Here is a 448,924-nt window from a genome sequence, read left to right as displayed (position 1 = left end):
TGACCCGTCCTGAAATAAGTTGACAGATCGGAGACTTATTATGGGAAATCCAACCAAATCAATCTCTAAGCGTACTCAACGAGATTACACAATAGCCTTTAAATTAGCCGTTGTAGAGCAGGTAGAAAAAGGCGAGTTGACCTACAAGCAAGCACAAGCTAAATATGGAATACAAGGCAGAAGCACTGTTTTAGTGTGGCTTCGCAAGCATGGGCGGCAAGACTGGTATCGCCCGAGGTTAACACTTATGACTATTTCGAACCCCACCCCAGAGCAACAAATCAAAGAGCTAGAGCGTAAGCTTGAAGACGAGAAAGTTCGTAACCTGGTACTCAATGAAATGATTGATTACATCGATACGACACAAGGAACCCAACTGCGAAAAAAGCTTGTCGACATGGGGTTAGGAAACTCCAGAGCCAAGCTCAAATAAGCTTATCGCAGCTGTGCCGTGTAATGGGAATATCCCGGCAGTCTGTTTATCAAGCTGAAAGCCGCTACCAGGGAAGAGCAGCGGCATTGATGCCAGTTCTCAGGCTGGTTCAAGAGATACGACGCTTTATGCCGAGGCTAGGCACTCGTAAACTGTATTATTTACTTAAGCCTAAGCTAGAAGCAGCCGGCATTAAACTTGGCCGGGATGGCCTTTTTGACTACCTGCGCAATCATAACTTGCTGGTAAAGAAGCCGCGAAATTACCATAAAACTACGGATAGTAAACACTGGATGAAGAAGCATCCTAACCTGCTAAAGGAGCTGGTTGTAAGCCGACCTGAGCAGGTCTTTGTTAGCGACATAACCTATGTCGAAACCGATGCGGGAGTCCATTACTTATCGCTGGTAACAGATGCTTATAGCCGGAAAATCATGGGGCATGACGTCTCCCAAAGCATGACAGCGGCAGATATCGGGCGCGCGCTAAAGCAAGCGACTACAGGACGACTTAGCCAGGACCCGTTAATTCACCACTCCGATAGGGGCAGTCAGTACTGTTCACAGGCGTATCAAACCCAGCTCGCATCCAGCTCGATTACGCCCTCCATGACCGATGGTTATGATTGTTACCAGAATGCGCTTGCGGAACGCATTAACGGAATCCTTAAGCACGAGTTTTTACTAACGAAGTGCAAAACGGGTGAGGAGTTGAAGCGCGCGGTAAGGCAATCGATTGCAATCTATAATGAATACAGGCCGCACCTTAGTTTGGGCATGAAAACCCCAAATGAGGTGCATAAAAAAGCCAGTTGCAAGGTGCAACTGGCTTAGTTAAAACCGTCAACATAATTTAGGACGGGTCACTGCTCCGTAGCCTGACGTTCACGTCAGGTGAGATGCCTCAGCTTCTCCGCGCTTTAGACCAGCTCCCTCACCCATGGAAAGCTACAGCGGCCTCTGGCTAACGCCAGCCAATCTGTTCACGCAGATCTCATGCTCACTCTATACAGGGTTTAACTACCAGACCCGACCTGATGCAAAAGCATCAGGCTACTACAGAGCAGCCTTTGGTAATAAAGCGAGGAAGTTCACTTAGTTTTCGATGGTATATATCAAATCGCCACCTTGACCTTCAGTGGTGGAAGTCGATTCAAAAAGTAATCTTTCAGACAGTGTGTAGCGGAGTATGAAAGTAGAGGTTGGTTCTAGTAAGCCTATTCCATATTTAACGTACAGACGAGGAGAGAGGTATTTACCTATATACAAAGAGGTATCATTGATATCACTGGTTTCAGAATCCAAAGACACTTCATCTAAATCAAAAGTATCTTTTATGCCTTCGGTTAAAAACTTGGCACTACGACCACCAACTAATAATGCTGCCTGCAGTTCGAGATTATTCGCATCTCCCTGGCTACCCGGCGGCTTTCCGAATAACAGGTACGAGAGGATAGTACTGTCGGGAAGAGGCGGGGTTGAAAAAAGGCTTAATTCAGGTCGGTTTATAGTACCGGTAACTCGGGCCCCTATCTTCTCAGGCGGCCGTTCGTCTATACCTGTTTTTTCGATATTACGGGTAACTCTAAGATTTAGAGATGGGGTATCTAAAGGACCCCCATTGAAAAGCAAATCACCGCGTTCAATAGCTAATTTTTGTCCGTAAATCTCGTAATTACCGGATACGACTCCAATACTGCCGTTACCTCGTGCAACGGAATCGGGTTGCTGTGTAATCTGGAGCTTCCCTTTTAAGTTACCTGAAAAACCCAGAGCCTCGACGCGAACTTGCTCTCCTAAACTCACTGTTATATCTGTATTAGTAGAAAACAAAGGAGGCTCTTTAGATTCATTTTTCAAAGTAACATCAGCTGACTCCGTGACGGCTTGATCTAAATTCACTGGTGTTATTCGAGCTTTAGGTAGATGTAAATCGCCTCTGACGAACACAAGATCTTTATCAAGCTTTAGAGAGATATCAGGTGATGCAACAAGGAGAAGATCAGGGGTATCTAAAATCAATAGATCTTTACCCTTTATAATCAGGTCTCCGGTTCGTTTAAATGCATTGAGCTCTCCCTCAATAGTGACATCACCCTCACCTATTTTTCCGTTTGCATTAACCGTAAATTCGCCAACATTTGCGTCTGCCGTGAGTTCTGCATTGAGCTCACTAATTAATGTACCACTGGCTAATACAATGATTCTGTCTGCATTAAGGTTAACTTTTCCAGAAGCGGTTGGATCATTTAGATTACCTGCAATGTCGAGTTCAGCGCTTGTACTCCCATCGCCTATATCAACTTGCGGAGAAAATAAACTCAGTAACTCTAAACTGTTAGAGTTTAATGAAACCTTTCCGGAAATAGGGCTATCAGGAGCTATTTCTTCGATAGTAAGCTGCCCTGACAGGTTAAAAGCGAGTTCGTCAGCTACCGCTGTCATGCCTATATCGATACCTTCGTCGTCGCGGTTTTTAGCGGTTAAGTTGAGCTGATTTAAAGTAACTTTTTCTTCACCAGCCAGTACTTGGCTGTTATCCGCGTTAATAACGCCGTCAAGCTTCCTCAACGTCATATTTTGATAATCGAAAGCACCGGTAACCTCAGCCGAAACCTCACCAGTTAGCTTGTAAGCGACGTTGGGTAATACAAGAGCCTGCAGTATACCCAGTGGAACCTCACTGGCATTAGCATCGAAACTTATTACCTTATCCTGCTGTTCTAATTTAAGGCAGAAGGGATTATCTATCCCTTCGTAACTTAGACAGACTGGCGTAGTGTTGAACGTGACATCCTCATAGTTAAAACCAGCTGTTATAGGTTGGTTTAAGCTAACGGCATTGTACTCAGGGTGCTTGAAGTTAAATTTATTAACGCCTAATTCAAACTCTGGTTGGTTTAATTGCCCACTAATATCACCGGTAGCTACAACCTCGCCTTTAACGTCAGAGAGCTCGCTTAAATCTTTAGACGTTATCTGCCAGGAGAGTTTTTTGCCAGGGCTGAGCGCACCTTCAGCGATAAGTGACTGCGTTCCCCAGCTGGCATTAAACTGGTCAACAAATAAGTAAGGCTCTGACAGACGAAGTTCCACTTTTGCATTGACCGCCCGCTGTTGATACTCACCAGAGATGTCTGTAGTTAAAGATAGGTTATCTTTCCAATTGATATCAGCCTTGCCACTGACCGTTTCATCATTATGAGTAAGCTTTAAGCTTAAGACACTCAGGCTGTCTGGATTAAGTTTAGCTTCAGTAACTAGCTTTATGTTTTCTTCCAGCAGGCCTGACAGCTTATTGTTTAAATTAATTGAAAGTTCATCCAGTTCGCCTTGGGCCTGCAGCTTACCTTCGCGGCTGCTAATACCATTTGGCTGGTAGATTAATTCCTCCCAGCTTACTGAGGCATCAATTACCGGAGTAGTGGAGAGTGATGAAATATCTCCCTGCAAGGCTAACTGTCCCTTAATATCGCCTTTAGAATGCACGTTGAGTGGTGCAAAATTTATTATGTTGTCTTGATAGCTAACGGCTCCGTCGATATCCATTGTCTGTTGGTTAACTGTGACAGTTATGTCGGGCTCGATACTGGCTTGTGTTAATCCGCCTTCGCCACGTATATCTCCGGCAAAACTCAATTCAATTTGGTCAACTCCGGCACTTGCCAACCACTGGCTCAGGTTATTCTTTTGCCAATTGCTGTCAAACTGCCAACTAAGCTCCTTTAAAGGGGTATTGATTTTAGCGGTAATTTCACCCACAAGTCCCTCGGACAGCTCACTATTTGTCGTCAGAGACTGAATGTCGCCAGTTATATCCGTTTTTACTTTAAGAGAAGGGAAGTCTGGTGAGTGTAAATGGGTGTTATTTTCGAGCTCACTTTTAAAAGGGTAAGATAACTTAGTTTTTCCGGAAATCTCGGTGGTTAGGTATTGGTGCTCCAGACGAAGCTGTCTGATATTAAGCTGGCCATCAGTGTTAACTCTGGCTGATGCTTCAATCGTTAGTTCCTGAGAAGGGTTTTCTAAAATAAAAAAACGGCTTTCCTTAACCAGCAAGTTACGCAAGTTGACATCTAAAGGCAGCTCAATTTGAATGTCTTCAACAGAAGCTTCAGAATCCGCGTTTTGACTCGAATTCTGAGCTGCACGAAGACGGATCTCGCCACCAAGGCTTTCTATGTTATCTATTCGAATAACACCCGACAACAAAGCTAGCGGATCCCAGTTTATGACTAATTTATCCGGTGTATAGGAAAAAGTTTCGCTTTCAAAATGAAAATCTTCAAACTCAAACTCATTGATCAGGGTTCCATGAAATGCTTTGTACTGGATGTCTACTGGTAGATACTTTTGTCCCTGAGTTAGTACCCAGCGGCTACCTGTTTCGCTGCCAACCAGGCTTATAGCCAGCAATGGAATTAAAACAACCAGAACCAGGAATATACTAGCCAACCAGCGATAAATGCTCATAAATCGGGGCCTAAGGTAAAGTGCAGACGCCAGGGTTTGTCTGGTTCATCTATTGCCTGAGCGAGATCCAGACGAACCGAGCCGATTGGAGAAATCCAACGAATTCCGAACCCGACACTTTGTTTCAGTTTTTCGTTGGGTTCAATCATGGCATTACCGATATCCGTAAATAAAGCGACACGCCAATTTTCCATGAAGCGATAATCAATTTCCGCGCTGGCGACAGCCAAATAACGTCCACCTAAAACAGTTCCTGTATCGTCTTCTGGGCCTAGCTGCTCATAAGCGTAGCCGCGAACACTGTTGTCGCCGCCAGCGAAGAAACGTAGCGAAGGGGGCAACTGATTAAAATCATCTATGTAGGTAGCGCCAGCTTCGGCTCTGGCAAGAAAACGTATATTGTCTGTAACAGGGACAATAGCTTTAAAGCCAAGTTCCATGCTGGCCATATCGGCATCGGACAGCAGCGCCTCATTGGCTGCTTTTAGTGTCACATCAAAACGAAATCCCTTGTCGATATTTAACCTTCCATCAGCTGTCAGATAGTTCCAACTGGCTTGCGGAATTAAAAACTGACTGGTTCCCGAACTTTCGCCAATTTCGAAGTCATCGCGCTGCCAGTTTAAGCCGTACTCGCGTTGCCATTTACCCATTGCAACAATGCTGGATGCGCCAAAGCGATATAGTCGGTTAGTTTGTCCTTCGTTGTTTTTATCAGAGGCCTCAGCTCGAATCTGGTAATAATCTGACTGAGGGTTTTGACCCGGAATGATGTAGTTTGCGCCAACGCGGCTTTCTACTTCAGACAACTGTGTCATCCCCCGGAGTTGGTGTCCCTGGGTATTGACCCAACGGCGGTTAAGGCTGGCACTAATACGTGCTCCGGTATCGGTTCCGTAACCAACACCGTATTGATACTGGTTTCTAAAATTAGGCTCCGAACTGACCGAAATTGGTACGGTGTGTTCTTCGGCACTTTCCCAGTCCGGACTGACCTGAATTTGAGAGAAATATCCGCTGTCACTCAATGCTACTTGTAGCTGGCTTAGCTCCTGCGTGCTATAACCCTCTCCGGGTTCAAAAGGAACAAAGCGATGGAGCAATTCGTCGTCGAGTATATCCTGCTCGAAAGTGACTTGCCCGTATTGGTAGCGTTTTCCTGAATCAAAAACCACCTCTATATCAGCAGTGTTTTCTGCGATATCAATTTCGACATTGTGTTTTATAAAGCGCGCATCGTGATAGCCGCGTTGACTCGCTAATGATAGTAACCTGGACTTAACTTGTTCGTAATTACTATGAATAAAACGTTGTTTTTCCTTGAGATTACTATTATCTACTATGTTGTCAAACACCTTATCTTCAGCTGCATCGCCCTGAATTTCCCATATATTTTTAGCAATTTGTACCGGGTCATTCAGCTCAATTTGATAGGCGGCTGACCAACCTCCGTCAACGGTTTCTAGTTGAGCATTCACTTCAACCTGATAATATCCATATGGGCGGAGTGCTTTTCTAATGTCGGCGGGTGCCTGTCGATGTAGATACCGGACTCTGTAGTCGGCGTAACTTTTGTCTTTATCCAGACGGGCTATTTGCAATAGCGCCATAACATTGGCGTACTCGTCTCCCTCAACACCGGAGACCTCAACTTCAACTGAAGCGAGAGCCTGTCCGCTGAAAAGTAAACTACAGCTAAAAAGAATACATCGAAAGTAACGCATTGAAGTGTTATACCAGACAAAAAGTTACGACATAATCGCATGCTTTAAGATTTCATGTAAATCATTGGTTCAACCCGGAGACTCTATGGCGATAGAAATTACGACAGCAGAAAAACGATTGTTACAAAGAGTGAGTATTCCACCACGCCCCGAAACTTTGCTAACTGTGAGTCGTGAAGCCAAAAAAAGTGAACCTGATGTGACCGTTATCGCTGAATCTATTTCGGCTGATATGAGTATAGCCGCCGCTGTTTTACAGGTTGTTAATTCTGCCGCTTACCGCAGAGCGAGAGAGGTCGATTCAATTCAGCAGGCAGTCATGACGCTTGGCTTTCGCCGGGTTTTCCCGATTGTCCGGGCGGTTGCACTTAAATCGGCTTTGACGTCGGACTATGATCTCAGCGAATTCTGGCGTTATAACGAGTGGGTTGCCGGGGCCTGTGTGATGATCGCTGAAGCCATTGGACGACCTGAATTGAGAGATCATGCTTATATGCTGGGTCTTTTTCAAAGCTCGGGAATACCGGTGATGTTGGCTGAGTTCGATGATTATGCCGACTTACTCAATGCTGCAGAAAGTACGCCGTGGCAGCAAGTTCAGGCCAAAGAGCTGGAGCTCTTCCAGACCACACATACCACTATCGGTGCGCTACTGGCACAACAATGGAAGTTGCCGAAAATTGTTGTTGAAGTCATTTATTATTTGTTTGAAGACAGTTCAATTTTTAATCATTCCAGTGAACTCGACAATTTAACCCTAGATTTATTGGGAATACTAAAAATATCGCGGTACGCAATTGATTTGAGAACCCGCAGTTTGGCCGGGGAAGAAGAATGGCAGTATGTTCAGGATGGCGTACTTGAGCATTTTCAAATCGATGAGTTTAAGGTAGATGAGATGCTGCAGATTGTTCATGAGGAGCTTTTTGACGTAGAAGCCTAGCCATAATTGTTTAATTTATCTGCAAACGGTCGGTTAAGCCGTAAATATCGCTTGTCTGAATACTGGGTGTCGGTATAATTCTTCGCTCAAGCGTTAGGGGCGTAGTTCCAATTGGTAGAACAGCGGTCTCCAAAACCGACGGTTGGGGGTTCGAATCCCTCCGCCCCTGCCAGTTTCTAACTGGCTATCCTTCCCAAGCTTGAGTAAACTGCATTTATCTGTTTTCAACGGTAATCGTCATGCTCCCAGAATGGACCAGTCAACAACGCGCCGCATTACAAGTTATGGGTATTCCCGTGTGGGAAAAGAAAAGTGCGCCGGCACCGGTATTTTATTATCGTCTGGGTCCTCTCTATTTACGTGGACAGAATGAGTTGCCTGTTTCTCTGCCCGGTTGGCTTGATGACCTTTGCTTGTATCTCGGACAACGCCCGGTCGCTATAAAAGCCCCCTCTAAAACTCCAGACTTGTGTTTCGATTACACTGAGAGTCTTAACGGTTCCGTTCCGGTTGAAACAAAAAAGTCCCTCTGGCAGCAACTGGCACATGCAAAGCTTTAACATTGAGGATTTTCGACCCGGTGAGCTTGAATTTTCGGTCGAAAAAAAAGCACACAGGACCCCCTGGTCCTGGTCTGTATTTAGCGAAAGTTATGGTGAACAATATCGTTGTCGGCGGCTATTGCGTGATTCAAGGGTTATTGGTTTTACTATCAGTCAGTTAGTTGCCGATGAATTGACGTTGCACAACATTGCTGTGGATCCTGACTTTCAGGGACAAGGCTTTGGTTACAAACTCATGCAGGACTTATTAGACTATGCTGAAAAGAAACACTGCGTTGTGTTTCTGGAAGTTCGTGCCTCCAATGCTGCCGCTATCCGCTTATATGAAGGCAATGGATTTGATACCGTAGGGCGCAGAGTCAATTATTATCCAGCCGCCGACGGGCGCGAAGACGCTTTAGTTATGCGTTGGGAAAGCTAATAACCAAATGGAGTAATTATGCCATCAACACAACAGGTACGAGCTCTACAGGCCTTGTCTTTTATGGATCTAACCACGTTGAATAACGATGATACCCGAGAGGTTATTGAAGACTTATGTCAACGTGCCTCGATAAATAAAAAGAGTGTCGCTGCGGTTTGTGTGTTTCCTGAATGGGTTGCATTAGCGCGGCAGTTTCTCAACGAGCAGGGGCTGGATACCAAAGTCGCTACGGTTACTAACTTTCCTGATGGCAGTACCAATGTCGCTCGCGCTGCAGCTGAAACTGAGCGCGCTATAGCGGCTGGAGCACATGAGGTTGATGTGGTTCTGCCTTATCAGGCTTTATTGCAAGGTGATGAGAGCACCCCGGCTGAGTTAGTTAGGGAATGCAAAGACATCTGCGGGGATTCAGCTCAATTGAAAGTTATTATTGAATCAGGCGAACTTCAGCAACACGATAAAATCGTTCTGGCCAGTGAGTTAGCTATTGCTAATGGTGCTGATTTTATTAAAACTTCAACCGGTAAAGTGTCGGTAAATGCCACCTTGAAAGCGGCTGAAGCCATGCTGGGGGTTATTAAATCCAGTCAAACAGATTGTGGTTTTAAAGCCGCAGGCGGGATCCGGACACTGGATGATGCGGTTCAGTATATTGAGTTAGCCGAGCGGATTATGGGTGAAGACTGGGTTACCGCTGATAACTTCCGCATCGGAGCCAGTAGCCTGTTGCAGGATCTCCAAAGCATTTTGGTTAAGGTTTAAGTCTATGTTTTTGGCGCAAGAGGTTATTCGCAAAAAGCGTGACGCTGTGGGTTTATCCGACACCGATATTCAGCAGTTCGTTAACGGGATTTGCGATGACAGCGTCAGTGAGGGGCAAATAGCCGCGTTGGCTATGGCGATTTATTTTCGCGGTATGTCGGCGCAGGAAAAAACAGCTTTAACCGTTGCTATGCGAGATTCCGGCGATGTTCTTGACTGGCGGCAGGACAATTTAAATGGTCCGGTATTGGATAAGCACTCAACCGGTGGTGTCGGTGACGTCGTCAGTTTAATGCTGGGTCCTATTGTCGCTGCCTGTGGTGGCTATGTCCCGATGATTTCCGGGCGTGGTCTGGGGCATACCGGCGGTACGCTGGATAAATTTGACGCTATCCCCGGCTACCAGACCGCGCCGGATAATAGGCGCTTTCGCGACACGGTAAAGCAGGCTGGTGTTGCTATTATTGGGCAAACAGGGCGCCTGGCACCGGCTGACAGCCGCTTTTATGCAACGCGTGATGTGACTGCAACGGTGGAGTCTATTCCGTTAATTACGGCTTCTATTTTGGCTAAAAAGCTTGCTGAAGGCCTTGATGGTTTGGTTATGGATGTTAAAGCCGGTAACGGTGCATTCATGCCAGGCTACCGAGAATCTAAAGAGCTTGCGCAGAGTCTGGTGAGTGTCGGCCGGAAACTGGGAGTGGAAACCACGGCGCTTATCACTGACATGAATCAGGCATTAGGTTCCTCTGCCGGTAATGCGGTTGAGGTTCAGTTAGCCGTCGATTATTTAACGGGAAAGCGCAGAGATAAACGCCTGCATCAGGTAACAAAGGCGTTATCTGCCGAGTTGTTGGTTTCGGGGAAGTTGGCTAAAAATACGGACCAAGCTGAGGTTATGGTTGAAAACGTGCTGGAAAACGGTTTGGCGGCGGAACGTTTTGCAAAAATGGTCAGTTCTTTGGGCGGGCCTCACGACTTTCTGGAAAAAAGTGGCCAGTACCTGCCTCAAGCAAGCCTGATAAAACCGTTAAAGCTTCCCGCCGAGTATCACGGGTTATATTTATCGGAAGTGAATACAAGAGAATTGGGAATGGCGGTTGTCTGTTTAGGTGGAGGTAGGCGCAAAGCTGATGATAAATTGGATTTAAGCGTTGGTATGACCGATATCCTGACCATTGGCTCGAAAGTGGACTCAGAGAGTGTCATTGCAATAGTGCATGCCAGTAACGAGTCGGACTGGCAAGAGGCTGCCGATAGCATACTGAAAGCTTTGAGTTTTTCCTCTAATCCGCCGGAGCCCGACTCTGTTATCTATGAGCGCATAGCCGGAGAGACTGAATGAGCAGAGCCATTGTTCTGGTATTAGATTCGTTTGGTATTGGTTCAGCCCCCGACGCTGATAAGTTTGGTGACGAAGGCGCTGATACTTTTGGCCATATTGCTAAATATCGGTATCAGCAGGGGCAACCCCTACAGTTACCTAATCTGACCCGGCTGGGCTTAACTGAAGCTCATAAAGAAGCGACGGGCATCTATGCCAAAGGTTTTCATGAAGTGGAAACTCATGGCGCCTATGCTTGTGCTGCAGAACTCTCGTCCGGAAAAGACACGCCCTCTGGTCATTGGGAATTAATGGGTGTCCCGGTGCATTTCGAATGGGGTTACTTCCTCAATGAAGAGAACAGTTTTCCTGATGAATTGTTAGCTCAAATTCTTAAGACCTGCGAACTAGACGGTTATCTTGGTAATTGCCATGCTTCGGGCACCGAAATCCTAAAGCAATTAGGTGAGCAGCACATCCGTAACGGTTACCCTATTTTCTACACTTCTGCCGATTCCGTGTTTCAGATTGCCGCGCACGAAGAACATTTTGGTCTGGAGCGTTTATATCAGGTATGCGAGAAGGTTCGGGCGCTTATAGAGCCATATAATATTGGTCGCGTTATTGCGCGTCCTTTTGTTGGCGACAACGCTGACAACTTTGAGCGCACAGCTAACCGTAAAGACTACTCTGTTTTACCACCTAAGCCGACGGTGTTGGATAAGCTTCAGAATAAAGGTGGCAAGGTTATTGCTATCGGTAAAATCTCGGATATTTTTGCCGGGCAGGGCGTTTCCGAGTCGGTCAAAGCATCGGGGCTGAACGGGCTTTTAACGGCGACATTAAACGCCATGGAGAAAGCCCCAGAGAACACATTAATTTTTACCAATTTAGTGGATTTTGACACCTTATACGGACACCGGCGAGATATTGATGGCTATGCCCGGGAACTGGAAGCGTTCGACCAATGGTTGCCTGTTATTGAATCGGCAATGAAACCGGATGATGTTTTAGTCTTAACCGCTGATCATGGCTGTGACCCCACCTGGCAGGGAACCGATCATACCCGTGAATTTATTCCTTTATTACTGTCGGGTGAAAATGTACTGGCGGGGAGTCGGGGGAAACGACACAGTTTCGCCGATTTAGGGCAAACACTGTGTCGTCTATTTGACTTACCCGCGATGGAAGAAGGCAAGGCAATTAAGCTTAGCTAACACGATACCGCTTAACGTTATTCTCGAGTTGTGCAGCGGTGTTACTGAGCTCTTTCATATGCTCTCCGGCTTGTTGAGTACCATCGGCAGTTTGTTTCGCAATATCGACAATTGTGGTCATATTTTGATTAATGGTTTCCGAAACCGATGTCTGCTCTTCCGCAGCAGTCGCAATTTGTGCGTTCTGCGTGTTAATGGTGTTTACGGCTTCAAGAACTTTCGCCAGAGCATTTTCCACTTCTGCCGCCTCGGCGACACTGGTTTCACTGCCCTGTTTTATGGAGGCCATAACATTAGACACTTTTTTACTGCCTTGCTGCAGTTGCTCTATCATCGATTCAATTTCGTGAGTGCTGTCCTGAGTTCGTTTTGCCAGAGTGCGAACCTCGTCGGCAACAACGGCAAAACCTCGGCCTGCTTCACCTGCCCGAGCCGACTCTATTGCTGCGTTAAGCGCCAGTAAGTTGGTCTGTTCAGCAATGCCTCGAATAACATCAAGCACGGAGCCAATTTTCGCTGAATGCGCGTTTAGCTGTTCAACTTCTGATGCGCCGTTCTCAACTTTTTCTGCCAGACCGTGAATGACATTAACGGCTTTGGTCAGCAGGTGATTACTGGAATGCACCAATTCTTCCGCCTGTTCAGCAGCTGATGACGCTTCGCTGGCGCTACGGGCGACTTCATGAGAGGCCGTCGACATTTCGTTAATCGCAGTTGCCACTTGCTCACTTTCGGCCTGCTGTTCGGTTACTCCCTCGCGAGCATCGATCAGAACTTTGTCCAATTTTTGAGTGGAGCGACTGACGGAGCTCGCAGAATGACGGATATTGGTTACCATATCGGAAACCTGATCGGCAAAATCATTAAAGGCTTGCCCAAGATCGGCCATTTCATCGTTGCTGGTCGTATCAAGACGCTGGGTAAGATCACCATCGCCTTTTGCAATTCTTTCCATAGCGTTAAGGGCGTTACGCAGTGGTCGTGTAATTCCTTTGACCACAAACAACGCCAGAGCGGCAATAATAAGTAACGCAACAATTGAGGCTATGATGGTTTCAACAACCGCGTCGGCTAGTGCTTCATCAACATTATTTTCAATTCTGGCGGCTTCCTGCTCCATTCCCGCTGTCCAAAAACCAGTACCTATCACCCAGTTCCATTCGTTCAGCAGCTTGGCGTAACCAAGTTTAGGATTGACTTGCTGCTGAGTATTCTGCCAGTCGTATTTGACGAAGCCGCCACCGCCTTCTGCTGCTTCAATGAGCTTTCTGATAAGGTAAACCCCATTGGGATCCTGAAAGTCGAACAGGTTTTTACCTTCAAGGCTTTGATTAACGCCATGAGCGACACTGACACCCTGACGGTCATAAACAAAGAGGTAACCCACATCGCCAGAGTCATCAAAACGTAATTGCCGTAGTATTTGTTTTGCACGCTCTTGTCTTTCCTGTAATGAGCCCAGGGAAGTATCTTTTACAAGGTGCTGGATAGAAGTAAATGCTAACTCCAAATAGTTAGAAAGCTCTTCTCGACTGTCTTTTTCCATTTGCGTTGTGAATTCTTCAACGGCATTTTGACCAACAGTCGTCGACTGAGACAAGTTATACCAAGTTAAGAATACGGCAATAAGTACTGGAGGTATAAGTGCCAGAGAAAATACTTTAGCTTTTATCGTCAGTTGCATGGGCAGGTTACTCAGGTTGTTCATGTCAGTTGTATAGTTTAGTACAGGCTCGGAATGCTATCTTTTAGACGTTAGTACCGTATCTATCTCAGATTATAACAATCCATGGTTTGTGTATCGGCAGCAGATCAGCGAAAATAAGCAATATAGTTAAATTTAACCAATAAGAGTCTTGTTGATGTCTGAATCCAGCTTGCAGAATGAAGTCGCGAAACGTCGTACCTTTGCCATTATCTCCCACCCGGATGCCGGTAAAACCACGATTACTGAAAAGGTCTTGCTGCATGGTCAGCAGATCCAAAAAGCGGGAACGATAAAAGGCAAGAAGTCTGGTCAGCATGCAAAGTCAGACTGGATGCAAATGGAGCAGGAGCGGGGCATATCTGTAACCACCTCGGTCATGCAGTTCCCTTACAATAATGCCCTGGTGAATCTATTAGATACTCCCGGACACGAAGACTTCTCAGAAGATACTTATCGCACGCTGACCGCCGTCGACTCTTGTTTAATGGTTATTGACGGGGCTAAAGGTGTTGAGGACCGAACCATTAAATTGATGGAAGTCACTCGTTTACGTGATACTCCGATTATCACTTTTATGAACAAACTAGACCGTGACATTCGCGACCCGCTTGAGTTGCTGGATGAAGTGGAAGATGTTCTAAAAATTATGTGCGCACCTATTACCTGGCCAATTGGTTCTGGCAAAAACTTTAAAGGGGTTTATCACCTTCTTAAAGATGAAACGATTTTATATAAAACCGGGCAGGGACATCGAATTCAGGAAGAAACCATTATAAAAGGTCTTGATAACCCAGAGCTAGATGAGAAGTTAGGTGTCTGGGCAGACGAACTGCGCGAGCAAATTGAGTTGGTGAATGGGGCGTCAAACCCCTTTGATAAAGAACTGTTTCTTGCCGGCGAGTTGACTCCGGTATTTTTCGGTACGGCGTTAGGTAACTTCGGTGTGGACCATATGCTGGATGGCCTGGTCGACTGGGCGCCGAGACCTCAGCCTCGCGAAACCGATCAGCAGGATAGTGTCAGTGCAGACAACAAAGACTTCTCTGGCTTCATCTTTAAAATTCAGGCGAATATGGATCCGCGGCATCGGGACCGGGTGGCTTTTTTGCGCATTGTATCTGGCAAATATGAAAAAGGCATGAAAATGCGTCAGGTTCGTACAGGGAAAGATGTGCGTATCAGTGATGCATTAACCTTTTTAGCCGGTGACCGTTCGCACGTGGAAGAAGCTTATCCTGGCGATATCATTGGTCTTCATAATCACGGAACCATTCAGATTGGCGATACTTTTACCGCCGGTGAAGACTTCAAGTTTAGCGGTATTCCGAACTTTGCGCCTGAGCTTTTCCGTCGTATTCGTTTGAAAGATCCGCTTAAGCAGAAGCAATTATTAAAAGGCTTAGTGCAGTTATCTGAAGAGGGCGCCGTGCAGGTGTTCCGACCGCTTATTAGCAACGACCTGATTGTTGGCGCTGTTGGGGTTCTGCAGTTTGACGTGGTAGTCCATCGCCTGAGAACGGAATACAAAGTGGATGCTGTGTACGAAAATATTAACGTCGCGACAGCGCGCTGGGTGAGCAGTAAAGACGAGAAAAAACTGGATGAGTTTCGTCGTAAAGCAGAAGCGAATCTGGCATTAGATGGTGGCGACAACCTGACCTACATTGCCCCGACTATGGTGAACTTAAGCCTGGCAGAAGAGCGTTACCCCGATATTGAGTTTACTCACACACGCGAACACTAAAGCTTATGAATACGCTTTACGACACTCATTGCCATATTGATTTTCAGGCATTTGATGAGGACCGGGAGCAAGTTTTAGCAGCGGCTGCCGAAGCCGGAGTTGAGCGTTTTATGGTGCCGGGTGTTAGTGCTGAGCAATGGCCCCGGCTGCAGCAGTTAGTCAATCAGTTTTCAAGCTGGCGCTTTGCTTTAGGCTTGCACCCCTGGTTTATTCAACAACATAATCTGAACCACCTGCAAGAGCTTGAACAAGCCTTAGATACTCCGCATGAGCGGTTACGGGCAGTGGGCGAGGTGGGGCTGGATGCTACCTGCGATAATTCCGAGCTGCAGCGTGAGCTCTTTATTGAACAACTGAAATTAGCGAAGAGCTATCACCTGCCAGTCATTATACATCACCGTAAAACTCTGGAAACAACCCATCCCTTAGTCAAACAATATGGCCCTGAGCAAGGCGTTATACATGCTTTCAGTGGCAGCTACGAGCAAGCTATGAAGTTTGTTGATTGCGGTTATAAACTGGGTATTGGCGGAGTAATTACTTACACCCGGGCACAAAAAACGCGACAGGCCATAGCCAAAGTACCGCTATCGGCTCTGGTGCTAGAGACGGACTCACCGGATATGCCTCTTTGCGGACATCAGGGAGAGCGTAATGAGCCGGCAAGGGTTGCAAAGGTTCTGGATGTTTTAGCCGAGTTGAGAGAGGTCGATAAAGACTCGCTTAGCGAAGCTTTATGGATGAACAGTTGTAAGTTGTTTAATGATGCTCAACCTGCCAGTAACGATCACGTATCCGGTTAAAGCCTAACATAATAAACACACCGGCCAGCATCGCCAGAAGAAGTAGCAGTTTACCTTGCTGCATCAGGCCGTTATGGGCAGTCTGGCTTTGCTTCAACAATAGATTTTTATCGAAAATGACCTGTAAATAACCACTCACATTGTCTTCCAGGTTAATTTCTTCAACCAGTACCCATGGCTCAGAAGTCTCTTTGTTAGTGGGCCAGTCAATAATGGATGAATTAACGCCACTGTGTACGAGCAGCTCACCAAAGCGGTTTCGGATGGTTGCCGCCATGACTTCGGGGTGGCTGGCGATATTGTCGGTCAGAGCAGTTAAGCGCTCGGTATTTTGATGTTCAAGCCAATAATGGGCTTCGTGCTCGGCCTGATCCATCATAAGCTGGGTTACCGACTGAGTTTGCGAGAAAAGTTGCTGTTGCGACTGGACACTGGCAATATTCCAGACATTAATAATGATTAGCAGTAATCCACCTGCAGCGGCTAAGCGCAGAGCACGTTTCGTCATAATACGAATAATGGCTTTGGTTTTGTTGTTCAGCAAAGTACTTTTTATTCTTTGCCATTGCCTGGATTCTGTTAGTCGCATGAGTTCAGCTCAGGAGTTTCCCGTTAAATGAAACACAGTTCTGGTTTAATTGTTTTCGACATGGATTCTACCTTAATTCATATTGAGTGTATCGACGAAATTGCACGATTAAACAACCGTTATACTAAAGTCTCGACCATAACGGAAGCCGCTATGAGGGGCGAAATTGATTTCGCAGAGAGCTTAACCCAGCGTGTGGCTTGTCTGGAAGGCATTAAAGAGTCTGATCTGGAAAGTTTATTTTCACCTATTCCATTTAACCCCGGTGCTAAAGAACTTATTCAGGCGCTGCAAGCCGCGGGCTGGAAAACTGCACTGGTTTCCGGTGGGTTCACCTGGTTTGCAAACAGGGTTCAAGCGGCTCTGAATTTGGATGCAGTTGTCGCCAACCAGCTGGAAGTGGTCGAAGGTTGTTTGACCGGGAAAATACTAGGTGAAATTGTTGACGCTCAAGTTAAAGCGGAACAACTTCAGAAACTGGCCGGGCATTGGAATATTCCGCCTGACCGAACCGTAGCGGTAGGAGACGGTGCCAACGACGCCTTAATGCTTAAAGCCGCCGCTGTTGGTATTGCTTTTAATGCAAAACCGGCGTTGCAGGCTATTGCGGATTATTCTGTCAATTCCAATAACTTACTCGAGATACTAGGCTGCCTTAAACAGTCAGAACTTATTGAGCCAGTTGTTTAAGCGTTCCTGCTGTTCCTTAATGGCATCGGCTTCCGATAAGGCAAACTCCAGTAAGCTTTCGGTGACATCAACCGTGTCGGCAATAGCGTATACCTGCCACAAGTCCTCTTCTATTTCCTGCGCCCGGTATGCGGCATAGCGGCTAATGTAATTCAGTTCGGCCTGAATAAACTGAGTATCGGGGCGTCCTGTTCTGGAAAGAGTCACAGTGACAGCCCGAAAGAGAGAATTGGGTATGCTTTGCTCAATAAAAGATTCAATAGCCTGGTTGTCATTACTCTTCAGCCATTGGGTTTGAACAATGTCCTCACCATTTTGACGATATAACCTCAGTAATAGTAATAAAGTGACCGGTTCCGACGTACGGTCCATCTCATTTAACCTGGGGAGAAGTTCTTCTGTTAACGAGGAACCACGCAGCAGCGGTTGTAAATTAATCGCACTTTGCTGACTGCCGGGGAATTTAGCCAATAATTTAGCCCATCCGGATGGCCAGTTAGAGAGACCTGCACGTCGCACAGAGGTCTTACGTTTTTTATTTCTATACAGGAAAACTGGCAATGAGCCTGGAGCGTCGCAGTACAAATTGCGCAGACAAAGTTCCAGCCCATTTATTGAGGTGTTTTCCACTTGCAGCTTAAGCAGGTCACGCTGTTCACGAATTAAAAAGCGTATGAATTCCGAGCCCATGTGTTGTTCGTGGTCACCTTCAATTTTCAAACGTAACGTGGTGCGGGCGTCGTCAATAGAAGCTATGGTATAAGCTAAATGGTCTAACTTGGCTTTTTTATACAGCTTCTTAAAGCCGGTCAGAGAAATGTCGACATTATCACCTTTCTCTGCCGGTAACGGCGTATCAATTTGCACTTGCAGACCGCTGACGGAAAGATCAATGATCATGCCGTCACGAACCAGTTTGCCAACTTTAACCCGGCAGCGGCTACGGTAGCTGAAGCGTTTCTCACTGCGTAAGTTAATAAACTCAAGGCGTGCTTCTTTAGTACGAATAGGTGTGGACGGTGGATGCGCGAAAGCTTTTAATGATGACAACTGCTCTTTTTCGATACCGGTATTGAAAAAGCCCTGCAAACTTTCCGTTATATCGTTGACCACTCCCATATATCGCAAAGGTGCTATCGCTCTTTTAACTTGTGCTGTAGGTGGGTTGATGCGAAACGGAACATTAATGTTCTTCGGTACGCTCTGAGGTTGCCATGCCTGATTCAAATCTACTCGACGTAAATCGATTTGATAAACTCGCCAGGAGGCTTTTTTACTGCCAAAAGCAATGTAAGTATCCCATAACCCGGTCTTTTGAAGTTCTTCTGCGGTGGCTGAGTAGTTGTATATTTTCCCGCGTGCGGTAATGGAAAAAGTCATTACCAGTAAACGAGCATATTCCTTTTGAGCTAAGTCCTGCAGTAACCAGCGGCTGCGGCGTAGATTAAAAATAGAGCCGAAACTGATTTGGTTCAGTTCATTAATCCAGTTATTTAAAATAAAGCGGTTGTTGTCCGTAGTTAATACGTAATCGGCTACCAGTTGTTTGTTTGCCTCAGAAAAGAACACCGGCAACTGCTGCATCCTGGGTAACAGGAATTGCTCGTGTCCTTTATTGAGTATTGTGTTGTAAGTATTATCAATATTAACGCGGTAGCGTTTCTTATAACCATTAATAAATCGATGAAAAAATTTATCCAGTTCGGCTGACTGATAATCCGGATCTCGATTCAAACTTAAGTAATGTTTTCCGTCTACTTCCTGAACTCCGACAACGCGATAGGGAATTCGAGTTTCAGGGTTTATCGTGAACTCTTTCGCCAGTCCGGTAAAATAAAGCGACAGCGAATCGCCGTATTGCAGATTATGTTCATCGTTAACACGAACTCGCATCCCCGTAATGGAAATATCAGCCGTTACTGCCTGATAATTTTTTCCTTTACTGTCTTCAAGCCCGACTTCGATGGTAAAATTCATTCGTTCTTCGGCGCGGTAAGGGTACTGACCAAAGTGGAATGTCTCTAAAAGGTAAGATTCAGCCTCGTTGTCGCCGTTCAAAAACGGTGATTGGCCACTTAAGGGCTCGGCATTGTGGTCTGCTAAACTTTGCGCGAAGGCTTTTTCTTCTTCGCGAGCCTGACGCAAATGGTTATCTGCATCCAGTATTTGCTCAAAAGTATCCTGGGTGAAAACGCCCTTATAGGTTTCCAGACCCCGCTCAAAAATTTCAATAGCAACATCGTCAAGCTGATGCCGACGTCCATTGTATTCGTAAGGACGGCACTCGCCATCAACCTGATTACGCAAGTCAACAGTGCGATGACAGGGAGCGGCTAAACGTCTAAGCTCCATTTTAAGCTTGAATTTTGTGGGGCCATCTTCGTTTTCAGTTAACGACTGAAATAAGGTGTCAAAGTCGGTATCGTAAACGACGGGTTTTAACTGATCGATAAGTTGGTCAAAATAATGGTTCGGCATCGAAGTCTAATATTTTTTATAATTATTCTTGAATAATACCTCATCATAAAACGAGAAGCAGACGAATGGCAAAAGCAAAAAGTGCGTATGTGTGTAATGACTGTGGCGCCGACTTCCCGCGCTGGCTTGGACAATGCCCGGAATGTAAGGCCTGGAATACGCTAACTGAAATTCGTTTAACGTCAAAAACAATCTCTACCTCATCTGAACGGCGGGGCTTTAGCGGTATTACCGAAGGCAGGGTACAGACCCTGAATGAAGTGGACTTGCAGGAAGTACCGCGTTTTAGCTCTGGCTTTCAGGAGTTTGACCGAGTTTTAGGCGGCGGCGTTGTTCCTGGCTCAGCAATACTCATCGGCGGTTCACCAGGGGCTGGGAAAAGCACGTTGTTACTGCAGGCTTTATGTAAACTGGCAGAACGCATGCCTGCATTATACGTTACCGGCGAGGAATCTCTGCAGCAGGTGGCAATGCGGGCTCAGCGGCTTAATCTGCCGACGGATAAACTGCGTATGTTGTCTGAAACCTCAGTGGAAAGCATTTGTCAGCTGGCTGATAAAGAAAAACCCGCGATTATGGTCATTGATTCCATTCAGGTGATGCATATGGCCGATATTCAATCGGCACCGGGTAGCGTCTCTCAAGTGCGCGAATCAGCCGCCTTTTTAACGCGTTACGCCAAACAAAAAAATGTCGCTATTATTATGGTTGGGCACGTGACCAAAGAAGGCCATCTGGCGGGGCCAAAAGTGCTGGAACATTGTATTGACTGCTCCGTACTTCTGGATGGCTCATCAGATTCCCGTTATCGCACCCTACGTGGTACTAAGAATCGCTTCGGTGCGGTGAACGAACTCGGCGTATTTGCTATGACTGGTGGCGGGCTGAAGGAGGTTTCGAATCCATCGGCTATATTCCTGCAGCGCGCCGAAGATCAGGGCAATGGCTCTGTCGTTATGGTGATCTGGGAGGGTACACGACCGTTGCTGGTCGAGATTCAGGCACTAGTAGATTATTCGGCACTGGCTAATCCGCGGCGGGTTGCGGTAGGGCTTGAAGCAACGCGACTAGCACTGCTACTGGCGGTTCTGCATCGCCACGGTGGTTTACAAGTGTCGGATCAGGACGTTTTTGTGAACGTCGTTGGCGGGGTTAAGGTATCTGAAACGTCAGCAGACTTGGCTTTGTTGCTTGCTATTGTTTCCAGTTTTAAAGGTGAGCCGTTAGCACGTGAGTTAATCGTGTTTGGCGAAGTAGGGTTGGCCGGTGAAATACGCCCGGTACCTAATGGTCTGGAGCGTTTAAATGAGGCCGCTAAACATGGTTTTAAAAAAGCCATTGTACCTATTGGCAACACGCCTAAAACCTCACCCAAAGGCATGGAAGTTATTGGAGTGAAGAATCTTCAGCAAGCGCTGGATGTCATGTAATTCAGAAATAAAAAAGGGGAGCGATAAAGCTCCCCTTTGCTATTCAGCATATTAACCAATAGGTTTGTATTTAATGCGGTGCGGCTCCATAGCCTGTTCACCAAATTTTTCTTTCATATAAGCTTCGTAATCGCTGTAGTTACCCTCGTAGAACACCACTTCGCCTTCATCGCGGTAGTCCAGAATGTGAGTAGCAATACGGTCAAGGAACCAACGGTCGTGCGAAATAACCATCACAGAGCCCGGGAATTCCAGAATCGCTTCTTCCAGTGCACGCAGGGTTTCCACGTCTAAGTCGTTGGTAGGCTCATCGAGTAACAAGGTGTTGCCACCGGCTTTTAACAGCTTGGCCAAATGCACACGGTTACGCTCACCACCAGACAGCTCGCCAATACGTTTTTGCTGGTCGGTACCACGGAAGTTAAAGCGACCAACATAAGCCCGGCCGTTAACTTCAAAGTTACCAATTTTCAGAATGTCGTTGCCGTCAGTAATTTCTTCAAAGACGGTTTTGCTGTCATCCATATTGTCACGGAACTGATCAACGCTGGCTAATTGCACGGTTTCGCCCAATTCAACTGAACCACTGTCAGGTTGCTCCTGCCCGCTAATCATGCGGAATAAAGTGGATTTACCCGCACCGTTTGGACCGATAATACCAACGATAGCGCCTTTGGGAACGCTAAAGCTTAAGTTATCAATTAGCTGGCGTTTGCCGTAAGCCTTGCTTATGCCATTAACCTCAATAACTTTGTCGCCTAAGCGAGGACCCGGTGGAATAAACAGTTCGTTGGTTTCGTTACGTTTCTGGTAATCGCCACTTTGTAGCTCTTCAAAGCGGTTAAGACGCGCTTTGCTTTTCGCCTGACGACCTTTGGGGTTAGTACGTACCCACTCCAGTTCCTGCTTAATGGTGCGCTGGCGTGCTTTTTCAGAGCGCTCTTCCTGCTCCAGACGCTTCTCTTTCTGTTCCAGCCAGGAAGAGTAGTTGCCTTCCCACGGAATGCCGTAACCGCGGTCCAGTTCAAGGATCCAGCCCGCAACGTTATCAAGGAAATAACGGTCGTGGGTAATAGCAACCACAGTACCATTATAGTCATGCAGGAAGCGTTCAAGCCAGGCCACCGATTCCGCATCCAGGTGGTTGGTGGGCTCATCAAGAAGCAGCATGTCGGGTTTCGATAGCAACAAGCGGCAAATGGCCACACGGCGTCGTTCACCACCTGACAAGTTGCCGATTTTTGCATCCCACTCCGGCAGGCGCAGTGCGTCTGCAGCACGCTCAAGAATGTTTTCGATATTGTGACCGTCTTTTGCCTGCAACAAAGCTTCAAGCTCACCTTGCTCTTTTGCTAAGGCGTCGAAGTCTGCATTTTCGTCTGCATAAGCGGCATAAATTTCATCCAGCTTGGCAAAGGCTTCTTTAACATCGGCCACAGCCTCTTCAACGGTTTCTTTCACCGTTTTATTTTCATCTAACTGAGGTTCCTGAGGCAGGTAACCAATTTGGATGCCGGCTAAAGGACGAGCTTCGCCTTCGTACTCATTATCAACACCCGCCATAATGCGCAGTAAGGTCGACTTACCGGCACCGTTAACGCCTAAAACACCAATTTTGGCGCCAGGATAAAATGACAGAGAAATGTCTTTTAAGATAGTTTTCTTGGGCGGAACAACTTTGCTCACCCGCGACATTGAATAGATATATTGCGCCATAGCGACGTAAAATCCTTCTTATCAACAAAAAAGTTACTGCATAGTTTACTGTGATTTACGGACATCCCCAAACTTTGTTGTGCTGAACTAGGCACTCATTTGTGTTTTAAGGTAAAATAGCGGGCAAATTAAGACCACTTAATGATTTGGAGAGCTGTAATGCTGAAATCTGAGATGAACATTACCGACTTTGACGCGGACTTATGGCAGGCGATGCAGGATGAAGTTGAACGTCAGGAACAACACATTGAGCTGATTGCATCGGAAAATTACACCAGTCCGCGGGTAATGCAGGCTCAGGGGTCACAACTGACTAACAAGTACGCAGAAGGTTATCCGCACAAGCGTTACTACGGCGGCTGTGAGTTTGTCGATAAAGTCGAAGACTTAGCTATTGAGCGCGCAAAACAATTGTTCGGCGCCAAGTACGCAAACGTACAACCGCATTCCGGCTCTCAAGCTAATACCGCGGCCTTTATGGCCATGATGGAAGCGGGCGATACTTTCCTTGGTATGAGTCTGGCTCACGGCGGTCACTTAACACACGGCTCTGGTGTGAACTTTTCAGGCAAACTATACAATGCGGTTTCCTACGGTCTGGATGAATCCACCGGTGAAATTGACTACGCAGAAGTTGAAAAGCTGGCTCAGGAACACAAACCCAAAGTTATCGTTGCTGGTTTTTCCGCGTACTCAGGCATTGTTGACTGGGCAAAATTCCGTGAAATTGCCGATAAAGTTGATGCGTATTTAATGGTGGATATGGCGCACGTGGCGGGTCTGGTAGCTGCAGGTGTTTATCCAAACCCGGTGCCTTACGCGCATGTTGTTACTACGACTACGCACAAAACTTTGGCAGGCCCACGTGGCGGCCTGATTATTTCTGGCAGTGACGACGAAAAGTTACACAAGAAACTAAACAGTGCCGTATTCCCCGGCAACCAGGGTGGACCACTGTGTCACGTTATCGCTGGTAAAGCGGTGGCTTTTCAGGAGGCGTTGCAGCCAGAGTTTAAAGACTACCAGAAGCAGGTATTAGTGAACGCCAATGCCATGGTAAAAACCATGCAGGCGCGTGGCTATAAAATTGTGTCGAACGGCACTCAGAACCACTTGTTCCTGGTTGACCTTATCGACAAAGATATTACCGGTAAAGACGCCGATGCGGCATTAGGTAACGCATTTATTACGGTTAACAAGAATGCAGTTCCGAATGATCCTCGTTCTCCTTTTGTGACCTCTGGGCTGCGCTTAGGCACACCGGCAATTACCCGTCGAGGCTTTCAGGAAACAGAAGCCGAGCAAGTCGCCAACTGGATTTGTGATGTTCTGGATGACATTACGAATGAAAGCAAAATCAGTGAAGTTCGCGAGCAAGTCAAAGCGTTATGCGCTAAGTTTCCGGTTTACGGTTAATTGCTCTTCGTTGTAGAGCGCACTTAAAGGAGTCAGGCAATGCATTGTCCATTTTGCGGCACACAGGATACTAAGGTTATCGATTCGCGACTGGTTGCGGATGGGGCCTCGGTTCGTCGTCGGCGTGAATGTAATCATTGCAAGGAGCGCTTTACAACCTTTGAAACCGCTGAGCTGGTCATGCCCCGGGTTATCAAAACCGATGGTTCCCGCGAGCCATTTAACGAAGACAAACTCCGAAATGGTCTACTGAGAGCTCTGGAAAAGCGGCCTGTGAGTCTTGAGTTGATGGAGCAGGCTATTAACAAAATAAAATCCAGTATCCGGGCGACCGGCGAGCGTGAAATAAGCAGTAATTTCGTCGGCAGTCTGGTCATGGAAAACCTCAAGCAGATAGATAAAGTGGCGTATGTGCGTTTTGCTTCCGTTTATCGCTCGTTTGAGGACATTCGAGAATTTGGTGAAGAAATAGCGCGCCTTAATGACTGAATTAAACCCGCAGCACTTTGACCATCAAATGATGCACCGCGCTTTAATGCTGGCGCGGCGCGGACTGATGACGACTCGCCCGAACCCTGCGGTTGGCTGTGTCATTACTCTCGGGACTGAAGTTGTTGGCGAAGGCTGGCACCATCAGGCTGGCGAGCCTCACGCTGAAGTACATGCTTTGCGCGCGGCAGGGCAAAAAGCCAGTGGTGCAACGGCCTACGTCACGCTGGAGCCATGCAGTCATATTGGCCGTACACCTCCTTGTTGCGATGCGTTAATTGAGGCCGGAGTAAAACGTGTTGTAGTTGCAATGCAGGATCCAAACCCACGGGTTAGTGGCAATGGAATTCAGCGTTTAAAGGATGCGGGTATTTCTGTGGATGTCGGAGTGCTGCAATCGGCAGCAGAGAGTTTGAATCCGGGGTTTATTTCCCGCATGACGCGACAACGTCCATGGGTAACCCTAAAAATGGCAACCTCACTGGACGCAAAAACGGCGTTGTCAGATGGTCGCAGTCAATGGATAACGTCTTCTGATGCCCGCAGTGATGTGCAGTTTTTCCGGGCACAGGCCGATGCCATACTGAGTGGTGCCGCGACGATTCTGACTGATAACCCTAAATTGACGGTGCGTGTTGATGAGTGGCCAAAATCAAGACCGTTGCCTGAGCCATTAAAACAGCCGGTACGTATTATTATTGACAGTCAGCACCGGGTGAATGATGAGACCCGAGTCTTTGACTCTCCGGCGCCGGTTTGGTTAGTGCGAACAATTCCCGGTAAACCCAGTCGCCATCCACATTGTCATGAGTTAATTATTGCCGCAGACCGTAACGGTAAAGTGAGTCTGCCGGCACTTATGGTTGAATTGGCTAACCGCGAAATTAACCAGCTTTGGACTGAGTGTGGGGCGAGTTTAGCGGGCGCTCTTATTCAGCAGCAATTATGCGACAGATTGATGATTTACAGTTCGGGTCAGTTATTGGGCCATCACGGACGTTCGGTTATCGACATGAACGAGCCGTTGAATTTAGCTTCAGCACCAAGGTTTAAAATTATTGATCGCCGGCAGATAGGCCCTGATCAACGCTTGGTAGCAGTACCTCATACACAAGATTAAAAGGTAAAGCGTTATGTCACTGCATAGCACAGAAGAGATTATCGAAGATATTCGTCAGGGTAAAATGGTTATCCTTATGGATGACGAAGACCGCGAAAACGAAGGCGATATCATTATTGCAGCCGAGTGCGTGACGCCGGAAACTATCAATTTTATGGCGCGTTATGGTCGCGGACTGATTTGTCTGACGCTAACGGAAGAACGCTGCGAGCAACTTAATTTGCCGTTAATGGTGGATAAGAACAATGCACCATACGCAACAAGCTTTACTGTTTCGATTGAGGCAGCGGAAGGTGTAACCACAGGTATTTCCGCGGCGGACAGAGCGAAAACGGTGTTGGACGCAGTGAAAAAAGACGCCAAGCCGGAAGATTTGGTTATGCCTGGACATATTTTCCCGTTAAAAGCGAAGTCGGGCGGGGTGTTGAACCGTGCCGGGCATACGGAGGCGGGGTGTGATCTCGCGCGGTTAGCCGGGTTTGAACCAGCGGCGGTTATCGTTGAAGTGCTGAATGAAGACGGCACTATGGCTCGTCGAGCCGATCTTGAAGCTTTTTCTGAAGAGCATGGTATTAAAGTCGGCACCATTGCCGATTTAATCGAATATCGCTCGATACAGGAAAAAACCATAGAACGGGTGGCTGAATGTAATTTGCCTACGGCATTCGGTAAGTTCCGCTTAATCACTTATCAGGATACCATTGATGAGCAGGTACATTATGCTCTTGTTCATGGTGACCTTTCGCAGGATAAAGTGACCAATGTACGTGTTCATCTGCAGGACACCTTCCACGATACCTTTTTAACCGAGCGTGCAGCAAAACGCAGCTGGCCAATCCAGAAGGCCATGTCCTATATTGCTGAACACGATGGTGTGTTGGTCATTATTGGTCGTCAGCAGACGCCGGAAAGCATCATTGCTCAGGTGTGTGAGTTTGAAGCGCAGGATAAAGGAGAGCAAAAACCAACAACATCGGCGTCAAATGCGTCCCGCAATGTTGGTTTAGGCTCACAGATTTTGGCAGACCTGAACATTCATAAAATGCATTTAATGAGCTCGCCAAAACGTTACTCTGCGTTGTCAGGCTTTGGTCTTGAGGTGATCGATTTTATTGAAGATAAAGACTAGCCGCTATAACGTTGTTGAAACTCATTGAGTAGTTGCTGGTGAGTCGGTGTGGCAACACCCGCCGTCTTACCAGCGTTAATTAAATAACCGGTTAACTGCTGTATCTCGGTAGGCCGTTGTTGTTTAACGTCCTGCAGCATGGAAGAGTGGTTTAAGGCCGTTTCCTTTGCAACTAACAGCACCTCTCTATAGCACTCCTCAGTTGTCAGCGACACGTTTTGACTTTTGGCTACAGCAACGGCTTCTGCGACAAGGCTGTATACTTGTGCCTGCCAGTTTCTATTCAGCAGTTCACCATTTGCGCATTGATGAACTGCGGTCAGTGGATTAATAATGCAATTAATAACGAACTTTAACCAGCGTCTCTGACTTAGATCTTGTTCCAGTATAAGCGGAGGGAATGCCTGTTGCAGGACCGAGCCAGGAGCAAACTCTGTTCGCTGATTCCGGCCTTGGGGGCCGATTTCAAGCCAGCTTCGGCCTGCGCCGCGGTGTTCTATACAAAGGTCGCCATTCTCGTTACTGCTTCGTACCGCACCGTGGGTTGTCACTAATGGGTGTAAATTAAGTTCTTTTAACGGCTCCGGAAGTTCCACCATGCCGTTATGGCTTATCACTATTGGCATGTTGTAGTTAAAGCCGTCCAATGTCGTTATGCGTTGCAAGGCTTGAATCACATCAAAGGCTTTAACCGCAATAACGAACACCGTATTCTCGGCCAGAGGTTGTGTAATAACAGGAGCACTGTAGTCAGCTATAAACTGCTTATGAGTGACTTGCCAGTTTATTTCTCGTGTTCGGTTCTTACGCGGTAAAACCGATACAGACTGCCCATGTTCCAGCAGAGCGCCGGCAATAATCCCACCTATGGCTCCGGGGCCAAGCACGACCCAATTTAGGTTAGCCTTCGTCACGTTTTCGCTCCAGCTCGGCTATGGGTTTACGAATAAACCAGAGGAAGATAAGACTAGGGATAACCATTAAAGCAGTTAAGACAAAGAATAAAGCCCAGTTGCCATCCATATAATCGACAATTTGTCCGCTGGAGGACGACAGTACGGTTTTTCCTAAAGCTCCCAACGATGCCATTAGTGCATACTGGGTTGCGGTAAAGGTTCGATTACAAAGCAAACTGATAAAGGCAACAAAAGCCACGGTGGACCAGGCACTGGTAAAGCCATCAATTAAAACCGCGCTTAGAAAGAGGTCTGTATCCGGGCCTACCAGAGCAATCCACGAGAACATCAGGTTAGAAGAGGCCATAGCTATGCCGCCTATGAGCAGGCCTTTAATTATGCCCAGTCGTAAGTTAACGGCACTGCCCAACAGTGCAAAAACAATGGTTACCCACCAGGTAACCAATTTTGAATAGGTGCCGATTTCGGCATTAGTAAAGCCAACTTCTTTATAGAAAACAATCGACATTCGCCCCAGAAAAGCTTCGCCAATTTTAAACAAAAAGATAAAGGCCAGAATTGAAAACGCCAGCTTAACGCCATTGCGGGAAAAGAACTCACCAATAGGCTGAATAACAATAATGTTGACTCTCTCTTTCATTGCAGGCCAGAAGTGAGTCAACTTTGTTTTTATGGTTGGATCCTGATGATAAGTGGTGCGGCGCACAAAGAGTACAACTATCGCCAGAACCAACATCACGCAGCCTAAACCAAAATACGCGTGTTGCCATTGCCAGGTTATACCATCGACAAAGAAGAACGGTAGTGCGCCCAGACCGCTGTATCCGGTCCACCATCCGGCGGTTGTCATTGCAGCTCCGGCACTTTGCAGTCGACCTTCGTTTTCTGCAAAAGACTCAATTCGGTAGGCGTCAATGGCTATATCCTGAGTCGCTGAGCTGACAGCAATGCCGAGCGCAATTAGCCCGACGAGATGAAGGTGGCTGATAATATCCAGACTCGCTAATGCGAAACAACCTCCGGCAATGAGCATTTGGCAGAGAAAGATCCAGCTCCTTCTTTGCCCTAACCAGCGAGTGAGTATCGGAATTTTTAGGTTGTCGATAACAGGAGCCCATAAAAAATTTATAGAGTAGGCACCAAAAACTGCACCGAAATAGCCAATGACTGAGCGGGTTAGTCCAACCTCCTGCAGCCAGGCTGACAGCGCAGAGCCAATCATCACCCAAGGGAAACCGCTGGCGATACCCAGGACAAAAATAACCAGAACGCGAGGTTGTCTATAGACTTTCAAATCTTGCCAGAAAGTCGGTTTTGTTAAAGCCATTAGTTTTGCGGTACAACCTCTATACGTTTCAGAATAGGCGGGTCGACAGGGACATCAGCCCAGCCAATTTCATCACTATAGGCTTGTGATTCAAGCTTAGTCATTGCTTCCAGGACATCTAAGCCTTCAACGATACGGCCAAATACAGCGTAGCCCCAGTCACCATTGTCTGGATTGAGTGAAGTATTGTCATTTAAGTTAAAGAAAAACTGGCGGGTACCTGAGTGAGGTTCACGTTCGCGAGCCATAGCAATTGTGCCATATTCGTTTTTTAAACCGTTACCGGACTCATTCGCAATTGTTTCAAATGAGGGTTTGTCCTGAAAATCTTCGTCATAGCCGCCGCCCTGGATAACAAAGCCGGGAACTAAACGATGAAATATCGTATCGTTGTATTGTGCTTTTTTCACATATCGGAAAAAGTTTTTAACGGTTAACGGAGCTGCATCGCGATTGAACTCTACTGTGATATCACCCATAGAGGTTATCATTTTCACCCGAGGGAATGGGTTATCCGGCTGAATTTCAGCATGACTAACGCCGATAAACAGAGCTGCGGCAAGGCTAATAAAGTATTTCAGGAAAGTCATGATTAAAAGTCCTCCTGTTCACGCATACGCAGCTTAGGATCATTAACAATCTCTGTAAGCACCGAATTCAGTAATTGTTTGAATTGACGTTCTAAAGTTGCCTGGGCTGGTTTCAGACCACCTGTGGAGTTATAGGTTCCGGAATAAAAGTTGCTATAGCGACGATTTCCCCGGGTGGCCTCAACACGAATGGTAATGCTGTGCTCGAGTTCGTATTTTACGGTATGAAGAGTTGCGTCAATTAGTGCTTTTTCGATGGTGACGTACCATGTCAGACCGTTTTCATCATAAGCGCCTGTAACTGGCTGTAAAGCCTCTTCAACAACCGAGGTTAAGGGTCTCAAAGTAGGCGCGAAAGCTGCTTTGTCCTCTTCTTTTTTATGGCGATATAAATAAGAGTAAGAGCGTTTATCCGTGACTTTTAATTGGTTTACCTTGGTGTTTAGTTTATCAACAACAGTGTCAGCGCTAATGATCAATGGATCAGGCTGGCTCTGGCAAGCACTGATAATAAGCAATAAACTGGCGGCAAATAGTGTTCGGAACATAGGAGTTATCCTTTTTTATGGCGGTCATTCACCTGACGTCGATTCGTGCTATCATACGGTGAAACCGTATTGTCATAAAATACCTTACCATTATGACGATACTAGCCGACAGAAGTAAAAGGTTTTACCGTGACTAAATTTGCTGAAATTACCGGTTGGGGAAAATGTCTGCCACCGGCTGTAATGACCAATGATGATCTTGCCACTTTCCTGGAAACCTCCGACGAGTGGATTGTTTCGCGAACGGGTATTTCCGAACGTCGAGTAAGCCATGTTGGTACATCTGAGTTGGCGACGGTTGCTGCGCGTAATGCTCTGGCAGCTGCCGACTTAGATCCCAATGAACTGGACCTCATCATTGTCGGTACTTGTACTGCAGATGAACTTATCCCCAACGTTGCTTCTAAAGTACAGCAAAATATTGGTTCAAAACATGCGGCAGCCTTTGACCTAAACGCAGCTTGCAGCAGCTTTTTATATGCAATGCACGTTGCGACTCAAGGCATAAAAACCGGCGCACATAAAAAGGTTTTGCTGATAGGTGCTGAGCGTTTAACCCGCATTCTGGATTGGACCAAACGCGAAAGCGCTGTTTTATTTGGCGATGGCGCGGGTGCTATGGTACTTGAAGCGTCAGATGAAGAAGTTGGCTTGCTAGCCAGCCATATCAGTTGTGATGCCGATGCCCGCGATGTGTTGAGCCTGAATTTTGGATCAAGTTTTGACCGCTTTAATTTTGACGGCATTATGCAATTTGATTTTGTTGGCCAGGAAATATTTAAACGAGCAGTGAAGGGCATGAGCGCTGCTGTTGAAAAAGTTTTTCAGGAAACCGGCATGACCACCGATGATATCGACGCCCTTATTCCACACCAGGCGAATAAACGGTTAATCGATTTCTTAGGTAAAATGTGCAAAGTGCCGAGCGAGAAAACCGTTATTAATATTCAGAATTATGGAAATACGTCCTCAGCGACACTGCCTATTGCCTTTGCTGAAGCTGCTGACAACGGTATTATCAAGCCTGGCGACAGCATTATGTCAGCCGTGTTTGGTGGTGGACTCACGTGCGGTGCCGGATTGATTAAATGGGGGCAGAGAGTCACGCCCAAACGTCCTAATCAAATGGAACTTCCGGCTGGCGATAAGAGCGCGCTGGAACTGATTGTGCCAATGCACGAAGCGACTAAAAAGGCCTGGAAAAATCGCGGTCAGTAATAATTGACGGGAGACAGACTTTGAATACTGAAGAGCTCGTACAAGTTTCGCAAGATAACGGTGTTGTTCGCATACGTCTGAACCGACCAGCAAAGAAGAATGCCTTCACTCAGGACATGTACACAAGATGTAATGAAGCATTGAAGGCTGCAGACAACGACAGTTCAGTTCACGCAGTACTTTTTGAGTCCAGCGGTGACAGCTTTTCTGCCGGTAACGATTTAAATGACTTCTTAACAATTGAAAACTTAGACGAATCGGCACCACCGTTTCAGTTTTTGCATACCCTGGCGCGAGCTGAGATACCTATAGTTGCCGCAGTAAATGGATTAGCTATAGGCATAGGTACTACGCTTTTACTGCATTGCGATATTGTTTACAGCAGTGACGACGCAGTATTTGCGTTGCCATTTGTGCAGCTTGGGTTATTGCCTGAAGCTGCCTCAAGTTTGTTGTTACCGCAAATTTGTGGTTACCAAAAAGCGGCAGAGCTGTTATTGCTCGGTGAAAGTTTTGACGCGCAGTCGGCTCAGCAGGCCGGGTTTGTTAACCATGTGGTTTCGCTTGAGCGTTTGCCTGTTGTGGTTGAAGAAACTCTGGATAAACTGCGTAAACAATCCAGCAAGTCATTACGAATTTCCAAGCATTTATTAAAGCAGCCGACGGAGTCAGTAGCTGATCGCATTAGTCGTGAAGCGACGTTTTTTGCGAAAGCGTTAAGTTCAGATGAAGCTCGTCAGGCAATTGCTGCAAAGCTGCAGAAAAAGTAAGCAAAAGGTAAACTGTGGGTTGTTTCAGCCGGGCAACTGGTTCATAATGCAGCCCGCTTTGAACAAAGCGTTTATGGTGACTCTGCGGGTCCCCTCGCAACGCTAACTGGTGAACCCGGTCAGGCCCGGAAGGGAGCAGCCGTAGTCAGGGATGTGTGTGCCGAGGTGTGGCTGGTAGAGTCGCCACCCAATCTTTCTTAATCGCCGTCAGGGCGTTTTCTTCCTTTTAAAAACTCCAGCGCTTCCGCTATTGCTTTGTGCACCTGCATTTCCATGTCCAGCCGCTTAGATGGTGGTAAAAAGAAAGCCATATCAACTTCGTGACGAATATAACGTGGCGGCAACTGGTTAAGTACCAGGCAACTAAGATCAGCAAGAAACTCCTGACTGTGTTGTTTTTCCAGTTCCAGTTCTTCTATCCGGTCAGCAACTAAACGCTCGTAATAATTGTGAATATCATCGTCAAACTTCATACCTTTATCCTTCTGTTAGCTCACTTTCAGTATAGACATAATAACTGGCTCTTAATAGCTGAGCATGAGCTCTGACCAAACGAGGCAAATTGCGTTGATACCCTCCGCCGATGACAGCAGCCAGAGGAATCCCATGTCGTTTGGCAAAGCGCAGTACAGAAAGGTCTCTTTGAAAAATACCCGCCAGACTAATATTCAGATGCCCCAATTCGTCCCGTTGATAAATGTCGACTCCGGCATCGTAAAGAATAAGATCGGGTTTAATTTCGCGACTGATGAGCGCAAGGGTATTATTAAGAGCAATTAAGTATTCTTTGTCAGAGGTATGTTTAGCTAAAGGAATATCCAGATTAGAGCTAGCTTTGGAAAATGGAAAATTGCGTTCCCCGTGTATTGAGCAGGTAAACACCCTATTATCATTTTCGAAGAGCGTGGCGGTTCCGTCGCCTTGATGAACATCGGTATCCAGTACCACTATTTTTAGCTTTGGGTGGCGAACTAGTATTTCATTGCAGGCTATCGCTAAATCGTTGAGCAAGCAAAAACCACTGCCCCAGTCTTTGTGGGCATGGTGGTAGCCGCCGGAGAAGTGTATGGCAATTCCCTTCGTTAGTGCCATCTCAGTCGTCAGCAGTGTGCCGCCAGCGGAGGTGAGGGTTCGGTACAATAGCTGTTCTGACCAGGGAAATCCTATGCGCCGCCAACTGCCTTTATCCATGCTGTTCTGTCGTAACTGAGACAGATAGCCCGGACAGTGTGTTCGTGCTACCTGTTCCCAGCTAAGTGGCTCAGGTTGATACCATTGATTATTGGTTGCTCCGTGTTTAACCGCCCAGTCTTTTAGTAGGCGGTATTTCTCTATTGGGTAACGGTGTCTGGGAGGTAAATCTAGTTCACTGTATAAAGGTGAGTAGATAAAAGGAACGTCAACCTTCTTCATAACGGCTAATCTTTTTCTCCAGAGTATCAATGGCCATTTGGCAGCGGTTAAGGCGTTGCTGCGCGCTTTGAATCATGGTTGGGTTATTACCCGCAACAGCCGTATCCAAGTTTTCTGTCAGTCGTCTTTCGTAGTCACGATAAGTCACTAATTGTTGATGCATCTGCTGCAGTTGATTTTGCGCAGTAATGCGATGATCTTGCTGTTGTTTAGGTGGTCTATTAGTCCGGAAAGCTGTATTTAATGCTTCTAGCTGCAGACTGAGTTTTTCCGCAAGGTAACGTTGAGCATGATGGTTGTCGCTTTTCTGAAGCTGTCGAAAAAGGTTTTGGGTCTCTGCAACGTAATCGACAGCCAGGTTAGAACTTTGGCTAAACAGCGACGAACTAAACCAATTTTCGCTAAGCTGGCGATGTTTCTTTCTATTTTCCCCATCAATTTGCTCAGCTCGCCCCTGTAAAGTGTTGAGCAGCTGTTCAATATGTTGTATTGAGGTTACATTTAATATCTCTCTCATCCCTCTATATTAAAGGATTTTGAAACTTAGGTCACGAAATTGGGTCTACCATTGAATATAGGCTAATAAATTATTTGTTTAAAAAACGTTGAAATTGAAATGTCAGTGTTGTTCGTCGATCAAAAAGTGATACTATTCAGGGAGGAGTAATATTCCAAGTTAGGTATACATGTACCAAAACTGGGAGTATGAAATGAGTTGACGACAGGATGTCGTCCGAGAAAATATCTGGAAATTACGAGAGTCCAGAACCGTGTTCTGCACGGGGTACAAAGCGACAGCTATAGCGCGGTTGACTCAGTTTACTTGGTTGACAGCGTATAGCCATCGTGGGAGTATCTTTTAGTATTGCTGCTTTTTTTGGCAATAATAATAAAGTGTAGAACGAAATCTTTTCGTCATTCAAACAACTGGTGTTTCACGCCTTAGGCGTTGAAGCGGAAGTTAAGTCAAATTGGTTGGGAACTATGACCAAAGTAATCAAAAGAACCAAACTCGCTGCAACCCTTATGGGTGTGATGGCGTTTGCTGGCACCGGCGTTGCCGCTGCACAGCAAGTAGATGTAGCTAAGCTACAAAACGAAGAGCAGAAGGTTTTGAAAGCCGGCGAACAGTCGCAAAATAAAATCAACTCTTTGTTCGAGCAAAGCCAGGACCTTCTTATCGAGTATCGTTCAGTGGTTGCTGAGTACGAGAACTTGAAAGTCTATAATGACCATGTGCAACGTTTGGTTAATGACCAAAACGCAACGCTTGAGTCTCTTCAAAAGCAGATCGACGGAATCGAGCGCACCAAACAGGGCGTTGTTCCTTTGATGTATGAAATGATCGACTCACTTGAACAGTTTGTGAAATTGGACATTCCAATTCACCGTGAAAAGCGTATGGCGCGTGTTGAACGTTTACGCGACATCATGGATAGCTCAAGCGTCTCTACATCAGAGCAGTTTCGTCAAATCATCGAAGCTTATCAAACCGAAATGGACTACGGTTCAGGTTTGATCTCGTATCAGGGCAACCTGGAAATTGACGGTGAACAAATTGCTGTTGATTATTTCCACATGGGTCGTGTTGCATTCTTAGCTCAGTCTCTGGACTTGAAAAATGCTTGGATCTACAACAACGAAACCGATGAGTGGACTGCTTTGGAAGACGAGTTTATCCGTCCTCTGACCCAAGCGATTCGTATGTCACGTAAGCAACTTGCTTACGATCTGGTGAAACTTCCAGTATTCGCAGCGGAGAGTGCAGAATGAATAAATTAGTTAAATCGTTAATGATTGCAGCAGCAGTCACCCTTTCTGCAGGTACGACTCTCGCTGCTCAGGCTCAGGATCAATCTGAAGCTAAAAGTTTAGATGAGCTGTTGCAGCTTGTTGAAAAAAACCGTGTTTCTTCTCGTGAACTGAATGCTGAACGTGAGCGTGAATTCACTGCTGCTCGTGCCGATAAGCAAGCATTGCTGAATCGTGCGGAACAGCAATTAGAAGAAGAAAAGGCTCGTGGTAAACGTTTGCAGGAAGAGTTTTCTGAAAACGAAGTTGAACTGGCGAACAAAGAACAAGAACTTGAGAATGCTAAAGGCACCTTAGGTGAAATGTTCGGTGTTGTTCGTGGTGCTGCGACAGAAACTATCGGTCGTATTGCTACTTCTATCATCAGTGCACAGTACCCTGGACGTGAAGACGTTCTGGAAAGCTTGTCAGAAGCAAAAGAACTTCCAACTTTGGAAGAACTTGAAGAGCTTTGGAAAGCGTTGTTAACTGAAATGGTAGAGTCAGGTAAAGTTGTTAAATTCAATACTGACGTAACCTTACTCGACGGTGGTAGTGAAAACCGTGAAGTATTGCGTGTTGGTGTTTTCAACTTGATTCAGGGCGATAACTACTTAGTCTACAACGACGCGACTGAACAGGTACAACCATTAGGTCGTCAACCTGAAGGTAGCGCAACTGGACAAGCACAAGAGTTCTACAATACAGAAAGTGGTTATGAAGGTGTTTACTTAGATCCTTCTAAAGGTCAAATTCTTAGCTTGTTAGTTGGCAAAAAGACACTTGAAGAGTTTTATCATCAGGGTGACACTGTCGGTTATGTTATTACTGCAGTATTAATTCTTGGTCTGTTAATTTCTGTATTCAAACTGGTTACTTTAACAACTGCGGCAGGAAAAATCCGCTCTCAGTTGAAGAACCCTGATCAACCTAAAGACAACAACGCATTAGGTCGTATTCTTAAGGTTTATCAAGAGAATAAGAATGCAGACGTTGAAAACTTAGAGTTGAAACTGGACGAAGCGATTTTACGTGAAACCCCGAGAGTCGAAAGTGGCATTAACGTCATTAAGATCCTTGCGGCTATTGCTCCATTGCTTGGTCTGTTAGGTACAGTTGTTGGTATGATTGGTACGTTCCAGTCTATTACACTGTTTGGTACCGGTGATCCGAAGATCATGGCAGGCGATATCTCTATGGCGTTGGTAACAACAGCTATGGGTCTGATTGCTGCTATTCCATTGATTTTGGCTCACAGTATTGTGGCTTCTCGCGGCAAGTCTATTGTTCATATTCTGGACGAGCAAGCAGCGGGTATCGTAGCTGCGCATTCGGAGAAGGAGTAACCCATGCTTTACCTGATGGAACTTTGGGAATCTATCAGGGATTTTCTGGCTACCGGTGGCGATGTCCTGTACATCGTCATGGGGGTGCTCTTTCTAATGTGGGTACTGATGATTGAGCGTTATTGGTACCTTACAGGTGCTTTCCCCAAACTTCGCAATGAGATTATAGCGAAATGGGATGCCCGTAAGGACACCACCTCATGGTACGCCCATAGAATCCGTGAAGCATGGATTTCCGAAGCGAACGATAAACTGAATGCACGTATTCTGTTGATAAAAACTTGTGTTGCCTTATGTCCACTAGTTGGGCTGCTGGGTACCGTAACAGGTATGATTTCGGTGTTTGAAATCATGGCAGTACAAGGGACGGGTAACCCTCGTCTAATGGCGTCGGGTATCTCGATGGCAACAATCCCGACTATGGCGGGAATGGTAGCTGCGTTATCCGGTATGTTTTTCGCAACACGCCTTGAAAGTAAAGTGCGTAGAGCGAAAGAAGGCCTTGTTGACAGTTTGCCACATCACTAAGAGAGTAAAACTATGGCACGTAATCGTAATCGAGAAGAGGAAGATGCGTCGATCGACATGACGCCGATGCTCGACATCGTCTTCATTATGTTGATCTTCTTTATCGTAACGACCTCATTCGTCAAAGAAGCGGGTATTCAGGTTAATAAGCCTGAAGCCAGTAATACGACCAAGGAACCTTCAGCTAACATCTTTATCGCTATCCGCGAAACGGGTGAAGTCTGGATGGATAAACGTCAAGTGGATGTTGAGCGTGTAGGCGCTAACATTGAACGTATGCTTGCCGAGCAACCAACCGATGTTGTTGTTATCCAGGCTGACAAGAAAGCTGAACATGGTGTCGTTGTAGAAGTCATGGATCAGGTTAAGGAAGCGGGTATCGATAAGATATCCATAGCTGCGGAGAATAACTAATATGGTGCGCTTTTTAGTATCTTTACTACTAGGTGCCGCCGTTACGTTTGCTCTGTTTGCTTTCATGGCTTACTTAATCGGCGGAGGAGCACAGCGCAACGAAGCGCCGGCTCCGACGCCCGTTATTGACATCGTAACGTCGCCACCTGAGTCTGACGTTCAGGAGCGTCGGCGTACGCCGCCGCCGCCACCGCCGCCGCCGGAGCAGCCACCAGAAACACCACAGTCTGAGCCTGATACATCAGACAGTGGTATGAACATGAACATGGGTTTTGATGTTGATGTTGGTGGGGCTGATACCGGACTTTCAGGTCCTGGTGGAGGTTTAAGTTCTGACGGTGACGCAACACCTATTGTTCGTATTGAACCGCGTTATCCGCCTTCAGCCGCAAGAAACGGCACCGAAGGATGGGTACAGTTGCGCTTCACTATCGACCAGCAAGGTGGTGTAACTGACGTTGAAGTTATCGATTCTGAACCTCGTCGAGTTTTCGACCGTGAGGCACGACGCGCGTTATTGCGTTGGAAATATAAGCCCAAGGTCATTGATGGTAAGCCTGTTCGTCAGGAAGGCATGACCGTCCAGCTCGACTTCACAATGAGTGGGGACTAAGAAATGAAATATACAGTTAAAACATTTGTTAGTGCCCTGGTTTTTGCTTCGGTTATGTCGATGACAACGGTCCAGGCTTCGGCACAGGACCTTGGCTTCAACATCCCGGACAAAGAGACCGTTGAGGCGCAGAAGAAGGCTCGTGACAATAAGGCTGCTTCGCAGAGTATTGGCCGGGCAATCATGGATGCGTTTGAACTGTATGAAGAAGAGAAAATCAAAGAAGCGATAGCGGTTCTTGAAGATCAAGACCCTGAGCCCGGTTACGACTCTGCGTATCTGGATCGTTTTCTTGGTAATCTTTATGCAGCAGATGAGCGCATGGCTGATGCTTTAAAAGTCTTGAAAAACGCGGTGGATCAGGACGTGCTCGGTTGGAACGACCAAGCGGCGGCTATGAAGCTGGTAGGGCAAATTAGTCTGCAAGAAGAGAAGTACGAGCAGAGCCTTGAATACCTTAGAAAATGGGTTCAATTTACAGGCGAACGCGACGCTCAGGTTTTCTTGTACATGGCTAATGCGCATTATCAGATGAAGAACTTCGCTGAAATCATTCCTTTAGCCGAAGCGTCTTTAGAAGCAGCTGAAAAACCTGACAAGAATGTCTACACGTTAATGATGGCCTCTTACTACGAGCGTAAGATGTACCCTCAGGCGATAGAAGTTCTTGAAGAAGGTTTGAATAAATTGCCCGAAGTCACCCAATGGTGGCCGCAGTTAGCGCAGTTTTATATGTTAGAAGAAAACTTAGCTAAATCTCTTCAAACTATGGAAATTGCGTATTTGGCCGGATATCTGGATAAAGAGAATCAATATAAAATGTTGGTTCAGCTTTATGATAATGAAGGTATTCCGTACAAAGCTGCTGCGACTATGGAAAAGCACGTAGAAGCGGGTGATATCGAAAAGACTGCGAAGAACTTTGCGACTATCGCTAATAGTTATCACCGCGCTAAAGAACTTGAGAAAGCCGTTTCCTGGTATGAGCGCGCAGCTGAGTCTGCTGAAGAACGTGATGACAAAGGTGAGTACTACCGCAAGCAAGGTAATTTGATGCTGTTAAATGAGCAGTATATTGCGGCAGCGACACCTTTGAAGAAAGCTCTGGACTATTTAGAGCGTGATGACGAAGGTCGTGTCTACATGTCGTTAGCAGAAGCGTATTTTTATGGTGGTGACTATCGCCAGGCTATGCGTTATGTTGATGAAGCTGCAACCTTCGATGGTCAACGTCGCAGTGCTCGTAGCTGGAAGGGTTATATTAAGTCTACAGCTAAGCGAAAAGGTATCGATCTCGATTAATCTCTTTTCGTTTTTATAACTGCGTAATAAAACCCGGCCACAGTGTCGGGTTTTTGTTTTCTGGGGAGAAGAACATGAGGTCTCATTCGGTCGGTCTAGGCTTAAGAAACGAGTTGCTCGAGGCTGCTTTAGCTGGTGATATTGATGCGGATTTTCTTGAGATAGCCCCTGAGAACTGGATACCTTTTAAAGGTTCTCGTTTGGAAAAACTCGGCAAAATAGCCGGGAGATATCAACTGACCTGCCATGGGTTATCGCTTTCTATTGGCAGCCAGGACTCGTTGAACCAAAACTTTCTGAAAGATGTGAAACGCTTTTTGACCGAATTTGATATTGAAATTTACAGTGAGCATTTAAGCTATTGTTCTCATAATGGCCAGTTATACGATTTACTGCCTATTCCTTTTACAACCGATGCCGTTGCCTATGTTAGCGAGAGGATTAAGGAAGTACAGGATAGGTTAGGGCAAGCTTTAATATTGGAAAACGTTTCTTATTACGCCAGCCCTTCGCCGCAGCTCACTGAGTTAGAGTTTATTAATCAGGTGCTTGAGGCCGGAGACTGCAAGCTTTTGCTGGATGTGAACAATGTCTTTGTTAACAGCGTAAATCACAGTTATGACCCTTATGAGTTCATCGACGGCCTGCCTTCTGAACGAATTGTCTACGGACACATAGCGGGGCATCATGAAGAATACGACGACCTTTATATTGATACTCATGGTGCCAGCGTAAAAGACGAAGTTTTCCAGCTTCTGGATTATGCTTATGGACGGCACGGCGTTTACCCTACTTTGTTGGAAAGAGACTTTAACTTCCCTTCGCTGGAAGAGTTAAACCAGGAATTGAATAGAATAAAGGCGATACAGGCTCGCCATGAGTAAAATAACTTTTAAAGAAATTCAAAATCGCTTCGTTGAACAGTTAAAAGCGCCGGAAAAGTTCGTAGACGAGCCTTGGCTGGATGAGATAGAAGCGCGGCGCCTGGCTGTTTATCAGCGATTGTTGCGCAATAATATCTTTCGCTTTATTGATAGTGCATTCCCTGTACTTAAAAAGCTGACAGCGGAAAAGCAATGGGCAGAAACCAAGGAACGGTTCTTTCGTACCTTTTCTTCTCAGTCACCATATTTTACTGGTATTGCCGCAAGTTTTGTTGAATATCTGCAGTCTCATGAAGAGTTGTTTATCTTTGCGGCTGAACTGGCTCACTACGAATGGGCAGAGCTGGCGGTAGAGCAAAAGCCGTGGCCTGAAAATTATATTCGTCCGGAAGAGGCGCTTGAGAGGGACTCTCTGATTGCACTTAACCCGACGGCTATCGTCTCGTCATATCAGTACCCCGTTGATGAAATAAGCACTGAGTTTCAACCTCAGGAGCCCTTGGCAGAACCGCGTTTTTTGATCGTATTTCGCGACAACAACGATAAGGTTCGCTTTATTCGCATTAATGCGATGACTTTTTTACTATTAACAGAGCTACAAAATAGAGATAGTATTCAACTAAATAGCTTACTTGAGCTTTTACCCGAATTACTCCCTCAATGGCCCAGAGAGCAGTTACAGCAAGGGGCTGAACAGACTTTAAACAGGCTTGCCGGGCAGCAATTAATATTGAAGGTAAAGAATTGAATTCAACTTTTATCGTTGTCGAGGATCGAGTATGATCAGCTCCGATTTCATCAAGAGGTAAAAGTTATGTCATCAGAAACCTTTAAAGAACCGGCAGGCAAACGATTTTTGCTTATTACGGCAGTGTTGTTTTTATTCTGGGCCTGTTTACCGCTGGTTCTGCGTTTAACACAAATTCTTTCTTCTTAAATACATCCTCATTAACTATCAGGTAAGCGACATTTATGTCAGTCACTTTGCTCGTTGTCGAGGATAAAGACAAAACGCTTGAGTCTATTTGCCAAACGATAAAGCCACTTGGCTTCGAGATTACTGTAGCCAGGGATGGTTTAGATGGCTTAAGTAAAGCAAAACAGGCCTATTTTGATATTGTTTTACTTGACCATAAAATGCCGGTTATGGACGGTTTGTCTTTACTGAAAAACCTGCGTGACCTAGATGCCTATCACCGCACTCCTTTGTTATTTATGTCAACTCAGGACTTGGTAGAGATAGAGCCAAAGGCATTAAAAGCCGGTGCGACTCAATGTCTGGCTAAACCTTTAAACGAGGATTTTCTGTTGGATACGCTAAAATCCTGGGCGGTGCGTTTTGTCGCATAATGATGAGACTAAGATTATGGAATCAGCCACGGTGGATATAAGAAACTCTATCGGTTCCATTCCGGACTACCCTAAGCCAGGTATTATTTTCCGGGATATAACGCCTTTACTGCAAAACCCGGATGCGTTCAGATTAACCATTAATACGTTAAAGCAACGCTATGCTGAGCAGGGCATAACGCAAATTGCTGCCGTTGAAGCCCGTGGCTTTATTTTTGGTTCCGCATTAGCCTATGCCATGGGTTGTGGAGTCACTTTGTTAAGAAAACCCGGGAAGTTACCCGGCAAAGTGACACGCCAGAATTACGAGTTAGAGTACGGCTCAGACGAATTGCAAATGCATGAAAACGCTTTGACCGAAAACGATCGGGTGCTGATTGTCGATGATTTACTGGCTACCGGCGGAACGGTGATTGCTGCAAGTCAATTGATTAAGTCCTCTGGCGCAGACGTTGTTGAAGCCGCTTTTGTGGTCTCTTTACCTGAGCTTGGTGGTGAAGATAAATTGCAGCAGGCTGGCGTTGCGTGCTATACCTTATGTCAGTTTTAACGAAACAGAGTTAATAATCCATCCTATGAGTTATCAGGTACTGGCAAGAAAATGGCGACCTTCGCAATTTGCAGAAGTTGTCGGCCAACAACATGTTCTGAAGCCGCTTGAGCACGCGTTAGACAAGCAGCGGCTTCATCATGCTTATCTGTTTACCGGTACTCGCGGAGTGGGCAAAACCACCATTGCACGAATTCTCGCTAAAGCACTAAATTGCGAAGAAGGTATTACCGCGACGCCGTGTGGTAAATGCAGTGCCTGCCTTGAAATAGAGCAGGGACGGTTTGTTGACTTGCTGGAAATTGACGCTGCATCAAGAACCAAAGTTGAAGACACCCGCGAGTTACTTGATAACGTCCAATATCGACCCACCCGTGGTCGCTATAAAGTGTATTTAATTGATGAAGTGCACATGCTGTCACGACACAGTTTTAATGCGCTGCTGAAAACTCTGGAAGAACCACCGGAGCACGTAAAGTTCCTGCTGGCGACAACCGATCCGCAGAAGCTACCGGTCACCATTTTATCGCGTTGTCTGCAGTTTAATTTAAAGGCCTTGTCGAACGACGATATTACGCAGCAGCTTAGCTATGTTTTATCGCAGGAACAGGTTCAGGCTGACCCCGAAGCGCTGCCACTGTTAGCTCGTTCTGCCCGTGGCAGTATGCGCGATGCGCTTAGCTTAACCGATCAGGCTATTGCCCAAGGTAGCGGCTCGGTTAGTATCGACAGTGTCAGACGTATGCTCGGCAACGTACCCGTGGCCGATATTGCAGCATTACTGGAGTGTGTTCTCGAAGGGGATGCAGAAGCCGTAATGCAGCGTGTGGACAGCATGGTATCCATGGTACCGGACTTGAGTTCAGTTCTGGTTGAGCTACAGAGCTTATTACATCAGTTGGCGTTGGTTCAGCAAGTACCCAGTGCCGCTAACGTGTTCGAAAACAGCGATGTTGTGAAACCATTATTACGACGTATGCCGGCTGAACTTATTCAGGTTTTCTATCGCACGGTTCTGGAAGGTCGCCGCGAGCAGGCTTACGCTATAGACGCACGTAGCGGACTTGAAATGACTTTATTGCGGTTGCTGTGTTTCCGCCCGGCAGAAAAGGGCGATTACAACATTTCAGAACCGGACTCGTCTGCTGTTGATATGCCTGAGTCAAAGCTAAATGCTCCTGCTCCAGAAGTGACTGAACCTGAGCCTGAAACCGAAGTAACACCGCAGGCAGAACCAGAGCCGCAGCCTGAAGCTGAGCTCTCAGAGCCTATGCAACCGTCTTATAGTGAGCATGAAGAGCCTCCTGAATTTAATTACCCGGAACCGGATGATGACGCAGGCTTTTATCATAATGATGCGCCTCCGTATCATATGGAAGAAGCCGCTAAGTCGGAGTCAGCACCTGAGCAAACAGCAGAACCAGCGCCAGCGCCAGAGCCGGCGACGCAGAGTAGTTCTGGCGTAGCCGATCTTTTACGCGTGCGAGAGCAACTGGCTGAAAAAAAAAATCCAGACAATAGCAACAAAACATTAAACAGCCGGGCAGAGAACAGCTCGCCGATGCCATTAACTGTTCCGACAAAAGCCGAACCAGAAGCTCAACCCGCGCATCAGCCGGAATCAAAAGACGAATTAAACGAAGAACTGGGTAGCGAAACCAATCTAGAACCAAGTGCAGAACCAAGTGTAGAGCCAACTACAGAGTCAAATACTGACTCGGCGGCGGTACCAATGGCTGAATTTAATCAAGATACCAGTAACTATGAGTTGCCTGAGTTAAATGACGATATCCGCGAAGCCGCCGAAGTTGATAAATGGAGTGCGATGATAGCGGGCATGGACATTTCCGGGCTGGCTCGTCAGGTGTTGTTAAACTCCGAACTGCAAAAGCTCGGCGACGACGACTGGCTGATTCTGGTGGCTGAAGAACAGAAAAGTTTATTGAACGAATCGACCAGTCAGGCCGTCAGAGAGTCTTTGGCCGGGCTATTAGGGGCTACCGCAAGGGTAGAGTTTAAAGTTGGCGTGCCGAGCCAGCCAACCCCTTTAATGGTGCAACAACATATCAATGAATACCGTCACCAGCGCGCATGTGAAATATTACACGGAGACGCCGGCGTACAGGACTTACAACAAAGGTTTCAAGCGCAAATTGATGAGTCATCAATTCAGGCGCGTTAATTTTTTAAAAGCTTAAACGAGGAAGAAAATTATGTTTAAAGGTGGAATGGGTAACATGATGAAGCAGGCGCAACAAATGCAGGAGCGCATGCAAAAAGCCCAGGAAGAAGTCGCCAATATGGAAGTTACCGGTGAAGCCGGCGCAGGCCTGGTGAAAATTACCATGCTGGGTAACCACAACGTAAAGCGCGTAAGCATTGATCCTAGCTTAATGGAAGACGACCAGGAAATGCTGGAAGACTTAATTGCTGCAGCGACCAACGATGCTGTGCGTCGCGTTGAAGAGACCAGCAAAGAGCGTATGTCTGAAATAACCGGCGGTATGGGTTTACCTCCGGGCTTTAAAATGCCTTTCTAAGTCGTAAGGTCAGTTAATGAGTATCAGTCCGGCAATCGATCAACTGGTCGAGAATTTAAAACGCCTACCGGGTGTTGGCCAAAAGTCAGCACAGCGTATGGCGTTTCATTTGCTTGAGCGCGATCGCGGTGGAGCCTCAAGGCTTGCCGAGTCTTTGCAGTCGGCGGTGGAAAAAGTAGGCCACTGCGAGTGTTGCCGGACTTTAACCGAAGAACCCTTGTGCCGCATTTGCAGTAACCCTATACGGCGCGAAAACGGTGTGCTTTGCATTGTTGAAACGCCCGCCGACGTATTAGCCATTGAACAGACTTCTCAATTTCAGGGGCGTTATTTTGTGTTGATGGGGCATTTGTCTCCGCTCGATGGCATTGGTCCGGCGGACATTGGTCTGGATGAGCTGGAGCGGCAACTGCAGAGCGAGCCGGTGGAAGAAATTGTGCTGGCAACTAACCCGACAGTGGAAGGGGATGCTACCGCGCACTATATTGCCGACATTGCCGCGCAATTGAATATCAACACCACTCGAATTGCTCACGGGGTGCCAGTAGGCGGTGAGTTAGGTTATGTCGATCAAACCACACTGGGTCACGCCTTCAGTGGCCGAAAACAATTTTCCCGATGACTTGAAAATGTCTCCTGCGCCCCCATTGTTATTGCCATAGGTAATAACAGCAGGAGAAATATACTATGGCGGAAGCCGGTCAAATGGAAAAACATGGATTTCAGACAGAAGTAAAACAATTGCTTCACCTGATGATTCATTCTTTGTATTCCAATAAAGAAATTTTCTTACGCGAATTGGTCTCTAATGCGTCCGACGCAGCAGATAAACTGCGTTTTAAGGCCTTAAGCGACAACTCTCTGTACGGTGATGACAGTGACCTGCACGTTCGTGTTTCTGTTGATAAAGACAGCCGCACCATTACCATCAGCGACAACGGCGTTGGTATGACGCGCGACGACGTGATGAATAACTTAGGGACCATTGCCAAGTCAGGCACGGCTGAGTTCTTCGGTCAGCTGTCCGGCGACGAAGCAAAAGACAGCAAGCTTATCGGCCAGTTTGGTGTTGGCTTCTATTCAGCCTTTATTGTTGCCGATGAAGTTACCGTAAGAACCCGTTCAGCATTAGATAAAGACGCTCGCGGAGTTGAATGGCGCTCGCAAGGTGAAGGCGATTTCGAAATTGCTGACATTGATAAAGCCCGTCGCGGCACCGATATTATTTTGCACCTGAAAGACGATGCCGATGAGTTTTTAGATGAAAACCGTCTGCGTGGCATTATCAACAAATATTCAGAGCACCTGAGTATTCCGGTTCAGATGTGGAAAGAACCGGTACCTGAGTCAGAAGACGACGAAGGCAACAAAGTGGAAGGGCAGCCCGGCGAATGGGAAACCGTAAACTCAGGCCAGGCACTCTGGACTCGTGAGAAGTCAGACATTACTGACGATGAATACAAAGAGTTTTACAAAACGGTAGCACACGACTTTGATGAACCACTGTTGTGGAGCCACAACAAAGTTGAAGGCACAACCGAATACACTAACTTGCTGTACATTCCAAAACGCGCTCCGTGGGACTTATGGAACCGCGAACAACAGCACGGCGTTAAACTTTATGTGAAGCGTGTCTTCATTATGGACGACGCTGAGCAGTTAATGCCAACTTACCTGCGTTTTGTGCGTGGTTTGGTTGACTCAAATGACTTACCGCTGAACGTTTCGCGTGAAATTTTGCAGGACAATAAAATCACCCGTGCGATGCGTAATGGCAGTACCAAAAAAGTACTGCAAATGCTGAAAAAGCTGGCAAAAGACGACAAAGAGCAGTATCAACAGTTCTGGGATACTTTTGGCAATGTGCTGAAAGAAGGTCCGGCGGAAGATCACACTAACCGTGAGCGTATTGCCGAGCTGCTGCGTTTTGCTTCAACGCATAACGACGGCGCAGTGCAGTCAGTCAGCCTGGACGACTACATTGAGCGAATGAAAGAAGGTCAGGATAAAATCTTCTACATTGTTGCTGACAGCTACGAAGCCGCCAGAAATAACCCTGCGCTGGAAATCTTTAACAAGAAAGGCATTGAAGTGTTGCTGCTTTCAGAGCGCATTGATGAATGGCTAATGAGCCACCTGACTGAATTTAAAGAGAAACAGTTACAGTCAGTGACTCGTGGTGACCTAGACTTAGGTGAACTGGACGACGAAGAAGACAAGGCTGAGCAGGAAAAAGCCGAAGAAGCCTTTAAAGAAAACCTGGAACGCTTTGAAAAAGCTTTAGGTGACAAAGTGAAGAAGGTCCGTGTGACTAACCGCTTAACTAACTCGCCAGCCTGCATCATTACCGACGATAATGATATGAGCACGCAAATGGCTAAGCTGATGGAAGCGGCTGGTCAGACGGTTCCTGAAACGAAGTACATCTTTGAAGTAAACCCTGAGCACCCCTTAGTTCAGCGCATGCTGACCAAAGAGGATGATACCTTCAAAGAATGGGCTGAAGTTTTATTGGATCAGGCCACTTTAGCGGAGCGGGGCAACTTGAAAGATCCGGCTTCCTTCGTTACCCGTCTTAATAAATTAATGCTTAACGCTTAATTTCATACCAACCGCTGTGGGTAAGTCATTGCCTGCAGCGGCTTTCTGCGCTTGTAATAGCCCGCCTGTCAGGGTAAAGTTCGGGGCAGACTTTTGAATCATGCAAAGAGGTTTTCTATGCGCATTATTTTGTTAGGCGCCCCGGGAGCTGGAAAAGGAACTCAGGCACAATTCCTGATGAATACTTTTGGGATCCCTCAAATTTCCACCGGTGATATGCTGCGTTCAGCAATAAAGTCCGGGTCGGAACTGGGTAAAAAGGCCAAACAAGTTATGGATGCCGGACAGTTAGTGTCGGACGACATCATTATCGAATTGGTCAAAGAACGAATTGCAGAGCCAGACTGCCAGAATGGTTTTTTACTTGACGGCTTTCCAAGAACCATTCCGCAAGCCGATGCGATGCGCGATAACGGTATTGAAATTGATTACGTGTTGGAATTTGATGTTCCGGACGAAATTATTGTTGATCGCATGAGTGGTCGCCGTGTCCACCCTGGTTCCGGTCGTGTTTATCATGTTGAGCACAATCCACCGAAAGTGGAAGGCAAAGATGACGAAACGGGTGAAGATCTGGTTGTTCGCCCGGATGATCAGGAGCAGACGGTTCGAAAGCGTCTTTCGGTTTACCACGAGCAGACGGAACCTTTGGTAGAGTATTATCAAAAGCTGTCTAAAGAAGGTAAGACGGAGTATCACAAAATTGATGGTACGCAACCTGTTGAAAGAGTCAGTGAGCAGCTGGGCGATTTGCTCAGAAAGTAATTTTTTACTAAAAGGCTCACATGGTGAGCCTTTTTTAATGAAGCCAGGCCCCAACGAATAAAAAGAGGCATTCCAATGACATCTCAACTAACAATAACCGGCTTTTATGCGGGCATTTTAACGCTTATTTATCTTGTTTTGGCTGTGAACATTATCCGCTTGCGCTGGAAACACCGGGTAGGTTTGGGCACCGGTGAAGCGGAAGAGCTCAACGTCGCAGTGCGTATCCACGGTAACTTTATTGAGTATGTGCCTCTGGCGCTTATTCTGTTTGCTATGATTGAAGTACAATACGCTCCGCTTGCTCTGCTCCATGGGCTGGGTATTGCGTTAATCGTTGCTCGTTTATGTCACGCTATTGGATTAACCCGCAGTGTTGGCGTGAGTTTGCCCCGCACCATTGGGGTATTAACGACTTTTGCCGTTTTATTGTTAGCTGCTGGCTTTGGTATCGGTCAGTTTATTGGTGTCAGTTTATTATAAAGTGAAGCTATGTCTGAATTAGAATCAGGTATCCATCTGTATGGCGAACAGCAAAACCCTCCGGTTGTTTTGTTGCACAGCTCGCAGAGCGCCAGTACTCAATGGCGGGCGTTAATAAAAGAATTAGCCAGCACTCACTTTGTTATTGCGGTTGATTTACTGGGCTATGGGCAGGCGCCTAACGTCGAGTTTACGGCAAATTTTCGACTGGAGCAGGAACTGCCTCGTATTATTAGCGCGGTTGAGCAACTTGCGTTATCCAGGCCTGTGCAATTGGTTGGTCACTCCTATGGCGGCGCTGTTGCATTAAAACTGGCGTTGGAAAAACCATTTAAAATTGCCGATGTGGTTGTCTACGAACCTGTTGCCTTTCACGTATTACCGGACGATTCTCCCGGAATGCTGGAAATACAGGAGATCAGTCACGCTATGCATGGTAAAGACGCAGTCGAATGCACTCGCACCTTTGTCGATTACTGGAATGACGCCGGGTATTTTGATGCTTTGCCTGAACGCATTCAGCAAATTATGGTTAGTCAGGCTGCCAAAGTGGCTCTGGACTTCGACGCCTTGCTTAACGAACCCCGACGCCTGGAAGACTACAGCGGGGTAGAGCAAAGCGTTCTGCTGCTGCAGGGCGAACACACTCGTCGTAGTGCAAAAGCTGTCGCAGAGGCTTTATCGACGATACTTCCCAATGTCCAGCGAGACTCCGTTGGAGCGGGGCATATGGGGCCTTTGACTCATCCGGCTGATGTGAATCAGCGTATCCTGCAATTTTTGCGTAAGCAATCCTAACCCAGAGAAAACGCGCGTGAACTGGTGGACGAATAATAAAGGCGAATTTAATAAGCTGGCTAAACTGACCGGCCCTATTCTGGTGGCTCAGTTAACCCAAATGTTAATGAGTGTTGTGGACACTGTTATGGCCGGGCGTAAAGGCGCGGTTGATTTGGCCGCTGTGTCTGTCGGTGGCAGTATTTTTGTGCCAGCAACTTTATTGGTGTTTGGCCTGGCGCTGGCATTAGCGCCAATTATCTCTCATCTGGACGGTTCAAATTCGCACCGGCGTGTCGCTAACATATTGCAGCAGGGGCTCTACGCTTGCGCCATTGTTGGTGTTATCACATTACTCGGTATGTCATCCGCGCCCTGGTTGCTCGACATTATGGAAGTTGAAGACGACTTTCGCGCCATTACTCTGGATTATTTGTTTTACATCTCCTGGGGGATACCGGGCTTTGTTATTTATGCTGTACTGAGAAACTTCTGCGAGGGCTTGTCGAACACCATGCCGTCGCTGATCATTGGTTTTATCGGACTATTGATAAATATTCCGGCAAACTACATTTTTGTTTACGGCAAATTTGGTATGCCGGAGCTGGGCGGTGCCGGTTGCGGCCTGGCAACGGCTATCGTCTTGTGGGGTATGGCGCTTTCAATGGTGGTTTATACCTTTACCGCAAAACGCTACAAGCGGTTACGCCTGCTCCGTCGCTGGTACCGGCCTAACTGGGACGACGTTACCTACGTTATTCGCATTGGTTTTCCTATTTCAATGTCGCTCTTTTTCGAAGTTAGTCTGTTTGCTGCGGTCGCGTTATTAATTGCGCCGCTGGGGCCGACAGTGGTTTCTGCTCACCAGATTGCGCTGAACATAAGTTCGTTAGTGTATATGGTGCCGCTGAGTATCTCTATGGCGGTGACGTTACGGGTTGGTTTTGCGCTGGGTGCGGGTAATCCGAAAAACGCCATGTTGAGCTTTAAACTCGCGATGCTTTTTGGTGGCGTGTTTGCGGGCGTTAACGGTTTAATTATGTATCTGGGTGGTGGTTGGTTAGCCAGCCTTTACACTCCTGACCAGGATATTATTAATCTGGCAGCAACGCTGATGGGGCTGGCGGCTATTTTCACTGTGTCGGACACCTTCCAGGCCATTTCCATTGGCACTCTGCGTGGCTACAAAGACACTAAATACCCAATGATATTGGCCTTTATTTCGTACTGGCCATTTGGTTTAACTGTTGGTTATATTCTGGGGCTGACCGACTGGGTCGTGCCGGCCATGGGCGCGGCCGGTTTCTGGATTGGCTTTATTAGTGGCTTAAGTGTCGCGGCGGTACTCTTATCACTGCGCTTACGCCGCGTATCCCGCCGATACGAGCGTAAGCATTTTCGTGAGCAGTTAAACAGCGCCGCTTAACCGCGGCGCTTCGCTAATACCTCCAGCACATCGTCCAGGCTAAGCTCATTGGCTCGCAGCGCAACCAGCAAATGATAAAGTAAATCCGCGCTTTCATTAACCAGCTCGTCTTTATCGGCAGTTGCCGCTGCCAGAGCGACTTCAACGCCTTCTTCGCCGACTTTTTGAGCCACTCGCTTTAATCCTTTAGCAAACAGACTGGCAGTGTAACTTTCGCTGGTATCTGCGCCTTTACGGCTGGCAATGAGCGAGTCAAGCTCATGCAGCAAGGGCTTAGGTGCTTCGGCAAAACAACTGCGGTTGCCTAAATGGCAGGTAGGGCCATCGGGTATAGCCTGAACCAGTAACGCGTCGTTATCGCAGTCCGAATAGATGCCCTCAAGCCGGAGGTAGTTGTTTGAGCTTTCGCCCTTAGTCCATAAACGATCTTTGCTGCGGCTGTAAAAGGTGGTTTTACCGCTAGCAAAGCTTTCCTTAATGGCTTCTGTGCTCATATAGGCCTGCATTAACACTTCACCGGTTAGAGCGTGTTGTACTGTGCAGGGCAGTAAACCTGACATTTTCTCCCAGGCCAACTGGTCTATGTTATTCAAATCAATTTTCATGTCGTCTCCTGAAGCGCTTCAATGGGGCGAACCGCAATATTATTGGCTGCCATAGCGGCTTTGACGTCGCTGATGCTGAATAGGTTTTTGTGAAACACCGAAGCCGCAAGTGCACCATCTACCTGCGCCTTTTGAAAGGCATCAACAAAGTGCTGAATCTCACCGGCACCGCCTGACGCGATTAACGGCACAGAGCAATGCGCGCGCAATGCCGACAGTTGTGCAATATCGTAACCTTGACGCACACCGTCCTGATTCATACAGTTCAACACAATCTCACCGGCACCACGGGAAATGACTTCCTGCAGCCAGTCTTTTGTTTGCCATGCCGATTTATGCGACTTGCTCTCGTCTCCGGTAAACTGGTGCACTTCATATTCACCGGACTGTTCGTTATAAAAGCTGTCTATGCCAATAACGATGCATTGCTGACCAAACTCCTCAACCAGCGTGTTAATTAAATTGGGGTTAAGCAGGGCTGGCGAATTAATGGAAATTTTGTCCGCGCCCATAGACAGCATGGTTTGTGCGTGCTCAACCGAACGAATGCCGCCGGCAACGGTAAAAGGAATGTTGATTTCCCGGGCAACCCGCTCAACCCAGGACTTATCCACCGTGCGGCCATCTGCCGATGCGGTAATATCATAAAACACCAGTTCGTCGGCACCGCTCTCCGCATAACGTTTTGCCAGTGGCAGAATATCACCAATAATTTCATGGTTTCGAAACTTAACCCCTTTAACGACTTGTCCGTCGCGAACGTCCAGGCAGGGTATTACGCGTTTTGCCAGCATGCCAGTGCCTCCTGCATAGTGAAAGCGCCGGTAAGCAATGACTTACCCAGAATAACTGAATCACAGTTTACAGCTTTCAAATCTTTAAGATCGTCTAAGCAACTGACACCACCGGATGCCTGCCAGACCACTTGTGGATAAAGTGCTTTGTAACGCTTATAGAGTTCAACATTGGTGCCGGTCATGGTGCCGTCTTTACTGATATCGGTGCACAGCACATGGAGGCAGCCTAAATCGAGATAACGGTTGAGAATATCATCCAGTGTATGAGTGCTGGCCTGTTGCCAGCCGTGAGTGGCGACCATCGCATTGCCGCTCTGATCAATATTCACATCCAGCGCCAGTACAATTTTTTCTCCGCCGTAGGTCTGGAACCATTGTTTTACTCTGTCCGGGTTATTAACCGCGGTTGAACCAATTACAGCACGTTCAATACCGGCTTCAAATAAAGCTTCTAAATCCTCGGTTGTACGAATCCCGCCGCCAGCCTGACACCTCATGCCGGAATCTGAGGCGAGCTTAGCCAGCAGCTTCTGCTGGCGCTTGTCAGGGTCTTTAGCACCGTCTAAATCCACCAGATGAAGCCACTCGGCACCCGCTTCTGCATAGAGCTGAGCCTGTCCCAGCGGGGTTAAATCAAACTCGGTTTTTTGCGCGAAGTCGCCCTGATACAGGCGAACAACTTTGCCGTCGATAAGATCCAGAGCAGGGATCAGCATAATTCTAACTCCAAAAAACGTTTTAGCAGAGCTTCGCCTGTTTTGCCTGAGCGTTCGGGGTGAAACTGCGCACCAAAATAGTTGTTGTGCCGTATCATAGAGGCAAAGCGCTCGCCGTATTCGCTGCTGGCAATAGTATATTCATCTACTGCCACGGCAAAACTGTGCACGAAGTAGCAATAACTGTCATTTCCCTGGACTAGCGGGTTATCTGCGGTTGGCTGCAGCGTATTCCAGCCCATATGCGGCAAAGGCAGACCAGAATCGCGCAGGCGTTTGGTTTTTGCCGGAATCAGATTCAGGCAGTCAACGTCACCTTCTTCCGAGTGCGAGGTCAGCAACTGCATACCCAGGCAAATACCCAACACTGGCTGGGTTAACTCCCGCAGCGGTTCAACGAGTTGCTTGCGCTGTAAGTTACGCATAGCCGCGGCAGCTGTCCCTACGCCGGGTAAAATGACACGGTCAGCGGCGCGTATTTGTTCTGCATCATCGGTAATAAGCACTGAGTAGCCCAGGCGTTCAACCGCAAAGCGGACCGAAGTCAGGTTGGCACACTCGGTATCGACAATCACCACATTCATGCCAGCATCCCCTTACTTGAAGGCAACTGTTGGTCTCCGGTTTTGGTAATGGCCTGACGCAGCGCCCGGCCAAATACCTTAAACAGGCTTTCGACCTGGTGGTGGGTATTACCTTCGGTGGTCGATAAGTGCAAGCTCATTGCCATAGCATCGGTTAACGAGCGGAAAAAGTGCTCGACCATTTCGGTGGATAATTCGCCGACTTTGTCGCGGGTGAAATCTGCTCCCCATTTCAAATAGGGGCGTCCGGATAAATCGATCAGACATTCCGCCCGGCATTCATCCATAGGCAGAGCAAAGCCAAAGCGACCAATGCCGCGCTTGTCGCCCAGTGCTGAGCGCAATGCCTGACCTAAGGCTAGGGCGGTGTCTTCAATGGTGTGGTGATCGTCAATGTGCAAATCACCCTTAACCTTAACCGAAAGCGAGAAACCCGCGTGTGTGGCTATCTGCTCAAGCATGTGATCAAAAAAGCCAATGCCGGTATCAAATTCGCGCGGTGCCTGGCTGTCTAAATCCACCTTAATGTTGATGTCCGTTTCCCGGGTGGTGCGTGTAACCGAAGCTGTACGTGGGTTATCCAGTAGCTGGTGTACAATGGCATCCCAGTTGAGTTCGGTGCGGCTGTAACGCAGGCCTTCAATCCCCATGTTTTCTGCCAGTTGCAGGTCGGTTTCACGGTCGCCAATAACGTAGGAGTTTGTGAAATCCACACGGCCTTCTTTCAGGTACGACTTTACCAGCCCAAGCGCAGGCTTACGGCAGCTGCAGTTATCACTGTCAAAGTGAGGGCAAATCAGAACGTCATTAAACCGAATACCTTGTGATTCAAACACCGCCATCATCAAATTATGTGGCGCGTCAAAATCGGCTTGTGGAAAGCTGTCTGTCCCCAGACCATCCTGGTTGGACACCATCACCAACTGATAACCAGCCTGTTGCAGTTTCAGCAAAGCCGGTACCACGTTCGGTTCAAACACCAACTTCTCAACACTGTCCAACTGCTTGTCAGTGGCTGGTTCTTCGACCAGAGTTCCGTCACGATCGATAAATAGAATAGGCTTCTGGCTCATGAAAAATAGTCCTTCAACTGTTGAATCAGTTCGTCATTTTCGGCGGCGCTGCCAATAGTTATACGAACAACGTTTTCCAGTCCCCGCTGCGCCGACTGATTACGTATTAATAGGCCGTTATCGGCAAGTGTCTTCACTAAACCAGCGGCATCTTCACACTGATACAGTAAAAAGTTAGTGTCACTTTGCGATACCAGGGTCAGTGGTGTTTGCTCTAAGGCTGTTTGCACCCGTTCGCGCTCGGCTAATAAGGTTGCTACCTGTTGCTGAAGTCGTTCAAGCGAACTTGTCTGCAAAGCCTGAACCGCAATTTGCACTGTAGGGTCTGGCAAAGGGTACGGCGCCAGAACTTTCTGCAGTAACTCAATGATGTCGTCATTCGCCAGCAAAAAGCCGCAGCGAATGCCGGCCAGAGCAAAGGCTTTCGATAAGGTACGTAACACCACCAAATTCGGATAACGTTCCAGCCAACTGACAACGCTGTCACCAGAGCTGAACTCAATATAGGCTTCATCAACTACCACAATAGAACGTGGCGAGTGCTGTAATACCTGTTCAATGTCATTTGTATTCAGTGCATTTCCCAATGGGTTTGACGGCGAGCACAGGAAAATGACTTTGCACTCAGCGGAAGCTTCTATGACCGACTCCGTATCCAGTTGCCAGTTGTTCACCTTTCCGCTATTTAGTAAGGGAACCTCCGTAACACCAACGGCAAAGGTCTTAGCCGAAATAGCGTACATACCGTATGTGGGTGGGCAAATCAGTACCTTGTCCTGCCCCGGCTCACAAAAAGCTCGTATCAGTAACTCGATACCTTCATCCGAACCGCGGCTGCTTAACACCTGCGAGGCTTTAATTCCGGCGTATTCAGCGTATGCCTGATTCAGCGGCTTAGACTGAAACTCCGGGTAACGGTTAAGTTTACTGTCATCAACGTTGTACGAGTTACTGTACGGAGACTCGTTTGCGTTCAGCCAGATATTGCCGCCGCTCATACTACGCCGTGCAGAGGCATAGGGTGTTAGCTGTTTCAGATGCTGGCGCTGTAACTGCTCAACAATGCTCATAGTTTGCTCTCCGTACTTTTAGTTTCCGTACGAATAGTCACGGCACGTTTGTGCGCATCTAAACCTTCAACGTCAGCCAAAGTAGTAATGGCTTCTGCTAACTGGCGTAGTCCGTCCTGGCTAGCTTCCTGTACCGTATAACGACGGTAAAAATCAACCAGCCCAAGGCTGCTGTAATTGCGGGCATAGCCATAAGTTGGCAGCACGTGGTTGGTACCGGTGGCATAGTCACCGCCGGATTCCGGCGTGTAGTGACCGACAAAGACAGAGCCTGCCCGGGTTAACTGTGGCAGCAGCTCGCGTGCGTTGTCCGTTTGAATTGAAAGGTGCTCAGGCGCATAGGTTTCGCTAATGGCTATGGCTTCATTCATATCGGCAACCACCAGAAGACGACTTGCCTGCAATGCCTGCTCCGCAATATCGGCGCGACTTAGCTGAGCGCATTGTGCAATCAGCTCCTGCCGTACGTTTTTCGCGACCGTTATTGACGGCGTAAGCAAAATAACCTGAGAGTCCGGGCCGTGCTCAGCCTGCGAGAGTAGATCTGCCGCCACATAGGCTGGGTTTGCACTGTCATCAGCAATGACCAGAAGCTCTGAGGGGCCTGCCGGTAAATCCATGGCACAGCCGCTGTCATTCTGGCTAACCTGTTGCTTGGCTTCGGTCACGAAGCTGTTACCCGGGCCAAAGACTTTACCTACAGCAGGCGATGACTCTATGCCGTAGGCCAGCGCGCCAATTGCCTGAGCGCCGCCACACAGCAGAATATCGGTTACGCCGCAACGCTTAGCCGCATAGAGCAGGGCGGCTGGTAATTCGCCTTGTTTATTAGGCGGGCTGACCATAACCACACGCTGGCACCCGGCAATTTGTGCCGGAACGCCCAGCATTAACGCGGTAGAAGGCAAGGTCGCGCTGCCGCCGGGAATGTACAGACCGACTGCATCTAAAGGTGCATAGCGAAGTTCACACTGTACACCTGGCGCTGTTTCAATGCTTAAATCTTGCGGCCGCTGTGCTTCGTGAAAGCGGTAAATCGTCTGGTAAGCGGTGTCTATGGCGCGTTTTACTTTGTCATCTAAACTAGCTACGGCTGCTTCCACCTGTTCATTGCTCATTCGCAGTGAGGTCGCATCCGGGTTATCGAACTGGCGGGTATAGTTCAGTACCGCACGTTCACCGTTATCACGCACGTCGCTTAGAATTACCGCGACTTTTTCACGCAGAGACTCAGCCTGAGCCTGTCCGGGGCGTGCTAAGCGTTGAGTTCGCTCCGCCGCCGTCAGGCTTTGCCATTGTTCAATGGGTATCCGTAATTCACTCATGATCACCCCATCATTTTTTCAATAGGCAATACAAGTATCGAACTGCAGCCCATAGATTTAAGGTCTTCCATGGTTTCCCAGAATAGCTTCTCGGTGCTGACCATGTGCACGGCAACTTGCTCGTCGGTGTGGCTTAGCGGCAGAATGGTCGGTGTTTCCGCGCCGGGCAACAACTCGACTACTTGCTCTAATTTGTTTTTTGGAGCATGCAGCATAATGTATTTGCTTTCCCGCGCCATTTGCACGCCGTCTATACGGGGCAGCAACTGATCTATCATGGCCTGCTTTTCTTCCGACAGGCTGTCAGCACGTTGTATTAACTGCGCCTGGGAACGGAATATCACGTCTTTTTCGACCAACCCGTTTGCTTCCAGCGTAGCTCCGGTGGAAACTAAGTCACATATGGCTTCGGCAAGGCCCGCACGGGGAGCAACTTCCACAGAACCGGTCAGCATAACCGTACGCGCATTCACGCCGTTGTCTTTCAGGTAACGCTTAAGCAACTGCGGGTAGGTGGTGGCAACTCTTAAGCCGTCTAAGTCTTGCAGTGACTGGTATTGGCTTTCTCTTGGCACCGCCAGCGACAAGCGGCACTGACCAAACTCAAGCCCGCGTAATGGCTGATAGGCCGCGACAGAATCTGTTGCAATGCGCTCTAACCGGGCTTCTTCCAGCACGTTTTCGCCAACCAGACCTAAATCAACCACGCCGTCCATAACCAGACCCGGAATGTCGTCATCACGTACGCGCAGTAAATCGATAGGGTGACTGGTGCTGTGCGCAATGAGGCGTGCTTCGTTGACACTAAATTTCACACCGCAGGCATTCAGCAATGCCATAGATTCTTTACTCAGTCGTCCTGATTTCTGTATCGCAATGGTTAAACGGTCAGTCATAACAGCTCCTAAAATGAAAAACCCCCGAAGGTATATGCCTTTCGGGGGTTGTATAGTCAATCGAAAGGCTAGCGTTTATACGGCTAGCCCAAACATTAAGTTCACGGCTAAGCCATACAGTTCCAATGATGATGATGGTGGCTGTGAACAAAACGCATAATTAACACTCCAATAAAAATAGTTTTACTTCGCAAAGTTGTATAGCACTATAACAGCTGAGAAATGTAATGCAAGAGTAAACTTATTGGTTATTTAGTCGATATAAGCTTATTATTTAACCAGTGGTTGTATAGTCAAATAACAGAATTCATTCTCTGCGAGGCGAAAGACAACAACAATGGCTAACTTTGATGCAATGGTTCCGTTGATCCCCAAAGACACTCGCGTGCCTGTGGACTTCGCCCGTGAGCAGATGAAAATAAACCAGGTTGAAAAAATACACGAGCTTCGTGCAACCACTGAAGAAGAAAGCTCGACCATCAATGAAGATAAACAGCGCGAAGACAGTCAGCATCATCAACCACAACAGCAAGCGTCTCCACAAACCGAACCTGAAGAGGCTGCTGACGACGATGAAACTCCTTCTTCAGGGCATATAGACACCTACGCCTGAGCAAACATCTATGTCATAATACGTGCCTATTTCTTCGGCGGTTAAGGTTATGGCGACGGTTTTATCAGTATTTAAGCCAACAGGCGAGCTCGCACAAGCAATTACAAACTTCCAGCCACGAGCCGCTCAGCAGCAAATGGCAGAAGCCATAGCCGCTACCGTTAAGAAAAAAGGTGAGTTGGTCGTTGAGGCCGAAACCGGCACCGGCAAAACGTTTGCGTATTTGGCTCCTGTACTACTGGGCAAAGGCAAAGCTATTGTCTCTACTGGTACCAAAAACCTGCAGGAACAGCTGTTCCACCGCGACTTACCCATGTTAAGAAAAGTGCTGGCGCCGGAAAAAGTTGTCGCTTTATTAAAAGGCCGTTCAAATTATTTGTGTCTGCACCGCATGGAGCAGGCAACCCAACAGGCCGGACAGTTCAGTAAAGACATTCAAAATCAGCTTATTACGGTAAAGCGCTGGGCGACATCCACACGCAGTGGTGATGTGGGCGAGCTGAACGCCTTAGCGGAAGACGCCTCAGTATTACCGCAGGTAACCAGCACTCAGGACAACTGCCTGGGGCGGGACTGTCCGGTGTACGAAGACTGCCACTTAGTCAAAGCCCGCAAAGAAGCCATGGAAGCCGATATTGTGGTGGTGAACCATCATCTTTTCTTTGCCGATATGGCGCTAAAAGACACCGGTTTTGGTGAGCTTATTCCGAGTGTCGACACCGTGGTTTTTGACGAAGCTCATCAAATTCCGGACATTGCCAGCCAGTACTTTGGCGAAACGGTTTCCAGTCGGCAACTGACAGAAATGTGCGAAGAACTGCAGCGTTTATGTATGACCGAGCTGAAGGACTTGTCGCAGGCAAGCGCTATGGCTCGTACGTTATTGCAAGCTTTGAAAGACTGGCGATTGTTGTTTCCGCGAGACCCTATGCGGGGCAACTGGAGAGACTGGCGCAAAAAGCCGGACGTTGCAGAGGTTGCTGAACGGGTACAGGAGCGTTTAACTCTGCTGACCGACGTTATGAAAACCGCTATAGGCCGTAATAAAGATTTTGATAATTTACATGAACGCGCTGAACAGCATCTCACTATTTGGCGTCAGTTAATGGACGTAGACCGCACCGGCTACAGCTTTTGGTTTGAAACCACGCCCCGACATGTCAGTTTGCATCAAACGCCGCTAAGCGTTGCCAAGACTTTCGGTGGCTATATTAAGCGCAACAAAATGAGCTGGGTATTTACCTCGGCCACTTTGGCGGTTAACGGTAAGTTTGACTACTTTACCAAGCGTTTAGGCATAGATGACGCCGATACCCTGTTGCTAGAAAGTCCGTTTGATTTTGCTAAGCAAGCCAAGCTGTGTTTACCGCGTTATTTGCCCGAGGCGAACGATCCGAACCGGCACCAGATGCTGACCGAAATTGCCGAGCAGTGCGTTAAGGTGAACCGCGGCGGGACTTTTTTGCTTTTTACCAGCCACCGTATGCTGCAGCAAATGGCGGCAATATTACGCGACCGGCTGGATCGCGACATTCTGGTGCAGGGCGAGTCCGGCAAAACAGAGTTACTGGAAACCTTCACCAAAAAAGGTAATGCCGTGCTGTTGGGCACCTCCTCATTCTGGGAAGGGGTCGATGTGCGGGGTGAAGCCTTGCGCTGCGTTATTATCGACAAACTGCCGTTTGCCTCGCCGGATGATCCTTTGCTGAATGCACGTGTTGAAGATGCCCGTTTGCGTGGTGTCGATGCCTTCAGCACGATACAATTACCGCAGGCAATAATTGCGCTGAAACAGGGCGCAGGACGACTAATTCGCGATAAAGACGACTCCGGTGTGTTAATTGTTTGCGACAGTCGCTTAGTAACGCGCCAATACGGTAAGCAGTTTTTATCCAGCTTGCCGGCTATGTCACGAACCCGGGATTTAAATGAGGCGCTGAGTTTTTTAGCGCAAGTTGCAGAGAAAGATGAAACCAATAATGACGAACTTATTAGCAATTGATACGTCGACTGAAAATTGCTCAGTGGCTATTCGCTGGCAGGACAGCTTCTTTAGCGAAGCAATAGAAAGCCCGCGGGAGCACTCGCAGCGCTTACTGCCTTTTGTTGAGCAAATGCTGCAGCAGGCTAAGACCGAATTAAATCAGCTGGACGGGCTGGTGGTTGGCGTTGGCCCCGGCAGTTTTACCGGCGTACGAATTGGTGTATCCATGGCGCAGGGCCTGGCTTTTAGTGCTGAGTTACCAGTGTTTCCGGTCAGTAGCCTGCAGGCGTTAGCGCAGCAAGCCATTCGTAAACACAATGCAGAAGCGGTTGTTGCCTGTATTGATGCGCGCATGGGTGAAATTTATTATGCCTTGTACCGTAATAATAATGGTCTTGCCGAACAAATAACGGAGCCTGCCGTTGCTGAACCCTCCGCAAGTTTATTTGCAGGGCATAATGTTCAGGGGTTCCATACCGCGGGAACTGGTTGGGACAACTACGCAGGTACCCTGGACCCTAAGCAGGAATTAAAGCACAGCATGGATTGCCGGTTACCGCTGGCGGAAGACATGCTGACAATAGCAACTAAAGGTTGTGTTGCTGCGGTCGATGCAGAGAACTTAGAACCTTTGTATGTTCGTAATGAAGTGACCTGGAAAAAATTGCCGGGTCGATAGCTTGTAGAATGGCACTGAACTCGCCATAATAAAATCAGTCTTACTAACAGATGAGCTTTGTAAACGTGCGAATTAATCCGCAAGCGGTTCAACCGCTAAACAGTCAACAGCAGGGGCCTCAAAGGTCTGCGCCAGAAGATCAGCAACGTCAGGAGCAAAACCCGACGAAAGTTGCTGACTTGCGGCAGGTGGTGCCTGATGTTCGGCAAAGTCAGCGGCGCGCAGAACGGTGGGAATCACTTAATACGTTTTACGATGAGCCACCACAACGTTCTCAAAAAGCACTTAATGCTTATCAAAACATAGCGTTAAGTGAGAAAAGAGAGCAAATTACGTCAATGTTTGGTGTTGATGTTTACGCCTGAGTGAGGTCTGTTATGAAAACGATATTTGCAGTATTAACGACATTGGTACTGGTGGGGTGCTCTTCAGTTCCCGATGAGCTTGCCACTGACAATGAAGAAGCATTGGTGAGTTACAAAGTTGCCAAGCACCAGGGGGACGAGGTAGAAGGTGAGCCAGCCCGTTGGGGCGGTGTTATTGCCGATGTTCGCAACGCCGAAGATCATACCGTGCTTGAAGTTGTCAGCTTTCCACTGAAACGCTGGGGGCGACCTGAAGTTAGCGATAACAGCGACGGACGTTTCTTAGCTGTAATTAATGACTTTGTTGACCCCGATGTCTACCAGCAAGGCCGGGCAATTAGTTTTGTCGGTACTATTGGTCAAACCCAGCAGGGTAAAATTGACGAATACGTTTATACCTACCCGGTTATTGAAGCAACAGGGTATCACCTGTGGAAGATTGAGAAGCAGAAAAGCCACGTAGAAATCGATTATTCGCCACTGTGGTTCCGTCATAACTTCTATTCACCTTATTATCCTTACCGTTATCCGGTTCCGGTACGTGTTCGTGTGCAGGACAACTCGGGTACTCCGGCTAAAAACCGCAACTAATTCGTCCTTTAATGGATTATCGAGAAGCTTTAGAGCAGGCTACCCCAGTCAGTTACCAGCTCGACTGGGGTACAGTTCGCGGGCTGTGTTGGGGCGATCCTAACGACATAAGAGTTGTTGCAACCCATGGTTGGTTAGACAACAGTCACAGCTTTTTACCTGTAGCTCAGTACTGGTCACCTGACAAAGGTGGCCTTTTAGCTCTTGACTGGCCCGGTCATGGACACAGTGATCACCGTCCGGTGGGAAACTATTATCATTTTATCGACTATGCTTATGACTTATGGCAGCTGATTCAGCAGCAGGGCTGGCAGAATCTAACCTTGCTTGGTCATTCTATGGGCGGGTTTGTTAGCAATGTGGTTGCGGCATTATGTCCGGAGCGTATTCAACAACTGCTATTAGTTGAAGCCTTTGGGTTATTGGTGTCTGACGGAACGAATGCGCAGGAGCAACTGAAACAGGGCTTTTTAAGTCGCAAAAAACTACAGACACCGCGCTGGCGAAGCTACGCAAACTTTGACTCGGCGGTAGAGGCCAGAGCCGCTCAGGCTGACTTTTCAGCTAATTTAGTCCGGTTAATTGTTGAGCGTGGCTGCGAGCATGGTGAAGATGGCCGCTGGCAGTGGCGAGCCGATGCCAGGGTAAAAACAACATCGGCCTACAGGTTACCGAGTTCGGCAGTGGATGACTTGTTTGAAAAGTTGACCATGCCAGTGACCGTCGTGCGTGGAAGCCGCGGTTATGATCAGTTAGATAGCGCATTTAAGCGATGGCAGGATAAAGTTTCTGGCTTAAGTTGTAAGACATTGGAAGGTGGACATCACGTACATATGGAACAACCTGAGAAAATAGCTGAACTGCTTAAATCGTACGTTTAGCGGCTGGTAACGACTAGGATTAACTGGTCGGATATGCGATGATTGCGCCACTGAAAATAACTATAAATAGTGAGAGGCGGAGCCTTTTATGGATAAAATTTGGTTGGAAAACTACCCAGCGGGAGTACCGGAAACAATTGACCCGGATCACTTTGCGTCGTTGGTTGATATACTTGAGCAGTCCATTGAAAAGTACGGCGAGAAAACGGCTTTCGTAAACATGGACTCAGAAATGAGTTTCAAAGAACTGGGTCTGAAAACTCGCGACTTTGCCGCTTACTTGCACAGTACTGGCCTTAAAAAAGGCGACGCTGTTGCGGTTATGATGCCAAATTTGCTGCAATATCCTGTGGCGTTATTCGGCATTTTGCGAGCAGGCATGACTGTGGTGAACGTCAACCCACTTTATACTCCGCGCGAGTTAAAGCATCAGCTGGTAGATTCTCAGGCAAAAGCTCTGGTTATTTTGGAAAACTTTGCTCAAACCTATGAAAAAATCAAAGCAGAAGCTCCGCTCGATTTAGTTATTACCACGCAAATTGGCGATCAGTTACCTTTGCTTAAGCGCTATTTGGTTAACTTTGTGGTTAAGTATATAAAACGTATGGTGCCTTCTCATAAGCTAAAAGGCACGGTGAGTTTTAATCAGGCGCTGGCCAAAGGAACCATGGCCGACTATAAACGCCCTGAAGTGACCGGCGATGATATTGCCTTTTTGCAATACACCGGTGGAACAACGGGGGTGGCCAAAGGCGCTATGCTGTCGCACCGTAATATGGTTGCTAACCTTGAACAAGTTTCCTCTGTTATTACCCCCATAATGAACGACGGCGAAGAAACCATTATTACCGCGTTGCCGCTGTATCATATCTTTGCGTTAACCGCGAACTGCCTTACCTTTATTAAGCACGGCGGCAAGAACGTCTTAATTACCAACCCGCGCGACATGCCTAACTTTGTGAAAGAGCTGAATAAGTACCCTTTCTCCATGATTTCAGGCGTTAACACACTGTTTAATGGTTTGTTGAACACCAAAGGCTTTAAAGACGTTAACTTCTCTAATTTAAAAATTGCCCTGGGCGGCGGTATGGCGGTTCAGCGTGCAGTGGCCGAAGAGTGGGAGCGGGTAACCAAATCTCGTTTGCTGGAAGGTTACGGTTTAACCGAGTGTTCTCCGGTGGTTACCGTTAACCCTTACGATATTGAACATTACACGGGCAGCATTGGTTTACCGGTGCCAAGTACCGACATGCGTATTGTTGACCCTGAAACGCGCGAAGAAGTGGCTTTAGGTGAACCGGGCGAGCTGGAAGTGAAAGGCCCGCAAGTTATGGTGGGTTACCTTAACCGTCCTGATGCGACAGCAGAATCAATTAAAGACGGTTGGTTTGCAACGGGTGACATGGCCACGGTTGATGAGCGTGGTTACTTCAAAATTGTGGACCGTAAAAAGGACATGATTTTGGTGTCGGGCTTTAATGTTTATCCGAACGAAATTGAAGACGTACTGGCTGACCATCCTAAAATTCTTGAGTCGGCAGCCATAGGCGTTCCGCACGAGTCGTCTGGCGAAGCGGTAAAAGTCTTCATTGTGGCAAAAGATAAGTCACTGACCGAACGTGAAGTTATCGACTTTGCACGTGAAAACCTGACCGGTTACAAAGTACCTAAACTGGTTGAGTTTCGTGACGAATTGCCTAAATCCAACGTTGGCAAAATAATTCGCCGTGAATTACGCGATGAAGAGGACGACGCTTGACTCTGCCGTTAGAATTACCCGAGTCGGTACAACAATACCGGCTCGTTAGCACCACTCACGATTTACAAGATCTCTGCCAGCAGGCCGTAAAATGCGGCTGGTTCGCTATTGACTCTGAGTTTGTGCGCGAACGCACTTACTACGCTCAGTTAGGGTTATTACAAATTCACGCTAACGGCACAACGGCCGTTATTGACCCGCTGGCGGATATTGATTTAGAGCCTTTATGGCAGCTGATTTCCGGCGATGAAGTCGAAACCGTATTGCATGCCGGTGGCGAAGATATTGAACTGTTTTTCCAGCAAAGCAATGGCCGCCAACCCAAACAAATTTTTGATAGCCAGATAGCCGCAGGTTTTTGTGGTCTGGGTGATTCAATGGGTTATGCGCGGCTGGTTGATGCTTTGTTTGACGGCGTTGAGCTGGACAAGAGCTTGTCACGCACCAACTGGCTGAAACGCCCGTTAAGTGACGAACAATTGGACTATGCCGCTGCCGATGCCAGTTATCTGGCGATAATGTACCCGTACCTTAAAGCTCTGTGTGAAGAAAAAGGTGTGCTGAATATTGTCTACGAAGAGTCGCAAATTCAGGTGCGTAAACGCACACAAAGCTGGCCCGATGATCTGCTCTATTTGGGCGTAGGCAATGCCTGGCAGCTGAACCCGCGGCAACTGGCTACGCTGAAAATTCTGACACCCTGGCGTTTACACAAAGCGCGTGAGCGCGACATTCCGCTGGGCTTTATTGTCAAAGACGGGGTCTTGCTTGAGCTAGCCCGGAGAATGCCAAAAAGCGACGACGAGCTAAGCCGAATTCCCGATTTAGCTCCTATGTCACGTAAGTATTCAGGGCGGGACATTATTCGCTGTATTCAGCAGGCTGAACAAGTGCCTGAAACGGAACTGCCAAAAACCCTTGAACGGCTGGACGATATGGACGGTTATAAACCAACCTTTAAGGCCATAAAAAAAGCGGTTACCGAACTTGCCGAAAGCTTGCAGATACCTGCGTCGTTGGTGGCTTCGCGGAAGCAAATTAACGACATTATTAACTTTCACTGGCAGTATTCAACGCAACAACAGCAACGTTTGCCGCAACCAGACTTAATGGTGGGTTGGCGCAAGCAGGCAATTGGGGCAGAATTACAGGCTATTGTTAGTCAGGCCTAAGCCCATATTCAGGAGAACAGCCATGCTGTGTGATGTTTATCGCAGCTCGAAGAAAGCGGATACCTATTTGTACCTGCTTCACGGCGACGAATTTACCGAAGTACCTGACGTTTTGCGCGAGCAGTTTGGTCGCGCAGAAAAAGTTCTGACATTAAACCTGGCGGGCCGTGAACAGTTGGCTCGTTTAACGGTCGAAAAATTACAGGAACATTTGCATAACGATGGCTACTATTTACAGTTGCCGCCGAAACGAGAGGAACTTCAATTCAATGTTAACAAATAAAATAAAAGTAGCAGGGCTGGCCTTTTGTCTGGCCTCTTCATTTGCGCTCAGCGCGCCGGCTTCTGCGTATCAGGAAGCTGAGGATAAAGCGAAAAAAGAGTCCAGCGAAGAGGTTAATCAGCAGTTTGCCGCCTACGTTGAAGCTCTGAAAGCCGAGGCCATTGAAAGCGGCTATAAGCAGGACACACTGGATAAAGCTTTTGCCAAAGTTAAGTATTACGAGCGGGCAGTCGAGCTGGATAATAACCAGCCGGAATTTAAACTGACGCTGGATACCTATCTGCCACGTGCAGTACCGGACTGGAAAGCTGAAAAAGCACTGGAAAAGTACAATGAACATAAAGAGCTGCTGGATAAAGTGGGCAAAGAGTACGGCGTACAGCCGCGCTTTATTGTGGCGCTGTGGGGTATTGAAACCAACTTTGGTTCGTTCACAGGTGGCTTTGACGTGGTATCGGCACTAACTACGCTGGCTTTTGACGGACGTCGCGAAGAGTTTTTCAAAAAGCAGCTTTGGGAAGCTTTAACCATTATTGAAGACGGCCACATTGAACCGGAGCAAATGAAAGGATCATGGGCTGGCGCTATGGGTCAGACTCAGTTTATGCCCAGCTCGTTCATGAGTTACGCCGTAGACTACGACAACGATGGCAAAAAAGACATTTGGGGCAGCTACCCGGACGTATTTGCGTCAGCCGCTAACTACCTAAGCTCTGTTGGCTGGAAGGACGACGTAACCTGGGGACGTCAGGTACAACTGCCTGAAGGTTTTGATGAGTCACTAGCCGGGCTGGACACCAAGAAGAAGCTAGCCGAGTGGTCCGACTTAGGCGTTACGCGTTTTGACGGCTCTGAGTTGCCATCGCGCGCCGATATAGAAGCTTCAATAGTGATTCCCGACGACAAAGAAGGCCGTGTTTATCTGGCTTATGCCAACTACGACGCCTTAATGCGCTGGAACCGTTCACATTACTTTGTGGCTGCCGTGGGCTATTTGTCCGACCGCATTCGTTTTCCAAGGTAATGCCTTGTCGGTATTAATGAAATGGTATGAGCAGCCGCTGCATACACTCAGCCATGCGCAGTGGGAAGCCCTGTGCGATGGCTGTGGACAGTGCTGCTTAAACCAATTGCAGGACGAAGAAGACCATCTTTATTCCACCAATGTTGCCTGTCGGTTATTAGACACCGACACCGCATGTTGCACCGACTACGCTCACCGAAGCCAACGCGTACCCGAATGCGTTACGTTAACCCCTGACAACCTCGACGAGGTTTACTTTATGCCTGCCAGTTGCGCGTATCGGTTGCGGGCAGAAGGGCAGCCTTTGCCTGAATGGCATCCGTTAAGGCACGAAGGTAGCAAAGAGCAAATGAAAAAAGCCGGCTATCATGTAGCCGGCCATTGCGTAAGTGAGGCGAAGTTTAAGGGCGACCTGGAAGACCGTATAGTGACCTGGCCCTTGTCTTAGCCCTGGCATTAAAACGGATTATTTGTGGTACAGCACCAGCCCGTCTTTTTTCGTGAACGACGAAATAATGTGGCAAATAGTCACAATAATACCGATGAGCAACAAGCCCGCAAAAATCACCGTCATCCAGCCCGGCATGCCTAACCCCAGCCATTGCCAGTCAATGTCACCGCATAACCCCGGTGCCGCAAAAAGCCCCGGCATCCATTCGTGCAGTGGTGCCCAGTCAGGAAAATTAGGCGCACTTTCACACACGGCAAAGAATGCGTTTTTCGAGGTTTGGAGATCCCAGTGGTCGTAGGCAATTAATAAGCCCTGATAACTGCTGTACAGCCAGCCAACTAGAGCCGCCCAGCGCGTTAACCAAAGCCCGGAACCAAACAGGCCGACAATAGCGGACAAGCCAATACCGACAACCGCCATACGTTGATAAACACACTTTACGCAGGGCTCTAAGTTAAGAACCATCTGGAAGTAAAGCGCGGCGCCCAACAGGCCTGAACATCCTAAAAATAACAGTAACCAGGCAAAGGGTTTGTTAGGCCACTGACCCACAGACAGCATGATGATTTTCCTTAAGAAACTGTAAAAACGTAGAAACCATACCCAAATAGCGTGGTGTTGTCGATATAAAGCCAGAAGTTATCTTGTCCGACCTCACAGAAGGCTGCTAGAATCCTTTTATTAGTTAGTTCACAGGCGGGAATATGATAATAAAAGCTAAAAGTCCGGCGGGTTTTGCCGAGGAGTACATCGTAAAATCTATCTGGAACGGGCATTTTGCGCCCGGCACTATTCTACCCGCTGAACGAGAACTCTCTGAACTCATTGGCGTAACGCGAACCACCCTGCGCGAAGTGCTGCAGCGTCTGGCGCGCGACGGCTGGCTGACCATTCAGCACGGCAAACCCACCAAAGTGAACAACTTTTGGGAAACCTCTGGCCTTAATATTTTAGAAACTCTGGCGCGCCTTGACGAAGACGGCATGCCTGAGCTAGTCGACCAGCTGTTGTCTGCCCGCACCAATATTAGCGCCATTTATATTCGCGCCGCCATTCGCCATAACCCTAAGCGTGTTATGGAGCTACTGGAACCCACCAGCGAGCTGGAAGACAACAAAAAGACCTTTGCCGAGTTCGACTATCAGTTGAACCACGACTTAGCCATGGCCTCGGGTAACCCCATTTATGTGCTGGTACTGAACGGTTTTAAAGGTCTGTACTCGCGTATTGGGCAATATTACTTTTCGTCGTCCGAAGCCCGCCAGCTGGCCCGCGACTACTATGAAAACCTAATAGCCGTAACCCGCGAAGGCGACTACAACGAGTCCGTTAACCTGGTTCGTCGCTACGGTTACGAGTCCGCTGAAATTTGGCATAGCCTGCGTGGCGATATGCCGGATGATTTGGTGGGTTGAAAACCTCTCCAAACAAAAATTTGATGCCTGACAATAGTTGATGCTAATTGTCGGGTATTTAAAACACTGCCCCATATACCGCAAACTACATAACTTTTTCTGTTAATTAGCGCGCTCTTTTATTGGTTTTATTTGTTACTTTATTGTTGTGTTAACTCTTTAACTCGTTTAGTGTCAATTACATAAGCAGACTGTAAAGATTGATATTGCGTATTTTAGGATAGCTAAATGACTACGCTTGCTTGTGCGTTATACATAAAGGTTAAAATAGGAATCGAGAGGGATTATGGAGCAAGATCTTCGTGTGTACGCAAAGGGACTGGCATTTTCAGATGGAATATACGATCTAAGAACCCTTGAGAGTTTGATAACCAACTATCGCAAGATATTTGATCGCCTCATAGCTGTTCAGCTTGGGAAACGCCAGGTAAGCTCTGGGCTGAAGAGTCAGCTTGATTACGATGTTAAGATTCAATCTGGTTCCATTGAGCTTTTTATTAATTTAGTACTTGAACACCGTGAGTATATTGCTGTTCTCTCGGCAGATGGCGGGTCAGCTTTATCTAAAGCTATCGTTACTCTGCTGCGTGATGCAATAAATTTGCGCGAGAAAGCATCTCAGGTTATTGAAAAAGGTCTGACACTGAATATTAATATCGCTAACAGCTTCAATATTGGCTCCAGCGTAAACAATGGAAATGTTTTCAGTGGCGAAAACGGAAACATTTACATTCGAGACCCCAAAATTCTTTGGGCAGCCCGAGCAACACGATCCCCAGTTAATGGGCTATTGTCTCATGTGGATGGAAAAGCAGTTGAATTTATTGATATTAATAGTAAAGAGGATGCTTTCCGTTTCGATCCAGATCAGAGGCACATCGTTGGTAAAAGCAAAGAAGAGCTGCCAACGACTTTGAAGATACTAGGGCGCTTAGACATGGTGGCATTCACTTCGCACCGTGGATCGATAGTGTCAGACGGAGAGCGTTTTAATGTGACCTGGGACGACCAAATACGCAAAAAAATGCAGCGAATTGCCGATATCGAAGGCGTGGTATTTACTGTTCGACCTGTGGTTGACCACAAGCGTCTAAATAATGAGGCGATAGGCTTTCATGTCTTGGACTGTGGTGATCCTCAACAGAGTCTCAAAATCTAAATTTTTAACACGTTGCTGCATGAGATAGCCGCGGAATGCCATTCCAATTTCCCCGCTGTGCTCAGCGTTGGTATGATTCTCTTTGTCAACTTTGAACGAGTGAAGTCCTGCCACTTTTTCAGCCATAATCAGCTTTTCCTGACTGACTTTAGACGACGGGATACTGTCATAATGAATGGGTATGGTTTCTCGGTGCTCTTCACAATAGGTGACTTCGGGAAACTCTTTATAAATATCTAAACCGATAAAAATTATTCTACGTTTGTTCATGCTAGCCTCCAAATGGTTTAGTCTTGAACAGACTGATTATGGCACTGGCTTTTAGCTAACCTAGGAAAATGCGGAGGCTAGCATTTAAACAGGAAGCCATTGTGCCTAGCCTTACAAAAGGAGATTAGATTTGCTGCTGACTTTAGAATCTGGACCTGCGAGTATTATTCAGGCCAAAAATATAGGTTTGTTAGATTTGGCTCCGACAGAAGATGATCAGTTGTATGTTCATCAGGAGAGTGAAGATCACCGGTTATTTTTTTATGGGAATTTTAAGGGGTTTCATACTTATGCTTTGGTAACACATACAAAATTCAAGATTAATAAAGACAGTGTGAGACTGTTAGATGAAAGTTCATTTGAGGCAGAGTTAATATTTGAAGATGAAGAGGGCGATGAAAAGTCCCAACTCACCAGATTTGGTTCACCAATGGCACCCTTGTCGAATGTTTCAGCTTGTAAATATGGTAGAGATTATGATTGTTTTGAGTTCTCTTTTTCTAATGGTGCAGCAAATCAAAAATTTCCATGTGATTTAGTTTTTGTAACTCATTACGCCAAAGATTTGAAATATTCTATTCCTCTTTGCATCGAATACATCGGTATGGCTGCAAAAAACGGAAGAACTGCCCAAGATAGGTTAGGTGAGGGGCACGATAAACTGCAGACTATTTTGGCTAAGCTCAATGCTAGGGATCAGTTTAAAAGCGCATCAATTATCCTATACAAGCCAGGTGAATTAGATTGTAATGAAATAACTTTTGAACAAGTTGTTAATATATTAGAAGCTAGCCTCATTCAACATTTTAAACCTACGCCACTTAATGTCGAGCACTTAAACTTCCCTAACAACAGGACTAAATTAATTTCTATTTTAAAAAATATCGGAGCCGTCCTGATTAACGTAAAGCTAGAAAGCCCTAAAGGCACTTCATTGTACTCGATGCACAAAACAGAAAAACTAGAAGAACATCTTATTTTTGTTCAAATCCCATAATGCTGACACATATGAGTCTCCCTGAGGTCAATAGATAAAACGAATCTTCTGGCCGTGTGAACGGTCAGTCTTTTGTCCATCAGCAAAGCAGGCTGCTTCATCAGTCATTAGAGTTGCCAGACAATAGCCTGCAACAAACACATATCGGGGCTCTTTTAACTCATGCTCAATAAATGCCTGTTGAATTCAGCATCCTTGCTAATCTCAGGGACACCAGACATTCATCGGTTAACCTGGGTAGAACCCCTTGTTGCCGGCGTTATTTAAGGTGACGGGCTCAATGCCAGTTCGTTTCAGGCTCAGCACAAAAGTCGTAGACCCAGTACCAGCAGTGCATGTACTTAACACCAACAACAATATTGCCGATATAGGGCGTTAATAAATCCAGCAGTGGCTCTGGTAGCGCCTTGATTTCACGGTGTAAGATGGTTTCACGAGCATCATTCAGAATGCATACGTACAGAGAGCAGGCATGCAAATCAATTCCACAATAGTGCGGGTGTGGTGTAGTATAAAACTTCATTGGGTCTTCTCTTTTTTGGTTTGGGGAGAAGGCTCAATCAGTATCAAGCGCATGTTATCGGATTGGTTTTCCACTGCGCCCAACTCTGCCGAAATACGGGCGTTAGGCTAATGGGGAGGAAGCTAATTGTTTTTTGGAGAAATTGAATCGTTTTTGTCTTTAGTCGAGAGGGTGATAAAACCTTTCCGGCGTAATAATAGCGCTGATAATCCGGCTACAGAGCTATTGTCTACGCGTCTAATTGCTGTTTATGAAGCCCATGGAGTACACAGAAACCAAGTCCCTAAGGTTATTGGACAAGGCTTAACTCTTCATGATGTAAGTACTGATGATCGTCTACTTGAAAAACTTAATGATGAAATACTAACTTTCACTTGCCAACTTTTTGGTATAAACAGAGATTGGTTAGATGATGCATCTAAAGAAATTTACCCAGCTTATAATTTCTACAAAGATCCAAAAAGATTTGAAGAGTTTTTATCTACATTATTAGAAACATCCGGTAGTGAAAATCTAGATGGCATATTGCTAACTGTTGATAAAGTTGACCGAGGAACAGAAAGCGTCCTCATATTACAAGAAACAATCGGTTCAATTAACGATAAGCAATACTATCGATACTATCTTTGCAGTGGTTGGGTTTTCTCTTATTGGAAATCGAAAGGTTACCTAACTGCAATTGTCGCTATGTGTTGGAAAAATAACGTGTGTGTTCGAGGTTTGTATGTGAATAAGTCTACAGTTGATAAATATGTTCACGGGAATTTTTTGTTAGATTTTGGAAGTAACGGTATACATGAACTAAAAGGGCTACACTGGTATGCGGAAGATCTAGCTCTTGTTCCTGAAACATATTTGAAAAATATTGATCCCGAAGAAAATAATCATGGTTTAAATGCAGCTTTGTCTTTATGGTTTGAACTTTTCAAGCAAGGTTACCTGGAAACAGGCCTTCCTGAGGCCAATCCAGAATCAGAGTTTAATGAGGCACTGAAAAAGTTAACCTGACAAATAATTTAAGAGTGATTCGCAACGCTTTGCACTTTAAATTCAAGGCTGGAGGCGATTTTACTTTGCTATCTAGCCTCACTGATTGTAAGGTGCTGAGCATCAGCTTTTTAGCAGTACAATATCTTTTTGTTTGTTTTGAGATTCATAAATAATTTTACCGTCTTTTATCGCTAAAACTTTAGTGAGACCTTCCGGTATTTCGTATTCCGCCTTAATAGACTTAGACTTTAAATCTACAACCACGAGAGAGTTTCCTTCGTCAGCTTGAAGCGTGAACAGTAGCTCGGTGCCACTTTTAACCCAACTTAAAACGTGTCCTTGAAGAGCTAACACCTCGATTTCAGTGTCATTTTGCAAACACTGTAATTTATTGGCTTGAACAAAACAGACTTGCCCATCAGTGTCGACTACAGCGTTGCTTGCATTAAGCGTACGTTGATTTAGCGTTTTTTCAGTAGCTAAGTTTATGGTCGACAACTGATTCGATTTACGAGCTAAGGTTAAGACTTTTTCGCTGTTCGGATAGAAATCGACTAAGACTCCATGGGGAGCTGTTAGTTGTTTCACTGAGTATTTATCGTTTTCGACAGAAATTATAATGGGGAAGTCATAGTTTGAAAAACCTAAACGGTTGCTACTGGCATTCCAGACGGGTCTGGAGACCCCCAGTAAGCGTTCTTTATTCTCATAAACCAGCTGAATTTCCTGAGTGGTTAAATCTAAAACATATACTTGAGGAAAGCCTTTTCTCTGGGAAATAAAGGCCAACTTTGACTTATCAGGCGACAGCGAGGGCTCTCTGTCGACAGTATTTGAATTCACTAATTTAGTAACTTGGTCGTTACTAGTTAACGACATTTGTTCAATGTCAGTATCAACCTTAGCCAGACTAAAAAGTATCTGGTCGCCACTTGGCGTAAACTGTGGGTGCTGAACGAAGTCATAACTGTCGTAGTTAATTCTGGACGAGCTACCATCCATCCAAACCGTACTAAGTAAACGACCATCACTTATTACCATCGCCTCCCCATTTGGGTGCCAGGCTAAAAAATATCTATTTTTATTTAAGGTAATAATTTCTGACAATGCTTCTACGTCGCTACTTAACGACAAAGAAAAAATCTTACTTACACCATCCTGGTCAAAACCGGCAAACGCAAGCTTGTTTTGTACTTTGTGCAAATTAATCTCATAGGGCACAAATGTCTCATCAAAATCTTTTAGTTTCGATTTCTTGCCAGAGTTAAGGTTAATGGTCATCAAGCTGACCAGACCATTCTCTTTGGTTAAAGTATAAAGATTGTTGTCGGGACCCCAATGCATAGAGCTAATTCTCTTTTCATCCATAAAAGAGGCGATCGAATTGTAGATATTTAAAGTATTCAAATTGACCGACTGAATTTGCTCACTTTTATTGGAAAAAGTTGTAAACGCCAGTGCATCAGCTTCTGTCGACCAGTCAAATTCCAATACATTGTCATCAACTATGATTTGTTCTTCGTCTGTTGCTATGTCTTTTACCCACAGAGCTCTGTTTCCCTCTGCAGTTTCTGCTATTCGTAAAAAAGCCACCATTGCGCCATCAGGTGAGATCTTGGCATTGAACTCAAGTGCCTCGGTCGAGGTAATAGGAGTTGCCTCGTGGACAGTAAAAGTTGAGTCTGTCTCGGTGGTGAAGGTAAACACAAACAACAAAGCGATGATAGGAATAATTGATAACGCCCAATAAACTCTGTTCCCGAAGCCTGTTTTAGTATGGCTTTCTAATCGAATTTTAGCATTGAGGCTATAGCCCTTTTTAGGAAAGGTCTTTATTAATTCCTGATTTTCTTTACTCAATACTTTACGCAGAATCGTAATGACTCTTCTGATTGAGCCCGGACTAAAAACTGAGTTTGGCCAGACTTCAGCATACAAAGCTTCCTGACTAACCACATTGCCATTATTCGCAGCGAGAACTAACAAAACCTGCATAACTTTTGGTTCAACGGTTTGTACTGAGTCGTTAATCGATAGGGTATTGCGCTGAGCGTCGACTAAAAACTCGTCAAGAAAGAAAGGTGTCTTACCTAAGCTTTCTATTGAAAAATCTGACATTTACAGTCCTTAGTTTTCGTCGATCACAAAAAAATCGCAAAAAAATATCAATTTCTTCATCGACTTACGCGAGTTTTCTGAACAAATTAAGTCCAACATTCTAATACGTTAGGACAAATAAATGCGAACTAAATACATACTTCTATTATTAATACCTGTCTATTTTTCCAACTTAGCATTTGCCGATGAAAAGTTTGCTAAATCCTTTGTGGGCATTTTTAACGAAGGCTCACGAATAGAAGTTATCAAATACTTGCAGGAAAACATGTCAGAGAGTCAGATTGAAAGGTATGGGATTGATGCACATGTTGGCGTTTTACTAAATCAGCAAAATACCTTTGGGCAACTTGAGGTGCAGAAGCACCTTTCCGCGGAAAATGGTAATGAGCGCGTTCGTGTAATTTCAAGCAACAATGACCTTGAATACAATTTAATGATAAATAGAGAGAGAAAAGCTCCGTTTAAGATCAATTATTTCACCTTTGAAGACGTGATATCTGATGCTCAAAAGTTAACAACCATTACCGCACAAGAACTAAAACAGGAACTCACTAACTTTGTTGATAAGTTAGCCCGAAACGAAGCTTTTTCAGGTGTTGTTTTAGTTGCCGAAGGAAAAGATGTCTTATTTCAGGGGGCTGTTGGCTATGCGAATAGACCGTGGCGCGTGAAAAATGAAATAGAGACAAAATTTTCTTTGGGTTCAATGAACAAGATGTTTACAGCAGTTGCGGCGTTACAACTTATTGGACAAGGCAAGCTTAAATTTGAAGACAAACTGATAGATTTCGTAGACACCAGTTGGTTGCCACAAGGAGAAGTCGAAGCAATAACGGTTCGTCACCTCTTAACCCATACTTCAGGCTTTGGAAATTTTTTTAACGACGAATTTAATGACAGTAACAAGGAAGCTTACCGGAATTTAACTGCCTATAAACCTCTTGTATCCAGCTCTCCATTGCTATTTTCGCCGGGTACACGGAATAGATATAGTAACTCAGGAATGCTAATGCTTGGGCTTGTTATCGAAAGCGTAACGGGTACGTCCTATTATGACTACGTACAAGAAAACATTTACAACAAAGCTGGGATGATAAATACAGGTAGCTTCGAGTTGGATTCATCAAATCAAAACTTAGCTACTGGCTATTTGAAACGAAGCTACAGTGATGACTGGGTTAACAGTATTTACACCAGAGCAATTAAGGGCAGCCCAGCGGGTGGTGGTTTTTCTACCGTGGGGGACTTACATAAATTCGCTATAGCATTGACTGAGTATAAGCTACTTAGCAAGGAGCTTACTGAAGAAGCATACAGTGAAAAAACCGACTACAACTCCGCGTTTTGGTATGGTTATGGTTTCTCTGTTAGCGGCGAGCCGAATAATCGAATTGTTGGTCATGGTGGCGCATACTTAGGCGTGGATGCGCGTTTAGACATATATTTAGATAAAGGATTTACTGCGGTTATTTTAGCTAATCAATCTAACACTGTAGCGCCAGTCAGAAGAAAACTTAATGAACTCATTGCAAGATATCGTTAATTTAAATGCTGACAAACCAAAACAGCGGAACAGATAAGGCTAACCTGGTTAGGCCGGGGGGCAAAGGAACAAGCTGAATATGGAAATTATGACAGCCCTTATAACCGTAACTGCTGTCTTGGTACTCGTAACAGCTCTCTACAAGCTGGCGCCGCACAAGGAGCTTGGGTCGTCGCTTTTGATACTGGTGACCACTGGGCTTTTACGAAGGAACTGGGCGATAAATTCGCCAATGCACAACTGAGTTAAGCACTGACTTTACGAATGAAGGCGCGCAATGTCAGAAATAGATGAAACACACCTGAAAGTATCAAACGCTTGCGCGGAGATACAAGCCAAATTCGCTTCCTACCCGGTAGAGGCACAAAGGCAGCTTGAAAATGTTCGCAACCTAATTTTTTCAGTAGCCGAAGAAAATGCTTTGGGTACCGTTGAAGAGACTCTCAAGTGGGGTGAGCCTAGCTATCTTGTGAAAGGCGGTAGTACAATCCGAATGGACTGGAAGCCAAAAGATCCCGATGTCATTAGGGTTTACTTTCATTGTCAGACTGTCTTGGTAGAAACCTTTAAAGAGGTCTACCCGGATGAATTCCAGTACGAAGGAAAAAGAGCTATTGTTATTCCCTTAAGTGCGTATCCCGCGAGCGGACCATTAAGTCATTGCCTCCAGATGGCGCTGAAGTACCATAGCTTGAAGCAGCGACCATTACTTGGAGCTTGAGTTGCTGACACTCGCAGCAGTATTAAACTTCCGGAGGTTTCGGTGATTATAAGGAAAATGGAAGAGAAGGATCTTGAAGCTGTAAGCGCCATCTGCTTAGCCTCGTTTCTTCAATCTGTAGCTGATAGCTTGTCTGATGAAGGCGTATCAACCTTCTCAACAATTGCTGCAAGTCATTCGTTCGGTGAGCGAATGAAGGGCGACAATTTGATGCTTGTTGCTGAGAGCGACGGTAAAACTGTAGGCGTGATAGAGCTCAAACAAGGGCGTCACGTAGCAATGTTATTCGTAAGCCCTGACTACCAGAAGAAAGGTGTGGGTAAAAAATTGCTGGCAGCTGCGTTGGAACACGCGAGAACCGATATTGTAACGGTTAGTGCTTCTCTGTCTTCTGTACCCGCTTATGAGAAGTATGGCTTTGAGTGCAAAGGTGCTACCGGAGAGTCTGAAGGGCTGATTTATCAGCCGATGGAAATTGAACTTAACAGTTCAATGCACGCAAAATAAGTGTGGTAGTTGAGTTAAAAATAGTGAGGGATAGTAAGGTGATTCGGGAGTATAAGGAGGCTGATCTTGAGCGGGTTTTGGAAATATGGCTCTCTGCATCAATAAAAGCTCATAGTTTTATAGAAGCGGAATTTTGGGAGTCAAAGGTTAGCGACATGCGTGAGATGTACATTCCTGCATCAGAGACTTTTGTATTCGAATCTGAAGGGGAAATAAACGGATTCTATAGCCTTTATGAAAACACTTTGGCTGCAATTTTTGTAACTCCAGGTGCTCAGGGCAAAGGAATTGGAACGCTCTTACTTAATGACGCTAAGAGCAGGCGAGAAAGCTTGCAACTTGCGGTTTACAAAGATAATTGCCCGAGCATAAGTTTTTATGAAAAGCATGGATTTATTTCAATGAACGAAAAAGTTGATGAGCATACGGGGCACCCTGAGCTCATCATGGAATATACATCGTAATGCTGTGCTCGAATTCTCCTGATAAAAATAAATAAAAAGGTTAAATTTTAACCGGAAGCGGCCGATAACAAGTTACGGGCTATACTAAAACCAAGCTATAGCCGAACTTTTCAGGAGCAATATTATGTCAATTACTACAGGTAATAGCACCTCCGTAACGGGTTCTGGCAAGCAGAACAGTCCCGCAAAAACCGACGACAACCGCAACAGTATGAAAGAGATGGCGGCGCAGTCTAAGCAGGCAAACAATGCTGGCATTTTGCGCGCTCATGAACGGGTATCGCTGAACAGTAATAATGACTCGCTCAGCTTACTGTATAAAACGGCGCTGGAAGGCATTAACACCGAGCTGGAACCGGTAATGGGCAAAAATGCCACGCAGAAAATTTACGATTCCGGTGTTGATACTTCTCCCGAGGCCACAGCCGATCGCATTGTTTCTTTTGCGACCAATTTTTATGGTCGTTACAAAGAAATGAACCCGGGCGAATCGGAAGAAGATACTCTGAATAATTTCATGGAAGCTATTACTGGCGGTATCGAAAAAGGTTTTAGCGACGCCAAAAATATTCTTACAGGCTTACAAGCGTATGAAGGTGAAGTCGAAAGTGGTGTCGACAAAACCTACGATTTAGTCATGAAAGGCCTGGAAAACTTCCGCGAGAAAATACTGGAACAGGCGGCCAAGTCAGAAGAGTCTGATAACAGCGCTGAGGACTAACCTCGGCGCTTTGCTCCCCGAATACACCTCTGCTAAGTACTTTCGATAAGTTCAGCATCTAACCTTTGAATTGTTGATGCTAAGAGTCATCAAGTTAAGTAAAGGTGCTGGTAATGTTTTAATTTCAAAAGGTAATATAGCCTCCTCAAGACCCTATGGAATACAAAGGACAAACTGTTGGCTCCCCCTGATCACGACACAGATATTGTAAGAAAGTTTATTGATGTGTCTTTGTATCGGGAGCTTGCAGAGACAATACCGGATAAAAATCTGGAAATTATTGAGCTAATTCCGCAGAAAGACAAAGAGCAGATTGCGAATGCCTACAAGCCCTACCTTAAAGGCATGGAGCTCAGCCCTTTTGCTGTCACCTTAGGCGATAACGTGCTTTTTACAAATTCTGTTGGTACTGTCTACTACGTTGATTTTGACTTTGGTGTTTTCGATATGGGTAGGTCTCTCGATGAGTTTGTCGCTGAGTTGAAGAGCGGGCTATGATATGAGCTCCTTCAAGGACTTCACTATCGACCAGGAGAAGTACTGCTTTGGTCATCAGAAAGAATCTGAGGCGTCTCTGGCACGGATAGAGTCAGAGTTGCAGGTGACTCTTCCTGCTGAGTTTAAGTGGTTTTTGCGGGTTTGCGGCTACGGTGATTGCCAGGCGGTCTCGAATCTTGATACAAGCGTTGCTGATACTAAAAGGTTTAGAGAGACTATAGGTCTTCCGAAAAAATATATTGTGCTCGATGACCGCAATGATTCGGGTGTGGTTCTTCTCGATACTGAGTCTCCAGCGGGAACTGTAATCTGGGTCGACACGCATGCACTTCTGCGAATTGCAGCGGGAACGTTAAAAGAAGCTGAACAAGATTACTTTCCCGACTTTGCTTCCTGGGTGAGGTTCTGCGTCGGGGAAGCAATAGATGAAGAAAGTGGCGCATAACATAGTCTTGAATGCACGGAGAGCTATGAAACACGAACTATGGACTGAAGGTGAAAAATCACAGACGTTTTGTCTTTCCGGCCCTCGGGGTGACAGTGCCCGCGGCTTGTTAGGGCCTGGAGCGAAGCTTGCCTGGACCTGCGAAGCTTCATCTTACTTTGAAGCTATGACTAAATATTACGAGTATATGGGCTGGGGAGAATACAAAAGTGGCTTCCCGGAGCAGGATAAAAAAACATATAAAGAGCTGGGTTGGGAATGAAACTGAGTATTGGAATAATCATCGCTATTTGCCTTGTGATATTGGGTCTATGGGCTGCCGATATTGTTAGTGATCGCGGCAATAAAGTAAAAATTACGGAAGCTGTCTCGGCATACAGCAATTGGGAATGTGGCTACTCCAATAAGTCGGGGTGCAGCGTTGTATTTGATGTTCCGGCCGGAACTGACCATGACGTTAAACGTATACGATACGGCAAAGACTTTATGGCCATTCAGATTAACCAGGATGGTTTAAGCGGCTGGGTATTTTCAGGGAAAGGAGTGCAAACTCTTGCGAAACCAAGTAGTTAATCAATTTCACTACTGCGTTTCTGCTCAACGCCGAGGACGCCATGTTTAAGCGATTACGCAATTGGTTTGAGAACAGACGCATTAGAAAAATGGGTTTCACAGAAAGTGAGTGGGAGTCAGCGGTAGCAGACTGGCCGGTAATAGCGCGTTATCAAGGGGCGGAGCGCGATGCTCTGCGAGATATGAGCTTCCGTTTTCTGGTTCGTAAAAACTTTGCATCAGGCGGGGATTTTCAGTTCACCGATGCGATGTGTTTAAAAATAGCGACCATGGCCTGCGTACCTGTTCTGCACCTTGGGTTAGATTGGTACGATCATTTATATAGCATTATTCTTTACGAAGGGGACTTTGTTCCTAATCGTCCGTATCGCAGCGACGACGGTGTTGTTCACCCTCAAAGCCCTGGGTTAAGCGGTGAAGCATGGCTGCGTGGTCCGTTAATTCTCTCCTGGCAGTCGGTATGTCAAACAGGGCCTCATGCTCGTCATGGAAAAGCGAGTAATGTCGTTATTCATGAGTTTGCCCATAAACTCGATATGTTGCGCGATGGTGCCAACGGCGCGCCGCCTATGCATCCGGATATGAAGCCCGGCGAATGGCACGATATTTTTTCGGCGGCCTGGGAGAGGTTGCAGAGCGATTCTATCCATCATAGGCCGTTACCGCTTGATGGCTATTCGTTAACCAGCCCGGCTGAATTTTTCGCGGTATGTAGCGAAACCTTTTTTGAAGACCCTCAGAACATGAAAGAGCACATGCCCGAGGTTTACCGGTTGTTATGTCAGTTCTATCGACAGCGTCCTTGCTGACGAATATTGCTGTGCTCCAACAGCGCGGGCGGCTTAATCCGTTGTAACAGCAAGTTCCATGGCAATCCGTCCGCCTTCTACTGATTCGACTTCCTGGGGTTCTCTAATACGCACCCGATCAGCAGATATACCGCTCTTAGAATTGTTGACCAAAGCGTCGCGTACAGCCTCTGCACGTGCATTTGCAATGGCTTTGAGTTCCTCATTTGTAATCGACTGCGCGGCTATAACCTTTTCAGCTAAGTGGTTGCGATAGGCCAGCGCATCGAATGTCGCTTCATCGGATGACTCACTTGGTTTTTCAGTGAAGCGGTCTTTCAGGGCTTCGAGTTCTGTGTCCGGATAATGAGAGGAAAATATTGCCTCCATAGCGTCCTGACTCGACTCGCTGGTCAGGCTTGGTTCCTCTACCTCGCGACCCTCTTCTGCCAGACGTTGCCGTAAAACTTTCATCGCTTTATCTTCTTTCAGAGCAGGAGCATCGAAAGCTCGGTTGAATGGGCCGGCGAGCTCGAGAGCCAGAGCCGGGCGCTCGTTGAGAGCCTCGCGAAGCTTAGCGATGCGTTCGCGCTGGGGAGGGAGTAAATTGGCACGACCCTCCGGAAACTCGACTTTACCCATTTCTTCTGAGTCCGCGCCCACAAGGTTGGCCAAAAAGCTGAAAGGAGCGGTAACGACAGACTTAATAGCGTTTCCCACGGCCTGTTGGATAACTTTGCCAAAGTCGAATTGCGGGTTGCCAACATCTCCACTCACCGGCAGATTTAGGTCAATGACACCGTCGCTGTCTTGCAGCAATGCAATGGCGAGGTCTAGCGGTAGATCCATAGCGTCGCTGGACTCCATTTTTTCACCGAGTTTCAGGCCATGTAGCACCAAGTTATTTTGTCCGTCTAGCTTCTCCTCATTAACGGTGTAGTCGAGATCAAGATCCATCGTGCCGTCTGCTATTTTTCGGCCAGCGAAGTTCACGGTATAAGGAGAGTATTCCGGGATCTGAAGGTTACGGAATCTGACATTAATAGTCGTCTGGCGCGTTGGATGCCAGGCATGAACGGTGCCGTTTACCTGTGCCAGGCCATATTCTGCAACCTCACCTTCAAGCTTCACCCGTGCCGGCTCAGACGAATCGGAACTCAAAGTAGACACTTCTCCGCTTAGCGTGTGAATACTTGTAGAGAAGGGTAGCGGCAGAGATTTATCGGAAAACTGAACGTCGCCGTCAGACAGCTCAACACCTTCTATAGTGATACCGAACGGTTTGGTTTCCTCGCTTTTACTCGTATCGTCTTTTGTGTCGGCCGGCGCATCAACGACAAGTTGTCCGAAGTTAGTGGTTTTGTCCTGGTTAATGACCACCCGACCGGACAAGCCTTTAACGACAATGGGCGCTGTTTCAATCTCTTTGTTTACTATGTTCAAATCAAACTGTTCGGTCTTAAGACTATCCCATCCAAGGAGAGTCTCGTCGTTAGAAGCTTCTTTGATGTTCAGTGTATTAATGCTGGCAGAGCCTTTAAAAGCAAAAGGTTGTTGTGCATTGGTACTCATTTTCCCATTCAGGGTCAGTGTTCCATTTTCAAGCTGCACGTTCATGAACTGCTGTAGATAAGGTGCCGCCTGCTTCAGTGCCAGTTCATTGATACTGGCACTCCCTTCCAGAGCGGCGTTCGGCAGTAGCTGGAAGGTTCCGTCGAAGGAAAGCTTACCGCCTTTTTCAAGCTGCCCGTCCAGACGAACCGGAAAGTCTGTGTCTTTTTGCAGAGTGAAGTCTTTTACGGATAGCTCAATATTCTGCAGAGCCAGCGACACTTGTTTGGGCTCGGCATCATCATTAGCTGTCACGTTTTTTAAGTTGTCAGCGAAGCGCAGAACTCCGTTCTCCAGATGAAAATTTTTGACTCGCAACGCAGGCATTGGCTCGGATTCTTCTTCGGTTGAGGGCTTGCCAGAGCTCTCAGGGGCAAGGCGTGAGAAGCGCGTTTCACCTGAAGCAAAGCGTTCTTCCTGAATTATTAGCTTGTCTATTCGGATTGCGTCGAAAGTCCAGGTTTGGTCAATAATGCTCGACCATTCCAGGTTGACGAACAGGTTGCCCCAGCCAAATAACTGCCGGTCATCTTTGTCATTAAGCGTAACGCCGTTCATTCGAAGCGTTAGTGTATACGGGTTAGTGTGCACCGACTCTATGCGCAACTCACGGCCAAAATCTTCTTTAGCCGTATTCACCGCAACGTACTGGATTATCCAGGGTAAGGCAAAAAAGCCCAGCAAGGTGTAGAGAATAACCAGTACCAACAGCCAGAACCGAATGCGACGCGGAGAGGCCCATTTTTCTCGCAGATAGTTGCCGAATTGACCAAGTGAGCTGCCGTGCATAATAGAGCCTCCGTTAAAGCGAGTAATAATGCACAGTGTAGCCGCCTAAGCGGCCATCGTCACTTTAGTGTAACGTAAATTTCATTTCAGTAGCCTAAGTACTGTGGTGTAGTAAAGCGTTTAGTGAACTGGTGGTGACTCAATGCGCCTAATTTTTAAGGAAATAAAATGTGCCGCTTTAAAGCTTTTAGTCTGGTAATTATTACCGCTTTTTTCTCGTCTTCTGGCCTGGCAGACACTTGCACAAATACACAGGATTTAGAAAAGCACAATCAGACCTCAGCAAGGTTAAAAATAAATCAAATTCAGACCATAGGCACGCACAATAGCTATAAAAGAGCACTGCCTGCGGCCGAGTTGAGCACGCTGGCAGAGTTGCTGGGGGAGGAGACGGCGGAGTCACTGGACTATTCTCACGTCTCGCTTGAGGAACAACTTAATGAGGGGGCACGTCAAATAGAGCTGGATATCTACTACGACCCGGCTGGCGGACGATTTACCTCGCCATTGTTACCTGAAATGACTAAAAACCAACCTGGTTCTCGCGAGTTTGATCCAAGTGTTATGGCATCGCCGGGCTTCAAAGTATTCCACATGCAGGATATTGATATCTGGTCAAATTGCCCATTACTAGAGGACTGCCTGACTCAGATACGTGACTGGTCGCTTTCCAATCCAGAGCATGTGCCTATTCTGCTGATGTTTAATACCAAGCAGCAAAAACTCCCGGAGATAAACGGGACTGACCCTTTGCCCTATACATCCACCGCATTTGATGTTTTGGAAAAGGCTTTTTTGGCGGTATTCGACTCTGAACAGTTAATAACACCAGATAAGGTCCGCGGGAAATATACAAGTTTAAGACAGGCTGTATTAGCGGGGAACTGGCCATCTCTGGAACAAAGCAGAGGCAAGTTTATTTTTCTGGTTGATGAAGGCATTGACGTTACTCGAGCTTATCTTAATGAATCTAATAATTTAAATAACAAATTATTTTTTATAAACTCGGTTTCCAGTGACGATGAAAATGCTGCAATATTTGTGAAAAATAATCCTATTGAAGAGCAGCAAGAAATTAGTGCTTTGGTTAAACAGGGCTTTATGGTCCGCACCAGGGCTGATGCCAGCACCCGGGAGGCCCGCAACAACGATACCCGTCGTTTTGAAGCCGCATTGGAAGCGGGAGCACAATACATTACAACGGATTACTTGTTCCCACGCGAAGAATGGAGTAGCTACTCGGTTAGATTACCGGACAACAATGTCGCGCGCTGTAATGCTAAGGCACTTTAATTGGTTTATAGCAACTTTGGTCAAGATAAAAGGTTCGGCAGGTTTTAATATTAAGAAGCTTAGGAGAGAGGACTGTCGAAGTGAAAAACTATCAGGATCGTTTTGTTGAAGTCGTTAATTACATAGAAGCTAATCTCGATTCGAATCTTGATATAGAAAAACTTTGTCAGCTTGCCTATTTGTCGAAGTACCATTTCCACAGACAGTGTTCGGCCTTTTTTGGCATGACGGTTATGTCGCTCGTTAAAGTACTTCGACTCAAAAGGGCGGCCTATCAGCTAGCCTATCGCAGCGATACGAAAATTGTTGATATTGCGCTGGCAAGCGGTTATGAAAGTCATGAAGCATTTTGTCGGGCGTTTAAAAAGCTATTCAATAAAACTCCGTCTGACTTTAAGCATTCTCCTGACTGGACTCCTTGGCACTCTCATTATGAACCCGTGCTAAAACTGAGGACAAAGATCATGAATGACAAAGTTAACTTAAACGTAGAAGTTGTGGAATTTCCTGAAACGCTGATAGCAACATTAGAGCACAGAGGTTCTCCGAGGTCGTTAGGTAATAGCATAAGGAATTTTATTGAATGGAGAAAAGAAAATCGGCTGCCACCGGGTAAGAGTAAAACATTCAACTTGTTGTATGACGACCCAAATATAATCGCGCCAGAGGATTACAGGTTTGATTTATGTTGTTCTATTCAGCATAGGATAGAAGAAAATGCAGATGGCATTTTGAATAAGGTTATCCCGGCAGGAAAGTGTGCTGTAATTAGGCATATTGGAAGTGATGACGCTCTGGGGGAACCGGTAAATTATCTATATTCCGAGTGGCTACCTGAGTCATCTTTTGAATTGAGAGATTTTCCGATCTTTCTGGAAAGAGTCAGCTTTTTTCCTGACGTTCAGGAGAATGATTCAGTTACAGACATCTACTTGCCAGTTAAGTAAGCCATAGAATAAAAACGTAGCGCCAGACCTTTTGGAGACAAAATGAAATTTAGCTTATTCACGCTTTTTATATTGAGCTTTTCCGTTCCCGTTTGTGCGGAGACTCAGGAGCGCTCTGATTGGGGAAGCGTATTCGAAAAATATGAGGTCCAGGGCACTATTGTTGTAGTCGATGGACGTGAAAATGAACAGACGACACTGGTGTTTGATAAAGAAAGGGCAGAAAAGCGGTTTTCGCCAGCCTCAACATTTAAAATTCCGCACACACTTTTTGCCCTTGATGCTGGCGTCGTTCAGGACGAGTTTGAAGTGTTTAAATGGGACGGAGTGGAACGCAGTTTTGCCGGACATAATAGTGACCAGAACCTGCGCTCGGCTATACGTAACTCAACTGTTTGGGTTTATCAGCAGTTCGCAGAAGACATAGGAGCCGAAAAAGCGAAAAGCTATTTAAAGCGTATTGATTATGGGAATGCAGCTCCGTCTGAGGATATCCGTAATTATTGGCTGGATGGTAAGTTGGCTATTTCTGCCAATGAACAGATCGCCTTTTTGCAAAGGCTCTACCGTAACGAACTGCCTTTTGCGGTAGAACATCAACGGTTGATAAAAGATCTGATGATTGTTGAAGCTGAGCGGAAGTGGATTTTGCGAGCAAAAACTGGTTGGGAAGGTCGTTTTGGCTGGTGGGTAGGCTGGGTCGAGTGGCCTGAAGGTCCGGTGTTTTTCGCATTGAACATCGACACACCGAATCGGATGGCTGATCTTGCAAAACGCGAAAAAATCACACGTGAGATTTTGACTTCTATTGATGCCTTACCTAGTCATACAGCTGAAAAGAAATAGTCAACGTCGTTGAATTGGCGTGACAGAAAAAGTATAAGAAATGGAATTCACTTTAAAAATATAGAATAAGGATAGTTGTATTAGCCTCGTCTGCGCTTTTAGCCAGAAGTACAAGGAACGTTATGTTTAAAATTGAAGATATCCCCCAAAAATTTAAAGAATGGCTAAAAAGAGATGGCCTGTATGGCAATTTGCATGAGTACAGCCATACCATTCTTGCTCTTCCAACCGAACTCGAAGTTCAAGAAGGCATTAACTTGCTGGTGAGAGAATCTGAAGCTGAATGGTTTCCTAATTCATTTCAGTGGCCGGACGATTATTGGATAATCGGGGAAGATGGCACCGGCAATTTTTATTTCATATCTAAGCAATCTGAAGATCAGGAAGTCTACTTTTACAATCACGAAACGTTAGAAAAAGAGGACTTTGAACCTTCTATAGAGCATTACTATAAGTATTGTAAAAGTATAGAAGTTGGAAGCGATGAATAGGTTGAGCAACTCGAGCTCATTGCTGAAATGAAGCCAGATTCTTTAGAGCATGATAAATGAACATTGAAATTGAAAGTTACTATGAGCTTCTGGCCTTACATAAGACGCTAATGGCCGTTAAGTTCGACGAACACTCTTCTCTCAAAGACGCGCAAGGTAGCCCTTTGACGGCAAGCCTGGCTTTTAAGGTGTTCGATTTACTCGTCTCATCCAGTTTCGACGAAGGCCAGAAAAAACGAGCTCAAGACTGGATCGCGTGGCAGCGCGCCGACAGGAACCGACGGGAAACAAAACTACTTCTTAAGCATATAGCTGATTCAGGTTGGTGGAGAGAGGCCTCGCCCCGGGAACGAGAAGAGTATGTACGGGACTTTATGGCTCCGTTGATATTGAGCGATGAAGCATTTAATGAAATTCTCAAACATGAATAACAACCCTTTGAGGCTGGCACTTAATGGTATTCGAAAACTTTCTTGAGGCAGTTGAAGGCCCTGACCGAGACTTAAATTTTGCCATTAAGTCCGGTAGCAAAAAAACATTAGGCATTATTGGTAAGCTCTCGCAGAACGTTAATGCTTATGATGATGAAGCAAAGCATACACTCGTACGCCAGTTGTTCTCATTGGCTGCCAATATTGACCTTCGTGACAAGAAAAGTGGTCAGCTTATTGCGGCTATTGGAACGTATTTTTTAAAAGCGTCGAAATCGGCAGAGAGTGCAAAATTTATATTTAACGAGTGGTCTGGCCGACTGCTTTATCTGGACTATAACAAGAAAGAAGAGTGTCAAGCCGCGTATCAATGGTTACTGTTACTAAACCAGAGCGACGGAAGCGCTCCCAGCCCGCGTGAGCTGGTAAAAGTATTTGATGAGTCACAACCGGTTCTCAGCGAAATCTACAAAAAAATATCGACGTGCTTTAGTGTCGAAAGTGTATTGGCAGATAAATCGGGCCTTCAGCCGGGCTACAAACTCGTCGAAACCTTTTTAACGACCTATTTTTATCATTCAGACAGCTGCCCCTCCAACTATGAGTTATGGGCGCTTAGCTGTGTCGAAAGAGACATCAGCTTCGGTAATGGCTTGATTCTCTCTGTATTGCAACGCTCCTATGAGCACCCTCAGGTTGTGGCAGGGCTCATTGATTTATATATAACCTCTATGGTTGATGAAAACGATGATGGAATGGCCTGGCGGCTTTTCTTTGACCTATTCGACCCTGAAGAATATCCGGCTCAGCAGCTAAATCAAATATTCGTTTATCTGGAGCCTAAAGTCAGACAGTGGACTGATGAGCAAAACGAGTACGCAATTAATTGTCTATTTGCTCTAGAGCAAGATGATAATGACTCGGTTAAAAAATTACTTACGGACTCAAAAGGGGTAGGGAAACTGGCAAATTTACTGGCGTTCAATGGCAATGGTCGTGCTGCGAAGCAGTTATCGAGTTTGCTGGCGCGGGATTTGAGTCCGGCATACAAGCTTCCTACCGGCGGTGAAGCTCAGTTCGAAGATTTGAATTTTAAATTAATGATTATTGATGAGCTTATGTACATCAATAAGTTGTTGTCTCCTAGATTTAATTTAAGAGACTTCACTAAAGCCTATGACGCGAGAGAAATTTCAGTTTCAGGTTATGAAAGCATACCGGAAGCTCTGGATTACATGAGGGGGCTGGCTATTCCGCAAGAGTTACTGTCCCGTATTACTCATTTAAGTTATGACGCTTCAAGAGAAATTTATAGCCAGCTAGTACCATTCTGGGATGGCGAAGATGATCGTTTTGAGGTGTCGTCATTAAGCGACTTAGATAAGTTCGAAAATATTCAGGAAATAGAAGGTTTCAACGAACAGCTGGTTGAGTCGTTTTCACCAATTATTGAAAGCAAAAATATAACGGTTATTAAGTAGCTTAAAGATGAGAAAAAATGTTTTTTTAATAATTACGATATTGTTTAGTGTTTCTGCTTTTAGCCGTGAATTCGTTCAAAATGGTTCCTCAATGGAGCCGACAATAAAAGCCGGACAGACAGTTGAAATAGGGATTCTTTCGTCTTTCGGCTATGAACCCAGCCGCTGGGATGTGGTTGCCGTGAAAAATCCTCAGCAATTTAATCTTTTGGTTTTCAGAATCGTAGGTCTTCCTAATGAAACGATTCGACTCCAGGAAGATGGTGTCTATATAAATGATGAGAAAGTAAAGCTACCAGAAAAGCTGATTGAGTCTGGAGTGCAGTATTTGCCGGCTAGTGCTGTTATAAAACGTAAAAAATATTCTAATAGCTTATATGCAACAGGCGAAGAAGAATATTTCCTTCTTGGTGATAACACGGTTAATGCCAACGATAGCCGCTTTGAGCTTGGTATTATCCATCGCAGCTTGATACTCAATAAAATTGAGGGTGATCTCTGATACCAACCTATTCCGATAGCCTGGAGTGTACTCTTGAATTTTGCGGATGTAGCCGAAAGGAACTATCGTGTCTAAATGATGACCGAAACAGTAACGACTAAAAGTTTAACTAAGGATTTGCACATGCGTACCTGGATTTATACCGTGTTTACCGCTTTTCTATTCGGGCTGACAGCGTCGGCTTCTGCTGACGACCACGCCCCGAAATACGACGCTCGTTTGAGTAGTTATTCTTACCCTTTTGAAGTTCATACCTTTGAATTCGACAGCCAGCGACAGAAACTGGAAATGGCTTATATGCACTTACCGGCCAAAGGTGAACAGCCAACGATTTTGTTGCTGCATGGAAAAAATTTCGCAGCCGACTACTGGGAGAAAACCGCTAACTATCTTCACGAAAAAGGCTACGGGGTACTTATGCCGGATCAAATCGGCTTTGGTAAGTCCTCCAAACCGGAGAATTATCAGTTTTCCTTCGAAGCTCTGGCCAATAACACTAAAGGGCTAGTGGAGTCGCTTGGAATCGATAAGCTTGTTGTTATGGGTCATTCCATGGGCGGCATGCTGGCTACCCGCTATGCTCTGAACCATGCCGACAATGTCGAGAAACTGGTGTTGGTTAACCCTGTTGGCCTGGAAGACTATTTGCGTTATGTGCAATACAAAGATCCGGCTTTCTTTTATAAGAACGAACAGGGCAAAACCATTGATAAAGTCCGGGCCTACCAGAAGAAGAATTACTATGACGGTAAATGGTCAGAGGATTACGAAGCGTTAATCAAAATTCACGAAGGCTGGATAAACGGCGATGACTGGGATCTGGTAGCCTGGAATAACGCGTTGACTTACGACATGATTTTTACCGGTAATGTATCTAACGAGTTTGACCAATTAACGGTACCAACGCATCTAATTCTGGGAACCCGGGACACCACCGGCCCCGGCCGTGGCTGGAAAAAAGAAGGCGTTGATTATCAGCTTGGCCGCTACGACCAACTAGGTGAAATTGTGGTAGAGCAAATTCCCGATGGTCACTTGTATGAGCTGGAAGGCCTTGGTCATATGCCGCAGTTTGAAGCGTTTGACCGTTATCGTGAGCAGTTGGATAAGATTTTTTAATAACAAACAAAAAAGGCGCCAAACGGCGCCTTTTCTAATCATTCACAAGTTTGCTTTAGGCAAAGTTCTTGTTCACGAAGTCCCAGTTTACTAGCTTCCAGAAAGCTTCTAAGTAGTTAGGACGAGAGTTACGGTAGTCGATGTAGTAGGCGTGTTCCCAAACATCAACGGTCAGCAGAGCTTCTACGCCGTCGTGAGCGACAGGAGTATCTGCGTCGTCAGTGTTAAGTAAATCGACAGAACCGTCGGATTTTTTCACAAGCCATGTCCAGCCAGAACCGAAGTTGCCAGCAGCGCTTGCGTTGAACTCTTCTTTAAATTTCTCGAAAGAGCCAAACTTTTTGTTGATAGCTTCTGCTACTGGGCCAGTTGGTTCACCGCCGCCGTTCGGGCTTAAGCAGTTCCAGTAGAAAGTGTGGTTCCATACCTGAGCAGCGTTATTGAACAGGCCGCCTTTTTCAGACTTAATAATGTCTTCCAGAGACTTGCTCTCAAGATCGGTACCTTTAACGGCGTCGTTCAGTTTGCTCACGTATGTAGCGTGATGCTTGCCATAATGGTATTCCAGAGTTTCTTCTGAAATATGAGGTTCCAGAGCGTTTTTCTCGTATGGAAGAGCCGGTAGTTCAAATGCCATAATTTTTTCTCTCCGTTCTTTATGAGTGCAAATGTGCGACCTGCACGTTAACTTGTGCAGGTTCTTTCTTGTTATACCTTACGATATATAGGGCTGACTGGATTGCTTTTCAAGGAAATCTTCCAATTTAGGACAAAACTTTATAGGCTGTGTTAAAATACCTGAGTGTTTTAATCAACCATTATATTAAGCAGAGGTGTTATGGAAACGGTTGACAGAATTAAGCAGCAAATCGAAGAAAACCCAATCCTGTTGTACATGAAAGGCTCTCCGAAGTTGCCTAGCTGTGGTTTCTCTTCACAAGCATCACAAGCCTTAATGGGCTGTGGGCAGGCATTTGCTTACGTTGATATCCTGCAAAACCCGGATATCCGTGCAGAACTGCCTAAGTACGCAAACTGGCCAACTTTCCCGCAGCTTTGGGTTGAGGGTGAACTGGTCGGCGGTTGTGATATTATTATGGAAATGTTCCAGAACGGCGAACTGCAAGAATTGGTTTCTGAAGTTGCAGAGCGTCATCCGGAGCCTTCAGCGGAATAAGTAGCCTTCAGCTGAATAGAATTTAAGCAAATAGTAGACAGTCTGTAGTGAATGTCGTGGTTGACCTTGTTTTTTCGTTGAGGCATCCCCATCACTACAGGTGAAGATTTAACACACTCAACATTAAATGGAGAGAATCGATGTCTGTATTAGTAGGTCGTAAGGCACCTGATTTTACTGCAGCAGCAGTATTAGGTTCAGGTGAAATTGTTGAAGATTTCAAACTGTCAGATGCCATCAAAGGCAAAAAAGCAGTGGTTTTCTTCTATCCGCTGGACTTCACTTTCGTATGTCCTTCAGAGCTAATCGCATTTGATAAACGTTTAGACGAATTCAAAAAACGTGGCGTAGAAGTCATCGGTGTATCAATTGACTCTCAGTTTACTCACAGCGCATGGCGTAATACGTCAACCGACGCTGGTGGTATTGGTCAGGTGAAATACCCGTTGGTTGCTGACGTTCGTCACAGCATTTGTAAAGCGTACGACGTTGAACACCCACAAGCTGGCGTTGCGTTCCGTGGTTCATTCTTAATTGATGAAGAAGGCATGGTTCGTCACCAGGTCGTTAACGACTTGCCATTAGGCCGTAACATCGACGAGATGCTGCGTATGGTTGACGCGCTGAACTTCCACGAGAAGCACGGCGAAGTTTGCCCAGCAGGCTGGGAAGAAGGTAAAGAAGGCATGAAAGAAAACGCAGAAGGCGTAGCTTCTTACTTGTCTAAAAACGCTGACAAACTGTAAGCGTTTACTGAATTGAGAAAGCCGCTCGTTTGAGCGGCTTTTTTTATGTCTGAATTTCGAGTGTACAGTTAACTTTTATCCTGACGCGACTCCGGTGGCCAGCCACCGAGTTCCTTCCAGCGGTTAATCATCCAGCAATAGAGTTCTGCGGTGCGTTCGGTGTCATATAAGGCTGAGTGTGCTTGTTTACCGTCGAACTCAATACCGGCGGCCTGGCAGGCTTTAATGAGCACAGTCTGACCGAGTGTCATTGACGCCAGCGATGTCGTATCAAAACTGACAAAAGGATGAAACGGATTACGCTTTAAATTGGCGCGCTCGGCGGCGGCCATCACAAAGCCGTGATCAAAGTTTGAATTATGTCCCACTAAAACACTACGCTGACAACCTGCGGCTTTCTGTGCTTTTCGTATAGGTTTAAATATTTCACGCAGCGCTTCTGCTTCATCTACGGCGCCGCGCAAGGGGCAGTGCGGGTCAATGCCGTTAAAGTCGATAGCCGCCTGTTCAATGTTGGAGCCTTCGAAGGGCTTTACGTGGTAATGAACGGAGTCGACCGGCTTGAGTATTCCGTTGTCATCGAAATCCAGCAAGACTGCAGCTATTTCCAGTAACGCATCGGTTTTTGCGTTAAATCCCGCTGTTTCGACATCGACGACTACCGGCATGTAGCCGCGAAAGCGTTGTTTCATAAGCGAGTTAGAGCTGTCTGACATAGAATTTCCGTAGTGAATAAAACATAACGCCATTATGCCAAAGATAACTGAGTTCTGCTTGCAGAAATACTAAAGCAACTGCAATGCTTGCCGATAACAGACGTATCAGAAATAAATCAGGGGCGCTTATGAAAAATTGGCCGATGTTGACTGCTGTTTCAGCCTCGCTGCTGCTATTAAGCGGGCAGGCACAAGCAAACTCAGTCAGGCACTACAGTGCAAACCTGGATAACTCCGCCTGGCAGATCAGTGAAAAAAACCGCTTAGCCTGCGAGATGGAACATGAAATTCCTCGCTACGGTAAGGTGCGGTTTCAAAGTGAAGCGAGCAAAGAGCTCAATTTGCGCATGAAAATGGAGATGCAGAAGTTACCGGATAGCTATGGTGTGTCTGCTATTGAGTCGGTACCGCCACGCTGGCAGCCCGGTGAGTCCAGTTACCGTATTGGTAATATGCAACTGTATAAGCAGTTTGATGGTGAGCTGCAAAAACAACTGGCATGGACTTTGTTAAGCGAGCTGGAGAAAGGGCGGTATCCCACGTTTTTCTATGATGACTGGTACAACAACCGTGATCAGGTGGCAGTGTCTTTGTCGTCGGTGAACTTTCGTCGTACTTATGATGACTTTATGAGCTGTGTTAATGCGTTATTGCCTTTCAGCTTTGATGATATTGCGTACACGGTGCTGAACCATGAAGCCGACAGCGAAAAGCTGACTTTGTCGTCGCAGCGCAAGCTTAAACAGATTAGCGACTATCTTCAGGTGGATAATGAACTGGAACTGGTTCTGGTAGATGCGTATACCGATTCGCTTGGTGCGCGCGGGCCAAACCAGGAATTAACCGAACAGCGCGCGAAAGAAATTCAGCAGTTTTTTGTTGAGCGTGGCATAGACGCCGAGAGGATTAAAACGGTTGCTCACGGTGAAGATCGTCCGGTTAAATCCAATGACAATGAGATAAACCGTCAGATTAACCGCCGGGTTATTGTGCAATTAACAAAACCGTCGTCGATTGAGCTGTAATAAGCTCAATCGCTGGTTTTTTCTTTAAACTCGCACAAGTCTTCAATAACGCAAGAACCACATCGGGGCTTGCGGGCTATGCAGGTGTAACGACCATGCAGAATTAACCAGTGGTGCACGTCGACTTTAAACTCAGCCGGCACCACTTTTATCAGTTTTTCTTCTACTTCTTTGACATTTTTCCCCGGCGCCAGTTTGGTGCGGTTAGACACGCGGAATATGTGCGTGTCTACGGCAATAGTCGGCCAGCCAAAAGCGGTATTTAACACCACGTTTGCGGTTTTACGACCAACACCGGGCAGGGCTTCCAGCGCAGCTCTGTCTTCCGGTACTTCGCCGCCATATTCTTCAACCAGAATTTTGCAGGTTTTGTAGGCGTTCTCGGCTTTGGAATTAAACAGCCCAATGGTTTTTATATATTCTTTTATGCCATCCACACCCAGAGCCAGCATTGTTTCTGCGGTGGGCGCTGCGGGAAAGAGCTTACGAGTGGCTTTATTAACCCCAACGTCGGTTGCCTGAGCGGATAACAAGACCGCAATCAGTAACTGAAAGGGTGAGTCATATTCCAGTTCAGTGGTGGGGTTTGGGTTGTTGTCCCGTAGCCGGCTTAAAATCTCGTAACGCTTGGTTTTATTCATAATAAGTCATTTGTTGTTATATTTTTCAGGCAGTAACCCGTGCGCGGGTAACCGTTTTCTTCTCGGCGCGGGCGCTGCGTACTGCATCTATTTTATTTTTCAACGCAATAATAAAGCCCATACCAATAAAGGCTCCGGGTGGCAGTATCGCCAGCAATAATGGGTAATTTACGGTGAATAACTCAATCCGTAATTGAGCCGCCCACTCGCCCAGTAGCAATTCCGCGCCGTCAAACAAGGTACCATTACCTATAATTTCGCGCATTGCACCTAATACCACGAGCACTAAGGCAAAGCCTGCGCCCATAGCCAGTCCGTCGAAGGCGGCGCGTTGCCATGGATTTTTCGAGGCATAAGCTTCTGCGCGGCCAATAATGGCACAGTTGGTGACAATAAGCGGAATGAAAATACCCAACGACTGGTACAGCTGAAAGACGTAGGCGTTCATTAGTAATTGAATAATGGTGACAAAAGTGGCGATAACCATAACAAATACCGGAATACGAATTTCCGATGGGACAAAGTCGCGTACCAGAGACACGGTAACGTTAGAACCAACCAGAACAAATAAGGTGGCCAGTCCAAGACCCAGGGCATTGGTTACCGAAGCGGTAACTGCTAATAAAGGGCATAAGCCTAATAGCTGAACTAACGCTGGGTTATTGTCCCATAAGCCTTGCTTGGTTAAATGTTTGTATTCATTCATTCCTGAACCTCCTGACAGTGAGGTAAGTCGGCATTAAATAAAACGTCAGCCTGTTGTTGAAGTTCTAAAGTCGCACGTTTTACTGCCGAAACCACAGCGCGGGGTGTAATGGTGGCGCCGGTAAATTGATCAAACATGCCGCCGTCGCGTTGCACCGCCCAGCGGTCATCGTCTGCGCCGCGAACTTGCTTCTCAGCAAAGCTTTTTATCCAGTCGCTTTTTTCAACTTCAATTTTGTCGCCCAAACCGGGAGTTTCCTGATGGCGCAGAGTTCTTACGCCCAGGACTTCACCGCCGGGTTTAATAGCCACTAATAAACGAATAGCACCGGAGTAGCCGTCGGGTGCAATGACTTCCGCTGCCAGCGCGGTTGGCTCTTCGTTAACCCATGCTCGATATAAGGGTTGCGGCTTGCTGCTGCCTAAGGCCGGGTTTTCCAGTAAACGGCAGGACTGATACAAGTCGTTGTCGTGCATGGTTGGCGGTATCAGTTGGTTCAAAGTGCGCAAAACCTGCTGTTGTTGCTGCATGGCAATTTTGTCTTCGGTCAGCACCTGCACACCAATAACCAGAGACGTGGCAACAACTGCAAATGCCGCCAACAATAAACCGTTTTTTTGCATACTGTTTAGCGTCATATCAGTCTCCGTGTCCGTAAACAACAGGCCGCGTGTAACGGTCTATAAGCGGTACACACATATTGGCAAGTAACACGGCAAAGGCGACCGCATCGGGATAGCCGCCCCAACTGCGAATAACAAAAATTATGAAGCCAATAAGCAAGCCAAATATAACCCGTCCACGGTTCGAGGTGGCGGCAGATACCGGATCGGTGGCAATAAAGAAGGCACCTAACATAGTTGCTCCGCTTAAGGCGTGAACGATAGGTCCGGGCATCAGATCCGGGGCAAATATATGCGCGATAAACGCGGGTATACAAAGACCACCAAGAAAGCCGAGTGGAATGTGCCAGCTGATAATGCGTTGTTGAATTAAGAGTAAACCACCGACGAAAAAGCCCAGGTTTATCCACTGCCAGCCGGCACCGGCAAAGTAACTGAATTCTGGGCGCTGATAAATTTCAGTCAGTGTATAACCCTGAGTCAGTCCAGTTTTTATACTGTCGAGAGGGGTTGCCATGGTGACGCCATCGATACCTGAGCGTAACTGCTCAACGCTATAGCCTGCTGGCGTGTATTCAAACAATATGGTGTGCAACGTTTGCCATAAATTAAGCGAATGCTCACTAATGGCTGAAACCGGTAACCAGTTGGTCATTTGTACCGGGAATGACACCAACAGAAGAACGTAGCCGGCCATAGCCGGATTAAATAAGTTTTGCCCCATGCCGCCATAAACATGTTTCACCACCACAATGGCGAATAACGTCCCTATAACGATGATCCACCAGGGCGCTAATGAAGGTATGCTAATAGCCAGTAAAACGGCGGTAACTATGGCCGTATTGTCGCGCAAGGCTGAAAATGCCGGACGCTCCCTAGCTACGGTGCAGGCCATTTCGGCGGCAATTGCAGTCACCACGGCCAGAAGAATTTGAAACCAGATACCGGAGCCAAAAAAGTAGCTGTGCAGCAGTACGCCGGGAACCAGTGCATAACAAACCCAGCGCATCATCTCGCTGGTGCTGCGCTGGTTATGCCCATGGGGTGACGATGCAATTCTGAAACTCATGACTCATTTCCTTTGGCTGAGTTGCTTTCTTCCGGGCTTTCTTTAGCCGCCTGAGCGGCCTTTTTAGCTTTAGCGCGGGCAATAGCGGCTGCAACCGCCGCTGACTTACCGGCCGGTTTCTCAGTGCCTTCTTCCGCTTTACTTCCCGGTTCGTCGCTGTTTTTCTGTTGCGCTTCTTGTTGCATTTCCTGCTGCATTTTTTTACGTTCTTCGGCGGCTTTTCTGTGACGCTCTAAGCGTTCTTCTTTTTCCCGCTCCAGTCGTTCCTGCCTTGCTTCGAAACGTTTACGGGCTTGTTCCGCCTTAGCTTTTTCGCGGGCAATATTACGCACTTCGGCTTTGGCCTTACGGTAGTAGTGCACCAGTGGTATTTCGCTGGGGCAGACGTAAGCGCAGGCACCGCATTCAATGCAGTCGAACAAGTTGTGTTTTTCCAGTGACTCATAATCTTTGGCTTTGGCCAACCATTGTAGCTGCTGCGGTTGTAATGTTGCCGGGCAGGCGTCGGCACAGGCACCGCAACGAATACAGGCCAGTTCAGGTCCGGGAGAGGGCAGTTCCTTCTCCGTAGGTGCCAGAACACAGTTCGTGGTTTTTATGACCGGAACTTCCGTAATCGGTAGGGTGAAGCCCATCATTGGGCCGCCCATAATAATGCGTTGCTTTTTCTCCGGGGTAAAACCTGACTCATCCAGCAAATGTTGAATTGGTGTTCCTAATAAGGCCCACACGTTCCCCCGCTGTTTAAGAGACTCTCCGGTCAGCGTAACCACGCGCTCTAATAAAGGCTCACCATGAATAATCGCCCGTTTAACGGCATAGGCCGTGCCGACGTTTTGCATCAGCAGGCCAATATCCATAGGCAACTTGCCACTGGGCACCTGATGCCCTGTGAGCAGCTCAATCAGTTGTTTTTCACCGCCGGACGGATACTTGGTGGGTACTACTTTAAGCTGTATTTGCGGGTTGTCGTCAATGGCTTCTGCCATGGCCTTTATGGCCTCAGGCTTATTATCTTCAATAGCGAGCAGAACTGAGTCGCAACGAGTGATGTACTGTAAAATGCGAATGCCGGCAATAATGTCATCGGCGTGTTCCTGCATTAAGCGATCGTCTGCGGCGATGTATGGTTCGCACTCAACACCGTTTATAATAAGGTGCTTCAGAGGCTTTTGTTGTGCCAGCTTTTGAGCGGTAGGAAAACCTGCACCACCTAAACCAGCAATACCGGCTTCCTGAATCAGTTCCAGTAAGCGTGAAATTTCAACGTCGTGGTAGTCGGGCAGTGCGTGCTTATTGCCCCAGCGGTCTTCGCCGTCCGGGTGAATCACAATAGCCTGTTCCGGTAAGCCCGATGCATGTGCCGTAGGTCGTTCTTCAATGGCGGCAATAGTGCCGGATGTCGGCGCATGCAGAGGAAGCCCCTGACTTAACCCTGCTTCAGTTAAACGCTGACCTTTATCAACGCGCTCGCCGACCTTAACCAAAACCTTACCGGAAGGCCCAATGTGCTGGCGCACCGGCAAAATCAGCTCTTGTGGTAACTTAAGTTTGCGAATGGGCTGGCTGCTGGCCGGCTGTTTGCGCTCAGGAGGATGAACTCCGCCAGGGAAGTGACCTATCACCTTGGCGCTAAAGTTATGTTTGTTTGCCTGCACGTCGCTCATTCCACCACCTTAACCGGAATGCTATTGGCTTTTATGTTCTCTTTCACTGTATCCAGATCCCATTGCCAGGTTTCGGGTCTTGCTTTTACTTTCACCATGTCGATACAGTCGACCGGACAAGGTTCAACACAAAGGTCGCAGCCGGTACATTCATGTTCGATAACAGTGTGCATTTGTTTTGCTGCACCTAAAATGGCATCGACCGGGCAGGCTTGAATACATTTAGTGCAACCAATGCACTCGTCCTCGCGGATAACCGCGACTTTTTTAACGTCTTCTTCGCCATGGGCATCATCCAGCGGCTTGGCTTCTACGCCCATTAAATCGGCTAACTGCTTTATGGTCGCTTCGCCACCCGGCGGACATTTGTTAATGTCGTCACCGTCGGCAATGGCTTGTGCGTAGGGTCGGCAACCGGGGTAACCGCATTGACCACATTGCGTTTGTGGCAGAATTTCATCAATTTGGTCGACAATAGGATCGCTTTCGACGCGGAACTTAACCGCGGCAAAGCCAAGAATCACTCCGAATATCAGCGCTAATATACCCAGCGCGATAACTGCTCCGAATAAACTCATTAACCGCTCACCAATCCGCTAAAGCCCATAAAGGCAAGAGACATAAGCCCTGCGGTTATCATCGCAATAGCTGAACCTTTAAATGCTACCGGCACGTCGGCGGCAGCTAAGCGCTCACGCAGAGCTGAGAATAAAATAAGTACCAGCGAGAAACCGATAGCGGCTCCTAAGCCATAAACAATGGACTGCACAAAGTTGTGTTGTTCGTTGACGTTGAGCAAAGCCACACCTAATACAGCGCAGTTGGTGGTAATAAGTGGCAGGAAAATACCCAGTAACCGATACAGCGTTGGGCTGGTTTTGTGTACCACCATTTCTGTAAATTGTACGACCACAGCAATAACCAGGATAAAGCTGAGAGTTTGCAGCGACATTAAGTCGAGCGGCTCAAGCAGGTATTGATTAACCAGGTAGCTACAGACCGAGGCCAGGGTCAGCACAAAGGTGGTCGCTGCTGACATGCCTATTGCCGTGTCCAACTTGCCGGAAACGCCCATAAAGGGGCATAAACCCAGAAACTTCACCAGTACAAAGTTATTAACCAGCACGGTGCCTATCAGTAGCAGTAAGTAATCGGTCATTTACCTTTCCGGATACTGTGTTTAACAAAGACCGCATATTATCGGTGTTTTGGCCGCCATAAACAACAGACAGAAGGCATGTGTTTTGGAGAAAATTTGTGCATTGTCATACTTTCTTCACGAAACTGCTCATTTAGTGTCATAAAGGCTTGGCAAGGTAGCTACAACTGAAGCCAAAATGGGTTCTAAACCACATGGTACTAATCAGTTATTTACAACGTTTTGATCGCTATTGTTATTGTCTATTTTCTGGTTTGCGGGCTAAGGATTTGCCCGGACAAATTGCACTGCTGACATCGCGCAGTGGTGACGGTTACGGTTACTTGGTTATTGCGCTAATGGCCTGGCTTCTGGACGAATCCGGCGACGACTATTTTGCCCACCTGTTACTTGCCTTTGCACTTGAACTACCGGTTTACTGGATAATGAAAAACAGTTTTCGGCGCCAGCGACCCAGTGAGTTAAATTTATCCTTTGCTGCTTTGGTTGTCGCCAGTGATAAATTCAGTTTTCCTTCCGGCCATACCGCAGCTGCGGTTCTGTTTTCTACAGTAACCTATCAGTATTACCCAAATCTTGGCTTAGTCTGTTTTGGCTGGGCTGCTGCCATTGGTGCCTCCCGAGTTGTGGTTGGCGTCCATTACCCCAGCGATATTGTTGCCGGCGCTTCGCTGGCTATTGTCGTATCGGAGTTCGTTATATGAAAATTCTTTATGGTATACAGGGCACGGGTAATGGTCACCTGAGTCGCTGTCACACCATGGCAAAGTCTCTTGCAAAATATAATGTTGATATTGATTACCTGATATCGGGGCGTGATGTTGCCGGTTTATTCGATATGGACGTTTTCGGTGATTATCAGTGGCAGCAGGGTTTGTCTTTTGTCACTGAAAAAGGTCGGTTACGAAGACGTAAAACTTTGCTGAACAACGACTGGAGTCAGTTTTGGCAGGATGTAAAAAAGTTACCGGTAAAAAATTACGATTTAGTGATCACAGATTATGAACCCGTAACCGCCTGGGCGGCTAAGAAAGCCGGAGTGCGCTGTATTGGCTTGGGTCGTCAGTATGCGTTTCAGGAGCCTGAATTGTTCCGGCGCTTGTCCTGGTGGCAGAAAAAGCTGATATCTTCATTTGCGCCCTGTTCAGAGCCTGTCGGTATGCACTGGCTTTCGACTGGGAATGCGATTCCCCCCGTGGTCAGGCATGAAGAAAATAACTGTGGGGGCTTAATGCAACGTGTGGTTGTGTATTTACCCTTTGAAGACCCACGGCATGTGATTGAGCAATTGCAGCCTTTAGATAATTACGAGTTTTCTTTTTTTCATCCTTTGGCTAAGCGCGATTCTTTAGGTCATATTGAGTGTTACCCACCTTCGAGAGCGGAGTTTGCCGCTCACTTCAATAAGGCGTCGGCTATTTTGTCTAATGCGGGGTTTGAAACCAGTTGTGAGGCTCTGAGTCAGGGCAAAGCGCTTGCAGTAAAACCTTTGACCGGTCAGTTTGAGCAAAAATGGAATGCGCAGATACTGCAGGAGCAGGGGTTGGCGCATGTCCTTAAGCGAATCGACAGCGTATCAATTGATAGCTGGTTAACCCAACGTAATCCGCAACGGCTATATTGGCCTAATGTTGCAGATGAACTAGCGCAGTGGATATCTAAAGGCGCTCAGCAGCCTGTTGCAGAACTGAGTGCAGGGCTGTGGTCCAGAAACGAAAAAACCGCCCTTTAGGCGGTTTTCTCTAAATGTGGCTCCCCAGGTTGGATTCGAACCAACGACACATGGATTAACAGTCCACCGCTCTAACCAACTGAGCTACTGGGGAATTGAATAGGTTGGATGTTGCTTGGCTCCCCAGGTTGGATTCGAACCAACGACACATGGATTAACAGTCCACCGCTCTAACCAACTGAGCTACTGGGGAACAACATTCAACGGCTGCGAATATTAAAGCTCATACGCAGGGGTGTCAACTATTCTGCGAAGGTTTTTAAAGGAAAACGGTTCGGTTGTCGAAAAAGTCGACAAAATAGCTTTTTTAATCATATCAGCGCTAAAACAGGCGCCAATCGTTATCGATGACAATGTCAAGTAACTGTAAAATATTCAGGTATAACATAAGTACTATGTTTATCGCTGATCTCATTATCCACAGATATCTGAATGTCGCAGTAGATAACGGCTACATGATCTTATCCACGGAATCTGTGGATAACCTTGTGTTTAACTCTGTTAAGTTGTAATAGTGATGCGGGTTTGGAGGCATTTTTAGGGCTGGTTAAAAAATAACGCAGTGATTTAATTCCTATAAAATACAATGGTTTATGTTATTTTGATGAATAAACACTCATGTTGGTGATTCCGTCACCAACCAATGCCTGAAGAATCAGCAACTTGTGTATTTCTTAGTGAATTTGACTAAAAAACGCGCCAAAAAATCTTTCTAAAAATAGGTTGATCAAGCTTGACATTGCTTAAATTGATCGGGATCTAATTGACTTTATCTGAGGTGGACTTTTAGTAATTTGTAATAAAACTATCAAAATAGAAAAGGGCAATATTGGCTTGATTTAAGCTGGAATGACTGTTCAATTAATAGGGTTTTGGCGCTCATTCAGGAAAATGGCGCCAAAACCTTTATTTTATAAACTTTCTGAGAAGTCTTTAATTCTCTTAACCGCTTCTTTTAATACATCCATGCTGGTCGCAAAGGACAGACGGCAATATCCATCGGTACCGAAAGCCGAGCCCGGCACTAAGGCTACGTTTGCTTCGGTGAGCAGTTTTTCGCAAAGTTCAACGTCGCTGCTGACCTTAGCTTTAGCCATTAACTTGTCAACCTGTGCGAATGCGTAGAAGGTGCCGTCACCGGGCACACAGTTAACGCCGTCGATGCTATTTAAGGCATCTACCAGGTAGTCGTGACGCTCTTTAAATGCACTTACCATGGTGTCAATGCAACTCTGGTCACCATTTAATGCCGCCGCCGCTGCATACTGACTAATGCTGGTTGGGTTTGAAGTACTTTGTGACTGCATTTTTTTCATGGCTGCAATAATAGGCTTAGGTCCGGCAGCATAACCGATACGCCAGCCTGTCATTGCGTAAGCTTTGGATACTCCGGTCAGGATAACGGTGCGATCTTTAAGATCCGGAGCCACCATAGGGAAGTTAGCAAAAGCGGAATCACTCCAGAGGATATGTTCATACATATCGTCAGTGGCGATAAGTACCTTTGGATAGTCACGCAATACTTCAGCCAGAGCTTTCAGTTCGTCTGCTGTGTATGCGGTTCCCGCCGGGTTAGACGGACTATTAATAAACATTAACCGGGTTTTATCGGTTAGTGCTTCGCGCAGTTGTTCTGGTGTGATCTTAAAACGCTGATCAATACCGGCTTTAACAATAACGGGCTCTGCGCCAACCAGTTTGGTCATATCCGGATAAGAAACCCAATAAGGCGCGGGGATAATGACTTCATCACCCGGGTTTAACCAGGCACTGAGCAAATTAAAAATACTGTGTTTGCCGCCGGCAGAGACAATAATTTCTTTGCGCTCGTAGCTCAGGTTATTGTCGCGCTCCAGCTTTTTAATGACCGCATCTTTTAGCTCGTCGATGCCATCGACCGCAGTGTATTTTGTTTTACCATCGCGAATCGCCTGAATAGCCGCTTCTTTGATAAAATCTGGTGTATCAAAATCTGGCTCGCCGACGCCCAGACCAATAACATCTTTGCCTTGTTGGCGTAATTCATTGGCTTTTTGAGTAACCGCCAGAGTCGGCGATGGTTGAATCGCATTGATACGATCAGAGAGTTGATAATCCACGTTCAGATCCTGTTTTTCGCAAGGGTTGAAATGCCCATTACTATACGGATCGCAGTGGCTAAAGTCTATTCTCCGTAGCCACAAAGCGCAGTCTCATGTACACTATTCGGCTATCGAACTGAGGAGGGATTGAATGGCAGCTGCCGACGCATCAAGAAGTCTTATCAGCGCGCCGGTAGGACAAAAACTCTGGGAAATGACCTGGCCGGTTATTTTCGGTGTGGCTACTCTTATTAGCTTCAATGTTGTCGATACCTTCTTTATCAGTATGCTCGGAACAGACCCTCTTGCGGCTGTCAGCTTTACCTTCCCCGTTACTTTCACCGTTATAAGCCTGGCCATAGGTTTAGGTATAGGAACTTCTGCCGTCATTGCCCGTAAATACGGCTCAGACAGGCCGGAAGAGGCTCATTTTGACGGTTTTTCTGCGCTTTCGGTATCCGCCATACTAGTTGCTGCATTGGCACTTATTGGCTACTTGCTGATGGATCCGGTTTTCAGCTTATTGCAGGCACAGGAACGGCTGATGCCGTTGATACGGGAGTATATGACGCTCTGGTATCTGGGCTGCGTGATGTTGGTTACGCCTATGGTTGGGAATGCGGTTCTGCGAGCAGCCGGTGACACACGAACACCATCGCTTATTATGGCTTCCGGAGGGTTGGCGAACGCCATTTTCGACCCAATTTTAATTTTTGGCTGGGGACCTATACCCGCCATGGGCATTGAGGGTGCCGCTCTTGCCAGTGTTATTTCCTGGTTTAGTGGTGTCTTTTTAGTGTTTTGGTTGCTGCGCAGAAACAAGCTGGTTTCTTCTAAACCACCGGCCGGACGACCTTTTTTTCAGGCATGGATTAAGTCAGCTCGCGGTATTTTAAAAATAGGTATGCCGGCAGCCAGCGCCAATATGCTGACGCCATTAGCTATGTCAGTGATGACTGCTATTGTCGCATCATACGGAGCTCCGGCCGTGGCAGCGTTCGGTGTGGGCTCCCGACTGGAGTCACTGGCCAGCGTTATTATTCTGGCGTTGTCTATGTCGTTGCCACCTTTAATTAGCCAGAACTATGGTGCGGATCGTATTGATCGGGTGAAAGAAGCCTACCGGACAGCGTTAAAAGCTGTGCTGGCCATTCAGGCGATAATTTATTTGCTGATGCTGGTAACCGCGCACTGGATTGCGCAAGTATTTGCCGAAGAGCAGGCGGTTGCCGACATCGTTAAGCTCTTTATTTATATTATGCCGTTGGGTTACGGATTACAGGGCATTATTATACTGACGAATTCCAGCTTTAATGCTGTGCACCGGCCAATGAACGCGTTGTGGTTGAGTATCATTCGTTTATTTGTTTTATTCGTACCGCTCTCATATTTGGGGAGTTTACTCGCTGACTTAACCGGTTTATTTATTGGCGGGGTGGTCGCTAATCTGTTTACTGCTGTTATTGCGTACTGGTGGTTTTCACGCGAGTTGAGGAGAGAACGTGGCTAAGAAATTTGAACTGGTTTCTAAATACAAGCCGGCGGGTGATCAGCCCAAAGCCATTGAATCGCTGCTCGATAATCTGGACGCTGGTTTGGCGCATCAGGTGCTTTTGGGTGTCACCGGTTCGGGTAAAACTTTTACCATGGCAAACGTAATTGAACGCTCGCAGCGCCCTACGTTGATACTGGCACATAATAAAACCCTGGCGGCGCAGCTTTATGGTGAGATGAAAGAGTATTTCCCCAATAACGCGGTGGAATATTTTGTCTCTTACTATGACTACTATCAGCCTGAAGCTTACGTGCCGACAACCGATACTTTCATTGAGAAAGACGCCTCAATTAACGACCACATAGAGCAAATGCGTTTGTCAGCTACCAAGGCTTTGATGGAACGCCGCGATGTGGTTCTGGTTGCGTCAGTATCAGCTATTTACGGTTTGGGTGATCCCGAGTCTTACATGAAAATGATGCTGCATTTGCGTCGCGGTGACATTATCGATCAACGTGACGTTCTGCGGCGTTTGGCTCAGTTGCAGTATAAGCGAAATGACGCAGCCTTCGAGCGCGGTACTTACCGGGTTCGTGGCGATGTGATTGATATATTCCCGGCCGAATCGGAAGAAATAGCGGTGCGCCTGGAGCTGTTTGACAGTGAAGTTGATCGCATTAGCTTTTTCGAGCCTTTAACCGGGCAGATTACCGAAAAAGACGTTGCGCGTGCCACTATTTATCCGAAAACGCATTATGTAACGCCGCGGGAAGTGCTGGTTAAAGCCATTGAAAAGATAAAAGATGAGCTGAAAGATCGTCGCGATATTTTGCTTAAGCAAAATAAACTGATAGAAGAGCAACGCATTAATCAGCGGACTCAGTTTGATATTGAAATGATGCTGGAGCTTGGCTATTGCTCGGGCATTGAAAACTACTCACGCTATTTATCCGGTCGTGCACCGGGCGAGCCGCCACCAACCTTAATGGACTACTTACCGGATAACGCACTGCTTATTATTGATGAGTCGCACGTTACTGTGTCGCAGGTTGGCGCTATGTATAAGGGCGACCGTTCGCGTAAAGAAAACCTGGTGGAATATGGCTTTCGTTTGCCCTCAGCACTGGATAACCGGCCGCTTAAATTTGATGAGTTTGAGGCGATAGCGCCACAAACCCTGTATGTGTCAGCGACACCGGGCAAGTATGAATTAGAGCGCAGTGGTAATGAAGTGGTTGAGCAGGTTGTCAGGCCGACCGGGTTGATAGACCCGCAGATAGAAGTGCGTCCGGTTGCTACCCAGGTGGATGATTTAATGTCTGAAATACGCTTACGGACAGAGGTAGGCGAGCGGGTTCTGGCGACAACTTTGACCAAAAAGATGTCGGAAGATTTAGCCGACTATCTGGATGAACACGGTATAAAAGTGCGTTACCTGCATTCCGATATTGATACTGTTGAGCGCATGGAAATTATCCGCGATTTGCGTCTGGGTAAGTTCGATGTGCTGGTGGGTATTAACTTGCTGCGCGAAGGTCTGGATATGCCTGAGGTGTCGTTGGTCGCGATATTAGACGCAGATAAAGAAGGTTTCCTGCGCTCCGATCGCTCGTTAATTCAGACTATTGGTCGTGCCGCACGTAATGTTAACGGTCGGGCTATTTTATACGCTGACCGTATTACCGGCTCAATGCAACGCGCGATGGATGAAACTGACCGCCGCCGCGAGAAGCAAATTGCTTACAACAAAGAGCACGGTATTACTCCGCAGGGTTTGAATAAAGACATTACCGACGTGATGGACCTGGGGCAGGGCTCCGCCAAAGCGCGTAAGAGTAAGGCTGAAAAAGCTCTGGCAGAGGTGGCATCTGGGTATGATGCCCGCACGGTGGTCGTTAAAGACGCGAAAGCCGTTATGAAAGAAATCGATGCCAAAGAGAAAGAGATGTATAAAGCGGCGCAGAACCTTGAGTTTGAACAAGCGGGTAAACTGCGCGATGAAGTTGCTGAACTGCGCGAACAACTTAAACGAGCGGTTTAGAGATAAATACCCTGCAACGAACAGGGTTATCGCTTTTATCAATTGGCTGTAACAATCTTAATCGGCAATAATTAACAAAAGTCGACGCGGGAGATTGTTATGAAAGACGCAGTAAAGACAGTATCATTTGGTATCATGCATTTTACCATCGCCTTTGGCGTAGTCTGGTTAATGACAGGCGATGTCGTGCTTGGTGGTGCAATTGCTCTGATTGAACCTTTAGTGAATACAGTAGGTTATTATTTCCATGAAAAAATCTGGCAGCGAGGCGACAAGCGCCGGGCAGCGATTGGTAGAGAGAGCACGATACCTGGATAAAGAGGGCCGGGCGAGTATCCCGCTCTCGCTCCTGCTGGTGCTTTTATTTGAAATGCGTGGCTATGTCGCCGCTATCATATCTCTGACCTTTTCTGAAGATCGCACGCGATTATTGAAACTCTTCTACACCAGTTCAGAGCAGTTTGGATTGATGTTACTGATTGGCCTGCCTGCCTTAATTGTTTTGCTGGCAACTACCTTTGTCGGCGAAGACAAACCTAACTGGGCAAATAGATTAATGCGTTTTGCGCAACCTCTGCTATTACTATCTTTAGTTTTTGATGCCGTACTTATTTTCTGGCTATTCATTGAACAACATGGTGCTTTTTCATTTGGTCGCGCCGCAATTGTTTTTGGTTGGTTTGTTTGTGGCTGGTATTTAATAAACTCCAGACACTGGCGTTTTTATCGACAGCACCTGATTAATATAGAGTAACTTGAGTAAAGGTAGTTGATTTTTAAGGTTTAACGTTCTTTAATGGCTGTCTGAGAACTGATTCGGGCCAGCATGAACTTCTTAAATAACTTTTTTCTGCTTAAAGACGAAGGAACGTCAGAAAATGGTGTTCCTAATTGGCGAGTCAGCGCACTAAGAATTATTCTTTTCTCCGGAATGCTTTTGTGTCTGGTTGTGTTTTTACACAGCTTTGATGACGCTTTAGAAGCTCAACTTCCCCATATTATTGCAATTACATCCGCTTTCTTAGTTAGCATGTTGGGCTTACTTTGGTTAAGTAAGAACTACTATTATTTTTGTGCTAACTTTTTGCAGATTACTATTATTTCAGCAAGTGTCTCCTGTAATTTGTTCCTGGATGATATGAACCTTGCAAAAATAGGTTCGATGTATATGTATGCTTGCCCCCTAATTGCTTTAATGCTTCTGGGTGGTAGGGCTGCGATATTTTATGCCATATTGAATATCGCGCCTTTTTATATTGTTTTTAACAATGTTAATTTGTCCTTTTTTGCTGAGCCGAATGTGCTGTTTCCTGATGCTGCATGGTATATCGCAGGAAACATGTTTCTATTCTTTAATATCTGCATTCCTCTGGCCGTTGCTCGTACTATAGTGGCTGCAAAACGGCTGAATCAGGAAACACAAAAATCCAACGATTACTTAAAAGGTAAGAACTCGCTTTACCGGGTATTTTTTGCCGAGTCGAGAAGACCAAAAGTTATTGTTAATGAAGACGGGTTAATTACAGATTTTAATAAACAGGCCGGTGATATTTTTGGTTTAGATGAGTCCACGAGAAGTGATTCTCAGTCTATTTCTAACTGGTTTTCTGATATTAACCATGCCAAATTCCCCACGGGTGGCAAGATTATTCGGCATGAAGATACATACCAACAGGTTGTGAGATTGGAAGTTCCGGAAGCCAGCTCTTATGTGTATGAATTTGTTGATTGTACACAAGAGAAAACGCTGGAGAGTAACCTGACGTTCTTAGAGCAGGAAAACCGCCGTTTGCGTTACCTGGATACTCAGACAAACTTACCGAACAGTGACTGGTTTGAGTTGCAATGCAATAAATTAATTTCTAAATCAGATCGTGAATTCTTTGTGGTTGTCGCACAGAGTGAAAGCGAAGACTACCTCAGATTAAAGTATGGTGAGAGTGTTATCAGAAAGCTCTTAGCGTCCTCTTACAGTCGGCTGAAGAAGCACAGACAGCACCCGCGTTTAACTGCGACTATTGCGTTAAATAAGCTGGTATTTATTTTGCCAAAGACGGTAGAGAATGAATTAAAAGACGTTTTACTGGATATTAAAAACTCTCTCGATAAAGAATACACCTTTCAGGGTATTAAGTGTCAGCAGTCTTTTCAGTTTGGTGTGGCCAGATTTCCCAAGCATGGTGAAACCGCCGACGTTGTTGTTTCCCGGGCGTTGGAAGCGAAGAAGTTTGCTTCTGTGAACCAGTTTTATCATCTTTACGATACTGAAAACTCAGAAGAGTTTATGGAACGCCATGAAATCTCAATTCTTTTGGATGAAGCCATACAGAACGATGAGTTGGATGTTTGTTTTCAACCGAAAGTGACTGCTGACGGCACTTGTGTCGGGCTTGAAGCCCTGGCCCGCTGGGACAGTCCTGTACTGGGTTCCATTTCTCCGGCTATTTTTATACCAATTGCGGAAGAGTACCGAATGATAAGTCGTTTAACCGATTTAATTGTTCAGAAAGTTTGTGCTCAAATATCGCTATGGAAGAAAAATGATTTCCCGCTGTTGCCCATAGCCATTAACATTTCGCTGCTGGACTTTTCTCAGCCCGATTTTATTTCGAAGCTGGTCAAATATCTGGCTGACTTTTCGGTTAAGCCCTCACAGATAGAGTTGGAGTTAACAGAAACCTGTCTGGAGTCGGACCGGGTCAACTCCTTAGAGCTGATGAATGAATTGAAGTCCTGGGGCTTTAAGGTATCGGTTGATGACTTTGGGGTCGGTTATTCCAGCGTTACCCGCTTAGCTTATTACCCCATTGATAAATTAAAACTCGACAGAGCGCTGCTTCGCGGCATAAAAACATCCGGGCGACAATACAGCTTAGTTAAGGGTATTTTTAATATTTGCTCTGAATTGAAAATTAAATGCGTTGTTGAAGGCGTTGAAGAAAAGTCTCAGTTAACAAGGTTAACCGAAATTGGCTTTTCAGAGTTTCAGGGGTTTTACTTTTCTAAGCCGTTAACGGTAAGTCGTTATGAAAGGCACGTTAAAACCCACGGTTTGGTCTTTTTAGATAAAACCGGGCAGCGACTGTCTTAACTTGTCTGGCCGGTTAAGTAATACCACTTGCCATCCTCGAAGATAAAGTCAGATTTCTCTTCCATAAAAGCAATATCATCTCCGTCTCGATAAAATGCGCGGAAATGCACTTGTCCTTTATTTTGATCTACGCTGGAAGAAATAACCTGCAGTTTAAGCCAGTTTGGTGAGTCACTTAAATCGAGAAATGCGGGACGGTAGCTGCTATGCCATGTCGCTTCTAAGTAGCCTGCTAAGCGTCCGACAAAGGCACTGTACCGTGAACGCATTAAGGCTTCAGGTGATGACGCAAGCGATTCTCCATTATGATATGGATAGCAACAATTTTGATAGGTTTTATCGAAGCCGCAAGGGCAGGGTTCAGATAGTTTCATAGCGCGAACTTTACCAGCACGCGCACTGATTTCAACTGCAATTTTTAATCTATTTTGCCAGAGTGATTTTTGCCCAGGCCTCCACTTATTGTCAGCTGCAGGGCATCGGCAGGTTTCATAGTCAGTGACTCGATACAATCCGCCGGCACTATGACCATATAGCCGCCGACGTTATAACTCATAGGCAAAAATACCGCCACCTGGTCGCCTTCCATCAATTCCGACAGGCGGTCACCCTTAATTCCGCTTTTCTTGGTGACAATACCAATAAGCCGCAGTTTGCTGCCGGGAAGTGTGACTAATACAACAGATTCTTCAGCGAAGTTTTTGCCCGACATCATTTCAAAGACATCGTTAATGGTACCGTAAAGACTGCGCAGCAGTGGCAGCCGGTTGATAAGTTTTCCGGGAAGCTGCCAGAGAGAATCAATGAAATTCCAGCGGGAGCTAAAACCAATAAGCAGAGCGATACCTAAAAAGCTGATAAAGGCGAGTCCGGGAAAATATGAAGACTCACCCAGTAAGGTTATCCATATAGGCTTAAGCCAGGTTTCGATGGTAACTAGCAGCCATTGCAGTAACGCAAAGGTCACAACAATGGGCAGTAAAATGGCTAACCCTTTAAACAAATATTGCAAAGTTCGTTTCATTATCTAAAAAGCCTTTTGGCACAGAGTTAGCCGCATTGTGAAATGAATAGCTCAATCGGACAAGTAATATTCTATGGTGGATACAACCCGTACATTTTTCAGATGAGGGTTATGTCGGTCGCGAGCACTGATACTAAATTGCCCCTGACGCGCTTGTTTGATTTTACCCAGTTGAGAGTTTGAGTCTGTCGCAAATTTTTCTGCTACTTCCCGGGCTTTCTTGGTGGCCTCTTCTATCATTTCAGGCTTTACCTCATTCAACCGGGTAAATAAGTATTCAGGTTGCGCCTGATAATCGTCGCTGCTGAGAACAATACCTTCTTTACCCAGGTCGGCAAGGTCTCCCATGACACTGCGAACCTGCTCTACGTTACTGGAATAGACAGTAATAGCTTGTGTGGCGGTATAACGAAATTCTGCGGGTTGAGAAGAGCCGTAACGCTGTGCAGATTTGTCTGTAATGGAAGGGGCAGATGAGGATATCTCTTCAGCTTTAATACCCTTTTCTCGCAAAAATTCTACGACCTTTTGGTTTGAATCTTCCATGGTTTCATAAATTTCGGTTAAGTCATTGCTGGCTGCTGTAAATTGAATAGGCCAGATAACTGTGTCGGCGAGGTATTCACGTTCAGATAGCCCCTTTACGGTCACACTGCGCTCCATAGACTTGTGCTCAAGCACTGCATTTGAACCGATAATGCTAACGATCGCGAAGCTGATGATAAGAGAAATGCTTATTATCAGAGTATTCTTAGTTGAGTTCATCAAAATCCCCATAGTTTTTAGAAAGAGTGGCTTATGGCAACGAGAGTTAATGTGTGCGTACACTCAGCTATTTATAGGCGATAGAAGGGAATTTATCCAGAGTTTAATTTGGCCCTGCTGCGGGTTAGCAGCAGGGGGGAAAGCATAGTTAAGTTTATTAAAATGAATAGCGTACGGTAGCACTTAGGCTATCAACATCGAGGTACTGGACTTCACCGTATGTCTCATAGCCAAGACCAAACGACAGGTTTGCTGTCGCGTGATAGAAAGCAGATACACTAAAGCGAAAAGTATCTTCGTCAAACGCGATATAGTCCACCTTAGCATCGACCTCAACTTTTGGAGCTATCATAGAGCGAAGTCCGACTCCAACACCCCAGGCATTCTCGGATGCCGATGTCGACAGTCCCTGGCCAGAACCTGAAAATTTTGCTCGTTCAAACGATACTGTCGAGTATAAATCAGTGGTGTTAGTTAAGTGCTTATATGAACCGATACCGGCAGACAGAAAATCGATATCCAGGTCGATACCGTTGTCATCATTAGATACCGAATCGAAATCTGCAAACATAAAGAGGTTATCTAAGAGCACTAGATCTGGGTTTATAGCGACGGAGCCCGCGACTTTGAATCCATCAAAAGAAAGGTCACCAGCTCCCTCAACGCCAATATCGGTGTCAAGATAAGACGCATCAACTTTATTCCAGTTAGGGGACTCAGCTAGAACAACGCCGGGTAAGGTTAGCATTGCCAATGCAATTACAGCTTTTCTCATAAATCGCTCCTTGGTTGAGAAAAGCGGGCAATATACCTTTAATAGCTAAGTGCTTCAATTTGTTTATATTTAACCTGTCTGGAGATTGACCGACATCTAATCGCCAACGCTGTAAGACAGGATTCGTGACAAATGACTGTAAGGCAGTTGGGTTTGTTCGTGCCAGCTGTTGAATGCGCTCTGGGCTTGTTTTATTCCCTTTTGACTGGTGGGGGATGCGTCTATCAGCTTGTGATTGGTCAACGCGGTGACAACGTCATTAGAAAGAATAAAACCGTCCCAGCCAAGCTCGCGCAAAACATATTGCGGAGTAACGCCGCCCAGGCGTGAGCCGTTCTTTTTAAGGTAATGCAGCAACTCCGCTTGTTGGCTCGATGGCCACTGAGCCAGAAACTGCCCAAAACTGCCGTATTTTTCAGAGACTTCCACAATCATTCGTGCGTTAGCGGGCACGGTGTTTATTTTTTGCTGATTACGGACAATACGCTCATCTTTGGAAAGCTCTTCTAAGATTTCTGGTGGAACCTGTTGCCAGTAAAGAGGTACAAAACCTTTAAAGGCTTCTTCAAAGCCCGGCCACTTTGCTTCAATAATGCGCCAGACAAAACCAGCGCGGAAAATACAACGGGTAATGGTTGATAAAATGCTCCGGTCATCCAGCTGTTTCAGCTCGCCTGCAGGTGTAACTTTCGGCATGCGTGCGAGCATAGCGCTTTCGCCGCCTTTACGCTGGCAGGCTCTGTCATAGAAACGAGAAAAGTCGGTTGCTATATCGTTCATTGTTAACCTGCTTTTATTTCAACATCCAGTCGGCAATAGCCCGGCAGTGAAGTTCCGTAGTATCGAACAATGGCAAAGCCGAATGCTCCTGCTGAATCAGTAAACCTATTTCTGTGCATCCCAGAATAACACCTTGCGCGCCTCGTTCGGCTAACGAATCAATAATGCGAAGGTAATGCTCCCGGGCTTTTTCAGTAAACTGGCCGTGACAAAGTTCTTTAAAAATGATGCTGTCGACGGTAATGCTGTCCTCTTCCTCTGGTACCAGAACCTGTACATTGTTTTGTTCCAGGCGCTCTTTATAGAAAGGTTGCTGCATGGTGAAACGGGTGCCAAGCAGTCCAACGTTATGGACACTATTTTGTTTGAGATGATCGGCTACCGCGTCAACAATATGCAGTAAGGGTATGGTTACGGCAGCTTCAACCTGAGGTGCTACTTTATGCATTGTATTTGTCGCTATAACAATGCATTCGGCTCCCGCGGACTCAAGTTGCCTGGCTTTGCCGATAAGAGCCTGCGCGGCTGCATCCCAGTCGCCCTGACTTTGCATTTTTTCAATAGGCGCAAAGTCAACGCTGGCAAGCAGGAGTTCTGCGCTGTGCAGACCACCAAGTCGTTCGTTGATTAGCTGGTTCAGGCGTCGGTAGTAAGTGCTGGTTGATTCCCAGCTCATGCCACCAATAATACCGACTGTTTTCATTCAGACCTCCGCTCCGCAATAGGCTATTTAAAAATAGCCTAGCGCAGTTTGGACGTTAAGTTAACGCTGATATTAGATGAAAACAGTCTAGCTTATGTTCAGACCCCAGTCGTCGTAGGCCGCTTTAGCCAGTTCTTCACGGAATTTAGGGTCGGCTATGTGGATAAGCTCCCGTGCGCGTTCACTCATGCTTTTCGCTCGTAAATTCGCGATACCGTGCTCGGTCACAATGTAATGGACGTGCGCGCGAGTTGTTACGACTCCGGCTCCCGGTGCCAGCAGTGAACTGATACGGGAAACGCTTCCGCCACAAGCCGTTGACGGTAGCGCAATCACTGAGCGACCGCCTTCGGATAAGCTGGCGCCGCGAACGAAATCCATTTGCCCACCAACGCCGGAATAAATGCGAGTGCCAATTGAGTCAGCACAAACCTGGCCGCTTAAATCAACCTGCAGTGCGCTGTTTATGGACATAACCTGTTTGTTCTGACGAATAACCGAGGTATCGTTGGTGTATTCAACGTCTAGGAAGAAAACTTCCGGGTTATCATCTACAAAGTCGTATAGCGCCTGGGAGCCCATGGCAAAGGTGGTGACAATACGTCCACGGTGTTTACGCTTGCGACTGTTATTAATGACGCCACGCTCAACTAAAGGCAGCACACCATCTGAAAACATTTCGGTATGAATACCTAAGTCTTTATGATGATGCAGACAAGCCAGAGTTGCATCGGGTATAGCGCCGATGCCCATCTGTAAGCAGTCACCGTCGTTAATGAGTCCGGCAACTTGCTCACCAATTTTTTGAGTAATAGGGTTCTGTTGCGGTTGTTTATGCTCGGGAATAGGTGCCGCTTCTTCAAAATAGCGATCGAAGCGCTTAAGTTGAACGAGTGCATCGCCATGGGTGCGCGGCATATTCGGGTTTATCCAGGCTATAACCTTCTTTGCAACTTGCAGGGCGGCTCGCGTTGCTTCTACCGAAATACCTAAACTGCAGTTACCGTGTTTATCTGGCGGTGATACCTGAATGATAGCGGCGTCCAGCGGTTGTTCGCCTGAACGAAACAGCTTTGGAATTTCAGATAGGAAAATGGGAACGTAATCAGCCAGGCCCTGATTAACAGCTGGCCGGGTTGACGCTCCAACAAAAAACGCTCGTTGCCGAAGGTGTCCGTTTAATTCCGGATCACCCAAAGCTTCGCTGTATTCAGTATGCAATTGCAATAGCGTTAAGTTTACACGCTGTTTGGCAACTTCCTTTAGACCCTCTAATAATTTGTAGGGAGTTGCTGCCATCGACTGGCACCAAATAACATCTCCATCGTTCAGAATTGATAACGCTTGTATTGCCGAATTAACTTTCATTACTGCATCCTGTTTTTAGCTTGGTGCGATTATAACTGTTTATGAAATAAGGGTATTTACCTAGTAAGTGATACTCCCTACTTTGACATGGCATGCCATTCAGCTAAAGTTGTTAACAAAATAGATCATTGCAGAACATTTGTTCAATGACTATTATTTCGCCAGTTTCTAAACATGGGCTTACCTTATGTCAATTCGCAATAAACTTCTCTCTGTCGGTGCGGTAACAACGGCTGCTTTTATCATATTACTAATGTTGATGATGTTTTTTCAGTCTCAAATTAGTCAGCTGCATCGTGCCAGTGAATTGCGGGAATCTGTAAATAACGGCTTATTGCAAGTTCGTCGTGCAGAAAAAGATTTCCTGTTGCGAATGGATGAAAGTTACGCGGATAAGCTGCGGCAACAAGTTAGTATAACTACGGAAAGGTTAGATCAGCTTAACCAACTAGTCGCTGATGAAAGCTCTACGCGACTTATTGATGATCTTGCTGAGCAAATATCCCAATATGAAGAACACTTTAATCGTTTAGTTGCTGCATTTAAGCAGCGGGGGCTGGACGAGAATAGTGGAGCCTATGGCGCGCTGCGAACGGCAACTCATGAGCTGGAGCAAGCTATTGATACAGCAGGCCGGACCGAATTGTTGGTGACGTTGCTGCAGATACGTCGTAGTGAGAAAGACTTTATGCTGCGTTTTGACGACAAATATCTGGGACGGGTTAACAATTTGCTGGATGAGTTGAAAGCCGAGCTATCGGCATCGCCGAATCTGGTTTCCAAAGTTGAGGCTTATCGTCGTGACTTTGGTCGTTACGCCAGTTTGTCGAAAGAAATTGGCCTGGATGAAGAGTCTGGCATTAAAGGCGAAGTAAGAACGATTGCGAGCAATATGGAGAGCTCGTTAGCCGAGCTCGATGAGAACCTTAATATGTTGCTTCAGTCACGTCAGGCAACTATGAAGTGGGTTCCTATTGTGGTCTTTGCCGCAATTGCATTTATCGTCGTTGCCATGCTGTTCTGGGTTATTCGCTCAATTAACCAGCCGTTAACTCAGCTACGCGAAGACATGAAAAAAGTTCAAGGAAGCAATGACTTAACTCTGGTATCAGAGAAATTCCGTAGTGATGAGCTAGGCGATTTAGTCGATAGCTTTAATGAGCTTTTGAGATATTTCCGTAACGTTATTAAGCAGATTAATGAGTCAGTAGAGACGGTTAACGGATTAACCCAGCAGGTGTCAGATACTGTTACTCATACGTCTGAGAATCTGGATATGCAGTCGCATGAAGTCGATCAGGTTGCTGCCGCCATTAATGAAATGGGCAGCACGGCTCATACTATTGCCAATGATGCAGAAGACACAGCCGAGCAGGTGAACAGTTTGTCCGAGCAGGCTAAGCACGGTAGTACTTCTGTACAGGCTGGTGTTGAAAAGGTTCGTTATCTGGCAGAACGCTTAAACAGCAGTGTGAGCGAAGCAAATATTTTAGCGGAACGCAGTGCGTCTATTACGCAAATTGTCACCGTCATTAACGGAATTGCGGAACAAACCAATTTACTGGCACTGAATGCAGCAATCGAGGCTGCGCGAGCCGGTGAGCAGGGGCGCGGTTTCGCGGTTGTTGCTGATGAAGTCCGGACACTGGCATCACGCACGCAAAAATCCATTGGTGAAATTGAGTCCATTACCAGTCAGTTGAATCAACAGACACAGGTAATAGTGAAGACCTTGCAGGAGTGTAATGAACTGGGTGAAGAGAGTGCTCAGCATTCGTCGGAGTCCGATGAGTTATTTAATCGCATCCACATGGAGCTTTTAAAAATTAACGATCGTTCGGCGTCTATCGCAACGGCAGTTGAAGAGCAATCGGCGGTTGTGGATGAAACGGCCAGAAATATTACCCGTGTGCGGGACGCCGGTGTGGAAGCGGCGAACGATGCGCAGTCAAATGCTGATGCCGTTGCTCAGGTTCGTAAACAAACCGAGCAATTGCGTCAGGCGGTTATCAAATTTACCGTGTAATTGATGTAGCCTGACGTTCACGTCAGGTGAGAGGTCAAAACGCCCACTGAAGTGGGGCGGTATCTCACCTGACATAAATGTCAGGCTACGTCGGCGGCGTGTTACGCGTTTAAATACTTCGCATGGAAGCGAAGTTGGGCTTCGATAAATGAGGAGATAAAGTAATAGCTATGGTCGTAACCGTCGTGTAGATGAACGGTGCCACCACCCTCTACTTCAGCAATGGCTTCTTTCAGGTTTTCAGGTTTTAGCTGTTCCTCTAAAAAGCCGTCAGCTAAGCCTTGATCTACCCGAATTGGCAATGTCTGCCCTTTCGATTTAATAATCTCAACAGCGTCGTATAGCTTCCATTGTTCGCGGTCATCACCTAAATAAGCACTAAAGGCTTTTTCACCCCAAGGGCACTGTGTTGGATTAGTAATAGGCGAAAAGGCAGATATGCTGCTGTAGCGGTCGCTGTTACGCAAGCCAATAACCAAAGCGCCATGACCACCCATGGAATGACCCGCAATAGCGCGCTTATTGTTAATTGGTAATTCGGCTTCCACCAGAGAAGGAAGCTCCTTAACGATGTAGTCATACATCTGATAATGGCTTTTCCACGGCTCCTGAGTGGCGTTGAGGTAAAAGCCCGCCCCTAAGCCTAAGTCGTAAGCACCATCTGGGTCATCAGCTACGTTATCTCCACGCGGGCTGGTATCGGGAATAATTAAGGCAATACCAAGCTCTGTGGCGACACGCTGTGCGCCGGCTTTTGTAGAAAAGTTTTCATCAGTGCAGGTTAGCCCCGATAGAAAATAAACCGCCGGAACTTCTGCTTTCTCTGCGCGTAATGGCAAAAAGACACTGAACTGCATAGCGCAGTTCAGTACTTCAGAGTCATGTTCAAAGCGTAACTGACGTCCGCCGAAACAGCGGGTTTCGCTAACTTGTTTCATTACAGACTCCATTAATAATGAATAACTGAACGAATCGACTTACCTTCGTGCATTAAGTCGAACGCTTCGTTAATCTCTTCTAACGGCATGGTATGAGTTATAAAGGTGTCTAAATCAAATTTACCATCCATGTATTGTTTTACATAGTCAGGCAGTTCGGTACGGCCCTTAACGCCACCAAAGGCACTACCACGCCATACACGGCCAGTAACCAGCTGGAAAGGGCGGGTAGAGATTTCTTCGCCGGCGCCGGCAACACCAATAATTACGGATTCGCCCCAGCCTTTGTGGCAGCATTCTAACGCGGCGCGCATAACGTCAACGTTACCAATGCATTCAAACGAGAAGTCGACACCACCGTCAGTCATATCGACAATAACTTCCTGAATAGGCTTGTCGTGCTTGGTTGGGTTAACGAAGTCGGTTGCGCCTAACTCTTTTGCGATAGCTTGCTTGTCGTCGTTAACATCAATGGCAATAATGCGCGAAGCTTTTGCTTGCACAGCACCAATAATAACGGCCAGACCAATACCACCTAAACCAAATACAGCAACGGTATCGCCTTCCTGAACTTTAGCGGTGTTCTTGACGGCGCCCATGCCGGTGGTAACGCCACAACCTAACAGACAAACTTTCTCAAGCGGTGCTTCTTTTGGAATTTTAGCCAGTGAGATTTCTGGTAATACTGTGTATTCAGAAAAGGTTGAAGTGCCCATGTAGTGATAAATGGTTTCGCCGTCTTTTGAAAAGCGGCTGGTGCCGTCTGGCATTAAGCCTTTACCCTGAGTGGCACGAACGGCCTGACACAGGTTAGTTTTACCCGAGGTGCAGAATTTACACTCACCACATTCCGCGGTGTACAGAGGAATAACATGATCACCCACTTCAACTGAAGTAACACCTTCGCCAACGGATTCAACAATACCGCCACCCTCGTGACCTAACACAGAAGGGAAAATACCTTCAGGATCTTTACCGGAAAGTGTGTAAGCATCGGTATGGCAAACACCCGTTGCTATAATGCGAACCCGCACTTCACCTTTTTTCGGTGGTGCAACATCGATAATTTCTTCTTTCAGCGGTTCGCCCGGGCCCCAGGCAACCATGGCGCGTGACTTAATGGTTTCCATAATAATTCCTTATAGTCTTGGATTTTCATCTTATTAGGTAAAAGCGTAGCGTAAGTTTAACTTTTTCTCATTAGCAGGTAATCTACTGTTTTTACAAATTACTTTTTCATAAATGAAATAATGGGTGCGAAATGAAGCCATGGCAGGGAATTAGTGAGTTTGCGGCAGTGGCTGAGCAACAGAGCTTTACTGCGGCAGCCCGGCAACTAAGGCTATCTGTGGCGCAGGTTAGCCGTAATATAGCAGCGCTTGAGCACCGGCTGCAGATGCAACTGCTGTACCGCTCAACCCGCAGTGTCAGTTTAACGGAAGAAGGGAAGCTTTACTTGCCTCATTGTCAGCATCTGGTTGCCAGCTTAAGAGACGCTGACCAGGCCATTCAACAGCGAACACAGCAACCGCAGGGCCTCATTCGCATTACGGCACCGGTTTATTATGGTGAGCGTTTTATTGCACCTTTGTTGAATGACTTTTTACATATTTACCCCGAGTGCCGCCTGGATTTTCAGTTAACCAACGAGCAGGTCGATTTAATAGAAGGCAGCTACGACGTTGCTATTAGATTGGGGCAGTTGGGTAACCCGCGGTTACGGGCTAGAAAACTAGGCTCGCGCCGACATTTCGTAGTGGGGTCTCCTGCTTATTTTGAAGAGTTTGGTCGTCCGCAAGATATTAACGCACTGGATGCGCATCGCTGTTTTACCGGAACGGTCAGACAATGGCGTTTTCAGGTTGAGGATAAACTGGAAACGGTTCGTCCGGAATCCTATCTGCATTGCAATAATGGTCTGGCGCTTCGTGACGCCGCTATGAAAGGGCTGGGGTTGGCTATGCTGCCGGACTATTATGTAATGGACTCACTAGCTAACGGGCAGCTAGAAGAAGTATTAGCGGACTATCGACAGCCTGACGATGGTATATGGGCGTTGTATCCGGAAAACCGTCAGGTGATTCCAAAAGTACGGGTGTTGCTGGATTATTTATCAGAAAACTTGCGGTAAAAATGGTGGTTGCTACTGGGCTCGAACCAGTGACCCTCGCCTTGTAAGGGCGATGCTCTCCCAACTGAGCTAAGCAACCATCCTGAAGGTCTGCAATTGACGGAAGAAGAGAAGTGGTGGTTGCTACTGGGCTTGAACCAGTGACCCTCGCCTTGTAAGGGCGATGCTCTCCCAACTGAGCTAAGCAACCATTTTCTCTGTGACACTTCTGCGTCGTTGCGAGGTGGCATTATAGGGCGCAGATCTAAACTGTCAAATAAAAATTGCCAACTTGTGTTCGTTTGCTGACATTTTAATCATTTCGAATAGCAGATGCGTCAGGCGCTCAGTCTTGATAAACTTGCGCCTATAAAATTGACTGGTTTTAAAGAAAGGAACAAACATGAGTGTGGTAACGCGTTTTGCCCCCAGCCCGACTGGGTATTTGCATGTTGGTGGTGCCCGTACGGCATTGTATTCATGGTTAGTCGCAAAAGCGCAGGGCGGCGAGTTCGTACTGCGTATAGAAGATACTGACCGTGAACGTTCAACTCAGCCTGCTATTGATGCCATTTTAGAGGGTATGGAATGGTTGGGTTTAAGCTGGGATCGCGGACCTTATTATCAGACTCAGCGTTTTGAGCGCTATAAAGAGTTAATCGACAAGCTACTGGAAGAAGACAAAGCCTATAAATGCTATTGCTCGACCGAGCGCTTAGAAAAAATGCGTGAAGAGCAAATGGCTGCCGGTGAAAAGCCTCGCTACGATGGCCATTGTCGAGACAACCCGAATGTTGGCGGTGATAAGTACGTCATTCGTTTTCGTAATCCGCAAGAAGGTAGTGTTGCGTTTGATGACCATATTCGCGGGCGCATTGAATTCGCTAATACTGAACTGGATGATTTGATCATTGCCCGTACTGGCGGAACACCGACTTATAATTTCTGTGTGGTGGTTGATGACTGGGATATGGATATTACGCACGTGGTGCGTGGCGAAGACCATATTAATAACACCCCGCGTCAGATTAATATTTTAAAAGCTTTAGGCGCGCCGGTGCCTCAGTACGCTCATGTGTCGATGATTTTAGGTGACGATGGTAAGAAGCTGTCGAAACGTCATGGTGCAGTCAGCGTTATGCAATACCGTGACGACGGCTACGTACCTGAAGCGGTTGTAAATTACTTAGCGCGTTTAGGCTGGTCTCATGGTGACCAGGAAATATTCAGTCGTGAAGAGCTGGTGGAATACTTCAAGCTGGATGACGTGAATAAAGCAGCCTCTGCGTTTAATACCGAAAAGCTTAACTGGCTAAATCAGCACTACATGAAAACTCTGCCTGCAGAGCAAGTTGCACCGCAATTACAATGGCAGTTTGACCAAATTGGCGTGGACACAAGCAATGGCCCTGCGCTTGAGAAAGTTGTGTCGCTGCAGGCTGACCGGGTAAAAACCTTGAAAGAAATGGCATCCATCAGCCGTTACTTCTTTGAATCTGTTGATGAATTTGACGAAAAAGCGGCGAAAAAGCATTTACGCCTGGTAGCCAAAGAGCCACTGGTAAAAGCCAAGGAACTGCTCGGAGCAATTAATGACTGGAATGCTGCTACTATTCAGGCGGCAATTAACCAGACAGCAGCCGATTTGGATGTTGGTATGGGGAAAGTGGGCATGCCACTACGTGTTGCCGCGACTGGCGGCGGTAACTCTCCGTCACTAGATGTGACTCTGGAATTAATTCCACAGCAGACCGTTCTGGCGCGCATAGACCTGGCGTTAGAATTTATCTCTCAGAGAGAACAGGCTTAGCCTGACATTCATGTCAGGTAAGATGTGAATACAGGGTCGATGTAACCTGACATTTATGTCGGGTGAGATCTGTTCCTGACGTAGAACGTCAGGCTATTTGGAATAAATAATGGCAGATATAAAGCATTTGATTGCAAACAACAAAGAGTGGGCGGAGCAACAGGTAAAAAACGATCCTGATTTTTTCAAACGCTTAGTAGGGCAGCAATCCCCGCAATATCTATGGATAGGGTGTTCAGATAGTCGAGTGCCGGCGAACGAGATTGTGGGGATGGCTCCGGGGGAATTGTTTGTACACAGAAATGTCGCCAATCAAGTCATTCAGACTGATTTTAACTGCCTGTCGGTTATTCAGTTTGCTATTGAAGCGCTGAAAGTGCGCCATATTCTTGTGGTGGGTCATTACGGCTGTGGTGGTGTAAAAGCGGCACTTGAGAGTAAACCTCATGGGCTGGTAGATCACTGGTTGTATCCAATTCGTGATGTGTATCGTGAGCATGCAGAAGAGTTGGAACAATTGGGCGAGGCCGAGCAGATTGATCGCTTATGTGAACTGAACGTGATTGAACAGGTTAAAAACTTAGCCAAAACCAATATGGTGCAGGAAGCCTGGGACAAAGGCGAGTCACTGACAATACATGGCTGGGTTTACCGTTTAGATAATGGTTTGGTTAACGATATGAATGTGTCGGTTTCAAGTCGGGAAGGCATGGAGCAGGTGTATCACGTTTACCACCAAAAGCTCCCGAAAGGCGGTTAAAGTTAAGATTTGATGAATTACTGAGCAAACTGCCATAAAAACGTTCAAACAGAAGTATTTTTAGAAAAAATAGTTGACACATTAGCTCAGGTCACAATAGAATGCGCCCCGCTGTCAAGGCAGTCTGTGACTGTCAGGTGCGGGGCTATAGCTCAGCTGGGAGAGCGCTTGCATGGCATGCAAGAGGTCAGCGGTTCGATCCCGCTTAGCTCCACCAAGTTGTTTTGGTAAAGCACTATTTGGCAGTAAGTATTTGGTTGTTGCGTCCCCTTCGTCTAGTGGTCCAGGACACCGCCCTTTCACGGCGGTAACAGGGGTTCAAATCCCCTAGGGGACGCCATTCAAATACAAAAATGTAAAAAGTAATTTCTGCGTCCCCTTCGTCTAGTGGTCCAGGACACCGCCCTTTCACGGCGGTAACAGGGGTTCAAATCCCCTAGGGGACGCCATTACTTTTCAGCATATATTAAATTAAGTTCCATGGGTCCCCTTCGTCTAGTGGCCTAGGACACCGCCCTTTCACGGCGGTAACAGGGGTTCAAATCCCCTAGGGGACGCCACTTAAATCAACCGCCCGCAGGCGGTTTTTTTGTTTCTGACTTTCGCTACTTCGCCAACTTCAGTAAATAAGGCTCCAGAAAGTCTGCTATCTTCGGTTGGGCTTCCGCGGTGGGGTGAATGCCATCATCCTGTACATAATCTGGGTTGGTCGCTATTTGCTCCATAAAAAAGGGTATAAGCGTCACATTTTTTTCTTCTGCCACTTCCTCAAACATTTTCTGGAACTGTTCTGCAAAACGCTGGCCATAGTTTGGTGGCACCATAACCTGACTCAAACCGACTTTAACGCCTTGTTGCTGCGCCTGGTCGATGATTTGTTTCAAATTTGAACGAACTGTGTTTAGGTCGAACCCACGAAGTCCGTCATTACCACCCAGTTCAATAAATAATGCATCGGGTTTATGACGCTCTAAAACGCCTTCTAAGCGGCGCAAACCACCACGAGTGGTCTCGCCACTAATGCTGGCGTTAATGATGTTAATATCGGGATGAGAGCTCTCCCAGCGGCGATCTAACTCGGCAACCCAGGTTTGTTCCTGAGAAAGCCCATAACCGGCGCTTAAGCTGTCACCTAAAACGACAAGTGAGACATTTGCGGAAACGCTGCGTATAACCAACAACAGCGCTAAAAATAAACACGTTTTCAAAAGGAAATTTTTCATTTTATGCTCATTCAAGCTCAACAACTGGAAAAAACCGTAGACACCTCTGAGGGTCCATTACAGATTCTGCAGCCAATTAACGTCAGTATCAATGCCGGTGACACCGTAGCCATTGTCGGCGCTTCCGGTTCAGGTAAGTCGACGTTATTGTCACTACTGGCGGGTTTAGACCTCGCATCCTCCGGAGAGGTTCTTATAGAGAACGAAAAATTAAGCGAATTGGATGAGGAGCAGCGGGCAAAAGTTCGTGCTGACAAAGTCGGCTTCATTTTCCAGTCGTTCCTTCTGGTACCTAGCTTAAGTGCCTTAGAGAACGTTATGCTACCGGCGGAACTGGCCGGTCATAAAGGCGCAGAGAAAGAAGCCCGGGAACTGTTGGCGAAAGTGGGACTGGAAGATCGCTGGCACCATTACCCGAACCAGTTGTCTGGCGGTGAGCAGCAGCGCGTAGCGATTGCTAGGGCTTTTGTTGGACAGCCCAAAATTCTGTTTGCTGATGAGCCTACCGGTAACCTTGATGCGAAAACCGGCGGTAAAGTTGAGGAACTGCTTTTCGACTTAAACAAAGATTATGGCACCACACTTGTTGTGGTCACTCATGATCAGCGACTAGCAGAGCGGTGTCAGCGCGTGTTGCAAATGGAAGCAGGCCAGTTATCGGAGGCAGCTCAGGATGTGGCATAAGATTTCATTTCGTCTGTTAAAGCAGGAGCTGAGGCGCGGTGAACTGACCATTATGGCACTGGCTATTATTTTGTCGGTGACCGCAGTGCTTTCGTTGTCCATTTTCAGTGACCGTCTGCAAGCAGGACTAACTGAACGTAGCAGTGAGTTTCTGGCTGCTGACAGGGTATTAAGTTCCAGGCGCGATATTCCGCAGGAGTGGCTTGAGCAAGCCGGGCAAATGAACTTGAAAACAGCCTGGAAAGTGGTTTTCAATTCTATGGCTTTTGCTGACGGAAACATGACCCTGGTGGATGTTAAAGCGGTGAGTGAGGGGTATCCGTTACGCGGTGAGCTGGAAATAGCGGATCAACCTTTTGGGCAGGGTTACGTTGCCAGGGGGCTCCCTGCAGAAGGTGAAGCCTGGGTGGCGTCGCAACTCTTTCAGGCGCTACAGTTAGAGATTGGCGATGATATTGAAGTGGGCAACAGCAGCTTTAAAGTCACTAAGGTTGTTACGTATGAACCTGACGTTGGCTTTTCAGTTTTTACCGACAGTCCGAATGTATTGATTCGCCATTCACAGCTGGAAGAAACCGGCTTGATCCAGCCCGGTAGCCGGGTGCGCTTTAATGTGCTGATGGCAGGTGAAAGCAATGCCATAGACGCGTATGAAGACTGGCTCTTACCACGTTTGAATGACGATACACACAGCTGGCGCAGCATAGAAGATGGTGATAGTCCGTTGTCTCGCTCTCTAAACCGTGCTGAACGCTTTATGATGCTGGCCAGTTTGCTGGGTGTGGTTCTGGCGGCAACGGCTGTTGCGGTTGCTGCACAGCGTTACTGTCAGCGAAATTATGATGTGGTTGCTATATTCAAGACCTTAGGTGCCAGTCGTCAGCAAATTCGTCGTATTTTTATGCTGCACCTGTTGCTACTAACCGCAGCGAGTGTGGCCATAGGTATGGCGCTTGGCTGGGCTCTTCAGTATCTGGTTATTGAGTGGGTCGCACAGAAACTGGATGCGACCCTACCTCAGGCGGGCTGGCAGCCTTATGTTTTAGCCGGGGCTACAGGTGTTATCAGTGCCGTTATGTTTACTCTGTATCCGTTATTTCGGCTGGTCTCTATTCCGCCGTTGCGCGTCCTGCATCGTCAGTTAACGGCGGGTAACGCGGTGCGTTGGCTGCAATGGATACTAAGTGGCGGAACTATTTATGCACTGTTGGTTATTTACAGCCAGCAGTGGTGGTTGTCTACGGCCTTATTCGCAGGCGGCGCAGTTGCCGCTGTGCTACTTCTTGGATTAGGTCGGCTGTTTATTTCTGCCAGCCGCAAAGCCGGTATGCAGGCCGGCAGTAGCTGGCGCCTGGCTATGGCGGGTTTACAAAGAAGAGCAGCCGCCAACAGTGTGCAGATGCTCAGTTTTTCAACAGCCATTATGCTGCTGTTACTCGTTATTGTTTTGCGTAATGACCTGTTGGAGGACTGGAAAAGTCAATTGCCAGCAGATGCACCTAATTATTTTGCTATTAATATTGCCGAAGACAAAGTCGATGATATGCAGACCATGTTCGAGCGGGAGAACATTCCTTCGACGGATTTGTATCCCATTGTACCGGGGCGTTTAACCCATATTAATGGCGAGAAGCTACTTGATGAAGTCACCAAGGAAGACCGTGACGACAATGAAGCCGAGGGGCGCGAAGGTATAGGACGAGAGCTTTCACTGACCTGGCGAGATACTTTACCGCCCAATAATGAGCTTACAGCCGGCGAGTGGTGGGGGGATGATGCAGAACCTCAGGTTTCGGTCGAATTAAATGTGTCCGAACGACTGGATATAAAAGTTGGTGATGAACTACGCTTTAACTTAGGTGGCGAAGAGTTCACTGTGCCCGTGACCAGTTTACGTAAAGCTGACTGGAATACCTTGCAGCCGAACTTTTACATGATATTTAACACTTCGACACTGGAAGATTTTCCGGCAACTTACATTACAAGTTTCAGACTGGGTGAAGACCGGAAAGACGAATTGTACCAATTGTTTAAGCCGTTCCCGCAAACGTCGTTAATTGATCTGGATGCTATGATCAATCAGATTCGAGAGGTGATTGGACAGGTCAGTTTAGCCATTGTTTTTGTACTGGTGCTGGTCATTATTGCCGGAGCCTTAGTACTGGTAGCTCAAGTGCAGGCCAGTATGGAAGAACGGCAGAAAGAGCTGGTGATTTTACGCACGCTCGGAGCACCGGGTAAATTATTGAGTCGTAGTATTACTTATGAGTTTTTGGTACTTGGGGCAATTAGCGGGTTAATAGCAACCTTAGCAATGGAAGTTTCGCTATTTATATTGCAAAACCAGGTATTCAATATGACGCCAGTTATTCATTGGAAACTTTGGCTGTTAGGACCGGTGTTTGGTGCTGTTGTGGTGGCTGTTTTAGGTCGTTTATCCTGCCACCGGCTCATTCAGAGAAATACGGCGCAGCTAATACGTAAGCTGGCCTGATGGAACATAAAAGAGGTGACCGATGAACATTTTAATGACAGGTGGAACCGGGCTTATTGGCTCAGCGTTTATTCATAAGTACCAGGACACACATCAGTTTACGGTCACCACTCGCAACAAGGAAGGTGCGAGTAAAAAGTTGGGCGATAAAGTAACCTTGCTGTCTTCTATCGATGAAATTGCGGATATTGGTCAGTTTGATGCGATTATAAACTTACAGGGCGAAGGTATTGCTGATAAACGTTGGTCTGATTCCCGTAAGCAAGCCTTAAAAGACAGTCGTTGGCAGGTGACAGAAAAGCTTGCAGCCATGATTAATAAAGCAGAAAAGCCACCTAAAGCCTTTTTGAGTGGTTCAGCCATTGGCTATTATGGCCCGCGTGATGCGGAACCAGTTAATGAAGACAATGTTGCCGAACATAAGGACTTTGCTGTCACTTTGTGTCAGGAATGGGAGCGACGGGCTCTGGCTGCAGAGGGGACTACTCGCGTGGTTTTACTGCGTACCGGTGTCGTTTTGGCAAAAGGAGAGGGAGCATTAGCAAAAATGCTGCCGCCTTATAAGTTTGGTTTAGGTGGACCGTTGGGTAAGGGCAATCAGATGATGTCCTGGATACAGCTGGACGATATGATTCGTGCCATTCAGTATCTGTTGGAGCACGATAATTTGTCCGGGCCCGTTAATATGACGGCTCCGGGTCCTGTAACTAACGAAGCTTTTAGTCGTACTCTGGCATCGGTTATGAATAAACCTCACTTTATGAGAGTACCGGCGTTTGTCCTTAAGTTAGGCTTGGGTGAAATGTCGTCGATGCTACTTGAAGGGCAGGCTGTGGTGCCGGATAAGCTGCGCAATCACGGCTTTGAATTTGAGTATCCGACAGTGCGTGAAGCTTTTAAGGCAAGCGTGTAATTCTTTACACGTCTTTTTATTTTCTTAACGGACAGTGTTTTCGGAACTCAGTAAAATTGAGGAATGAAAACAAAAAAACAGTACCCACTTAAACGATTAACCCTTGGCGTTAGCATTTTTATGCTGGCGCTTACGGGGTGTACTTCAATTCCCGCTGAAAGTCCTCAAAACTTAGTGGGTACCAGCGAGTCCGGAAAGGCTTCTTACTACGCCATGAAGTATCAATTCAGAACAACGGCAAGCGGTGAGACTTATAACCACTTTTCCAGCACAGCCGCTCACCGAACCTTGCCGTTTGGAACTAAAGTGCGTGTCACCAATATTGCTAATAACAAAAGCGTTGTGGTCAAAATTAATGACCGCGGACCTTTTATTGACGGCAGAGTTATTGATTTGTCGCGTTCCGCTTTCGATAAAATAGCTGATCTTGATTTAGGTGTTATCAAAGTGACTACTGAGGTTATCAGGTAATATCAGAGCTCAGAATTTAGTGTTACAAAAACTAACAATTTAGCGCGTGATCTCTTAAAGCATTGATATTAGCCTTCTTGTTTTAATTTAACTGTGGAAGTGGGATGTCGGTGTCAATGTTTAGGACTTTAGTATCAGTAAATACTTTGGCATTGCTAACACTGGTATTAACAGGTTGTAGCTCGAATTCGGTAACAATAATTGAAGAGCAGCCTCAACTAATTAACAAGGAAACCGGCCGCTTTCAAAACATGGACGCGGGTGAGAAGAGCTATCCGTTAACCTGTAAACAAGATTGCTACAAGCCCCGTAGCGATATTCAGTGTGATGGCAATGATATTTGTCAGTACATTGGCAATAAGAAACTCGCTTCTCAAACGACAGACTTCTCTGTTAACTGGCTGGGTCATGCAGCCTTTGTTATTAAAACCCCAACCGGAGAAAGATTTTTAACGGATCCGGTATTTAATGACTTTGATTGGCCAATTAACTGGCTGTTTTCACTTGATGGTGGTGAACAGCGAGAAATGAATGTGGAGGCCACTCCAGAGCTTATTGCTGTCACGGATGCGGTATTGTACTCACATCTTCATTACGATCATTTTAATAAGAGTGATATCGAAACCATAGGGCGCAAGCCAGAATACTTAGTGCCTTTAAATGTGGCCGATCATTTTCCATCCATTGGAGCCAATATAACTGAACTAGGCTGGTTTTCTTCGAAGAAAATAGGTGACTCTCTGGTGACTGCTGTGCCTGCTCATCACTTTAGTAGCCGCACTTTCGTGCCATTTATTTACGAAGATAACAATAAAGACTCCTGGAGTGCCTGGTTGATAGAAAGCAAAGGGGAAACACTATTTTTCGCAGGAGATACTGGCTATTCAGAACACTTTAAAGCAATAAGTGAACGTTATGGTGATATTGATGTGTGTTTGTTGCCAATAGCGTCTTATTACAGTGAAGAGTCACCTGAATGGTACCGCTACGTTCATATGACCCCTGAAGATGCCCTGGCCGCGGCCGATGATCTCAACTGTAAAATATTTATCCCCTGGGGTTACGGCAACGCCAGCTGGGGAATGGGAGACTTATCATCTCACTCCCCACTAACCCGGTTTTTAAATATGGCAGAGAAAATTGGTACATCAGCTGAAATCGTGATTCTAAACGAAGGGGAAAGCTTGTAGCTTTCCCTTATATATTTTTATGAGGACTTGCTCATTAACTGCTCGATGACGAGTTTCAGATCACCTATAAGATCATCGCTGTCGCGAAACCCATTCATGAGAATTTTGTATTTGCCGTTCACAATCAATGTTGGAGTACCGGTAATATTTTTATCGCGGACGTCTTTTTCCATCTGTTTGGCGCGAGCTTTGACCGAAAAGCTATTAAACCCACGGTTAAACTCGCTTTCAGAAACGCCTGCCTGAACAAATATGTCTTTAATTTTTTCCTGTGTATTAATTGACTGGCGTTGTCCAAATTGCTGTTCGAAAATACGCTCGCTAATAGCTTGCTCTTTATTCAGCATTAAGGCCAATGAGTAAGCTTGAGTCATTTTGCTGCCCATGCCCGGTTTAGGGCTCAACCCTGAGGTGTGTGACTTCTTAAATGCTTCAGGAAAGGTAGCGGCAAGCTCTTTTGCGATGGGCTCAAAACGGTAACAAGCCATGCAATAAAAAGAGAAGTACTCAATAATTTCAGGCTCAGATGAAGCTGAGGTATCAAGAACTTCGTAGTGTTCATTTTCGCTAAACTCTTTAGCCTGCAATGTCACGGCCATAAATAGTGCACAAACTAACGTCGTGATTCTTACTAACATCGTGAACTCCTTTTCGTTGTTCTTGGGCATTGAAGTATTGCAAGTAATGATTTCAAGAACAAGTAGTTACCAGCCAGTAATGCGTTGCCAGGTGTTATGCGAACCATCACTCATTAGCATGTGGTAAACCGGATGCATGGCCGCAGTGGCACAGGCGTGGTTGGGCATAATACGTAGCTGATGACCAACGGGAAAGTCTTCTAATTGGTAAGCGTCGCTTAACTCTATAACGCCATGCTCTTGCGAAGTACTATTAACACAAAGGTCATCAAGAACAGAACCGTCTATTTTGCATACTTGTCCATAGCCAAAGTCCTGGCTCTGGGCTGCCGTGCCACGGTCGCGGGACAGGGCCATCCAGCCGCTGTCGGTTAGCAGCCAATTCTTCTCTTTGTTGTGGCCAATGACTGTTGTGACCACCGACATGGCTATATCAGAAAAGTCGCATACACCAATGTTTTTCATTACCAGATCAAAAGTGGTATAAACGCCGGCTCTGACTTCACCAATGTCACTAAAGTCCTCGCCAAAATGAGCTGTCGGCGTTGAACCAACACTGGTCATAGCGCAGTGAATACCGGCGGTTTTCAGGTTGTTTCGTGCAATTCGAACGGCATCGCATTCTTGTTTGGCGAAGGTTTTTAACTCTTGCTCCGTATTGCAGGCGTATGAGCCCCCGGCATGGGTCATTAAGCCGGTAAAATGTGAGCCTAAAGCTTTGGCAATAGTGATTAGTTGAGGAGCCTGAGGCTTAATGCCACCGCGGTGGTCGTCACTGTCTATTTCAATAAAAACGGAAAAGTCTTGCCCGGACTCGCCCGCAAAATCAATAACCGCTTGTGCCTGCGTCATATTATCTAAAAGAATATGCAGGTTAATACCTTGCTGCCTTAGTGCAGCTACCCGCTTTAGCTTTGCCGGTGCTATGCCGACGGCATAAAGTAAATCGGTATAGCCCGCCTTCGCGTAAGCCTCTGCTTCGGCCAATGTGGATACTGTGGCCGGAGCACTCTTACTATCGAGTAGATACTCAGCCGACTCCAGAGTACGCAGGGTTTTTAAATGTGGGCGTAAATGACTTCCCAGTGACTCAACCCGTTGCTTAAGATAGCTAATGTTACTCTTCAATTTAGCTTCATCGATGAGCAAATAAGGTGTGTCCGGTTGTGATATCCAGTCAGGAGCGGATTTCATAGTTGTTGTCCTGCGTTTGTGATAACTAAAACTGCCAAAAGGCGTAAAGCAAGCCAGGAATAACGCTTAAAATCATGTAAACAGCGTAACGATAGTGCAATTTAATGCCGGCGACAGAAGCGAACATAATGCCTTTAAGCAGAGTATTACTGACACAGGCTAAGATAATTCCCGTAGCGGCTACCTGGAGCGAGAGTTCGCTCTGAGCTGAGCGTGACAGTGACAAGGTAATAGCGTCAACATCCATCAGACCGGATATTATAGCAAGGCCGTATATCCCGGCATCACCAAACCAGTTTTTCATTCCCTCAGCCAATAACAAAATAACAGCTAATAAAATACCAAACTGGATGGCGGTGGTTAGTTGTAGTGGGTTATTGATGGTTATCTCTCCGGTTTCGGGAGGAGGTGTGCGTCTTTGTTGTCTGTACATGAGAGCCATGACAGTTAATAACCCAGCGAACATAAGAAGAATAGGCGGCCACAATAATGGTAAAAGTTCACGGTTAACCACAAAGACCTCAATAAGAACACGTGGGAACATAATGCTACAGGCGAGCAGCATACCGCTGACGTAAATGACGCTCTGAAAATTCTTTTTTGCAAAACGAGCCATAGTTAAGGTAACCGCGGTGGATGATGCGAAGCCTCCGGCGATTGCGGTGATTAAAGTGCCGCGCCTCTCTCCCAACAGTTGGGTAAACAGGTAACCAATAAAAGACAGCCCCGAAATTAAAACTACCATCCACCAGAGCCAGTAGGGGTTTAATGCCTGCCAGGGGCCGTACCCTTCATTTGGCAGCAAAGGCAGGACAACCACAGATATCAGCAGTAAGGTAATACCTGAGTAAAAAGTCTTTGGTGAAATGCGCTTAAGCAACTTGTGCAGGCTTTTTTTATGGCCAAGAAGCGCAACCACTACCGCGCCGCAACTGAGCGCCGGTAGTGGGTCGCCGGAGGCTGCCCAAATTGCCAGCGCAAAAGTCAGCAGCATTGAGAATTCGGTGGTAATACCCGGGTCATCGGAGAGCTTGCTATGACTTATATAAGACGAGGCAATGAGTATGGCCACAACAATGAACCCGGTAACGATAAGCCAGACGCCCCATTGTTGAGCTAAAATAGCAAAAACACCACCACTAAGACCTATTAAACTGAAGGTTCGTACGCCGGCAACACGCGTGCCGTCATCACTGTCCCTGCCGCTCCAGCCGCGCTCAATGCCTATCATCAAGCCCAATGCCAGAGCTGCCAGTAAGGATAATGCCAGTTCCATTTGGTAGTGCATTGCGAAGCGTCCTTATTAATTACACTGACTAAATAACGACTTTAATTGACCTGCAGTACGTCTAGCAAGCTTTTACGCCACAGAGATTCTTTGAATTGACTGCGAAAAAAGTTGAAGTGACCAATACCTTTACTCTCAGTCATTTCTGGACTCAGGTCTTTTAATACCTTGTTTGCGTTAGGGTAGTGCGCGAGCAGGTTTTCGATATTGGAGCGTTGCAGCAACTCGTCGTCAGTAATATGAAAGGCGCTGATTGGTGCCGAAAATGCTTTATACCGGTCCTTCTGCTCCGTGCTGATGTTATCAAACAAATAGTCCTTACTGCGGCACCAACGACTCCATTGCTTCATGGCGGTCGCTGGCATATCGCCGACCATATTTAAACGTTTGCCCGGGAAGTAACCGGCAATGGGTGTGCTAATAGGGGCAGCAAAATACCAGAGTAACCAAGATGTCCAACGAACTTGTTTGCTGGCTTTCAGCCAATAACCGGTACCGCTGGCTATGGTGATCATTTTGTCAATTTTGCTGCTATTGTGTGCCATGGCGACAATTTGCCCGCCCAGGCTGTGCGCTAGCCAAATGAGCGGCTCCCCCCTTTGGCGGGACTGTGCGTAATCAATCACGGCGGTAATATCGAGCTCGGCCCATTCGATAATGTCAGACTTAATTTGTTTCAGCGGCTTATCAACTGACTGGCCAATACCGTAGTAGTCAAAAGTAATGACCCGGTAACCTTGATCGCTGAGCCATCGAGCTATGGGCTGATAAAAACGTTGTTTCACACCTAACGCCGCAGCTATAACAATTGTGGCCTTAGCGCTCGATTCTGGCTCAAAGCGGACACAGTGCAGGTAGCGATTATTGGCGGTGAGTTCGACGCTCTGCATAGTCACTGATTAACTTGGTTAGTTCGGTAAAACGGCGTTAAATGGCTTAACCGTTGATTTTTTATAGACACCGGCTTGCCAGTAGGGGTCGTCGTTAGCCCATTGCTCTGCTTCTTCCAGACTCTCAAATTCAGCGATGACGACAGAGCCGGTAAAACCAAGCACGCCCGGGTCCAGCTCCGCGATGGCCGGGCAGGGGCCAGCTACCAGCAGACGGCCGTCATTTTGTAACGCTTTTAAACGTTCAAGATGAGCAGGACGCGCCTGCTTACGACCTTCGAGGGAATTCTCATGGTCTTCCGCAAAAATAACAAACCACATCAGTCCTGAGTCTCCTCATCAATGGCGTGATGGTACATATAGAATCCGGTGCCAACTGTGAATACGAGTGAAATACCCAGTATGCCAAAGACTTTAAAATTAACCCATGCCTCCTGGCTCCAGAATTCCGCAATGTAAAGATTCACTGCTGCCAGTGCCAGGCAGAATATGATCCAAGCATAGGTTAAGCGTAACCAGGCAGTATCTGGCAGCTTTATATCTTTCCCCATCATTGCCTGAATTGGGCTGCGCTTTTTCCATATTAAGCCGCCTAAAAGCATTAGCGCTATGGCGACATACACAACAGACACTTTCATTTTGATGAACCAGTCGTCACGCAGTAACAGCGTGACGGCACCAAAGACCATAACAACCGCCAGGATGACCCAGTGGCGAGTAGTTATAGGTTGCTTGAGGAGTTTAAGACCCAGTAGTTGTAATACGGTACCGGCCATTAATACGCCAGTCGCAACGTAAATATCCGCTAGTTTGTAAAACACAAAAAAGGCGATTATGGGTAAATATTCTAACAACAGGGCCATTAACTACTCCGGAGGCAACTCTATGACAATTGGGTTGCGGCCTTCATGCCTTTTACAAAAGCCTTTAAGTCCGCTACTTGCTGCGCGTTATTGTCGAGGTTTTTCTCGATAAGCGCAACCACAGCCGAACCACTAATGGCACCGTCTGCGCCTGCTGCTAACGCTCGCTGAACGTGTTCGGGCCGCGAAATGCCAAACCCAAGCAACGTCGGCGGGGCACCGGCTTCTTTCAGTTTATTAATCAGTTCCGAAGCGGGGGCCTGCATTTGTGTATCAGCACCGGTAACCCCGGATCGACTCAGTAGGTAGACATAGCCGGCACATTGTTTAGCGATATCAACTAACAGCGCATCACTGGCATCTGGCGGCGCAATAAACACCGCCTCAATTCCAATTTCTTTGGCTATGTCGGTGAAGCGTTTTGCTTCTTTTGTAGGAACGTCGGCAATAAGCACGGAATCTACGCCTGCATCTTTCATTTGTTGGTAAAAGTTGCGAACACCTTTCGCGTAGATTAAATTTGCGTAAACCAATAAACCTATCGGTATCTGTGGTGAGTAGTCTCTAACTTCCTTTAAAATCTCTAAAATATGCTTAAAAGTTGTTCCAGACTCTAAGGCTCGTAAATTTGCCCGCTGGATCATGGGGCCATCGGCAACCGGGTCTGAAAATGGCAGGCCGAGTTCCAGTGCATCGGCACCGCCATCAATAAGAGCCTTGATAACTTCCACACTTTGCCCGGGAGTTGGGTCACCAAGCGTGACAAAAGGAACGAAGGCACCCTGGTTATTAGCTTTTAATTGTGCGAAACAGGTTTCATACCGGCTCATTTTTGTTCTCCTTTCGCGCTAACTTCAGCATTTTCCTGAGCACTAAAAATACGGCGTACATGGTCAATGTCTTTGTCGCCGCGGCCGGATAAGTTAAGTAATAGTATTTCCGGAGCGTCCGGTTCAGCGGCCCGTTTGAGCGCGTAAGCCAGCGCATGGGCCGGTTCCAGCGCAGGAATAATACCTTCATGGCGGGAGAGCAGTTTAAAGGCTTCCAGTGCTTCTTCATCGGTTACTGATTCGTATCGCGCCCGACCAATAGCTTTTAAATGCGCATGTTGAGGGCCCACGCCGGGGTAATCCAGACCGGCTGATACTGAATAGGACTCCTCAATTTGTCCTTCGTCGTTCTGCATTAGAAACGACAGGCAACCATGCAAAATTCCGGGTTTACCCGCAGCCAGTGTGGCGCCGTGCTGCTTGGTTTCCACGCCCTTGCCCGCAGGCTCAACACCTACTAAATCAACACCTTCCTCGTCGATAAAGTCGGCGAACATGCCAATAGCGTTGGAGCCGCCGCCGACACAGGCAATAACTTCGTCGGGCAAGCGACCCGCTTGCTCTATAATCTGGGCTTTAGCTTCTTCGCCAATCATGCGGTGAAATTCACGCACTATAGTCGGGAAGGGGTGTGCGCCCGCAGCTGTCCCTAATAAATAATGGGTGTTGGGGTAACTTGCAGTCCAGTCACGCAGAGCTTCATTGACGGCATCTTTTAGGGTACCGCTGCCGGTATCCACCGGTACCACTTTTGCGCCCATTAATTCCATACGGAAGACATTGGGCTGCTGGCGCTCAACGTCCTTTTTACCCATATAAATAATGCATTCCAGGTCCAGCAGGGCACAGGCAAGGGCTGTTGCGGTGCCGTGCTGTCCGGCGCCGGTTTCGGCGATAATGCGGGTTTTGCCCATGCGCTTAGCCAGTAACGCTTGTCCCAGCACCTGGTTGGTTTTGTGAGCGCCGCCATGAAGTAAGTCTTCACGTTTAAGGTAAATTTTGGTTTTATTCGGGCTGTTCAGCGGCAGATTGCGACATAGGCTCAATGGTGTTGGCCTGCCCAAATAATTTTTCAGTAATCCGCGAAACTCAGCCTGAAATTCCTCGTCCTGCTGCGCATCAATAAAGGCCTGTTCTAACTGCTCTAATGCGGGTAGTAAGATCTCAGGAACGAACTGGCCGCCGAAATCGCCAAAATAAGCGGGTAATGACTGACTCATACAGCCTCCTGTTGGGTATGCTTCTCTGATATTTTGTTTGACGAAAATCGGCCGTAGTGGCGGATTTTCGTGAATGTTTGAGCTACTTTTTGGCTATTTTTAATGCCAGGTTTCCATTCGGCTTGAGAGTTAATGTCCACTCCGGCAAAGCCTAACTCTATTGCACTGCTAATACTGTCGGGGCCAATGCCTCCGGCTAACAGACAGCGTTGACGCTCCTCTGTACTTAATGGTTCCAGCAACTTCCAGTTAAAAGCCTTGCCGCTGCCGCCACCGCGGTTATCCAGAACAAAAGCGTCAACCGGAAGGTCCGGCAGTTGTGCCGAGCTTTCAATAGCTAAGGCTTTCCATATTTTTACTGTTTCCAGATCGGCCTGACGCAATTGCTGACGTAACTGAACAACATAATCGATATCTTCATGGCCGTGCAGTTGAATAGCAGAGAGCCCTATATTTTTAGCCGTATCGATTACGCTTTTTAATGGTTGATCAGCAAAAACACCAACATACTCAAGCCTGTTTGCTTCAGCCGTTATTTGCTTTGCCTGCTTCGTTGTCACACAACGAGGCGAGCGTTCAACAAATATCAGTCCTCCGAATACCGCACCCTGAGAACGTGCGTTTACGGCATCCTCTGCACGAGTCAGGCCGCAAACCTTATTTTGCCCATAAAGCAGTTTGCGACAGGCTAAATCAACGTCCGGCTGGGCGCTTAAAGCGCTGCCAATAAGAAAGCCATTAACGTAAGGCGCAACCCGGCGAATGTCGGCGTGTTCCGAAAAACCAGATTCAGCAATAAGTAATGCATTTTTCGGTGCCAGCGGCGCTAACTGCGCACTGCGATTCTGGTCAATGCTCAAGTCTGTTAAATCGCGATGGTTAATACCAATAATATTCGCGCCCAGTTTTGCCGCACGTTTCATTTCTTCTTCGTTGGCAACTTCGGTTAGTACATCCATCGCAAGTGACTCAGCGATATCGCGCAGGGCGATATATTGCGCATCATCGAGGACTGATAACATAAGCAAAATAGCGTCCGCACCAAAGTAGCGGGCGCGGTAAACTTGCTCTTCATCAATAAAAAAGTCTTTGCATAAAACTGGCTGGGTAACCTGCCGGCGCACGGCTGTCAGATAATCTAACCGGCCCTGAAAAAACTCAGGCTCGGTTAATACGGAAATAGCTGCGGCATAAGGCTGGTAGCTTTTTGCCAGTTGCGGTGCGTCAAAGTCAGCACGAATTAAACCTTTTGAGGGAGAGGCTTTTTTACACTCCAGAATAAAGCCTGCCTGCTCACCGCTTAATGCTTCATATAAGCTACGGTCACTGGTGCTCAGTTGAGACTTTATTTCACTCAACGGCATCAGTTCAGCCTGGGCTTTGTTTTGCTCAACTTTGCGCTCAACGATGGTTTTAAGCACGTTATTTTTTAAGTTAATGGTCTCAGACATGGTACGTCTCCTGAGCATCCTGAACCCGACGTAAATGCAAGAGTGCCTGGCCGGTGTCCAAATGCTCCAGTGTTGCTGCGGTTGCGGCTTTCATATCGTTGTATTGTCCACTTAAATACAGCAAAGCGGCAACGTTCATTGCAACCGAGTGGCGCTGAGCCGGGCTACCGCCTCCGGCAAGAATGTCTTCCAGAATACGGGCGTTAAAGTCAGCGTCGCCACCTTTAAGTTCGCTCAGAGGAGCTGTCGGCACACCGAAATCATCTGGTGTCATCTGGTAATCGGTAAGTTTTCCGTCGCGTAATTCAATAACCCGTGTGGGGCCGTGCAGAGCCAGTTCATCCAGCCCGCTTCCGTGTACGACCATAGCACGTTTAACACCCAGTCGTTGCAGGGTTTCAGCCATGGGTCTTACCCATTCCTCGCTATAAACACCGAGCAGTTGAGCATCAGGACGCGCTGGGTTAACTAAAGGACCAATCAGGTTGAATAAGGTGCGTGTTTTCAGCGTTTGTCTTACCGGCATCGCATGTTTAATGCCCGGGTGATAATGCGGAGCAAACAAAAAGCAAAAGCCGTTATCGGCCAATTGGGCAGAGGCATCGGAAGGATCCAGATTAACGCGAAGTTTGAGTGCCTCGAGTACATCGGCGGATCCTGAACGCGATGAGACACTGCGGTTACCATGTTTGGCTACAGCCAGACCCATACTGGCGGCAACTAAAGCAGCTGTCGTAGAAATATTGATGGTGTTGCTGCCATCGCCGCCGGTACCGCAACTGTCAATGACCGTGGTGTCCGGGCGTAAAAAAGGCTTCGCTGCGGATAATATGGCTTCCGCGGCGCCAGCTAGTTCAGCGGGCGTTTCGCCTCGCATTTTCATCGCGATAAGTGCGGCGGATACCTGAATGTCGTTGAGCTCGCCTTTAATTAAGCGCTGGAAAAACTCACGGGTTTGATCTTGTGTCAGAGACTCACCAGACATCAGAGTTTGTAGGGCTTTCATGGCTTTGCTCCTGTTAATAAGTACTGAATACTGTTGCTAAGTAATTGTTTTCCCTTTGGCGTTAGAAGCGATTCAGGGTGAAACTGAAAACCAATGGCATTGGTGTTGTTTTCTTCTTTACCGAAGAATTCAGCCGCCATAGGAATACTACCGTCGGGGCCATCCAAACTGGCAATTATGCTCACTGTGGAGGGCAAGTCATAACCGCTAAGCGAGTGGTAACGAGCAACAACGCATTGATTGTTGTCTGTCGCGCTGACAAACACCGGGTGTGGCACGGTGTCTATTTTTGCGGTTTTGCCATGAACAATCTCACCACAGGTATCCACGCGGCCACCGGCGTGTTCAATGAGCGCCTGAAAGCCGAGGCAAATACCCAGCATGGGTATGCGACCACTGCAGTATCGGATCACTTCCATTAAGTTGCCTGCGTTTGCCGGGTGCCCGGGCCCGGGTGAGAGGCAGACCAATTGAGGGCCACTGTAACTTTCCAGCTGTTCGATCACATCGGCTGCTGCCAGCTGGTTACGATAAACGACCAGAGGGAAGCCTAACTGGCGCAACTCATCTACCAGGTTGTACGAGAACGAGTCGACGTTATCTATCAGTACGATACGAGCTGACTGAGTCATTATACCGCCTCCGTTGTTGGCAACTTGTGAGCCTGCTGAATTGCCAGAATAACTGCCTTAGCTTTGTTCTCGGTTTCGGCAACTTCGCTGGCCGGATCTGAGTCGTGCACCACGCCAGCACCGGCTTGCACTATGGCTAGGTTGTTCTTAACAAAAGCGGAGCGAATAACAATACAGGTATCCATGTCGCCATTCCCGGCCAGATACCCAACAGCGCCGCCGTAGCTGCCGCGGCGTTGTTTTTCTACCTGACGAATAAGCGTTGCAGCGCTTACCTTCGGCGCACCAACCAGAGTGCCCATGTTCATACAGGCGCGGTACGCATGCAGCGCATCACAGTCGTTTCGTAATTTTGCCACCACACGTGACACCAGGTGCATCACGTGAGAATAGCGGTCAACCTGCAGCAAATCAGCAACGTAGCGGGTACCGGTTTCGCTAATACGAGCTAAATCGTTACGGGCTAAATCAACCAACATTAAATGTTCTGCCAGTTCTTTTTGGTCCAGGCGCAGCTCGAGTTCCATGCGGCTGTCTAAGTCTGGATTAATACTACCGTCGGCGCTCTTACCACGGGGGCGAGTGCCGGCAATAGGGTAAAGCTCTACCTGGTTGGTGGCCTGCTGATATTTCAATGCGGACTCAGGTGAGGCACCGAACAGACAAAAATCTGGGTGACTCATAAAAAACATGTAGGGCGAGGGGTTATTCTTCTTCAACTGCTGGTAAGCGGCTAACGGGTCAGGGCAGGGCATTTTAAAACGTCGGGACGGCACCACCTGAAAAATATCGCCCGCGACAATGTTTTCTTTTAGTTGGGTTACGATGCGTGCAAATTCTTCTGCTGAGGGCGTAGCTGTCACTTTTACATCAACTGGCTGCGGCTGAGACTTTATTACCGGCAACTGACAGCGTGCGGCCAGTTCTCCAACCCGCTGGCTCATGGTCTGATAACGTTGGTCGTGACCTTTACCGCTGAATACACTGCCAAGCAGCTCAGTGGTTTGCTGTTGGTGATCAATAATTAGCAAGGTTTCCGCCAGATAAAAGACGTAGTCCGGGCAGTTATTCTCGCCTTCATCAACCTCTGGTAATTGCTCGTAGCTGGCGACAAAATCGTAAGCAAAAGCACCACCGAGAAAAACCGAAAATGGATGCTGTTTTGCCGTTTCGTTGGTTTTATTGAGCTTTTGTTGGAGCAGTCGCAACGGCTCCATATTGCTGATTTGACGTAAGCGGGAGTCTTCATCAAGCGGTGTATTTTCCGCACTGAAAGTTAACCTCAGTTGTTCAGGCGTTCTTTCAATGGCGGCGCTATCTTTCAGTTGTTCTTCAATCCAGGGAAGCAGAACAGCCCCGTTGTCGGTCAGGGCAATAATAGTGACTTCTCGGTCGTTACAGGTAATTCGCAACGCCGCATCAATTAGTAGCAGGCTCTTTACTTGTTGCTTGGTGCCGATATCGGCTGAGTCCAGCAGTAAATGCTCACCTTGTGTGCTACAAGTATTCTGAAATACTTGTAGTGGCTCCGCCTGATAAGGCAGCGACACTCGCAGTGTTTCTAAATTGCCGTTTTGTTCAGTTGTCAGGTTTTTCACCTCAGACCTCGTTTTCTCTTGTTGTTTTTCAAACCTGCTCCAGTGAAACGGCAATAAAAAACCCGCTCAAAGGAGCGGGTTTCTCAAAGTGAAGCTAATTACGTTACACGCACAACTACACCACCCGCTCGTTTGGGAAGTGCCACCACCAATGTTGGGTTGTTGTACGTAAAAACATAAGTTGTATAGCTCTCTTAATTCAATTTAATGCTGACAAACTAACGCTTGCGCGAAAGTCTGTCAATAGTTGTTTTTCTTTCTGTCTATATTCTCTATTTATACTTTCTATTTATATTCTGCCGGCTTGCCTTTTGAATCAGACTTACGAATAAACTCGCGTAAATCATCATTCGCTTTCTCCAGGTCGGCACGACGCAGATACATCATATGACCACTACGGTAACCTTTAAAGTCAATGCGATCAGTCATCTGAGTACTTGGATCCAAATGCCAGGTTGTGTACTTCGCGTCGAAATAGTTGGTTGCACCGTCAAAGTAACCTGACTGTACTAATACATTCAGGTAAGGGTTTTGTGCCATGGCCTGGCGCAGTTGTTTACCAGTGTTGTTGTTGCTGCGATCCCACGGATGAACTGGACCAAACATGTTGTATTTAATGTCGGTCACAAAATTTAACTCTTCACGCAGGTAGTAATTAATGGCCGGGGTGAATGAATGCAACCATGAAGTCAGCTCGGCGTTATAATCCGGACGGTCGCCGGCGCGCTTTTCATCAAGACCCAGGTAGCGCGAGTCCAGACGCCCAATGGTGCGGTCACGGTCACGAAGTAACTCTTTCCAGAAGTACCAGGTGCTTGGCGCTAAGTTGTTATCCAGCACAGCTTGCTTTGAAAGTCCTGAGTATTTAGCCACTTGTTCCGCCATTTGTTCACGTGCGTCATCTGGTAGCATGGAGCCCTTGGCTAACGCTGGTAAATACTCGTTCAGAGTGAAACTTTCTACTTCAGGCAATAATTCGTCTAAATCTTTACTCTGTAAAGCTTCTGGCAGTGCGTCGTGATACCAGGCGGCTGCCGCAAAGTAAGGTAACTGGTTAGCTTGTTTTACCGGGCCGTCGCGGTCAATGCCGATATCAGTTGGTGAAACCAGAACTACACCGTTCAAATACATCCACTGGCTATTCTGAAGTTCTAGTGCAAGACCTGATACACGGGTTGTGCCGTAGCTTTCACCAATTAGGTACTTAGGCGATTGCCAGCGGTTCATCCGAGAGGTAAAAGTGTTCATCCATTCAGCCAGGTATTTCACATCGGCATTAACGCCAAAGAACATGTCTTTTTGCTTCTCGCGAGACGGCATTTCGCCTTCTTCATTCGGCAGTACGCGTGAATACCCAGTGTTGACCGGGTTGATAAATACAATGTCAGCAACATCGAGAATGGAATGTGGGTTGTCCTGCACACCGTATGGCTGAATCGGGTAACCTTCGTCACTCAGGTTTAAAACCTTCGGGCCGGTGTAGGCAATATGCATCCAGACCGATGCCGAGCCCGGACCGCCGTTAAAAGAATACACAATAGGTCTTGATTCACGGTTATCAACATCCTGACGTTCATAATAGGTGTAGAATAACGACGCTGTTGGATTACCTTCGTCATCCCAAACTGGTTGGGTGCCTGCCGTAGCTGTGTAGTCTACGGTTTCGCCGTTAATTTCCACGCTGTGTTCGGTCACAACTTCGGTGTCTACCGGCAGCATGAGCTTGTGGTTATTCGGTGCTTCTTCTGCAATAACGGGGGCAGAAACGATTGAGCAGCCCATTAAAGTTAAAGAGGCAGCTAAAGCGAGACTCTTTCGCATAATATTGTTCTCCGTTTTTATAATCTTGCCTCAGATTAACAAATAATTACTTTAAAGAGTCAAAGGTTATGCGATTATTGGGTTTATTCCTGCGACTGGAACCTATTTGAATGAGGTCATCAATGAAATTTACAAATATTACGCGGGCGGCTTGTTGGTTAGTTCTACCTCTGATTAGTTTCTCATCTGCGGCTCAGAATTTATCTGATGCTATGAAAGAAGGCCTGCAAGTAATGGCTTCAGAGCAGTTGAATGCGGATCTGGAAGTTGGTGAACTTGAGGTTAACTCTTTAACCAATGGCCTGACGGCAAATAATGTTCGCTTTGCGACCCGGGTCAAAGCCTTGTCTGAGCCGGAGAATCAACTTCTACTGGCTAATCAATTAATGCTAACCGGTGACTGGCAGGCACTTGGCAGCAGCCGTGTGGATATTTCTAAAATTGAGATGTCCGGCGCTCAGTTAACTGTCGCATATTACGATACGGGGCGCTCAAACCTGCATGAATTTCTAAAGCAAATGAGTGGTGTTAAAGTTCAAAAAGTGAATTCGGTGCCTTTAAACTGGCGGGTTGATGAGTGGTTGATGGAAGACGTCACCATTAATTTATTTGATAAAGGTGAGCCAATTTTAAGTGTGCATGTTGACCAGCTTAAATTGAAAGACCTGCAGTCAATGCAGGATGCGAATGATCAGGTGCAGGAGCTGCTTTGGCCGATTATCGAGCAGGTTTCGAAACAAGTGCGTAACGGAAACCCTAACGTACAAGTAGATAGTATGGCGCTTTCACGGTTCTTGTTACGCGAAGCTATGGCGTTCTGAGCTTGAGTTAAACGGGTTTAAGCAGTAAAGTTAGGAAAAGTTAAACACCCGTTTAAAATATGAGGTTGGCGTGGAAAAATCATACCCAAATTTACTGAAACCCCTGGACCTTGGTTTTACGACATTGAAAAACCGGGTCTTGATGGGCTCAATGCATACAGGCCTGGAAGAAGAAAAAAATGGCTTTAGTAAATTAGCCAGCTTTTATGAAGAGCGAGCCAAAGGTGGTGTGGGGCTTATTGTCACCGGAGGTATCAGCCCTAACTTTCGGGGGCGTCTGGCGCCTTTTGGCAGTGAAATGTCCAAACCCTGGCACGTGGGCAAACACCGTCAGGTAACCGATGCCGTTCATAAATATGGCAGTAAAATATGCCTGCAACTTTTGCATGCCGGGCGTTACAGCTATCATCCGTTTTCCTTGGCTCCCAGCGCTATAAAAGCCCCAATAAACCCGTTCAAGCCAAAAGCCATGTCGGAGCGCCAGATTTTAAAGACTATTAAGCATTACGCCCGCGGCGCGAAGCTGGCGCAAAAGGCTGGCTACGATGGTGTCGAAATTATGGGCTCGGAAGGTTACTTGATTAACCAGTTTTTATGCCCAAGAACCAATAAGCGTGACGACGGCTGGGGCGGCAGCTTCGAAAACCGTATGCGTTTTCCGCTGGAAATTGTCAAAGCTGTACGCGCGGCTGTGGGTGAAAAATCGATTATTATTTTCCGTTTATCGATGCTGGATTTAGTTGAAGACGGTCATCAGCTGGATGAAGTTCTGCAACTGGGCAAGCTGCTGGAGCAAGCGGGCGTTACTATCATTAATACGGGGATTGGTTGGCATGAGGCCCGGGTACCAACCATTGTTACCTCGGTACCACGTGGCGCCTTTAGCTGGATAACCGAGCGCGTACGCAGAGAATTATCGGTTCCTGTGGTTGCCGTTAACCGGATTAACACACCGGAAATTGCCGAGCATATTTTAGAAAGCAATCAGGCGGATATGGTGTCCATGGCGCGACCGTTACTGGCTGACCCGGAGTTTGTGAAAAAAGCAGAACAAGGCCAGTCTGAACGTATTAATACCTGCATTGCCTGTAACCAGGCTTGTCTTGATCATGTGTTTGAGAATAAAAGAGCGTCCTGTTTGGTTAACCCCAGAGCCTGTTTTGAGCAGGAACTGGTCATGAAGCCGGCGGAGCAGAAAAAGCGCATTGCGGTAATCGGCTCAGGGCCTGCTGGTCTGGCGTTTGCCTGTAATGCTGCAGAGCGCGGCCATCAGGTCGATTTGTACGACAAGTCCGAAGAAATTGGCGGTCAGTTTAACTACGCTAAACAGATTCCGGGTAAAGAAGAGTTTTATGAAACCCTGCGCTACTTTAAGTACCGTCTGGAAGACACTGGAGTTAATTTGAAGCTTGGAAAAGAGCAGACTTGCGAAGGGTTGCTGGCAGAAAAATACGACGATGTGGTTTTGGCAACCGGTGTCAGTCCTCGCCAGGTAGATATCCCGGGTGTTGATTTGCCGCATGTGCTGGGTTACTTAGATGTCTTACGCGATCACAAAGTTGTGGGTAAAAAAGTGGCTGTGATTGGTGCCGGTGGTATTGGTTTTGATGTATCTGAATACCTGACCACCGAAAAGTCACTGACACTGGATGAACCAGAATGGTCAGAGCGCTGGGGTATTGATAAAAGCTACAGTGATCGCGGCGGTCTGAAACCGCAGCAGCCAGAGCAGAGTACGCGTCAGGTTTGGTTGCTTCAGCGTAAAGAGAGCAAAGTCGGTAAGGGGTTAGGTAAAACCTCTGGCTGGGTTCATCGTAACGAGCTAAAAAGTAAGTCTGTGAATATGTGGAATGGGGTGACCTATCATCGCATTGTGCCAGAAGGTATTGAAATAGAACGTGAAGGTGAAAAACAATTGCTGGAAGTTGATAACGTCATTATTTGTGCGGGGCAGGTACCGCAACGCTCCTTGCACGACGCGTTGAAGTCGGCCGGCCAGGCTGTGCACTTAATTGGTGGCGCCGATGTAGCTGCCGAGCTCGACGCCAAACGTGCGATTCGTCAGGGTACAGAACTGGCGGCGGAGATTTAATGCCAGTTTACGATTTGCATTGTCACAGCACCTGTTCTGATGGCTCTTTGTCGGTGTCGGAGCTTGTGCTGCGCGCCTGTGAGCAGAACGTCGATGTACTGGCTATAACCGACCATGACTGCGTTGACGGGCTGGCAGAAGCTAGCCGTCTTATCGAACACGAAAATTTGCCAATTGAACTGGTGAACGGTGTTGAAATTAGTTGTCGTTGGCACAGCTTTGAAATTCATATTGTTGGACTTAATATTGACCCCGATGCGGAACCTTTAAAGGCTTTACTGAGCGAACAACAGCAACGTCGTTATGAGAGATTCGATGCTATGCTGGAAAAATTATACCAGCGTGGTGTCAGCTTATCGGCAGAAGAATGCCAAACGGAGGGTATGCCAACACGTAAGCACATTGCCGACGCTATGGTACGAAAAGGTATTGTCAGCAATCCACAAAAAGCTTTTGACCGCTTTATTGGCAAAGGTAACAGCGCTTATGTAAATCCTGAATGGTGCGATATTCCCACCGCCATAGAAGCCATTCACGGCGCCGGAGGGAAAGCCGTACTGGCGCATCCTCACGGCTACAAAATGTCGAATAAATGGTTGCGCAAGCTTTTAATAGAAGGCAAAGAGTGGGGACTCGATGCCATGGAAGTCAGTTTGTGTCAGCAGTCCCCTGGTCACCGTGATGCCCTGGCCAAAATGAGCCAGGAATATGGCCTGTTAGCCTCGCAGGGCTCGGATTTTCACTATCCGGGGAATTGGCGCGAATTGGGTAAAAATCTTTGTCTGCCAGCGGACTGTGTGCCAATATGGGAGCATTGGTCACAGTAGAAGGATTGAGGTGAGATTATGAGTCAATATTTTGAAATTCATCCGGAAAATCCTCAGGCACGTTTAATTCAGCAGTCGGTTCAAATTATTCGTAAAAGTGGGGTGGTGGTTTACCCCACCGACTCAGGTTATGCCATTGGTTGTCAAATTGGTGATAAAGCAGCGGCTGATCGTATTTGTCAGATTCGTGAAATAGACAAAGAGCACAACTTTACTCTGATGTGCCGTGACTTATCTGAGCTTGCAACTTATGCCCGGGTTGATAACGATGCCTTTCGATTACTGAAAAACAACACCCCCGGACCTTACACTTTTATTCTTAAAGGAACGAAAGAGGTTCCCAAGCGGCTGTTGAACCCTAAACGTAAAACTATCGGTATACGGGTTCCAACGAATCGTATCGCAATGGCCTTGTTGGAAGAGTTAAATGAACCATTAATGTCGACCAGCTTGATCCTTGGCGAAGGAATGTTGGCTGAATCTGATCCGGAAGAGATTCGGGATAAGCTGGAAAAGCTGGTGGATTTAATTATTGATGGTGGCCATAAAGGTGAAGAGCCAACGACGGTTGTAGATTTATCTGAGGGGGCACCGACCATTCGTCGTGAAGGTTCCGGAGACGTAGAGCCTTTTGATTTTTAGTCAGTTAGACAGGCATTCGGTTTAATTATGGCGGAACAACAGTCACTGCCTTTAGGCTTTGTTCGCGGCGAGCCGGTTATAGAAAAGCCTGAAGACCTCTATATACCACCGGATGCGCTGGAAGTTATACTCGATACTTTCAGTGGTCCGATGGATCTGTTGTTGTATTTAATTCGCAAGCAAAAGCTGGATATTGTGGACATGCCTATTCTGGCAATTACTCGGCAATATGTTGAGTATGTGGACATGATGCAAGAGCTGAAGCTGGAGCTTGCTGCCGATTATTTAGTGATGGCTGCCATTCTTGCCGAAATAAAAAGCCGTTTGCTGTTACCAAAACCTCCTCAGGAAGAGGATGAAGAAGAAGATCCGAGAGCGGAGCTCATAAGACGCCTGCAGGAATATGAGGCGATACGCCAGGGTGCTGAATATATTGACCAGCAACCGCAGGTAGGGCGCGACATTTTATTGAGCGAAGTAGCGAGTAATGCTCGCGAGTGGGTAACGGCAGTGCCGCCGGAAGTTACTCTTGAAGACTTAACGCTTGCTTTTAGTCGCGTGCTACAACAAGTTGAGTTAAAAGCTCATCACCAGATAAAGCGCGAGCAACTGTCGACACGAGCGCGGATGAGTCAGGTACTGGAGTTGTTGAGCCATAAAAAATACGTTTCTTTTAGCCAGCTTTTTACCCGAAAAGAAGGTCGCGCCGGAGCTGTGGTCAGTTTTTTAGCAATTTTGGAACTTGTGAAAGAATCAATGGTAGAATTGTCACAAGTAGAGCCTATGAGTGATATTCGCCTGAGTTTGAGACAGCACAATCAAGATGAATCCGTTACAGCTTAAACAACTTATTGAAGCGGCCTTGTTTGCGCACCCGCAGCCGTTATCAGCTGAGCAGCTGTATCAGCTGTTGCTGAATGAGGGCGAGGCCTCGCTGGCGGCTATAAGACAACAACTTAAAGAGTTACAGTCAGACTACCAGGAACGCGGTATTGAGTTGGTAAAAGTGGCTTCCGGTTACCGTTTTCAAACACGGGCTGAGCTGGGACAGAGGTTAGCCGGGCTTTGGCAGGAGAAACCGCCTCGTTACTCAAACGCTTTGCTGGAAACTTTGGCGTTAATTGTTTACCGACAACCTATTACGCGTGGTGAAATTGAACAAATACGTGGTGTCAGTGTCAGTAGCCAAATAATGAAGACATTGCAGGAACGGGGCTGGATTAAGGTTGTAGGGCACAAAGAAGTGCCGGGAAGACCTCAGCTTTATGCCAGCACTAACGATTTTTTAGATGATTTTAATTTAAGTGACTTATCAGAATTACCTGATATCGACACACTTAATGAAGATGATGAACGTACCGCTGAGACAGCGACTAACGAGAGAGATGATTCGTAATGACCGAGAAATTACAAAAGGTTTTAGCCCGATCTGGACATGGTTCACGCCGCGAAATTGAAACAAAAATTTCAGCCGGCCGAATTCGTGTGAACGGCAAAGTAGCACAATTGGGTGAGCGTATTGATGCCGACGCAAAAGTACGCATTGATGGCCACGAAGTTCAGATTAAACCTGAAGAAGAGGTCATTTGCCGAGTTTTGATTTATCACAAGCCTGAAGGCGAGTTGTGTACGCGCAAGGATCCGGAGGGACGGCCGACCGTTTATGACCGCTTGCCAAGAATGAGTGGTGCGCGTTGGGTCGCTGTGGGGCGGCTTGACGTGAATACCTCGGGTCTGTTGTTGTTCACTACTGACGGTGAACTTGCTAATCGCCTGATGCACCCCAGCCAGCAGGTTGAACGTGAATACGCGGTACGGGTGTTTGGTGACGTTGATGAAGCTATGATGCAACGCCTGAGAAAAGGCGTGCAACTGGAAGATGGCCCTGCGCATTTTAATAGCATAAAGCCTGCTGGCGGCGATGGCATGAATAGATGGTTCCATGTAACCATCAGTGAAGGGCGTAATCGTGAAGTTCGTCGCTTGTGGGAATCGCAGGAAGTACAAGTGAGTCGTCTTATCCGTGTTCGCTATGGCGATATTCCTCTGGAACCCGGCTTGCCGCAAGGTGGCTGGGCAGAAATGTCATTGCCTCAGGTCAACGCGTTAAGAGCTCAGGTTAACTTACCGGCGGAAAAAGAGTCGTTTCTCGACCCTCGTCATGAAGAGTCAAAACAGCGCCGTTTTGCGAAAATCCGTAAAGCCACAGCCCGTCACAGACTGGATAAAAAACAGAGTAAACGACGGGGTAAGTAAGTGACCACTACTGCACGCTGGTTACCTGATTTTATGGAAAACCAGCGCTTGTTGCTGGCCTGGCCATACCGGGGGGATGTCTGGCGTAAGCAAGCCGGGCCAGCTCGTGACGCTCTCATAAAGCTAATAAAGCAATTACCTGATAACACGCCGGTTTCGCTCGTTGTTCCTGCGAGCATAAGCGACAGTGTACCCGAGGCACTTAAGTCCGTTCAGCGCATTGAAATTGATTACGACGATATCTGGCTACGCGATACTGCGCCACTGTGGCAATTAAATAGCGACGGACAGTTGGCTGCATTGTCTTTTGATTTTGATGGCTGGGGTGGCGTTCAGGATGTTATTGCGACTGATAAAATTTTTGCTAAGAGGTTGTGCTCTCGGTTAAGGCGTCCAGTCGTAAGTAGTCAACTTATTGCGGAAGGCGGCGCTTTTACGCACAACGGTCAGGGTGACTGGCTCATTGGCCTGGCCTGTATTAAGCAGCGAAACCCGAAAATGACAGAGCGGGAGATAAAGTCCTTATTAGACAAATTGTTGCCCGGGCAGCGGTTACACTTTTTTGATGGTGCATTGGTTGCTGATGAAACGGGCGGGCATATTGATAATATGGCGTTATTCGTTGACGCTAATACTTTGTTGTATGCTGCCACCGATAGTACTGCGCACCCTGATTATAAAACCTGTCAGGCGCTTAAAAGGCAACTGGATAAACTGCCTGCTTATATTCGAACCATTCCGTTACCTTTGCCGCTTCCACAAATGCCTGCTTGTGAAGAGAGAGAGGAGGTTGAGCTTACATCGTCTAGCTTAAAACGTACCGTTGAACTGCCTTTACTATGCAGTTATGTGAATGTTTTGCAAACGAGTAGGTTTGTTGCGGTACCTCAATTTGGTTTAAGCACAGACGCTGATGCCTTGCTGACTATTCGCGAGGCTCTTCCGCAGCGCAAGGTTATTGCCGTGGACGCCCGTGAATTTGTCTTAGGGGGCGGTGGTTTGCATTGTATCAGTCATAATTTGCCTGAATTTAAGGCTGATGAGCTTTAATCAGTGATGATTAGGCGCTCCCGGCCTTTATCCTTAGCTTCGAACAAAACATCATCCGCACGTTTATAAAGAGAGTCAAAGCTATCTTCCGGGTGAGCGTTGGTGAAGCCCATACTGAAGGTTATTCGGTAATCTTCCGGTAAACCGCTAATAGGCTTACTGTTCATTTCCTGAGTAATGCGCTCAAAAATGTTTTTCGCGTCCTCTTTACTGACATCGAAAAAGACCAGCAGCCACTCTTCGCCTCCCAGGCGACCGAAGTTATCCTGATCACGCAGACTGAGTTTGGCAACTTCAGCAAAACGTTGTAAAACGCGGTCACCAACGTCGTGACCGAACTGATCATTTATTGCCTTAAAGTAATCAAAGTCGACAACGGCCAGGGCTAACTGACGTTGTTGTTCGCGAGCTTGCTCCAGACCTTTCTTACAAATACGAACGATAGCACGTCGATTCGGCGCGTTAGTTAAATCGTCTTTTAATGCCAGTTCGGCGAAGTTCTTACGAGCCCGCCATTGCTGATAGAGAAAAGCCGAAACAATAATAACCACTAAAAGGCCTGAAATAATGATCCACACCAACAGATAGTATGAGGTTTGCTGCTCTTGCAGTTCTAACTGCTGCAACTGATTTTCTTTTTTTAGTAACTCATTGGTGGTTTCCTGCTCTTTAATTTCCAAGCGCACCATAATTTCCTGTACTTGTTTATCCTGAGTTTGCTCTCTTACTTTCTGCATATAACTGACAGAAGTTTTGTAATGCTCCAGAGCTGCTTTATAATTTTCTCGACTCTGATAATACTCAGACCAGCGCTCATTCAGGGTTTGATACAATTGATCATCAGCTAATGTGTTAATAACCGAACTGGCATCTTCCAGTTCAGCTAGCGCATTTTCAAGTTCGTTGGTGCCTAAATACGCCGAAACCATGGCTAGCCGGCTTTGTGCTTCCATAGGATGGGCTCCGGCCGACTTAAATTGCGGCATAGCTCTATTGAGGCGTTCTAAACCCTGTTGATAACTTTCGTTTTCGATATCAATTGAGGCCATTTGGAAGAGGGCGTAAGCGACGCCAAGATCATCGTTAATTGCTTTACTGATTTCTAAAGCCGTCTCGAAATGCTGTCTGGCTTTTTCATCATTTCCGGCGGCTTGATAACCAGTGGCTAAATTGTACTCGAGTACGGAAACATCCCATTGACCTAAATGTTCTCTGCTGATGTCGAGTGCATCCTGAATGTGTTCCAAGCCAATATCGTTTGCGCCGACATCGAGATAAATAGAACCAATTAGAGCGTGAAATTCTACCTGCAACCTGGGGTGTGCAGTGTAGGCATTACGATTGAGCTGCTCCAGAGTTTGAAGTGCACGGGCTATATCCCCAGTATTCTGCATCACTTGTGCATGAAGTATGTCTGCTTCTATTTGTAAATCTTTATTACCTGATGCCTTAGCGTTTTCTATTGCATAGATAATGCTGGTGTTGGCCTGACGAAGTTGACCTCTTTGTAAAAAATACCATGTTTGGTTAATTCTCAGTAGAGTTTTTGCAATCTTTGAGTCTGCCAGCTCAGCAAAACGCAAGCCCTCATCGATAGCTGCATGTACTTTACTTTCATGGCCGGAATATCGGTAGGCTTCAACTTGCAGTGCATAAGCCATTGCCAGTTCTTCAAACTGGCGCTGGTCGTCGTACTTTTCTATTAATTCCGAAGTCTTTTTTATCCAGGCGTCCGGGTTACTGCTGGCATCAACACGTTGCTGTTGCCACTCCTGAGCTGAAACTAATGAAGTGACAGCGAGTAAAGTGATAAATAAAAGACTCTGAATTTTTAGGAACAAAATGGCTCTTTCTGTTATAAAATTGTTAGAAGTTAAGCCATTTTACTCCGAGTGCCCAACATAGCAATGATTTAATTGTCAGAGTCCGACTGAGTTTGGGTTGAGAATATAACCTCTACCTGTGCCTCAATGGTTTGCTGTCCGGGTAATGAAACTTTATCGGAGCGGGTGTTCATTTCTGCCATTTGCATGACCATCGGTCGTGACATAGAACGTTCCGCGATACTTAATGTTCCCGTCAGCTCTAGACCCGCAGCGGCAGCTAAGCGCTCGGCTTTATTTTTTGCTTGTTCATAAGCGTTGATCAGTGCTTGTTGATACAAACCCTGCTGGTCACTAATTTCAAAGCGAACCTGGCCAACGCGAGTGATTCCGCGCGCCAGCGCTAAGTCGATAATATCGTCGTAGTTTTCGGGCTCTAGCAAAGTGACCTGAACTTCGCGTTGAACGACAAAACCATTTTGTTCTGTTTTCCCGTCATCGTTTTGTTCATATCGAGGGTAAATTTGTAGTTGGTAAGAACGAATATCTTTGTCTTCTATACCTTTACTATTCAGATCGTTAATTAAGCGGCTAGTGGTGTTATCGACTAATGTTTTTTGTGAGCTGAGTTTATTCCCGCGTTCTTCTATCCAAAAAGTCAGTGACATTTGATCCGGAATAGCAGAAACACTGCCGCTGCCGGATATTGATAAGGTGCGCTCGTCTGCTTGAGCGAAAGTGGTAAATCCTGCGGTAAGAAAGGCAAGACAAATGAAGAGAAACCTTGATTTTGAATTACTCTGAGTCATATTAAGCATCCTTAGACCAAATTCCATAGTTAGGTGTTGGAGTATAGACCATGGACGAAAGTTCAGAGTATGACGAAAAAGCCTTGCGGGATAGTGCCTTTCGTTTGCTGGCAATGCGCGAGCAGAGCGGAACTGAATTAAAGCGGAAATTAATCCAGAAGCAATGGCCTGCAGAAATGGTAAATCGCGTTGTTGACGAGCTAAACAAGGAGGGGTGGCAGAGTGACGAACGCTTCGCCGGTAGCTTTATTCGAGAAAAAGTAGGGCAGAAGCAGGGGCGGTTAAAAATCATGGCACAAGCCACCCAACAAAAAGGTGTTGCTCCGGAAATTGTTGAGAACGTGTTCGAATCCATGGAAGTTGACTGGTTTGAGTTGTGTGCAGAACTGAAGCAGAAAAAGTTTGGCGATGATGACCCGGCGGATGAAAAAGAATGGAATCGGCAAGTTCGTTTTTTACAGCAGCGAGGCTTTACTCCGGAGCAAATTTTCGCTTGCGTCAATCGACCACGACGCTAGGCTAGACGGCTACTTCGTGATAGTCTTAGAGCATTAAAACCTTGATCCAAAGTCACTCAGTTAAGAAAAGTAGGACTCAATATGAGCATGAACAGTGCCCAAATTCGTGATGCATTTTTAAATTACTTTGCTGAACGAGGACACGAAAAAGTTCCTTCAGCATCAATGATTCCCGGCAACGATCCCACCTTGTTATTTACCAATGCAGGTATGGTTCCATTTAAAGACGTTTTTCTGGGTACTGATAAACGTCGTTATGATAAAGCCACTTCTGCGCAGCGTTGTCTGCGTGCCGGCGGTAAACATAACGATTTAGAGAATGTTGGGTACACAGCCCGTCATCACACTTTCTTTGAAATGATGGGTAACTTCAGTTTTGGTGACTATTTTAAAAAACAAGCCATTCAGTATGCCTGGGACTTTTTAACCAAAGAGTTGAAGCTGCCGGCTGAAAAGCTCTGGGTAACAGTGTTCACCGAAGATGATGAAGCCTATGACATATGGGCTAAAGATATTGGCGTACCGGAAGATCGTATTTCGCGTATTGGTGAAAAAGACAACTTCTGGTCTATGGGTGACACCGGGCCTTGTGGTCCATGCTCTGAAGTGTTTTATGACCACGGTGAAGAAGTATGGGGCGGTCCTCCGGGAACCCCTGAAGAAGACGGTGATCGTTACATCGAGATTTGGAACCTGGTCTTTATGCAATATAACCGTCAGGCTGACGGTACCTTAGAGCCTTTGCCTGATCCTTCCATTGATACGGGCATGGGGCTGGAGCGTATTTCTGCCATTATGCAGAACGTTCACAGTAACTATGAAATTGATTTGTTCCAGGCGCTGATTAAAGCGGCGGCTGAAATTATTGGCACCGATGATCTGGATAATAAATCATTACGCGTTATCGCCGATCATATTCGTTCATGCTCCTTCTTGATTACCGATGGTGTTATGCCATCAAACGAAGGCCGCGGTTATGTTCTGCGCCGTATAATACGCAGAGCCGTGCGGCACGGGCACTTACTGGGCGCTAAAGACACCTTCTTTTTCCGTTTGGTAGACGAGTTGGCTCGTCAGATGGGTGAAGCGTATCCTGAACTGGAGCAGAAGAAGCAAATTATTAAAGACGCCCTGGAACGCGAAGAGCAGCAGTTTGCGCGCACACTTGAGCGTGGCCTGGCAATTTTGTCAGACGAAATTGCCGAGCTGAAAGGTAATGTCATACCGGGCGACGTGGTATTCAAACTCTATGACACTTATGGCTTTCCGGTTGATTTAACTGCAGATATTGCCCGTGAGCAGGAATTAACAGTTGATGAACAAGGCTTCGAGCAGGCTATGTCAGAGCAGCGTCAGCGGGCTCAACAAGCTTCTCAGTTTGGCATGGATTATAATCAACAGCTTAAATCTGACAATAAAACCGCATTTACTGGTTACGATAACGTTGCCGGGCAGGCAAAAGTGGTCGAGTTATTTAAGGATGGTAAGCCGGTAGAGCAGTTGCAGGCGGGCGATAACGGCATTGTGGTTTTATCAGAAACGCCGTTTTATGCAGAAAGTGGTGGTCAGATTGGCGACAAAGGTATTTTGGTTGCCAACGGACCGGCATTTGAAGTCACAGACACTCAATACATTGGTAAAGCGATAGCGCACCACGGCGTAGCGAAAGCTGCGGTTAAGCTCAACGACAGCGTAAAAGCTGAAATTGATTCTGAGCGTCGGGAGAATATTAAACGCAACCACTCGGCAACACATTTGCTGCACGCAGCGCTTAGAAACTTGCTGGGCGAGCACGTTACGCAAAAAGGTTCTTTGGTCGAAGCGGACAAAATGCGTTTTGATTTCTCGCACTTTGAACCTGTGACGACTGAGCAGTTGGCTCAATTAGAGCGTGAGGTAAATGCACAAGTTCGCGCTAACCTGCCACTGCAAACCGAGCTTATGGCCATTGATGAAGCAAAAGAAGCCGGCGCAATGGCTTTGTTTGGCGAAAAGTATGACGAGCAAGTACGAGTTGTGCGCATGGGGGATTTCTCCATGGAGCTATGCGGCGGTACTCATGTCAAAGCTACAGGCGATATCGGTTTATTCAGAATAACCTCAGAAGGCGGTATTGCTTCTGGTGTGCGTCGTATTGAAGTGGTAACCGGAGAAGCCGCAGTACGGTATACTCAGCAGCAGCAAAGTGTATTGCAGAAAATTGCTGGAGAGTTGAAGACAGAACCAAGCTCTGTGGCCGATAAAGTCCAGCAGTTGCAGCATAAGTTCCGTGAATTAGAGCGTAAGAACGAGCAACTGCAACAAAAACTGGCACAGCAGGCCGGTGGTGGATTAATCGCTCAGGCTGTTGATATTAATGGGGTTAAAGCAATCATTGCAGAGCTAGATCAGGCCGATCCGAAATCTTTGCGCGGATTAGTTGATGATCTGAAGAACCAAATGGGCTCAGGCATCGTATTATTGGGAACTGCAAACGGTGATAAAGTCAGTTTAATTGCTGGCGTTACTACCGATTTAACGTCTAAAGTTAAAGCAGGAGATATCGTGAATCAGGCTGCAAATGTTGTCGGCGGCAAGGGCGGAGGTCGCCCTGATATGGCGCAGGCAGGTGGTTCACTCCCGGAACAGCTAAATGAGGCATTGGCTACTGCGACAACTTGGTTACAGCAACAGCTTTAGCTTTCTCTGTAAGAGTTCAAAACACAACGAAGGATTATGCGCTTCGTTATAGTGTAATCACTCTCAGTGTTGGTAGACTGCTTACGCCAGTTCAGGGAAAAGTTCGATATTCGCGGTAAGAATCGGAACAGTATTGAAGGAGCAATCTATGCTAATTTTAACTCGCCGTGTAGGTGAAACATTAATGATAGGTGATGATGTTTCGGTCACCGTTCTCGGCGTTAAGGGAAACCAAGTACGTATTGGTGTTAATGCCCCGAAAGACGTTTCCGTTCATCGCGAAGAAATATACATGCGTATTCAGTCTGAAAAAGACGATGAGCAAGATAAAGAATAAGTGATTAGACAAGACCGGCGAAAGCCGGTCTTTTTTTATGTTTTTGAGCATTCTGAAGAAAAATCACACGAGATGGTCAATTATCCCACACTTAAACCCTAGTTTTTAAAAAAGCGATTGACATTATTGCCAACATCGCTAGAATTCACGCCACAACGATTTGGAGAGGTGGCCGAGTGGCTGAAGGCGCTCCCCTGCTAAGGGAGTATAGGGTTTGTAGCCCTATCGAGGGTTCGAATCCCTCCCTCTCCGCCAGTCGTTTACAGTAACAATTACGCGCTCGTAGCTCAGCTGGATAGAGTACCTGGCTACGAACCAGGCGGTCGGAGGTTCGAATCCTCCCGAGCGCGCCATATTGTTACTAACCTGAATACGCGCTCGTAGCTCAACTGGATAGAGTACCTGGCTACGAACCAGGCGGTTGGAGGTTCGAGTCCTCCCGAGCGCGCCATTCTTCTTTATATCCCCTTTATTATCTTCTTTGCTCATTAGTCCGTTTGAATACTTTTTAATCTCATTTAAATCCTGAATACCCACTATTTACTGCTGTATCTCCTTGCGTGACTTGCTACCATGGTATTTAATAATTTTATAACAATACCTTAGCAACCAATCAGGAGTGCTTCGTGTCAGAATTGCTCAGTCAAGCTGCGCAACTCATGCTGGTCGGTATGGGCGCAGTCATCATCTTTCTTTGCTTACTGGTCGTTGCCATGAGCGTTATGAAACGCTTGATCCCAACACCAGAGCCTGTTGCCAGTACCCAGCCTTCAGTCGAGGGTAATAACTCTGATGCAGCAAGTCCTGCGGTACTGGCTGCAATTTCTGCTGCGGTACACAGTTACCGTCGAGGCAAAAAAGCAGCGAATAACAAGGAGAAATCATAATGAGTAAACCCCTGTTACTAACAGAGTTGGTGCTTCGTGACGCACATCAGTCACTACTCGCAACGCGCATGCGCCTGGACGACATGCTTCCCATTGCTGAAAAGCTCGACAGCATCGGCTACTGGTCAATGGAGTCCTGGGGTGGTGCGACTTTTGATTCTTGTATTCGCTACCTTGGTGAAGACCCCTGGGAACGCATTCGTGAACTAAAAAAGGCTATGCCGAATACTCGTCAGCAAATGCTGCTTCGAGGGCAAAACTTGCTGGGATATAGGCATTACGCCGATGACGTGGTGAAGCGTTTTGTCGAGCGTGCAAAGGAAAATGGTGTTGATGTTTTCCGTATTTTTGACGCGATGAACGATGTTCGTAACTTAAAAACCGCGATAAAGGCTGCAAAAGACGTTGATGGCCACGCGCAGGGCACTCTCGCTTACACTGTCAGCCCGGTTCATACCCTGGATAAATGGGTGGCAATGGCACAGGAATTAGAAGATTTAGGCTGTGACTCGTTATTCATTAAAGACATGGCGGGCTTGTTAAGACCTAACGATGCCTATGAACTGGTTAGCGCGTTGAAGAAAAATACTGACTTGCCAATTGCCATGCAGTGTCACGCAACAACGGGCTTAAGTGTGGCAACCTACCAAAAAGCCATTGATGCTGGCATCGATATGCTGGATACCGCCATTTCGTCAATGAGCATGACTTACGGCCACTCGCCAACAGAAACCCTGGTTGCAATGACAGAGAATACGGACCGGGACACGGGCTTGTCATTACCTGACTTAGCTGAAGTGGCCAGCTATTTCCGCGACGTTCGTAAGAAATACGCTAAGTTCGAAGGTTCTCTCAAAGGGGTTGATGCGCGTATTCTTCTGGCTCAGGTGCCGGGCGGTATGCTGACAAATATGGAAGGACAGTTAAAAGAGCAGGGTGCGCTGGATAAGTTTGATGAAGTCTTAAAAGAGATTCCGAAGGTACGTGAAGACCTTGGATTTATCCCTCTGGTTACGCCAACCTCACAAATTGTCGGAACCCAGGCGGTTCTGAACGTGTTGAGCGGTGAACGTTATGAGAATATTTCTAAAGAAACTGCTGCAGTTCTGAAAGGCGAATATGGTGCAACCGCCGCCGAGGTTAATAAAGACCTGCAGAAGCGTGTCCTGGACGGCGAAGAGGCTATTACCTGCCGCCCAGCCGACTTACTGGATAACGAACTGGATGCGCTTACCAAAGAGCTAAAAGATAAAGCGACTGAAGAAGATATTCGTTTAGCTGATGATGTTATTGATGATGTTTTAACTTACGCATTGTTTCCGCAAATTGGGCTTAAATTCCTGAAAAACCGTGATAACCCGGATGCTTTTGAGCCGGTGCCCGGAGAGGAGCCTGAAGAGAAAACGGAATCTACAGAGAAGGCAACTCCAAAGGCGGACGGAGATGTTGAGCAATACGAAGTTGAGGTTGAGGGTAAGCGTTATAATGTGAAAGTTGGTGCAACCGGCCAGTTGGATTCGGTGAAATCATCATCCTCAGCAGAGTCGTCACAATCATCACAGGAATCATCAGGTGGTTCAGGCGAGGGTGAAACCATAAAAGCGCCATTAGCCGGTAATATTTTTAAAGTTGTTGCCAAAGAAGGCGCTGCAATTAAAGCCGGCGACGTTGTCTTAGTAATGGAAGCGATGAAAATGGAAACCGATATTAAAGCACCAAAAGATGGCACTGTTCAGTCTCTTCATGTAAAAGAAGGTGATGCGGTGACCGTAGGTGATGCTCTGGTGACGGTAGGCTAATATGGAGAAGCTGCAGATTTTATGGGAAACCACTGGCATTGCTGCAATGACATTTGGCCAGTTCAGCATGATTCTGGTGGGTGGGTTGTTGTTGTATTTGGCAATCTCAAAGAAATTTGAACCTTTATTATTATTACCTATTGGCTTTGGAGCAATACTGGCAAATATTCCCTTAGGTGGCTTCACCGAGCCAGGTGGGGTTCTTTATTATGTGTATAGCGTTGGTATTGACACCGGTGTTTTCCCTTTGCTTATTTTTATGGGAGTGGGTGCATTAACAGATTTTGGTCCCTTGTTAGCAAACCCAAAAATGCTGTTTTTGGGTGGGGCGGCTCAGTTCGGTATTTTTGCTACCTTGTTTGGTGCTATCGCTCTGAACGGAATACCTGGCATTGAGTTTTCCATGTCCGATGCGGCAGCTATTTCAATTATAGGTGGCGCTGATGGCCCCACTGCTATTTTCCTGGCGTCGAAGCTGGCACCGGATTTATTGGGCGCTATTGCTGTTGCAGCATACTCATATATGGCGCTGGTGCCTATTATTCAGCCGCCAATAATGAAATTGCTGACAACTCAGGCCGAGCGTGAAATTAAAATGGAGCAGTTACGGCCGGTAGCTCGGCGTGAGAAGCTTTTCTTCCCGCTAATAGCCATGGGGTTAACGCTATTATTTTTGCCTTCAGCAACGCCTTTGGTTGGCATGTTCTGTCTGGGTAACTTAATGCGTGAATCTGGCGTGGTGGAACGCTTAACGAAAACCACTCAGAACGAGCTGATTAATATTGTAACCATCTTTCTCGGTTTGGCTGTGGGCTCTAAATTGCAGGCAGAACAATTTCTCAGCTTTCAAACGCTGGGCATTCTGGTATTAGGTGCCGTTGCATTTGCCATAGGAACTGCCAGTGGTATTTTAATGGCGAAACTAATGGCTAAATTCAGTAAAGATCCGATTAATCCGTTGATTGGTGCTGCTGGAGTCTCCGCTGTACCTATGGCTGCAAGGGTGGTTAATAAGGTTGGTTTACAGGCTAATCAGCATAACTTCCTGCTAATGCATGCGATGGGACCAAATGTAGCCGGGGTGCTGGGATCCGCTGTTGCTGCTGGCGTTCTGCTAGCTTTGGTTTAACTCCCGGTAAGAAACATCATCGTCGTGTAAAAAGCGGCGATGACAGCGCTTAATACTGCAATATAAATAAAACCTTTATAGCCCTGTTTAATGCTCCAGCCATTCGCTCGTAAATACAGCAACCAAAATAAGCTGAGCAGCAGCGGAATAATAAAAAAATATCGGATCATAGTAATTCCTCAAGACTGATGTTGTTGAATAGCTTCTAAGTCTACTGCGGCTTGATGTGCATAGCGTAAACGTTTTTCCAGCTCAGTGATCTGGTCAGCAACTTTATCAATGTTACCCTCTGCCATAAATTGCTCTAAGTCGGCGGCTTTGCTTTGTAACTGTGTAAAGCCCAGATTAGCGGCGGCTCCCTTCAATGAATGGAAATAGCGGCGCGCACTTTCATGCTGACCTCGGGTAATAAAGTCGGAGACTTTAGTGGCGCTACCCTGGTAGGTTTCATACAACTGCTCTACTAACTTCAGATAAAGCTCAACATTGTACTGTAAGCGTTTTAATGCCGCTTCAAACTCAATGCCTTTTACCTGGGGTATCCGAACCGGAGACTTCGGTGCCTCTTCCTGTTTAGGCTCGGGCACTTTTTCCTGCTGCTGATTATTGGTGTAGTCACCAGGAACGGCCCATTTTACAATGGCTTTAATTAACTGTTTTTCGTCAATAGGTTTTGCAATGTGTCCCTGCATTCCCGCAGCCAGCGAGCGCTCTTCGTCACCGCTCATCGCATTCGCTGTCATTGCCAGAATCGGCAGTTGCTGATAATTGAAATCGGTGCGGATGGTACGAGCCGCCTTTAAGCCGTCCATAACCGGCATTTGAATGTCCATTAATACCAGCGAGTAATTTTTGTTATGCACAGCTTCTACGGCCAGTTGACCATTTTCGGCAATGTCGACTTTAAACTTATGGCTTGAAAGAATTTCACGCGCCACTTGCTGATTAATTTCGTTGTCTTCTACGACTAAAATAGGCGCTCGCAGAATGCTTTCCGGAATACCGTCACTATTGTCAGTAGCGTTCTCATCCGGAAGCTCATGCTGAACCAGAGTAGAAGTCAGGCTTCGTCCTAAAGTTGAGGCTGTAAATGGCTTAGAAATGATATCGTTTACGCCTGCCTGCTTCGCTTTTTCGGATAATTCTTCGGCATAATAGCCCGTTGCCAGAGTCATTTTCGGACGAATGTCTTCTGCATAACGCTCGGTTATTTTCTGGCAAAACTCCAGGCCATCCATACCCGGCAAACGCCAGTCAACCAAAACCAGTTGATAAGGGTTGTTGTCCTCTACAGATAGCTGAAACACTTGCAGGGCTTGTTCAGCTGTGCGACAAACTTTTACGTCAACCTGATAACTGCGCAGCATTTCATACAGCATTTCGCGGGTACTTAAGTTGTCATCAATGGCGAGAATTCGAACACCTTTAAGTTTTTGCAAAAGGTACTGATGATGACTGTTGTCCTGCTCTGTCTGTAACGGCAGTTCTACTTCGATGTAAAATGTCGAGCCCTGACCGGCTGCACTGGTCACTCCGATATCGCCGCCCATCAATAGAATAAGACGTCGGGAAATGGCTAGGCCAAGGCCGGTACCGCCATATTTACGAGTTGTAGATGTGTCTGCCTGAGTAAAGGCTTTAAAGAGGTTAGCGCGCTGCTCTTCGTCCATACCAATACCGGTATCGGTAACCGATATTCGCAATAAAACATTATCCCGGGAACTGTCCAGCAGGTTAACGGCAACATTAATTTCACCGTCTTCGGTAAATTTAATGGCATTACTGATAAGGTTAACCAGCACCTGATTCAAGCGTAGCGGGTCGCCAATTAAACGCGTTGGTATATTGGCCGGTAAGTTAATAATAAACTCGAGGTCTTTATCGTAAGCCCGGTACGCAAACATATCCGCCAGTGAAGTCAGAACATCCTGCAAGTCAAAAGGAATGCGCTCGACAGTTAACTTACCAGCGTCAATTTTTGAAAAATCGAGAATGTCATTAATTACTCCCAGTAAAGCCTGAGAAGAGGAGTCGATGACTTTTATATAGCGTTTTTGTTTTTGCGTAAGCTCAGTTTTCAGACAAAGGTTTGCCATACCGACAATAGCGTTAATTGGTGTGCGAATTTCATGGCTCATGTTCGCCAGAAACTCACCTTTTGACTGATTGGCACGCTCGGCGGTTTCTTTGGCTTTTTCCATTTCTTCTGCAACCGACTTAATGCCGGATATGTCGTAGTAGCTACCGAGAATGCCGATAATATTGTGGTCGTCATCGTAAAGCGGAACACTGGAATGCTCGACCCACTGGCTCTTACCGCTTACTTTTAGTTCGATTTCTGCATTAACGGAAGGTGCTTGCTGACTAAAGGTCTTTTTATCGCGCTCCAGTAATACGTCATTACTGGCAAGGGAGTCGATTTCAGCATCTGCTTTGCCGGCTAAAGATTCAGGTTCAATACCAAAGTCATTGGCAAAAGCGCGGTTTCCGCCTAACAGTTTTAGCTCGGGATCGCGCCAGTAAACCCGGGTTGGCAGGTCATTAAAAACTTGTTCAAACAATTGTAACGAATCTGACGATAAAAAGGGTTGCCGAAAAGGCGCTGTCAGTGCGTTGCGCCGGGACCACCACCAAATGACAATGCCAATAATCAAACTGAACAGAATCATCGCGACTAATACAGTGTCACTCCAGGGGGCAGGTAACAGGGCATATAACGCAAGACTGGTTACCTGAAGAATGACAAAAATGAGCTGTAAAAATGTCCAGAATGAATTCATGGTTGATCCGTAACCGAAAGGTTATATAAACAGCAGCTAGTCTGCCACGTTGAGCCGTAATCGCCAAGTTATGTGGTCAAATTAAGAGTGACAACCATAGACCTTTTAGCGAATTACCAGTAAGCTTAGCGGCAGAAAACCTTCCGTCTTAGTGAATGGAGTTGTCTTTTGCAAGCAACATTTCAAGCAGTTATCGAAAAGCTTAAGCAATCGGGTAAAACAGCAGTTTGGCAAGGCATTAAGCGTGGTATTGAGCGTGAAGCTTTGCGCATAAAAGAAAATGGAACGCTGGCGCCGGGTGACCATCCCCGGGAATTGGGAAAAACCCTGACCCATCCAACCATTACAACCGATTACTCAGAGAACCTACTTGAGTTCATTACTCCGGTTGCCTCCGATATTGACACAACGCTGTCACAACTCCGTGATATTCATCGAGTGGCTTATAATGCCATTGATGACGAGTTGCTATGGCCAATGAGCATGCCTTGCTACATTGGCTCAGATGACGATATTCGTATCGCTAAGTATGGTGACTCACACTCGGGGCGTATGAAAAGCCTTTACCGGCGTGGTCTGACATATCGCTACGGCGCCACTATGCAGGTTATCGCCGGGGTGCATTACAATTTCTCTGTGTCCGATGCGATGTGGGAAGAATTAGCGGAGATTGAAGGCGTCAGTAATAACCAGAGCTTCCGTACGGAACGCTATTTCGCTCTCATCCGTAACTTTAAGCGCGTTGCCTGGGTTATTCCGTACTTGTTTGGCGCTTCACCCGCTTTGTGTAAATCGTTTTTCAGTCAGACGAAAAACGAAGAGATTCTGCAGAAGTGGAATTTTGATACGGTAGGTAAAGGCACGGTATTTTTGCCTTACGGTACGTCGTTGCGAATGAGCGATTTAGGTTATACCAATAAAGAACAGGCAACGCTGAAAATTACGTACAATTCATTGGATGAGTATGTGACGGGTCTGCGTCGCGCAATTACAACGCCCTCTACGCAGTTTTCGAAAATTGGTGTAAAAGTAGGCGACGAATACCGTCAGCTCAACGACAATATTCTGCAGATAGAAAATGAGTTCTACTCGCCAATTCGCCCTAAACAGACAGCCCGCGATGGTGAAACGCCAAGCCAGGCTCTGGAGCGGGGCGGAGTAGAATATGTCGAGATTCGCGCACTGGATGTGAATCCGTTTAGCGATGTGGGTATCACAGCGCAGCAAATGCACTTTCTGGACTTAATGCTTCTGCATTGTTTATTACAGCCAAGCGAAGAAATGAGCTGGGAACAGCAGCAGCAAGCCGATAAGAACTTTACTAAAGTGGTTATGCAGGGGCGCGACCCGCGCTTAAGCTTGCAACAAAACGGCATTGACCGCCTAATGGCTGACTGGCTGGAAGAGCTTTTTGCAGATTTCTCTTCAATTGCTAAAGCACTGGATAACAGTTCAGGCAATAAAGTCTATCAGAATCATTTAGCGGATTTATACGAGTGGGTATTAAATCCGGAAAGTACTTTGTCGGGGCAAATTTTACGCTTGCTCAAAGAAGAAGACCGCGATAACAGCAGTTTAGGTATGCAGTTAGCTAAGCAATATCGCGAGCAATTGAAAAATGAGCCGCTCAGTTACTATCAACAAGATGACTTTGTTAAATGGGCGGCTGAATCAGAGCAAGCGTTTGAAGATCGTTACCAGCAAGACAACAACGTTGACTTTGATACGTTTCTGGCAAACTATTTTAAACAGGCGGCACGGTCTGGCCAGGTAGCTGACTGAGAAACATAAAAAAACGCAGCCCAAATTTGGACTGCGTTCAATAAAACGTTCAGGGGATGAACATGAATGCGTTTCTCAGCTACAACATGTGTTCAATTACTGAGAGTTTAACGAGTGAATAAAGTTCAATGGCGATAAAACTTTTTTTTCCTATTCAACCGAAAGTACTGGTAAGTGCTTTGTTCGTAGCGACGCTCAGTGGTTGTGCAACGCCACCGCCGGCAAACCCTGAAAATGTCTGTCATATTTTTGAAGAACACCGCGACTGGTATCACGCGGCCGCCGATGTGCGTGAACGCTGGGGCGTGCCTATTCATGTGCCAATGGCGATGATGTACCAGGAGAGTTCCTTCAAGCATAATGCTTTGCCGCCTAGAGACTACCTTTTAGGTTTTATTCCATGGGGGCGGGTGAGCTCGGCTTACGGTTACTCGCAGGCGAAAACTATGACCTGGGAAGATTACCAGCGTGAAACGGGTAACGGTTGGGCCAGTCGCGATGACTTTGAAGATGCAATTGATTTCATGGGTTGGTTTATAGCAAAAACCTATAAAATTAATGGGGTATCGAAATGGGACGCCTACGGACAATATCTTAACTATCATGAAGGTTGGGGTGGCTATCAGCGTAAGTCTTATCTAAAGAAACCCTGGCTGGTAAAAGTATCCAGGGTCGTAAAAAGCCGCTCTATGACATACGCCGCGCAATTGAATAAATGTGAGGAAGATTTAAAGCACGGCTGGCTATGGCGTTTATTCTTTGGTTAGTCATTGCTCTGGTTGTCGGGTTTTCGGTAGAGCTCAGGAAACACTCTAATTTGTTTTATCATGGTGTCACCAATTTCAACAAGCTCTACCGGATAGCCGCCTAAACGCAGCGACAACCGGGCATCAGGAATATCACCGAACTGTTCAATAATAAGGCCACTTAAGGTTTTTGGACCATCAGTCGGAAAGTCCCAATTCATTTCTTTGTTCAATTCGCGCAAGTTAGCTGACCCGTCGACTAAAAAGCTGCCGTCAGTTTCCAGTGTGACAGACTCACTGGGAGCCGGTGCCATAGAAGTCGTGAAGTCACCAACAATTTCTTCCAGAATATCTTCCAGAGTAACAAGCCCCTGAATGTCTCCGTACTCGTCGACAACCAGTCCGATACGCTCTTTACGACGCTGGAATTTCAGCAGCTGGACATTCAGTGGTGTGCCTTCGGGAATATAGTAGCTGTCCCGTGCCGCGCGAACTAATATGGATTTATCAGCGGTAAACTGGTTCTTGCTCATCAGACGCATAATATCGCGTGCATGCAAAAAACCGATAGCGTCATCTATTTCATTGCGATAAAGCAGTACGCGGGTGTGCTGACCATTCGATAGTTGTTTAACGATAGACTTCCAGTCGTCACTAATATCAATACCAACGATTTCATTACGGGGCACCATGACGTCTTCTACCGTAACCTTCTCGAGATCCAGGATGCTGACCAGCATTTCCTGGTGCGAGGTAGGAATTAAATTTCCGGCTTCATTTACTACTGTGCGCAGCTCGTCGGAACTTAAAGCGTCAGCCATTTGTGATTGCTTGGGGTTAACTCCCAGCAGGCGCATGAAAGAATTGGTTATGAAGTTCATACCAATAACTATGGGGTACATGACCTTTAGCAAAGGCATTAAAATTAAGGAACTGGGAAAAGAAATGCGCTCCGGATGCAGTGCAGCAATGGTTTTCGGCGTAACTTCAGAAAAAATCAGAATAATTAAGGTTAAACCAAAAGTAGCGATTACTATTCCAGCGTCGCCGAACCAGCGCAGACAAAGGATAGTTGCGATAGCCGATGCGCCAATGTTAACCAGGTTATTACCAATAAGAATAAGGCCTATTAGACGATCCGGACGATCAAGCAGGTACTGGACACGTTTGGCCCCGGGATGATTGTTTTGTACCAGATGGCGCAGACGGTACCGGTTGATAGACATCATGCCAGTTTCGGAGCCAGAGAAGTATGCGGATAAAAATAACAGTACGGCTAAAATCACGAGCAATAGGCTCGTTGATATCTCGTCCAACGGTTTATTCCTTAATTAAACTGTGAATGTGACAATGTAGAGTTCTCAGCTATGAAGTCAAGTGTCATTCAGGATAAGAGAAAATCTTTCACGAACCGACTACCAAAATAACCTAAGGTTAATAGGGTGCTGGCAAGTACGGTAATGACCACAATAATGCGACCTCGTAAGCCTGATGTCCGGTGCAGAACGACGGCCAACAGATAAAGCAGAGCTGCGACGCTGGTTAAAATGGTTTTGTGTGCTTGCTGCTGAGCAAGCATGTCATCGAGGAAAAGAAACCCTGAGCCCAGAGCGAGAAACAGTACAAAAGTGCCTAGCGCCAGAAGATTAAAGAAGTATTTTTCGACGGTCATTAATGGCGGCAGTTTGCTTAGTAAGAGGTGACCTTTACGGTTCTTTAATACACGGTTTAAGTAACTGGTTTGTAACGCATAGAGTGTAGCTAAAGCGAGTATTCCATAAGCGACCAGTGACAAGGTAATGTGAAAAACTAACCCGTGTCCTGTACTTATATCAGCCCCCCAGTTAACCGGAGTGAACACAAGTAACAGTGTGGTAAGCGCGGAAAACAGATAAATAACTGGTTTCAGGAATAAGTTACTGGCCTGGTTATTTTTCACTACGGTTAAAGCGGCTATCAGAAAAGCGACAATAGCCAGACTGGATGAGATATTAATGTGATCGAAATCATCGTTGGAAAGCTGTATTAAAATGAGCCAGCCATGCGCAGCAACCGCCAAAGCAGCTGGTACAATCTGATAAGCTGGGTGAAGCACTTTGTTTTTTAAGATATTTTGTAGAATAACAAAAGCGCTGGCACTGTAACCCAATAAGCTGATTAGCAACAATAAAGAGAGCATCACGCGCTCGACTTCCCTGATTCCTGTTGTTCGTGCCCTGAGTATACGACGTCAGTCGGCTAAACCCAATACTTACGGGGCGAAACTTTCTTGCAAATCAGATATACTGTCCCCATTACTATTAACGTCAGAAATCGCAATATAAGAGACGATCGACATGTTTGAGAATTTATCGGAACGTTTGTCGCAAACGTTACATTCTATTGGCGGCCGGGGCCGACTGACCGAAGACAATATTAAAGAGACGTTGCGTGAAGTTCGCATGGCTCTGCTAGAGGCCGATGTTGCCTTGCCTGTGGTCAAAGACTTTATTGCTAAAGTCAAAGAACGGGCAGTGGGTACAGAGGTCAACAAAAGCCTGACGCCGGGTCAGGTTTTTGTAAAAATTGTCCAGTCTGAGCTGGAAGCTGCAATGGGTGAGGCGAATGCGCCACTGCAATTAAATACCCAGCCGCCGGCTGTTATTCTAATGGCTGGTTTGCAGGGTGCAGGTAAAACCACCAGTGTGGGTAAGCTGGCTAAATATTTAACTGAGCGCCAGAAGAAAAAAGTGATGGTGGTCAGTGCCGACGTTTATCGTCCTGCCGCTATTAAACAGCTGGAAACTCTTGCCGAGCAGGTTGGGGTGGAGTTCTTCCCGTCTTCAACTGATCAAAAACCGGTTGATATTGCCAATGCCGCTATTGCACAAGCGCGCAAGCAGTTTATTGATGTAGTGTTAGTGGATACTGCCGGTCGTCTTGCTATTGACGAAGACATGATGCAGGAAATTCAGCAACTGCATTCAGCCATTAACCCAGTTGAAACCCTATTTGTCGTTGACGCTATGACGGGTCAGGATGCGGCAAATACCGCCAAAGCATTCAGCGAAGCTTTGCCTTTAACGGGTGTTATTCTGACTAAGACCGATGGTGACGCCCGCGGTGGTGCGGCGTTGTCTATTCGCCACATTACTGGCAAACCTATAAAGTTCCTTGGTGTTGGTGAGAAAAACGATGCTCTGGAGCCTTTTCACCCTGACCGTGTAGCCTCCAGGATTCTCGGCATGGGCGATATGCTTTCTCTGATTGAGGAAGTAGAACAAAAGGTCGATAAAGAAAAAGCCGAAAGAGTGGCGAAAAAAGTCATGAAGAAAGGCCAGTTTTCACTGGAAGATTTTCGTGACCAGCTTGTGCAGATGCGTGAAATGGGCGGCATGATGGGATTAATGACCAAAATGCCGGGCATGGGGAAAATGACAGAGCAAATGAAAGGTCAGATGGACGACAAAATGACCTTACGTATGGAAGCCATTATCAACTCCATGACCCCGAAAGAACGGTTACGCCCCGATGTAATTAAGGGCTCTCGTAAGCGCCGTATAGCGACTGGCTCCGGTACCCAGGTTCAGGATGTGAACAAGCTGCTTAAACAGTTTACCCAAATGCAAAAAATGATGAAAAAAATGAAAGGTGGCGGCATGCAGAAAATGATGCGCGGCATGGGCGGTAAGATGCCACCAGGAATGTTCCCCGGGCGTTAGGAAAAAGCGCGTCAAGCTTGCATTTGCAGTAAAAATCAGTAGAATTGCCGAGCCTTCCGACTCTGTCGGAGGGCTTTGCTATTTTTTACATTTACAAAACAGTTATATTGAGGAACGTAATGGTAACCATTCGTTTACAACGTGGTGGCGCGAAAAAACGCCCCTTCTACCAAATGGTAGTTGCTGATAGTCGCAATGCTCGCGACGGTCGTTTCATTGAGAAAGTAGGATTCTTTAACCCTGTAGCTCGTGGTCAGGAAGAAAAACTTCGTGTTGATGTTGACCGCATTGAGCATTGGGTAAGCAAAGGCGCTCAGTTATCTGATCGTGTTGCTAAATTAGTTAAAGATGCAAGCGCTGCGGCGTAAGCATTAACAGATTCAGGTAGGTAAATTAATGCAGCAATCAGAGCAAATCGTCGTTGGTCGCATCGGTGCGGTGTATGGCGTTAAAGGCTGGTTGAAGGTGCAGTCGTTTACTGATGATCCAGAATCGATATTTGAATACAGCCCTTGGTTACTCAGCCAGAAAACTGAGCGCGAACTGAAAGTTGTCGAGTGGCGGCGCCACAACAACGGACTTATCGCCAGGTTAGAAGGCATATCCGATCGCGATGAGGCAGCACGCCTTACTGGCGCGGATATTTGCATTACTGCAGATGAGTTACCGGCATTAGCTGACGATGAGTTTTACTGGCGCGACCTTATTGGTATGCGTGTAGTGAACACCAACGGCTATGATATGGGTGTGGTTGAACAAATTATGCCCACCGCATCGAACGATGTGTTGGTCGTAAAAGCAAACAGCAACGATGGGTTCGGGAAATCTGAACGTTTAATTCCTTTTATCCAAAGTGAATATGTCACTGCGGTTGATAAGGAAGCCAAACAGATTCAGGTTGAGTGGCCATCGGACTTTTGATGGACAAACCATTGCAGGTTGGTGTCATCAGTTTGTTTCCTGAAATGTTTTCGGCCGTCACCGACTACGGTGTTACCGGCAGAGCAATAAAGGAAGGTTTGCTGACAGTGAGTGTCTGGAATCCTCGTGATTTCACTCATGATCGCCACAGGACTGTTGATGACAGGCCTTATGGCGGTGGTCCGGGTATGTTGATGATGGTGCAGCCACTTGTGGATGCTATCAACGCAGCAAAACAAAGCCTGGGTGAGGATACTCCTGTTATTTATTTGTCACCGCAAGGGCAAAAACTTGATCACAGCGGAGTGCAACAGCTCTCCGGCAATGATCGAATGATTTTGATTGCTGGCCGTTATGAAGGCATTGATGAACGCGTTATTAAGCAATACGTTGATGCAGAATGGTCGATAGGGGATTACGTATTAAGCGGTGGTGAGTTGCCAGCAATGGTGCTTATTGACGCGGTATCACGGTTAATTCCCGGAGTATTGGGACATCAGGATTCAGCAGCAGAAGATTCTTTTGCCAGCGGGTTACTGGACTGCCCTCACTATACTCGACCGGAAACTTATAATGAACAGCAAGTACCGCCGGTTTTATTAAGCGGTGATCATGAAAAGATACGTCGCTGGCGTTTACAGCAGTCTTTGGGTAAAACCTGGCTGCAACGACCAGAGTTAATTCATAGCCTAGCTCTGACTGACGAGCAGGAAACATTGTTGAACGAGTTTATCGAACAACAATCATCCGGCGAATAAAGTACAGTTTACCTAGGATAGGAGATACGAAAATGGCAAAAGTTAGCCAAAGCATCATTAAGGCTCTTGAAGAAGAGCAGATGAAACAAGATTTACCTGAGTTTGCACCAGGTGACACTGTTGTTGTAAATGTAAAAGTAAAAGAGGGTAACCGCGAGCGTCTTCAGGCGTTTGAAGGTGTTGTTATCCGTGTTCGTAACCGCGGTCTGCATTCAGCGTTCACAGTACGTAAAGTATCGAACGGTGAAGGCGTAGAGCGTACTTTCCAAACGCACAGCCCATTAGTTGACAGCATTAAAGTCAAACGTCGTGGTGCGGTTCGTCGCGCGAAACTGTACTACTTGCGTGAGCGTTCTGGTAAGTCTGCACGTATCCGCGAGAAGCTGTCTTAAGCTTTTAGCAAACAAACGAAATAGCAAAGAAAAACCCAGCCTTGTGCTGGGTTTTTTGATAGTGTTTTAGGATGAACGAAGATATCGAAATATTAACCCAAATTTTAGCTGAAAATTTGGATGCTCAGCACCACTGGACTGAGCATGAACTGATTGCGTCTTTGCAGGGGCCTCCTTATGAGTTCTTTGACAAGGAAGCTCTGCGTGATCCTCTAACCTTGTTTCAGACTCACTTTTTATTGTTTCATTGTCTTTATAAATTACGTGAACGCTGGCGGGAAGAAAAAAAGTACGAGCTTTTTATTCATACCCTGAATATTGAATGTCAGCCATGGCAGCGCGGCGTTTCTGCATTGACAGAAAAGGACGCGTTAGCAGAATATTATTTAGATCTGAATCAACTGGGCTCGACATCCGGCGCTGATGTTGAATCTATGCTGGATGATTTTTGGCGTCGCATGGGGCATTCTTCTTCTCAAGTGGAAACCAGTATGCCCGAAAATGATGCCTGGCAGATTATGGAAGTTGAACCGCCGGCAAGCCAGGCCTTTATCAAAAAGCAATATCGTAAACTAGTACACAAGTACCACCCAGATAAAGGTGGAAGTGTGGCTAAAATGCAAAAAATTCAGAAAGCTTACCATCGTGTTATAGAAGCCATAAAAGAGGAATAAAATAACAGCTCATGAGCCATGACCCGGACCAACGATTATCAGAACTGCGCAATGCAATTGATGCCACTGATAATGAATTAATTGAGATAATTGCCCGGCGAGCAAAGTTAACTGCCGCTGTGGGAGAAGCCAAGCGTTCGTTGAAACAGCCTCTTTACGTTCCACAGAGAGAACGTTCTTTGATAAAAGCGCGCAGAAGCAAAGCCAAAGAGGCTGGCTTGTCGGAAGATCTAATCGAAGACGTTATTCGCCGTATTATTAGAGAATCGTATCGGACACAAACGGCACAGGCTGCTGCAACTTCGACTCAACTAGAACGACCGGTTTTTGTGTTTGGTGGAAGAGGGGCTCTGGGTGCTCGTCTGGTCAGTCAGTTGCGGCAGACAGGCTATTCGGTAATAACCATTGATAAAGACGATGATTGGCCAGATAAAGACGATTTAAGCCAGGCGCAGTTGGTATTGATGAGTGTGCCGGTTAATAAGACCGTTGAACTGATAAAGCAGTTACCACCTTTAGCGGAGGACTGTGTTCTGGCTGATGTAACCAGCATTAAAGCGGCTCCTTTAAATGCCATGCTGGAACAACATAGTGGCCCGGTTGTCGGCTTGCATCCTATGTTCGGTCCTTCTGTGCAGAATTTGGCGAAGCAGCTGGTGGTTGTTACTCACGGTCGCCAACCAAAGCGTTATCAGTGGTTACTGGATCAGTTTGTTAACTGGGGCGCCCATTTACACGAAGTTAATGCCGATAAACATGACGATGCTATGGGTTGGATCCAGGCTATGCGTCATTTAAGCACTTTTGCTTATGGTGTTCATCTGGCTAATGAACGCGTCGATATTAAAGAGTTGCTGGAACTGAGCTCGCCTATTTATCGAATGGAATTGATGATGATTGGCCGTTTGTTTGCGCAAAATGCGGAACTTTATGCCGATATTATTGCTGCGAACAAAGGGCAATTTTCGTCGATTAGACGTTATTTGCAGCAATTTTCAGCAATAATCGATGATATAGAAAACGGTAAAAAGTCGGATTTTATCTCGCTTTTCGATGAGGTTAGCCAGTATTTCGGCGAATTTTCCAGTCAATTTCTGAAAGAAAGTGAATCTTTGGTGCAACTGGCAGACGACCAAAGATTCAAGCATCAGTAATAGTTGCTGGTTATCGACTTTATAAGTATTCAGTCATTAATTCGCTAAGCGCTTCCGGCGAAACCGGCTTATGCAATGTCGCATTCATGCCGGCTTCCCGGCAAGCGCTCATTTCGCTCGCACTTTGGTGACTGGTAATAGCGATAACCGGTGTGTTCTTGTGCATATCGCTTTGTCGCAACTCCTGGCAGACTTCAGCTCCCGACATGTCCGGCATTTCGTAATCCAGAAAGATAAGATCCGGAGCCTCTCCTGCCAGGTTCAAGGCTTCTTCTCCTGTCATTGCTGTTAATATACTTACCTCAAAATTAGCAAGCATCGCTTTTAACACTTCAAGGCTGATAAAGTCGTCGTCAGCAATAAGAACTTTGCGCATAGTCACTACCCATTTAATGGAATTAATTATACCCTAGCACTTAGCTTTTTATATTCCCAGTAATTTGGAGCTAACAACATGAAACAGAAAGGAAATTCTATAAAAGTTTGGGATAGCTTTATTCGTGTGTTTCACGGCCTGCTTATCTTGCTTTTAGGCGGACTCTGGTGGACCGTCGAAAATGGCCGCATGGAGCTGCATAAGGATATTGGAATTGCCTTACTTGCGTTACTTTTAGTCAGAATTTGCTGGGGAATATTTGGTAGCGAAAATGCCCGTTTTAAAACCTTTTTAAAGTCTCCTAAGGCTATCTTGAAGCATCTGCATAATGTTTTTAAAGGGCGCTATGAAGCAGAAAACACCCACAGTACAGCTGGTGGCTGGGCTGTCATCATTATGCTTGGCTTGCTCCTAAGTCAGGTTATTACGGGGCTATTTTCAACCGACGGCATTTTATTTTCGGGGCCATTATCTAATTGGCTATCTTCGGATGGGCAAAAAGCGGTAACCAGCTGGCATAAAACCCAGTTCGACGTAATATTAATTGTTATTGCCGTACATATTCTGGCCGTGCTTTTTTATCGCTTTAAAGGAACACCTTTAGTGGCTTCCATGGTGCATGGTTACAGAATCACCAGTCAGCAAGCGCCAAATTTAAAACCCGGTTGGCAGGGGCTCATTTTAGCGGTTGCTGTCTGGTTAATCTTAATGTTGCTGCTTAACTAGTCTTTATATTCGTCGTGGCAGCCTTTGCAGGTCTTTGCGGCATCCATAAAAACGGGTTTTATTGAGTCAATAGAACCTTTTTGACTAACGTTCGCCAGTTTGGCTGCGTACTCTTGCAAGTCATTAGCGCGCTGCTGAAAGTCATCCCAGTTATCCCATATGGCGGTTAATGCATCGGAGTTATTGCCCGGCATTGCGCCTTCAACGGCAAAACCAGCCCATGGAATACCCGACATTTTCTCAAAATCATTTGCACGACGCTGAAAAAAGTCAGCGTTGTATTCAACTTCGCCTTTGACCATAGCGGCCATAGCGGAAAAGTTTTCTTTCATAACAGACAATGCTTTTTGCCGGTACTCTACGGCTTTATCGGCATCGTTAAAGGCGGTTTCATCAGCGGTTACATTGAATGACAGAGTCATCAGCCCAGCTATAGCTGTTGTTAGTAATTGTTTTTTCATTGAAACACTCCGTTTATTGAATTCACTGATCGTTAATAATACACGATCTGTCGGTTAATGCTTGTCACCTCTATGTATAACAAAGTAACTTATCTAATGAGATAACTAAATGACAAAAATAAGTCAAAATGGGGACAATTCATGAAAAAAGTGCATCAGCTCAGTGCTTTGACGTTAGCGGTAACGTCGGTACTGACCGCTTCGGTTGCGGCTGATCAGACTTCCCGGACAAACGGGATGCGGGATAACACGCCAAGTCTGACGGCAATTCAGAATGCAACAATTATTACTGAGCCGGGAAAATCTATTACTAACGCCACTTTGGTTATTGAAAATGGCGCCGTTCAGTCAATTGAGCGCAATAATCGGGCTCCTGCAGGAGCGCGGGTGATTGACGGGACTGGATACACGATTTACCCGGGATTCATTGACCCCTACAGCAGCTACGGAATTAACGTTAGCAGTGAGCAAGAGCGTTCAGATACGCCAATTTATAACAATGAGCGTGAGGGTGGTAACGCGGCAAATGACGCGATTCACTCGCAAAAACATTGGTTCAGCGAATTTAAAACCAACTCTGAAGATGCGAATAAATGGGTGTCACAAGGCTTTACCAGTGTGCAGTCAGCTAACTTAGACGGCATTTTTCAGGGGCAGGCGGTAACGGTTTCTCTGGCAGATAAAATACCTAACGACGTTATTTACCAAAGTGAGGCAAAGCACTTCGGTTCATTTGATAAAGGCTCCTCACAGCAGCAGTACCCGTCATCTCTGATGGGCAGCATTGCGCTGGTCAGACAAACCTTATCTGATGCTAACTGGTATGAAAACTCTTATGGAAAGCAGTCGCATAATCAATCGGTTGAGTTTAATGCGGCGCTTGATTCACTGACAGATATCGAGAATACCGGGATTGTTTTTAAGGTCAGCGATGAGAAGTCATTGTTACGTGCTGATGATGTCTTTGATCAGTTTAAAGTGCCGTCGGTTTACGTTGCCTCAGGTTATGAATATGCGCGCTTAGACGCGGTAAAAAATGCCGGGAGTGATTTAATTCTTCCGCTTAATTTTCCGGCTGCACCAGATGTTGGCGGTGTTGATGCGCACCTCGACGTCGATTTAGCGAAACTGCGCCACTGGGAACGGGCTCCGTCTAATCCGGCGATGTTAGCTGAGGCTGGTGTGAACTTTGCTTTGACTTTACACGACCTGGAAAATGCGGAGAGCTTTTGGCCTAACCTGCGTAAAGCGGTTAAGTATGGCTTGAGCGAAGAGCAGGCTCTTGCTGCGTTGACGACTATTCCGGCGAAAATTGCCGGGGTAGATGACAAGGCCGGTAAGCTGGCTCAGGGCTACAAGGCCGACTTTGTTATGGTCAAAGGCGATTTGTTCGCGGATGGGACCATTCAGTCAGTTTGGTTGCAGGGTGAAGAAAACGAGCTGGTATCAAGGGATAAAGTCGATTTTGTTGGTAATTACAGCATGAAATTGAATGATCAGGATATCGAGATTGCAATTAAGCCTGGTGCAGCGCTAAGCGGTGAGGTTAAAGCAAATGAAAAGACCAGCGCTTTACGTCACGTTCAGTCTGGAAACCAGTCTTTGTCTTTTGTTGCCGACCTGGAAGCAGAACCCGCAGGAAGCTGGCGCTTCAAGCTGGAACCGGAAGCTCAGGGAGTGTTTTTAGTAACGGCGGTTTCTCCTCAAGGAGAGGAAGTCAGGTTAGAGGCTGAAATGGATTCCGCTGAAAGCGCGACTGAAACAAGCGCTGAAGCAGAGCCTGTGGAATATGTCAGCGAGCTGACTTTCCCGAATGTAGCATACGGCCTTGACGGTTTGCCGGAGCGTCAGGATGTTCTTATCCGTAACGTAACGGTCTGGACTGCAACTGACGACGGCATTCTTGAAGAAACTGATGTGCTGGTTCGAAATGGTGAATTTGCAGCTATTGGCAAAAACTTGTCTGCGGCGTCTCGCGTGACTGAAATTGATGGCGCAGGAATGCACTTAACTCCGGGAATTATCGACGAGCATTCACACATAGCTATTGAAGGTGGTGTTAACGAAGGTTCTGAAGCGGTGACATCTGAAGTCCGAATTGGTGATGTGGTTAATCCGGATGATATTCACATTTATCGTTCGTTGGCTGGTGGGACTACCATGGCACAGTTGCTGCACGGCTCAGCTAACCCTATTGGCGGTCAGGCACAAGTTATTAAGTTGCGCTGGGGAGCGGATGCTAATGTTATGAAGTTTGATGCAGCACCTAAATCTATCAAGTTTGCATTAGGCGAAAACGTTAAGCAGAGTAACTGGGGTGACAACATGACGGTTCGATACCCGCAAACTCGCCTGGGTGTTGAAACCATTATGCGCGACGCTTTCCAGGCTGCTCTTGAGTACCAGCAGCGGAAGCAAGCTTATGAACGTATGAGCCGTTCAGAACGTAATAAAGCTGCAGCTCCACGGCCGGATTATCGTCTGGAAACGCTACTGGAAATTCTGAACAGCGAACGTTTCGTTCATGCGCACTCTTACGTTGCGTCAGAAATTTTGATGTTAATGGAAGTTGCCGAGGACTTTGGTTTTACTCTGGATACCTTCACTCACATTCTGGAAGGCTACAAAGTAGCTGACGAAATGGCAGAGCATGGCGCCAGCGGTTCAACCTTTGCGGACTGGTGGGCTTATAAGTTCGAAGTTTATGATGCCATTCCACACAACGCGTGCCTGATGAGCGAACGAGGTGTGCTAACCAGTATTAATTCTGACAGTAACGATTTACAACGTCGTTTAAATACTGAAGCCGCTAAGTCTGTTCGTTATTGTGGTATGGATCCACACGAAGCGCTGAAAATGGTGACCATTAACCCGGCTAAACAGTTGAAAGTGGACAGTTATGTAGGGTCTGTTGAAAAAGGAAAACACGCCGATTTCGTGCTTTGGAGCCATTATCCATTAAGTGCTTATGCGCGAGCAGAGCAAACCTGGATTAACGGCCGTAAGTTCTTCGATCGTGAACTGGACAAGCAACGACAACAGGCAGTTAAACAAGAAAAGAACGCACTTATCCAAAAAGTTTTAGCGGCAGGTGATGATGCAAAAATAGGGGCTAAAGACGGTTATAAATCGGATCAGCCCACCTGGCACTGTGATACTGAACACGACTTTTGGTTAGATCACTTTACCGGTAAAGGGCATCAGCACGGAGGACAACACTAATGAATAAATTACTTACAACCGTTAGTGCCGCATTAGTCAGTGCGCTGACGCTTAATAGTGCTGCGGCACATGATGAAGTGCCGGGCGAAAAACAAAGCAACCCTATTGTACTTCAGGGGGGGACCTTGCATACCGTTTCTGATGGGGTGCTTACCAACTCAGACTTAGTGTTTGAAAACGGTAAAATCACCGCTATTGGGCAGGATGTCAGTATCCCGGATGGGGCTGAAGTTATCGATATTTCCGGCCAGCACGTGTATCCGGGAGTTATTGCCATGGATACCACTATTGGCCTGAATGAAATTGAGGCGGTACGGGCAACCCGCGACGCTCGCGAAGTGGGCGATGTGCACCCGGAAGTTGCCGGTCATATTGCGTTTAATGCAGATTCGGAAATTATCCCGACGGTACGTTACCACGGCATTACTCACGCTCAGGTAGCCCCTGAGGGCTCGCTGGTAGCCGGTCAGTCATCCTTAATGCACTTAGATGGCTGGAACTATCAGGACGCTCTGGTAGCCGGAGAAATAGGTGTGCACGTTTCCTGGCCGCGCACATACGTTGTGAATACCTGGTGGGAGAGCCGTTCACCTGAGGAACAACGTAAAGCGAACGAGGAATCCCGTCAGCAGTTAATGAAAGTCTTTGCTGACGCAAAGGCTTACTACGACGCGAAGCAGGCCGATCGTAAAATTGATCTGGATCAGCGTTGGGAGGCTATGGCGGGCTTGTTTGACGGCAGTAAGAAGCTGTACGTACACGCCGACGACAAACGTCAGCTGGAGCAGGCCATTGATACCAGTCAGGAGTATGGTTTTGAACTGGTGCTTATGGGAGCCAGAGATGCCTGGCGTATCGCCGATAAGTTAGCTGAGCTTAATGTTCCGGTTGTTTTTGGCTCACCTTACGGTCTGCCGGCCCGCAATGACGAAGGTTATGATCAGGACTTTGCCTCACCAGCGCGTTTGGCTGAAGCTGGAGTAAACTTTGCTATTTCTTATCCGGGTTACTGGGACGTACGTAACTTACCTTTTGCTGCCGGAAACGCGGTTGCGTTTGGTCTGGATCAACAGCAGGCTCTTGCGGCTATTACGTTGAAGCCAGCAGAGATTATGGGAGTTGCTGACAAGCTGGGCTCACTGGAAGTGGGTAAAAGCGCTTCACTGAGTGTGTCTGAAGGTGACTTACTTGATCCAATTGGACAAAAGTTAACGCATCTTTATATCGACGGACGCAAAGTAAGCTTAAGCAGCCGACATACCGAGCTTTACGAGAAGTATCGCCAGAAGCCATCTGAATAGCCGCTCTTTGGCTAGGTCTAAAACGAAAAAGCCCCTGTCAGTTCAACTGGCAGGGGCTTTTCATTTTAACGAACAAATATTAATTCTTAAATTCAGGCTCAGCTGTTTAATAAACGGGCGATGAGTTTTCTTAACGTTGCCGGTTCAAAGGGCTTGTCGGTTAAGGCATCGACACCGCTTTGCTTTACATTAGCAAGTTGTGGCTCGTTGGCGCGAGCAGTCACCATCAGTACCGGAGTGTGAGCATGTGCTGAGCTATTACGAATGTACTGAGTGAGTTCACTGCCGTTTACCTCCGGCATATGAAAATCGGTGACGATCAAGTCAAATTGATGTTCTGCTAAAATATCAATTGCCTGCTGGCCGTTCTCTGCCTCAACAAAGCTCTCAACACCGAGGTTTTCAAATACACGTCTTAAAACATGGCGCGAGGTCATGCTGTCATCAACAATCAATACCCGTAAATCTTCAACATCATAAAGTTCTAGATGAAGTGGCTCGGGTTCCATCATATCCATGGTGGCGGTAATGGCTCGTTGGAGCTGATCTGGCGTAAAAGGTTTTGGTAAAATGGCAATAATACCCGCTTGTTTGAACTGCTCCAGCTGGTCGGCACGATGTTCTGATGACACCAACATAAAATGTAAGGTATCTTTTAAATCGTTAGTATTAATGAATTCAATGAGTTCATGTGAAGTGCCATCAGAAAAATACATAGCGCTGGTGACGATATCGGGTTGCCAACGGAGTATTTCTTCTTTTGCTTCAGCAATGGTTGAAGCGCCACGGGTATGTTGAATGCCCGCCTGGTTCAGGTGCTGAGTAATTACTTTTCTTTGCACATCGGAAGGTTCGATAAGCAAAATACGGAGTTCGTCAAAGGCTATTGCCATAATCACATAATTAGGATTTATTGTGACCGAAAGAGTAGGGTATTCAGCAGATAAACTCAATCAGAAAATCTGTGTTATGCTCATTAAAAAAAAGAGGTGAGTATGAACGTTAGTCGCGACTTTTCAAATGATGGTAAGCAATTAGTTATTGCTATTAAAGGGAAATTTGATTTTAGCCTGGTACAGGAGTTTCGTCAGGCCTATAGCCATATTGGTGATTCACAGCCAACCGTAATTATCGACTTGAGGGAAACCGATTATCTGGACAGCTCGGCGCTCGGTATGCTGCTCAATATGCGTAAGTCTTTAGGCAGCAGTGTAAAAGGTATTCAACTGATTAATGCCAAGCCGGACGTGCGTCGTATTCTCGATATATCCCGCTTTGATAAGATGTTTGTTATTGCCTGATGAAGGTACTGATTGTCGATGATCAGCCTGCTAACCAGGTGATGCTGAGTGGCCTGATTAAACGCTTTGGTCATCAGGTCACCTGTGCTGATAACGGCATTGAGGCTATTGATATTTTCGCTAATCTGGCGCCAGACGTGGTGCTACTGGACGTTATGATGCCGGTTCTGGATGGCTTTCAGACCGCTCCCCGGCTAAAAGCTCTAAGCGGCGATGTCCATTTGCCGATTTTATTTATCACCGCATTGGATGATCAAGAAACCTTGTTGAAATGCCTTGAGGCTGGAGGGGATGACTTTATTAGTGTGCCTTTTGAGCCGGTTGTCCTGCAGGCAAAACTGAACGCGCACGCGCGGGTTCGCGAGTTGAGCTATTCCCTCAAAGGTAAAAACGAGACTCTGGCTTACCACTCTAACCGAATGGAGCGAGAGCAAAACGTTGTCAGGCACATGCTGGCTAACGCCCTGCAGGAAAACGAAACAGAATATCCGTTCTTAAAAACCTATCTTGCACCGGCCAGCGAGTTTAACGGTGACTTAGTTCTCTCTAAAGCAGGACCTCTGGGAAATTTTTATCTGTTTGTTGGTGACTTCACCGGACACGGGTTAGCACCCGCTACCGGCGCTCTTCCAGTTGCTCAAACCTTTTTTGATTCAGCTGAAAAAGGGCTCTCAATAGCTAACATGGTTGAAGAGTTTAACCGTAAACTAGTTAAGCTGTTACCCGATGACATGTTTTGTGCCGCTTTTGTTGCTGAGTTGTCTGCCAATGGTGAACGTTTAACTTATTGGAATGGTGGCATTCCTGATGCTCTGCTGATAAATGAAGCCGGAGCAGTCGAGAAGCGCCTGGTGCCTGAGCATATGGCATTGGGCATTTTGTCTCCGGAAGAGTTCAGTAGTCAGGTTAGCCATTGTTTTGTTGAGAAAAACACCCGCCTGATAACCTATACCGACGGTGTGGTGGAGATGACCAACAAGGCTGATGAGCGATTATCTGAACGGGGGTTCGAGGCGCTGTTGTTACGTTATGCCCGCGAGCGCGACTTTGAGGGGTTGGTTGGCTCATTCCAGACTTTTCAGCAAGGGCAAGAACAGTTTGATGACATTTCATTGGTGTGTCTGGATTGTGAAACCACCAACTTACCTGTTAATCAGCCTGATACCAATGTAACTCACTTACCTTTTCGGTTAGTGGTTTATTTAAAAGAAAATGAGATTAAAGGGCGCGATCCAATTATTAAACTGGTGGATTCTTTAAGCCATCTTGAAGGTATTCGCGCGCATAAAACAACCTTGTATTTATTGTTAGCAGAAGCTTTTAACAACACTCTGGAACATAGTGTTTTGCAGTTGGATTCGGGAATTAAAGAGACCGGGCATGGGTTCGATGAATATTACCGGACACGGGAAGCGCGTTTGGCTGTGTTAGAGGGCGTAGAGATAGAAATTGATATTGAATACAAGCCGGATAACCATTTGCTTTCGTTTAGTATCTCATCCAATAGCGAAAATGGTTTTTCGGAATATCAGCAAGTATCAGAAGATGATGAACAACAGGCATTTGGTCGTGGACTGCAGCTGATAAGAAACTTTTCAAGCCATGTTGAGTGGCGTGATGACGGGCGACGTCTGTATATTGAATACGACCTTAGCCGCCCGCACGCTTAACTTTATAGCCTTCCTTTTTTAACCAGCTTTCAATACTGTCTCGCTGGTCGCCTTGTAACTCTATTTCATACTCTTTAACTGCTCCACCGACACCACAGAGCTGTTTTAATTTTTTGGCTATCGACTTTAACTCTGTCTGCGGTTTATCCAGCCCAGTGACAATGGTTACTCCTTTGCCTTTTCGGCCTTTGGTTTCCCTGCGCAAGCGGACAATACCATCGCCTTCGGGAACGTCCTCTGGTTCAGGTTCCGGATCAATACGTCCCGAGTCTGTTGAGTATACCATTTGGCTCAGTTGGTCTTTCCAGTCCGGCATTTTACCTACCATTTTCTCTTAGGTTGGAACAGTTCTTCTAAATCGTCTTCTTTTTTGTGTTTTTCTTTGTCACGCGCATGAGCATCTTTTAGCTCTTGTGCAATTTGTTCCAGCGCTTTCTTAATCGATTGCTGGCGCGACGTAGTGTAGTCGTCGCTGAAACTCTGGTCTTCTATAGTGCGTAATGCTTTTTCATAATACTGTCTGGCGGAACCTAACATCTGACTCTCATAAGCATGACGGCCTCGACGTATTAAGGTTTCGATACTAATTTTCAGTTGCAACTTGGTCAAACGCTGATCTTCAACACTAAAAACATTGCTGTCCACCCGACCACGGGAATGCTCATTTCGTAAAGTAGAGCGCAACCGTTTGAGCCCATTGATCATTGCTATGATTTGTTTGTTATTTTCCGGGATCTCAAAGTCTTCACTGATTAACGAGGTGTCGTTACGGTCAACACTTTGTATGCGCTCTTCGTAATCCTGTATTCGCGCCTTATAGTCTTTTGACGGCGAGGCTGCGTTCATACCTTTAAGTATTTCTAACGCGCGACTATTAAGAACCACCAGCATGGATTTACCAATAGGGAAGAAGCTCGACATATGAATGAGATCTTCAATTTGTTCAAGCGAACTGCGAAAGCGCGCCAACTTCTTGCGCCGCTCTAGTTCTAAACGCTGTCTGTTCTGTTGTACCGCACCAACTATAATTGCCATTATTATTAGTAATATAATCAATGCGATGACAATGGTGTAAATCATATTACGCTCGTTAAGTTATAATTATTTTTTCAGGGTAATGTTAAAGAGAAAACACCACCACCTAAGTGTCCATTATTTTTCAGCTCGATAAAACCTTTTTTATTATTTCGTTCATGCGCGCTTGCTATCATCTGAGCAAAGTATAGACCTAACCCCGTCCGGGATTGCTGAATATCCAGTTGCTGTATCGGCATTGCGGCGTTCTCCAGCATACTAGCAGGAAAACCGTCGCCATTATCGTGAACCATAATACGACATCCACCATCTTCGATTATCTCTACTTTTATAAAGAGCTTATCGGCTGTGTAGCGCATTGCATTAATGATGATGTCATTAAGCAGATGAAAGATCAGATCTCTGTCGAACCAGCCTGACGCCGTTTCATCAATGTCGGTGCTGACAGTAATGTTCCGCTGTTCAAGATAGATCTCATTATTGAGCAACAGCTCTTCGACAAGTTCGTCGACGTGATGCTGGTCGCTATTCAGCGGTAAAGCGTTATTGTCGTTGCGGTAAAGCGTGAGCATTTGCATCAAACTTGAGTTGATACGCTGAGCCTCATAATGGACTTTCGCCATTTTTTCTGTTGCACTGCTGTCAGTGACCTGTTCTGATACTTCCTCTATCATCTGAATGAGTAAGCACAGTGAATTTTTCATGTCGTGCACTGAAGAAGCCAGGACGGTTGAAAAATCAAATGCGGGTTGGGTCATAGGCGACAGTTCCTGTGGTCCAAATAGAAGCCTCGACAAAATACTGTTGCGATAGCTTTTATATTTGTCATAGTTATCAAGATTATTATAGTATTTTCTTATATCACATTTAGCAAACTAGAGTGGCACGTTCCTCAATGAAATTACAGCAGTTACGCTACATTGTTGAAGTAACAAATCATAACCTGAATGTTTCTGCTACGGCTGAAAGCTTATTCACCTCGCAGCCTGGCATTAGTAAACAAGTCAGAATGCTGGAAGACGAGCTGGGCGTGCAGATATTTGGACGGACAGGCAAACACCTGACTCACATAACGCCAGCCGGTAAAGACATCATAGCGGTTGCTCAGCAGGTTCTGGATAACGTTCAGTCGATTAAGACAGTTGCTGCTGAACACACCTTGCCAAACCAAGGCAAACTCAACATTGCGACGACCCATACTCAGGCTCGTTATGCGTTGCCATCCGTTATTCAGCGGTTTATTCAGCAATATCCAAAAGTGTCATTGCATATGCATCAGGGGTCCCCGGAGCAAATTAGTGAAGCGGCAGCGAAAGGGCGGGCAGATTTTGCTATTGCGACCGAGGCGCTGCATTTATATCACGACCTCATTATGTTGCCCTGCTATCACTGGAACCGGTCTATTGTTGTGCCTAAATCACACCCGCTGACGCAACTGAGTAAGCTAACTATTGATGATATTGCTCAGTTTCCTTTGGTCACTTATGTGCATGGTTTTACCGGACGTTCCGAGTTGGATAAAGCCTTTACCAATGCGGGACATGAGCCAAAAATTGTCTTTACAGCAACCGATGCTGATGTGATAAAAACCTACGTCAGAATGGGGCTGGGTATTGGGGTTCTGGCCAGTATGGCTTACGACCCGAAAGAAGATACCGATTTAGTGGCCATACCTGCGGAGCATATGTTTGCTCATAGTACGACTAAGATAGGTTTCCGGCGCGGAACATTTTTACGTACTTATATGTACGACTTTATTGAGAATTTTGCACCGCACTTAACGCGCGATAGGGTGCAAAAAGCTACTCAGCTAAAAAGTCAGGATGAGATTGATAAACTATTTGATAGTTGCTCACTGCCGATGCGCTAAGCACCGGCAGTAGCATAAGCGATTAACATTCAATAATATTCACTGCCAAACCGCCGCGAGCGGTTTCTTTGTATTTGGTTTTCATATCGTTTCCGGTGTCCCACATGGTTTTAATCACTTTATCCAGAGACACTTTATGATCGCCTTCGCCTCGCATGGCTAAGCGGGCAGCATTAATAGCTTTAACCGAGCCCATGGCGTTTCGTTCAATACAGGGTACTTGTACTAAACCGCCCACAGGGTCACAAGTTAAACCCAGGTTATGTTCCATGCCAATTTCTGCAGCGTTTTCGACCCGAGATGGATCACCGCCCATAAATTCTGCCAGGGCGCCAGCGGCCATTGAACAGGCAACACCCACTTCACCCTGACAACCGACTTCAGCACCTGAAATTGAAGCATTTTTCTTATAAAGAATACCAATAGCGGCAGAGGTCAATAGAAAGCGCACCACGGCGTCTTCGTCCAGAGTTTCGATGAATCTGTCAGCGTAGCTCATTACTGCCGGTATGATACCGGCGGCTCCGTTAGTCGGGGCTGTTACAATGCGCCCGCCTGCGGCATTTTCTTCGTTAACGGCTAAAGCGTATAAATCGACCCAGTCCATGACTTGCATGGCATCGCTGGATTTTTCTTTCTTCAGTCGCTGATATAAAGACGATGCGCGGCGACGCACTTTAAGTCCACCCGGCAGAATCCCTTCAGTGGAGATACCGTTTTTGATGCTTTCCTGCATAGTGCGCCAAATCTTCATTAATCCGGCTCTAATATCCGCTTCACTGCGGAAGACTTTTTCGTTAGCCATCATTAATGAGCTCATACGCATGCCGTGCTCTTTGCAATGCGCCAGAAGGTCCGCAGCACTGTCAAACGGGTATGGAATAGGTTTCGACGACTGTTCTATCGCTTCTTCCAGCGTCTCGTCAAAATCTTCATCGCGCACAATGAAGCCACCGCCTATGGAGTAATACAAGTCGCTATAGATTACCTCACCGTCTTTCAGCAGTTTCAGTTCCATGGCGTTGGCGTGTTTGGGCATGGTTTTGCGGCGGTGAAAAGTAATTGCGCCTTCGCTGGGGAAGGAAACCTCATTCTCACCAAGCAAGTTCAGCTTTTCAGTCTTACGAGTTTGCTCCAGAAAATCTTCAACGGTGTCAGTGTCTACTGTTTCGGGAGTCTCACCGACCAGTCCAAGAATAACGGCTTTGCCGGTACCATGACCTTTACCCGTTTGGCCAAGTGAACCGAACAGTTCGACTTTTATTCCGTCCGCGTTATTTAAATGCCCTGATTTTTTTGCGGCATGCAAAAATTCATAGGCAGCTTTCATTGGCCCCACAGTATGAGAGCTGGAAGGACCAATACCAATTTTATAGATATCAAAAACGCTGATCATATTTATCCTTACCTGTCGCGCATGCTTATTCTGTTTATTATAGTATTGTCGCATGATTCATGTGGGGGGAAGCAAGTTTTAAGCAAAAATAAGTGGTCAGTTCAGTGGTCTGAAGTGATTTTTGCTGTCTGGTTGTAACTGCTCTGATAATTCACGCAAGATACCGGCGGTGGCGCCCCAAATATTTCGATGTTGCCAGGGGATGAAATACACGCGGTCGTAGATAAATTTCCGAATACGATAAACGTAGTGGTTCCCATGATCGAGAATATCGGCCAGCGGTACTTCAAAAATCTCAGCGACTTCACTTTCCTCGGCAACCAGCGGCTGTTGGGGTGAGACAAAAGCCACATAAGGGCGAATCATAAAATACGATAAGACAGGGTAGTCGTGCAAACGTCCTATGACTTCCACCTGACTGCGGGGCAGGCCAATTTCCTCTTCGGTTTCCCGCAATGCCGTGTCCAGTAAGTCGTTATCGGTTTCATCAAAGCGACCTCCGGGAAAGCTGATTTGACCCGCATGCTTGCGCAATTTGCTGGAGCGTCGGGTGAGTATGAGTGACAACCCATGCGGACGCTCAATAATTGGGATTAACACCGCTGCCGGGCGCAAACGTTTACGCAAAGGCTCATCAATTCGGCGCTCTACCGGCGGTGACGGGTGTAGGCTAAAGCGACGTATAAAATCAGCGCGGCTGTTAATGGTCATGAGGCTAACACCGGCAGTATGCGTGACACTTTGTCTTTGGTTTCCTGGTATTCATCCGCTGCTGTTGAGTCAGCGACCAGACCACCACCGGCCCAGCAATATAAGTGCTTATTTTCGGCGAGCAGCGTACGAATGGTAATACTGGTGTCGCTACGACCGTGCTGAGAAAAGTAGCCAATACTGCCGCAGTAAATATTACGTCGATGGGGCTCCAGCTCTTCAATAATCTGCATGGCCCGAATTTTTGGTGCGCCAGTAATAGAACCGCCCGGGAAAGCGCCGTTAAACAAACTTAATGCGGTGCGACCGGGCTGTAATTTACCTACTACTGTAGAAACCAGGTGATGCACCGCCGGAAAGCTCTCTATGGCAAACAAGCTTGGGGTTTTGATGCTGCCCGGCTCACAGTTTTTACTCAGGTCATTACGCAGCAAATCAACAATCATCAGGTTTTCCGCCCGGTCTTTTTCTGACGTTAGCAGGGCCTGCTGACTGGCCTGATCCTTGCGCGTATCGTCAAACCGCGGACGTGTACCTTTAATGGGTTTAGTTTCTACCTGACCTTCTGCATCGGTTAGTAAAAAGCGTTCCGGTGACAGGCTCAGAATAGCGCTACCGGGAAGACGCATAAAGGCAGAAAACGGTGCTGAATTAGCTTGTCGCAATTTAAGGTAAGCCGACCATTCACTACCTTGATAACGGGCTGAATATCGTTGCGCTAAATTAATTTGGTAGGCATCTCCGGCCAACAGATAGTTTTGCACTGCCGTAAACTTTTCTGTGTACTGACGCTCGTTCATATTGCTTTGCCAGTCGCTTAATAATTGAAAAGCTGGCGGTTTTTTTCTTGCCATGGGCTGACTCCAGAAGTCGCGAAGCTCTTCTGACTTATCTGCTGGCGCAACTAGCCAGACCGTGTTGGTCTGCCGGTCGATAATCAGTGCCTGGCTGTAATAGGCCAGTACCGCATCGGGAGACTGATAGATGTCTGCATTAAATTCCGGAATGACTTCCAGTGAGCGGCCATGATCATAACCCACCGCGCCGGCAAAACCGCCCTGAAAAGGCAGTTCAGCAGGGCCTGAATAATGACCTGCTAACTGATTCAATTGCTCGGCATAACGGCAAAGCTCGGCTGCATTTTCGGGGGCAGGCGGCAGTTCTAACGTGGCATCCGTTGCTACATTTAACTTGCCTGCTTTGCAGCTTAAAACCAGCTCTGGCTGTCGGAAGATAATATCGTAGGCACAGTTCTGGTGACTTTGTGCGGCAGAGTCCAGCAACAGTGCGTAGCTTTCATGCTGACAACGCTGAAACAACTCAATAGCTGAGGCCTCGCAATCAAGTTTTATCGCACAGAGATCCGGGAAAACACTCACATCATGCTCGCAATTCAGGCTGGTTATTCATTACCAATATACTACCACAGCAAATAATCGCCGGTCAGTGGCACTGGTCAGTTGTTAGCGAAAACGCTATTATAGCGCCACGCAAAAGTTAACCAAGAGGCAGTTCCATGACCACCATTCGTCAGGCCGATTTTATTGACAGTATTGCCGATGCGTTGCAGTACATTTCTTATTATCACCCACTGGATTTTATTAAAGCACTGGACGAGGCATACCAGCGAGAAGAGAGCGAAGCGGCGAAAAACGCCATTGCTCAGGTATTAACCAATTCACGCATGTCAGCTCAGGGCCACCGCCCTATTTGTCAGGATACCGGTATTGTGACCTGCTTTGTGAAAGTGGGCATGGGCGTGCAGTGGGATAAAACCGACCTGACCGTTCAGCAAATGGTGGATGAAGGCACTCGTCGTGCTTACAACAACCCGGACAACCCACTGCGTGCCTCTATTGTGGCTGACCCGGCGGGAGCCCGTAAAAACACCGGCGATAACACGCCAGCTGTGGTGCATATTGATATGGTGGCGGGCAATGAAATTGAAGTAATGATTGCCGCTAAAGGTGGCGGTTCTGAGAATAAATCGAAAATGGCCATGTTGAACCCCAGCGACTCTATTGCCGACTGGGTTGTTGAAACTTTGCCGAAGATGGGCGCTGGCTGGTGTCCACCGGGTATGCTGGGTATAGGTATTGGTGGTACCGCAGAAAAGTCTGCGGTGTTGGCAAAAGAATCACTAATGGAGTCTGTTGATATCCATGAGTTGATTGAACGTGGTCCGCAAAATGCCGAAGAAGAGCTGCGCTTAGAAATCTTTAACCGCGTTAACGCATTAGGTATTGGTGCACAGGGTTTAGGTGGTTTAACAACGGTGCTGGATGTGAAAATTAAGTCACTACCAACCCACGCAGCCTCTAAGCCGGTGACCTTAATTCCAAACTGCGCAGCCACCCGTCACGTGCACTTTACGTTAGACGGCAGTGGCGCAGCCGATTTAACCCCGCCGAAACTAGAAGACTGGCCGGATGTCACCTTTGAGCTGGGTGATGACGCACGCCGTGTGAACCTGGATGAAGTGACTAAAGAAGACATTCAGGACTGGAAAATGGGTGAAACCGTGCTCTTGTCCGGTAAGTTGCTGACCGGTCGTGATGCTGCGCACAAACGGATTAAAGGTATGCTGGATAACGGCGAAAAACTACCTGTCGATTTTAATAACCGTTTTATTTATTACGTAGGCCCGGTAGATCCAGTGGGTGACGAAGTCGTTGGTCCGGCTGGCCCGACAACCTCTACGCGTATGGATAAATTCACTGACCAGATGCTTGAAGAAGCCGGTATTATTGGCATGGTTGGTAAAGCAGAGCGTGGCCCTGAAGCTGTGGAAAGTATTCGTAAGCACAAAGCGGTTTATCTAATGGCCGTTGGCGGCGCGGCTTATCTGGTAGCAAAAGCCATTAAAAAGTCCCGTGTGGTGGCTTTTGAAGACTTGGGTATGGAAGCTATTTACGAATTTGAAGTAGAAGATATGCCGGTCACTGTTGCTGTGGATAGCGACGGTCAAAACGCGCATACTCAAGGCCCTGCTATCTGGAAAGCAAAAATTGCAGACCTTAATGAAAAATTAGGAGCTTAATTATGTCGCTGGCACTGTGGCAATGGATGGCAATAATTGGAGTGCCGGTTGTGACCGTAATTGCGGCGTTGTTATTGCTTTGGCAACAGCAGCGCCGTTTGCGTTTACAGGCAGAGCAACAAAATGCGGCACTGGAGCAAGACGCGGGCATTCTTCGCGAGCGCGTCGATGAACTTCAGCTCGAAGTTTATGAAAAAGACAGCCGCTTGCGTGAAACTCTGGCCAGAGCTGAACATGAGCAAAAAACGGCGGAAGAAAAGCTGAACTTGCTGAAGGTTAGCGAAGAACGTCTGACTCAGCAGTTTGAAAATTTAGCCAACCGTATTTTTGATGAGAAGTCCAAAGGGCTGCAGCAGCATCACCAGCAGTCGTTGCAGGCAACATTAGAGCCGTTCAAACAGCAAATTGATGCGTTTAAAAAGCAAATCACCCAGCAATACACCGATGAAACCAAAGAGCGCTCGGCACTTAAAAATGAAGTGATGTCGCTTAAGGACTTAAATCGCCAAATGGCGTCTGAAGCTGAAGCCTTAACCCGGGCATTAAAAGGCGACACCAAGCAACAGGGCAACTGGGGCGAAGTGGTACTGGAGCGTATTCTGGAGCAGTCTGGCCTGCGTGAAGGGCACGAGTATCAGACTCAGGAACATCACCGCGATGAAGACGGTAAGTCGTTCAAGCCGGATGTGATTGTGCATTTGCCGAACAAAAAAGACGTGGTCATCGACTCAAAAGTGAGTTTGTCGGCCTACGAGCGGTATTTTAATTCTGACGACGATGCAGACCGCGAACGGGCATTAAACGAGCACGTTCAGTCGCTTAAACAACACATAAAACAGTTGGGTAAAAAGAGCTATCACCAACTGGAAGGGCTGCGCACGCTGGATTATGTGCTGATGTTTATTCCGATTGAACCGGCATTTTTGCTGGCGGTTGACCGTGATCCGGAGCTTATTCGGCTGGCGCTGGATAACCAGATTATGCTGGTCAGTCCGACTAATCTACTGGTTGCGCTGCGCACGGTGCATAACATCTGGCAGTATGAGTATCAGAATCAGAATGCTGAAAAAATAGCGACTGATGCGGCGCGTTTGTACGACAAGTTTGTGGGCTTTGTGGAAGACTTAGAAAAAATTGGTAACGGCTTACAAACTCTGGATAACCGCTATCAGGAAGCCATGAAGAAACTAAGCACCGGCCGTGGTAACCTCATTGGGCGGGTGGATAAATTTCGCCAAATGGGTGTGCAGACTAATAAGCGGTTGAACCCGGATTACCTCGATTCCGACGAAACCAATCCGGAAGGCATAGAATCTGATGGTGCAGATAAGAAAAACGACTGAGCCCAAGCTCAGTCGTTTGCTTTTATCAACTTAATGCGCTGCGACGATAATGATCAACCCACAGTGAGGTTGCTCCACAAACTGCCAGCGGCATAATAATCAGATTAATTAGCGGTATCATGGTCAGCACGGTTACCCCGAATCCAAACCCTAGCGTTTTACCGCGTTGCCGGTGTAATTCAGAACGCATGCGCGGAAATGACAGTTTGTGGTTGTCGAACGGATAATCCAGATACTGTATCGACATCATCCAGCAGACAAAGATATACCAAAGCACCTGCCCAATAACCGGAATAACCAGCGACAACAAAAAGAAGCCGAGCGCCCGCGGAATGTAGTACATAAGTTTTTGCATTTCGCGTTTTAGCGTACGCGGAATATCTTTAAACAGACCCAGGAACCCCTCGTCGCCTAAGCTCTCGCCACTTTCATAGCGCTCTACTTTTTCCGCCAGAAGCCCATTAAAAGGGGCGGCAATTAAATGCATGATGGTACTAAAAATAAACGAAAAGAGCGCAATAATGGTAATAACCGCCAGCGGCCATAAAATAAACTCGAGCCACTGGAAAAAGTCGGGTAACCAGCCCATAAATTGTTCCAGCCAGTAGTCCACCTCAGCATACAACCAACTGAAAGCAAGTGAGAACAGGATAAGGTTGGTCAGAATAGGCACCACAACATAGCGGCGCAAACCTTTGGTTCGAATAAGTTCTAAGCCGCGTCCTATGTAAGCTAATCCCGAATTGCTGTAGGCTGCTTTTTGCATGAAAACTCCAGAGCTTTTAATTTGCTTAGTATAATAAGGCAATACAATGGCAATGTGCGGGCTAAATTGTTACAAATGGCTACCGGATCTGCTAGAGTCTTGTGATAATAAACCGCCGTATTAAATTGATAATAAAAACAACTGAATGCGCCTAAAACACATCAAATTAGTTGGCTTTAAATCCTTTGTGGATCCAACCAAAGTTCCTTTCCCTGACCAAATGACTTGCGTTGTCGGTCCGAACGGCTGTGGTAAATCCAATGTGATTGATGCCGTGCGCTGGGTGCTGGGTGAAAGTTCAGCAAAAAACCTGCGTGGCGACGCGATGAGCGATGTCATTTTTAATGGCTCAAGTGCCCGTAAACCGGTTTCTCAGGCCAGTGTTGAACTGGTGTTTGATAACAGCTCTGGTCGCATTCAGGGTGAGTACGCGGCTTTTAATGAGATTTCCGTTAAGCGTCTGGTGACCCGTGACGGCCAGTCGAACTACTTTTTGAACGGCAGCCGCTGCCGTCGCCGTGATATTACCGACTTATTTCTGGGAACTGGCCTGGGTCCGCGCAGCTACGCCATTATTGAACAGGGTATGATTTCCCGCCTGATTGAATCACGCCCGCAGGAACTGCGCGTTTTTATTGAAGAAGCCGCAGGTATTTCAAAATACAAAGAACGTCGCAAAGAAACTGAGAACCGGATGCTGCACACGCGTGAGAATCTGGAACGGCTGAGTGATGTTCGCGAAGAACTTGGCCAGCAGTTGGAGAAACTGGAACGTCAGGCTGCGGCTGCTATTCGCTATAAAGAATTGAAAGCCAGTGAGCGTAAATTTAAAGCTGAACTGCAGGCTCTACGCTGGCTGAAACTGGACAATCAACGACAGCAGTTGCAAGCGCAGTATGCAGAACAGCAAACGGAGCTTGAACGTTGGCAGGCACAGCAAAGCGGTGATGAGCGGGGTGCCATTGAACTGAAAGAGCAGGCCGAAGAGGCGCGTGATAAGGTTGAACAGTCGCAGGAAAAGATGTTCTCAGTGGGGAATGAAATTACCCGTATTGAGCAAACTCTGAAACATCAGCAAGAGTTAAAAGAGCAACGCAGCCAGCGGCAACAACAGTTGAATGAAGAAATTGCTCAGTTAGATGAGCAACTGGCGGATGATCGCCTGCAAAGAGAACAACTGGAAGAACAGCAACTGCTGCTTGAGCCACAGCTGGAGCAGGTTGAAGAACAGCTTGAAAGCGTGTCAGAGCAGTCTCAACAAGCGAATGAGAAGTGGCGGCAATGGCAGCAGCAACAAAGACAACAGCAGCAACAGCAACGTGATGTTGAGAAACAGCAACAGCAGGCACAATTGAAGCTGCAAGAGCTCAAACAAAGCCAGCAATATGCGCTACAACAAGTAGAGCAACTCCAAACTCAGCAACAGGACTTACTGCGGCAGAAACAGGCACTATCCGTTGACGAGAATGAACAGGCGATAGCGGAATTAAAGCATCAACTGGAGCACAAAGAGCTTCAGTATCAGCAGAGTAAGCAGCAACTGCAGGAGCTTCAACAAGCGTTTAAAGAACAGCAGGAACAACATCGACAGACTCAGCAGCAGCAAGATAAAGCTCAGGCTCAGTTAACGGCCATTGAGCAACTGCTGGAAGGGAAGCAAAATAACGATAGTCGCAGTGAAAAATGGTTACAGGAGAAGTATCCAGACAGCCTGAAGGTGAGGGAATTACTGCAGGCTGAAAGTGGCTGGGAAATGGCGGTTGAACAGTTGGCTTACGACTGGCTGGATGCCGTGGTTCTGGAACAAGCTCCGGAAGAATTAGAAGCGGTTTCTGGTGTGAAATTGGTTTGGCCTGAGAGTGGACAAGAGCCTGAAAGCTGGTCTCTGGCCAGTAAAGTCAAAGGTCCACTGCGTTATTGGGCGCCGCTGCAGCAGTGTCTGGCAATTGATACAGAGAAAAGTGCGGGGCAGCAGCTGCAACAGAGCGATGCCAGTTTTGCGGTGTCGAAAGCCGGTAACTGGTATTGGCAGGATGGTTTTATCGCGGCTCGTGTTGATGAGGATAATAGTGTTCTTCATCTTCATAAGCAGCGCGAAACTTTATTAGAGCAGCTTGAGGTGCTGGCTGCCAAGTTGTCTGAAAGCGATCAGCAGTTGCAGCGAACCGAGACGCAGCTTGAGCAGGCACAAGAAAGGCTGGAGCAGGTTCAGCAGCAGGTCCAACAGATTCTTAACGAGCAAGGTAAAGTTGAAGAGCGGCTGCAGTGGAACTTACAGCAGGCCGAGCAAATACAGCAGCAGTTAACGAGCCTGCAAGATAAGCAGCAAGAGCAACGATTGTATGCGGAAAATGCCGCTGAGCAGCAACAGCAAATTGAAATGCAGTTGGAAGAGTATGAACTGTTACTGGAGCAAACGGAGCAGGTTGACGAGGACTACGGTGAACAACTGGAGTCTCAAGTTCGAGCCGGAGATGAACAGTTACAGCAACTGCGCAGCCAACAGCAGCAGATGACATTGCAACAACAGAATTTGCAGGCTCAGTCTGAGCAGTTACAGAAGCTACTGCAACGCAGTGAGCAGCGCTATCAACAGCTTCTACAGGAACGAAATGAGCAAAAAAATGCGGACACTGATGAGAATCAAAATACGCTTGATGAGCAATTAACGGAGCTATTGGATAAGCGGGGCGAGGTTGCGGAACAATTGCAGGAGCAACGCCAGCAATTGTCGCGGTTAGAGCACGACTTGCAGCAAATAACTCAGGGACAATCTGCAATTCAGACAAAAATAGGCCAGGCCAAAGAGGCAATGCAGAGTACTGAGATTGAGCAGGTTAAATTGCAGGAACGCAGTCAGGCTGTGTTGGAAACGCTGGCTGAAACAGGCCTTAAATTGAAAGATATACTGGAAGAGCTTTCCTCCGACGCTGACGAAAAGCCGTGGCTTCAAGAGCTGGAGTCAATACAGAATAAGATAAAACGCTTAGGGGCAATTAACCTGGCGGCAATTGATGAAGCCGAAGCGCAAAGAGAACGTAAACAGTACCTCGACCAGCAAGTGGATGATCTATCATCGGCGTTAGACACTTTAGAAGCGGCGATTCGTAAGATTGATAAAGAAACGCGACATAGGTTTAAAACCACTTTTGATGCGATAAACCATGATTTACAAATTCTGTTTCCGAAAGTTTTTGGTGGTGGCAGTGCCACGCTCGAACTTACCGATGACGATTTACTGGAAACGGGCGTTACCATTATGGCTAGGCCACCGGGCAAGAAAAACAGTACAATTCATTTGCTTAGCGGTGGAGAAAAGGCACTGACCGCATTATCATTGGTATTCGCGATATTTCGCTTGAATCCGGCACCTTTTTGCCTGTTAGATGAGGTTGATGCGCCATTAGATGATGCCAACGTAGGACGGTTCTGTCGTTTGGTGAGTGAAATGTCGGAATCGGTACAATTTATTTATATCAGCCACAATAAAGTGGCAATGGAAATGGCTACCCATCTGGCAGGGGTAACAATGCAGGAAGCGGGCGTTTCGAGATTGGTAGCGGTTGATGTTGAACAGGCTGTGGCGATGACAGACGCCGGATAACAAAATAAGCTTGATGGAGCAAAAATGGGCAGTTTACAAATAACCCTCAGTATTCTTGGGATCCTGGCAATCGCAGGTATTGTTGCGCATGGCGTATGGAAGATACGTAAAGGTAACCAGCAACAACGACAGCGTGAACAACGAGTTGCAGAGAATCGTCAGCAGCAATCGTCCGGTTTTGATGACGACGGCATTGGCGAAGTTCGGATTTTAAAGAAAGAGAGTTCAGATGACGGCTACAACCATGACCAAGCCGTTGAGCTAAAAGCAAAAACATCGTCGCACAGTAATGTGAGAACACAGGACAATGATGCCGAGGCTGTCGAGCAAATGTCGATGGACCTTAGCAATGATGACGATATGTCTGACTCATTACCCTCTATGCGTGTCAGCAATGATGAAACGGTTGAAGTAGAGCAAACTGAGCTTAAGTTTGATGGGGATGTTCCTTCAGAGCCGGATGACTCTTATAAAAGTGCCGCCGAACAGAGCTCTGTGCAAGAGTCAGCGCTTGAGCCAGAAACCGAACCAGAGGTTAGTGCGGATACGGCTGATGATTTTGAGTCGGTTCCGGAAGAAGTTATTGCCTTACATGTTAAAGGGCCAGTACAGGGCGCAGTATTGCTGCAAATGATGACCGAGCTGGGCTGTAAGTTTGGCGAACTGGGTATTTTCCATCGCTATGAAAATACCGCAGGCACCGGACCAATGATTTTTAGTGTTGCCAACATGTTCAATCCTGGCACGTTTGACCTGGATAACATGGAGAACTTTGAAACCGATGGTGTCGCGTTTTTTATGGCCTTACCCATGAAATTTGACGGTCAGCAGGCCTTTAATATGATGTTGAACGCGGCTAAAAAACTCGCTACCGAAATTCCTCAGGGGCAGGTTCTGGATGGCCAGCGCCAATTATTGACCCGCCAGTCGATTCACGAAGCACGCCAGCGTATTCGTGAATTTGAACGTAAACACTCAGCTTAATTACAGGTCATTATGAATCAGTCTGTTCACCAGCGCATGCAAGAGCTGGAGCAATTACTTAATCGTTACAACCAGGAATATTATGAGAATGACGAACCATCAGTGCCGGACGCTGAGTATGATCGTCTTTTTCGGGAACTGAAAACTCTGGAAACTGAACACCCGGATTTAAAAAGTGCCCAGTCTCCAACTATGAAAGTGGGTGGTAAGCCCTTAGGTCAATTTAGAAGTGTTCAGCACGAAGTTCCCATGTTGTCACTGGATAACGCTTTTTCTGTCGATGAGTTTGAAGCTTTTAGCAAGCGCGTTGAACAGCGGCTGGATACCAATCAAACCGTGACTTTTTGCTGTGAACCTAAGCTTGATGGTGCTGCGGTCAGTTTACTGTACGAAAATGGCCTGTTAGTGCGTGGTGCAACCCGTGGCGACGGGCAGAGCGGTGAAGATATTACCGAGAACGTTAAAACCATACGCAATGTGCCGTTAAAACTCTCTGGCAATGTACCAGAAAAGCTGGAAGTAAGGGGCGAAGTGGTTATGCCGTTAGGGGCTTTTGAGCGCTTCAATGAGCAAGCCCGGCTGCGTGAAGAAAAGGTCTTTGCTAATCCGCGGAATGCAGCGGCAGGCAGTTTACGCCAGTTAGACTCCAGAATTACCGCAAAACGCCCTTTGCACTTTTATGCTTACAGTTTGGGATTAATATCAGAAACCACACAACTTCCCGACAGTCATCACCAGCGCTTGCTGCAGCTGAAAGACTGGGGACTGCCGGTGAATATTGAAATAAAGACGGTAGACTCCGTGCAGGGTTGTGACGATTACTATGAAGCTATTTTAGCCCGTCGGGATACCTTAAATTACGATATTGACGGCGTAGTTTTTAAAGTGGACTCTATTCGCCTGCAACAGGACTTGGGCTTTGTCGCACGGGCACCGCGCTGGGCTATTGCACGTAAGTTTCCCGCGCAGGAGCAACTGACAACTATTACCGGAGTTGACTTTCAGGTTGGTCGTACCGGCGCGATAACGCCAGTAGCGCGTCTAGAGCCGGTTAATGTGGGCGGTGTTACAGTATCTAATGCCACTTTGCATAATGCGGATGAAATTGAGCGACTGGGTGTTCGTATCGGCGACTGTGTCAGTATTCGCCGCGCGGGCGACGTTATTCCGCAAGTGGTCAGCGTTATAAAAGATAAACGTCCTGACAACACTGAGGCAATTGAATTTCCTCAGCATTGCCCGATTTGTGAATCCGAAATTGAACGCGTTGAAGGCGAAGCCATTGCCCGCTGTACCGGTGGTTTGTACTGTGCGGCTCAGCGAAAGGAAGCGATTAAACACTTTGCCTCCCGCAAAGCCATGGATATTGATGGTCTGGGCGATAAAATTGTTGAGCAACTGGTGGAGCGAGACTGGATAAAATCGCCGGCTGATCTTTATCGTCTGTCCAAAGCGGAATTGGCAACTTTGCCGCGAATGGGCGCTAAATCTGCTGAAAATCTACGAAATGCTATTAAAGCGACGCAGGAAACAACCTTAGCCCGTTTTATTTATGCATTAGGTATTCGGGAAGTGGGGGAAGCGACGGCAAACGCGCTGGCGAATCACTTCAAAAATCTGGATGCTTTAATTGCCGCAGAAAATGAACAGCTACAGGAAGTTCCGGATGTCGGTGCTGTTGTCGCTAAGCATATTGTGTCTTTTTTCCATGAAGCCCATAATCAGCAGGTAGTTGCGGAATTGCGTGAGTTTATTTCCTGGCCTGAGGGTGAAGAGGCAAGCTCTGTGCAAAGTGACCGGTTGGCGGGCAATACCTATGTCATTACCGGTACTTTGTCGACCATGACTCGTGACGAGGCTAAGTCCGCTTTAGAAGCCTTAGGGGCGAAAGTTGCTTCCAGTGTTTCTAAAAAGACAACCGCGCTGGTTGCCGGGGAAAATGCCGGCTCAAAACTGACCAAAGCCCAGTCCCTCGGGCTCGATATATTAGATGAGAATGCGTTAGCTGAGCTGATCAGCGATTAACGTCCTTTTGCGCTCAGGTCTTTCAGAAGGCCTGAGCCATTGATATCGACAATGCCTTTTTCTTCGTCAAACTCGAACCGGATAGTCGGGTGTGTGGTTTCCAGCAGATAGCTACGGTCATCAATCTGTACACGAAGATGGCTCAGAGGTTCATCTTCATCAAACTCTTGCCGATGGTTAATGCTGACTTTGTGGTCACCAATATTTAGCTCGAAACCTTTGAAGAAACCATTAGCAAACTCTGCGACATAAACCTGCCCCTGCTTATTTACAAACAGGTTGAGAATGTAGTTCGGTGGCATGTCTGAGGTACGCATTTGCGACTTGCCGGCAGTAAAAATAATGGTGTCATACACCTTTTTATACTCGAAGCCAAAAGTTAAAGGTTCCGTACGGCCTGATGGATAAATGACTTTACCACTACCTTCGGCTTTCCAGTCGGCTAAAGTTTGAGCGCTAAATAGTAGCGCTGCAAAGACGAAAAAATATTTTACGCTATTCATAGGTTGCCTCAACTACTCACCTCGGTAACATCTACTTTTAACTTAAGCATTTGTCCGGGCTGTAGATAACGATTGCGTTGAATGTTATTCCATTGCTCAATTTGGCGAATGGTGACATTAAATTTATCAGCAATCCTGGCTAATGAGTCACCGCTACGCACACGGTATCTTATATTACGCATGATACTGTTAATACTGCTTTGTATCGTCGAAGATGGCTCGGCTTCCGTCCAAACCACTAATTCCTGTCCTGGTCTTAAATAATCGCCTGGAGCCATTGAGTTCCAGCGGGCTAAATCACGCAAGTTAACTTGATAGGCGCGACTTAGATCCCAGAGTGTATCGCCAGATTCCACTATGTGTTCTATACGCTTACCGGAACGCTTCTGATCTTGACGGTCCTCACGGCGCTGATCTTGCGATAATGTGTAATTGTCGATATCGAGTGTGGCAACTGGCACTAACAAATGATCGCCCGCGCGAATAATATCGCTGCTTATGTCATTGACCTGCTGTATCACGTCAACAGACGTATTGTATTTTTTAGAAATAACGAGCAGACTTTCGCCTGATTTAACCTCATGTCGGGTCCAGCTCAGCCAGTCTTTTGGCTCGGTTTTACCCAATGCCTGTTTAAACTTTTCCGCATTTTGATGCGGAAGAAGTAAACGGTGAGGGCCGTTTGGTGCCGTTGCCCAGCGGTTATAACCTGAGTTGTACTGATGCAGTAAATCCAGTGGCATATCAGCCATATCGGCAGCTAATGCTAAGTCGATTTGTGCCGGTGTTTCAACTACCTCAAGCTTTGGCTGGTTTTCTATCGGGTACCATGCCACACCATATTCTTCGCTGTTGGCGAGTATTTCCGCTAAAGCTAATAACTTGGGTACGTAAGCGCGAGTCTCACGTGGTAATGACAGGTTCCAGAAGTCAGTTGGCTTGTTCAGACGCTCATTTTTGCGAATTGCAGCGGCAACTCGGCCTTCACCTGAATTATAGGCTGCCAGCGCGTGCATCCAGTCACCATCAAAGTAACGATGAAGTGCCTGTAAATAATCGAGTGCAGCGTGTGTCGCGGCAAAAACATCGCGACGACCATCGTACCACCAGTTAATATCCAAACCATATTGGCGCGCGGTACCCGGAATAAACTGCCAGACACCAGAGGCACTGCCATGCGAATAGGCAAACGGGTCGAAGGCACTTTCGACTATCGGCAATAAAGCCAGATCGACCGGCATATCACGTTTTTCCAGCTCTTCAACAATGAGATGCAGGTAAGGTTCAGCGCGTTTAGCAACGCGGTCTAAATACTCCGGGTGGCTGGCATACCAGTTGCGCTGGCTTTGTACTCTGGGTACATCAGGCACATGAAAGCTCAATTGCTGGCGAATACGCACCCACAAATCTTCCTGCTCCTGCGGGGTAAGCTTTACAGGCTCGCTGACTTTTATTTCTTCTTCGGTGTGCTGACTTATCACTTCTTCCGGAATGACCGTCAGTTTAAGCTCTGTAGTTTCGTTTTTTGTATTTACCGGTTCATTATTACTAAACAGCATTGTGCTCTGGCAGCCGCTTAATGCCAGGCCACTAGCCACCATACAATACTTTAACCATACGTTCTTTTGTTTGCTGTTTATCATGCGCAATTTACTTCCGATAATTATTAAAATCTTGAGGAGTTTAAAGAATCACGCATTATCTTTCCACTGCCTAATTGTATAAAAAACATCCTCGGGCGTGTTTTTTACACTTTCGGCATGCTTATTTGCTGCTGCAATAACACTTTTTTGATCAAATCGAAGAAAGGGATTAATGGCTAACTCTAGTTGCAGCGTGCTTGGTAGGGTTATTTGCTCTTGTTCACGCAACATTCTGACCTTTTCAGCGTAACTTTGCAGCACAGCGTTCTCTGGCTCAACTTTCAAGGCGAAATTTACATTTGCCTGAGTATACTCGTGGGCACAAAAGACCCGAGTTTCTCCTGGCAGCTTGCGCAGCTTTAACAACGACTGCGTAAATTGTTCTGGCGTACCTTCAAACATACGGCCACAACCACCGGAAAACAGTGTGTCACCGCAAAATAAAAAGCCGGGAGTATAAAAACTGATGTGATCCAGTGTGTGTCCCGGAGTGGTTAATACCTGCCACTGAATACCTCCAACAGTCAGCTCATCGCCTTCTGTAACTGTCCGGGTGAGCGTTTTTATTTCTGGGTTTTCCGGACCGATGACCGGGCACGGGCTCTGCTTTATTAACTCAGCTATGCCGCCAGTGTGGTCGTAATGGTGATGAGTGACTAGAATAGTCTCTATACTTTTATTCTTTTGTTCCAGCCATTGTTGAACGGGTTTGGCTTCGCCGGGGTCTACAATAATAACTTTGTCGTTATTGTTGGTTTCAATTGCCCATATGTAATTGTCATCGAAAGCTTCAATAGCGTGCACTCGCATGTTAACCCCTATAACGCTAGGATGAGAAACCCAGCGAGTAAGTTGAAGATAAGTTCATAATACAGGAATTAGCCGTGTTAATTAAACCAGCATATTCGAAAATTGATTTAGCGGCTCCCGGGGACTGGCAGCAAATGGCCTGCGGGGACTACATGATGGAGCAGACGGCTGATTTAATTCGCGTTCATCAGCGACGACTAAAGCCGGGGAAAACCGTGGCAATAGGCTCTTTGAGTCCGGGGCTTAATGAGTGTCTTAAGAATGGAGCTCAGTGGCTGACTGTAGGTGCCGGTAGTGACGTAGCGGTTCGCAGCAAGTTAACGGAGCTCGCTTTAAAGGAAGACAGTGTCGATAACCTAATTGCTCCCTTTGTCCTTGAATTTTGTCGGCATCCGCACCAGCTACTTAGGGAGGTTACGCGAGTACTGGATGATGATGGCGTATTAATACTTACGGGGTTTAACCCCTATAGTCCGGCAGTAGCCAGTGGCTTTTTCATTCGCCATAAAAAGAGCTTCCCATGGTGTGGAAGGTACTTTACGCCAGTGAGAGTTAAAGACTGGCTGGAATTATTAGGGTTTGAAATTCTGGAGTCTGAATTTTATGTTTCGAATTTTCTGCACCATAGCGAACACCGGGGAAGTGACTGGTCGACGAAGCTGAGCAACCTGATACCAGGACTGCGCGCGGCTTATTTTATTGTGGCACGAAAACAAACGCTGATTAACAGATTAAAACCGTCAGCTCAAAGAAAGCAACTTGCGGTTAACGGAAGGCAGGCAGCAACAGCAATGACGAGCAAGCAGTTTTCAAAGTCTAATAAACAATAAGAGGTAAATTATGATTACAGCACAAGAGTTATGTGGAAAAGCGAAGTCGAACGTCAAAGAAGTGAACACCGAAGAACTACAAAAAGCCATAGAGCAGGGCGCGCGCGTTATTGATGTAAGAGAACCGGCTGAATATGGACAAGGGCACATTCGGCAAGCGGTGAACATGCCCCGTGGTGTATTGGAAATGCAGTTAAATCAGCATCCTGATGTGGCCGGATATGACAACGCTCTGGAGCGCATCGCCGAAAAGCCCTTGTACCTTATTTGCCGAACCGGTGGTCGTTCAGCTCTGGCCGCAGAGAGCCTGCAACGCATGGGATTCGATAACGTATACAGCGTAGATGGTGGTATGAGCGCCTGGCAGGAGAAAAAACTGCCGGTAGTTGCCGGCGAGTAACTTACTCGCCCCCAAACCCTTTATCTTCAAGCAAAGGCTCGCGCGTTGCGGCGTCGCGGGCCAGTTCATCACAACGCTCATTCTGTTTATGCCCGGAATGGCCTTTTATCCACTTCCATTCAACTTTATGACGATTCACTTCTTCGTCCAGTTGTTGCCATAAGTCTTTATTTTTAACTGCTTTACGAGCGGAAGTACGCCAGCCGTTTTGCTTCCAGCGATGCATCCACTGCTCGACACCTTGCTTCACATATTGGCTGTCTGTAGTCAGAATGACATGACAGGGGCGTTTCAACTCGCGCAGGCCGGCGATAGTAGCCAGCATCTCCATGCGGTTATTGGTGGTCAGACGATAGCCCTGACTTAATTCTTTGTGATGTTTCCCGTATTCCAGTACAGCGCCATAGCCGCCTGGCCCCGGGTTTCCCAGACAAGAACCATCAGTATATAAATGAACAGTTTTTGAGTTCGACATGTTACTTGCTACTATATCCTTTGTTTCCAGCGAGTATATCAGGATTTCACCATGCGTCAGGTCGTATTAGATACAGAAACTACCGGAATTGACCCTGCAAAGGGGCATAGAATTATTGAAATAGGCTGTGTGGAGCTTATTAATCGCAAATTAACCGGTAATCATTTCCATGTTTACATTAATCCGGAGCGGGTGGTCGAGCAGGAAGCGATTGAAGTTCATGGTATAACCAATGATTTTTTAACCGACAAGCCGGTATTTGCCCAGGTAGTTCATGATTTTATTGAATTTATTAAGGGCTCACAGTTAGTTATTCATAATGCGCCATTTGACGTGGGTTTTATGGATGCTGAATTTAGTCGTATTCGTCCGGCTGTCGGCCTGACCAATGATTTTTGCTCGGTACTCGATACCTTACAACTTGCCCGTGAAATGCGCCCGGGGCAAAAGAATAACCTGGATGCACTGTGTCGTGCTTATGGTGTTGATAACTCCTCACGTCAGTTGCACGGAGCTTTACTGGATGCTGAGATTCTTGCTGACGTCTATTTGATGATGACCGGCGGGCAAACGGCATTAAACCTGGCCAGCCACGGAAAAGATAATCAGGGTGGTTCACAAAAAGTGGAACATCAAAGAATAACCAATCGTCCCACATTAAAGGTTTTGCGGGCAACGGCCGATGAAGAAGCATTACATCAGGAGCGTTTGGCGCGAGTCAAAGAAGAAGGTGGACATTGTCTGTGGCAAGACTCTTAGCAGTATTATTGGTTTTAATATGTAGCTCATCAGCCTATGCGGTACAGAGTTTTAGCACGGTTGACTCTGACTCGAAAGAGGAAGTTGAAAAGCGTGCGATGAGCCTTATTGAAGGAGATCTTACTAATAAATTACCAATTAAAGGACAAAGTTTCCGTATAGACGAGAACGTCGAAGAAATTACTCTGCTGTTCTTCCGCGAACCGGGCAGCAAGCCTCTGGTCCTTATTAAGCCTGATGGGAGCAAGTGGTACGATACCCGGTATCCGGCGGAAAAAGTAACTTGGTATACCGATCCTAACTTTGACATTATCCGGATAAAAGAACCTCAGCCTGGTCCCTGGCAGGCCGCTGGTCGCATCGATGAAGAAAATAAAGCCTTAGTCATTTCTGATATTCGCTTTGAAGCCGAGCCTTTACCTAGTCCATTATTTCAGTACGAAGAGCTAAAAGTAGAAGGAAAACTCTATAATGGCGACGAAGTGGTTAAAACTTCACGTTTTCGTCAGACCGTGCTATTGGATGTTCTATTTGTCAGTACCAATAACTCAGACTTTGATAACTTCGGCTCGAATCCGTCACGTGTTGCACAATTTGAAGACGACGGGCGAGGGCATGACGAAAGAGCAGGTGATGGTATATTTACCGGTTTCTTTAATCTCGATGTTGTACCAGGTGAGTGGATGGCCACTTATGAAATGACCACCCCGCTGTACCAACGAGTGTTTGAATCAGGCCCTGTTGAGGTTAAGCCGTTACCAGTTGAATTTAATGTTATTCAGTCAGAGTCTGTGGACGATAATCATCAATTAGTCGTTCGTGTTAATGAAGACTGGATAGATCCACAGAGCCTGGTGATTAATGGTGAAACCAGTTTTCCTAACGGAGAGGTTCGTAAATTTACGGTCAGCCAGATAGAGAGCTTTCCGCACAGTGTCGAAATTGCTAACCTGGCTTTTGGTAAACACCTTATAGATTTAGATATTTTTGCTACCAGTGTGGGGGGGCGTGAATTTGAAGCCCGAATTGATGACTTTAGTTTTATTGCAAAGGAACCGCCTCCACCTGAACCGACAGCCGCAGAGTTGGCGCAACGGCAGCAAATAGAGCTTGAGCGTCAACGCGAACAGGCAAGACTAGAGCGTGAGGCCAAGCAAAAGCAGGCGATGACTAATCTGATCATTATTGTTGTTGTTAACATTGTTCTCATTGCGTTAGCTTTAGTTGGGCTGTGGTGGTTTAAGTTTCGTCGGAAAAAAGTTGCTGTTGAGAACGATGAAGCGGAAGCTGAAAAACCAGAGAAAAGTGGTAAAAAGTGACCTTTGTGGTTAAAAAAGCACAGATCTGAATATAAATCAGACAGTCGGTTAAAATCTTTAAAAAAAGTGTTGACTCATTTGCCCCTCACTCGTAATATGCACGCCGCGTTGAGGGAGACTTCAACGTGTAGTACTAATGCGGAGTGGTAGTTCAGTTGGTTAGAATGCCGGCCTGTCACGCCGGAGGTCGCGGGTTCGAGTCCCGTCCACTCCGCCATTTAGTACGCCTCAAAGAATTTTTGCGGAGTGGTAGTTCAGTTGGTTAGAATGCCGGCCTGTCACGCCGGAGGTCGCGGGTTCGAGTCCCGTCCACTCCGCCATTATTCTCTCTCTTAGTAATCCCCCCTGTGAAATCTAAATTAATTACCTTTTTTATTTTCTTTCGTTTGTTGTATTTTTCATTCATCTTAAGTTTTACCCCGAAGATCATGCTTTTTGCCGTTTAGCTCTTGAGCCTGAGCCTCCACAGGGCTAGAGTATTGTCACCAAAATCACAATGATAAACATAGACAACGGGAGATACCCATGCGGAAAACTTTACTGGCTGTAGCTGTGAGTGCGGCAGTATCGTTGGGAGCTTGCAGTGATGCAAATGACTCATCGACAACTGAGAACAAAACTGCTTCAACTGAAGCTTCTAAAGACAGCAGTCAACAAGCAAAAGAAGCAAACCCATTTTACAAACCCAGCCCTCTGCTGTATCAGGCACCTGACTTCGATGCCATTGAGTTCAAACATTTTGAGCCTGCGTTTGAAAAGGGTATGGAAGAGCACATGGCTGAAATTGAAGCCATTGCAAATAACTCAGCAGAGCCAACATTTGAGAACACCATTGTAGCGATGGAAAAATCGGGTGAAATCCTTGGCCGTGTTTCATCCGTTTTCTACAACCTGTCATCGTCCAATAGTAATGAACAAATTCGCGAGTTGCAGGGTAAGTTAGCTCCTAAGTTAGCGGCTCACAGCGATAATATTCGACTGAACGCTAAATTGTTTGCTCGAATTAAGTCACTGCATGACAAACGTGATGAATTAGATCTGGATACTGCGTCAGAACGTTTATTAGAGGACACCTACAAAGGCTTTGTCCGTGCTGGTGCTGAACTAAATGAAGATGAGCAGCAACAGATTCGCGATGTTAATTCGCAACTTTCCAGCCTGACCACAGAGTTTCGCAATAGCTTAATGAATTTGACTAAGGAAAACGTGATTGTCGTTGATTCTAAAGAAGAGTTAGCCGGCTTAAGTGATAGTCAAATCAGTAGCCTGGCGAGTGCGGCTGAAAGCCGTGATATGCCGGGTAAATACGCCATTACTTTAACTAATACAACACGTCAGTCTATTTTGACTGATCTTGAAAACCGCGAATTGCGTCAGCGCATTTGGGAAGCGTCCTCAAACCGTGGCACAGGAAATACCGAGACCGATACTCGCCCAATGGTTGCAAAGCTAACTCAGTTGCGTGCAGAAAAGGCGAATCTATTAGGTTATGACACCTGGGGTGATTACGTTCTTGAAGAAAACATGGCCGGTAATCCAGAAGCCGCTCAAAAAATGTTGCGTGATCTGGTTCCTGCAGTTGTAAGCAACGTTGAAAGCGAAGCCGAAGAGATTCGTGCGATGATTAAGGCTGAAGGCGAACAGCATGAACTGAAACCGTGGGACTGGTTCTACTACGCAGAGAAAGTTCGTGAAGAAAAATACGCGATTGACTCTGACGAAGTGAAAAAATACTTCGAATTTAATCGTGTTCTGGAAGACGGTGTGTTCTATGCAATGAACCAACTGTTCGGAATTACCTTTGAAGAGCGTAACGATATCCCTGTTTATCAGGATGATGTTGTTGTTTATGAAGTTAAAGACGTAGACGGCTCAAGCTTAGGTTTGTTCTATGCTGACTACTATGCTCGCGACAGCAAACGCGGTGGAGCCTGGATGAGCTCGTTCCGTACTCAGTCTGAATTGATGAACCAGAAGCCGGTCATTTTGAATAACATGAACATCACTAAAGCTCCTGAAGGTGAACCAACCTTATTAAGCTTTGATGAAGTTTCAACCATGTTCCATGAAATGGGCCATGCGTTGCACGGCATGTTCTCTGATGTGAAGTATCCATCTCAGGCAGGTACGTCTGTGCCGCGTGACTACGTTGAGTTCCCTTCAACTTTCCAGGAAGACTGGACGCTGAACCCGAAAGTTATTGCAAATTATGCAAAGCATTACGAAACAGGTGAGCAGATTCCTGACGAGTTACTGCAAAAAGTACTGGATGCACGTAACTTTAACCAGGGCTTTGATACTTTAGAGTATATTTCCGCTGCGTTACTGGATCTTGAGTATCATACAGTGGAGCCGGGTACAGAAATTAGCGACGTTGAAAAGTTTGAGCAGGACGCGCTGGAGAAAAACGGTGTGGCTATTGAAGCTGTACCGCCACGCTACCGTTCAACTTACTTTGCTCACGTATTTGCGGGCGGCTACTCAGCAGGTTATTACGCTTACATGTGGAGTGAAGTGCTGGCAGCCGATGCGTTTAAACATATGGGCAATAATGGTGGTTTGAGTCTTGAAAACGGTCAGGCTTTCCGTAAAGAAATTCTGTCTAAAGGCAGCAGTAAAGACCCTATGCAGCAGTATATCGACTGGCGTGGTCAGGAGCCAACTGTTGAAGCCTTACTTGAGCGTCGCGGACTAACGAATCCTAGTATCGACTAAGTCAGACTGAAATAATTTCGACTGAACAGTCGTTATCTAAAGCCACTGGCGTTATCATCGTCAGTGGCTTTTTTATTATCTGCAGATAGGCGAGGCACAAATGCAAGAACGGATTGTAATAGTTGGTGGCGGTGCAGGCGGATTAGAATTGGCGACCATGCTGGGAAGAAAGCTGGGTCGCAAGAAGAAAGCGAAGATAATACTAATTGACAGAAACAGTACCCACTTGTGGAAGCCGTTGTTGCATGAAGTTGCCTCAGGCGCCCTGGACTCGCGGCTGGCAGAACTGGATTACCGCGGACAAAGTGCTCGCGAAGGTTTTCAGTTTCTGGTTGGCACTTTAGAGTCTGTGAATAAGGACGAAAAGTCGATTCAACTAGCGGCGATAAAAGATGAGCAGGGCCATGAGGTGTTAGCGCCGCGCAGTATTCAGTACGATAAATTAATTCTTTCCATTGGCAGTGTTACCGCAGATTTTGGAACCCCCGGAGTTAGCGAGCATTGCTACTTTCTGGACTCACTACGTCAGGCCGATGAGTTCCATGAGCATTTATTAAATGAGTTTTTACGAGTAAACCAGTCGATCGAAGACGGCGAAAATACGAAATTGTCGCTGGCGATTGTGGGGGGCGGGGCTACCGGCGTTGAGCTGGCTGCTGAACTCATTCATTCGGTGTCATTGTTGTCTATTTATGGCCTTTCTTTCCTTGATCAAAAACATTTTGAAGTTCGCTTGGTTGAAGCCGGTAAACGATTATTGCCTGCATTGCCTGAGCGTTTGTCAGCATCGGTAGAGAAGAAACTGAAATCGCTGGGTGTCGAAGTCATATTGGGTAACCCGGTTACTGAAGTAAAAGAAAACACTCTGGTGTTGTCTGAAGGAGAGAATATCAGTGCCAATTTAATGGTTTGGGCAGCGGGTGTCCGGGCTCCCGATTTTGTCAGTGAATGGGGCCTGAAAGTTCGCAAAAACAATCAAATTGAGGTAAATGAGTATCTCCAGTCGGTATCTGACGAAAGCATTTATGCCATAGGTGATTGTGCTGGTTGCCGCATAGATGATGAGCGTTGGGTACCACCAAGAGCTCAGTCAGCGCATCAGATGGCTGAATGTTTGTATCAGAATATTGTACGTGAGTACCGCAACAAACCGGCGAAAGCCTTCAAATATAAAGACCGAGGCTCGCTAGTTTCACTGAGTCGTTTTTCGGCGGTGGGCAATTTGATGCAAAGTAAAAGTCTGTCAATGTCGCTCGAAGGGACTTTAGCGCGTTGGGCTTACGCCAGTTTATACCGGATGCACCAAAGAGCCTTACACGGCTGGTGGAAGATGTTTTTGTTGTTAATGGTGGACAAACTTAACCATGTTGTAAAACCGCGACTGAAGTTACACTGACGATATACTTCAGAGGCTGCTTAAGGCACAATAACGACCCTAAAATGATAATGAAAAAAGCCAGACTGTATCCGTAAAATGACTGCACCAAATTTTGTTCACTTAAGAGTTCATAGCGACTTTTCCATGATAGATGGACTGGCGAAAGTTGGTCCAATTTGTGAGGCTGTTGCTGAAGCGGGTATGCCTGCTTTAGCCATTACCGACCAAATGAACTTTTGTGGTCTGGTTCGCTACTATGGAAAGGCGCATCAATTGGGCTTAAAGCCTTTAATAGGGTGCGATTTCTGGGTGCAGGCTGACTATCCTGAATCTGAAATTTTCCGCCTGACTGCATTGGCAATGGATAACGAAGGTTATCAGCAGATAACTCAGCTTATTTCAAAAGCTTATTTGCGCGGTAATATTAAAGGTAAGCCGGTTATCGATAAAGACTGGCTGAAGGAGCATAACGAGGGCATTATCTTGTTGTCCGGCAGCCGTCAGGGTGATGTAGGGCAGGCTCTAATTAAAGGCCACGACAGTCAGCTGGATGCCGCCCTCGATTTCTACCAGCAATATTTTCCTGACCGCTATTACCTGGAACTGGTGCGCACCGGTCGACCTCAGGAAGAAACCTATTTACATAAAGCGGTGGCTTTAGCCGGCGAAACCGGCCTACCCGTTGTTGCTACTAATGAAGTGGTTTTCCTGAAAGAAGAAGACTTTGATGCTCACGAAATTCGTGTGGCTATTCACGACGGGTACCAGTTGGAAGACAAACGCCGGCCGAAAAAATACTCACCACAACAATATTTGCGCTCCAGCGAAGAAATGACAGAGTTGTTTTCTGACATTCCTGAAGCAATAGAAAATACTGTTGAAATAGCCAAGCGCTGTAATGTCACTGTGCGTTTGGGCGAATACTTCTTGCCTAAGTTCCCGACTGGCGACCTGACGACTGAAGAATTCTTAATTAAGGTTTCGGAAGAAGGGCTGGAAGAACGTTTGGAGTTTTTGTTTCCTGACGCGGAAGAGAGACAGCAAAAGCGCCCAGAGTACGATGAACGACTCAAACGCGAACTTGGCGTTATTAACGATATGGGCTTCCCTGGGTATTTCCTTATCGTTATGGAGTTTATTCAGTGGAGTAAAGATAACGGCATACCCGTAGGCCCGGGGCGGGGTTCAGGTGCAGGGTCTCTGGTGGCTTATGCACTTAAAATAACGGATTTGGATCCGCTTGAATTTGACTTACTTTTCGAACGATTCCTTAACCCTGAACGGGTTTCCATGCCGGATTTCGATGTCGACTTCTGTATGGATCGTCGGGATGAAGTCATCGATCACGTTGCGGACCTGTATGGCCGTGAAGCGGTTTCGCAAATTATTACCTTCGGTACCATGGCGGCTAAAGCTGCGATACGAGATGTCGGACGGGTACTGGCTCATCCTTATGGTTTTGTTGACCGAATTTCCAAGTTAATACCGGGCGATCCGGGCATGACCCTGGCCAAAGCCTTTGAAATTGAGCCTCAGCTTGGTGCTGCGTACGACCAGGATGAAGAAGTTAAGGCCATTATTGATATGGCTCGTATTCTTGAAGGTGTGACTCGTAATGCCGGTAAACACGCTGGTGGTGTGGTTATTTCCCCAACCAAAATAACCGACTTTTCGCCGCTGTATTGTGATGACGAAGGCAACAACCCGGTCACTCAGTTTGATAAAGACGATGTTGAGTCTGCAGGTCTGGTTAAGTTTGATTTTTTGGGTCTGAGAACGCTGACCATTATTCAGTGGGCGGTTGATATGGTGAACCGCCGGCATGCTCAGAGCGGTAAAGACCCGATTGATATTACGTCGATAGATTTAACTGATCCGGCGTGTTTTAAACTGTTGAAAAAAGCCGAAACAACGGCGGTGTTTCAGTTAGAGTCGCGTGGAATGAAAGAGCTTATTAAAAAGCTTTTGCCAGACTCTTTCGAAGATATTATCGCCTTGGTGGCGCTATTCCGGCCGGGGCCACTGCAGTCTGGCATGGTTGATAACTTTATTGACCGGAAGCACGGCAGGGAAGAAATCTCTTACCCCGATGCCGAGTATCAGCATGAGAGTTTGCAACCCATACTGGAGCCGACTTACGGTGTCATCCTCTACCAGGAACAGGTAATGCAAATTGCCCAGGTTCTGGCGGGCTACACTTTGGGTGGCGCAGATTTATTACGCCGTGCAATGGGTAAGAAAAAGCCCGAGGAAATGGCTAAGCAACGAGAAATTTTTGCTAAGGGTGCGGCGCAAAATGATATCGACCCTGAACTGGCGACGAAAATTTTCGACTTGGTAGAGAAATTTGCCGGTTATGGATTTAACAAGTCGCACTCGGCTGCTTACGCTTTAGTGTCATACCAGACCTTATGGATGAAAACCCACTTTCCGGCAGAATTTATGGCCGCGGTGATGTCTGCCGATATGGACAATACCGACAAAATTGTCACTCTGGCGGACGAATGCGAACGCATGGGGCTGGATTTGTTGCCGCCGGATGTGAACAAAGGCGAATATAAATTTACCGTCGATGAACAGCAACGAGTGGTTTACGGTATAGGCGCAATAAAAGGCGTGGGTGAAGGGCCAATTGAGTCTATTATCAAAGCCCGGGAAGAAGGCGGGCCGTTTCGCGATTTATTCGACTTCTGTTGCCGGGTTGACCTGAAGCGAATGAATAAGCGCATTCTACAGCGCTTAATTCGTGCTGGTGCCATGGACAACTTAGGACCTCACCGCGCTTCATTAATGGCGACGCTGGAAAAAGCCATTCGTCAGGCCGAACAGCATCTGAATGCAGAAAAAATTGGTCAGTCGGATATGTTTGGGGTGCTTACCACCGAACCTGAAGCGGTTGAACAAGAGTTTGTCAGTGTACGTAAATGGTCGGAAGCGGTCTGGTTAGAAGGAGAGCGCGATACCCTCGGTCTTTATTTGACTGGTCACCCTATTAACCGTTTTCGCGCAGAGCTCAAGCATTACATAAATAGCACATTGTCCAATGTTACTCCCACCCGCAAAGATGAGAGTATTGCCATTGCCGGGCTGGTGATTGATGTGAGAGTACTGACCAATAAAAGAGGTCAGCGTTTTGCTATAGTGACTTTAGATGACAAAACAGCGCGCATGGATGTACGCTTATTTAGTAATGAATACGAAAGTTATCAGGAATTGCTCGAAAAAGACCGAATTTTGTGGATAAAAGGTGAGGTCAGATTTGATAACTTCAGTAATAGCAATACAATGACTGCCAGAGAAGTGATGGCAATTGAGCAGGCTCGGGAAACTTATCTCCGGCATTTAGCAATTACAGTAACGGATGAGCAGCTTGCTAAAGGTCTTGCCGGAAAACTGGAAAAGCTATTACAGCCCTTTGCTGAAGGGACTTGTCCGATAAAAATGCGGTATCAGTCGGAACGTGTTGAAGCCACTTTAAATGTGGGCGCACAATGGTATGTGAATCCGTCTGATGAATTAATATACGAATTACAGAATTTGCTGGGAACTCAGCAAGTTTCACTTGAATTTTAAAGGAAATGACAGCGAATGAGCCTTAATTTTCTGGATTTTGAACAACCTATTGCGGAACTTGAAGCGCAAATTGAGGAATTGAAGTCCGTCGGTAACCGCGGACAACTGGATCTTAACTTAGAAGAGGAAGTGCAGCGACTGACCACAAAGAGTCAGGAACTGACAGAGAAAATCTTTTCTGATTTAGGTGCGTGGCAGGTAGCACAGCTGGCGCGTCATCCATTGCGTCCTTACACGCTTGACTATATCCGCATGATATTCACCGAGTTTGACGAAATGGCGGGTGATCGCTCTTTTGCTAACGACGAGGCGATTGTTGGCGGTATTGCGCGTTTAGACGGCACTCCGGTTATGGTTATAGGCCAGCAAAAAGGCCGTGAAACCAAGGAGAAGATCCGTCGTAACTTTGGTATGCCAAAGCCTGAAGGTTATCGTAAGGCGCTACGACTGATGCAAACTGCCGAACGGTTTAAAATGCCAATTGTTACTTTCATTGATACACCGGGAGCTTACCCGGGAATTGGTGCGGAAGAACGCGGTCAGAGTGAAGCCATTGCGCGCAACTTGAAAGTTATGGCGCGTTTAACCGTTCCTATTGTTTGTACTGTTATTGGAGAAGGTGGTTCTGGTGGTGCTCTGGCTATTGGTGTCGGTGACCGCGTTAACATGCTGCAATACAGTACCTACTCGGTTATTTCTCCGGAAGGTTGTGCTTCTATTTTGTGGAAAAGTGCCAGCAAAGCACCATTAGCAGCAGAAGCTATGGGGGTAACCGCAGAGCGGAGTAAAGAGTTGGGTCTGGTTGATTCTGTGATACCTGAGCCTTTAGGCGGCGCACACCGCCATCAGGAAGAAATGGCGGTACGCCTTAAGCGTCAGCTGATTGCTGATTTAGGTAGCTTACAGGGGTTAAGCCACGAGGAATTGCTGGATCAGCGTTATCGTAAACTCATGTCTTTTGGTTACTGCTAATTACCAATGATGAAAGATGGTCTTTATGACCTGTTTTGTGAAAGCTTAGAGTCTCTTGCATTAAAGCCGGGGCAGCAATTAGTTGCTGCCCTTGGTGGCGGAGCCGACTCGCAAACTATCCTCGACTTGCTGATGCGCTTTCGTCAGCAGAACCCTCAGTATCAGTATTTAGCCATTCATTTAGATCATAGCTTTCACCCCAGCTCAGCTGACTGGTCGTCGACTATTGAGCATGCTGCTAAAGCCTATGGTGTAAAAGCGGTTTTTGAGCCGCTTAATGTGCCCGTAGAAAACCGTCAAAGCAAAGAGGCCGCCGGGCGTGAAAGTCGTTACCGAAGAATGGCCGAGCTGACGGAGGATGATGCGGTATTACTGCTTGGACAACACCGCAATGACCAGATTGAAACCTTTTTTCTGCAATTAAAGCGCGGCAGCGGGCCAAAAGGCTTATCCTCAATGGCCGCTATTCAGCCATGGGTGGACAACCGTCGTCTCTGTCGTCCTTTGCTCAGTGTCAGTAAAGAAGACATTTTAAGCTATGCGCAGCAACAGAAATTAACCTGGATTGAAGACGATACGAACTACGATACCCGTATTGAGCGGAACTTTTTGCGACATAAAGTGGTGCCGTTATTAGAACAGCGCTGGCCACAGTTTGGGCGTAGCGTGCTAAGGTCGGCAAAACTTTGTGCCGAGCAACAGCAGGTGATGGATGAACTGTTGCTGGAAAAACTGCATAAAGCGCAGAAGTACAATAGTCACTTTCCCTTAAGTTTACTGAGTGAGCATTCTGCGGCTATGCAGCGAGCGTTACTGCGCACCTGGCTGCAAAAACTGAAATACTCGTTACCCAGCTACGAGCAACTGGAGCAAATTCGTTTACAAGCCAGAAGCGCAACAGACGACAGCCAAATGCAAGTTCAGTGTGACGGCTACAGTGTGCGCTACTTTCAATACGCCCTATGGTGCGATACGAATGTCGGGCAATTACCTGAAGATTGTTGGTTAACTGAGGCTAATGTTGATCTGGGTGAATGGGGCAAGTTAAGCGTGCCTGACGCACTGCTGACGAATAATAATGAGTTGAGATTAACCTTCTCGTTAACCACAGAAAAACTCGCAAAACCCGGACGCCAGGGGCGCAAAAAACTGAAAGACTGGCTGAAGCAGGCGGGAATTCCGCCGTGGTTAAGAGCCCGGCGACCGATACTTGAGCTGAACGCTAAGTACGTGTGGGTAGCCGGACTTGGCTGGTTCAGCTATCAGGTTATTGGTAAAACAGAATTCGACAGCCTTCAGTTACCTGAGCCAAGCTGGGTTAGCTCAGGTGCTGATTCTTACCGGCAAGTTTAGCGGCATATAGGCGTCTGTCGGCTTCGTCAATAATATCCTGTGGGCTATGAAAACTTTCCATAACCAGGCTTCCGGCACTAACGCCAATATTGAAAGTGGCGAGGCTAATATCGTTATTGAGCGCATCCCGAATACGACGAAAAACGTCATCTGCTTGTGCTGGTCGCGTGTTTTCCAATATTAATACGAACTCATCGCCACCATAGCGAAATACCCGATCAGTATCGCGCAGTTGTTGCTGCAATAAATTGCCGAACAACTTCAGTACCTCGTCACCTTGTTGGTGCCCATGACGGTCGTTGACGTTTTTAAAGCCATCCATATCCAATAACATGACAATATGAGACTGCTTGTTATCACGTTTTAAGCGTGCACTGATGTGCTCAAGAGTTTCGTCCAGTAAAGCCCGGTTGCCGAGGCCTGTTAAATGGTCGCGTATCGCAACTTTTCTTAAGCGTGAAAAATGCATAGCGTTACGCAAGGGGAAAGTCAGCTGTCGGTGCATTTGTTCCAGGCGCACTTTATTCACATAGGATGGTTGGCGTTTGAATTGATAAACCATTTGTCCTAAGTATTCTTTATCGGCATAAAGCATCACCGAGTATTCGCTCTCAAGGCTTTCGTAATCGCCAATTAAATTAATAATCTGGTCATCGGAGATAAATTGTAGGGCACTTACGGGTAGACGCTGAACCATGTAATCTGCGTAAATAGACAATACCTGATGCAAATCGAGAGATGTCTGTAACCGCTCAGCTAACGGGGTTGATTTACTTTGCAAATCAGCCGATGAGGTTAATTGACTGATAATTGCCTGAGTTTTGTTCTCAGCCGCCTTACTCTCAGTTTTTGCTACAGCTCTGTTTAGCATGACAAACCTTTTTGCCTAAATTTGATAATTGAAAATTTATTTGCAAATATTAGGCCAAAAATAGAAAAGCTATATTTTACAAAACGTTATAAGAGCTAGTTTTTCTGCAACAAAAGAGTGTTACTATTTTGACACTCATAAAAACAAAGAAATCCAGGAGTTTATGAATGAACGGTACATTTTCCAGCCTTCTGCTTTTATTAGCGGTTGCCGTTATTCTTGTCTGGCTCTTCAGAAGGGTAAAATTGCCGGCAATTTTGGCGTATTTAGTCGCCGGTATTATTGCCGGGCCCGATGTTATGGGCTGGATAGCTGACCCTGATGATTATCACCTGGTTGCTGAACTGGGCATTGTTTTGCTTCTGTTTTCACTGGGGCTTGAATTCTCCTTACCTAAGATGATCGCCATGCGACGGTGGGTATTCGGGTTAGGTGCCGCTCAGGTTCTTGGTTCACTGTTAGTCTTTTTGCTTATTGGTTTTATCTGGCTGGATGAATGGGCTGCGTCTTTGGCTATTGCCGGTGCCTTGGCACTGTCTTCTACGGCGGTCGTTATCAAGCAGCTAAAGGAAAGCGCACAGACGTCAACCCGCCGCGGGCAGATGAGTGTTGCCATCTTGCTGTTTCAGGATATAGCGGTGGTACCGCTACTTATTATTATTCCTTTACTGGCTTCCGATAACGGCAATATTGGCTACACCTTATTATTAGCTCTGGCAAAAGGTGCTGCAGTTATTGCCGTACTTATGACTATAGGTAAATGGGTCTTACCCTATTTATTCAAAGAAATAGCCAAACAAAGAACTGATGAGCTGTTTGTTTTAGCCACGCTTTTAGTTGCCTTGGTTGCTGGTGGTATGACTCACGTTTTTGGTCTTTCTATGGCGTTAGGTGCTTTTTTAGCTGGCATGATGCTGGGAGAAAGTCAGTATAAACATCAACTGGAAGCTGATATTCGTCCGTTCCGGGACATCTTAATGGGTTTGTTCTTTACCACCATCGGTATGCAGCTTGAGCTCTATGGTTTTATTCAAAATTTTCATTGGATATTGCTGGCTCTGGTTGTAATGGCGGTAATAAAAATTGCCTTAATTAGTTCAGTCGCGCGTTTTATGGGAGAACGGGATGAAGACGCCTGGGGTAGTGGTATTTCGCTGTTTCAAATGGGGGAGTTTGGCTTTGTTATCGTCGCGTTGGCAAGCAGCCATGGTCTACTGAGTAAAGAGATAGTCACCAGTATGATAGGTATTGGTGTATTGAGTATGGCGATAACACCCATTGTGATTCATCGTCTGAAATCTTTGGTGAATCTGGTCGTCCGCCACCCTGACCCTCTAGTCGATATTGAGCAGCAACGAACCTCAGGCAGTGAAGGGTTGGAGAACCAGGTACTTATTTGCGGCTTTGGCCGGGTTGGTCAAACCATGAGTCGATTTTTGGACGCCGAGGGAATTACTCACATAGCTGTAGATAATGACCCCATGCGAGTTCAGGAAGCCGTTGCCGGTGGCGCCCGTGTCTACTTTGGTGACAGCGCCCGAAAAGACATCTTACGGGCGGTAGGAGCTGAGAGTGTCGATCTTATTATTATCAGTTTCGCCGATGACCTGCGTGCGCTCGAAGTGCTAAAAGAGCTTCGTCAGTTAAACCCCGACGCTTACATTATTGTACGGAGTCGTGACGATATGAGGTTAACTCAGTTACAGGAAGCCGGAGCGTCGCAAGTGGTGCCGGATACACTGGAGGCGAGTTTAATGCTGATTTCGCACGTGCTTAGCCGCAGCGGTATTCCAATACGCCGTATTCTTGCGCGGCTGGATAAAGAAAGACGTAACCATTACGGTGAAATGCATGGGTTTTTCCAGGGGGATGAAACTGAAATTACGCCGGAACTGGCTGACAAACTTGAGTTTTTGCGTGCTTTAACTCTACCGGAAGGCGCATGGGCGACGGGCAAACGCATCGATGAGTTAGACTGGGAGAAGCATCAGGTGCAATTGAAGGCTTTACGGCGTGACGACGAGGAAATTCCGGAGCCTGATAGTGATACCGAGTTACAACCGCAGGACGTGGTCTTGCTGGTGGGTAAACCGCGTTATGTTGAGGCCGCGGAACGTTGGTTACTTGAAGGCTGAAACAGTCAGTTACAACTTAGTGCCGGATTCACATAACTGGCAACAGTTAACGTCTAACATTTTACATTATTAACAGCAATAATAACGCTGTGAGTTAATCAATTATGAGAACAATAAAAAATGAAATTTAAAAAACGAGCCTTTATTCCGCCGTTGATTATTGTTGGAGCTGTCGTTTTATCGATACTTGCAAGCATGTCTGCGGAGCCGCCAAAACAAAAAGAGCGAAGTAAACCTGCTGCGATGGTTGAAGTTCTGGAAGTCAGCCCTCGCGACATGACATTTATTGTTGATTCTCAGGGCACGGTAAAACCAAAGCATTCGACTACTCTGGTTGCAGAAGTGACCGGACAAATTGTTGATGTTGCAGCGAATTACCATGCCGGTGGTTTCTTCAAGAAAGGCGATATGCTGGTTCAGGTCGATCCGTCTGACTATGAAGTTGCGGTCCAACAGGCTCGGGCTAACTTGTTACAGGCTCAGTCCGAGTTAGAACAAGAGAAAGCACGTGCCCGCGTTGCTGAAGAAGAATGGTCGGCCTTCAAAGAAGGGAAGGCACCTGAACTAGGCTTGCGCAAACCTCAACTCGCCAGTGCCATTGCTGCGGTAGAGTCAGCCGAAGCGAACCTGGCTAAAGCCGAGCGTGATTTAGAGCGAACCACCATAAAAGCACCTTACGATAGCGTACTCCGTAGTAAAGAAGCCAACTTGGGGCAGTTTGTTTCAATGGGTAGCCAGATAGCCTTGGTATTTGATACCCGTACGGCAGAAGTTCGGTTGCCATTAAGTGACCTTGATATGACTTATATTCTAGATCCGGCTCTTGCGGAAGAAGCGCCCCGAGTGCAGTTAGAATCAATGGTTTCCGGTGAGTCGGCGACCTGGCAGGGACGTCTGGTTCGGACAGAAGGCGTTTTAGATGAAAACAGCCGGGTTATCTATGGCGTTGTAGAAGTTTCTGACCCTTACAACCTGGGTGAAGAGACACATCCTATTCCTTTGCGCTATGGACGTTTTGTGCAAGCAAAAATAGAAGGTACTGCAGCTAAAGGGGTGATGGAAGTTCCGACTTACGCACTGAACCCTGATGGATCTGTCTGGATTGTTCCTGAGAATCGAGAGCTGGAAAAGCGTGATGTTGACGTTGTGCGAACTCAGGGGAATACGAGTCTTATCAGTTCCGGGCTGGAAAGTGGAGACAGAGTCGTACTGACACAGCTGAAGAACGCGTTACCGGGGATGAAGGTACGTTTGCCCGGCGACCCACTGCCAGAGCAGATGGAAACAACGGCTAAAACCGATGAAAACGGCGAGAAAATAGCCGAAGATTCTGAAAATGTAGGCGGGTAAACATCATGACGACTGAAAAACAAACCGGTCTGATTGCGTGGTTTGCACGCAATTCGGTAGCCGCGAACTTATTGATGATCATTATTCTGGTTGCAGGCGCATTATCGGTATTCAGTGTGCGCAAGCAAATGTTTCCAGAAATTGAACTGAATATTATCAGTATTCAGGTACCGTTTCCCGGTGCCGCGCCACAGGAAGTAGAGCAGGGCGTTATCATGCTGATAGAAGATGCCATTGAAGATGTTGATGGTATTGAAGAGATGACCTCTCAGTCGCGGGAAGGCGGCGGTAGTGTCACTTTGGAAGTTGAACCTGACTATGACGTGCAAGTTGTCATGGACGAGGTGAAAATGCTGGTGGATGCCATTCCTAACTTCCCTCAGCAAATCGAGAAACCGAATATTTACCGGGTAAGACCACAACGACAAGTTATCTGGATGTCGGTATATGGTGATTTGGATGAACGAGCCCGCAAAGAGCTTGCAAAAGAAGTCCGGGATGAACTGAAAACCGTTGGCGGTATCACCAAGGTTGATGTGGTCGGTGATCGCGATTATGAAATCTCAATTGAGATTTCTCAGCAGGATCTTGAGCGTTACGGACTCACGTTCTCGCAAATCGTGGAAGCTGTCCGTGGCACTTCTATTGATGTTGCTGGTGGCTCAATAAAAACTCCGAACGGTGACATTTTATTGCGCGCCAATAATCAGGCTTACGTTGGCGGCGAATTTGAAAAAATTGTCTTGTTGAGTCGCGCCGACGGTACGCGTTTAACTCTGGGCGATATAGCCAAAGTAGAAGACGGCTTTATTGAAGAAGAGTCTTATACCCGTTTTGATGGCAAACCGGCAACTTTTATCCGCGTGCAGTCAGTGGGTGATCAAAACGATCTTAAAATAGCTGAATACGTCCGTGGCTATACCGAGAAAAAAAATGAAGAGCTGCCCGACGGCGTTCAGGTAGCACAGTGGGGAGATTCGTCTTATTACCTGCAAGGCCGCTTAGACTTGATGATGAACAACATGTGGATGGGCGGGCTGTTGGTCTTCCTTATGTTGTCGTTATTCTTACAACTGCGTTTGGCGTTCTGGGTCATGATAGGCATTCCGGTGTGCTTTTTAGGCACCATTGCGTTAATGCCACTGCCGATGTTTGATATCTCAATTAATATGATATCGCTGTTCGGCTTCATACTGGTATTAGGGATAGTGGTGGATGACGCGATAGTCATAGGAGAAAGTGCCTATACCGAAATAGAGGAAAACGGTAAAAGTATCGATAACGTTATTGCCGGAGCTAAGCGTGTGGCAATGCCGGCCACCTTTGGCGTACTAACAACTATGGTTGCCTTTGTACCTATGTTGACGGTTGAAGGAGGTATGGGCGCTATCTGGGAGTCTATTGCCTGGGTCGTTATCCTTTGTCTGGCCTTTTCCTTGGTGGAGTCAAAACTCATATTGCCAGCGCACATCGCTAATATGAAATACTCCAAACAGAAAGGTGAAAAAGCCAATGCTTTCCAACGTTTTCGTAATAAATTTGCGAGTGCAATTAAGTCTTTCGTAGATAATTACTATCGACCGTTCCTTAAAAAATGCCTGCACTACCGCTATACCACGTTGGCAACCTTTGTCGGTATGCTGATTCTGATGGTAGGTCTTATGAGTGGAGGTATTGTGCGTTGGGTTTTCTTCCCGGATATTCCTAGCGATTTTATTCAGGCGAATGTTGAAATGCAGCCCGGCACCTCAGAAACTCGTACCATTGAAGTTCTGAACAGTGTTGAAAAGTCACTCAATGAAGTGAACAGTCGGATTAAAGAAAATGACGGTGAAGCCGTTGTCCGTCATACCAATATCTGGATGGATGGCAATACTGCCGGTACTGTTTTTGTAGAGTTGAAAAAAGGTGAAGACCGCCAGATAGACGGTTTTGAAATTGTGAACCAATGGCGTGAAGCTGTTCCCGAACTAGCAGGGGTGCGAGCTCTTAACTTTCAGGGAAGCATGAGTGGCGGTAGTGGCTTTGATATTGAGTTTCAGTTAATAGGTGAAAACCTGGACGAGCTGAAAGCCGCTGCGGATGAGCTTAAGCTGGAACTTGCCGACTATGACGGGGTATTTGATATTGAAGATACCTTTGGTGACGGTAAAGAAGAGATTCTTTTGCAGACCAAACCATTAGCCACCGCTATGGGGATTAATCTGGCTGAACTGGCTACGCAGGTGCGTTACGCTTTTTACGGTGCTGAAGCTCAGCGCATACAGCGTGGCGACGAAGAAGTTAAAGTCATGGTTCGTTACCCGCGTGACCAGCGTGAGTCCGTTGGCAACTTGCAGGATATGAAGCTGCGTGCAGCCGATGGTTCTGAAATTCCATTTACAGAATTGGCTGATATTGAGTTCGCTGAAGGTTATAGCACCATTACTCGTATTGACCGTCAGCGCTCGGTGAACGTTCGTGCACGGGTCGATAAAGACACAGTAGAGCCTTTCCGAGTTGTAAATGAAGTTCGTGAACAAAAAATCCAGCCAATCCTAGATAAGTACCCTAGCGTTAATTTCCAACTGCAGGGCGCGACTCAGGATGAAGCTGAAGCAACAGGCTCTCTTGCCCTTGGTGGTTTTTTGGCAATGTTTGCGGTCTATGCACTAATGGCAATTCCGCTGAAATCCTATAGTCAGCCGCTGATCATTATGTCGGTGATACCTTTTGGTATTATCGGTGCCATTATTGGCCACTGGGTTATTGGTATGCCGGTCAGTATTTTGAGCCTGTTTGGTATCATTGCTTTGGCCGGGGTTGTGGTGAACGACAGCCTGGTTATGGTCGATTACGTTAACCGCGCCCGGGAAATGGGAACGGATTTACGTAAGGCAGTGCTGGATGCCGGTTGCCGTCGCTTCCGCGCAATAACCTTAACCTCGTTAACGACCTTTTTTGGCTTATTACCTATTGTACTGGAAAAGAGTCTGCAGGCTAAAATAGTGATACCAATGGCTATATCACTGGCCTTCGGTATTATTTTCGCAACGGTTATTACCTTGTTGTTAATACCTTGTCTGTACTTGATTTTGGCTGATACTAAGCGAGGGATGCGTACCATGTTGTCCTGGTACGGGCTGGCAACGCCACCTGAACCTAAAGACATGAGTACCAAAGAGGCACTAGAGCATTACTAAGTGCTTGAGGAAATGAAAGAAAGCCGGAGCTAAGTCTCCGGCTTTATCGTATGGTTCGTCATAAACTGGTAAACTAATTACTCTAAACTGTTAAATTATTAATAACCGAACACTCCAGAGGAAACCCTGACATGTTGCTGTCGCTTCTTGATCTTGCCGCATTGCTATTTTTCTTTTTCTGCTGGATAGGCTATTCATTGTTTGCCCGCAAACGAGCCCGAACCACGCATTGTCTGTCGAGTATTCTATGCTCGTTAAGAATTGACTGGTTTACCACTGTCATGCACAAAGAAAATCAAGTTGCTGACGCGTCACTTATTGGTAATGTCGAGAGAACTGTAACTTTTTTCGCCTCCTCTACCATTTTAGTTCTGGCTGGTGTGCTGACAGTCTTAGCGCATGCTGATGAAGTCGTGCTGGTGCTAAACGAAATCCCCATGAGCCCCGCGAGCAGTTCATCTCTGGTGCAGTTTAAGTTGTCAGTGCTGGCGCTTATTTTTATCTACGCTTTCTTTAAGTTTACCTGGTCTATTCGTCAGTTCGGCTTTGTGTCTGTACTGCTGGGAGCTTCCGTTGAGTATCATCAGGGCAATAAACCAGAAGAAGAGCGTCGGCGTTTTGCTATGCACGCGGCAAAAGTGCTGGATCAGTCCGGGCATGAGTACAATAAGGGTCTGCGCACATATTATTTTGCTTTGGCATATTTATCCTGGTTTCTGCATCCCGTCATCTTAATTGCTTCAAGTGCGGTGGTTGTCGCAGTGCTTTATCGTCGTGAATATCGTTCACGAGTATTACGTGAATTGTTGGCAACGAAAGGCTATGTGCCGGGAAAAAAATAATAGGAGAAGGTTGTGAATAAGGTATTTTCTGATTTTCTGGCCTGGACTCGTGAACATGAGTGGGGTTGTGACGAGAGTTATGACTTAACATTGAGCAATGGCACAAAACTGTCCGTCTGGGATAGCGGGGTGTTAGAAGTTTCGCCGGCTAATCCGGGACACAAGGATATTGTGTTATCCTGTGCTGTGCATGGCAATGAAACGGCTCCTATCGAAATATGCCGGGATATCATTAACGACATTATTGATGAAAAGCAGACAGTAACGCACCGCACGCTGTTTTTAATTGCAAATCCAGCCTCAATTAACAAAGGTGAGCGGTTTGTTGAAGAAAATATGAACCGGCTGTTTAGTGGCGAGCACAGTAAAGGCAGTACGCAAAATAAAGAACGCGAGCGTGCAGCAAAGATAGAAAACTATGTAGAGCGTTTCTATCAATCGGCCCCGGAAGGATCCCGCGAACGGTTTCATTATGACTTACATACTGCCATTCGAGACTCAAAACGTGAGAAATTTGCGGTTTATCCGTTTACTCACGGCGCACCTTACAGCCGCCAACAGCTCCAGTTTTTGCTGGCTTGTGGTGTTGATACGGTATTATTAAACCAGGCACCGACAACGACATTTTCATATTTTAGCGCACGCCAGTTTAATGCTCATGCGTTTACTGTTGAGCTAGGGAAAGTTCGTCCCTTTGGCGAAAATGACAGGGCGAAGTTTGCCGCAGCGGAAGCCACTTTACGCAACTTAATTTCGCAAGCTGAGCAGGATTTTGGCCCTTTTGAACCGGAACAGCATTTTGTGTTCAAAGAAGCGCAAACCATTAACCGCACACAACCTGACTTTGAGCTAAACTTTGCGGATGATGTAGCTAATTTCACCTCTTTTAATAAAGGGGAGATACTAGCCTGGGATGGTGACAAGGCGTGTTACGCGCAGCATGACGGTGAACATATTATTTTCCCTAATGCCAAAGTGGCGCTGGGGCACCGGGCGTTATTAACTGTGGTTAGAGTACCTACAGAATCGCTCGATTTAGTCTGAAATTATTGAGCCTAAGTTACCGAACTTTGTTAAGACTGTTCGTTTCTATTTACACTTAGCGCACTCAGTTTTCATTAGGGTGTGGTTTGCATGTCACTTTACGTAAAGGTAAAGTAGCGGCAATTTCCAACCCAGCTTAAAACCGAAAGAGAAGGTTATGGTCAAGGATAAAAAACACGACACAGAAATTGTGACGAAACCGAAATGGTTTGATAAAGACTCAGTCACAATTCCAATGCTGCAAATCTTGAAAGAAGATGGCAGTTTTCATAAAGATGCGGACATGCCGAAGTACGATAAAGAGCTGATCGTGAAAATTCACGACACCATGCAATTTATCCGTATTCTTGATGAACGCATGATTGCCGCACAGCGCCAGGGCCGTATCAGTTTTTATCTGGCCTCACGGGGTGAAGAAGCCGAAAGTGTGGCGTCTGCTGCCGCGCTGGATGCTGGTGATATGATCATGGGGCAATACCGTGAGCAGGGTGCATTAGCTTACCGTGGCTTTACGGTTGAACAGTTTATGAACCAGCTGTTTTCTAACGAAAAAGACTTAGGTAAAGGCCGCCAAATGCCGGTTCACTACGGTTGCGCTGACTTGAACTTTATGACCATTTCCTCACCCTTAGGAACGCAAATTCCTCAGGCGACTGGTTATGCGTTTGGTCAGAAAATGGATAAAACCGAGAAGTGCACTATCTGTTACTTCGGTGAAGGTGCTGCCTCTGAAGGTGACTTCCACGCCGCCTTGAACATGGCATCGGTTTATAAAGTGCCGGTCATCTTCTTCTGCCGTAATAATGGCTACGCTATTTCTACACCGGCGCAAGGCGAACAGTATGCCGGTGACGGTATCGCCCCGCGTGGTATTGGCTATGGCATGAAGACCATACGCATTGACGGTAACGATGTTTTCGCTGTACTAAAAGCAACACAGGAAGCTCGTCGTCTGGCAGTGGAAGAAAACGAACCTGTTTTAATTGAAGCCATGTCTTATCGCATGTCTGGTCACTCGACCTCGGATGACCCTACTGGTTACCGTACGCGTGATGAAGAAGCTGGTTGGCAGGCGAAAGATCCGCTTGAGCGTTTACAGAAGTGGATGATGAACGAAGGCTGGTTGGATAAAGACCACGTTGAAGAACATCACGCTGAAGTGAAGGCTAAAGTTCTGGCGGCGTTAAAAGAGTCAGAAAAAGTACCGGTCCCGCACATTGATGAACTGATCAATGATGTTTACGACGAACCGACTGACATGCTGAAAGAGCAGTTAGACGAGTTAAAAGAGCACATCCGTAAATACCCGGATGCCTACAGTAAAACGTCGGGGAGACTGGACTAATGGCTAAAATGAATTTATTACAGGCCATCAACAGCGCGCTAGACCTGGCGATGGCTAAGCATGACAATGTATACAGTTTTGGTGAAGATACCGGTGGCTTTGGCGGTGTATTCCGCGCCACTTCAGGCTTGACTGAGAAATATGGCAAGCACCGTAACTTTAATACTCCATTGGTTGAGCAGGGGATTATTGGTTTTGCTAATGGCCTTGCTTCACAAGGCAGTTATGCCATTGCCGAAATTCAGTTCGGCGACTATATTTTCCCGGCGTTTGACCAAATCGTGAACGAGACGGCTAAGTTCCGTTATCGTTCAGGTAATGAGTTCAACGTGGGTGGTTTAACCATTCGTACTCCGTACGGTGGTGGTATCGCGGGTGGTCATTATCACTCGCAATCTCCGGAAGCCTATTTTGCGCATACACCAGGTATTAAAATTGTGACGCCTCGCAACCCTTACGAAGCTAAAGGGTTATTGTTGAGCGCCATTTTTGATAAAAACCCTGTCCTATTCATGGAGCCTAAGCGGTTGTACCGCGCCTCAACAGGTGATGTTCCGGAAGAAGAGTACACCATTCCATTAGGCAAAGCGGACGTGGTCAAAGAAGGTAGTGATATTACCGTTCTTGGCTGGGGCGCACAGATGGAAATGATTGAAAAGGCGGTCGAAAAATCTGAAGAAGACGGTGTTTCGTGCGAAGTGATTGATTTACGTACCATCTCTCCGTGGGACGTTGAAACCGTTACTCAGTCAGTTTTGAAAACCGGTCGTTTGGTGATCACGCAGGAAGCACCGATTACCGGTGGTTTTGCCAGCGAAATAGCGGCAACGGTTCAGGACAAATGCTTCCTGTATCTGGAATCCCCAATTGGTCGAGTGTGCGGTATCGACGTGCCGTATCCGCTATGTCACGAGAAAGAATACATGGCTGATCACTTGAAGATTTATGAAGCGATCAAACGCTCAATGAACTACTAAGGACCCATCGACATGAGTAAAGATTTTATTCTGCCCGATATCGGCGAAGGGATCGTAGAGTGTGAAATCGTTGAGTGGCTGGTTGCCGAGGGCGACGAGGTCAAAGAAGACCAACCGGTGGTTGAGGTTATGACCGACAAAGCCATGGTTGAGATCCCGGCCAAAGACGATGGCGTTGTGGAAAAGCTGTATTACCAGAAAGGTGATATTGCGAAGGTTCACGAACCGTTGTTTGCGATTAAGCCAGCTGATGGATCTTCTGACGAGGCACCTGCCAAAGAAAAAGACAGCGCGCCTGCTAAAAAAGAAGAGCCAAAAACAGAGGAAAAACAGACCTCAAGCAGCGGTGATACAACTGACTTTATTTTGCCTGATATTGGCGAAGGTATTGTTGAATGCGAAATCGTTGAATGGCTGGTATCTGAAGGCGACGAAGTGAAAGAAGACCAACCGGTTGTTGAAGTCATGACGGACAAAGCAACGGTTGAAATTCCGGCTAAAGACGACGGTACCGTGGTCAAGCTGTATCACAAAAAAGGTGATATTGCGGAAGTACACAAGCCGCTGTTTGCGTTGAAGCCAGTTGGTGGTGTTCAGTCTCCTGGTTCAAATGCTCCACAGAGCCATGTTGACCCCGACTCTAAGACCTCGCCTTCGAATTCTAAAGCAGAAGCTGAGCCACCAGCGAAAGCGCGTCAGGGCAAAGCAATTGCCAGCCCGGCAGTGCGTCGATTGGCTCGCGAGAGTGATATTAACATTGCCGAAGTGTCTGGTTCAGGTAAAAAAGGCCGGGTTCTGAAGCAGGATATTAAAGACTATAAATCGGGTGATCAGAAGTCACAGACTACAGCTGACAGCAAGCAACCGGAAAAAGCTACTGCTAGCGGTGGTACTCGTACTGAAGCGATACGTGGTGTGAAAGCGGCCATGGCTAAGCAAATGATGCGCTCGGTCAGCACGATTCCGCATTTCACTTACGCTGATGAGTTTGATGTTACTGATTTAATCGCATTGCGTGAAAAGCTAAAAGAGCAATATAAAGAGAAAGGCATTCGTTTAACTGTCATGCCATTCTTTATCAAAGCTCTTTCGCTGGCACTGAAGGAATTCCCTGTGATGAATGCACAGGTGAATGAAGACTGTACTGAGATCACTTACTTTGATGATCACAATATTGGTATGGCCGTTGATACCAAAATTGGTCTGTTAGTACCTAACGTCAAACAGGTGCAAAACAAGAGCATTATCGATGTAGCCAATGAAGTGACTCGTCTGACTCAGGCATCGCGGGAAGGCAAGTTACCGCAAGCTGATATGAAAGGCGGTACCATCAGCATTTCAAACATTGGCGTTATTGGCGGTACGGTGGCAACACCTATTATCAATAAGCCGGAAGCGGCGATTGTCGCTTTAGGTAAAGTGCAGGAACTGCCACGCTTTGATGCTAACGGTAACGTGGTTGCCCGTAAGATAATGACGGTAAGCTGGTCAGGCGACCATCGCATTATCGACGGCGGTACCATTGCCCGTTTCAACAAACTCTGGCAGGAATACCTCGAAGACCCAACCAGCATGCTGGTAAACATGGTCTGAGATAAAGACAGAGCCAGAAACAAAGAGTTAGGCTAAGTTAAGAAACACGCCGTGAACCCGTCCATGGGGGCTTGGGTGACGCCATCCTTGGCGTCACACAGTTTCTTAACTTACACCTAACTCTTTTTTGTTTCTGGCTCTCTAATCCCGAGCTAATAAGGTACTTTAATAAAGCTAGAAGTTCCTACGGATAGTGAGTGTAGCGCCAGGAGTTAAGCCCCTCTGATACAGGAGTGTCGAAGGCCATGGATGGCCTTCGTCAAGCCCTCATGGATGAGCTCGTCGCGTCTCCTGTATCAGAGGGGCTTAACTCCAAACGGAGCGCAGTGTCCGTAGTAGCTTAATTTCCAACAGACTTTAACAAGCTTTAACACTTCGTTCCTCGTTATTCTGCTTAGCTGTGCTATGGTTTTCTTATCTGAGAAGCATTGAGAGCCAGCATGTTTGAAATTATTTATCTTTCCTTGGCGGTATTACTCTTGGTGCTCACTCTTGCGCCGTTATCGTGGTCGCAGGTTTGGTGGGTGCGGGGGCTGGATTTTCCGCGTTTTCAGCTGTCGGTATTGTTAGGTGCTTTACTGATTGTGGGGCTGATTGTTATACGTGACTGGAGTTCTCATACTGCGGTGGCATTGGGCATTCTCATCGGTTGTCTGGTATGTCAGCTTTGGTGGGTGTTGCCTTACACTTTCCTTTTCCCCAGGGAAGTCGAAGACGTTGCCGAGGGTAGTGACGGAACGCACCTGCGGATCATGACGGCTAATGTGCTAATGCCAAATCATAACAGTGGCGGCTTGCTTCATTTGGTGCGGGATTTCACTCCAGATGTACTAGTAACTCTTGAATCTGATTCCTGGTGGCAGGAACGGTTGGATGTTCTTGAGCCGGATTATCCATATACGGTAAAGGTGCCATTGGATAACCTTTACGGTATGCATGTCTATTCCCGTTTGCCGCTGTCTGATGTCAGTGTCGAGTATTTAATTGAAGACGATAAGCCTTCGGTGCATTGTTTTATTGAATTGCCCTGTGGGCAGAAGGTAAAAGCGCACTTTGTGCATCCTGCGCCGCCTAGTCCTACTGAGAATGAAGAGTCGAAAGAGCGTGATGCTGAACTTGTTTTAGTTGCGCGCAGGGTGGAGCCGGAAAAATTTCCGACTTTAGTAACCGGTGATCTCAACGATGTCGCCTGGTCCCGAACTACGCTACTTTTCCGTAAAATGAGTGGCTTGCTGGACCCTCGTGTTGGGCGAGGGATGTTTAATACTTTCCACGCGGAATACTGGTTTGCCCGTTGGCCGCTGGATCATATATTCCACAGCCACCATTTTGGTCTGGTTTCAATGACTCGCCTACCTGGGTTTGGGTCGGACCACTTTCCCTTACTGACGGAACTTGCATTAGCACCGGGTGACAGCAGTATTAATAATGGTCCGTCGCCGGATGAAGATGACAAAGAAGCCGCTGATGAGATTGTGAATAAGGCTATGGCTTAAGCTTACGCCGAAAGTGAATACGTTGAACTAACAGTCCGAAAATAATAAGCATAAGCCCAACTAGCGTACTTGGATAAATGGTTTCGCCAATCACGACCGAGAGCAGCAACAGCGAGATAAACGGCGAAACAAAAATTAAGTTGCTGATAAGTGCCGTATTGGTGGCTGTTTTCATGGCTTTTAACCAGAATAGAAAGGTTATTCCCATTTCAAATAGTCCTACGTAACTTACCGCTGCCCAGCCTTGCCAGGGTATTGCAGACCAGTCACTCCATATCAGGCTGGCGACAATAAGTATGGGTAAGGCTAAGCCAAAAGAAAGTACCAAGCTAACAACAGAGTCGGCGTTGCGGCGTGTATTCAGGATCCAGTAGCCAGCCCACAAGAAAGTGGAAATTAACGCCAGCGTAACGCCCCGGGGGTCACTGAAACTAAGCTCCAGCACATTACCTCGTGTGGCAATAACCAGTACTCCAAAATAACCTAAGGCGCAGGCAATCCAGTCGCGTCGGCGTATGCTTTGTTTTAAAAACAGAGCGGCCATAATGCTAAGGGCAATGGCCCAGGTGTAATTAAGTGGTTGAGCTTCGGAGGCTGGCAGCAGTTTATATGCCTGAAAAAGCACCAGGTAATAAATAAGTGGATTAATAAGGCCCATAAGCAGGTAATACAAGGGCATTTTACGTAGCTCAAGTATCAGCTCTGAGGTTTTCTTCTGAATAAGGCAGACCAACGCTAAAATAACGAAAGAAACACTACTGGCAGCAGTAACCATCTGCAATGGTGTCATGTACTGCAGGGTTATTTTGAATGCGGTAGCCACCGTTGACCATAAAAGCACGGCGATGATCGCATAAACAAAGGCTTGTTTATCAGCGGCTATGGTGTGATGGCATGGTGACCCCTTAACTCATACGTCGATGAGTACTGCTGCTTGTTGGTATTCAATCCAGACCAGCGCATTTTGCTGGTACTCTCGTGCCAGGTCAATGGCTGTTTGTTGGCTGAGACCTAAAACCATAAAGCTGGCTTCCGGCGGCCATTGTTTGTCACGGTCCAGACCTTCTCCTGAAAAACAGTAAAACTCAGTCATTTGTTCTAAACGAGTCGCTAATTGTCGGTTTCTGCTTTTATTTTCGGTGTTTGCAAGCAGTTGGCTTTGTGGGTTACAAGCTGTGATAAAGGTGCCTGCAGTGTGACCAAGACGCTCGCATAATCGATCAAAATCTGTGTTTTTCCGTCCAATGGCCAGAATGATTCGTTGTTTACCTACTCTGAACTCATAATCGGTATTTTTGTAATGCGTTAGCAGCTCTTTATCCATGCTTTGACCGCCTAACCAATGTTGATTACAGTGTTTAAAAGAGTTTAACGTTAATAGTGAAGAGGTGCCATGAACCCAAGTATTAGTGTGATCACTTTAGGTGTTGATGATCTGAAACGTTCTTTGACGTTTTATCAGGACGGCCTGGGTTGGGAAACCGATGGCATTATTGGTGAAGAGTTTGAGCATGGTGCCGTGGTTTTCTTTAAATTACCCAGTGGGCTCAGACTGGCTTTATGGCCGCGTACAAGCATTGCTGCTGAAATGGGCGTTGAAGTTGCCCGTGCAGCGAATGAAGTATTGTTAAGTCATAACGTTAATTCGCGCAGTGCGGTTGATGAAGTTATGGTGGAAGCGGAACGGGCAGGGGCCGATATTCTTAAACCTGCAAAGGACTTGTTCTGGGGTGGCTACGGCGGTTTCTTTAAGGATCCAGATGGGCATATTTGGGAAGTAACCTGGAACCCTGCCTGGAGTGCATAGCAGAAAGTAAAAAAATCCATAAGCGAGTCATTGATATATCTAGATTTATCTGAATTTCCACTCAATAAAACGCTCACAAATGATCCTGAACTATTTTGCTGAGCGTATCTTCTCATATTATTTTTTATTTATTATGAGTAGGAAAGCCCCATGTTTGGCTCAAAAATGAAGTATCAGCTCGCACAAACCCATAAAGAGCTGAGTGAATACGAGCAACTGATAAACGCCATTGACGGTAATATCGCCCGAATTGATTTTACTCCTCAAGGTTACATCATAAATGCGAATAACTTGTTTCTAGAAGCTATGGGTTATCGGCTTGACGAGATAGTATCAAAGCACCATAAAATCTTTTGTGATAACAACTATGGGGCAAGCACAGAGTATCAGAACTTTTGGAAGCAGTTGGCGCAGGGGCGGTCTCACCATGGTCGCTTTAAGAGGTTCTGTAACAATGGGAATGTAATATGGCTGGAGGCTTCTTATTTCCCGATTAAAAATTCAGAGGGACAGGTCGAATATATAACTAAAATAGCGAAAGATGTGACTCGCGAAGTTCTGGAGTTAGAACATCAGGTCGCTGTTAGTACTGCAATTGATAAGTCTATGGCAACCATAGAGTTCTCCCCTTCGGGTGAGATTCTTCGTGCCAATAAGAACTTTTTAGACACAATAGGTTACCGGGCAGATGAAATTAAAGGGCGTCATCACAGTTTGTTTTGTGAACAGGCGTTTTACGATGAAAACCCCAATTTCTGGAAAGAGCTGAGTAATGGTCAGTTTAAAACAGGGCAATTTAAACGCCTGAGTAAGCATGGAGAGGCGATTTGGCTTGAAGCCAGCTACAACCCCATTTTCGATGAAAATGGGCAGGTGACAAAAGTTATTAAGTTTGCCAGTGACGTAACGGCCAGCGTGGTTAAAGCTCAGCAAACAGCAGAAGCCGCTTCGGTGGCTTATTCTACTTCGCAGCAAACGGCTGCTATCGTCAGAGATGGAAAAGCCTCAATTGAGGTTTCTGTAGAAACCTCGAATGAGATTTTGTCGAAAAGTAATAAGACAGATGCGGTGATAGAGCAGCTTCATGAACAGGCTCGCAGCATCGAGGATATTGTGAAAACGATTAACGGTCTGGCAGACCAAACGAATTTATTGGCGTTGAACGCTGCTATTGAAGCGGCCAGAGCCGGAGAACATGGACGAGGGTTCGCTGTTGTTGCAGATGAAGTGAGAAATTTGGCGTCACGGACGACACAGGCAACCAGTCAAATTTCCGGTGTTATGGAACGCAGTTCTGAGGTTTCTCAGGCTATATCGACATCGATAGATGATATTCAAAAGATGGCTGAACTCAGCAAAGAGCAAATTGAAAAAGTAAAAAGCTTGATAGAAGAGATAGATGAAGGCGCGACGAATGTCGTAAATGCGGTGAGCCACCTTTCTTAAGGTGACTCACGCGTTTTTCATAGGAGTTTACACTTAGACATTTAGCCCGCAGGGTAAACGTAATTTGCCTGGATACCCAGAGGAAAACCAAGTGTCCAGTAGAGGATAAGGAAGGCAGACCATAGTATTAATAGCGCTACGGTATAGGGCAGCATCATTGCAACTAAAGTACCTATGCCTGTGCCTTTAACATAACGCTGGCAATAAAGAACGACCAGCGGGAAGTAAGGCAGCAACGGCGTAATAATATTACTGGATGAATCACCGACTCGATACGCCGCCTGGGTTAAGTCGGGTGAATAACCTAACTGCATTAGCATAGGCACAAAAATAGGCGATATCAGCGCCCATTTAGCCGATGCTGAACCTACAAATAAGTTAATAAAGGCGACCAGGAAAACAATTCCGACCATGGTAACACCGCCTGACAGCTCCAGACTGGCCAGGAAATTAGCCCCTTTAACGGAAATTAACGTACCCAGTTGAGAGTCGCCAAACGCTTTAATAAATAAGGCACAGAAGAACGCCATAACCATATAGTAGGCCATGCCTTCCATTGACTTAGTCATTGCGCCGATAACGTCCTGCGAGTTGGTGAAGTTACCGGATACATAGCCGTGAACAATGCCCGGAATAATAAACAGTAAGAAAATGAGCGGTACAATCATACCCATAAGAGGTGCTGAGTAAGATGCCAATTCACCGGTTGCCGGGTCAGCCAAAGGAGTATTTTCAGCCGTTGCTGAGAAATACAACAGAGCCAAACCTACCGCCATGGTGATCACGCCAGCATAGAACGCTTTGCGGTCACGTGGAGAAACATCGTCTAGCGCAGGCATATCTTCGGCGTCACCATCAATTTCGGCACCGCGTAAACGAGGCTCTACAACCTTGTCGGTCAGGAACCAGCCAATGGCTACGACGACAATTGAAGAAGCGGCTGTAAAGTAATAGTTATTCAGTGGATTTAACTGCATGTCAGCGTCAATAATTTGCGCGGCACTTTCAGTAAAGCCCTGCAGCAAGGGGTCTATTGCCGAAGGCACAAAGTTGGCACTGAAACCACCAGAAACACCAGCAAAGGCTGCGGCAATACCGGCTAGCGGATGTCTGCCGGCCGCGTAGAATATAACGCCACCCAAAGGAATAACCAGAACGTAGCCGGCATCAACTGCCGTATGACTGACTATAGCAACCAGAATCAGCACTGGCGTCAGCAACATTTTGGGCGTAACGTTCAGCATTAATTTAATGGCGACATTAATAAAACCTGATCGCTCGGCTACACCGACACCCAGCATGGCAACCAACACAACACCTAAGGGAGCAAAGCCCATGAAGGTATCGACCATATTAGCAAGAAAGGCTGCCATTTCGGTGCCACTCAGTAAGTTGGCAACGCTAATTGAGTCACCCGTTAATGGGTGCTTTTCATCAAAACTCACGCCGGACAACAGCCACGACATTACCCAGACAATAATTAATAAGCCAAAGAACATGACGGCCGGATCGGGCAGCTTATTACCTACCTTTTCAACGCCATCTAAAAGGCGATTTAGCAGACTGTCCGGCTTATCTTTTTGCGAATGGTCTGGTTGTGGAGATTGAGCCATGGTGAAACCCCTGATTGTTATTTTATTGGTCTAATTATTATGCGCAGGTATCATAACCATTATTGTAAGGTGGAACAAAGCGAACAAGGTGAAAAAGTGTCAATGATTTGTGGTACAGATGAAGCGGGGCGCGGGCCTATCGCCGGGCCGGTTGTGGCAGCGGCTGTCATTTTAGACCCGGATAACCCAATTGAAGGGCTTAACGACTCAAAAAAGTTGAGCGAGAAAAAGCGTGAAAAACTGAGTCTGGAAATAAAAGAAAAGGCACTCTATTGGTCTATTGCTCAGTCTGATCCCGACGAAATAGAAGCCATTAACATCCTGTGGGCGTCGATGAAAGCGATGCAGCGAGCCGTGGAAGCACTTCCGGTCAAACCCGATATGGTGCTGGTGGACGGTAACCGGGTGCCTGAGTTGAATGTTCCGGCAAAAGCCATTGTTGGCGGGGATGCCAGCGAACAGTGCATTGCGGCTGCTTCAATTTTAGCGAAAGTGGAGCGGGACAGGCAGATGCTCAAGTGGCATGAATTGTACCCACAGTATGAATTTGATAAGCACAAAGCTTATGGTACGCCCAAGCACCTGGAATTATTAGAAAAACACGGGCCTTGTCCTATACACCGTAAAGGCTTTAACCCGGTTAAGCGGCTCCTTGCTAACTTGTGATTTAACCCGAAAATTCATACAATAACGGCCTATTCAATAAGCTCTTTCAGGAAGTTGGAATTCACCATGCAGTCTATCCCGCACGTTGATATGCGCCGTTATCAGAATGATTTTGATGCTTTTACTCAAGATGTCGGTAATGGTTACGAAAAATACGGTTTTATTGCCTTAACCCAGCACGGCGTCGATACCGCGCTTATTGAACGGGCACTGGATACCTGTCGCGAATTATTTGCACTACCTGAAGATGTAAAAAAACAATATCACCGCCCGGGTCAGGGCGGTGCCAGAGGTTACACGCCCTTTGGTACTGAAGTAGCTAAAGACGCCAAACATGTTGACTTAAAAGAGTTCTGGCATGTGGGTCGTGAAATTGAAGGCGAGCCGCCGTACCCGCAGCTATTGCCAAACGTCTGGCCACAAGAGTTGCCTAAATTTAAAGACGATATGCTGGCTATTTATGCGGCTTTGGATAACCTTGGTAATCAGGTGCTGGAAGCTCTGTCCGTTTATCTGGGTCAGCCGAAAGATTTTTTCCGCAACAAAGTGAATAACGGCAATTCAATTTTGCGGCCTTTACACTATCCACCTATTATTGATGAAGATACGCCATCGGTTCGTGCTGGTGCGCATGAAGACATTAACGTTCTTACGCTCCTGGTAGGGTCGCGTGAACCGGGGTTAGAAGTGTTGGCGAAAGACGGTACCTGGGTGCCGGTTACGATTATTGAAGGTGCCATTATTTGTAACGTAGGTGACATGCTGCAGCGCTTAACGAATCATGTGCTGCCATCGACAACGCATCGGGTGGTTAATCCACCTGCACCATTTAATGAAAAGTCGCGTTACTCAATACCCTTCTTTTTACATTTTAATCCGGATGTGATGATCACACCGCTGGAAAGCTGCATTTCGGATGAAAATCCGCAGCGAGATGAACCTATTACAGCGGATGACTATCTAATGCAGCGCTTACGTGAAATTGGTTTGATAAAAGACTAAAAGGAACAGCTGGTGAAAACAGGCGAGTTTAATCTAAAACGCATAGTTCGGGGTGTGGCTGCTGTCACTGTTTCTGCTTTATTAATCAGTTGCGCAACTGCTCCGCAGGAGCCTGAAAGCAACGAGTTTCGGTTGACGTTGTTGCACATTGACGACCATCACTCTAATTTGGACGCCAAGCGGCAAACCTTAGTGTGGGGAGAACAGGAATGGCAAGTTGAAGCCGGCGGTTTCCCTCGTGTTGGCGCGCAAATCAAAAAGCTACGTGCGGCTAACGAAAATGTACTGACATTGCATGCTGGTGACGCTCTGACAGGCAGCTTGTATTTCACCTTGTTTGGTAGTGAAGCCGACGCCCGCATGATGAACAACGTCTGTTTCGATGCCTTCACTATTGGTAACCATGAGTTTGACACCGGCGATGCCGGACTGGCCGAGTTCCTGCAGGAATTGGGGACTGAAAGTTGCCCTACCGTGAAGCTCGGAGCCAATATTAAGCCTAAAGTCGGGCAGTCGCCGCTGACCCCTGACCGCGAGTGGCAAATGTTTAAGCCGTACACCATAGTTGAGCGTGGTGGGGAAGAAATAGCCATTATTGGTCTGGACATTGCCAGTAAAACCAAGAAGTCATCGCAGCCCGATGAATCTACCGAGTTTTTAGATGAGTTAGAAACGGCTCGTAAGTATGTAGCTGAGGTTGAGCAGCAGGGTATTGAGAAGATAGTGCTGCTGACGCACATTCAATACGAGCGGGACAAAGAACTGGTACAGCAGTTACCGGGTGTCGATATTGTCATTGGCGGTGATTCGCATACGCTGTTAGGCGACTTCAGTGATTTCGGCATGGAGTCTGACGGACCTTATCCAACCGAACTGACCAATGCTGACGGCGACAAAGTTTGTATTGGCCATGCTTACCAATATTCATTGGTGGTTGGCGAGATGCAGGCCGTATTTGAAGGTGACAAAATTACAGAGTGCGGCGGACGTCCGCATTATCTTCTGAGTGACGACATTCAGGTCAGCGACGGCATTGTGACCACTTACGAACCAATTAAAACCGCACTCAAAGCAAGTGGTGTATTCAGTTTTGTCGAACCGGATCCGGAACTACAAAGCATGTTGCAGGAGTATCAGGGCAAAGTTGAAGACTTTTCTGCAGAAGTGCTGGCGCAGGTGCCACAGCAAATTTGCAGTCAGGAAATTGATCTGCCGAGACGCGATGGTTGTGCTGACATAATAAGTTCTGGTGCTCACCGTCTGGTTGCTGAAGCTTTCCTGAATTCAGTGCCGGAAGCCGACTTTGCTATTCAAAATGGTGGTGGTGTTCGCTCTGGTATTAGCCAGGGAGACTTCACCGTGGGTGACGCTTTCAATGTACTGCCTTTTGCGAATACTCTGGTTAAGCTGGAACTGAGCGGTTCTGAGTTCAAACAGACAATGGAAGAAGCGCTGGCCTATTCCATTTCTGATGGTGGCTCAACCCGAGCTTACCCCTATGGTGCCGGTATTCGTTATTCGGTGGACTTAACCAAAGAAAAAGGCAGCCGTGTGTCTAACCTGCAGGTGTGGGATAAAGGCAGCAAAAGCTGGCAACCAATGACCGCCAGAGCCACCTACGTGATGGTGACAAACAGCTTTATTGCGGGCGGCCAGGACGGTTATGACACCTTTTATCGAGTCAGTGAGCGCGGACGTGCCCGCAATACGGGAATAGATTATGCTCAGTCACTGGTAGATTATGCCAGAGAGCAAAAGGTTCTGAAGCGTCCGCAAGAATTTGCCACGCAGTCGTATGTTCCTGTGGGAGATAAATAATGGCTCGACCATTCGAGCCAGCCCCTGTTTCCGATAACGCCAGATTCGATTTTATAGTTGTTATTCTGGCGTTATTGACGGCCTTTGCGCCACTTTCCATTGATATGTACCTCCCGGCTTTCAGCGCTATTGCGTCGGACTATGCGACCGATACACACCACGTTGAACTGTCGCTGACAGCATTTTTCTTCGGTCTTTTTATTGGGCAGCTGCTTTATGGTACAGCGACCGATAAATTTGGGCGTAAGAATCCGCTTTATATCGGTTTGGCTATATACGTGGTGACATCCATTGGCTGTGCTTTTGCGCCGGATATTCAATGGCTTATTGCTTTACGTTTCCTGCAGGCTATAGGGGCTTGTGCCGGTATTGTTATTGCCCGGGCTGTGGTGCGTGATTTGTATACCCCGCAGGCTTCAGCTCGCGTGTTTTCGTTCCTGATACTGGTAATGGGAGTTGCACCTATTCTGGCGCCCCTGTTTGGTGCTTATGTAACGGAATGGATGGGGTGGCGTGCTCTGTTCTTAATTGTCGCCGGTTTAGGTGTGGCCTCCGCCGTGACTATTCACTTTGTGTTGCCGGAAACCCGCGGGCGCCGTTATGACGTGCGTATGAGAAATACCGGTAGCACTTACTGGGCAGTTTTGCGAGATCCCTCATTCCTGCGTTACTCGTTAACGGGTGCCATTGCTCAGTCGGGCTTGTTTGCCTACATCACAGGTTCGCCAAAAATGTTTATTGAGGTTTTTGGTCTTGAGCCCATGCACTACAGTTGGCTGTTTGGATTAAACGCTATTGGTATTATTGGCTTTTCGCAGCTTAATGGCTGGTTACTGAAATACCACTCCTCACGCAAGATCCTCAATGTTTCCTTACCGATATTGGCCGTGGTGTCCATTGTAATGTGCGTTATGGCGTATTTTAATGCCGGCTTCTGGGGAATATTGCTGCCGTTATTTGCCTATATTTCGACTTTAGGCATGGTTTTCCCGAACGCTATGGCAGGGGCTTTGGCTGAACAGAAAGAACGCGCAGGTTCGGCGTCAGCCGTAACCGGTAGCTTACAGTTTTTAATTGCGGGTTTGGTTTCTGCCGGGGTCAGTCAGGCAGGTTCGTTTACCGATTATGCCATGGCCTGGGTCATTGGTGTGGCCGGCTTACTCGCGGTAATTGCATACCGCGTAATGCGCCGGCCAGAATAAGCTTTTTAGTTATAATAAGTCGGTGCGGCTGGTCCAACAGGGAATCCAAAGACAAAGACCCAAAGGAAGAAAAGCATCGACCAGCCAACAAAGAAGAACATGGAGTAGGGCAACATCATGGCAACCAGAGTGCCAATACCTAAATCCTTCTTGTATCGAGCCGCAACGGCCAATATTAAGCCAAAGTAACTCATCATTGGGGTAATAACGTTAGTGACTGAGTCACCAATGCGGTACGCCGCCTGAATGACTTCCGGCGAGTAGCCAACCAGCATCAGCATCGGCACAAAAATAGGGGCGGTAATAGCCCACTGTGCAGAAGCGGAGCCCAGCATCAGATTTACAAAGCCGCAGACCATAATGAAGAACAGGAAAATGATAGGACCGGTCATGCCAATATTGGTCAGGAATTCTGCACCATTAATGGCAAAAATAGTCCCGAAATTAGTCCACTTAAAGAAGTTAACGAATTGCGCCGCAAAGAATACCAGCACAATATACATACCCATAGTACTCATGCTGTGCGACATCGCGTCGATAACATCACGGTCGTTTCGCATGGTCTCAACCGTGCGACCATAGACGAAGCCGGGAATGGCGAAAAAGAAGAAGATGTAAACAACTACGCCTTTCAGGAAAGGTGAGCCTTTAACATCACCGGTTTCCGGGTGACGTAAAATACCCCATTCAGGTACAACGGTTAATGCCAGAATACCGGCCAGAACCAGAACGCTTAACCCCGCGTAAATTAACCCTCGTTTTTCCTGTTTGCTCAGAGGGTCCATTGACGATTGATCGGACAAATCAATAGAGGCTTCGTCTTTGTTGTATTTACCGAGTTTAGGTTCGACAATTTTGTCGGTTATAAACGCGCCCATAATGGCAATTAAGAAGGTGCTGACCATCATAAAGTACCAGTTAGCTTCAGCGCCAACGGTATAGGCTGGGTCAATAATTTTAGCTGCTTCTTCGGTAATACCCGACAGTAAAGGGTCTACTGTACCAATTAGCAGGTTGGCACTGTAGCCTGCAGAAACCCCGGCAAAAGCGGCCGACAAACCGGCTAGAGGGTGACGGCCCAGGCCGTAGAAAATCATGGCAGCAAGTGGTACCAGAACAACATAGCCTAGCTCGGCTGCGGTGTTGGAAATAACACCGGCAAAGACAATGGTTACCGTTACCAGGCGCGGCGGAGCTTTCATGACCAGCCCACGCATAGCCGCAGAAATTAAGCCGGAGCGCTCAGCAACACCAACCCCTAAAAGAGCAACCAATACAGTCCCTAAAGGCGTGAAGCCGGTAAAGTTGGTGACCAGATTAGTGACAATGCGTTGTATTCCCTCAGCATTCAGCAAGCTGACAGCTTTGATAACGGTTTCGCCGTCTCTGGGGTCTACTGCGCTGACGCCAAAATAAGCGGCGATGCCACTAATGAAAATAATGAATAAGCAGAACACTGCGAATAGGGTAATGGGGTGGGGTAACAGGTTACCAAGCCACTCAACGCCGTCGAGAAAACGGGTAAACCAGCCTCGTTTGCTGGTCGCGTTATAGTCATTATTGGGAGACTGCATAACTCGCGCCTTTATTATAAGTTTTAGACCAGCGCGAGATTCTAGCATAAAAAAACGGCGCCGCTGAAATCAGGGGCGCCGTTTGTAGGTTAACCTTCAGCTGTTATGCAGCTTCATCTTTCTTAAGGTTTTTCAGGGCATAATCGAATGCTGCCTGACCGGCTAATAAATCTTCCGGAGCAAAGTCGTCAACGTTAATGGTACGTAAGCGACCAACTTCCGTGCGCTCAAGCAGAGCAACTTCGTCGTCACTCAATACACCCAGCTCTTTACCTTTAGCGGCTAACTGGTCTAACTGAGTAAAGCTGAAGCGTTTACCGGCTGCTTTACAAACTTTGTCGTACAGTGGCTCTGCGGCAATCACGTTTTTCAGGGTTTCTTCAAGGAAACCAAAGTGACCTTCAGGGCTCAGGAACTGGCCTTCGCCTAAACGTGTACGAACGTCGTTTGGTGACATCAGCATACGGGCAATTTCATGATCATTTTTATCTGTAGGACGTTTAGCAATACGGCCTAACGGATACATGACGGCGCGCATGAAGCTACCAACACCGCCAAAGTTCGCCAGCATTTCCAGCTGTGCTTCCTGTAACTTATGCAGAGTGTCCTGCATAGCCCAGTGAACTAACGGCAAGTCTTCTTTAATGCGACCCTGGTCATGATAACGCTTCAGCACACAAGAACCGATGTACAGGTAGCTGAGCATGTCACCTAAGCGCGCAGAGACTCGTTCCTTGCGTTTAAGACTACCACCCAGTTTACCCATAGCAATGTCTGACAATAATGCCATGTTGGCACTGAAGCGGTTCATCTGCTGGTAGTATTTACGGGTTTCGTCGCTAGCCGGAACAGAGCTCAGGCGGTGACCACCAAAACCATAGAACAGTGAACGAACAAAGTTACTGATGGCAAAGCCAATATGACCAAACACGGCTTTATCAAATTTCTTCAATGCATCCGGGCCTTTTTCAGCCGAAGCTTCCATTTCTTTCAGAACAAATGGATGGCAACGAATAGCGCCCTGACCGTAGATCATCATGCTGCGGGTAAGGATGTTGGCACCTTCTACAGTAATGGCAACCGGAACACCCTGGTAACCGCGGCCAAGGTAGTTATTCGGACCTAAACAGATACCTTTACCACCATGAATGTCCATAGCGTCGTCCATACAGGCACGCAATTTCTCGGTCATGTGGTATTTGGCAATAGCACCAATAACTGAAGGTTTCTCGCCTAAGTCAATACCTTTGGTGGATAACATAGTCACCGCATCCATCAGGTAAGCGTTACCGGCTATGCGAGCCATTGGCTCTTCAACACCTTCCATTTTACCAATAGGTAATTTGAACTGACGGCGGATGCGTGAATAAGCCCCGGTTGCCAGAGCAATGGATTTAATACCACCAGCGCTGTTTGACGGCAGAGTGATTGAACGGCCAACTGACAGACATTCAACCAGCATACGCCAGCCTTTACCGGCATTTTTCTGGCCACCAATAATGTAATCTAATGGAACGAATACGTCGTTACCGCGGATAGGACCGTTCTGGAACGGTACGTTCAGCGGGAAGTGACGGCGACCGATTTCAACACCTTTGGTGTCACGAGGAATAAGCGCACAGGTAATACCCAGCTCTTCTTCTTCGCCAATCAGGTTGTCAGGGTCGTACATTTTAAAAGCCAGACCTAATACGGTAGCTACTGGCGCTAAGGTGATGTAGCGCTTATTGAAATTTAGTTTGATACCGACAATTTCTTCGCCGTTCCATTCACCTTTACAAACCACACCTGAGTCAGGAATAGCACCTGCGTCAGAACCGGCTTCAGGACTGGTTAGTGCGAAACATGGAATTTCGTCACCGCTGGCTAAGCGAGGCAGATAATGATCCTGCTGTTCTTTGGTACCATAATGCTGTAACAGTTCGCCCGGACCTAATGAGTTAGGTACGCCGACGGTTGAGGCCAGCACGGTACTGACACCGGCAAGCTTCTGCAAAACACGAGACTGCGCGTAGGCAGAAAACTCCAGACCACCGTATTCTTTCTTGATGATCATGGCGAAGAATTTCTCGTCTTTCAGATACTGCCAGACGTGCTCAGGCATGTCTGTTAACTCGTGGGTTACTTCCCAGTCGTCCAGCATTTTGCAGACTTCTTCACACGGACCTTCTAAAAAGGCTTTTTCTTCAGCCGTTAACTCGGCTTTAGGTACCTTATGAAGTTTTGACCAGTCAGGGTCTCCACTGAATAAATCGCCGTCCCACCAGACAGTACCGGCTTCCAGTGCGTCACGCTCGGTGTCAGACATTTCTGGCATTACTTTGCGATATGCGCTAAGAATAGGCTTAGTCAGCAGGTTTAAACGAATTGGTGCTATGTTAAGCGGAACCAGAACAATTGCCAGAATAGCCCAAAGCACCGGGCCAACAATGTCGATTGCGCTACCAATAGCGAACATAATAACCAGACCGGCGCTGAACATAGCCAGGCTGGCTCGTTTGTAGATTAATGCAGCCGCGACTATAACAGTAGCGACAATCCAAAGTGCAATACTCATAATGTAATACTCCGATTTGGAGGTCTGACCAGTGATACTGTGCAAGTTAGATCAACCGGAGTATATTTTCAAGGAAAAATTGAACGGGCGTTTGAATTTTGTTGTCAATATAAACGTCCAGTAGTGAACAGAAGGGGAGAAGTGAAAGTGAAAAGGACCGTCAGTTGGCTGGTATCCAGCGTATTATTAAGTGGTTTGGCAATGAATACTGCTATCGCAGATAGTCAGGGGAACGCCGAGCAACCCATCGAACAATCAATGAAACCGTATCAGGCTGACTATGTGATAACGCGTGGCGACAGCGAATATGGTGAAGGTTATCGTTACCTTGAAGTGTCGCCTGAGGATGAATGGCAACTGCGAACAAAGTCCGATATTTCCTGGTTTATTTTGTCGGACACCCGTGAAGCTCGTTCGGTGTTTATTGTAGATGAAGAGAATAGCCGACTGGAGCCTCGCGAGTTTATTTACATGAGAACCGGGACTGGATCGGATAAGTCCTTTCATGGTGAATTCAAAGCAAATGAGAAAAAGGTTCGTAATGTCGATACCGGCCGCATGCTTGATGTGAACTGGGAAGGCGCCTTATTCGATGAGGCCAATGTGACCGAACAGTTGCGGATTGATTTGGCCAACGGCGCTGAAACGTTCAAGTACCGGGTGGTTGATGAAAAAGGTCAAGAAGATGAGTACCGTTTTGAAGTATTGGTTCGGAATCAGCAATTATCTTTACCTTACGGTGAGGTTGAAGCAATAAAAGTAGGGCGTATAAGGGATAATAACCGGCGCCAGACCTTTTTCTGGTTCGCGCCGGAGCTAAACTACGTGATGGTTAAAATGCAGCAGTTTAAAGAAGGTGACGAGCAGGCCACCATGTCACTGAAAAGCTTGTCTATGTAATCTTGTGCTTAAGCGATCTGGCACTTATGTAGCCTGACATTCATGTCAGGTGAGATATCAAACCGAGAAGCATTACCTAATGCATCAGGTAATATATCGAACCCAACTTAAAATCTAACGTATTGGGTAATATATTGGACATTGGACCTGACATAAATGTCAGGCTACGCAATTATTCGGTTGCGTAGCCTTGAGAGCCAAGGACTTCGCCGTCCAATGTAACGCGGCCGCCTTGCAGCTTCAGACGCTCCTGACAAAACCAGTTAACCACAAGCGGATAAATACGGTGTTCCTGCTCGTGCACGCGAGCCTGAACCTCTTCCACTGTGTCGCCCTCAAAAATAGGTACTTTAGCCTGCAATACCACCGGGCCACCATCGAGTTCTTCTGTCACAAAATGCACACTCACACCGTGTTCGATATCGCCCGCGTCTAATGCCCGCTGGTGCGTATTCACACCTTTGTATTTAGGCAGCAGTGACGGGTGAATGTTGAACATGCGGCCTTCATAGTGGCGTGTAAAATCACCCGTCAGAATGCGCATAAAGCCGGCCAGAACCACTAAATCGGGCTGGTAACTGTCAATCAGCGACTTCAGTTCAGCGTCATAAGCTTCACGCGAGTCAAACTCTTTGTGGCTGAGCACTTCGGTGTTAATGCCTTTAGCGGCCGCCTTCTCTAAGCCTTTAGCCGAGGCTTTATTGGAAATAACCGCAACCAATTCACCGGCGACTTTTCCATCTTCGCAGGCCTGTTGAATGGCCTGCATATTACTACCGGTGCCTGAAATTAGTACAACAATACGCTTCATTAGTGAGTCTCGTCGGCCAGAATGTCGACTTGCTCTTCACCTTCAGCTGCGTTGGCAATACGGCCAATTTTCCAGGCGTCTTCGCCAGCATCGGTCAGAATTTGAATGGATTTATCTGCTTGCTCGTTGGGAACCGCAATAACCATACCCACACCACAGTTAAAGGTGCGGTACATTTCTTTCATGCTGACATTGCCGTTTTCTTTTAACCAGTCGAAGATAACTGGCCAGTCCCAGCTGTTACCATCAATAACAGCTTTACTACCTTTAGGCAGTACGCGAGGGATGTTTTCCCAGAAACCGCCGCCGGTAATATGTGACAAGGCGTGTACCGATACGTGTTTAATCAGCTCAAGAACCGACTTAACGTAAATGCGGGTAGGCTCTAATAAATGGTCAGCCAGTGTTTTGCCCTGTAAATGAGATTCTAGATCAGCACCGCTCACTTCAATAATTTTGCGAATAAGCGAGTAACCATTTGAATGAGGACCACTGGATGCCAGAGCAATTAACGCATCGCCGTCGGCGACTTTGCTGCCGTCAATAATTTCAGATTTTTCGACCACACCCGTACAAAAGCCGGCTAAGTCATAATCGCCGCCTTCGTACATGCCCGGCATTTCTGCGGTTTCGCCGCCGATGAGCGCGCAACCTGACTGCTCGCAGCCATCGCCTATACCGGCAACCACATCGGCTGCTACGTCAACGTCCAGTTTGCCCGTTGCATAGTAGTCGAGAAAGAACAACGGCTCAGCGCCTTGTACAATAAGGTCGTTGACGCACATAGCAACCAAATCGATACCAACACCGCGGTGGCGTTTAAGGTCTATGGCTAAACGCAGCTTGGTACCCACACCGTCGGTTCCGGAAACCAAAACCGGTTGTTTATAACCCGCCGGGATTTCACACAGAGCACCAAACCCACCAATGTTCCCCATGACTTCAGGCCGGTGCGTGCGCTTGGTAACGCCTTTAATACGTTCAACCAATGCATTACCAGCGTCAATGTCGACGCCCGCGTCTTTATAACTTAAAGAAGGTTTTTTATCGCTCACAGAATAATCCCGACTGGCAAAATTTGCGCGCAAGTTTAACACGATTTAAGCCACAAAAGGTAGCTTATGACCTCACTATTGTGTCAGGATTTCTCTGCGATAAACCGGTAACCAACACCGGGTTCTGTTTCTATATACTTTGGCTGTGCCGGGTCATCTTTGAGCTTTTTACGCACCTGGCTGACAAAAATACGCAGATAGTGAGTGTCTTCCTGATGCGTTCGACCCCAAATTTTCTCCAGCAACTGTTGCTGAGTAACGAGTTTTTGCGGGTGGCTGACTAAAAAATCCAGTAAGGCGTATTCTTTACGGGACAAGTTAACCATCTCGTTTTGCAGAAACACTTTGTGTTGCTCGCGGTCGATGAGTAACTCACCAAAACGAAGCTGAGCTTCGGCTGTGGGTTTTTGATCAGAGAGGTCGCGTAATAAAACATGAATACGCGCCATAAGCTCCCGAATACCAAAGGGTTTGGTCAGGTAGTCGTTAGCTCCGCCTTCCAGTAGTTTAACTTTCTGCAGTTCGTCGTCACGTGCGGTCAGTACCAGTACCGGCACCTGACTCCATTCGCGCAGCTGTCGCATGACCTGATAGCCGTCAGCGTCAGGCAGGCCTAAGTCCAGAATGACCAAATGCGGGTTCTGGCTGGTAATCTGCTTTATCCCTTGCTCGGCTGTCGCTGCTTCCAGGTAGGTATAACCTTCGGCGGTGAGCGAGGCACGCATAAAGCGTCGTATCTGTGGTTCGTCATCAATGACTAAAATGCGGGGGCCGTCGGTGCGGGCTTGTGCATTCATGAGACTTCCTCTGTGATGTTGGCGCGTGGTAATTTAATTCGGACAAGGCAGCCATCAGAGCTTTCTTCAATACCTATGTGGCCGTTATGAATGTCGATTATTCCTTTAGCAACGGACAGCCCCAGACCGGTTCCGCCGGTGCCCGAGTCTTTCTCGCGCGACGAATAAAAAACATTAAATACAAGCGAGCGCTTACTGGTTTCTATGCCGGGGCCTTCATCTTTAATATCAATGACAATGAACTTGTCGGTTTCTGACAGTGACAAAGTAACCGGCGCTGTCTCGCCGGAAAAGCGCATAGCGTTATCAATAACATTAAACAATGCCTGCTCCAGCAGCGAGGACTGAACTTCAACCATAGCGTGCTGTAAATTATCTTTAACCAGTAACCGTTCTTGTGAAGCAAAGCGCGCCAGAGTTTTACTGATAACCGGACGAATATCCTGCACTGCATGAGTTAGACGAATTTCGCCGTGCTGCAGTCGGGTTGCCTGTAATAGGTTTTCGATATAACGATGCAGGCGGTCACTTTCATCCAGCGCACCCTGTAACAGCTCGGCTCGTTCTTGCTCCGGCAAGCGTTCCTGATACGCCTGCAATGTACTTAAATTACCAATGACGCTGGCAAGCGGGGTTCTCAGGTCATGTGAAACCGAAAGCAGAATGTTGGAGCGCAACTGAGCCTGACGTAAGCTTTCTTTCTGGTTTCTGAACGAGGTGGCTAAGTGGCTGGTAATAACGCCCACGGCAATAAATACAATTGCAGTAACCATTTCGTCTATGTCGCTCATGTGCAGCGAATAGCGCGGTTCTGTGAATAAAAAATTAAACAACAGCAGGGCCAGAACAACGGCAAGTAGTGCCGCGCGAAAATTGGTTAAAAACGCGATAAGCAGCACTGCTAGTTGAAGAATGAGTACCGTACCGGAGGTTGGCAGTAACCAGTGATCGAGCAGGTAAGCAAGACCCGCCGCAGTGCCGGTGATGGCAACGGAGACCAGGTAACCTAACCAGGGCTGTTTACTCATGTTCTAATCTCATGTGCTAGTCTCGCCAGAATTGAGGAAGTAACAATGTTAGCAAAGTAAAGTATTCAAGGCGTCCTAAAATCATTGCTAATGTCAGTACCCAGGTTCCGGTATCTGATACTGGAATAAAGTTACTGGAAACTTCGCCAAAGCCCGGGCCAAGTACGTTCAGACAGGCCGAAACGGCGGTAAATGCAGAGAAAAAGTCCAGGCCGGTCAGCATTAGTATGAGGGTAAGTACCATTGAGCTAATTGCCACCATTAGCATAAAGCTCATCACCGCCTGAATCACGTCGTTAGTTACCGCTTTTCCCTGATATACCACTTTCATAATGGCACGCGGATGTATTGCCTGCAGCATTTGGTGTTTCAGAATGCGTAAGGTAATGACATTACGAATAAACTTGTTACCTCCGGCCGTCGAGCCGGCGCAACCGCCCAGGTAACTGGCTGCCACTAAAAAGCCAGCGGTAGCCGCCGGCCAAGCCGAAAGGTCATCGGCACCGTAACCGGTACTGGTCATAAAGGAAACAACATGAAAAACCGCCTGGTTCAGAGACTCCCAGAAGGAATGGTGAGTTTGAGCGTTAAATGCCAGAACGGTAAGAATAACGCTGAAAACGGCCAGTGCAATTAAAAACCAACGGGTCTCTTCGTCCTGCCAGTAGCCACTTATGGCTCTGGCTGTAAACAGTTTATGGTGCAGGGCAAAACTGATAGCTCCCAGAATCATAAACACATCGGCTACGACCAAAATAATGGGTTGCTGGAAGTGCCCCATACTGGCGTCGTAGGGCGAAAATCCACCGGTAGATACCGTGGTCAGGCTATGGGCAATGGCATCGAATGGAGACATACCTGCCAGCCAGTAACTGCCAGCGCAGCCTATTGTCAGGCACAGATAAACCAACCAGAGATAACGACTGGTGCTGGCAACCCGGGGCGCTAACTTTTCGTTTTTAATGGGGCCTGGAGTTTCCGCTTTAAGCAGGCGCATGCCACCCACGTTTAGCATGGGAAGAATGGCAACCACAAAAATAACGATACCGAGCCCACCCATCCATTGCAGAAACTGGCGGTACAGTAAAAAGCTCTTGGGCATTTCATCAAGGCCGGTGAGAATGGTTGCACCGGTGGTGGTCATAGCGCTGACAGATTCAAACACTGCGTCGGTGAAACTGACGCCGGTAACGGACATAATAGGTAAAGCCCCCAGAACGCCCATTAAAATCCAGGTAAAAGACGCAAAAGCTAAGGCTTCGCGGAAAAAAATTTTCTTTTGCTCACCGCGATTAGTGCGGATAAAAAGAAAGAACGCGAGAATAAGGCATAATAGAGAGGGGTAAATAAAGTCGGTAAAGGTTTTGTCCCTAAAGACAAAAACAGAGAGCAAACCAAAGAAACACTGAATTGAGGCAATCCAGATCATAGGCCAGGTGAGTAGGCGCAACGTTGCTTTTAGATTCACTGTTACCTCGTGCGAAGAACCGACTTTTTCTATTGCTAAGGTTAATTCCGCAGGGCGTAAAATCTCTATACCGAAAGCGTCTTTAGGCGTAAAATCTGCGTAAAATTAAGGGGTTTTATTTTATGGCCAGTATTCAACCGGCACGTAATGAGCATTTAGACGCGGTAGCGGCGCTAGAAGCTGTCACTTTCCCCGAAGATGCGATCAGTAAGCGCAGTTTTCGGCGGTTTATTGAGTCGCCTAGTGCCGATTTTCAGGTGTTACTGCTGAACGAAAAGGTCATTGGGTATACCGTTGTCCTGTACCGAAACAATACGAACCTGGCTCGACTCTATGCTTTGGTTGTCGAAAAAGAGCATCGTAGTAATGGCTATGGTCGCCGTTTGTTGCAAGCTGCAGAAGACCTTGCTGATGAGCGGCATTCTTTGTTTTTACGTACCGAGGTGGCAACCTCTAATACAGTAGGACAACAGCTGATGAACAGCGAAGGCTTCCGGGCAATAGAGCTGCGCGAAGCCTATTTCCCGCCTTCTGCATCGCAATCGACAGACGCTCTGGTTCTGCAAAAACTGTTGCCTCGTTACGAAATGGGTGAAGATGCAGGCGTGGGAGCAACCGAAGAATATGTCCCTATGTTGACCCAGTCGACGGAGTTTACCTGTGGTCCGGCAAGCCTGCTAATGGCTATGGACTATTTCGGCCGGCCCAGTAGCGACCCACAAGCCGAAGAGCTGGAAATTTGGCGTCAGGCGACGACCATTTACATGACCTCCGGGCACGGCGGCTGCGGCCCTCATGGGTTGGCTCGGGCAGCGTTTCAGCGTGGCCTGAAAGTTCGGGTGGAAGTAAATACCGACCAGCCATTATTTGTGGATTCGGTCCGTCAGGAGCAGAAAAAAACGGTTATGCAGCGCATACAGCAAGCCGATATGACCTACCTGGAAAAGCACGGTGTTCCCATTGTTGTGCGCGATTATGATGTGACTTTGATAAAAGAAGATTTAAGCCAGGGCTGTCTGGTTATGGTGCTTATTTCTACTTATCAGTTTGATGGTATTCGGGCACCGCATTGGGTCTTAATTTGCGCTGCGGACGATGACTTCATTTATATAAACGACCCCGATTATGACACCTTGCCCTGGGAATCTCCTACGGAACGTCAATATTTACCTGTGCCTATAAGTACCTTCAGCAAAGCCTTTGGCTACGGTGGCCGTAAGCAAAAAGCAGCGGTCGTACTTTCAGCTGATTTAACAACAAAGTGATCAATTCCCCTTGAATTCTGCGTAATTATGCTCAAAGTCATATAATAGTATTGGATGAAAAAGGAATTCCGTATGAGTTCAGCATTTGATGATTTTGAATTAAAAGGCCACAAGCTTGAAAACCGTTTTGTTGTGGCACCTATGACACGAACCAGTGCCGACAAGAAAGGCAAGCCAACGGAGTTAATGGGCGAGTACTACGAGCGTTTCGCGAAAGGCGGCTGGAGCATGATCATCAGCGAAGGCGTATACACAGATCAGCAGGCAAGCCAGGGGTATGAAAATCAACCGGGCATTACTGACGCACCACAAACCGATGCCTGGAAAGAAATTGTCGAACGAGTACACAAACATGACTGCAAATTCATTATGCAGTTGATGCATGCTGGCGCTCAGTTCCAGCACAATGAATACACCGATACACCCATTGCGCCCAGCGAAGTAAAGCCTAAAGGTGAACCGCTGGACTTGTATGGCAAAACCGACGGCTGGCCTGAAGTGAAAGCCATGGATGAAACGGATTTTGATGCCGTTATGAACGGTTTTGTCGGTGCCGTAAACCGGGCTAAAGAGGCAGGTTTTGACGGGGTTGAGCTGCACGCGGCTAACGGTTATTTACTGAATGAGTTTTTAAGTGATTACTTTAATCAGCGTCCTGACCAGTGGGGCGGAGAAATGGCAAAACGCATGCATTTTCTGGAGTTAGTGGTTAAGGCTGCGAAATCCGCCGCAGGCGACGACTTCATTGTAGGTGTACGTTTAAGTCAAATTACCGTGACTGACTCCGATTATCAGTGGCCGGAAGGCGAAGACGCCATGATAAAAGTGGTTAAGGCGATGGAAAAAGCCGGTGTGGATTACATTCACACCACAGATACGGACGTAATGCGTAAGCCGTTTAAAGGCGGCAGTAATAAATCATTGGGCGACATTGTGCAGGAGTTTTCGGATATCCCGTTAATTGTAAACGGTGGTATTAGCGAGAAAAACTATGAGCATGTTGCGGCGCACTATCCTAATGCTTTGCTGGCTATGGCGAAAACGTCATTAGCGAATCCGGACTTTCCAATTCGAATTAAGTCTTCCGAGCCAATACGTCAGTTAGATTTTGCCATGCTGCAACCAACCGCTACACTTGAGAATGAGTGGAAGTGGCGCGATGAAAACGACGCGCACATAGAACTGGATTAAAGCGAATTTTAAGTAGCGGACAGGAGGTTTCGACTATGAAAAAAGTAGCAGTTATTTTATCCGGCTCCGGTGTTTTTGACGGAGCCGAAGTGAACGAAGCTGTATTAACCCTATTGCACATAGCAAAGCAGGGTGCCAGCTACGAGTGCTTTGCGCCGGACATTGAGCAGATGCACACCATTAACCATCTTAAAGGTGAAGAAAGCGGTGATAAGCGCAATGTTCTGGAAGAAGCTGCACGCATTACCCGCGGTGAGGTTAAACCCTTAACCGACTTAGATTCGTCAGAATTTGACGCGTTAATATTGCCGGGCGGTTTTGGTGTTGCCAAAAACTTCTGCGATTTTGCCGTTAAAGGTGCTGATATGAAGGTAAACGACCAGGTATTGAAGGTTGGAAAAGCCTTTGTTGAGACGAAGAAGCCCGCGGGCTACATGTGTATTTCCCCTGTATTGTTACCGCATATTTACGGAAAGGGTGTGAAAGTGACTATTGGTAACGACGGCGAAGTTGCCAGTGCCATTAATAAAATGGGCGGCGAGCACGTGAACTGTGGTGTTCGCGATATTGTCGTTGATGACAAACACCAGTTAGTTACCACACCGGCCTATATGCTGGCTGAAAACCTGCCGGATGCGGAAGAGGGCATTAGTAAGTTAGTTGAAAAAGTCTTATATATGGCTGCCTAATACCTAACTTAACGCCCAATAAATAACCGCTTGAGTGCAGAACTTATAGCACTTAAGCGGTGTCTGAGTTATAGTACACAAGTTACGTAAGTAATAGCTTTGGGGCTGATCTGGATTCGACGGGATACACGAAACCCAAGGTGCATGCCGAGGTGAGGCAGGCCTCGTAAAAAGCCTCAACCTAATAGTTGCAAACGACGACAACTACGCTCTAGCGGCTTAATAACCCGCTAAGCCCATCCCCCGGCGCTTTGTCTGCGAGACCGGATCAGGATGGCTCAAACTAATGTAGACTCGCGTGGAGGCTTTGTCCGGAGCTGAAGCGTTAAAACCAATCGGACTCGTCAGTTGTGAAGCCTGTCAGTCGGCGTCACACTGATTAACTAAATGACTGACTAAGCATGTAGGACCGAGGATGTAGGTATTGCGGACGCGGGTTCAACTCCCGCCAGCTCCACCAATTCCATATAAAAAGCCGCTCACTTGAGCGGCTTTTTTGTGTCTTCTGTTCGCGTAGCCTGACGTTTTACGTCAGGGCTGAGTTGCAATTAGTGCGACGCAATCTCGTAGTATACCTGCGGGTTATCTTCAATCGTATCCAGTACTTTTGCTGAAATACCTGTTGGGTTTCTTCGTTTGCTTTCCCAGCTTTTTACTGTATCCAGGCTTGTCCCTAAAGCCTCCGCAAACTCAGCTTGTGAAACATTAAGTTTTGCGCGGATCGCTTTAACATCCGCAACTTCAAATCGGCATGTTTTGCTAGGTTCTTTGCGGCCTCTTTCAATTTCCACGGCCTCGGTTAATGACGCTTTTAAGTCTTTAAAGATGCTCATTTTAATTCCCCTTTCAACTGCTTCGACAGTTCTTTCAATTCCGATTTTTCACGGGCCGTCAGGTTGTCCTTCTCAGATTTCGGATACGCCAATACTAAATAAATCTTTTCAGCATGGGCAAGGTAGTAAATTACTCTTAGTCCTCCGCTCTTTCCCTGACTACCTACAGCCATTCGTACCTTACGTAGTCCACCTGTTCCCGTGATAATAGAGCCTTTCTCTGGCTGAGCTATCAACTGGTTCTGAAGCTCTCTAAGTTCTTCATTGGTAGCCAGTTTCTCTATCTGAGTTGTAAATATTGAGGTTTCGATAAAGTCGATCGCATGAGTCAATTCGCCACTCCTTAGCTTTTCACTCTAAGTGTACAATGTACACCTTTTTTACTGGTATTGTAAAGTGTATTCAGGTGAGCACAAGTTTAGGTGTGGGCTTGTATGAATCGGAAGATCCATTCTTTAATGCTCGTGAGTCAAATAGTCTTATGGCTGAAGTTGACAGTTTTGATCACAGCTTGCCAAAGATGCCGGTCGACATTTTACCAAGAGCAACAAAATTTCCTTTTTCTCACAGGTTATTCATAACTTTAGAGTTAACATGACTTACGGACTTAAAAGCTCCTCAACCCACTCTAAAAACCGAACGGCACTTCTGGTTTCGAAGCCTCTTTTATTTGGTACGTAATAGCATAAGTCAGATTTTACCGGTTGGGTTCCAAATAGCTGGAGAAGATTAGCTTTTAACAACCGTTTTGTAAGTGTCGTAGAGCAGAACACCAGTCCATTCATTGCTAACCAGGCTGCTAATGGAGGATCTGATAACGCTTTATTTTTCCATTCAGCGGTAAAAAGGGTAACGGGCTCATTTGACCAGAAAGGGGGCTTCATTCCAGAAGCACCGAAAACGTTGAAGGATTCGGATTTAATGACATCCGAAGGCTCAATGGCTTTAGCGTATTGGAATAATGTAGGACTGATTATCTACCGACTCGTCGAGCTCCCACAAATCCAGATGAATGCGTCGATAGCCGTAAACACCACAGTTGGCGCTGTGCGAATCTTTTATTAAGGGAAGCAGCCAGCGATTTTTCAATGCTCGGTCAGATAACAGTTTTTCTATCCAAAAATAGAACCTTGCACGCACCGCCTCAAGGACTCTACACGTCAAAGCAATAGAATGAATGCGCCGATGCTCATTGATGAACTGGTATTTTACTCTGGCTGGCTTGTAAAGTAACTTGCGGCCTTTTTTAGAATGTTTCGCTTTTTTTCGGTACGTTTGAGGTCAGAACGTAGTTTTAGTATTTTTTTTGCCTCTATCAGCTGATCGTCCTTTTGATTGGAGGGATTCGGGCTGGCCGCTTTTTACCTACTTATAGAGACTGTGTTGAGATACCCCAAGTTGTCAGAAACTTGAGCAACGGTGGACCCTCGTTCTATCACTTGGAGGACTGTCTCGTTGGTTGTTTATAACTCTTCCTCCTGTGATCAAATAATAGTCAGTAACTGCCTATGATTTTCGATCCACTCTACAGAGATTGGCCTATTGTTACATTTTGTTACAATTTAACTTTGAAATATTGGCTATAAGTAATACTATTTTGTTGCCTGCAGGCGTTTTCTACTAACATTTGGAGGAAATATGAACAATCTAAAAATTATGATGGGAAATGAAGTTATCGAACTAGAATCAAGCTCTATTCCTCGTGTTGAATCAAGTGCAACCTGTGCTTGCCGTGATTGTACGATTCAAGAGCCGCCAAAAGAGGAAGAGGAAAAAGTAGAGTAAGACTTAAAATCTAACCGGTAGGGAGGCGCTTTGCGTCTCCTTATTTTTAAGGATGTTATATGGATTTGCAGCTACCAAGCTGGTCAGTAGTTATAAGTAAACAAAAAAACCAGTTTATCCCTTTCTCTTTCCTACTTTTTCGAGCCGCTTTTTTATTATTTGATAAAAAGCAATCAAACTTTAAGAAAATAAAAAGTATATTAAATGTAAGTTATATTAAGGCCGTGAAAATAGATTTCTTATCAAAGGTTCAGGAAGGCAGGAATGTATTGGATCAAAGTAATTTTAATACGAAAAATTCGAGAGAACTGAATTGCATTTACAAGAAAAAAACCGTTGTAGAAGGAGTTGATGCGAAAAAAAGAAGTATTGGTACTATCTATGTGCTTAATTCTTTTTGTTTACATTATTTTGGTATTCTTCACGGAGACGAAAATGACAAAATTAATGTGGTTCAACCAGAGAGAGCGATCAGGTACCTTCTAAAAAGTAAAGTTTACGATAAATTAGAAGATATAAGTAATTCAAAGATAACAACGATAGTGTCTGATTCAAATAAATCAATGATCACTATGGTTAGGAAATTAAAAAAAGGGGAAAGTCTATTTCTTCGAATAGATAGTCTACCTACTAATACTCAGAGATACACCATTTGTGATTTTTTTGGAAAGCCAAGTGTTTTTCCAACTGCTATTCTAAAGCTATCAGAAATATCAGGTGCTGAAATATGTCCGATGTTTTCATATCCGCACCTTGGAAAATATGTGACTATAAAAGGAAATCCGCTAAAAGTAGAGAGTTCAGATTTTAATGAGTATACAGAAATTGCAAATAAGTTAAATAAGCAATCGGAAGAAGTGATAAAAAAATTCAAAGATAAATATACAAGTTGGCATGCTATATATGAAAAAAAATTAATTGCTGAAAAGATATTGGAGAAAGTCTATGAAAATAGAAAGTTTAATTGAAATTCTTGAAAATTATACACAGCATAATGTTTCACCGAATAAAACAATTGATGATTTGGAGTTAGATTCTTTAGATGTCGTGGAATTCTATAATCATTTGGAAGAGATTATCGGAAAGGAAATTCCTGATAACTTAATTAGAACTGATATTACAATAAATGAAATTTTTGAGATGTCTAAAAAAAATGAAAATTAAGAAATATATATTAAAATATTATATGAGCGATTGGCGATTTTTATTTTTTACTACATCAATTTTATTTATATCTGTTATAGGGATGTTGCTATTGCCTCAAGCCTTATCAAATTTAATTGATAAGGTTGTAGAGTCAAATTTGGATGTGATTTCTTCATTAAGTGAAAACATTTTCAAAATAGCTTCTGTTGTTACTCTTTTTCTTCTTTACGTGATAGGTAATAACATTAGATCAGCAATGTTCGCAAATAAAGCTGACCTTATGGTAGCAGATATCAGGAGAAAACTTTTTGGTATTGGTATTCTAAAAAATTATGAAGAATCCGAAAGCCCTAATAAGTTTTACAACATCTTTAGCCATGATGTAACGACAGCTCAATCAGCCTTGGCAAATAGTGTCCCTGAGTTTCAAATGGCTTTGTTTCAAATTATTGGAGCTTTACTGTTAATAGTTTTTATTAATCCTTCTTTGGGGGGAGTTATTTTTCTCGGTTTTGTTATTATATTTTTGATTATAATTTACTTTGAAAAAATGATCAGATACTTGACTATCGAAGCGAGAGAATCTTATAAAGAAGCATTTAGGGTCGCTAAGGATCCTTTGTTTTTCAATGAGTTTGTAATCCAATCAGGAGCTGTTGAGGAAGAGAAAGATAACTTTAATAGAAAACTTGTTGATTTCGTTAGTAAAAACAAAAGAAAAAGGCGCTTGAATTATATACTTAACTTTTCATTTACTTTAATAACTTTTATTTATCTATCATTTTTTGTTATTTATGCTAAGTATTCTATGGATAATAATGAAATAAGCAAAAGCGAGTTCTTCGAATTCATTGCTTATTCTGGAATTTTAGCTTTTGGTATAATAAGACTTATGTCAAGTATAGGCGATTTTATTAAAACTGAAGCAAGCTTGAAGTCTGTCGAAACTGAATTTTCAAATAAAAATCTTTTACTTCCAGCCAAGATTGAAGACGAATCGATTTTCGATAGGAGGGAGTTAAAGCTTGAAATAAATTTACAGAATGACCGAAGTGAAGAAAACATAGAGCTACTATTAGAAAAAGGGCAGGCTCTTCTTATAAAAGGTGATAGTGGTGTTGGTAAAAGTAGCTTATGCCGCTCATTTTACAGAGGAAGTCAAGGAAAAAGGTATCGACACCAATTAAGTCTTTGTGGTTTCAATCTTGTTGGTAAAGGAGTATTGCCGAGTAAAATTATTAATTACATACCATCAGAACCATATATTTTTAATAAATCAATTTTTGATAATCTTACATATGGTTTAAATTTCGAGGTGACTAAGAGTGATATTTTCTTTGCCTTGGAAGTAGTTAAATTAAAAGAGCTGGTTCTATCTATGCCTGATGGGTTGAATAGTCTTATAGATCGATCCAGTCCGAAGTTATCTACAGGTGAAATGCAGAGGCTATCTTTAGCTAGAGCAATTATATCGCACCCGCTAGTGATTATATTGGATGAGTCACTATCTGGTGTGGAAGAAATGTTAACAGAAAAAATAATTACTAATGTAAAATCTACCGATATTTTACTAATTATTATTAGTCATAGAAACTCTGCTAACAAATTGGCGGAAAAAGTAATTGAATTAAAATGAAGCCGGAGGAATAATGGATAGTAATGGAAAGTATATTATTGGATTGGTATTTATAAGCGGAAAAATAATTGATTCAACAGCTATTAATGTTGGGTTTAAGCTTAGATCTTTACCCGCGTCAACTAAACATTTAATTGTTATTGTATCTTCCGATGGTGGATCGCTTGCTAGTGCTCAGTCGTTAATTAACTTTATTAGTTTCTTGAAGTTTGAAAGAAAAATTAAAGTAAGCACTTATATCCCATCACAAGCACTGTCAGCTGGATTTTATTTAGCTCTCAGTTCAGATTATATTGCCTGTGAGAAATCTACCATGATTGGAAATGTTGGAGCAGTCTATAACTCTTTAAATTTTAATAAGGCTTTAAAGAAGTTAGGGATTGATTATTTATCAATAGCTTCGGGTTCATCAAAAGAGTCTTTAAGGTTACTACAAGGTTCTAGCTCTGTAAAAACCTCTTCTATAGAAAATTACGTATCGGAAGTAGGTGAACATTTTTTGGATTTTGTTTGCAAAAAAAGAAACTTAGATGTTGAAAATGTTAAAAAATTTTTGGGTGAGGGGGAAGTTATTACTGGATGTAAAGGAAAAGTAATTGGGCTTGTTGACAGTTGCAACGGACTTCTTGAGCTAATAAGTAGTATAGTTTTAGATAATGGGCCGGAATTTGAAATTTTGCAGGTAAATAAATTGGACTATGACTGTAATGATAGAGTTAATTTTAATGAAATTATAGGGAGGTTTTAATGAAAAATAGAATTTTTATTTACGCTTTATCTTTTGGGTTGTCTGTAGGGTTTTTAACTCACTTATATGATTTTATAAGTTTTGGTTTTTTGCCCTATTCTTTCGCTCCCTTATGGATTAATGTATATTGGACATTGCTATTTTTTTTGGATTTTATTGCTATAGTTTTTCTTTTTTATCGACCTAATGTAGGTTTGTATCTTACGCTTTTAATAATGTTATCTAACGTTTTTATTAATTCATATGCTTATTACTCAATAAAAGTAGTTTCCTCTTCTTTCCCTCTTCAATTTCAATCATTTTTTTTGGGGGTGGTTTTCGGTGTTTTTATTTGTAAAGATACTAAAAAATTTAGTTAAAATCATTTTTATCATTTTAACTTTAAACTTTTTAACTAGCTGTGGAGACAACCCAAGTAAACCGGAGTCGTTTTGTGAGATGAAGTTTGAATGTGAAAATTCGAAGCCTTTAGAAGAAAGTGATCTCTTATTTTTATAAAGTTACTTTGTTCTAAAAACTAAAGTTATTTAAAGGTTATTTTAATTAAACCTGAATTCAGAATTACGGGCTTAAAAGCCCCTCAACCCAATCTAAAAATCGAACGGCACTTCTGGTTTCGAAGCTTCTTTTATTTGGTACGTAATAGCATAAGTCAGATTTTACCGGCTGGGTTCCAAATTGCTGGAGAAGGTTAGCTTCTAACAACCGTTTTGTAAGTGTCGTAGAGCAGAACACCAGTACATTTTCTGCCATAGCCTGCTGGATCCCGAACAGTTCTTGATCAAATTTTTTGAGTTTAATATTAGACCCTTCCAGTCCATTTATTGTTAACCAGGCTTCTAATGGTGAATCCGGTAACGTTTTATTTTTCCATTCGGTGGTAAAAAGGGTAACGGGCTCATTTGACCAGGAAGGGGGTTTCATTCCAGAAGCACCGAAAACGTTGAAGGATTCGGATTTAATGATATCTGAAGCTTCAATGGCTGTAGCGTCACCAAAGCGAATTGGAATTGTATACGATTGATTGTCGATCGACTCACCAGTCGATATTTCAACAGAAATACCAGGGTTGATTTGCTCAAATTCGTTCTGGGAAGGTATTAGTATCATCGCAGCTAGTGATGACGTTGTTGTTACTCTAACCTTGCTGCCAACGGCCACCAGCTCTTCCAGAGAGTTTTCAATTTTCCGGAATCCGTCTGAGGTCGCTTCAGCTAGCCTTATACCAGCCTTGGTTAACGCTATTCTTCTTCCTTGTCGGTGAAACAAGTTTACATTTAACCGACCTTCCAGGTTGCTAATGTGGTGAGAAATGGCTGTTGGCGTTAGCGAAAGCTCGTCTGCAGCTAATTTAAAACTGCCCCGACGGGCTGCTGCTTCAAAGGCCTTAAGTGCTTGTAGCGATACCTGCAATGTTATCCCCTGGCCAGCAATCAAGTTAGTAAATAGTATAGATGAGTTAAAATCATCTATAAATGTATTTTTCTCGTTTGTCCTATTCTGCTTAGACTCACAAAATAGCTCCTGTTATTCAGCAACTAAGGTAATGAATATGAGCACGTTATTACACGTAGATTCAAGCGTGAGAGCCTTAAGCAACGCGAATCCAGACCACAATTCGATATCGAAGAATATCGCTTTACGTTTTATTGAGACATGGAAACAGCATCGGCCTAAAGATGAGTATATTTATCGTGACGTTGGAGTGAACCCGCCTGATTTTATTACTCAGGATTGGATTGGCGCAGTGTTTACCCCCGATGAGAAAAGGACTTCAGGGCAGAATGAGATACTGGCGTTATCAGATAAACTGATAGACGAAGTGTCAGCAGCCGACGTTATTGTGATTTCATCACCCATGTATAACTACGGAATGCCGGCTCAGCTAAAAGCGTGGTTTGATCAAATTGTTAGGATTAACAAAACGTTTGATTTTGACCTCTCACGAGGTGACTTTCCAGTTCAGCCGATACTTTCAGGTAAGACATTGATAACAGTGACTTCCTGCGGCGAGTTTGGTTTTGAAAAGGGGGGAGTAAGAGAAGGTTCTGGCCACCTGGCACCGCACCTACGGGCACTCAGTAAAATTCTAGGGGCAGACACAATGTATGAAATAGCCTCTGAATATCAAGAGTTTGGTGACGCTAGACACCGTATGTCGGTAGCCAGTGCAAAAGATCGAGCCGAATGTCTTGCATCGGAACTTAGTATTTCAACTCGGGACTCATCGTTGAAGAGTGAGGGCGTTGGTTCTGATTTAGGCATAACCCCTTAATCTCCCAAAGTACCTTCCACTATTTTCTGGGCTTCCTTAGCCGCATTAAGGTTGCCCTGAACGTACGCTAGAGAAATAGCTCCTTCCTTTAATAGGATAATTAATTGCGTGATTTCATCAGCTTTTTTTTCCGAAAGAGACAACCGATTCACGTGCTTGCGAATTAATGCCGTAACGCAAGCCTTATGCTCAGCACAAGCTCTGTGAATGGCACTTTTCTGGTCCCCAAACTCAGCGCTGGCGTTGACGAAGAAACAGCCATGGAAGTGGTCGATATCCGGTACGCGGTCGTGAAACCAATCATCCAGGGCATTAAAAAGTTCTAATAAAGCGTCCTTGCCCGCAGGCACTTGCTCCAGCCTCGATATAAGCCAGTCCCGGTAACAGCGGTCACGATACCTGACGGTTGCTTCAACTAAGTGCTCCTTGCTGGGGAAATGATGATAGAGCGTCTTTTTGGCCACACCAGATTCCGCTAACACGAGATTCACTCCTACCGCGTGGATACCCCTAGTATAAAATAGTTTAAAGGCCGTACGAATTAACAATTCATGCTTGTCCATGTTTACACCTTGTTTCATCACATACCCTTATCTTGACATAAGTAGACAGATCTGTCTATTCTGTGTAGACCAATCTGTCTACTTAGGGTTTTACTTATGTATAAACGTCTTACTGCTTCTCGGTTTTCTGTTCCATTAATAGCGGGCTTGGGAGCGATGTTGTGTATTACCGTCTTAAGCGGCCTCGGCACAACTGTCGAGTCTTTTGTTTGGTTAATGGCACCTTTTGGAGCCACCATGGTCATCCTGTTTGGTTTACCGGAAAGCCCTCTGGCACAGCCGCGCAACATCATCATGGGGCATGTATTAACCACGGCAATTGGTTTGTCTGTCGCTTCTGTAGTAGGTGTTAGTCCCTGGTCTTTAGGGTTGGCAGTAGGCCTGGCGGTAGGTTTGATGCTGCTGACCGACACGACTCATCCACCCGCGGGAGCGAACCCGCTTGTTGTCATGCTAGCTGGCGAGCAATGGGACTTTTTGTTTATGCCAGTAGCAGCGGGAGCCGTTCTGATTGTCGTTTTCGGAGTCATATATCACCGACTAATTTCCGGGCATGATTATCCTAAACGGTGGTTTTAAGGGACGATCTTAGTAAGAGTATTCAGGTCATTGTTCTCCAATAGAGCGGACGAATGCCTTTGCTGATGGCGATAGGTGGCGGTGACTCAGGACCAAATCGAATTCGGGCTCAGAACCCGTTAATAGATGATAGCTTATCTGGTCTCCTCGAAAGCCACTCATACTTTGAGGGACCACGGATACTCCTGCTCCAACAGAAACTAACGACAGTACCGCGTGCATCCCGTGAGCCTCCTGAGTTACCGTCGGTACAAAACCAACGTTTGCACATAGTCGAATAACCTGTAAATGAAAGCCGCGCCCCTCAACCATTGGCCATAATATGAATGGCTCTTCTGAAAGGTCAGTCAGTGTCAAATTTGACCGTTTATTGAGGGGATGCCCTTTCGGAATAGCTAAGCACAAGCGATCATGATCAAAGGGTATTTGTTCAATGTCTTCAGCATTCACAAGAGGTGGGATCAAAATGCCAACATCCAATGCGTTATTGCGTAGTGCTGCGACCTGCGCTGCGGTAGTTGCCTCTTTTAGCTCAAGACGTACATCTGGATGACTCTCCCGAAAATCACGAATGACATCAGGTAATCTCCCATAAAGTGAGCTTCCCACATAACCCAGACGCACTAAACCAGTTCGTCCGGCAGCTGCATCTTGTGTGGTCGTGACGACTTGTTCTGCTTGTCTAAGAGTTTCACGTGCTTCATCAATAAAGTTCTTTCCCGCAGGAGTTAATCCAAGTACGCGTTTTCCACGCTCAATTAATGTAACACCAATATCATCCTCCAGCTTACGTATAGCACTGGTAAGAGGAGGCTGCGACATGTTCAGTCGTTCTGCGGCACGGTGAAAGTGTAATTCTTCTGCTACTGCAATAAATTGCTCCATTGCACGTAAAGTGATCCGTGCCCTGGTACCTATCTCCATTCTTGTCCTCACGAAGATTAATTTGAGCATCATATTTTTAATACTATAAATATATTACATGTAATTGAAAATAGTATTTTTTATATCGTTAGAACAATTTTATTCTATTTCCTCAATTACTTTCGTGAACGGAGGGAACGACATGGTGGATTTCGATGATCGAGTAGTATTAATAACCGGGGCTGGCCAGGGGCTTGGTTTCTCTTACGCCAGAACCATTGCTCAGCTTGGTGCGATGGTTCTGATCCAGGATATTGGTGCCGACTCCGATGGCAATGGAATTGACCCAAAGGTCGCAGAGGTTGCGGCAGAAAAGCTTAGGTTGGAAGGGTTGAATGTACAAGCGATTCCCGGAGAAATAGGGTCGCGTGAAGGCTGCCATAAACTTTGTAGGGACGCCTTAAGAATAAGTGGACGATTAGATGCTTTGATCCATAACGCGGGTTGGGTTGCTTATGAAAATATCGAGTTGATAGAGGAGAGTTCTTTTGATCATATGATGGCTATTTCGGCCAAGGCTCCTCTATGGCTCGCACAGGCGGCGTGGCCCACAATGAAAGATGCAGGTTATGGTCGGATCGTTGTGACGACCTCTTGCCGGGCCCTTTATCAGCAGTACGTTCAGAATGGTCTTGCATCATACGCCGCGGCCAAAATGGCTGTGGTGGGGCTGATGAATGTCCTTGCTTCTGAAGGAGAAAAGGACGGCATTATCGTTAATGCAGTTTCTCCAGTCGCCAAAACACGTATGTGGGGTATAGAGGGACAACCTGACGAGCTGCGCCCAGCCGAGGTGGCGCCCGGGGTCGCGTATCTAGCATCTGAGGAATGCGATGAAGGAGGATGGATACTTCGCGCCGCGAATGGGCAGTTTCATGCGACCAAAGCCGCTGAGGCCAAAGATGTCGACTATCCTAGAAATCTTCGAGCGACTAAAGCCTCAACAGCTCAAGAGGTTGCGAAGAACTGGTCGTCGATTGCTATTCCTTGTGTCGAGCCCCGCGCATAAACAACCAATCGCAAATGGCGATCAGCATCGACAGTCATCGAAGTATGTTCGAACGACATCGTTTCATTTTCTATCTTCATATCCCTGACGCCCTGACATGGGGCGTCGACATCGTGGCGATTCCACCATTGCCTGAAGTCAGGAGAAGCCTTTTTTAAATTGGTAACCAGAGCCTGAATATCTGTTTCTTGCGTTGCATGGGCGTAATCTCGCCTGAAGCTGGATAACATCTGAACGGCTTGACTGTCCCAATCTACTAGTCGTTCGCGAAGAACGGCATCTGTGAAAAGCATCCAGAGCAGGTTGCGTTGTCCAGGAGGGTGACGATTGAAGCCGAAAAGTAGATCTGCCTGCTCGTTGAAAGCCAACACATCCCATCTTAAGTTGAGTACATAGGCACCATGGGGTGAGAGATCTCTCATCAGCCTCAATATTAAAGGCGGAACTTCGCAAAAGGTCTTGCCAGGTTCTGGCGGTAGTCGGCCGTGGGCGAGCAAAAATAGATGCCTGCGTTCAGCGGCATCCAGTTTTAGTGCTCGCGCCAGATTATCGAGAAAAGAGGAGGAGGCACTAATATCACGCCCTTGTTCAAGCCACGTATACCAAGTCAGCCCTACACCTGAAAGCGCTGCAACTTCTTCGCGCCGCAACCCTGGTGTACGTCGACGACCTCCACAGGGAAGACCTACTTCTGTTGGAGATAGGCGCTCTCTCCGTGATTTCAGGAAAGTAGCAAGTTCGTGACGCTTGCGTTCTAGTTTACTCATCACATTCCTGTTGCTTTTAGTAATAGCATAAATGGCTAAATTGTAACACTTTAAACCGGCTCGTAGAATGCTCATTTTTCTTCACCGGAGAATCTACCATGAGTTTCAAAAGTACATCCTCAGTGTCGCCCACTGTTTACTTAATTGCATTAGGTGCTTTTGCGCTTGGCATGGCTTCTTACGTTACAGCCGGACTTATTCCAATGATTGAGCAAGCATTTAGTGTATCTACTGGTGTTGCTGCACAGCTTGTAACAGCTTTCACTCTCGCTTACGGCATAGGCTCGCCAATCGTTGTTGCTTTATTGCCTGGGGATCGTCAGCGAAATGGGCTATTGGCAGCCCTTGGCTTGTTTGTAATCTCAAACGCCGCCAGTGCATTGTCGACGGACTTTTTGTGGTTGCTTATATTTAGGGCGTTAGCAGGAGTTGGCTCGGGTGTTTACCTTGCGGTAGGGATTTCAGCCGCCGCAATGGTGTCGCCTGCCGGACGGGGCAAAGCTATAGCGGTGATTATGGGAGGAATGGCTGCGGGAACCGTTTTGGGTGTTCCTATCGGGCTTATTCTCGCAGAGCAATTAGGTTGGCCATCCGCATTTTGGTTGGTAACACTGCTGGGGGCAATTTCACTTACTGGACTTTTTTGGCGGCTGCCAGAATTATCTGGATCAGAATTTATCCCTTTGCGTCGGAAACTTTCTGTGTTGGTCGATGGTCAGGTAACCGTTATTCTGTCCGTATCATTACTTGCAGCTATAGCCAGTCTCGGAATGTACACCTTTCTGGCTCCTCTAATGTCGGCTCCGGAGTATGGCGGGGTAGAATCAATTACTCCTTTTCTTTGGGTGTGGGGTATCGGTGGTGTTGCTGGAAGTTTTCTGGTGGGACCTATGGCCGATCGTATTAAAGGTCCTCGGATGACTCTATTTATTATGTTAACCCTTGCTTTGTCCCTAGCGGTGTTACCGTTAATTGCATTCTGGAGTGTATGGTTGGCAATGGTTCTAATCTCGATCTGGGGAGCTGTCGGCTGGGCTTTGCAGGTGCCACAGAATAATCAGTTGCTCCACGTTAGGGAATCACAAGGTGATGGTAATCTCGCTGTTGCCCTCAATGAATCAGCTTTGTATCTTGGCAGTGCTATTGGAGCTGCAGTCGGAGGCTTGGCTTTAGCTCTTAGTCTGCCGATATGGTCGTTACCTGTTGGTGCTGCGATAATCGCGGCTATAGGGGCGTTGTTACAATTGATTAGTTTACGTGGAGATTCTAATAAATAACTGAAGGAGATCCATCCGGATCTCCTAATTTTGCAAATACTAATCAGCAAGCGGGATCGGTGACTTGTCTTTTCGTGTGACGACCACTACGCCGAAAAAATATCACCATTAACAGTCCTAGAATGGCAGTGAATGCACCAGCTAAAGGCACAGAACTTAGTCCAAAACCGGTGTTGATAATAGCAGCTCCGAGCATAGCACCAAGTGCATTGCCTAAATTAAAAGCACCTATGTTCATTGCTGCGGCAAGGTTTGGAGCTTCTTTGGCTTCTTGTACCACCAGGGACTGAAGTGGCGGTACGAGTGCAAAGCTGGCAATACCCCATAGAAAAATTAAAGGACCGACAATAGTTTTGAATGTCGTAGTTACTGAAAAAATGATTAATAATACAATTACAGCAATTAAAGAAGCGACTAGTGTCAAATTAAGTGACCGGTCGGCGTAACGTCCGCCCAGATAATTCCCAATTGCCAGACCGAGGCCATACAATACCAACATTGTCGTGACAAAAGCTGTGGAGGCATGAGTTTCAACTTGTAGAATTGGTACAATATAGGTAAATACAGTAAACATTGAGCTTGCGCTTACGACCGTTAATAGCAAGGCAATTAGAACAGGTCTTTGGGTCAGAACCCTGAGTTCATTTCTAATATCAGCTTTGTTCTCATTAGCAAGTGGTGGTAGCGATATCTTTAAGGCTATCATAGTCACTAATCCAATTACCGCAATAGCGAAAAATGCAGGACGCCAGCCAATCGTTTCACCAATATAGGAGGCTAAAGGAACTCCCCCTATGGTTGCAATTGTTAGTCCTGAGAACATAGCAGCCACTGCTCCAGAACGTTTTTCTATAGGTACGATGCTCATGGCTACAACAGAACCAACACCGAAGAATGCGCCATGATTAAATGACGTAATGAGTCGCCCGAGCAATAAAACGTTATAACTGTCAGCCAGCGCTGATATTAAATTACCGACTGTAAAAATCCCCATTGATAATAAAAGTAAGTTTCGACGAGACATATTCGCAAAGACCAAAATCATAAAAGGTGCGCCAATCAGTACGCCAAATGCATAGGCGCTAATGAGCAGCCCTGCTGTAGGTATAGAAACTGATAAATCACTAGCAATAATCGGTAACATTCCCATAGGAGAAAATTCGGTTACACCGATGCCAAAAGCACCAATGGCAAGAGCAAGTAGAGGAATATTGATTTTCATACAGAATCTCGTTAATTTGTGATGCTGTGGAATGTAACTAATTGAAGACCCCTGAAATAGTAGCTTCAGGTATATTCAGTTTTGCACTGGAATCACAAATGAAACTTGGAAGAACTGATAAAACTGCGGAAATGGAAACCTTTTTGTCCGTTGCGTGTACAGGGAGTTTAAGCGCAGCAGCCCGGGATTTAGGCCTGACGCCTTCAGCCGTTAGTCGAATTATGAGCCGAATTGAAAAACGTCTTGGTGTACGGCTAATCGTTCGAAGCACTCGTAGTTTATATTTAACCAGTGAAGGCGAATCTTACGCGCTTGCGGCGCGACGAATTTTAAAAGACTTGGAAGACACCGAAGCAACTATTGCTAGCCGGGGCAGCCCGAGTGGGAATATAAAAATTAGTACAGCAACGGCGCATAGCCGTCTCACCATCGTTCCCTTACTGAAAGAGTTTTTACACCGTTACCCTGACATCACGATTGAAATCGATGTTACAGATCAGATTAGTGACGTGAGCGCGGGCCATGTGGATGTAGCCATCCGTTTTGGACAACTACCGGATAGTGGGCTACATGCCCGCCGTCTAGGTGAAACAGGCAGAACCGTAGTCGCATCGCCTGAGTATTTAGCTAAAGCAGGTGTGCCAAAAACCCCGGATGATTTAGCACTTCACAATTGTCTGGATTTTAACTTCCGACGGCTTGAGCCCGGCTGGCCATTCCGTGAAAATGATCGTGAGTTTATGTTAACGGTAAATGGCAATATCATTGCAAACAATGGAGAAACCCTTGTTGAGCTTGCGTTGCAAGGCATGGGCATTACCCGCGTAGGCACTTTTCATGTGAGACAAGCTCTAGCAGAGGGACAACTTATGGCTTTATTAGAAGATTATAACCCTCAAGATCGCGAAGCTATCCATGCCGTGTTTATCGGCGGAAAAAATGTTCCGGCAAGAATACGAGTGTTCGTGGACTATCTGGTCGAAAAAATGGCATCACCTGTTTAAATCCGTCTGCTCTTAACAATGCAGTTATCATGTTTTCCTTAAATGCTCCTGCACCGTTTTTATGAGAATGTTTAGGAAAAAGGCTTTGTCAGTAATTGTTCCTGAAAACGGAAGCCTTCCGCGATGGAAGCGCTAGTTTATTTTTAGGTGATTATTACAACATTACTTTGTTCGGTTTCTTTTCCTATGAGCGGCAGCTTTCATGCGATTCCCACACAATGCCATGCTACACCACCGTCGTCTGTGAGACTTCGTTTGATCATGAAACATCAGTACGCAATCATCTGCCTCGCACTGTTTAACTAAACTGAAATCCAACTCAGTTAGCAAATTAAGAAACGCATGAGCTACTGGCTGCAAAAGTGCTTCTGGTGTGAGTTTTGCGTGGTGGTAATTGATGACAAATTTTTTCTCATTTTCCTGCCAGGCTATCTGCGGGTAGGGTGATGCCTTTTCCAGAATAGAGTTGGTGCATTTTGTTTCATAACCTATCCCTTTTTTAGCGTGAGCTATTGTCTGGCTCATTTCAGCGCGAAGTTCTTTCGCCAGAGGCAACAAATCAGGCAAGGTTTTATGTTGGTTTGTGCTGATCAGGTTAGCGGCTTGAAGCCATTCAAGTACGTTTTCTGCGTTTTCAAGTTTGTCTGAGTATTGCTCACCGACTCCAACCTCAGTGTTTACAAAATCCAGAGCTAGATTGTTAGCTACGAATATAAACTGCTCTGACTCCATAAATAACCACCTCGGAATAGTAACCTTTAAAATTATATTTGACAGGTTACCACTTTATTCCGTAACCTTCAAATTGGTATTTTAATGGTTACGGAGGTTTTATGAATAAGAAGTCAATTTCTGCAACAGTTTTAGCTGCAAGTTTAACCGCTGGAGCTTCTGGGGGAGAGGCTGTAAAAGTACCCAGTGAGGTAGCTTTTAAGTATGAGCAGGTAGATAACGTGAGAGTCTTTTATCGCGAAGCGGGTAACGAAGATGCTCCAACAGTATTGATGCTTCATGGGTTTGCAGCTTCGTCATTTATGTGGCGTGACGTTATAGATGCGCTTGCCGATGATTACCATGTAGTAGCACTAGATTTACCAGCCTTTGGCTTCACTGAGGTATCGGGTGATGATGAATACAGTTACACATTCGCAAATTTAACTGAAACCGTAGAAAAGTTCATTGAGCAAAAGGAGTTAAGAAAATTTGCTTTGGCAGTGCATGATTATGGGGCACCTGTTGGCTGGAGGCTGGCTGTTGATAATCCGGAAAAAATCACTGCTATTGTTTCTCAAAACGGTAACGCATACGAAGAGGGCCTCGCTGATGGGTGGAAACCAATTAAGAAATATTGGAATAATCCAACGCAGGAGAACCGGGAGGCTTTGAGCGACTTCCCTACACCCGAGTCCATTAAGTGGCAATATGAAGAAGGTGTATCTGACTTAAGTAGGGTTTCTCCGGACGGATACACACTTGAAGGTTTTCACATATCTAAGCCTGGCATGGCGGCTATTCAACTCGATTTGCTGCTTGATTATGCGTCTAATGTAGAGCAATACCCAGAATATCAGGCGTACTTTAGAAAGCATCAGCCACCACTTCTTGCTGTATGGGGGAAAAATGACCCGTTTTTCTTACCAGAAGGTGCCAAAGCCTGGAAACGGGATATTCCTGATGCCGAAATCCACCTGTATGATACGGGGCACTTCGCTCTTGAAACACATCACTCTGTCATTATTCCCGTTATAAAACAGTTTCTGGACAAGAATCTGAAATGATACTTTTTTAAAAGTAGATTAAGCTTGGTTGGCTACTTTCACTTGGCTGAAAGTAGCCTCTAGCTTTCTGAATCCGAGATATTTAAATCGTTAAGAGTAACCTTTGCAAACTTATCAAGTAACACTGCTTCTGCATCTTTCATTGTTTGCTCAAGCTGTGTGTTAACCGCTTTTTCTATCAAACATTTGGAATCAGGTTCAGTAAAGCCAATAGTAAATAGGTTTTTGTCACCTAAAGCCTTGTGTATGTCGAGTAGCGTTATCTCCCTCAATGACCGGGATAGTGACCATCCGCCGTTATGTCCTTTTACTGAGGTTACATACCCATTTTCACGAAGTCGTCCCATCATTCTCCGAACTACAACCGGGTTTGTCTTCAGCATTTTTGAAATAGTTTCGGATGTTACTGGATGAGGCTTCTGCCCAAGGTGTATTAATATATGCAGGGCTCGGGATAACTTACTGTCTTTTCTCACAATATTTTCTCGAATCTATTTTACATTCCACTTTGTAACTTTAATTGTTACATACTTAATGCTATTCTTCATGACACTTTAAATGTTACATGACATTAAAGGTTGGCTGGAGGGCGTGTGAATCAAGACGAACTTAAAGAAGCTTTTGATCAGCAAGCGGCTGGTTACGAAGAGCGACAAATGAAACTCGCTCCCGTATACGAAGGGAGCTACTTTCAACTTCAATGGGCTTTTTCTGAGTTACCTGACAATGCGAGGATACTCTGTGTGGGGTCTGGGGTCGGGACTGAAATATCTTATCTGGCTAAAAGGTTTCCTAACTGGCGATTTATTGCGGTGGAGCCTTCCGGTGGAATGCTTGATATTTGTCGAAACCGAGCAGAGCAGGAAGGGTTCAGTTCACGGTGCGTGTTCCATGAGGGTTATCTGGACTCGCTTTCAGGGTTAGAACCATGCGACGGAGCTACTTGCCTCATGGTCTCTCAGTTCTTTTTGGATAAAGAGGATCGCGTGTCCTTTTTTCAGTCAATTGCCAAAAGCTTAAAGCCCGGTGGCATTTTAGTCAGTTCAGATTTATCAGAAATGGTTGGCTCAAATGAATACAGCACTCTAATTAATTTATGGGCCAAAATGCTACATGGCTCAAATGTGTCATCTGACACGGTAGATAAGATACATTCTGCCTGGTTAAAGGATGTTGCAATTCTTCCTCCTGAAGAGATAAAACATCTCATACATAGAGGAGGCTTTGAACTGGCAGTCCAGACTTATCAAGCCTGCCTTGTACGAGCCTGGGTTGCGCGGCGTTTATAGCTAAAAGAAATCAGGACTCAATCTCTTTAGTCCTGACGCTAATAGTCGAAATGCTTCGATTGCTTTTGGGGTGACCTCCTGAGGGGTAGAGCTGGCAGCAATCCATAGGGCTGCATTGAGTGCAGAGCCATTAAGTAGTCTGGCAGCTGCCTCCGTGTCAACTTGCTTCATAACGCCTTGAGCTACTAGTTCCCTTACGGTCTGTCTGGTCGCTTCGAGGCAATTGCTCTGGCTAGGCCATTGTGAGGGGTCTCCCAGCACTGCCGGTCCATCAAGCAAAACAATACGTTGTACTTCAGGATCAAGTGCCATACGTATATAAGCTTCACCTTCCGCAAGCAGTCCTTCCCATACATTCTCGGCCTGTGAGCCAATTTCTTTCGCACGTAGTGCCATTTCTGTGTCAATTTGCTCTACAACTGCAGCGAGAAGTCCGCGTTTGTCACCAAAGTTGTGATACAAGGCTCCTCTTGTTAAACCGACTTCGGCGGTTAACTCATCCATCGATGCTGCCGTGTAGCCTTTCTCAGCAAAGGCTTTTCTTGCTGCTGAAATAATCTTTGCACGGTTTGCTGCCATTGTCTTTGTGCGCTGGTTCAACTGTTTACCCTTATTTCTATATACGCTATGTATATTAAATTGACATACGAAGCGTATAATTGTAGTTTACATACACGGCGTATATTAACCTAATCTAGTAACGCTTTGTACCGAAATCGCTGCCATTTGTGGCGTTCTGATAGCTAGCTTTAGCGGCTATTAGCTACTGTTAACTCAATGAGGTAAAAAATATGAACCAGCGTGAAGCAGTTTTCCCTGCCAACAGGCATAAGCTTTATGAAGAACACGGTTATTCAGCAGCTATTCGCTCGGGCGATCTATTATTTGTATCCGGACAAGTAGGAAGTCGTGAAGACGGTAGCGCTGAACCTGAATTTGAACGTCAGGTTGAACTGGCTTTTGAAAACCTGCAGGCGACACTAACCGCAGCCGGCTGCACACTAGATGACCTAGTGGATGTAACAACTTTTCATACCGACCCGGAGAATCAGTTCGATACCATTATGAAAGTAAAACAAAAAATGTTTAGCTCACCTCCTTACCCGAATTGGACGGCAGTAGGCGTGAATTGGTTAGCCGGTTTTGACTTTGAAATAAAAGTTATCGCTCGCATTCCTTAAACCTTTTGTATTCCTGATCGATCTGTTGTTTACAAAAGGCTTTTACAAACAGCTCCACCAATTCCATATAAAAAGCCGCTCATTCGAGCGGCTTTGTTGTGAAAAAACAGAACCTAACCTACTATTTGTCTTTGCTCGAGAAATTATCCCTCAGCGAGTTAACCCAGCTTGAAAATTTATGTATTAAGTCACCGCCTTTACCAAGCAGTTCCCTTAGCTCTTCTTCAAAGTGCGTTTGCTTTTTCTCCTCCGGTTCGGGCAGCGGAGGCAGTATGTGGGCAAAGTAGGTTTTGTCGAGTAAGCGGTGCAGCATACGTTCGCCAATAAAAGGCTTATTGCTATTGAGCGCTCTGGCACCTTTTATGATGTTACGAATGTCGTATTGCGTGGGGCTTATATCCGGCACCTGCTTGGGAATATTCAGCAGCTTATACACACCAATGCGGGCGGTGCGAATGGAGGCTTCCATGGTGAATATAATGTCGTTGCGAGTCTCTACAAATTGTCCCACTAGGCCTAAATTGGTGCAGCCTTCAGGCACTACTCTGGGTCTGTCGCCTGCTGCTCTGGGCATAAATTGGGCGGTAATATAAGGCATAAGCGCAATGCGTATTTTGGTGTTAGCAATAACCTCATCTAACTGGTCTTCAATATCCAAATGATGGCAAAGCTCGGTCAGAATTTCTTTGCCGGTACATTCCGGCATAGTTTTGTTTACAAGGTTCCCTTGCTTATCCATCAACAGGCCATATACCCATAATACCAATGTGTCGTCTGGCTGATCGGGGAAGTGCGGTTGGCGATTACAGGTAACGCTTAACAGCCAGTTAGAGTCAGTAAAAGTCACTATGCCGCCGGTTACTGTTCGACCTGAATATGGGTCGTTTACTGATAAGGTTTTCAGTTTATCGACAAGGGGGGAGGGCTTGCAGGTAAGGGTGGCCGACTCCCATATAGACTTGTCTACGTCACCATAAAATTTTTCTGGCTTACCGAAAACGGGAGACTTCTTGGCGAGGTTCTTCCATAAGTTCCAGCCACTTTCGCTACCCGGGTCATGCTTTTCACAGCTAAGCTCCGGCGCGTCATCCATACCGGCATAACCTGTATGTTCAGTCATTGAGCCGGTGAGGGCGAACACTAAATCATTCTTGCCAACTTCAATATATTGCTCTTCACCTTTAATAAAAGCCTGAATTCCGGTTACCGTCTTGTTGTCTCCGGTAAAGCTTATATCAAGGTCATCTACTCTGGCTTCAAAGGTAAATTTCACTCCTTTTTCACGCAGAAAATTGGTCAGTGGCTTTATAAAGGTGTCGTACTGATTGTATTTAGGGAACAGCAGAACAGACATGTCACCAAAGCCGTCAATTGAGTCCAGAAAACGATGCAAATACAGCTTGGTTTCCAGCAGGCTGTGGCAGTTTTTAAAAGCAAACATAGTACGGAATAAGAACCAGAAGTTGCTTTGCAAAAAGCCTTCACTGAAATATTCCTCAATGCTTGTGTCGTCTAACTCTTCCTTGCGTTTCAGCATTAATCGGATAAGTTCCCATTGCTGAGATTTACTCAGCCCCAGGTCTTCTGAGTCAAGAATCTCGCCGGACTTGTTAATTAAACGGGCCTTAGAGTAATTCGGGTCGTTGTCATTTATCATTCGGTATTCATCGAGAACCGAGTAGCCTTCAGGAAGTTCAAGGGCGGGAATGTCCTGGAATAGATCCCAGAGGGTGTCGTAGTTCCAGTTCATTTCACGACCACCGCGAATGATGTAACCGTCTTCGGGGTTACCCGCACCATCCATAGAGCCGCCTTCTACACTCATTTCTTCTAAAATAGAGATATTTTCGGCGGGCATATGACCATCGCGAATTAAATAAAATGCCGCGGCAAGCCCCCCGACACCACCACCAATTATCCACGCTTTACGCTTTTCGACTCCTGGAGTTGGTAAGGTTTTATGACGCGAATAGGGCGATATAAAATCCCCCGGTGGCAAAGTGTTAAGCGGTTTATGGCACCAAAAACCGCCTGTTGCGTCAGGCTCATGTTCAAAACCCTCTGGTGCGGTTGCCGAGATATCAAATTTCGCAATTGTCTTTTTAGCCATTACGGATTCCTTCCCTTACTGAATAGAAATACTTGCTGTTCTCGCTGATACCCTTAGTGGTATTGCGAACGGCACTTTCAGTATAGTCGGCATCAAGAGTTACCTAATGTAGTTAGATCAATTTAATTCCCGTTAATGAGTTTTCTCAGCTTTTACAGCTTAGCTTTGATCCAATAACCCCTCATAAGAACTACAATTGAACACACACTCTAGTTAAAGGACTAAGCACATGACCGACAAAATTAAAGCATTACGACTCAAAAAACCGTTTGGGCTAGATAATATTCAAGTAACCGAAATGGAAGACCCTGGCCAGCCCGGACCGGGAGAAATTCGCGTTAAAGTTAAAGCAAGCTCGCTTAATTTTCATGACTACGGCGTTGCGGCCGGTTTTATCCCAACAGAGGATGGACGCATTCCAATGTCTGATGGTGCAGGCGTTGTTGAAGCTGTTGGTGAAGGCGTGGAAGAGTTTGCGGTAGGGGACAATGTTGTTTCTACCTTTTTCCCTTACTGGCAAAGCGGCCCTGCGCCTGTTGGCGACTTTCACAACACACCGGGCGATGGCATTGATGGATATGCGCGCGAAGTGGTTGTACGACCCACCCAATTCTTTACCCATCAACCCAAAGGATACAGCCATGCTGAGTCAGCAACTCTTACCACGGCAGGACTGACGGCCTGGCGCGCGTTGGTTGTAGATGGCGGCATTAAGCCCGGCAATACGGTACTGGTACTGGGCAGCGGCGGTGTTTCTGTCTTTGCCTGCCAGTTAGCGAAAAGCCTTGGTGCGACGGTATTTGCCACATCATCGTCTAACGAAAAACTGGAGCGTTACAAAGAACTCGGGGCGGATCATCTGATTAATTACAAAGAGGACCCGGAGTGGGGTAAAACCGTTCGTAAACTAACGAATGGCCGTGGTGTCGACCATGTGATTGAAGTTGGTGGCCCAGGCACCTTGCCACAGTCTATCAACGCGGTTGCTATTGCCGGGCACATTGCATTAATTGGCGTGTTAACCGGAAGCGAAGGCGAGGTGCCAACGGCTAAACTAATGGCAAAGCAGGCACGACTGCAGGGCTTAATTGTTGGCAGCTGCGATAATCAGAAAGATTTTGTGCGTGCTTTAGAAGCCAATGGTGTGAAGCCAGTGATTGATAAAACCTTTGCTCTGGAAGACTTAGCGGATGCGTTCCGGTATGAGGAGTCCGGCAAGCACTTCGGCAAGATTTGCATAGAGTTTTAGCTTTCTGAAAAACATTTTAAGAAAATATGCATTCTCATACTAATATCAGATAGGTAGCCTAAGGCGATATTTGATTGATATGGGTAACTCAAAATGATGAATGATTCTAAAGCGCGTTATGGTTCTATAACGCGCTTTTTCCACTGGTCGATGGCTATTCTGGTTGGCTGGCAATTCCTAAAATTTTTTGACCGTATTAACGATGGCGAGCACTGGGTGGGTGAAACGCTGGTTCCCTGGCACATATCCATTGGTTCACTACTATTGGTACTTATTGTTTTACGCTTAGGTTGGGCTGTCAAAGAAAAGGGCAACCGGCCCGAGCATGAATCTATTATTGGTGTTCTGGCAAAAATCGGTCACGGTTTGTTGTATGCGGCGTTGGTATTGATGCCTGTGACCGGAATTTGTTACATGGTGGGTAACGGTTATGGGCTGAGCGCATTTAACCTTGAAATTATTGCTAAAGGTAAGGAAGTTAGCTGGCTGATAAACATTGGTAACCTACACTCCTACATAGCCTGGGGTTTATTGTTTTTAGTTGTAGGACATATCGGTATGGCTTTCATTCATCACTTTATTATAAAAGATGGAACACTAAAGCGAATGATTTAGCTGTTTCTCAGGCATACTAAAAGTCACCCGTCTGACGTTTTAGGTTTTGCTTAGACAGGTTGTTTTCACTGCCTTTATCGATAACGCTGAACGAGCCGTCGGTGCTGAGGATAACTGCACCGACATCATCCACCGTAGCTTTGCCCGCTGCGCGTATAGCGGACATAACGTCTTCTTTGGTGACACGCTCACGGAACATGGTCTCTTTCAAATACTGCCCCTGATATAAAACCAGGCTTGGCTCAGCTACGATTGCGCTACGGAACCAGTGAAAACGTACGCTTGACCACGTAACGCTGTATTGTAGTCCTATTAATAAGGCCAAAGCGAGCGAGCCTTGGGCCAAAGAAACTTCCCGGCTCAACAAAACCGTAGCCAGGGTAGACCCTAGTGCTACAGTAACCACCCAGTCAAAAGCATTCATTTTTGACAGAGTTCGTTTACCTGATATCCGCAAAAATATTACCAGAACACAGTAACCAAGGAAGCCGACCACCAGTGTCCGGATCAAACTATCCCAGCCGTCAAAAAACATCTCGCTCATAAATAGTCCTTTATTCTATTACGCCAGACAAAGCATAGCTTCTGGCTGACATTCCTGCCAGCATAGCTAAAGGCAGTGAGTTCGCTGTATTCACAAATCCTTCATCGATTCTTCACAAAAATTCTTGTCTGCTTTTGAGGTTTCTTGGCTCTTTATAGGTGTCCCTGTTTTTTGGACTGAACGTTTTTAGTCAACCTATAACGGAACCAACATGAACCACTCATTTAGAAAAACAGTTTTAGCGACAGCCATCGTCAGTGCTTTTGGTTACTCAAATACGGTACAAGCTCAGGAGCAGGCCGTTGATGAAGAGGCCATGGAAGTCATCGAAGTGACTTCGTTCAGAAGCTCATTAATTAAAGCCAAAGACTTTAAGCGCGAAGCGATTATTTCTCGTGATTCAATTCTGGCGGAAGACATTGCCGATTTTCCTGATTTAAACCTTGCCGATTCGTTGCAACGCGTTCCTGGTGTCAGCATTACGCGTGAAGGGGGAGAAGGGCGCCAAATTTCACTGCGCGGATTAGGTCCTGATTTCACCCGCGTTCAGGTCAATGGTATGGAGGCCATGGGCACATCAGCGTCGCCGATGGATGCTAAAGGCGGAGCGAGCCGTACGCGTAGTTTTGACTTTAACGTTTTTGCTTCTGAGCTGTTCAACCGCATTGATGTGAACAAAACCTATTCTGCCGACCAGGAAGAGGGCGGTATCGGCGGCACCGTTGGTCTGTATACCGCTAAACCCTTTGACTATGACGGTTCTAAAAGCGCAATTTCGTTAAAAGGTGGTTACAACGACAACAGCGAAGAGACAGACCCGCGCTTTGCCGGCTTAATTTCTAATACCTGGGGTAAGTTTGGCGCATTAGCTTCAGTTGCTTACAGTGAGCGTTCGACCACTGAGTATGGAACTAATACGACACGTTGGCGCCGGGAAGGCGGAAAAACGGCAGCTGATCCAAACGATACTGAATTACAGGCAGAGCTGGATTCCGGTGAGTTATGGTTCCCGCGTGGTCACCGTTATTCGCTGTGGAATAACCAACAAAAACGTTTAGGTATTACGACCGCGCTTCAGTTTAAACCCAGTAAAGAACTGAGCTTCTCGTTTGATTTAATGCATTCTGAACTCGAAAATGAATACGACGAACATCATTCTGCTGTTAAAGATAATAAAGTTGTTAAAGACCTTGAATGGATAGAAAATGACGGACAAAAAGAAGTTCTTTACGCAAGCTACGAAGATGCAACCTGGCGTAATGAAAACACCCGTCGCCGTAACGAATCGGAGTTTAACCAGTACACCTTAACCATGGACTGGTCGTTAACGCCTGACTTCAGCATGTCAGCCATGGTTGGTACCAGTTCATCCGATTTTGAGCAACCGCAGGTTCTTAAATCAAATATTCACGCGAAGAATAAAGTCGACATTATGACTGACTTCCGCGGCGATCGTTTTTATGGCATCAGCACCTCTCCGAACTTTGATGTAACCAGCATGGAAGGTTTTGAAGTTAAAGACATCTACATGCAGGAAAACTACATCACGAATGACTTTGATATCGCGAAAGTGGATTTCAGCTACTTTATTGGCGACACCGGTGAGTTAACCTTTGGTGCCAACTATAAGAAGTTTGAGAATACCGGTTATCAGTTAACCAGAAGTAACGCGCAAAACGAAGCTCCACAAAATGCCGGCGAGCTAACCTTAACGGATGATTTGGTTAACGTATTTAAGCAGCATCCTGACCGCAACTGGATCCAGGCGGATTTAGACAATTTGTTGGCTTACTATGGCCTGCAGGGAACCCGCCTGGACGATTCTGATGTGTCAGAAAACGACAAGTCGCCGGTCACTGAAGAGACCAGCGCGGTTTATGCTCAATACGGTTTTGAAAGCAGCGTTGCCGGTCGTCCATTACGTGTCAGCACCGGCTTACGTTACTTTGAAACTGAAATTACATCTGCCGGTGTCTCAGGAGGGTTAGATATTGAATCAACCCGTACGTATTCCGATGTGCTTCCAACTTTAAACCTGGTTTACGAGCTGAATCCGGATCTTTTATGGCGCTTTGCTGCAACTAAGAATATTACCCGTCCTTCACTTGGCTCGCTGGGTTATAACGCCTCGGTTTCACAAACCTCGGGTGAGGCGATTACCAGTGTAACCATGGGCAACCCTGATTTGGACCCGTTTGAATCCACGAACTTAGACACTGCTATTGAATGGTACTTTGAAGATGTTGGTTATGCGTCTGCGGCCATATTCCACAAAGACATCGACAACTTTATTGTTGGCACCACCACTGAGGTTGTTTATTCAACGCTCGGGCTACCGGAAGAGCTGCTGCCAATTGATAAAAACATGGACAGTATCTTCTATCTTCAACGTCCTGAGAATGTCGATTCTTCGACCATTAAAGGTGCTGAACTGGCATTTTCAAGAGACTTAGATTTTCTTCCTGCACCATTTAACAACTTAGGTGTTATCGCAAACTACACCTACGCCGATGGAGAATCTCTTTACCGGAACATTTATGGTATTGAAGGAAATGATCAGGTTAAGCCGTTCTCGGGATTGTCGAAAAATAGTTATAACTTCACTTTGTATTACGAAGTAGAAAACTGGGGAGCCCGCGTTTCAGCCGCTTATCGCAGTCGCTACGGTAGTGGCGCGACATCCAGTGCAGACCAGGATGAAAGCGGTTATCACGGCACAACCTATGTCGACTTTTCATCGTTTTATCAGCTGACGGACAACGTCAAGTTGAGTTTAGAAGGTATTAACCTGACTAACGTACGCGAAGAGTCTTACAGCGATTCTCATGACCGCGCGTACAACACAATTACCAGTGGCAGAACGGTCATGCTGGGCATTACCGCACAGTTCTGATTTTCCTTACACATGTTACCGGGCTCAGCTGAGCCCGGTTTTTGCTTTAAAGAGAAATAAGATGTCACGAGTAAAAAACGTTATAAGTACCGCCATAGCGCTGACGCTGTTATCGGCCTGTGCGAAGACGGTTTCAACATCTGATAATTATGATTTTAAGCCGCCGGGTAATAAACAGTGGTTGGCGGGGGATCACCATATTCACGGGAAATTTAGTGCAAAGTGGGATACCAGTACGCAACCTCCCACGCCAATTTTATTCGGTGATGCCCATTATTTTACCGCGCTGAATGCGCAAATGGCGAAACAGCATGGCCTGCAATGGATGGTAACCACTGACCACGGTGGTCCGAAGCATAGCCGGGTCAATTTAGAGCAGGCTTATCCTGAACTGGTTGCGTCTCGTAAAGCGGTTCCGGGTATTTTGCAGTTTTACGGAATGGAATTTGATACCCCCAATGCACGCCACAGCACCTTAATTATTCCACATACCGATGAAGAAGCGCAGCAGCTCTACACGATAGAAAGCCAGTTTAACCGACGTGAGGCATTTCCTAATGAGTTTGAGCGGGATACTGAAGCCTTCATGTTAAAAGCGCTGAAGGCTATGCAAGCGATGAGTCCGCGTCCGGTGCTTTCGGTGAATCACCCGGCTCGTCAGGCAGATGAATTAGGCCAGTTTAAAAAAGTGACGCCTGAAAAAATGCGTCTCTGGCAGGACACCGCTCCGGATGTTATTACGGGCATGACCGGTATTCCCGGACATCAGGCCGCGACAATTAACCCGGATGGTTCGAATGACCCTGAGGGAACGCGGGCGGAATACTATGGGTACCCAACGCACGGGGGTACTGACCAGATGACGGCAATAGTCGGTGGCGTGTGGGACAGCTTTTTAGGCGAAGGACGTCGCTGGAGCATTACGGCGGTTTCTGATAGCCATGCGCATTACACCGAAGGCCGTACGGACTTTTGGCCGGGTGAATACGCTAAGACTTATGTTTACGCTCAGCAGGACTATGACAGTGTTTTAAACGGTTTGCGCGGCGGCAAGGTGTTTGTCACTATGGGTGATCTTATCACCGAGCTTTATGTTTCAGTGTCGCAGCCGGGAAAAACCGCCAACATTGGTGACACCCTGATTACCGACGATACCCCCTCCACAGTCACTATTGCTTTTTTAGACCCGCACACGCTGAATTATCACGATGATAACCCGTCGGTAGGGCGCGTCGATCTCATTTATGGTGAAGTGCACGGCAACAAAGAGTTTACGGTCAACAATGTAAACCCGACCACTGAGGTTATTAAGCGTTTTTACCCGGGTGACTGGAGCCGTCAGGGCAATTATCAGGTGATGACGTTTGAATTACCGGCATCAGCATCAGCGGGTTACGTGCGGGTTCGCGGAACCAACCGTGCAAAAGAGCTGGAGCCACAACCCGATGTTAAAGGCGAGAACCCCTGGACCGACTTATGGTTTTACAGCAACCCTGTTTATATCGACAAAGCAAAATGATTTCTGTGCCTCAACGCAAATGTGATCCACAGAACTGTCATAATGACGGTGTATCCTTGGCTATCTCAGCAAAACGCCAGGGTGCACCAGTAGCTGATATGTCTAATAAAACAAACAGCAGTAAACTCTACGATTGTTTAACCAATAGCACTCAGTTGCGACGTTACCTTTCCGGCCGGACGCGGTGTAGCGAAGAGGCTGCGGACATTTATCAGGAGTCTGTGGCGCGGGTGTTGGAGCAGTCCCGGAAAAGCACCATTAATAATCCGATAGGTTATGCGATTCGCGTGGCCCGTAACTTGCTGACGACGCGCTCTGTAGACTGCGATGACGATGTCGATAACATTGATTCACCAAAAGCGAACCCGGAATATTTGCTGGAAGAAGCGCAACGAATTGAGCTGATTTCTCAGGCGCTTGAAAACATGCCGGAGCAACGGCGCCGGGCATTTGAACTGAGACGGCTGCATGGTGAAAGCCGCAAAGCCATTGCGGAACAACTAGGCATTAGTATGGAAACCGTTACCCGGCACATAACCCGGGCACTGGCCGATATTCAGCGTTACATAGACAGTAAGACAAAATAGATGCAAGAGACAGTCAATAATACCTCACAAGACAGTATTTACACTGAAGCCGCAGAATGGATGGATCGCCTTTCTGACGGTGAACTCAATACCCTTTGTCGGAAACGTTTTATTAAATGGTTAGAGGCTGATGTTCAGCATCAGCGGATATTCGAGTCGATGTTGGCAACCTGGCAGGATCCCGCCTTGGAACAGTCCTTTGAGAAACTGAAAAAGCAGCAAAAACGACCGGTGAAAAAAGCATTTCAATGGGGAGTGGGTTTAGCTACAGCCTGTGCTTTGGTTGTTGCTATTACCGTCATGTTGCCCGGCCGCTTTAATGAAACCCCGCAGCCGACAGTGTTCACTGCGCAGTCGCCAACGGAAAATACGCATCAGCTGTCGGACGGCAGTGCATTACAAATGCAGGTTTCAAGCGAAGTCACGGTGAACTACTCCGAGCAGCAGAGAGACCTGCGCATAGAGTCAGGGCAGGCGTATTTTTCCGTTGCTAAGGACAAGAAGCGTCCCTTTGTGGTTAGCGTTGGTGATGCCAGTGTTACGGCTGTCGGCACGGAGTTTAATATCGACCGCGGCACGGACCAAATTGATGTTACCGTTTATGAAGGCATTGTTGAGGTGCAGGCCGAGCAGGAAAAATTCCCCATTTTATTAAAAGCCGGAGAAAAGGTGCGTTTAACCCGTGGGCGTTTTGGTGTAGTGCAAAAAGTTGATGTGAACAACCTGATTGATTGGCGTTCGGGCTGGATAGAAATTAGCAATGAGAATCTGGATTATTTGATTGAAAGACTTAACCGTCACAGTGCAACGCCTATTGTGTTGGCTGACTCAGATTTAGGCTCGCGGGAGGTTGCCGGTCGTTTTCGTCTGAATGACACAGAGCAAACTTTAAAGCTACTGAGTCAGATGTACGCTTTAAACGTTGAGTATTTGCCTCAACAAATTCGCTTAACACCATGAATTATGTCATCTGAAGATGCGTAGATTTAGCTGGCTACTAATCCTTCCCAGTTTAACCATGGCCGCAGAAGGCACGAAGTTTGATGTGACTTTTGCGGCGCAACCATTAAAAACAGCATTAACTCAGTTCTCCCGCACAACCGACCAAACCATATTGTTCGACCCTGCTTTAGTCTCTAATGAGCAGACTGAGGCACTAAAAGGCTCATTTACAGCTCAGGATCTGCTGCAAGAGCTGCTGAAAGATAGCAACTTATGCGCGAGTAATATCGCCTCCGGTTGGCTGGTTGAGAAGTGCCCGGAGAATGTTGTTAATCATCCCGAACCAGTTGCAGAAAGCAAACCAGTTAACCGGGTTATTGAAGAAATTACCGTCACCGGATTCCGTGATTCTTTATTTAAAGCGCGGGAATATAAGCGTCTGGCTATGGTCTCTCAAGACTCGATACTGGCCGAAGACATTGCCGATTTCCCTGACTTAAACTTAGCTGATTCACTGCAGCGCGTACCCGGTATTTCGATTACCCGGGAAGCCGGTGAAGGGCGTCAAATATCGTTGCGCGGGCTGGGGCCGGACTTCACCCGTGTGCATATCAACGGCATGGAAGCGTTGGGAATAACATCATCACCAATGGATGCTCGTGGTTCAGTTAGCCGCAGCCGGGCGTTCGACTTTAATATTTTTGCTTCTGAACTGTTTAATCGCATTGATGTGAAAAAGTCTTATTCTGCGCGTATGGAAGAGGGCGGCATTGGCGGCACGGTAGAGTTATTTACACCGAAGCCCGCAGACTACAAGGAGTTTACTTCAGCTTTTTCCTACCGGCAGGCTTACAATTCGAACAGCCAACACTACGACCCCCGGGTGGTTGGAATGATAGCTAACACCTGGGGCAGCTTTGGTGCGCTGTTGTCTATGGCTTACAGTGAACGTCACACAACCGAATACGGAACCAACACCACGCGCTGGCGTAAGGAAAATAAAGCCTATGTTGGGCCGGATAACCCTGCGCTGTCAGAGAAGTTAGCTAACGGGGAGTTCTGGTTTCCCCGTGGGCACCGTTATTCGCTCTGGAACAACGACCAGACTCGGCTGGGAATTACCGCTTCGCTGCAGTATCAGCCTAATGAAAATTTTATCAGCACGGTCGATATTTTATTGAACCGATTGACCAATGACTTAGATGAACACCATATTGCGGTAAAAAATAATCGTCAGGTGAAAGCTCTGGAATGGGTGAATAATGACAGCGAAAAAGAAGTAGTTTATGCAGAATACAAGGACGCGACGTGGCGAGCTGAAACCCGGCAGGACTATAACGAATCGGAATTTAAACAAATAACCTTTAAGTCCGTTTGGCAAACGAGTCCCGATGCTTCGTTTAATTTTTTATTCGGAGTTAACTCTTCTGACTACCGCCAGCCTAAGCTAAACAAGGTCAACATCATTACCGACGGTGTGGATATTATCACCGACTTTAGGAAAGATCGTTTTTATGGCCTTAGTCGTTCGCCTGAATTTGATACTACTGATCCAACAGCGTTTCGGGTGAAAGACCTGTATTTTCAGGAAAACGAGATTTCTTCGGATATGCTCACGTTTAAAGCTGATTTCGACTACCAATTAACGCCGCAATACTCTCTGAAGCTGGGTGTCAGCCATAAGAAACTGTCAAATGACGGGCATGAACGAGTACAGGGAGACTTTCCTACCAACGGCCTGACGCCAGAAAATGAAGGAAGTTTGTTTTTACCACCTGAGTATACGGATGTTTATACTCAACACCCCGACTTCAACTGGTTGCAGGGCGACTTAGCTCAGCTTCAGCAACACTACGGTTTAGCGGGCTATAGATTGGGTGAAGAGTCTATTATTGATACGTCTAATTATTCGGTGGAGGAGGAAACGGACGCTGCTTATTTCCTCTTCGACTTTGATACGCAAATGTTCGGAAAAACGCTGCTTTTGAGTACCGGCGCCCGTTTTTTCGAGACGACTCTGTCTTCTGCGGGGATCTCAAAAGGTATTTACACGGAAATAGAGCGGGACTACTCCGATTGGTTACCCAGCCTGAATATGGTTCTGGATATTACCGATAATGTTTTATGGCGTTTTGGAGCGAGCAAGAATATTACCCGGCCTTCTATAGATAAATTGTCCTTTTCTGCAAATGTGTCGCAGGCCTCGCGTGATGATGGCGACATTGGTTCAATAAGATTGGGGAACCCTTTCCTGCAGCCGTTCGAGTCCATAAACATCGACACTGCTATTGAGTGGTATTTTAATAAGCAAGGGTTTATATCCTTAGCTCTGTTTCATAAAAACATCGATAATTTTATTGTCGAAAAATCGGAGCTGTTACGTTACGGCAGTTTAGGGCTTCCCGAAGCCTTGCTGCAGGAAGGGGAGTCTGTAGACGACTTATTTATTGTCACCACACCGGAAAACTCCGATTCTTCTGTTATTCAGGGCGCTGAATTTGCGTTCTCGCGCGACTTCGATTTTCTGCCGGAACCCTTTGACAAGCTCGGCATGATTGCCAACTATACCTGGGCAGACGGCGATACGCTGTACCGCGACGTACAGGGCACAGGGGAAAATCAGGTGAAAACCTTTGCCGGATTGTCGAACCAAAGTTACAACCTGACCTTTTATTACGAAGCTGAAGACTGGTCAGCGCGTATTTCATCGGCCTACCGTAGCGACTATATTTTGTCGGTGCAGGCCGGCAATACCGACCAGGATGAATCCGGCTACCATGACACCACCTACGTTGACGCAGCCGCTCATTACCAACTGTCTGATAATTTTAAGTTAACCCTCGAAGCTTTGAATCTGACCAATGTCCGGGAAGAGCTTTACAGTGACTCAAGTGACCGCGCTTACAACACAACCTCTAATGGCCGGACATTTTTGCTGGGTGTAAGCGGGCAGTTTTGATAGTGATTTAAGAAACACGCTTCCTTGATCCGGGCGCCACACCAGATCAAACTATTTTAGTTCCTTCCGCGTCTATACTGTAAAACCCTACAGATAAAAATGAACATGCTTCCAGCTAGTGACGACAAATTGATTAACCAGGCACTCAAGGGCTCCCAGCGAAGTTGGGTGAAGCTGGTGAAGCGCTATGAAGGGCTGGTGTACAACTACTGTCTCAGGATGACCCATAACGCCCAGGATGCCATGGATTTGATGCAGGAAGCTTTTCTGGCGATTTATCGGCATCTCCCATCGTACCGGGGGGAGGGGCAGTTCAAGGCCTGGATGATGCGCATTACCGTCAATAAGACCATGGATTTCATGCGTCGTCGCAAGCATTCACCGCAGTACAGCATCGAGGAGGAAGTGGAAGACTGGACGGGCATCTGGCACGTACCAGAATCACAGAATCCGGACTACCTCTATGAGCAGTTCAGCGACAATGCCCGCGTCAAGGCCATGCTGGCCCGGTTGCCCGGGGAACAGCGCTTGGTGGTAGAACTAAAATTCTTCCAGCATTTTACCTTCGATGACATCAGTTTTCAGCTGGGGGTGCCAGTTAGTACGGTGAAGACCCGTCTGTACACTGCACTGCAGAAATTGAAAGAACACGAGGAGAAACGTCATGTCGTGTGATCATCATTTTGTTGCCCATCACGTCTGTGAATATATTGAAGGCTCGCTTTCATTCACACTGAAAGCCCGATACGAGGCTGCCTTGCGTCAATGCAGCCACTGCCGGGAAATTCATGACCAGGCATTGGCTCTTTCTCGCATCCCCGAGCTCTGGCAGCAGCAGGAAGTCCCTCGCTGGAACCGGGCACGCCATGCAATGCAACCACCTCGGCAACATGGTCAGTGGCTCTCCTGGTCAGCCTTGGTTGCCTCCTGCTTTGCTGTCTTTCTGGTGCTGGCGCAGTTGGAAATCAGTACCGCCGACGGCCTGCGTATCAGTTTTGGTGGCGGCATGGACGAAGCCCTTCTCAGACGGGTAGTCAGTGAACAGATACAGCAGGATGGGCTTGTCTGGCAGAAGGCACAGGCCGCTCAGGTGGAAACGCTGCTGAGTGAATATGCCGAGCGCCAGGCAATTGCCACCGAAGTGATGTTGGCGCAGTGGCGGAAAAACACCCGCAGTGAGCGTCGGCAGGATATGCAGCAATTGTTATCCGGCTGGCAATCACTGAACTACCAGGAGCAACTCATGTTGAACGAGCAAATCAGTTATCTGGCCTCGAGTCAGGAGGAAAATAATATGTATCTGAATGCATTGATGGAATCCACTCTGTATTCCCCGAAATCGTTTCCCTGGAGGTAAACCATGAACACACATCGTCAGCAGCTTCTCACCCTCGGACTCACTGCTCTGTTTACTCTTTCAGCTACAGGCCTTGCCAGCGCACAGGAGGAGTTCAATCAGGCGCAGCGAGAACTGAATATTATGCGCAGCATCTTCGGGGCTGTTCTTGAACCTGATTCCGACACCCGGCGTTTTCTCCGGAATTCCGATCCCGAGTCTCTTTACCTGGCAGGCCAGGGCATGGTCTTTACCTTCGATCTTCAACATGAACGGGATGCCCTGTTTTTGAACAGAGGGCGGAGTGCAGCCCTGTCCATGAGATCCACCGCTGACGGCGGGGTCTCACTCTGGCGGCCGGATGCAGAGATTGCCATTACCCCTGCATTTACTCTGGGAGGACAGGCTATGCCCGGCGGTTCGGAAGAACAGGTCAGGCTCAGGGAGACCATGCAGGAAAAGCAGACGGAACTGCGCGAGCTGCAAAGTGAAATTCAGGATCTGGCCCGAACGCAACGAGAGAATCCGGGTGACAATGCGGAGAAAATGAAGGAACTCCAGCAGCGCCTGCAGGCGCTGAACGCTGAATGGCAGGCACAGCGTAATAGCTACGCGACACTGGTCAAGGAAGAGTGGGAGGCCCTTATGAAGGAACGCAATGCTGAAAAGCGTGAACAGGCCTCGCTGCTGATCAGCACGCTGTGCGATTACGGAAAAACTTTGGATTCACTAGCCTCCGATCAGCATATCACCCTTGTCTTCCGTGACTTCGAGGATAACCGGGACCAAGTGTATGTATTTACTCAGGAAGCGGTTGCTGACTGCAGCAATGCCGAGAACCTGCAACAGAGTGCCGTAAGTTATCAGCTATAATATATACCCAAACATCAGGAGGGGAGAGAGCCTACTCTCTCTCCTGAAGAAAACTGTTCCAACTCGGCTCTCAAGTTCTCCAACTTTTCCGCTACCTACGTCCGGGCATATTTGCCAAAGCCCCCGTGATCGAGGGTTTCGGTCTTCTTTTCCAGAGTGTTAGCAACATCAAGTGCTTCTGCGGCTTGCGTCCAAGCCTTGACGGAGGCAGGGGTCTCCTGCATGAATAAGGCAAACGCTTTTGACACGTTCATGGATGCTTCCTTTGCTTGTTAAGTGCTCAGTCTCCAATACGACTGTATGACTCAAAAGGTATTTCATTCTCTTGCATGAACTCATAAAGCTTCGCTGCATTTTGACCGCTAAAATTCTTTTTTAAGCTCTTAAGTATATTTGAGCCTGAACCAATAGAATTTTGAAATTTTTGGATATTAACAGCCTTTACTGTCCAGCACCATTCGTACTCGGAAGCCCCCAAGGCACCTTCAACTTCTGAGCCTAGATCTTGCCCCTCGAATACCAAATCTCCGTTGTCTTTTATTTCGACTCCAAGATAGCGGTAATTACTTTTAGACTGCTCTTGCCTGAGTATTACTTTCTTCTTTTTGAATATTCCTGACATTCTTGGGTTATCTCATTATGTACTTAACGCCGCGTTCAATGTCTCATCCGTTGTAATGCTTTATTAATTTTAGGTGTCCAACATATCCCATTCGTCACCTAACACCCAACGTAGTGCCGATAACTTGCCATTGATCATCCCCCACTCAAAATCACTCCATGGACCTGTGTCTTCATATTTTCTTTCCACGCGTTCGGCTGACTTAATCGCACCCTCGAGGATATGCTCATGAATTACATCTGAACCATAGCGTTCGCTTCCTTCAGGTATGACTTCAATTTCACCATGCTCGATACCCCACATACGATTTTGGTGGCGGTTGTACCAGACTTTATCAACCAGCTCATCCATAGCGTCCAATATTTCTCTCAAACCCTTAGTTTCTTCTGTATAATCATGCTCAAACTCGAATTCGGCGAGCGAGTCTGGATCAATATGATCGATAGCTGAAGCTAGATTATTGAAATATAAAGAGTTCGAGATTGAGAATATCTCGTCGAAGTCTGCATGCGGCTTTCGATGATCTTTCGAGGAAAAGTCATTGTGATTATGGGTAACGAAAATGCAAGTATCATAGTTATTGTCGAGGCTGCTCAAAAATTCAAAAAACTGCTCAATGATGACAGCGTCCGCGACAGAGTTTTTGCTGATATGAAACGGAGCTTTTTTTTCCAGCCCACGTTGAGCAGCGGCGATTTTAGAACGGTCACTAATTGGAATGACTTTTGCCGATTCAATTAACCTTTCAACTCTATGGATCGTTGCGTAGTTCGCCTCAGTCAAAAGCGGCAATCTTGCATTGATATCATTTAGAACTTCCATGGTCTCGGCTTGCTTTTCACCGGCAAACTCATTTACCACAGCTTTTACCTGTTTGAACTCTTGAGACAATCGTTGAGCAGTTTTCTTCGCCACACTTTCTTTATTTCGCTCATACTCTTCAATAACCAGATCAGCTAAGACCAATTTTACACTGCTTGAGCCCACGAGGTCCTCCAGTGAAGATACGAGGGGGAGATCACTTCTCTTTGTGGAAACATCCAGCAAAACACATGTATCAAGGAAGACGTAGTTCATATAGTCCTTATTCTTTTTTATCTCTCGTCACTCGAGCCGACTCAAGTTAACGCCAATATTCAGCGGCGGCCTTTGCGTAGCGAAGCGCAGAAAAGGCCGTCCGGTGGAGGCCCGCCAGGGCCGGAACGAACTGGAATGACTGGTTAGGCATTTGGGCCATAATCCTTGCCTGCATTCTCTTCAAAACGCCTGAGATGCTTGGTCATTATTTCCACATGTCTTCCAGCGCCTAGCGCTTTTGCAACAAGGATGTGCGATATAAATGTCCTGTACATGTAATTCCATAAGTCACTCGCATGCTCGTCGATGCGCGGCGTCCCAAGCATTCCCTTGATGTGAAACCTTGGCGGGTACCCCCCATATTTGTCCATAATATGAGGGGATGCCCCGTGTACGAAACCTGAGTATGCTTTATTCATTGTTCGGGCCAGCTCGACTCCCCGGCTGGGATCCAAGTCCACACCTTCTATTCTTGCGATGTAAGCCCTGATTTTCTTTCTGGAGACCATCGGGCGTTTTTGCTCCGACGTGAGTGGGTCACCTGAATCGTTAAACTCCTCTTCCCAAAACGAATCGAGGAATTTTTCGTGTAGTTCTGTGATGCTGTCATTCGTGACCGCATAAACGAGAAACAGAATGTCCTCATTTGCCTCATCTAAAACCCGCTGCAATGCGCCTTGCTCGTGAACAAAACCACGCTCAAGCAAGACTAAAGCTGCCCGTAAAGTACTTTGAGCATGCGCCAACTTCTGAATAATGGCCTGATAGATGTCTTTTTCTTGAAAGCGGTAAACTTCGCCGTACGATTTCCGGACAAGCTTGGGCTTTTCCGGCATAGCGTCTTCGAAATCCCTAAACGAGATCTCCATCAGCTCAAAAAGTTTAGCGATATCTTCATCCATGTTTGAGTGCCTAACGCCCCACGCATGCGCGCTAACTTGTGAGCGTCGCAGGGGCCGCAGGCCCCGAATGTCGTGGTTTGTTATGTGCCGTCATTTGCGCGATCTGCTGGATGGTTTACACCATCATTAGTTGGTACATTAGGTATTTTTAAAGGATTAATGCCCTCAAGACAAGCGACATTAAAACCATACTGGGTCGGATTTGACCTGCGTTGATGATGCGTATAGATACCACAGTTGCTACAAAAATAATGCTTGGCTGTTTTTGTATTAAATTGATAGAGCTTTAGCAGGTTTTCACCTTTTAAAATTTTGATGCCGGAGAGCGGAATTGACGCTGCAATCGCGCCTCTTCTTCTACAAAGTGAGCAGTCACAGCGGCGCAAATCAATTAAGCCATCAGGCAGATCAAGCTCAAACTCAACGGCACCACAATGACATGAAGCCTTATGTTTAGCTTCTATAGCAATGCCGTCAACTTCCTTGAGGCTTATAGCCATACTTTGCTCCTTGTAAGCACATAACGCCCAGCTCAGCGGGCAATAGAAGCGCAGCGTAGATTGCTCCGCTGCAGCTGATTGTTATGTGCTGAAACACCTTCTCCGAAGCTGTGTTTATCCCTGTCCCTGCGCATATTCTCGGAGCAGCTCCGGAAACTTTTCCTGCGGCGGAAACTTACAGAAACTATGTTGTGCGCCAGTAATAGCCCATTCCAGCTTTTCATCTGTGTAAGTTTCAATGAATGGCTTGTAGGTTCGAGAGTCCCCTAGCATAGTTGAGCGCACATTGACGAAGTCATCCATGCCTTCGGGTCTTGTGAATAGCCAACTCATACAGTGCCCGCAGAAATAGTGTCGCGTGGTTCCATGCAGCCCACCGATAACAGGCTCTCCAGATATAATTGAAAATGCCGCGCTCGGAAATAGCGAACTTAAACTAAACGCGCTTGACGTCATTTGCTGACATCCAGTGCAATGACAAGCCATTGTGATCATTGGCTTAGCACTAACCTCAAATTCTACCTGCCCGCAACGACAATGACCTTTAACCTTACTTGATGTACTGTTCACTAAAATTTACCTCAAAGTTCAAAATGTTTGGCGCTTTCACCGTTCTCCCGTACAGAGAATGGAAAAGTAACCATGGAGCACATAACATCTATGGACGCTCCCAATTGTGCAAGTAAAATATCGAAGCCAAAAGAGTGTGTTGCAGCCATCTATCCGGGCTCTTGGTGTCGATTATTCGACGGCCCCTGACGGTATTCGCGAACTGGGGCCTAATCATTTGAACGCTCTTTTTAGAGCTATGTTAGGTTCAGGTTTACCCAGTGACGATGTCATCTCTTTGCCTTCTACTTTTTACCTGCGCAACACGGTTGCGAGCTGTTTAACAGGAGTATGACTCCTGATACTTTGTTCCTTTACTTAATAACGCCCACACAATTCTTGCTAATTTATTGGCCAGCGCCACTATCACAACATTCTTATGTCGCCGGCAGAGTAAATCTCTGAGCCACCGGCTTACTGTGCGTTTCGGGTTCAAGTGACGGATAACCGCTCTGGCACCGTGTATTAACATACTGCGTAGGTAACTATCACCGCGCTTACTGATGCCCTGCAATTTGTTTTTACCGCCACTCGAATATTGCTTAGGTACAAGACCTAACCAGGCAGCGAACGCTCTGCCGTTACTAAAACTCTTAATATCACCGAGACTGGCCACCAGCGCGTACGCCGTTAACGGGCCGATACCCGGCACTTCACCCAGCCTTTTACAATCTTCCGCGCTACTGGAGTTTCCGTGAATTTCTGACTCCAGAAGCGCTATATGCTCATCCGTTTCCCAAAGCCTAGAAACCATCACATGAATGTGCCGTCGCAATAGCTCGGGGAGTTGTGATTCAACGGCGCCGTATTCTTCTTTAAGCCAACTCCTGAACTTATGAAGACCGACTGGTGCTATCACGCCGAACTCACCCATCATTGCACGTAGCCGGTTAACCAGCGATGTTCGATCCCGAACCAATCCTCTTCTGTCACGATGCAGAAGCATAAGAGCTTGCTGCTCAACCGACTTTATCGCGACAAAACGCATGCTGGGTCGCACGACCGCTTCACAAATAGCATCCGCATCGGTTGCATCGTTTTTATTCGTCTTCACATAAGGCTTAACGTACTGCGGTGGCATAAGTTTAACTTCATGCCCTAACTGCTCAATCTCTCTCGCCCAATAGTGAGAACTACTGCATGCTTCCATTCCTACAATACATTTGGGAATATTAGCCAGCATAGGTAAAAGCTTAGCTCTACTAACCGAACGGTTGAACAAGCGCTTACCCGAATTATTAGCGGCGCAGACCTGAAACACGTTCTTAGCTAAATCAATTCCAATTACCGATATAACTTTGTCCATTTCGCTCTCCTCAAGACCCTGTTCTTAACAGAACAAGTTTAGTGGGCTTTTAGAGGGGAGCGTCCATACCATTATTTGTATACTGTGCGTGCGCACTTTGTTCTTAACTAAATAGCTGCTTTTTTCTTCGCAACTCTTTAATAACTCAATTTATTTTCAAAAAGCCCACCAAAAACCGGCAAACCAATTTGAGCATGCTCATTTCCATTCTAACGAGTGCACAATATTTAATTTTTCGTTTTTAATTATGTAATTGACTTTAAACGAGTTAAATACACAACACAATAATAAAGTAAGCAATATTGTGGAGGGTAAGTGAGCGTGTACAGTAAGAATCCCACCGGTCATCATTCAAAGTAAAACTGCCGGCCACTATTCGGTTAGTTTGAGAAAGATACGATTTTTGTTTCTGGAACAATGCAGAATTAGTAGCTAACGTAAAAGCCCATTAATTAGGGTTGCTAAGCATTTTTATATCGCAAAGGTCAACTCGCTAGAGGAGCAATAAGTAATGAGACTATTTCTGACTCTGGCTTTATGGGTACCGAGCAGGGCATTTTTGTTACTGACCCAATTAACAAAGACGCGGCTCAATACCTTAAAAAGGAGTTATCAGAACGCTTTGATCAGCGAGTACGTTACCTGGCTTATAGCCATAATCATGTCGACCATACGTTAGGTGGTGAGGTAATGGCTTCAGAAGGTGTTTATAAAACGTTAAATGAGCAGTCAGCGAGGATTAAAGCTCCTCGTTTTTGGCCTTCTCTTTACGCGCTTCCCACCAATGGTAAAGTGCTGAAAAAACGAGCGCTATGATAAAATCCTTAAACTCTGTACTGTGTAGAGTAATTTCACCCGCTTTAAACGATTTGGCGATGGTACCACCAACAAGGTAGGCGCCAATAAAAACCAGCGACAAGTATATGGTCGAAAGTATTTTGTTATCTGTTTTCATATCTGCAACTCATACCATTCTCAGTGTTTCTGAAACCATCCTCGCATGACAGCCAGTGCGGAGTCATCAATACTGTCGCCATTTTCTTTTCGTAGGCCGTGGTCAAGTTCTTCAAAGTACTGATATTTTACATTCTCCGAACTGCTCAGATTTTCTATCATTATATGGGTTTGCTCAGGGTCTACTGAAGCGTCCTGCTCCGACTGAATAATAAGCAGAGGTGTTTTTCCGTGTTCGATGACTTTAGTTTGCTCGAGGGTAAGCATTTCTTTCCACCATTTGTAACCATGCTGACTTGAATTAACAGCGAAGGGCTCTTTTGATGTTTTTACTTGCTCTGCAAAACTGCGAAACTCATTCAGCACCGATGCTGTAACCTCTGCGGGTGTCGATGCTTTTATATTGTGCTCAATGTCGTTCTGAAACGAATTGCCGCCACCATTAAATGCGATAGTGGCGGTAATGCCGGGGAACGCTTCGCGGAGCATCACGGCAATAACGGCTCCTTCACTGCCACCGAGAACGTAAACTGACTGATAATCCTTCTTTTTGTTTAGGTATTCCAGCACCTGTTTAGCGTCACTGACCCGTTGTGAAGGTGAGTCATTGTCGATGTAGGCCTGCGGACAGTCAGAGGTGTGTGGGCTGAGTCCCCATTTCTCAATGAGCAGTACATCAGCGTCGGGTCGTACTTTGGGTAAAACTTCTTTAATAGAATGGTTTTTTAATGAACTCCGGCAGTCAGAACCTTGCAATATAAGCAGTAGATTATTTGCTGGCTTTGCTCTTGAACCAAGGTGATAGGTGATTCTAGAGTCGGGCATTAATTGCCGCTGAAGCGTCTCTGTCTCAAACGTCAATTCTGACGCAGCCGCTGAATAGCCGCTGACGGTCAAAAATGTAAAAGCGAAAAGTAGTAGATTAAAGCTGCGCATGAATTAAATACCGGTTAATTTCTTAATTATAAAAAAGATTATCCGCTAACTGTTTTAATCACAAACCATTCTTTTCGGGTGACCGGGAGCAAATGAGTAAACGCTAAACTACAACTTTTGGTAGCATGCTTTCAAAGTATTTTAGTAACCATAAGCATTGGAATAAACCAACATGACCATAAAGCCGGGTATTTACGAACACTACAAAGGCGGGCGTTACCGCGTTATTGATACTGCTCGCCAAAGCGAAACAGAAGAGTGGATGGTGCTTTATCAGCCCCTTTGACATGTTCGTGGAAACGGTGAACATAGACGGCAATGACGTACCCCGATTCCGTTTTATTGGCAATGAGTAAGGGAAGACAATGAACGAAACCGATAACAAACTCTTTTTAGTTTATGTGGGCGGCACGGCGCCTGGAGCCAACATTGAGTTGCATGATATCCGCTTTGTAGTGGGTCAGAGCATGGAAGAGACCTATCCGGCTATTCGAAAAGGGTGGTTCGGTACGCAAAAAGGACTGCACCTGGATAGCTTTGTTCATTTACACCATGTGGACGGCTACCGCATTCAGCTTACCTCTAAAGCGCCTGAGAAACCTGCGCAAAAACGCTTGTACTTCGTTAACTTCGGTGGTTATTTTCCGAACAAGCTGGTCGAGTATCATGACTTTACTGTGGTGGTCGCAGACTCACCGCAATCTGCAAAGCAACTGGCTCGCGCACAAGTTTCCAAAGCCGGCTTAGCGGACGCTGAGCAAATCCATAAAGATGACTTACTGGCGGTGGACGACTGCTTGTGTGTCGATTTGGTGGATAACCACTATGTGACGCTTGAACTTGACGGTGAAAAACAGCCGCTGGTACCGGACTGGAAAGGGTATCAGCCACTACCGTAACTTTTTTGTCGCTGAAGTTGTTATTTTTGTTTTATATAGTAAGTTGTTAATTGTTTTGATTAAAAATAACACTAAACTCAAGGACAGAAAAATGACAGGAATAATAAAGAAGTCTCTAGTTTTTAGTCTGTTAGCCGCTGTTAGTTTTGCAGTGGCGCCAGTTAAGGCGGAACCCAATGTTAAATTAATGGGGACAAGTGACTGCTTCAGTGGAGAATTTGCCAGCTATGATAGTTGGATGGAAAAGATCGCCAAGATGAATAGTGGCAAGCCTAACGCAGAAAAGTTTATGGATAAGCTTAAAACCGCTTATAAAAAAGAAGACTTTGAAAGTTATCAGCAAAACCTAGATTGCAAAAACGTTATGTATAAAGTCGACGAAGCTGTAGTTCACGCATACTATGTTGCTCCTAAAGGTCAATCAGATCTCCCTGTGATTATCTATAACCGCGGTGGAAATGCGAGTTATGGCGCCTGGACATTTTTCCGCGCATACGGCCAGCTTTTTAGTTTAGCGACAGAAAGTAATGTGGCTATTTTGGCCTCAAGTTACCGGGGATCTCTTCCCAAATTACCCGGTAAAGATGAGTTTGGCGGCGCCGACGTGAATGATGTCGTCGCGTTGCCGCAGTTATTCGAGCACTTTCCGAATGTTAATCCAGAGAACGTTGGCTTATATGGAGGCAGTCGCGGTGGCATGCAATCTCTTTTAGCGGTGAAGAACGGCTTAGACGTTGATGCTATGGTTCTGTATGCGGGCCAGTATGACTTGTTCGAGGGGCAAAAGCATCGTCCGGAAATGGAACGAGTGCATAAAGCTCTTATTCCGAATTATGAACAGAATAAAGAAGAGGAACTGAGAAAACGTTCTGCTGTTTTCTGGATGGACGAAATTGATAACGACATTCCTATTCTGTTAATACATGGCGACAAAGACGAACGTGTTTCAGTGGAGTCCAGTATTGCTTTGGATAAAGTGCTTGAGAAAGAAGGTTTCACCCATAAACTTTCAATATATGAGGGACTAAAACATCGTTCTTTCCCTAAGCAAAAGGAAATAAGAAGCGAAATGATGTCCTGGTTTAGAGCTAACTGGGAATAAACACTTCATCAACGGCATGACCGGTCGTACGAGTTTCATCGTACGGCCGCTACATAAAGCCGGTTTGTCACGATGCTGTCATCGTTTACCACCACCTGAAATATATATCCGTAGTCATCCTCTTCAAGCTTTTCGGCATTACCACAAACCATTACCTTAATAACAATGTTGCGGCAAGTAGTTGGTTATTAGATACGAATATCAATGATAACGATTCGTAATTGTGTTATTTTGATTCCAATATTAACCAAGGGAGTAAAAAAGGTATGAACGTGCGTGTCCTTCCGCTGGCAGCGGCTATAGCAATAGCCTTGAACCCAGTTGCAACATTTGCCGCACCGCAAAGCGCGGAAAAAGAAAAGCCAACCAATGATGAAAATCTTGAGCGGATTAAAGTAACTGGAAAATACACCGTCAGTCAGACTCTTGATTCCGCTACCGGGCTTGGCTTAACACTGCGTGAAACGCCTCAGTCGGTCAGTATTCTTACCGACGAAAGAATGTTTGATCAGAATATCGATACGGTACTTGAAGCGGTAAATAACGCGGTCGGTGTTTCGGCGTCGGAATTGGACAACGTACGTAATACGTTTTATGCCCGTGGATTCGAAATCAGTAACTACCAAATTGACGGAGTTCCCACATCATGGAGTATTGCTGGTGATGCGGGTGAAACCATCGCAGACGTTGCTATTTACGAGCGTATTGAGTTCGTACGCGGAGCGACTGGATTGTTAACGGGGGTTGGTGACCCCTCTGCGTCAATTAACTTAGTCCGTAAGCACGCTACTAGTAAAGAGTTTGAAGGCTATATTAATGCTTCTGTGGGTCGCTGGAACAGTAAGCAGGTAACCGCTGATGTTGGCAGTGCATTAAATGCTAGCGGCAGTATTCGTGGTCGTGCTGTGGTAAAAGTTGATGATAGCGAATCGCATGTCGATTTCTTAGAAGAAAGTAAGGAAGTTTTCTACGGTGTTGTTGAGGCAGATATAACAAATTCTACTTTATTAAGAGTTGGGGGGAGTTATCAACACCATGAGCCTAAGGGCGCTATGTGGGGATTCCTTCCTGCATTTTACTCTGATGGTACCTACACAGACTGGGATGTTTCGAAAACAACCGGAGCTGACTGGACTAACTGGGAAACAACCAGTACCAATTATTTCGTCAACCTGAACCATGTTTTTGATAACGGTTGGGAGCTTCTAGCCAATTATAACGGCTTAAAGGCTGATAAAACATCCAAACTACTTTATATCAACGGAAGTGACCCTGAGAATTTGCTAGACAAAGAAACTGGCACGGGCTTAAAAGCTCAGCGCTATAACAGCGATGGTGAAAATAGTCAGAATAGCTTTGACGTGCAATTAAAAGTGCAATTCTCAGGTTTTGGTCGTTTACATGACCTTGTAATTGGTGCCTTATACAGTGAACATGACAAATTCGCGCACACTTTTAATCCGCAACCACTAGGTGGTGATGGCACTTACGATCAGGTGCCGGTCGGCAATTTTTATGAGTGGCCTAACATAGAGGAACCTCAGTGGGCGGATGAGCCTATTCCAGGAGAAGATACTGCTACTGAAGAAAAAGGCTTTTATGCGGCTACTCGCTTGTCACTTTCTGACAGCTTAAAATTTGTTGTTGGTGGCCGTGTTTCAAGCTGGGATCGTGATGGGATTAGTTACGGAACGGTTGTTGACTATGGTGACTCTGGAGTTTTTGTTCCTTACGCAGGGTTGCTTTATGACTTAACTGATAATCACCGTTTATATGCGAGTTTTACAGAGATTTTTAATCCTCAGAATCGTAAAGACACTAATGGAGAGTTTCTGGATCCTTTAGAAGGTCAAAGTAATGAGTTAGGACTTAAAAGTACTTTCTTAAATGACCGACTGCATACTTCAATTGCCGTTTTCAAAATAGAGCAAGATAACCTGGCTGTTGTCGATCCAAATCATGAGGCAACACCAGAACTGCAAACCGCTTACATTGCTGAACAAGGTACCGAGAGCACAGGGTTTGAAGCTGAGATCGTTGGTCAACCCGTTGATGGCTGGAATATTTCTGCCGGATATTCCCAGCATGAAGCAGAAAACGCCAATGGAATGCTGGTAAACACGGATACTCCAGATAAGCTGTTCAAGTTGTTTACTACCTATCAGTTTGTTGAGCTTTTGCCTGAGCTGACTATTGGTGGTGGTGCGAACTGGCAGGGAGATGTTTATTCGACTGGAAGGAACCCCGCTACTCTTGAAACGGAAACATTCACTCAGGACGCGTATTGGTTAGTGAACCTGATGGCACGTTACAAGTTATCAGATAACATGAGCTTACAACTTAACGTAGCGAACTTATTTGATGAGAAATATTACAGTCAGGCTGGGTTTGCCTATGGTTACCGCTACGGTACACCACGCGATTACACTTTGAGCTTTAATTATAAGTTTTAAGTGACTGAAAATAATGAGCCGGTGCCTTCAAAAGCACCGGTTTTTTTATGCCTTGCGTTTGCGTTGCTGTTGAACCGCTAATAGCGCGGAAATAAGCAGTGAGGCGAAAGTCAGAATACCAAACCAGACCAGTATTCCGTCTACAGGGTTTGGCATTAAGCTTGTGCCGGCCAGAGCAAGACTGAGCAATATAAAGCCTGCAATTTTATAGATCCGCTCGGCACGCTGGCTCAATGGCTTCAAATGAAATAGCTTGCGGTGGCGCGCTGTAACAATGCATAGGAGCCAAAAGCCCGCTAAGCTAAGCAACCAAATGACAGCTGATATCATGATGTTACCTCAGTTTCCGCTGGTTTCCCTGCGTTATGAGACTGCAGCTGGATAAAACTAAAAGACAGGGCAACTCCGCATAACAACAGTATGAGACTTGTTTTCAGTAACTTGCGAGTAGCAATAATCCACATAACCAGACCGCAGTAGACGCCAAAGCTCAGTAGCATCATCCACATTAAGCTTGTGGCTTTATTCCAGCCAAAAGCCCATAAAAACAGTTCAGGCGTGAAGACTGTAACAATAAGTGTAAAGATAAACCCACCGACTGTTGCTAGCAGAACTCGATAACTTACGGACAGTTTAGACGGCGCATTTGCTATTTTATCTTTCAACATCGTTTTGCGTCTCCTTTGAATTCCATTTGCGGAACAGGTACCAAGTGAGTCCTAAAAACGCGGCTGCCGTTAAAATGAAACTGGTATCCATGCCAAATAAAGGCCAGTCGCGCGGATACTGATAATTCAGAAGGTGCCGGTCGACAGTAATAAAGCTGATAAAAGGCAAGCTTAGGTAGGCAAGACCATTAAGCAGTGCGCCGTCTCGCCAGGTTTTTTTGGCGCCGCGAAGCAGCGGGTAGCAGACCATTAACAACCAGCCAAAGAAGAACCAGGCAATTTCAAGTTCAGCCCGGTTATCGGCAGAGATGGGGAGCAAACGATTACTCAGGAAGTAGGTGGCAACGGCAAGTGGAAGGCCCATAATAAAGCCTGCGTTTAACCCGCTTACTAAGTAATGGCCGAATGACAGGTTGCCACTGGCTTGCAGTTTCTTTTTGCGTTTTTCAAACCATAAAACTAAGCCTGTGGCTATCATCAAGGTGCCCATAATTCCTGAGAAGAAATACAGCCAACGCAGCTGAGTATCGGCAAAGCGACCGGCGTGCAGGCCTATCATGGTGCGCCGTGTCAGTTCTGCGCTATTTTTTACAGGCTGGACATGTAACTGCTCACCAGTTACGGCTGAATAAGTCAGCGTCGTATAGTCTGACATAAGCGATTGGGTTGGCGCTTCGTAGAAAGTGACGGTGGCATTCGTATCTCCGGGATGACTAATTTGAGCTAAACGAATGGGGTTGCCCTTTATGTCTTCCCGCGCTTTAAAATAAAGTGCCTGCAAGTCAGCTAAATTTGCGCTTTCACCACTTGCCTGTAGCTTAGGGGGTTGGGACTGTAGGTCGTTAAAAAACTCACCCCTGTCGCCATAGCTTAACGACACGGCCGAGGACATATACATCAGCATGAGTGTCACCAGGCCGGTGTAGGTGATCATAAAATGAAAAGGCAAAGCGAATACCGACGTAATAGTATGTCCGTCGAGCCAGCTGCGCGGGCCTTTACCTGCCTGAAAGGTGAAAAAGTCTTTGAATATTTTTTTATGTATGACCACGCCGGTAACTATGGCTATCAGCATAAGCATGGCACATATACCTACCAGCCAGCGGGCAATAAATACCGGCATATAGTGAAGATCAAAATGAAAGCGATAAAGGAAGTTGCCGCCGCGGGTTTCACGTTGCTCAATTTTTTTACCATCACCATCAAGAACGGCGAACTCAAAACCACGACCATTACTGGCATTAGGGTCACGCCAAAAAATAGTGGTAATGGGAGAGCGCTCATCGGGCAAAGTAATGGACCAGCCCGGTGAATCAGGGGCTTGTTTTTCAAGGTAGTCTTGTGCTTGTGCAACCGCCTTTTCGGGCGTTGCATGTTGCTTTACATCGGGCAGCATCCATTGTGTAATCTCGAACTGGAAATAGGCTAATGTTCCGGTCAGAAAAACCGCAAACAGTATCCAGCCTACAACTAATCCAGCCCACGTATGGAGCCAGGTCATACTGTCTCTGAATCGTGCTTTCATAATAGTAAAAGTGATTTTTTAGTTTTTGTCAGAGCAGTATTAAACCACAAAATGCATTTTAATGAAAACCATTATCATTTGCGTTATCGGTGTATAGTTTAACTTTTTGGAGACTTTATATGGTTGCTAAAGCGAACGAAGTTATCGAATTCTGGTTCAATGAGCTGACGCCAAAGCAATGGTTCGTCAAAAGTGACGAGCTGGATAAATCGATTAAGAAGCGGTTTTCTGACACCCTGGAAGCCGCTGGAGAAGGGGAACTTTGGCATTGGCGTGCTACTGAAAAAGGGCGTTTAGCAGAAATTATTGTACTCGATCAATTTTCGCGCAATATCTATCGGGATACGCCGAAAGCCTTTGCACAGGACACTATAGCTTTGGTGCTGGCGCAGGAAGCTGTAGCTCAATGTGCAGACGAATCGTTAGAATCTCATGAGAAATCTTTTTTATACATGCCCTATATGCACAGTGAATCGAAGCTGATTCACAAGCAGGCTATTGAGCTTTTTGACCAGCCAGGTCTTGAAAATAACTATCAGTTTGAAGTGAAGCATAAAGAAATTATTGATCGCTTTGGCCGTTACCCACACCGAAATGCCATATTGGGTCGTGAATCCACCCCTGTAGAGGAAGCCTTCCTTAAGCAGCCGGGGTCGAGCTTTTAAGTTTGTCGCCAGATTCAGCCTTTTGCTCTCAAATTTTCACCGTGAGCGCTTTCTGTAAGGTAAACTGCGAAAAATTTTGAGAAGGGATAACTCCGTCAATGAAGACTTTTAAGCTCGCGTTTCTTTCTGTGGTTGTTTCAGGTGCTTTGTTTAACTCCGCGCAGGTAGCTGCGCACGATGGTATTGAACGAATATTAGTTTCTGGGCATCAGGCGAATTTGCTGGGGCAGGCCATGTCGGCTTCTGAAGGTGTGCTGGGGCAACCTGAAATAGAAATTCGGCCTATGTTGCGTACCGGCGAGTTAATGGAACTGATTCCGGGAATGAGTGCGACTCAGCACAGTGGCAGCGGCAAAGCGAACCAGTACTTTTTACGTGGCTTCAACCTCGACCACGGCACTGATTTCGCCACTTATATTGATGGTATGCCGGTTAATATGCCAACTCATGGACACGGTCACGGCTATACCGATATTAACTTTCTTATTCCTGAGCTGATTGAACAGGTGACCTATCAGAAAGGTTCTTATCACGGTGATGTGGGCGACTTTTCCAGCGCCGGTAGTGTGGGCTTCAGTACCCAAATGAAGCGGAAAAAAGGCCTTGCAAAAGTGAGCCTGGGTGAAGACGCCTACCAGCGCGTTTTGCTGGCTGACAGCGTTTCTCAGAACAGTACTAACACGACATTATACGGGCTTGAGTACCAGACTTATGATGGCCCCTGGACGGATATTGACGAGGACGTTGATAAAATCAATGCGATCGTACGTCACAGCATCCGTACTTCTGAGGGCGTGCTTACCTTTGGAGCTATGGGTTACGAGAATGAGTGGAACAGTGCTGATCAAATTCCCTCACGGGCGGTAAGCCAGGGCATTATTGATGAGCTGGGTTCTATTGATGATACTCTGGGCGGAAAAACGCACCGCTACAGCGTCAATGCCATTTACACAACGGCCGATTACGCGCTAACTACCTATATTATCGACTACGATTTGTCGTTATTCTCAAACTTCACCTATTACCTTGATGATCCTGTGCTGGGTGACCAGTTTGAGCAAGTTGATGACAGAAAAATTTACGGAGCATCAGGTAGTTGGCATCCGGATAACAACCTGACTTTAGGCTTCTCAACCCGCTACGACGATATTGGCGAAGTCGGCCTGCACAGGTCACAACAGCGGGAGCGACTGGGTACGGTAAGAAGCGACAAGGTTAATGAATGGAGCACCGGCGTTTATGCCAGTTACGACTATCAGTGGACTAGCAGGCTGAGAACGAACCTTTCATTGCGTTATGACTACTTTGATTTTGAGGTTAACTCCTTAGTTGATACTAATATCTATAACGTGGCACTTGCTCCGAACAACGGTGAAACTTCGGATGACCTCTGGTCTTTTAAAGGAAGTGCGAACTATTTATTAACTGACGACGCGGAGTTGTACCTGTCAGCCGGGCAGGGCTTTCATTCCAACGATGCAAGAGGCACGGTGACAAGTGTTGATCCGAATAATGGCGACGCCGTTGATTCGGTTGATCCGTTGGTCAGAACCTTTGGTTACGAAGTTGGTGTGCGCTGGCGGCCTAGTGCGAAATTTAACAGTTCACTGGCACTGTGGTCATTAGAACAAGACAGCGAATTATTGTTTGTGGGAGACGCCGGTAATACAGAAGCCAGCCGTCCATCAAAACGACAGGGTATCGAATTGGCTGCCTATTACAATTACAGTGACCAGCTAAGTTTTGATCTGGAATACGCCTATACCGATGCTAAGTTTGATGACAGCAATGTGCTTGAACAGGAAATACCCGGTGCTATGGAGGACATTCTTCAGCTGGGCGTGACAAAACGCTTTGATGACAACTGGTTTTCAACAGTGCGTTTGCGCTATTTAGGAGAGCGTCCTTTGGTTGAAGATAACTCAGAGCGTTCTGACAGCTCGACCGTTGTAAACTTTTTGCTGGGCAAAAAGTGGAACGCATGGGCGCTGAACTTACAGGTTCTTAATGTGTTTGACAGCAATGATCATGACATAGACTACTTTTACGCATCGCGGTTGCCGGGCGAGCCGGCAACCGGTGTGGAAGACTTGCATTATCATATAATGGAGCCAAGAACCGTTCGCTTTGAACTGTCGTACGAGTTTTAAACCTTATTTTATATTTTCAATCAGCTGTGAAAGCGAGCTTACGGTAATGGTAGGCTCGATTCCCCACGGGTCAAACTGAGCCTCTTTAGTCCGTTTTACCCAGGCGGTTTTCCAGCCAGCGGCGTTAGCCCCGATAATGTCAAAACTGTTACTGGAGATAAGCCAGGTGCTCTCGGCCTGACCGCCCGTTTTATCAAGAAAATGTTGATAGACTTCCGGGTCAGGCTTGAAGCTTTTAATGTCTTTGCAGCTTATAACGTCATTAAAATAGCTGCTCAATTCGGCTTTCTCCAGTAACCCGGAAACGGCCTCCTGGCTGCCATTGGAAAAAGCAAAGCAACCCATGCCCGATAAGCTCAACTTGCTAAGTGCCGCCCTGGCATCATCAAATGCAGGCAGACGAGTATAGGTATCGAGCAAGTTTTCTTTTTGCTCTTCATTTAAAGGTGAACCATATTCGTTGTTGGTAAACTCCAGGGCTTCCTTAGTGCAAACTGCAAAGTCCTGATATTGCCGCATAAGTCCTCGACGAAACGAATATTCTAATTGCTTATCACGCCAACGACTCGAAAAACTCTCTGCTTTGTCTGTGCCAAGGTATGAACTTAATGTTGAAACCACACTTTGCGCGTCGATAAGCGTGCCATAAACGTCAAAAGCCAAATTCGTCAAAACTACACTCCAGCTACTTAAAATACAGATTCTTCTTCTACGAAAAAAACTCCAATTTAGCTCGCTTTAATTTGTTGGAGTATGTCATCGGCGAGGTGCCGTTAGCGACGTTGTTTTTACGGACGAAAGATAAAGCCAGAAATTTCTGGTTTGGTGTTACCATTAGCTTCTAAATTGTCGGCAGGTAAGGCATTATTATTCAGTGCCTTACCTGTTCTGAACTCTCTGGATAGAAGATATGGACATCAAAACGTTTGCAAAGGAACTGTGGTTATTTGGTGTAAAACAAGCTTACGCCTGTGTTTTTGGTGGCTTTTTACTGGCACTCATGCTGATAACCAAGTTCTGGTATCCGCTGGAAGCATTACATCGTTACGACTTCATTTTCCTGGCCGCCATCGGCTTTCAAATTCTTCTGTTAGTATTCAGGCTTGAGACTCTGCGTGAATGCGTTGTCATTCTGGTGTTCCATATTGTAGCAACGGTAATGGAGCTGTTTAAAACCTCGGACGCAATAGGTGCCTGGGTTTATCCTGAAGACTATGTATTTGGTATTGCCAACGTCCCTTTATTTACAGGGTTTATGTATAGTGCCGTTGGCAGCTATATTGCCCGGGTCTGGCGCATCTTCGAATTTGAATATTCTTATTATCCACCCAAGAGCCTCACTTTGGTTTTAGTGACGCTGGTTTATATCAATTTTTTCAGTCATCACTATATTTGGGATATGCGCTGGATTTTAGTCGCCTTTACTTTTTTTCTGTTTTATCGGACCGCTATTTACTACAAAATTAATAGAACGCATCGCAGTATGCCTCTTTTAGTAGGATGGTTTCTGGTTGCGCTATTTATCTGGTTTGCTGAAAATATTGCCACTTATGCCAATATTTGGATTTATCCGAACCAGGCCAGCGAGTGGCAAATGGTGCCGCTGGCCAAATTAAGCTCCTGGTTTTTATTGATGCTACTGAGCTTCGTATTAGTTGCTTCAATTAATAAAATTAAAATACGCAGAAAAAACGAAGCGATATAAACAGACTACAAGGAAGTGCCATGAGGTTTTCTATTTCTCATATTATGGCTGGGGCGACAGCTGTTTTTGTTGGCTACAGCAGTGCGGTTGTTTTAATTCTCGAAGCAGTAAAAAGCCTCAATGGCTCGGCCGCGTTGCAGAGTTCCTGGTTGCTGGCTTTAGGCTTAGCTATGGGGTTAAGCAGTATTATTCTGTCGTGGCGATATAAAGCCCCGATATTGACTGCATGGTCCACACCGGGTGTTGCACTGCTCATTATCGCACTTGCCGGTGTTTCAGTCGCTGAAGCGGTTGGCATTTTTATTTTTTCGTCAGGTTTAATTTTACTTAGCGGCCTAAGCGGCATTTCTGACCGACTTTTAAAATACATTCCGGTCGAAATAGCGGCGGCTATATTGGCCGGCATTTTACTTAAGTTTGTGCTGGCTTTAGTTCCTGCCTTTGATAATCAACCTTTAATTACCGCAACCTTAGTCATTGTTTATTTTGTGATGCGGAAGCTTACACCTAAGCTGGTTTTTTTCTGGGTGTTGCTGGCTGCAGTGGGCTTGCCGGTGCTGACAAAGCAATTTGATACAAGCCAGTTGATAGTCTCCGCTCCCGACTGGGTCTGGGTATGGCCTGAATTCAACTTCTCTTTACTGGTTGGGGTTGGCATTCCTTTGTATGTTGTCACTATGGTTTCGCAGAACCTGCCGGGCATTATGATGCTGCGCAGTAACGGCTATGCGGTGCCGCTATCTCCGCTGTTACGAGTGACTGGGTTATTCGGCGTTATTATGGCTCCACTCGGGGTTTTCGCGATAAACCTGGCCGCAATTACCGCCGCTATTTGTCAAACCTCAGATGCCGATACCGATCGTAGTCAGCGTTATAAAGCGGCTATAGCAGCGGGCGTATTCTATATTATTGCCGGGCTTGCCGGCTCATTAATTGTTGGATTGTTTCTGGCTTTACCAACCGAAGCAACGTCGGCCCTGGCTGGTTTAGCTCTGTTACCGGTGCTTGCGGTTAACTTTCGGCAGGCGTTTAGTCATGAGGAGACTTTGCTTGCTTCGGTTATGGCTTTTATTGTTACAGCATCTGGCGTCAATTTCTTAGGTATTAATAGTTCATTTTGGGGCTTGTTAATTGGTTTAGTCGGGTATTATTTTCTGAGTAATGTCAGCAGGGAAAAGTAGATGAAAAAATTTATTTTATTAAGTGCATTCATATTATCTGGTGCAGCATTCGGAGATACGCTGACAACAGAACACTATATTGTTGAAATTGAACGTCACTGTCAGGAAGGCTCTGTTACGTGCGATAACGTGAGTTATGTCGGTGTGTCAAAAGCATCAGGTAACCGCATAGAGCTAAAAGGCAAAACACTTCACTCACTTTGTGCTGACGGAGTGACACCTTGCCGCTTTCAGGGGTATCAATTTAAAAACGGGAATACGACTTATAAAGTCTTTGAATCAGGTTTGCTTCAGGTTATTCAAAATAATCAAGATGTTCTGGTGGAAGAGCAGGGCAACTGGTCATACTAAATAAGCAGTTAATTTACTTATTAGTGTAAAGAATCCGTTAAGGCTCGATGAGTGTATTGAGCCAAGATTTAATACTGCTTATCATATGATGTTATTCATATTCATTTATAAATTTAAAGGAAGCTTATGTTAGGGCGTCTATCATTCGTGGCTTTTTCAGCTCTTCTCGTTGTCGCTTGTTCTGAAAGTGGCCCGCCAACGACCTTATCGTTTAAACCAGAGGACGGTGAACAGCGACGTTACCAACTGTACTCAGATACCAATATTAAAGTTGAGAGCAGTTACGGTAAACGTTCAGAAAAACTCAAAACTATGATGTTACTTGACTATGAAGTGTCCGATAAATCCGATGTCTACAGCATAAGAATGAAACCTCAGTTTATGCGAATGGAATTTCCGCAAGGAGATTTCACAAGCTTTGAAGATGATGGTCGCGGCAGCTCCGGTGATAGCATTCGCAAAATGATGGATGCCGGATTCACTGTTGATATTGATAAAGACACTAGCGCAATGGTGGATTTTATCATTCACGAGGAGCCCGAAGACTTTCGTAAGCAAGGGTTGGATCCTTTACAAGAAATATTAAACGACGAGTTCGGACGTCCGGGGTTTATTACCGGTTTAAAAGTTGAAAAAGGTGCGACGCAGGTAGTCGAATTAAAAAGCCCTTTACCTAAAATAACCTTCACGGTTGAAGACTTTACCGATAGCACGGTGACTTTATCAGCGGCAGGTGAAAATGATGAAGCACGTGTTTTTGGTTATGTCATTTTAGAGCGTGCGACCGGCTGGACTGAACGCTTGACCATGATTATGGATATGCCACTTCCCGAGGGAGTGCCTGCATCCAATGGTTCTATGCGAATGGTGACTTCTATATTTCCGGAAGACTGGTTGTATGGTCAGGATCTTGAGTACCTGCGTTACTCAGAACCTTTTGAAATTGATAATACGGACTTTAGTGAACTGAACCCGAATGATAAAGCCAGCGATGCTGAGGTGTTTGCAAATGATGCCGGGCAGTTAGAGTTATATGGCGGCCGGATTTCTATGAGATATATTCATCCGGGAGTGAGCTTTGAACAAATGGGCTCAATGTCGATTAAAGTGAAAGAGCTTATAGGCAAAGATAGCGACGGTAACCCGCTGGATATTGATTTGTACGAAAGCGCTATTTTTACCTACACGGACATGAATAATGAGAAAACAGAGACGACAATACATGCGCTTCCGCTAGGGTGGACCGATGTCGTTGATAACCTTGGGAAAATGACGTCAATAGAAGCGACTCTGGAACGCTACGAGACAAGTTTTGAAATTGTTGACTTCCCAATTGAGAAAGACGGCTCGAGCATTGATATGGAAGGTGCCAAGGCCATTTTGGTACCGACCGAAGACGATAACGTTTTCGAATTGACATTAACGTCAACTAACGATGCTTACTTCGACAGCCAGGTAAATGGCGTTAGTGGTGCCGTATTGTCAACTTTCTCAAAAGATGAAAGCTCTCCGCAGTGGGTTTCCGATGCTGAAAGCCGGGCTTTGGCTATTACGAAAAGCGGCAGTTACTCAGTGAAGATGCGACTGAACTTTGAGGACGAGCTGCCCGAAACAATTGAGCTTAAATTTAACCATATTACAGATAATAAAATTTCTGAGAAAAAAGTGACTTTTTATGATGAAGAAACGCTCAGAAGTGATACTACGATAGCACCAGTTGATACCGTTCCTTTGTTTAAGTCTGATGCCAGAGAAGTATCAGTGAACGATCAGGATTTAAAGTTTAGCTCTTCCAAACTAGAAGAAGTAGAACCGGTAAGCTTTGACCTCCCCCAGTTATATTTGACCTTAACTCCTGAGCAATCTGCGGTTTGCCAGGTAAGTGTAACTTCTAATCGTGACGACAATAAAACTGACTTGGTCATGAAAGAGAACCCTGATCCTAATGGGCGTAATGTGCTATCGAGCTTAAAAATGCCCAAAAAAGTGGTCTATCAATTAATGACCGAAGATGGTGTGCAGCGCTTTTTCTATGATACCGAAGTTAAAGTAGAGCTGGATTGCGATGGTCACCCTGAATGGCAGCAGGTAGATATAGAATTAGGAGAGCAAAGCTGGATGATACCGGTTGATGCACTGTTGGGTGAAGACTGGAAAGAGCGAGAAACGGAAACTGCTATGAGTGACTTTTTGAGAAAGTACCGTTTCTTGAATGCCAGCGGAAAAGCCTTAGCTGTCTTGCCGCAGGATGATGAGCGTTATTCTGTTGACTATTTAAACTCAGAGTTTATTGATTTTGTGTCCGATGAAGGTTTTCTACGTATTGGTGGGCGAGTACACAAGGTTGAGAAACTCGTAGCTAAAGGTGAGCCGGTTAAAAAAGAATGGCCTCACCAATTGCCCCCTATGCCTGATTTTGAATCTTTACAGGAGGCTAACTAATGACTTTCAGTAAAGTACTTTTTGCCATCGCTTCCAGTTTAATTGTGTCCAATGCCTTTGCTTTTTCTACCGAGCAAAGTGGTCAGGATAACGAAGCGCCAAAGACAGTGGCAGAAGCTGAGAAACAAATAAAATGGTTGGATGATGAATTACAACCAACCGATGACAGAAGTGAAGCCAAATATTTATTAGATAAAGTAGAAAAAACAGACAATGGCTTTCGCCTTTTTATCAATTACATTGACGGTGGGCCTTATTATGAAACCGGCTCAGATTCTCTGGACTTTGAAAAAGCCATAGCCATTGGGGCCTATAAAACTTACTTTGAGTCTGGAGGTTTACGCTCGGAAGGTTACCGAGATATTACCGGTGAGCGGCAAGGTAAAGCCACTGTTTATGCTAAAGATGGCAGTAAAACGCGGGAGATGACCTATAAAGATGGTGAACTTAACGGGCCATATAGAACTTACGCATCGACAGGTTATTTGCTGACCGAACAAACCATGAAAGATGATGAACGTAATGGTTTAAAACGCCATTATTATGAAAATGGCCAGGTTATGTATGAAGCGGAATACAAAGATGATGTGCAACAGGGAATAGGGAAACGCTGGGATTCCGACGGCAACCTGGTCAAGAAGTCGTCTTATGTCGATGGCGTGCTTAACGGTTTATCGACTGACTATTATGAAGATGGTTCAGTTAAACGAACACAGGAATATAAAAACCGTAAGCGGGTAGGTGAAACGAAGCTTTACTATAAAAGTGGCGAGTTAAAGCACTATGAAGAGCGTAACGACGACGGAAAACTAATGACGTCTCGTAGCTATGATGAAAAGGGTCAGTTAACCCGTTCAAGCGAACATGTTGAAACCGCCGAACACGGTTTAGTCGAAGAAAAAAAATGGTACGACGACTCAGGAAAATTGACTCGCTTAAACCGTCAAGCCGTTGATAATAGCTGGCGTTTAAGTGAAAGCTATGATGAAAACGGAAACGTGCGAGACCGCCGTGAGTTTAAAGGATACGATCTGCATGGCCTTTATATTTCGAGATATGGAAATGGTCTGGAAAAAGTGCGTTTTGTTGAAGGTAAGCGGCACGGCCCTTATACAATAACTGATAAAGATGGAAACATTACGGCTTCTGGCGATTATGATCATGGGAAGAAAGTTGGTGAATGGGTCTCAGAGGACAGTTACGGTTCTATAAACGAGCATTATAATGATGATGGTAAACTTGATGGAGTCCGTGAAGTCTATGGTCAAAATGGTAATTTACGTTTACGCGAGCACTATAAAAATGACTTGTTAGACGGGCGTTATCAGGAGTACGCCGACGGTGAACTCGTTGTTGAAGGTGAGTATGTCGAGGGTAAACGCGAGGGAGAATGGCAAGTTGCTCTTGGCTATGCACCTTACGAAATATCCCGGGGAAGCTATGAAAACGGCGTTAAAGTAGGGGAGTGGCGTACTTATTCTCCACAAGGTTACTTGCGTGGCGTTGAGTCATTCGATAGTGACGGCTACCTGGACGGTATTGTTGTCAACTTCACTGACCAAGGTGCGTTATACAATATCAGCGAGTATAAAAGAGACAGGCGACATGGAAAAAGTTGGTCTTATACACAATCAGGGCAACCGTTTTCAATCTCGGTTTACGACGATGGAAGGTTGAAAGAACAACGCTTTGAGGATGAATTCGAACTGAGCGAATTCCCTTAAACGGAAACTCATTAACCTTGATTAATACGTGTTGGCAGCGTGAAAATAGCTGCCAACACATGAATATTTGAAAGTTAATCCAGTTTTAGTTCTTTCCCTGAATACTCCGAATATTCTCGACAGTAAGCTCCACAATACGCTGACGCGCTTCAGGTGATGTCCAGGCGTTGTGAGGCGTGACAATCAGGTTTAATCCTTCGTTCATCGCATCTAATAACGGGTTGCCATCTTTAGGTGGTTCCTGAGGCAGGACATCAGCGGCAACACCACCAATTTTTCCAGCTCGTAGCGCCTCGGTAACATCCTGTTCATTGATAACACCACCTCGGGCATTATTAATAATTAGAGCGTCTTTTTTACAAAGTTTGAGATTATCTGCGTTAAGCAAGTTTTTGGTGTCATCCGTTAACGGACAATGAAAAGAGATAACGTCAGCCGAAGGTAGCAGCTCATTTAGCGTTGGTCGCGGGTCATCTTTCTTTCCGGGGCGTGCTGAGAACTCAACCTTCATACCCAAAGCTTCCGCCTGAGTTTTCACTTCCTGGCCGAGCTCGCCAGAACCGACAATAACTAACTTCTTCCCGGCCAGTTGAATAATGGATGGGTCTAACAGGCAGAACATGGACGAACTTTGCCAGTCACCGGCGGCGACGCGTTTCTGCATAACGGGTTGCTTAGTCGCCAGAGAGAGCATCATCATTAAAGTATGTTGAACCACGCTTTGTGTACCGTAAGCTTCAACATTTTTAACCGGAATATTCAGCTTTTCTGCTGCAGCTAAGTCAATATTGTTCATTCCGGTGGCTAACACGCAAATTAGCTTTAGCTGCTCAGCGGTCTCAATAGCCTGTTCATTAATGACGACTTTATTCGTTATAACAATTTCATCATCTTTAATTCGCTCATTAACCTGCTCGGGCGTTGTTGAATCATATAAAACCAGTTCGCCGACGGACTTTTCAATGGCGGAAAGATCAATACCCTTGCCCAGGGTTTCTGCATCGAGTATGACAGCTTTCATTAATTACCTCTTAATGGCGTCTTTGTTTGCATAGGAGCTAAGCATCTTACCAGAAATTATGAAAACGCATTTAATTAGGCTTAATTTCGTTTTTTTAGCGCCATTTAGAGTCATAAAATCAGATTGTTATGAACATAGCTTTACAATTATTGACTGGTATTGAAAAAGTCTAAGCATTAAAATGGTCACCTATTTTTAACTAGTTTCTATGTTGATTGCCGTGCTCTATCAGAAAAACAACAAAGCTCTTATTGAATTATTAAAACAGACCAAAACGCAGGCGCTTAATAGCCGCACAAGGGAAAATCTTGATGCTGTTATTGATGACTTGAAAGCTTTTTCCGGAAGTTATCAGTTTAATATGAAAGCTTACTGGATAGCTTTTGCCGTGTTCTTGCTGGCAACCGCTGCATTAACTTACTGGGACTGGTCTCAATGGCAACGTTTTCAGCAAAGTACCTGGATTATTCTGGCCGTAGGCAGTGTTTTAACTTTGGTTGCCGGAATAACTGCTTTTTACCCGGGAAGGCTGATGGCAAAGGCGTCGCATGCATTACTACAACGCGATGGTTTACTGGATAATGACTTGTCACCTGCTGTATTTGAAAGCAGAGCCGCGTCAAATGAGTTCCAGCAGCGCTTCAGTGATTTTAATCGGGGCAATTACAAACGTGAAATTCGTGCGCTTTATGATGGAAGCTACAGTGGCAGCGAATATTCGTTTCAGTATCAGTATTATCACTTTCACTATGTTGATGAGCGGATTGTCACTGAAACCTATACGGACAGCAAAGGTGAGGTAAGAACACGCAGAAAGAAAGTGTACGATCATTATGATCGTTACGGGCTTATTTTGCCTTTTGGCTTGTTACGCAATGTTGCTGTTGTAGGTTTTAGCCTTCCGGGGGCAGGAAAAGCAACCTATAAGCCAGCCTCCAACCGTTTTAACAAAGAATTTAAAGTGGTCGCTGCCAGTGAATTAGAAGCTGCTAAAGCGATGAAACCAACCGTGGTTATCGCTTTTGAAGAGTTTTCTGAGGTACTATCGCAAGTGAATTTTGAGGTGAATGACGCTGGTGATTTGTGTCTTTCGTTTGCAGACAAAGACCTTATTGCAACAACTAAAGAGGCTAAGATATGCGACTACGAGGCCTTTATTGAAGCCTTGGATGGCGAGCAGGAATTTGCAAAGTTAAAGGCATCGCTTGATTTTATCCACTATGTAATGACCAAACTGGACAGTAACTTTTAGGAGTAAAACAATGACAGGAACATGGATAGCCATTGGCATAGCCCTTGTTTTAGTAATAGCCGTTATTGCTATATATAACGCCATTATTAGCCGCGCAAATGCTGTCGAGAGAGCATGGGCTAACGTTATTACACAAGAGCGTCAAAAAAATAAAATTATTCCGCACTTAGAAGATGTCGTGAAAGATTATAAAGAGTTCGAACAGGGCACTTTGACCAAAGTGACCGAACTGCGTAGCGCTCTGCAGGGTCTGGATAGTGGTAAAGTCGATACGGCTAAGCTTGAGCAGGCGGAAGCCAGAACTGGCGAGCTGCTTAAAAGCCTGAACGTTACTGTCGAGAACTACCCGGAACTGAAAGCCTCAGAAACTTATCAGAAATTGATGAGAGAAATTACAGACCAGCAGGAAAACATTGGTGCGGCAATTCGCATCTTTAACCAGAACGTAGAAGACTTTAACAACGGTATTGAAGTGTTTCCAAATTCATTGGTTAACGCCATGCTGAACCATAAAGAGAAAATAAAAACCTTCTCTGACTCTCAGGCTGAAGAAGGTTTTGAGTATAAACCGAATATTTAATACTTCTGCTCCCCCGAAAGCCCGTTAATTGCATAACGGGCGCTTAAGCTCGAAAGAATAACTGCCTCCAGTTCATGCTAGTACGTCCTTGATAGAGCAGTTTAGCTTTAATGTTGCGAGGTCATCGGCTCGTGTTTTTCCCAGAGTTAACAGGGCAACAGGTTGATTGCTTTGATGAGCCTGGCGGGCAAAGCGATAGCCGGAAAAGACCATAAGCGAGGTGCCAATAGCGAGGAGGGCGTTACTGTCTTCCAGCGCCTTTTGAGCTTCTTCAACCCGCGGGCGAGGCACATTGTCACCAAAGTACACGACATCGGGCTTTAGAATACCACCGCAGCTTTGGCAGTCGGCAACTTTGAATAATTCAAAGTTGGCTTCAAGGTCAGCATCACCGTCCGGTGCGGCGGTTGCCTCTAAAGCAGCAAAGTCCGGGTTCAATTTCAGACTGCGCTCATGCATATCCAACCGTGGGGTAATTTCCCTACAGTTCATGCAGACCATGTCGTTGGCGTATCCGTGCAGGTTAATAACGCGTGTCGCTCCGGCTTTTTGGTGCAGGCCATCGACATTCTGCGTAATAATACAGCCAATAAGACCTTGCTGCTGTAATTCCGCGATCGCGTAATGCGCTGAGTTAGGCTTAGCGTGATAAAGCACCGGCCAGCCAAATAAGCTCCGCGCCCAGTATCTTTTTCGTACCGCTTCGCTGCGCATGTAATCCTGATGCTGAACCGGAGGTGTGCGCTTCCATTTGCCTTTATTATCGCGATAGTCCGGAATTCCTGAGTCTGTACTTATGCCAGCTCCGGTAATGACTGTTACGGGGGCATTGTCCCGTAAGAACGTCATTAGAGCCTTACGAGCCTCGGTAGGATCAGTTATTGTCATATTGATGGAAACGCGTATGTCAGCTACTACTTTTTATAAGGTATCACTGCTGGGCATTAAGAGAAAATAAGTCACGTAAAAAATCCGAAAATCTCATCTGTGACTATACTAAAGCATGCTAGTTTTCAGGGCATTCATTGTTTTGATGGAGTTAGAGTATGAAAAAGTTAGTTTTGACTATGATGTTTTCTTCGTTAGTACTTGTCGGTTGTGAAAATATGAGCAACACCCAAAAAGGGGCGTCTATAGGTGCTGTGACAGGGGCTTTGCTCGGTAAAGGCACTGGGGATCATGATAAAAGCCGGTATGTCTGGGGAGCCGCAGTTGGCGCCTTAGCCGGAGGTGCTATTGGCTCATATATGGACAAGCAGGAAGAAGAGTTCCGGGAAGAACTGGCTGACAGTGGCGTGAAAGTGATACGCGACGGAGATAATCTCCGTTTGCAGTTACCCAGTAACATTACATTTGCTACCGGCAGTGCGAATATTTCTCAAAGCTTCAATCCGGTACTGGATGATGTTGCGCGAGTACTGAAAAAATACGAAAAAACCACTATGTTGATAGAAGGGCACACCGATAGCACCGGTTCCGCTGAATACAATCAGCAACTGTCGTTAAATCGTGCTAATGCCGTACGCAATAATTTAGTAGGTAACGGCGTGGACTCACGCAGGGTCACAACCGAAGGCTATGGAGAAAGTATGCCTGTTGCTGATAACGATACCGAAAGCGGGCGTCAGTTAAACCGTCGGGTAGAACTACGTATTGTTCCTAATACTCAATAACGGGTTTTCGTCTTCGTTAGCCCTTGATTGATAAAGGGCTAACGTTGAAATTCCAGCAACTGGTTATTGGCTGGCAAAGTGTGCATCTTTTTCAGCTCAAAGCCTTGCTGATTGGCCAGCTCCGCAATCCATTGCCAATCACGTATTCCCATGTCGCTGTTACGCGATTGCAGCGACTGATGAAAGTGGCAATTACTGTCGCTGGTAAAATGACCGTTGTCGTTAAAAGGTCCGTAAATACATAAACGCTCCACACTACTAAGATCGCCTCCCAAATGCTCGAAGAGCCTTTCAACCCCTTCTTTGGGCATAATATGGCAGGTATTTGCGGTGAAAAGAGCGTTGAATTCTCCCTCTGGAGCGCCTTTAAATACATTAAATTCGACCGGTAACGGCTGGTTGGTTACACCTTCTTGTTTTATCCGGGCCGTTACTCCCGGTAGATATTCTTTTTGATCACTGGCTTGCCAGTGAATATTAGGGAGTTGGCTGGCAAAGTATACGGCATGTTGACCGGTGCCACTGCCTACTTCTAAAACTCGAGTGCAGTCTGAAAACGCCGTTTTAAGAACCTCGAGTATTGGGTCTTTGTTGTTTTCACAGGCTTGCGAGAAAGGTAATTCCATATTACATCCAGGATTTTTTCAATGCTTCCACCTGATAAAGGCAGGAGTCTATGAGTTCTTCACCGATTCTAGCATTAATAAAAGGCAGAGTCTGACCACCAGAAGCCAGGACAAACTTTACGGAACATAACTGAAAGCGGCGCATAAACCAGCTTTGCGAGAACGTTGTCTGCTGAACTTTATGAATAGGGAAGCAGCGATAACTCACTCCAATAAGGCCTTTTCTGAGATAAATGAAGTTATCGTCAATTGCATAGCCGCGGCGTTTCCAGCTTAAAATGATAAAGGCGGTAGACAGAATAAAAGCAGCAATTGAAGCTGTCGCCAGCTCCGTTTTTTCAAAATAAGTAAGCACGGCGGCAAGAGGAACAAACAGCCAAAAGGCGATGAGCGTGTTTCTAATAGCGAGTCGCTTGCTGACCGGATTATAGTTTATGCTGCTTAATTGATTATTAGGCCAGGTTTCCGTCGCTAAGTTATGAGCCTCTTCGAGAGTAACCGATGGCACAATAATTTTTCCACCTGAAGTTCCTGCCGACTGGCGCTCAAGGTTGGCGTTGAGTTGTTCGAATTTTAAGTTAACTCTCTGCAGTGCACGATCAAGCCAGTTTTGCTGTAAAGCAATCATTTGTAGCCGCGACAGTTTCATAACAACTTCGTGACGGGTAAAAAGGCCGTTGCGGCGGATATAACGATCGTCGCTACGAGTTAACTTAAAGTCGTAGAATGTAATTACAGAGCCCAGGATAGAAATTAGTGCCATTAAGGCAATAACAACAAAGGCGATAGAAAAGAAAAATAATACGTACTGCCAGAACGCGTATTGTGAAGAGGCCATGAGCGCATCAACATCCACCCCAAAGCTTTCTATGCCTTTAACAAACTTCTCTGAAAGCGAGTTAAAGAAAGGAGCTAATGCCCCCAAAACAATCCAGATACGATTACTGGCCAGGCCATGAATTACTAAATCACGCATAGAACGTGAATTTAGAAGCTGCTCCTCGTTAGTTTGCGGTTCCTGGTCATTTGCTTCATGAGTATTTTCAGTTTTATAAGCAAGTATTTCTTGTTTTAGAGACTCGGCTATGTTTTTGGGTAAAGCGATAATTTTTGCTTCGAGTTTATTGGAACCGGCGGTGTCGAGAAGCATGCAGACATGATTCGTCGGACGGTAAAAAATGGGTTGTTCAAAACGGACATTCTGTATTCGCTCGAAGGGAAGGTCGATATGTGTTTTCTGGAACACTCCGGAATGAATTTGAACTCTACCTTCGCTCAACCGGTATTGATAGAAATAGAATTTGAGCAAAGCGGAGATGGCAACAAATACTAAAAGAGCGCCAAGTCCCGATATTATTATCAAGGCATTTTCAGAAAACTGGTTGTAGCCAACAAAAATAGCCGGCAGTAAATAAAATAAGTTGTTACCAATGGTTTTGATAAACTGAACAGCGAAATAAACAATCGCTACAGGTGATAGCTTTAGCCATTGATTCTGGTAACTAGTCATTTGCCGCGATATCGCTATGAGTTAGTACGTAGGAACGGATTTCGCGAGCTTTCTCTTCTGGTAAACCCGGTATTGCGAAAGTATGCATGGCACCGCCGGCGCTAAAAATCTCCAAACTAGCCAGTCCAAAGTGGCGGTCAATGGGGCCATGTTTTAATTCAACATGCTGAATACGTAAAATAGGCTGGCTGACTACTGACTGGAATATGACACCACTACGATAGCTAAAATCGTGCTCTCTTATGGCGTACCCTTTATTTTTGTCAGCTAAAATGCCATAAACCGAACTTAATAAGCCAAATCCTCCGGCAGCTAATTGTACCTGAGGCAAATAAAGTTCGAGCAGCTTATGAAGAGTAATCCAAGGCTGCCAATAAATAATTAATAAGGCACTCACCACCATCAACCAAAAAACTAAGCGACACATTAGGTTGACCTTAATATAGGTGTTACTTAGAGGTGTAAAGGACTGAGAGTTTACCTGCGGAAGCTCTTCAGGTGTTATGGGGTGATTGCTAAATGCATCTTTTGACATAGTTTAGATTCTTATTTTTGTTATGTCGTAAAGTTATCAGTAATTTACTTTATGTTCTAGTTTTGAGGATATAAAAAAAGCGGCTGACAAGCCGCTTTTTTTCAGGGAGTATTTAAAAAATATGATTAATTTTCTTCGCGAACCTGAATATCGTTTTCGATGTCTTTAACACCTTTTACGGTAGCCGCTAGATTCTCTGCAGTATCGATATCAGCCTCGTTCTCAACAAAACCTGATAATTGAACAATTCCGTTGCTCGTTTCTACATTGATATCCATGCTGCTCAGGTTATCGTCTTCGAAGATAACAGCTTTGACTTTAGTGGTGATGACAGCATCATCAACATATTCACCAGCGTCTTCAGCTTTTTGCTCAGTGTAGCTTTTTGCTTCCTGAGCTTTTTCTTCGGTTTCTTGCATCGCGTTTTCAGCTTTATTTTCAGCTTCCTGCATAGTATTTTCAGCTTTTGATTCCGCTTTTTCGGTTTCAGCTTCACTGCAGCCCGAAAGAGTCAGCATTGAAATTGCGATTAAACTTGCTGGTAGTGCCATTTTAAAGTTCTTCATGGGTAACCTCCTGTTATTGAAAAATCATTACCACAATCACTATAGCGTTATCTGTGAAAGTTTACGGTCACCTTTACAGATGTTTTGCAAAACTGCTGGCGCTTTGTACACCAGCGAAAACCCTTAGTATTTTTATCACTACATTTGTGGGGGATTTTTTCTCGCCGGGAGCCTTAACTTTTTTAGGTCTGTCCGACATTTTTCCGATAAAAAAACCTGTGCCTACGGCAAAACCAAGAACCGCTGGGGACGCGAGTCTGTCACAAGTCGTCGAAACCACGCTTTTAGAGCGAACCTTTACAGCCAACTTATGAAGCTTAAGGTCTTGTTTGGCTTGCTCTATTTGATAATCAAGGCTTGATGGCATAAGCCCTCCTAAAGACTGCTGGCCGTTTCTGCAAAAAGCAGATCGCGACTTCTTCGTTTTATATATCTTACAATATAAAAGGCAGCGGCCAGATGAACAGCAGCCACAATAATAAGTGCCGTTGTCAGCGATAATACACTGCTATTCACGATAACTATCACAGCAGCTGCTACTAATACTGCCCAGGCTGTGAAAATTGAGCAAGCAGCAATGACGCCCAAGGCGACCATGCGGACGAAGCTCTCACCAGCTCGTCGGGTTTCCATACCCGCGAGCTGGAGTTGTGTTTTTACAACGCCACGAACTTCACTCTCCAGCGCTTGAACTTGCTCAAGCAAACTTTCTGTTTCGTTCGTTTCAGATTGCTTATGAGCGGTCACTGAACAACCTACTCAGTAAATAACCACTCGCAACTGCTATCCCAACAGATTTTAGTGGGTTGTTTTTAACGTAGTCAGTTGCTGTAGACATCCATTTCTCTTCTGTCGCTTTAAGATCTTGCCCTTTTTTTCCTAAATTGTCAGAAGCCTGTTTCGCTGCATCTGCCACTTTATCGATGGTGTCGTGAGCTTTATTTGCTGATTTGTTTACCGCGTCTTCTGCTTTTGCTTGATTGTTACTCATAATACCCTCGGTTTTTATTGAATGTACCTATAAGGAAAGACGTAAATTCGGATATACGCAAATCTTTTACACTGCTTTACAAACTATAAAGATGGATATTTTCCGGTATTCGATGGGAATAAATTAAAAAGCCCTAAAAAAATCAGTGTTATTCTTGTTATTGATTGGGATCAATATGGTCATTGTCAAGTTTGAATAAACTGAAATCAAGAATTCAAACAGGGGAATAACCATGAGTTTATGGCAAGAGTTTTTTAAAGATCCGGTCATCTTTTTTTCTTTTACAGGTTTAGCTATTGTTATTGGAATGTGTGTTTTTTACGCTATTTTCTTTTACTTAAAAATGGTTAAATCAGAAAAGAAACGTAAATAACGCTATAGGTAAACTTATGAAGTATATTTTTCAAGTTCGTATCAAAGAAGGTCATACGGCGGAGGAATATGCGGAAGCCTGGGTCAAAGCCAGTGAAATTATTCAGCGAGCGCCAGGAGCCAGAGGTACGGAGTTACACCGCAAAATCGGTGATGACAAAACGTTAATAGCCATAGCGTCGTGGGATAGCAAGGAAAACCGTGACGCTATGGAAGGGCAACATAACTCCGAAGTGGCCAATATTATTCGCAGTGCTGCCCCATTTTGTGAAATAACACCTTTAGGCGAATTCGAAGACCCTGAATGGGTGGTATTGCCGCCTAAAGATTAGATTTTAGTTAGCCAACCGTGTTTATCTTCCGCTTTGCCCCACTGAATATCGTTCAGTGCTTTACGTAATTTCAGTGTGGTAGCGCCTGGTTTTCCATTACCGACCGAAAATTCTTTTCCGTTATGAATCAAAGTACCAACCGGCGCAAGTACCGCGGCCGTGCCAGATAAAGCAGCTTCGCTATCAGGTTTTGAGGCGCGCTCCAGTAGTTCGTCTACGCTAAGCTCTCGTTCCGATACTGTCATGCCCATATCGCGCGCAATGGTGAGAATAGAGTCTCGGGTTACGCCATGCAGGAAGCTGGTGTCCAGTGCTTTGGTGATAATTTCATTGCCGTCAATAAGCAAGAAGTTAGCGGCCCCCGTTTCCTGAACATCGCCATTAGGGCAGAACAGCACTTGATCCGCATTTACGGATTCCCGTGCCTGAAGAATAGGTTGTAATGCACTGGCGTAGTTGCCGCCGCTTTTAACCATACCCATGTGAGCTGCGCAACGTGAACCGTCTTCCTCCAACAACAAGCGTAGGGTTTTATCACCACCGGAAAAGTAATCACCGACAGGCGATAACAATACATAAAGCATTGATGAACTGGTTGGTGAGGCGGCTTTGCCAATCGCCGCTTCGGTACCAATGTGAGTAGGGCGTATATACATTGAACCCGGTGGTTTCGGAACTTCGTCGCTGAAGTGGTTCACGACATCTGTAATCATTTTTTGCAGCAAACTGGCATTAAATGCCGGTAATGAAAGCAAGCGGCTGCTTTGCTGCATGCGCTCAATGTTGCGGTTCATACGAAATAGATTGATAGTGCCATCTTCATGACGAAACGCCTTTAATCCTTCAAAACAGGTGCTGGCGTAATGCAGAACATGAGCTCCGGGGTGTAACTGTATTGCGTCAGAAGAGACTAATTCAGGTTTACTCCAGTCTGAATTCTCGAAAGTTGCCATCGTCATTTGTGGCATAAATACGGTGCCAAAGGCTGCCATAGGGTTGTCCTGATCTAGAAAATAATGCGCAGTAATATACCATAATTTTTAACATTCGGATGACTCTGGCGGTTTGCTTCTTTTGCATCATGCTCGTACATTGAGCAACTGTGATAAAGAGCCTACAGGTATGTGATAAATGAATAAGACATTAAAAATAACTCTGGCCGGCATGTTGCTGGCGGCCGGGTACACTCAGGCTGAAGAAACTGAAACAACCTTAAATGCCTATGCCGCTGGCTATACTGCAGGTTTTACCTGTAGTGCCGTATTTAACGCTAATAAGTCGATGGCACAAGTTAGGGAGCATGAACTGAGTGGAATTTATTCTTTAATTGCTGAGCGCGTAAAAGGTATGGAGCCACAAGTTGATAAAGAAAATAACTGGGTGAGGGTGCCTTACGATGACGGACGTCGGGAACGAATTTCAGTTTGGCGCTCAAAACTTGGCTGCGTCGATTTACCAGTGGGTGCTACCGTTGATGACGCTAAGTTTCTTGCTGATCCTTTTCGTGGGGACAAAGCAGCGGATAAGGACAGTGGAGCCCCCTGGGGAAAACGAGCAGAGGTTAATGCGACAAGTGATAATGCTCAGTTAGAGTCCGTACTAAAACAGGCCTTTACCAAGAAGTATGGTTCTGGTTCGCGTACCTCGGCAGTATTAATTGTGACGCCGGATGAAATTATTGCTGAGCGTTATCTTGAAGGTTTTAGCCCTGAGACGGCGCAGCGTACCTGGTCCGTTGCAAAAAGCATAGGTGCCAGCGTTATTGGTGCGGCTATTCAGCAAAATAAAATAGAGCTGGATGCTCCTGCTGGTATTTCGAACTGGTCACATCCGCTCGATCCGCGCGGACATATTACCTTAGAAAATCTGTTGCACATGGCGTCTGGTTTAGACAGTAATAACGCAGGAAATCGCACCGATCGGGTTTATATGGGCGGTGGACTTGTAAGCGACACGGCAACAGAAACAGCACTTGAAGTGACTCCCGGCAGTCGTTGGAAGTACGCTAATAACGACACTATGCTGGCTTTAAGAGCACTGCATGAACGTTTTGATACAACTGAAGAGTACTTACAATTTCCGTATAAAGCTTTGCTGGAAAAGATAGGAATGCAGCATACTTTTGTCGAAACCGACTGGCGCGGAGACTTTATTTTATCTTCTCAGGTGTGGACGACGTCTCGTGACTTAGCTCGTTTGGGTGTTTTGCACTTACAGGAAGGGCAATGGCAGGGAGAACAAATTCTACCGGAAGGCTGGTTGGATTATATTAGTATGCCAGCACCAGCTCAGCCACCGGAAGATGCTCCGGGCTACGGTGCGCAGTGGTGGCTTTATAACCAGCGCTTTCCTGAGTTGCCTGACGATACCATTGCTGCCCGTGGAAACAGGGGACAGTTTTTGGTCGTTATTCCTTCAAAGAATTTAGTGGTGGTTCGTCGTGGTTATGATATTGCTGGTGAACAAGGATTTAACGAGCATGACTTTGTGCGGGATGTACTAAAAGCCCTATAAAAACCCCCTCAAGGTAAGCCGAACAGTGATAGACTGTTGCCACCATACGGACGTATACAGAGACTCTATTATGAACGAAGAACAGCAAGTAACTCAAAGCAAACATACCCAACAATACAGTGCTGACGGTAAAAATGTAGAGATAGATATTTACCGTACCGAGGACAGCGGCTGGATTCTGGAAATTGTTGATGAGAATAATAATTCAACGCTTTGGGAAGATGCGTTTGAGAACGAAGACGATGCGCTTGCTGAAGCCCTCGACGCTTTGAAAGAAGAAGGTATAGATAACTTTATCCAACCTGCTGAGTAATATGAGTAAAATCGTTTAATTTTTTTGGTAATAAAGAGAAAAATGATTCAGATATCACAACGAGTTGAGTTAGCAGAGAGCGAAATTGAATGGCAGTTTATCCGTTCCAGTGGAGCGGGTGGGCAAAACGTGAATAAAGTAGCAACTGCGGCTCAACTCATTTTTGATATTCAGGCCTCTTCACTTCCAGACTTTTATAAAAATCGCTTGCTAAAAAAATCTGACCACCGTATTACCCAAAGCGGAAAAGTGATTATCAAGTCTCAGGAAACTCGCAGTCAGGCGCGTAATAGAGAGTTGGCACTGGAACAACTAATTGATTTAATCCGCAGCGCATCGCAGGTTCAGAAAAAACGCATTCCGACGAAACCCAGCCGTTCGGCTAAAGAAAGACGACTAACCACTAAAAAGCAGCAGGGACAGAAAAAAGCACTTCGAAAGAAAGACTTCTAACCGTCGAAGTTCTGCAATGAGCCGGAACAGTTTATTCTGGCGCATTCGAGTATCAATTGTTTAAGCTCGCACTGACTGCAGTAATCACTGCAACGAATATCACTGGCGACTAACTTTTGCTCAAGCAGCAGTTTTTTAAGTTGCTCTTTACTCATTGAAAGTTGTAAGCGTTCAGGTTTGTTCATGCGCATAACCGGATTCCTCTAATTGTTGCATACAGTGCCCCAGACAACGAGAATGCTGACATCCGGTAATTAAGAGTTGATAGCAGTAGCGACATAACTCTTCTAGTGGCTGAGTTCTAGCCTGACTAAGCCATGACGTCAGCTGTTCAACACTTTCTTGTTGAAACTCATACGCTTGTAGCTTCTGTCGACAGCGAATATGGGTAGCAATTAACAGAATGGAACAGGTTGTAAAGCTTTGGATGGCATTACCCGCCAGCACCGGCTCATTGAAGGCCTGTTTTGCTGAGTCGCGTGCCAGGCTAAGACACGTGGTTGCGGCGCGATAATCTTTTCGGCTGAGCAATGAGCTCGCTATTTTCAGCTTTTCCTGAGAGTTAAAGTACTCTTGATAGGCGTTGGTCATTATGCATCCTTTATTCTGGCTTTAATTAAACAAGCTAACGCAAATGATAATGGTTCGCAACAAGTTATTTGTAAACGATCGTAATTGCGAAATAAAACGTATAGATAGCCGAAAAAAAATAAACTGGAGCTTCAATGAAAACCTACAAACAGCAAGATTTAGCGAAAATGAACGACCGTGACAGGGCGCGTTTTGTGAACTGTTTATCCGGGTTTAAAAGTGCCAATGTCATTGGAACCCGGGACCGGCATCAGCAAAATAATTTAGCCATGATAAGTTCTGTTGTTCACCTGGGAAGTAATCCACCTTTATTGGGGTTTGTTATGCGTCCCCAGTCAGTTACCCGGCATACCTGGGAAAACATTGAAGAAAGTGGTGTTTATACGATTAATCAAGTTAACGAAAGTTTTTTTCGTCAAGCACATCAGACATCAGCGCGGTACCCCAGAGAAACATCAGAGTTTGAAGCTTGTGGCCTGACGCCGGAATTTGTTGACGGTTTTCATGCGCCTTATGTAGCCGAAAGTTCGCTCAGAATAGGTATGCAGCAGGTTGAAATTATTCCGATACAACATAACGACACTGCATTAATTGTTGGGGAAGTTCGTTGGGTTGAAGTTAAAGAAGAGGCGGTGAAAAGCGATGGTTTTATTGATATAGAATCGCTTGGGACAATGACAATTTCAGGGCTAGATGGGTATCATAGTACTCAGCGGGCTGCGCGTTTGTCTTATGCGAAACCCGATGAGGAGCTTAGTGAATTAGATGCAGAAGGCGAGCCTAAAGACTAACTATGTTGGGTGTTCTTCGGCTGTGCTTTTTAGTGACCCAAAATAATAGCAGGCCGGCCAGCGACAGCGCGCACCCAACCCAACCGGTTCCTTGCCAGCTAAGCGGGGAAATAATAGCAAGACCACCCAGCCAGGCACCTAAGGCGTTAGCCGCATTAAAAGCGGAATGGTTTAAAGATGCTGCTAAAGTCTGAGCTTCTCCGGCGACATCCATTAAACGTACCTGCAGAGCCGGAACCAGCGCGGCAGAACTACCGAGTAATAACACCATAGGCATCACCGTCCAGAGACTCTGTAGTGTTAAGGGAAAAATTGCCAGCACAATTGCCGACCACACCAGAGAGCCGCCGATGGTTAATTTCAGATTTCTGTCGGCGGCCCAGCCGCCGACCAAACTACCGGCGAATGATCCCAGTCCGTAGATAAATAAAGCAACGGGTATCCAGTGAGAATCCAACCCGGTGGCGTTTATCAGTGTTGGAGCTATGTAGCTCAATACCGCAAACATTCCACCGAAGCCAATGGCTCCTATGGCCAGTGTAAGCCAGACTTGAGGGTTTTGTAATGCCTGCATTTCGCCACGGGCTGAAGTTTTCTTCTCATTAGGATGTTTGGGTACCACAATGAAAATCATGACAAAGGCCAGTAAGCCTAAAGCTCCTACGGTATGGTATACAGTGCGCCAGTCGATAAGCTGACCTAACCAGGTAGCTAACGGGTTTCCGACCAGAATAGCCACGGTTAGCCCCATCATCACCATAGTTACTGCCATACCACGTTGATTTTTACGAACCATATCGGCCGCAACCAGACAGGCGATACCGAAGTAAGCGCCGTGAGGTAAACCAGTTAAAAAGCGTAACACCTGAAGTAATGGGTAATTGCCTGCTGAGGCGCTGGCAAAGTTGCCCAAAGAAAATAGCAGTATCAATGCCAGTAACATGGGTTTGCGTGGTAGCCTGGCAAACAAAATGGTAATAAGCGGAGCTCCGATAACCACACCGAGCGCGTAAAGACTGATTAAGTGGCCTGTCTCCCGGGTGTCGGTATTAAAGTCTGCAGCTACGTCGGGTAGCAGCCCCATAATGACAAACTCACCAATACCAATGGCAAAGCTTCCAATTGCCATTGCAAAAATGGCCAGTAGAATTTGTATTTTAGAGAACTGCATAGGGCGGATTTACTTCCTGTCGTAACGAAGACCTGTTCGGAGTGCGCAGTTTAGCGAATGCTACAACTATTGCAATCTATGTTACTTTACTGTACAAATAAACAGTATATTTACACATCAGCAAAGGACCATACCATGGCTGTAGTAACCCAATATGTAGTTATTCGCGACGGAGCCGAGAAAATGACCTTCACTTCAAAAGCCGAAGCCGATGCGCACGATAAAATTCTGGATATGGCGGAAGCCCTGAACCCATTAATTAAAAGTAGCGAACTGTTCACTGATGAGCAACAGCTTGAGGATATGGCTCTGTTTCTAGCCAAAGAGCGTGAAAATGTACTTATTGCATTAGGGGCTAAAAAGCCAAAAAAACCTAAGACCGAAAAAGCATTGACAGAAAAAGCAGAAGTGTCCAAGCCTGCGGATAAAGAATCGACCAAAGCGGCTTAGTTACCTGCTAAGACTTTGCTAATATAGTCGCCTTGTTTTAAGTGAATAGGATTAAAATATGACGCAACAAACGATTTACCATATTGGAACACCGGGCACGCCCTGGGGAGCGACGGAAAAGGCTCAGTGGCTGGCCGAGCAAACCAAAAAACGCTCTTACTTCGATGATGTGGTTAGTAAGATTGAAACCTTTAAAAGCGATTTCGATGTAGACCAATACGGTGAACTTGCGTACGACAGCGCTACTTATCCTTTATTTGTGGTCAAAACAAAAAACTGGGATGACTCGAAGCCAACGGTTTTAATTACCGGCGGAGTACATGGTTATGAAACCAGTGGTGTCCATGGTGCGCTGCGTTTTATTGAAACCAAAGCGAAAGATTACCAGCCACACTTCAATGTGGTGGTGGCGCCGTGTTTGAGCCCCTGGGGCTATGAAACCATCAACCGTTGGAATCCGGCGGCTATTGATCCTAACCGCTCTTTTGTCGCTGATTCTCCAGCCGGGGAGTGTGCGCACATTATGAATTATGTCGCTGGCTTAGGCGTAGATATTTTGGCTCACATAGATTTACACGAAACAACGGATACCGATAACAGCGAGTTTCGTCCGGCCAAAGCGGCGATGGATGGAAAAATTAATACGAACTGGAATATTCCGGATGGGTTCTATTTGGTTGGGAATTCAGAAAAGCCTTATCCTGAGTTTCAGAAGGCGGTGTTAGACTCGGTGGAAGAGGTGACTCATATTGCCGATGCCGACGACGAAAATAAACTGATAGGCGAAGATATTGCTCAGCGTGGCGTTATTTTATTGCCAACGGCGAAAATGGGATTGTGCATTAGCTTTAGCAAAGCAGAGTATGCGACGACTACAGAAGTGTACCCCGATAGCACGAAAGCAACGCCTGAACAGTGTATTCAAGCTCAGGTTGCTGCGGTAACCGGAGGACTGGACTTCTTGAAGTAAAGTCCGGTCCTGCTGGTCAGCGGTATAATTAACGTCGTGTGTCCGGGCGCTTTTGGTGAGGCGCACGACGAGAGTTTTGAGGACGCCCCGTACGAGGCTTCTGAATCGGCTCCGGCTTTATGCTGGGGTCTGGTTCAAAACCCGGAATAACTTCCTTAGGTATCTCATTTTTAGTTAGCTTTTCTATATCGCGCAGCAATTTATGCTCATCAACACAGACTAAAGACGCCGCTTCACCTTCACTTCCTGCACGGCCTGTTCGGCCAATACGGTGTACATAGTCTTCAGCGACCTGAGGCAGTTCAAAATTGATAACGTGTGGCAATTCATCAATATCAATACCGCGTGCAGCGATATCTGTTGCAACCAATACTCGTAATTTACCGGCTTTAAACTGTGCTAAAGCCTTGGTTCTTGCGCCCTGACTTTTGTTACCGTGGATTGCCATAGCAGGGAGGCCATCATCAGTTAACTGTGTTGCCAGTCTGTTAGCGCCATGCTTTGTACGCGTAAAGACCAGCACTTGTCGCCAGTTACGGCTGCCAATTAAGTAACTGAGTAGCTCTCTTTTACGTTTTTTATCCACTGGATAAACACGTTGCTCAATGGTATCAGCTGCGGCATTTTGACGTGCTACTTCAATCAGCTTGGGTTGCTGCATAAACTGCTGAGACAGTGCTTTAATTTCACTAGAAAAAGTCGCTGAAAACAGCAGTGTCTGGCGTTTTTCAGGGATGAGCTTCATGACTTTTTTAATGTCATGAATAAAGCCCATATCCAGCATGCGATCAGCTTCGTCCAGAATCAGTACGTCAATTTTACTTAAATCAACGGTTCCCTGACGACTGTGATCCAGCAAACGCCCGGGTGTCGCAACAAGAATGTCGACACCACGACGCAAGGCATTAATTTGTGGGTTAATACCAACTCCACCAAAAATCACCAGAGACTTAAGACCGGTATATTTTGCGTAGGTATTCAAATTGTCTTCAACCTGTGCCGCCAGCTCTCTGGTTGGCGTAAGGATTAAGGCCTTAATAACAGTCTTTCCGTCGGTCTTTGTTTGCGACAATTTGTGCAGCAAAGGTAGCGTAAAACCAGCCGTCTTACCGGTACCCGTTTGTGCGGCGGCCAATAAGTCGTGGCCGGCCATAACGGTCGGAATGGCTTGCTGTTGAATTGGTGTTGGGGTTGTGTAACCGCATTCAGTAACGGCTCGTAAAATATCGTCGCTCAATCCGAGTGACTGGAATGAGGATGGTGTTTGTTCTGTGGACATGAAGCTCCGGGAATTATGATAGTAGATACCGCGCTAATGTGCGGCTTTTCGACATTGTATCACAAAGGAGGCTAAACCTTTATTTAGAAAAGTACCCTGAAGCTGAAGTTTTTCTTGATCCGCTGAAAAAGCGAGCGCATCATTTCCGCAAAATATCATTTCGCAGTAAGGCGTTTCATTGTCACTCATGAAATCAGGTAAGGCTCGTTCCCGTTGGCTTATTATCGCTGTTGTTGCCTGGTTTGGGCTGGTGCTTCTGGGTATCAGTTATTTACTGGAACAACGGTTGGTCTGGTTTGATGAAAAAGGTGAATTACTGGAGCTCAGCAATAACGAAAAGCTGGAACCGCAGTTAGTGACTGAGCTCACGCGTCTTGGTTATTCCCTTGCTGGCAGCGTTTTTCACGTTACCTCCAGGGACTGTTCTTGTAACTGGCGCTCATCCGGGCATATGGCCAGCGTAAAAAGAAAGGTAGCGGAATCTGGAGGAGAAAATCGGGTTATTGATATCGATCAATATCCAGCCTTAAAGCGCTTCGTTCCGGCAACTCCAGCGATTATCATGTTCAATAAATCATCAAAGCTGATTTACATTGGCCCATATGCCGATGGTGCTTTTTGTACTATTGAGAGTAGCTTTGTAGAAGAGCTGATACCTTCAGTTTCGAAGGAATCAGCGGCTCCTAAGTGGGTTAATACCGTTGCAAAAGGGTGTTATTGCAAAGTTTAATGCGGCAGAACAGTGGAGCCACATAACAATGGAAGTAAAACAAACCTTTATTGAGTTCCTTGAAGTGATACCTGACGGTGCATTAGTTATTAATTCTCAAGGACTCATTGTTGGTGTTAACCAGGCTGCCGCGGCAATGTTCCGCTATTCCTCGTCATCTATGCTTGAACTGCATCTTAATGAACTGTTACCTGAAGGTATGCGTGAAAAGCATGATCAGCACTTAGAACAGTTTTTTAAGTACCCGGGTAGGCGCTCTATGGGGAACGGCTTGATTTTCCCTGCAATTCGTCGGGATGGTTCAACTTTTTATGCCGATATTATGCTGAATCAACTGGATATCGAAGACCAGCTGTATGGCATAGCCATAGTGCGGGATTACACTCTGCAGAAAAAATCGGAAGATAAAATTCGTCTTGAACTGGAGTTTGAGAAACGTCAGGCTCTTACCGACCACCTAACCGGAATAATGAACCGCCGCGCGTTTACCGCGCAATTACAAGATGAGATAAACCAACTGGAAACCCATGGTACGCCCTTTGCTGTGAGTTTTATCGATTTGGATGACTTTAAAGAAATAAACGATGAACATGGACATCACTTCGGTGACTTGGTATTGCAAAAAATAGCCGATTTAATTCGTTTACACAGTCGGCATACCGATTACGTTGCCCGTATTGGAGGTGACGAGTTCGCTACCATTCACCCTATGATTTCCGCTGAAGACGCCAGACTCATGATGCACCGTTTACGTTGCCAGTTAGTGAGTGGAATAGGGCATGCTGAGTTACCTGTCACGCTGTCTATCGGCCTTTGTCAATGCGATAAACCTTCAGAGCATTACACCATTGAAGGCATTATGGCTCGGGCAGACAAAGCCATGTATCAGGCAAAGAGTGAAGGTAAAAACGCGGTAGTGCTGACAAGTTAAGTGTAATGAAGCGTAATTAAGTTTGATTGTCGCTTAAGGTCTGCTCTAAAGTGGTTCAGGGCTTTTAAGGAGAGACCATGGCAATCTTCACTTCCTATCTACGAATTATTCTACTGATTTCGGGCGTACTTGCCGGAATACAATTGCCCGGTTTTGTTGATCAGTACGGTAAAAGTTTGCAGGCTCATATGATTGAGTCAGAGCGCAGCCTGAACGAGTTTCGTGATGAAGCCGAAAAATTTTTCGACGGTAGTATTGAGGAACTTATTGCTCACTATCAGGCCAGTGACGACAGAGTGTTTCAGGAAGGCGGGCAAAGCATCAGTGCCATTTACCAACGTAATCAACTGTTAGAACAAGCCTTTCGTAGCTTCAGTCAAAATGCCTGGAGTGCTTATCAACAGGCGTTTTTCACCCCCGTTGAGGACATTCAGCGCGAGGTTCGCAGCAGCTTTTCTTATACTGTAAAACTCAACCCCGGCGCTATTTTGTTTGGTTTAGTTTCAGGCTTGTTGCTGGCGGTATTTGGCGAACTTATTGTGCGTCTGCTGGCGAGGCCCTTTCGACAATCGCAGCACAATTAAGCCCTGTGGGTAATGTGCCATAGTTGAGTCCGGTACTTGCTGCTAAACGGCTGGCACAAAAAGCATCGGCAACGTCGGTGCTGGCATGTTGAACTAATAAAGCGGCTTGTAACCCAACGGCCATACTGTCCGTTATACTGCGCGCACGATACTGAAGCATATTCCTGTCCGTAAACTCACTTTTCAATCGCATAATAAACTGGTCGAGCCGTTTATCTGCACCTTGTGCCCGTTGCAGTTCGGCAAAATAGACATCGAGAACCTCTGGTTGTTTTTCTATTGCTCTGAGAACATCCAGACATTGAATATTACCGCTGCCTTCCCATATGGCGTTCACTGGCGACTCTCTGAACAATCTGGGCATAATGTGGTTCTCCATAACACCACTACCGCCAATCACTTCCATAGCCTCATAAGCATGATTCGGTGTGCGTTTACAAATCCAGTATTTGCCTATAGGCGTGGCAATACGGGATAACAGCTTTTCATGCTCGTCGTCCTGGTTATCCATCGCCCGCGCTATGCGCATCATGTAAGTCATGGCGGCTTCGCTTTCAATGGCTAAGTCCGTCAGCAAATTTTGCATTAGCGGTTGTTCACTTAATTTAGTGCCAAAAGCTTCGCGATGGCTGGCGTGGTGAATGGCCTGAACCACGGCTTGTCGCATGCCGGAAGAGGAGCCAATCATGCAGTCGTAGCGGGTCGTTGCCACCATTTCTATAATAGTACGAACGCCTTTGCCTTCTTGACCTACCATCCAGCCCAGTGCACCTCTTAACTCAGTTTCGCTGGAGGCATTGGCCGCGTTCCCCATTTTTTGTTTCAGCTGTTGAATCTGAATTGGGTTCTTTGAACCGTCTGGACGCCAGCGCGGCACCAGAAAGCAGGATAACCCGCTGGCTGTTTGAGCAAGCACCAGAAAAGCATCGCACATTGGCGCTGACACAAACCATTTGTGACCAACCAGTTCGTAGGCCTGGCCTGAACCTTCTTTGTCTACTGGGTAAGCGCGAGTGCTGTTCAGCCGGACATCAGAACCCCCTTGTTTTTCGGTCATTGCCATACCAATGGTCACGGCACTTTTTTCGGTATGAGGGATGTTCCTGGGGTCGTAATGCCTGGCGGTAATTTTGGGTTCCCACTCTTTAAGTAAATCGGGTTGGTGTCTTAGTGCGGGTATAGAGGCAAAGGTCATGGTAATAGGGCAGCCATGAGACGCTTCTACCTGAGTATGCAGATAGTATTTTGCGGCACGTGCAACATGAGCTCCTAATTTGGGTTCGCTCCACGGGCTTGCGTGTAACCCATGCTTGATGGCTGTCGACATAAGCTGGTGATAGCTCGGGTGAAAATCGATGAGATCGATACGGTGCCCGTAACGGTCATGGGTTCTCAGTTCAGGCTGGTATTTGTTTGCCTGAAACCCCTGTTCGATACTGTCAGTCTTACCAGCCAGTTCGCCAAAGGCAATAAGATCGGAATAAGCCCAGCTGGCACCTTCGCGCTCAACGGCTTTTCGTAGTGCTTTATCAGCCAGGTAAAGATTATAGTTTTCCAGCGCCGGCGGCTGATTCTCAACCTGGTGGGTGCTGGCCATAAACTGATCGGCTCTGGGATATTTATGAGTCATGTTCTTACTCCTTGTCTTAATTGAGTGAAGCAAGGTTATTCATGATCGTCAATGCACGAATAGTTGTCTTTCGTCTATTTTTCTACGACAGTGAAGTGAGATACTTTGTTGTCGGTTTAAATAAGGACACGCAATGAGAGTCGTATTTTTAGGTGGTGCGGAAACGGTTACCGGTTCCAAATATTTAGTTGAAACAGAATCAACCCGAATTCTAATAGACTGCGGTCTTTTTCAGGGCTACAAGTGGTTGCGGCGACGTAATTGGCAGCCTTTGCCAATGGGTATTAATCAGGTGGACGGTGTTGTATTGACTCATGCTCACCTTGATCATTCGGGGTTTGTTCCTGTGCTATATAAAGAAGGCTTCCGGGGGCCTGTTTTCGCACATCACGCAACATCTGGTTTGTGCGATATCCTGTGGGCAGATAGCGGAAGAATTCAGGAAGAAGATGCGAAATACCTTGGTAAACATAAGCTAAGCCGCCATGAAAAACCGGAACCTTTGTATGATGAAGCAATGGCAAAGTCAGCCATAAGACTGCTTCAGGGCGTTGAGTTTCATCAACAATTTGAGATTGGCGATATTAAAGTGACTTTGCAGCCAGCCGGTCATATTCTGGGCGCTTCAAGCGTCATTATTGAAGCTGAAGGTAAACGTGTTGGCTTCTCCGGTGATATTGGGCGTCCGCAGGATATTATGATGTATCCACCTGAACCGCTACCAGATTTGGACTTGCTACTGCTTGAGTCAACTTACGGCAATCGGCTTCATACTAAAACCGAAGATGCGGAAGATCAGTTGGCAGAAGTGGTCAATGAGACGGCTCAGTCCGGTGGTGTGTTATTAATCCCGAGTTTTTCAGTCGGTAGAGCACAACTGCTGCAATATCTGTTAGTTAAGTTGATGGATGACGGGCGGGTACCTAAACAACCTATCTATTTAGATTCTCCCATGGCTATTAACGTTTCGGGACTTTACCAGCGTTTCCACAACCTTCATAAATTGACGGACTCAGATTGTTCCCGAACATTTTCAAGAGTTGAGTACACTCGTTCTGTCGATGAATCAAAAGCTATTGCGTCTCAATCGGGGCCTCACATTATTATTGCGGGCAGTGGTATGGCGACAGGCGGAAGAATTCTGCATCACTTTAAACGCTGGTTGAGTGATCATCGCGCGACGGTTTTATTCAGTGGGCATCAGGCAGGCGGGACTCGTGGTGCTAAAATGCTGCAGGGGGTGGAGTCGATAAAGCTGCATGGCCAATGGTTACCGGTAAAAGCTCGAGTTCGATCCTTAGAAGGACTGTCAGGACATGCCGATTATCAGGAAATCGCTGACTGGTTAGAGCTGTCCAGTTTAAAACCAAACACACCAATTCAATTGGTGCATGGTGAGTTAGATGCGCTGGAAACTTTCCGTGACTATTTAATGCAGAACACCTCATATAATGTCGATGTTGCTGATTACCAAGGGGTATATCACCTCTAACAGAGTCTGGTAAACTACTCCCACTTAGGGTTACCAGATTAATAAGGAAGTCGCATGAAGTTTTTGAAAGTTGTCTTATGTGGTAGTACGCTTTTATTTTTCAGTGTGTTTGCCCAAGCGCAGGACAGCGGTTACTATGGCGCCGCATCTTTAGCTCAGTTGAATGTTGATACTGAGCTTGAGGGCGCACCTTCATTTACCCCTCATGCGATTAACCTGATGCTGGGTTATCGTTACAGCAACAGCCTTTCGGCAGAGGCGCGCTACGGTTTTGGCGTACACAGCAGCAGTGATAACGGCACCAAGTTTGAAACCGATTACACGGCCAGTATTTTAGCTAAGCCTCGTTTGTATTTGTCTCCCGACGTCGCTTTGTATCTTACCGGTGGCTTTTCGCGCGGGAAGTTTACGGTAGGTGGTGAAGATACAACGCTTAACAGTATTAGCTACGGCGGCGGGGTTCAGTATGACCATAACCCCAGAACAACTTACTTTATTGACTGGATAAAATTGATTGATAAAGACGAATACACAATTAATGCGTTAAATATAGGCGTAACCTACAGGTTTTGATGAAATACCTGTTGTAACAGACTGTCATTATCGGAACGGATTCGGTACATTACAAAAAAGTAACATTTAATTTGTTGACGTTGACTGAGCAGGCACTGATGCGTAATCCATTTTTATTAAAGCAGTATATAAATACGTTAGAGTCTGCTGCAATATGTGCACGTTTGTCGCCGGACGGTAATATCCGCTGGATGAGTGAATCTCTGCATAAGTTGTTAGGAGTTCACTATTTAAAGCGCACAACCGCATTTTCTGAGTTTCTCCACATTGATAGTCGCAACGATGTTACTGGTGAGATAAATCAAGCTGCCGCTAATGGTGAAGTCTGGGATGGCCGACTTTGCCTGACAAGTACCAACCGCAGGCGCTGGTGTCGCTGTATTGCAATTCCCTTATACGAAACTAATGGCCTTTTAGCTGAGCAAATATTGTTGTTTCAGGATATCTCACGAGAGATTCACCTGGATGAATTACTACAGGAAGCGCGTTTTGATCAGGTAACCGCTCTTCCTACCCGAATAGACTTGCTCAACGACCTTAAGCGGGTAGGGGCTCAATGTCTTGCCGTACTGGATATCCGTAAGTTTCGAAGTTACGCCGATTTCTACGGTTTAGAATTTGGTGACGCGTTACTGCGTGAATTTAGTGACTGGGCTTCGGCATTTTTGCGAACCAAACACATCAACATTTACCGTTTGCATGGCGATAAATTTGCGTTAATTCCAGACTTCAGAATGATCCCCAGTTTATTCGAGAGACAACTGCTTAGCTTTTACAAGGCGTTGTCGTTACACAAACTCAAAGTGGAAAGTAGTGATGTCACTCTGGATGTCGCCATAGGCATGGGTGTTGGGCGTAAAAAACAGTTACAGCTTGCGGAAAGCGCTTTGTCCAAAGCGAAAGCCATTTACTCAGGCTACAAGGTGGAAGCGGTTTATGAGCGTGAGTTGCTGGACGAGAATAAAGTGAACTGGCTTCCTAAAATTCAGTCAGCGCTGGTTGATCATCGTTTTGTCAATTACTACCAACCCATTCAAAGTACGAATAAAAATCAGCCCAGCTATTACGAGGCGCTAGTCCGGTTAAGAGACAACAATAAGGATTTAGTGCCGGGACTGTTTTTAGACGAGGCAAAGACAACACGTTATTACTGTGAAATTACCCGCTCTGTCATTGAACAGGCGGTGCTAACGTCCGAGCAATACCAGGTCGCAATATCCGTGAATGTCTCCATTGAAGATATTTTGAATGAAGAGACGGTCAGTTTTATTCATTATGTGCTGTCAGAACACAAGAAAGCACAACTTATTTTCGAAATTACGGAAACCGAATCGACAGAAGATTTTAGCAAGGTTCAGGCATTTGCCCGAGATGTCAGACGTTTAGGCGGTCAAATTGCGATAGATGATTTTGGTGTCGGTTATTCAAACTTCTCGCGGCTGATAAGTCTTCGCCCAGATTATTTGAAGATTGATGGCAGCATAGTTCAAAACGTATTACATGACCCGACAAGCGCCAGTATTCTGAATGGTCTGATCAGTATCTGTAAGGAATTACATATTCCTATTGTGGCTGAATTTGTTGAGAATAAGGAAGTAAACAGCTATTTGTGTGATCAACAAATTGAGTACTTACAAGGCTACTACATTGGTCGTCCCAGCCCTCAGGTTGAACCAACTTTGAACTGAATAAAAAGGCCGCTTCAATTGAATGAAGCGGCCTTTTATATTGCGAAGTTGAATTAACGATTACTGTACGTCGTCGCTTTTCAAAATAGTGACTTCACCTAAGTTCAGTGAACGTACTTTTTCTTCAATTTCTGCTAAGTCACCAACGATAACCCAGGTCATAGCGTCAGGTTTTAGAACCTTGTCCGCATTATCCCGAATGTCGTTAAGCGTAATGGCGTTTATGCGCTGACCATAGCTTTCGAGGTACTCAACATCTTTGCCTTTATTAAAGGTGCTGACTAAACCGCTAAGTAAGCTGCCTTTGGTTTCGTAGGCGCCAGGTAATTTAGCTGTTTTATTAGCTTTTACTTTTGCCAGCTCGTCTTCGGTTGCAGGCTTGTCACCTTCATATTGAGTAAACTCCTTCATAATTTCCTGAATCGACTCTTTAGTTTTATCGGTTTGAACCGGAGCCAGTGCAATTAGTAACCCTGGGCCTTCGTTATCTAACCAAATAGAGCGAGCACCATAAGACCAGCCTTTGTCTTCACGTAAGTTCATGTTCAGACGGCTGGTGAAACTGCCGCCAAGAATGGTGTTCATTACGTCAATAGTATCAGCATTGTCGACTTGGCCAGAAGGAGCCAACTGACCCGCTATTATCACTGACTGAGGGTTTCCTGGTTTATCAATCAGGAATACGCGACTGGTTTCAGATGCCATCGAAGTATCAAGAGTCTTTTCTGGCTTATCAGAAGCCGGAGCCTGCCAGCTGGCAAATTGCTCTTCTAATAAAGACTGAGCTTGTTCAACGTCGGTATCACCCACAATCACCAGTTTTGCGTTATCTGGGCGTAACCAGGTTTGAGCGTGCTGGACTAAGTCCTCACGAGTTAATGACTTAATGGATTCAGGCGTACCTGAGCCAGTTAGTGGCTGGCTGTAGGCGTGTCCTTCGCCAAACATTAAGCCGGGCAAAACGCGTAAAGCCTGAGTTTGAGGGCGAGCCTCTTCCTTGCGAATGCCTTCTATCCAGTTTGAACGCTTGCGTTCAACTTCTTCTTCAGAAAAAGCCGGATTCTGTAGTACATCGTTCATCAGAGCTAAGCTTTCGGCAAAGTTTACACTGAGTGTATCCATGCTAATACGTGAACTATCCAAACCAGCAGAGGCGCTCAGGTTAGTTCCCAGAGACTCAAGACGCTTGTTAAGTTCTAACGCACTAAGGTTTTCAGTGCCTTCTTTTAACATTGACATGGTATAGCTGGCAGTTCCTAACTTCGCACCGACGTCCGAGGCGTAACCACTGTCAAAGACCAGACTCATTTCGATGGTTGGCGTATCGCTACGTTGAGCCAGATAAACTTCTAAACCATTAGATAAGGTGAAAGTTTTAACTTCAGGCAATTCTAGCTGTGGCAAGTCGCCAACGTCAGGTAATTGTGAGCGATCGGCATTAGTTTCCTGGGTAATATATTCAGGTTGTGGTACAACATTAAGCACAAAGTCACCAGAGCTTAACCATTGTTCTGCCGCATTTTGTAGGTCATTGACGGAAGCTTGTTTTGTCCATTCCATCTCTTGTTGGTAGAAGCCGGGGTTGTCATGGTAAACCGCTCCCGAAGCCAGGATGTCTGATTTACCACCAAAGCCTCCGACTTTTTCAGCACGACGAACAAAGTCTGCTGTGGTGCTGAATTTAGTGCGCTGTAATTCAGCCGCTGTCGGGCCTTCTTGTATCAGGAGTGCAAGTTCTTCATCAATAATTTTTTCAATTTTTTCAAGCTCAACACCCGGTTTGGCATCAGCCGTAATAAAGAACTGACCAGAGAGTTTGCGACCATATTGGAAGGCACCAACAGAGCTGGCAATTTGTTCGTTATAAACTAAGCGTTCATAAAGTCGTGAGTTTTTACCATTAGCCAGAATGTCAGCCAACAGGTTAAGGTATTCGGAGTCGGCAGTCCCCATTTGTGCAGTATTCCAAACCTTATAAATTCGTGGAGCCGGAACGCGGTCTTCCATAGTCGAGCGTTTTTGCGCGTCGCGTTTTGCGACCCAGGCTTCCTGTTTTTGCAATGGTTTGCCAGGACCAATATCAGCAAAGTATTTGGTCACTTTCTCTTTAGCGGTTTCAACATCAATGTCTCCGGCTAAAACCAAAACTGCGTTAGCTGCGCCGTAGTAATCCTCAAACCATTGGTGTACGTCGTCCAGAGAAGCTGCGTTTAGGTCTTCCATGGAGCCAATAACTGACCATGAGTAAGGGTGTCCTTCGGGGAAGGTTTGTTCGGCGATATAACTCCAGGCCTTACCATAAGGCTGAGCTTCACCCTGACGTTTTTCGTTCTGTACAACGCCGCGCTGTTCGTCGAGTTTGTCCTGAGTTATGGCTCCTAACAAGTGACCCATACGATCAGATTCCATCCACAACGCCATATCCAGTGCCGGCGTAGGAACGTTTTCAAAGTAGTTGGTACGGTCATTGTTAGTGGTACCGTTCATTTCTGTTGCACCAGCGCGTTCAAAAGGACCGAAGTATTCGTCGTCGTAGTTTTCGGTGCCGTTAAACATTAAGTGCTCAAATAAATGAGCAAAACCAGTTTGTCCGGCTTTCTCGTCCTTAGAGCCAACGGCGTACCAAACGTTTACCGCAACAATAGGCGCTTTGCGATCTTCATGAACAACAACCGTTAAGCCGTTATCCAATGTAAATGTCTCGTAGTTGACCTTTACTTCTGGAAATTGCGACTGGCTCACCGCTTGTTCATTATTAGCCGACTGAGTTGTTTGACAACCGCCTAGTAACACCGTGGTTACGGCTACGGCAGTTAAAGTTTTCATCATTTTCATAGTGGTTCCTGAATTATTTTTTTAATTAGCGAACTTACTATACGAGAGGGTGTACTGATATGCATGCTTATGTTCAGGCTAAATTGTAACGAAATTAAACATATGGGCGATTATCGCCCCAAGTTATGACAATAAAGGTGTGAGTCAAGTCTTTTAATTACACAGACAATCAAGGATAATTGCGCGCGGTTTGCAGCAAATAGAAACGGAAGCTTGTGAGTAAAATAACAGTTATAGCGATAGCTGGCGCCTCAGCGTCGGGAAAAAGCCTGTTTGCCTCAACGGTGTATCAGGAGTTAGTGGCTGAATTAGGAACTGACGGCATTGCTATTCTGGCCGAAGACGCTTACTACCGTGACCAGAGTCATATGACTATGGAACAACGGGTGTTAACTAACTATGATCAGCCTGCCGCTTTCGAACACGATTTGCTGATGCAACATTTGCGGCAGTTAAAAGCCGGTGAAGCGGTCAATATGCCACAGTACAGCCATACTACACATACCCGCCTGGAAAAATCCATACGGGTTGCTCCGGCAAAAGTCGTAATGGTTGAAGGTATTTTGTTGTTAACCGACGAAAAGTTACGTGAACAGTTTGATATCTCGGTATTTATGGACACGCCTTTGGATATTTGTCTGCTGCGCCGTATAAAACGCGATATTGAAGAGCGTGGCCGCACTTTGCAGTCGGTTACTGAGCAATATGAGCAGTATGTTCGTCCCGCATTCTTTGACTTTATATTCCCGTCTAAGCAGTTTGCTGATCTCGTTGTCACTCGCGGTGGTCAAAACGAAATCGCCATTGATATTATAAAAACAAAAATACGTCAGTTGCTGGCGGAATAAAATTGGTTCTTTTATGAATAGTATTCTCGGCGTTGCCGTCATTTTTATTGTTGCTTATTTAGTTTCAACGAACCGTAAAGCCATTCGCTGGCGTACTGTTATCGGCGCTTTTGGCATTCAAGTCGTACTGGCTGGGTTTGTGCTTTACGTGCCTATAGGACGAGAGTTACTGTTCGGTTTTGCGCAAGGTGTCTCGGCGGTAATAGGTTACACTCAAGCCGGTATAAACTTTCTGTTTGGCAGTCTGGCGTCTGAAGAATTTGGTTTCGTTTTTGCCATTCAAGTCCTGTCCGTTATTGTATTCTTCTCTTCACTCATTTCGGTTCTGTACTACTTAGGCATTATGAAATGGGTCATCCGTATTCTTGGTGGTGGTCTGCAAAAGCTGCTGGGTACCAGCCGTCCGGAGTCCATGTCCGCCGCTGCTAATATTTTTGTCGGCCAGACCGAAGCACCTATGATGGTACGGCCATTTATCGGAACGATGACCCGTTCTGAGCTTTTTGCCGTGATGGTGGGGGGAATGGCGTCGGTGTCCGGTTCAGTTTTAGCGGGTTACGCCGGTGTTGGAGTTGAGTTGAAATACCTGATTGCCGCAAGCTTTATGGCAGCTCCTGGCGGTTTCCTCATGGCGAAGATGATGATTCCCGAGTGCGAGAAACCGCGTAACGATTTAGAAGAAGTAGAAGTAGAAGACAATTCTGCAAATGTTATTGATGCTGCGGCGCAGGGCGCATCCAGCGGACTCCAATTAGCCATGAACGTTGGTGCTATGTTGTTAGCCTTCGTTGCGCTTATTGCGTTGGTTAACGGTATTTTTGGCTGGGTTGGTGGCTGGTTTGGGTATTCTGAACTCACCTTACAGCAAATTTTTGGTTATGTATTTCAGCCTGTTGCCTATGTATTAGGGGTCAGCTGGGATGAGGCGAACCTGGCGGGAAGCTTTATTGGCCAGAAGCTGGTTATTAATGAATTCGTTGCCTACCTCGATTTTGTCAATTACAAAGATCAGTTAAGTGAAAACTCTCAGGTAATCATTACCTTTGTGCTTTGCGGGTTCGCGAACTTTTCATCTATTGCCATTTTGCTTGGCGGGTTAGGCGGTATGGCGCCAAGCCGACGCCATGACATTGCTCGTTTAGGTATGCGTGCTTTATTAGCGGCGACTTTGGCAAACATGATGAGTGCTGCAATTGCTGGTTTCTTTGTTTCTCTGACCTAATCAGCAAACGTCAACACGCCCTAATATTGGGATCGCGTTTAGCCGCGGTCCCGTATAACACCTTCCTGAATTGTTGAGGCAACTAATACGCCGTCACGTGTGAATATTTGCCCACGAACTAAACCGCGCTGACCACTGGCCGAAGGGCTGTCTATTGCGTAGAGCAGCCAGTCATCCATACGAAAATCACGGTGAAACCACATGGCATGATCAACGGTAGCAACCTGCATATGGGGTTGGGCAAAGCTGACGCCATGAGGCTGCAGTGCTGTTGGTAAAAAATTAAAGTCTGACGCATAAGCCAGCAAGTATTTGTGCACGCGCTGATCGTCCGGCATGTTGCCGTTTGCTCTGAACCATACATAACGGCGGGGTTCGTCTTTTTCAGGTTTAAATGGGTTATAAGGAGTAACAAAGCGCATTTCTATGGGCTTGTCGCAAATGAATTTTTTGCGTAGTGGTGCCGGTATCAGCTCTTCGTGTTCACGATAAATGTCCAAATCTGAAACTAAACCTTCAGGACCAGGCACTTCAGGCATGGTGTCCTGATGCTCAAAGCCCTCTTCCTGTTGCTGGAAAGACGCAGTCATGTAGAAAATGGGTTTACCATACTGTATGGCTTTGACTCTGCGTGCTGAAAAACTTTTACCGTCGCGTATGGTTTCAACGTCATAAACAATGGGCTTTTTGGCGTCACCCGGACGTAAAAAGTAACTGTGAAACGAATGGCACACTCGTTCCTGAGGTAACGTTTCTTTAGCTGCCGAGAGTGCCTGTCCAATAACCTGACCACCAAAAACTGCGCCAAAGCCTAAATCCTGACTTTGTCCACGGTAAAGGCCGTCCTCAATGCTTTCCAGGGTTAGCAGGTCGAGTAAATCATCGAGTACCTGACTCATCCATTATATCCTTATTTAATTCGGTGAAACTGACGTCTGATTGATCTTAAACACTTTTTACAGACTATGTAATATAAACACAATTTATAATAAAAATAGTTGCTTAACTGAGTACTTAACCAGCAGTTAATTGGCACAAACTTTTGATTTATGTTTTCATCAAAGTACACATTTGATGGCTGAAACGGTTCTGTTTGTCTATATTTAAGAAACCGTTTAGTTCACAACGACGCTTTGGAAGCGAATGGGAGAGAATCTATGTCAGGCAAAGACAGTCTGAAAACCTTAAGTTCGTTAGATGTTAAAGGGAAAACCTTTCATTATTATAGCCTGCCTAAAGCAGAGGAAGCCTTAGGAGACATTTCTAAACTTCCTGCTTCAATGAAGGTTTTACTTGAAAACCTATTGCGTAATGAAGATGGCGACACCGTAACAAAAGACGACTTGCAAGCCATGGTCGACTGGTCGAAGAAGAAAAAAATCGACCGTGAAATTCAGTACCGCCCTGCGCGGGTTCTGATGCAGGACTTCACCGGTGTTCCGGGCATTGTCGATTTAGCCGCAATGCGTGACGCCGTGGCGAAAGCGGGCCACGACCCTGAAGTGATTAATCCTCTGTCGCCGGTCGATTTGGTTATTGATCACTCGGTAATGGTCGACAAATACGCAACCGAAGGGGCATTTAAAGCAAACGTCCGCTTTGAGATGGAACGTAACAAGGAGCGTTACGAGTTTCTGAAGTGGGGGCAGGGTGCCTTTGAGAACTTCCGCGTAGTACCGCCGGGTACCGGTATCTGTCACCAGGTTAACCTCGAGTACTTAGGTAAAAGTGTCTGGACCAAAGAAGAAGATGGCAAGACCTTTGCCTATCCGGATACTTTGGTCGGCACCGACTCGCATACCACTATGATTAACGGTATCGGCGTATTAGGCTGGGGTGTTGGCGGTATTGAAGCGGAAGCTGCAATGCTGGGTCAACCGGTTTCCATGTTAATACCGGAGGTTGTCGGCTTCCGTATGACTGGTGCGCTAAAAGAAGGTGTTACTGCGACAGACTTAGTCTTAACCGTGACCCAAATGCTGCGTGAGAAAGGCGTAGTAGGGAAATTTGTTGAGTTTTACGGTCCTGGTCTGGACAACTTACCGTTAGCTGACCGCGCAACCATTTCAAACATGTCGCCGGAATATGGCGCAACCTGTGGTTTCTTCCCGGTCGATGACGAAACCCTGCGCTATTTCCGCCTGTCAGGTCGTGATGAAGAAACCATTGAGCTGGTTGAGAAATACTCTAAAGCACAGGGTTTGTGGCGCGATAATGACAACGAACCTGAGTTCACTGACACGCTGGAGCTAGATTTAAGTACTGTAACGGCTTCATTGGCTGGTCCGAAACGTCCTCAGGACCGGGTGGATATGGAGCAGCTTGGCAGTAACTTCGACCTGATACTGGAAACGAACGGTAAATCGGGTGAGAAAGACAAAGAAGTACAAGTGAAAGGTAAGGATTATTCCTTATCTCACGGTGATGTTGTCATCGCTGCTATAACCTCTTGTACCAATACCTCAAACCCAAGTGTCATGATGGCGGCTGGTTTGGTTGCTAAGAAAGCCGTAGAGAAAGGTCTGACACGTAAACCCTGGGTTAAATCTTCGCTGGCACCGGGCTCTAAAGTGGTTACCGACTACTTTGAAAAAGCCGGTTTAGATGAATACTTAGATAAGCTTGGCTTTAACTTAGTGGGTTATGGTTGTACCACTTGTATCGGTAACTCCGGTCCACTGGATGATGAAATAACGCAGGCCATTAATGAAGGTGACCTGACAGTATCTTCTGTGTTGTCAGGAAACCGTAACTTTGAAGGCCGTGTGCATCCAGAAGTTAAGGCTAACTGGCTGGCGTCACCACCGCTAGTGGTTGCTTATGCGCTGTCGGGTACAACACGTACCGATTTGAGTAAAGATCCTTTAGGTAAAGACTCAGACGGAAATGACGTGTTCTTGAAGGATATTTGGCCAAGCAGTTCAGAAATTGCCGAAGCTGTGAAAATGGTTGATAACGAGATGTTCGGCAAAGAATATGGCGAAGTCTTCGAAGGTGATGAAGAATGGCAGTCAATTAGTGTTGCCGAAGGCAATACGTATAACTGGCAGGACGACTCCACCTACGTTAAGAATCCGCCGTTCTTTGAAGGTATTGATAAGCCACTGCAGGCACCGAGCGACATTAAAGACGCTAACGTGCTGGCCGTATTTGCGGACTCAATTACTACGGACCACATTTCACCGGCAGGTTCTATCAAACCCGATTCACCGGCAGGGAAATATCTGCAGGAAAATGGCGTAGAAGTTAAAGACTTTAACTCTTATGGTTCGCGTCGTGGTAACCACGAAGTCATGATGCGCGGTACCTTTGCCAATATTCGCATCAAAAACCAGATGCTGGATGATGTTGAAGGTGGTTACACCAAGTACATTCCAACTGGCGAGCAAATGGCTATTTACGATGCCGCCATGAAGTACATGGAAAATGACACACCGTTGGTTGTATTGGCTGGTAAAGAGTACGGTACCGGCTCAAGCCGCGACTGGGCAGCAAAAGGTACAACGCTGTTAGGTGTTAAGGCTGTGCTGGCGGAAAGCTACGAGCGCATTCACCGTTCTAACCTGGTGGGTATGGGTGTTCTGCCGCTGCAGTTTGCTGAAGGTGAAGGTGTTAAAGAGCACAAGCTGACTGGCGAAGAGCAGATATCGATTTTAGGCCTTGATGATAGTCTCAAACCCGGACAAATGCTGAAAGTTGTTGCTAAACGCAAAGACGGAAGCGAAGTTGAGTTTGAGGTTAAGTGTCGTATCGATACTGGTAATGAAATGAGCTACTACAAAAGTGGTGGTATCTTACATTACGTATTGCGCGGAATGCTTAAATAAGAGTCACTATAGTGAACTGAAACCCGGCCACCGTGCCGGGTTTTTTATATCATCAAGCCGCGACCGCCGTCGACTTTAATGGACTCCCCCGTAATAAACGGGTTGTCACGTAAAAAGCGAACGGTTTCTATCATTGGCTCTAAACCCCCTTCAACCCGCAATGGTGTCTCATCCAGAACCTGCATACGATGTTCTTTATCGTGCTCTGGTAAAAATAGAATAGGGCCTGGTTGAATGGCGTTGACTCTTACGGACGGCGCTAAGCTTTTAGCAAAAGCCTGGGTCATGTTGGCGAGCCCGGCTTTCGCTGCGCAATAAGCAATATAGTCTGTAGACGGGCGATCAGCGTATATGTCCGTAATATTAACAACCAGACCATTCTCTGAATGGCTTAATTGCCGTTGCAAGCCGCTTATGAGCAGGTATGGCGCCATCCCGTGTACCTGGAATACTGCAGCTAATGCGTTGTTGTCGTTATCAACGGTCTCGTTGTCGAAAAAACAGGAAGCGTTGTTAACCAATAGATCGACAGAGTCCGTAGCGCTACTAATAGTACGAACCATGGCCTGAATACTGTCTATGTTGGTGAAATCTGCTTGTACGCCCTGAGCGCCTAGTGCTTCCAGTTCGCCAATACCGTCACGCGAGCTATTGTAATGCGCAAATAACTGGTATCCCTCAGTCAGTAACACTTTGGCCAACTCAAAACCAAAGCGTCGTCCGGCGCCTGTAATAACCGCTGTTTTGTTCATGAGGTGAGTCCTAAATCTGGTAATAAAGAGGTTAAATATTCCGGTACACGAGGCTTTTCTTCAAGTCTTCCCAGGATATCAATGTCTATGGTGCGATCTTTAAAGCTTCTTTGCGGGTCTGAACGGTCGCGGCCCATAGCTTCTTCAATAGCATTAAACTCTTGCTTTAGTTCTTTCGCAGACATAGGCGTACGGATAATAAATAAGGCGTTCAAAAAGCCGTTATTGGTGTCCATGTCGACTGGTGAAGTCGGGATATTTCGTGAAAAGCGTATATCGTCGGATAAAGCCTTAAGAGCCACTTGTGCCTGAGGGAAATGTGTTTCAGGCTCAATGTTTGAACCAAGACTACATAAATACTTTTGCATTGAATGACTGACCACTAAACGTAAATAATATGTTGAACTGATTACGGGCAATAACAGTAAACAGATGACTATTTTAAACAGTTGAAATTAAAAAACTCTGCTGCTAGCCTGAGATTTCAACTAATGCTAGTGAGCAACAGTTTTAATGACGACGCAGAAAAATGGTTTTAACTATTGCTATATTTTGTTTGCTTTATGTTTGTTGGTAATGTTGCCAACAACTGCGCATGCGAGCTCGTTAAAACTGAGCGGGCCGAACTCCGTTGTAAAAGAAGGTTACTTCACCGTTTCTGTTAGCGCCCCGAATTTTGACGAGCTTAACAGAGTTACTATTGAAGTTGCCAGCAATTCAGAGTTTGCCAAGAGTACTCGTCAGTTTCCTACGCTAGGTGACTTCCAGGATATTTCACTTACCGGTTTTAGCAACGGCACTTACTATGTGCGCGCTCGAGCCGAAGGCCCTGATAACCAAATCTATACCAGCAATACTATTGAGATAACTGTGGAGCACTATCCGCTCTGGCAATCTCTGACCTTATTCTTCGTCGGCCTGGTTATTTTCATTACTCTGGTAGCAACATTATTGCTGCTTCATCGGCAATGGATTCACTCCAGACAAGAGCGCCATGACTGAGTTCGCACTGGATACGAGTACCGGCATCACTATTATCGTCCTGTTTGGGGTGTTCTGGGTAGCCTTTGGTTATTGGCTGGGGCGGAAGAACCGCAGCCACGAGGATTTTGCTCTGGCAGGGCGGAATGTCGGTTTTGCGTTTGCCGCGGCAACGGCTATGGCAACCTGGGTGACCAGTAATACTACGCTGGTTGCACCCCAGTTAACCTATCAGTTCGGTATTTGGGGAATGGTAGGGTATTCCTTTGCCGCCCTGGGCTTAGTGCTGTTTGCGCCTATGGCTAAACGCATTAAGGAGCTGCTGCCAAATGGTTATACATCTGGCGACTTTGTTCGTTTACGTTATGGCAACCTGGCCTGGCTTGTTTTTATCATCATTTCTGTGGTTTACGCTTTTGGCTGGTTAATTAGTCTGGGAATGGCCGGGGGCATTTTGCTTGAGTCACTCAGTGGGCTCGATTATCACATTGGCATGACTACCATACTGATAATTTGTGTCGGCTATACACTCTTTGGCGGAATGCGGGCAGTTATTGCCACCGACTTTATTCAGGCTTTAATTATCATTGTTGGTATCAGTTTTATCGCTTACTGGATAATTGACAATGTTGGCCTGCAGAGCATTCACAGCAACCTGACAAGCGAACATCCGCAACTGTTGGATATGTTGTTTCCGGCCGCTGTTATGTTTTTGTTTAACAATATCTTCTTCGGACTTGGGGAAATCTTTCACTCCAATGTCTGGTGGTCACGGGCTTTATCTTTTAAAAAGAATGTGGCCTACAAGGCTTATTTAACCGGTGGCTTATTATGGCTGCCCATTCCTATTGTTACCGGGTTCATTGCATTAGCAGCGCCGCAGCTGGGCATTTTCCCGCCAAGCCCCGATATGATTGGTCCGACTGTTGCAGCCGCTGTATTAGGTAAAGTTGGCGCGATTATCGTTTTCATCGTAATTTTCTCTGCGTTGGCATCCAGTCTGGACTCATTACTTGCTGCAACCTCTGACTTAGTTACACAGGATATTTTCCATAAAAAACTGAAACCTAAAGCCAGCGACAAAACATTAATGCGCTTTAATCGCAGTTGTATTCTAGGCTTAGGAATTGTTACCTGGTTATTGTGCTTGCCGCGCGTTGCGACCTTAGGTGCTTTATTAAATTTTGCCGGGGCTTTTGTTGCCAGCACCATCTGGCCAATAGTACTGGGGCTGTATCACCGTCGGTTGACGGGAACATACGCGGCTTGCGCTATGGCGTTCGGTACGGCATTTGGTATGCTGAGTTACTTTGTTGTCGGCTTCTATGTCGCCGCTTTAGTGTCATGTGCGGTTTCCGGTCTAATATGTCTAATAGGCATTTTACGCAGTCGCGAAGAGTTTGACTGGGACGGGCTAAATGAGAAGGAGCAGTCAAATGCTAATTAGTGAACTGGCTTTTGAGTGGTTAATTTCTTTGGCGCTAATAATGACTTGCTTAGCTCCGGTTTTGTTACTGGGGCTTTTTATTAAAGATTTTATTTCTAAAACCATATGGTAATTGTATGACTATAAAGGATGTCTCCTTTGAACGGGATCGCCCCGATGTTTGTGGCGATGCTCATCCAAAGGCGTTATTGAAAGCAATTCAGGAAGATGGTGATTACTTGCTGAACTTGTCGAATCAGCATGTTGTGTCTGCAGATCAATTTTCGCGATTGGGTATGTTGCAGCTGTTCCGGCTTGCTGCCAAGTACGAGGCTAACCCTCGTCGTTTTAGCACATCGTTACAAGGCAAAATTTTAATCAGCGCGTTTTACGAGCCAAGTACTCGTACTCGTTTGTCATTTGAAAGCGCCTGGCACCGTCTGGGCGGCGATATCATGTCAATTACGGATCGTTCTACTACCGGCATAGCCAAAGGTGAGCGTTTAGCCGATGTGGCTGAAATGTTTAATAACTATGGTGATTGTGTGGTGTTGAGGGACAATAATGAAACCTCACTGGAAGAGATGATCGACTCATTGCGCATTCCCATTATTAATGCGGGTAATGGTTCAGATGAGCATCCAACTCAGGCGCTTACGGATATGTATGCAATGTTTAAATGGCGCCCCGATTTAGTGACGGACGAAGCCGATAAAGCACCAATAAAAATTGGCATTATTGGTGTGCCAAATAAAATGCGCACAGTGCGTAGCTTTATTAAATGTTTAGTAAAGTTTCCAAAAGCAATCGATGAAATTGTCATTATTCATGATGAAGAATCGTCGACTCAGCTATTTGGAAGTGAGCAACGAGAACAGATTGAGCAAGCCGGAATAAACATTCGTACGACCCGGGATTTAGAGCAGGTACTACCAGAGCTCGATGTCGTTTATATCAACGCTATTTCGTGGGAAGGTGATACCTTTAGTACTTATGGCAGTGAGTTTCATTTAACGGCGCAGTCACCGCTAAAAGACAGCGCTATTATTTTACACCCATTAGCGCGCGGTGAAGAATTATCCGCCGATCTCGACCATACGCCTCATAACTGGTATTTCAGCCAGGCACGGGGGGCGGTGTTTTTACGTATGGCGCTACTGACCTGTATGGTACAGCGAGCTGAACGCGTCATTGATGTCGTCTGATACGAGGAAAAGCAAAGAATGTGCGGAATTGCTGGCGTTTTTCATCATCAAACGGAAAGAGCGATTGAACCCCAAACCTTAGTGAATATGGCTGCGATAATGCATCATCGTGGCCCTGACGGGTTTGGTTATGAAGTACAACAAGACTATGGTGTGGGATTTAGTCACGCCCGATTATCCATTATCGACCTGGATGAAAAGCGAGGTCGGCAACCTTTTATATCAGCCGATAAACGACTGATGCTGACTCACAACGGTGAATTTTACGACTTTAAACGCATACGTGCGGACTTAACCGCTCGTGGCGCACGGTTTAACAGTAAAAGTGACTCTGAAATTGTTCTTCACCTGTTTGAGCGTTACGGACTGGAGGACACTCTAAAGGAGCTTCGTGGAGAGTTTGCTTTCGGCTTATTCGATGCAAAAGATGAAAGCCTGTATCTGGTGCGCGACAGGTTTGGAATTAAGCCTTTGTACTGGACGGAAACGGAGCACGGTGTGGTGTTTGGGTCTGAACTGAAAGTACTGTTTGCCCACCCTGAGGTTAAACGGGAGTTTTCGGCAGAGGGCTTATACCACCAGCTGATTCAAGTGATGGTTCCGGGCTCTACGGCTTTTGAAGGGATTAATCAGGTTCAGCCGGGTTATGTGATTAAGTTGCAGCGCAAAAATGGCAAAGTGGTTGCAACAGAGCATAAGTACTGGGATGTCGACTTTCCACCGGAAGAGAGCTACCCGGGCGCCGATGTTGACGAAGAGACTTACATTGAAGGCGTTCGTGCAAAGTTACTGGAAGCCGTTCAGCACCGAATGACAGCTGACGTACCTGTCGGTTGCTATTTGTCCGGTGGTATTGATTCATGCGCCATTCTTGGGCTTGCATCTGCCTCAACTCAAACCTCGGTAAAAGCCTTTACCATAGGTTTTGATTCTGCTGACTACGATGAAACCCCCATAGCAGAGGAAATGGCTGAAGCCACTCAGGCTGACCACCATATTATGCGGCTTAAAGCCGATGACCTCTATGACCATTTTGTGAAAACCTTGTGGCACACCGAGCGAACCATATACAACACGCTGGGTGTGGCCAAGTATCTGATGAGTAAAGAGGTACACGAAGCCGGTTATAAAGTCGTGATGACCGGAGAGGGTTCTGATGAGCTCTTTGCAGGTTACCCGGCTTTTAGAAAAGACATGTTCCTGCATGGACTTGACCATTTGCCGGAAGTGGAGCGGGTTGAGTGGCAGGAGCTGTTGGAGAAAAACAATAAACTCTTTAAAGGCGCGATGTTGGCTCGCGAAGAGTTTGTCTGCGAAGCTTTTAACCAGAAAATGGGCTTTACTCCAAGTTGTGTGCAGCCGTGGCTTTCCTGCTCATCGGTTGCTTTGCCGCTTATGTCAGAGAAAAAGCGGAAGCAGGTTGAAGGCTATGACCCCAGCCAGGCTATTGCCAACACACTTGATAAAGACATGCTGGACGGTCGGCACCCGCTGGACAGAGCTCAGTATGTCTGGATTAAAACCATGCTGGAAGGGCAAATTCTGACCTGGGGCGGTGACCGGGTGGATATGGCTAATTCAATGGAGGCGCGCCCGGCATTTTTAGATCATCACTTAGCGGAATATGCTTTCACTGTGCCGCCGCACCTGCGCATTAAAGGCAATAAAGAAAAATATGTGTTGCGTGAAGCCATGAAAGGCTTGTTGCCGGAAACGCTGTATAAACGTGAAAAGTTCGCTTTTATGGCACCGCCGGCGCACACCGACCCGGAGAAATGGAAAGCCGTTGAGAAGCTGGCAGATCAGTTTCTGAATGCTGAGGCAGTGAAGTCAGCCGGTCTGCTGGATTACGACGAAGTGGTGCGGACCTTTGAACGACATCAGGATGAGAATGTTCCGAATGAAGAGCGTGTGCAGCTTGATGCCGTCATCAACCATATGCTGGGTGTTCAGGTGCTGCATCATCACTTTGTGGCAACTGATGTGCCCAAGCAAGCTCAGCAGCGCGCTACTGAGCTGGGCTGGACGGCCTGATTATTACCGCTTAACTAATCATCGGTGACTGCAGGAATGTAGTCGCCGTACCCTTCTTCCTCCATTTTTTCTAAAGGAATAAAGCGCAGTGCCGCTGAATTCATGCAGTATCTTAAACCAGTAGGCGGTGGACCATCATTAAAAACGTGGCCTACATGAGAGTCTGCTTTGCGGCTGCGAATTTCAGTACGGGTGTAGAACCAGCTGCTGTCATCTTTTTCTACTACCGCGTCTGGGCTTATGGGTTTAGTAAAACTTGGCCAGCCGGTACCCGATTCGTATTTATCTGCTGAAGAGAAAAGTGGCTCACCACTTACTACATCTACATAAATACCCTTGCGATCATTGTCCCAGTAGCGGTTATCGAAGGCGGGTTCCGTTTGGTCTTCCTGAGTCACTGCATACTGAATATCCGTTAGGCGTTTTTTCAGTTCGCTGTCACTAGGTTTAACGAAGCTTTGCTGCTCAGCTTTACCTGTGGGGTTGTCATTCGTAAATTGCTGATAGTCAACGTCCGAGGTATCGCCCCAATGCTTCTCAACGAAGTCATAACGCCCCGAGTTGTAGGTATAAATACGGTAGCGAACGGGGTTCTTGTCGTAATAGTCCTGGTGGTATTCTTCAGCTTTGTAGAAGCTCTTAAAGGGTGTTATTTCAATAACCACCGGGTCAGGGAAGGGTCCATTTTTATCCAGCCATTCGCGCGACTCCATAGCTATGCGCTTTTGTTCATCATTGTGATAAAAAACAGCGGGGCGATACTGTTTACCACGGTCTACAAACTGTCCGTCGTTGTCTGTCGGGTCACTGATACGCCATAATTTCTGAAGTAACGCTGCATAGCTTACGATATCTGGGTTGTAATATATTTGCGCTGCTTCAGTATGTCCGGTTTTACCTGCAGAAACCTGTTCATATGTTGGATTAGCTTCGTCACCTCCACTATAACCAGAAATGACTTCCCGGACGCCGGGCATCTGTTCAAAGGCTTCCTCAACACACCAAAAGCAGCCGCCGGCAAAAGTCGCGACTTTTTCATCTTTTTGCTTTGTTGGCCCGCTATTCTGTGCCATGCTGAAACAAGATACTAACAAACCAACAATAACAATTATAAGGCGAAACGACATAGTGTTCTCCAACCAAAGGTGGTGTTTAGTTATAGACCGTTTAATATGAAAAAGATTTCTTGGTTAGCTTTTATTTTTACTCTTGGTTGCCAGTCAGCTGCAGCAGCTCAACAGGCTGATGAAGACGATGATATGTGGCTGGACAGTTTCCGTAGTGGGCTTGGTACTTCGGTAGACGCAACCGCACGCTGGTTTGACGGCTTGTTCGGAGATGAAAGCATTAATCAATATGAACGCTCATATGGGCGGCTTTCGGTTGCGCCGCAATGGGATCAGTACGATGGCTTTGAAGTTAAGTCACGCTTCAGAGCCCGGGTAACCTTACCTAAGCTAAAAGAAAACGTTTCGGCGTTCATTGGCCGGGTTGATGAAAATGAGTTTTTGGATGATGACTCTACCGGTCGTCCTTCAGTTATTCGTTCCCCGCAGTCAGACGAAGAGTGGCTAGTGGGCTTAGGCTTTGATCCCGAAATTAACGAAGCGCATCGAGTATCCTACAGCATAGGTATCCGTGGTGGGTTACGGTTTGATACCTATGCCAGAGCCCGCTATATGACCGGTTTTGTTTTTTCTGGTAATCAGCAAGTTCGTATGCAGTCTTCGGCTTTCTGGCGCGACAGCGACGGCTTCGGTGTTGCGCAGAGAGTCGATTATGAAGCCACGTTAACTGACACATGGTTATTAAGGTGGGCTTCTAAAGGTACTTTTGCAGAAGAAACGGACGGTGTTCGCTGGAACAGTACTGCGCGTTTATATCATTTGTATGGGCAAGAAAAAGCCTGGGCGACAGAAACCTGGATAGAGGGTAATACTGACCATGAGGTGCCAGTTCAGGACTATGGATTACGCTTTCTTAATCGTCAGCGATACTTACGGGAATGGTTTTTTGTGGAAACTTGGGTTGGGTACCACTGGCCTCGCAATCTTATGACGGAACAGCGTAGCGGCCAGTGGTTAATTGGTGTGGAGTTTGAGGTTCACTTTGGAACCAATAATGCCTACATGCCTGAGCCGGAAAAAACTAAGTCCAGTACTAGTGGGTCATGGTCAGAAGAGCGGAAAGGGCCTTCTGCAAAATACGCCTCATCGCGGTAGTCATATACCTGAGGTTCGTCAGCATTAAAGGGTAGATGATACACCTCCTGAATCGCGTTTTTAAGTGAATCTGCAACAAAAACGTGATCTAAAGCTCCGGCCTGACTGTCGTAAACGTAAGAATAGTCCTTTGCGTCTGAAGGGTTATAAAAACCATTGTCAGTAAAATAACGTACCGGATCTTCCTGATAGTAAGCATTAAAATCACCCAGTAATACCGGGTTTGCTAAAGACTCGCTCTGAATCCATTGAGTTAACTCTTGCGAGGACTGAAGTCTTAAGTCGTTCCAGCAGGCCTGCCCATCATTTTGGTTACTGTTAGGGCTTTCAGAGTCTTCCGGACAACTGCCTTTCGATTTGAAATGATTCACCACAACACTGAATTCTTTATCTGTGTTGGCGTCGATAAAGCTCTGCGCAAGAGGAGGGCGGCTTCCCCAGGAGAAAGGTCCCTGACGTGTAAATATCGCGTGAGAACTCGGTTTTACACGCTGCGGTTGATAAATAATACCGACAGTAATTTGGTCTGTTCCTATTTTTTCGGCACGCGGCTCAGCTATTGCGTAATCTTTTCCTGATGCTTTTTCCAACGCCTTAACCAATTGCATTATTGCGCTGCGTTCACCAAATCCGTCATTCTCAATTTCCATTAAGCCAATAACATCAGCATCAATAGCCGCTAGTGCTGCCACAATTTTTTTCTGTTGTCGTTGCATTTGCTCCGGAGTGTCGGCTCCTCTGGGAGTCGGGAAACCTTGTCCGGTGCCGTTTCCATTAAAGAAGTTCAGCACATTAAAACTGGCGATGCGTACGGCATTATCTGACTTCTCTGCCAGTTGCGGTTGCACAGATGGTGTTTCTAGTTCTAAGTTGTCGGTTGGCTGAATTCGGTAACGGTTATTGAACTGACTGATAATCCCCGAGAAGCTTTTCAGGGTTGAACCCGAGCGTAAGCTGCCTTGTTCACCATACTGTAGCTCGGTAAATGGCAGCGGACGGGGCTCGACAATATTGCTGTTGTCGTCAACCTGCAAGCGGTTCAATTCGTTTTCCTGTGCCTGAAGTTTTGCATCTTTTCCCGGCATAACGATTTGAGTCGGCGTCCATAAGCGCCCTGCAGAGATATCGAAAAAACCGTAGCGAGGGTAATTGTAATTGCCGGAAACTGTCAGGCTCTCGCCTTTAGTAGCGGATAAAATGACAGGCATACCTTCTAAGGCTTCAAGCTCGTCAAGTGATTCAACCGGGAGTTCCAGCTCAGTTCTCACAGGAAGTGTTTTTGCTTCACCGCAGGTTGTTATATTGGATACCTCTATTAACGAGGTTAATTCTGAACGCTCTTCAACTTGTCCTGTCACTCTTACCCATTCACCGTTATTAACTTGTGAATGCAGTTTATTAGTGACTATAAATAAACCTTCTGAGGTGGCAGAATTTTCATCCATATCCTCAGGCAAACTGTGAATAAAAAAGCCGCCAAGTTGCTCAGGCGCCTGCCAGCTTGCGGTAACAATACCGCGCACGGTTACTTGCTTACCAACCTTTGGAGACTGTTCACTTTCTCCCTGCACCTGTGAAATAGAAATAATCTCTTTGTCATTTCCACAGGTTTCTGCAATTGCAGCTCCAGATAAAAGCAGAGCTGGTAATAAGCTAAGTAGTCGTTTGTGCATGTTAATGGTCCAGTTTGTGGTAGCTTCCAACTTCAAGTACGGGCGCGGCGTCGAGACGTTCCGCATCCATCATATTGGCAATTCTTTGCATTGACGAGAGCAGCAACGACTGCTCCCATTCATCCAGTGCCTGAAACTTTTCTATGAAATCTTCCTGCAATGGCTGTGGTGCTTTTTCCAGTAGAGTCAGGCCCTGCTCAGTGAGGTAAAGAGAAACCCTGCGTTTGTCTTGTTCACTACGGTGTCTGTGGATTAACTGCCGATGTTCAAGGCGTTCGATGACATTAGAGACGGTCGCCGGGCTTAGATTGATATTTTGTGCCACTTTACTGGCGGTTATGCCGTTTGCCGCATTTATTTCACGCAGAATTAATAACTGAGGCGCGGTTAATCCGGAATACTTATTTAACTGCTTAGAGTATAAGTCGATAGCGCGAATAACTTTTCTTAAGGCCAGCAGCAGTTCTTCGTACTTTTCCATAATTGCCTCGTAACTTATTAGTATCTTGGAGCCGATAAGTCAGTACGGCGAATTTGAACGACTACCCCGAGTTTAGGGTGATCAAAGTAATGTGTTTCGTGACTGATAACTCGCCGTAACTGAGAAAAATAATAGCTACGTAAATAAGGTGTTTGTTTACTCGCACCATTAAGGGCATAAGCCGCCTGAGTTTCTAAGTCGTTGGCAATACGCTTGATTTCATCTTGTTCGCGTAAATTGAATTCACCGTCAATATGCAGATAGTTACCGACCAGGAAAATATGCATTAAGCCGTCAAATTCCCAGGCAAGCTGAGGGTTTCCGGCAGCCTTCAGAGGCGGGCGAATCGGTGTGTTATCGTCTGAGCTGATAAAGGGTTCGCTGCCCGACTCAATAAAGCTGAGCAGGCGTTGGATATTATCCATGCGCTGCTCCTGACCAGCATTGGACAGCGGTGTGCTGAGTTGTTTCTGGTCTTTGGGAAAGCCATTATAGAAAAAGTCGTTGCTATAATTTTTGCCGCCAAATAAACGCATTTTGCGACCTATACCGCGGGTAAAAACCGGTTGTCTCCAGGCTAGATGCAACAGAGATTTAGCCTGACCTTTGCGCTCGAGTTCGGTTCTAATTGGGGAGAGCTCGAGTGCGTCTGCAGGCATCAGGAAAGGCTGAGATGCTTGCTCTATGTTGCCACCAGGACCATCAATAACAACCTCAGTAGAGACCATTTCAGATAACCTGTGTTCCGGTGCGAATGGGTTACCGGCAATAGGTATCCATTGGTCTTCGTTGTCATACCGACAGGCAATATCAATTTGCCAGTTTTGTTCAGAGAATGCTTCGCAAATAGGCAAAGCGCTGCGAAGAGAGCGGTTTTGTTGGCTGTAGTGAGGCGTCAATAAATCCCGGCTTTTATTAACGGCAATAGGCTGCATGGTTAAAGAAAAGTTTTCACCGGACTGATCAGTAGCGGTTTGTTTGAAGACCAGAACTTCAACTTCAAACCAGCGCCAATAATCTTTATTTGCTTGGGCCATAGCATTTACAGACACTAAAGCTGTTAATGCGGTTGCTAAACCCAGTACCGATTTTACACCCCGATGTACCAGCGCCATTTATTCACTCCTGTGTTACGCCGCCTGAGATTGTTCTGCAAACTCGTCTAGCAGAGACTCTACCAGTTTTAAGCGGCTTTGAGTATCTTCCAGTGGTTGACTCAAACGTAAACGGTTTGGCCCGTCCAGCTTATAATAGCTGGGCGCTTTTTGAATTAACCCAATAATTATCTCGGGGTTAATTTTCGTGTCGTCGGCAAATTCAATAATACCGCCCTGATTACCAATATCAATTTTGCGTATACCTAACTGTTCAGCATTATTGCGAAGTTGTGTCTGTCGAATCAGGTTTTTCGCGGCGTCCGGTAACAGGCCAAAACGATCAATCAATTCTACTTGTAGATCATCAAGCTCTTTGCTGGTTTCGCAGTTGGCTATTCGCTTATACAAACTTAAACGATTATTGACGTCTGGTATGTAAGCTTCAGGTAAAAGTGCCGGCAGTTTTAAGTCAATTTCAGCACGCTCGTGCAATAGCTGCGCAAGCGCCGGTTCTTTTCCTTCTTTTAAAGCTTTAACCGCTTGCTCCAGCATGTCCATATATAACGTAAAGCCAATGCTTTCAATCTGACCACTCTGGTCATCGCCCAGCAGCTCGCCGGCACCACGAATTTCTAAGTCGTGAGTTGCGAGCATAAAGCCGGCGCCTAAGTCTTCAAGCTGAGAGATAGCTTCAAGCCGTTTGTGTGCGTCTTTGGTCATGCGTTTGGGGTGTGGCGTTAATAAATAGGCGTAAGCTTGATGATGCGAACGTCCAACCCGGCCTCGCAGCTGATGCATCTGCGCCAGACCCAGGTGATCGGCGCGATCCATAATAATGGTGTTGGCGCTGGGTATGTCGATACCGGTTTCAATAATAGTGGTACAGACCAGAACATTAAATCGCTGATGGTAGAAGTCCGACATAATGCGTTCAAGGTCACGTTCACGCATTTGCCCGTGAGCAACCACAACCCGCGCTTCCGGAACCAGAGTTTCAATGTCAGCCGCAGTTTTTTCAATGGTGTCGACATTGTTGTGTAAGAAATAAACCTGACCACCGCGCAGAATCTCACGCAGTATAGCCTCACGAACCGTGGGCTCGTCGTATTCGCGGACAAAAGTTTTTACTGCCAGTCGCTTCGCTGGTGGCGTGGCTATAATTGACAGGTCACGAATGTTGTTCATGGCCATATTCAGGGTACGCGGAATCGGTGTTGCTGTTAGCGTCAGAATATCTACGTCAGCGCGCAGGCGTTTAATGGTGTCTTTTTGTCTTACACCAAAGCGGTGTTCTTCGTCGACAATGAGCAGACCCAAGTCATGACACTTCACATTGTCTTGTAGTAACTTGTGCGTACCAATAACAATATCGACTTTGCCGTTGGATAAGTCTTCAAGAATACCTTTGGATTGCTTCGCGGTTTTAAAGCGCGACAGCACTTCAACCCGAATGGCCTGCTCAGCAAAACGGTCACTGAAGTTTTCATAGTGTTGCTGGGCAAGCAGGGTGGTCGGAACCAATACCATGACTTGCTTGCCTTCATTAACCGCAATAAAGGCTGCGCGCATAGCCACTTCGGTTTTACCAAAGCCCACGTCGCCGCAGACCAGCCTGTCCATAGCGCGGGGCTGTTGCATGTCCTGCTTAACCGCATCAATTGCACTTTGCTGGTCAATGGTTTCTTCAAACGGAAATCCGGCGGCAAAACGCTGGTAATCTTCTTCGTTGATATTAAATGCGTAGCCGGGCTTAGCTTCGCGGCGCGCGTAAATATCGAGCAGTTCAGCGGCAACATCACGGACTTTTTCCGCAGCTCGTTTTTTGGCCTTGTCCCAAGTATCGTTCCCCAGCTTATTTAACGGAGCATGGCTTTCTTCACCGCCACTGTAGCGGCTTAAAACGTTAAGGTTGGCGACCGGAACGTAGAGCTTGGCACCGCCAGCGTATTCAATGGTGACAAATTCGGTGGTGACATTCCCGGCATCCAGTGTCGTCAGGCCCTGATAACGACCAACCCCGTGGTCCAGGTGAACAACCGGCTGACCGGCTTGCAGTTCCGCTAAGTTGCGAATCAGTGTATCGGCGCTGACAGTCGCTTTTTGCTGACGTCGGCGGCTTTGTACCACGCGGTTACCAAACAATTCGGTTTCGGTAATAAACCAAAGTTTGGCGTCTGGTAAATAAAATGAATTAATAATGGGGCTAATGATTAATCCAATTTGCTGGGTTGGGCATTCATCCAGTCCCGAGCAAAGTCTTACCTGAAAGCCAAGCTTGCTGACAATTTCCCGCAAGGCTTCGCGGCGGCCTGCGCTTTCGGCTGACAGCAGAACTTTGTCACCGCTTGTCAGAGCCTGCTCCAGTTTAGCCTTTAACTTGGCAAAGGGCTGCTTTTGCTGATGGTCAGCGGCTATTTCCGTTACCGCCTCTGTCAAAAATGGCGTCGGGCCGGGTTGTGCCATTTCTGCCGGTACATTGGCACGCACCCGGCGGTACTGTTTGAAACCGGCGTGAATATTATCGACCGGAAGAAACAGCTCATTGGGGTGCAGTAATGGCCGTAAAGGGTCAAACTGACGCTGATCGTAGCGGTGGTTAATATCCTGCCACAGCCGTTCCAGGCTCGCCTGAATATTGCCGAAAGTAACCAATACCGTGTCGTCCGGAAGGTAATCAAACAAGCTGGCAGTTTCTTCGAAAAATAACGGAAGATAGTATTCAATACCACCGGGTAACTGGCCTTTACTGACTTGCTGATACACCGATTCGCGCTCAGTGCTCGCCTCAAAATGCTCACGGTAATTTGCGCGAAAGCGTTCAATCGCGGTTTTTGTCAGTGGAAACTCGTGTGCGGGCAGCAAGTTAATGCCATCTATTGGATCTTTTGATAGCTGAGTCTCAGGGTCAAACGGTCGAATGGTATCGACTTCGTCGTCAAAAAAGTCGAGTCGGTAAGGTGTCTGACTGCCCATAGGGTATAAGTCTAAGATTGAACCGCGGGCGCTGAACTCGCCATGTTCCATTACCTGATTAACATGACGATAACCGGCATTCTCAAGTTGCTGGCGTAGCTTCAGGCTGTCGAGCTGCTGGCCTTTTTCAATTTGTAACGCCTGTCCCTGCACAAAAGAGGTTGGAGCAATTCGGTGCAGCAGGGTATTAATGCTGACAATCAGTGCCCCGCGCTTGGCATCGGGAAGGCGTGCCAGCACGCTGAGCCGGTCAGAAATAATGTCCTGATGCGGTGAGAAACTGTCGTAAGGTAAAGTTTCCCAATCGGGGAAAAGCGTAATGTCGTCATGGTACTCGGTGTGTTCACCGGCAAAGTATTTCACTTCCTGTTCTAACCGGTGCGCCTGGTTAGCATCTGCAGTGACAATTAAAACCCGACCGGGCGTGGCGTCAATTAGCCTGGCTATCGCCATTGCCGGCGAGCTGCCATGCAGCTCCTGCCAGGTAAGGTCTTTATTTGCTGCCGGAGGAAAAGGGGGTCTTAATACAGATGCCTTAGTCATGACTACTCAACTGGTTTGGAAAAACGTCGGTATTATACCGAAATCAATCAGGAATTGGATGACAGGTTGTCGTTTTGTTTTTCTTCGCGGCGCTGTTTTGAGCGTTCTTTAAGCTGGCGACTCTGGGCATGGAGACTGGCTCGAATCAATAGCTCTTGATCTTCCTCACGAATCCGAGAAAAGCTAAGAGTGCAGCGATAAGTTTCACCCTCGTCTTCTGGTTTTGAGTTTTCTGCTGTCAGATAGCAATAAATTGCCAGAGCCTCTTCTTTAAAAAACAGTTTGGCCTGGAATGTCTGACCTTCGATCAATGGCGAGTCATTTATTATGCGAATACCGCCGCCACCGTATTCAACGCCTTCAAAGCGGTGAGCCGGGTCATCTTCGTTGCGGAGCATATAGCCCAGCAATATATTCATACGCTTATGTTGCTGCTCCAGAAACGCGACCAGAGCGCTACCCGACGACTGTTCAACTTTAATACTTTGCAGTTGCTGCTGGTCGCTTTCAGCCATGCTGGATGCAATAGTGAACAGTTCCGGAATTTCAGCAATAAAAGCGTCTTCGTCAGGGATGCTGTCAGCCGACTCCAGCGCAATTAAATTGACCGGGAAGCGATCTCTTACGGTGAAGAAATCTCCGATTGGTGATGTCATTGATGTCTGCGATTGCGTCATTGTGTCGGCTTTTAGTTGTCAGGCTCAATACAACTCATTATCCTTGCTCGTTATGAATTAGCAACCACCAAATAATTGAGGGTATATGTTTCAGCCGGTCGTGCTGTTTATTGGCCTGCGTTATAGTCGGGCAAGGCAGGGGTCTGCGTTTACCGCCTTTATCAATCGATTTGCCTTTGCCGGTATCGCTTTGGGGGTTATGGCTCTGGTGGTTGTGATGTCCGTTATGAACGGTTTTGAAGGGCAGTTAAAAGAGCGAATTTTGGGCGCTGTCCCTCAGGTAACCCTAACCGATGCTGACAGCACTACGGAATTGACAAACTGGCGTGAAACGCAGGAGCAGTTACCTGAATTAGAAGCCATTAAAGGGTCAATGCCCTATGTGCAAACTCAGGGCATATTGCAGTTTTCAGAAAAAATGTCGGTAGCCAACATACAGGGTATTTACCCGGATGCGGGCGAGGTACCTCTTTCACTTAAAGATAAAATGGTTGTTGGCGACTGGTTAAGTCTGACGCCGGGTAGTTACCATCTGGTGATAGGGCAGCGACTGGCGCAGAAGCAAGGAATAACCGTTGGCGATAACATTCGAATTATTGCCGCGCAGGGCGGTGTTTATACACCTTTTGGACTAGTGCCGTCGCAGCGCCGCTTTGTTGTCACTGGGTTCTTTTCTATGGGCTCAGAGGTGGATGAATCGGTTGTTTTTGCCCACGGTAGTGACTTAGCTCGTTTAATTCGGTTACCTGAAGGAAAAGTGAGTGGGCTGCAGTTGTTTTTAGATGATGCCTTTAAAGCTCCTCAAGTGGCTGAGAGCCTGCGAAATACAATGGCATTAACGATCAGCGACTGGCGACAAAATTACGGTCAGTTATTTGAAGCTGTAGGCATGGAAAAACGCATGATGTGGTTAATGCTGGCGCTAATCATTGCGGTTGCCGCATTTAACACTTTATCGGCTCTTATTATGGTAATAAACGACAAACGTCACGATATCGCCATATTACAAACTCTGGGTTTATCTAACGGGCGCATACGCACGGTATTTTTATTGCAAGGGCTTTATAACGGCGTGCTGGGCTCACTAATTGGCGTTATTCTGGGGCTGGTATTGAGTTGGTATCTAAATGATATTCTGGCGTTATTCGGTGCACAGATCTTTGCCGGATCAGATGAAGGCCTGCCCATTATCATTAATGTGTTTCAGGTGACCCTTACGGCTGTCGCCGCAATTACTTTAACTTTGGTGGCAACGTTATACCCCGCATCTCAAGCTGCACATGTTCAACCCTCGGAGGCATTACGCTATGACTGACGCGCTGTTGCGTTGCAAAGAATTGAGTAAATCTTATCAGGACGGGGGCGACCAGGTTACCGTTTTAAAAGACATTGATTTTGCTTTGCAAGCGGGAGAGATGGTCGCGGTGGTCGGTGCGTCAGGTTCAGGTAAAAGCACTTTACTGCATTTGCTGGGAGGGTTGGACAAAGCGTCATCGGGTCAGTTGTTTTATAAAGATCAGGAAATGACGCACTGGAAAGCCGACAAGCTGGCTCAATGGCGTAATCAAAACCTTGGCTTTGTGTATCAGTTTCACCATTTACTGCCCGAGTTTTCAGCACTGGAAAACGTTGCCATGCCGCAAATGATAGCGGGTAAAAGCCCTGTTGAAGCTAAAAAGCACGCGAAGCAGTTACTAGTGCGTGTGGGACTAGAGCACAGGTTATCACATCGTCCGGCACAGCTTTCTGGAGGGGAACGCCAACGGGTCGCTATAGCCAGGGCTTTTGTGAATAAGCCACAGGTGGTGCTGGCTGATGAGCCAACCGGTAATCTGGATGGCGAAGCGGCTGAGAGTATTTATCAGTTAATGCTGGAGCTGAATCAGGAAATGGACACGGCCTTTATTGTGGTAACTCACGACTTACAGCTGGCTGAGCAACTGCAGCGCGTAGAAGTTTTAAAAAATGGAATTTTGCATAAGGAGCAAGGCTAATGCAGCTTGCCTGGTTAATTGCCCGACGCTTTCGTAAAGGTACCGCGAAACAGGGCTTTTTGTCGTTTATATCGGCGTCATCAACTATTGGTATAGCGCTTGGGTGTGCAGTTTTAATTGCTGCCTTGTCGATGATGAACGGCTTCAATCAGGTGTTACAGGAGCGGTTATTAGCGGTTGTCCCTCAGGTTGAATACAGCGCAGTAGAAGGCGCGCTGGATGACTGGCAGGAAATAGCAGAAATAGCCCGGGAACACCCGCAAGTTATAGCTGCGGCTCCTGGAATTAATTCCACCGTTATGGTGCAAACCCAGTCAACCTTTCATGGTATTCAGGTTCGCGGAATATCTGCAGAGCAGGAACAAAAAGTATCGGCTTTATCCGACTATGTAAGTAACGAAGACTGGCAACGATGGCAGCAAAAAGGCGGTTTATTGTTAGGGGCAGGTTTAGCCGAGAAGCTCGACCTAGCTGTTGGCGACTCCGTTTCCTTACTAACACCGGAAAAGTCTGAGCGAGGTTTTCGTTCGCCAGAGCGGGTGCGACTGGAAGTCACCGGGCTGTTTAAGTTTGGCGGACAAATTGATTATCAAAATGCCTATGTCTCTCTGGAAACGGCTAAGAACGTGTTGAATTTTGCTAGTGATGTCAGCTCGGTACGCTTGCGGTTAAAGGATGTTTTTTCGGCTCCTGCGGTTGCCCGGGAAATAGGTAACCAGTTGCCAGAATTGGTCTATCTGGATGACTGGACCCGAAGTCATGGCCATTTATATCGTGATATTGAACTGGTGCGCTGGGTGGTGTATCTGGTTTTGATTCTGGTTATGGCCGTAGCCTGCTTTAATATTGTTTCAACGCTCATTATGACAGTAGCGAAAAAGCGCAGCCAAATTGCCATGTTGAAAACCCTGGGTATGAAAGACAGGTCCTTACTGCAGTCCTTTGTGTTACAGGGATTAATGAATGGACTATATGGAGTGGTTATAGGTTGTTTCTGCGGGATACTTTTGGCGCAATTTCTACCGGATATTATGCTGACGCTTGAATCTTGGTTCCACTTCGAAGTGCTCTCTAACGATATTTATTTTGTTGGTGAGGTGCCCTCTGAATGGGTTTGGGGCGATGTTATTTTAGTCGCGAGCGTGGCACTGGTAATGAGCTTGCTAGCCACTATTTACCCAGCCTGGCGGGCGGTTAAAGTTGAACCCGCTAAGGCCTTGCATGAAAGTACCTAGTTGCTTCCTGGATTACGACGTCGCCAGGCTTTGACCACAGACTGGCGCCAAAGTAAGCGTATACCGATATAACCAATAAAGCTGGATAACGTGCCCAGAATGAGGCAACCAAGCAAAAATGCAGGGCCTATAGTCGAAATACTGTGCATTAACCATTCCCAGCTGGCCTCAAAGGCAAAGGGTTGTGGAGGTTCGGCCAGTATGGCATTACCGACTAAATAGCAGAGATAAAATATCGGCGGCATCGTTATTGGGTTTGAAACCCAGACAAGTCCAACAGAAAGTGGCAGATTAACGCGAAAAGGAATTGCCGAAGCTGCCGCTAATAGCATTTGAAAAGGAACCGGTATAAAAGCGCAAAATAAGCCGACCGCAAATGCGCCTGAAGCTGACCGTCGGTTTAAATGCCATAAGTTTGCATCGTGCAGAAGGCTGCCGAATAAGCGAATCGCTTTGGATTCGCGCACTTTCTGATGATCAGGCATTAAGCGTTTAATGAAGCGTCTGGCCATAATTTGACGTTTATTACCTATCCGGTTACTGCCCCAGGGAAGGAGCAACGATGGATCGTTGGTTACTGGTCTTTATTGGCGGAATATTGTCCGCCTCGTTACACTCTGACATTAAATTCTGGCTAATTGTTTCAACTATCGCACTACTACTTTTGGCGACAGTTAATGCCTTTTTTTATTTTAGACAGAGGGAAGTAAAACAGCGAACCATCGTACTGCTACTGATGGTGTTATTTTGCGGTATTTTATGGGGTAATGCCAACCTTTATTGGCAAAAATTACGTGCTATACCAGACGAATTGATGGGTAACGAAGTTCAATTGACGCTTGTCGTGGATGAAATATCACGCCGTTATCCTTTTCATTTGCGTATGACGGGCAGGGTAGAAGTTCTGGCTGGTAAAGTTTTGCCTTTCTGGCAGCAACCCCGGGTTCAACTGAATTGGTATAACAGCCACCATAAACAGGTGCCGAAAGCTGGCGAGCGTTGGCAACTGGAAGTGAAGCTGAAACAGGCAACGGACTACCGCAATCAGGGGAGTTTTCGATACCGGCAATACTTACTGCGTAATAATATTTATTCCTTAGGAACAGTTAAAGACGGCGAAAAACTTACCAGCTTAATCAGTTTTCGACAGAAAATTTTTGATGGCATAAAACAAGCGAATTTATCTGAACCAGGTATATTGGCCGCTTTAACTATTGGCGAACGCAGCCTGTTAACCTCAGCCACTCGTGAAATCTGGAAAAGAACGGGGTTAGCCCATAGCTTAGCCATTTCTGGCTTGCATCTGGGGATGGTCGCCGGCGCCGCTACTTTATTCTTTCGTTTTTGTTTTCACTGTTTTCCCATCAGCTTACAAACCAGAGAGTGGCTAAACATTCGGCTGTGGTCGCTAGCATTCGCGGCAATTGTGGTAAGTGGTTATGCTGGTTTGGCAGATTTTTCAATATCGACTGTAAGAGCTTTAACCATGTTTCTGGTGGTTCTTCTGCATATTGTGTTAAATCTCAAGTTAAATCCGCTAAGTTTATTGCTGCGAGTGGTTACTGCTGTACTAGTGGTTGATGTTTTCGCCTGGCAGGATCCCGGTTTTTGGTTGTCTATTACTGCCGTTGCAGCACTTTTTCTAGCCAGTTGGCGCTGGAGCAAAAGTCGTGGTCGTTTCTCCGCGGTAAAAGGCCTTTGGTCAATTCAATGGCTGCTGTTGGTGGTGATGTCTCCTTTATCATTTTTATTATTTGGCGGCTTTTCACTTTTTGCTCCCGTAGTCAATTTGTTCGTGTTGCCTGTTATCAGCTTTTGGTTATTGCCGCTGGCATTAACCGGAACTGTTTTTGCTTTGTGTGATTCTGGTATTGCTGTGTTGTTCTGGCAATTGGCTGAACTCCCGGTTTCCTATTTGACTCCACTATTGGAAGCTATAGCGGGGTGCTCGGCTAATTGGTTGGAGCTGAACCAATGGCCGATAACTCGTGCCGCGCGGTTTGCTGTGCTGTTCGCACTTACTGCGGCATTGCTGTTGCCGGTAAGTCGTGGTTGGCAAAGGTTAGCTCTATTATTGTGCTTGCCTGTTGTGGCTTTTTCATTTTTTAATCAACGGGACGGAAAGTTGCGTCTTCATGTTCTGGATGTGGGACAAAGCCAGGCTGTAGTAATAGAGAAGGACGGCAAAGCCATGCTGATTGATACCGGTATTGAGTTTAATTCCGGTTTCAGTGTTGCGGAATCTGTTATTGAACCTTTTCTTAATTATCATGGTTTGCGGCCTGAGCTGGCTTTTATTAGCCATGGCGATAGAGATCATAACGGCGGCAGAGATTTTCTTAGGCAAAGGTATCCTCAGCTAGAGTGGCGCGGAGATTCCAGTGATAAACCCTGTCGCGCCGGTGATAAAGGTGAATGGAACAGCATGCAATGGGAGACTCTTTGGCCAACGCCTGCTTATCAGGATGCAAATCGGTTAAGTAAAAATAATCGTTCATGTGTATTACGCGTCAGTTATAAAGACTTCAGTGTTTTTCTGCCCGGAGACATTGAAATGATGGCGGAACAATTATTGCTGGAATCTTTACATGAGCTGTCTGAAGCTAGCTCAGATGTCCTTCTGATTCCACATCATGGCAGCAAAACATCGACTAGCTGGCCTTTGCTACAGGCGGTCGATGCCGATGTTTACCTTCTTAGTTACGGTAAACATAAGGGGTATGACTTTCCTCATCGCTATACACTGGAAAGACTTTCCCGTACTCAAAAGCCCTGGTTTGGAACCAAAGACAGCGGACAACTGACCATAGTTAGTGACGGCAACACATGGAGTTTGGAGTTACCCTTTGAAAACAGGTAGAATATCAAAAGTGTTAATGACTTATTTGAGACTACATGGATTCTCAGCTTAAAAAAAAGACGACCTTTAAACGCTTATTGGGTTATATCAAACCTTATAAGGCAGCTTTTATTGCTGCGGTCTTATGTATGATTGGTTACTCTGCCATTGATACATTGTTTTTATCCCAAATCGAAACCTTAATAGATGACGGGTTAACAGAGCAGGACTCTAATATACTGCTTTATGGTGCGCTTTTTGTTCCTTTTATTTTCATCCTTCGCGGTTCTTTGAATGTTGCCTCCAGCTATTTCCTGCATTGGGTTGGCTTTAAAGTTGTTACCAAAATGCGGCAGCAATTGTTTGATCATATGATGAAACTGCCAGTCGGTTTCCATGATCAGCACTCAACTGGCGACTTGATTTCAAAAATAACTTATGACACTCAGCAGGTAGCAGAAGCGAGCAGTCGAGCCGTTCTGGTTTTGGTAAAAGAAGGAGCCTTCGTAGCCGGGTTATTAGGCCTAATGTTTTACCAAAGCTGGCAATTATCATTAGTATTTTTAGTGATAGGCCCTTTGGTTGCAAAAGTTGTTGGGGTTGTTTCACGCCGCTTCCGTAAAGTCAGTAGCCGTATTCAGACCGCTATGGGGAATGTAACTACAACTGCAGAGCAGATGATCAACGGCCACAAGGTTGTGATCATGCACCAGGGTCAAAAAGGTGAGTCGGCACGTTTTTCAGAAATAAACAACATTACTCGTAACCAGAATATGAAGCTGGTTAACACCCGTGCTATCAGTACCTCGGTTATTCAGTTTATTGCTTCGTTAAGCCTTTCTATGGTTCTGGTTATTGCCAGTTTTCCTGAAATGCTGGGGGAACTATCTGCCGGTGCTTTTACTACACTGCTTACCGCTATGATAATGCTGCTTCGCCCATTAAAGCAGCTTACTAACGTAAATAGTGATTTCCAGCGCGGTATTGCGGCGGCGACCAGTGTGTTTGCGATTCTTGACGAGCCTATTGAAGTTGATAAGGGCTCGCGAGTGGTTGATCGTGCAGCGGGTGATATTGTCTTTGATGACGTGACTTTTTCTTATCAAAAAGATGATGAGCCAGCGCTTCAGCACATTAATTTTAAAGTTGATCAGGGCAAAACCGTGGCACTGGTGGGGCGTTCAGGTAGTGGTAAGTCGACAATATCGAACTTGCTCACTAGGTTCTATGATGTAGAGCAGGGCAGTATTCTGCTTGATGGTCATAATATTAAAGATTATAAGTTGAAATGCCTAAGGCGCCAGTTCGCGCTGGTATCTCAGCACGTAATACTGTTTAACGACACCATAGCAAACAATATTGCTTACGGTGCCTCGAAAGATGTCTCACGTGAAGACATCACTAAAGCCGCTGAGCAAGCCTATGTTACTGAGTTCACCGACAGCATGCCAAAAGGTCTGGATACTATGGTGGGTGAGAACGGGGTGATGTTGTCCGGTGGTCAACGTCAGCGTATTGCTATAGCTCGTGCGTTATTACAGGACGCGCCTATTCTTATACTGGATGAAGCAACATCGGCGCTGGACACGGAGTCCGAGCGTCATATTCAGGATGCGTTAGGAACTTTGCGTAAAAACCGTACAGCTATTGTTATTGCGCACCGTTTATCAACCATTGAAAATGCCGATGAAATTTTAGTCATGGACAACGGTGAGATTATTGAGCGCGGTACACACCAGCAATTGCTTGATCAGGAAGGCTCATACTTCCAGCTGCATAACTTGCAGTTTAGCGGGAGCGCCTAATGTGGCTCCAAAAGCAGTGGTATAACGCCAGACTGCATCCTTTACTGTTTTTGCTGACGCCACTGTCACTAGTGTTTTGGCTGGTGACAAACTTGCGTCGCAGTTTTTATGCTTTTGGGTTAATGCCACGCTACAAAGCCAATGTTCCGGTCATAGTGGTGGGAAACATTAGCGTGGGCGGCACTGGCAAAACACCTATGGTTGTGGCCTTAAGCCAATGGCTAAAAGATGAGGGCTGGAATCCGGGCATTATTAGTCGCGGTTACGGCGCAAAAGGACCTTTTCCTTACGATGTTTTAGAGAGCGACTCTCCGGAGAAAGCCGGCGATGAACCCTTGCTTATGCGTCGTCGCACTGGCTGCCCAGTTGTTATTGCGCCAAAACGAGCTCAGGCCGCAAAGCTTATGGCTGAACAGCATCCAAAAGTGGATGTTATTATTTCTGATGACGGACTGCAGCATTATGGACTTAAGCGCGACATTGAATTAATTATGATAGATGCTGAGCGAGGAATCGGAAATGGATGGCTATTGCCCGCAGGCCCCTTACGGGAAGGTCCCTGGCGTTTGAAAGGATCTGACTGGGTTATTTCTAACTATGGTCGCCACGCATTCGCCCGGCATGTTGTGGACGTCGAGCCGGGTCACTGGTATCGGGTTGATAACAATGAGCAAATTGAATTAAAAACCGAGAGCAAATTTAATGCAGTTGCTGGTATAGGTTATCCGCAGCGCTTTTTTAACTCGCTAATTGAACAGGGTATTGAACTGGAGAACAGTCAGGGGTTTGCTGATCATCATGCTTTTAGCCAACAGGACTTTTCTAACCTGGCTGATAACCCTATATTAATGACAGAAAAAGATGCCGGTAAATGCCAGTCTTTTGCCCAAGCTGACTGGTATTACCAAACGATTGAAGCGAAGCTGCCCGAAGTGATGAAAACTAACTTATTGGCAGAGCTGGAAAGGAAGAAAAATGGCCATCGATAAAACGACATTAGCAATATTGGCGTGCCCAAAGTGTAAAGGTAAGTTGACCTATTACGGCGATAAAGACGAGCTAGTATGCCGCGGGGAGCGCCTGGCTTACCCGATAGACGAGAATATTCCCGTGCTTATAGCGGATAAAGCCCGCGAATTATCTTCAGAAGAGTTAGAAAAGGTTCCTTCATGAGTTTTACCGTTGTCATTCCCGCTCGTTACGGTTCCAGCCGTTTGCCGGGCAAACCTTTAGCCGATATTGCCGGAAAGCCGATGATTCAGCATGTGGTTGAGCGAGCAGAGGCTAGTGGCGCTGCCGAAGTCATAGTTGCTACCGATGATATGCGGGTTAAAGAGGGCGTTGATAAGTTTGGTGGTCGCGTAATGATGACCTCAAGTGAACACTCGTCAGGTACGGAGCGGCTGGCTGAGGTTATCGAGCAATTAGCTTTGGCAGAAAATGAAGTGGTGGTTAATGTGCAGGGCGATGAACCCTTTATTCCACCTGAAATTATTCGACAGGTAGCTGATAATTTAGCGAATCAACGGCAGGCACCTATGGCGACGCTGGCCGTGCCTATTACCGACGCTGAAGATATTTTTAACCCGAACACAGTAAAAGTGGTTACCGATGCTGCGGGTTATGCGCTGTACTTTAGTCGTGCAGCTATTCCCTGGGACAGAGACCATTTTTCTGCCGACCGGGCGACTGATATTGTTACTGAGCACTACCATCGTCACATTGGTATTTATGCTTATCGGGCGGGTTTCGTCAGACGTTATGTAGAATGGCAACCAAGTCCTATTGAACAGCTTGAGTCGTTAGAACAATTGCGGGTGCTTTGGCACGGAGAGCGTATTCATGTTGCTGAAGCCATTCTCGCACCAGCTACAGGCATTGATACTGAAGAGGACCTGCAGCGAGCACGAAAACTGGCAGGCGATGGTTAATCCATCGCCGACATTTGTGAATACTCATCTTCGAAAAAGAATTTTTCTTCACCGAAAGCGGGTTTCAAGTGATGCAGCCAGGTGGCATCCGGATCGTATTTAGCAAAGAAGGGGCGTTGTACCCAGTCCGGGTTGCGTCCCTGAATAAAGCGTAAGGCGAAGACTTTCTCACCGGCAATTTCAGTAACACCCTGAACCTCTACTTTTCCCGGGCCTGCACTCATGGAAGGGCCTCGCACGGTACGAGCTATACCTGAAACCTGCTGATACGCTTTCTGGAAAATTTCCCAGGTACGCTCCAACGGTACTTCAAAGTAACGTTTGGCACCGGTATCCCGTTCGACAAACATGTAATAAGGGATTAATCCGAGTTGTACCTGTTTCTCCCACATAGAAGCCCAGACATCCGGATCGTCGTTAATGTGTTTGAGTAAAGGTGCCTGACAGCGGATTTGAACACCCGTAGCACGCAGGCGACGAATGGCCTCCTGACATACTTCCGTGCGCAACTCATTCGGATGGTTTAAATGCGCCATGATTGACACATGCTTGCCACCATCAACTAAGCGCTCTAATAAACGTAGTAAATCGTCAGCATCGGGGTCGGTGATAAAGCGATATGGCCAGAAGGTTAATGATTTAGTGCCGATGCGTATGGTTTTAATGTGCTCGAACCCAGGTTGCAGTAAACCTTCTAAATAATGAGCCAGCTTGCGTGTGCGCATCACCATAGGGTCGCCGCCGGTCACCAGCAAGTCAGTAACTTCTTTGTGCTGAGCCAGGTAGCGATGCAATTGATCTGCGTCGTTTGAATTAAAGCGGGTAGCTTTACCGACAAACTGCGCCCAACGAAAGCAGAAAGTGCAGTAAGAGTGGCAGTATTGTCCCTGAGCCGGGAAAAAGAGCACCGTTTCGCGGTATTTATGCTGCATACCCGGCAAAGGCTCACCGTCAACATGCGGCACATTCATTTGCATTTGTCCGGCCGGGTGAGGGTTCATCTCATCGCGTAACTGGGTCGCTAAATCAAATACCTCATTGGTGGTGTGCTTGCCTGACATTAGGTCAGCCATGCGTTGGTACGCAGAAGGCTCCAGCATATCTTTTTGCGGAAAAGTTAGCTGAAACAGCGGGTCATTGGGTACATTTTCCCAGTCAATCAGTTCGTTAAACACATATTCATTAACTCTGAATGGCAGTACATTAGCGACGACTTTCATTTCAAAACGCATGTCAGCCGGAACTTTCTTTAACGCCTCAATTTTATCTAACTGGCGATGCTGATATACCTTGAATTTACGTGGTGTAATGATGGGTTGTTGTACATTGACTACTTGCTGCATAAGCCTCTCTGTAATTATCTGCAACTTGCTAAAGCACGTTGAAAATGAATTTGTCTGTCAGCTCTCTCTTTGGCGACCAACGAAATGCGACGTAGTATAAAGAATTTAAGACTTAGTTGCACGTTCTGTAAGGCGTGAAAAGCAATGTACTCAAACTAATTTGAAGCAGGCATAAAAAAAGGCGCTCAATCGAGCGCCTTCTTAACTTAAACCAATTTATTTTTTAATTGGTGAAAATTCGCGTTTTGTATAACCAGTATATAACTGACGAGGACGGCCAATTTTCTGGTTTTCTTCGCCCATCATTTCGTGCCAGTGAGAAACCCAGCCGACAGTACGTGACAGTGCAAAGATAACGGTGAACATATTGGTAGGGATACCAATAGCTTTCAGTACGATACCAGAGTAGAAGTCAACGTTAGGGAAGAGTTTCTTCTCGATGAAGTAGTCGTCTTCCAGTGCGATGCGCTCCAGTTCCATTGCGACGTCAAGTAATGGGTCATCACGATCCAATTCTTTCAGCACTTCGTGGCAAGACTCGCGCATTACTGTTGCACGAGGGTCAGTGTTTTTGTAAACACGGTGACCAAAGCCCATTAGACGGAAAGGATCGTCTTTGTCTTTTGCTTTCTCGATGTATTTTGGAATGTTTTCAACAGAGCCTATTTCAGCCAGCATACGCAAGCAAGCTTCGTTGGCACCACCGTGAGCAGGTCCCCATAAAGACGCAACACCCGCCGCGATACATGCATAAGGATTAGCACCTGAAGAACCGGCAAGGCGCACTGTTGACGTTGATGCGTTTTGCTCGTGGTCAGCATGCAAAGTGAAAATACGATCCATAGCGCGAGCTACTGCAGGACTTATTTTGTAGTTTTCCGCAGGAACCGAGAACATCATGTTCAGGAAGTTTTCTGCATAACCTAAGTCGTTACGTGGGTACACGAAAGGTTGGCCGATGCTGAATTTATAAGCCATTGCTGCAATTGTCGGAATTTTAGCAATTAAGCGATAAGCACTGCGTAAACGTTGGTTTTCGTCGTGAATCTCCAGATCATCATGATAGAACGATGATAAAGCACCCGTTACGGCACATAACATTGCCATAGGGTGAGCATCGCGACGGAAACCATTAAAGAAATTGTGAATTCCCTGATGCACCATAGTGTGTTTAGTAATGGTGTTTTTGAATTCATGGTATTGCTTTTCGGTAGGAGCTTCGCCGTGCAACAACATGTAGCAAACTTCTAAGTAATCTGCTTTAGTTGCTAACTCACCAATAGGGTAACCGCGGTGCAGTAAAACGCCGTTTTCACCATCTATATAGGTGATAGCCGACTCGCAAGAGCCTGTAGCCAGAAACCCTGGGTCAAAAGTAAAATAACCATGTTTTCCCAGAGTTCGGACGTCAACTACATCCTTTCCTGCCGTTGGTGATAGTACCGGCAATTCAATGGATTGGCCGTCAATCTGTAAAGTGGCTTTACGATCAGCCATAAGGAATTCTCCTCGCTATCTACTTTGAAAAAGTGCGCTAATTTAACTCGATCATGCCCTTAAATGTCAATTTTAATCGGGGAACATGAACCAATTATAGCTAAATATACGTAACAAACATGACGAAAAGATTACTCAGATTGAAGAATTATCTCTTTAAGTTAGACTTTAGTAGTAAAGCGTATTTTAGCCAGCGTTCAAATCTGAGTTTGTCGTTGTAATTAATAGCTTGGCTAGATATACTTTGCGCCGTATTGGTGGCATGTTTCTGTGTCGCGCAAACGAAAATTGCATTTCTTTTGTGCTTTATTAAAAGGCAATCTATCGTGAAAAAAGAAAGACCTGTTAATTTAGACTTATCAACTATCAAGCTTCCTGCCGCTGCCAAAGCATCCATACTGCATCGTATTTCCGGTGTTGCTATGCTGTTCTCTCTGGCTTTTCTAATTTGGGCTTTTGCCGTGTCACTTAGTGGCCCTGAAGGCTTTGCTCAAATCGAGAGTATCATGACCAGCTTTATCGCTAAATTTATTGGCTGGGGTATTTTGACAGCGCTAGGATTTCACTTAATCATTGGTCTGCGTCACTTAGTAATGGACATGGGCTACTGGGAAGAACTCGATTCCGGAAGAATCAGCGCAATTATCTCGATTGCTCTTTCTGTGATCTTTTCCGTATTAGTAGGAGTTTGGCTATGGTAACAGCAGCAGCTACTTTTGGTCGTAGCGGTTCTCATGACTTTATTTTATTGAGAGCCAGCGCGATTGTAATGGTTCTATATTCACTGTTCATGGCTGGGTTCTTCCTTTCTACGCCAGATGTAACTTATCAAGTGTGGAGTGGGTTGTTTGCCAACATTTGGATGAAAGTATTCACTATGCTGGCCTTGTCCTCTGTGTTAATTCACGGCTGGATTGGCATTTGGCAAGTATCAACAGACTACGTGAAAGCGTCCGGTCTCAGAGCTTTTATCCAACTGGTTTTCAGCGTTGGTCTGATCGCTGTTTGGCTCACTGGCTTATTCGTACTGTGGGGTGTTTAAGTGACTGTTAAAACTTTAGAATATGATGCAGTGGTGATTGGTGCTGGCGGTGCCGGCATGCGAGCAGCGCTGCAAATTTCCCAAGAGGGATTGAGCTGCGCGTTGATGTCCAAAGTGTTTCCAACACGCTCTCACACAGTTTCTGCTCAAGGTGGTATTACCGTAGCACTAGGTAATGCGCATGAAGATAACTGGGAATGGCACATGTTCGATACCGTTAAAGGTTCGGACTATATTGGTGACCAGGACGCTATCGAATACATGTGTAAAGCTGGCCCTGAAGCTATTTTAGAAATGGAAAACTTAGGGTTACCATTCTCGCGTTTTGAAAACGGCAAAGTTTATCAACGTCCATTTGGTGGGCAGTCGAAAAACTTTGGTGGCGAGCAGGCAGCTCGTACTGCCGCTGCAGCTGACCGTACTGGTCACGCTTTGCTGCATTTGCTTTATCAGCAAAACGTGAAGAAAAAAACCACCGTATTCTCTGAGTGGTATGCACTGGATATCGTTAAGAACCAAGACGGTGAAGTTTGTGGTGTAACTACCATGGATATCGAAAGCGGCGAAGTTTACTTTGTTAAAGCTAAGGCCGTTGTTCTTGCTACCGGCGGTGCGGGTCGTATTTATTCTTCCACCACTAATGCACACATCAATACTGGTGACGGTATCGGTATGGCGTTACGTGCTGGCGTTCCAGTACAAGATATGGAAATGTGGCAGTTCCACCCAACCGGTATTGCCGGAGCGGGCTCGCTTGTTACAGAAGGTTGTCGTGGTGAAGGCGGTTACCTGCTGAACAAAGACGGCGAACGCTTTATGGAGCGTTATGCACCAAACGCGAAAGATTTGGCGTCTCGTGACGTTGTCTCCCGCGCTATGATGACTGAAATCCGTGAAGGACGTGGTTGTGAAGGCCCATGGGGTACGCACCTTAAACTGAAATTGGATCACCTGGGTAAAGAAACCCTGGAAAGTCGTTTGCCGGGTGTTTGTGACTTATCACGCACATTCGCTCACGTTGATCCGGTGAAAGAGCCTATTCCGGTTATTCCTACCTGTCACTACATGATGGGCGGTATTCCGACGGACGTTAACGGACAAGTGTTGTCTGTAGACGACAATGGTCAGACATCTCACGTTAAAGGCCTGTTTGCTTGTGGTGAAATTGCTTGTGTATCCGTACACGGTGCGAACCGCTTAGGTGGTAACTCACTGCTTGATCTGGTGGTATTTGGCCGTTCAACCGGTATGCACCTGGGTGAAACTCTTGCGGCTAACGTAGAAGCCAGAGAAGCAAGTAGCGACGACATTGACGCTGCACTAGCGCGTTATAATCGTTGGGAAAACACTCAAAAAGGTGAAGATCCAGCACAAATTAAGAAAGACCTGCAACAGTGCATGCAACTTAATTTCTCGGTTTTCCGCGAAGGCGATTCAATGAAAGAAGGGCTTGCTGAGCTGCGCGAAATTCGCGAACGCCTGAAAAATGCCCGTCTTGATGACACTTCTAAAGAGTTTAATACTCAGCGCGTCGAGTGCCTTGAGTTAGATAACTTGATGGAAACCGCTTACTCAACTGCAGTTGCTGCTAGCTTCCGTACAGAAAGCCGCGGTGCTCACAGCCGTGCAGACTACCCGGATCGTGATGATGAGAAGTGGTTAGTACACACTGTTTATCGTCCTGAAAAGGAAGATATGGTGACGCGGGAGGTCAACATGGCACCTAAACTGCGTGAAGCTTTCCCTCCGAAAGCTCGTACCTACTAAGTTGGAGGGTAATATGAAAAAGTACACATTTTCAATTTATCGTTACAATCCTGATGTCGACAACGCGCCTCACATGAAAGAGTACACGTTGGAGATGGAAGACAGTCAGGATTTGATGGTGCTAGAAGCACTGATCAAATTGAAAGAACAAGATCCATCGCTGGCGTTCCGCCGCTCGTGCCGTGAAGGTGTTTGTGGCTCCGATGGTATGAATATTAACGGTAAAAATGGTTTGGCATGTATCACTCACTTGTCTTCTTTGAAATCAGACAAAATTGTGATTCGTCCGCTACCAGGCTTGCCGGTCATTCGTGATTTGATTGTTGATATGAGCCAGTTCTATCAACAGTACGAGAAAATCAAACCGTACCTTATTAACGATGACAAAACGCCACCAGCGCGTGAACGACTGCAGTCGCCGGAAGACCGTGCTAAGCTTGATGGTCTTTACGAATGTATTTTATGTGCATGTTGTTCAACATCATGCCCGTCGTTCTGGTGGAACCCAGATAAATTTGTTGGGCCAGCTGGTCTGCTGCACGCTTATCGTTTCTTAATTGATAGCCGTGACACAGCAACGGACGAGCGTTTGGACGAACTTGATGATGCCTTTAGTGTATTTCGTTGTCACGGAATCATGAACTGCGTTAACGTATGTCCAAAAGGGTTGAATCCAACAAAGGCTATTGGACACATCAAATCGATGCTTTTGAGTCGCGCTGTTTAACTCGTTAAATTATCGCGCCAATTTGAACGGTTGATGTTGTGGATGGCCATCCCACAAAGGATGGCTATTTTTTTATAAAAACGGTTTATCTATTCAGGTGAAGGAAACGCAATGCAAGATGGTGTAATGCGTGAATGGTTAGAAACATCGCATCTAGCCGGTGGTAACGTTGCCTACATTGAACAAATGTTTGAGGCGTATCTGGATGATCCGACGGCAGTCAGTGATGAATGGCGTCAAATGTTCGATGCGTTGCCGAAGGATAATCACATTGTTGATACTAAACTCAGCGATGTCCGGGAGCAGTTTCGCCAGGCCGCTAAGAATAAGCTCAAGCAATCTCAAACAGGCAGCACGACTGCCGCAGATCAGAAGCAAGTTAAAGTTTTACAGCTCATCAATGCTTACCGATTCCGCGGCCATCAGCACGCCAACCTTGATCCTCTTGGTTTATGGAAACAGGAAACCGTTCCAGACCTTTCATTAAACTTCCACGATTTAAGCAAAGACGACTTAGAACGCGAGTTTAATGTCGGCTCTTTAGCTGTTGGCAAAGACACAATGAAGCTGAGTGATATTCACGAAGCGCTGGAAAATATTTATTGTGGCTCTATTGGTGCCGAATACATGCACATTGTTTCAACCGAAGAAAAACGCTGGATTCAGCAACGGTTGGAAGGTGTCCTTGGAAAGCCCAAGTTTGAAAAAGAACAGCAGACTAAAATTTTAAAAGAACTGATAGCCGCTGACGGGCTGGAAAAGTATCTTGGGTCAAAATTCCCGGGAGCAAAGCGCTTTTCATTAGAAGGCGGTGACAGTCTGGTTCCGTTGTTAAAAGAACTCATTTCACGCTCTGGTGAGCAAGGTGCCAAAGAAGTAGTGATTGGTATGGCTCACCGTGGTCGTTTGAACGTTTTAGTCAACGTTCTGGGTAAAAAGCCACAAGACTTATTCGACGAGTTTGCCGGTAAGCATGACAGCAGTAAGGGATCGGGTGATGTTAAGTATCACATGGGCTTCTCTTCTGACTATGCAACGCCGGGCGGCGACGTCCACCTTGCTTTGGCATTTAACCCGTCGCACCTTGAAATTGTAAACCCGGTTGTTATGGGTTCGGTTCGTGCACGCATGGATCGCCTGAAAGACCCTGAAGGAAAGAAAGTACTGCCAATTACCATTCATGGTGATGCAGCTGTTGCTGGTCAGGGTGTGGTACAAGAAACGTTCAATATGTCGCAGACACGTGCTTACCGTGTAGGCGGCTCTATCCGTATAGTGGTGAATAACCAGGTTGGTTTCACTACATCTAAACAGGAAGATGCGCGTTCTACTCAGTATTGTACTGACATTGCCAAAATGGTGCAGGCGCCAATTTTCCACGTTAATGCGGATGACCCTGAAGCCGTTGTTTTTGTCACTCAGTTAGCGCTTGATTACCGTAATGCATTCCAGCGCGACGTGGTTATTGATTTGGTTTGTTATCGTCGTCATGGACATAACGAAGCCGATGAACCAAGTGCAACACAACCGCTGATGTACGCAAAAGTTAAAAAACAGCCGGTTGCCCGCGAGCTTTATGGCAAGCGCTTGATAGAGAAATCGATAGTTGATGAAGACACGGCTAAGCAGTGGATGTCTGACTATCGTGATGCGTTAGATAAAGGCGAAGTGGTGGTTGATGAACACCGTCCTATGCGTCAGCACTCTGTTGACTGGTCTCCTTATATAGGTAATGACTGGGACGTTGAGTACGACTACAAAGTTTCGACAGACAAGCTAAAAGACTTGGGTGAAAAAATCACTCAGTATCCGGAAGAAGACAAGCTGAATTCCCGCGTTGAAAAAGTTTATCAAGAACGTCTGAAAATGGCGAAAGGCGATAAACCAATGGACTGGGGCTTTGCTGAAACTTTAGCTTATGCCACCTTAGTTAACGACGGCACTCATATTCGTTTGACCGGTCAGGACAGCGGCCGTGGTACCTTCTTCCACCGCCACGCGGTTTTGCATAACCAAAAAGATGGTTCAACTTATATGCCACTGAACAACTTAGGTTCAGATCAGGGGCAAATTGAAATTTACGACTCGGTTTTATCAGAAGCCGCGGTTGTGGCCTTCGAATACGGTTACGCTACGGCTGAACCGCAGTCTCTGGTTATGTGGGAAGCCCAATTTGGTGATTTCGTTAACGGCGCCCAGGTTGTTATTGATCAGTTCTTAAGTTCTGGCGAGCAGAAATGGGGACGTTTATGCGGTTTAACATTGTTATTGCCCCACGGTTACGAAGGGCAGGGCCCTGAGCACAGTTCAGCCCGTCTTGAGCGTTTCCTGCAATTATCAGCTGATCACAACTGGTCAGTCTGCGTACCGACAACGCCTGCACAGGTTTTCCATATGATACGTCGTCAGCACTTGCGTCCGGTTCGCCGTCCGTTAGTTGTTATGACACCGAAATCATTGTTACGTCATCCGTTGGCGGTTTCAGAAATGGATGATTTAGCGGATCTCGGATTCCAGAACGCGATTGGTGAAATCGATGATCTGAATCCGAAAAAAGTAAAACGCGTGGTATTTTGCTCAGGTAAAGTCTACTACGATTTACTGAAAGAACGCCGCGAGCGTGAACAAGAAGATGTTGCCATTATTCGTATCGAACAGCTGTATCCGTTCCCTGCGGAAGAAGTGGCAGAAATTATGAAAGATTATCAGCACGTTAAAGATTTTGTCTGGTGTCAGGAAGAGCCTCAGAACCAGGGTGCATGGTATAGCAGCCAACATCACTTCTGGGCCGCAATTCCGAAAGGAGCTCAGTTGTCTTATCGTGGTCGTAGTGCGTCAGCCGCACCGGCGGTCGGATACATTTCAGAGCACAACAAGCAGCAGCAAAACCTTGTTGACGAAGCGCTAACCATTAAATAGGTGAAGATGAACCATGGCGATTGATATTAAAGTTCCTCAATTACCCGAGTCTGTTGCAGATGCAACAATTGCAACATGGCACGTAAAACCTGGCGATAAAGTGTCTCGCGACCAGAATCTGGTTGACATCGAAACCGACAAGGTAGTGCTTGAAGTGGTTGCGGAGGCAGACGGTGTTTTGGGCGAAATTACTGCCGAAGAAGGCACTACCGTAACGGCTGAAGAAGTAATCGGAAAAATTGAAGAAGGCGACGGCGCGTCGGCATCTGACGATAAATCAGACGATAAAGACTCAGGCGACGACAAGAAGTCAGAGAAAAAAGAATCTGATTCTTCAGAAGACAAAGGCTCTGACAAAAAAGGTTCTGGCGAGAAGATGGAAGTTAAAGTTCCTCAACTACCAGAATCAGTCTCTGATGCGACCGTTTCGACCTGGCACGTTAAAGCCGGTGATGCGGTAAAACGTGACCAGAACCTGGTTGATATTGAAACCGATAAAGTGGTTCTGGAAGTGGTTGCTCCGGCTGATGGCGTTTTAGCTGAAATTAAGCACGAAGAAGGCGCGACAGTCGGTGCCGATGACGTTATCGGTATTGTAGAAGCTGGTGGGTCTGCCGGCGGTAGTTCAAGCAAGTCTGAAGAGAGCAAATCTGAATCTTCTTCAGAAAGCAAAGAAGATGACGGTGACAACGAAGTAGCGGGTCCTGCAGTTCGTCGTTTACTTGGTGAACACGGCCTTAAGCCAAGTGACGTTAAAGGCACTGGTAAAGGCGGTCGCGTCACTAAAGAAGACGTTGAAAAACACGTGAAAGGTCAGTCTTCGTCTAAATCGTCTGACAGCAGTAAACAGCAGTCTTCACAGCCTGCCGTTTCAGGTGACCGTGAGCAGAAGCGTGTACCTATGACACGTCTGCGCAAGCGTATTGCTGAGCGTCTGTTGCAAGCTAAGAACGACACGGCCATGTTGACCACGTTTAACGAAATCAACATGAAGCCTATTATGGACCTGCGTAAGAAATACAAAGACGTATTTGAAGAAACGCACGGTACGCGTCTTGGTTTCATGGGCTTCTACGTAAAGGCAGTAACTGAAGCACTGAAACGTTTCCCAGACGTCAACGCATCCATTGATGGCGACGATATTGTTTACCACAATTTCTTCGATATCAGCATCGCGGTATCAACGCCTCGTGGTCTGGTAACTCCAGTTCTTCGTGACACTGACCGTTTAAGCATTGCGGATATGGAAAACGGTATTCGTGACCTGGCTATCAAAGGCCGTGACGGTAAGTTGACTATGGATGAAATGCAGGGTGGTAACTTCACCATTACTAACGGTGGTGTATTTGGTTCACTGCTTTCAACGCCAATTTTGAACCCACCACAAAGCGCTATTCTGGGTATGCATAAAATCCAGGAGCGGGCGATGGTGGTAGACGGTAAGATTGAAATTTTACCGATGATGTACCTGGCTCTTTCTTATGACCATCGAATTATTGATGGCAAACAATCGGTAGGTTTCCTGGTTACCGTGAAAGAGTTATTAGAAGATCCTCAACGTCTTATCCTGGATATCTAAAGACGCTGAGAACCAGCCGCAACGCTATTTTGGCTTGCGGCTGTAAATTATGCGCCGAGCAGGTTAAAATTCGGCGCGGTATTCGGGTAGGCAGCATTTCGCTGCTTAAGTTGTTTCAACGAATCGGAAGAGCATCATGAATTTGCATGAGTATCAGGGTAAACAACTCTTTAAAGAGTTTGGTTTGCCAGTATCTGAAGGTTATGCCTGCGACACTGCTGATGAAGCGGTAGAAGCGGCAAAACGTATTGGTGGCGACATTTGGGTTGTCAAATGTCAGGTTCACGCTGGTGGCCGCGGTAAAGCGGGTGGCGTGAAATTAGTGAAAAGTTTAGACGACGTTCGCGCATTCGCTGAGCAGTGGTTAGGTAAAAACTTAGTAACTTTCCAGACCGACGAGAAAGGTCAGCCGGTTGCTAAGATTTTAGTTGAAAGCTGCACTGACATTGCAGACGAGCTTTACTTAGGTGCAGTTGTTGACCGTGCTTCACGCAAAATCGTGTTCATGGCATCAACCGAAGGCGGCGTAGAAATTGAAACCGTTGCTGAAGAAACACCTGAGAAAATCTTGAAAGCTGAAATTGACCCTACGGTTGGCGCGCAGCCATACCAAGGTCGCGAGCTAGGCTTTAAACTGGGTCTGACTCCAGACCAGGTTAAGCAGTTCACTAAGGTCTTCATGGGCCTGGCGAAAATGTTCGAACAGTACGACTTAGCACTGTTAGAAATTAACCCATTGGTTATTACTGACGAAGGTAACGTTCACTGCCTGGATGCGAAAGTTGGCATCGACAGCAACGCATTGTACCGTCAGCCTAAAATCCGTGAAATGCACGATCCGTCACAAGACGACGCGCGTGAAGCAGAAGCTGCTAAATGGGAACTGAACTATGTAGCACTAGACGGCAACATTGGTTGCATGGTTAACGGTGCTGGTTTGGCGATGGGTACTATGGACATCGTTAAACTGAGTGGCGGCGAACCAGCTAACTTCCTTGATGTTGGTGGCGGCGCGACAAAAGAACGTGTTTCTGAAGCGTTTAAAATTATCCTGTCAGACAGCTCTGTTAAAGCCGTATTGGTTAACATCTTTGGCGGTATCGTACGTTGCGATATGATTGCTGAAGGTATCATGGGCGCTGTTGAAGAAGTTGGCGTTAAAGTACCGGTTGTTGTCCGCTTAGAGGGTAATAACGCGGAGCTGGGTAGAGAAAAACTGAAAGAAAGTGGCCTGAACATTATCGCTGCAGAGAGCTTATCTGATGCTGCTGATAAAGTTGTTGCTGCGGCAGGAGGTCAATAATGAGCATTTTGATCGATAAAAATACCAAAGTTATCTGCCAGGGCTTTACTGGTGGTCAGGGGACTTTCCACTCTGAACAAGCTATTGCTTATGGTACGCAAATGGTTGGCGGTGTTACACCTGGTAAAGGTGGTCAAGAGCACTTAGGTCTGCCTGTATTCAATACTGTAAGAGAAGCTGTAGAAGCAACTGGTGCAACGGCTTCAGTTATCTACGTACCAGCGCCTTTTTGTAAAGACTCAATCATCGAAGCAGCAGACGCTGGTATCGAACTGATTGTTTGTATTACTGAAGGTATTCCTACATTGGATATGCTGTACGTTAAAGAATATCTGACGCACAAAAATGTGCGTATGATCGGTCCAAACTGCCCAGGCGTTATCACTCCTGACGAGTGCAAGATCGGTATCATGCCTGGCCACATCCACAAGAAAGGTAAAGTGGGTATTGTGTCACGTTCAGGTACATTAACGTACGAAGCGGTTAAGCAGACTACTGACGCTGGTTTTGGTCAGTCTAGCTGTGTTGGTATCGGTGGCGACCCTATCCCGGGTTCTAACTTCATCGATATTCTGGAACTGTTCGAGAAAGATCCAGAAACCGAAGCTATCGTAATGATCGGTGAGATCGGCGGAACAGCAGAAGAAGAAGCGGCAGAGTACATTAAAAACAATGTATCTAAGCCGGTTGTTTCTTACATTGCTGGTGTTACTGCTCCTCCGGGCAAACGTATGGGCCACGCTGGTGCCATCATTGCCGGCGGTAAAGGTACTGCTGACGAGAAATTTGCTGCACTTGAAGCAGCAGGCGTTAAAACTGTACGCAGCCTGGCCGATATCGGCAAAGCTGTAGCGGAGAAAACTGGCTGGTAATAACTTAGCCAACGCTTAAACAAAACCCGGCCTTCGAGCCGGGTTTTTTGTTGCTGGCTTTGAGGGAATAAGGACTCGGCCTCACGGAGACGCTACGAGCACGTCCGTGTGCGCTTGTCTCAGCGACAAACAAACTAATCTTTTTTAAAATTATCTAAAAAGTTGATCTAATCAGTCAATTAATTGGTAAGTATAAAGTGCAGTACGAATTTTTCTCAAGATTTAGGAGGAAATATGTTACGCACAACACTTATAGCATCAGCTATTGCAGCTGCATTTTCTGTACAAGCACAAAACTTCGAGCAAAAACCAGATCAAACCTGGGTCTCAATATCAGGTGAAGTTGCAACTGCTTCTCCGGAGTCATTCACTCTGGATTACGGTGACGGCTATATCACAGTCGAAATGGATGACTGGGATTGGTATGTTAACGAAGGTTCAGCTCTTTTGAGTGGTGATAATGTTACCGTCTATGGTGAGGTTGACAATGACTTTGCTGAAGACGCTAAAATAGAAGCTTCCAGCGTGTATGTAGAAAATCTCGATAGCTACTTTTATGCAAGTGCTACGGACGAAGAGTCGGGCGAGATTAACGCGAGTCTCGACGTTATTGCCATGGACACTATGAGTCCTGTAGATATCAATGGCACCGTGACATCGGTGGATGATAGTGCGGATGAATTTACTATCGATAATGGTATTCAGAAAGTCACAGTTGATGTATCTCAGATGTCGACCAACCTTCTTGATAATGTTGGTTTTCAGCAAATTGAAAAAGATGATTATGTTTCGGTATCTGGCGAGTTTAGTGACGATATTACAGGCGATATACAAGTGACTGCGAAGCGAGTTACTACAGCTGAAATTTTTTAAAAACTGATACTGAATTACGAAAGGGAGGGTTACCTCCCTTTTTTGTTTTTAAACTAACACTGAATTGAATAAGAGAGCGGGCATAAAAAAGCTAAAGGAAAGAGCCATTGAGCCCGTAAGGGCAAGCGCTGCGCAGCAGAATGTTGCCTGGGTAATAAACACAGATGGTTTGGTCGATGCGCTTTGCGTGAACGACAAATAAGCTGTAAAGAGTTTAGCTTCTAGTTCGCTGTATTTAGTCTGAAGCCATAGCAACGTGGGTTTGAGGTATAAAAGTAAAAATGCGAAAGCGACTTCAATGCCACCAAACTGAACCAGCATGGCAAACTCGGGAGCCAGCAGTGCTAAAGCCATTAGAACAACGCCAGCTACCGCCTTTTGTAAAAAGGTTAAATCTTCCCACTTTTTCTTCATAAAATCCCTTTAATAAACAGCCTACTATGGCTGGAATCCTTATCTGATGATTATTTCAAGTTACACTAAACTTTGTTCGTTGTACAGATAGCGACCATTTGTAGTTTTGGTGTTAAGGAATAAGTTTACTCTGAGTAGTTAGAGTTTTTGGTTTTAAGCTGTTCAAGCTGCGGCGAAATTGACGTGGAAGTATTGCTGTATTCGTCGAAGACAACGGTGGTGTAGATGAGTGCTACAACGCTTAGTACAAGCGATAAACTGCCGGTAATTCCCAGCCATTTGGCGGTGTTTGGGTCGCGTTTTTGAGTCCGTAAATAGTGCATTCTCATTCCTCCTGCAACTAATGCCACTAGCATGAGTCCGAAGAAGGCGTAAATAAGTTTTACGGTCAGTCCGGAGAAGTCACCAAAGTGGAGTGGGTCGGCTGTATCGGAAATTCTGGCGACAAGACCTAAATTGCCGGCGTACTGAGTTCCTGCAACCTCTCCGGTAACCGGGTCAAGATATACTCGGTTAGCGCGGTCACGCACCAGTATTGAACCATTTTGTCCGGTAAAGGACATGGGCTGGTTGTATTGGTGCGGATAGTAGAATCGGGTAATGTCCATATCTGGTCGGGCGGCTTGCGCAATACTAACGAGTTCAGTGAGTGAACGCGCGGGCTGTTGCTGTTGCGCTTCGGTATGCTCAACTGTTGGTGCTGCCGGGTAATGTTCAATGTCAAAATTGAACATCATATGTTCGGCTAAATACCATATTCCCGTAATTGTAATAGTAGCGATGAACCACCAACTCCAAAGCCCCATCCATTTGTGCCAAGAGGACCACTCCGTTCGTTTTTTCCAACTGAGCTTACCGGGTTTCGCGAGAAATCCGCGCCACCATTTTCGGTAAACATAAAAGCTGGAAACAAGAGAAATAAGAAGCAGGAGGCTGGTGAGGGTGACAATGTATTTACCGACGCCCCCCATAGACAAATACATGTGAATGTCGCGCAAATAGCGTGATACTTGTCCCCAACCACCTTCACCCAGTAACTTTCCGCTGGCTGCATCGAAATAAACAAAGCGAAAGCCATTTGGGGTCATTAAACGGACTTCGCCGGAGAGGTAGTCTTGCGAGTGCACCTGCGCCCCTAAAATATGGCTCTCAGGGTAGTTTTCACTCAGGTTAGACTCTAGCTCTTTCCAGGCCACCGGGCCTTCACGTTCTTCTAGAGCCCGGTATTTTTCGTCACTAAGGTATTGAATTTCGTAACTCAGAGTAGCTAAAACGCCAGTGATACAAATAAGCAGCAGAAGTCCCGCAAAGGCGAAGCCAGCCCAGGAATGAAATTTGAACCACTGGCGGTTAGTCATTGAGCAAAGTCCTTAAAAACGATATTTAACCGATGCGTAAATGCGACGAGGTTCGCCCGGGAAATGTCCGGTACGGGTTAAGAAGCCGCTTGACGCATATTCCTTATCAAATAAGTTTTTGATATTAACCTGAACTAACCACTGGTCAAACTCAGTTTGCCAGCTGATATCAAACACAGTGTAGGGCTTAACTCGTTGAGCGGGGTTCGAAAAGCTTATTTGCTCACTGACGTAATCCATACCACCGCTGATAGAGGAGTTCAGTGCAGGCAAGTCATAGCGCGTCCATAAACCCATTTGGTGCATAGGAGCGTTTGCGAACTGGTCACCGACTGCGTTGGTAATACCCTGGCCAGGTACGGTTTCTACCACTTTTGCATCGTTGTATGCATAGTTAGCATTAATAACCCATTGGTCGGTAATGTCGCCCAGCACATCAATTTCAAACCCACGGCTGCGCACTTTGCCTACGTTGCCTAAAACATTGCGACCGTCTTCGCTGACTTCACCGGTTGCCTGCAAAATGTTTTCGCGGTTAATTTCGTAAACTGCGGTGCTGACGCGAATGCTGTCGTTAATCAATGACCAACGGGCGCCCAACTCCTTAATATCCGATTGTTCCGGCTCGAAAGGACCGCCAACCTCTGATTCCTGATCCCCGGCCGATTGCGGTGAGAACCCTGTACCGTATAACGCATAAGCCCGAACCCAGTCGGCAAACTCATAAGTTCCGCCAATACGGTAGGTTAAATCGCTGTCATCAAAATCTGCTGCGTTGGTCTCGTCTTCAAACTGGTCGTAACGCAGACCCAGTAACAGGTTCGCTTTCTCATTAAACGAAATTTGATCCTGCAGGTAGAAGCCGTCGCGCTGAGTTTTTGTAACTCTTGGGGTCGCATTTTCTAATGCGGTAGAGTAGGGGCCTGAGGTCAGTCCGTAAACTGGGTTATGGATCTCTAAATTGGGAACTTCGCCAGGGTTTGCGTTGTTGCCAATAAAGGTGTTGTCTGCCGTATAACTTTCGGCACCCATCAACACGGTATGTTCCAGACCGGAAATATTGAGTTCACCAATTAAGTTACCGGTAACGCTGGTGGCTTCGTTTTCACGATACTGGTTACGGAATTGACGTTGACTATAAACTGCCTCTCTAGGGTCGTCCACAGGATTTAAGTCGGCATCAAGCAGGCCGCGAGGCTCGTGATAATTCTGACGCTCGGTGTTCTCATAGTGACGAACGGTTAAATCGCCGCGCCAGTTAAGCGAGAAGTCGTGATTAATACGGGCCTGATAAACGGTAGCTTCTAATCTTTGGAAGTCGCTCGCTTCGTTATGGTTCCATTTACGGTCGGTGACAAAGTTACCGTCGTTATCAACCGGCACGCCGCGAAGGCGAGCGCCCTGGTAATCTTGCTCGTAGTCGGTTAACTGAAGAATGATCTCGCTGTCGCTTCCTACATCAAAAGCGTAACCTAAATCGAGAATTTTATTGGTTTGCTCTGTGTTATAGCGAAATGGTTTTTCGTTGTCATAATAGTAACCGACGCGGTAACGCTGAGAAGCATCTTCGGTAAGCGGACCGCTTAATTCAACAGAACCGCGTTTGTAGTCGTAATTTCCGAGCCCCAGTTCAATGGAACGCTCCGCCGTTGCTGTCGGCTTTTTTGTCACGTAGTTAATAACACCGCCGGGCTGACCGCTACCAAACATGGCGCCACTTGGGCCTTTCAATACCTGAATTTGTCCAATGTTGAACAGCTGGGGAACCGCGAATCCGTTAAAGGGGTCACCACGAACACCGTCATAAAAAATGTCATCCTGACGGAAACCGCGGAAAGTAATGGTTGAGTAACTGAATGAATTCACACCACTGATGCTGCGATACAAATCGGTTATTTGGCGGGCGGCCTGATCTTTCATGAGTTCTTCGGTCAGCACCTGAACGCTTTGTGGAATTTCTTCAATGGGCGTATTCGTGCGTGTGGCGACACTGCTTGAGTCCTGACGGTAGAGCGTTTGAGCCCGGCCTTTAACGTTAATGTGCTCTATGTTTTCTTGAGCGCTAGTTGAGTCTGATTCGTTTGTTGTTTGTGTTTCTTGTGCCAGCAGTGGTGTGCTTGTCATACCTGCCAGAGTCAGTGCGATAAAGCATTTTGTCAGTTTCATTGATACCCCCGTGAAATGTCGGAGGTTAATAATAAATGAGAATGATTTGCGTTTCAATAATGAATTTAAATAAGCTTTAAGTTTTAGTGAACAAGCTGAAATTCGTTAGAAGATCAGACAAACTCGGCTAAAGAATGGGATTTCAACCGGAACAAATCACGTTTGGGAGGTAGGCCAAATAAACGGGAATACTCACGGTTAAACTGAGCCGGTTCCTGATAGCCCACAGCGAAACCGGCCTCCGCAGCGTTACAGCCCTGTAGAAGCATTAGTTTTCTGGCTTTTATTAAGCGCAAGCGGTTGCGGTATTGTAGCGGTGAAATTCCAGTGGCGGCTTTAAAGTGAGCGTAAAAGCTGGATAAGCTCATAGCTGCTTGATTGGCTAAGTCATCCATGGTTACCTGCTGCGAAAAATTAGTTTCCAACCAGTTTATAACTTTGTAAAGCGCATAATACTTGCTGTCTTTAGCCAATTGGCTGAGTAGCACCCTGGCCGGAATCTGCTGCAAAAGACGCCAATACAGCTCTTTTTGAATAAGTGGGGCCAGAGCCCTCGCGGCGGCTTCAGATTCCAGCGAATCCAGCAATCTGCTGACAGTATCTATCATGTTCTCGTCAACGGCTCCGAGTGTCATTGCGCTGTCAGCGTTTGGAGCGGAGCCCGATAGGTCATGCTCATCTACCAGTTCGGCAATAATTGATGGGTCTATGTCAATGCGCAGGCAGAGGTAAGGTTCAGAAGGGGAAGCCTCGATGACCGCGCCTAACACGGGTAAGTTGACTGCGCCCAGAATACAATTAGCAGCGTGTGAGTAAAAAGTGGTGTGTTCCTGTCTGGTTTCCTTTTTACCTTGCAGAACAATGCATACCGAAGGCTCGTACAACACCATTTCAAGCGTGGTGGGGTTATCCGCACGAACAAGGGTTAACCAGGGTAACGGTGTTTTATGCAATCCCTCGTGACTGGCCAGAGTCATTACTTGCTTCACAGCATCTGATAGGTTACGCATGGTTTAACCCTATAAATTAAAAAAGCACGATTTTAATAATATAGAGGATTATACAAGAAATTAAGAGGTCGATGATATCGATAGCTGTGTGAACCTGAGTAGTATTTGTTCTCCATGACAAGAATATTGGAGTTCAAAATGCATAAAACATGGTTTATTACCGGCGCAAACCGGGGAATTGGATTAGAAATTACTCAAGCGGCGCTGGCCAATAATGACAGGGTGGTTGCCACCGGAAGAAACCTGGAGAAGTTAGAAGCGGCTTTAGGCCAGCCCTCAGAGCAACTGACATTTGCTGAGCTAAACGTGCAGTCACCAGAGCAAACGCAAAACGCGGTAGACGCGGCGCTTTTGAAATTTGGCCGGATAGATGTGCTGGTCAATAACGCCGGTTACGGTCAGCTTGGTCACTTCGAAACAGTATCAAGAGAGGCAATCGATAGTCAGTTTGCCACCAATGTGTTCGGTTTAATGGATGTGACCCGCGCCGTGCTGCCCACCATGCGAAAACAACGTTCGGGTCATATATTTAACCTGTCGTCTATTGGTGGTGTGCTTGGGTTTGAGTCGTCCTCTATTTACTGTGCCACAAAGTTTGCCGTTGAAGGTTTTTCTGAAAGCCTGGCACTGGAAGTCGAGCCTTTAGGCATTAGCGTGACGATTGTCGAGCCCGGCTTTTTCCGCACCGACTTTCTCGATTCCTCCTCAGTTAAATACGGCGAAAAGGCAATTGATGACTATGCGGAAGCAATTGAAAAGCTGCGTTCGCAATTCGACAGCTACAGTCATGCCCAACCCGGTGATCCGGTCAAACTGGCTGAAGTTATTGTCAAAATTGCGGGAAAAGAAAGCTACCCCTTAAGGATGGTTGCAGGATCCGATGCGCTTAAAATGTCACAGGACGTACTTAGCGCCCGGACAGATGAACTGGAAAAATGGAGAGATACTTCGGTATCTACCGACCATGAATAGCCTTAAAAGTATTGTATTAGCGACTTTGCTGGTGCTGCTAATGAATGTACCGGCGTCAGCCCAAAGCGAGAGTCTAAAAGCTCTCGTTGCCGACAAGTTTACTGTGTGGCAAGAAGGAACAGGGTCACCTTTTGAGCTTTTAGCGGACTCTATTCAATGGAGAGTTGAAGGCGAGGGACCGCAGTCGGGCACTTTCAATAAGGAGCAGTTTTTGGAAGAACTCGTTATTCCGTTCAACGCAAAGCTTGCAACTCCACTTATGCCGATAGAGTTTGAGCTTTTTCAGGATGGTAATACGGTAATAGTGCTGTTTTCTGCTGAGGCAGAATTGAAATCCGGAGGCAGTTATATAAATCGGTATGTTTGGATAATGCACTTTGTGGACGAGAAGATAGTAAAAGTGAATGCGTTTTTAAATTTACCGGCGTTTGAGCGGGTTATGGATCTTTAGGGTGTACTAATTATGGTCTTGGTAAAAAAGTTCCCTAGCCGAAGCTAGGGAACAAATTTGCACTTCCAGGGAGAGGAAAAGCAAAGACCTGTAAAAGCAAAACTTAAGAGTGTTTAAGTAATTGCGTAGTGGATCATAATGAGAATTATTACTATTTGCAAGTTTGTTTTAATATTCTGATGAGGAGTGAATACATAGATTGGAAAAACCAATATTTTGTAAAAAATAGGTTAGTGAGAAGCCTGATCAGGTTTGCTAGTGTAGAGCTAAATAATGTTCAGGGAAAGAATATGAAAACAGCTTTCTTACTCTCTATTTTATTACTCTTACCATGCGTTGCTATTGCCCAGAACCCGACAGACTTCTCGCAATACGATACTTCAGCTGAGTTTGATATCAAGTCTGGTGAGTTGAAGGTAACGACTGAGTTAACGATTCCGGTGTCGGCTTTAACGAATAATGAGGCTCGGTTGTTTCTTAATAAGAGTTTTAATATTGCTGATATTTCAGGCGAAAGCTTAAAAGAATACTCGGTTAACTCTTCGGAAAAAGTTCCGCCATGGAACGAAGTTGCTTTGGTTTTTGAGGGGGCCTCAAAAGCACACGAAATTACGCTTTCTTATACTGGTGTAATCGATAATACCGGTGGGCATGGCAACTTTATTACTGAAGACGGTATTCATCTGAGTATAGATTCTGCCTGGCACCCGTTCTATACGAATTTCGCAACACCTATGCAAGGCGAACTTGAGGTGAAGTTACCACCTGGTTGGAAGATGTACGGCCCCGGGGCGGTTACTCAGCGTGACAACCAACACAAACTAACAGGAACAAAAAACCAGGTTGATGTGTCTTTCTATACCACCTCAAGCAGCAATGAGTACAACGACGGAAGTTTCTCTGTTGTTTATGACAAAGCAAACGAAGAGAATGCGAAGTCACTTGCAGCCTTAGGTAGCGGCTGTCTGGCCGCGTTGAATCAGAAATTTGGTCAGGAAGACAAATTGGAATCAGCTACTTTAGTGATTTTAGATCGTGACGGTCCCAGCTTTGCACGCGGGAATTACTTATCGGTTAGTAGCCAACGGCTGAAGTCAAAGCAACAAAGCTATCATTATATTTGTCACGAGCTTTCTCATAACTGGACAGCACTTGGCGATGCCATGTCACATGACTATTGGATGATGGAGTCTTTTGCCGAATACATCGCTGCGGAAGAAGTTAAATCAGTGTTTGGCACTGAGGCATATGAGCAAATACTGGCTGAGTGGAAAGCACGAGCAAAAGGGCAGAGCTTTGTCTGGCGTGCTGACACTGAACAACGAGCTTCTTTCAAAGTGAATTACGGCCTTGGCCCGCTTATGTTGAAAAAGTTAAAAGACAGAATTGGTGAGGAGAAATTTGAGCAGTTACTGCATTGGTATATGACAGAACCCGTAACCGAGACTGAAAAACTTCTGCAGAATTTAGGGAAGCTGGCGAGCGATGAAGACGAAGAGTGGTTTAGGCTATTGCTGGAAGGGCATTAGGTGAAAGCGGGTTGCCAGTTAGCAACCCAAAACCGCAAGCTTACTTATTCTGACTTTCCAGTGCCTGAATTTTATTCCAGAGTTCGTCTGCTTGTTGGCTGATATGCGAACTATCGCGAATGTTTCCGTTACGTTGCATTTCCATAGCTTTTTCTTGCAGTTGCTTTAGTTCTTTGCGCATTTTCTTCGTAGGGTCTGACTTAAAAAGTCCAAACATTAATGACTGCCTTAAATTATTAAATGTATTTAGCAGTACGATAAAGTCTGGTTAAAAGTTTATTTGTCGCTTAGCGATTTGAATTTTAGACGAGTCCATATAAAGCTAGTTACCGGAACTAATACCAAAAGACAGAGGCCAAAGAATAGCCAACTGATATTAGCCGTCCAGGAATTCTTTCTTCGTTTCCTGAATTTAAATATTGTAAAACTGAGATATTTAGGTTGTTGGGGGAATGCGCTTTGGCATCTTGCCTCTGTTTTTTGATTCAATCAGATTCAGTAAACGGTTAAAACGATTTGAAGTCGCTACGGATGAGCTTACCGGCAGATGAGTAAATCGATACGTGGGTGTAAACCCTTCAGTGACAGCAAGTTTAAATTTCTCTGTTGCTCGCTCCGTCTGGTTATTGGCCATTAATACTATCCCCTCCAGAAAAGTCAGTTCAGCCCACTGGTTTCCATTAAATTTGAGTTCTGCAACTTGTTCCCCTAAGTCAGTTAATTTTGAGCTGTCCATTTTAAGTGCGGCCAGATAGACTTTCGCGGGCAGACTATATCGTCCTCCTAGTCGGGATGCCTCGGCAAACTCGTTAATCGATTCTTCAGTTTGTGTATCTATTAATAACGCCATACCCATTAGCCAATGGGCTTGCTGTGAATACTGCTCTTTTTTTATCACTTCGCGTAACAAGGAAATAGCTTCAATATGTCGCCCGCTTGCAAGAAGATACTCACTAAAAAATAACCGGGATATAAGAGAATTAGGCTCTTTATTTAACGTTTCTTTGAATTGCTCCTCGGCTGCAGAGAAACGATATGATTGCCGGTAAAGCTCTCCGAGAGAGGCGTTAGTCAATGGATTTCCGGGGTCGAGTTCAACCGCCGATGTTGCAAGCTTGTGCGCCTCGATTAGGTGACCTAATTGAATGTGTGCAAGTGAGGTATAGGCTGATACCTCTCCCCAGTTGGGTTCTATTTGACGAGCAAGATTGAATGAAGCAATTGAGTTTTCAAACTGCCCGGATAAATAGTAGGCAAGCCCAAGAGATTTGTGGCTCCATGCTAAGTTGTCATCGAGTAGCACAGCTTTTTCCGCATACTTTTTTCCAAGTTCCAACCAAGTCTCGTTCTTACCATAATGCCAATACCCTTGGAGATATGCGTCAGCCAGACCACTATAGTTTGAAGCTTCTTCAGGAGCGCTATCTATCGCATCCTGATATAAGGAAATCGCAGTGTCGTTATCTTTTTCAGTGTATTTGAAATAATACTGAGCGGCTTTGTAGCTGAGATCTTCGTTTCTTTGATTAAATGGGCTTTCGTTTTGAAGGTTAAAGATTAAGAATAAAATGGTTCCTATGGCGAGTAAACCAAGGGCTAGAAATGACACCACGGGCAAGCGGGAGATCGATCTTTTATTTGAAGAAGTAGATTGAGAGTCGGCACCATCATTATTGTTATTTCCCTCTGAACTCATGACTTTTGCGACCGGAGCAATGCATCGATACCCCATTCCGCGTTCGGCGACGATGTACTTTGGTTCAGAATAAGTATCTGATAATGATTCTCTTAAGCGGGATACTCGCTTTTTAAGGTTCTCATCAGAGACGACCCTCTCTTTCCAGACGGCTTCAATAAGCTGGTCATGGGTCACAATATTGGGAGCATTTTCAACAAGTACTTTTAGTAAGCGATAAGACAGCTCCGGTAAAGGGATATTGTCCCCGTTCTTGACTACCTTTCTGTTTAAAGTATCCAGGGTTAGGTCGTTCCCCACTTTAAAGACATCCATTATCAAACTCACTTTTTTATTTTAACTAATTGATTTTAATTGCTTTATTTAGTCGTCACTATAAGTCACCGAAAAAGACCTGCTGAGTCATGTTTCTTTTTATATATTCAGTACAGTTCCTCAACTTAGTGTAAACCTTATCTTATTTCGAACGACTTAAGGACATTTATGTACATAAAATTATTGAGCATTTCTTTCCTGCTTTTGGCGACTGCCACTGCCGGAGCGACGGAAGACAAAGCCAAAAAATTAGATGATTTTGTTGAGTCATACACCGAAAATCGGGAGTTTAACGGTTCGGTGTTGATTTCTTATGAAGGCAATGTGTTGCTGGAAAAAGGTTATGGCTATGCCAATATGGAGTGGGAAATTCCCAATTCGGTTGATACCAAATTTAGGATAGCTTCCACAACCAAGCCTTTTACAGCTGCGTTGGTTTTAAAGCTAGTCGAGGAGGGGAAGATAAAATTAAGTGACTCTATCGGTGAGTACCTGCCTGATTATCGCAGTGATACTGGCGGAAAAGTGAGTATTCATCAGTTGTTAAATCATACATCGGGAATTCCAAACGTCTTTAGTCATCCTGAGTTCAGAAATATAGAAGCAAATAACCCTTACGGGCTGGATGATTTTATCTCAAAATTTTGTAGTGGCGATCTGCAGTTCGAGCCAGGCACTCAGTTTCGTTACAGTAATGCTGGCTACACCATTTTGGGAAAAATAGTAGAGCAAGTAAGCGAATTAAGTTATCAACAGGCTTTGCAGAAGTATATTTTTGCTCCATTGAAAATGCACAACAGCGGAGATTCCTACGCCGAAGCTGTTGTTCCGAAATTAGCCGAAGGTTATGAGAGAACGTTAGCAGGATTTAAACCCGCGAAGAACATTGATATGACAGTTACGCATGCAGCTGGCTCGATTTATTCAACGGTTAGAGACTTATATCAGTTCAGCAAGGCCTTACATTTAGGTGGACTATTGAGTGAAGAGCTAAAGCAAAAAACCTTTTCAGTGTCACCTCACCGAAACTATGGTTACGGCTGGTTAATTACTGACTTACCGGAGGAAAATTTCGGTAAAAAGCTGACTCAAATACACCATCCAGGAATGATGCCCGGCTTCAATGGTGACGTGGTTCGGATTATTGAAGACGATATTACTATCATCATTCAAAATAACACTGGAGGCGCTCCACTTCGTGCTATGACTGAGGGGATCCTGAATATTATTTACAATAAGCCGGTTACTTTTGCACAAATCGGTATTGAAGATAGGCTCTATTCTACACTTCGCCAAAATGGGCTCGAAGCTGCCATTAATGCGTATATGCAATTTCAGAAATTGGACCGTGGTTTCAGTGAGCGAGGTTTGAATTCTTTTGGTTATCAATTGATGGAAGTAGGAAATAAAGAAGCGGCGATAGCTTTCTTTCAGATTAATTCTGATGAGCACCCAAACTCATCCAATGCCTATGACAGTCTCGGTGAGGCTTACCTTGCGAATAAAGAATTTAAGAAAGCATTGGTAGCTTACGAGAAAGCACTTTTACTGGATGAAGATAATCGAAATGCGGCTGAAGCTATCGTTAAGATAAAAAAATCACTATGAGCCATGGCTGACTTTTGAATCGTTTACATACTCACTGTCAAAAGAACTAATAACAATATCTTGAGTCAGATAATATTCCGTCGCTATCAAGCGAATCACACTTTAAATTATGGCAATATGAGACTGAAAAATGATAAGGAACATCACAAAATTAGCTTTAATATTTATTTCGTTGTTATTTTCCTGCATTTGAAACCGATTGCTGAAATGGGAGTTGCTGTTTTAGCCACTCAATACAGAGGTGGAATGGAGTTAACGGATGGACCGGACGAGAGTGTTGATGAGTTTGGTGGGAGCGATGTGAAAGATGTTATTAATATTGTCCGGCTAGCCTCTCAGCTGCCATACGTAGATGAAAATCAAATGCATATGATTGGGTTTAGTCGGGGTGGAATGTCGGCTTTTATATCACTCAAAGAGCTGAATAATATAAAGTCACTGACGGTGCTCGGTGCCCCTTCGGATTTATTTAAAACAATTGAAGAAAGGCCTGAAATGGAAAGGGTCTTCGATTATAGAGTACCGAATTTCACGAGCAACAGAGAGTCCGAATTAAAGAAGCGCTCCGTAGTGTATTGGCTGGATGAGCTACCTGGTGAATTACCCATCCTCATACTTCACGGAGCCAAGGATGAAAGGGTTTCTGTGGAGCAAGCAAAGATCTTAGCGGATAAGTTATCCGATATTAATCATCCCCATAAGCTGGTTATTTATGATGACTACCACGGTTTACAGTTTTCGCAAGGGCTAATGTTTAAAGAGATAAAAGCATGGATAACGGGAGAGCGCAGGGCAAAATAAAACTAGTAAACTAGCGTACAACGGCAACGGTGCTTCTTTAACAGGAGCTTGGGCTCGATGTTACCGTTGCTGCAGTAATAGCCGGCATAATGGCAGCTATCATAACTGCTGCTTCTATAGCCTGGATGGCTTCTTTTGCGGCTTTGGATATCAGTTCGCCGTTTTCTATTTGCTTAATGCGCTGCTTGCGATCTTTTAGTTCCCGCTTACTAAACACTTGTGGCAGAAGTTTTGCGCTATTGGCTAAAGCAACGGTAATAGCTATTCGCGGCTCAATATCGCTTTCATCACTCAGTACTACAGTGTGCATTTCTTGGCGTAACTGCTCTTCAGGTTCAGGGTTTACCTCTGGGTATACACGGCGCTCAAATAGCCACAAGACTTTCTCTTTTTCTGATGCCACTATCCCGTCAGCAGCAAGTGCCTGCGCTACTTTGTGTTTAAGGTCTTTAATGCCACCGAGCTTCTGTACCCAGTCTTTCAATTTACGCTGACGCTTGGCTTCCAAAATCATCGCTAAAGCTTCATCTAATAAAGAGTCACCCGTGGAGCTGTCATCAACCACTGAAACTTTTTCTTTACTGTCGTCATCAACTTTTATACGTCCAAGCATTAATAACTCGGCCGCTATTGCGCCAGCAGTTGCATATTCCACATACGCGCCATTCATAGTGCCTTTTTCCTCGCACAACGCGAGCAGCATGATTGCTTCGTAAAGCTTTAAATTGCTTGGCATTGCTGTACCTGCTTAGTGAACGTTGTGATTTAGGTTATTAATAATAAGCATTTTGTGGCTAGCCGAGCAAGGTGTATTAAGAGTCGGTACTGGGGAGCCGTTCGTGGATAGGTGTTTGAATTGCGGTTTTAATTCGTTTAATGTCAGTTACATAATGAAATTAAAATTAGCTATTGCATGAATTTGTACAATGTCACAGGTTATAGGAGAGTCAGGTGAAGGACTTATCGAGAAAGCAGTTGTTTTGGACTTTGGTTCTTCTTTGGCCGCCAATACTCTACGCTGTTGAGTTGCTTATTAGCGATATTAAATTCACTTTAATAGATTTTTTCTCTTATATTGCGTGGTCAGTGATCGGTGTTTTAGTTGGTTACTTTTTATCAACTAAAATTCTTTCTAGGTATCGGCATGTTAAGGGTATAAATTTTATTGCTTTTCCACTTTTGCTGCTGTTTGTTATTGGTATTTTAATGGCGATTCATTTCACGGAGTTAAGAGAATTAAAACCGTTTGTTAACGATGCGCTGATTTTACCATTAATTATTTCGGCAATAACATTTCATTCTGTTATTTCTAGGCAGGGAAAGACATAGAAAATGGTAGCGTGTCCACCGTATACTGCATATTTTCAGGACGTTATGTTACTGAAACATTGATAAATTTCACTTAAAGGGAAAAGTCATGCGGACTGTTACCTCCTTAATTTTGGTGTTAGTGATTGTCGGAATCTCATATAAGTATATTCCTGTTGCGCTTATATCTTTGGGTTTGAATCCTATAAGTTTGGTCTTGGTATCAATGTTAGTCGGCGTTTTGGCAGGCGCTGTTATAATTTGGTTACTTACGAGAAATAAGCTAGATAGTTAAGATGCTCGCGAGCCTACGGAGATTAAGCTGGCATGACGTTCGCACTCCTCAGTAAGGAAACACTGTGCAAAAACTAATAGGCATTTTTCTTTTCATCTTCCTGAGCGCTCAGGCAGGTGCATCATCCATGATAGAAGTGGATGGCGGTCGTATCGAATATGAGATAAAAGCAGGTGGCGACACAATTGTTCTGTTTGATGCGGGCGCGTTGTCCGGAATGGCAGGCTGGGACTCAATCTGGGATGATTTGCCAGAGGAAATCACCGCTATACGGTTTTCCCGGCTGGGTGAGGGTAACTCCGACCCCTGTACAGGACAGCGGAGTATTTCAGACTACGTGAATGAAGTTGACCAGTTGCTTACCAAGTTGAATATAGACAGACCTTTGGTTTATGTGAGTCATTCTCTTGGTGGAATAACAGCGAGAAACTTTGCTGCTAAACATAAGGGCGATGTCGCGGCATTACTTATGATTGATCCTGCAAACCCTCGCGATGTTGATATCGTTAAAGAGCTGAATCCGTCAGGTGGCCAGGATGAAATCGATGCAATTAAAAAGAACGATTACGAGATGGGCGAGGGGAAATGGTGCTTTTTGGATGTGATTTGGGATAAATCCAAGGCTGTAGGTTTTTCAGATATTGGCGATATACCTGTCACCTTAATAGCGGGTGTTAAGGTAGCGGAACAGCCATCAAACGCATTTGAGACGGCGCGAGGTCGTGAACTGTGGGGACAATATCAAAGCGAATGGGTGAATCAGTTCCCACAAGGTGAAGCTGTCCTAACAGAGAATAGCGGCCATTTTGTTCAGGTTGATGAGCCTGAACTCGTGCTGAATGAATTAGTTAAGCTTTTAGGCAAATTATGAATTTAATGTCTATGTTTCCGGGAGCAGCGTCCGTGCGATAAGCAGACATAGATTTTAAATCGTAGTACAGTTAAAGAACACGAAATCAAATCGTAAAGGACTATAATTTGAAATTCCTCATAGTACTCGCTGGCTTATTTTTCAGCTCATTTAGCTTTGCCGATAAAACGGTTTACGATGAGTCCAGAGACAGAAATATTCCTATACAAATCTCGTATCCAACTTCTGAAGAGCAGTGTAGTGAAGCTCAAAAATGTTCGGTAGCTTTTCTTAGTGCTGGTTACGGAGTTTCGCATACCAAGTATAGTTTTTTATCTAAACAGCTAAACCTGTTGGGTTATATGGTTGTGGCTATTGGCCATGAGCTAGAGAGCGATCCTCCGCTGTCGGTGTCGGGTGATCTTTATGAAACCAGAAGCGAGAACTGGAACAGGGGCGCTAAAACGCTGGATTTCGTTAAGCACAACCTCGAGCCAACTTACCCGAAATACAATTTTAATGACTTGCTGCTGATTGGCCACTCAAACGGAGGCGATATCTCGTCCTGGCTTGCGAATGAAGGCAAGGATTACATAGAAACTGTCATTACGATTGACCACCGCCGTGTTCCGCTTCCCCGCAATAAGGATATTGGTGTGCTCTCAATTCGCGGCAGCGATTACCCTGCAGACGACGGGGTGTTGCCGTCACAGCGAGAGAGCGAGGAATACGGTATGTGCGTTAAGAAAATACCAAAGTCCCGGCATAATGATATGACGGACCACGGACCCGCGTGGCTTAAAGACGAAATTAACAGCGCTGTGCAGAGCTATTTGAAAGGACTTGGGTGTGAGAAACTTTAATGGTTGATACAGCCAAAAAACACGCCTTTCAGACAGCAAAGGTCACAATTACGGCAATTATGCTGTGTGTGTTCTGTTGGCTGTTTTTCAGTAACCCGGACTCAACCACCAATACGCAGTTTGCGTTTGCCGATACAATTGTTACGTCTGAGGTAAGTGACGACGTGGCTGTCTCGGCTTCACCATACTTAAGCGCTAGTCAATTTGAACACCATAAGCAGTCGGCAAACTGGCAGTTTGAGCGTGTTGATGAAACTAAGTTCAGCGTTGCCGTTGCTAATATTTATTTACTCACCGAACCTATTCTTGTCGATTGGTTTTTAATAAAGCCATCAAGTCGTTTTCGCCTGTCTGGGTGGAAAGACGTTGGCATACAATTCAAAATCAAGAACGCCTTTATCTGAATCCATTAGTTCCTAAACGAATAACGAAAGCTGGACTGGTTGAAGCCAGCCCTTACTAATGGATTTTTAAAGGTAAACTCATGAAAACTATTTTTCTTAAACCGTGCAGACTTATTGCTCTGTTACTTTTGCTTATTTCTCTACTGTCGAATTCGGAAATTTCTCAGGCCGATGAGAACAACCTGTCGTCAGAACATATTCGTCAGCTGATGACTAAAACGTTCGATGTTATGCAGGACAACTACATAGAACCGGAAGTGGTTCCTGAGTTAAGGGAGTTATTTCTAAACAAGCTGGAATTGGGACAGCACGATTCGCTGACGTCTCTGGAGGGTTTCGCGCGCGTGCTGGGACAAGATTTACGAGCGGTTACAGGCGATAACCATCTAAGTTTGTATACCGTTAACCCAGACGAAGAAATCACCCATATATTGACCCATGAAGAAGGAAAGTTAACCAATAACTGTGGTTTCGAGGAAGTGCGTTACCTGAGCGGTAACATTGGCTATTTGAAGTTTAATAAGTTTTCGCCGGAAAAGCAGGCCAGGGAAGCCGTTGACGCAGCTTTTAACTTTCTTGGTCAGAGCGACGGCATAATCATTGATTTGCGAGATACCGTTGGTGGTTCGCCCGATTTAGTTCAGTACATGTTGAGCTATTTTCTGTCCGACGAAACACCTCTTTGGTATGTGCTTGATTCTGCAAACGAAAAGACGGCAGAGATTTCAGCATCTGATACCGCAGCTCACCAAGGCTTTCGCGGTGATTTTCCGGTTTGGATATTAACCAGTCGCAACACAGCCAGTGCTTCTGAACTTTTTGCTGGTGTTTTACAGGCGAATTCAAAGGCTGTGTTGGTTGGTGACACCACCGCTAGCGCCGGTTTTTATGTTGGAGTGCGTCGAATTACTGACACGCTTGCATTTCGCATATCACTACTTAAACCGATAATAACGGCAACCGGGAATAACTGGGAGCGCACGGGAATTATTCCGGATATTGAAGTACCGGCTATGGATGCTTTAGATCATGCTCATGAGTTAAGTAGCAAAACTATGAGCGCTGACTTTTAGTCGGAGCCGGCGTCGTTCCGTTAAGTTCGACGTCGGCAAAGCCTTCTAGTTTACGCTGTTCAATCGGCTGACCAATCAGTTTTTCAATGGCTTTCAGGAAGGCCAGTTCTTCGTCGGTGACCAAAGATATGGCATGACCAACCTGGCCGGCACGACCGGTGCGGCCAATGCGATGCACATAGTCTTCAGCAACCTGTGGTAGGTCATAATTGATAACGTACGGCAGCTTTTCAATATCAATGCCCCGCGCGACGATATCGGTTGCGATAAGCACTTGAACCTTGCCACTTTTAAATTCAGCCAACGCTCTGGTGCGGGCACCCTGGCTTTTCGCGCTGTGAATAGCTGCGGCAGAGAAACCGGCTTTATCCAGTTGCTTAACTAACCTATTAGCGCCTTGTTTGGTGCGGGAAAACACAAGCACTTGCGGCTCGTTAAGGCTGTGCAGTAGTCGTAGTAGCATGCGCAGCTTTTCGCTTTTCTGTACCGCATACATTGTTTGTTCAATAGGCTCTGCGGCAGCGTTCGGTGGTGCCACAGAAATTTCTACCGGGCTTTTCAGCAAGCCTTTAGCCAGGGTACGAATGCCGTCGGAAAAGGTCGCTGAGAACATGAGTGTTTGGCGCTTAGCTGGTAATAACTTAATAATTTTCTTAATGTCGTGAATAAAGCCCATATCGAGCATGCGGTCGGCTTCATCAATTACCAATACTTCTAATTTCGGGAAGCGGATGGCATTCTGTGTGTATAAGTCCAGCAAGCGGCCAGGTGTGGCGATAAGAATATCCACGCCTTTGCGAAGCTTCATCATCTGCGGGTTAATTTTCACACCGCCAAACACCACCGCGTAATTCAGTGGCTGACCCGCGCTTAAGTTAGCAACACTTTCACCCACCTGAGCCGCTAATTCTCGAGTAGGCGTAAGAATGAGCGCGCGTGCTGTGTTTGCCTTTGCGCGCTCGTTACTTTTTAGTCTGTCTAAAATCGGTAAGGTAAAACCCGCGGTTTTTCCCGTGCCTGTTTGTGCTGCAGCCATTAGGTCCTTACCAGCAAGGATCGTCGGAATTGATTGCTCCTGAATAGGTGTTGGTTCTGTATAACCTTGGCGTGTAAGGGCGGCAATGGTTTCAGGGTAAAGTCCGAGTTCAGAAAAAGTCATGTATCAATATGCAATTCAACGGTGATAATAGTTGGCATTGTACCTGAGAGCTGTGGGTGCTGCATTTCATTTAATTGTTGGGTAAGGTCTGAATCCAATAGGGGCTCTCGCTCAAGTTAAATGTTTTATATCTGGGTTGCTTTATTGTCGTAAAAGAGTAGTTTAATTGGTTGATAATTAAACTAATCAGAGAACGGCGCGTAACGAAACTCTATAATGCTTAATAGGAATAACTAGCGCTTCGGTAGTTAATTAATAGATCCTCAAGGAGGAGAAATGAAATATTGTTATGTAATTTTTGCATCGCTATTACTCTCTAACGTGGCCTCTGCAAGTGACTTAACAGCCAGAGTTAACCAGTATTTCGAAGCGCAAAAAGCCGTAGAGCATAGAAATTCAACTAAAAGCGATGTGACTAGTTTATTAGCACTGCTAACTGAAGACGCAACATTTGAACACCCCAGATTTAATGCTGTTCAATCAAAAAACGAATATGAGAAAGGCCTGCTGTACTATTTAGGAAGCTATGGCGAATGCGATATTCAGGTTAAGAATATCATTGAAGGGCTTAATGCTGTCACCGTCGAATACTTACATCCCTGCATTGATAAAAATGGAAACTCTGATCCTGAAAATAATAAGCAAGAACTAGTTACTTTATTCGAATTTGAAAACAACAAGATAAAGCTGATTAGGCACTACTTCTGACCAGTGGTTTAACAAGCGAATAAGTTGCGTATCAACTGTATACAAAATGAAGGATCTCTAAGATGGGATGGAAGGGAACGGTTAGGTCTATCGGTGCAGCGGTTCGTGCAGCAGAACGAGATGCGAAACGCAGACAGAAAGAATTAGAAAGAAAGCATAAGCAATATGCGAAAATGCAGGAGTTAGAGCAGGCTGCATACGAAGTTGATGTTTATGAAAACCATATCGAGGTGATTCAGTCGATCCATAAAGAATGCAGCTCGCTTGTAGACTGGTCGAGTGTTGCAAGCTCTAAACCGCCTAAAGAGCCAAAAAAAACGAGCCATAGAGAGGAAAAAGCTCAGCTTAAATTAGAACAATATAAGCCTGGAGTATTCGCTCGACTTTTCAATAATGAGGAAAAGAAAAAAGCGATCATCGCACAAGAAATTGAAATAGCGATAAAAGCTGATAACGATGAATATGAATCGAGAGTCTCGCGCTGGAAACAGGAATTTGCAGAATGGAAAGAGAGTGTGGATATAGCTGAAGCTCTATTAAAAGGGGAGCCCAAAGCTAAGCTCGAAGCAATAGACAATCTACAGCCTTTTACCGAAATTTCTAATCTTGGCTCGAGCATATCGGTGGTTGTATATGACAATGGTCTGTTGGAAGCGACAATTAACGTTCATGGTAACGATATCGTGCCAAGCGAGTCGAAGAGTCTTTTAAAGAGTGGAAAGCTGTCTGTTAAAAATATGCCGAAAGGAAAATTTAATGAAATATATCAAGACTATGTGTGCAGTTGCGTGTTAAGAGTAGCTAATGAGCTGTTTTCATGTATTCCAGATAGCTTGGTGATTGTTACAGCTGTAGATGAACTACTTAACTCTAAAACAGGGCATTTAGAAGAAACCCCGGTATTATCTGCCGCCATATCCCGCAGTACGATGAATAGTCTCAATCTCGAAACAATAGATCCTTCAGATTCGATGAGTAACTTTATACATAATATGTCTTTTAAAAAGACAAAAGGTTTTGAACGGGTAGAACGCCTAGATTCAGAAAGCTTAAGCCGTACATAGCTTGCCAAGGCTTAGAATAGGTGGTTGGGAGTTTGACGGAACAAACTTTCTAATCTGCTTGTGGAGGTTCACTGAGTGTTTTTTACTAGTACGTAAGACTAGTTGTGATAACGTGAAACTAACAAATTTTGAAATGGAACTTCGATGATAAATACAAAACGCCTATTTTTAAGCTTCTTGATTCTTGTTCTGAGCTTCTCTGCTCATGCGTCATCAGTTACCAAAAAACTGGAAATTCAGCATCCCGAATTTGAAGTTCCTCTTGTGTTCAATGTTGTTTTGCCATCTGGCTATCAGGGGGAAAACTCTAAGCATTACCCGGTGCTTTTTGATTTTCATCCCCATGCAACGACATATTTAAGAGGCATGCATGACTGGATGAGTCATAACGGTGAGTGGCCGTGGCTTAAGACAATTATTATTACGCTCGATTATGGTAATCCGGTAGGTAAGCTATTTGACAGTTCCGGGGAAACGACTCCGCTCCTCGATTTTTTCGAACAAGAACTGTTTGTTGAAATAGATAAAACCTACCGTACTAATGGGTTTCGTATTATGAGCGGGTTTAGGCACAATGGCAGTATTGTATTATCAGCGTTGTTCAGGAAACCGGATATGCTGAATGCCTACATTGCTGTGAGCCCAGAGCTTAAAGATGACTTTGTTGGCCTGCAATCAGACTCGAGAAAGATGCTTTCAAATCTCGACAAAAAGCCGAGGTTTTTACTCTTCAGCTATGGCACTAATGTAAAAGAAAATCATCAGCAGGATGACTATATGGAGTTAAGCAAAACACTCCAGCAATATGCACCCTCAAGCCTGGATTGGCACGAAAAGCATTTTGCCGACAATTACTTTATGTCCTTACCAATATTGTCGACGGTAATGGGAGTAGAAGCACTATTTGATGATGTCCATAACGGCTTAGCGCCTGACTCCGCTGTTTCAAAACAAGGAGTGAATAAGATTGTGGCGCACTACAAGTTTCTTTCAGATAAAAAATATGGGTTTGAGGTGTCGCCTAAGCGTTCCATTCAAAATCTCGGAAATCACCTTATCGGCTCTAATCCCGAAAAGGGGCTATCAGTACTTAAACAACTCATTGAACTCTATCCTGATGACTCCTATAGCTACCACTATGTCGCCGAGGCATACGCAAGCTTAGGAGATTTCGAGAATGCAGTTAAGTTTCAAACGGACGCAGTTAAGTATTCAGAGAATCAGCAAACATGGCATCAGAAAAAGCACCGAGCTGCTCTTGACCAATATCAGTTCGAGCTTAGCGGAGAATAATGCGAGCAGGAGTGAGAGATCTGCTGAGCGTATCCAACCTAGCTTAGTAAAGCTATTGAAATAAGAGAAAAAATAATGAAAAAAGTAATGCTTTCGGCCTTTGTGATCTTCATGGTTTCTACATCTGCTGTTTTTGCGCAGCAAGTCCAAAACCGTGATGAAGGTTATAAATTACAGACAGAGGTACTCTTCTCAGAAATACTCGACGAAAAAAGAACCATCACTGTTCAGCTTCCCAAGAGCTATGCTGCAAAGCCAGATAAAGAATATCCGGTAATTTATCGCCTTGATGGCAAAGGCAATCTGCTTCTCATCACTGCTGTGTTAGAGAGACTGCAAGAAGCAGAGGCTGCGCCTGAAGTAATTATTGTCGCAATTGAAAATACTGATAGATTGAGAGATTTTTATCCTACGGTTAATGAAGAGCAAAATGGTCCAATGGGAATTGGCGGCGGAGCGTCAAAGTTTTTAAGCTTTGTAGAAAGTGAGCTTATCCCTTTTGTTGATAACGGATATCGCACTCATAATTTTAAAGTAATTGCAGGTGCATCCGCTGGCGGCGTATTCGCGCTTTATGCGCTCCAAGCCAATCCTGAACTTTTTCAGGCGCATTTAGCTTACAGTCCAGCTGTATGGTGGAATTATGGAGCAACAGCAAAAAGTACAAAAGCGTTCATATCTGAAACAAATAACTTAGATAGCTATTTGTACATGGATATCGGTGAAGAAAGTGGCTTTATGAGAGAGCGATATGACGATATGCTCGACTTTATTTCGTCTAACACGCCAAAGGGCTTAAAGTTCATAAGTGATGAATTCGATAATGTTCCTCATAGGCTGACTTCAGCTGCTGGGGTTTTCAATGCTTATCATAACCTTTTTCTGCCTGTGAGGATGCCGGCACGAGCATATAATGGCGAAATTAGCTCGATTTCAAAATATTACAATCGTCTATCAAATCAGTATGGAGAGAAGACGCCGCCGGAATGGGTTGTTCGGGAGCTGGGTTACCATTTCGTAAATAACGGCAATCTCAAAGAAGCTATCAAGCTTTTTAAGTTTGGTATAACGCTTTATCTCGAAAAACCTGACGCGTATAACGGTTTAGCTTATGGTTACGAGCAGAGCCAAATGTACGAAGAGTCACTCGTACAGGTCAATAAAGCCCTCTCTCTGTCGAATGAAGGGTATGATGGTTACGAGGTTTATGCTGCCCGAAAAGAGAGATTACTTAACCTGTTGGCTCAGTAATCTGGAATTAAAATTTTCCACCCGAAACCCAACACATAATATTGAATTTGTAGTGTTTGAGGATCGATAGGCGACTTATTATTTCTTAGTCGTTCTCTGTTCTTTTCCAGCGGTTAGAAAAGGAATTTTTGTGCAGTGAGTCTATAGATTGGTTAAGTAGTTCATGTAAATCTACACCAATTTCCTCCGAAATATTATTGAAGGCTACTTCCGCTCCGTAACAATACTCTTTTAGTAACTTCCCTTGCTGTTTGCCGACAGAGGATAGTGAATAGAAGGTCCTGCGTTTATCAACTTTATCTGATGATTTTACTAACAAATCTAATTTCAGAAGAGTCTTAATTCGTTGAGAAATTAGTTGATGAGGTTGTGATAGTGCTTTTGCTATTTGGGTCAACGAAGCTTGTTCTACACTATTAAGATACAAGACGGTTGATGAGACACTCACCGGAAAAATTATTCCCATATCACGATATACATCTGCCGCTTGCTCCGTAATTATTAAGTGTAAGTCGAACAACAGTTTTGCTGTAAAAGCTCTATTGTGTTTGAGGGACTGAGCAAATTTGTTGGTGTCGTTCATCAGTTTCTCCAATACTTCGAGTTCATTATTGAACCATTAATGCGGCGGCAAGCTTTTGCATTGCGAACCCCGCTTTCGCATCCGCTCCTCGATTCATCACTATGATAAAACCGGATTGGCTGTTTAGATCAAAATACATAGCGGCGAAGACCCCTAAATCAGATCCCATATGCCCGGTTAGTCCTTCTCTGTCTCTCCAGAAGAAACGTTGGCTATCTGAAACTTGTTTCTCTAATTGCAGTGCAAAAAATTCTTGAAACAGATCTCTTGATAGCAGTTCCTCACCATATACATCTTTATTTTTTAGTAGGTGCGTCATGAAGCTTGATAGCTCTTTGATAGAGCCACGTAAACCACCATCGGGATATTGCGGGTTTCCAAAATGAGGGTATGCACTAAAGCGCTTATATTCTCTGGGCGGATTTACAAATTTACTTATCAAGTAGTTAAGCTCAGGTTCTTCCGTATTAGCGCATACAAATAGCCAAGGTATACATTGTTCAACTTCATATGGAGTAGCAATATTTTGAAAGTCGAGGTCGCCTAATAACCAACTACTATTTTCCATGCCAAGCCTGGGGAAAACATATAACTTGCTGAATTCTGCCAGTGTTAAGCCACTCACTTCTTCTACTAGTTGCCCTGCTAATGCGGCAGCCAAATTGCTATAGTGCCGCTCTTCACCTGGTAGGTGTGGTAAGTAATACTTACCGGAGTTGTAGTATTCACCCGTCGTAGTAAGCAAACTAATAAGGTGTTGCTTTAAAGTGGTTTCGGGATCTCGGTTTGGCGTGTAAGACTCTGTGTTGTAATAATCTGCAATTCCGGATGAATGGCTCGCGAGATGTCTTACTGTAATAACTTCGTCTTGAACGTGGGGGTTGTCAATTGGAAAAGAAAGGTATTCATTGATGTCTTTATCAAGAGATAGTTTTCCCTGCTTCACAAGCTCTAAAAGAGCTAAGCCCAAAATAGGCTTGCTTATTGATGCAACATTGAAAAGAGTATTTTCATTAACGGGTTTCTGGCTGTCGATATCTGCATATCCATAGGTTCCTATGAAATCAACGTCACCTTTTCTAATTTGTGCAATTGCTAAACCAGGAATAGCTGTATCTTCTATAAGCTCTTTTGCAAGTAGATCAATTTCATTTGAGTAGTTGGTTCGCTCAATTGAACGAGGATAGTAGTTGAAAGCTATGATTGTGCTTAATAGAACTAAGAAAATCACCAAAAAAATTCTCATTAAATATTCCCTAAAAGCCATTTACGCAATTTATTTCGCAATATATTGCATAAATAAGGCTTAGTAAAGAAAATACCAGGAAAATTTTATGCTACTTGATTATTAAAATAGAATAATTTCGGCTTAGTCTTGTCCTAAGCCCATGTCTACACGTAATTCAAATTCAGTAAAGGGTTTATGAGTTTTTCCGGCGAATACAGGCCAACAACAAGTTGGGTTCTATATAAAAATTAGTCAAAAAATCTTTAGCGACTTGAAATATATTAAATAGACAGCATCTAATGAATTAGTGTAACAATTTAGTTGTTTTAATATTGAGGGAACAAGATGAATTCGCTTTATGATTTGCTACTACATCTTGTCCCATGGGTTATAGTTTTCGGTTTTATAATATTTTTTTTCGGGTTGACAACTTGGGTAAAGAAAGGGAGGCGGAGTGCTATAGCTTTGGGCTTTGTACTTCAGACTTTTCTACCTAACCCAAATGTTGAACGAAGAATTGATGTCGTGGTAAAGCAAGAGCAGACTGATGAAGATAATCACAATGAGAATAAAAGTTGATTAGTAAACCGCTACAGATCTAATAGGCATCCCAAAGCGACAGACTAAGCTAAAACACTTCTTTAAGTGGCAGTACTACCTTTGAAGAGGTACTCCATGGCAATTCGGGTATGACGCTGCTAATTTAGTGGTTGAACAAGGCTAGAGCTCTTGCCCCAAATTTTTGGCCGTGGCTGGCGTTATCCATGAGGTACCAATGTACGGTTCACTTTTACTACTCCACATTCTCGCGGCAACCATCTGGACAGGTGGGCACATTGTCCTGTCCGTCGTTGTGCTGCCCAAGGTTTTGAAGGAGCGGTCACCTCAGTTGCTCCTCGATTTTGAGTCTGTCTATGAAAAAATTGGCATGCCCGCGCTCATCATTCAAATAATTACAGGCGTAATGCTGGCGCACAGGCTGCTCCCAGATGTCAGCCTGTGGTTCAATACCAGTAACCCGGTTGCTTATCCAATAATGGCAAAACTGGGTTTGCTTGCGTTGACGGTTGGTTTTGCCATTAGCGCAAGGTTTCTTGTCCTACCCAACCTCTCGCCAGCAAACCTCAAAGTAATGGCATGGCACATTGTGTCGGTTACTGTTATTTCCATTTTATTCGTTGTTGTGGGTGTTTCGTTTCGAACAGGCTGGTTTTATTGAAGAACCCTGAAAGGCCATTCTCATGAAGCCAAAATAGTCGCTCCGTCGAGCGGTATATGAACTTTGTCTGTTAATAGCTGTTCTTTAACGGAATCCATGAGCTGACTACGAGTCACCGGGCAATGATCCAGTGCCTCTAAATGGTTGGCGACAATATTGCCTTTGCTTAATGTAGCCACTTCCAGAACCTCTTCAATACCCATAATGATATGTCCCCCAACGTCAAACTGCGCTCCTCCAGCGGGCAGTACAATCCATTCTGGCTGCTCTGAGGTAATACAGTGGCGAACATCGTCAGTTAAAAGGGTGTCTCCGGTAATATATAAGCTGGGTTCATTGGCTTGCTTAATTAAAAAGCCATGGCCATGTTCCATGAGTCGGCCAATAATGCCTTCTCCGTGAACACAGGGAATAAGGTTAATAGTACCGTGTAAAAAGGAGTTAGTTTGTTCAGTACTTAGCGACTGCACGTTCAGTCCTTTCCGTGCCAGAAATCGTGCGTCTTTATCGGAGCAATAGACAGGAATTTGATGCTGTCTAAGCCACTTCGCGGCAGCTCTGTCTAAGTGGTCAAAGTGTCCTTTTTGACAATGCGTGATCAAGCACGCTGTGACGCTATCTAATAGTTTATCGGTATTGTAAGGCAGCGGGGCTGTTGGGTTTCTTGTCCGCGTGGTAGTGAGATATTTCAGTGGTGGAATTGCGCCTTTCGGTGCAAGCATTGGGTCAACAAGAATAACTTCATTTTCGTAATGGATAACAATGGTCGCGTTTCTTATTTGGGTAATTTTCATCGTTGGTAGCTTCCTTATTGGTAATGAAGTCATTGTATTTTTATTGAGCACTCACCATAATGTCCGTTTAAGACATTAACCATTCAATATCAGCCACACGGGTGGGAAATGAGAATTGGTCTGGTGGTTTACCCAGGATGCATGGCGTCCGGTTTGCTGGCATTCGCGGAGTTGCTCGAGGCTGCCAATCAACGCTCTGGAAGAACGCAATTTGATGTTGTCTGGACAGGCGTTAACGATAAGCCTGTAAATATTCAAGTGACTCGGTACGGGGCTAATGTTTCTGTCGTACCCGCGTTGCCAATGACAGACGACTCACTAGAAGCATTGCTTATCCCTGGTTTCTGGACGGACGGTGAGGACGACCTAAGCGGTTTACTGGATAACTATGATGACCTTATCAGTACCCTGAAGGGGATATCTCCATCGACTCAGCTTTGGGCTTATTGCTCCGCGGTGAGTCTATTGGCTGAAGCCGGTCTTTTGAAGAACAGGAGAGCAACATCAACCTGGTGGCTGACCGATTTTCTTTCTGCCCGAAACCGCGAAACGTTCTGGCGTTTTTCTCAGACCTTTGTTGCCGACGGAAATGTCATGACAGCCTCAGGGGTTAATGGGCATTTGCCCATCGCACAGGCGATTATTGAACAGGAGCTTGGACACAACATACTGAGGGATATTATTGAAGTTATGGTTGTTCCCAGGCCGGAACATAAGGTGACCCCTTTACGTGCTGTCAATATGATGCAGTTTGAAGAACCATTGATCCGCCGGGTTTATGCCTGGGCTGAAGAAACAGTAGCGAATTGTTTAATGGTATCTGCTCTGGCTCAAGTACTTCATACAACTGAACGGACACTTGCGAGAAAAGTGAAAGTGACAACCGGACTGTCATGCGCACATTTTATGCGGCTTGTGAAAGTTAAACAGGCATCGGATTATTTAATCTATAGTTCACAATCGGTTTCGCAAATCAGCGACCAGTTAGGTTTTACTGACGACAGCTCATTTCGCAGAACCTTTAAAAACATTACTGGCTATACTCCTTCCGATTATCGCAGCCACTTTGGTCGTCTCAGTTTCACTTCAGGTAGTTGAATCTAATCTTTCTGATTGGCGAGTTTTAGTCCCAATATGCAATAGAGTTTTGTGGTCAACTCTGGTTGTACCACCAACCATTTCATGTCTACAATGCTTATTATTGTTGGCTGGGAGTGGGTGTTATGGACTTTTCCTACAGTGCGAAAACAAAGGATTATTTGGCGCGGCTTGATGCCTTTATGCGCGAGTATATTGAGCCGTACGAAGATCAGTATCAAAAAGAAAATTACCGGCTAAATAGCACACCGAACTGGCGTGAGTGGCAGGTGCCGCCGCGGGTGGCGGAGCTTAAGCAGATGGCGAAAGAGCAGGGGTTGTGGAACTTGTTTTTGCCGGACGATGAGCTTGGCGCTGGTTTAACTACGCTGGAGTATGCGCCGCTGGCTGAGCGTATGGGGCGCAGCCTGTTAGCGCCGGAAGTCTTCAACTGCAACGCACCCGACACGGGCAATATGGAAGTGCTGTATCACTTTGGTGATGACCCGCAGCAAGAGCAGTGGTTAACACCACTTTTAAACGGTGACATTCGCTCGGTGTTTTGTATGACCGAGCCCGATGTCGCGTCATCCGACGCCACCAATATGCAAACTACCATTAAAGCCGATGGCTCTGATTGGGTCATAAACGGCCGTAAGTGGTGGAGTACAGGTTTAGGTCACCCGGACGCAGAAATTGCCATTGTTATGGGGCTGACCGACGAGGACGCCGAAAAGCATCATCGCCATTCCATGGTATTGGTGCCGTTAAACACGCCGGGTGTAAATATTGAACGTATGTTACCTGCTCTGGGCGAGTACGATGCCCCTTATGGCCATGGCGAGGTGATGTTCGATAACGTTCGCGTACCGAAAGAAAACATTATTGTTGGCCCCTGTGCGGGTTTTAAAATTGCGCAGGGGCGTTTAGGCCCGGGCCGTATTCATCATTGTATGCGAGCTATTGGCGCGGCAGAACGTGCATTGGAGCTTTTCATTGAGCGTGGCGTATCGCGCATTGCCTTTGGTGAGCCATTAATGAAGCTGGGTGGCAATACCGAGCGTTTAGCTGACTTGCGTGTAGCCATTGATCAGGTGCGGTTACTAACACTGCACGCGGCCTGGCAAATAGACAATATTGGTGCCATGAAAGCCATTAAAGAAATATCGGCCATTAAGCTGGTGGCACCGAATGTGCTGCAGCGGGTGGTGGACGAAACCATGCAACTGTTTGGTGGTGCTTCGATGTGTCATGACACACCATTACCGGGTTTATTAACCGTTGCGCGTTCGCTGCGCATTGCCGACGGACCCGACGCGGTTCACCGTGCGACTATTGCTAAAACAGAGTTGAAACAAAGAGAAAAACAATGGAAAGGGCGCTCTAATGACTGATCCATCATCCGCCGTAGTCGATCAGGCGAGTGACGTACGCGAAGAAGAAACCTTGCCCGTAGAGGCATTAGATAGCTGGCTGGCGGAGCACATTGGTGACGAGCTACCCGAAGATCGCGGTACTTTGCGCATTACCCAATATACCGGTGGCGTGTCCAACTGGACCTACCGTTTAGATTACAACGGCCTGGCATTAGTGTTGCGCCGCCCACCAGATGGCACAAAAGCCAAGTCAGCCCATGATATGGGACGTGAGTTCCGTCTGCAAAAACGCCTGCGTCCGGCGTTTCCTCATGTGCCCCGAATGCTGGCATATTGCCGTGACGAGTCGGTTATTGGTGCCGAGTTTTATGTGATGGAACACGTAACCGGCATTATTCCGCGGAGGCGTTTTCCTAAAGGGCTGGACCTAAGTTCTGAGCAGGCGCGACAGTTATGCACGAACGCGCTGGATAAACTGATAAAGCTGCACCAGGTAGATTTAGACAGCACCGGACTGCGCAAAATTGCTAAAGGTAAAGGCTATACCGAACGTCAGGTAAATGGCTGGTGTGGGCGTTATGAAAAGGCAAAGACCTGGAATGTATTCGGCGCGGGTTCGGTTATGCGTTGGCTTAAAGAGAACCAACCGCAAAGCGAGAAAATTTGTCTGGTTCACAACGACTTTCGCTTAGACAACCTGATACTCAACCCGAATGACCCAACCGACATTATCGGTATTCTGGACTGGGAACTGGCGACTTTAGGCAACCCGTTAATGGACCTGGGCAACTCGCTGGCTTACTGGATTGAAGCAGGCGATGACAAAGTTGCGCGCGCGACGAAACGTCAGCCGAGCGACTATCCTGGCATGCTAACCCGTAAAGAAATTATTGATTACTACTGCGAGCGCACCAGCACCAAGGTAGAAGACTTTGCCTTTTACGAAGTGTTTGGTTTATTCCGTTTAGCGGTGATAGCCCAGCAAATTTATTATCGGTACCACCATAAGCAAACCACCAACAAAGCCTTTAAGAACTTCTGGTTTTTGGTGAACTATTTGCTGTGGCGTTGCCGTCGTCGTATTGCCAAAGCCTAAAAAATACGAGTAAAAAGACAATAACAATAAAGAGAGCTCAATAATGTCTCAAGAAAGGAAGACCATTTTAATTACCGGAGCCAGTTCTGGTCTGGGGCAAGGTATGGCTCGCGAGTTTGCCGCTCAGGGCAAAGACCTATGCCTGTGCGCACGTCGGTTAGACCGGCTGGAAGCCTTAAAAACCGAACTGGAAGAAAAGCATTCTGGTATAACGGTCAGCATTAAAACTCTGGATGTAAATGCTCATGAAGACGTATTCCGCGTGTTTCAGGAGTTTAAGCAAGAGCAGGGACAAATTGACCGCTTTATTATTAACGCGGGCATGGGTAAAGGTGCGGCGCTTGGCACTGGCTACTTTGAAGCAAACAAAGCCACGGCTGAAACGAACTTCGTAGCCGCGCTGGCGCAATGTGAAGCGGCTATGGAAATTCTACGAGAGCAAAAGCAGGGGCACCTGGTGACTATTTCGTCCATGAGTGCTTTTCGCGGTATGCCGCGGGCTATGACGGTTTATGCGGCAACTAAAGCAGGTTTGGCCTCGCTAACCGAGGGCATTCGTGCAGACTTAATGAAAACCTACGGCAGCAACAGTCCAATAAAAGTCTCGACCATTTACCCGGGCTACATTCGCTCAGAAATTAACGAAAAAGTGAAAAACACACCTTTTATGGTGGACACCGAAACCGGTTGTCGTTTGTTGGCAGAAGCCATTAATAAAGAGCCAGTAAAAGCTTATGTTCCGCGCTGGCCCTGGGCATTAATGGCGTTTTTAATGAAACGCTTGCCGTTAAAGTGGGTGTTAAAGCTGGCTTAACTCTTGGTTACTCACCGGAGCCAGAGCACACGGCGTCACCTCGGGTAGAAACCTGCACTGACAGAGACTGGCTGACGCCTTGTGCATCGTTAAACAGAAACACCGGCTCGACTAAAAACATGTCGCCGCGCTTGCCATCGTGGTTGATTTCCAGCCGCTGATCAGCCAGTTCCAGTTTAATGCAGCCATCGTGTTCAGTGGTCATTATGCGTTCCCATTTATCCGGCTGTGGTTCGTGCAGCCAAATTTCATGGCCCTGCCAACTTTGTTTCTCGCCTCGTTCGCACCAGTAGCTATGAACCTCCAGCGCGCCGTCTTTACTGGTTTCCAGTTGACGAATGTCGCATTCGTCTTCATGCGGTAATTCAGGCTCCATGGCGGTGTACTGGTACACAACAACACTGACAAAAATGACGAGAAGGGTGACGGCCGAAGCGCCTAACCAGATAAGAATTTGCTTTAACATATGGCTCCAGAACCTGATACAGTATAAGTTCTTAGTATAAAGACAATAATTATAAGAACAATGATTTGGGGGAAGTATGTGGCAACGTGTTTTGGCATTACTGATTCTTATTGTGGGCTTGCTTCTGGCCGTTCTGGGTGTGGTCAGTGACAACGATACTCCCGTTAGATTAACCGGCGCGGTTCTGATGTTAATTGGTATTATCTGGCTGTATAAGCAACCGACGTTGAAGTCGCTTAATCGTACCGACAAGCCAACGTTAAAATGGTATCAGTCTCCAATTCTCTGGATACCTATTATTGCGATCATCATCTTTATTATCAGTCTTTTCATGTAGGAACCGAATTCATGAATATAGCAAAACGAATTGTTATTTTGGCCGGTGCAGTGGGGCTGTTTTTTTATACCGCAGAGCAGGAAGAGCTGATTACCTTAATTGCGAACTTTAATCTGAGCTGGTACAAACTGGGCGTTCCTGTTGCCTGGGGCTTAGTCATTGGTGGGCTTTGCGCGCTGTTAAAGTTCCGTTGGCTGCTGTCCTGGATGGCGCCTGTTACCTTAGTTGCCAGTGCAATAACGACCATGGGACTCACTGGTGCAGCAGCGGTATTTGTGAAACATCAACTGGTGGTGCTTTGCTTGCCGCCGTTACAACTCGCCGCCGTAGGTGTTGGTTTATACTTGTTTGCCGTGGGTCTGGTTAAGTTGATGGGAGACATTGAAGCCAGAAAATCGGAAAAAGGTGAGGAATGAGTCGTCAAATTACCCCTCAAAGTAGCCAGGAAATTACATTAAACAGCGATATTGGTGAGAGCTTCGGAGCCTGGAAAATGGGCGCCGATGACTTAATTATGCCGCACATCGACTGCGCTAATGTGGCTTGTGGTTTTCATGCGTCAGACCCGTTAACTATGCTGAAAACAGTAAAGTTAGCCAAGCAGCATAACGTGACGATAGGCGCACATCCTGCGTACCCCGATCTCGTTGGTTTTGGTCGACGTCATATGGCATTGAAACCCGATGAAGTAACCGCTTTAATTCAGTATCAGGTGGGGGCGTTACAGGGCATTTGTGCTGGTCAGAAAACTGAAGTGAGCTATGTGAAGCCACACGGCGCACTTTATAACGACATGTTAAGCGACGGTCAGCAATTCGATGCTGTTTGTCAGGCTATTGCCGCCTTGCAGGACGACAGGCATGAACCCTTGCCATTAATGGTTATGGCAACGCCCGAAAATGACGCCTGGCGTCACCGCGCACAGCAGTTTGGTGTTGAATTATGGTTCGAGGGTTTTGCCGATCGCGCTTATGACGACAATGGTCAGTTGCGTTCACGGAGTAACCCCGACGCTGTGCATGGCGATGTTGAGGCCATGTATGCTCAGGCGGAGGCTTTTGCGACAGGCCGTGCTATTGAGAGTGTGTCGGGCAAGTCGCTGCAAATTGAGATTGATTCTCTTTGTGTTCACGGGGATAACCCCAAAGCGATAGAAACCGTAGAGAAGCTGCGGAGCATAGTCCGGCAAGCTAACGATAACGAATAAACCATATTTGAATGACTTATGAGTAAAGAGAGCGATTTCCCAAAACTCGTTTCAGCCGGCGCCGACGCGGTTATTGTCTATTTAGGCGAGGGTATTAGCGTGTCGGTTAACCAGCGTGTTCTGGCTGCGGTTAAGGTAGTTAAAGACCAACTGTCTGACGTTGTGCTGGATTTAGTGCCGTCCTATAACTCCTTAATGGTTTACTACAACGTGCTGAGCATTGATGAGCCTGAAATACGTGAACGCTTGCGCAAAGCTTTAGCTGACCTCAGCACGGATAGCAGCGAGCAGAGCGGCAAGCGGCATCGCATTCCGGTTTATTATGATGAAAGTGTCGGGCCTGACCTTGCTCGCATTGCTGACATGAACAATTGCTCTGTAGATGATGTAATAAAAATGCACACCGAGCAGACGTACCGCGTATATGCCATGGGCTTTGCGCCGGGCTTTGCTTATTTGGGTGAAGTTGCCAAAAAGTTAAGAACGCCCCGTTTAGATAACCCCAGAAAGCGCATTACCGCAGGCAGTGTTGCTATTGCTGAAAGTCAGACTGCTGTTTATCCGTCGGCATCGCCCGGTGGCTGGAACATTATCGGCCGTACTTCTACCCAGCTATATAACCCGTCATCGGGGACCATCAGCCCGTTGAACGTAGGCGATGAAGTAGAATTTTACGCGGTAAGCAAAGAGCAGTTTATTGAGGAAGGCGGCGACACGGAGGCCTTGTCATGATGCGTATTATTGAGCCGGGTATGCGCTCAGCCGTTCAGGATTTTGGGCGCTTTGGGTATTTGTCGAAAGGCCTGACCCGCGGCGGTCCCATGGATGAACACGCGTTTTTATGGGCGAACCGGTTGCTGAGTAACCATTTTAATGCCGCTCAAATAGAAATTACCCTGGGCGGCTTTGAAGTAGAATTTGACCGTGACTGCCAGTGCGCTGTGACCGGTGCTGATGTGGAGTTGACGCTGGACGACGAGGTGTTAAATACCTGGCAAAACTTTAAAGTACGCGCGGGTCAACGCCTGAAGATGGGGTATGCCAGTGCTGGTGTCAGAGCCTATTTAGCGGTGCAGGGCGGTTTTCAGGTGGAGCCTAAGTGGGGCAGTTGTGCAACCGTTACTCGCGACGCAGTCGGCGGCTTGCACGGCGATGGCGCGTTTTTACAAGCGGGTGACGAACTGAGTTTTAATGAGCAGAACTATCAGGTATCGCGCCGCGTGGGCTGGGCTTACAGATCCGACTATCAGAAAACCCCGGTCATTGGCTTAATACCGGGCTTTCAGTACGACGCCTTTCCCATGTCTGCAAGAGAAGCTTTCTGTTACGAAGATTACGAAGTGACTAAAGACAGCGACCGCATGGGCATTCGCTTGTCCGGTAAAGCGTTGGAATATGACGGTGAGGGGCTGGTGTCTGAAGGTGTGAACGTGGGGTCTGTACAGGTGCCCGCAAATGGCCAGCCTATTATTATGATGAACGACCGCCAGACCTTAGGCGGCTACCCGAAACTGGGCACCATTAACCCGTTCGATTTAGGTCGGTTGGCACAATGCCAGCCGGGGCAGACCGTTCGTTTTACCCGCATTGAGGGTAAAGTTGCACAGCAGCAATTGCGCCGCTTTTATCAGTTTTTTAATGTTCGCTTAGCTTGTCAGGCTGGCGATAACCTGCGATCATAGCTGCTTCATATTATCCGGTGTTGATTTTGTAGCGGAGACAAAAGGTTCATGGCAGATACTGACTCTCGTCCCAGTAATTTTATTCGTCAAATTATCGATAAAGATTTGGCCCGTGGTAAGCACGCAACTGTACACACCCGTTTTCCTCCGGAGCCGAATGGTTACCTGCATATTGGCCATGCCAAATCGATAGTGCTGAACTTCGGTATTGCCGAAGACTACAACGGCACCTGTAACCTGCGTTTTGATGATACCAACCCTCTGAAAGAGAAAGTGGACTATGTGAACTCCATTAAAAAAGACGTGGAGTGGCTGGGGTATCACTGGGAAGGCGAGCCGCGTTACTCCTCTAATTACTTTGATCAGCTGCACGCGTTTGCGGTTGAGCTGATTGAAAAAGGCCTGGCTTACGTTGACTTCAGTCCGCAGGATAAAATGCGCGAAATGCGCGGTACGCTGAAAGAGCCGGGCGTAAACAGTCCTTACCGTGATACCTCTGTGGAAGAGAATTTAAAGCACTTTGCTGACATGACAGCAGGTAAGCACGAAGAAGGCACCGCGGCATTACGGGCAAAAATTGATATGAGCTCGCCGTTTATGTGTATGCGCGATCCGGTTATTTACCGTGTGCGCTTTGTACACCATCATCAGACCGGTGATAAATGGTGCGTTTACCCAATGTACGACTTCACCCACTGCATTTCGGATGCGCTGGAAGGCATTACACATTCATTGTGTACGCTGGAGTTCCAGGATAACCGTCGCTTGTATGACTGGGTGCTGGATAACATCAGCATTGACTGTCACCCGCAGCAAATTGAATTCTCGCGCCTTAACTTACAATACACGGTAATGAGTAAGCGCATTATTAATACGCTGGTGGACGAGAATAAAGTCAGTGGCTGGGATGACCCGCGCATTGCCAGTATTGCTGGTTTGCGTCGCCGTGGTTATACACCAGATTCAATTCGTGAATTCTGCCGCCGTATTGGTGTGACCAAAATGGATAACCAGGTAGAAATGAGCATGCTGGAAGCCTGCATTCGTGATGACCTGAACGCTAACGCACCACGCGCTATGGCGGTGATGGATCCGGTGAAAATTGTTATTGAGAACTACCCGGAAGGTGAACAGGAATTGCTGGATGCGCCGAACCATCCGAATGATCCTGAAATGGGCTCGCGTCAGGTGACTTTTAGCCGCGAAATTTGGATTGAGCGGGAAGACTTCCGTGAATCTGCGAATAAAAAGTTTAAGCGTCTGGTGCTGGATAAAGAAGTGCGTTTGCGTAATGCCTACGTAATTCGCGCAGATCGGGTAGAAACCGACGATAATGGCGAAATTCAGACCATTTACTGTCATTACGACGCCGACACTTTGGGTAAAGACCCGGCGGATGGTCGTAAGGTGAAGGGTGTTATTCACTGGGTGTCTGCAGAAACCGCAAAAGAAGCAGAATTCCGTGTGTATGACCGCTTATTCCAGGTGCCTAACCCGGCAGCCGAGGAAGACTTGTTCTCAACTCTTAACCCTGAGTCTTTGATTATTAAGAAAGGCTTTGTGGAAGCTAACTTAGCGAGTGCGAAACTGGGCGAGAACTTCCAGTTTGAACGTCTGGGCTACTATTGTCTGGATCAGGACGCTGAGACAGAAGGCCGTTTAATATTCAACCAGACTGTTGGTTTACGCGATAGCTGGGCGAAAATAGAACAGGAACAAACTACTGGATCTTAAACTGGTCCAGTAGCTTAGCGCCGTACAAACGCGAGGGGGTGTAAAAGCCCCCTGACTGTTTCTGGCTTAAGGTATGAATGGCTACCTCAACAGCCCCTTCGGCAGTTAGCGAATAGCCGTTTTTCACTTTTACCCGCATACTTTTCTTATTGCCTTTGGCGTCGCCAATTTCACCCCAAACGTAAGTCGGGTTATTTTTCCGTTCTTTTTCTTCAGGGCCAGCAGGCTGTGATTCCAGCTTTTTCTTCAGCTTAGCCTGAACCCATTTCCAGTTGAATACCCAACGGAACCAGTTCATCCGGCGCATTTTTTTTACTAAGCGCGGGCTGGCCGGTATATACACTTCGATGTTGGGTATTTCCGTGGTGTAGTAGGCGGTAGAGACATCGCCCCAGGGAATGGTCATGGCATATTTCTCGCCATTACCAAAATCTATCCAGCGAGAATGCCAGGCGTGAGGGACATCGGTAATTTGTCCTTTAATACGGGCGGCGCCACCACGACCTAAACGTTCAATGCTGGTTCTGGCAGTGCCACGACTCATGCGTGAACCTGAATCAAAACCTAAGGCCAGGTGTGTTGCTTCCGGCATTTGGGCGTTGAGTCGCGCGGCAATACAGTCGGTTGGAATAACGTCAAAGCCAACGCCAGGACATATAACAATGCCGGCTTCGCGCGCGGCTTTGTCCATAGAGTGAGCGTATTCAAATACGTCTATCTCGCCGGTAATGTCTAAATAGTGGGTTTTGGTATCAATACAGGCTTGAATAAGGGGAACTGCGGTCTGGCTGAATGGGCCTGCACAATTAATGACTAAGTCTACGTCTTCTAATTGCTTTTGAACTTCATCAATACTGTCGAGCGAGAAGGCCCTGTATTGTAAGTCTAAGTGGCGTGCCACTGGCTCAAGAGCGTTTTCGTTACGGCCAGCTAAAATAGGTTGGTAACCACGTTTTTTAGCCTGATGAGCAATAAGTTTGCCCGAGTAACCGTATGCACCGTAAATGAGCCAGCGCAGCGCCATATTATTACTCTGCCTCAGCGGCAGCTTTGTATTCGCAGCTTTCGCCGCGCTGACATTCACCGTAAAGGTACAGGCTGTGGTTAGTCAGTTTAATTTTATTTTCTGCGGCTACTTTTTCCTGACGCTCTTCTATTACGTCATCTTCAAATTCAAAGACGTGGCCACAGGTTAAACACACCAGATGATCGTGGTGGTGCTTCGCACTCAACTCAAATACCGAACGCCCACCTTCAAAATGGTGGCGAGTAATAATACCAGCGTCATCAAACTGGTTTAGTACCCGGTAAACGGTAGCCAGGCCAATTTCATCTTTTTGTTCCAGCAGAATTTTATAGACATCTTCGGCACTGATGTGTTGGTTATCTGGTTTTTTCAAAATCTCCAGAATCTTCATCCGTGGGGAAGTGACTTTTAGTCCTGCTTTTTTCAGCTGTTCGTCGTTACTCGCCATAATAATTAGTATCTCAGTTAAACATGTATAACAGCATACCCTGTATTAGCTGTCACTTGCCAGTTCTGCCAGACACATTTCTTCATAAACTTGCTGGCACCATTTGCTAACGCGTTCTTTGGTTAACTCTGGCTGACGGTCTTCATCTATGCCCAGACCGACAAAATGTGTGTCGTCGGCCATGCCTTTAGAGGCTTCAAAATTGTAGCTCTCGGTAGGCCAGTGCCCGACAATAATGCCACCACGGGCTTCAACAATGTCACGAACCATGCCCATGGCATCAAGAAAGTATTCAGCGTAATCTTCCTGATCGCCACAGCCAAAAATGGCAATGAGCTTGTCCGTAAAATCGATTTCTTCCAGTTCGGGGAAAAAGTCATCCCAATCGCACTGAGCTTCGCCGTAATACCACGTCGGAATACCGAACAATAGTAAGTCGTAATTGGCAATATCTTCTTTACTGGATTTGGCGATGTCTTTTACATCAACGAGCTTTTTACCAAGCTCTTTCTGAATCATCTGTGCGACGGCTTCGGTGTTACCGGTGTCGCTTCCAAAGAAAATTCCAACAGTTGCCATAAGTCAATTTTCACCTGATTATACTAATAAACAGTACTGAACGGATTGCCATTCAGCGGCGTAAATTATCAATTGGGTTAAACTCCGGACTCCCAGAGCACCTGAATAATACCTTTAGCGATAAAACCAAAACAGCCAAGAAAGAGCACCATCCAGACAATAACCTGACCAAATTTGGGTACTGCAGAACGTTTTAACACGTCCCGAATGGCTAAGCCTATTAGTAAGAATAGTATGCCCAGCGTAAAATTGGTGGCCAGAACTTCAATTTGTTCGTAATACTCAGCTAACATACTGCTTAACCTCGCTGGTACTTAACCTAAGAATGCTTAATGCGGTCTTGACTGTTTTTTACGGCGCTTAGATTACCATAAAGCATGGCTGGTGGCGAGATTACTGCGCTATAAACTCAATGACCAGGCGGTTAAATATTCTGGGTTTCTCGGCATGTAGCCAGTGACCTGCACCTTCAATAACTTTTACCGAGGCATTGCTAAATCGCGACGCCACGTCTTGTTGATGCTTTTCTGTGAGGTAGTTTGAGCTACCTCCTTTTATAAAAAGTACCGGGCCTTCGTACTGGCCTTTGCTGACGGCCGCTGAAATTTGCTGGTAGTTTTCTCTTAGCGCTTTTAGGTTAAGCCGCCACTGGTAACCGTCGTCAGTTTTTTTCAGGTTTTTCAGCAGAAACTGGCGTACACCTTTTTCTGAAATTGTCTCAGCTAATTGTTTGTCGGCGTCGCCGCGGCTTTTTACCTGGTCTATGTCTAGGTTAGAAAGAGCGTCTAATATGCTGTCGTGGGTACCGTCGTAAGCGGCGGGTGAAATATCAGCAAATATTGCCGCTTTAATCCGTTCAGGGGCTTTTATGCAAGTTTCCATTGCTATTTTGCCACCCATAGAATGACCGACTAAATAAAACTGTTTCAGGTTCAGCGAGTCAGCCAGTTTGATAATGTCCTCTGCCATGTCCGGGTAAGTCATGTTGTCACTGTGAAACGACTCACCATGATTACGGGCGTCGGGCAAAATGCAGTAATAGTCTTCTGACAGTTCACGGGCAAGACTTTTTAAGTTGTCTTTATCGCCAAACAGGCCGTGAATAATGATGATAGCCGGATCGGTATCCGTACCTAATGTTTCGTGATTCAACAATGAAGAGTCTGCCATCGAACTGCCTTTAGTGATAAACTTTGGTCTATATTTTCAAGGCTTTGTCGGGGTGTTGCAAGTGACAAAGCGCAACCTTTCAATTTTTAGAGGTAGAAAGTCAACAATGAAGCGGATTGACATTGACGATGACTTATACACGTACATTGCAAGCCACACCAGGCAAATAGGCGAGAGCGCATCGGATATTCTGCGTCGCTTGCTTGATGTGAATAGTACGGAATCTGCAGTAGACGCTAAGAGTGAACAAACTGAGTCGGTTTTTAACCGTTTAAACGAGCAGGATGTGCGTATTCAGAAAAGCGTAGTAGCGCGCTTTCTGTATATTTTAAGCATGTTGTACCGCTGCCACCCGAGCGAGTTTTCGCAAGTGCTGGATATTCGCGGCCGCGATCGTCAATATTTTGCCCGCTCAGAAGAAGCTTTACTGACATCGGGTAACAGCACCAATCCGAAGCAGATACCGGACTCCCCATTTTGGGTAATTACCAATACCAATACGACTAAGAAAAAAGCCATGCTGACTCAGGTAGCAGAAAAACTGGGTTATCAATCGGCTGATGCAGAAAAAATTAGGGACTTTTTATAATGGCGGATCACGAGCGAGCAGGCCAGTTGGCGCAGGCCAGCGACTTGACCAATATAGCGCAACTGACTAGTGCGTATTATGTTTATGAGCCGGACCCACGCAAAGCGGCTGAAAAAGTCAGCTTTGGTACGTCGGGCCATCGCGGCAGTTCATTGAAGCGTTCCTTTAATGAAGCGCATATTCTGGCTATTGCACAGGCTATTTGCGCTTATCGCGAAGAGCAGGGCATTACCGGACCTATTATGGTAGCTAAAGACACTCATGCGCTGTCTGAGTCCGCTTACATTAGTGCACTAGATGTCTTTATTGGCAACGGCATAGAGGTTCAGGTACAGGCTGAGCATGACTATACGCCAACGCCGGTATTAAGCCGCGCAATTATTGAGTGGAATCGTGAGAATAAAGCTAAAGCCGATGGCGTGGTGATTACACCCTCGCATAACCCACCAGAAGATGGCGGTTTTAAATACAACCCGTCACATGGTGGTCCGGCAGACTCTGACGTGACCCGAACCATAGAAAAATACGCAAACGCGCTGCTGTCATCAGGGCTTGTCGGGGTGAATACCTGCGAGAGCGAAGACGTATTACAGCACCCGAAACTAACCTTTGTTGACTGGCGCACGCAGTATATTAGCCAGCTGGACGACTGTATTGATATGTCGGCTATTCAGAATGCGAAACTGACATTGGCCGTTGATGCTATGGGTGGCTCCGGTGCTAAGTACTGGACGCAAATTGCAGAGCACTATAACTTGTCGATTGAAGTTCGCAATGCCGTGGTTGACCCGACATTCTCGTTTATGCCACTGGATAAAGACGGCAAAATTCGAATGGATTGTTCGTCGCCTTTTGCCATGGCCAGCTTACTTGAGCTAAAAGACAACTACGATTTGGCTTTTGGTAACGACCCGGACTACGACCGTCATGGCATAGTGACTCCGACACACGGCTTGCTGAATCCGAATCATTATTTGTCTGTTGCAATAGACTACTTATGTAAGAACCGCGACTGGGATAACAGTATTGCTATTGGAAAAACTTTAGTGTCCAGTGCCATGATCGACCGAGTGGTGGGCGCAAACGAGCGACCTCTGATGGAAGTACCGGTGGGGTTTAAATGGTTTGCTAAAGGACTGTTCGAGCGTTCAATTGCGTTTGCCGGTGAAGAAAGTGCCGGTGCTACTTTACTTGACCGTAAAGGCAATACCTGGACGACCGATAAAGACGGCATTGTCATGGCACTGCTGGCAGCTGAAATACTGGCGAAAACCGGTAAAAACCCCGGACAGTATTACGATGACTTATGCCAGCAACATGGTACGGCTTATTATCGTCGGGTTGATACGGCTTCCAGTGCACAAAAGAATGGGCGCTTTAAAGACATTCGAGCCTATAAAGTAAAATTGCCTGAACTGGCGGGCGACAGTGTGTCTGACATTTCTACCAAAGCGGCAGGGAATGACGCTCAGTTTGGTGGGATAAAAGTGACTACCGAGAACGGATGGTTTGCTGCCAGACCTTCAGGCACAGAACCCGTTTATAAAATTTATGCAGAAAGCTTTGTCAGCGAGCAACATCTGGATGACATTCTGGAGCAGGCCACCACCTGGGTTAATGACCTGCTGTCAGACTAAGCCTTTAACGAAGGACGGCGTTGGATTCCATTTCCTCGTCGTCTTCTTCTTCCGTTTCCGGGGCTTCCTCAGCCATTGACGTTAAAAGTTCATCAGAAGTTTGTGACGGTGCCAGTATGGCAAAGTTGCTGTGCAGCTGGTCTTCTGCTTTTGCCCGACGTGTAATGCGGTACAGAGAATAAAAGCCAACACAGGAGGTAAGCGCGGCTAAGAGTAAAAAGAAGTAATTAATGGCACCAAACTGCATTAACGCGGCTACCGCAGGCGCACCAATAATAGAGCCTGCTCCCCCAATTTTAATGATGGCACCGGTTGCTCCCACCATTTGGTCACGTTCCAGATAGTCGTTGGTGTGTGCCATACCCAGAGAGTACAAGGGCAGTATGAAGGCGCCTAAAAGCCCCACATTTAAGTAAATGAAAATGGCGTTTGATGCATCGAGCTGCGACAGAGCAGCAGCGGTCAGTGTTCCCCCAGCGGCGCAAATGGCAATGACAAAACGACGGTCTATTCGGTCTGATAACAAACCAAAGGGTGCCTGCGACACTAAGCCACCGGCAATAAAGGCTGCCATGAAAAAGGTAATTTGCACCACACTAAGGCCGATGTAGGAAGCATACATAGGCCCTATACCGTAAAACATGGCGTAGCAGGCCTGCATTATAAAAGCATTAATAACGCCCAGTGGAACGGTTTTCAGCAGCAGTGAAATGGGGACTTTTCTGTTTTCGTGCGTTGTAGGCTCAGCCGTAACGCTGACCAGAATGGGAATAAGCGCTAAGTTAATGAGCAGAGCAACAATAGCGAAAGCAACGAAACCGGCCGGGTCGGCAACACCGAGAATAAGCTGCCCGACAATAAGCCCGCTATAAATAATGACCAGATAAACTGACAGCAGGGTGCCGCGGCTACGGTTATCTGCCATGGTATTAAGCCAGCTTTCAACAATGACGAAAATACCAGAAATAGCGAAACCGGTTATAAAACGCATGACGAACCAGACCACCGGATCGACCCAGATGGCCTGCATCAGAATACTAAATGCGGCCAGTGCGGCAAGGCCGCCGAATGAACGAATATAGCCTACCCGGCGAATATCTTTTGGTGCGCGGGTCGAGCCAAATAAATAGCCGATAAAATAGGCTGACATGATAAAGCCGGTAACCAGGGTACCAAAACCTTCAATGGTAGCGCGCAAACTTAAAAGGGTACTGGTCATGCCAACACAGACCCCAATTAAACTGATACTGCCGAGCAGTGAGCTGATACCGCGAAGTTGTTGTTTTAGCATGCCTTTGTCACCCTTCGTCCGTTTGTCGCAATACTACCGTTAGTGGCTTTATTTTCCTAGTGAAGATTCCCACAAGCTTATCCACAAGTTGTTACTTGCTGTTCGCTACCTGGCTGTTTAATATGCTCTCAAAGTCTTATTTGGATAATGACATGTCAAAGTCGCAGATTCATTACTTCGCTGCCAGTTTATTTTTTCTGTTTAGCCTTTTTATGGTTACGGATGCCGAAGCGCGGTTGATTGAAAATTTGTATTCAGCAGAAGTGCAAGTGGCTTCGCAGAGTTCTTCTCACCGGCAACAGGCAATAGAGAAAGCGTTTGACCGTGTTATCACAAAATTAACGGGGCAAGCCGAGTTGACTGGGCATGACGCTATACAGCGGGCAAAGAGTGATGTGAACAATTACCTGGTTCAATACGGTTACAGCGAAAATGAAGGACAGCGAACTTTAACGGCGACATTTGACGGCCGCAAGTTGCGCGCACTGCTAGCTGAGCAACAGCTACCCTACTGGGGCAGCCGTCGACCGCAACTGATGCTGTGGATAGCGAAGGAAAACAGCAACGGTCAGCGCGTAATCATCGACAGTAATAGCGAATCGGTATTCACCCAGCAACTCAGGTTCTTTGCGCAGCAATACAGTATTCCAATTCAGCTGCCTCTGATGGATTTGACCGACAGTTTCACCATAAACGCAACCGATGTCTGGGGGCGCTTTTTAGACCCGGTAAGAACCACTACAGAGCGCTACGGCACAGACGGTTTATTGATTGGTCGTATAATTCGTCAGGATAACGAGGAAAAGCCCTGGAGTTTAAACTGGTTTGTTGAAGTGGGAGATGACCGCTTTTCCGGTGAAGTTACAGCAACCAGTCCCGACTGGCTTGCCGAGCCTCTGGTCGAGCAGCTAATGGCGCAGTTGGCTAAGCAGTACAGTGTTACCGCAGGCGATGAAAATGTTCGTAATACGTTAATGATTAAAGTTGAAAAGTTAAGTAGCTTAAGCCGTGTTTTAGAGTTGGAAGCATTTTTAGATAGCATTGTCTCTGTTAGTGAAGTTCGTTTACTTGAATACTCGCAAGCTATGAGCGAATTCGAGATTGTGGTTAACGGCCCGGTCGATCAGATACTGCAGGCTATTAATCTGGATGGGCGTCTGGTTTCACAGGAAGTGGGCCCCTTTGTTGCGCCGCAGCAGGCCGAAACACCGGTTTACCGTTGGAATGAGAACCGCTGATGTCACCACAGCAACTACCGTTAGCCGTACAGTTGCCGGATGACGAGATATTTTCTACCTTTCTTGCGGGCGACAACTTAACATTATTAAGTTGGTTAGAGAGTTTGCCTACAACTGAGCCTCCGCTAAGGAGAAGCCAGCAACTGACATGGCTGTCGGGAGCGAGTGGGGTAGGTAAAAGTCACCTAATGCACAGCGTCATAGCCTCGGCCGGGTCGCAATACCGCATTGCGTATTTACCTTTGCGTGAGCTGGCTAAAGCCGATGCATCGGCCGTTCTGCAGGGAATTGATCAAGCTGATCTTATTTGTCTGGATGATATTGATACGGTGACGCTGGAACAGAATTGGAGTTTTGAGTTGTTCTCGCTTATTAATCGCGTAACCGATAATGAGTCGACACGTTTGGTCATGACGGCTAAACAGTCGGCTGCTCAAACTAAAGTGCTGTTACCGGATTTACAATCGCGTTTCCAGTGGGCAACGGGCTTTCAGGTTCAGCCGCTGAACGACGAAGAAAAAATTAATGCGTTAATTTTGCGGGCGCAATGGCGTGGACTGGAGTTGCCGAACGATGTTGCGGCTTTTATGACTCAACGGCTGGGTCGTTCCATGCGGGATTTAATGAAAGCGTTAAACGAGCTTGATAAAGCCTCTATTACTTACCAACGCCGCTTAACAATTCCTTTTGTTAAGCAGGTTCTCGAAATTTAGTCGTAGTCTTTCAGTTTTTTCAGTCCTAACCCCTGAGCTCTTCCCTGATAGCGGGCATAACCTGTTGCACCGATAAATGCGCCGGTTGTAAATATCAGCTCCAGTATTGACCACAAACGCTCGTCCGGGTGGGTGTAGACCACCGTTAAGCCATGCAGAAAATAAAACATCAAAACAAAGTTAGTCCATGCGTGGGTATAAGGTTTGCCTTTAACCAGCCCATGCAGAGGAAACAATAACGGCAGCACCCAGAGGAACAAAGCAATATAAGCTGGCAATGTGCCCGGCGCATCGGTTGGCATACCGTGCCACAGTGCAACTAAAATGAGCAGTGGCCAGTAACAAACTTGTGTTAACCAGCGGTAAAAGTGTGGAGATGTCGGCATTGATAATTCCTATGATGAGAGCTTAGAAGCGGTTTGCGTAACTCGTTTACCTAAAGCGATAGCGCATTGCTTTTCATGGTCAGTTAACTTATTGCTGTGCTCATGATGGCTGGCGCCATAAGGTGAACCGCCCGATTGAGTCTGATGCAGGGCCGGTTCAGAATAAGGAATGCCAACCAGCATCATACCATGGTGCAACAGCGGTAAAGCCAGAGTCAGCAGAGTGGATTCCTGCCCCCCATGCAAAGAGCTGGACGAAGTGAACACCGCACCGGGTTTGTCAGTTAACGTAGCCTGCAACCATTCGCGCGAGGTGCCTTCCCAGAATTTTTGCAGGCTTGAGGCCATATGCCCAAATCGAGTCGGACTGCCCAGAATAAGAGCATCGCAGCTTTCAAGGTCAGCGTTTTCAATTTCCAGATCGCGGTCACTTACCGCATCGCTGCCGTGCCCGGTGCTGCGTAAAACAGCTTCGCCTCCAGCCGCCGTAACGCCTTCGGCTATCGCGTCAGCAAGCTGCTGAGTAGCCCCGTTACGGCTGTAATAAAGAATAACGACGCGGGTCATTATAAAATATCCAGTACAGCTTCAGGAGGGCGGCCAATGGCCGCTTTATTACCCCGAATAACAATAGGGCGCTCAATAAGCTTAGGGTTATTGACCATTGCGGTAATCAATTCATCTTCGTTATTGATACCGGCCAGACCAAGTTCTTTATATGCGTCTTCTTTTTTGCGCATTAGCTGATCGGCAGAAAGCCCTAACTTTTCCAGTATATCTTTTAATTCTGCAGCATTAGGCGGTGTTTTAAGGTATTCAACAACTTCCGGCTCAATGCCATTTTGCTTGAGTAATTCAAGAGTTTGCCTTGATTTTGAGCAACGCGGGTTATGATAAATTGTTACTTGGCTCATAAGTATCGTACCTTGTAGTATCTGATTATTAGGTAAGTATAAGTTAATAGTAACGTAATTGAGGTAAGGAATGAAACTGAGAACGCTAGTGTGCGCGGCAGCTGCTGTGCTGATAACAGCTTGTTCGCAAGAGCCGGATGTAGTTACCGATGCCGACAATGAGTTTCGCTGGGGCGACCTTGGTGAAAAAACGGTGGTGGTAAACTACTTTGCTGAGTGGTGCGCTCCTTGTTTAAGAGAGTTACCCGAGTTAAACGAATTTAACCAGCACAAAGCAAAAGATGTTGAGTTAGTCGGTGTCAGTTTCGATCCAATGTCTAACGCTGAACTGGCTGAGCTGAAACAGCGTCATGGAATAGAGTTTCAGTTGGCGTTGATGGAGCCTGCGCCAAAGTTTCCTTTTCAGCGTCCGCAGATGTTACCGGCTACCTACGTAATAAAGCCGGACGGCAGTGTTAAAGGGCCTTTAATGGGAGAGCAGGACTTAGAATCGCTGGAAAATGCGGTTAACTCACATTAACGACTTTATTTGCTGCTCTAAGCTGCGCATTTGATCAATACGTGCATTCAGACGTTTATGCGTCAGATCGCTATCTGTATGGTTATGTGCAGTGTGCAACTGGTCAATGGCCAGCCGAAAGTTTCCTCTTAACGCCAGTGCTTCGGCTCGGGTTTCGTACATAGCTGCTCGCTTACCACTGCGCTCGTACACTTGAGTGAGAAGGTCAAGCGCCAGCGGGTGGTCCGGTTGTTTTAGTAAAAAATCGCGCAGAAGCTTTTCAGCTAACTCGGTGTCTTCTGCCTGAAGTGCCGCGTTAGCAAAGTTAAGAGTAATAACAGGCTCGGTTGGTTGCTGAATGTACTTGCCTCGTAGCCAGCTTAGAACCGTCTCGTAATCTTTTTGTGCCAGCAGAATGTCGGTCTGGACATCAATATAGAACGGGTCATTAGGATAGCGCTCTAGTAGTGGCTGCATGAGTTTATAAGCTAAATCAATGTTGCCACTATCTAACGCGCGTATGGCTAAACCATATTGCCCGGCTTGTTGGTTAATTGAATTGCTACTGGAGCGCATAGATTCAAAGTCACTATTCGTGGTGTTGCCAATATAGCGAGCCTGAACTCTGGTTTTAGCCAGGGCAAAGTCGAGGCTTGGAGGAACATCTACCCGCTGCATATTTTCAGCGCGAGCACGAGTGTCTGCTATGCGGGACTCAGGCAATGGGTGAGTCATGAGCATTTCCGGGGGCTTGCTCACATAACGGTATTTTTCTGCCAATCGGCCAAAGAAATCGGGCGCGCCACGGGGATCAAAACCAGCCGCTAACAACGTAGAGAGGCCGATACGGTCGGCTTCCATTTCATAAAGCCTAGTGTAATTAATTTGCGACTGACCAGCCATGCCCATTGTGGCGTAAAGGCCTGCAGCACCGGCTTCTGGGTTGGCCATGCCGATTAAAATAGAGCCAATGATACCAGCGATGGTCATGGGCATACTGCGCTGTTGTTCCTGCATTCGACGAACCATATGGCGTTGAGTAATGTGCGCAACCTCGTGTCCAAGCACTGCAGCGAGTTCCGACTCGGTTCTTGCTTCGTCAATTAAGCCCGTATGCACACCTACGTAGCCTCCCATGAAGGCAAAGGCATTTATTTCCTTGTTGTTAATCCAAAAAAAGTTGAAAGGATAGCGCACGCCGCTGGTATTTCTGACTAGCCGCTGGCCAATGCTATTTAAATAGCTGTCTAATACCGGATCGTGAACAATGGGCGCTTGTGAGCGTACCTGACGCATGTAAAAGTCACCTACAACACGTTCGCGTTCAATACTCATGAAAGCCGCGCCGGTAGTTCCAATTTCAGGTAAACGTTGATTATCCTGCATAGCGTTGCTGGCAGCACTAAAGCTGATTGCAAAAGTCAGTAAACAAGCGATGAAAGTGTGTATTATTTTGGTGGACATCAACTACTCATAGGCCAAATGAAACGGATTTAATCTTCTCTTAAGAGCAAAATTCTTATCTTTAGTTCCTTTTTACTCTATGGGGTTATGGAAAGATTGCAAGGACTGATATTATCATCTCAACGAAGGTTAGGAGATAGTAGCTATGTGGGAATACATTCAACAGTGGTATCAACGGAAATTTTCTGACCCTAATGCAGTGACTTTGTTTTTGTTACTGGTTGTTGTGGTATTAGTCATTGTGTTTTTCGGTAGCTTAATTGCACCGTTGTTAATTGCTATTTCTCTGGCCTATTTGCTGGACTGGCCGGTAATGAGACTGATGGAGCTTGGTTTATCTCGTTTAACTGCCACCATTATTACTTTTTCGTTATTCCTGGCACTAATGATTGTTACTTTGCTGACTCTGGTTCCCGTTATTTGGCAACAAAGTACGACTTTGATTCAGGAAATGCCGGATATGGTCACGAACCTGCAAATTTGGTTGCATAAACTACCTGAAATGTTTCCGACTATTGTTGATGACAGCCAAATTACCGAGTTTACCCAGGAAGTAAAAAGGCGAGCAGTGAGTTTAGGGGAGAGTCTTTTAGCTGTTTCTTTAACTTCCATTGTGAACGTTATGGCGATGTTGGTTTATCTCATTATCGTGCCGCTTTTAATCTTTTTCATGCTAAAAGACCGCGATGTATTAATAGCTCACTTTAGCCGTCTACTGCCCTCAAACCGCCAGTTAATTTCGCAGGTAGGGCAGGAGATGAATCTGCAAATTATGAACTACATTCGAGGCAAAGCGATTGAGGTAGTGGTTGTTGCGATAGTCACCTTTGTCACCTTTAGTTTATTTGGGCTGCGCTATTCGGCATTACTGTCCATTATGGTTGGTTTGTCGGTTTTAATACCATATGTTGGCGCTGCGGTTGCAACCATTCCGGTGGTGTTGGTGGCTTTATTCCAGTTTGGGCCAACGGCGGCATTCGTTTGGGTAACCGTTGCTTATCTGGTTATTCAGGCTCTGGATGGTAACTTACTGGTGCCGCTATTGTTTTCAGAGGCAATAAGTCTAAACCCAGTTTACATTATTGGCGCGGTATTAATTTTTGGCGGTATTTGGGGCTTCTGGGGTGTGTTCTTTGCTATTCCGCTGGCCAGTCTGGTCAAGGCTGTACTGACTGCATGGGACAGTGGCACCGGGGAAAAGGCAGAAGAGCAAACACCGCTTTAGTGCGGTGTTTGCTCTATAGAGCTTAGGCTTGCTTAAGGTGCTCTAATACCACGTCGTGGTGTTCTTTGGTTTTGAATTTATCGAACACCTTTGACACGGTTCTGTCCTGCTCTACTAAAAAGCTAATACGGTGAATACCGTCGTATTCTTTACCCATAAACTTTTTCAGACCCCATACGCCAAAATCTTCAGCCACTTTATGGTCTTCGTCGCTTAACAAGGTAAAGTTCAGCTCATCTCTGTCAGTAAATTTAGCTAAGCGCTTAGGCGCATCAGGGCTTATACCAACAGAGACAACATTAAATTCTTCAAGTTGCTTACGGCTGTCGCGTAAGTTTTGTGCCTGCACAGTGCAGCCCGGTGTCATAGCTTTCGGATAAAAGTAAACCAGTACCCGGTTCTCTTTTAATAACTCCGATAAGGTCACTGAGTTCTCGTTCGCATCCGGTAAAGTAAAGTCAGGCGCTTTATCGCCCTGTTGTAATGTCTGCATTGCATTCTCCTGGAACTTAGTTAACAGTGCCAACATCATAGCGGACAGATGCCGTCTTGGAAAATGCCATACTGGCAAAAGTTTACGGAACCTTCTTGGCAAGTTACGTTCCTATCACTTGTGTTTCGTCAGGGCTGGCATTACCATTGGAGCCCCAATTTAGGACTTGGAGAATGTATGCTTAAGGGCAGTATTGTCGCTTTAGTTACCCCTTTTACAAAATATGGCAATGTTGATTACAGTGAACTTGAGTTTCTGGTTAACAAACATTGCGAAGCGGGTACCGACGCTATTGTAGCGGTTGGCACGACAGGGGAGTCAACAACCTTAACGCATGAAGAACATATTGATGTCGTTAGTGCGATGGTCGAGCTTAGTGCCGGGCGCATCGATATTATTGCTGGAAACGGTTCAAACTCGACCAGCGAAGCTGTGCAACTTACAGAAAAAATGACCCAGGCGGGTGTAAGTGGCTTTTTAAATGTTACGCCATACTACAATAAACCTTCCTTAACAGGCTTAATTGCACATTATCAGGCCTGTGCCGATGCCACGGATAAACCCCAAATTCTATATAATGTTCCGGGGCGTACCGGTCTTGATATGACACCTGACATGGTCGAAAAGTTGGCAAAAATTGATAACGTTATTGGCATAAAAGAAGCTACCGGCGACGTGAGTAGGGTACAGGAACTTAAAAAACGCTGTGGCGATGATTTTATCCTATTAAGCGGTGATGACCCTACTGCACGCGAATTTATGTTTGCGGGTGGCCATGGTGTTATCAGTGTTACCGCTAATATTGTTCCTGCTAAAATGAAAGAGCTGGTAACGGCGGCACTTGCTGGTGATAAAGAAAGTGCGAATCAGATTGATGCTGAGCTGGCGCCTTTGCATAATATGTTATTTGTTGAATCCAACCCCATTCCGGTCAAATGGTCGCTCGCTTTAATGGGTTGGGTCAGCGCAAATTATCGTCTGCCACTGACACCTCCGGAAGAGAGTAATCAACAGTTGATTGAGTCAGTGTTACAGAAAGCAAACCTACTGAATATTCAGGAGTCGTAATGAAATTGTCTCGCCTTGCGTGGATGGGCGTAGCTGCCGTAGTTGTAACAGGTTGTTCGTCGGTAGAGAAAGAACGTGCCAGCGGCGGGTTTGAATATGTGAACATTCAACCTACTGCCTCACTGAATATTCCGGATGGTCTGGAAAAGCCAGAAAAAGGAACGCAGTATCAAATTCCGGATACGAACATTGCATCGGCTCCCGTCGGCTATAAAGTCAATATCATGGCTCCGCAGCAGGTTCGTCCTATTGGACTGGGCAGCCGAGTGTTAGAAACTGAGACCGAAACTCGAGTTTATTTTGATATTGTCGATGGCATGGGGGACTCAGTAACCGAGTTTGTTCGTCAGGCAGCATTTGATGTGCTGGAAAGACGCGACATTGAATGGGAAGCCGTGGGTGATAATCGTTGGCTTACTGAGCAAATGACGGTAAAACAGACCATTGAGGGCGACAGCGGCTTTTTCGGATTTGGCGGAGAGAGCGACAGCGATCTGGAAAGAACCTTTCACTACGAGCTGACTCAGGAAACTGAATCACATCAACGCAGCACCGCACTACGAGTCGATGTTAACGATTTCACTCAGGTGATAGGCGGTGAAGAGCAAGAGGTTGCTCCTTTGGTTGTTCGTAATTTGGAAGCTGATTTACTCAATGCGATTATTTCGGAAGTTAACCGGAAACAACAACTGGCTGTAGCTCGTGAAAAAGCGGCTGGTATTGAAACCCGCTTGTCAAAAGCTGCAGAAGGGCACTCAGTTTTCATTGTTGAAGACAATTTTGAGCAAGCATGGCCATTAGTTAATTTGGCTCTTCAGAATATTGGTTTTGAGGTTGAAGATTTAAACCGCGAAACAGGAACCTATTTTGTTGAGTACAGCGAACCCGGCAGCGGCTTCCTGTTCATTGGTGGTGATGACTACGAAGACCTGGGCATTGCCGAAGGCGAGTACGAATTCCGTTTACTGGAAGATGGTGAGAATACCTCGGTTACTGTTTACCAGGGTGACGAAATTGTCTCTGACGAATGGGTTAATCAAGTATTTGAAGCCTTTAAAAACGCTGTTAAACAGCAAAGCCAACTTTAACTTAAGCGCGAGTGGAAAGATTCATGGAAAAACGCAGTGAACTGTATCGGGGAAAAGCAAAGACGGTCTACCATACCGACGATCCTAACCGCCTGGTGCTGGAGTTTCGTAATGATACTTCAGCGTTCGACGGCGAAAAGGTAGAACAGCTTGATGATAAAGGCATGGTGAACAATAAGTTTAATCATTTTATTATGTCGAAGCTGGAAGAAGCGGGTATTCCGACGCAGTTAGATGAGCGTTTGAGCGATACCGAGTCCTTGGTTAAAAAATTGGATATGATACCGGTAGAATGCGTTGTCCGTAACGTGGCAGCTGGTTCTCTGGTGCGTCGTCTAGGTGTTGAAGAAGGTAAAGAGTTAAACCCACCGACATTCGAGTTTTTTTTAAAGAACGACGCGCTGCACGACCCTATGGTCAACGAATATCATATTCAGGCTTTTGGCTGGGCAACAGCAGAGCAAATTGAGAAAATGAAAGAGCTCACCTTTAAAGTGAACGATGTTTTAAAAACGTTGTTTGCCGATGCGGGTCTGCTTTTAGTGGATTACAAGCTTGAGTTTGGTGTGTTTGATGGCCAAATTATGTTGGGTGATGAGTTCACTCCAGATGGCTGCCGTCTTTGGGATGCAGAGACTCGCGAGAAACTCGACAAAGATCGTTTTCGCCAGGGCTTAGGCGGTGTTGTTGAAGCCTACCGTGAGGTTGCTAAGCGCCTTGGCGTAACGCTGGATTAATCTTTATTTTTAGTATCCTGGTCGGAGTCATCTTCAGTTTTAGATGATTTCGTACCAGGCCATTTAAACTTAGCGGTATACTTCAGTACCATGAGATTACTCACGACCACGCCTACTACCAGTAATATTATTAGCCACACCAAATAGTCGTCCATCCGTCATCCTCCGTTATCGTATCAATGTACTGATTTTTTATTTGAGCCAGGTTATTCAGAATAATGGGTTTTCCCTCTATGGCTAATGAGTCAATGGTTTCTGCCAGCAGCTCAAGGCTTAATTGTTTATGGCATGGCTGTGAGACCGTGCGGTAGCTCAAGTGCCAGGGCTCCTGTGCAACACCGCCCTGATAGCGTGCATAAGGAAAGAAAAAGCCACTTTCATGGGCATTCCGGGTTAGCCATTGCCAAAGTTCATGACAAGGACCGGATTGGTCAATGTACTCGCGGGGAACTAATTGCAATTTCAGTTCGCTGTCCTGAAAAGGGCGCGGATCGTAAATGTCGAAGTCACTTCCCCAGTGGTGACGGCTACTGCCCGGTAACGCCGACCAATGCAAAATGGCGTGCATTTTCTCTACGTCGTCTAAGTTTGATATATCCAGTAGTTCGCCCTCTTTAGAGCGAAGGGGAAGCTTACCCCGCCATTTTCTATTCCAGATAGACAGTTGCCGGTCCAGTGAGCGGAAGCCACTGGCTATGGCCAACTTAATACCCTCAGCAGCAGCTGCTTTTTGCATGGAGAGATAAGCTTCTGCTGCATCAGGGTGCAGTTTATGCCCATCGACTGCCGTTAAGTGTGTTTCGCAGGCACCTGTCAGTTCTGTGCTGCTTAACATAAAAGCTTCTCCAAACAGCGGTAATAAACATCACTGAGTTTATCCAAATCACTGGCTTTCACGCATTCGTTTACTTTATGAATGGTTGCATTTACGGGACCCAGCTCAATAACCTGAGCACCGGTTGGTGCAATAAAGCGTCCATCGGATGTGCCACCCGCCGTAGATAGGGTAGTTGAAAAGCCACATTCATGTTCAATTGCCGCCTGCACGGCTTCAACTAACGCGCCTGACTCCGTTAAAAAGGGGGGGCCGTTAAGCTTCCATTGTAGGTGGTATTTTAGCGAGTGCTTATCGAGAATAGCCTCAACTCGCTGCTTAATTTTCTCGGCTGTGAGTTCTGTCGAGAAGCGGAAGTTAAACTGGGTATCAATACGCCCGGGTATAACATTGCCAGCCCCGGTTCCCGCCTGAATATTAGATACCTGAAAGGTGGTTGGCGGGAAACTGGCGTTGCCTTGGTCCCATTCTTCATTAATAAGCTCGCTGAGTGCCGGAGCAAGATCATGCACTGGGTTTTTCGCTAAATGGGGGTAAGCAACGTGACCTTGTATGCCTAATACGGTCAGGTCTCCGGTTAAACTGCCTCTGCGCCCGTTTTTAACAATGTCCCCCAGAGTGTCAGTACTGGACGGCTCTCCGACTATACACCAGTCTATGTTTTCGTTACGTTCCTGCAGCGTTTCAATGACACGCTTGGTGCCGTTAATAAACGGGCCTTCCTCGTCACTGGTTATAAGAAAGCCAATATCGGCATCCACATTCGGATAGTCTTTAATAAATCGCTCAGTCGCGGTTATCATCGCCGCCAGGCTGCCTTTCATATCAGCGGCTCCGCGTCCGTATAAATACCCTTCGTGTGTTGTAGGCTCAAACGGTGGGAACTGCCAGTCATTGATGTCGCCGGGCGGAACCACGTCGGTATGGCCAGCAAAGCAAAACAGTTTACGGCCTTGCCCCCGGCGTGCCCACAAGTTAGTGGTGTCTTCAAATATCATAGACTCAAGATTGAAGCCCAGAGCCGCAAGCCGTTCACCAATAAGTTGCTGACAGCCTTCATCTTCCGGTGTAATGGACGGGCGGGAAATCAGCTCATGGGCAAGCTTTAATGTCTCTGAACTCATAAGTAGCGTTCGCTCCAGAGTTTCTCATTAAAGCCGCAATGAACAGCCTGGCCGGACTCAACTAACGGACGTTTAAACAGTGTTGGTTGTTCGACAATTAATTCGGCTACGGTATTTGAGTCTTCAAGAGACTTTTGTTGATCAGACAGATCACGCCAACTGGTGCTTCGCTTGTTGACTAGCGACTCGGCTGGCAGCTTCTGTAACCAGCCGTTTACGGTTTCTTTTTGCAGTGGCTGCTCGCGAACATCAATAAATTCGTAATCGACTTCGTTTTTATCTAACCATTTAAGTGATTTTTTAACGGTGTCGCAGTTTTTAATGCCATAAACGCGCAACATAGGTACAGCTCCTGTCGATGTTAATAAGTAATAAGTGGACTGTCTTTCGCAGTAATAAGTCCTGGATTTAGCCATTCCGGTGATTCGCTGTCGTGCCCGGAATTCAATGAACAAAGCAAAACAGCAAGACGCTGCTGCGAGGGTTTTAAGCTGCGCAGTAACGACTGGTTAATTTTAACCAGAGGATCACCACACTTAATCTCTGTCTGTTCGCGACAAAGCACAGTTAAAGCGGCGTGGTTCCCGAACGCATCGCCGGAACCTATGACTAATTGTAAGGAATAAGTGTCGTTTAAGCGCAACGACAAGTAATCGCCACTGCTGCTGATATGGGTCAATGAGCCATCAGCGGGGGCGTATAGCGTGCTGCCGGTCATTTCAATGACAATACCTTTGCCAAGCAAGCCATGCTGGCATACTGCGGCCGAAGGTTGTGCTGCTATGATGCGACCGGTAACCGGCGCATAAAGAGAAGGAAGCTGACTTGTTGTCACTGCTGACACCATGCGACTGACTAATTCAGATAGTATAGTGGCAAAGCTAAAGCCTGGGTGCAACTGTATCCACATTAACTGTGGATATCTTTGTGAACTACACGGTTGTAACAGTGTAACTCAATGAAAAATAAAGATAATATTTAAAGTGCGAATATCGTACAATAGCCGGGTAATCGTTTATAATTACAGCAGGTTTGTCTAAGAGGTCACCATGAGTCGTTCATTTTTTGCGGTTTTAAGAGATGGAAAGAGGTATGCCGATAAATGGCCTCATCATTCAGTTGTTGCCGCTATGGCAGAGTCGCGAATTATCCCCATAACTCGCAAAGCCATTAGCTGGACTCCGGGAATCGCGGTACTCAATGCTGCGCTGACCTGGCAGTTTATGCCGCAGGAGCAGTTAGCCCCAGGGCTGATGTTGTCACTTATTATGTTGAGCTTACCCTTGCAGGGTTTGTACTGGCTTGGCTGGCGTTCCAGACAACAGTTAAAGCCAATGTTACGGAGCTGGTATAAAGAGCTGAGGGACAAACTAAGAAAGCAGGGCGTTGAGTGTCAGCCACAGGGTGAGAAAGGTCCTGAATACATGGATTTGGCGATTATTTTGCGTAAAGCACTGGAAACATTGCCGCCGGAAGAGCATTAAGGCCAGCCGACGGCAAAATGATTATCAGTCTTTAAATGTAGACCAGACGGGTGCATGATCTGAAGGTTTTTCTATACCCCTGAGCTCATAGTCTATACCACTGTCTTCGCATTGCTCGGCAAGAGCTTTAGTGGCAAGGATAAGATCGATGCGTAAACCGCGGTTGTCATCAAAGCCACGTGAGCGGTAATCAAACCAGCTGAACTGGTTATCCACATCCGGATTCAGCTGACGATAAGTGTCAGTAAAACCCCAGTTCATTAATCTTTGTATCCATTCCCGTTCTTCCGGAAGGAAGCTGCATTTCCCGGTTTTAAGCCAGCGTTTGGCGTTGTTTTCGCCAATACCAATATCTAAATCGATACGGGATATATTTACATCGCCCATAACAATCACTGGCTGCTCCGGCGAAAGATCGTTATCCAGATAGCTCATTAAGTCCTGATAAAACTTTTCTTTAGCTGGAAATTTCGTAGGGTGGTCACGGCTTTCGCCCTGCGGGAAATAGCCGTTTAAAATACGTACATGGCCACCATCTGCCAGTGGATAGTCACCCATTATCATGCGGCGCTGTGCTTCATCATCGTCAGTAGGGAAGCCAAATTGCGGGTTTTTCAGTGGCTTTTTACTGAGCATGGCCACGCCGTAATGACCTTTCTGACCGTGATAAATAACGTGATAACCCATGGCTTCCACGTCTTTCAGTGGGAACTGGTCGTCGTGTACTTTTGTTTCCTGCAAGCCGATAACATCGGGCTGATGTTTGTCAATTAACGCCTGTAACTGATGCAGGCGCGCTCGTATACCATTGATATTGAATGAAATGATTTTCATGAAATGTCCTGTAAATAAGCTTCTTTATCGGTTTAGGATAACACAGCAAAGCGCAAACTTGGGATGCGAAAGCAACAGAAAATTCGTATACTCGGACGATGCTTTTAAGAGGGGTACTAGCGTGCAGAATGTGTTAAATAATTTGGGCATGATGATCCGCCCTCACTTTTACGAATTAGCTATGGCGATCATTGCCACACTATTGGTTATTTATGGCGCAGAAGTGAACCGCATGGTGAAAAGGCAGGTGGCGCACTGGCATTTCGTATTCAGGACTTTGGTCTTCATCGTGGTTTGTGCTTTTGGCTATGGTTGGCTGACAGTCTGGTTTACGCCTGTTTTAGCCGGTTGGTTAAGTCTTATTCCTTTGCACCTACTGGCGGTCAGTACCATTGGAATATTATTCTTTTTAGGTTTTCTCGCAGAAAGAAAACGACAACTGTAAAACAGGGAAGTTGTATGACGGATTGGGTTAATGTAAGAGCAGGCTCGTCGGCTTACCAACATATTCAGGAGCAAGGATTGAAGGCCGACGACATTGGTCTGCTATTAGGTGCTTCCGGCGGTCCTAAGTGGTTTGTGCTTCAGGGCCTTGATAAATGGATGTTTGGCGAATTCTTTAAAGACAAACAACAGCCACTGGATACTTTGGGGACCTCTGCAGGTGCATGGCGCTTCGCGGCGCTGGGGCAACAGGACCCGGTTGCTGCTAGCGACTTATTTTGTCGCCTGTACCGAACACAAACCTACAGTGCAAAACCCGACAGGGATGAAATAACCAGTGAAGCCAAAGCCTTGCTGGCCAAGTACATTCCTGATCAGGCGGTAACAGAAATACTGGGGCAGTCAGCGGTTCGACATCATTTTATTGTTGCGCGTTGTAGAGGCTGGACAGCAGCCGAAACGAAAAAGCAGATGCTGGGATTGTTAAGTTCTGCTTTTGCTAACAGCATCAACCGTCGCTGGCTAGGTCGGTTTTATGAGCGTGTTATTTTTCATCATCCGCAGTCGGATTTAAGCTTTACTAAAGGCTGGAACGACTTACCGACACATCATGTAGAACTAAACCAAAACAACTTCCAGCAGGCGTTGCTGGCGACAGGCTCAATTCCTTTGGTACTGGATGGCGTGGTTGATATTCCCGGAGCACCTGAAGGTATTTATCGTGATGGCGGTGTTACCGACTATCACTTTGATCTGGATTTTTCTGACGTGAATGGCTTAGTGCTTTATCCTCATTTTCATAACGAAGCCATTCCGGGCTGGTTTGACAAGCGCTTGAGTTGGCGCAGAACCACCGGTAAGAAATGGCCAGGCGTAGTGTTTATTACTCCGTCGGAAGACTTTATTCAGTCACTGCCTTACGGGAAAATTCCTGATCGCACCGACTTTGCTAAGCTGGACGCTGCGACTCGTATTGATTACTGGGAAAAAGCGGTGGATGCAGGAAAACGCATGGCAGATCAGCTTCAGGATTGGGTTGCTACCGGAAAAATACGAGAAAAAACAAAGTTGTGGTTACCTTAAATTACAAACCATGTACGTCAAAACTGGCATCACAAATTTGTTCAAAGCGCTCGGCGGCAAGCTGTCGGGCGCTGTTTAATTGTTTTGCCGTAAGCTGATGTAGAAAACCATCAATGATCTTAGCAGCTTCGCTTTCACCGGCGCGATCCGCAAGAGTTAGCCAGCAACAAGCGTGAAAGATACTTTCCGGTAAATCCTTGCCTTGCAAAAACATCTGTCCTAAATACATCATGGCCTTACTGTGGCCAAATAGCGCTGCACGGCGAAAATGCTTGGCGGCTTCAAACCCTTGGTCGGCTTTAAGTAAATCTGCGGCTCGCACATAATGGTGCTTTGCAAAACGTTGCCAATATTCAGGCCCCCGAATCGTTGGCTTTTGTCGACCAGGCAAACGGGTTTGCGCCAACTCTATAAGTTGATCAACTTGTGTTAGTAGTGCGGTTTGCCATTCATTGACGTTTGCCTGGGTCATCCGGATGTCGTTGTTTTTATGTTATTGTTTTTGCCAGTGTACACCAAGTTGCTACTGCGGCAAACTGGTTGCAAGAAAGCCTTTAAAGTGAGTCCGAATAGATGCCAACACGTATTTCCAATGAAAACCTCGCAGCTCTGCTGAATGTGGGAAGTCATTTAAGTCTGTTTATCTGGGAAGATGCTCCGGGGTGGCCAGTACGTTTTGTTTCAGACAACATAGAAGACCTTTTAGGCTATAAAAAAGCACGTTTAGAAAGCCATGAAATTCAGTACCGGGATCTTATCCATCAGGACGACTTGCCGCGTGTAATGGAAGAGGTTAAGTCGCTTCTCAGCAGCGAGTCCGGTTCATCGCTATCGCACGAGGACTACCGGGTAAGGCACGCCAGCGGGCATGACATTTGGGTATCTGACACCACGGTACTGTTGCGCTACGAAGATGGAAAGAATCACCTTTACGGTTATTTAATTGATGTTACTGAGCGCAAGCAGCTGCAAATTGCGCTTGAAATGGAACGTAACCGGTTACAGCTTATTTTAGATGCGACCCGTTTAGGTACCTGGGAATGGAACCCGCAAACCGGCGTTACCA

General features: G+C 46.2%; 439 protein-coding genes, 14 tRNA genes, 2 other RNA genes and 1 other annotated feature (1 of these 456 only partly in view). Of the genes, 278 read left to right on the top strand and 177 right to left on the bottom strand.

The window, feature by feature from the left end:
* Positions 1 to 40 precede the first annotated feature (40 nt).
* A protein-coding gene (locus NJR55_RS13660; RefSeq protein ID WP_253618603.1) for an IS3 family transposase occupies positions 41 to 1,266 on the top strand; the annotation gives its coding sequence in 2 pieces (ribosomal slippage) (positions 41 to 407 and positions 407 to 1,266; 1,227 coding nt in all).
* 261 nt (positions 1,267 to 1,527) lie between these two features.
* On the opposite strand, the gene NJR55_RS13655 is transcribed toward NJR55_RS13660, so the two are convergent.
* Positions 1,528 to 4,905 carry a translocation/assembly module TamB domain-containing protein gene (locus tag NJR55_RS13655; protein WP_253620437.1) on the bottom strand — a complete coding sequence of 1,126 codons (3,378 nt, stop codon included), beginning with the start codon at positions 4,903 to 4,905 and terminating at the stop codon, positions 1,528 to 1,530.
* Positions 4,902 to 6,629: an autotransporter assembly complex protein TamA gene (locus tag NJR55_RS13650; protein ID WP_253620436.1), complete on the bottom strand. Its 1,728-nt coding sequence runs from the start codon at positions 6,627 to 6,629 to the stop codon at positions 4,902 to 4,904. The genes NJR55_RS13655 and NJR55_RS13650 overlap by 4 nt, the downstream gene beginning before the upstream one ends.
* A gap of 85 nt (positions 6,630 to 6,714) precedes the next feature.
* On the opposite strand from NJR55_RS13650, the gene NJR55_RS13645 reads away from it, so the two are divergent.
* From NJR55_RS13645 to NJR55_RS13615, 7 genes are all read left to right on the top strand, one after another.
* Positions 6,715 to 7,572, top strand: a complete 858-nt coding sequence (locus NJR55_RS13645) for an HDOD domain-containing protein (RefSeq protein ID WP_253620435.1) — start codon at positions 6,715 to 6,717, stop codon at positions 7,570 to 7,572.
* 95 nt (positions 7,573 to 7,667) lie between these two features.
* Positions 7,668 to 7,744: transfer RNA gene (locus NJR55_RS13640), tRNA-Trp, on the top strand.
* 67 nt (positions 7,745 to 7,811) lie between these two features.
* Entirely contained in the window at positions 7,812 to 8,132 is a 321-nt protein-coding gene (locus tag NJR55_RS13635) for a hypothetical protein (RefSeq protein WP_253620434.1), read from the top strand.
* Positions 8,119 to 8,556, top strand: a complete 438-nt coding sequence (gene rimI, locus NJR55_RS13630) for a ribosomal protein S18-alanine N-acetyltransferase (RefSeq protein WP_253620433.1) — start codon at positions 8,119 to 8,121, stop codon at positions 8,554 to 8,556. The genes NJR55_RS13635 and rimI overlap by 14 nt, the downstream gene beginning before the upstream one ends.
* An 18-nt stretch (positions 8,557 to 8,574) precedes the next feature.
* Positions 8,575 to 9,321, top strand: coding sequence for a deoxyribose-phosphate aldolase (gene deoC, locus NJR55_RS13625; protein ID WP_253620432.1), 747 nt, complete (start codon positions 8,575 to 8,577; stop codon positions 9,319 to 9,321).
* A gap of 4 nt (positions 9,322 to 9,325) precedes the next feature.
* On the top strand, positions 9,326 to 10,666 hold the full coding sequence (gene deoA, locus NJR55_RS13620) for a thymidine phosphorylase (RefSeq protein ID WP_253620431.1): 1,341 nt from the start codon (positions 9,326 to 9,328) through the stop codon (positions 10,664 to 10,666).
* The gene (locus NJR55_RS13615; RefSeq protein ID WP_253620430.1) at positions 10,663 to 11,862 is read left to right on the top strand and encodes a phosphopentomutase; all 1,200 of its coding nucleotides are present in this window, start codon (positions 10,663 to 10,665) and stop codon (positions 11,860 to 11,862) included. Before deoA ends, NJR55_RS13615 begins: the two co-directional genes overlap by 4 nt.
* On the opposite strand, the gene NJR55_RS13610 is transcribed toward NJR55_RS13615, so the two are convergent.
* Positions 11,855 to 13,546 carry a methyl-accepting chemotaxis protein gene (locus NJR55_RS13610; protein WP_420844471.1) on the bottom strand — a complete coding sequence of 564 codons (1,692 nt, stop codon included), beginning with the start codon at positions 13,544 to 13,546 and terminating at the stop codon, positions 11,855 to 11,857. The two genes, NJR55_RS13615 and NJR55_RS13610, sit on opposite strands and share 8 nt — an antisense overlap.
* Before the next feature lie 178 nt (positions 13,547 to 13,724).
* On the opposite strand from NJR55_RS13610, the gene prfC reads away from it, so the two are divergent.
* Complete coding sequence (gene prfC, locus NJR55_RS13605; RefSeq protein WP_253620428.1) at positions 13,725 to 15,314, top strand: peptide chain release factor 3; 1,590 nt, start codon at positions 13,725 to 13,727, stop codon at positions 15,312 to 15,314.
* Positions 15,315 to 15,319: 5 nt separating this feature from the next.
* Positions 15,320 to 16,117 carry a TatD family hydrolase gene (locus NJR55_RS13600; RefSeq protein ID WP_253620427.1) on the top strand — a complete coding sequence of 266 codons (798 nt, stop codon included), beginning with the start codon at positions 15,320 to 15,322 and terminating at the stop codon, positions 16,115 to 16,117.
* On the opposite strand, the gene NJR55_RS13595 is transcribed toward NJR55_RS13600, so the two are convergent.
* A complete protein-coding gene (locus NJR55_RS13595) occupies positions 16,074 to 16,706 on the bottom strand; it encodes a YtjB family periplasmic protein (RefSeq protein ID WP_253620426.1) in 633 nt (210 codons plus the stop codon). The genes NJR55_RS13600 and NJR55_RS13595 overlap by 44 nt on opposite strands.
* A 27-nt stretch (positions 16,707 to 16,733) precedes the next feature.
* Here NJR55_RS13595 and serB point away from each other — a divergent pair, with 27 nt between their 5' ends.
* Entirely contained in the window at positions 16,734 to 17,396 is a 663-nt protein-coding gene (gene serB, locus NJR55_RS13590) for a phosphoserine phosphatase SerB (protein ID WP_253620425.1), read from the top strand.
* Here serB and NJR55_RS13585 read toward each other — a convergent pair.
* Positions 17,370 to 19,874, bottom strand: a complete 2,505-nt coding sequence (locus NJR55_RS13585) for a PilZ domain-containing protein (RefSeq protein WP_253620424.1) — start codon at positions 19,872 to 19,874, stop codon at positions 17,370 to 17,372. The genes serB and NJR55_RS13585 overlap by 27 nt on opposite strands.
* Before the next feature lie 65 nt (positions 19,875 to 19,939).
* On the opposite strand from NJR55_RS13585, the gene radA reads away from it, so the two are divergent.
* Positions 19,940 to 21,304 (top strand): DNA repair protein RadA, encoded by a 1,365-nt coding sequence (gene radA, locus NJR55_RS13580; RefSeq protein WP_253620423.1) that lies wholly within the window; start codon positions 19,940 to 19,942, stop codon positions 21,302 to 21,304.
* A 51-nt stretch (positions 21,305 to 21,355) separates the two neighbouring features.
* On the opposite strand, the gene ettA is transcribed toward radA, so the two are convergent.
* The gene (gene ettA / locus NJR55_RS13575) at positions 21,356 to 23,020 is read right to left on the bottom strand and encodes an energy-dependent translational throttle protein EttA (protein ID WP_253620422.1); all 1,665 of its coding nucleotides are present in this window, start codon (positions 23,018 to 23,020) and stop codon (positions 21,356 to 21,358) included.
* Between the two features lie 159 nt (positions 23,021 to 23,179).
* Here ettA and glyA point away from each other — a divergent pair, with 159 nt between their 5' ends.
* From glyA to ribBA, 4 genes are read left to right on the top strand one after another with little or no spacing between them, the layout of a single operon-like run.
* Positions 23,180 to 24,436 (top strand): serine hydroxymethyltransferase, encoded by a 1,257-nt coding sequence (gene glyA / locus NJR55_RS13570; RefSeq protein WP_253620421.1) that lies wholly within the window; start codon positions 23,180 to 23,182, stop codon positions 24,434 to 24,436.
* Positions 24,437 to 24,475: 39 nt separating this feature from the next.
* Complete coding sequence (gene nrdR / locus NJR55_RS13565) at positions 24,476 to 24,925, top strand: transcriptional regulator NrdR (RefSeq protein WP_011235103.1); 450 nt, start codon at positions 24,476 to 24,478, stop codon at positions 24,923 to 24,925.
* Positions 24,918 to 26,045: a bifunctional diaminohydroxyphosphoribosylaminopyrimidine deaminase/5-amino-6-(5-phosphoribosylamino)uracil reductase RibD gene (gene ribD, locus NJR55_RS13560; RefSeq protein WP_253620420.1), complete on the top strand. Its 1,128-nt coding sequence runs from the start codon at positions 24,918 to 24,920 to the stop codon at positions 26,043 to 26,045. Before nrdR ends, ribD begins: the two co-directional genes overlap by 8 nt.
* A gap of 13 nt (positions 26,046 to 26,058) precedes the next feature.
* Positions 26,059 to 27,174, top strand: coding sequence for a bifunctional 3,4-dihydroxy-2-butanone-4-phosphate synthase/GTP cyclohydrolase II (gene ribBA / locus NJR55_RS13555; protein WP_253620419.1), 1,116 nt, complete (start codon positions 26,059 to 26,061; stop codon positions 27,172 to 27,174).
* Here ribBA and NJR55_RS13550 read toward each other — a convergent pair.
* The 4 genes from NJR55_RS13550 to NJR55_RS13535 are packed head-to-tail and all read right to left on the bottom strand — an operon-like array spanning position 27,171 to position 30,556.
* Positions 27,171 to 28,088, bottom strand: coding sequence for a ketopantoate reductase family protein (locus NJR55_RS13550; RefSeq protein ID WP_253620418.1), 918 nt, complete (start codon positions 28,086 to 28,088; stop codon positions 27,171 to 27,173). The genes ribBA and NJR55_RS13550 overlap by 4 nt on opposite strands.
* Positions 28,075 to 29,418: an AmpG family muropeptide MFS transporter gene (locus tag NJR55_RS13545; protein WP_253620417.1), complete on the bottom strand. Its 1,344-nt coding sequence runs from the start codon at positions 29,416 to 29,418 to the stop codon at positions 28,075 to 28,077. The genes NJR55_RS13550 and NJR55_RS13545 overlap by 14 nt, the downstream gene beginning before the upstream one ends.
* Complete coding sequence (locus tag NJR55_RS13540) at positions 29,418 to 30,008, bottom strand: peptidylprolyl isomerase (RefSeq protein WP_253620416.1); 591 nt, start codon at positions 30,006 to 30,008, stop codon at positions 29,418 to 29,420. The genes NJR55_RS13545 and NJR55_RS13540 overlap by 1 nt, the downstream gene beginning before the upstream one ends.
* Before the next feature lie 2 nt (positions 30,009 to 30,010).
* Positions 30,011 to 30,556 carry a YajG family lipoprotein gene (locus tag NJR55_RS13535; RefSeq protein ID WP_253620415.1) on the bottom strand — a complete coding sequence of 182 codons (546 nt, stop codon included), beginning with the start codon at positions 30,554 to 30,556 and terminating at the stop codon, positions 30,011 to 30,013.
* 129 nt (positions 30,557 to 30,685) lie between these two features.
* On the opposite strand from NJR55_RS13535, the gene NJR55_RS13530 reads away from it, so the two are divergent.
* The 3 genes from NJR55_RS13530 to ffs all read left to right on the top strand — a co-directional run bounded on the left by NJR55_RS13530 (position 30,686) and on the right by ffs (position 32,724).
* Positions 30,686 to 31,774, top strand: a complete 1,089-nt coding sequence (locus NJR55_RS13530; RefSeq protein WP_253620414.1) for a ketoacyl-ACP synthase III — start codon at positions 30,686 to 30,688, stop codon at positions 31,772 to 31,774.
* Between the two features lie 20 nt (positions 31,775 to 31,794).
* The gene (locus NJR55_RS13525; protein WP_253620413.1) at positions 31,795 to 32,544 is read left to right on the top strand and encodes an enoyl-CoA hydratase; all 750 of its coding nucleotides are present in this window, start codon (positions 31,795 to 31,797) and stop codon (positions 32,542 to 32,544) included.
* Between the two features lie 83 nt (positions 32,545 to 32,627).
* Positions 32,628 to 32,724: signal recognition particle sRNA small type (gene ffs, locus NJR55_RS13520), an RNA gene on the top strand.
* Between the two features lie 17 nt (positions 32,725 to 32,741).
* On the opposite strand, the gene NJR55_RS13515 is transcribed toward ffs, so the two are convergent.
* From NJR55_RS13515 to NJR55_RS13505, 3 genes are read right to left on the bottom strand one after another with little or no spacing between them, the layout of a single operon-like run.
* Complete coding sequence (locus NJR55_RS13515; RefSeq protein ID WP_011235094.1) at positions 32,742 to 33,017, bottom strand: late competence development ComFB family protein; 276 nt, start codon at positions 33,015 to 33,017, stop codon at positions 32,742 to 32,744.
* Between the two features lie 4 nt (positions 33,018 to 33,021).
* On the bottom strand, positions 33,022 to 33,957 hold the full coding sequence (locus NJR55_RS13510; protein WP_253620412.1) for a histone deacetylase family protein: 936 nt from the start codon (positions 33,955 to 33,957) through the stop codon (positions 33,022 to 33,024).
* A complete protein-coding gene (locus NJR55_RS13505; RefSeq protein ID WP_253620411.1) occupies positions 33,944 to 34,474 on the bottom strand; it encodes a primosomal replication protein in 531 nt (176 codons plus the stop codon). The genes NJR55_RS13510 and NJR55_RS13505 overlap by 14 nt, the downstream gene beginning before the upstream one ends.
* Before the next feature lie 467 nt (positions 34,475 to 34,941).
* On the opposite strand from NJR55_RS13505, the gene NJR55_RS13500 reads away from it, so the two are divergent.
* From NJR55_RS13500 to NJR55_RS13415, 19 genes are all read left to right on the top strand, one after another.
* Entirely contained in the window at positions 34,942 to 35,730 is a 789-nt protein-coding gene (locus NJR55_RS13500; protein ID WP_253620410.1) for a DUF3450 domain-containing protein, read from the top strand.
* On the top strand, positions 35,727 to 37,094 hold the full coding sequence (locus NJR55_RS13495) for a MotA/TolQ/ExbB proton channel family protein (protein WP_253620409.1): 1,368 nt from the start codon (positions 35,727 to 35,729) through the stop codon (positions 37,092 to 37,094). The genes NJR55_RS13500 and NJR55_RS13495 overlap by 4 nt, the downstream gene beginning before the upstream one ends.
* A gap of 3 nt (positions 37,095 to 37,097) precedes the next feature.
* Positions 37,098 to 37,622: a MotA/TolQ/ExbB proton channel family protein gene (locus NJR55_RS13490; protein WP_253620408.1), complete on the top strand. Its 525-nt coding sequence runs from the start codon at positions 37,098 to 37,100 to the stop codon at positions 37,620 to 37,622.
* Positions 37,623 to 37,634: 12 nt separating this feature from the next.
* Entirely contained in the window at positions 37,635 to 38,036 is a 402-nt protein-coding gene (locus tag NJR55_RS13485) for an ExbD/TolR family protein (protein WP_199493857.1), read from the top strand.
* A gap of 1 nt (position 38,037) precedes the next feature.
* Positions 38,038 to 38,649, top strand: a complete 612-nt coding sequence (locus tag NJR55_RS13480) for an energy transducer TonB (protein WP_253620407.1) — start codon at positions 38,038 to 38,040, stop codon at positions 38,647 to 38,649.
* 3 nt (positions 38,650 to 38,652) lie between these two features.
* The gene (locus NJR55_RS13475; RefSeq protein ID WP_253620406.1) at positions 38,653 to 39,951 is read left to right on the top strand and encodes a tetratricopeptide repeat protein; all 1,299 of its coding nucleotides are present in this window, start codon (positions 38,653 to 38,655) and stop codon (positions 39,949 to 39,951) included.
* A gap of 74 nt (positions 39,952 to 40,025) precedes the next feature.
* A complete protein-coding gene (locus NJR55_RS13470; RefSeq protein ID WP_253620405.1) occupies positions 40,026 to 40,835 on the top strand; it encodes an HvfB family MNIO-type RiPP peptide maturase in 810 nt (269 codons plus the stop codon).
* A complete protein-coding gene (locus NJR55_RS13465; protein WP_253620404.1) occupies positions 40,828 to 41,583 on the top strand; it encodes an HvfC family RiPP maturation protein in 756 nt (251 codons plus the stop codon). The genes NJR55_RS13470 and NJR55_RS13465 overlap by 8 nt, the downstream gene beginning before the upstream one ends.
* Positions 41,584 to 41,649: 66 nt before the next feature.
* Complete coding sequence (locus NJR55_RS13745; RefSeq protein ID WP_255801606.1) at positions 41,650 to 41,772, top strand: hypothetical protein; 123 nt, start codon at positions 41,650 to 41,652, stop codon at positions 41,770 to 41,772.
* 35 nt (positions 41,773 to 41,807) lie between these two features.
* Positions 41,808 to 42,185, top strand: a complete 378-nt coding sequence (locus NJR55_RS13460; RefSeq protein ID WP_253620403.1) for a response regulator — start codon at positions 41,808 to 41,810, stop codon at positions 42,183 to 42,185.
* A 16-nt stretch (positions 42,186 to 42,201) separates the two neighbouring features.
* The gene (locus NJR55_RS13455) at positions 42,202 to 42,735 is read left to right on the top strand and encodes an adenine phosphoribosyltransferase (RefSeq protein ID WP_253620402.1); all 534 of its coding nucleotides are present in this window, start codon (positions 42,202 to 42,204) and stop codon (positions 42,733 to 42,735) included.
* Positions 42,736 to 42,760: 25 nt separating this feature from the next.
* Positions 42,761 to 44,917, top strand: a complete 2,157-nt coding sequence (gene dnaX, locus NJR55_RS13450; RefSeq protein WP_253620401.1) for a DNA polymerase III subunit gamma/tau — start codon at positions 42,761 to 42,763, stop codon at positions 44,915 to 44,917.
* Positions 44,918 to 44,948: 31 nt separating this feature from the next.
* A complete protein-coding gene (locus NJR55_RS13445) occupies positions 44,949 to 45,275 on the top strand; it encodes a YbaB/EbfC family nucleoid-associated protein (RefSeq protein WP_034823014.1) in 327 nt (108 codons plus the stop codon).
* A 16-nt stretch (positions 45,276 to 45,291) separates the two neighbouring features.
* The gene (gene recR, locus NJR55_RS13440) at positions 45,292 to 45,897 is read left to right on the top strand and encodes a recombination mediator RecR (protein ID WP_253620400.1); all 606 of its coding nucleotides are present in this window, start codon (positions 45,292 to 45,294) and stop codon (positions 45,895 to 45,897) included.
* A 65-nt stretch (positions 45,898 to 45,962) separates the two neighbouring features.
* Complete coding sequence (gene htpG, locus NJR55_RS13435) at positions 45,963 to 47,876, top strand: molecular chaperone HtpG (protein WP_253620399.1); 1,914 nt, start codon at positions 45,963 to 45,965, stop codon at positions 47,874 to 47,876.
* Between the two features lie 117 nt (positions 47,877 to 47,993).
* On the top strand, positions 47,994 to 48,641 hold the full coding sequence (gene adk / locus NJR55_RS13430; protein WP_253620398.1) for an adenylate kinase: 648 nt from the start codon (positions 47,994 to 47,996) through the stop codon (positions 48,639 to 48,641).
* Positions 48,642 to 48,716: 75 nt separating this feature from the next.
* Complete coding sequence (locus NJR55_RS13425) at positions 48,717 to 49,124, top strand: MAPEG family protein (RefSeq protein ID WP_253620397.1); 408 nt, start codon at positions 48,717 to 48,719, stop codon at positions 49,122 to 49,124.
* A 9-nt stretch (positions 49,125 to 49,133) separates the two neighbouring features.
* Positions 49,134 to 49,922: an alpha/beta fold hydrolase gene (locus NJR55_RS13420; RefSeq protein WP_253620396.1), complete on the top strand. Its 789-nt coding sequence runs from the start codon at positions 49,134 to 49,136 to the stop codon at positions 49,920 to 49,922.
* A 16-nt stretch (positions 49,923 to 49,938) separates the two neighbouring features.
* Entirely contained in the window at positions 49,939 to 51,327 is a 1,389-nt protein-coding gene (locus NJR55_RS13415; protein WP_253620395.1) for an MATE family efflux transporter, read from the top strand.
* Here the strand turns inward: NJR55_RS13415 and hisIE are convergent.
* Genes hisIE through hisG form a run of 8 tightly spaced genes read right to left on the bottom strand, consistent with a single transcriptional unit; the run spans position 51,324 to position 58,393 of the window.
* On the bottom strand, positions 51,324 to 51,932 hold the full coding sequence (hisIE, locus tag NJR55_RS13410) for a bifunctional phosphoribosyl-AMP cyclohydrolase/phosphoribosyl-ATP diphosphatase HisIE (RefSeq protein ID WP_253620394.1): 609 nt from the start codon (positions 51,930 to 51,932) through the stop codon (positions 51,324 to 51,326). The two genes, NJR55_RS13415 and hisIE, sit on opposite strands and share 4 nt — an antisense overlap.
* Positions 51,929 to 52,726: an imidazole glycerol phosphate synthase subunit HisF gene (hisF, locus tag NJR55_RS13405; protein ID WP_253620393.1), complete on the bottom strand. Its 798-nt coding sequence runs from the start codon at positions 52,724 to 52,726 to the stop codon at positions 51,929 to 51,931. The genes hisIE and hisF overlap by 4 nt, the downstream gene beginning before the upstream one ends.
* Positions 52,708 to 53,445: a 1-(5-phosphoribosyl)-5-[(5-phosphoribosylamino)methylideneamino]imidazole-4-carboxamide isomerase gene (gene hisA / locus NJR55_RS13400; RefSeq protein ID WP_253620392.1), complete on the bottom strand. Its 738-nt coding sequence runs from the start codon at positions 53,443 to 53,445 to the stop codon at positions 52,708 to 52,710. Before hisA ends, hisF begins: the two co-directional genes overlap by 19 nt.
* The gene (hisH, locus tag NJR55_RS13395; RefSeq protein ID WP_253620391.1) at positions 53,439 to 54,029 is read right to left on the bottom strand and encodes an imidazole glycerol phosphate synthase subunit HisH; all 591 of its coding nucleotides are present in this window, start codon (positions 54,027 to 54,029) and stop codon (positions 53,439 to 53,441) included. Before hisH ends, hisA begins: the two co-directional genes overlap by 7 nt.
* Positions 54,026 to 55,102, bottom strand: a complete 1,077-nt coding sequence (hisB, locus tag NJR55_RS13390; RefSeq protein ID WP_253620390.1) for a bifunctional histidinol-phosphatase/imidazoleglycerol-phosphate dehydratase HisB — start codon at positions 55,100 to 55,102, stop codon at positions 54,026 to 54,028. The genes hisH and hisB overlap by 4 nt, the downstream gene beginning before the upstream one ends.
* Positions 55,099 to 56,172 (bottom strand): histidinol-phosphate transaminase, encoded by a 1,074-nt coding sequence (gene hisC / locus NJR55_RS13385; protein WP_253620389.1) that lies wholly within the window; start codon positions 56,170 to 56,172, stop codon positions 55,099 to 55,101. Before hisC ends, hisB begins: the two co-directional genes overlap by 4 nt.
* Entirely contained in the window at positions 56,169 to 57,497 is a 1,329-nt protein-coding gene (hisD, locus tag NJR55_RS13380; protein WP_253620388.1) for a histidinol dehydrogenase, read from the bottom strand. Before hisD ends, hisC begins: the two co-directional genes overlap by 4 nt.
* Positions 57,498 to 57,499: 2 nt before the next feature.
* Positions 57,500 to 58,393 (bottom strand): ATP phosphoribosyltransferase, encoded by an 894-nt coding sequence (gene hisG, locus NJR55_RS13375; RefSeq protein WP_253620387.1) that lies wholly within the window; start codon positions 58,391 to 58,393, stop codon positions 57,500 to 57,502.
* Positions 58,394 to 58,730: 337 nt separating this feature from the next.
* Between hisG and NJR55_RS13370 the strand changes: the two genes are divergently transcribed.
* The 11 genes from NJR55_RS13370 to NJR55_RS13320 all read left to right on the top strand — a co-directional run bounded on the left by NJR55_RS13370 (position 58,731) and on the right by NJR55_RS13320 (position 68,192).
* Positions 58,731 to 59,006 (top strand): hypothetical protein, encoded by a 276-nt coding sequence (locus tag NJR55_RS13370; protein ID WP_253620386.1) that lies wholly within the window; start codon positions 58,731 to 58,733, stop codon positions 59,004 to 59,006.
* A gap of 49 nt (positions 59,007 to 59,055) precedes the next feature.
* Positions 59,056 to 61,008: a DNA repair helicase YoaA gene (locus NJR55_RS13365; protein ID WP_253620385.1), complete on the top strand. Its 1,953-nt coding sequence runs from the start codon at positions 59,056 to 59,058 to the stop codon at positions 61,006 to 61,008.
* Positions 60,986 to 61,669 carry a tRNA (adenosine(37)-N6)-threonylcarbamoyltransferase complex dimerization subunit type 1 TsaB gene (gene tsaB / locus NJR55_RS13360; protein WP_253620384.1) on the top strand — a complete coding sequence of 228 codons (684 nt, stop codon included), beginning with the start codon at positions 60,986 to 60,988 and terminating at the stop codon, positions 61,667 to 61,669. Before NJR55_RS13365 ends, tsaB begins: the two co-directional genes overlap by 23 nt.
* 50 nt (positions 61,670 to 61,719) lie before the next feature.
* Entirely contained in the window at positions 61,720 to 62,034 is a 315-nt protein-coding gene (locus NJR55_RS13355; RefSeq protein ID WP_253620383.1) for a hypothetical protein, read from the top strand.
* A 12-nt stretch (positions 62,035 to 62,046) separates the two neighbouring features.
* On the top strand, positions 62,047 to 62,625 hold the full coding sequence (locus NJR55_RS13350; RefSeq protein ID WP_253620382.1) for a Slp family lipoprotein: 579 nt from the start codon (positions 62,047 to 62,049) through the stop codon (positions 62,623 to 62,625).
* An 11-nt stretch (positions 62,626 to 62,636) separates the two neighbouring features.
* Positions 62,637 to 63,506 (top strand): alpha/beta fold hydrolase, encoded by an 870-nt coding sequence (locus NJR55_RS13345; protein WP_253620381.1) that lies wholly within the window; start codon positions 62,637 to 62,639, stop codon positions 63,504 to 63,506.
* Between the two features lie 88 nt (positions 63,507 to 63,594).
* Positions 63,595 to 65,265 carry a long-chain-fatty-acid--CoA ligase FadD gene (gene fadD, locus NJR55_RS13340; protein ID WP_253620380.1) on the top strand — a complete coding sequence of 557 codons (1,671 nt, stop codon included), beginning with the start codon at positions 63,595 to 63,597 and terminating at the stop codon, positions 65,263 to 65,265.
* Positions 65,262 to 66,437 carry a ribonuclease D gene (rnd, locus tag NJR55_RS13335; RefSeq protein ID WP_253620379.1) on the top strand — a complete coding sequence of 392 codons (1,176 nt, stop codon included), beginning with the start codon at positions 65,262 to 65,264 and terminating at the stop codon, positions 66,435 to 66,437. Before fadD ends, rnd begins: the two co-directional genes overlap by 4 nt.
* 22 nt (positions 66,438 to 66,459) lie before the next feature.
* The gene (locus tag NJR55_RS13330; protein ID WP_253620378.1) at positions 66,460 to 66,720 is read left to right on the top strand and encodes a YcgL domain-containing protein; all 261 of its coding nucleotides are present in this window, start codon (positions 66,460 to 66,462) and stop codon (positions 66,718 to 66,720) included.
* On the top strand, positions 66,707 to 67,744 hold the full coding sequence (locus tag NJR55_RS13325; RefSeq protein WP_253620377.1) for a lytic murein transglycosylase: 1,038 nt from the start codon (positions 66,707 to 66,709) through the stop codon (positions 67,742 to 67,744). The genes NJR55_RS13330 and NJR55_RS13325 overlap by 14 nt, the downstream gene beginning before the upstream one ends.
* Positions 67,745 to 67,748: 4 nt before the next feature.
* Positions 67,749 to 68,192 carry a YcgN family cysteine cluster protein gene (locus tag NJR55_RS13320; protein WP_420844470.1) on the top strand — a complete coding sequence of 148 codons (444 nt, stop codon included), beginning with the start codon at positions 67,749 to 67,751 and terminating at the stop codon, positions 68,190 to 68,192.
* Positions 68,193 to 68,210: 18 nt separating this feature from the next.
* Here NJR55_RS13320 and dsbB read toward each other — a convergent pair whose 3' ends face one another.
* Entirely contained in the window at positions 68,211 to 68,756 is a 546-nt protein-coding gene (gene dsbB, locus NJR55_RS13315; RefSeq protein WP_253620376.1) for a disulfide bond formation protein DsbB, read from the bottom strand.
* Between the two features lie 143 nt (positions 68,757 to 68,899).
* Here dsbB and fadR point away from each other — a divergent pair, with 143 nt between their 5' ends.
* Both fadR and NJR55_RS13305 read left to right on the top strand, forming a co-directional pair.
* Positions 68,900 to 69,610: a fatty acid metabolism transcriptional regulator FadR gene (fadR, locus tag NJR55_RS13310; protein WP_253620375.1), complete on the top strand. Its 711-nt coding sequence runs from the start codon at positions 68,900 to 68,902 to the stop codon at positions 69,608 to 69,610.
* Positions 69,611 to 69,896: 286 nt separating this feature from the next.
* Positions 69,897 to 70,769, top strand: a complete 873-nt coding sequence (locus NJR55_RS13305; RefSeq protein ID WP_253620374.1) for a hypothetical protein — start codon at positions 69,897 to 69,899, stop codon at positions 70,767 to 70,769.
* Here the strand turns inward: NJR55_RS13305 and NJR55_RS13300 are convergent.
* Complete coding sequence (locus NJR55_RS13300) at positions 70,701 to 71,039, bottom strand: hypothetical protein (protein WP_253620373.1); 339 nt, start codon at positions 71,037 to 71,039, stop codon at positions 70,701 to 70,703. The genes NJR55_RS13305 and NJR55_RS13300 overlap by 69 nt on opposite strands.
* Before the next feature lie 130 nt (positions 71,040 to 71,169).
* On the opposite strand from NJR55_RS13300, the gene NJR55_RS13295 reads away from it, so the two are divergent.
* The gene (locus NJR55_RS13295) at positions 71,170 to 72,036 is read left to right on the top strand and encodes a hypothetical protein (protein ID WP_253620372.1); all 867 of its coding nucleotides are present in this window, start codon (positions 71,170 to 71,172) and stop codon (positions 72,034 to 72,036) included.
* A gap of 277 nt (positions 72,037 to 72,313) precedes the next feature.
* Here NJR55_RS13295 and NJR55_RS13290 read toward each other — a convergent pair whose 3' ends face one another.
* The gene (locus NJR55_RS13290) at positions 72,314 to 72,559 is read right to left on the bottom strand and encodes a hypothetical protein (protein ID WP_253620371.1); all 246 of its coding nucleotides are present in this window, start codon (positions 72,557 to 72,559) and stop codon (positions 72,314 to 72,316) included.
* Positions 72,560 to 72,685: 126 nt separating this feature from the next.
* Between NJR55_RS13290 and NJR55_RS13285 the strand changes: the two genes are divergently transcribed.
* A complete protein-coding gene (locus NJR55_RS13285) occupies positions 72,686 to 73,567 on the top strand; it encodes a hypothetical protein (protein WP_253620370.1) in 882 nt (293 codons plus the stop codon).
* 102 nt (positions 73,568 to 73,669) lie between these two features.
* Here the strand turns inward: NJR55_RS13285 and NJR55_RS13280 are convergent, their stop codons facing one another.
* Positions 73,670 to 75,667: a winged helix-turn-helix domain-containing protein gene (locus tag NJR55_RS13280; RefSeq protein ID WP_253620369.1), complete on the bottom strand. Its 1,998-nt coding sequence runs from the start codon at positions 75,665 to 75,667 to the stop codon at positions 73,670 to 73,672.
* A 121-nt stretch (positions 75,668 to 75,788) separates the two neighbouring features.
* Here NJR55_RS13280 and NJR55_RS13275 point away from each other — a divergent pair, with 121 nt between their 5' ends.
* The 10 genes from NJR55_RS13275 (at position 75,789) to NJR55_RS13230 (ending at position 81,948) form a co-directional block, all read left to right on the top strand.
* Positions 75,789 to 77,210, top strand: a complete 1,422-nt coding sequence (locus tag NJR55_RS13275; protein ID WP_253620368.1) for a serine hydrolase domain-containing protein — start codon at positions 75,789 to 75,791, stop codon at positions 77,208 to 77,210.
* 277 nt (positions 77,211 to 77,487) lie between these two features.
* Entirely contained in the window at positions 77,488 to 77,931 is a 444-nt protein-coding gene (locus tag NJR55_RS13270; protein WP_253620367.1) for a DUF1801 domain-containing protein, read from the top strand.
* A 42-nt stretch (positions 77,932 to 77,973) separates the two neighbouring features.
* Positions 77,974 to 78,438, top strand: a complete 465-nt coding sequence (locus NJR55_RS13265; RefSeq protein ID WP_253620366.1) for a GNAT family N-acetyltransferase — start codon at positions 77,974 to 77,976, stop codon at positions 78,436 to 78,438.
* Positions 78,439 to 78,440: 2 nt separating this feature from the next.
* Positions 78,441 to 78,902: an N-acetyltransferase gene (locus NJR55_RS13260; RefSeq protein ID WP_476733803.1), complete on the top strand. Its 462-nt coding sequence runs from the start codon at positions 78,441 to 78,443 to the stop codon at positions 78,900 to 78,902.
* 124 nt (positions 78,903 to 79,026) lie between these two features.
* Positions 79,027 to 79,623, top strand: coding sequence for a DUF5610 domain-containing protein (locus NJR55_RS13255; protein WP_253620365.1), 597 nt, complete (start codon positions 79,027 to 79,029; stop codon positions 79,621 to 79,623).
* Between the two features lie 177 nt (positions 79,624 to 79,800).
* Positions 79,801 to 80,121, top strand: coding sequence for a hypothetical protein (locus NJR55_RS13250; RefSeq protein ID WP_253620364.1), 321 nt, complete (start codon positions 79,801 to 79,803; stop codon positions 80,119 to 80,121).
* A gap of 1 nt (position 80,122) precedes the next feature.
* Positions 80,123 to 80,566 (top strand): SMI1/KNR4 family protein, encoded by a 444-nt coding sequence (locus tag NJR55_RS13245; RefSeq protein WP_253620363.1) that lies wholly within the window; start codon positions 80,123 to 80,125, stop codon positions 80,564 to 80,566.
* A gap of 25 nt (positions 80,567 to 80,591) precedes the next feature.
* Entirely contained in the window at positions 80,592 to 80,828 is a 237-nt protein-coding gene (locus NJR55_RS13240) for a hypothetical protein (RefSeq protein WP_114981973.1), read from the top strand.
* The gene (locus NJR55_RS13235; protein WP_253620362.1) at positions 80,825 to 81,139 is read left to right on the top strand and encodes a hypothetical protein; all 315 of its coding nucleotides are present in this window, start codon (positions 80,825 to 80,827) and stop codon (positions 81,137 to 81,139) included. Before NJR55_RS13240 ends, NJR55_RS13235 begins: the two co-directional genes overlap by 4 nt.
* A gap of 41 nt (positions 81,140 to 81,180) precedes the next feature.
* Positions 81,181 to 81,948: a M90 family metallopeptidase gene (locus NJR55_RS13230; protein WP_253620361.1), complete on the top strand. Its 768-nt coding sequence runs from the start codon at positions 81,181 to 81,183 to the stop codon at positions 81,946 to 81,948.
* 33 nt (positions 81,949 to 81,981) lie between these two features.
* Here the strand turns inward: NJR55_RS13230 and NJR55_RS13225 are convergent, their stop codons facing one another.
* The gene (locus tag NJR55_RS13225; RefSeq protein ID WP_253620360.1) at positions 81,982 to 84,327 is read right to left on the bottom strand and encodes a DUF748 domain-containing protein; all 2,346 of its coding nucleotides are present in this window, start codon (positions 84,325 to 84,327) and stop codon (positions 81,982 to 81,984) included.
* Between the two features lie 168 nt (positions 84,328 to 84,495).
* Here NJR55_RS13225 and NJR55_RS13220 point away from each other — a divergent pair, with 168 nt between their 5' ends.
* From NJR55_RS13220 to NJR55_RS13185, 8 genes are all read left to right on the top strand, one after another.
* Positions 84,496 to 85,620, top strand: a complete 1,125-nt coding sequence (locus NJR55_RS13220) for a phosphatidylinositol-specific phospholipase C1-like protein (RefSeq protein WP_253620359.1) — start codon at positions 84,496 to 84,498, stop codon at positions 85,618 to 85,620.
* Between the two features lie 80 nt (positions 85,621 to 85,700).
* Positions 85,701 to 86,567, top strand: a complete 867-nt coding sequence (locus NJR55_RS13770; protein WP_253620358.1) for an AraC family transcriptional regulator — start codon at positions 85,701 to 85,703, stop codon at positions 86,565 to 86,567.
* A gap of 42 nt (positions 86,568 to 86,609) precedes the next feature.
* A complete protein-coding gene (gene blaOXA / locus NJR55_RS13210; protein ID WP_420844469.1) occupies positions 86,610 to 87,413 on the top strand; it encodes a class D beta-lactamase in 804 nt (267 codons plus the stop codon).
* Positions 87,414 to 87,535: 122 nt separating this feature from the next.
* Positions 87,536 to 87,904 (top strand): SMI1/KNR4 family protein, encoded by a 369-nt coding sequence (locus NJR55_RS13205; protein ID WP_253620357.1) that lies wholly within the window; start codon positions 87,536 to 87,538, stop codon positions 87,902 to 87,904.
* A gap of 56 nt (positions 87,905 to 87,960) precedes the next feature.
* Positions 87,961 to 88,335 carry a hypothetical protein gene (locus NJR55_RS13200; RefSeq protein WP_253620356.1) on the top strand — a complete coding sequence of 125 codons (375 nt, stop codon included), beginning with the start codon at positions 87,961 to 87,963 and terminating at the stop codon, positions 88,333 to 88,335.
* A gap of 23 nt (positions 88,336 to 88,358) precedes the next feature.
* A complete protein-coding gene (locus NJR55_RS13195; RefSeq protein WP_253620355.1) occupies positions 88,359 to 89,816 on the top strand; it encodes a DUF6892 domain-containing protein in 1,458 nt (485 codons plus the stop codon).
* A gap of 7 nt (positions 89,817 to 89,823) precedes the next feature.
* A complete protein-coding gene (gene lepB, locus NJR55_RS13190; protein ID WP_253620354.1) occupies positions 89,824 to 90,318 on the top strand; it encodes a signal peptidase I in 495 nt (164 codons plus the stop codon).
* A gap of 123 nt (positions 90,319 to 90,441) precedes the next feature.
* Entirely contained in the window at positions 90,442 to 91,437 is a 996-nt protein-coding gene (locus tag NJR55_RS13185; RefSeq protein ID WP_253620353.1) for an alpha/beta fold hydrolase, read from the top strand.
* Between the two features lie 55 nt (positions 91,438 to 91,492).
* Here the strand turns inward: NJR55_RS13185 and NJR55_RS13180 are convergent, their stop codons facing one another.
* On the bottom strand, positions 91,493 to 92,074 hold the full coding sequence (locus NJR55_RS13180) for a superoxide dismutase (RefSeq protein ID WP_253620352.1): 582 nt from the start codon (positions 92,072 to 92,074) through the stop codon (positions 91,493 to 91,495).
* 201 nt (positions 92,075 to 92,275) lie between these two features.
* Here NJR55_RS13180 and NJR55_RS13175 point away from each other — a divergent pair, with 201 nt between their 5' ends.
* Together NJR55_RS13175 and NJR55_RS13170 are read left to right on the top strand one after the other, a co-directional pair.
* A complete protein-coding gene (locus tag NJR55_RS13175) occupies positions 92,276 to 92,614 on the top strand; it encodes a Grx4 family monothiol glutaredoxin (RefSeq protein WP_011235037.1) in 339 nt (112 codons plus the stop codon).
* Positions 92,615 to 92,754: 140 nt separating this feature from the next.
* Entirely contained in the window at positions 92,755 to 93,360 is a 606-nt protein-coding gene (locus tag NJR55_RS13170) for a peroxiredoxin (RefSeq protein WP_011235036.1), read from the top strand.
* 68 nt (positions 93,361 to 93,428) lie between these two features.
* On the opposite strand, the gene rnt is transcribed toward NJR55_RS13170, so the two are convergent.
* Positions 93,429 to 94,076, bottom strand: a complete 648-nt coding sequence (gene rnt / locus NJR55_RS13165; protein ID WP_253620351.1) for a ribonuclease T — start codon at positions 94,074 to 94,076, stop codon at positions 93,429 to 93,431.
* Positions 94,077 to 94,204: 128 nt separating this feature from the next.
* Between rnt and NJR55_RS13160 the strand changes: the two genes are divergently transcribed.
* Positions 94,205 to 95,101, top strand: a complete 897-nt coding sequence (locus NJR55_RS13160) for an OmpA family protein (RefSeq protein WP_011235034.1) — start codon at positions 94,205 to 94,207, stop codon at positions 95,099 to 95,101.
* Positions 95,102 to 95,106: 5 nt separating this feature from the next.
* On the opposite strand, the gene nth is transcribed toward NJR55_RS13160, so the two are convergent.
* The 7 genes from nth to rsxA are packed head-to-tail and all read right to left on the bottom strand — an operon-like array spanning position 95,107 to position 100,966.
* A complete protein-coding gene (gene nth / locus NJR55_RS13155; protein ID WP_153849967.1) occupies positions 95,107 to 95,742 on the bottom strand; it encodes an endonuclease III in 636 nt (211 codons plus the stop codon).
* 25 nt (positions 95,743 to 95,767) lie between these two features.
* On the bottom strand, positions 95,768 to 96,448 hold the full coding sequence (locus tag NJR55_RS13150) for an electron transport complex subunit E (RefSeq protein WP_253620350.1): 681 nt from the start codon (positions 96,446 to 96,448) through the stop codon (positions 95,768 to 95,770).
* Positions 96,445 to 97,086: an electron transport complex subunit RsxG gene (rsxG, locus tag NJR55_RS13145; protein WP_011235031.1), complete on the bottom strand. Its 642-nt coding sequence runs from the start codon at positions 97,084 to 97,086 to the stop codon at positions 96,445 to 96,447. The genes NJR55_RS13150 and rsxG overlap by 4 nt, the downstream gene beginning before the upstream one ends.
* A 1-nt stretch (position 97,087) precedes the next feature.
* Positions 97,088 to 98,140, bottom strand: coding sequence for an electron transport complex subunit RsxD (gene rsxD / locus NJR55_RS13140; protein WP_253620349.1), 1,053 nt, complete (start codon positions 98,138 to 98,140; stop codon positions 97,088 to 97,090).
* Complete coding sequence (gene rsxC, locus NJR55_RS13135) at positions 98,137 to 99,807, bottom strand: electron transport complex subunit RsxC (protein WP_253620348.1); 1,671 nt, start codon at positions 99,805 to 99,807, stop codon at positions 98,137 to 98,139. The genes rsxD and rsxC overlap by 4 nt, the downstream gene beginning before the upstream one ends.
* Positions 99,804 to 100,385 (bottom strand): electron transport complex subunit RsxB, encoded by a 582-nt coding sequence (rsxB, locus tag NJR55_RS13130; protein WP_011235028.1) that lies wholly within the window; start codon positions 100,383 to 100,385, stop codon positions 99,804 to 99,806. The genes rsxC and rsxB overlap by 4 nt, the downstream gene beginning before the upstream one ends.
* Entirely contained in the window at positions 100,385 to 100,966 is a 582-nt protein-coding gene (rsxA, locus tag NJR55_RS13125) for an electron transport complex subunit RsxA (RefSeq protein WP_253620347.1), read from the bottom strand. Before rsxA ends, rsxB begins: the two co-directional genes overlap by 1 nt.
* 194 nt (positions 100,967 to 101,160) lie before the next feature.
* Between rsxA and NJR55_RS13120 the strand changes: the two genes are divergently transcribed.
* Together NJR55_RS13120 and NJR55_RS13115 are read left to right on the top strand one after the other, a co-directional pair.
* Positions 101,161 to 101,670: a phosphatase PAP2 family protein gene (locus NJR55_RS13120; protein ID WP_253620346.1), complete on the top strand. Its 510-nt coding sequence runs from the start codon at positions 101,161 to 101,163 to the stop codon at positions 101,668 to 101,670.
* Positions 101,667 to 102,698 (top strand): glycosyltransferase family protein, encoded by a 1,032-nt coding sequence (locus NJR55_RS13115; protein WP_253620345.1) that lies wholly within the window; start codon positions 101,667 to 101,669, stop codon positions 102,696 to 102,698. The genes NJR55_RS13120 and NJR55_RS13115 overlap by 4 nt, the downstream gene beginning before the upstream one ends.
* A 17-nt stretch (positions 102,699 to 102,715) precedes the next feature.
* Here the strand turns inward: NJR55_RS13115 and NJR55_RS13110 are convergent.
* The 3 genes from NJR55_RS13110 to NJR55_RS13100 form a co-directional block, all read right to left on the bottom strand.
* Positions 102,716 to 102,792 (bottom strand) — tRNA-Asn (locus NJR55_RS13110).
* A gap of 22 nt (positions 102,793 to 102,814) precedes the next feature.
* Positions 102,815 to 102,891: transfer RNA gene (locus NJR55_RS13105), tRNA-Asn, on the bottom strand.
* Between the two features lie 718 nt (positions 102,892 to 103,609).
* On the bottom strand, positions 103,610 to 104,797 hold the full coding sequence (locus NJR55_RS13100) for a pyridoxal phosphate-dependent aminotransferase (protein ID WP_253620344.1): 1,188 nt from the start codon (positions 104,795 to 104,797) through the stop codon (positions 103,610 to 103,612).
* Positions 104,798 to 104,930: 133 nt separating this feature from the next.
* Between NJR55_RS13100 and NJR55_RS13095 the strand changes: the two genes are divergently transcribed.
* From NJR55_RS13095 to NJR55_RS13075, 5 genes are all read left to right on the top strand, one after another.
* On the top strand, positions 104,931 to 106,289 hold the full coding sequence (locus NJR55_RS13095; protein WP_253620343.1) for an MATE family efflux transporter: 1,359 nt from the start codon (positions 104,931 to 104,933) through the stop codon (positions 106,287 to 106,289).
* On the top strand, positions 106,282 to 108,315 hold the full coding sequence (uvrB, locus tag NJR55_RS13090; protein WP_253620342.1) for an excinuclease ABC subunit UvrB: 2,034 nt from the start codon (positions 106,282 to 106,284) through the stop codon (positions 108,313 to 108,315). The genes NJR55_RS13095 and uvrB overlap by 8 nt, the downstream gene beginning before the upstream one ends.
* Positions 108,316 to 108,414: 99 nt before the next feature.
* A complete protein-coding gene (locus tag NJR55_RS13085) occupies positions 108,415 to 108,633 on the top strand; it encodes a DUF2061 domain-containing protein (RefSeq protein ID WP_011235021.1) in 219 nt (72 codons plus the stop codon).
* Positions 108,563 to 109,069, top strand: coding sequence for a DUF2919 family protein (locus tag NJR55_RS13080; protein ID WP_253620341.1), 507 nt, complete (start codon positions 108,563 to 108,565; stop codon positions 109,067 to 109,069). The genes NJR55_RS13085 and NJR55_RS13080 overlap by 71 nt, the downstream gene beginning before the upstream one ends.
* A gap of 72 nt (positions 109,070 to 109,141) precedes the next feature.
* Positions 109,142 to 111,406: a GGDEF domain-containing phosphodiesterase gene (locus NJR55_RS13075; protein WP_253620340.1), complete on the top strand. Its 2,265-nt coding sequence runs from the start codon at positions 109,142 to 109,144 to the stop codon at positions 111,404 to 111,406.
* Here the strand turns inward: NJR55_RS13075 and NJR55_RS13070 are convergent.
* From NJR55_RS13070 to NJR55_RS13040, 7 genes are all read right to left on the bottom strand, one after another.
* Positions 111,403 to 111,780 carry a YchJ family protein gene (locus NJR55_RS13070; protein ID WP_253620339.1) on the bottom strand — a complete coding sequence of 126 codons (378 nt, stop codon included), beginning with the start codon at positions 111,778 to 111,780 and terminating at the stop codon, positions 111,403 to 111,405. The genes NJR55_RS13075 and NJR55_RS13070 overlap by 4 nt on opposite strands.
* 44 nt (positions 111,781 to 111,824) lie before the next feature.
* Entirely contained in the window at positions 111,825 to 112,430 is a 606-nt protein-coding gene (locus tag NJR55_RS13065; RefSeq protein ID WP_253620338.1) for a DUF502 domain-containing protein, read from the bottom strand.
* Between the two features lie 51 nt (positions 112,431 to 112,481).
* Complete coding sequence (locus tag NJR55_RS13060; protein WP_253620337.1) at positions 112,482 to 113,195, bottom strand: SIMPL domain-containing protein; 714 nt, start codon at positions 113,193 to 113,195, stop codon at positions 112,482 to 112,484.
* A gap of 157 nt (positions 113,196 to 113,352) precedes the next feature.
* Positions 113,353 to 113,970, bottom strand: a complete 618-nt coding sequence (locus NJR55_RS13055; RefSeq protein WP_253620336.1) for an outer membrane protein — start codon at positions 113,968 to 113,970, stop codon at positions 113,353 to 113,355.
* A 96-nt stretch (positions 113,971 to 114,066) separates the two neighbouring features.
* Entirely contained in the window at positions 114,067 to 114,750 is a 684-nt protein-coding gene (locus tag NJR55_RS13050) for a DNA-3-methyladenine glycosylase I (protein ID WP_253620335.1), read from the bottom strand.
* A 13-nt stretch (positions 114,751 to 114,763) separates the two neighbouring features.
* Complete coding sequence (locus tag NJR55_RS13045) at positions 114,764 to 115,453, bottom strand: aspartate/glutamate racemase family protein (RefSeq protein ID WP_253620334.1); 690 nt, start codon at positions 115,451 to 115,453, stop codon at positions 114,764 to 114,766.
* 87 nt (positions 115,454 to 115,540) lie between these two features.
* A complete protein-coding gene (locus NJR55_RS13040) occupies positions 115,541 to 116,821 on the bottom strand; it encodes an acetyl-CoA hydrolase/transferase family protein (RefSeq protein WP_253620333.1) in 1,281 nt (426 codons plus the stop codon).
* 187 nt (positions 116,822 to 117,008) lie between these two features.
* Here NJR55_RS13040 and NJR55_RS13035 point away from each other — a divergent pair, with 187 nt between their 5' ends.
* A complete protein-coding gene (locus NJR55_RS13035) occupies positions 117,009 to 118,847 on the top strand; it encodes a methyl-accepting chemotaxis protein (RefSeq protein ID WP_253620332.1) in 1,839 nt (612 codons plus the stop codon).
* Between the two features lie 101 nt (positions 118,848 to 118,948).
* Here NJR55_RS13035 and fghA read toward each other — a convergent pair whose 3' ends face one another.
* Both fghA and NJR55_RS13025 read right to left on the bottom strand, forming a co-directional pair.
* Positions 118,949 to 119,785 (bottom strand): S-formylglutathione hydrolase, encoded by an 837-nt coding sequence (fghA, locus tag NJR55_RS13030; protein ID WP_253620331.1) that lies wholly within the window; start codon positions 119,783 to 119,785, stop codon positions 118,949 to 118,951.
* Between the two features lie 11 nt (positions 119,786 to 119,796).
* A complete protein-coding gene (locus NJR55_RS13025; RefSeq protein ID WP_275978113.1) occupies positions 119,797 to 120,915 on the bottom strand; it encodes an S-(hydroxymethyl)glutathione dehydrogenase/class III alcohol dehydrogenase in 1,119 nt (372 codons plus the stop codon).
* Positions 120,916 to 121,046: 131 nt separating this feature from the next.
* Between NJR55_RS13025 and NJR55_RS13020 the strand changes: the two genes are divergently transcribed.
* On the top strand, positions 121,047 to 121,916 hold the full coding sequence (locus NJR55_RS13020; protein WP_253620330.1) for a LysR family transcriptional regulator: 870 nt from the start codon (positions 121,047 to 121,049) through the stop codon (positions 121,914 to 121,916).
* A gap of 3 nt (positions 121,917 to 121,919) precedes the next feature.
* On the opposite strand, the gene NJR55_RS13015 is transcribed toward NJR55_RS13020, so the two are convergent.
* Both NJR55_RS13015 and NJR55_RS13010 read right to left on the bottom strand, forming a co-directional pair.
* Positions 121,920 to 121,995 (bottom strand) — tRNA-Val (locus tag NJR55_RS13015).
* A gap of 35 nt (positions 121,996 to 122,030) precedes the next feature.
* Positions 122,031 to 122,106: transfer RNA gene (locus NJR55_RS13010), tRNA-Val, on the bottom strand.
* Positions 122,107 to 122,298: 192 nt separating this feature from the next.
* Here NJR55_RS13010 and gltX point away from each other — a divergent pair.
* The 6 genes from gltX (at position 122,299) to NJR55_RS12980 (ending at position 125,025) form a co-directional block, all read left to right on the top strand.
* Positions 122,299 to 123,705 (top strand): glutamate--tRNA ligase, encoded by a 1,407-nt coding sequence (gene gltX, locus NJR55_RS13005; protein WP_253620329.1) that lies wholly within the window; start codon positions 122,299 to 122,301, stop codon positions 123,703 to 123,705.
* A 109-nt stretch (positions 123,706 to 123,814) separates the two neighbouring features.
* Positions 123,815 to 124,465 carry a carbonate dehydratase gene (can, locus tag NJR55_RS13000; protein ID WP_253620328.1) on the top strand — a complete coding sequence of 217 codons (651 nt, stop codon included), beginning with the start codon at positions 123,815 to 123,817 and terminating at the stop codon, positions 124,463 to 124,465.
* Between the two features lie 141 nt (positions 124,466 to 124,606).
* Positions 124,607 to 124,682, top strand: a tRNA-Ala gene (locus NJR55_RS12995).
* A gap of 47 nt (positions 124,683 to 124,729) precedes the next feature.
* Positions 124,730 to 124,805, top strand: a tRNA-Glu gene (locus NJR55_RS12990).
* A gap of 33 nt (positions 124,806 to 124,838) precedes the next feature.
* Positions 124,839 to 124,914: transfer RNA gene (locus NJR55_RS12985), tRNA-Glu, on the top strand.
* Positions 124,915 to 124,949: 35 nt separating this feature from the next.
* Positions 124,950 to 125,025, top strand: a tRNA-Glu gene (locus NJR55_RS12980).
* Positions 125,026 to 125,070: 45 nt separating this feature from the next.
* Here the strand turns inward: NJR55_RS12980 and NJR55_RS12975 are convergent.
* Positions 125,071 to 125,688 carry an arylesterase gene (locus NJR55_RS12975; protein ID WP_253620327.1) on the bottom strand — a complete coding sequence of 206 codons (618 nt, stop codon included), beginning with the start codon at positions 125,686 to 125,688 and terminating at the stop codon, positions 125,071 to 125,073.
* A 3-nt stretch (positions 125,689 to 125,691) separates the two neighbouring features.
* Here NJR55_RS12975 and NJR55_RS12970 point away from each other — a divergent pair, with 3 nt between their 5' ends.
* The 5 genes from NJR55_RS12970 to NJR55_RS12950 all read left to right on the top strand — a co-directional run bounded on the left by NJR55_RS12970 (position 125,692) and on the right by NJR55_RS12950 (position 131,440).
* Positions 125,692 to 126,372, top strand: a complete 681-nt coding sequence (locus tag NJR55_RS12970) for an ABC transporter ATP-binding protein (RefSeq protein ID WP_253620326.1) — start codon at positions 125,692 to 125,694, stop codon at positions 126,370 to 126,372.
* Positions 126,362 to 128,866 (top strand): ABC transporter permease, encoded by a 2,505-nt coding sequence (locus NJR55_RS12965; RefSeq protein ID WP_253620325.1) that lies wholly within the window; start codon positions 126,362 to 126,364, stop codon positions 128,864 to 128,866. The genes NJR55_RS12970 and NJR55_RS12965 overlap by 11 nt, the downstream gene beginning before the upstream one ends.
* A 22-nt stretch (positions 128,867 to 128,888) precedes the next feature.
* Positions 128,889 to 129,779: a TIGR01777 family oxidoreductase gene (locus tag NJR55_RS12960; RefSeq protein WP_253620324.1), complete on the top strand. Its 891-nt coding sequence runs from the start codon at positions 128,889 to 128,891 to the stop codon at positions 129,777 to 129,779.
* Between the two features lie 63 nt (positions 129,780 to 129,842).
* Complete coding sequence (locus NJR55_RS12955; RefSeq protein WP_253620323.1) at positions 129,843 to 130,250, top strand: septal ring lytic transglycosylase RlpA family protein; 408 nt, start codon at positions 129,843 to 129,845, stop codon at positions 130,248 to 130,250.
* Positions 130,251 to 130,366: 116 nt separating this feature from the next.
* Entirely contained in the window at positions 130,367 to 131,440 is a 1,074-nt protein-coding gene (locus tag NJR55_RS12950) for an MBL fold metallo-hydrolase (protein WP_253620322.1), read from the top strand.
* Positions 131,441 to 131,457: 17 nt separating this feature from the next.
* Here NJR55_RS12950 and NJR55_RS12945 read toward each other — a convergent pair whose 3' ends face one another.
* From NJR55_RS12945 to NJR55_RS12885, 13 genes are all read right to left on the bottom strand, one after another.
* Positions 131,458 to 132,078 carry a thiol:disulfide interchange protein DsbA/DsbL gene (locus NJR55_RS12945; protein WP_253620321.1) on the bottom strand — a complete coding sequence of 207 codons (621 nt, stop codon included), beginning with the start codon at positions 132,076 to 132,078 and terminating at the stop codon, positions 131,458 to 131,460.
* Between the two features lie 66 nt (positions 132,079 to 132,144).
* Positions 132,145 to 133,272, bottom strand: a complete 1,128-nt coding sequence (locus tag NJR55_RS12940; RefSeq protein ID WP_253620320.1) for a DSD1 family PLP-dependent enzyme — start codon at positions 133,270 to 133,272, stop codon at positions 132,145 to 132,147.
* Positions 133,273 to 133,297: 25 nt separating this feature from the next.
* Positions 133,298 to 134,560 (bottom strand): MgtC/SapB family protein, encoded by a 1,263-nt coding sequence (locus NJR55_RS12935; protein ID WP_253620319.1) that lies wholly within the window; start codon positions 134,558 to 134,560, stop codon positions 133,298 to 133,300.
* A 41-nt stretch (positions 134,561 to 134,601) separates the two neighbouring features.
* Positions 134,602 to 135,450: an alpha/beta hydrolase family protein gene (locus NJR55_RS12930; RefSeq protein WP_253620318.1), complete on the bottom strand. Its 849-nt coding sequence runs from the start codon at positions 135,448 to 135,450 to the stop codon at positions 134,602 to 134,604.
* An 18-nt stretch (positions 135,451 to 135,468) separates the two neighbouring features.
* Complete coding sequence (locus NJR55_RS12925; RefSeq protein ID WP_253620317.1) at positions 135,469 to 135,771, bottom strand: YciI family protein; 303 nt, start codon at positions 135,769 to 135,771, stop codon at positions 135,469 to 135,471.
* The gene (locus tag NJR55_RS12920) at positions 135,771 to 136,313 is read right to left on the bottom strand and encodes an inner membrane-spanning protein YciB (RefSeq protein WP_253620316.1); all 543 of its coding nucleotides are present in this window, start codon (positions 136,311 to 136,313) and stop codon (positions 135,771 to 135,773) included. The genes NJR55_RS12925 and NJR55_RS12920 overlap by 1 nt, the downstream gene beginning before the upstream one ends.
* Before the next feature lie 20 nt (positions 136,314 to 136,333).
* Complete coding sequence (gene trpA / locus NJR55_RS12915; RefSeq protein ID WP_253620315.1) at positions 136,334 to 137,143, bottom strand: tryptophan synthase subunit alpha; 810 nt, start codon at positions 137,141 to 137,143, stop codon at positions 136,334 to 136,336.
* Positions 137,140 to 138,363, bottom strand: a complete 1,224-nt coding sequence (gene trpB, locus NJR55_RS12910) for a tryptophan synthase subunit beta (protein WP_253620314.1) — start codon at positions 138,361 to 138,363, stop codon at positions 137,140 to 137,142. Before trpB ends, trpA begins: the two co-directional genes overlap by 4 nt.
* Positions 138,360 to 139,814 (bottom strand): bifunctional indole-3-glycerol-phosphate synthase TrpC/phosphoribosylanthranilate isomerase TrpF, encoded by a 1,455-nt coding sequence (gene trpCF / locus NJR55_RS12905; RefSeq protein ID WP_253620313.1) that lies wholly within the window; start codon positions 139,812 to 139,814, stop codon positions 138,360 to 138,362. Before trpCF ends, trpB begins: the two co-directional genes overlap by 4 nt.
* Positions 139,807 to 140,820: an anthranilate phosphoribosyltransferase gene (gene trpD, locus NJR55_RS12900; protein ID WP_253620312.1), complete on the bottom strand. Its 1,014-nt coding sequence runs from the start codon at positions 140,818 to 140,820 to the stop codon at positions 139,807 to 139,809. Before trpD ends, trpCF begins: the two co-directional genes overlap by 8 nt.
* Positions 140,817 to 141,452 (bottom strand): anthranilate synthase component II, encoded by a 636-nt coding sequence (locus tag NJR55_RS12895; protein ID WP_153849988.1) that lies wholly within the window; start codon positions 141,450 to 141,452, stop codon positions 140,817 to 140,819. The genes trpD and NJR55_RS12895 overlap by 4 nt, the downstream gene beginning before the upstream one ends.
* Positions 141,452 to 143,050, bottom strand: coding sequence for an anthranilate synthase component 1 (locus NJR55_RS12890; RefSeq protein WP_253620311.1), 1,599 nt, complete (start codon positions 143,048 to 143,050; stop codon positions 141,452 to 141,454). Before NJR55_RS12890 ends, NJR55_RS12895 begins: the two co-directional genes overlap by 1 nt.
* Positions 143,051 to 143,102: 52 nt before the next feature.
* Positions 143,103 to 143,207 (bottom strand) — a sequence feature (Trp leader region).
* A gap of 128 nt (positions 143,208 to 143,335) precedes the next feature.
* Complete coding sequence (locus tag NJR55_RS12885; RefSeq protein ID WP_253620310.1) at positions 143,336 to 144,871, bottom strand: S10 family peptidase; 1,536 nt, start codon at positions 144,869 to 144,871, stop codon at positions 143,336 to 143,338.
* Positions 144,872 to 144,993: 122 nt separating this feature from the next.
* On the opposite strand from NJR55_RS12885, the gene NJR55_RS12880 reads away from it, so the two are divergent.
* The 8 genes from NJR55_RS12880 (at position 144,994) to NJR55_RS12845 (ending at position 152,559) form a co-directional block, all read left to right on the top strand.
* Positions 144,994 to 145,692 carry a hypothetical protein gene (locus NJR55_RS12880; RefSeq protein ID WP_253620309.1) on the top strand — a complete coding sequence of 233 codons (699 nt, stop codon included), beginning with the start codon at positions 144,994 to 144,996 and terminating at the stop codon, positions 145,690 to 145,692.
* Positions 145,693 to 145,762: 70 nt separating this feature from the next.
* Positions 145,763 to 147,784 carry an oxidoreductase gene (locus NJR55_RS12875; RefSeq protein WP_338034538.1) on the top strand — a complete coding sequence of 674 codons (2,022 nt, stop codon included), beginning with the start codon at positions 145,763 to 145,765 and terminating at the stop codon, positions 147,782 to 147,784.
* Complete coding sequence (locus NJR55_RS12870) at positions 147,784 to 148,611, top strand: PHP domain-containing protein (RefSeq protein WP_253620308.1); 828 nt, start codon at positions 147,784 to 147,786, stop codon at positions 148,609 to 148,611. The genes NJR55_RS12875 and NJR55_RS12870 overlap by 1 nt, the downstream gene beginning before the upstream one ends.
* An 18-nt stretch (positions 148,612 to 148,629) precedes the next feature.
* A complete protein-coding gene (locus NJR55_RS12865; protein ID WP_110013851.1) occupies positions 148,630 to 149,253 on the top strand; it encodes an L-threonylcarbamoyladenylate synthase in 624 nt (207 codons plus the stop codon).
* Between the two features lie 27 nt (positions 149,254 to 149,280).
* A complete protein-coding gene (locus tag NJR55_RS12860; protein ID WP_253620307.1) occupies positions 149,281 to 150,096 on the top strand; it encodes a segregation and condensation protein A in 816 nt (271 codons plus the stop codon).
* Positions 150,077 to 150,649 carry an SMC-Scp complex subunit ScpB gene (scpB, locus tag NJR55_RS12855; protein WP_253620306.1) on the top strand — a complete coding sequence of 191 codons (573 nt, stop codon included), beginning with the start codon at positions 150,077 to 150,079 and terminating at the stop codon, positions 150,647 to 150,649. The genes NJR55_RS12860 and scpB overlap by 20 nt, the downstream gene beginning before the upstream one ends.
* A complete protein-coding gene (gene rluB / locus NJR55_RS12850; RefSeq protein WP_011234979.1) occupies positions 150,649 to 151,509 on the top strand; it encodes a 23S rRNA pseudouridine(2605) synthase RluB in 861 nt (286 codons plus the stop codon). The genes scpB and rluB overlap by 1 nt, the downstream gene beginning before the upstream one ends.
* Positions 151,510 to 152,559, top strand: a complete 1,050-nt coding sequence (locus tag NJR55_RS12845) for an agmatine deiminase family protein (RefSeq protein ID WP_253620305.1) — start codon at positions 151,510 to 151,512, stop codon at positions 152,557 to 152,559.
* Here the strand turns inward: NJR55_RS12845 and NJR55_RS12840 are convergent.
* Positions 152,556 to 154,400: a tetratricopeptide repeat-containing diguanylate cyclase gene (locus NJR55_RS12840; RefSeq protein ID WP_253620304.1), complete on the bottom strand. Its 1,845-nt coding sequence runs from the start codon at positions 154,398 to 154,400 to the stop codon at positions 152,556 to 152,558. The genes NJR55_RS12845 and NJR55_RS12840 overlap by 4 nt on opposite strands.
* 71 nt (positions 154,401 to 154,471) lie before the next feature.
* Positions 154,472 to 155,191 carry an SIMPL domain-containing protein gene (locus NJR55_RS12835; protein ID WP_253620303.1) on the bottom strand — a complete coding sequence of 240 codons (720 nt, stop codon included), beginning with the start codon at positions 155,189 to 155,191 and terminating at the stop codon, positions 154,472 to 154,474.
* Positions 155,192 to 155,241: 50 nt separating this feature from the next.
* On the opposite strand from NJR55_RS12835, the gene NJR55_RS12830 reads away from it, so the two are divergent.
* The 9 genes from NJR55_RS12830 (at position 155,242) to NJR55_RS12790 (ending at position 162,540) form a co-directional block, all read left to right on the top strand.
* Positions 155,242 to 155,709, top strand: coding sequence for a regulatory protein RecX (locus NJR55_RS12830; protein ID WP_253620302.1), 468 nt, complete (start codon positions 155,242 to 155,244; stop codon positions 155,707 to 155,709).
* A gap of 81 nt (positions 155,710 to 155,790) precedes the next feature.
* On the top strand, positions 155,791 to 158,388 hold the full coding sequence (gene alaS, locus NJR55_RS12825) for an alanine--tRNA ligase (protein WP_253620301.1): 2,598 nt from the start codon (positions 155,791 to 155,793) through the stop codon (positions 158,386 to 158,388).
* A 148-nt stretch (positions 158,389 to 158,536) separates the two neighbouring features.
* Positions 158,537 to 158,725, top strand: coding sequence for a carbon storage regulator CsrA (gene csrA / locus NJR55_RS12820; protein WP_011234973.1), 189 nt, complete (start codon positions 158,537 to 158,539; stop codon positions 158,723 to 158,725).
* A 162-nt stretch (positions 158,726 to 158,887) separates the two neighbouring features.
* Positions 158,888 to 158,980, top strand: a tRNA-Ser gene (locus NJR55_RS12815).
* Positions 158,981 to 159,001: 21 nt separating this feature from the next.
* Positions 159,002 to 159,078, top strand: a tRNA-Arg gene (locus tag NJR55_RS12810).
* 21 nt (positions 159,079 to 159,099) lie between these two features.
* Positions 159,100 to 159,176 (top strand) — tRNA-Arg (locus tag NJR55_RS12805).
* Positions 159,177 to 159,351: 175 nt separating this feature from the next.
* Entirely contained in the window at positions 159,352 to 159,612 is a 261-nt protein-coding gene (locus NJR55_RS12800) for an oxaloacetate decarboxylase subunit gamma (protein ID WP_253620300.1), read from the top strand.
* A complete protein-coding gene (oadA, locus tag NJR55_RS12795; RefSeq protein WP_253620299.1) occupies positions 159,612 to 161,411 on the top strand; it encodes a sodium-extruding oxaloacetate decarboxylase subunit alpha in 1,800 nt (599 codons plus the stop codon). The genes NJR55_RS12800 and oadA overlap by 1 nt, the downstream gene beginning before the upstream one ends.
* 1 nt (position 161,412) lies before the next feature.
* The gene (locus NJR55_RS12790) at positions 161,413 to 162,540 is read left to right on the top strand and encodes a sodium ion-translocating decarboxylase subunit beta (RefSeq protein ID WP_253620298.1); all 1,128 of its coding nucleotides are present in this window, start codon (positions 161,413 to 161,415) and stop codon (positions 162,538 to 162,540) included.
* Here NJR55_RS12790 and NJR55_RS12785 read toward each other — a convergent pair.
* Positions 162,537 to 162,710 carry a hypothetical protein gene (locus NJR55_RS12785; protein ID WP_253620297.1) on the bottom strand — a complete coding sequence of 58 codons (174 nt, stop codon included), beginning with the start codon at positions 162,708 to 162,710 and terminating at the stop codon, positions 162,537 to 162,539. The two genes, NJR55_RS12790 and NJR55_RS12785, sit on opposite strands and share 4 nt — an antisense overlap.
* A gap of 9 nt (positions 162,711 to 162,719) precedes the next feature.
* On the bottom strand, positions 162,720 to 165,320 hold the full coding sequence (locus tag NJR55_RS12780) for a response regulator (RefSeq protein ID WP_253620296.1): 2,601 nt from the start codon (positions 165,318 to 165,320) through the stop codon (positions 162,720 to 162,722).
* Between the two features lie 168 nt (positions 165,321 to 165,488).
* On the opposite strand from NJR55_RS12780, the gene gshA reads away from it, so the two are divergent.
* Together gshA and NJR55_RS12770 are read left to right on the top strand one after the other, a co-directional pair.
* Entirely contained in the window at positions 165,489 to 167,102 is a 1,614-nt protein-coding gene (gshA, locus tag NJR55_RS12775; RefSeq protein ID WP_253620295.1) for a glutamate--cysteine ligase, read from the top strand.
* Positions 167,103 to 167,230: 128 nt separating this feature from the next.
* Positions 167,231 to 167,869 carry a transglycosylase SLT domain-containing protein gene (locus NJR55_RS12770; RefSeq protein WP_011234966.1) on the top strand — a complete coding sequence of 213 codons (639 nt, stop codon included), beginning with the start codon at positions 167,231 to 167,233 and terminating at the stop codon, positions 167,867 to 167,869.
* Here NJR55_RS12770 and NJR55_RS12765 read toward each other — a convergent pair.
* Together NJR55_RS12765 and NJR55_RS12760 are read right to left on the bottom strand one after the other, a co-directional pair.
* Entirely contained in the window at positions 167,866 to 169,164 is a 1,299-nt protein-coding gene (locus tag NJR55_RS12765) for an HlyC/CorC family transporter (protein ID WP_253620294.1), read from the bottom strand. The two genes, NJR55_RS12770 and NJR55_RS12765, sit on opposite strands and share 4 nt — an antisense overlap.
* A gap of 68 nt (positions 169,165 to 169,232) precedes the next feature.
* Positions 169,233 to 170,027, bottom strand: a complete 795-nt coding sequence (locus NJR55_RS12760; protein WP_253620451.1) for a cytochrome C assembly family protein — start codon at positions 170,025 to 170,027, stop codon at positions 169,233 to 169,235.
* Between the two features lie 157 nt (positions 170,028 to 170,184).
* Here NJR55_RS12760 and ffh point away from each other — a divergent pair, with 157 nt between their 5' ends.
* The 7 genes from ffh to tyrA all read left to right on the top strand — a co-directional run bounded on the left by ffh (position 170,185) and on the right by tyrA (position 175,448).
* A complete protein-coding gene (gene ffh, locus NJR55_RS12755) occupies positions 170,185 to 171,549 on the top strand; it encodes a signal recognition particle protein (protein ID WP_011234963.1) in 1,365 nt (454 codons plus the stop codon).
* 119 nt (positions 171,550 to 171,668) lie between these two features.
* Positions 171,669 to 171,917 (top strand): 30S ribosomal protein S16, encoded by a 249-nt coding sequence (rpsP, locus tag NJR55_RS12750; protein ID WP_011234962.1) that lies wholly within the window; start codon positions 171,669 to 171,671, stop codon positions 171,915 to 171,917.
* Between the two features lie 28 nt (positions 171,918 to 171,945).
* A complete protein-coding gene (rimM, locus tag NJR55_RS12745; RefSeq protein WP_253620293.1) occupies positions 171,946 to 172,470 on the top strand; it encodes a ribosome maturation factor RimM in 525 nt (174 codons plus the stop codon).
* Positions 172,470 to 173,228 (top strand): tRNA (guanosine(37)-N1)-methyltransferase TrmD, encoded by a 759-nt coding sequence (gene trmD / locus NJR55_RS12740; RefSeq protein WP_420844468.1) that lies wholly within the window; start codon positions 172,470 to 172,472, stop codon positions 173,226 to 173,228. Before rimM ends, trmD begins: the two co-directional genes overlap by 1 nt.
* A gap of 32 nt (positions 173,229 to 173,260) precedes the next feature.
* Complete coding sequence (rplS, locus tag NJR55_RS12735) at positions 173,261 to 173,620, top strand: 50S ribosomal protein L19 (protein ID WP_011234959.1); 360 nt, start codon at positions 173,261 to 173,263, stop codon at positions 173,618 to 173,620.
* 71 nt (positions 173,621 to 173,691) lie between these two features.
* Positions 173,692 to 174,294 (top strand): DNA-J related domain-containing protein, encoded by a 603-nt coding sequence (locus tag NJR55_RS12730; protein ID WP_253620292.1) that lies wholly within the window; start codon positions 173,692 to 173,694, stop codon positions 174,292 to 174,294.
* Positions 174,295 to 174,305: 11 nt separating this feature from the next.
* The gene (gene tyrA, locus NJR55_RS12725; protein WP_253620291.1) at positions 174,306 to 175,448 is read left to right on the top strand and encodes a bifunctional chorismate mutase/prephenate dehydrogenase; all 1,143 of its coding nucleotides are present in this window, start codon (positions 174,306 to 174,308) and stop codon (positions 175,446 to 175,448) included.
* 19 nt (positions 175,449 to 175,467) lie between these two features.
* Here the strand turns inward: tyrA and NJR55_RS12720 are convergent, their stop codons facing one another.
* Complete coding sequence (locus NJR55_RS12720; RefSeq protein ID WP_034821749.1) at positions 175,468 to 175,824, bottom strand: response regulator; 357 nt, start codon at positions 175,822 to 175,824, stop codon at positions 175,468 to 175,470.
* Between the two features lie 78 nt (positions 175,825 to 175,902).
* Between NJR55_RS12720 and NJR55_RS12715 the strand changes: the two genes are divergently transcribed.
* Positions 175,903 to 176,550 (top strand): cytochrome b/b6 domain-containing protein, encoded by a 648-nt coding sequence (locus tag NJR55_RS12715; RefSeq protein ID WP_253620290.1) that lies wholly within the window; start codon positions 175,903 to 175,905, stop codon positions 176,548 to 176,550.
* Here NJR55_RS12715 and NJR55_RS12710 read toward each other — a convergent pair.
* Positions 176,547 to 177,011, bottom strand: coding sequence for a c-type cytochrome (locus NJR55_RS12710; RefSeq protein WP_253620289.1), 465 nt, complete (start codon positions 177,009 to 177,011; stop codon positions 176,547 to 176,549). The genes NJR55_RS12715 and NJR55_RS12710 overlap by 4 nt on opposite strands.
* A gap of 141 nt (positions 177,012 to 177,152) precedes the next feature.
* Here NJR55_RS12710 and NJR55_RS12705 point away from each other — a divergent pair, with 141 nt between their 5' ends.
* Both NJR55_RS12705 and NJR55_RS12700 read left to right on the top strand, forming a co-directional pair.
* Positions 177,153 to 180,233, top strand: coding sequence for an amidohydrolase family protein (locus NJR55_RS12705; RefSeq protein WP_253620288.1), 3,081 nt, complete (start codon positions 177,153 to 177,155; stop codon positions 180,231 to 180,233).
* Entirely contained in the window at positions 180,233 to 181,534 is a 1,302-nt protein-coding gene (locus NJR55_RS12700; RefSeq protein WP_253620287.1) for an amidohydrolase family protein, read from the top strand. Before NJR55_RS12705 ends, NJR55_RS12700 begins: the two co-directional genes overlap by 1 nt.
* Before the next feature lie 98 nt (positions 181,535 to 181,632).
* On the opposite strand, the gene NJR55_RS12695 is transcribed toward NJR55_RS12700, so the two are convergent.
* Complete coding sequence (locus NJR55_RS12695) at positions 181,633 to 182,427, bottom strand: response regulator (RefSeq protein WP_253620286.1); 795 nt, start codon at positions 182,425 to 182,427, stop codon at positions 181,633 to 181,635.
* A 102-nt stretch (positions 182,428 to 182,529) separates the two neighbouring features.
* Here NJR55_RS12695 and NJR55_RS12690 point away from each other — a divergent pair, with 102 nt between their 5' ends.
* Positions 182,530 to 182,835 (top strand): STAS domain-containing protein, encoded by a 306-nt coding sequence (locus tag NJR55_RS12690; protein ID WP_011234950.1) that lies wholly within the window; start codon positions 182,530 to 182,532, stop codon positions 182,833 to 182,835.
* Positions 182,835 to 184,505 (top strand): SpoIIE family protein phosphatase, encoded by a 1,671-nt coding sequence (locus tag NJR55_RS12685; protein ID WP_253620285.1) that lies wholly within the window; start codon positions 182,835 to 182,837, stop codon positions 184,503 to 184,505. The genes NJR55_RS12690 and NJR55_RS12685 overlap by 1 nt, the downstream gene beginning before the upstream one ends.
* Here the strand turns inward: NJR55_RS12685 and yciH are convergent.
* From yciH to NJR55_RS12670, 3 genes are all read right to left on the bottom strand, one after another.
* Positions 184,486 to 184,833: a stress response translation initiation inhibitor YciH gene (gene yciH / locus NJR55_RS12680; RefSeq protein ID WP_253620284.1), complete on the bottom strand. Its 348-nt coding sequence runs from the start codon at positions 184,831 to 184,833 to the stop codon at positions 184,486 to 184,488. The genes NJR55_RS12685 and yciH overlap by 20 nt on opposite strands.
* Positions 184,827 to 185,540: a hypothetical protein gene (locus tag NJR55_RS12675; RefSeq protein ID WP_253620283.1), complete on the bottom strand. Its 714-nt coding sequence runs from the start codon at positions 185,538 to 185,540 to the stop codon at positions 184,827 to 184,829. The genes yciH and NJR55_RS12675 overlap by 7 nt, the downstream gene beginning before the upstream one ends.
* Positions 185,541 to 185,614: 74 nt before the next feature.
* Complete coding sequence (locus NJR55_RS12670; protein ID WP_253620282.1) at positions 185,615 to 186,298, bottom strand: sensor histidine kinase; 684 nt, start codon at positions 186,296 to 186,298, stop codon at positions 185,615 to 185,617.
* Between the two features lie 137 nt (positions 186,299 to 186,435).
* Between NJR55_RS12670 and cysB the strand changes: the two genes are divergently transcribed.
* The gene (gene cysB, locus NJR55_RS12665) at positions 186,436 to 187,410 is read left to right on the top strand and encodes an HTH-type transcriptional regulator CysB (RefSeq protein WP_253620281.1); all 975 of its coding nucleotides are present in this window, start codon (positions 186,436 to 186,438) and stop codon (positions 187,408 to 187,410) included.
* 22 nt (positions 187,411 to 187,432) lie between these two features.
* Here the strand turns inward: cysB and NJR55_RS12660 are convergent, their stop codons facing one another.
* From NJR55_RS12660 to pabB, 3 genes are all read right to left on the bottom strand, one after another.
* Entirely contained in the window at positions 187,433 to 188,806 is a 1,374-nt protein-coding gene (locus NJR55_RS12660; RefSeq protein WP_253620280.1) for an L-serine ammonia-lyase, read from the bottom strand.
* Between the two features lie 96 nt (positions 188,807 to 188,902).
* Positions 188,903 to 189,517: a CoA pyrophosphatase gene (locus NJR55_RS12655; protein ID WP_253620279.1), complete on the bottom strand. Its 615-nt coding sequence runs from the start codon at positions 189,515 to 189,517 to the stop codon at positions 188,903 to 188,905.
* Complete coding sequence (gene pabB, locus NJR55_RS12650; protein WP_253620278.1) at positions 189,514 to 190,896, bottom strand: aminodeoxychorismate synthase component I; 1,383 nt, start codon at positions 190,894 to 190,896, stop codon at positions 189,514 to 189,516. The genes NJR55_RS12655 and pabB overlap by 4 nt, the downstream gene beginning before the upstream one ends.
* A 137-nt stretch (positions 190,897 to 191,033) precedes the next feature.
* Between pabB and NJR55_RS12645 the strand changes: the two genes are divergently transcribed.
* Both NJR55_RS12645 and rmuC read left to right on the top strand, forming a co-directional pair.
* The gene (locus NJR55_RS12645) at positions 191,034 to 192,557 is read left to right on the top strand and encodes a fumarate hydratase (RefSeq protein ID WP_110013827.1); all 1,524 of its coding nucleotides are present in this window, start codon (positions 191,034 to 191,036) and stop codon (positions 192,555 to 192,557) included.
* On the top strand, positions 192,557 to 193,900 hold the full coding sequence (gene rmuC / locus NJR55_RS12640; RefSeq protein WP_253620449.1) for a DNA recombination protein RmuC: 1,344 nt from the start codon (positions 192,557 to 192,559) through the stop codon (positions 193,898 to 193,900). The genes NJR55_RS12645 and rmuC overlap by 1 nt, the downstream gene beginning before the upstream one ends.
* 25 nt (positions 193,901 to 193,925) lie before the next feature.
* Here rmuC and cysZ read toward each other — a convergent pair whose 3' ends face one another.
* On the bottom strand, positions 193,926 to 194,666 hold the full coding sequence (gene cysZ / locus NJR55_RS12635; protein WP_253620277.1) for a sulfate transporter CysZ: 741 nt from the start codon (positions 194,664 to 194,666) through the stop codon (positions 193,926 to 193,928).
* Positions 194,667 to 194,811: 145 nt separating this feature from the next.
* On the opposite strand from cysZ, the gene smc reads away from it, so the two are divergent.
* From smc to ligA, 3 genes are read left to right on the top strand one after another with little or no spacing between them, the layout of a single operon-like run.
* On the top strand, positions 194,812 to 198,270 hold the full coding sequence (gene smc, locus NJR55_RS12630) for a chromosome segregation protein SMC (RefSeq protein ID WP_253620276.1): 3,459 nt from the start codon (positions 194,812 to 194,814) through the stop codon (positions 198,268 to 198,270).
* 24 nt (positions 198,271 to 198,294) lie between these two features.
* Complete coding sequence (gene zipA / locus NJR55_RS12625) at positions 198,295 to 199,254, top strand: cell division protein ZipA (RefSeq protein ID WP_253620275.1); 960 nt, start codon at positions 198,295 to 198,297, stop codon at positions 199,252 to 199,254.
* Between the two features lie 12 nt (positions 199,255 to 199,266).
* The gene (gene ligA, locus NJR55_RS12620; RefSeq protein ID WP_253620274.1) at positions 199,267 to 201,279 is read left to right on the top strand and encodes an NAD-dependent DNA ligase LigA; all 2,013 of its coding nucleotides are present in this window, start codon (positions 199,267 to 199,269) and stop codon (positions 201,277 to 201,279) included.
* Here the strand turns inward: ligA and NJR55_RS12615 are convergent.
* The 3 genes from NJR55_RS12615 to gloB are packed head-to-tail and all read right to left on the bottom strand — an operon-like array spanning position 201,276 to position 204,235.
* Positions 201,276 to 201,782, bottom strand: a complete 507-nt coding sequence (locus tag NJR55_RS12615) for a hypothetical protein (protein ID WP_253620273.1) — start codon at positions 201,780 to 201,782, stop codon at positions 201,276 to 201,278. The two genes, ligA and NJR55_RS12615, sit on opposite strands and share 4 nt — an antisense overlap.
* Before the next feature lie 8 nt (positions 201,783 to 201,790).
* On the bottom strand, positions 201,791 to 203,425 hold the full coding sequence (locus tag NJR55_RS12610) for a LysM peptidoglycan-binding domain-containing protein (protein ID WP_253620272.1): 1,635 nt from the start codon (positions 203,423 to 203,425) through the stop codon (positions 201,791 to 201,793).
* Between the two features lie 48 nt (positions 203,426 to 203,473).
* A complete protein-coding gene (gene gloB, locus NJR55_RS12605) occupies positions 203,474 to 204,235 on the bottom strand; it encodes a hydroxyacylglutathione hydrolase (RefSeq protein ID WP_253620271.1) in 762 nt (253 codons plus the stop codon).
* 74 nt (positions 204,236 to 204,309) lie between these two features.
* Between gloB and NJR55_RS12600 the strand changes: the two genes are divergently transcribed.
* Both NJR55_RS12600 and NJR55_RS12595 read left to right on the top strand, forming a co-directional pair.
* A complete protein-coding gene (locus tag NJR55_RS12600; protein ID WP_253620270.1) occupies positions 204,310 to 205,065 on the top strand; it encodes a class I SAM-dependent methyltransferase in 756 nt (251 codons plus the stop codon).
* Between the two features lie 10 nt (positions 205,066 to 205,075).
* On the top strand, positions 205,076 to 205,465 hold the full coding sequence (locus NJR55_RS12595; RefSeq protein ID WP_253620269.1) for a rhodanese-like domain-containing protein: 390 nt from the start codon (positions 205,076 to 205,078) through the stop codon (positions 205,463 to 205,465).
* 1 nt (position 205,466) lies between these two features.
* Here the strand turns inward: NJR55_RS12595 and rnhA are convergent, their stop codons facing one another.
* Positions 205,467 to 205,940, bottom strand: coding sequence for a ribonuclease HI (rnhA, locus tag NJR55_RS12590; protein WP_253620268.1), 474 nt, complete (start codon positions 205,938 to 205,940; stop codon positions 205,467 to 205,469).
* A 51-nt stretch (positions 205,941 to 205,991) separates the two neighbouring features.
* Here rnhA and dnaQ point away from each other — a divergent pair, with 51 nt between their 5' ends.
* From dnaQ to tilS, 9 genes are all read left to right on the top strand, one after another.
* The gene (gene dnaQ, locus NJR55_RS12585; RefSeq protein WP_253620267.1) at positions 205,992 to 206,699 is read left to right on the top strand and encodes a DNA polymerase III subunit epsilon; all 708 of its coding nucleotides are present in this window, start codon (positions 205,992 to 205,994) and stop codon (positions 206,697 to 206,699) included.
* On the top strand, positions 206,684 to 208,018 hold the full coding sequence (locus tag NJR55_RS12580; protein ID WP_253620266.1) for a TIGR03503 family protein: 1,335 nt from the start codon (positions 206,684 to 206,686) through the stop codon (positions 208,016 to 208,018). Before dnaQ ends, NJR55_RS12580 begins: the two co-directional genes overlap by 16 nt.
* 140 nt (positions 208,019 to 208,158) lie before the next feature.
* Positions 208,159 to 208,235, top strand: a tRNA-Asp gene (locus NJR55_RS12575).
* A 26-nt stretch (positions 208,236 to 208,261) separates the two neighbouring features.
* Positions 208,262 to 208,338: transfer RNA gene (locus NJR55_RS12570), tRNA-Asp, on the top strand.
* Between the two features lie 205 nt (positions 208,339 to 208,543).
* The gene (locus NJR55_RS12565) at positions 208,544 to 210,733 is read left to right on the top strand and encodes a M3 family metallopeptidase (RefSeq protein WP_253620265.1); all 2,190 of its coding nucleotides are present in this window, start codon (positions 208,544 to 208,546) and stop codon (positions 210,731 to 210,733) included.
* Between the two features lie 100 nt (positions 210,734 to 210,833).
* On the top strand, positions 210,834 to 212,129 hold the full coding sequence (locus NJR55_RS12560) for an NAD(P)/FAD-dependent oxidoreductase (protein ID WP_253620264.1): 1,296 nt from the start codon (positions 210,834 to 210,836) through the stop codon (positions 212,127 to 212,129).
* Between the two features lie 78 nt (positions 212,130 to 212,207).
* Entirely contained in the window at positions 212,208 to 215,684 is a 3,477-nt protein-coding gene (gene dnaE, locus NJR55_RS12555) for a DNA polymerase III subunit alpha (protein ID WP_253620263.1), read from the top strand.
* Between the two features lie 15 nt (positions 215,685 to 215,699).
* Entirely contained in the window at positions 215,700 to 216,656 is a 957-nt protein-coding gene (gene accA, locus NJR55_RS12550; RefSeq protein ID WP_011234924.1) for an acetyl-CoA carboxylase carboxyl transferase subunit alpha, read from the top strand.
* A gap of 6 nt (positions 216,657 to 216,662) precedes the next feature.
* A complete protein-coding gene (gene tilS, locus NJR55_RS12545) occupies positions 216,663 to 218,009 on the top strand; it encodes a tRNA lysidine(34) synthetase TilS (protein ID WP_253620262.1) in 1,347 nt (448 codons plus the stop codon).
* On the opposite strand, the gene NJR55_RS12540 is transcribed toward tilS, so the two are convergent.
* Complete coding sequence (locus NJR55_RS12540) at positions 217,975 to 218,880, bottom strand: GGDEF domain-containing protein (RefSeq protein WP_253620261.1); 906 nt, start codon at positions 218,878 to 218,880, stop codon at positions 217,975 to 217,977. The two genes, tilS and NJR55_RS12540, sit on opposite strands and share 35 nt — an antisense overlap.
* 167 nt (positions 218,881 to 219,047) lie before the next feature.
* Between NJR55_RS12540 and NJR55_RS12535 the strand changes: the two genes are divergently transcribed.
* The 9 genes from NJR55_RS12535 to NJR55_RS12495 all read left to right on the top strand — a co-directional run bounded on the left by NJR55_RS12535 (position 219,048) and on the right by NJR55_RS12495 (position 232,844).
* Positions 219,048 to 221,015: a monovalent cation:proton antiporter family protein gene (locus NJR55_RS12535; RefSeq protein WP_253620260.1), complete on the top strand. Its 1,968-nt coding sequence runs from the start codon at positions 219,048 to 219,050 to the stop codon at positions 221,013 to 221,015.
* Between the two features lie 120 nt (positions 221,016 to 221,135).
* The gene (locus tag NJR55_RS12530; RefSeq protein WP_253620259.1) at positions 221,136 to 222,365 is read left to right on the top strand and encodes an efflux RND transporter periplasmic adaptor subunit; all 1,230 of its coding nucleotides are present in this window, start codon (positions 221,136 to 221,138) and stop codon (positions 222,363 to 222,365) included.
* Between the two features lie 5 nt (positions 222,366 to 222,370).
* Positions 222,371 to 225,547, top strand: a complete 3,177-nt coding sequence (locus NJR55_RS12525) for an efflux RND transporter permease subunit (RefSeq protein ID WP_253620258.1) — start codon at positions 222,371 to 222,373, stop codon at positions 225,545 to 225,547.
* A 131-nt stretch (positions 225,548 to 225,678) separates the two neighbouring features.
* The gene (locus NJR55_RS12520; RefSeq protein ID WP_253620257.1) at positions 225,679 to 226,389 is read left to right on the top strand and encodes a DUF599 domain-containing protein; all 711 of its coding nucleotides are present in this window, start codon (positions 225,679 to 225,681) and stop codon (positions 226,387 to 226,389) included.
* 12 nt (positions 226,390 to 226,401) lie between these two features.
* Complete coding sequence (gene astE / locus NJR55_RS12515) at positions 226,402 to 227,433, top strand: succinylglutamate desuccinylase (protein WP_253620256.1); 1,032 nt, start codon at positions 226,402 to 226,404, stop codon at positions 227,431 to 227,433.
* A gap of 157 nt (positions 227,434 to 227,590) precedes the next feature.
* The gene (locus tag NJR55_RS12510) at positions 227,591 to 228,778 is read left to right on the top strand and encodes a thiamine pyrophosphate-dependent dehydrogenase E1 component subunit alpha (RefSeq protein ID WP_253620255.1); all 1,188 of its coding nucleotides are present in this window, start codon (positions 227,591 to 227,593) and stop codon (positions 228,776 to 228,778) included.
* Positions 228,778 to 229,755, top strand: a complete 978-nt coding sequence (locus NJR55_RS12505; RefSeq protein ID WP_253620254.1) for an alpha-ketoacid dehydrogenase subunit beta — start codon at positions 228,778 to 228,780, stop codon at positions 229,753 to 229,755. The genes NJR55_RS12510 and NJR55_RS12505 overlap by 1 nt, the downstream gene beginning before the upstream one ends.
* Positions 229,756 to 229,767: 12 nt before the next feature.
* Positions 229,768 to 231,348, top strand: coding sequence for a dihydrolipoyllysine-residue acetyltransferase (locus tag NJR55_RS12500; RefSeq protein ID WP_253620253.1), 1,581 nt, complete (start codon positions 229,768 to 229,770; stop codon positions 231,346 to 231,348).
* A 440-nt stretch (positions 231,349 to 231,788) separates the two neighbouring features.
* The gene (locus NJR55_RS12495) at positions 231,789 to 232,844 is read left to right on the top strand and encodes an endonuclease/exonuclease/phosphatase family protein (protein ID WP_253620252.1); all 1,056 of its coding nucleotides are present in this window, start codon (positions 231,789 to 231,791) and stop codon (positions 232,842 to 232,844) included.
* On the opposite strand, the gene NJR55_RS12490 is transcribed toward NJR55_RS12495, so the two are convergent.
* A complete protein-coding gene (locus tag NJR55_RS12490; protein WP_338034541.1) occupies positions 232,834 to 233,727 on the bottom strand; it encodes a DMT family transporter in 894 nt (297 codons plus the stop codon). The genes NJR55_RS12495 and NJR55_RS12490 overlap by 11 nt on opposite strands.
* A 27-nt stretch (positions 233,728 to 233,754) precedes the next feature.
* Complete coding sequence (locus NJR55_RS12485; protein ID WP_253620250.1) at positions 233,755 to 234,168, bottom strand: DUF3293 domain-containing protein; 414 nt, start codon at positions 234,166 to 234,168, stop codon at positions 233,755 to 233,757.
* Positions 234,169 to 234,237: 69 nt separating this feature from the next.
* On the opposite strand from NJR55_RS12485, the gene NJR55_RS12480 reads away from it, so the two are divergent.
* Together NJR55_RS12480 and NJR55_RS12475 are read left to right on the top strand one after the other, a co-directional pair.
* Positions 234,238 to 234,651: a VOC family protein gene (locus NJR55_RS12480; RefSeq protein ID WP_253620249.1), complete on the top strand. Its 414-nt coding sequence runs from the start codon at positions 234,238 to 234,240 to the stop codon at positions 234,649 to 234,651.
* Between the two features lie 150 nt (positions 234,652 to 234,801).
* On the top strand, positions 234,802 to 236,097 hold the full coding sequence (locus NJR55_RS12475; RefSeq protein WP_253620248.1) for a methyl-accepting chemotaxis protein: 1,296 nt from the start codon (positions 234,802 to 234,804) through the stop codon (positions 236,095 to 236,097).
* A 41-nt stretch (positions 236,098 to 236,138) separates the two neighbouring features.
* On the opposite strand, the gene NJR55_RS12470 is transcribed toward NJR55_RS12475, so the two are convergent.
* Positions 236,139 to 237,710 carry an AbgT family transporter gene (locus NJR55_RS12470; RefSeq protein WP_253620247.1) on the bottom strand — a complete coding sequence of 524 codons (1,572 nt, stop codon included), beginning with the start codon at positions 237,708 to 237,710 and terminating at the stop codon, positions 236,139 to 236,141.
* A 39-nt stretch (positions 237,711 to 237,749) separates the two neighbouring features.
* On the opposite strand from NJR55_RS12470, the gene rnhB reads away from it, so the two are divergent.
* From rnhB to NJR55_RS12450, 4 genes are all read left to right on the top strand, one after another.
* Positions 237,750 to 238,376: a ribonuclease HII gene (rnhB, locus tag NJR55_RS12465; protein ID WP_275978111.1), complete on the top strand. Its 627-nt coding sequence runs from the start codon at positions 237,750 to 237,752 to the stop codon at positions 238,374 to 238,376.
* A gap of 66 nt (positions 238,377 to 238,442) precedes the next feature.
* Positions 238,443 to 239,378, top strand: coding sequence for an isopenicillin N synthase family dioxygenase (locus NJR55_RS12460; protein WP_253620246.1), 936 nt, complete (start codon positions 238,443 to 238,445; stop codon positions 239,376 to 239,378).
* A gap of 12 nt (positions 239,379 to 239,390) precedes the next feature.
* On the top strand, positions 239,391 to 241,196 hold the full coding sequence (locus tag NJR55_RS12455) for a bifunctional metallophosphatase/5'-nucleotidase (RefSeq protein WP_253620245.1): 1,806 nt from the start codon (positions 239,391 to 239,393) through the stop codon (positions 241,194 to 241,196).
* Complete coding sequence (locus NJR55_RS12450; protein ID WP_253620244.1) at positions 241,196 to 242,398, top strand: multidrug effflux MFS transporter; 1,203 nt, start codon at positions 241,196 to 241,198, stop codon at positions 242,396 to 242,398. The genes NJR55_RS12455 and NJR55_RS12450 overlap by 1 nt, the downstream gene beginning before the upstream one ends.
* Before the next feature lie 5 nt (positions 242,399 to 242,403).
* Here NJR55_RS12450 and NJR55_RS12445 read toward each other — a convergent pair whose 3' ends face one another.
* The gene (locus tag NJR55_RS12445; protein WP_253620243.1) at positions 242,404 to 243,972 is read right to left on the bottom strand and encodes an AbgT family transporter; all 1,569 of its coding nucleotides are present in this window, start codon (positions 243,970 to 243,972) and stop codon (positions 242,404 to 242,406) included.
* A 103-nt stretch (positions 243,973 to 244,075) separates the two neighbouring features.
* Positions 244,076 to 246,529 (bottom strand): acyl-CoA dehydrogenase FadE, encoded by a 2,454-nt coding sequence (fadE, locus tag NJR55_RS12440; protein ID WP_253620242.1) that lies wholly within the window; start codon positions 246,527 to 246,529, stop codon positions 244,076 to 244,078.
* 147 nt (positions 246,530 to 246,676) lie between these two features.
* On the opposite strand from fadE, the gene NJR55_RS12435 reads away from it, so the two are divergent.
* Positions 246,677 to 247,429, top strand: a complete 753-nt coding sequence (locus tag NJR55_RS12435) for a DUF3108 domain-containing protein (RefSeq protein WP_253620241.1) — start codon at positions 246,677 to 246,679, stop codon at positions 247,427 to 247,429.
* Positions 247,430 to 247,601: 172 nt separating this feature from the next.
* Here the strand turns inward: NJR55_RS12435 and purN are convergent, their stop codons facing one another.
* From purN to NJR55_RS12410, 5 genes are all read right to left on the bottom strand, one after another.
* Positions 247,602 to 248,240: a phosphoribosylglycinamide formyltransferase gene (purN, locus tag NJR55_RS12430; RefSeq protein WP_253620240.1), complete on the bottom strand. Its 639-nt coding sequence runs from the start codon at positions 248,238 to 248,240 to the stop codon at positions 247,602 to 247,604.
* Entirely contained in the window at positions 248,240 to 249,295 is a 1,056-nt protein-coding gene (purM, locus tag NJR55_RS12425) for a phosphoribosylformylglycinamidine cyclo-ligase (protein ID WP_253620239.1), read from the bottom strand. Before purM ends, purN begins: the two co-directional genes overlap by 1 nt.
* Positions 249,296 to 249,378: 83 nt before the next feature.
* Positions 249,379 to 250,092 carry a response regulator gene (locus tag NJR55_RS12420; protein ID WP_253620238.1) on the bottom strand — a complete coding sequence of 238 codons (714 nt, stop codon included), beginning with the start codon at positions 250,090 to 250,092 and terminating at the stop codon, positions 249,379 to 249,381.
* On the bottom strand, positions 250,089 to 251,120 hold the full coding sequence (locus tag NJR55_RS12415; protein WP_253620237.1) for a sensor histidine kinase: 1,032 nt from the start codon (positions 251,118 to 251,120) through the stop codon (positions 250,089 to 250,091). Before NJR55_RS12415 ends, NJR55_RS12420 begins: the two co-directional genes overlap by 4 nt.
* 16 nt (positions 251,121 to 251,136) lie before the next feature.
* Complete coding sequence (locus NJR55_RS12410; RefSeq protein ID WP_253620236.1) at positions 251,137 to 252,549, bottom strand: TrkH family potassium uptake protein; 1,413 nt, start codon at positions 252,547 to 252,549, stop codon at positions 251,137 to 251,139.
* 161 nt (positions 252,550 to 252,710) lie between these two features.
* On the opposite strand from NJR55_RS12410, the gene NJR55_RS12405 reads away from it, so the two are divergent.
* The 4 genes from NJR55_RS12405 to ssrA all read left to right on the top strand — a co-directional run bounded on the left by NJR55_RS12405 (position 252,711) and on the right by ssrA (position 256,193).
* Positions 252,711 to 253,853, top strand: a complete 1,143-nt coding sequence (locus NJR55_RS12405; protein WP_253620235.1) for a peptidase C39 family protein — start codon at positions 252,711 to 252,713, stop codon at positions 253,851 to 253,853.
* Between the two features lie 72 nt (positions 253,854 to 253,925).
* Entirely contained in the window at positions 253,926 to 255,044 is a 1,119-nt protein-coding gene (locus NJR55_RS12400; protein WP_253620234.1) for an NADH:flavin oxidoreductase, read from the top strand.
* Between the two features lie 35 nt (positions 255,045 to 255,079).
* On the top strand, positions 255,080 to 255,733 hold the full coding sequence (elbB, locus tag NJR55_RS12395) for an isoprenoid biosynthesis glyoxalase ElbB (RefSeq protein WP_253620233.1): 654 nt from the start codon (positions 255,080 to 255,082) through the stop codon (positions 255,731 to 255,733).
* Positions 255,734 to 255,834: 101 nt separating this feature from the next.
* Positions 255,835 to 256,193: a transfer-messenger RNA gene (gene ssrA, locus NJR55_RS12390) on the top strand.
* 88 nt (positions 256,194 to 256,281) lie between these two features.
* Here the strand turns inward: ssrA and nadS are convergent.
* The 3 genes from nadS to NJR55_RS12375 all read right to left on the bottom strand — a co-directional run bounded on the left by nadS (position 256,282) and on the right by NJR55_RS12375 (position 257,655).
* Positions 256,282 to 256,566: a NadS family protein gene (gene nadS / locus NJR55_RS12385; protein ID WP_253620232.1), complete on the bottom strand. Its 285-nt coding sequence runs from the start codon at positions 256,564 to 256,566 to the stop codon at positions 256,282 to 256,284.
* Positions 256,563 to 256,898: a type II toxin-antitoxin system RelE/ParE family toxin gene (locus NJR55_RS12380; RefSeq protein WP_275978109.1), complete on the bottom strand. Its 336-nt coding sequence runs from the start codon at positions 256,896 to 256,898 to the stop codon at positions 256,563 to 256,565. Before NJR55_RS12380 ends, nadS begins: the two co-directional genes overlap by 4 nt.
* A gap of 613 nt (positions 256,899 to 257,511) precedes the next feature.
* Positions 257,512 to 257,655 (bottom strand): transposase, encoded by a 144-nt coding sequence (locus NJR55_RS12375; protein ID WP_253620231.1) that lies wholly within the window; start codon positions 257,653 to 257,655, stop codon positions 257,512 to 257,514.
* Positions 257,656 to 258,204: 549 nt separating this feature from the next.
* Between NJR55_RS12375 and NJR55_RS12370 the strand changes: the two genes are divergently transcribed.
* The 6 genes from NJR55_RS12370 to NJR55_RS12345 are packed head-to-tail and all read left to right on the top strand — an operon-like array spanning position 258,205 to position 262,240.
* Positions 258,205 to 258,351, top strand: a complete 147-nt coding sequence (locus tag NJR55_RS12370; RefSeq protein WP_253620230.1) for a hypothetical protein — start codon at positions 258,205 to 258,207, stop codon at positions 258,349 to 258,351.
* Between the two features lie 59 nt (positions 258,352 to 258,410).
* Positions 258,411 to 259,319 (top strand): LpxL/LpxP family acyltransferase, encoded by a 909-nt coding sequence (locus NJR55_RS12365; protein WP_253620229.1) that lies wholly within the window; start codon positions 258,411 to 258,413, stop codon positions 259,317 to 259,319.
* Positions 259,297 to 259,515: an acyl carrier protein gene (locus NJR55_RS12360; protein WP_253620228.1), complete on the top strand. Its 219-nt coding sequence runs from the start codon at positions 259,297 to 259,299 to the stop codon at positions 259,513 to 259,515. The genes NJR55_RS12365 and NJR55_RS12360 overlap by 23 nt, the downstream gene beginning before the upstream one ends.
* A complete protein-coding gene (locus NJR55_RS12355) occupies positions 259,505 to 261,133 on the top strand; it encodes an ATP-binding cassette domain-containing protein (RefSeq protein WP_253620227.1) in 1,629 nt (542 codons plus the stop codon). The genes NJR55_RS12360 and NJR55_RS12355 overlap by 11 nt, the downstream gene beginning before the upstream one ends.
* Positions 261,134 to 261,146: 13 nt before the next feature.
* Positions 261,147 to 261,881 carry a S49 family peptidase gene (locus NJR55_RS12350; RefSeq protein ID WP_253620226.1) on the top strand — a complete coding sequence of 245 codons (735 nt, stop codon included), beginning with the start codon at positions 261,147 to 261,149 and terminating at the stop codon, positions 261,879 to 261,881.
* Positions 261,881 to 262,240, top strand: coding sequence for a hypothetical protein (locus NJR55_RS12345; protein WP_253620225.1), 360 nt, complete (start codon positions 261,881 to 261,883; stop codon positions 262,238 to 262,240). Before NJR55_RS12350 ends, NJR55_RS12345 begins: the two co-directional genes overlap by 1 nt.
* A 202-nt stretch (positions 262,241 to 262,442) precedes the next feature.
* Here the strand turns inward: NJR55_RS12345 and NJR55_RS12340 are convergent, their stop codons facing one another.
* Positions 262,443 to 263,318 (bottom strand): LysR family transcriptional regulator, encoded by an 876-nt coding sequence (locus NJR55_RS12340; protein WP_253620224.1) that lies wholly within the window; start codon positions 263,316 to 263,318, stop codon positions 262,443 to 262,445.
* A 115-nt stretch (positions 263,319 to 263,433) separates the two neighbouring features.
* Here NJR55_RS12340 and NJR55_RS12335 point away from each other — a divergent pair, with 115 nt between their 5' ends.
* Positions 263,434 to 264,156 (top strand): FMN-dependent NADH-azoreductase, encoded by a 723-nt coding sequence (locus NJR55_RS12335; RefSeq protein ID WP_253620223.1) that lies wholly within the window; start codon positions 263,434 to 263,436, stop codon positions 264,154 to 264,156.
* Here NJR55_RS12335 and NJR55_RS12330 read toward each other — a convergent pair.
* On the bottom strand, positions 264,153 to 264,737 hold the full coding sequence (locus NJR55_RS12330) for a TetR/AcrR family transcriptional regulator (RefSeq protein WP_253620222.1): 585 nt from the start codon (positions 264,735 to 264,737) through the stop codon (positions 264,153 to 264,155). The two genes, NJR55_RS12335 and NJR55_RS12330, sit on opposite strands and share 4 nt — an antisense overlap.
* 78 nt (positions 264,738 to 264,815) lie before the next feature.
* Here NJR55_RS12330 and NJR55_RS12325 point away from each other — a divergent pair, with 78 nt between their 5' ends.
* A complete protein-coding gene (locus tag NJR55_RS12325) occupies positions 264,816 to 265,298 on the top strand; it encodes an HPP family protein (protein WP_253620221.1) in 483 nt (160 codons plus the stop codon).
* A 27-nt stretch (positions 265,299 to 265,325) separates the two neighbouring features.
* Here the strand turns inward: NJR55_RS12325 and NJR55_RS12320 are convergent, their stop codons facing one another.
* The gene (locus NJR55_RS12320) at positions 265,326 to 266,222 is read right to left on the bottom strand and encodes a LysR substrate-binding domain-containing protein (protein WP_253620220.1); all 897 of its coding nucleotides are present in this window, start codon (positions 266,220 to 266,222) and stop codon (positions 265,326 to 265,328) included.
* Positions 266,223 to 266,364: 142 nt separating this feature from the next.
* Between NJR55_RS12320 and NJR55_RS12315 the strand changes: the two genes are divergently transcribed.
* On the top strand, positions 266,365 to 267,231 hold the full coding sequence (locus tag NJR55_RS12315; protein WP_253620219.1) for an SDR family NAD(P)-dependent oxidoreductase: 867 nt from the start codon (positions 266,365 to 266,367) through the stop codon (positions 267,229 to 267,231).
* On the opposite strand, the gene NJR55_RS12310 is transcribed toward NJR55_RS12315, so the two are convergent.
* Positions 267,171 to 267,998 (bottom strand): helix-turn-helix transcriptional regulator, encoded by an 828-nt coding sequence (locus NJR55_RS12310; RefSeq protein ID WP_253620218.1) that lies wholly within the window; start codon positions 267,996 to 267,998, stop codon positions 267,171 to 267,173. The genes NJR55_RS12315 and NJR55_RS12310 overlap by 61 nt on opposite strands.
* A 98-nt stretch (positions 267,999 to 268,096) precedes the next feature.
* Between NJR55_RS12310 and NJR55_RS12305 the strand changes: the two genes are divergently transcribed.
* Positions 268,097 to 269,275 carry an MFS transporter gene (locus NJR55_RS12305; protein WP_253620217.1) on the top strand — a complete coding sequence of 393 codons (1,179 nt, stop codon included), beginning with the start codon at positions 268,097 to 268,099 and terminating at the stop codon, positions 269,273 to 269,275.
* A gap of 43 nt (positions 269,276 to 269,318) precedes the next feature.
* On the opposite strand, the gene NJR55_RS12300 is transcribed toward NJR55_RS12305, so the two are convergent.
* Complete coding sequence (locus tag NJR55_RS12300; protein ID WP_253620216.1) at positions 269,319 to 270,497, bottom strand: MFS transporter; 1,179 nt, start codon at positions 270,495 to 270,497, stop codon at positions 269,319 to 269,321.
* A gap of 98 nt (positions 270,498 to 270,595) precedes the next feature.
* Between NJR55_RS12300 and NJR55_RS12295 the strand changes: the two genes are divergently transcribed.
* The gene (locus NJR55_RS12295) at positions 270,596 to 271,501 is read left to right on the top strand and encodes a LysR family transcriptional regulator (RefSeq protein ID WP_253620215.1); all 906 of its coding nucleotides are present in this window, start codon (positions 270,596 to 270,598) and stop codon (positions 271,499 to 271,501) included.
* Between the two features lie 162 nt (positions 271,502 to 271,663).
* On the opposite strand, the gene NJR55_RS12290 is transcribed toward NJR55_RS12295, so the two are convergent.
* A complete protein-coding gene (locus NJR55_RS12290) occupies positions 271,664 to 272,233 on the bottom strand; it encodes a CGNR zinc finger domain-containing protein (protein ID WP_253620214.1) in 570 nt (189 codons plus the stop codon).
* A 101-nt stretch (positions 272,234 to 272,334) separates the two neighbouring features.
* Here NJR55_RS12290 and NJR55_RS12285 point away from each other — a divergent pair, with 101 nt between their 5' ends.
* Positions 272,335 to 273,279 carry an alpha/beta fold hydrolase gene (locus NJR55_RS12285; protein ID WP_253620213.1) on the top strand — a complete coding sequence of 315 codons (945 nt, stop codon included), beginning with the start codon at positions 272,335 to 272,337 and terminating at the stop codon, positions 273,277 to 273,279.
* Between the two features lie 59 nt (positions 273,280 to 273,338).
* Here NJR55_RS12285 and NJR55_RS12280 read toward each other — a convergent pair whose 3' ends face one another.
* Positions 273,339 to 273,755 carry an Rrf2 family transcriptional regulator gene (locus NJR55_RS12280; protein ID WP_253620212.1) on the bottom strand — a complete coding sequence of 139 codons (417 nt, stop codon included), beginning with the start codon at positions 273,753 to 273,755 and terminating at the stop codon, positions 273,339 to 273,341.
* A 117-nt stretch (positions 273,756 to 273,872) separates the two neighbouring features.
* On the opposite strand from NJR55_RS12280, the gene NJR55_RS12275 reads away from it, so the two are divergent.
* A complete protein-coding gene (locus NJR55_RS12275) occupies positions 273,873 to 274,568 on the top strand; it encodes a class I SAM-dependent methyltransferase (RefSeq protein ID WP_253620211.1) in 696 nt (231 codons plus the stop codon).
* On the opposite strand, the gene NJR55_RS12270 is transcribed toward NJR55_RS12275, so the two are convergent.
* Entirely contained in the window at positions 274,569 to 275,147 is a 579-nt protein-coding gene (locus tag NJR55_RS12270; protein ID WP_253620210.1) for a TetR/AcrR family transcriptional regulator, read from the bottom strand.
* A 212-nt stretch (positions 275,148 to 275,359) separates the two neighbouring features.
* Between NJR55_RS12270 and NJR55_RS12265 the strand changes: the two genes are divergently transcribed.
* Entirely contained in the window at positions 275,360 to 275,749 is a 390-nt protein-coding gene (locus NJR55_RS12265) for a RidA family protein (RefSeq protein WP_153850042.1), read from the top strand.
* A gap of 121 nt (positions 275,750 to 275,870) precedes the next feature.
* On the opposite strand, the gene NJR55_RS12260 is transcribed toward NJR55_RS12265, so the two are convergent.
* On the bottom strand, positions 275,871 to 277,859 hold the full coding sequence (locus NJR55_RS12260; protein WP_253620209.1) for an oleate hydratase: 1,989 nt from the start codon (positions 277,857 to 277,859) through the stop codon (positions 275,871 to 275,873).
* 229 nt (positions 277,860 to 278,088) lie between these two features.
* On the opposite strand from NJR55_RS12260, the gene NJR55_RS12255 reads away from it, so the two are divergent.
* Together NJR55_RS12255 and NJR55_RS12250 are read left to right on the top strand one after the other, a co-directional pair.
* Entirely contained in the window at positions 278,089 to 279,108 is a 1,020-nt protein-coding gene (locus NJR55_RS12255; RefSeq protein WP_253620208.1) for a zinc-dependent alcohol dehydrogenase family protein, read from the top strand.
* A gap of 93 nt (positions 279,109 to 279,201) precedes the next feature.
* Positions 279,202 to 279,723 carry a cytochrome b gene (locus tag NJR55_RS12250; protein ID WP_253620207.1) on the top strand — a complete coding sequence of 174 codons (522 nt, stop codon included), beginning with the start codon at positions 279,202 to 279,204 and terminating at the stop codon, positions 279,721 to 279,723.
* A gap of 16 nt (positions 279,724 to 279,739) precedes the next feature.
* Here the strand turns inward: NJR55_RS12250 and NJR55_RS12245 are convergent, their stop codons facing one another.
* Positions 279,740 to 280,267, bottom strand: a complete 528-nt coding sequence (locus NJR55_RS12245; RefSeq protein WP_253620206.1) for a DUF421 domain-containing protein — start codon at positions 280,265 to 280,267, stop codon at positions 279,740 to 279,742.
* 211 nt (positions 280,268 to 280,478) lie between these two features.
* Between NJR55_RS12245 and NJR55_RS12240 the strand changes: the two genes are divergently transcribed.
* The 8 genes from NJR55_RS12240 to NJR55_RS12205 all read left to right on the top strand — a co-directional run bounded on the left by NJR55_RS12240 (position 280,479) and on the right by NJR55_RS12205 (position 291,376).
* Positions 280,479 to 283,160, top strand: a complete 2,682-nt coding sequence (locus NJR55_RS12240) for a TonB-dependent receptor (protein ID WP_253620205.1) — start codon at positions 280,479 to 280,481, stop codon at positions 283,158 to 283,160.
* Positions 283,161 to 283,221: 61 nt separating this feature from the next.
* Complete coding sequence (locus NJR55_RS12235; RefSeq protein WP_253620204.1) at positions 283,222 to 284,679, top strand: CehA/McbA family metallohydrolase domain-containing protein; 1,458 nt, start codon at positions 283,222 to 283,224, stop codon at positions 284,677 to 284,679.
* The gene (locus NJR55_RS12230; RefSeq protein ID WP_253620203.1) at positions 284,676 to 285,266 is read left to right on the top strand and encodes an RNA polymerase sigma factor; all 591 of its coding nucleotides are present in this window, start codon (positions 284,676 to 284,678) and stop codon (positions 285,264 to 285,266) included. The genes NJR55_RS12235 and NJR55_RS12230 overlap by 4 nt, the downstream gene beginning before the upstream one ends.
* Positions 285,267 to 286,226 carry a FecR family protein gene (locus tag NJR55_RS12225; protein ID WP_253620202.1) on the top strand — a complete coding sequence of 320 codons (960 nt, stop codon included), beginning with the start codon at positions 285,267 to 285,269 and terminating at the stop codon, positions 286,224 to 286,226.
* A gap of 58 nt (positions 286,227 to 286,284) precedes the next feature.
* Complete coding sequence (locus tag NJR55_RS12220) at positions 286,285 to 289,167, top strand: TonB-dependent receptor (protein WP_253620201.1); 2,883 nt, start codon at positions 286,285 to 286,287, stop codon at positions 289,165 to 289,167.
* Between the two features lie 99 nt (positions 289,168 to 289,266).
* Positions 289,267 to 289,842: an RNA polymerase sigma factor gene (locus tag NJR55_RS12215; protein WP_253620200.1), complete on the top strand. Its 576-nt coding sequence runs from the start codon at positions 289,267 to 289,269 to the stop codon at positions 289,840 to 289,842.
* Positions 289,832 to 290,524, top strand: a complete 693-nt coding sequence (locus NJR55_RS12210; protein WP_253620199.1) for a hypothetical protein — start codon at positions 289,832 to 289,834, stop codon at positions 290,522 to 290,524. The genes NJR55_RS12215 and NJR55_RS12210 overlap by 11 nt, the downstream gene beginning before the upstream one ends.
* Before the next feature lie 3 nt (positions 290,525 to 290,527).
* Complete coding sequence (locus NJR55_RS12205; protein WP_253620198.1) at positions 290,528 to 291,376, top strand: OmpH family outer membrane protein; 849 nt, start codon at positions 290,528 to 290,530, stop codon at positions 291,374 to 291,376.
* Between the two features lie 95 nt (positions 291,377 to 291,471).
* Here the strand turns inward: NJR55_RS12205 and NJR55_RS12200 are convergent, their stop codons facing one another.
* The 7 genes from NJR55_RS12200 to NJR55_RS12170 all read right to left on the bottom strand — a co-directional run bounded on the left by NJR55_RS12200 (position 291,472) and on the right by NJR55_RS12170 (position 296,392).
* On the bottom strand, positions 291,472 to 291,630 hold the full coding sequence (locus tag NJR55_RS12200; RefSeq protein ID WP_253620197.1) for a hypothetical protein: 159 nt from the start codon (positions 291,628 to 291,630) through the stop codon (positions 291,472 to 291,474).
* Positions 291,631 to 291,656: 26 nt separating this feature from the next.
* Positions 291,657 to 291,998, bottom strand: coding sequence for a hypothetical protein (locus NJR55_RS12195; RefSeq protein WP_253620196.1), 342 nt, complete (start codon positions 291,996 to 291,998; stop codon positions 291,657 to 291,659).
* 69 nt (positions 291,999 to 292,067) lie between these two features.
* The gene (locus NJR55_RS12190) at positions 292,068 to 293,075 is read right to left on the bottom strand and encodes a PIN domain-containing protein (RefSeq protein ID WP_253620195.1); all 1,008 of its coding nucleotides are present in this window, start codon (positions 293,073 to 293,075) and stop codon (positions 292,068 to 292,070) included.
* 143 nt (positions 293,076 to 293,218) lie between these two features.
* Positions 293,219 to 293,977 (bottom strand): hypothetical protein, encoded by a 759-nt coding sequence (locus NJR55_RS12185; protein WP_253620194.1) that lies wholly within the window; start codon positions 293,975 to 293,977, stop codon positions 293,219 to 293,221.
* An 80-nt stretch (positions 293,978 to 294,057) separates the two neighbouring features.
* Positions 294,058 to 294,477, bottom strand: coding sequence for a GFA family protein (locus NJR55_RS12180; protein ID WP_253620193.1), 420 nt, complete (start codon positions 294,475 to 294,477; stop codon positions 294,058 to 294,060).
* Between the two features lie 114 nt (positions 294,478 to 294,591).
* On the bottom strand, positions 294,592 to 295,047 hold the full coding sequence (locus NJR55_RS12175; RefSeq protein WP_476733802.1) for a GFA family protein: 456 nt from the start codon (positions 295,045 to 295,047) through the stop codon (positions 294,592 to 294,594).
* Between the two features lie 319 nt (positions 295,048 to 295,366).
* The gene (locus tag NJR55_RS12170) at positions 295,367 to 296,392 is read right to left on the bottom strand and encodes an IS110 family RNA-guided transposase (RefSeq protein WP_253620192.1); all 1,026 of its coding nucleotides are present in this window, start codon (positions 296,390 to 296,392) and stop codon (positions 295,367 to 295,369) included.
* Positions 296,393 to 296,929: 537 nt separating this feature from the next.
* On the opposite strand from NJR55_RS12170, the gene NJR55_RS12165 reads away from it, so the two are divergent.
* Positions 296,930 to 297,208, top strand: coding sequence for an MBL fold metallo-hydrolase (locus tag NJR55_RS12165; RefSeq protein ID WP_253620191.1), 279 nt, complete (start codon positions 296,930 to 296,932; stop codon positions 297,206 to 297,208).
* Positions 297,209 to 297,367: 159 nt separating this feature from the next.
* On the opposite strand, the gene NJR55_RS12160 is transcribed toward NJR55_RS12165, so the two are convergent.
* Entirely contained in the window at positions 297,368 to 298,171 is an 804-nt protein-coding gene (locus tag NJR55_RS12160; protein ID WP_253620190.1) for a serine aminopeptidase domain-containing protein, read from the bottom strand.
* Between the two features lie 283 nt (positions 298,172 to 298,454).
* Between NJR55_RS12160 and NJR55_RS13805 the strand changes: the two genes are divergently transcribed.
* The 4 genes from NJR55_RS13805 to NJR55_RS12140 all read left to right on the top strand — a co-directional run bounded on the left by NJR55_RS13805 (position 298,455) and on the right by NJR55_RS12140 (position 302,736).
* The gene (locus NJR55_RS13805; RefSeq protein ID WP_420844467.1) at positions 298,455 to 298,568 is read left to right on the top strand and encodes a DUF1653 domain-containing protein; all 114 of its coding nucleotides are present in this window, start codon (positions 298,455 to 298,457) and stop codon (positions 298,566 to 298,568) included.
* A 79-nt stretch (positions 298,569 to 298,647) separates the two neighbouring features.
* A complete protein-coding gene (locus NJR55_RS12150) occupies positions 298,648 to 299,181 on the top strand; it encodes a DUF1543 domain-containing protein (RefSeq protein WP_253620189.1) in 534 nt (177 codons plus the stop codon).
* A 91-nt stretch (positions 299,182 to 299,272) separates the two neighbouring features.
* Positions 299,273 to 300,283, top strand: a complete 1,011-nt coding sequence (locus NJR55_RS12145; protein WP_253620188.1) for an alpha/beta hydrolase family protein — start codon at positions 299,273 to 299,275, stop codon at positions 300,281 to 300,283.
* Positions 300,284 to 300,549: 266 nt separating this feature from the next.
* The gene (locus tag NJR55_RS12140; protein WP_253620187.1) at positions 300,550 to 302,736 is read left to right on the top strand and encodes a TonB-dependent siderophore receptor; all 2,187 of its coding nucleotides are present in this window, start codon (positions 300,550 to 300,552) and stop codon (positions 302,734 to 302,736) included.
* Positions 302,737 to 302,781: 45 nt separating this feature from the next.
* Here NJR55_RS12140 and NJR55_RS12135 read toward each other — a convergent pair whose 3' ends face one another.
* The 3 genes from NJR55_RS12135 to NJR55_RS12125 are packed head-to-tail and all read right to left on the bottom strand — an operon-like array spanning position 302,782 to position 304,905.
* Positions 302,782 to 303,066 carry a DUF3325 family protein gene (locus tag NJR55_RS12135; protein WP_253620186.1) on the bottom strand — a complete coding sequence of 95 codons (285 nt, stop codon included), beginning with the start codon at positions 303,064 to 303,066 and terminating at the stop codon, positions 302,782 to 302,784.
* Positions 303,063 to 303,404 (bottom strand): hypothetical protein, encoded by a 342-nt coding sequence (locus NJR55_RS12130; RefSeq protein WP_253620185.1) that lies wholly within the window; start codon positions 303,402 to 303,404, stop codon positions 303,063 to 303,065. The genes NJR55_RS12135 and NJR55_RS12130 overlap by 4 nt, the downstream gene beginning before the upstream one ends.
* A complete protein-coding gene (locus NJR55_RS12125; protein ID WP_253620184.1) occupies positions 303,391 to 304,905 on the bottom strand; it encodes a PepSY-associated TM helix domain-containing protein in 1,515 nt (504 codons plus the stop codon). The genes NJR55_RS12130 and NJR55_RS12125 overlap by 14 nt, the downstream gene beginning before the upstream one ends.
* Before the next feature lie 143 nt (positions 304,906 to 305,048).
* Here NJR55_RS12125 and NJR55_RS12120 point away from each other — a divergent pair, with 143 nt between their 5' ends.
* Both NJR55_RS12120 and NJR55_RS12115 read left to right on the top strand, forming a co-directional pair.
* Positions 305,049 to 305,594 carry a DUF924 family protein gene (locus NJR55_RS12120; RefSeq protein ID WP_253620183.1) on the top strand — a complete coding sequence of 182 codons (546 nt, stop codon included), beginning with the start codon at positions 305,049 to 305,051 and terminating at the stop codon, positions 305,592 to 305,594.
* Positions 305,595 to 305,692: 98 nt separating this feature from the next.
* Positions 305,693 to 307,744, top strand: coding sequence for a TonB-dependent receptor (locus NJR55_RS12115; protein WP_253620182.1), 2,052 nt, complete (start codon positions 305,693 to 305,695; stop codon positions 307,742 to 307,744).
* A gap of 3 nt (positions 307,745 to 307,747) precedes the next feature.
* Here the strand turns inward: NJR55_RS12115 and NJR55_RS12110 are convergent, their stop codons facing one another.
* Positions 307,748 to 308,416: a haloacid dehalogenase type II gene (locus tag NJR55_RS12110; protein ID WP_253620181.1), complete on the bottom strand. Its 669-nt coding sequence runs from the start codon at positions 308,414 to 308,416 to the stop codon at positions 307,748 to 307,750.
* 238 nt (positions 308,417 to 308,654) lie between these two features.
* Here NJR55_RS12110 and NJR55_RS12105 point away from each other — a divergent pair, with 238 nt between their 5' ends.
* The 5 genes from NJR55_RS12105 to NJR55_RS12085 all read left to right on the top strand — a co-directional run bounded on the left by NJR55_RS12105 (position 308,655) and on the right by NJR55_RS12085 (position 315,147).
* Positions 308,655 to 309,449, top strand: a complete 795-nt coding sequence (locus NJR55_RS12105; RefSeq protein WP_253620180.1) for a DUF817 domain-containing protein — start codon at positions 308,655 to 308,657, stop codon at positions 309,447 to 309,449.
* A gap of 20 nt (positions 309,450 to 309,469) precedes the next feature.
* Positions 309,470 to 310,630, top strand: coding sequence for a benzoate/H(+) symporter BenE family transporter (locus NJR55_RS12100; RefSeq protein ID WP_253620179.1), 1,161 nt, complete (start codon positions 309,470 to 309,472; stop codon positions 310,628 to 310,630).
* A complete protein-coding gene (locus NJR55_RS12095) occupies positions 310,631 to 310,981 on the top strand; it encodes a hypothetical protein (RefSeq protein WP_253620178.1) in 351 nt (116 codons plus the stop codon).
* A 126-nt stretch (positions 310,982 to 311,107) separates the two neighbouring features.
* Complete coding sequence (locus NJR55_RS12090; protein ID WP_253620177.1) at positions 311,108 to 313,423, top strand: hypothetical protein; 2,316 nt, start codon at positions 311,108 to 311,110, stop codon at positions 313,421 to 313,423.
* Positions 313,423 to 315,147, top strand: coding sequence for a toxin-antitoxin system YwqK family antitoxin (locus tag NJR55_RS12085; protein ID WP_253620176.1), 1,725 nt, complete (start codon positions 313,423 to 313,425; stop codon positions 315,145 to 315,147). Before NJR55_RS12090 ends, NJR55_RS12085 begins: the two co-directional genes overlap by 1 nt.
* A gap of 85 nt (positions 315,148 to 315,232) precedes the next feature.
* On the opposite strand, the gene NJR55_RS12080 is transcribed toward NJR55_RS12085, so the two are convergent.
* On the bottom strand, positions 315,233 to 316,168 hold the full coding sequence (locus NJR55_RS12080; RefSeq protein ID WP_253620175.1) for a D-2-hydroxyacid dehydrogenase: 936 nt from the start codon (positions 316,166 to 316,168) through the stop codon (positions 315,233 to 315,235).
* 208 nt (positions 316,169 to 316,376) lie between these two features.
* Between NJR55_RS12080 and NJR55_RS12075 the strand changes: the two genes are divergently transcribed.
* Together NJR55_RS12075 and NJR55_RS12070 are read left to right on the top strand one after the other, a co-directional pair.
* Positions 316,377 to 317,420 carry a hypothetical protein gene (locus tag NJR55_RS12075; RefSeq protein WP_253620174.1) on the top strand — a complete coding sequence of 348 codons (1,044 nt, stop codon included), beginning with the start codon at positions 316,377 to 316,379 and terminating at the stop codon, positions 317,418 to 317,420.
* Between the two features lie 10 nt (positions 317,421 to 317,430).
* Positions 317,431 to 318,000, top strand: a complete 570-nt coding sequence (locus NJR55_RS12070) for a LemA family protein (protein WP_253620173.1) — start codon at positions 317,431 to 317,433, stop codon at positions 317,998 to 318,000.
* A 72-nt stretch (positions 318,001 to 318,072) separates the two neighbouring features.
* Here NJR55_RS12070 and NJR55_RS12065 read toward each other — a convergent pair whose 3' ends face one another.
* On the bottom strand, positions 318,073 to 318,888 hold the full coding sequence (locus NJR55_RS12065; RefSeq protein WP_253620172.1) for an NAD-dependent protein deacetylase: 816 nt from the start codon (positions 318,886 to 318,888) through the stop codon (positions 318,073 to 318,075).
* Positions 318,889 to 319,046: 158 nt separating this feature from the next.
* On the opposite strand from NJR55_RS12065, the gene NJR55_RS12060 reads away from it, so the two are divergent.
* Positions 319,047 to 319,673, top strand: a complete 627-nt coding sequence (locus NJR55_RS12060) for a YiaD family glycine zipper/OmpA-like lipoprotein (protein WP_253620171.1) — start codon at positions 319,047 to 319,049, stop codon at positions 319,671 to 319,673.
* 38 nt (positions 319,674 to 319,711) lie between these two features.
* On the opposite strand, the gene NJR55_RS12055 is transcribed toward NJR55_RS12060, so the two are convergent.
* From NJR55_RS12055 to NJR55_RS12025, 7 genes are all read right to left on the bottom strand, one after another.
* A complete protein-coding gene (locus tag NJR55_RS12055; protein ID WP_253620170.1) occupies positions 319,712 to 320,299 on the bottom strand; it encodes a DUF938 domain-containing protein in 588 nt (195 codons plus the stop codon).
* A gap of 1 nt (position 320,300) precedes the next feature.
* Positions 320,301 to 321,809, bottom strand: coding sequence for a PH domain-containing protein (locus NJR55_RS12050; RefSeq protein WP_253620169.1), 1,509 nt, complete (start codon positions 321,807 to 321,809; stop codon positions 320,301 to 320,303).
* The gene (locus NJR55_RS12045) at positions 321,802 to 322,344 is read right to left on the bottom strand and encodes a PH domain-containing protein (protein WP_253620168.1); all 543 of its coding nucleotides are present in this window, start codon (positions 322,342 to 322,344) and stop codon (positions 321,802 to 321,804) included. The genes NJR55_RS12050 and NJR55_RS12045 overlap by 8 nt, the downstream gene beginning before the upstream one ends.
* Positions 322,345 to 322,469: 125 nt before the next feature.
* Entirely contained in the window at positions 322,470 to 322,910 is a 441-nt protein-coding gene (locus NJR55_RS12040; RefSeq protein WP_253620167.1) for a BON domain-containing protein, read from the bottom strand.
* A 73-nt stretch (positions 322,911 to 322,983) separates the two neighbouring features.
* On the bottom strand, positions 322,984 to 323,277 hold the full coding sequence (locus tag NJR55_RS12035) for a hypothetical protein (RefSeq protein ID WP_253620166.1): 294 nt from the start codon (positions 323,275 to 323,277) through the stop codon (positions 322,984 to 322,986).
* A gap of 8 nt (positions 323,278 to 323,285) precedes the next feature.
* A complete protein-coding gene (locus tag NJR55_RS12030; protein ID WP_253620165.1) occupies positions 323,286 to 323,657 on the bottom strand; it encodes a phage holin family protein in 372 nt (123 codons plus the stop codon).
* Positions 323,644 to 323,901: an ElaB/YgaM/YqjD family protein gene (locus tag NJR55_RS12025; RefSeq protein ID WP_253620164.1), complete on the bottom strand. Its 258-nt coding sequence runs from the start codon at positions 323,899 to 323,901 to the stop codon at positions 323,644 to 323,646. Before NJR55_RS12025 ends, NJR55_RS12030 begins: the two co-directional genes overlap by 14 nt.
* A 232-nt stretch (positions 323,902 to 324,133) precedes the next feature.
* On the opposite strand from NJR55_RS12025, the gene NJR55_RS12020 reads away from it, so the two are divergent.
* A complete protein-coding gene (locus NJR55_RS12020) occupies positions 324,134 to 324,274 on the top strand; it encodes a DUF3149 domain-containing protein (RefSeq protein ID WP_253620163.1) in 141 nt (46 codons plus the stop codon).
* A 16-nt stretch (positions 324,275 to 324,290) separates the two neighbouring features.
* Entirely contained in the window at positions 324,291 to 324,605 is a 315-nt protein-coding gene (locus NJR55_RS12015) for an antibiotic biosynthesis monooxygenase family protein (RefSeq protein ID WP_253620162.1), read from the top strand.
* Here the strand turns inward: NJR55_RS12015 and NJR55_RS12010 are convergent.
* Positions 324,602 to 325,597: a branched-chain amino acid aminotransferase gene (locus NJR55_RS12010; RefSeq protein ID WP_253620161.1), complete on the bottom strand. Its 996-nt coding sequence runs from the start codon at positions 325,595 to 325,597 to the stop codon at positions 324,602 to 324,604. The two genes, NJR55_RS12015 and NJR55_RS12010, sit on opposite strands and share 4 nt — an antisense overlap.
* Positions 325,598 to 325,736: 139 nt before the next feature.
* Between NJR55_RS12010 and NJR55_RS12005 the strand changes: the two genes are divergently transcribed.
* The 3 genes from NJR55_RS12005 to arfB all read left to right on the top strand — a co-directional run bounded on the left by NJR55_RS12005 (position 325,737) and on the right by arfB (position 327,885).
* Positions 325,737 to 327,119 carry a serine hydrolase domain-containing protein gene (locus NJR55_RS12005; protein WP_253620160.1) on the top strand — a complete coding sequence of 461 codons (1,383 nt, stop codon included), beginning with the start codon at positions 325,737 to 325,739 and terminating at the stop codon, positions 327,117 to 327,119.
* Positions 327,120 to 327,189: 70 nt separating this feature from the next.
* Positions 327,190 to 327,432 (top strand): hypothetical protein, encoded by a 243-nt coding sequence (locus NJR55_RS12000; protein ID WP_034821363.1) that lies wholly within the window; start codon positions 327,190 to 327,192, stop codon positions 327,430 to 327,432.
* 42 nt (positions 327,433 to 327,474) lie between these two features.
* Positions 327,475 to 327,885 (top strand): alternative ribosome rescue aminoacyl-tRNA hydrolase ArfB, encoded by a 411-nt coding sequence (gene arfB / locus NJR55_RS11995; protein ID WP_253620159.1) that lies wholly within the window; start codon positions 327,475 to 327,477, stop codon positions 327,883 to 327,885.
* Here arfB and NJR55_RS11990 read toward each other — a convergent pair.
* Together NJR55_RS11990 and NJR55_RS11985 are read right to left on the bottom strand one after the other, a co-directional pair.
* Entirely contained in the window at positions 327,882 to 328,076 is a 195-nt protein-coding gene (locus NJR55_RS11990) for a hypothetical protein (RefSeq protein ID WP_011234794.1), read from the bottom strand. The two genes, arfB and NJR55_RS11990, sit on opposite strands and share 4 nt — an antisense overlap.
* Positions 328,057 to 328,476: a hypothetical protein gene (locus tag NJR55_RS11985; protein WP_253620158.1), complete on the bottom strand. Its 420-nt coding sequence runs from the start codon at positions 328,474 to 328,476 to the stop codon at positions 328,057 to 328,059. Before NJR55_RS11985 ends, NJR55_RS11990 begins: the two co-directional genes overlap by 20 nt.
* A 134-nt stretch (positions 328,477 to 328,610) precedes the next feature.
* Here NJR55_RS11985 and NJR55_RS11980 point away from each other — a divergent pair, with 134 nt between their 5' ends.
* Positions 328,611 to 329,267, top strand: a complete 657-nt coding sequence (locus NJR55_RS11980) for a flavin reductase family protein (RefSeq protein WP_253620157.1) — start codon at positions 328,611 to 328,613, stop codon at positions 329,265 to 329,267.
* Here NJR55_RS11980 and NJR55_RS11975 read toward each other — a convergent pair.
* Complete coding sequence (locus tag NJR55_RS11975) at positions 329,257 to 330,438, bottom strand: MFS transporter (protein ID WP_253620156.1); 1,182 nt, start codon at positions 330,436 to 330,438, stop codon at positions 329,257 to 329,259. The two genes, NJR55_RS11980 and NJR55_RS11975, sit on opposite strands and share 11 nt — an antisense overlap.
* Positions 330,439 to 330,573: 135 nt before the next feature.
* Between NJR55_RS11975 and NJR55_RS11970 the strand changes: the two genes are divergently transcribed.
* Positions 330,574 to 330,888 (top strand): YebG family protein, encoded by a 315-nt coding sequence (locus tag NJR55_RS11970; RefSeq protein ID WP_253620155.1) that lies wholly within the window; start codon positions 330,574 to 330,576, stop codon positions 330,886 to 330,888.
* A gap of 58 nt (positions 330,889 to 330,946) precedes the next feature.
* A complete protein-coding gene (locus tag NJR55_RS11965; RefSeq protein WP_253620154.1) occupies positions 330,947 to 331,858 on the top strand; it encodes a M14 family metallopeptidase in 912 nt (303 codons plus the stop codon).
* Positions 331,859 to 331,886: 28 nt separating this feature from the next.
* On the opposite strand, the gene NJR55_RS11960 is transcribed toward NJR55_RS11965, so the two are convergent.
* A complete protein-coding gene (locus tag NJR55_RS11960; protein WP_253620153.1) occupies positions 331,887 to 333,137 on the bottom strand; it encodes a DEAD/DEAH box helicase in 1,251 nt (416 codons plus the stop codon).
* A 187-nt stretch (positions 333,138 to 333,324) separates the two neighbouring features.
* On the opposite strand from NJR55_RS11960, the gene NJR55_RS11955 reads away from it, so the two are divergent.
* From NJR55_RS11955 to NJR55_RS11945, 3 genes are all read left to right on the top strand, one after another.
* Entirely contained in the window at positions 333,325 to 333,867 is a 543-nt protein-coding gene (locus NJR55_RS11955; protein WP_253620152.1) for a DUF6436 domain-containing protein, read from the top strand.
* A 28-nt stretch (positions 333,868 to 333,895) separates the two neighbouring features.
* Positions 333,896 to 334,798, top strand: coding sequence for a sensor domain-containing diguanylate cyclase (locus NJR55_RS11950; RefSeq protein WP_253620151.1), 903 nt, complete (start codon positions 333,896 to 333,898; stop codon positions 334,796 to 334,798).
* Between the two features lie 77 nt (positions 334,799 to 334,875).
* Positions 334,876 to 335,382 carry a DUF2937 family protein gene (locus tag NJR55_RS11945; protein WP_253620150.1) on the top strand — a complete coding sequence of 169 codons (507 nt, stop codon included), beginning with the start codon at positions 334,876 to 334,878 and terminating at the stop codon, positions 335,380 to 335,382.
* On the opposite strand, the gene NJR55_RS11940 is transcribed toward NJR55_RS11945, so the two are convergent.
* Complete coding sequence (locus NJR55_RS11940; protein ID WP_253620149.1) at positions 335,333 to 337,012, bottom strand: isovaleryl-CoA dehydrogenase; 1,680 nt, start codon at positions 337,010 to 337,012, stop codon at positions 335,333 to 335,335. The genes NJR55_RS11945 and NJR55_RS11940 overlap by 50 nt on opposite strands.
* A 133-nt stretch (positions 337,013 to 337,145) precedes the next feature.
* On the opposite strand from NJR55_RS11940, the gene NJR55_RS11935 reads away from it, so the two are divergent.
* The 3 genes from NJR55_RS11935 (at position 337,146) to NJR55_RS11925 (ending at position 340,765) form a co-directional block, all read left to right on the top strand.
* Positions 337,146 to 338,504 carry an MBL fold metallo-hydrolase RNA specificity domain-containing protein gene (locus NJR55_RS11935; protein WP_253620148.1) on the top strand — a complete coding sequence of 453 codons (1,359 nt, stop codon included), beginning with the start codon at positions 337,146 to 337,148 and terminating at the stop codon, positions 338,502 to 338,504.
* A gap of 54 nt (positions 338,505 to 338,558) precedes the next feature.
* A complete protein-coding gene (locus NJR55_RS11930) occupies positions 338,559 to 339,077 on the top strand; it encodes a porin family protein (protein ID WP_253620147.1) in 519 nt (172 codons plus the stop codon).
* A 71-nt stretch (positions 339,078 to 339,148) separates the two neighbouring features.
* Entirely contained in the window at positions 339,149 to 340,765 is a 1,617-nt protein-coding gene (locus NJR55_RS11925; RefSeq protein ID WP_253620146.1) for an EAL domain-containing protein, read from the top strand.
* 60 nt (positions 340,766 to 340,825) lie between these two features.
* Here NJR55_RS11925 and NJR55_RS11920 read toward each other — a convergent pair whose 3' ends face one another.
* Positions 340,826 to 343,600 carry a M16 family metallopeptidase gene (locus tag NJR55_RS11920; protein ID WP_253620145.1) on the bottom strand — a complete coding sequence of 925 codons (2,775 nt, stop codon included), beginning with the start codon at positions 343,598 to 343,600 and terminating at the stop codon, positions 340,826 to 340,828.
* A gap of 215 nt (positions 343,601 to 343,815) precedes the next feature.
* Between NJR55_RS11920 and udk the strand changes: the two genes are divergently transcribed.
* Entirely contained in the window at positions 343,816 to 344,448 is a 633-nt protein-coding gene (gene udk / locus NJR55_RS11915; protein ID WP_253620144.1) for a uridine kinase, read from the top strand.
* Between the two features lie 13 nt (positions 344,449 to 344,461).
* Entirely contained in the window at positions 344,462 to 345,670 is a 1,209-nt protein-coding gene (locus NJR55_RS11910) for a NupC/NupG family nucleoside CNT transporter (protein WP_253620143.1), read from the top strand.
* A 38-nt stretch (positions 345,671 to 345,708) separates the two neighbouring features.
* Here the strand turns inward: NJR55_RS11910 and tesB are convergent, their stop codons facing one another.
* A complete protein-coding gene (tesB, locus tag NJR55_RS11905) occupies positions 345,709 to 346,569 on the bottom strand; it encodes an acyl-CoA thioesterase II (protein WP_011234776.1) in 861 nt (286 codons plus the stop codon).
* A gap of 258 nt (positions 346,570 to 346,827) precedes the next feature.
* Here tesB and acnA point away from each other — a divergent pair, with 258 nt between their 5' ends.
* Positions 346,828 to 349,497, top strand: coding sequence for an aconitate hydratase AcnA (gene acnA / locus NJR55_RS11900; RefSeq protein ID WP_253620142.1), 2,670 nt, complete (start codon positions 346,828 to 346,830; stop codon positions 349,495 to 349,497).
* A gap of 44 nt (positions 349,498 to 349,541) precedes the next feature.
* On the opposite strand, the gene NJR55_RS11895 is transcribed toward acnA, so the two are convergent.
* Both NJR55_RS11895 and folK read right to left on the bottom strand, forming a co-directional pair.
* Positions 349,542 to 350,249 (bottom strand): SDR family NAD(P)-dependent oxidoreductase, encoded by a 708-nt coding sequence (locus NJR55_RS11895; protein WP_253620141.1) that lies wholly within the window; start codon positions 350,247 to 350,249, stop codon positions 349,542 to 349,544.
* Positions 350,246 to 350,617, bottom strand: a complete 372-nt coding sequence (folK, locus tag NJR55_RS11890) for a 2-amino-4-hydroxy-6-hydroxymethyldihydropteridine diphosphokinase (protein WP_253620140.1) — start codon at positions 350,615 to 350,617, stop codon at positions 350,246 to 350,248. Before folK ends, NJR55_RS11895 begins: the two co-directional genes overlap by 4 nt.
* 145 nt (positions 350,618 to 350,762) lie before the next feature.
* On the opposite strand from folK, the gene NJR55_RS11885 reads away from it, so the two are divergent.
* The 4 genes from NJR55_RS11885 (at position 350,763) to asnB (ending at position 355,895) form a co-directional block, all read left to right on the top strand.
* Positions 350,763 to 351,251 (top strand): hypothetical protein, encoded by a 489-nt coding sequence (locus NJR55_RS11885; RefSeq protein ID WP_253620139.1) that lies wholly within the window; start codon positions 350,763 to 350,765, stop codon positions 351,249 to 351,251.
* The gene (locus NJR55_RS11880) at positions 351,244 to 352,677 is read left to right on the top strand and encodes a sodium:solute symporter family protein (protein WP_253620138.1); all 1,434 of its coding nucleotides are present in this window, start codon (positions 351,244 to 351,246) and stop codon (positions 352,675 to 352,677) included. Before NJR55_RS11885 ends, NJR55_RS11880 begins: the two co-directional genes overlap by 8 nt.
* A gap of 116 nt (positions 352,678 to 352,793) precedes the next feature.
* Positions 352,794 to 353,861 carry an aspartate/ornithine carbamoyltransferase family protein gene (locus tag NJR55_RS11875; RefSeq protein WP_253620137.1) on the top strand — a complete coding sequence of 356 codons (1,068 nt, stop codon included), beginning with the start codon at positions 352,794 to 352,796 and terminating at the stop codon, positions 353,859 to 353,861.
* A gap of 18 nt (positions 353,862 to 353,879) precedes the next feature.
* Entirely contained in the window at positions 353,880 to 355,895 is a 2,016-nt protein-coding gene (gene asnB, locus NJR55_RS11870; RefSeq protein WP_253620136.1) for an asparagine synthase (glutamine-hydrolyzing), read from the top strand.
* Between the two features lie 14 nt (positions 355,896 to 355,909).
* Here the strand turns inward: asnB and msrB are convergent, their stop codons facing one another.
* A complete protein-coding gene (msrB, locus tag NJR55_RS11865; RefSeq protein WP_253620135.1) occupies positions 355,910 to 357,022 on the bottom strand; it encodes a peptide-methionine (R)-S-oxide reductase MsrB in 1,113 nt (370 codons plus the stop codon).
* 45 nt (positions 357,023 to 357,067) lie between these two features.
* On the opposite strand from msrB, the gene NJR55_RS11860 reads away from it, so the two are divergent.
* Entirely contained in the window at positions 357,068 to 358,117 is a 1,050-nt protein-coding gene (locus tag NJR55_RS11860; RefSeq protein ID WP_253620134.1) for a hypothetical protein, read from the top strand.
* Here NJR55_RS11860 and NJR55_RS11855 read toward each other — a convergent pair.
* Genes NJR55_RS11855 through NJR55_RS11835 form a run of 5 tightly spaced genes read right to left on the bottom strand, consistent with a single transcriptional unit; the run spans position 358,021 to position 365,540 of the window.
* Complete coding sequence (locus tag NJR55_RS11855; protein ID WP_253620133.1) at positions 358,021 to 359,790, bottom strand: ExeM/NucH family extracellular endonuclease; 1,770 nt, start codon at positions 359,788 to 359,790, stop codon at positions 358,021 to 358,023. The two genes, NJR55_RS11860 and NJR55_RS11855, sit on opposite strands and share 97 nt — an antisense overlap.
* Before the next feature lies 1 nt (position 359,791).
* Complete coding sequence (locus NJR55_RS11850) at positions 359,792 to 360,271, bottom strand: MarR family winged helix-turn-helix transcriptional regulator (protein WP_011234765.1); 480 nt, start codon at positions 360,269 to 360,271, stop codon at positions 359,792 to 359,794.
* Between the two features lie 17 nt (positions 360,272 to 360,288).
* Positions 360,289 to 361,386, bottom strand: coding sequence for a peptidoglycan binding protein CsiV (locus NJR55_RS11845; RefSeq protein ID WP_253620132.1), 1,098 nt, complete (start codon positions 361,384 to 361,386; stop codon positions 360,289 to 360,291).
* A gap of 15 nt (positions 361,387 to 361,401) precedes the next feature.
* Complete coding sequence (gene mfd / locus NJR55_RS11840) at positions 361,402 to 364,884, bottom strand: transcription-repair coupling factor (RefSeq protein ID WP_253620131.1); 3,483 nt, start codon at positions 364,882 to 364,884, stop codon at positions 361,402 to 361,404.
* Positions 364,885 to 364,931: 47 nt separating this feature from the next.
* Complete coding sequence (locus tag NJR55_RS11835; protein ID WP_253620130.1) at positions 364,932 to 365,540, bottom strand: PilZ domain-containing protein; 609 nt, start codon at positions 365,538 to 365,540, stop codon at positions 364,932 to 364,934.
* 106 nt (positions 365,541 to 365,646) lie between these two features.
* On the opposite strand from NJR55_RS11835, the gene NJR55_RS11830 reads away from it, so the two are divergent.
* From NJR55_RS11830 to NJR55_RS11820, 3 genes are read left to right on the top strand one after another with little or no spacing between them, the layout of a single operon-like run.
* Entirely contained in the window at positions 365,647 to 366,876 is a 1,230-nt protein-coding gene (locus tag NJR55_RS11830) for a lipoprotein-releasing ABC transporter permease subunit (protein WP_253620129.1), read from the top strand.
* A complete protein-coding gene (lolD, locus tag NJR55_RS11825) occupies positions 366,869 to 367,555 on the top strand; it encodes a lipoprotein-releasing ABC transporter ATP-binding protein LolD (protein WP_253620128.1) in 687 nt (228 codons plus the stop codon). Before NJR55_RS11830 ends, lolD begins: the two co-directional genes overlap by 8 nt.
* Complete coding sequence (locus tag NJR55_RS11820) at positions 367,555 to 368,790, top strand: lipoprotein-releasing ABC transporter permease subunit (protein WP_253620127.1); 1,236 nt, start codon at positions 367,555 to 367,557, stop codon at positions 368,788 to 368,790. Before lolD ends, NJR55_RS11820 begins: the two co-directional genes overlap by 1 nt.
* Here NJR55_RS11820 and NJR55_RS11815 read toward each other — a convergent pair.
* Complete coding sequence (locus NJR55_RS11815) at positions 368,787 to 369,302, bottom strand: DUF2062 domain-containing protein (RefSeq protein ID WP_253620126.1); 516 nt, start codon at positions 369,300 to 369,302, stop codon at positions 368,787 to 368,789. The two genes, NJR55_RS11820 and NJR55_RS11815, sit on opposite strands and share 4 nt — an antisense overlap.
* A gap of 50 nt (positions 369,303 to 369,352) precedes the next feature.
* Between NJR55_RS11815 and NJR55_RS11810 the strand changes: the two genes are divergently transcribed.
* Genes NJR55_RS11810 through kdsB form a run of 5 tightly spaced genes read left to right on the top strand, consistent with a single transcriptional unit; the run spans position 369,353 to position 375,365 of the window.
* A complete protein-coding gene (locus NJR55_RS11810; protein ID WP_253620125.1) occupies positions 369,353 to 371,650 on the top strand; it encodes a DNA internalization-related competence protein ComEC/Rec2 in 2,298 nt (765 codons plus the stop codon).
* 35 nt (positions 371,651 to 371,685) lie between these two features.
* Complete coding sequence (gene msbA / locus NJR55_RS11805) at positions 371,686 to 373,434, top strand: lipid A export permease/ATP-binding protein MsbA (RefSeq protein ID WP_253620124.1); 1,749 nt, start codon at positions 371,686 to 371,688, stop codon at positions 373,432 to 373,434.
* A complete protein-coding gene (lpxK, locus tag NJR55_RS11800) occupies positions 373,434 to 374,423 on the top strand; it encodes a tetraacyldisaccharide 4'-kinase (protein WP_253620123.1) in 990 nt (329 codons plus the stop codon). Before msbA ends, lpxK begins: the two co-directional genes overlap by 1 nt.
* Positions 374,410 to 374,607 (top strand): Trm112 family protein, encoded by a 198-nt coding sequence (locus NJR55_RS11795; protein ID WP_253620122.1) that lies wholly within the window; start codon positions 374,410 to 374,412, stop codon positions 374,605 to 374,607. Before lpxK ends, NJR55_RS11795 begins: the two co-directional genes overlap by 14 nt.
* The gene (gene kdsB / locus NJR55_RS11790) at positions 374,604 to 375,365 is read left to right on the top strand and encodes a 3-deoxy-manno-octulosonate cytidylyltransferase (protein ID WP_253620121.1); all 762 of its coding nucleotides are present in this window, start codon (positions 374,604 to 374,606) and stop codon (positions 375,363 to 375,365) included. Before NJR55_RS11795 ends, kdsB begins: the two co-directional genes overlap by 4 nt.
* On the opposite strand, the gene NJR55_RS11785 is transcribed toward kdsB, so the two are convergent.
* Positions 375,362 to 376,708, bottom strand: a complete 1,347-nt coding sequence (locus NJR55_RS11785) for a KamA family radical SAM protein (protein ID WP_253620120.1) — start codon at positions 376,706 to 376,708, stop codon at positions 375,362 to 375,364. The two genes, kdsB and NJR55_RS11785, sit on opposite strands and share 4 nt — an antisense overlap.
* A 216-nt stretch (positions 376,709 to 376,924) precedes the next feature.
* On the bottom strand, positions 376,925 to 378,205 hold the full coding sequence (gltA, locus tag NJR55_RS11780; RefSeq protein WP_253620119.1) for a citrate synthase: 1,281 nt from the start codon (positions 378,203 to 378,205) through the stop codon (positions 376,925 to 376,927).
* 326 nt (positions 378,206 to 378,531) lie between these two features.
* On the opposite strand from gltA, the gene sdhC reads away from it, so the two are divergent.
* From sdhC to NJR55_RS11735, 9 genes are all read left to right on the top strand, one after another.
* A complete protein-coding gene (gene sdhC / locus NJR55_RS11775) occupies positions 378,532 to 378,906 on the top strand; it encodes a succinate dehydrogenase, cytochrome b556 subunit (protein WP_253620118.1) in 375 nt (124 codons plus the stop codon).
* Complete coding sequence (gene sdhD / locus NJR55_RS11770; protein WP_011234749.1) at positions 378,900 to 379,247, top strand: succinate dehydrogenase, hydrophobic membrane anchor protein; 348 nt, start codon at positions 378,900 to 378,902, stop codon at positions 379,245 to 379,247. The genes sdhC and sdhD overlap by 7 nt, the downstream gene beginning before the upstream one ends.
* Entirely contained in the window at positions 379,248 to 381,014 is a 1,767-nt protein-coding gene (gene sdhA / locus NJR55_RS11765; RefSeq protein WP_114981215.1) for a succinate dehydrogenase flavoprotein subunit, read from the top strand.
* 13 nt (positions 381,015 to 381,027) lie between these two features.
* Positions 381,028 to 381,741, top strand: coding sequence for a succinate dehydrogenase iron-sulfur subunit (locus NJR55_RS11760; RefSeq protein ID WP_253620117.1), 714 nt, complete (start codon positions 381,028 to 381,030; stop codon positions 381,739 to 381,741).
* A 111-nt stretch (positions 381,742 to 381,852) separates the two neighbouring features.
* Positions 381,853 to 384,660 carry a 2-oxoglutarate dehydrogenase E1 component gene (locus NJR55_RS11755; protein WP_253620116.1) on the top strand — a complete coding sequence of 936 codons (2,808 nt, stop codon included), beginning with the start codon at positions 381,853 to 381,855 and terminating at the stop codon, positions 384,658 to 384,660.
* Positions 384,661 to 384,673: 13 nt separating this feature from the next.
* On the top strand, positions 384,674 to 386,239 hold the full coding sequence (gene odhB / locus NJR55_RS11750) for a 2-oxoglutarate dehydrogenase complex dihydrolipoyllysine-residue succinyltransferase (RefSeq protein WP_253620115.1): 1,566 nt from the start codon (positions 384,674 to 384,676) through the stop codon (positions 386,237 to 386,239).
* Between the two features lie 136 nt (positions 386,240 to 386,375).
* Positions 386,376 to 387,542: an ADP-forming succinate--CoA ligase subunit beta gene (gene sucC, locus NJR55_RS11745; protein WP_253620114.1), complete on the top strand. Its 1,167-nt coding sequence runs from the start codon at positions 386,376 to 386,378 to the stop codon at positions 387,540 to 387,542.
* The gene (sucD, locus tag NJR55_RS11740; protein WP_253620113.1) at positions 387,542 to 388,414 is read left to right on the top strand and encodes a succinate--CoA ligase subunit alpha; all 873 of its coding nucleotides are present in this window, start codon (positions 387,542 to 387,544) and stop codon (positions 388,412 to 388,414) included. Before sucC ends, sucD begins: the two co-directional genes overlap by 1 nt.
* 234 nt (positions 388,415 to 388,648) lie before the next feature.
* The gene (locus NJR55_RS11735) at positions 388,649 to 389,287 is read left to right on the top strand and encodes a hypothetical protein (RefSeq protein WP_253620112.1); all 639 of its coding nucleotides are present in this window, start codon (positions 388,649 to 388,651) and stop codon (positions 389,285 to 389,287) included.
* A gap of 48 nt (positions 389,288 to 389,335) precedes the next feature.
* On the opposite strand, the gene NJR55_RS11730 is transcribed toward NJR55_RS11735, so the two are convergent.
* The 4 genes from NJR55_RS11730 to NJR55_RS11715 form a co-directional block, all read right to left on the bottom strand.
* The gene (locus tag NJR55_RS11730; protein WP_253620111.1) at positions 389,336 to 389,701 is read right to left on the bottom strand and encodes a hypothetical protein; all 366 of its coding nucleotides are present in this window, start codon (positions 389,699 to 389,701) and stop codon (positions 389,336 to 389,338) included.
* Positions 389,702 to 389,826: 125 nt separating this feature from the next.
* Positions 389,827 to 391,059, bottom strand: coding sequence for a PepSY-associated TM helix domain-containing protein (locus NJR55_RS11725; protein WP_253620110.1), 1,233 nt, complete (start codon positions 391,057 to 391,059; stop codon positions 389,827 to 389,829).
* A gap of 12 nt (positions 391,060 to 391,071) precedes the next feature.
* Positions 391,072 to 393,225: a TonB-dependent siderophore receptor gene (locus NJR55_RS11720; RefSeq protein WP_253620109.1), complete on the bottom strand. Its 2,154-nt coding sequence runs from the start codon at positions 393,223 to 393,225 to the stop codon at positions 391,072 to 391,074.
* Between the two features lie 113 nt (positions 393,226 to 393,338).
* Positions 393,339 to 394,235 carry an AraC family transcriptional regulator gene (locus tag NJR55_RS11715; protein WP_253620108.1) on the bottom strand — a complete coding sequence of 299 codons (897 nt, stop codon included), beginning with the start codon at positions 394,233 to 394,235 and terminating at the stop codon, positions 393,339 to 393,341.
* 138 nt (positions 394,236 to 394,373) lie between these two features.
* On the opposite strand from NJR55_RS11715, the gene NJR55_RS11710 reads away from it, so the two are divergent.
* From NJR55_RS11710 to NJR55_RS11700, 3 genes are all read left to right on the top strand, one after another.
* The gene (locus tag NJR55_RS11710) at positions 394,374 to 395,207 is read left to right on the top strand and encodes an oxidoreductase (protein WP_253620107.1); all 834 of its coding nucleotides are present in this window, start codon (positions 394,374 to 394,376) and stop codon (positions 395,205 to 395,207) included.
* On the top strand, positions 395,200 to 395,658 hold the full coding sequence (locus tag NJR55_RS11705) for a nuclear transport factor 2 family protein (protein ID WP_253620106.1): 459 nt from the start codon (positions 395,200 to 395,202) through the stop codon (positions 395,656 to 395,658). Before NJR55_RS11710 ends, NJR55_RS11705 begins: the two co-directional genes overlap by 8 nt.
* Before the next feature lie 290 nt (positions 395,659 to 395,948).
* Positions 395,949 to 397,187, top strand: coding sequence for a M1 family aminopeptidase (locus tag NJR55_RS11700; RefSeq protein WP_253620105.1), 1,239 nt, complete (start codon positions 395,949 to 395,951; stop codon positions 397,185 to 397,187).
* 40 nt (positions 397,188 to 397,227) lie between these two features.
* Here the strand turns inward: NJR55_RS11700 and NJR55_RS11695 are convergent, their stop codons facing one another.
* A complete protein-coding gene (locus NJR55_RS11695; protein ID WP_153849213.1) occupies positions 397,228 to 397,404 on the bottom strand; it encodes a DUF6435 family protein in 177 nt (58 codons plus the stop codon).
* A 219-nt stretch (positions 397,405 to 397,623) separates the two neighbouring features.
* Positions 397,624 to 399,198 (bottom strand): winged helix-turn-helix transcriptional regulator, encoded by a 1,575-nt coding sequence (locus tag NJR55_RS11690; RefSeq protein WP_253620104.1) that lies wholly within the window; start codon positions 399,196 to 399,198, stop codon positions 397,624 to 397,626.
* Between the two features lie 168 nt (positions 399,199 to 399,366).
* Between NJR55_RS11690 and NJR55_RS11685 the strand changes: the two genes are divergently transcribed.
* Positions 399,367 to 400,806, top strand: a complete 1,440-nt coding sequence (locus NJR55_RS11685; RefSeq protein WP_253620103.1) for a serine hydrolase — start codon at positions 399,367 to 399,369, stop codon at positions 400,804 to 400,806.
* Between the two features lie 60 nt (positions 400,807 to 400,866).
* Positions 400,867 to 401,607: an alpha/beta hydrolase family protein gene (locus NJR55_RS11680; RefSeq protein ID WP_253620102.1), complete on the top strand. Its 741-nt coding sequence runs from the start codon at positions 400,867 to 400,869 to the stop codon at positions 401,605 to 401,607.
* A gap of 37 nt (positions 401,608 to 401,644) precedes the next feature.
* Here NJR55_RS11680 and NJR55_RS11675 read toward each other — a convergent pair whose 3' ends face one another.
* Complete coding sequence (locus tag NJR55_RS11675; RefSeq protein WP_253620101.1) at positions 401,645 to 402,343, bottom strand: GOLPH3/VPS74 family protein; 699 nt, start codon at positions 402,341 to 402,343, stop codon at positions 401,645 to 401,647.
* A gap of 215 nt (positions 402,344 to 402,558) precedes the next feature.
* Here NJR55_RS11675 and NJR55_RS11670 point away from each other — a divergent pair, with 215 nt between their 5' ends.
* From NJR55_RS11670 to NJR55_RS11650, 5 genes are all read left to right on the top strand, one after another.
* Complete coding sequence (locus NJR55_RS11670; protein WP_253620100.1) at positions 402,559 to 402,936, top strand: hypothetical protein; 378 nt, start codon at positions 402,559 to 402,561, stop codon at positions 402,934 to 402,936.
* Between the two features lie 338 nt (positions 402,937 to 403,274).
* A complete protein-coding gene (locus NJR55_RS11665; protein ID WP_253620099.1) occupies positions 403,275 to 404,081 on the top strand; it encodes an alpha/beta fold hydrolase in 807 nt (268 codons plus the stop codon).
* A gap of 107 nt (positions 404,082 to 404,188) precedes the next feature.
* Positions 404,189 to 404,923, top strand: coding sequence for an alpha/beta hydrolase (locus tag NJR55_RS11660; RefSeq protein ID WP_253620098.1), 735 nt, complete (start codon positions 404,189 to 404,191; stop codon positions 404,921 to 404,923).
* Positions 404,923 to 405,327, top strand: coding sequence for a hypothetical protein (locus tag NJR55_RS11655; RefSeq protein ID WP_253620097.1), 405 nt, complete (start codon positions 404,923 to 404,925; stop codon positions 405,325 to 405,327). Before NJR55_RS11660 ends, NJR55_RS11655 begins: the two co-directional genes overlap by 1 nt.
* An 80-nt stretch (positions 405,328 to 405,407) precedes the next feature.
* Positions 405,408 to 406,400 carry a S41 family peptidase gene (locus tag NJR55_RS11650; protein WP_253620096.1) on the top strand — a complete coding sequence of 331 codons (993 nt, stop codon included), beginning with the start codon at positions 405,408 to 405,410 and terminating at the stop codon, positions 406,398 to 406,400.
* On the opposite strand, the gene NJR55_RS11645 is transcribed toward NJR55_RS11650, so the two are convergent.
* Complete coding sequence (locus NJR55_RS11645) at positions 406,381 to 407,559, bottom strand: DEAD/DEAH box helicase (protein ID WP_253620095.1); 1,179 nt, start codon at positions 407,557 to 407,559, stop codon at positions 406,381 to 406,383. The two genes, NJR55_RS11650 and NJR55_RS11645, sit on opposite strands and share 20 nt — an antisense overlap.
* Before the next feature lie 276 nt (positions 407,560 to 407,835).
* Here NJR55_RS11645 and NJR55_RS11640 point away from each other — a divergent pair, with 276 nt between their 5' ends.
* From NJR55_RS11640 to NJR55_RS11625, 4 genes are all read left to right on the top strand, one after another.
* Positions 407,836 to 408,267 carry a nuclear transport factor 2 family protein gene (locus tag NJR55_RS11640; protein ID WP_253620094.1) on the top strand — a complete coding sequence of 144 codons (432 nt, stop codon included), beginning with the start codon at positions 407,836 to 407,838 and terminating at the stop codon, positions 408,265 to 408,267.
* A gap of 62 nt (positions 408,268 to 408,329) precedes the next feature.
* On the top strand, positions 408,330 to 409,331 hold the full coding sequence (locus NJR55_RS11635; protein WP_253620093.1) for a hypothetical protein: 1,002 nt from the start codon (positions 408,330 to 408,332) through the stop codon (positions 409,329 to 409,331).
* A gap of 144 nt (positions 409,332 to 409,475) precedes the next feature.
* Positions 409,476 to 410,624: an esterase gene (locus NJR55_RS11630; RefSeq protein WP_253620092.1), complete on the top strand. Its 1,149-nt coding sequence runs from the start codon at positions 409,476 to 409,478 to the stop codon at positions 410,622 to 410,624.
* Between the two features lie 75 nt (positions 410,625 to 410,699).
* Positions 410,700 to 411,875: an alpha/beta hydrolase-fold protein gene (locus NJR55_RS11625; RefSeq protein WP_253620091.1), complete on the top strand. Its 1,176-nt coding sequence runs from the start codon at positions 410,700 to 410,702 to the stop codon at positions 411,873 to 411,875.
* Positions 411,876 to 411,960: 85 nt separating this feature from the next.
* On the opposite strand, the gene NJR55_RS11620 is transcribed toward NJR55_RS11625, so the two are convergent.
* Positions 411,961 to 412,458 (bottom strand): MarR family transcriptional regulator, encoded by a 498-nt coding sequence (locus NJR55_RS11620; protein WP_253620090.1) that lies wholly within the window; start codon positions 412,456 to 412,458, stop codon positions 411,961 to 411,963.
* 25 nt (positions 412,459 to 412,483) lie between these two features.
* The gene (locus tag NJR55_RS11615; RefSeq protein WP_253620089.1) at positions 412,484 to 413,704 is read right to left on the bottom strand and encodes a serine hydrolase domain-containing protein; all 1,221 of its coding nucleotides are present in this window, start codon (positions 413,702 to 413,704) and stop codon (positions 412,484 to 412,486) included.
* A 757-nt stretch (positions 413,705 to 414,461) separates the two neighbouring features.
* On the opposite strand from NJR55_RS11615, the gene NJR55_RS11610 reads away from it, so the two are divergent.
* Positions 414,462 to 414,905: a CopD family protein gene (locus NJR55_RS11610; protein WP_253620088.1), complete on the top strand. Its 444-nt coding sequence runs from the start codon at positions 414,462 to 414,464 to the stop codon at positions 414,903 to 414,905.
* 20 nt (positions 414,906 to 414,925) lie between these two features.
* On the opposite strand, the gene NJR55_RS11605 is transcribed toward NJR55_RS11610, so the two are convergent.
* A complete protein-coding gene (locus tag NJR55_RS11605; RefSeq protein ID WP_253620087.1) occupies positions 414,926 to 415,699 on the bottom strand; it encodes an MBL fold metallo-hydrolase in 774 nt (257 codons plus the stop codon).
* A gap of 108 nt (positions 415,700 to 415,807) precedes the next feature.
* On the opposite strand from NJR55_RS11605, the gene NJR55_RS11600 reads away from it, so the two are divergent.
* The 4 genes from NJR55_RS11600 to NJR55_RS11585 all read left to right on the top strand — a co-directional run bounded on the left by NJR55_RS11600 (position 415,808) and on the right by NJR55_RS11585 (position 420,062).
* Entirely contained in the window at positions 415,808 to 416,797 is a 990-nt protein-coding gene (locus tag NJR55_RS11600) for a GlxA family transcriptional regulator (protein WP_253620086.1), read from the top strand.
* A 125-nt stretch (positions 416,798 to 416,922) separates the two neighbouring features.
* A complete protein-coding gene (locus NJR55_RS11595) occupies positions 416,923 to 418,170 on the top strand; it encodes an acyl-CoA dehydrogenase family protein (protein WP_253620085.1) in 1,248 nt (415 codons plus the stop codon).
* A complete protein-coding gene (locus NJR55_RS11590; protein ID WP_253620084.1) occupies positions 418,163 to 419,248 on the top strand; it encodes a phosphotransferase family protein in 1,086 nt (361 codons plus the stop codon). Before NJR55_RS11595 ends, NJR55_RS11590 begins: the two co-directional genes overlap by 8 nt.
* Before the next feature lie 43 nt (positions 419,249 to 419,291).
* The gene (locus NJR55_RS11585) at positions 419,292 to 420,062 is read left to right on the top strand and encodes an SDR family oxidoreductase (protein ID WP_253620083.1); all 771 of its coding nucleotides are present in this window, start codon (positions 419,292 to 419,294) and stop codon (positions 420,060 to 420,062) included.
* A 7-nt stretch (positions 420,063 to 420,069) separates the two neighbouring features.
* On the opposite strand, the gene NJR55_RS11580 is transcribed toward NJR55_RS11585, so the two are convergent.
* Positions 420,070 to 420,528, bottom strand: coding sequence for a hypothetical protein (locus NJR55_RS11580; protein WP_253620082.1), 459 nt, complete (start codon positions 420,526 to 420,528; stop codon positions 420,070 to 420,072).
* 76 nt (positions 420,529 to 420,604) lie between these two features.
* On the opposite strand from NJR55_RS11580, the gene NJR55_RS11575 reads away from it, so the two are divergent.
* Genes NJR55_RS11575 through glnS form a run of 6 tightly spaced genes read left to right on the top strand, consistent with a single transcriptional unit; the run spans position 420,605 to position 425,488 of the window.
* The gene (locus NJR55_RS11575; protein ID WP_253620081.1) at positions 420,605 to 420,865 is read left to right on the top strand and encodes a hypothetical protein; all 261 of its coding nucleotides are present in this window, start codon (positions 420,605 to 420,607) and stop codon (positions 420,863 to 420,865) included.
* An 11-nt stretch (positions 420,866 to 420,876) separates the two neighbouring features.
* Positions 420,877 to 421,281, top strand: coding sequence for a hypothetical protein (locus NJR55_RS11570; protein ID WP_011234728.1), 405 nt, complete (start codon positions 420,877 to 420,879; stop codon positions 421,279 to 421,281).
* Positions 421,278 to 422,072, top strand: a complete 795-nt coding sequence (locus NJR55_RS11565) for a 5-oxoprolinase subunit PxpA (RefSeq protein ID WP_253620080.1) — start codon at positions 421,278 to 421,280, stop codon at positions 422,070 to 422,072. The genes NJR55_RS11570 and NJR55_RS11565 overlap by 4 nt, the downstream gene beginning before the upstream one ends.
* A gap of 18 nt (positions 422,073 to 422,090) precedes the next feature.
* Complete coding sequence (pxpB, locus tag NJR55_RS11560) at positions 422,091 to 422,804, top strand: 5-oxoprolinase subunit PxpB (RefSeq protein ID WP_253620079.1); 714 nt, start codon at positions 422,091 to 422,093, stop codon at positions 422,802 to 422,804.
* Positions 422,801 to 423,754, top strand: a complete 954-nt coding sequence (locus tag NJR55_RS11555; RefSeq protein WP_253620078.1) for a 5-oxoprolinase subunit C family protein — start codon at positions 422,801 to 422,803, stop codon at positions 423,752 to 423,754. The genes pxpB and NJR55_RS11555 overlap by 4 nt, the downstream gene beginning before the upstream one ends.
* Before the next feature lie 48 nt (positions 423,755 to 423,802).
* Entirely contained in the window at positions 423,803 to 425,488 is a 1,686-nt protein-coding gene (glnS, locus tag NJR55_RS11550) for a glutamine--tRNA ligase (protein ID WP_253620077.1), read from the top strand.
* On the opposite strand, the gene NJR55_RS11545 is transcribed toward glnS, so the two are convergent.
* From NJR55_RS11545 to NJR55_RS11525, 5 genes are all read right to left on the bottom strand, one after another.
* Positions 425,475 to 426,512, bottom strand: a complete 1,038-nt coding sequence (locus NJR55_RS11545; protein ID WP_253620076.1) for a saccharopine dehydrogenase family protein — start codon at positions 426,510 to 426,512, stop codon at positions 425,475 to 425,477. The two genes, glnS and NJR55_RS11545, sit on opposite strands and share 14 nt — an antisense overlap.
* A gap of 4 nt (positions 426,513 to 426,516) precedes the next feature.
* Positions 426,517 to 426,963, bottom strand: a complete 447-nt coding sequence (gene fur / locus NJR55_RS11540) for a ferric iron uptake transcriptional regulator (RefSeq protein ID WP_253620075.1) — start codon at positions 426,961 to 426,963, stop codon at positions 426,517 to 426,519.
* 45 nt (positions 426,964 to 427,008) lie between these two features.
* Positions 427,009 to 427,542 (bottom strand): flavodoxin FldA, encoded by a 534-nt coding sequence (fldA, locus tag NJR55_RS11535; RefSeq protein ID WP_011234721.1) that lies wholly within the window; start codon positions 427,540 to 427,542, stop codon positions 427,009 to 427,011.
* A gap of 77 nt (positions 427,543 to 427,619) precedes the next feature.
* A complete protein-coding gene (locus NJR55_RS11530) occupies positions 427,620 to 427,835 on the bottom strand; it encodes a DUF2788 domain-containing protein (RefSeq protein ID WP_011234720.1) in 216 nt (71 codons plus the stop codon).
* Between the two features lie 100 nt (positions 427,836 to 427,935).
* Positions 427,936 to 428,712 (bottom strand): alpha/beta fold hydrolase, encoded by a 777-nt coding sequence (locus NJR55_RS11525; protein WP_253620074.1) that lies wholly within the window; start codon positions 428,710 to 428,712, stop codon positions 427,936 to 427,938.
* 106 nt (positions 428,713 to 428,818) lie between these two features.
* Between NJR55_RS11525 and NJR55_RS11520 the strand changes: the two genes are divergently transcribed.
* Both NJR55_RS11520 and pgm read left to right on the top strand, forming a co-directional pair.
* The gene (locus NJR55_RS11520) at positions 428,819 to 429,301 is read left to right on the top strand and encodes a replication initiation regulator SeqA (protein ID WP_253620073.1); all 483 of its coding nucleotides are present in this window, start codon (positions 428,819 to 428,821) and stop codon (positions 429,299 to 429,301) included.
* On the top strand, positions 429,301 to 430,938 hold the full coding sequence (gene pgm, locus NJR55_RS11515) for a phosphoglucomutase (alpha-D-glucose-1,6-bisphosphate-dependent) (protein ID WP_253620072.1): 1,638 nt from the start codon (positions 429,301 to 429,303) through the stop codon (positions 430,936 to 430,938). Before NJR55_RS11520 ends, pgm begins: the two co-directional genes overlap by 1 nt.
* A 4-nt stretch (positions 430,939 to 430,942) precedes the next feature.
* On the opposite strand, the gene NJR55_RS11510 is transcribed toward pgm, so the two are convergent.
* Complete coding sequence (locus NJR55_RS11510; protein ID WP_253620071.1) at positions 430,943 to 432,229, bottom strand: MFS transporter; 1,287 nt, start codon at positions 432,227 to 432,229, stop codon at positions 430,943 to 430,945.
* 152 nt (positions 432,230 to 432,381) lie between these two features.
* Between NJR55_RS11510 and NJR55_RS11505 the strand changes: the two genes are divergently transcribed.
* Both NJR55_RS11505 and hda read left to right on the top strand, forming a co-directional pair.
* The gene (locus NJR55_RS11505) at positions 432,382 to 433,467 is read left to right on the top strand and encodes a DUF2066 domain-containing protein (protein ID WP_253620070.1); all 1,086 of its coding nucleotides are present in this window, start codon (positions 432,382 to 432,384) and stop codon (positions 433,465 to 433,467) included.
* Positions 433,467 to 434,180 carry a DnaA regulatory inactivator Hda gene (gene hda, locus NJR55_RS11500; RefSeq protein ID WP_253620069.1) on the top strand — a complete coding sequence of 238 codons (714 nt, stop codon included), beginning with the start codon at positions 433,467 to 433,469 and terminating at the stop codon, positions 434,178 to 434,180. The genes NJR55_RS11505 and hda overlap by 1 nt, the downstream gene beginning before the upstream one ends.
* On the opposite strand, the gene NJR55_RS11495 is transcribed toward hda, so the two are convergent.
* From NJR55_RS11495 to arsC, 3 genes are read right to left on the bottom strand one after another with little or no spacing between them, the layout of a single operon-like run.
* A complete protein-coding gene (locus NJR55_RS11495; RefSeq protein WP_253620068.1) occupies positions 434,177 to 434,566 on the bottom strand; it encodes a DUF2069 domain-containing protein in 390 nt (129 codons plus the stop codon). The genes hda and NJR55_RS11495 overlap by 4 nt on opposite strands.
* Before the next feature lie 9 nt (positions 434,567 to 434,575).
* Positions 434,576 to 435,133 (bottom strand): NAD(P)H:quinone oxidoreductase, encoded by a 558-nt coding sequence (gene wrbA, locus NJR55_RS11490; RefSeq protein WP_253620067.1) that lies wholly within the window; start codon positions 435,131 to 435,133, stop codon positions 434,576 to 434,578.
* A complete protein-coding gene (gene arsC / locus NJR55_RS11485; protein WP_253620066.1) occupies positions 435,133 to 435,480 on the bottom strand; it encodes an arsenate reductase (glutaredoxin) in 348 nt (115 codons plus the stop codon). The genes wrbA and arsC overlap by 1 nt, the downstream gene beginning before the upstream one ends.
* Before the next feature lie 70 nt (positions 435,481 to 435,550).
* Between arsC and NJR55_RS11480 the strand changes: the two genes are divergently transcribed.
* On the top strand, positions 435,551 to 436,000 hold the full coding sequence (locus NJR55_RS11480) for a TlpA disulfide reductase family protein (protein WP_011234710.1): 450 nt from the start codon (positions 435,551 to 435,553) through the stop codon (positions 435,998 to 436,000).
* Here the strand turns inward: NJR55_RS11480 and bepA are convergent.
* Entirely contained in the window at positions 435,992 to 437,443 is a 1,452-nt protein-coding gene (gene bepA / locus NJR55_RS11475) for a beta-barrel assembly-enhancing protease (protein WP_253620065.1), read from the bottom strand. The genes NJR55_RS11480 and bepA overlap by 9 nt on opposite strands.
* 145 nt (positions 437,444 to 437,588) lie before the next feature.
* Here bepA and NJR55_RS11470 point away from each other — a divergent pair, with 145 nt between their 5' ends.
* Complete coding sequence (locus NJR55_RS11470; RefSeq protein WP_253620064.1) at positions 437,589 to 438,668, top strand: AI-2E family transporter; 1,080 nt, start codon at positions 437,589 to 437,591, stop codon at positions 438,666 to 438,668.
* 22 nt (positions 438,669 to 438,690) lie between these two features.
* Here the strand turns inward: NJR55_RS11470 and bcp are convergent, their stop codons facing one another.
* On the bottom strand, positions 438,691 to 439,161 hold the full coding sequence (bcp, locus tag NJR55_RS11465; protein WP_253620063.1) for a thioredoxin-dependent thiol peroxidase: 471 nt from the start codon (positions 439,159 to 439,161) through the stop codon (positions 438,691 to 438,693).
* A 177-nt stretch (positions 439,162 to 439,338) separates the two neighbouring features.
* Here bcp and dapA point away from each other — a divergent pair, with 177 nt between their 5' ends.
* Genes dapA through purC form a run of 3 tightly spaced genes read left to right on the top strand, consistent with a single transcriptional unit; the run spans position 439,339 to position 442,054 of the window.
* Positions 439,339 to 440,229, top strand: coding sequence for a 4-hydroxy-tetrahydrodipicolinate synthase (gene dapA / locus NJR55_RS11460; RefSeq protein WP_253620062.1), 891 nt, complete (start codon positions 439,339 to 439,341; stop codon positions 440,227 to 440,229).
* Positions 440,229 to 441,317, top strand: coding sequence for an outer membrane protein assembly factor BamC (bamC, locus tag NJR55_RS11455; RefSeq protein ID WP_253620061.1), 1,089 nt, complete (start codon positions 440,229 to 440,231; stop codon positions 441,315 to 441,317). Before dapA ends, bamC begins: the two co-directional genes overlap by 1 nt.
* A 23-nt stretch (positions 441,318 to 441,340) precedes the next feature.
* Positions 441,341 to 442,054 (top strand): phosphoribosylaminoimidazolesuccinocarboxamide synthase, encoded by a 714-nt coding sequence (gene purC, locus NJR55_RS11450; RefSeq protein ID WP_253620060.1) that lies wholly within the window; start codon positions 441,341 to 441,343, stop codon positions 442,052 to 442,054.
* On the opposite strand, the gene NJR55_RS13765 is transcribed toward purC, so the two are convergent.
* Genes NJR55_RS13765 through NJR55_RS11425 form a run of 5 tightly spaced genes read right to left on the bottom strand, consistent with a single transcriptional unit; the run spans position 442,051 to position 444,848 of the window.
* Positions 442,051 to 442,146 (bottom strand): hypothetical protein, encoded by a 96-nt coding sequence (locus tag NJR55_RS13765; RefSeq protein WP_309109148.1) that lies wholly within the window; start codon positions 442,144 to 442,146, stop codon positions 442,051 to 442,053. The two genes, purC and NJR55_RS13765, sit on opposite strands and share 4 nt — an antisense overlap.
* Positions 442,147 to 442,184: 38 nt before the next feature.
* Entirely contained in the window at positions 442,185 to 442,889 is a 705-nt protein-coding gene (locus tag NJR55_RS11440) for a M15 family metallopeptidase (RefSeq protein WP_253620059.1), read from the bottom strand.
* The gene (gene dapE, locus NJR55_RS11435; RefSeq protein WP_253620058.1) at positions 442,883 to 444,013 is read right to left on the bottom strand and encodes a succinyl-diaminopimelate desuccinylase; all 1,131 of its coding nucleotides are present in this window, start codon (positions 444,011 to 444,013) and stop codon (positions 442,883 to 442,885) included. The genes NJR55_RS11440 and dapE overlap by 7 nt, the downstream gene beginning before the upstream one ends.
* Positions 444,010 to 444,354 carry an arsenate reductase gene (locus NJR55_RS11430; protein ID WP_253620057.1) on the bottom strand — a complete coding sequence of 115 codons (345 nt, stop codon included), beginning with the start codon at positions 444,352 to 444,354 and terminating at the stop codon, positions 444,010 to 444,012. Before NJR55_RS11430 ends, dapE begins: the two co-directional genes overlap by 4 nt.
* Before the next feature lie 20 nt (positions 444,355 to 444,374).
* A complete protein-coding gene (locus tag NJR55_RS11425) occupies positions 444,375 to 444,848 on the bottom strand; it encodes a PTS glucose transporter subunit IIA (RefSeq protein WP_253620056.1) in 474 nt (157 codons plus the stop codon).
* 214 nt (positions 444,849 to 445,062) lie between these two features.
* Between NJR55_RS11425 and yfbV the strand changes: the two genes are divergently transcribed.
* Positions 445,063 to 445,497: a terminus macrodomain insulation protein YfbV gene (gene yfbV, locus NJR55_RS11420; RefSeq protein ID WP_253620055.1), complete on the top strand. Its 435-nt coding sequence runs from the start codon at positions 445,063 to 445,065 to the stop codon at positions 445,495 to 445,497.
* Positions 445,498 to 445,521: 24 nt separating this feature from the next.
* Here yfbV and xthA read toward each other — a convergent pair whose 3' ends face one another.
* The gene (gene xthA / locus NJR55_RS11415) at positions 445,522 to 446,331 is read right to left on the bottom strand and encodes an exodeoxyribonuclease III (protein ID WP_253620054.1); all 810 of its coding nucleotides are present in this window, start codon (positions 446,329 to 446,331) and stop codon (positions 445,522 to 445,524) included.
* 121 nt (positions 446,332 to 446,452) lie between these two features.
* On the opposite strand from xthA, the gene NJR55_RS11410 reads away from it, so the two are divergent.
* The gene (locus NJR55_RS11410) at positions 446,453 to 446,776 is read left to right on the top strand and encodes a DUF3392 domain-containing protein (protein WP_253620053.1); all 324 of its coding nucleotides are present in this window, start codon (positions 446,453 to 446,455) and stop codon (positions 446,774 to 446,776) included.
* A gap of 14 nt (positions 446,777 to 446,790) precedes the next feature.
* Positions 446,791 to 447,858, top strand: a complete 1,068-nt coding sequence (locus tag NJR55_RS11405) for an alpha/beta hydrolase (protein ID WP_253620052.1) — start codon at positions 446,791 to 446,793, stop codon at positions 447,856 to 447,858.
* A gap of 1 nt (position 447,859) precedes the next feature.
* Here the strand turns inward: NJR55_RS11405 and NJR55_RS11400 are convergent, their stop codons facing one another.
* Complete coding sequence (locus tag NJR55_RS11400; RefSeq protein WP_253620051.1) at positions 447,860 to 448,330, bottom strand: SEL1-like repeat protein; 471 nt, start codon at positions 448,328 to 448,330, stop codon at positions 447,860 to 447,862.
* 101 nt (positions 448,331 to 448,431) lie between these two features.
* Between NJR55_RS11400 and NJR55_RS11395 the strand changes: the two genes are divergently transcribed.
* Positions 448,432 to 448,924, top strand: partial view of a PAS domain-containing hybrid sensor histidine kinase/response regulator gene (locus NJR55_RS11395; protein ID WP_253620050.1) — the 5' end (the start) only. 1,442 nt of this gene lie beyond the right edge of the window; the window shows 493 of its 1,935 coding nt (coding positions 1-493); it begins with the start codon at positions 448,432 to 448,434; its stop codon lies beyond the right edge, outside the window.

Origin of the sequence: Idiomarina rhizosphaerae (assembly GCF_024159085.1) — a bacterium.
Lineage (GTDB): Bacteria > Pseudomonadota > Gammaproteobacteria > Enterobacterales > Alteromonadaceae > Idiomarina > Idiomarina rhizosphaerae.
Note: the sequence above shows the minus strand (reverse complement) of the source record. Positions and strands in the feature narration are given on the sequence as shown.

Excerpts from the sequence above, each read along its gene's own strand:
- NJR55_RS12470 (WP_253620247.1), bottom strand. The coding sequence starts at position 237,710 with ATGGCTCAATCTCCACAACCAGACCATTCGCAAAAAGATAAGCCGGAC.
- folK (WP_253620140.1), bottom strand. The coding sequence starts at position 350,617 with ATGCAAAAGTATTTATGTAGTCTTGGTTCAAACATTGAGCCTGAAACA.
- NJR55_RS12885 (WP_253620310.1), bottom strand. The coding sequence starts at position 144,871 with ATGCGAAAGAGTCTCGCTTTAGCTGCCTCTTTAACTTTAATGGGCTGC.
- NJR55_RS11835 (WP_253620130.1), bottom strand. The coding sequence starts at position 365,540 with ATGACATCACCAATCGGAGATTTCTTCACCGTAAGAGATCGCTTCCCG.
- NJR55_RS11610 (WP_253620088.1), top strand. The coding sequence starts at position 414,462 with ATGTACGGTTCACTTTTACTACTCCACATTCTCGCGGCAACCATCTGG.
- NJR55_RS13425 (WP_253620397.1), top strand. The coding sequence starts at position 48,717 with ATGACATCTCAACTAACAATAACCGGCTTTTATGCGGGCATTTTAACG.
- NJR55_RS13150 (WP_253620350.1), bottom strand. The coding sequence starts at position 96,448 with ATGAATGAATACAAACATTTAACCAAGCAAGGCTTATGGGACAATAAC.
- cysB (WP_253620281.1), top strand. The coding sequence starts at position 186,436 with ATGAAATTACAGCAGTTACGCTACATTGTTGAAGTAACAAATCATAAC.
- NJR55_RS12265 (WP_153850042.1), top strand. The coding sequence starts at position 275,360 with ATGAACCAGCGTGAAGCAGTTTTCCCTGCCAACAGGCATAAGCTTTAT.
- rplS (WP_011234959.1), top strand. The coding sequence starts at position 173,261 with ATGGCAAAAGTTAGCCAAAGCATCATTAAGGCTCTTGAAGAAGAGCAG.
- NJR55_RS12345 (WP_253620225.1), top strand. The coding sequence starts at position 261,881 with ATGAAAAATAGAATTTTTATTTACGCTTTATCTTTTGGGTTGTCTGTA.
- NJR55_RS12220 (WP_253620201.1), top strand. The coding sequence starts at position 286,285 with ATGGCCGCAGAAGGCACGAAGTTTGATGTGACTTTTGCGGCGCAACCA.
- zipA (WP_253620275.1), top strand. The coding sequence starts at position 198,295 with ATGGGCAGTTTACAAATAACCCTCAGTATTCTTGGGATCCTGGCAATC.
- adk (WP_253620398.1), top strand. The coding sequence starts at position 47,994 with ATGCGCATTATTTTGTTAGGCGCCCCGGGAGCTGGAAAAGGAACTCAG.
- purC (WP_253620060.1), top strand. The coding sequence starts at position 441,341 with ATGGAAAAACGCAGTGAACTGTATCGGGGAAAAGCAAAGACGGTCTAC.
- NJR55_RS13495 (WP_253620409.1), top strand. The coding sequence starts at position 35,727 with ATGAATAAATTAGTTAAATCGTTAATGATTGCAGCAGCAGTCACCCTT.
- NJR55_RS11975 (WP_253620156.1), bottom strand. The coding sequence starts at position 330,438 with ATGCAGTTCTCTAAAATACAAATTCTACTGGCCATTTTTGCAATGGCA.
- rnhB (WP_275978111.1), top strand. The coding sequence starts at position 237,750 with ATGCGCAGGTATCATAACCATTATTGTAAGGTGGAACAAAGCGAACAA.
- NJR55_RS12770 (WP_011234966.1), top strand. The coding sequence starts at position 167,231 with ATGGCGATAAAACTTTTTTTTCCTATTCAACCGAAAGTACTGGTAAGT.
- NJR55_RS13370 (WP_253620386.1), top strand. The coding sequence starts at position 58,731 with ATGGCTAACTTTGATGCAATGGTTCCGTTGATCCCCAAAGACACTCGC.
- NJR55_RS11630 (WP_253620092.1), top strand. The coding sequence starts at position 409,476 with ATGATAAATACAAAACGCCTATTTTTAAGCTTCTTGATTCTTGTTCTG.
- NJR55_RS13085 (WP_011235021.1), top strand. The coding sequence starts at position 108,415 with ATGAAAGACGCAGTAAAGACAGTATCATTTGGTATCATGCATTTTACC.
- NJR55_RS12075 (WP_253620174.1), top strand. The coding sequence starts at position 316,377 with ATGTTGATTGCCGTGCTCTATCAGAAAAACAACAAAGCTCTTATTGAA.
- csrA (WP_011234973.1), top strand. The coding sequence starts at position 158,537 with ATGCTAATTTTAACTCGCCGTGTAGGTGAAACATTAATGATAGGTGAT.
- hisG (WP_253620387.1), bottom strand. The coding sequence starts at position 58,393 with ATGACTGACCGTTTAACCATTGCGATACAGAAATCAGGACGACTGAGT.
- nrdR (WP_011235103.1), top strand. The coding sequence starts at position 24,476 with ATGCATTGTCCATTTTGCGGCACACAGGATACTAAGGTTATCGATTCG.
- sucC (WP_253620114.1), top strand. The coding sequence starts at position 386,376 with ATGAATTTGCATGAGTATCAGGGTAAACAACTCTTTAAAGAGTTTGGT.
- NJR55_RS11715 (WP_253620108.1), bottom strand. The coding sequence starts at position 394,235 with ATGCGTAACCTATCAGATGCTGTGAAGCAAGTAATGACTCTGGCCAGT.
- NJR55_RS12040 (WP_253620167.1), bottom strand. The coding sequence starts at position 322,910 with ATGAAGAACTTTAAAATGGCACTACCAGCAAGTTTAATCGCAATTTCA.
- NJR55_RS12370 (WP_253620230.1), top strand. The coding sequence starts at position 258,205 with ATGAACAATCTAAAAATTATGATGGGAAATGAAGTTATCGAACTAGAA.
- NJR55_RS12270 (WP_253620210.1), bottom strand. The coding sequence starts at position 275,147 with ATGGCAGCAAACCGTGCAAAGATTATTTCAGCAGCAAGAAAAGCCTTT.
- NJR55_RS13160 (WP_011235034.1), top strand. The coding sequence starts at position 94,205 with ATGAAAAATTGGCCGATGTTGACTGCTGTTTCAGCCTCGCTGCTGCTA.
- NJR55_RS11580 (WP_253620082.1), bottom strand. The coding sequence starts at position 420,528 with ATGTTAAAGCAAATTCTTATCTGGTTAGGCGCTTCGGCCGTCACCCTT.
- NJR55_RS11885 (WP_253620139.1), top strand. The coding sequence starts at position 350,763 with ATGACGACGCAGAAAAATGGTTTTAACTATTGCTATATTTTGTTTGCT.
- NJR55_RS12085 (WP_253620176.1), top strand. The coding sequence starts at position 313,423 with ATGACTTTCAGTAAAGTACTTTTTGCCATCGCTTCCAGTTTAATTGTG.
- NJR55_RS11530 (WP_011234720.1), bottom strand. The coding sequence starts at position 427,835 with ATGTTAGCTGAGTATTACGAACAAATTGAAGTTCTGGCCACCAATTTT.
- fur (WP_253620075.1), bottom strand. The coding sequence starts at position 426,963 with ATGGCGAGTAACGACGAACAGCTGAAAAAAGCAGGACTAAAAGTCACT.
- blaOXA (WP_420844469.1), top strand. The coding sequence starts at position 86,610 with ATGAAATTTAGCTTATTCACGCTTTTTATATTGAGCTTTTCCGTTCCC.
- deoC (WP_253620432.1), top strand. The coding sequence starts at position 8,575 with ATGCCATCAACACAACAGGTACGAGCTCTACAGGCCTTGTCTTTTATG.
- asnB (WP_253620136.1), top strand. The coding sequence starts at position 353,880 with ATGTGCGGAATTGCTGGCGTTTTTCATCATCAAACGGAAAGAGCGATT.
- NJR55_RS12210 (WP_253620199.1), top strand. The coding sequence starts at position 289,832 with ATGTCGTGTGATCATCATTTTGTTGCCCATCACGTCTGTGAATATATT.
- NJR55_RS12675 (WP_253620283.1), bottom strand. The coding sequence starts at position 185,540 with ATGGCAATTATAGTTGGTGCGGTACAACAGAACAGACAGCGTTTAGAA.
- NJR55_RS12365 (WP_253620229.1), top strand. The coding sequence starts at position 258,411 with ATGGATTTGCAGCTACCAAGCTGGTCAGTAGTTATAAGTAAACAAAAA.
- NJR55_RS11645 (WP_253620095.1), bottom strand. The coding sequence starts at position 407,559 with ATGACTTTTTCTGAACTCGGACTTTACCCTGAAACCATTGCCGCCCTT.
- accA (WP_011234924.1), top strand. The coding sequence starts at position 215,700 with ATGAGCCTTAATTTTCTGGATTTTGAACAACCTATTGCGGAACTTGAA.
- NJR55_RS13180 (WP_253620352.1), bottom strand. The coding sequence starts at position 92,074 with ATGGCATTTGAACTACCGGCTCTTCCATACGAGAAAAACGCTCTGGAA.
- bcp (WP_253620063.1), bottom strand. The coding sequence starts at position 439,161 with ATGCAGACATTACAACAGGGCGATAAAGCGCCTGACTTTACTTTACCG.
- dnaE (WP_253620263.1), top strand. The coding sequence starts at position 212,208 with ATGACTGCACCAAATTTTGTTCACTTAAGAGTTCATAGCGACTTTTCC.
- NJR55_RS12045 (WP_253620168.1), bottom strand. The coding sequence starts at position 322,344 with ATGTCAAAAGATGCATTTAGCAATCACCCCATAACACCTGAAGAGCTT.
- NJR55_RS11440 (WP_253620059.1), bottom strand. The coding sequence starts at position 442,889 with ATGTTAAGCAGCACAGAACTGACAGGTGCCTGCGAAACACACTTAACG.
- NJR55_RS12290 (WP_253620214.1), bottom strand. The coding sequence starts at position 272,233 with ATGGAGTCAGAGCAGTTTATATTCGTAGCTAACAATCTAGCTCTGGAT.
- dnaX (WP_253620401.1), top strand. The coding sequence starts at position 42,761 with ATGAGTTATCAGGTACTGGCAAGAAAATGGCGACCTTCGCAATTTGCA.
- NJR55_RS11405 (WP_253620052.1), top strand. The coding sequence starts at position 446,791 with ATGACGGATTGGGTTAATGTAAGAGCAGGCTCGTCGGCTTACCAACAT.
- NJR55_RS13480 (WP_253620407.1), top strand. The coding sequence starts at position 38,038 with ATGGTGCGCTTTTTAGTATCTTTACTACTAGGTGCCGCCGTTACGTTT.
- NJR55_RS12400 (WP_253620234.1), top strand. The coding sequence starts at position 253,926 with ATGAGTTCAGCATTTGATGATTTTGAATTAAAAGGCCACAAGCTTGAA.
- NJR55_RS13170 (WP_011235036.1), top strand. The coding sequence starts at position 92,755 with ATGTCTGTATTAGTAGGTCGTAAGGCACCTGATTTTACTGCAGCAGCA.
- NJR55_RS12960 (WP_253620324.1), top strand. The coding sequence starts at position 128,889 with ATGAACATTTTAATGACAGGTGGAACCGGGCTTATTGGCTCAGCGTTT.
- NJR55_RS12410 (WP_253620236.1), bottom strand. The coding sequence starts at position 252,549 with ATGATCTGGATTGCCTCAATTCAGTGTTTCTTTGGTTTGCTCTCTGTT.
- dsbB (WP_253620376.1), bottom strand. The coding sequence starts at position 68,756 with ATGCTGTCTGTGGGTCAGTGGCCTAACAAACCCTTTGCCTGGTTACTG.
- NJR55_RS13345 (WP_253620381.1), top strand. The coding sequence starts at position 62,637 with ATGGATTATCGAGAAGCTTTAGAGCAGGCTACCCCAGTCAGTTACCAG.
- NJR55_RS12495 (WP_253620252.1), top strand. The coding sequence starts at position 231,789 with ATGTTTGAAATTATTTATCTTTCCTTGGCGGTATTACTCTTGGTGCTC.
- NJR55_RS13205 (WP_253620357.1), top strand. The coding sequence starts at position 87,536 with ATGTTTAAAATTGAAGATATCCCCCAAAAATTTAAAGAATGGCTAAAA.
- NJR55_RS12405 (WP_253620235.1), top strand. The coding sequence starts at position 252,711 with ATGGCCAGTATTCAACCGGCACGTAATGAGCATTTAGACGCGGTAGCG.
- NJR55_RS11855 (WP_253620133.1), bottom strand. The coding sequence starts at position 359,790 with ATGCACAAACGACTACTTAGCTTATTACCAGCTCTGCTTTTATCTGGA.
- NJR55_RS12830 (WP_253620302.1), top strand. The coding sequence starts at position 155,242 with ATGGACGAAAGTTCAGAGTATGACGAAAAAGCCTTGCGGGATAGTGCC.
- NJR55_RS12015 (WP_253620162.1), top strand. The coding sequence starts at position 324,291 with ATGAAGTATATTTTTCAAGTTCGTATCAAAGAAGGTCATACGGCGGAG.
- nadS (WP_253620232.1), bottom strand. The coding sequence starts at position 256,566 with ATGAGCATCTTTAAAGACTTAAAAGCGTCATTAACCGAGGCCGTGGAA.
- NJR55_RS11605 (WP_253620087.1), bottom strand. The coding sequence starts at position 415,699 with ATGAAAATTACCCAAATAAGAAACGCGACCATTGTTATCCATTACGAA.
- NJR55_RS13080 (WP_253620341.1), top strand. The coding sequence starts at position 108,563 with ATGAAAAAATCTGGCAGCGAGGCGACAAGCGCCGGGCAGCGATTGGTA.
- NJR55_RS13765 (WP_309109148.1), bottom strand. The coding sequence starts at position 442,146 with ATGGTACTGAAGTATACCGCTAAGTTTAAATGGCCTGGTACGAAATCA.
- recR (WP_253620400.1), top strand. The coding sequence starts at position 45,292 with ATGAGTATCAGTCCGGCAATCGATCAACTGGTCGAGAATTTAAAACGC.
- NJR55_RS13535 (WP_253620415.1), bottom strand. The coding sequence starts at position 30,556 with ATGTTCCGAACACTATTTGCCGCCAGTTTATTGCTTATTATCAGTGCT.
- pxpB (WP_253620079.1), top strand. The coding sequence starts at position 422,091 with ATGAGTAAAGAGAGCGATTTCCCAAAACTCGTTTCAGCCGGCGCCGAC.
- NJR55_RS12695 (WP_253620286.1), bottom strand. The coding sequence starts at position 182,427 with ATGGCAATAGCCTTTGACGAACTCCGTATTTTGCTTATCGAACCTTCC.
- NJR55_RS11625 (WP_253620091.1), top strand. The coding sequence starts at position 410,700 with ATGAAAAAAGTAATGCTTTCGGCCTTTGTGATCTTCATGGTTTCTACA.
- NJR55_RS12235 (WP_253620204.1), top strand. The coding sequence starts at position 283,222 with ATGTCACGAGTAAAAAACGTTATAAGTACCGCCATAGCGCTGACGCTG.
- NJR55_RS11600 (WP_253620086.1), top strand. The coding sequence starts at position 415,808 with ATGAGAATTGGTCTGGTGGTTTACCCAGGATGCATGGCGTCCGGTTTG.
- NJR55_RS11985 (WP_253620158.1), bottom strand. The coding sequence starts at position 328,476 with ATGACCAACGCCTATCAAGAGTACTTTAACTCTCAGGAAAAGCTGAAA.
- sucD (WP_253620113.1), top strand. The coding sequence starts at position 387,542 with ATGAGCATTTTGATCGATAAAAATACCAAAGTTATCTGCCAGGGCTTT.
- NJR55_RS13325 (WP_253620377.1), top strand. The coding sequence starts at position 66,707 with ATGTTAACAAATAAAATAAAAGTAGCAGGGCTGGCCTTTTGTCTGGCC.
- NJR55_RS13650 (WP_253620436.1), bottom strand. The coding sequence starts at position 6,629 with ATGCGTTACTTTCGATGTATTCTTTTTAGCTGTAGTTTACTTTTCAGC.
- NJR55_RS12060 (WP_253620171.1), top strand. The coding sequence starts at position 319,047 with ATGAAAAAGTTAGTTTTGACTATGATGTTTTCTTCGTTAGTACTTGTC.
- NJR55_RS11650 (WP_253620096.1), top strand. The coding sequence starts at position 405,408 with ATGAAAACTATTTTTCTTAAACCGTGCAGACTTATTGCTCTGTTACTT.
- lepB (WP_253620354.1), top strand. The coding sequence starts at position 89,824 with ATGAGAAAAAATGTTTTTTTAATAATTACGATATTGTTTAGTGTTTCT.
- NJR55_RS12070 (WP_253620173.1), top strand. The coding sequence starts at position 317,431 with ATGACAGGAACATGGATAGCCATTGGCATAGCCCTTGTTTTAGTAATA.
- tsaB (WP_253620384.1), top strand. The coding sequence starts at position 60,986 with ATGACGAACTTATTAGCAATTGATACGTCGACTGAAAATTGCTCAGTG.
- NJR55_RS11640 (WP_253620094.1), top strand. The coding sequence starts at position 407,836 with ATGAAATATTGTTATGTAATTTTTGCATCGCTATTACTCTCTAACGTG.
- NJR55_RS13280 (WP_253620369.1), bottom strand. The coding sequence starts at position 75,667 with ATGTCAGATTTTTCAATAGAAAGCTTAGGTAAGACACCTTTCTTTCTT.
- NJR55_RS12225 (WP_253620202.1), top strand. The coding sequence starts at position 285,267 with ATGCAAGAGACAGTCAATAATACCTCACAAGACAGTATTTACACTGAA.
- NJR55_RS13275 (WP_253620368.1), top strand. The coding sequence starts at position 75,789 with ATGCGAACTAAATACATACTTCTATTATTAATACCTGTCTATTTTTCC.
- NJR55_RS13120 (WP_253620346.1), top strand. The coding sequence starts at position 101,161 with ATGGTACTAATCAGTTATTTACAACGTTTTGATCGCTATTGTTATTGT.
- NJR55_RS12895 (WP_153849988.1), bottom strand. The coding sequence starts at position 141,452 with ATGACTCAGTCAGCTCGTATCGTACTGATAGATAACGTCGACTCGTTC.
- NJR55_RS12420 (WP_253620238.1), bottom strand. The coding sequence starts at position 250,092 with ATGAATGCACAAGCCCGCACCGACGGCCCCCGCATTTTAGTCATTGAT.
- NJR55_RS12865 (WP_110013851.1), top strand. The coding sequence starts at position 148,630 with ATGAGTCAATATTTTGAAATTCATCCGGAAAATCCTCAGGCACGTTTA.
- NJR55_RS12760 (WP_253620451.1), bottom strand. The coding sequence starts at position 170,027 with ATGCTCTCTTTATTGTTGCTAATCAGCTTATTGGGTTACAGTGCCAGC.
- NJR55_RS13115 (WP_253620345.1), top strand. The coding sequence starts at position 101,667 with ATGAAAATTCTTTATGGTATACAGGGCACGGGTAATGGTCACCTGAGT.
- NJR55_RS13255 (WP_253620365.1), top strand. The coding sequence starts at position 79,027 with ATGTCAATTACTACAGGTAATAGCACCTCCGTAACGGGTTCTGGCAAG.
- NJR55_RS12205 (WP_253620198.1), top strand. The coding sequence starts at position 290,528 with ATGAACACACATCGTCAGCAGCTTCTCACCCTCGGACTCACTGCTCTG.
- rpsP (WP_011234962.1), top strand. The coding sequence starts at position 171,669 with ATGGTAACCATTCGTTTACAACGTGGTGGCGCGAAAAAACGCCCCTTC.
- NJR55_RS12945 (WP_253620321.1), bottom strand. The coding sequence starts at position 132,078 with ATGTTAGTAAGAATCACGACGTTAGTTTGTGCACTATTTATGGCCGTG.
- NJR55_RS11590 (WP_253620084.1), top strand. The coding sequence starts at position 418,163 with ATGACTGATCCATCATCCGCCGTAGTCGATCAGGCGAGTGACGTACGC.
- rimI (WP_253620433.1), top strand. The coding sequence starts at position 8,119 with ATGCAAAGCTTTAACATTGAGGATTTTCGACCCGGTGAGCTTGAATTT.
- rsxB (WP_011235028.1), bottom strand. The coding sequence starts at position 100,385 with ATGAGTTTATTCGGAGCAGTTATCGCGCTGGGTATATTAGCGCTGATA.
- NJR55_RS13175 (WP_011235037.1), top strand. The coding sequence starts at position 92,276 with ATGGAAACGGTTGACAGAATTAAGCAGCAAATCGAAGAAAACCCAATC.
- hisF (WP_253620393.1), bottom strand. The coding sequence starts at position 52,726 with ATGCTGGCAAAACGCGTAATACCCTGCCTGGACGTTCGCGACGGACAA.
- deoA (WP_253620431.1), top strand. The coding sequence starts at position 9,326 with ATGTTTTTGGCGCAAGAGGTTATTCGCAAAAAGCGTGACGCTGTGGGT.
- NJR55_RS12710 (WP_253620289.1), bottom strand. The coding sequence starts at position 177,011 with ATGAAAAAACAATTACTAACAACAGCTATAGCTGGGCTGATGACTCTG.
- NJR55_RS12170 (WP_253620192.1), bottom strand. The coding sequence starts at position 296,392 with ATGGACAAAGTTATATCGGTAATTGGAATTGATTTAGCTAAGAACGTG.
- can (WP_253620328.1), top strand. The coding sequence starts at position 123,815 with ATGGCAGATATAAAGCATTTGATTGCAAACAACAAAGAGTGGGCGGAG.
- NJR55_RS13220 (WP_253620359.1), top strand. The coding sequence starts at position 84,496 with ATGTGCCGCTTTAAAGCTTTTAGTCTGGTAATTATTACCGCTTTTTTC.
- NJR55_RS12715 (WP_253620290.1), top strand. The coding sequence starts at position 175,903 with ATGAAACAGAAAGGAAATTCTATAAAAGTTTGGGATAGCTTTATTCGT.
- sdhD (WP_011234749.1), top strand. The coding sequence starts at position 378,900 with ATGGTAACAGCAGCAGCTACTTTTGGTCGTAGCGGTTCTCATGACTTT.
- NJR55_RS12480 (WP_253620249.1), top strand. The coding sequence starts at position 234,238 with ATGAACCCAAGTATTAGTGTGATCACTTTAGGTGTTGATGATCTGAAA.
- NJR55_RS13470 (WP_253620405.1), top strand. The coding sequence starts at position 40,026 with ATGAGGTCTCATTCGGTCGGTCTAGGCTTAAGAAACGAGTTGCTCGAG.
- rimM (WP_253620293.1), top strand. The coding sequence starts at position 171,946 with ATGCAGCAATCAGAGCAAATCGTCGTTGGTCGCATCGGTGCGGTGTAT.
- NJR55_RS12530 (WP_253620259.1), top strand. The coding sequence starts at position 221,136 with ATGAAATTTAAAAAACGAGCCTTTATTCCGCCGTTGATTATTGTTGGA.
- NJR55_RS12215 (WP_253620200.1), top strand. The coding sequence starts at position 289,267 with ATGAACATGCTTCCAGCTAGTGACGACAAATTGATTAACCAGGCACTC.
- hda (WP_253620069.1), top strand. The coding sequence starts at position 433,467 with ATGTCACCACAGCAACTACCGTTAGCCGTACAGTTGCCGGATGACGAG.
- NJR55_RS13235 (WP_253620362.1), top strand. The coding sequence starts at position 80,825 with ATGAAACTGAGTATTGGAATAATCATCGCTATTTGCCTTGTGATATTG.
- NJR55_RS12645 (WP_110013827.1), top strand. The coding sequence starts at position 191,034 with ATGACCACCATTCGTCAGGCCGATTTTATTGACAGTATTGCCGATGCG.
- NJR55_RS11950 (WP_253620151.1), top strand. The coding sequence starts at position 333,896 with ATGGAAGTAAAACAAACCTTTATTGAGTTCCTTGAAGTGATACCTGAC.
- NJR55_RS11970 (WP_253620155.1), top strand. The coding sequence starts at position 330,574 with ATGGCTGTAGTAACCCAATATGTAGTTATTCGCGACGGAGCCGAGAAA.
- htpG (WP_253620399.1), top strand. The coding sequence starts at position 45,963 with ATGGCGGAAGCCGGTCAAATGGAAAAACATGGATTTCAGACAGAAGTA.
- NJR55_RS12325 (WP_253620221.1), top strand. The coding sequence starts at position 264,816 with ATGTATAAACGTCTTACTGCTTCTCGGTTTTCTGTTCCATTAATAGCG.
- NJR55_RS13040 (WP_253620333.1), bottom strand. The coding sequence starts at position 116,821 with ATGAAAGTTAATTCGGCAATACAAGCGTTATCAATTCTGAACGATGGA.
- NJR55_RS13095 (WP_253620343.1), top strand. The coding sequence starts at position 104,931 with ATGGCAGCTGCCGACGCATCAAGAAGTCTTATCAGCGCGCCGGTAGGA.
- NJR55_RS11755 (WP_253620116.1), top strand. The coding sequence starts at position 381,853 with ATGCAAGATGGTGTAATGCGTGAATGGTTAGAAACATCGCATCTAGCC.
- NJR55_RS12565 (WP_253620265.1), top strand. The coding sequence starts at position 208,544 with ATGCGGAAAACTTTACTGGCTGTAGCTGTGAGTGCGGCAGTATCGTTG.
- NJR55_RS12525 (WP_253620258.1), top strand. The coding sequence starts at position 222,371 with ATGACGACTGAAAAACAAACCGGTCTGATTGCGTGGTTTGCACGCAAT.
- NJR55_RS13515 (WP_011235094.1), bottom strand. The coding sequence starts at position 33,017 with ATGAAGTTTGACGATGATATTCACAATTATTACGAGCGTTTAGTTGCT.
- NJR55_RS11710 (WP_253620107.1), top strand. The coding sequence starts at position 394,374 with ATGCATAAAACATGGTTTATTACCGGCGCAAACCGGGGAATTGGATTA.
- elbB (WP_253620233.1), top strand. The coding sequence starts at position 255,080 with ATGAAAAAAGTAGCAGTTATTTTATCCGGCTCCGGTGTTTTTGACGGA.
- NJR55_RS12965 (WP_253620325.1), top strand. The coding sequence starts at position 126,362 with ATGTGGCATAAGATTTCATTTCGTCTGTTAAAGCAGGAGCTGAGGCGC.
- fadD (WP_253620380.1), top strand. The coding sequence starts at position 63,595 with ATGGATAAAATTTGGTTGGAAAACTACCCAGCGGGAGTACCGGAAACA.
- NJR55_RS11555 (WP_253620078.1), top strand. The coding sequence starts at position 422,801 with ATGATGCGTATTATTGAGCCGGGTATGCGCTCAGCCGTTCAGGATTTT.
- NJR55_RS13355 (WP_253620383.1), top strand. The coding sequence starts at position 61,720 with ATGAGCTTTGTAAACGTGCGAATTAATCCGCAAGCGGTTCAACCGCTA.
- NJR55_RS11620 (WP_253620090.1), bottom strand. The coding sequence starts at position 412,458 with ATGAACGACACCAACAAATTTGCTCAGTCCCTCAAACACAATAGAGCT.
- NJR55_RS11785 (WP_253620120.1), bottom strand. The coding sequence starts at position 376,708 with ATGCAGCAAGTAGTCAATGTACAACAACCCATCATTACACCACGTAAA.
- NJR55_RS11430 (WP_253620057.1), bottom strand. The coding sequence starts at position 444,354 with ATGTTGCGCGTTTATGGCATTAAAAACTGCGACACCGTTAAAAAATCA.
- NJR55_RS11690 (WP_253620104.1), bottom strand. The coding sequence starts at position 399,198 with ATGGATGTCTTTAAAGTGGGGAACGACCTAACCCTGGATACTTTAAAC.
- NJR55_RS11850 (WP_011234765.1), bottom strand. The coding sequence starts at position 360,271 with ATGGAAAAGTACGAAGAACTGCTGCTGGCCTTAAGAAAAGTTATTCGC.
- NJR55_RS12595 (WP_253620269.1), top strand. The coding sequence starts at position 205,076 with ATGATTACAGCACAAGAGTTATGTGGAAAAGCGAAGTCGAACGTCAAA.
- NJR55_RS12200 (WP_253620197.1), bottom strand. The coding sequence starts at position 291,630 with ATGAACGTGTCAAAAGCGTTTGCCTTATTCATGCAGGAGACCCCTGCC.
- NJR55_RS13045 (WP_253620334.1), bottom strand. The coding sequence starts at position 115,453 with ATGAAAACAGTCGGTATTATTGGTGGCATGAGCTGGGAATCAACCAGC.
- NJR55_RS11505 (WP_253620070.1), top strand. The coding sequence starts at position 432,382 with ATGTCAAAGTCGCAGATTCATTACTTCGCTGCCAGTTTATTTTTTCTG.
- NJR55_RS11470 (WP_253620064.1), top strand. The coding sequence starts at position 437,589 with ATGTGGGAATACATTCAACAGTGGTATCAACGGAAATTTTCTGACCCT.
- NJR55_RS12790 (WP_253620298.1), top strand. The coding sequence starts at position 161,413 with ATGGAGAAGCTGCAGATTTTATGGGAAACCACTGGCATTGCTGCAATG.
- NJR55_RS11545 (WP_253620076.1), bottom strand. The coding sequence starts at position 426,512 with ATGGCGCTGCGCTGGCTCATTTACGGTGCATACGGTTACTCGGGCAAA.
- NJR55_RS12100 (WP_253620179.1), top strand. The coding sequence starts at position 309,470 with ATGAGGTTTTCTATTTCTCATATTATGGCTGGGGCGACAGCTGTTTTT.
- NJR55_RS12940 (WP_253620320.1), bottom strand. The coding sequence starts at position 133,272 with ATGAAATCCGCTCCTGACTGGATATCACAACCGGACACACCTTATTTG.
- cysZ (WP_253620277.1), bottom strand. The coding sequence starts at position 194,666 with ATGCAAAAAGCAGCCTACAGCAATTCGGGATTAGCTTACATAGGACGC.
- NJR55_RS11635 (WP_253620093.1), top strand. The coding sequence starts at position 408,330 with ATGGGATGGAAGGGAACGGTTAGGTCTATCGGTGCAGCGGTTCGTGCA.
- NJR55_RS12305 (WP_253620217.1), top strand. The coding sequence starts at position 268,097 with ATGAGTTTCAAAAGTACATCCTCAGTGTCGCCCACTGTTTACTTAATT.
- NJR55_RS12165 (WP_253620191.1), top strand. The coding sequence starts at position 296,930 with ATGGGTACCGAGCAGGGCATTTTTGTTACTGACCCAATTAACAAAGAC.
- NJR55_RS13050 (WP_253620335.1), bottom strand. The coding sequence starts at position 114,750 with ATGAACGATATAGCAACCGACTTTTCTCGTTTCTATGACAGAGCCTGC.
- NJR55_RS12020 (WP_253620163.1), top strand. The coding sequence starts at position 324,134 with ATGAGTTTATGGCAAGAGTTTTTTAAAGATCCGGTCATCTTTTTTTCT.
- NJR55_RS12035 (WP_253620166.1), bottom strand. The coding sequence starts at position 323,277 with ATGCCATCAAGCCTTGATTATCAAATAGAGCAAGCCAAACAAGACCTT.
- NJR55_RS12835 (WP_253620303.1), bottom strand. The coding sequence starts at position 155,191 with ATGACTCAGAGTAATTCAAAATCAAGGTTTCTCTTCATTTGTCTTGCC.
- NJR55_RS12295 (WP_253620215.1), top strand. The coding sequence starts at position 270,596 with ATGAAACTTGGAAGAACTGATAAAACTGCGGAAATGGAAACCTTTTTG.
- serB (WP_253620425.1), top strand. The coding sequence starts at position 16,734 with ATGAAACACAGTTCTGGTTTAATTGTTTTCGACATGGATTCTACCTTA.
- NJR55_RS13225 (WP_253620360.1), bottom strand. The coding sequence starts at position 84,327 with ATGCACGGCAGCTCACTTGGTCAATTCGGCAACTATCTGCGAGAAAAA.
- NJR55_RS11920 (WP_253620145.1), bottom strand. The coding sequence starts at position 343,600 with ATGAAAATGATGAAAACTTTAACTGCCGTAGCCGTAACCACGGTGTTA.
- NJR55_RS11960 (WP_253620153.1), bottom strand. The coding sequence starts at position 333,137 with ATGTCCACAGAACAAACACCATCCTCATTCCAGTCACTCGGATTGAGC.
- NJR55_RS13185 (WP_253620353.1), top strand. The coding sequence starts at position 90,442 with ATGCGTACCTGGATTTATACCGTGTTTACCGCTTTTCTATTCGGGCTG.
- NJR55_RS11400 (WP_253620051.1), bottom strand. The coding sequence starts at position 448,330 with ATGACCCAGGCAAACGTCAATGAATGGCAAACCGCACTACTAACACAA.
- NJR55_RS11910 (WP_253620143.1), top strand. The coding sequence starts at position 344,462 with ATGAATAGTATTCTCGGCGTTGCCGTCATTTTTATTGTTGCTTATTTA.
- NJR55_RS12310 (WP_253620218.1), bottom strand. The coding sequence starts at position 267,998 with ATGAGTAAACTAGAACGCAAGCGTCACGAACTTGCTACTTTCCTGAAA.
- NJR55_RS12115 (WP_253620182.1), top strand. The coding sequence starts at position 305,693 with ATGAAGACTTTTAAGCTCGCGTTTCTTTCTGTGGTTGTTTCAGGTGCT.
- hisC (WP_253620389.1), bottom strand. The coding sequence starts at position 56,172 with ATGAGCATTGTTGAGCAGTTACAGCGCCAGCATCTGAAACAGCTAACA.
- NJR55_RS13545 (WP_253620417.1), bottom strand. The coding sequence starts at position 29,418 with ATGGCTTTAACAAAACCGACTTTCTGGCAAGATTTGAAAGTCTATAGA.
- tesB (WP_011234776.1), bottom strand. The coding sequence starts at position 346,569 with ATGAGTCAGGTACTCGATGATTTACTCGACCTGCTAACCCTGGAAAGC.
- hisD (WP_253620388.1), bottom strand. The coding sequence starts at position 57,497 with ATGAGTGAATTACGGATACCCATTGAACAATGGCAAAGCCTGACGGCG.
- rnt (WP_253620351.1), bottom strand. The coding sequence starts at position 94,076 with ATGTCAGACAGCTCTAACTCGCTTATGAAACAACGCTTTCGCGGCTAC.
- NJR55_RS12195 (WP_253620196.1), bottom strand. The coding sequence starts at position 291,998 with ATGTCAGGAATATTCAAAAAGAAGAAAGTAATACTCAGGCAAGAGCAG.
- NJR55_RS13445 (WP_034823014.1), top strand. The coding sequence starts at position 44,949 with ATGTTTAAAGGTGGAATGGGTAACATGATGAAGCAGGCGCAACAAATG.
- NJR55_RS11730 (WP_253620111.1), bottom strand. The coding sequence starts at position 389,701 with ATGAAGAAAAAGTGGGAAGATTTAACCTTTTTACAAAAGGCGGTAGCT.
- NJR55_RS13270 (WP_253620367.1), top strand. The coding sequence starts at position 77,488 with ATGTCAGAAATAGATGAAACACACCTGAAAGTATCAAACGCTTGCGCG.
- NJR55_RS12120 (WP_253620183.1), top strand. The coding sequence starts at position 305,049 with ATGGTTGCTAAAGCGAACGAAGTTATCGAATTCTGGTTCAATGAGCTG.
- NJR55_RS12860 (WP_253620307.1), top strand. The coding sequence starts at position 149,281 with ATGGCGGAACAACAGTCACTGCCTTTAGGCTTTGTTCGCGGCGAGCCG.
- NJR55_RS12130 (WP_253620185.1), bottom strand. The coding sequence starts at position 303,404 with ATGTTGAAAGATAAAATAGCAAATGCGCCGTCTAAACTGTCCGTAAGT.
- NJR55_RS12610 (WP_253620272.1), bottom strand. The coding sequence starts at position 203,425 with ATGATAAACAGCAAACAAAAGAACGTATGGTTAAAGTATTGTATGGTG.
- mfd (WP_253620131.1), bottom strand. The coding sequence starts at position 364,884 with ATGACTAAGGCATCTGTATTAAGACCCCCTTTTCCTCCGGCAGCAAAT.
- NJR55_RS11845 (WP_253620132.1), bottom strand. The coding sequence starts at position 361,386 with ATGGCGCTGGTACATCGGGGTGTAAAATCGGTACTGGGTTTAGCAACC.
- NJR55_RS12125 (WP_253620184.1), bottom strand. The coding sequence starts at position 304,905 with ATGACCTGGCTCCATACGTGGGCTGGATTAGTTGTAGGCTGGATACTG.
- NJR55_RS12780 (WP_253620296.1), bottom strand. The coding sequence starts at position 165,320 with ATGAATTCATTCTGGACATTTTTACAGCTCATTTTTGTCATTCTTCAG.
- NJR55_RS12955 (WP_253620323.1), top strand. The coding sequence starts at position 129,843 with ATGAAAACAAAAAAACAGTACCCACTTAAACGATTAACCCTTGGCGTT.
- NJR55_RS13230 (WP_253620361.1), top strand. The coding sequence starts at position 81,181 with ATGTTTAAGCGATTACGCAATTGGTTTGAGAACAGACGCATTAGAAAA.
- hisB (WP_253620390.1), bottom strand. The coding sequence starts at position 55,102 with ATGAGCCAGAAGCCTATTCTATTTATCGATCGTGACGGAACTCTGGTC.
- rsxA (WP_253620347.1), bottom strand. The coding sequence starts at position 100,966 with ATGACCGATTACTTACTGCTACTGATAGGCACCGTGCTGGTTAATAAC.
- NJR55_RS12090 (WP_253620177.1), top strand. The coding sequence starts at position 311,108 with ATGTTAGGGCGTCTATCATTCGTGGCTTTTTCAGCTCTTCTCGTTGTC.
- NJR55_RS13420 (WP_253620396.1), top strand. The coding sequence starts at position 49,134 with ATGTCTGAATTAGAATCAGGTATCCATCTGTATGGCGAACAGCAAAAC.
- NJR55_RS11955 (WP_253620152.1), top strand. The coding sequence starts at position 333,325 with ATGAAATCAGGTAAGGCTCGTTCCCGTTGGCTTATTATCGCTGTTGTT.
- NJR55_RS11795 (WP_253620122.1), top strand. The coding sequence starts at position 374,410 with ATGGCCATCGATAAAACGACATTAGCAATATTGGCGTGCCCAAAGTGT.
- ettA (WP_253620422.1), bottom strand. The coding sequence starts at position 23,020 with ATGGCGCAATATATCTATTCAATGTCGCGGGTGAGCAAAGTTGTTCCG.
- NJR55_RS11945 (WP_253620150.1), top strand. The coding sequence starts at position 334,876 with ATGGCAATCTTCACTTCCTATCTACGAATTATTCTACTGATTTCGGGC.
- ribBA (WP_253620419.1), top strand. The coding sequence starts at position 26,059 with ATGTCACTGCATAGCACAGAAGAGATTATCGAAGATATTCGTCAGGGT.
- fldA (WP_011234721.1), bottom strand. The coding sequence starts at position 427,542 with ATGGCAACTGTTGGAATTTTCTTTGGAAGCGACACCGGTAACACCGAA.
- NJR55_RS11760 (WP_253620117.1), top strand. The coding sequence starts at position 381,028 with ATGAAAAAGTACACATTTTCAATTTATCGTTACAATCCTGATGTCGAC.
- wrbA (WP_253620067.1), bottom strand. The coding sequence starts at position 435,133 with ATGACCCGCGTCGTTATTCTTTATTACAGCCGTAACGGGGCTACTCAG.
- NJR55_RS13460 (WP_253620403.1), top strand. The coding sequence starts at position 41,808 with ATGTCAGTCACTTTGCTCGTTGTCGAGGATAAAGACAAAACGCTTGAG.
- NJR55_RS12540 (WP_253620261.1), bottom strand. The coding sequence starts at position 218,880 with ATGCTAAACAGAGCTGTAGCAAAAACTGAGAGTAAGGCGGCTGAGAAC.
- NJR55_RS12615 (WP_253620273.1), bottom strand. The coding sequence starts at position 201,782 with ATGAATAGCGTAAAATATTTTTTCGTCTTTGCAGCGCTACTATTTAGC.
- NJR55_RS12350 (WP_253620226.1), top strand. The coding sequence starts at position 261,147 with ATGGATAGTAATGGAAAGTATATTATTGGATTGGTATTTATAAGCGGA.
- NJR55_RS13490 (WP_253620408.1), top strand. The coding sequence starts at position 37,098 with ATGCTTTACCTGATGGAACTTTGGGAATCTATCAGGGATTTTCTGGCT.
- msrB (WP_253620135.1), bottom strand. The coding sequence starts at position 357,022 with ATGTCGTTTCGCCTTATAATTGTTATTGTTGGTTTGTTAGTATCTTGT.
- NJR55_RS12010 (WP_253620161.1), bottom strand. The coding sequence starts at position 325,597 with ATGGCAGCCTTTGGCACCGTATTTATGCCACAAATGACGATGGCAACT.
- NJR55_RS13645 (WP_253620435.1), top strand. The coding sequence starts at position 6,715 with ATGGCGATAGAAATTACGACAGCAGAAAAACGATTGTTACAAAGAGTG.
- NJR55_RS13485 (WP_199493857.1), top strand. The coding sequence starts at position 37,635 with ATGGCACGTAATCGTAATCGAGAAGAGGAAGATGCGTCGATCGACATG.
- hisH (WP_253620391.1), bottom strand. The coding sequence starts at position 54,029 with ATGAATGTGGTGATTGTCGATACCGAGTGTGCCAACCTGACTTCGGTC.
- glyA (WP_253620421.1), top strand. The coding sequence starts at position 23,180 with ATGCTGAAATCTGAGATGAACATTACCGACTTTGACGCGGACTTATGG.
- NJR55_RS12230 (WP_253620203.1), top strand. The coding sequence starts at position 284,676 with ATGATTTCTGTGCCTCAACGCAAATGTGATCCACAGAACTGTCATAAT.
- NJR55_RS12190 (WP_253620195.1), bottom strand. The coding sequence starts at position 293,075 with ATGAACTACGTCTTCCTTGATACATGTGTTTTGCTGGATGTTTCCACA.
- tilS (WP_253620262.1), top strand. The coding sequence starts at position 216,663 with ATGATGAAAGATGGTCTTTATGACCTGTTTTGTGAAAGCTTAGAGTCT.
- NJR55_RS11735 (WP_253620112.1), top strand. The coding sequence starts at position 388,649 with ATGTTACGCACAACACTTATAGCATCAGCTATTGCAGCTGCATTTTCT.
- lpxK (WP_253620123.1), top strand. The coding sequence starts at position 373,434 with ATGTGGCTCCAAAAGCAGTGGTATAACGCCAGACTGCATCCTTTACTG.
- trpA (WP_253620315.1), bottom strand. The coding sequence starts at position 137,143 with ATGAGCCGGTATGAAACCTGTTTCGCACAATTAAAAGCTAATAACCAG.
- NJR55_RS12950 (WP_253620322.1), top strand. The coding sequence starts at position 130,367 with ATGTTTAGGACTTTAGTATCAGTAAATACTTTGGCATTGCTAACACTG.
- NJR55_RS13245 (WP_253620363.1), top strand. The coding sequence starts at position 80,123 with ATGAGCTCCTTCAAGGACTTCACTATCGACCAGGAGAAGTACTGCTTT.
- NJR55_RS11675 (WP_253620101.1), bottom strand. The coding sequence starts at position 402,343 with ATGCCAAGCAATTTAAAGCTTTACGAAGCAATCATGCTGCTCGCGTTG.
- NJR55_RS13500 (WP_253620410.1), top strand. The coding sequence starts at position 34,942 with ATGACCAAAGTAATCAAAAGAACCAAACTCGCTGCAACCCTTATGGGT.
- NJR55_RS12445 (WP_253620243.1), bottom strand. The coding sequence starts at position 243,972 with ATGCAGTCTCCCAATAATGACTATAACGCGACCAGCAAACGAGGCTGG.
- rnhA (WP_253620268.1), bottom strand. The coding sequence starts at position 205,940 with ATGTCGAACTCAAAAACTGTTCATTTATATACTGATGGTTCTTGTCTG.
- hisA (WP_253620392.1), bottom strand. The coding sequence starts at position 53,445 with ATGCTGATCCCTGCTCTGGATCTTATCGACGGCAAAGTTGTTCGCCTG.
- NJR55_RS12880 (WP_253620309.1), top strand. The coding sequence starts at position 144,994 with ATGAAATTTACAAATATTACGCGGGCGGCTTGTTGGTTAGTTCTACCT.
- NJR55_RS12055 (WP_253620170.1), bottom strand. The coding sequence starts at position 320,299 with ATGGAATTACCTTTCTCGCAAGCCTGTGAAAACAACAAAGACCCAATA.
- NJR55_RS13635 (WP_253620434.1), top strand. The coding sequence starts at position 7,812 with ATGCTCCCAGAATGGACCAGTCAACAACGCGCCGCATTACAAGTTATG.
- scpB (WP_253620306.1), top strand. The coding sequence starts at position 150,077 with ATGAATCCGTTACAGCTTAAACAACTTATTGAAGCGGCCTTGTTTGCG.
- NJR55_RS11575 (WP_253620081.1), top strand. The coding sequence starts at position 420,605 with ATGTGGCAACGTGTTTTGGCATTACTGATTCTTATTGTGGGCTTGCTT.
- gltA (WP_253620119.1), bottom strand. The coding sequence starts at position 378,205 with ATGGCTGATCGTAAAGCCACTTTACAGATTGACGGCCAATCCATTGAA.
- glnS (WP_253620077.1), top strand. The coding sequence starts at position 423,803 with ATGGCAGATACTGACTCTCGTCCCAGTAATTTTATTCGTCAAATTATC.
- NJR55_RS11525 (WP_253620074.1), bottom strand. The coding sequence starts at position 428,712 with ATGGCAGACTCTTCATTGTTGAATCACGAAACATTAGGTACGGATACC.
- NJR55_RS12655 (WP_253620279.1), bottom strand. The coding sequence starts at position 189,517 with ATGACCATTAACAGCCGCGCTGATTTTATACGTCGCTTTAGCCTACAC.
- NJR55_RS12150 (WP_253620189.1), top strand. The coding sequence starts at position 298,648 with ATGAACGAAACCGATAACAAACTCTTTTTAGTTTATGTGGGCGGCACG.
- NJR55_RS13075 (WP_253620340.1), top strand. The coding sequence starts at position 109,142 with ATGAACTTCTTAAATAACTTTTTTCTGCTTAAAGACGAAGGAACGTCA.
- rluB (WP_011234979.1), top strand. The coding sequence starts at position 150,649 with ATGACCGAGAAATTACAAAAGGTTTTAGCCCGATCTGGACATGGTTCA.
- NJR55_RS13200 (WP_253620356.1), top strand. The coding sequence starts at position 87,961 with ATGAACATTGAAATTGAAAGTTACTATGAGCTTCTGGCCTTACATAAG.
- NJR55_RS13585 (WP_253620424.1), bottom strand. The coding sequence starts at position 19,874 with ATGCCGAACCATTATTTTGACCAACTTATCGATCAGTTAAAACCCGTC.
- tyrA (WP_253620291.1), top strand. The coding sequence starts at position 174,306 with ATGAGCCATGACCCGGACCAACGATTATCAGAACTGCGCAATGCAATT.
- NJR55_RS11980 (WP_253620157.1), top strand. The coding sequence starts at position 328,611 with ATGAAAACCTACAAACAGCAAGATTTAGCGAAAATGAACGACCGTGAC.
- fadR (WP_253620375.1), top strand. The coding sequence starts at position 68,900 with ATGATAATAAAAGCTAAAAGTCCGGCGGGTTTTGCCGAGGAGTACATC.
- NJR55_RS12460 (WP_253620246.1), top strand. The coding sequence starts at position 238,443 with ATGCAGTCTATCCCGCACGTTGATATGCGCCGTTATCAGAATGATTTT.
- NJR55_RS11695 (WP_153849213.1), bottom strand. The coding sequence starts at position 397,404 with ATGTTTGGACTTTTTAAGTCAGACCCTACGAAGAAAATGCGCAAAGAA.
- NJR55_RS12355 (WP_253620227.1), top strand. The coding sequence starts at position 259,505 with ATGAAAATTAAGAAATATATATTAAAATATTATATGAGCGATTGGCGA.
- NJR55_RS13455 (WP_253620402.1), top strand. The coding sequence starts at position 42,202 with ATGGAATCAGCCACGGTGGATATAAGAAACTCTATCGGTTCCATTCCG.
- NJR55_RS11480 (WP_011234710.1), top strand. The coding sequence starts at position 435,551 with ATGAAACTGAGAACGCTAGTGTGCGCGGCAGCTGCTGTGCTGATAACA.
- NJR55_RS12260 (WP_253620209.1), bottom strand. The coding sequence starts at position 277,859 with ATGGCTAAAAAGACAATTGCGAAATTTGATATCTCGGCAACCGCACCA.
- oadA (WP_253620299.1), top strand. The coding sequence starts at position 159,612 with ATGAGTAAACCCCTGTTACTAACAGAGTTGGTGCTTCGTGACGCACAT.
- NJR55_RS11705 (WP_253620106.1), top strand. The coding sequence starts at position 395,200 with ATGAATAGCCTTAAAAGTATTGTATTAGCGACTTTGCTGGTGCTGCTA.
- NJR55_RS12720 (WP_034821749.1), bottom strand. The coding sequence starts at position 175,824 with ATGCGCAAAGTTCTTATTGCTGACGACGACTTTATCAGCCTTGAAGTG.
- NJR55_RS12475 (WP_253620248.1), top strand. The coding sequence starts at position 234,802 with ATGTTTGGCTCAAAAATGAAGTATCAGCTCGCACAAACCCATAAAGAG.
- NJR55_RS13365 (WP_253620385.1), top strand. The coding sequence starts at position 59,056 with ATGGCGACGGTTTTATCAGTATTTAAGCCAACAGGCGAGCTCGCACAA.
- NJR55_RS12450 (WP_253620244.1), top strand. The coding sequence starts at position 241,196 with ATGGCTCGACCATTCGAGCCAGCCCCTGTTTCCGATAACGCCAGATTC.
- NJR55_RS11510 (WP_253620071.1), bottom strand. The coding sequence starts at position 432,229 with ATGCTAAAACAACAACTTCGCGGTATCAGCTCACTGCTCGGCAGTATC.
- alaS (WP_253620301.1), top strand. The coding sequence starts at position 155,791 with ATGAGCATGAACAGTGCCCAAATTCGTGATGCATTTTTAAATTACTTT.
- rsxC (WP_253620348.1), bottom strand. The coding sequence starts at position 99,807 with ATGAGCGACGTGCAGGCAAACAAACATAACTTTAGCGCCAAGGTGATA.
- NJR55_RS12025 (WP_253620164.1), bottom strand. The coding sequence starts at position 323,901 with ATGAGTAACAATCAAGCAAAAGCAGAAGACGCGGTAAACAAATCAGCA.
- trpD (WP_253620312.1), bottom strand. The coding sequence starts at position 140,820 with ATGAAAGCCCTACAAACTCTGATGTCTGGTGAGTCTCTGACACAAGAT.
- NJR55_RS11520 (WP_253620073.1), top strand. The coding sequence starts at position 428,819 with ATGAAGCGGATTGACATTGACGATGACTTATACACGTACATTGCAAGC.
- NJR55_RS13475 (WP_253620406.1), top strand. The coding sequence starts at position 38,653 with ATGAAATATACAGTTAAAACATTTGTTAGTGCCCTGGTTTTTGCTTCG.
- purN (WP_253620240.1), bottom strand. The coding sequence starts at position 248,240 with ATGAAGCGTATTGTTGTACTAATTTCAGGCACCGGTAGTAATATGCAG.
- smc (WP_253620276.1), top strand. The coding sequence starts at position 194,812 with ATGCGCCTAAAACACATCAAATTAGTTGGCTTTAAATCCTTTGTGGAT.
- NJR55_RS13065 (WP_253620338.1), bottom strand. The coding sequence starts at position 112,430 with ATGAAACGAACTTTGCAATATTTGTTTAAAGGGTTAGCCATTTTACTG.
- NJR55_RS12255 (WP_253620208.1), top strand. The coding sequence starts at position 278,089 with ATGACCGACAAAATTAAAGCATTACGACTCAAAAAACCGTTTGGGCTA.
- yfbV (WP_253620055.1), top strand. The coding sequence starts at position 445,063 with ATGAGTCGTTCATTTTTTGCGGTTTTAAGAGATGGAAAGAGGTATGCC.
- NJR55_RS13540 (WP_253620416.1), bottom strand. The coding sequence starts at position 30,008 with ATGACTTTCCTGAAATACTTTATTAGCCTTGCCGCAGCTCTGTTTATC.
- NJR55_RS12240 (WP_253620205.1), top strand. The coding sequence starts at position 280,479 with ATGAACCACTCATTTAGAAAAACAGTTTTAGCGACAGCCATCGTCAGT.
- NJR55_RS13020 (WP_253620330.1), top strand. The coding sequence starts at position 121,047 with ATGAAGCCATGGCAGGGAATTAGTGAGTTTGCGGCAGTGGCTGAGCAA.
- NJR55_RS12920 (WP_253620316.1), bottom strand. The coding sequence starts at position 136,313 with ATGGCCCTGTTGTTAGAATATTTACCCATAATCGCCTTTTTTGTGTTT.
- NJR55_RS12180 (WP_253620193.1), bottom strand. The coding sequence starts at position 294,477 with ATGGCTATAAGCCTCAAGGAAGTTGACGGCATTGCTATAGAAGCTAAA.
- hisIE (WP_253620394.1), bottom strand. The coding sequence starts at position 51,932 with ATGAAAATTGATTTGAATAACATAGACCAGTTGGCCTGGGAGAAAATG.
- NJR55_RS11940 (WP_253620149.1), bottom strand. The coding sequence starts at position 337,012 with ATGACTCATAAATATCCCAGAGCCGATCAGTTTATGGCCAGCACCCAC.
- NJR55_RS11875 (WP_253620137.1), top strand. The coding sequence starts at position 352,794 with ATGACTATAAAGGATGTCTCCTTTGAACGGGATCGCCCCGATGTTTGT.
- NJR55_RS13505 (WP_253620411.1), bottom strand. The coding sequence starts at position 34,474 with ATGAGAGAGATATTAAATGTAACCTCAATACAACATATTGAACAGCTG.
- NJR55_RS11930 (WP_253620147.1), top strand. The coding sequence starts at position 338,559 with ATGAAGTTTTTGAAAGTTGTCTTATGTGGTAGTACGCTTTTATTTTTC.
- NJR55_RS12730 (WP_253620292.1), top strand. The coding sequence starts at position 173,692 with ATGAACGAAGATATCGAAATATTAACCCAAATTTTAGCTGAAAATTTG.
- NJR55_RS13300 (WP_253620373.1), bottom strand. The coding sequence starts at position 71,039 with ATGAACAAACGTAGAATAATTTTTATCGGTTTAGATATTTATAAAGAG.
- NJR55_RS12970 (WP_253620326.1), top strand. The coding sequence starts at position 125,692 with ATGCTCATTCAAGCTCAACAACTGGAAAAAACCGTAGACACCTCTGAG.
- NJR55_RS12360 (WP_253620228.1), top strand. The coding sequence starts at position 259,297 with ATGAAAATAGAAAGTTTAATTGAAATTCTTGAAAATTATACACAGCAT.
- NJR55_RS11685 (WP_253620103.1), top strand. The coding sequence starts at position 399,367 with ATGTACATAAAATTATTGAGCATTTCTTTCCTGCTTTTGGCGACTGCC.
- NJR55_RS12670 (WP_253620282.1), bottom strand. The coding sequence starts at position 186,298 with ATGACCCAACCCGCATTTGATTTTTCAACCGTCCTGGCTTCTTCAGTG.
- NJR55_RS11725 (WP_253620110.1), bottom strand. The coding sequence starts at position 391,059 with ATGACTAACCGCCAGTGGTTCAAATTTCATTCCTGGGCTGGCTTCGCC.
- dapA (WP_253620062.1), top strand. The coding sequence starts at position 439,339 with ATGCTTAAGGGCAGTATTGTCGCTTTAGTTACCCCTTTTACAAAATAT.
- bepA (WP_253620065.1), bottom strand. The coding sequence starts at position 437,443 with ATGTCCACCAAAATAATACACACTTTCATCGCTTGTTTACTGACTTTT.
- NJR55_RS12485 (WP_253620250.1), bottom strand. The coding sequence starts at position 234,168 with ATGGATAAAGAGCTGCTAACGCATTACAAAAATACCGATTATGAGTTC.
- NJR55_RS12520 (WP_253620257.1), top strand. The coding sequence starts at position 225,679 with ATGTTGCTGTCGCTTCTTGATCTTGCCGCATTGCTATTTTTCTTTTTC.
- NJR55_RS11815 (WP_253620126.1), bottom strand. The coding sequence starts at position 369,302 with ATGGCCAGACGCTTCATTAAACGCTTAATGCCTGATCATCAGAAAGTG.
- NJR55_RS13330 (WP_253620378.1), top strand. The coding sequence starts at position 66,460 with ATGCTGTGTGATGTTTATCGCAGCTCGAAGAAAGCGGATACCTATTTG.
- kdsB (WP_253620121.1), top strand. The coding sequence starts at position 374,604 with ATGAGTTTTACCGTTGTCATTCCCGCTCGTTACGGTTCCAGCCGTTTG.
- NJR55_RS12005 (WP_253620160.1), top strand. The coding sequence starts at position 325,737 with ATGAATAAGACATTAAAAATAACTCTGGCCGGCATGTTGCTGGCGGCC.
- NJR55_RS12785 (WP_253620297.1), bottom strand. The coding sequence starts at position 162,710 with ATGATCCGATATTTTTTTATTATTCCGCTGCTGCTCAGCTTATTTTGG.
- NJR55_RS12065 (WP_253620172.1), bottom strand. The coding sequence starts at position 318,888 with ATGACAATAACTGATCCTACCGAGGCTCGTAAGGCTCTAATGACGTTC.
- NJR55_RS12560 (WP_253620264.1), top strand. The coding sequence starts at position 210,834 with ATGCAAGAACGGATTGTAATAGTTGGTGGCGGTGCAGGCGGATTAGAA.
- NJR55_RS12320 (WP_253620220.1), bottom strand. The coding sequence starts at position 266,222 with ATGGAGATAGGTACCAGGGCACGGATCACTTTACGTGCAATGGAGCAA.
- rsxG (WP_011235031.1), bottom strand. The coding sequence starts at position 97,086 with ATGACGCTAAACAGTATGCAAAAAAACGGTTTATTGTTGGCGGCATTT.
- trmD (WP_420844468.1), top strand. The coding sequence starts at position 172,470 with ATGGACAAACCATTGCAGGTTGGTGTCATCAGTTTGTTTCCTGAAATG.
- NJR55_RS11615 (WP_253620089.1), bottom strand. The coding sequence starts at position 413,704 with ATGAGAATTTTTTTGGTGATTTTCTTAGTTCTATTAAGCACAATCATA.
- NJR55_RS13465 (WP_253620404.1), top strand. The coding sequence starts at position 40,828 with ATGAGTAAAATAACTTTTAAAGAAATTCAAAATCGCTTCGTTGAACAG.
- NJR55_RS11830 (WP_253620129.1), top strand. The coding sequence starts at position 365,647 with ATGTTTCAGCCGGTCGTGCTGTTTATTGGCCTGCGTTATAGTCGGGCA.
- NJR55_RS13350 (WP_253620382.1), top strand. The coding sequence starts at position 62,047 with ATGAAAACGATATTTGCAGTATTAACGACATTGGTACTGGTGGGGTGC.
- NJR55_RS12330 (WP_253620222.1), bottom strand. The coding sequence starts at position 264,737 with ATGAAACAAGGTGTAAACATGGACAAGCATGAATTGTTAATTCGTACG.
- NJR55_RS11585 (WP_253620083.1), top strand. The coding sequence starts at position 419,292 with ATGTCTCAAGAAAGGAAGACCATTTTAATTACCGGAGCCAGTTCTGGT.
- NJR55_RS13655 (WP_253620437.1), bottom strand. The coding sequence starts at position 4,905 with ATGAGCATTTATCGCTGGTTGGCTAGTATATTCCTGGTTCTGGTTGTT.
- ffh (WP_011234963.1), top strand. The coding sequence starts at position 170,185 with ATGTTTGAGAATTTATCGGAACGTTTGTCGCAAACGTTACATTCTATT.
- NJR55_RS12510 (WP_253620255.1), top strand. The coding sequence starts at position 227,591 with ATGGTCAAGGATAAAAAACACGACACAGAAATTGTGACGAAACCGAAA.
- NJR55_RS12660 (WP_253620280.1), bottom strand. The coding sequence starts at position 188,806 with ATGATCAGCGTTTTTGATATCTATAAAATTGGTATTGGTCCTTCCAGC.
- trpB (WP_253620314.1), bottom strand. The coding sequence starts at position 138,363 with ATGAGTCAGTCATTACCCGCTTATTTTGGCGATTTCGGCGGCCAGTTC.
- NJR55_RS13070 (WP_253620339.1), bottom strand. The coding sequence starts at position 111,780 with ATGAAACTATCTGAACCCTGCCCTTGCGGCTTCGATAAAACCTATCAA.
- NJR55_RS12505 (WP_253620254.1), top strand. The coding sequence starts at position 228,778 with ATGGCTAAAATGAATTTATTACAGGCCATCAACAGCGCGCTAGACCTG.
- msbA (WP_253620124.1), top strand. The coding sequence starts at position 371,686 with ATGGATTCTCAGCTTAAAAAAAAGACGACCTTTAAACGCTTATTGGGT.
- NJR55_RS12685 (WP_253620285.1), top strand. The coding sequence starts at position 182,835 with ATGAAGGTACTGATTGTCGATGATCAGCCTGCTAACCAGGTGATGCTG.
- NJR55_RS12245 (WP_253620206.1), bottom strand. The coding sequence starts at position 280,267 with ATGAGCGAGATGTTTTTTGACGGCTGGGATAGTTTGATCCGGACACTG.
- rsxD (WP_253620349.1), bottom strand. The coding sequence starts at position 98,140 with ATGAGTTTCAGAATTGCATCGTCACCCCATGGGCATAACCAGCGCAGC.
- NJR55_RS13305 (WP_253620374.1), top strand. The coding sequence starts at position 69,897 with ATGGAGCAAGATCTTCGTGTGTACGCAAAGGGACTGGCATTTTCAGAT.
- radA (WP_253620423.1), top strand. The coding sequence starts at position 19,940 with ATGGCAAAAGCAAAAAGTGCGTATGTGTGTAATGACTGTGGCGCCGAC.
- dapE (WP_253620058.1), bottom strand. The coding sequence starts at position 444,013 with ATGAGTTCAGAGACATTAAAGCTTGCCCATGAGCTGATTTCCCGCCCG.
- NJR55_RS12930 (WP_253620318.1), bottom strand. The coding sequence starts at position 135,450 with ATGCAGAGCGTCGAACTCACCGCCAATAATCGCTACCTGCACTGTGTC.
- NJR55_RS11935 (WP_253620148.1), top strand. The coding sequence starts at position 337,146 with ATGAGAGTCGTATTTTTAGGTGGTGCGGAAACGGTTACCGGTTCCAAA.
- NJR55_RS12080 (WP_253620175.1), bottom strand. The coding sequence starts at position 316,168 with ATGAAAGCTGTCATACTCGATGCAGAAACCCTGGGCAAGGGTATTGAT.
- prfC (WP_253620428.1), top strand. The coding sequence starts at position 13,725 with ATGTCTGAATCCAGCTTGCAGAATGAAGTCGCGAAACGTCGTACCTTT.
- NJR55_RS12500 (WP_253620253.1), top strand. The coding sequence starts at position 229,768 with ATGAGTAAAGATTTTATTCTGCCCGATATCGGCGAAGGGATCGTAGAG.
- NJR55_RS11810 (WP_253620125.1), top strand. The coding sequence starts at position 369,353 with ATGGATCGTTGGTTACTGGTCTTTATTGGCGGAATATTGTCCGCCTCG.
- dnaQ (WP_253620267.1), top strand. The coding sequence starts at position 205,992 with ATGCGTCAGGTCGTATTAGATACAGAAACTACCGGAATTGACCCTGCA.
- NJR55_RS13195 (WP_253620355.1), top strand. The coding sequence starts at position 88,359 with ATGGTATTCGAAAACTTTCTTGAGGCAGTTGAAGGCCCTGACCGAGAC.
- NJR55_RS11965 (WP_253620154.1), top strand. The coding sequence starts at position 330,947 with ATGACGCAACAAACGATTTACCATATTGGAACACCGGGCACGCCCTGG.
- NJR55_RS11720 (WP_253620109.1), bottom strand. The coding sequence starts at position 393,225 with ATGAAACTGACAAAATGCTTTATCGCACTGACTCTGGCAGGTATGACA.
- NJR55_RS12975 (WP_253620327.1), bottom strand. The coding sequence starts at position 125,688 with ATGAAAAATTTCCTTTTGAAAACGTGTTTATTTTTAGCGCTGTTGTTG.
- NJR55_RS12160 (WP_253620190.1), bottom strand. The coding sequence starts at position 298,171 with ATGCCCGACTCTAGAATCACCTATCACCTTGGTTCAAGAGCAAAGCCA.
- NJR55_RS13290 (WP_253620371.1), bottom strand. The coding sequence starts at position 72,559 with ATGAAGTTTTATACTACACCACACCCGCACTATTGTGGAATTGATTTG.
- NJR55_RS11495 (WP_253620068.1), bottom strand. The coding sequence starts at position 434,566 with ATGCCGACATCTCCACACTTTTACCGCTGGTTAACACAAGTTTGTTAC.
- NJR55_RS11700 (WP_253620105.1), top strand. The coding sequence starts at position 395,949 with ATGAAAACAGCTTTCTTACTCTCTATTTTATTACTCTTACCATGCGTT.
- arsC (WP_253620066.1), bottom strand. The coding sequence starts at position 435,480 with ATGAGCCAAGTAACAATTTATCATAACCCGCGTTGCTCAAAATCAAGG.
- NJR55_RS11895 (WP_253620141.1), bottom strand. The coding sequence starts at position 350,249 with ATGAACAAAACAGCGGTTATTACAGGCGCCGGACGACGCTTTGGTTTT.
- NJR55_RS11880 (WP_253620138.1), top strand. The coding sequence starts at position 351,244 with ATGACTGAGTTCGCACTGGATACGAGTACCGGCATCACTATTATCGTC.
- NJR55_RS12050 (WP_253620169.1), bottom strand. The coding sequence starts at position 321,809 with ATGACTAGTTACCAGAATCAATGGCTAAAGCTATCACCTGTAGCGATT.
- nth (WP_153849967.1), bottom strand. The coding sequence starts at position 95,742 with ATGAATAAAACCAAGCGTTACGAGATTTTAAGCCGGCTACGGGACAAC.
- NJR55_RS12415 (WP_253620237.1), bottom strand. The coding sequence starts at position 251,120 with ATGAGTAAACAGCCCTGGTTAGGTTACCTGGTCTCCGTTGCCATCACC.
- NJR55_RS13510 (WP_253620412.1), bottom strand. The coding sequence starts at position 33,957 with ATGAAGAAGGTTGACGTTCCTTTTATCTACTCACCTTTATACAGTGAA.
- NJR55_RS12135 (WP_253620186.1), bottom strand. The coding sequence starts at position 303,066 with ATGATATCAGCTGTCATTTGGTTGCTTAGCTTAGCGGGCTTTTGGCTC.
- NJR55_RS12145 (WP_253620188.1), top strand. The coding sequence starts at position 299,273 with ATGACAGGAATAATAAAGAAGTCTCTAGTTTTTAGTCTGTTAGCCGCT.
- NJR55_RS13025 (WP_275978113.1), bottom strand. The coding sequence starts at position 120,915 with ATGGAAACCATTAAGTCACGCGCCATGGTTGCCTGGGGCCCGGGCGAA.
- NJR55_RS12935 (WP_253620319.1), bottom strand. The coding sequence starts at position 134,560 with ATGCACTACCAAATGGAACTGGCATTATCCTTACTGGCAGCTCTGGCA.
- gloB (WP_253620271.1), bottom strand. The coding sequence starts at position 204,235 with ATGCGAGTGCACGCTATTGAAGCTTTCGATGACAATTACATATGGGCA.
- NJR55_RS12300 (WP_253620216.1), bottom strand. The coding sequence starts at position 270,497 with ATGAAAATCAATATTCCTCTACTTGCTCTTGCCATTGGTGCTTTTGGC.
- NJR55_RS13035 (WP_253620332.1), top strand. The coding sequence starts at position 117,009 with ATGTCAATTCGCAATAAACTTCTCTCTGTCGGTGCGGTAACAACGGCT.
- arfB (WP_253620159.1), top strand. The coding sequence starts at position 327,475 with ATGATTCAGATATCACAACGAGTTGAGTTAGCAGAGAGCGAAATTGAA.
- NJR55_RS13055 (WP_253620336.1), bottom strand. The coding sequence starts at position 113,970 with ATGAGAAAAGCTGTAATTGCATTGGCAATGCTAACCTTACCCGGCGTT.
- bamC (WP_253620061.1), top strand. The coding sequence starts at position 440,229 with ATGAAATTGTCTCGCCTTGCGTGGATGGGCGTAGCTGCCGTAGTTGTA.
- NJR55_RS12105 (WP_253620180.1), top strand. The coding sequence starts at position 308,655 with ATGGACATCAAAACGTTTGCAAAGGAACTGTGGTTATTTGGTGTAAAA.
- NJR55_RS11655 (WP_253620097.1), top strand. The coding sequence starts at position 404,923 with ATGGTTGATACAGCCAAAAAACACGCCTTTCAGACAGCAAAGGTCACA.
- NJR55_RS12870 (WP_253620308.1), top strand. The coding sequence starts at position 147,784 with ATGCCAGTTTACGATTTGCATTGTCACAGCACCTGTTCTGATGGCTCT.
- pgm (WP_253620072.1), top strand. The coding sequence starts at position 429,301 with ATGGCGGATCACGAGCGAGCAGGCCAGTTGGCGCAGGCCAGCGACTTG.
- NJR55_RS13805 (WP_420844467.1), top strand. The coding sequence starts at position 298,455 with ATGACCATAAAGCCGGGTATTTACGAACACTACAAAGGCGGGCGTTAC.
- NJR55_RS13600 (WP_253620427.1), top strand. The coding sequence starts at position 15,320 with ATGAATACGCTTTACGACACTCATTGCCATATTGATTTTCAGGCATTT.
- NJR55_RS12185 (WP_253620194.1), bottom strand. The coding sequence starts at position 293,977 with ATGGATGAAGATATCGCTAAACTTTTTGAGCTGATGGAGATCTCGTTT.
- NJR55_RS12535 (WP_253620260.1), top strand. The coding sequence starts at position 219,048 with ATGAACGGTACATTTTCCAGCCTTCTGCTTTTATTAGCGGTTGCCGTT.
- NJR55_RS12925 (WP_253620317.1), bottom strand. The coding sequence starts at position 135,771 with ATGTGGTTTGTTATTTTTGCGGAAGACCATGAGAATTCCCTCGAAGGT.
- yciH (WP_253620284.1), bottom strand. The coding sequence starts at position 184,833 with ATGGTAGGTAAAATGCCGGACTGGAAAGACCAACTGAGCCAAATGGTA.
- NJR55_RS11820 (WP_253620127.1), top strand. The coding sequence starts at position 367,555 with ATGCAGCTTGCCTGGTTAATTGCCCGACGCTTTCGTAAAGGTACCGCG.
- NJR55_RS13745 (WP_255801606.1), top strand. The coding sequence starts at position 41,650 with ATGTCATCAGAAACCTTTAAAGAACCGGCAGGCAAACGATTTTTGCTT.
- gltX (WP_253620329.1), top strand. The coding sequence starts at position 122,299 with ATGAGTGTGGTAACGCGTTTTGCCCCCAGCCCGACTGGGTATTTGCAT.
- odhB (WP_253620115.1), top strand. The coding sequence starts at position 384,674 with ATGGCGATTGATATTAAAGTTCCTCAATTACCCGAGTCTGTTGCAGAT.
- ligA (WP_253620274.1), top strand. The coding sequence starts at position 199,267 with ATGAATCAGTCTGTTCACCAGCGCATGCAAGAGCTGGAGCAATTACTT.
- trpCF (WP_253620313.1), bottom strand. The coding sequence starts at position 139,814 with ATGTCTGAGACCATTAACTTAAAAAATAACGTGCTTAAAACCATCGTT.
- NJR55_RS13595 (WP_253620426.1), bottom strand. The coding sequence starts at position 16,706 with ATGCGACTAACAGAATCCAGGCAATGGCAAAGAATAAAAAGTACTTTG.
- NJR55_RS13610 (WP_420844471.1), bottom strand. The coding sequence starts at position 13,546 with ATGCAACTGACGATAAAAGCTAAAGTATTTTCTCTGGCACTTATACCT.
- fghA (WP_253620331.1), bottom strand. The coding sequence starts at position 119,785 with ATGAAACAAGTTAGCGAAACCCGCTGTTTCGGCGGACGTCAGTTACGC.
- NJR55_RS11595 (WP_253620085.1), top strand. The coding sequence starts at position 416,923 with ATGGACTTTTCCTACAGTGCGAAAACAAAGGATTATTTGGCGCGGCTT.
- NJR55_RS12690 (WP_011234950.1), top strand. The coding sequence starts at position 182,530 with ATGAACGTTAGTCGCGACTTTTCAAATGATGGTAAGCAATTAGTTATT.
- NJR55_RS12705 (WP_253620288.1), top strand. The coding sequence starts at position 177,153 with ATGAAAAAAGTGCATCAGCTCAGTGCTTTGACGTTAGCGGTAACGTCG.
- NJR55_RS12000 (WP_034821363.1), top strand. The coding sequence starts at position 327,190 with ATGAACGAAGAACAGCAAGTAACTCAAAGCAAACATACCCAACAATAC.
- NJR55_RS12140 (WP_253620187.1), top strand. The coding sequence starts at position 300,550 with ATGAACGTGCGTGTCCTTCCGCTGGCAGCGGCTATAGCAATAGCCTTG.
- NJR55_RS12285 (WP_253620213.1), top strand. The coding sequence starts at position 272,335 with ATGAATAAGAAGTCAATTTCTGCAACAGTTTTAGCTGCAAGTTTAACC.
- NJR55_RS13240 (WP_114981973.1), top strand. The coding sequence starts at position 80,592 with ATGAAACACGAACTATGGACTGAAGGTGAAAAATCACAGACGTTTTGT.
- ribD (WP_253620420.1), top strand. The coding sequence starts at position 24,918 with ATGACTGAATTAAACCCGCAGCACTTTGACCATCAAATGATGCACCGC.
- NJR55_RS11570 (WP_011234728.1), top strand. The coding sequence starts at position 420,877 with ATGAATATAGCAAAACGAATTGTTATTTTGGCCGGTGCAGTGGGGCTG.
- acnA (WP_253620142.1), top strand. The coding sequence starts at position 346,828 with ATGTCAGGCAAAGACAGTCTGAAAACCTTAAGTTCGTTAGATGTTAAA.
- NJR55_RS11565 (WP_253620080.1), top strand. The coding sequence starts at position 421,278 with ATGAGTCGTCAAATTACCCCTCAAAGTAGCCAGGAAATTACATTAAAC.
- NJR55_RS12250 (WP_253620207.1), top strand. The coding sequence starts at position 279,202 with ATGATGAATGATTCTAAAGCGCGTTATGGTTCTATAACGCGCTTTTTC.
- NJR55_RS13615 (WP_253620430.1), top strand. The coding sequence starts at position 10,663 with ATGAGCAGAGCCATTGTTCTGGTATTAGATTCGTTTGGTATTGGTTCA.
- NJR55_RS12095 (WP_253620178.1), top strand. The coding sequence starts at position 310,631 with ATGAAAAAATTTATTTTATTAAGTGCATTCATATTATCTGGTGCAGCA.
- lolD (WP_253620128.1), top strand. The coding sequence starts at position 366,869 with ATGACTGACGCGCTGTTGCGTTGCAAAGAATTGAGTAAATCTTATCAG.
- NJR55_RS11860 (WP_253620134.1), top strand. The coding sequence starts at position 357,068 with ATGAAAAAGATTTCTTGGTTAGCTTTTATTTTTACTCTTGGTTGCCAG.
- NJR55_RS12335 (WP_253620223.1), top strand. The coding sequence starts at position 263,434 with ATGAGCACGTTATTACACGTAGATTCAAGCGTGAGAGCCTTAAGCAAC.
- NJR55_RS12700 (WP_253620287.1), top strand. The coding sequence starts at position 180,233 with ATGAATAAATTACTTACAACCGTTAGTGCCGCATTAGTCAGTGCGCTG.
- fadE (WP_253620242.1), bottom strand. The coding sequence starts at position 246,529 with ATGAGTATTGCACTTTGGATTGTCGCTACTGTTATAGTCGCGGCTGCA.
- NJR55_RS11990 (WP_011234794.1), bottom strand. The coding sequence starts at position 328,076 with ATGCGCATGAACAAACCTGAACGCTTACAACTTTCAATGAGTAAAGAG.
- NJR55_RS13060 (WP_253620337.1), bottom strand. The coding sequence starts at position 113,195 with ATGAACTCAACTAAGAATACTCTGATAATAAGCATTTCTCTTATCATC.
- xthA (WP_253620054.1), bottom strand. The coding sequence starts at position 446,331 with ATGAAAATCATTTCATTCAATATCAATGGTATACGAGCGCGCCTGCAT.
- NJR55_RS12315 (WP_253620219.1), top strand. The coding sequence starts at position 266,365 with ATGGTGGATTTCGATGATCGAGTAGTATTAATAACCGGGGCTGGCCAG.